The sequence below is a fragment of the Paraburkholderia flava genome, from assembly GCF_004359985.1.
Lineage (GTDB): Bacteria > Pseudomonadota > Gammaproteobacteria > Burkholderiales > Burkholderiaceae > Paraburkholderia > Paraburkholderia flava.
This window is the reverse complement of the sequence record NZ_SMRO01000002.1, coordinates 1,721,470-2,182,842: the sequence shown is the minus strand read 5'-3', so window position 1 is coordinate 2,182,842 and position 461,373 is coordinate 1,721,470. Positions and strand designations below refer to the sequence as shown.

Below are 461,373 nucleotides of genomic sequence, written 5' to 3'. Positions count from 1 at the left end.
TAGAACGACGACGGCGACTTGACCCACATCAGCGACGCGGACAGCGCACCCCATACGAGCATCAGGATGCACATCCATCGACGTGGCGAGATTTTGCGCAACGCGAAGCTGCTTGGAACACCGGCCAGTACATAGCCGACGAAGAAAATCCCCGCGCCCAGTCCGAACGCGGTCTCGCTCATTTTCAGATCGTCGAGCATCTGCAGTTTTGCGAACCCGACGTTGATGCGGTCGAGGTAGTTGCACATGTAGCAAACGAACAGCATGGGGATCGTGCGCAACGTAATCGCGCGGTAGATGCGATCCAGACTGTCGTGTCCGCGTGTCGCGGCGTGTATCGATGCGGTAGTCATGCCAATCTCCTGAGTGGAGTGCGGAAAGCGATGGGGGAACGGCTAAGCACGTGTCGATCGATGGGCGACGGACGCGTGTGCGTAGGCGTTTTCTATGCCGGTCTTGAGGGACTCGTCGTCGGGACCGAGCTGGAACATCAGCGACAGCGCGTTGAGCGCGGCCAATGCGTGGGCGTCTAAAGAAACCGACGCTATGGATTCATCGTGACGAGGTGCCGCGATTTCGTAGATGCCGAACGTGCTGGCGCCCACCAGTGCGTGAGGCCATACGTCTGCCAGTCCGCTCAGCACGCTCGCCTGTGCGGCGAGAATCGTCGCGAGACTGCCGCCTGCGACGATCGTGTCGAAGCGATGCGGTGCTGTGACGAGTTGCTGAAGGGCCTGTTCGATCAGCAGATGTTCGAGCTGAACGTCGGGGTACTCGTCGGCGACTTCGGAGACGACGTCGCGCCATAACTCCATCGTCTCCAGGTGATCGGCTTGATCGACTGAAATCAGGCGAGATGACCGGCGCCGCGCAATATCGAATGCCAGATGCGCAAGCCGACGGATGTCGCTTTCCGCGTAGCGGATCGTGTTGGTGCCGATCAGTTCGCGATCGCCCGCGACGACACCGCGCGGCAACGCGCCGCTCAGCCCGCAATGCCGATCGCCGACGATGAGCACGTCCAGTCCGCCGGCCACGACCGATCCGACCGGCGACAGATGCGACAGCGCGCGCGGTAACGCGATCGAATGAAGCGATGCCAACAGGTCGGACGCATGCGAGATCGCTTCGAGCCGCGACGACAAAGGCGACGCAGACATCGTCAGAACGGCGTCCGCATTCGCACAGGCGGCGACGGTTTCGGCGAACGTTGCATCGGCGGAAATCGACGTGTAGTCGATTGCACATCCTTGCTGCTTAAGACCATCGAGCAGCGTAAGAACGTGACTTGACAGCGGCGCATCGCGATATGCGCCGGGGAATATCGATATCTTCATCGCAATCAGCCCGTGACGGGAGGTCGGTGTATCGAGGGACGTGCGGTGTGACGGGAGGGCCCTGGATCAGGTGCCAGGCGATCCGGACGCGCGATCACCGTGTCGGTGATGGCGTAGCTCGATGCACACGCGATACGCGCGCAGAGGATCGCCGTTGCCATGCGCGAAGGCGCGGCAACACGTCACAAAACCTGTCGATATGAAGCGGGTGCGGTCAGTCGACCGTCGCTGACTCTCTGACGAGTCCTGGTTGCTCGTGGCTGAAGTAGTCGCTAAAGCGCCGCAGACTGGCTGGGTCGCGGAAGCTGTAGGTTTTCAGCAGCCAACGCTTTTGCGCGTTCTCGGCGTCGTTGATTTCGATCAGTTCGCGGTTATGCAGCGCATCCTGATTCGCAAACGAGAAGAGATCGCCGGTGCGGATATGCACGCGTTCCTTGTTCGCCTTGACGATCGCGTTCTTCAGCGACAGCAATGCGTTGATCGCTTCGAGCGGCGCGCCGGGCGCATAGGTCGTGCGCGTGTCGTAGTAGCGGAAGCTGTGTTCGTTCTCGAGGATCGCGTGACGATCGGACATCACCTGCTGACGATTCGAGTCGCGCGAGTATTCGTCGTAAGGGGTGGTGAACAGCGGTTTGCGAAGTAAAGCCTGGTGTTCTTCGCTGATGTGGTCGAGCAGTGTGCGGCCGTCGAGAAAACCCGTGTAGATCCGGTTCGCGTCGCTGCAACGCATGCCTAGAAGACTCAGGAAGTCGGCACGTACCGGATGCGCGGTGCGATCGTTATGGAAGAACAATTCGCCGTCGGTTTTTTGCGTCTGCGTCTGGCTGTACTTCTTGTGTGCGTAGACGTCGTGGAAAAAGTCGCCGTTGTTACGTGTTTCGTAGGCTAGTAGCGGGGTCTCGGTCAACTGTGCGAATAGATCGAGTAGCGCTTCGCCGACGAATGATTTCTTCTTTTCGTACTTGTCGTGAACGGGGTCGTTCTGATCGAAGACCGGAATGTCCTCGTCTAGCGGAACGTTCCGTAGCAGATGCGCGTAGCGTTTCTCTTTCGAGCGATCGACACGGATCTGTTCGCATAGGTTGAGGAAGAAATCAGGAACCTTGTGATTGGCGGTGAGGGCGCCGATGCTGCGGTGAAACGCAAAATAGTCTTTATATGGGCTTTCCTTGACTGAACATAGAACCTCGAATAGCGCATCCTTTTCTTCGTCCGAAAACTCGAAAGTCGATTTCATATAGACCCCTGAAACGTAAGGAACACCACGACAGATTCCCGTCCCCGAAGAGACGGAAGCATTTCACGTTGACCGGTACGGGAGCGGCGTACTGGACATTGATTCGACTGCCGGGACATCTCGCCGCGAAGGTTTATGGCGCAAGAGACGTGCATTTCGGGTGCCGCTCGCATCGGCGAAGCGGACAACGAATATCGGACCGATCGTCTGTGCGTCGGTATTTAATATGACGAAAAGTCGTTCTTTAAATTAAATGCGTTTCGCATAATCTCGTATATGTAATAAGGATTGCTACATAATTTTCAAACCATGCCGATTCGCGGATCAGTTAAGCGACTTCATAAGATCAAGGCTGGTGACAGGGCGAGAGATTCGAAACGCAGGTGTCGATGTATTGCTGAACTTTGTTGTGGGTTGAGATTAGCACTGGCGCATGGAGGTAAAGAATCTAATCCTCGTAGTGATGCCAATTGTTTCCCGTGGGAAATGCTCGGCGATCGAACAGGAAACGACAATCGTCATTGATTCGACAATCGTGCATCGAAGACCGATGGGCGTCGCGCGCTTAACCGTCGATCCCGCTCGCCTCGCTCGCAAAGAAATCTGCGAGCCCCTGGACGAACATGCGCACGCGCGGGGAAAGAAAGCGGTCGTCGCGATACATCACATAGGCGACGCGTGTTTCGGAGGCCCAGTCGGGCAGGAGTTGCTGCAGCTGTCCGGTTGCGATCGCTTCGCGTGCGACGTAGCGCGGCAGATAGGCGACACCGACGCCTGCGATCGCGGCGTTCAGCAACGACACGCTGTTGTTCGAGCGCAGGATGCAGCGCACGCGTGTTTCCAGTTGCCGCTTGCCCTGACGCAGTTGTAGCGCGGTTGTATAGGCCGGTCCGCGAAACAGCAGGAAGCCGTGGCGTGCGAGATCTTCGGGGCGCGTGACAGGAGGATGGGACGCGATGTAGGCCGGCGACGCGAAGACGCCCCAGTGCACTTCGGTCAAAGGCTGCACGGTGCCTTGATCGGGCTTGTCGCGGCTGATGACGATGGCGACGTCGACGTTCTGTTCGTTGAGATCGACCAGGCGGTCGGTTAATTCGAGGTCGACCTGGACGTGGATATTGCTGGCGATAAACCGGCACAGCGTGGGCAAGATCATCCTGTTGCCGAACGTGGTGGGGGCCACGACGCGCAGATTGCCGACCGGCTCCTCGTGATACTGACGCACGAACGCATCCGCGCCGCGCACCTCGGCAAGCAGCCGCACGCAGTACTCATAGTAAGTGCGGCCGACCTCCGTGACCTCGATCTTGCGCGTGGTGCGCTTAAGCAGCGTGACGCCTAGCCCCGTTTCAAGTCGATTGATTTCCTTACTGACGGCCGACTTCGACAGGCCTAACAGTTTTGCCGCTTCGGTATAGCTCAAGGTGTCGACAATCTTCGCGAAGATCACCATTGAGGTTAGCTGGTCTAGCTGATTCATTTCGTTTCTCCCAGGAAACAAACGGTCTCAAAGCAGATGATCTGTTCTTTTTGAAGGTGTGTCATGTTATTTTCCGTTCACATCGTCGGCGCCAAACGACGCTAGACGAATGTTCCCCGAGCCGATACAGGAGCCAAAGCATGAGCACCGGACAGACCTTAAGCCAGAAGGTCCTGGCGAAAGCCAGTGGCCGTTCCCGGGTGACACCCGGCGAAGTGATTTGGGCCAAGGTTGACGTGCTAATGTCCCACGACCCCTGTTCGCCGGGCGTGATCAGCATCTTCAAGAAAGAGTTCGGCGAGGGCGCGAGGGTCTGGGACCCGACGCGCTTCGTGATGATTCCGGACCACTTCATCTATACCGCCGACGTGCTGGCTAACCAGAACGTGCGCGTGATGCGCGAGTTCGCGCGCGAGCAGGAAATCAAATACTTCTACGACGTAGGCACGCCGAAATATCGCGGCGTGTGCCATATCGGTCTCGCGGAGGGCGGTCATAACCGTCCCGGCGAAGTGCTGCTCGGCACCGATTCGCATACCGTGACGTCCGGCGCATTCGGCACCTTCGCCGTCGGGATGGGGATCACGGACGGCGCGTTTGCGCTCGGCACCGGCGAGATTCCGCTGAAGGTGCCGGAGACGATCCGCGTCAATTTCCGCGGATCGTTGCCGTCGCACGTGCTCGCGAAGGATTTGATTCTCGCGGTGCTCGGTGAACTGACGATCGACGGCGCGACCTATCAGGCGATCGAATTCGGCGGGGAGGTGGTGGATGCGCTGTCCGTCGAAGAGCGGATGACGTTGTGCAATATGGTCGTCGAGTGCGGGGCGAAGAACGGCATCATGGTGCCGAACCAGGCCACGATCGATTACCTCGCGACCCGCAACGAGATTCCGTACGACGTGCTCACGCCCGATGCGGACGCGAGCTACGTGCGCGTGCTCGACGTCGACGTGTCGACGATGCAGCCGCTCGTCGCTAAACCCCATTCGCCGGATAACGTGGGCAGCGTGGACGAGGTGGCCGACATTCGCATCCAGCAGGCGTATATCGGCTCGTGCACCGGCGGCAAGCTCGAAGACTTCATTGCTGCCGCAAGAATTCTTGATGGCCGCAAGGTGTCGGTGCCCACATTCGCGGTGCCGGCGACTAAAGAGGTGTTCCATGGCATCGTCACGACCGAGGTCAACGGGACGTCGATCTATTCGATTCTGACTGGCGCAGGCGTGGCGCTGTCGTCGGAACCGAGTTGTGCCGCATGCTGCGGTGGCCCGTCCGACACGTTCGGTCGCGTCAACGAACCGCTGTCGGTTGCATCGACGACGAACCGCAACTTCGTCGGCCGCATGGGCAACAAGCGCGCGAACATCTACCTCGGTTCGCCTTACACCGTGGCCGCCGCAGCGGTGGCCGGGCAATTCGTCAATCCCAACGTCTATCTGTGAGCGTGACCGCCATGACTGCAAAGACTATCCGGGGCGTTGCCTACGTGCTCGGCGATAACATCGATACCGACCAGATCCTGACGGCCGAATATCTGAAGATCAATCCTTCCAGTCCCGAGGGTTACGCGCAGCTTGCGTCGCTTGCGATGTGCGGCTTGCCGGAAGGCTCGCTGCCGTTCATTGACCCGCAACTGGGAAAATCGCCTTATACCATCGTCGTCGCCGGGCAGAATTTCGGCTGCGGCTCGTCGCGCGAACATGCTGTCGTGACGTTGGGTGCGGCCGGCGTGCGCGCGGTGATTGCGCAATCGTATGCACGGATCTTCTTTCGCAACTGCGTATCGACGGGGCAATTGCTGCCCGTCGTGTCGAAGGTCCGGCTGTGCGAGCAGATCAAGACGGGGGACGTGATCGAGATTTTGGTCGACGAGCAGATCGTGCGCATCGGTAACGGTCGCGCGGATGCGCCGGTCGAGCCGGTCGGCGAGCTGGCGAATATCGTCGAAGCGGGTGGGTTGTTCGCGTATGCGCGTGCAGTGGGCAAGATTCCTGCGCGCGTGCCGGCTGAGGCTTGATTGGAATGTGCTGCGGGGCTTTAACGAGGCCCCGCGGCAGGCTCACGCAGTAACGCGTTGATGCTGGCAAGATCGGCATCCGTCAATTGTCCCGCGATCTGCGCAAGTTCGAGCCGGTGAATCAAATAGTCGTAGCGAGCGCGGCTTAACGCGGTTTGCGACGCATACTGTTTGTCCTCTGCGATCAGCACGTCGGTGCTCGCTCGATCTCCCACTTCATAGGCTGTTCTCGCCGAACCGCTCGACGTACGCGTCGAAATCACCGCTGATTGCAGCGCGGCGATGCGGTCCACTCCGTTGAACAATGCGAGGCAGGTCTGCCGTGCATCGAGCGCGGCGTTCTCGCGCGCGTTGAGCAAGTCGTTGCTGGCTTTGTCCTCGAGCGCGAGCGTTTCGCGCTTGCGGCTCTGAATCGAACCGCCGGCAAAAATCGGAATCGTGATCTGGATGCCCACCACCGATGAATTGCCGGCGCCGCCCGCTACACCGATGCCGGCATTACCCGGCAGATTCGCAGCGTACATGTAGCGCGAATTCGCCTGGCTGCTGTGATTGAAGCTCGCGACGAGATCGACGGTGGGCATATCGGCGGCACGCGCGCGACGCGTTTCGCGGCGCGCGACTTCGAGATCGATCTCTTCACCCGCGACGTCGAGATTCTGATGCTGCGCGAGATCGACCCACTTCTCGAGTTCGTCGGGGGCGACGGGCGGCAGCCTGGCTGCATCGGGCAGCGTCGCGAGATCGCCAACCGGATGGCCGACCAGCTTGTTCAAGCGTGCAACCCGGATCGCGAAGTCCGACGTTGCGGCCGCGCGATCCGCTTTAGCGAGATCGCGCGTGGCTCTGGCCTGATCGACGTCGACGACCGTTTGATCGCCCGCGTCGAAGGCGGCCTGTGCGGTGTTCAACTGTTGTTCGAGCGACGCTTCATGAGCCTTCGCGAAACGCAGTGTGTCCTGTGCGAGCAGCACGTCGAAGTACGCGCGTGCTACGTCGAGCATCAGTTTTTGCCGCGCTTTCTCGAACGCGACTTCACCGCGTGCAACATGCAGCTTGCCGATTTCGAGCCCTTGCCAGTCGCCCCAATGAAACACGGGCACGACCACCTGTGCGCCGTAACCATTGGTCGTGTACGCCTGACGCGGCAGGTCGGAGACGCTGGCCCATGTCGAACCCACCCCGAACGCAGTCTGAAGATGCGGCAGCAGCGCCGCGCGCGCTTGCGGCAGCGCTTCGTCGCTCGCGCGAAACTCCGCTCGCGCGGCCGCGAAACCAGGGTCCGCGCCCTGGGCGTCCTGCCACGTAGAGACCAGATCGGCTGCACTCGCGACGCTGCTCAACGTGCCCAGCACGAGCAGCGCGCAGCGCTTCAGCCTGGCCGTCGAGAGTTTCGTTGTCATTCGGTGTGGGGTCCCGGGCATCGTCAGTCCAACGCGGACACGGGCCGAATTTAACGCAGATCACGCGTGCAAAAACCGTTGCTTCGCGTTGACTCCGTGGCAAACACCATTGTTCATCTATGGAAACAACATGGCTCGCCGATGTTTATTGTTCATGACGGGTTATTAGCCATGCTATCTTTTTTTCACACGAGAGGGCCGTGCCCCGCACTCGATTAGCAAGGTGCGGAAAGCAATGGCGAATCAGCCAAAACGTTCGAACAGGAAATCGACATGACAGCGTTCAGCCTCGTTTCGCCGGAGTTCATCGAGCAGGGTGTGCTGACGAAGGCACACGAATATAACGACTTCGGCGGCAGCGGCGACAACCGTTCGCCCGCGTTGAAGTGGAGCAACGTCCCGGACGGAACGCGCAGCCTCGCGATCACGGTATACGACCCGGACGCACCGACAGGTAGCGGCTTCTGGCATTGGGTCGCGTTCGACATCGCGCCCGATGCCGATGCGCTGACGCCCGACGCAGGACACAAGGACGGTGCCGCGTTGCCGCAGGGCGCGGTGCAGAGCGCGAATGACTATGGCTTTCACGGCTTCGGCGGCGCATGTCCGCCCGAAGGCGCAGGACCGCATCGCTATGTGTTCACGCTGCACGCGCTGTCGACCGACAAGCTTGGCATCGATGCCGGAGCGACCAACGCGGTCGCGCGATTCCTGATTCACGCGAACACGATCGCCAGCACGTCGCTTACCGCGCTGTATCAGCGCTGATCCAGGGCTCATAAAAAGGCAGGAGGCAAAGCAATGCGTCGGGATCCGCTGGCCGCGTTGAGCGTTGCCTCTGTACGCACGAACTGGAAGCGTATCGCGCCGGTGGGCATCGCGATCGTCGTCGTGTTGCTCGGCGCGTGGCTGTTGTTCAAACGCCCAAGCAGCAAGCAGGCGTTCGTCAATGCAAGCGTGATCGCGCTGCGTGCGCCTATCGCGGGCACGCTGACGTTTGCTTCCGGTGTCGAGGTGGGCGATCTGGTCAAGCTCGATCAGCCGCTCGCCGGAATCGCGGGCGATCTGTCGAATCCGCGCGTGTCCGAGCTGCGCATTCTCGAGCAGCAACTGAAGGTACAAAGCGCCGATCTCGCTCAGCGCGAGGTGAGCCTGTCGTCGCGCATCGCCGATCGCGAGCAGCAGCAGGCACAGTATCGAAGTGAAAGCAAAAGCCAGCAGACCTTGCAGTCGCGCTATGCAGGCGCGCAGATCCAGCAGGCGCACGCGGAGCTGGCGCGTCTCGACGCGCTGTCCGCGTTGTCGGATGCGGACATGAAACGCGCGACGAGTCTGTTCGACAAGGGCTATCTGAGCCGCGCAGGCTACGACCGCAGCATTGCCACTGCACGCGCGAGTCTCGCGCAGACGCAGGCGCAACGCGCACAGATCAGTCAGAGCGAAGCGACGTATGCGGCTGCACGCGTGGGCCTGCAGCTCGACGGACCGCGTGCGTTGAGCGAACCGGAACAGCGCAGCCGGCAACTGGAACTCGAGCTTGTCGATCTTCGGCAGCAGTTGCAGGAAGCAAAGACGCTCGGCACCGCGACACGCGACGAACTCGCGCGCGTCGAAACCGAATTCGAACATCAGCGCATCGCGACGCTAAAGGCAGATCGCGGCAGCGTGGTGTGGTCGCTCGATGCGCAAAGCGGCGAGTCGTTGCCCGCGGGCGCACCGATCATGCAGCTGATCGATTGCAACGACGTGTGGATCGATGCGTTTTTCGATGAATCCGATGTACGCGACCTGAAGGTCGGCGCGCATGCCGACGTCACGTTGTCGCACGACTCGCGTCACTGGACGGGCGTCATCGAAACCATCCGCTCGGGTTCGGGGCGCGTGACGGTCGGCCAGTACGTCGCGAGCCCGCCGCCTGAAATCGCGCGCCGGCAGTTGCCGGTGAAGGTCGTGACTGTGCGCGTGCGAGTGGACTGGAAGGGCGCGCTGCAACCGGGACAGTACTGCTTTGCCGGGCGCAGCGTCGACGTGAGCATCTAGATTCCGGCGCGTCGCGCGGCAGCGACGCGCATGACCTGTCACCTCGAGGAGACCACCATGTTACCTACCGAACATGCGGCGAACGTACTCAAGCAGGGCGGCGTGCTGATGGTTCCGACGGACACGAACTACGCGTTCGCCGCAGATCCGTGGAACGAACACGCATGCGCGCGACTGTATGAGATCAAGAAACGCGACGTGAAAAAGCCGCTGACGTTGTTCGTGTCGCGTCCCGACGATCTATGGAATTACATCGATCTGTCCGGCGATCTCGAAGGCGTGTTGCGTCCGCTGGTTTCGCAGCATTGGCCCGGGCCGCTGAATTTCGTGTTGCCTAAATCGTCGGCCGCGCCGGATCATCCTTATCTGAAGGAGGATTCGATTTCGGTGGTCTGCAATCGCAACCCGGTGCTGAACGATCTGATCCAGCGCTTTGGCAGACCGCTTGCGATGACGTCGGCGAATCTGTCGGGCGTCGAGCACGACCGGTTGATCGACTATGAACTCGCGACGCAAACCTTTCCCGATGCAGTCGATTACATCGTGCCACCCGCGCCCGATAAACCGACGACCACGCGTTCGAGCACGATCGTCTCTCTGCTCGACGGTACGCTGAAGGTGCTGCGTCAGGGCGATATCGTGGTGGCCTAGCCGCTAGCACGACGACTACAACGATGAGCGATCCGGCCGAAGCCGCTCGATCCGCAGACGCGGTCGGCCGCAACATCCAGCTGTTCGTGCTGTACCGCGTGGTGTCGCGGCTGTATTTCCATTTGCCGGTGCTGTTCCTGCATCTGTATCTGGTCGAACTCGGCCTGTATCGCGTGATCTCGCTGCTCGCGATCTACGGTCTGGTGACGACCGTCACGTCCAGTATCGGCGGCAAACTGCTCGCGAGGTTTTCGGAAAAGCGCGTGGTCGCGATCGGCGAGATCATGAAGGCGAGCGGCATAGTGCTGCTGCTCGCCGGCACACGGCTCGCCGACGTCGATATGAATCTGCTGGTTCTCGCGCAGATCGTCGGCGGGACCGGGTTCAGCATTGCGCTGTCGACCGATTCGAGTCTGCTGCGCACGCTTACCGGCACATCGGGCGACCCGTCGCTGTTCATGCGTACGCAGACGCGCTCGCAAAGCCAGATGTTCATCGCCACTTTAATAGCTGGTTCGACCGGCAGCATCCTGTTCGACTATCAGGCGTTCTGGCCGTTCTATGCGTCTTTACTCGCGAGCGTCACGTCGACGGTGCTGGTGCTGTTGATCCGTGAGCCACCGGTACCGCCGCGCGCGAAAGGGACGAGTGGTGCGCAATCTGCGAAGCCGCTATCACTCGACTCGACGCAACGCTTCTGGATGGGCTTCTATTCGCTTTCCAGGGCATTCACGCTGGCGCCGTTCGTCGGCTTTCTGCCGTTCTACTTCATCATGGTTAACGTCGACCCGCTGCTGTTCGGCGCGGTGCTCGGACTGTTCACGCTATCGGCGTTTGCGACCTCGCTGGCGGTCAACGGCTTTATCAAGCGATTCGGCGTGCGCACGTTGATGATCGCGACGCTCGTCTGCATGTTCGGTGCGATGCTGGTGCTCGGTTGCAGTGAAGTGCTCGCCGATCATGGGATCGACTACTTCGTGTCGGGATTGATCGGCATCAGTCTGCTCGGGCTCGGATCGGGTGGCGTGCGTCCGGCGACGATGGCCAATCTCGATCTGTCCGCACTCGATCCACTCGAACGCGTTGCGCTGTTTTCACGGATGGAGCGAAACTTCGGCGTCGCCAACGGCATCCTGCTTGCATTGGGCGCATGGCTGCTGGCCACTGCCGGGTTCCAGGTGTTGATGCTGTGGCTCGGCGGACTCTATCTGCTCGCGTTGGGTGCGCTGTTCATGAACAACCGGTCCGTTCAGGCATCGGGATCGAACGGCTAACTCAATCGACGTTCGTAATTTCCCTTCACGGAGGCCCGCCATTCATGAATGCGCGCGCGATGTTTCTCTTTACTGCTGCATTCTGTGCGGCGTTGATGAGCGGTTGCGGAACGACACCAGCCGGCTCGACAGGGAGCGACGCACACACAGCGCTCGCCGTCGATTCGATCGGCAGCTTCTTTATCGGTGGGCACGAGGTCGCGTTGTCGGGCCTGCCGTCGCGCAGCATCGTGTTTTCGCCCGGTGCGCCACCGGCCACTGTCGATCCAAACGGCACGTTCGAAGCCGGGCAGATGTACGTTCAGTACGTGAAGCTCGCGCATCCGCGCACGCGCTTGCCGGTGCTGCTATGGCATGGCGGAGGACTGACCGGCGCGAACTGGGAGACGACGCCTGATGGACGCCCTGGCTGGCAGATGTTTTTTCTGAACGCAGGCTACGACGTCTACGTGAGCGATGCGGTCGAGCGAGGTCGTTCGTCGTGGGCGCGCTATCCGGAGATCTACAAGACCGAGCCTTTCTTTCGCTCGAAGGCCGAAGCGTGGAAGCTGTTCCGGATCGGGCCCACGTATAGCGACGACCGTGCAAAGCGCGTTGCTTTCCCGGGCTCGCAATTTCCGGTCGAAGCGTTCGACACGTTCAGCAAGCAGTTCGTCCCGCGCTGGGCGACCAACGATGCGCTGACACAAGCCGCGTACGACGCGCTCGTTCAGCGGGTGTGTCCATGCATCCTGATCGCGCATAGCCAGGGCGTCAATTTCGCGTTGACGGCTGCATTGCATGCACCCGACAAGATCAAGGCGCTCGTCGCGCTGGAACCGTCGGGCGCGCCGAATCTCGACGAACACGCTATCGCTGCACTCAAGCAGGTGCCGCAGCTGTTCGTGTGGGGCGACAATCTCGACACGTCGTCGTTCTGGCGCTCGGTGGTCGATGCGCCGCTGCGTTATCAACGCACGCTGGTGCAGGCAGGCGCGACAGTCGACACACTGTCGCTACCCGCAGAAGGTCTGCACGGCAATTCGCACATGATGATGATGGACCGCGACTCCGACCAGATTGCGGCTAAAGTGGCGCAGTGGCTCGCCCGACACGCCGGCGACAATCAGGAGACTGCACCGGAGACTGCAACGCATTAGCCATGGACAACCTGCTCAGAAAACTCGATTTGACCTCGCTGCGGCTCTTCGTCGCCGTGTGCCAGGAGAAGAACATCGCGCGTGCAGCCGAGCGCGAATTCATCGCACCGTCGGCGGTGAGCCGACGCATTGCCGATCTCGAAGCGCAGATCGGTCTGCCGCTGATCCAGCGGCAATCGCGCGGCATTCAGGTGACGCCGGTCGGCGAAACGGTGCTGCGTCATGCGCAGGCGATCATCGGTAACGTCGAAGCATTGGGCGCCGAACTGTCGCGCTACTTCACCGGCGCGAAGGGGAGTGTTCGGCTGGTCGCGAACCTGTCGTCGATCGTGCAGTTTCTTCCCGAGGATATCGCTGCGTTTCAGCGCCTTTTCCCCGACGTGCAGATCGATCTGGAAGAGCAGAACAGCGCCGATGTGCTGCGTATGCTCGACGAACACAACGCGGACTTCGGCATCTGCAACGCGATTGCCGGCCTCGATGCGTATCAATGGATTCGCTACCGCGCGGACCGTCTCGCGGTGATGGTGCCGAGCGCGCACCCGCTTGCGTCGCAGTACCGCGTCGACTTCGGCTCGCTGTTCGATGAGCGATTTGTCGGGCTGCGCAGCGAAAGCGCGCTGACGCAACTGATCGCCGCTGAAGCCGACACTGCGGGCCGTGCGTTGCAGGTGCAGATTCGCGTCGGTAGCCTCGATGCGCTGTGCCGGATGGTGCATGCAGGTCTCGGCATCGCGGTCGTGCCCGAGCAAACCGGGCAGCTCTATCTGAACACGCTGGACGTCAAGCTATTGCAACTGACGGACGCGTGGGCGAGCCGCGAACTGGTCGTCGTGTTTCGCGCACGCGATGAACTCACCGCGAGTGCCGCCGCGCTCGTCCAGTTTCTGACGAGCCATCGCGAGGCGTGATGGCTGCATTGCCGAATCGCTACGTCTGAGCATGCGGGCCGCCGCTATATTGGCGTGAAGGAGGCACCATGGAAGACGCATTTCGATTGACCGGCAGAGTCCTGTACCTGTCCGAGAATCCCGACCTGATCGATGCACAGCTCGCGGGCCGCGCGCTGACGCCGCAAGAGGCGGGTCCGTTGCGCGACAACGTATCGACCGACGAGATCACACCGGTGACGGTGATGCTGACCTACGACGAACGCCTCGGCGAATTTCCGTACGTCGGTTTCAAGGCCGGTGATCGTCTGCCGATCGGCAATCACGCGGTGCGCAAAGGCGGCTTCCAGGTCACGGTGGCCGGCAAGCGCTACGGTAAGGGGTCGTCGAGAGAGTCGGCGCCGCTTGCGGAACTGTCCGCGGGAATCCGCTTGATCGTCGCGGAGAGTTTCGAGCGCATCTATCAGCAGAACTGCGACAACATCGGCATCCTGACCACGACGGATTTCACCGTGCTGGACCGGTTGCTCGCGGGCGAATCGATTCCGATCGACGCGTTCCTGACCGGACGCGATGCGCTCACGCAGCGGATCATCCGCAGCGGTGGCCTGCTTGCGTACAGCAAGTTCACGCAATGGCCCGATGCACGCAAGCGCAATGCGCCTGCTGTCGATGGAAACGCGGCACCCCGCACGCTGGTCGAAAAAATTCTCGAACGGCATCTGCATCCCGAGACGGCTAACGCATCGCGCGGCGACGGCGTGTTCGTCGCGGCTGACTGGCGCTTCAGCCACGACTACTTCACCGGCATGTGCGCGCATCTGATGCATCGCGCGTTCGGCAAGCCGGCACCGCTGTTCGAACCGGACCACATCATCGCGTTTCAGGACCACCTCGTACTCGCGCCGCAGAGCATTCCGCACGTGCGCGACGGTTTGCTGCCCGGTGTGGCGAATCTGACCGAGGGGCATACGAGTTTCGCGCGCGACTACCCGGTCCGCTCACATGGCGCGCTGCCCGACGGCACCGGGTCCGAAGGCATTTGCCATTCGCTGATGGCCGAGCGCTACGCGTTGCCTGGGCAGATCGTCGCCGGCACCGATTCGCATACGCCGCATTCAGGCGCGCTCGGCTGCCTCGCGTTCGGTGCGGGCGCGACGGAAATCGCCAATAGCTGGGTGACCGGCTACGTGCGCTGCAAGATTCCGGAGACGCTGCGTATCGAGGTCGATGGTGTGTTGCGACCTGGCGTGACCGCGAAAGACATCGTGCTGTATCTGCTGCATCTCGACGAAATCCGCTCGGGTGGCGCAATCGGACTGGTGTTCGAATACGGCGGTTCCGCGGTGCGCGCGCTGCCTGTCGACGAGCGTGCGACGCTGACCAACATGGTCGCGGAACTGGGTGGTTTCACCGGCATCGTCGAGCCGGACGAAAAGACTGTCGCGTTCCTGAAGGAGCGGCGCGGAGTCGAATTCGCACTTGAGCCGTGGATGAAAAGCGATCCGGGTGCGACGTATCGAAAGGTGATTCGCATCGACGCCGACAGCATCGAGCCAATGCTCGCGCGTCCTGGAGACCCGGGCAACGGAGTCGCCGCGAGTGCGCTTGGCGACGAGGTTGCTGTGAATCTCGCGTACGGCGGTTCGTGCACAGCGGGCAAGCGCGAAGACTTCGACTTCTATCACGACGTGCTGCAATGGGGCATCGAGCACGGGATGCGCGTGGCGCCTGGGACTCGCCTGTTCCTGCAGTTCGGCACGCAGGAAGTCCGCCGTTATTGCGAAGAGCAGGGCTACCTGTCGACCTTCGAGCAGGCCGGTGCGACGCTGGTGATGCCGGGCTGCGGATCGTGTGCGAACTGCGGGCCCGGTCAGTCGAGTTCGAGCAACGACGTGACGATCAGTGCGATCAACCGGAATTTTCCGGGGCGTTCGGGGCCGGGGAGTGTCTGGCTTGCCAGTCCGTACACCGTTGCTGCGAGTGCTTTGGCTGGGCGGATTACGACGTTTGAGGCGCTGCAGACGGTGGGTATTGAAGTGCGGTAGCAGAAGGTGGGCAGGATCTGTTTAGCGTGGGACAAGGAGTAAGCGCTAAGGCGGCAACAGAGGTCGACGTCGGAGTACGGCGTTCAAGCGCCAACTCTGTATGACATAGGAGACAAACAATGCATTCGACCGACAAGGCGCTCGTCGATGACACCGACGCGATGACATTGGCGCCCCCCGATTTTCCAGCACGGGACGATGCCTCAGACAGCGCCGATAGCCCCGAGACGATGCTCGATGCCGCCGCCGCACTCGACGTCCGCGCGATTGCCGCACGGCTCGATCGTCTGCCGGCGACGCGCTCGATCTGGAAGCTGGTCGTGCTGCTGAGTCTCGGTTTTTTCTTCGAGCTATACGACCTGCTGTACACCGGCTACATCGCACCGGGGCTCGTGCGCAGCGGGCTGCTTACGCCGACTACTCACGGTCTGTTCGGCAGCACCGGGGTCGCGAGTTTTATTGCGTCGCTGTTCGCGGGGCTGTTCGTCGGAACGTTCGCGTGCGGGTTTCTCGCCGATCGCTTCGGGCGGCGCTCGATCTTCACGTGGTCGCTGCTGTGGTACGTCGCGGCCAATACGGTCATGGCGTTCCAGCACACTGCCGGCGGCCTGAATCTGTGGCGCTTCATTGCGGGCCTCGGTATCGGCGTCGAACTCGTGACGATCGGCACGTACATCTCCGAGCTGGTGCCCAAGCGGATTCGCGGCCGTGCGTTTGCGTGCGAGCAGGCCGTCGGCTTCGCGGCGGTGCCCGTGGTCGCGTTTCTGTCTTATCTGCTCGTACCGCATGCGCCGTTTGGCATCGATGGATGGCGGTGGGTCGTGCTGACCGGTGCGTCCGCCGCGATCTTCGTCTGGTGGATTCGCCGTCAACTGCCGGAAAGTCCGCGTTGGCTCGCACAGCAAGGACGCCTGACCGAAGCCGACGATGTGATGTCCACACTCGAAAGGAAGGTCGAAGCGGAGTACGGCCGGCCGTTGCCGCCGCCGGGGATGCTGTCGCCGCCTTCGTCGCGCGGCCGGTTTCGCGACATATGGCGGCCGCCGTATCGTCGGCGCGCGTTGATGCTGACCGTGTTCAACGTATTCCAGACGGTGGGCTATTACGGCTTCGCGAACTGGGTGCCGACGTTGCTGATCAAGCAGGGCATCACGGTATCGACGAGCCTGATGTACTCGAGCATCATCGCGCTCGCGGCGCCCGTGGGGCCGCTGATCGGTCTCGTGATCGCGGATCGCTTCGAGCGCAAGACCGTCATCGTTGCGATGGCCGCGATCAATGTCGTGGCCGGTCTGTGGTTCAGTCAGGTGGCGAACGCGGTGCTGCTGATATCGCTGGGTGTGTGCCTGACGCTGGTCGGCAACATCATGTCGTACAGCTATCACGCGTATCAGGCGGAGCTTTTCCCGACGAGTATCCGCGCGCAGGCGGTGGGTTTCGTCTATTCGTGGAGCCGCTTTTCCGCAATCTTTACGGCATTCATCATCGCGGCAACGTTGAGGGAGTTCGGCACGACGGGCGTGTTCGTTTTCATCTCGGCGGCGATGGGTATCGTGATGCTGGCGATCGGCGTGTTCGGGCCGCGTACGCGCGACCTCGCGCTGGAAGAGATTTCGCGCTAGCGCAGATCAAGCGTGAAAAACGCAGTAATTCAGCCGGCCTGGTGTTTGCCGCGTGGCCGGACTGCGAGGCCTTTCGCCAAAGGCCGATGATCGCGTAGCGCTTCCGACAACGTTTGTCGTGGCGGCGCGATGTAGTAACCCTGCACCAGAACCTCCGGGCGTTGCGCGAGCCAGCGCAATTGCTCATGGGTCTCCACGCCTTCCGCGACCGCGGTAATGCCGAGACGCGCAAACAGATCCAGTATCGTGCTTACCACCGTGCAGGCGAGCGGCGATGCGGGGATTCCAAGCAGGAATTCGCGCGTCAGCTTGACGGTGTCGATATGCATCCGGTCGAGCGTCGTCAGCGACGAATAGCCCGTACCGAAGTCGTCGATCGCGAGGCGCACGCCCAGCTTTCTAAGCGATCGCGTGAACTCATGCACGGCCAGTATCTTCGCTACATCCTCTGTCTCGATGAGTTCCAGTTCGAGCACACACGGGTCGACCCCGTGTTTCTTCGTGATCTTCCTGATTCTCTCGCTTAGCGTGTCGTCGACCAGTTGCGACGGCTGGATGTTGATCGCGACGTGAGGGGGCGTATCGATACCCAGCTTGCGCAGCCCCGCCAGTTGCTCGCAGACGGAATCAAGCACGAAATAGCTGATCTCGCGCGCAACGTCGACGTTGTCGAATACGTGACGGAAACTTCCGGGCAGCAGCAAGCCATAGTCCGGATGCGACCATCTCAGCAGGCATTCGACGCCCGACAACGTGCTGGTCTGCGCGTGGACGATAGGCTGGAACGCGACGTGAAATTCACCGGTCTTCAAACCCTTCACGACTCTATCGCCCAGGATCGTGCCTGCCATTGCTTCGCCAATCGGCGAGGGGACCACATCGCCAGCGGCCAACCGGGCGGGCGATATTTTATTTTGATGCATACCGCGCTCCTGTTCGCCGGTTTGATGGGACTGTTTTTTCCACCCGAAAATAACGTACGACGGATATCCGTGATGATCGTCGGGCAGGTCTGGTTAATGCTGGTTCGACTATATTTTTTTAACCGATTTCAATCTCATAATGAATGTCAAATAAAACATCGTTAAGTTTTAAAAATTGTCAATTCACCCGATGCACAGTCGATTCGGGGTGGGGGAGATCGCAGCGCAGGGCCCGCCGGGTGGTCAATCAGCACTCTTTCTTCATACCTAACGATGAAAAATAAATCCCACGCCGATTTAAGGATTAACCCTCGCATTTTCTGGATTTGACGTTTTTTAAAGCTTCACGAAATAAATATTGCATTTGTTAAAGGTTGCGAAATGTGAGGTCTTGGACAATGCGTCCATGGCTGAGTCGGTGCGGTGCGACGTACATCGCAGAGTCGGCCATATACGCTTTCAATATCCGGCTCCACTCATCAACGGGAATAGTCATGAACATCACTCGCTTAGGCATCCTTACTGCAATTGCTGCAGTAACCGCGATGCCGGTCGCCTCGCAAGCTGCGGACGGCACCATCACGTTTACCGGCCAGATCACCAGCCAGACCTGCACGATCAGCGGCAATGGCGGCGGCAAGAACTTCACGGTCACGCTGCCGACCGTGTCGACGTCCGCACTGGCCACCGCCGGTACGACCGCCGGCCGTACGCCGTTCAACATCGCGCTGTCGAACTGCACGCCGAACTCGGGCAACGTCTCGACGTACTTCGAGCCGGGCGCGACCGTCGACACGACGACGGGTCAACTGGTCAACGCATCGGGCACGGCGACGAACGTCGAAGTCGGTCTGCTGAACGGCGACAGCAGCGTCGTCACACTGGGCGCGGCACAGGCTTCGCAAAACTCGAAGGCGGTTGCGCTCGCGAGCGGTGCGGCAACGCTCAAGTACTTCGCGCAATACGTCGCGACCGGTGGCGCGTCGACGGCAGGTACGGTCAACACGACCGTCATGTACTCGATCGTCTACCAGTAAGAGACGACGTTACGGGGTGGCAACCGGCACCCTTAGCGGTGCCGGTTGCAAAAAAATCAAGGCGGACCCGACGTTCGCCAAAGAATCATGGGTTGCGAAATGACGGCGCAAAAGAAATGGCGTGTAGCGATGATGGTTTTAGCGTTATCGCTAGGCACGGGCAGCGCGCACGCGGGCGTGGTGATCAGCGGAACGCGCGTGATCTATTCCGCGCAGGAGCGCGAAGTGACCATCAAGCTCAGTAACGAAGGCGACGCCCCGGCACTCGTGCAGGCGTGGCTGGACACGGGCAATCCGAACGCGATGCCGGAAGAATCGAAGGTGCCGTTCACGCTGTCGCCGCCGCTGTTTCGACTCGACCCGAAGAAAGGGCAGAGCCTGCGTCTGATCTACACGCAGGAAGCGCTGCCGCAGGACAAGGAGTCGCTGTTCTGGCTCAACGTCCTCGAAGTGCCGCCGCGCGCTGCGGCCAGCACGACATCCGATATGCCGAATTCGCTGCAGCTCGCGTTTCGTTCGCGCATCAAGGTGTTTTTCCGTCCGAAGGGTTTGCCCGGCGACGCGAACGACGCAGCAGCAAAAGTCACGTGGAAGTTCGTACGTAAAGACAACGGCAGCTATGCACTCGAAGCGGTCAACCCGACGCCTTATCACGTGACGTTCAGCAAGGTGGTGGCCACCGACGGCGCGGCGACGTGGGAAAACGACAAGGGCGGCATGGTCGATCCGAACGCGACGATGGACTTCGACGTTGGCTCGACGGCGCCGCTCGCCAGCGCGCCGCAACACGTCGACTACACGTTCATCAACGACTACGGCGCGGGCACGGAGGGCAAGTACGACGCGCACGCGAAGCCGTAGCACGCACGACAGAACAACTCGCTTCGATAACGATGAGAAGCGAAGAAAAAACAGGTCACGCCCCGCACCGCCGGCCAGCGTGACAGACCCAGGCCAACAAGCAGACCAGACCAGCAAGCAGACGACATGCGTACCCGAGAACAACGTCCTCGACCGCGTACCGTGAACCGGTTCGCGCTCCGCCGCAGCCACGCCGTGATCCTCGGCGCGGTTGCGGCGTGGAGCGCGTTGCCGGCGTTTGCCGCGACGGCATCCAGCACAGCCAGCACGACCACGCTCGCCGATGTGCAGTTCAACGACCAGTTCCTGATGCGGCCCAAGGGGCAGAGCGTCGACGTGTCGCGTTTCGAGCACGGCAATCCGGTATCGCCCGGCGACTACACGGTCGACCTCTACGTGAACGGCAACTGGGTCGGTCACTCGGCGATTCGCTTCGTCGCGCAGCAGGGTGCCGCGAGCGCGACGCCGTGTTTCGACCGGACGCTGATCGAGCGTCTCGGGCTGAATTTTTCGACGCTGTCGGCGAAAGGACACGACGAACTCGCGAAGGCTCAGGCCGGCGAGTGCGCGAACATCGCCGATCTGGTCGACGGTGCGTCGCAATCGTTCGACATGTCCGATCTGCGGCTCGACCTGAGCATTCCGCAGGCCGCATTGCTGCGCAATCCGCAGGGGTATGTGAGCCCGGAGTTCTGGGACGAGGGCGTGACGTCGGCGACGTTGGGCTACAACCTCAACTCGTTCCACGTGAGCGGTTCGGGTGCGGCGAACACGCAGACCTACCTCGGGCTGAACAGCGGGATCAACTTCGGCAGCTGGCATTTCCGGCAAAACTCCGCGATCACGTGGCAGTCGAACGGCCCGCGTTCCTATCAGGACATCGCGACCTACCTGCAGCACGATCTGCCGTCGATCCGCAGCCAGCTGACGATCGGCGATGCGTTCACCGACGGCGCCGTGTTCGACAGCATCGGCATTCGCGGTGTCGAGCTCGCGAGCGACGACCGGATGCTGCCCGATTCGCTGCGCGGCTACGCGCCGCTGATTCGCGGGATCGCGACCAGCAATGCGCGCGTGACGGTCACGCAGAACGGCAACAAGCTCTACGAAACCAACGTCGCGCCCGGCGCGTTCGAGATCAACGATCTGTACGCGACGGGTTACGGCGGCAATCTGCTCGTGACGGTGACCGAGGCCGACGGCAGCCAGCACAGTTTCTCGGTGCCGTACGCGTCGGTTGCGCAGTTGCTGCGTCCGGGCATCACGCGCTTCAACCTCGCGGCCGGCCAGTTCCGCGACGCGCAGGTCAGCGAGCACAGCAACCTGCTGCAGGGCACCGTGCAGCACGGCTTCAACAACATCGTGACCGGCTACGCGGGATCGATCGTCGCGCAGGGCTATCTCGCGGGACTGATCGGCGCGGCAGTCAACACGCCGCTCGGTGCAGTCGCAGTCGACATCACCGAAGCCCGCGCAAGCATTCGCGGCCTGTCGGACACGACCGGCCAAAGCGTGCGGATCAGCTACAGCAAGCTGGTGCCGACGACCAATACGAACTTCACGGTCGCCGCCTATCGCTATTCGTCGAGCGGTTTCTGGGCGCTGCGCGATGCGATGCTCGCACGCGATCGGGTCGCCGGCGGCCAGGATCCGAGCGCGGTCGATCGCCAGCGCAACCAGGTCCAGCTGACGATGAACCAGAGCTTCGGCAACGGCTGGGGCAACGCGTACGTGGTCGGTTCGACACTCGATTACTGGAACCGCGCCGGCACCACGGCGCAATTCCAGATCGGCTACAACAACGTGCTGCGCGCGTTCGGCACGAACTTCAGCTACAACGTGTCGCTGTCGCGGCAACGCGACGGCCTCACCGGCCAAATGAACAACCAGCTCTTCGCGAGCGTGTCGATCCCGCTCGGCAGCGGACAGCACGCGCCGACGCTATCGACGAACTTTACGCACAGCAACGTCGGCGGTTCGTCCGAACAGGCGATGCTGAACGGCTCGGCCGGCGTCGACAACGAATTCACCTACGGCGTGACCACCGGCCATCAGCCGGGCGCAACCACCGGCGGCGCGAACGGCCAGTACCGCAGCCCGTACGCGACGCTGTCCGCGAGCGCGAGCGGCGGCTCCGGCTTCTCGCAGGTGTCGGCAGGCATCACCGGTGCGGTCGTCGCTCATCCGGGCGGCGTGACCTTCGCAAACGATCTCGGCGACACGATCGGCGTCGTCGAAGCGAAGGACGCGAAGGGCGCGCGGATCACGAATTCGTCGGGCGTGCGGATCGACGGCAGTGGCTACGCGGTGATTCCGTACCTGACGCCGTACAGCCTGAACACCGTCGAGATCGATCCGAAGGGCATTCCGCTCGACGTCGAATTCCGTTCGACGAGCCAGCAGGTCGCACCGCGTGCGAACTCGGTGGTGATGATCCGCTTCGGCACGGTCAGCGGACGGGCCGCCGTGATCGCCGCGCATCAGCCCAACGGCGCGTTGCTGCCGTTCGGCGCGAGCGTGTACGACGCGCAGGGGTCGAACGTCGGCGCGATCGGCCAGAACAGCCGCATCTTCGTGCGCGGCGTCGCCGATCAGGGGACGCTGACCGTCAAGTGGGGCGATGCGGCGGATGAAACGTGCCGGTTCAACTACCGCCTGCCGCCGAAGGGCGAGGACAAGGGCGCGTATGCGCATATCGATGCGACGTGCGGTCCGGTGGACGCAGCGTCGAACGTGGCGAGCACAGCAACCGATGCAACGGGCGGCGTTGCTCACGCAGTGACGGCGAGCCGTTCATCGAAGGACACAGCGGCGGTTCAGTCTGCCGGAGGAAACCCGTGATGACTTTCTTTCTGCCACGCGCGCTATCGCACGGGTCGCACCGCTCACGCCGCTGGCTCGCGATCGCGACGCTGAGCGTCGCCGGCCTGCTGGGCCTCGGCGTCAGCACGTCGGCGAATGCGGCGCTGCAATGCACGATCACCGGCTCGGCGGCGATCAGCTTCGGTACGATCACCGTGCCGCGCGACACGCCGGTCGGTACGCCGCTCAGTTCGGTGCAGTCGTCGACGGTATCGGTCAACTGTCCGTCGAATCCCGGCACGGTGCCGCCGTACAACAACGGCTGGTACATGCAGTATTTTCCGCAACTGGCCGTGAGCCCGGTGGCGGGCGTCTGGAATACGGGCATTGCGGGGATCGGCATCAAGGTGATCGACGTGACCTACGGCAACAAGGTGATGTCGTCGCTGGGCGTGGGCGGCTGGGACGATTTCGGCGCGCCGATCACGAACACGAACGCGTTCACCGGGTCCTTTACGTTCACCTATCAACTGGTCAAGACGGCCGCGCAGGTGAAGAGCGGCGGCGCGATCAACATCCCGCAGCTGTTCACGCTGGTCAGCCACAACATCCCGTTGAACGTGACATCGCCGGCGCTCGTGACCATCTCGGTCAACAACACGTCGATCGTCGCGACGACCTGCACGGTGACCACGCCGTCGGTCAGCGTGACGCTGCCGTCGGTGAACGCGAGCGCGCTCGGCACGGTGGGCACGACGGCCGGCAACCAGAACTTCAGCATCGGGCTGTCGTGCCAGTCCGGCGCGAACGTCTACGTGACGCTGACCGACGCGACCGCGCCCGGCAACACGACCAGCAACCTGACGCTGGCGAGCGGGTCGACCGCGACCGGCGTGAAGCTGCGCGTGCTGAAAAGCGGCGGGTCGCCGGTCAGCTACGGACCGGACTCCGCAGTGGCGGGCAATCCGAACCAGTGGCTGGTGGGCGCGTCGGCCAGCACGACCAGCATTCCGTTGACCGCGCAGTACATCTCGACCGGCACGGTGACAGCCGGAACGGTGAAGGGGCTGGCTACGTTTACGATGAGCTACCAGTAGCCTTACCTTAACCCGCAAACGTATAAAGAGATAAGGAGCCACGCAGGCTGCGCAACAACTTGCACCACCCGGGCTAAAGATTGTTCTTACGTCGTCGTTAACCTAAATTAACAATGTTCCCGACGTCATATTGAACAACCGGAGTGGTCATGAAGGACCATCGCAGGCGTATATGGCGGACGCGCATCGTCGCACTCTCGACGATGGCGCTCTCGATCGGCCTCCCGCTTTCCACACACGCGGCGTCTTCCGGCCAGGAGTCGGAGATACGGTTCTACGGCCGTATCGTGGCGCCGCCTTATTCGATCGACACTTCCCCTCCGCCCAGTGCTTCGTCGTCGTTCATCGGAGCGGCGAAGGCGGGCGCTTCCGCCGACGCCATCGCAGTGACCTTCTCGACGCCCGGCGCCGACAAGCCGGCCGCGACGGTGTCGTTCTATGGGAACGGCGAGGGGAATGACGCGGCGCATCTGAGCATCGGTCCGGACGCACACAGCGACATCGTCACGCGATTCGTCGATACGAAAGGTCATCAGGTCGCGTGGCAGGCATCGCACGACTATTACCTGAAGCAGAATCAAGGCTTGCTGACGCTGTCGGTCGATCGTCCGTCGGCGTTGCATCGGCCGAAGCCGGTGACGGTGATGGTCAGCTACGAGTAACTGCGTTCACGCGGTCAATCCACCGTCGAAAAGAAGCCCGCTCTCGCGGGTTTTCTGTTGCGACGCGTGTCACTCATCCTCAAGTCACGAGCGCAGCACGGTTTCCCGTGCGGTGCCTCCGCACCGTATTCCGGAGTTTCGTCCCGCGCTCGCGGACGCGACTAAAAACCCCAAGCAAAATCAACCACCTACCGTTTCTCGATCCGGCTCGAAAACTGGCACGGCCATTGCGTTATTGATTCCATAAAGTGTCGCGCGGCAATAGCGCGTACCACGAATGGAGACGACATGAACCTCAACGCCAAAGCCGCGCTCGACGAAGCCGGCTGGACAGCAACCCTCTGCCGCACCGCCTCGACGCGGCAACGCATCGCGCTTGCCTGCCGCACCGCCGCGCGCATACGAGCGTGCGCTCGCCGCCACCGCGCGGACTCCACTAACTCCGTTTACCCGCTCCATCGATCGTCACGCGTCCGCTAACGACGATCTCGAGCTCTCGAGCTCTCGAGCAACACCCTCAACGCCGCCGTACCGGAATGGGATCGCTCGCGCCGACTGGCGCGGCGGGATTCGTCGCATCGTAGAAGAGGAACGCTATGCAAGTTACCGGCATGTTTCATGGAGCGAAGATGCTCCAGTTCGTCGATTTCCCCACCGCCGAGGTGCTCGGTCCGAGCGCGAGCGAAGAGGAGATCCGCGCGCTGATCGATCGGCACGGACTGGTTTTCATCAAGCCGATGTTCAAGGGCGGCGTGGGGAAGAAGGGCAAGGCCGGCCTGATCGGCAAGGCCACTGACCTGAAGACCGCGCTCAGCGAAAAGGAACGGCTGTATTTCGTCGAGCACCGCGTGTGCCACACGGTCGCGAAATCGAATGGCGTGACGTTCGAGGCGGGCGTGCCGGCGGAGCACGAGGTCTATTTCTCGATCACCGATTCGACGCACTTCCGCGCGCCGACGATGACGCTGACGCATCACGGCGGCATGGACATCGAGGAACTCGACCGGACCATGGTCGCGCAGGTGCCGTTCGATCCGCTGACCGGCCTGAAGGCGTTCGTCGTCGCAAATGCGTTGTCGGCGCTCGGTGCGCCGAAGCAGATCATCTCGCCGCTCGTGCAGCATCTGCCGAAACTGTGGGAGCTGTATCACGACTACGGGATGAGCACGCTCGAACTGAATCCGATCCGGATGCGCGTGGACAAAAAAGGACGCATGACGCCGGTCGCGTGCGACTTCAAGTGCGGCTTCGATCGCGACGATCCGCGCTGGAAGCGGCTGAATCTGCCGGCCAGTCTGTTCGCGGTCGACTACTCGGATTTCGAGCAGGAGATCAACCAGCTGCGCACGTACCAGGGGCAAAGCGACGTCTACGTGATCAACAGCGGCGGCACGATCCTCGCGCCGACCTTCGGCGGCGGCGCGAACTCGCTGGTCACGCAGATGCTCGGCGACGACGCGATCATTTCGTCCGACTTCGGCGGCAATCCGCCGTACGAAAAAATGAAGGAAGTCGCCCGCATCTGCTTCAAGCACTGGCTCAAGCAAAGCAACGTGCTGTTCATCATCGGCGGCAAGTCGAACAACACCGACATCTTCGAAACCTTCCGCGCGATGGCCGATGCGCTTCGCGAGCATTTCAGCCGGCATGGTCCGTCGCCGCTGTACGTCGTGATCGGGCGCGGCGGGCCGAATCTCGTGCGCGGCATGGGCGCGATGCGCGACACGCTCGATGCGCTCGGCGTGCCGTACCGGTTCTTCGGCTTCGATTCCGACATGAGCGAGGTCGTGCTGTACGCGAAGGAAATCGATGCGTGGATGAAGGCCGGCGGCCGCGAACAGGTGGCGAACCGGATGGGCCTCGTGTCCCGTCCGGTGGACTGACCACCGTCCCCCTCTCTAGTGCAACGGAGCGAGTCATGTACAAGCAGGGCATTGGTGATTTCAGATATTTCGTCGGCGTCAGTTCGCTTGCGCAGATCGCGACCCGCGAAGACCGCGTGTGCGTGCTGAACATTCTCGGCGGCGAGTCGAGTGCGGTGACGCCGGTCGGTCACGTGTATTCGGGCGGTAACGTCGTATTCGGCACTGCGCCGGGCAAAGGCGGTCAGGTGCTCGAAACGTCGGTCGGCAACGTACCCGTCTACAACAACGTGCTCGACGGCATCAACGCGGGCCACCGCTTCAATTGCGGTGTGATCTATCTGCCGCCCGCAGCGGCGCGCGACGGCGTCGCGGAACTGATCCGCGTGAATCCCGATCTGCGCAAGATCTTCATCGTGACCGAGAAACTCGCGGTCCACGATTCGCGCGAGATCCGCGCGATGGGTCAGGCGAACGGCGTCGACATCTTCGGCGGCAACAGTCTCGGTGTGGCCGACACGTGGAACCAGGTGCGCATCGGCGGCGCGCTCGGCGGCGATCATCCGGAAGAAGCGCTGCGCCGTGGCTCGATCGCGATCTTCTCGAACTCGGGCAATTTCACGACCACGATCGCCACCTATCTGCGGATGGGCGGATGGGGGACGACCACCGCGATCTCCAGCGGCAAGGACGTGTACATCCAGTTTGCCGCGCCCGAGTTCGCGTTCGCGCTGTCCAACGATGCGCGCAGCAAGGCGGCGGTACTGTACGTCGAACCGGGCGGCTACTACGAGCTGGCCGCCGATTTCACGAAGCCCGTCGTGGCCTGCGTGGTCGGTCGCTGGAAGTCGAAGCTGACGCGTTCGGTCGGACACGCCGGTGCGATGGCAGGCGGTGCCGACGATGCGGCCAGCAAGGAACGCTGGTTCATGGAGAAGTTCGGCGTCGACGAGCTGTTCACGCCGGAGCATCCGGTCTGTTCCGCGAAGGGCGCGGTCGTCACGAACATCGCACACATTCCGGCTGCGCTCTCCGCGGTGATGCGCGAGAACGCATGTCGTCCCGATTTCGATCCCGAGGGCAATCTCGCGTTGAAGCCGTGGTTCGGTGCGAATCACGGTTTGACGTTGCCGGCCGTGCTCGATATCCCGGTCGTCGATGCAGCCGCGCCGTATAACGAGCAGATCGCGGCGCTGAACCGGCAGATCGGCGGCGTGTCGCCGCGTCAGACGATGAAGGATGCGTCCGGTGCGTCGCAGATGGATGCGCGGACCCAGGTGACCAGCCTGCACGGCGTGTCGATGCTCGATGCCGCGCAGTATCCGCTCGAAGCAAACGTGAGTCTCGCGCTGCTGCATGAACCGGGCGGCGCGAACGATCGAAACCTGATCAACGTGGCCATCGGTGCCGCGCTGAACCTGCACGGTCATCCCGCACTGGATGCCGCGCAGGCCGCACGCGAAGCAGGCAACACGCCGAACACCGTGCTTGCGGCAGCGGCGAGCGTGATCGGTCCGCGTAGCCAGCAGCGCGCGCGTCAGTTGACCCGCATCCTGATCGAGCGCTTCGCCGCCGCAGGACTTGCCGATGCGCGCGATGAAACATTCGACCTCGACCGCATCGCGATCGACGACGACGAACTGTTCCTGAGCGCCACGACCGACGAGCAGGCCGTGCGGATGCTCGAAGGCCTGCGCGCACGCGGCGCGAAATCCGTCTTCATCCGCTACCTCGAACAGTTACCCGGTCAGCCGAGTGCCGACGCGGTACTCGCCGCGATCTCGGTGACGCTCGCGTGGGGACCGTTGATGCGCAAGCGCGTGTCGCGCCTCACTGCCGAAAACCTGCCGTGGTGGCTGACGCTGTTCGGCGTGTTGATCGGCGCATCGGTGGATGCGGCGCACCACACACCCGATGCTTTTTGCGGCATCGAGACGACAGAAATCCTGCAGCAACGGTCGATCGGCGAGGTCGCGTTCGTCGCGTTGCTCGGCCTCGAACCGACGCCGACGAACCTGCTGTCGTTCCAGGTGCTGGTCGGCATGCTGCTGTCGAACGGACCGGGGACCATTTCGGCGCAGGGCGCGAAGGGCGCGGTGTCGGCCGACGGTCCCGAGGACCCGGAGCGCATCCAGCTCAACAAATGCCTGATCGGTTTTCTCACGCACACCGGCTACACGCACGGCGGCAACGGCTACGAAGGGATCGCGTTCCTGATCGACCAGTTCAAGGAGACGAATCTCGTCGATCCAGGCGACCCGGATCACGGCATCGACCTGAAGGCACTCGCGCATCGTTACGTCGACGAATACGCGCGCTACAAGTCCAGCCGGAAGAACGCGGGCAGCCTCGATATCCAGAAGATTCCGGGCATCAATCACCCGGTGTTCAAGGACAAGCCGGTCAATCACGATCCGCGCGAAGTGTTCATCTACTCGCTGATGTCGGAACGCGGCGAATACAACGTCTTCCACGAGTTCTATCGCACGCTCGTCGAGACGCTGTACGAAGCGGGCGTGTCGCGCAACGTGTACTGCGTGAACGTCGATGCGGTGATCGCGGCGCTGTTGCTGAAGACGTTGTGGCAGCCGTACCGCGCCGGCGAGTACGACGGCTCGGCGCTCGAGACGGCGGCGTTCACGATGTTCCTCTATCCCCGCATGCTCGGCTGCGCGGCGGAAGTCGACGACCACATGAACCGCGGTCGAAACATGGACACCCGGACGCCGGCATCGAAGTGCCAGTTCGTCGCCTGAGTCTTGATCGGACGACAGCGGCAACAGCGTGACCGGCCGCAGCAGGCCGGTCACGAACCAGAACCAGATTCAGGAGACGACGACATGTCGGGCCCAGCCACAGCACATTCGAAATTCAGCATGGTGATTCGCGTCACCAGCGGCAATTTCCTCGAGATGTTCGATTTTTTCCTGTTCGGTTTTTACGCGAGCTATATCGCGCACACGTACTTTCCAACCGACAGCGAGTTCGCGTCGCTGATGCTGACGTTCGGCACGTTCGGCGCCGGCTTCATCATGCGGCCGGTCGGCGCGATCGTGCTCGGCGCGTATATCGACAAGGTCGGCCGCCGCCGGGGGCTGATCACCACGCTGCTGATCATGGCAATGGGCACGATCCTCATCGCGTTCGTGCCGGGTTACTCGACGATCGGTCTGCTCGCGCCGCTCCTCGTGCTGATCGGGCGTCTGCTGCAGGGACTCTCGGCGGGCGTCGAACTGGGTGGCGTATCGGTGTATCTGTCCGAGATGGCGACGCCGGGTCACAAGGGCTTTTATGTGAGCTGGCAGTCCGCGAGCCAGCAGGTCGCGATCATCTTCGCTGCGACGATCGGCTTCGTGATCAACGAGACGATGACGCACGACGCGATCACCGCATGGGGCTGGCGCATCCCGTTCTTTATCGGCTGCATGATCGTGCCGTTCATTTTCGTGGTGCGTCGTTCGATGCAGGAAACCGACGAGTTCCTCGCCCGCAAGCATCGGCCCGGTGCGCGCGAAATCTTCCAGTCGATCCTGCGCAATTTCAACATCGTGCTCGCGGGGATGATGCTGGTCGTGATGACGACGGTGTCGTTCTATCTGATCACCGTCTACACGCCGACGTTCGGTCGCAACGTGCTGCGGCTCACGGCGGCGGACAGTCTGATCGTCACGTTCTGCATCGGCGTGTCGAATCTGTTCTGGCTGCCTGTGATGGGTGCGCTGTCCGATCGTGTCGGCCGCAAGCCGCTGCTGATCGCGTTCACGTTGCTCACCGTTTGCACTGCCTATCCGGTGCTGTCCTGGCTGGTGGCCGCGCCGACCTTCCAGCGGATGCTGATCGCCGAGCTGTGGCTGTCGTTCCTGTACGGCAGCTATAACGGCGCGATGGTCGTCGCGCTGACCGAGGTGATGCCGGTCAACGTGCGCACGTCGGGTTTCTCGCTCGCGTACAGCCTCGCGACGGCGATCTTCGGCGGCTTCACGCCGGTGGTGTCCACGTACCTGATCGAGGCGACCGGAGACAAGGGCGCGCCTGGTTTGTGGATGAGCTTCGCGGCCGTGTGCGGGTTGATCGGTACATGGGCGCTGTACCGGCGCGGTGCGGTCGAGAAGCGCGCCGCGGCCGCTTCGCTGCAAGCCTGACCCCTCGTCTGTGATCTCGCGGAGACAAAAAATATGAATGTGAATAACGATCTCGATCCGATCGAAACCGACGAATGGCTCGACGCGCTGCGTGCGGTCCACGAGCATCGCGGTATCGGACGTGCGGGGTATCTCGTCGGTCGTGTGGTCGATGCCGCGCGACGCGACGGCGTCTATACGCCGCACGTGCAGACGACCCCGTACCGCAACACCATCGCCCCTGAGCGTGAAGAGCAATCGCCGGGCGATCGCGCGATCGAACACAAGCTGCGCTCGCTGATCCGCTGGAACGCGCTCGCGATCATCCTGCGCGCGAACAAGGACAGCTCCGAACTCGGCGGTCACATCGCGAGCTTCCAGTCGGCGGCGACGCTGTACGACATCGGTTTCAATCATTTCTGGCACGCACCGACTGACACGCACGGCGGCGATCTCGTCTATATCCAGGGGCACAGCGCGCCGGGCATCTATGCGCGTGCGTTCGTCGAAGGGCGTCTCACTGAAGAGCAACTGCTCAGGTACCGGCAGGAAACGGGCGGCGGCGGTTTGCCGTCGTATCCGCATCCGTGGCTGATGCCGGACTTCTGGCAATTCCCGACGGTGTCGATGGGACTCGGCCCGCTGATGGCGATCTACCAGGCGCGCTTTCTGAAGTATCTGCAGGGACGCGGGCTCGCGCAGACGGCGGCGCGCAAGGTCTGGGCGTTCATGGGCGACGGCGAGATGGACGAGCCCGAATCGCTCGGCGCGATTTCGCTCGCGGGCCGCGAGCGGCTCGACAACCTCGTGTTCGTCATCAACTGCAATCTGCAGCGTCTGGACGGACCGGTGCGCGGCAACGGCAAGATCGTGCAGGAACTCGAAAGCGTGTTTCGCGGCGCGGGCTGGAACGTGATCAAGGTGCTGTGGGGCAGCGGCTGGGACCGGCTGTTCGCGAAGGACACGAGCGGCAAGCTACTCGAGCTGATGGAGATGTGCGTCGACGGCGAGTACCAGGATTTCAAGAGCAAGAGCGGCGCGTATGTACGCGAGCATTTCTTCGGCCGCTTCGACGAAACGAAGGCACTCGTCGCGGACATGAGCGACGACGAAATCTGGGCGCTCACGCGCGGCGGTCACGATCCGCTGAAAGTTTACGCGGCGTACGCAGCGGCATCGAAACATACGGGCCAGCCGACCGTGATTCTCGCGAAGACGGTCAAGGGCTACGGGATGGGCGAATCCGGCGAAGGCCAGATGATCGCGCACCAGGCGAAGAAAATGACGCAGCAGGCGCTGCGCGGTTTTCGCGATCGCTTCCAGATTCCGGTGTCCGACGACGAGATCGCAGACGTGCCGTTCATCCGGCCCGCCGACGACAGCCCCGAGCTGAAGTATCTGCATGAGCGGCGCAACGCATTGGGCGGTTATCTGCCGCAGCGGCGTCGTCAATCGACGTCGCTGACGATACCGCCGCTCGCGAGCTTCGACCGTCTGCTGCGCGCGACCGGCGAACGCGAAATCTCCACGACGATGGCGTTCGTGCAGATGCTCGGCACGCTGGTTCGCGACAAGGACATCGGCAAGCACGTCGTGCCGATCGTGCCCGACGAGTCGCGGACGTTCGGTATGGAAGGGATGTTCCGGCAACTGGGCATCTGGTCGTCGAGCGGCCAGCTGTACCGGCCGCAGGATGCCGACCAGTTGATGTACTACCGCGAATCGACTGACGGCCAGGTGTTGCAGGAGGGTATCAACGAAGGCGGCGCGATGTCGAGCTGGATCGTCGCGTCGACGTCGTACAGCACCAGCAACGTGCCGATGATTCCGTTCTACATCTACTACTCGATGTTCGGCTTGCAGCGCGTCGGCGATCTCGCGTGGCTCGCAGGCGATATCCGCGCGCGCGGTTTTCTGCTCGGCGGCACGGCGGGGCGCACGACGCTGAATGGCGAGGGTCTGCAGCACGAAGACGGTCACAGTCATCTGATGGCGGCGACGATTCCGAACTGCGTGTCGTACGACCCGACGTTCGCGTACGAGGTCGTGACGATCGTTCGCGAGGGCATGCGGCGCATGTATGAAGCGCAGGAAGACGTGTTCTATTACGTGACGCTGATGAACGAGAACTACCCGCACCCGGGTATGCCGGAGGGCAGCGAGGAAGGGATTCTCAAGGGACTCTACCGGCTGGCTGGAACGGGTAAGCCCAAAGACAAAGCACCGCGTGTGCAACTGGTCGGCAGCGGCACGATCCTGCGCGAAGTCATCGCCGCGGCCGATCTGCTGAAAGACGATTTCGGCGTGAACGCCGACCTGTGGAGTGCGACGAGCTTCAACGAGCTGCGCCGCGAAGGGATGGCCGCCGAGCGCTGGAGCCGTCTGCATCCGACCGAACCGCGCCGGGCCAGCTACGTCGAGCAATGCCTCGCGCAACACGCAGGCCCGGTGATCGCCGCGACCGACTACATGCGCAACTACGCGGACCAGATCCGCGAGTACGTGCAGGCCGCGGGCCGTCGCTACACGGTGCTCGGCACCGACGGGTTCGGGCGCAGCGACTATCGCCGCAAGCTGCGGCGTTTCTTCGAGGTCGATCGCTGGCACGTCGCGGTTGCCGCGCTGAAGGCGCTGGCGGACGACGGTGCGATCGACGCGGCTGTCGTCGGCGAGGCCATCGCGAAGTACGGCCTCGACGCCGGCGCGCCGGCCCCCTGGACCGTCTGAGGAGGCCATGCGATGAGTGAAACGATCGAAATGAAGGTCCCGGACATCGGCGATTTCAGCGATGTACCGGTGATCGAGATTCATGTGAAGCCGGGCGACCGTGTGAAAGCGGAAGACTCGCTTATCACGCTCGAATCGGACAAGGCCACGATGGACGTGCCGGCATCGACGGACGGGATCGTCGAGGAAATCAGACTCGCGATCGGGGACAAGGTCAGCGAGGGGACCGTCATTCTGCTGGCACGCACCGACGGTTCGGCCAGCCCCGCAGTCATGCAGGACACGCGACCGACCGTCGTGCCGCCGCCTGCTGCCGCGAACGCACCGGCAGGGGTTGCCGACGTGCGCGTGCCGGACATCGGCGATTTCGCGGACGTGCCGGTCATCGAGATTCATGTGAAGCCCGGCGACACGGTGAAAGCGGAAGACCCGCTCGTCACGCTGGAGTCGGACAAGGCGACAATGGACGTGCCGTCGCCGCTCGCGGGTGTTGTGACGGCAATCCATGTTGCGCTTGGCGACAAGGTGGGCGAAGGCACGATGATTCTGTCGCTGGCGACTGCGGATGGGGTGTCTGCAAACGCGGCGTCTGTGCCTGCACCGGTGGCGACAACCGCAGCGCCGCCCGCGCCTGTGCACGAAGCGACGGACCCCGTCACGTTTGCGCTCGCCTACGCAGGCCCGGCCGCACGCAAACGCGCACGCGAACTCGGCGTGGATCTCGGCAAGATTAAAGGGAGCGGCAAGCACGGCCGGATCGTCAGCGAGGACGTCGAAGCATTTTCATCGCGTGGCACCGCAGAACCCGCGAGCGCCGCGCAAAGTACGCCTGCCCGCAGCAGCGGTGGCAGCCTCGATCTGCTGCCGTGGCCGCAAGTCGACTTCGCGAAGTTCGGCCCCATCGAGCCACGTGCGCTGTCGCGCATCAAAAAGATCTCCGGCGCGAACCTGCATCGCAACTGGGTGACGATTCCGCACGTGACGACGCACGACGAAGCCGACATCACGGACCTCGAACCGTTTCGCGTCGCAATGAACAAGGAACTCGAGAAGTCCGGCGTGAAGCTGAGCCTGCTGCCGTTCATGATGAAAGCGGCAGTCGCCGCGCTGAAGACGTTCCCCGAGTTCAATGCGAGTCTCGACGGCGATTCGCTGATCCTGAAGCGCTACTGGCACATCGGCTTCGCAGCCGACACGCCGAACGGTCTAGTCGTGCCGGTGATCCGCGACGTCGACGTAAAGAGCATCCCGGCGATCGCCGACGAGATGAGCACGCTCGCGAAACTTGCACGCGACGGCAAGCTGAAGCCCGACCAGATGCAGGGCGGCACGTTCACGATTTCGTCGCTGGGCGGGATCGGCGGGACGTACTTCACGCCGATCATCAACGCGCCCGAGGTCGCGATCATGGGCGTCTGCAAATCGTTCTGGAAACAGACGTCGACGGACGGCAAGCAGTATCAGTCGCGCCTCACGGTGCCGCTGTCGCTGTCGTGGGATCACCGCGTGATCGACGGCGCGGCCGCCGCGCGATTCCTCGTCCATTTCTCGCGCACGCTCGCCGACCTCCGGCGCGCCCTGTTCTGATTCGAGGCCCTCATGACACGAGAAGTGCAGGTCAAAGTGCCGGACATCGGCGACTTCAAGGACGTCGAGGTCATCGAGGTGATGGTCAAGGTCGGCGAGACCATCGCCGTCGATACCGCGTTGATCATGGTGGAGTCCGACAAGGCGTCGATGGAAATTCCGTCGAGCCATGCGGGGAAGGTTAGTGCGTTGAAGGTGGGTGTTGGGGACAAGGTCAGCGAGGGCACGGTTGTGCTTGTGCTCGATGCGCAGGAGGCGACTCCTGCTGCGGCTGATGCAACTGCGAGCGCACCGCCGGTGGCATCGGCACCGGCAGTCGCCGCCAGCAGTTCGTTCGATGTCGAATGCGATCTGCTCGTACTCGGTGCGGGTCCCGGTGGTTATTCGGCTGCGTTTCGCGGTGCGGACCTCGGCATGAAGACGGTCCTCGTCGAGCGCTATCCGACGCTCGGCGGCGTGTGTCTGAACGTGGGCTGCATTCCGTCCAAGGCGTTGCTGCATACAGCCGCCGTGATCGACGAAGCGGGCCGGCTGTCCAGCCACGGCATTCACTACGACGCGCCGCGTATCGATCTCGACGGGTTGCGCGCCTTCAAGGACAGCGTGATCGGCCGATTGACCAGCGGACTCGCCGGCATGGCAAAAGCACGCAAGGTGGACGTCCATCGCGGCACGGGGTGCTTCCGCGATCCGCATCACCTTGAGGTCACAGCGCCGGATGGTGGCAAAACAACCGTGATCCGCTTCGCGCACGCGATCATCGCGGCCGGCAGCGAATCGGTGAAGCTGCCGTTCATGCCCGACGACCCACGCGTCGTCGATTCGACCGGCGCGTTGCAACTGAAGTCGGTGCCGAAGCGGATGCTTGTGATCGGCGGCGGGATTATCGGGCTCGAAATGGCGAGCGTCTATTCGGCGCTCGGCACGAGCATCGACGTCGTCGAGATGCTCGACGGACTGATGACGGGCGCGGACCGCGACCTCGTCAAGGTGTGGGAGAAATTCAACGCGAAACGCTTCGCGAACGTGATGCTGAAAACGCGCACGACGAAAGCCGAAGCAACGGACGCCGGCATTCTCGTGAGTTTCGAAGGCGACGCTGCGCCGCAGGATGCGCAGTGCTACGACCTGGTGCTCGTCGCGGTGGGCCGCAGCCCGAACGGCAAACGGATCGGCGCGGAACACGCGGGCGTCGCGGTGACCGAGCGCGGTTTCATCGAAGTCGATCGCAGCATGCGGACCAACGTGCCGCACATCTTCGCGATCGGCGACATCGTCGGGCAGCCGATGCTCGCGCACAAGGCGGTCCACGAAGCGCACGTCGCGGCGGAAGTGGCAAGCGGTCTGCCGTCCGCGTTCGACGCGCGGCAGATTCCGTCGGTCGCGTACACCGATCCCGAAGTCGCGTGGGCAGGCAAGACGGAGGCGCAATGCAAGGCCGAGGGCGTGGGCTACAGCAAGGCGGTGTTCCCGTGGGCCGCGTCGGGACGCGCGATCGCGAACGGACGCGACGAGGGCTTCACCAAACTGCTGTTCGATCAAACGACGAACCGGCTGATCGGCGGCGCGATCGTCGGCACGAATGCGGGCGACCTGATCGGCGAAGTGTGTCTCGCGATCGAGATGGGTTGCGAGCCCGCCGACATCGGCAAGACGATCCATCCGCATCCGACGCTCGGCGAGTCGATCGGTATGGCGGCCGAGGTCGCCGACGGTCACTGCACCGACCTGCCGCCGCAGAAGAAAGACCACGCGGGAGCAAAGCGGTGAGTCTCGATCTCGCCTACACCGTGACGGGCATCGGACCGCCGGTCGTGATCCTGCACGGGCTGTACGGATCCGCGCGCAACTGGCGCAACGTCGCGCGAAAACTGTCCGCGACGCACCGCGTGATCAACGTCGATCTGCCGAATCACGGCCGCTCGCCGGCCGTTGGCTCGATGGATTACCGCACGATGGCGGCAGCCGTCTTGCGCGTGATCGAACGGGAACGTCTGGTCGCGCCCGCGCTGCTCGGTCACTGCATCGGCGGCAAGACTGCGTTGACGCTCGCGCTGCTGGAGCCGGAGCGGATCGGTAGCCTGATCGTCGTCGACGTGGCGCCGGTCGATTACGGCGATCACCTCGCGCTCTTTACCGATGTGCTGTGCGGACGCGATGCGCTGGGCGACGACGCGCACACCGGGCTGTGGCGCCGGCTGTCCAGTCTGATGCCGCAGTGGGGTGTCGAGAACGAGGACGGTGTCGCGTGCCTCGACTGGGGCGCGGATCTGCCCGGCATCGCGGCATCGATTCCCGATCTGAGCGGTTTCCCCGACGAGCTGCGCACCTGCTGTTTCGCGGGGCCGGTGCGGGTCATCGCGGGTGCCCATTCGCGTTACGTGCCGGAACACGACAGCGGCGTCTTCCAGCCGATGTTTCCGGAGACCGCGCTCATCGTGCTCGACGACGCGACGCACTGGGCACATGTCGAGACACCTGAGCGCTTTCTCGTGCAGGTCGACGCGGCGTTGCGCGATGCGCCTGCCGATGCGCTCGCCGACGACTACGGCTTTCTGCGCTCGCTCCGTTCGCTGCATTCGCTTCACTAAAGACAAACCGAGGACACCATCATGGCCGACGACCTGCGCGAAGCCGCGCTCGATTACCACCGCTATCCGACGCCCGGCAAGATTTCGGTGACGCCGACCAAGGTGATGGTCACGCAGCGCGATCTTGGACTCGCGTATTCGCCCGGCGTGGCCGAGGCGTGTCTCGCGATCGCGAACGATCCGAACGAGGCCGGCAATCTGACCGCGCGCAGCAACCTGGTGGCCGTCGTGACCAACGGCACAGCGGTGCTGGGTCTCGGCAACATCGGCGCGCTCGCGGGCAAACCGGTGATGGAGGGGAAGGGATGCCTCTTCAAGAAATTCGCCGGTATCGACGTGTTCGACATCGAGCTCGACGAGACCGATCCCGATGCGCTGGTCGATACGATCGCGCGGATGGAGCCGACTTTCGGCGGCATCAATCTGGAGGACATCAAGGCGCCGGAGTGCTTCTACATCGAACGCAAGCTGCGCGAGCGCATGAAGATTCCGGTCTTCCACGACGATCAGCACGGCACCGCGATCGTCGCGGCTGCGGCGATCCTGAATGCGCTCGAATACGTCGGCAAGGACATTCGCGAGATCAAGCTGGTCGCGTCGGGTGCGGGTGCGGCGGCGCTCGCGTGTCTCGATCTGATCGTGAGCCTCGGGCTGCGCGTGGAGAACGTGTTCGTCAGCGACAGCGGCGGTGTGCTACACGCCGAGCGCACCGAAAAGATGGAGCCGAACAAGGCGCGCTATGTGCAGCAGACGCCGGCCCGCACGCTCGCCGATATCGTCGATAACGCGGACGTGTTCCTCGGACTGTCGGCGGCCGGTGTGCTGAAACCCGAGATGGTCACGCGGATGGCGCGCGCGCCGATCATCCTTGCGATGGCGAATCCCGATCCGGAGATCCTGCCGGAAGCCGCGCTCGCGGTGCGGCCGGATGCGATTCTCGGCACCGGGCGCTCGGACTATCCGAATCAGGTGAACAACGTGCTGTGCTTTCCGTTCATCTTCCGGGGCGCGCTCGATGCCGGCGCGACCACGATCAACGAGGAGATGAAGCTGGCCGCCGTGCGTGCGATTGCGGCGCTGGCGCGCGCGGAAATTCCCGATGTCGTTGCACGCGCGTACGGCGGTCCCGCGCTGCGTTTCGGCAAGGACTATCTGATTCCGAAGCCGTTCGATCCGCGCCTGATCGAAGTCGTCGCGCCGGCAGTTGCGCAGGCCGCGATGGACAGCGGCGTCGCGACCCGGCCGATCGCCGACATGGACGCGTACCGGCAACGCCTCGGTGCGTTCGTCTATCAGTCGAGCAGCGCGATGCAGCCCGTGTTCGTCGCCGCGAAGCGCGCGCCGCGACGCGTGGTCTACGCCGAGGGCGAGGATGAACGCGTGCTGCGCGCGGCGCAGGTCGCGGTCGACGAACGCATCGCGCAGCCGGTGTTGATCGGACGGTCCGAGGTGATCGCTGAGCGCGTCGCGCAATACGGCTTGCGGCTGCGCGTGGGCTTCGATTACGAATGCATTGATCCATCCGATTCAGCGGTTTCCGATCACGCGGCGGCGCTCTATCACTCGATGGCGCAGCGCCAGGGTGTGTCGCGCGTGCAGGCGCAGGCCGAGATGCGCGGCAAGAGCACGCTGCTCGCGGCGATGATGCTGCGCGAGGGTCGTGCCGACGCGATGCTGTGCGGCACCGTCGGGCATTACCACGACCACCTGCGCTATGTGCGCGACGTGATCGGCGCGAGACGCGACACGCGTACGCTCGCAGCGATGCAGATGTTGATGCTGCCCGGACGCCAGCTGTTCATTTGCGACACGCACGTCAACATCGATCCGACCGCCGAGCAGGTTGCCGAAATCACGCGGCTCGCCGCCGACGAAGTGCGTCGCTTCGGGATCGAACCGGCCGTCGCGTTGCTGTCGCATTCGAGCTTCGGCAGTTCGGACGCGGCCAGTGCGATCAAGATGCGCAAGGCACTGGCGATTGTGCGGCGCATGGAGCCGGGCCTGTCCGTCGAAGGCGAAATGCGCGGCGATGCGGCGCTGTCGCAGAGCGTGCTCGATAACGAGTTTCCCGACTCAGGCCTCGACCGCGAAGCGAATGTACTCGTGATGCCGAACGTCGATTCGGCGAACATCTCGTACAACCTGCTGCGGATCGCGGCGGGCGGCGGCATCACGGTCGGCGGCATCCTGCTCGGCGCGGCACGGCCGGTGCATATCCTGACGCCGTCGTCGACCGTGCGGCGCATCGTCAACATGACGGCGCTCGCGACAGTCGACGCCGGTTCGCATCGCCGCGGAGCATGACGACCATGGACGACACTTCTTCCGCAAAGGACAGCGCCGCCTGGTTCGCCGAACTGCTCGGTGCACAACAGCATCTGCTGCGCACACTCGACAGCGCCACGCCGATGCGCGCGATGATGGCGTGGTCGGACGTGGCCGCGCGCGGGATGGCCGCCGCATTCTGGGAACCGTCGGATGCGGCCGGGCTTTCCGATGCGCGCTTCGCCGCCGACGCGTGGCACAACGATCCGCGCGCGAACGTCACGTGGCGCACGTATCTGATGTACGCGATGCATCTGCGCAACGCGATCGACGCGATTCCGGTCGATGCGCGCACGAAGGCCCGCTGGCAGTTCGCGCTGCGCCAGGTACAGGACGCACTCAGTCCGGCGAACTCGCTGGCGACCAATCCCGAAGCGGTGAAGATCGCGATCGAATCGGGCGGCATGAGTCTCGTCGATGGGATGCGTCTGTATCTTCAGGATCTTGCAAAGGGACGCATGTCGATTACCGACGAACATGCATTCGACGTCGGGCGCGACCTCGCGCGCACACCGGGCAGCGTCGTGTTCGAAAACGAACTGATGCAACTGATCCAGTACGCGCCGACCACGCCGACCGTTCACGAGCGGCCGTTGCTGATCGTGCCGCCGTGCATCAACAAGTTCTACATCCTCGATCTGCAGCCGGAAAATTCATTGGTTGCGTATGCAGTCGCGCAAGGGCATACGGTTTTTCTCGTGTCGTGGCGCAACGTGTCGGAGGCTCAGGGGCAACTGCGCTGGGACGATTACGTCGAGCAAGGCGTGCTGAAAGCGCTCGATGCGGTGCGCGAGATCAGCGACGCGGCACGCATCAATACGCTTGGTTTCTGCATCGGCGGCACGTTGCTGTCGTGTGCGCTGGCGGTACTCGCGGCGCGCGGCGAACGCAGGGCCGCGAGTCTCACGCTGCTGACCACGCTGCTCGATTTCCGCGACGCCGGCGAGATCGGGCTGCTGGTCGACGATGCGATGGTCGCGCTGCGCGAAGGGACGATCGGCAACGGCGGACTGCTTCAGGGGCGTGAACTCGCGCATACGTTCGCGTCGCTGCGTGCGAACGATCTGATCTGGCCGTACGTGGTCAACGGCTACCTGAAGGGCAAGGCGCCGCCCGCATTCGATCTGCTGTTCTGGAACAGCGACGAGACGAATCTGCCGGGCCCGATGTTCTGCTGGTATCTGCGCAACGCGTATCTGGAGAACCGTCTGTGCGTGCCGGGCGGCACGGTGCAATGCGGCGTGCCGGTGGATCTGCACGCGATCGACGTTCCTGCCTACGTCTACGCGTCGCGCGAGGATCACATCGTGCCGTGGCGCAGCGCGTACGCGAGCACGCATCTGCTCGGTGGCAAGACGCGCTTCGTGCTCGGCGCGAGCGGCCATATCGCCGGAGTCATCAATCCGCCGACGAAGAACAAACGCAATTACTGGACCGGTGCCGTGCATGCCGAACCGCCGCAGTGGCTCGATGCGGCGCAGGGCGTGCCGGGCAGCTGGTGGCCCGACTGGAGCGACTGGCTCGCGACGCATGCGGGCTCGCGTATCGATGCGCCGGTCAACGCGGGCAGCCGGAGGTATCCGGCGATCGAGGCCGCGCCGGGCCGGTACGTGAAAGAGAAAGCGGCATAGCAGCGTCGCGCGGATGTTCCATTTCCATTCATCGAAGAGGGGTCGACATGTCAGATATCGTTATCGTTGCCGCCGGACGTACCGCCGTCGGTAAATTCGGCGGCGCACTGGCGAAAATCGCCGCCACCGATCTTGGCGCGCACGTCGTCAGGGAGCTGCTTGCGCGGGTGGACATTCCCGGCGACGCGATCAGCGAAGTGATCATGGGGCAGGTGTTGACCGCGGGCGCGGGCCAGAACCCCGCGCGTCAGACGGTCATCAAGGCGGGTCTGCCCAACACGGTCCCCGGCCTGACGATCAACAAGGTGTGCGGCTCGGGCCTCAAGGCCGTGATGCTCGCGGCGCAGGCCATTCAGTGCGGCGATGCCGACATCGTCGTAGCCGGTGGCCAGGAAAACATGAGCGCGGCACCGCACGTGCTGCCGGGTTCGCGCGACGGCTTCCGGATGGGTGACACGAAGCTGGTCGACACGATGATCGTCGACGGCCTGTGGGACGTCTACAACCAGTACCACATGGGCACCACGGCGGAGAACGTCGCGAAGCAGTACGGCGTCACGCGCGAGATGCAGGACGCGCTCGCGCTCGCGTCGCAGCAGAAAGCAATCGCAGCCCAGGACGCGGGCCGCTTCAACGATGAAATCCTGCCGCTGGCGATTCCGCAGAAAAAAGGCGAGCCGCTGATGTTCGCCACCGACGAGTTCGTCAACCGCAAGACCAACGCCGAACTGCTCGCCGGATTGCGGCCTGCATTCGACAAGGCGGGCAGCGTCACTGCGGGCAATGCGTCGGGGCTGAACGACGGTGCGGCCGCGGTCGTCGTGATGCATGCGCAGACTGCTGCGTCGCTCGGACTGCAACCGCTCGCGGTGATTCGCGCGTACGCATCGGCGGGACTCGACCCGCGCATCATGGGGATGGGGCCGGTGTCCGCGTCGCGCCGCTGTCTGCAGCGCGCGGGCTGGACTGCGCAGGATCTCGATCTGCTCGAGATCAATGAAGCGTTCGCGGCGCAGGCGTGCGCGGTGAATCAGGAAATGGAATGGGACACGAGCAAGGTCAACGTCAACGGCGGCGCAATTGCGATCGGGCATCCGATCGGCGCATCCGGTTGCCGGATTCTCGTCACGCTGCTGCACGAAATGAAACGTCGCGGCGCGAACAAGGGACTCGCGTCGCTGTGTATCGGCGGTGGGATGGGTGTGGCGCTGGCGGTCGAGCGGGCATGAGCAAACGGCGGTAAGCAACGCAGTGGAGCAGCAACAACAAGGAGACGAAACATGACACAGACACGCGTAGTGCTGGTAACGGGCGGAATGGGCGGCCTCGGCGAAACGATTTCGATCAAGATGGCCGACGCCGGCTACAAGGTCGCGGTGACGTACTCACCCTCGAACTCCCGGTACAGCGAATGGCTCGCGAAGATGAAGGAAGACGGCTACGACATTCTCGCGGTGCCGTGCGACGTCGCTGACCACGACTCGTGTGCGAGCGCGGTGGCGAGCGTCGAGCAGGAACTCGGGCCGGTCGATATCCTGGTCAACAACGCCGGCATCACCCGCGACATGACGTTCAAGAAGATGAACAAGGTCGATTGGGATGCGGTGCTGCGCACGAATCTCGACAGTCTCTTCAACATGACCAAGCAGGTCGCCGACGGAATGGTCGAGCGCAACTGGGGACGCGTGATCAACGTGTCGTCGGTGAACGGCTCGAAGGGCGCGTTCGGCCAGACCAACTATTCGGCGGCGAAATCCGGCGTGCACGGTTTTTCGAAAGCGCTCGCACTCGAGGTCGCGAAAAAAGGCGTGACCGTCAACACGATTTCTCCCGGCTATATCGGCACGAAGATGGTGACGGCGATCCCGGAAGAAGTGCTGAACTCGAAAATCCTGCCGAATATTCCGGTGGGCCGTCTCGGCAAACCGGAAGAAGTCGCGGGCCTGATCATCTATCTGGCTTCGGAGGAAGCCGCGTTCGTGACCGGCGCGAACATCGCGATCAACGGAGGCCAGCACATGCAGTGACCGGCTGTTTCCGGGGGCATCGGCACACAGGGCTGCACACGTTTATACGAGGACGCCAGGGTATTCCCGGCGTCCCGCGACATTATGGTTTCATCGTGAGAGGATTCGGACAATGACTGCATCTGCAATCGATCAGGAAGCACTGGTCAAGCTGTTTGCGAAAGCGACTTCGTCGCAGGGCGAGGCGCTGCGAAACACGGTTCGCGAGACGACGTTGAAGGCGTTGCAGCAGCGCGAACTGACGCTCGTGAATATCCGCAAGACGCTGGGCGCGGTGACCCAGGCGGTGTCGACCGGCACCGCGCAGAGCGACGCGAGCCCGGCGAGCGTGGAAAAGTTTCTCGGTGAAGCGTTCAGTGGGATGGATGCCGCGCTGCTGCAGGCGGTGCAGGCGCAGCGCAAGGCATTGGAGCAGTTCGTCGAGCAGGGTGTGCGCATCGAAAGCGAACAGATGAGCGCGGCGTTGAAGGGGCTTGAATCGATGGAAGAGACGTTCTTCAACGCCGTGACGACCGCCGCGCGGCAGGGAGACGACGCATTGCAGAAGCAGTGGCAACAGGTGCTCGCGAAGGTCGGCGGCACGAATACGGGAGAGCAGTCCCGCGTTTCGCTGGAGCAGTTGATGGACCAGGCGCGCAAGGTCGTGCGCGATGGACGCTCCAGCGGCATGCAGTCGGCGCGCATCATGATGGACAGCTACGCGACGCTGGTCAGCGGCGTGCTGATCGGCATGTCCGAAGGGCTGCAGTCGGCCTCGCCCGGACGATCAGCGGGAAAGTAGCGGACCGGTGAGTGCGGGGTGAGCGTATCGTGAGCGCGTGCGACGCCGGACGGCTGCAGTGGAGGAGAACGTTCGATGATGCACACGACCACGCCGGCAGAGTTGGCGGTCACGCACGGCTTGCATCGCGCCACCCTCGGTGGGTTTCGATGGACGCGATAAAGCCGGCACCGACGATTCGAAGCCGGGGCCGCGCGATCTGGCGTCGGACGCGCTGGTGGAGCGTCTACGCGCTGATCATTGCGGCCGTCGCGGCGATTGCCTACGTAAGCGCGGTGCATGCGGGTCTCGAGCGGATGCGCGAGGACAACCGGCAGCGGCTCGAGATGGTCAGTGCCGGACTGCACGGCGATCTCGCGCGGCTCGACTATCTGCCGTCGCTGCTGCAGATGACACCGGATGTACTCGCGCTGCTCGCGTCGCCCGCCGATCCCCATCTGCGCGGATCGGTGAATCGCTATCTGGAACAGGTCGGCGAAACCGTTGGCGCGTCCGCGATCTATGTGCTGAACCGCGATGGCGTCGCAATCGCCGCGTCGGACTGGCAGGAAGCCAGCACGCCGATCGGCATCGACTTCTCGTTCCGGCCTTACGTGAAAGATGCACTGCTGCACGGTAGCGGCAATTTCTATGGCATCGGCGTGACGAGCGGCCGGGCCGGCTACTACCGTTCCTATGCGCTGTACGACGGCCGTCAGTTGCGCGGCGTGATTATCGTCAAGGTCGACGTGGGCAGGCGCGCGCTCGAATGGAAAAGTCTGCCGGGTGTCGTGCTGTTCGTGGATCAGAGCGACGTGGTGATGCTGTCTTCCCGCGACGAATGGATGTTCCGGCCGCTGCAGCCGCTGTCGGCCAGGGTGCGCGCGGAGATCGTGGCGACAAGACGCTACGGCAACGCGTCGTTGATGCCGCTCGGCTGGCTGACGAAAGAACATCTGGGCCTGCGTGCTTCACTGGTTCAACTGGTCGGCAACGAGTGGCTCGCGACCGAACATGTGGTGAATCAGGCGGGGTGGAGGTTGATCGTGCTCGACGAGGTGGCACCGGTGCGCACGAACGCGGCGCTCCTCGCGCTGACCGCCGCGCTCGGCACAGCGGTGCTGCTGCTGATTGCAATCGTGTCCGCGCAGCGACGGCGGGCCTTTCGACAGAAGCTGGCCGGCCAGGCTGCGTTGCAGGCGGCACACGACAGTCTCGAGACAAAAGTGGGCGAGCGGACCCGTGAGTTGCGCGACGCGGTGACCCGGCTCGGTTCGGAAGTCGAAGTACGACGCGCGGTCGAATCCGATCTGCGCGTCACGCAGGGCGAGCTTGTGCATGCGGGCAAGATGGCGGTGCTCGGTCAGATGTCCGCGGGCATGGTGCATGAACTCAATCAACCGCTGGCCGCGTTGCGCACGCTTTCCGATAACGCATGCGTACTGCTGGAGAACCGTCGCCTCGACGACGTGCAGCGCAATCTTCAACGCGTCGTGCATCTCGTCGACCGGTTGGGGAATCTGACGCGGCAACTGAAGGCCTTTGCGCACAAACCGGAGTTGCCCGGTTCGACGGATTCGCGCGATAGCGGTGCGCAGCAGACGATCCTGGTCAGGCAGGCGATCGGCAATGCGCAATTGCTGCTGGCGGGGCGCCTGCGCGATAAAGACGTGGCGTTCGACGTCCAGGTGAATCCCGCCGATCTGACGTTATCGATCGACGCCGCGCGTCTCGAACAGGTTCTCGTGAATCTCTTTGGCAACGCGATTGATGCGATGTCGGGTCAACCGATGCGGCAGCTTCGGGTCAGTGCGCGGATCGACGAGATCTGCGTGATCGACGTTGTCGATAGCGGGCCCGGGATTCGCGCGGACATTCTGCCGCATCTGTTCGAGCCGTTCACCACGAGCAAACCGGCAGGCGAGGGCCTGGGTTTGGGACTGACGATTTCGGCGCATATCGTCCGCGAATTCGGCGGACAACTGGAAGCATCGAATATCGACGGCGGCGGGGCCTGCTTCAGGATCCGGCTGCCTTATCGCCGTGTTACCGGAGATCCATCCCAATGAACGAACCACTAGCGATACGGGTGATCTTCGTCGATGACGAGGCCGACGTGCGGCTGGGCAGTACGCAGGCACTGGAGCTGGCCGGATTCGAGGTCGACGGCTTCGAGACGGTCGAGAGCGCGCGGGCGTGTATCAGGCACGGTGCGCCGCTCGTCGTGCTGTGCGACGTGAAACTGCCTGGGATGCCGGGCAACGTATGGCTGAATGAAATCCGCGCGATCGATCCGGACTTGCCGGTGATCCTGATCACGGGGCACGGCGACATTTCGATGGCCGTGAAGGCGATTCGCGAAGGCGCATATGACTTCATCGAGAAGCCTTATTCGTCGGACCATCTGGTGGCTGTTGTGCGGCGCGCGGTCGAGAAGCGGCAACTGATGCTGCAGATGCAGGCGTTGCGCGACCAGATAGAAAATTTTCACGGTATCGAAGGCGCGATACTCGGCGTCTCGGTGCAGATGCAGCGCCTGCGCACTACGCTGCTGCGTCTCGCCGACATGGCCGCCGACGTCGTGATCTACGGCGAGACCGGCACCGGCAAGGATCTCGTCGCGCGCTGCCTGCACGACTATAGCGATCGACGTCACGCGAACTACGTGCCGCTAAATTGCGGCGGCATGTCGGAATCGCTCGCGGAAAGCGAACTGTTCGGCCACGAGGCGGGATCGTTTACCGGCGCGACGCACGCGCGCGTCGGGAAGTTCGAGCATGCGAACGGCGGCACGCTTTTTCTCGATGAAATCGAAAGCATGCCGATCGCGGTTCAGATCAAGTTTCTGCGTGCGTTGCAGGAACGCAGTATCGAAAGGGTCGGGTCGAACCGGCAGATTGCGGTCGACTGTCGCGTGATCGCGGCTGCCAAAGAAGACCTCAAGGTGCTAAGCGATCAGCAGAAGTTTCGCCTCGATCTTTATTATCGCCTTGGTGTTGCGTTTATCGAATTGCCGCCGCTGCGCGAACGGCGGGAAGACATTCCGCTGCTGTTCGAGCACTTCACGCTGCTCGCCGCGAACCGCTTCAAGCTGTCGGCGCCGGTGCTCGACCGCGCTCAGCTCGCGGAGTTGATGTCCTATAACTGGCCGGGAAACGTGCGTGAACTGCGCAATACGGCGGACCGTTTCGTGCTGGGGTTGATCAATGAGCGTCTGACTTCTGCCGCGGGCCGGTACGGTGTGCTCGGTAGTCTGTCGGAACAGGTGGAGCAGTTCGAACGCGTGATGATCGGTGAGGAAATGAAACGTCATCAGGGGAATACCGCGCTTGCGGCGAAGGCGTTGGGGCTGCCCAAGCAGACGCTTTACGACAAGCTAAGGAAGTTGAGGATCGTGCCGGAGGAGTTTAGATGACGTAGCGGGCTCGAATGGTGTCGGAGGCGCGCCAACGTGGCACGCGCCTCCGGTCACCGTGAACATCAATCAAAGTCGAACATATCGAACAACGAACGCTTCTTCCTGTACCCGCGATGTCCGGAGCGGTCGTCGTCGTACTTGCGTCCGCTTTCGTAGCGACGATCGTGGTCGCGATCACGTTCACGATCGTCGTAGTCATCGCGGCGCACGTTACGGCGCGGGTCGCTATCGGACTGTTCGGCTTCCAGCGCGATCAGCTTGTCGAGTTCGCCGCGATCGAGCCACACGCCGCGGCAGGTCGGGCAGTAATCGATCTCGATCGACCGGCGCTCGGTCATCGTCAGATCGGTTGTTTTGCAGACTGGGCATTTCATGTTGCTGGCTCCTTTTAAAACTGGAAGGGGTGAGCAGTCAATGTAACGACCCACCCGCCTTTGAAAAACCAGTGATTCACGATCGATCACTTCGGTTTATTCGAACCTGCGCGAACCTGCGCGAACCTGCGATTAACCGACATCGGCAACCCGCTTCTCCTTCACGCGGCGTGCCAGCACGTTCATCCCTTCAACGAACGCGGAGAACGCCATGGCCGCGTAGATGTAGCCCTTCGGGACGTGCGAGCCGAAACCGTCCGCGATCAACGTCATCCCGATCACCAGCAGGAAGCTGAGCGCGAGCATCACGACGGTCGGATTGCGATCGATAAACCCGACCAGCGGCTTCGCGGCGAACAGCATCGTGGCGACGGCGGCCAGCACGGCGATCACCATGATCGGCACGTGCGTGGTCATCCCGACCGCAGTGATGATGCTGTCGACGGAGAACACGAGGTCGAGCATCACGATCTGGCTGATCGCGGCCAGCGCAGTCAACTGGACAACCTTCCCAGCCATGCCGTCGGTCGCATCGTTCGGAGCGACGTGATAGTGGATTTCGCGCGTCGCCTTCCACACGAGGAACAGGCCGCCGCCGATCAGGATCAGATCGCGCCAGGAAAACCCGTGGCCGAACAGCGTGACGACCGGTTGCGTGAGCTGCACGATCCACGCGACGGTGCCCAGCAAGCCAAGCCGCATCACGAGCGCGAGCAGAATGCCCATGCGCTGCGTGCGGGCGCGCTGCGCTTCCGGCAGCTTCCGGCTAAGGATCGCGATGAACATCAGGTTGTCGATGCCCAGCACGATTTCCATCGCAACGAGGGTGACGAGCGCGGCCCAGGCGGCCGGGTCGGAGGCAAGAGCGAGTAGATAGTCCATGGGAAAGTCGAGAGTCGGTAGGTGAGAACACGTCGAACGGTTCCGTCATGATTGCCGGATTGTCGTTTCGAATAAATCAGTGATAATCGAAGCAACACATCGGTTTTTCAGGAACGTTCCAGGAACCCCAACACATGCTCAACTACCGCCATCTCTACTATTTCTGGATCGTCGTGAAGGAGGGCGGGTTCGCGCGCGCGGCGGACCGGCTCGACATGGCCGTCCAGACCATCAGCGCGCAGGTGCGCGAACTGGAGCGATCGATCGGGCGGCAGTTGCTGAAACCGGCGGGACGGGGCGTCAAGATGACCGAAGCCGGCGAGACCGCATTCAGCCACGCCGAGCAAATTTTCTACCTCGGCGAAGCGTTACTCGACGAAATGCGCGACACGGAAGGCGAAAGCGCTGCACGTCTCGCGATCGGTCTGTCCGACGGCATTTCGAAGCTCGCCGCGCATACGCTGCTCGAACCGATACTGGGGACGCCGTCGCTACGGCTGCTGTGTCACGAGGGGGAGCACGCGGAGCTGCTGTCGGAGCTGGCGCTGCACCGGCTCGACCTGGTGCTCGCGTGCCGGCCTGCGCCGCACGATACGGATCTGCGGCTCATTAGCGAACGGCTGACGGGGTCGCCGGTCGACTGGTACGGTCCGGCTGCGTTTGCGCGGAAATCCGTGCAGGCGCATTTTCCGGAAAGTCTCGCGGACGTGCCCGTGCTGCTGCCCACCGCGCACAGCGCGTTGCGCGCGCGGCTCGATCGCTGGTTCGAAGCCGCCGGGATCCGCCCAAGGATCGCCGGCGAGTTCGAGGACAGCGCGTTGATGGCCGTGTTCGCAGCACGTGGCTTAGGCGTGTTTCCGCTCGCGGAGATGGGTGCCGGCGATCTGGCGTTGCTGCGCGGACTGCGCTGGATCGGCCGGGCGGAAGGCGTGTCCGAAGAGATTCACGCGATCCGCTCCCGGCGCGGCCAGCATCACGCATTGGCCTCCAGGGTGGTGGCGGCTGCACGGGCCTGAACCTGCCGGGCGGCCGGCCACGCGTTGCGTGACGGCGTGGCGGGTGCCGGCTGCAACGTCCACGCACTCAGTATCGCGGCGAGCGTCGCGATTTCGCCGTCGGCCAGGTAGTCGTCTGCCGCTGCGACCGCCACGCAGAGACGCATGGTCTTGCGGCGCAGGACCGGGTCGTCGATTTCCGCGAGCAGTCTGTCGAGCGTCGCGCTGTCGGCATGCGCGGCGACCGGCATCGACGGCGCGTGCGCAATCGAACGGTCTTCGCACAGCGTCTGGACGATCCACGCAAACTCGGTAGGCCCGAGCCCGAGTTCGCGATTGATGTTGAGTTTTTCGAGCACCGCATCTTCGTAGCGGTCGACGTGACCGTCCGCGATCAGGACGAGCGCGACGATACGTGCGGCGGCTTGCGGGCTGTTGCGGGGATAGGTTCGCATGATGTTCCCGGTTTGCGGAAGTGCTCCGCGCTGTTGAAGAGCACTCAGTGTCCGCGATGAAGCACATCGGAAAAACCATGGAATCCGGAAGTAAAGGTTCGGGAAAACCGAACCTCGGAATCACATTGCCCGTACCCGTTTCCACACCGAGATCGGTACGTCGCCGTTCGGGCGCGGCACCACGCGATAGCTGAGTTCATCGTCTTTCAGCTCGTAGTGGCGCACCTGTCGATCGCCTTCCCAGTTCGGGTACAGCGACTTCTCGATCGAGAACGTCAGCGTGCCGGCCTTTGTATCGGCACTGACCATGCCGAAATGCGAACTCGTGCCCATCACGGCGGCCTTGAATTCGTCGGGCGTGCCGGTGGGTTTGTCGCCGGACGCGAAGCGGGGACGCTCGGTCTTGTAGATCTGCAACGTATAGCGGCCGTCGCGGTCGATCATCAGCAGCCCGGCCGGTGCGGCGCCGAAGTCGCGGCCTCGTGTGCCGTCCGGATGAAGGACGTCGGCGGCGACCAGCTTCCACGTACCGACGAGCGATGGATCGATCGTCATCATCGGACCGGCCGCGCGTGCGGCTGATGCACCGAACGATGCGGTCACGCAGAACGTGCTGACTAACGCAGCTTTCAACAGGGTATGGGGTTTCATGTTTCGAGAGCATCCTTAAAGGTGAACGGGAAAACGCGTTGTTGCCTGATGCGGCGCATTCATGCCGACGATGAAGCGGTCTCGACGTCGGCGGCGAGCACGGGATGCTCGGGTCGTAGCAGCCGGCCGATCCCCTCACGCCGGCTCGCCAGCACGACGACCGGAATGAGGATCAACATCGACGCGGCCTGCCACAGATAAAGCTGCCGATACAGATGATGTCCGGCACTCATCGCGACGACTGCGTAGACGACCAGACCAGCGACGCCGTTGAGCACGTTGAACGTGGCACTCACGCGGCCCTGATACAGCGGATCGGTCGCACGTTGCGCGGCGCTCAACGCGATCACGCTGCTCTGGAAACTCATGCCGAGACCAACGTACGTGATGAACGCGACGGCCAGTCCGTGGCATTGCGCGAACACCAGCAGGCTCAGCGCAGCGACGAGGAGCGCCAGCATCAGCACGGTGCGCCGGCCGAGCCAGTCGGCCAGCCGCACGACGAAGAAGCCGCTGACGATCGCACCCAGCGCGTAGCCCGCGTCGATCTTGCCGAACGCGGCGGCATCGAGATGCAGTTCTTCGCGCACGAACGGCGCGAGCATCGCGTTGATGCCGAAGATCACGGTCAGATTGGCGAGCATGAGTCCGTAGAAGAACGCGATCGCGGGGCGCTGTGCGATATGGCGTATTCCGTCGCGCAGATCGCTGAGATGCGTGCGTGTCTGATTTGCGGGCGCGCTCGCAGGCATCGCCACCGCGCGCATCCGACGCGCGACCGCGAAACCGAAGATCGCCGACAGCAGGTAGGTCGTGCTCGCCACGCCGATCGTCGCAGCTGCGCCGATCGCCGCGAGCACCAGGCCGGACGCGGCCGCGCCGAGTATCTGCCCGGTCTGTCCGGTGACGACGGTCAACGCATTGAGCCGGAACATCTGCTCCGAGTTCGCGTCACGCACGAGCGCCGCGCGCCACGCGAGCGTCTGAATCTCGTTGCCGAGTGCGATCAGGAAGCTGACTGCGTACGCGAGCGGCGCGGTTGCATAACCTGCGGCGTAGAGGCCGCCATAGCTCACCAGCACGAGCCAGCGGAACACTTCCGCTTGCCACGCAAGACGCGCAGGCTGACTACGATCCACTGCCACGCCGATGACCGGCGACAGCAGCAGACTAGGCAGGATCGTCATGACCAGCGTGATCGCCGCGCTCGACGGACGACCCGTGATCTCGATGATCAGCCACGTGTTGATGAGAAAGAAAAAGCCCGTGCCGACCTTGGCGGCGGCGATCGTTGCGCCATAGAGGCGTATCGTCTGCGGCGTCACGCGGTCCGTCCTGAAAAAACCGAATGGACTCACGATAAGCGCTTTAGAATGGCAAGAAAATTCGATAATTCTTAAACGATTTATCCGAAAAACTGAACCATGAGCCGCATCAACCTCGACATGGATGTCCTGCGCACGGTCGTGACCGCGCAGCAGCTCGGCAGCTTCAATCGCGCGGCGGACCGGCTCGGACGTTCGCAGTCGGCGGTGAGCCAGCAGATTCGCAAGATCGAAGAGCAGATGGGGCAGCCGCTGTTCCAGAAGCAGGGACGAGGGCTCGTGCCGACCGCGGCCGGCGAGATCGTGCTCGCGTACGCGCGCCGGATTCTCGATCTCAACGACGAAGCTGTTTCAGCGGTGCGCGGCTTTGCGATCGACGGGCAGGTACGTGTCGGTCTACCCGCCGATTTCGCCGAGACCTGGCTGCCTGCAGTGCTTGGCCGCTTCAAGCGCGCGCATCCGGCGGTACGGATCGAAGCGGTAGTGGATCGCAACGGGAGCCTGCTTGCGAGTCTCGACAACGGCGACCTGGATCTAGTCCTCTCGCTCGGCAACGATACTCGCAAGGATGCCGAACCAGTCGGGATGGTGCCGCTGCACTGGATCGGTCCGCTGTCGATCGACACGTTGTGGACCGCAGGCGAGCCCATTCCGCTCGCGATGTATCAGGCGCCGTGTTTTTTCCGCAAGCATGCGCTCGCGGCGCTCGACCATGCCGGTCTGCCGTGGCGGATCGCGTTCACGAGTCCGAGTCTGCATGGGTTGTGGGCCGCGGTCGAGGCGGGGCTCGGCGTGACGCTGCGTACGGCGATCGGCTTGCCCGATCGGGTGAATATCGTTAGCGACGCGCTGCGTTTGCCGCAGGGGTTGCCGAGTCTCGCTGTGTCGCTGCACGACGGTGGCCGGTCACTACTGCCGGCGGCCGCGCGATTGCGGGAAGTGATGCTTGACACGCTGGCGGACAGCTTGCCGGAGCTGGCTGGCCAACGCTCCGAACGCGCGGCTTAAACAAGCGTCACGCCATAGCGGTTCAATCGTCGGTCTCGTGCGATTGCTGTTGCTGTTCGGGCGTCTCACGTGGCGTATAGCCGAATTCCGCCTTGAAAATCCGACTGAAATATTTCTCGTCGGTGAAGCCGTGACGCCACGCGATTTCGCTGATGCGCTCCTTCGGCCGACCTGCCGACGACAACACCTGATGCACCCGATACAGACGTTTGCGACGCACTTCACGCATCACGCCGCCCACGTTCTCGAACAGCCGGTAGAGCCCCGCACGCGATAGCCCGACGTCCTTGCATATTCTGTCGGGGCTCAGGTCGGGCTGCAGCAGATGATCGTCGATATAGCGCTGCACGCGGTGAACCAGTACGTTGCGGATCGGCTCGTCGGCGGCGCGCAGTGTTTCGCGTTCGGGCTGAAGGCTCGCGATCAACAGCTGGATCGTCGCCTCGGCGACATGCGGGATGTCGCTTGCCGTGAGCCGCGAGATCGAGCCGTGCAGCAGCGACAGATAGTTGCCGAACAGCGAACCGACCCCGTGTGTCATCGACTGGCCATGCCATCGTTCGGTATCGGACGGCAGCAATTCTCGCGGAACCGACAGCGAGATTTCGCTTCCCGGCGTAAGCGCGCGCTCGAACGGGTACGCAAAATCCAGCAGATAAAGCTCGCCCGGTTGCTTGAGATTGCCGAACGAATCGGATCGCAGTCCGGCGGTGCCGCTCAGCTGTAGCGTGAAGCTATGGAAGTCGCGACGATCCGCCCGGATGCGTGCAGGCGTGCGCTTCGCGTCGTACGAGATCGATTGATCCGGATGCTCCCAGGTGCGGTTCGCGAGAATCAGCGGACCGATCCGGACAAATTCGCGATGCGCGTCGAACGGAAGATCGGACTCGTACGTCGCGATGAAATCGCAATAGGTGCTGTAGGCCGCCCACGCGTCGAAGCGCTCGGCGACGGGCGCCGAGTCGGTCGAAAAACGGCGCACGCTCAACGGAGAAAGATCATGCACGTTGCGGCTCCTGTAGAGGCGTACTCGATAAAAACGGCTTGCGCATCGCGCGGGACGCGACCGCATTGTCGTTTGACTACCGACATTAAATAACCGGGGTTTTTACGTACCCCAAACGGAACGCAACGCGATCATATAAGTAAAAGAGCAGCGAGCGCGTACTGCAACAAAAGTCCACCCATTTAGAGACGCAGCGCCACCCATCGCTAATCCGGTGCGACCTAGAATCGGCCATCGATTAACGGCATATCGGTCGCGATTTTGAAAAATATCTTCAACAGCAATATACGCGCTACGCGAATCGGGCTCTGGGAGAGGGGCAGTGATCGATCACCGCAGACAGCCGTCAGCGTGAATGGCCGGCCGCTGCGTTTATAGCGAGCGCCACGTCAATTAAAACCAGGGCGAGACGGTCTGATCGTCGAGCGTTCTTGAGTCGCTCGCCCAATCGCAGGTTTATCCATCGGAGTCGCCACTCGCAGCGCAATCGTGCGCGGCGCTGTCGGCGCACGTCTTTGCGCTGGTGTGAATCGCACCCGAATGGATTCAGTCGTTGTGAGGGGAGGCGCCGCGATATCGATTGCAATATCGATTCGACAGCGCACAGGCATGACATTTTTTCTGGGGATAACCATGAAATCCATCGCAGCGGTTGCCATTGCAGCCTGCCTTGCGTTGTCCGCATGTGGCGGCGACGACGTGTCGAAGTCTTCCGGCAATGCCGCTACGGGGTCGGGCGGCACGACGACCGGTACCGGCAATCCCGCGAATCCTGGGGGCGGCACGAGCGTCAAGGCGGGTTGGTCGGCGGGAGCCGCCGTTGACGGCAAGGGTCCTGAATTTCTGCCTGCGGTGACCGTCGATGCACAGGGAAATGCGCTTTCGTTATGGATGACTAATGGTCCCAGCGGAAGCCTCGGCAACGAGATGTGGTCGAGCCGCTATGTTCCCGGTACCGGCTGGGCGACACCGGTACGCGTCGATACGTCCGATGGCGCCAACGCCATGAATGCACCCGGCACCAGCGCGCCACAGTTGGTCGGCAGCGCCGACGGTCATGCGCTGGCACTGTGGCAACAGTTTCTTGCGGGCACTGGGTACGGGTTATGGGCGCGACCCTACGATCCGGTGAGCGGATGGGGCACGGCCGTGGAATTGTCCCCGAACGAGACCAGCTTTTCGTGGACAGCCGGGATCGACGGAAAGGGCAATGCGACCGTGGCCTGGGAGCAGAAGACCGACGTGTCCGATACGCGTGTTTTCACGAGCCGCTATACGGTCGGGGGCACGTGGTCGTCTCCCGCGCAGATCGTGCAGCCTGTGCAGACGGGCCCAGGCGCGGTCACCGGTGTCGGCGGACAGGGCATCCATAACAGCTTGTTGAATCTCTCGGTGACGTCGTCGGGCAATGCGGTGCTCGCGTGGCAGCAGTCGGACAACACGCAATCGGCGTTGTGGACGACAACCTACGATCCGTCGAACGGTTGGGCCAATGCGAACCCGGTGGTACTCGAAGCAGGCAGCCCAGGAAGTAAAGCGGTCTTCGCGCCGGCGGCCGGCATGGACGCGAAGGGCGACCTCATGCTGGTATGGGGCGAGGTCGACATCGACAGTAACGGGGCGCACACCACGACGATGTCGCAACGCTATGTCGCGGGCACGGGCTGGCAGGCCGCATTGCCGGTGATGCCGTTCGTCGACACGGCGGACAACGGTTATTACCCGCAACTTGCGATGAACGACCAGGGTGTCGCCGCCGTGACGTGGATCATGCCCGACGGCACGCTGCGGGCCAACGTGACCGATGCGAACGGTGCGTGGGGGACCACGCAGCAGATGACCGCGCATGTGTACCAGTTGAACAATAGCCAGCCCCGCGTAGCTGTCGACGCAACCGGCAATGCGACGGTGGCCTGGCAGGACACGAGTGCCTCGAATTCTATTGACATCGTCGCTAACCGCTACACGAACGGTGCGTGGGGTACGCCTGTGCTGTTCGGTCAGCAACCGCAGGATGCGACCGAGCCCTCGCTGGCCGTGAACGCATCGGGTGTCATGGCGCTCATCTGGCAACTGTACAAGGACAGCACCGTGGGCGAAATCCTGCAAGTGAGCTTCTATACGCCGGGTTCGTGAAACGTGGTGCGGGGCAGAGCGATGCGTCGTTCTGTCTCGCCGCAGTTCGAATTCAACGGCGGTAATGGGACGATCGCGATTTCGGCCGTGCTGCTAAAAACAGGAGTATCCATGCAAATGCACAACGCAATCCGTACCGCGATCGGAGTGGCCGTCACAGGTGTGTTGCTGTCGGCGTGCGGCACGACGCAAATGAACATGATCGACGTTCAGACCTCTACCGCGAAGACACTCGGACTCGCTTCATCGGATGAGATCACGATCGCGAACATCGAGTACGGGCAGAAGAATGCGCTCGGCGGGCAGCAGGTCAACTACGACGCGACGACCGGTAAAGGTCGTCGCTTCACGTGTACCGTTTTTATGATCCCGGGACTTACGCCGATCAATCCGCCTACGTATAACAACTGGGAGTGTCATCCGCATAAGTGATGTCGATGGTGGCGTCTGCATGATCGTCGCGTGATCTGGTCGGCGATTATGCTGTCGAGCACGAGCCAGCTCAATCGCGAAGCACCAGAACGAGCTTGCCGCGAGCGCGACCAGCCAGACTGATATCGAGTGCCTCGCGCCAGTCCTCCAGCGCAAAGGTCCGCGTGACCGGTATAAAGAAACGTTTGCTCGCCGCCAGTTGCCCGTATTCGCCGAGCACATCCCAGCGAAGCTTGAAGCCGCCTTCAGATTGGACGTTCTCCGCGCCGGTCCGCACGCCGGTCTTCGCGGCACCTTCGAAGTCGGTGACCGTGATGATTCGCGTGGGATCTCCTTCGGCGATCTCTATCAGGTCGGGTAGCGCGCTGGCAGCGTGCGCTTTCAGGTTGACGGGTGCCACATCCACGATAACGTCCGGCGATTTATCAACCAGCACACGGACTCGCTCCACCATTCCGTCGCCATGCGCGGCGACCAGGACGCCCATCTCGCGCAGCCGGTCCGCGAAGGTTTCGCCGGCCGTCGCGATCACTCGGGCACCCTGCAGGAGGGCCATCTGAACGGCAGCGAAACCGACCATCGTGCCGCCTCCGTTGATGAGGACCGTCTGGCCTTTCTTGAGACCCGCCCAGGCGAGGTAGCGGGCTGCCGTCTCGACGACCATCGGCAGCGCTGCGGCCTCGACATGCGACAGCCCGTCAGGAAGCCGGTCCCAGTGGTAGAGGATCGCGTAATCGGCCGCGCCGGCGGTCGGATAGTTCTGGAAGTCGGACGGACCGAACACGGCGTCGCCCACGGCAACGTCGGAAACGCCTTCCCCGACAGCCGTGACAACGCCCGATACATCCAGCCCGATACCGGATGGCAGCTGTCGGGCAGAAAACCCCCGACAGAGCGCCCAGTCCGCCGGGTTCAGTCCACACGCATGAACGCGTACCGCTACATGTCCGGCGTTGGGCGCGGGTATCGGCACCTCTTCGAGCCGAAGTACGTCGGCGGGCTCGCCATATCCGTGATAACGGACCGTTCTCATTTTCCCGGCGGTCATGGAGTCCTCCAGATGGGCTATAGTCAGTGACTGACATTGATTATAGATTTTATGTCAGTCACTGACAATTGAGGGTGTGAGCTGTGCCGAAAGATCAAGGAAATGTGCGTCGCCGGATGCAGGAGGCTGCGATCGAGTTATTCGTCGAGAAAGGCTACGACGGGACTACGGCGGCCGAAATCGCGGCGCGCGCGGGCGTCACGGAGCGGACCTTCTTCCGTTATTTTCCTGACAAGCGGGAGGTGCTGTTCAACGAGGCCGAGTTGCATGCAAGGCTGGACACCGCGATTGCCGGGGCGCCGCCTGAGCTCGGACCGTTAGAGGTGGTGGTGTGGGCGTTCCAGTCGCTCGCGCCGATGTTCGAGGAGAACCTTCCATTCGCCGAGCCGGTGCACGCGGTGATCGCGCAGACGCCCGCATTGCAGGAGCGTCAGCTGGCCAAAACGGCGTCGATCACGCGGACCATCACCGAGGCCCTCCGGCGTCGCGAGGTCGAGCCTGCGCTTGCGGGCCTCGCCGCTGTGACCGGCATGGCCGTCACCGGACATGGCTTGCAAACGTGGGTGCAGGATCCGTCGTTGCCTCTCGTCGAACATTTCGAGAATGCTTTTCGAGCGTTGCAGGGGTTGTCGACGTTGGCGACCCGGTAGGCGAGAAGGGGAGTCAGCGCTGTTGGAGCGTGAGAAACAAAAAAGCCCGCGGTAGCGGGCTTATTTTGTGTTCAGAAGATCTGCGTAGCAGTCTCTGGATCTTGCATGGTGCCCAGGAGAGGACTCGAACCTCCACGGTGTTGCCACCGCTAGGACCTGAACCTAGTGCGTCTACCAATTCCGCCACCTGGGCATGCTTCAGGCTAGACCGCTATTGTAGCGGGCTGATAGAGCGTGTCAATTGAAAGTTGAAAGCGCATTCTGCTTCGACGAAACCGCAGGCTATCGCCCGCGCAACGAAATCGCCAAAAAGAAAAGCCGCCCGAAGGCGGCTTTCCGATGTCTGGTGCCCAAGAGAGGACTCGAACCTCCACAGTGTTGCCACCGCTAGGACCTGAACCTAGTGCGTCTACCAATTTCGCCACCTGGGCAGGTGTCTTGTTACTTCTTCTTTCTGCTTGCTCGCCGGTTGTTTTCAGCGCGCCCTGCAGGAAAGAACGCAATTATAGCGGCCGATCGAATGCTGTCAAGCGTTTCGCGTGCCGCGCACTGCGTGGCGGCAGCCGCCCGTTCATCGCGACGGATGGTGCCGCGTGGCGCCAGGGACGGATGTTAGAATGCCCCGCAGAAGTCCTTCGGGACTGGCTCGCGGCCTTCAGGGTTCGCGGCTGCAGCAGGCGACAGGCTGGCGGGGACGTTCCCCGGTCCATGCCCGGCAATGCACCGCGTCATCTCGCCACGACGTCCACGCAACGAGAACAAATCATCGACAAGCCCTTGAGCAAATATCCGTACCCGATTCCGAGCCGCGAGGAAATCCTCGGCGTGCTGCGCACGAGCGAAACGCCGCTTGCCGCGAACGACATCGCCGAAGCGCTGTCGATCAAGCGCCAGGAGCGCGAAGGATTTTTCAAGCGCCTGGGAGCGATGGAGCGCGACGGCCAGATCCGGCTCGATCCGCGCGGCCACTACCAGCTCACCCATCCGTCCAATTTCGTCGCGGGCCGCGTGCAGGGGCATCGCGACGGCTATGGGTTCCTCGTGCGCGACGACGGTCAGGACGATCTGTTCCTGCCGACCGGCGAGATGCAGAAGGTCATGCACAACGATCGCGTGCTCGCGCGGATCGTCGGCTATGACCGGCGCGGACGGCCCGAAGGTCATATCGTCGAGGTCACCGACCGCGCGAACCGTCGCGTGATCGGCCGGCTGCTGAACGAGAACGGCGCGCTGATCGTCGCGCCGGAAGACAAGCGCATCGGCCACGACATCCTCGTCACGCAGAACACCAAGAAGGCGAAGGTCGGCCAGGTGGTCGTGGTCGAGCTGACGGATTTCCCGAGCCGTCATTCGCAGCCGCTCGGTCGCGTGGCCGAAGTGCTCGGCGATATCGACGACCCCGGCATGGAAATCGAAATCGCGGTGCGCAAGTACGGCGTGCCGTACGAGTTCGGCCGCGCCGCGCTCGACGAAGCCGCGAAGCTCCCCGACGAAGTCCGTCCGGTCGATCTGCGTCATCGTGTGGATCTGCGCGACGTGCCGCTCGTCACGATCGACGGCGAAGACGCACGCGACTTCGACGATGCCGTGTACTGCGAGCCGACGTCTGTCGGACGTGGCGACGGCTTCCGGCTGATCGTCGCGATCGCCGACGTGTCGCACTATGTGCAGCCGAAGGGCGGCCTCGACGCCGATGCGATCGAACGCAGCACGTCGGTGTATTTCCCGCGTCGCGTGATCCCGATGCTGCCCGAGAAGCTGTCGAACGGACTGTGCTCGCTGAATCCGCACGTCGATCGTTGCGTGCTGGTGTGCGACATGATCGTCACCGCGCGCGGCGAGATCAAAGGCTATCAGTTCTACCCCGGCGTCATGCATTCGGCCGCGCGGCTCACGTACACCGAAGTCGCGGCGGTGCTGAAGAACACGAAGGGTCCGGAGGCGACGAAGCGGGCCGCGTTGCTGCCGCATCTGCAGAATCTGAACGGCGTGTACAAGGCGCTGTTCGCCGCGCGCCAGAAACGCGGCGCGATCGATTTCGACACGACCGAGACGTACATCGTCTGCAACGCGCAGGGCAAGATCGAACAGATCGTGCCGCGCACCCGTAACGACGCGCACAAGCTGATCGAAGAATGCATGCTGGCCGCGAACGTCTGCGCGGCCGACTTCATGAAGCGCAACAAGCACCCGGGCCTGTACCGTGTGCACGCAGGGCCGACGGCCGAGCGCCTCGAGAACCTGCGTACCTTCCTGCGCGGCATGGGTCTCGCGCTCGGCGGCGGCGAGTCGCCGCACGCGAGCGATTACGCGGCGCTGATGGCGCACATCCGCGATCGGCCCGACGCGCAGATGCTGCAGACGATGCTGCTGCGCTCGATGCAGCAGGCCGTCTACAGTCCGGACAACATCGGCCACTTCGGGCTTGCCTACGAGGCGTACGCGCACTTCACGAGCCCGATCCGCCGCTACCCCGATCTGCTCACGCACCGCGCGATCTACGCGATCCTGCAGGGCAAGAAGTACAACCCGGAAGCGCCGGACGGCGTCGAGCTGAACACCGCACTGTCGCCGCGCGCCCGCGCGATGCAGAAGTCCGACGACGAAAAACGCGGCCGCAGCCGGCAGAACACGGCGATCTGGGAAGAACTCGGGTTGCACTGCTCGGCGAACGAGCGTCGTGCGGACGAAGCGTCGCGCGACGTCGAAGCGTGGCTCAAGTGCTACTTCATGCGCGACAAGCTCGGCGAGGAATACGGCGGGATGGTGAGCGGCGTGACGTCGTTCGGCATTTTCGTGCAGCTCGACGCGCTGTTTATCGAAGGGCTCGTGCACGTCACCGAACTCGGCTCGGACTACTTCCAGTACGACGAGATCAAGAACGAACTGCGCGGCGAGCGCACGGGCATTCGCTATCGATTGTCGGATCGCGTGCGCGTGCAGGTGAGCCGCGTCGATCTCGACGCGCGCAAGATCGATTTCCGGCTCGTGCGCGATGCACCGGTGAAGGCGCCGTCATCGCGTCCGGTGCACGTCGACAAGTCGGCGCTCGACGCAGGCGGTCCGCGCGTGCGTTCGCTGCCGCCTGCCGAAGGCGGTCGTCGCAAGAAGGCGGCGCCTGCGCAGACGGTCGCGGTGAAGGAAGCGCGCGATGCGCGCGGCGCTGCGAAGAAGCGCGGTGCCGCGTCGAAGTCCGCGCCGCGGCCGGCACCGAAGCCGCAGGCACGTAAAAAACGCTGACCGCGCGGCGTTCGCCGCGTCGGGTCCAGGCGCGCGCAGCAGCGGGCAGGTTCGCCGCTGCTGCGCGCGTTTCGCATGGGCGCGCCGGTTGTGAGTGGTTGTGGTCGACGTTGACCACGCGCCGGCCGCGCATCGAAGAAACACATCTACAAAGGTTGTTCAGTCATGTCACGTCTCAAGGTTCTCTACGGGTTTCACGCGGTGACCGCGCGTTTGCGGCACGATGCTTCGACGGTCGAAGACGTCTATTACGACGCGACGCGTCGCGATCGACGGATGACGGAATTCCTGAGCGTCGCGAAAGAAGCCGGCGTGCGCGTGATCGCCGCCGATGAAACGCGTCTGTGGGGCCTCGCGCACACCGAACGCCACCAGGGCGTCGTCGCGCGCGCGAGCGAAGTGGCGCTCGCGCAGAATCTCGCGGAGCTGCTCGACGGTGTCGACGGTTCGCCGCTGCTGCTGGTGCTCGACGGCGTCACCGATCCGCACAATCTCGGCGCGTGCCTGCGCGTCGCGGACGCGGCCGGCGCGCACGCGGTGATCGCGCCGCGCGACCGCGCAGTGGGCCTGAACGCGACCGCCGCGAAGGTCGCGAGCGGCGCGGCGGACACCGTGCCGTACATCACCGTGACGAACCTCGCCCGCGCGCTGCGCGAGTTGAAGGACGCGGGCGTGTGGATCGTCGGCACGGCCGGCGAGGCGACGACCAGCCTCTATCAAACGAAACTCGATGGCCCCGTCGCGCTCGTGATGGGCGCCGAAGGCGAGGGCATGCGCCGCCTCACCCGCGAAACCTGCGACGAGGTGATGCAGATTCCGATGGCGGGGACGGTCGAGAGTTTGAACGTGTCGGTGGCGTCGGGCGTGTGTCTGTTCGAGGCGGTGCGGCAGCGGTCGGTGAAGGTCAAGGCGTAACGCGGACCATGTTTGCGCTGACGCCGAGCCTGGCGCGGGTACGTCTCGTATTCGCGTTTCTGGCGCTGCTGCTCGCCGCCTGCTCGACCTCCACATCGATCGATCGCGGCACCTACGTCGCCGATACGCGCTACCACGCTCAGAACGTCGATTCGCGCGTGCGCTTTCTCGTGATGCACTACACCGAAATTGACGAACGCCGCTCGATCCAGGTGCTGACCACCGAAGGCGTCAGCGCGCACTACGTCGTGCCCGACGCGCCGCAGATCCGGAACGGCGAGCCAGTCGTGTGGCAACTGGTGCCCGAGTCGCAGCGCGCGTGGCATGCGGGCACGAGTTCGTGGCAAGGCACAACCGAGCTGAACGCGGCATCGATCGGCATCGAGAACGTCAACCTCGGGCCGATCGATACCCCGCAAGGTCGCGGCTGGCAGCCATACCCGCCGGCGCAGGTCGACGCGCTGATCCGTCTGTCGAAGGACATCGTCACACGCTATGCGATCGCGCCGACGCGTGTCGTCGGTCATAGCGACATCGCGCCGCAGCGCAAGATCGATCCGGGTCCGCTGTTTCCGTGGAAGCAGCTTTACGACGCGGGCGTCGGCGCGTGGCCCGACGCGGCGACGGTCGAGCACGATCTGGCCGGGCGTGATCCGCACGCGCCCGTCGACGTGCAGTCGCTACAGCAAAAACTCGCGCGCTATGGCTACGACGTCGCGACCGACGGCGTGCTCGACGAACGCACGCGACGCGTGTTCGCGGCGTTCCAGATGCATTTCCGTCCCGCCGACTACAGCGGCCACGCCGATGCCGAAACCGATGCGATCGCGCAGGCGTTGCTCGACAAGTACATGCCGACCGCTGCATCCTCAGCAACGGTGGCGCCGGATGCACAGCGCGGACCGTGAGTCGAAGACCGCGCGACTCCGGTAAACTCCAGCTTTTCCGCCTCCTGCTCCTCCTCCCATGACTCAAGACGAACTCAAGCAACTGGTCGGCCGCGCCGCTGCCGACTACGTGAACGCGCACGTGCCCGAAGGCGCCGTGATCGGTGTCGGCACCGGCTCGACCGCGAACTGTTTCATCGATGCGATCGCCGCGAGCCGGTCACGCTATCGCGGCGCGGTGTCGAGCTCGGTCGCGACGACTGCGCGTCTGGAATCGCACGGCTTCAAGGTGTTCGATCTGAACGAGATCGACACGCTGACGGTGTACGTCGACGGTGCCGACGAGATCGATGCGAGCGGCGCGATGATCAAGGGCGGCGGCGGGGCGCTCACGCGCGAGAAAATCGTTGCGTCGGTGTCGGACGTGTTCGTCTGCATCGCGGACGCGTCGAAGCGCGTCGCTGTGCTCGGTCAGTTCCCGCTGCCCGTCGAGGTCGTGCCGATGGCGCGCACCGCGATCGGTCGACGCATCGCGGCGCTCGGTGGCGTGCCGGTGGTGCGCGTGACGAAGGACGGCACGCCGTTCATCACCGACAACGGCAACGAGATCATCGACGTGAAGGGTCTGCGGATCGACGATCCGCGCGCGCTCGAAGCGCAGATCAACAGCTGGCCCGGTGTCGTGACCGTGGGGCTGTTCGCGGCGCGTGGCGCGAACCTGTGCCTGATCGGCGCGGAGCAGGGCGTCGAGACTATCGAGTACGGCAAGTAAGCGGTTTACCGCATGACGGCCCGTGATTCAGGGCCGCGCATTTCAATCTCATTCGCAGGTCTTCGCGGTGCCGACCGTCGTGCAATGGCGGACGGACCAGTTGCTCTGGCCCGACAGACCCACCGGAATGTGCGGCCGGAAGTGCAGATCGATGCGTGTCACCGGTTTGCCGACCGGCGCATGCGGCAACGGCGAAGCGGCGGCGATCGCGCGCTCGGTGGCTTTGTCCCATGCGGCGTTGCCGCTGCTCTGTAGCAGACTCGCCGACACGAACGCGCCGTCCGGCGCAAAGCGCACCGTGACGATCGACTCCGGATAACCTTCGATTTCGCCTTGTCGGGTGCGTATATTGCGGCCGAGCGTGCATCCCACGTAGCGCGACCACTGCGGGTGGTCGAGTCGATCGAGTGACGGGGCGGGGGTGCCGAGTTGAGCGAGGCACGTTTGCGCGACTTCTTCCGGCGACGGGCCCGCTTGCCATGCGTCGCCGTCAGCGCATCCCGCGATGAGAACTGCGCTTGCCATTGCCGCGAGGACGCTCGCAGTCTTTAAGCCTGTCCATGTACGCCGATTCATTATTGTGTTCGCCGCAGGTTGGTCTGCGACGATTATAGGCGTTGCGTTGCTGCTTCTACCGGTGACGCACACCGCTCATTCGGGTTTGATGAAGCGGCGGTTGTGACGGATGCAGCCACCATCGAGCGGCATCCGTCAGTGACGATGAGCAACGACAACGGCCCAGTCACGCCGCACGGACGCTACCAGCTAAACCGATACCCCGCCTGCCCGAACACGTTGCGTCGATAGTCGCCGCTGATGCTGTGCGCGTACGTGACGTTCGCATACACCGACGAGCTTTTCCCAAAGCTGCCCGTCAAGCCCACACCCACGTCGTACCAGGTTTTACCGAGCTGGTTGTCCAACGTCGCGCCACCGACGCTGGTTTGCCCCGGCGAGAAAAAATCGTGCAGCACGTCGGCGGTCAGATACGGCGTCAACGTCGAATTCTTCGCATCGTTGTCGAGATTGGCCCGGAACAGCCGGAAGCCGAGCCGGCCGCGCAGCGCGTTGGTGGTGTTCGTGCCGATGTCCGAGATGCCGTCGCTGAAGTGATTCAAGTGGATGTACTGATAGAGCAGTTGCGCCTGCGGTTCGATCGCGATGCCGCCCACACCGAGCGAGAACGGCTTGCCCGCTTCGCCGGATACACCCGCGCCGAATCCGTTCTGCCGGCCGTTGCCGCCGTACACGTCGCCGTACTGGTTTTGATAGTGCGTCAACTGGCCGACGGTGTCGAAGTAGGTGCCGTCGGGCAGGTACTTCGTCCAGTAGCCGCCGACCGATTGCGCCTGCGTTTCGACCGTGCCGGTCGTGTCCGACAGTTGCCCGGTGACGCCGCGCGCGCTGTCGGCAAACGATGCGGACGTCGAGCCGAAACTGAGCGTTGCGCCGGTATGTGTGCTGCCACCGTTCGTGCCGCGCGCGACGGTCCAGTCCTTGCCGAACTGCGCGAAGAACGTGTGCTCGTCGGCGGAGAAGCGGTTGCCTGCATCGGCTTGCAGATTCTGTCCGCCGATGCGCCCCCACACGCCGTTTTTGCTTGCGGACTGGTTCGCGGCTTCGACGCTCGCCTGATCGCCGACACGTTCCTGCAGACGACCCAGCATCGTGAAGCCATAGTCGGTGACGAGCAGCGGCGTGACAGCGTAGCCGGCCACCCCTGGACGATAGGCGATCTGCGAGGCCGCCCCCGAAGCAGCATTGCCGGTCGTGCCGGACGGCGCTGTACCGGTCCCGCCGGTTCCCGATGAATCGGTCGCCGTGACCGGGTCGAACTGCGATCGCAGGTACCAGCTGTTCGCGTCGGTCGGGCCGCCTTGATACAGCAGATACTGATACGCGCCGGCCTGAATCGGCGCGGCCAGATGGAAGCTGTTCGCGGCCGACGTGCCGCCGACCTGCACCAGCTGGATGCCGTTGCCGGTGGTCGCCGTACCCGAGCCCGAACGGTTCAGTTGCAGCAACGTGCTGCCGCTCGCATTGCCGCCGATCACGAGACGATCGCTTTGCGTCGCGCTGCCGCCTTCGTTGAGCACGGTGTTCAGCACGACCTGGCCGTTCGTACCCGTGTAGTTGCCGGCGACGTTCAGCACGTTGCCGGTTTGTCCCGAAGCAGCGGCGAGATTGACGACGCCCGCGTTGTTCAGATCGCCGCCGATGCGCAGCGTCCCGGCGGCGCCCGCCGCGAGCGATGCGAGCGCATTCGCCGCCGAGATCGTGCCGTTGTTGTTCACCGCACCGGACACCGAGCCATAACCGCCCAGCGTCGCACCGGCAGCGACCGTGGTGAGGCCTGCGCCGAGCGTCGCGACGTTATGAGTCGCGTCGCCGACGACCAGCGTGCCGGCATCGACCGTCGTGCCGCCCGCGTACGTGTTCGCTGCGTTCAGCACGAGCGTACCGGCGCCGTCCTTGGCTAGCGCACCGGCACCCGACAGCACGCCGTTCAGCGTCAACGTCGTGCCGGCGTCGGTGAGCAGCGTGCCGTTTGCCGTCATCGCGACGCTTCGCGCGCTCGCGAGACTCGCGGTGTTTTCGAGCGTGCCGCCGTTGAACGTGAGTCCGCCGGACGCGTCGCCGAGATTGCCGTCGCTGGAAATCTGCAGGATGCCGTCGGTCAACGTCCACGGCGTGACGGCGGTGGTCGTGCCAGTCAGCGTCCACGTGCTCGTGCCGATTTTCTCGAAAGTGTTGAAGTTCTGGTACTGCGCGGTGCTGCCGATCGACGATGTGTCGAAGGACGCGTTTGTGCTGCCGCCCAGACGGAACGCGTTGTTTGCCGCTGCGGCACTTGCCACGACGTTGCCGTTGATGACCGATCCGGCGTCGAGTTCGAGCACAAGCCGACCCGTGCTCCCCGCAAAAAAATTGATCGCGTCGGTCTGGCCGCTGCCGGCCTGGATCGTGCCGCTGTTGATCAGGTTGATTGCTCCGAGCCCGAAGATCGCGACGGCGTCGTTGCCGCCGATCAGCGTGCCTGAATTGACGATGGAAATGATGCCCGCGGGTCCCGTCTTCCGGGTTTCGACAGCCGCGCCGCCCGCCTTTGTGCCGATCAGATCGGAGCCGCCGCGAATCGTGCCGGTGTTGGTCAGCGTCCCGTTTGTAGGCGTTCCCAGAACCACGCCGAACGCTCCGCCTCTGCCGCTGGTACTGCCGCCCTGGATCGTCCCGTTGTTGGTCAGCGTGACCAGTCCCCCGGTGATCGACGTGTTGACGCCGATTCCCGCCGTGCCAATGGAGGGTGCATCTCCACCGACGATCGAACCGTTGTTCACGAATGTCGCCGTCCCGGACAACTGCACGCCGTGTTGTGCCGTGCCAGTGGCGCCGCTTGAGAATCCCTTGATCGAACCGTCATTGATGACCGAGCCGTTGAACACCGACAGGCTTCCGCCAGTACCCACGGCATTAGTACCTGTAAAGGTTCCCAGCAGGGTCAGGGTCGGGGCACCCGATGCCGGATTCGACCAGTTGATGTTCGGGTTGCCCGTCAGCGTGAAGCCCTGCGTGTCGATCGTGAGGGCCTTCGTCGGGGTCGGTACGTTGCCGGGGGCGACCTGAAAGCTCTGCGTCAACGTAATGGTCGAACTCGCGTCGCTCGACGCATTGGCGGCGTTGATCGCAGCGATAAGGTCCGCGTTACTGGCCACCATGAAATTTGCGGCGAGGGCGGGGTGCGCGAATGCGCTCAACGCGGCCAGTGTCAGACAGGAGAGCCTGAGCGGTCCGGCGCCAGGCCGTTTACGGGGAGAAACGAATTGAGCAAATCCCTGCGCGTTCTTTTTCATGTTTTATGGCCGGTCGGTTTAATTGCTCTTCTAATATCGGCGGTTATGCATTGCGCTTTAATGAACTTTTATGAACTAACTCGGGTGTGTGTTTGCGTGGGGCTATAGCTCGCAGTGCAGCATGCAGAAGTCGAGACCTGAAGGCCACCCGACAGACGAAGCAGCGCTTCCGACGACAAGCCGGACGAACTACACAAAGAGGGAGCTCCCTGAAGCCCGGTTTGGCGTTACGTTCCGGGCTGCGGATATTCGAATACCGATACATGGCGATCGACCGGCTTCCAGTCAGGACCGACAGAAAATGAAAACCCCAGAGACAAATTTCGCATTCGTGCTGTATGCGATCGACGCCGATCTGCTGTATCCGTGCGTCGGCGCACGGTTTGAAACGAATGACCTGGCTGAGCTCTGGCGCATTCTGTCGATCGATGAAGCCGACAATCCCGGTTTCGACGGGATCTACACATTAGACCCCGACGAAGTCACGTCGCTTTGCAACGCGTTCAACATACCGTTCGATAGCGAACAGCGCCTGGTCACGCTACACAGAGACAGCAGAAAATGGCATCAGACTCCCTATTTGTTCCACTCGGGTTATGAGTTGCCGCTGCTGCTGCAAGGCCGGAAAAAACTCGCGAAGATGTTTTTCGGAGATATGCACGACTCGTGGGAACTGAAAGCTCGCTACGATCACTACGTCGCGGAAGGTCTGCTGTACGTCGAAGAAGAAGATGTCGGCGCTTCCCCGCAGGGCGATCGTATGATCAGTGCGTTGTACACGCCGACGGGTGAAGAGTGGCGTATTGCAGCCCTGAAACTGGTGTCGCACTGCGCTGGCGCTTCGGGTGGGTGGAACGAGCACTACGAACGCCTCGAAGGCACGCTGATGGGGTATGAAGACTGGCAGAACGACTGGTGGCTCAAACACAACGCCGATGGGGACGGCGTGATGTTCGGCATGTCTCTTCGCGGAGCGGTGACGAAAGCAGGCCTCGAATGGATCGTTCACGCCGGAAATCGCGCGCTCCCTCCAGTCGACGGTAGCGTATTTATCGTTTCCCCATCGTATGTGCTGGACGCAGACGCGATGCAGATCGCCATGCGCGACAACCCGCACATCGAGGCGTTCGTGCAGTTCAACATCGCTGGCCGGTACTTGATGCATGTGGCCGATTTGAGGACGGCCGGCCCCTTTGCACTGCCGGCATCGCTCATTCCTGACATCAACCGGAAGCTGACGCGCCCCGTGCGTATCGTCACGAGAAGAAACGTCATCGCAGTAGAGAGCGATCGATCCGGGGTGTGACTCGCAATGACCGTCTCGGGTCCGTGTGAAGGCGCAAGCGCTCGATGACGGGCAATGTTCCCGCCGTCAATGCACGCGCACGAACCGCCGATATCCACCGACCGCTGCTGTCGTCACATGCTCACGTCGCCGTTCACGCGCTGATACGGGCGAATCCCGATCAGCGGTCGCGCAACGCGGCTTATCGCCCGATATCGGCAATGACCTGCGTCATTCGCCGCAAAAAGCCATCGAGCGAGAAATCGCGCCGCGCATCGACGAGCCCCTGTTGTGCCAGCTGCCGCGCGACCACCGGCGAAGTGTGCAGCGTCCGTATCGCATCCGCGAGCACGACATCGTTACCCGGCTCGACGAGCCAGCCGTTATGCCCGTGCCGCACGATCTCGGTCACGCCGCCCGCGGCCGTCGCGATCACCGGACGCCCAGCCGCCATCCCCTCGACGATCACACGCCCGAACGGCTCCGCATCCGTCGACGTATGCAGCACCACGTCCATCGCTTTCATCCACGCGGGCATGTCGTCCTGAAAGCCCGCGAAATGCACGCGCTCCGCGACGCCGAGTCGTTCGGCCCGATCGTGCAACTGCCGAGCGTACACATCCTCGCCGAACAGCGCCGCGCCGACCAGCACCAGATGCACGTCGGGCAGGCGCGCGAGTGCATCGATTGCGACATGCTGACCTTTCCACGGCGCGAGGCGCCCGAATAGTCCCGCGAGCCACGCGTGTTCCGGCAGGCCGAGACGACGACGCAATGCAACGACGTCGTCGGGATGATCGATGGCGGGGGTGTCGAATGCGTGCGTGTCGATGCCGTTGTGCACGACCGGCGGCATGTCGGATGCGCGACCCGTCAGCGTCGCGAGCGATTGCGCGGACGCCTGCGAATTCGCGACCACGTGATCGACCGCATGACGCACGAGCCATCGGACGATCACGCGCTGCGCGGTGCCGAAATGTTCCGGCGACATGATGTCGTGCAGATACCAGATCACCGGCCGACGATGCAACGGCTTGCCGAGCGCACCGAGCACGAGCGCCTTCTGCGTGTTCAGAAACAGCACGTCGAAACGTTTTGCTTCACGCGCGAGCGCACACACCTGACGCACGATCGCGGGCAGCGCGCGTAGCCAGCCGAAGCGCAGCGATTGCCGTCCGATCCCCGACACGCGCGCATCGCCGATCACGCGCACACGCACGCCGAGCGCTTCGAGCCGCGCACGGAACGGACCGTCCGACAGCAACACCACTTCACCGCGCGACGCGCACAGCCCGGCGAGCGGCAGCAGCGCGAATTCGGCGCCACCCAGTTGACCGCTTTGATCGACGAACAGCACGGAGGGTGCATCCCCCAACGGGACTTCCTTCGAGGCGTGTGCGGCGGCCGCGCTGTCGAGCGGATCGGCGGCGGCGAGGGGGAGCGAAGAAGCGAGATTGGGAGGAGCGTTCATCGTCGTGCAGGACAGGGCGTTAGCGGATGTCGTCACGCGTCGCGGACCACACGCGAATTACGAGACAGGCCGAAGGAATATCGAGATATGGACCGCTGCCGGAAGATATCGAGACAAAGACCGGGAGATTCCATTATTCGCGCACTGTCGCGTGCGCAGTGTGGCCGTGCGCACGCACGGCGCGAGACACGGCCCGTACACTCGACTGCGTGGCGATGGGGACGTCCATGCGCCTTTTTACAGGTAGCAGAGATCATGAAAGTGGCGATCGTTCACGACTGGCTCGTGGCGCCCGGCGGTGCGGAGAAAGTACTGGAGCAGATCGTCCAGTGCTTTCCCGATGCCGATCTGTTCAGCCTCGTCGATTTTCTCGAGGACCGCGCGCCGGTCCGCGGCAAGTCCGTGACGACGTCGTTCATTCAACGCCTGCCGTTCGCGCGCAAACGCTATCGCGCGTATCTGCCGTTGATGCCGCTCGCGGTCGAGCAGTTCGATCTGTCGGGCTACGACCTGATCGTCACGAGTTCATATGCGGTTGCGAAGGGCGTGCTGGTCGGCCCCGACCAGATTCACGTGAGCTACGTGCACTCGCCGATGCGCTACGCGTGGGACCTGCAGCATCAGTATCTGCGCGAAGCACATTTGACGCGCGGTCCGCGCTCGTGGGCAACGCGCGTGTTACTGCATTACCTGCGTGGTTGGGACGCGCGTTCAGCGAACGGGGTCGACTGCCTGATCGCGAATTCGCATTTCGTCGCGCGCCGGATGCTGAAAACCTATCGACGCGAAGCATCCGTGATCGCACCGCCGGTCGACGTGCAGAGCTTCGACGTCTGCGAGCAGAAAGACGATTTCTATCTGACCGCGTCACGGATGGTGCCGTACAAACGGATGGACCTGATCGTCGAAGCGTTCACCGCGCTGCCGCAGCGCAGGCTCGTCGTGATCGGCGATGGTCCGGAGATGCAGAAGATCCGCGAGAAGGCGGGGCCGAACGTGGAGATCCTCGGTTATCAATCGTTCGCCGTGCTGAAGGATCACATGCAGCGCGCGAAGGCGTTCGTGTTCGCAGCCGAGGAGGATTTCGGCATTGCGGTCGTCGAAGCGCAGGCGTGCGGGACGCCGGTGATCGCGTACGGCAAGGGCGGGGCGCTCGAAACAGTGGTGCCGTTAGGCGAACCGCAACCGACCGGCGTGCATTTCGGACAGCAGAGCGTGTCGTCGTTGCTCGAAGCGGTGGATCGCTTCGAGCGTCATCGCGACGCGATTCTGCCTGCGGTGTGTCGTGCGAACGCGGAGCGGTTTTCGGCCGCGACGTTCCGTCGTGCGTTCATGGTCGAGGTCACGCGCGCCGTGGCGGCCGCCGGCGCACGCGGGCGCCGTCCGGTGCAGGCGCTCGATCCCGCGTGGCCGCGCGATTCCGCGCAAAGCAGCATGTGGGGAAGGTAAAGCAAATGAGCGTGATACAACCCGCCGATTTTTCGATCGATACCAACAGACAGCCGTCGTTCGTCCACGAGCTTCACGCGGACGGCGCACGGCGCGAGCAAGAGGAAGAGCCAGAAAACATGAACGCCGATCGCATCGCGGGATCGTTTCCCGCCATCGCCGAGGCCTGGACTGCGTTGCAGGACCAGGTACCGTTGACGCCGGTTCGCAGCGAAAAAGGCTACGAGACGCTCAAGCAGTTCGCGAAGGATCTGACCGCGCATCTGCACGGCGACGCACCTGCGCCGCTCGCCGATCTGCTCGAGATCGCGACGATGCTGATCGCCGCGTGGGAGGCGAAGCAGGCCGGGCAGTTGCCGCTGCCGGACGCATCGCCGCGCGACGTGCTGCGCTACCTGCTGCAGACACACAAGCTGCGACAAAAGGATCTATCCGATATCGCTTCGCCGACTGTGATCAGCGATATTCTCGCGGGGCGTCGCGCGATCAGCAAGAATGTCGCGAAGGCGTTGGCCGTGCGGTTTCATACGGATGTGAGCCGGTTTCTTTAGGCGCGTCGTTCCGAACGAACCGCCGCGGTTGCGCAATGCAGCCGTGCGGTACAGGTAGACGGTGCGCGCGCGACACGCGCACTCCTTACGCGTTGTTTGTTCGAGGCTGCTGTCCGGTCGGATAGCAGCCTCCTGCCGCTATGGTTCGCGCCACTCACGACGCTTCGAGCTTCATTCAGAAGTCCAAATGTTTTCACTCCTCCCGTCGCACCTTCCACGCCTGAAAAAGCGCGCGTTCCACGACCTCTGCAACGCGGTCTTCGGCACGAGACCGGGCATTCCGTACACCGCACCGCAATAGCCTCTGCGTGACATCGATGCGTCGCAGGCGAATTTCGCACAAAAGTCACTGATATCTTTTACGACTCAATTAGGCGGGAAAAATATATTTGACGTCTCGTCAGGGTCGTCGCATTGTTCTCGCATTCGCTGCTCCGACAGACGCGACACACTCGCTCGCGGCCGACGTCGCTGCTCCGAACGAGGCCTCCTTTACCCGGACCCGACTGCACGAAATGACTGAATCGCCCGTCCTGACACATCCGATCCAGGTGGTGAGCCGCATGAGCGCGTGGCAACTCGTGCTGTTCATGGCGGCGACGTCGCTCGGCTATTTCGTGGTCCAGCTCGACGTCTCGATCGTCAATCTAAGCCTGCCCGCGATACGCGATTACTACCGTATCGACGTGGCCGCGCTGCAATGGATCGTCAACCTCTACACGCTGTCGTTCTCGGTCGCGTTGCTGTCGGCAGGGGTGCTGGGCGATCGCTTCGGCAGCCGCAAATTCCTGCTGGCCGGCTATGGCGTGTTCGCGCTTGGATCGCTCTCGTGCGGGTTCGCGCCGTCGGTGTCCGCGCTGCTTGCCGCCCGTTTTCTGCAGGGCATCGGTGCGGCGATCATCGTGCCGAACTCGCTTGCCGCGATCAACTGGGCGTTCGCAGACAACGCGCGTCTGCGCGTCAGCCTCGTGTCGATCTGGATCGCGTTCGGCGGCGCAGCACTCACGTGCGGTCCGATCTTCGGCGGTCTCATCAACGCCATTGCCAGCTGGCGCTACATCTTCTTCATCAACCTGCCGGTGTGCGCGCTTGGTGTGCTGCTGACGCTTCGGTATGTCCCTCGCACACCGCTGCGCCAGGCGCGGCCGCAGGACTGGCTCGGTCAGGGCATTCTTCTCGCATTCGCGAGCGCGCTGCTGCTGCTGATCATCAACTACTCCGACCTCACGCCGACGGTTCGCGTCGCGTTGCTCGTTGCCGCGGCAGGCGGGCTATGGCTGTTCGTTCGAGTCGAGCGGCGGCACAAATACCCGGCCATTCCACTCGAGATTTTCCGCAACATCGGCTTGCAGAAGGCACTGACTTACGGCGTGCTCGTCAACTTCGCGTATTTCGGCATCGTGTTCTTCGCGAGTCTGTATTTCCGCTACTACCTGAAGATGTCGATCCTCGATGCAGGTTTGTCGTTCATTCCGATCACGCTGCCGCTGATCGTGGCGACGATGTTGAGCGGCAGGATCAGCAGAACCTACGGTCCGGAGCGCGCGATCGCGGTCGGCTTTGCGCTGATGATCCCGGGCATGTTCTATCTGGCGGTGCCCGCGTTGCGATTCGATTACCGGCTGATGTTGCCGGCCTTCGCGCTCACCACGTTCGGCATCGGCTTCGTGCCGCCGATGATCACCGCGATCGCGATGCAGTCGATCGGACCGGAGCGCGGCGGCATGATCTCGGCCGTCGTCAATTTCTTCCGGCAGATATCCGGCGCATTCGGCGTTGCGGTCTTCGGCATCCTCGTGAAATCGATGCAGATGTCCACGGCCTATCAGTACTTCGGCATGCTGCTGTCGGCGGTCGCGGTGGTGTTGACCGGCTGCATCGGATCGTTTGCGATACGCGAGCGGCGAGCGCGCCAGATGGTTGTTCCGGCGGCGAATGGATAGGCAGTAAAGCAGGGAGGCCCAGGTCGTGACGGATTCCGGCCCGGACGCGATGTGCGACACGCGACGTGCAATGCTGCGTCACTCCCAGACGGAAATGTTTTCGGTTTGCAGGGCGGCCTGAACGGCGGGACGTTGCAGCATGCGTTCCACGTGCGCGCTCCAGTGTTCGAATTGCTGCATGTTCAGCTTCAGCATGTTTCCCCACTTGAAGAAGATCAGCAGCATCGGGTCGACGATGGAGTAGTGCTCGCCGAGCGCCCAGTCACCGTGGCTGAGACGGTCGTCGATCTGGGTGTAGACGGGCAGGATGCTTTCGCGGCCCTTTTGCCGGATGCTGTCGTGTGCGTTCGGGTCGTTCGTGAAGCGGGAGGGATGGAAGTTCGGGCCGACCGTGCCGGCCAGCACGGCAGCCAGCCAGTTCATCCACTCGACCGCGCGTGCGATACCCATCGGCGAGTCGGGCAGTAACGCGCGCTCGGGCCGGCTCAGCGCGAGGTACAGCAGGATGGCGGAGGATTCCGTGAGCACGTCCGGGCCGGTGTGAAGAACAGGCAGTTTGCCCTTCGGATTGAGACGTTTGAATTCGGCGGTCTGAGTCGCGCCGTCCCTGATCGATACATGGACGAGTTCGAAGGAGGCACCCAGTTCGTTCAGGATCACATGCGGCGCGAAGGACAGATGACCGGGGCAGTAGAAGAGCTTGAGGGTAGCCATGTTGACGCGCGTCTCCTGTAGATATTTCCGGGTATTTTTTATAGTCGATGAAAAGTTAGTGATCCGAATGGTGCACGACAGCGGATATAAAGTCAAAGGCCAGAATTCTCTGAATACCGTTGATAAAAATTTGTGAGACGTGTACCTTGTTTTATCGCGAATGAATTGATCCGTGCTTATCGAAATTATTCAAACTGTAATGAAAATTTAAAGAAGCGAATTGCTGTCGTAATGAATGACAACTCCTGTCTCCTGGTTATTGAGACAGAGTCGTGCGTGGTACCGGTCGAATAAAAGACATTCAGGCGGATGCCGGGAGCGAGATCATGGCGAGGATGATGAGTCTTGACGGTTTGAGCGACGAGGTGAAGGGTTTTCTCGCAGGGGTCGATCCGGCGGCGCCGGTCGGCGTGACGGCCGATACCGACCTGCTCGAGGCCAGTCTGCTCGATTCCCTGGCGCTCGTGCAGTTCGTGATCTTCATCGAGCGAACGTTGAAGATCGAGATTCCGATCGGCGATTTCGTGCTTGATTCGATCAGGTCGATTTCATCGATCTACGACCACTACGTGCTGGGCGGCGTGCCCGTCGCCGGATAAGCCGATGACGCGCGTTCAACATCCCGCTTCGATCCTGTCCGATGCGGCGTGCCGGTCGATGAACCTGGGCGACGCGGTGCGCAACGACCGGTTCGGCTATTTCGCGTACGGATCCTGCATGAATCAGGCGAGTCTCGCGACGTCGCTCGGCTGCGATGTCGCACCGTACTTTGCGGGCGCGGCAACGCTCGACGGTTACCGGCTGGCCTTTAACTACGCGTCGGTGCGCGAACCGGTCTGCTGCGCGAATATCGAACCGGCCGTGCAGGCGTGCGTCGAGGGCGCACTGTACGAGTTGCCGCTGGGTTTGCTGGAGGCACTCGACGTTCGCGAGGGCGTGAGCGCCGGCCGCTATGCGCGCTGCCTCGTCGACGTGCAGATCGGGCACGGTGCACGCGTCGTCACGCGCATCGCCGCGCTCACGTATCGCGGCGTGGTCACGCTGTCTTACGAGGCGGCCCCGAGCGCGCGTTACCGTGAGTTGCTGGAGCGCGGGCTCGTCGATGCCGGCGTGTCCGAGTCCTACCGTATCGGGACGCTCGCGCAGATGCACATGCTGCGCGAACGGATGCTGGAAGAAGAGTAGCAGGCGTAGTCGGGATCGCTTCGACGTCGTAGTGAGTTGCAGTATGCGGGAATCGCTCCACAAGAGCGTTCGCTCCCGCAGTGTGTCCATGATTCCAAAAAACATCAGGCATCGATATCTGCCCGTACACGGGTCAGAGATCAGGAGATTATCGCAATGAAAAAGTTCGATACTGCTCGGGAAAGAATTGCTTCATTTCGTTCCGGTTATCGCGTTCCGCGAGAAAAGATCAATAAAAAAGATGAAATGGTGCGAATCCATTCAATTCGCCGATTTATACCCGATATGTAACGCCTTCGCAGATTGCGCAGATTGCGATTTTCGGCCGGCTAAAGCCGTTACGCCTGTTTTCGCAAACTGAACCTGCTGCCGGCTGTGTCCGCGCAGCCCCGGCTCATTGCACCCCAGAGTGTGGGCCGGAGAAATTCCCGCGTATCGCGGGAACAATAAATCAAATGGAGACGCACCATGGAGACAGTCGTATCCGCGCTTTCGGGCGTGTCGCAGGCGTTCGAGGAGAACGTCTACCGCAAGGTGTCGTGGCGGCTCACGCCGCTGCTGCTCGTCTGCTATCTGGTTTCGTATCTGGACCGCGTCAACGTCGGTTTCGCGAAGCTGCAGATGGCGGCCGACCTCGGGTTGTCGGATGCGGCCTATGGCCTCGGCGCCGGCATTTTCTTCCTCGGCTATTTCATCTTCGAGGTGCCGAGCAACATGATCCTGCATCGCGTCGGCGCGCGAGTCTGGATCGCGCGGATCATGATCACGTGGGGCATCGTGTCCGCGGCGATGATGTTCATCACGAGCCCGACGATGTTCTATTTGATGCGTTTCCTGCTCGGCGTCGCGGAAGCCGGGTTCTTTCCCGGCGTGATCCTCTACCTCACGTACTGGTATCCGGCCCACCGGCGCGGCCGCATGACGACCGTGTTCATGACGGCTGTCGCGTTGTCGGGTGTGATCGGCGGTCCGGTGTCCGGCTATGTGCTGAAGACCTTCGACGGCGTCAACGGCTGGCACGGCTGGCAATGGCTGTATCTGATCGAGGGGTTGCCGTCCGTGCTCGCCGGTCTGCTGGTGTATGTCGCGCTCGACGACCGCATCTCGCAGGCGAAGTGGCTGAGCGCCGACGAACGCAACCTGCTCGAACGCAACATCCGCAACGAGGAAGCCGGCAAGGCGCATCTGTCGTTCGGTGCGGTGATGACGAGTCCGCGAGTCTGGTTGATGTGTCTCATCTATTTCTCGTTCGTCGTCGGACTGTACGGCGTCGGCTTCTGGCTGCCGACGCTGATCAAGACGACGGGCGTCGCCGATCCGTTCACGATCGGCCTGCTGTCGGCGGTGCCCTATGCCGCGGCGGTCGTGGCGATGATGGTCATCGCGCGCAGTTCCGACCGGCGCGGTGAGCGTCGCTGGCATCTGGCGCTGCCGGCGGCGATGGGTACCGTGGGCTTCGTGCTGTCTGTTGCATGGGCGCACGAAACCGCGCTCGCGATCGCCGCGCTGACGCTCGCGACGATGGGCATTCTCACGGCCATCCCGTTGTTCTGGAGTCTGCCCACCGCATTTCTCGGCGGCGCGGCGGCGGCGGCCGGGATCGCGATGATCAATTCGATCGGCAACCTCGCGGGTTTTCTCGGACCGTACCTGGTGGGGCTGCTGCGCCAGATCACCGCGTCGAACAGCGCGGGCATGTACGTGCTCGCCGCGTTTATGGCGCTGGGCGGTCTGCTCGCGCTGTCGTTACCGAAGGCGCTGGTGAACCGGTGAGGCGCCGTTCGCGGATGCCTTCGACACGTTCATGAAAAGGATGCAGATCATGCACAACGACATCGCGCTGTGCCCCGACGCGCTGGCGGGGCTGTTGCGGGAGCAGTTTCGCGACACGATGAGCCGCGTTCCCGCGGCCGTTCACATCCTGACCAGCGATGGCGCGGCGGGGCGCTGCGGCCTGACCGCAACTGCGGTGCTGTCGGTCTCCGACGAACCGCCGACGGTGCTGGTGTCGCTGAACCGCACGAGCGTGTCGGCGCAGCGGCTGCTCGCGAACGAGGTGTTCTGCGTGAATACGCTCGGCGCCGACGACCAGTTTCTCGCAGACGTGTTCGCCGGCCGCACGACATTGCAGCGCGACGACCGCTTCAGCGTGGGCGAGTGGGGCGAGCTGGTCACGCGTTCGCCGGTTCTCGCGACGGCGCACGCGGCATTCGACTGCCGGCTCGTCTCGACGATGCACGCGGCGACGCATCAGCTGCTCGTCGGCGAAGTGCTGGCGATGCACGGCGCGGCGCGCGACGGGAACAGTCTCGTCTATCTGGATCGCGGCTTCAGGCACGTGTAGCGCGCTGCGCGAACGTGCCGTCAATCATCGAGGGACAACGACATGAAACCGGAAATCGTACAGGCCACGAACCGATGTCGCCATGAAATCCTGGCGGGCGGATTCCGTTCCGACGTCGCGCGTATTGAACGCTGCGCGCGCGCCCATCTCAGCGTGTACTCGGACAACCCGCATGTGCGGGCACTGCTGGTCACGCTTGAAAATCGCGTGCTCGCATCGGGCCGGCTGCTGGATCTGACTTACTCGGTCGACCCGGGGTTCATCCTCGGATTCTTCGACGTGCCGTACAACGCGGAAGCGTTTCTCGAAGCGGCCGCCGTCGTGCCGGTGCCGATTCCGCCGAGCGTGCTGTCGATCGCGCCCGACGGTAACGCGCTCCCCGTGCAGGTCCGGACCTGCACCGACGGCTTCAGGAATCCGCTCGCCGTCGCGGTGTTCGGCGAGAACTTCATCCAGGCCGATCTGCAGGCGTATCACAAGGCCTACTACTTCATCGACAAGTTCGTCGACCGGTTCAGAAACCATACGCGGCCGGCCATCGAGGCGTCGTGGTCGCCCACCGCGTTCCCGGATCTCGTGAACGCGGACGACGATCTGCTGATGCAGGCGAGCGCGATCTGGGTTCACATGCACGAGCACCATCACCGCGTCGGCTTCCTGCCCATTCCGCAGCATCTCGACGCAAAGAGCACGCGCAATGGCGCCGGTGCCGAGGAACTGCGGGTCGACATCCTGTCGATCCTCGCGCTGTCGCGGCTGGAGTCGACGGACCCGGTGCTGCGCGCATCGATTCAATACATTCTCGCCGAACGGCTGATTCGCTATCCGTTGCAGGCGCCGCCGAAGGACAACTACGACGCGCGCTCGTCGGTTGCGCTGTTTCACTATCTGTCGCGGCACGGTGTCGTCGCGAGCCGCGGCGGCAAGTTCTATTTCGAGGGCGGGTACGAACGGCTGACGCAGGCGCTCAGATCGATCGCGGTGAAGCTGACCGCGATCGAATACCGGTTGAGCCAGTCGCCGGAACTCGATCGCCGCAAGATCCTGTCGTTCGTGCTGCCGGGGCTCGCGAAGAACGATAACGACTGGAGTGTCGAGTCGCAGGCGCCGCAGTCGAAACCACATTGAGCGCGTCTACCGCGCGCTGTTTTACGTTGAAACCAGCAATATCCAGGGACACAGATGCCAACCTATCGATCACGCACTTCCACCCAGGGCCGCAACATGGCGGGCGCCCGCAGTTTGTGGCGGGCCACCGGCATGACCGACGCCGATTTCGACAAACCGATCATCGCGGTGGTCAACTCGTTCACGCAGTTCGTGCCGGGTCACGTCCACCTGAAGGATCTGGGGCAGATGGTGGCCCGGGAAATCGAGAAAGCCGGCGCGGTCGCGAAGGAGTTCAACACGATCGCCGTGGACGACGGCATCGCGATGGGACACGACGGCATGCTGTACAGCCTGCCGTCGCGCGACCTGATCGCCGATAGTGTCGAATACATGATCAACGCGCACTGCGTCGATGCGATGGTGTGCATCTCCAACTGCGACAAGATCACGCCGGGCATGTTGATGGCGGCGCTGCGTCTGAACATCCCGGTCGTGTTCGTATCGGGTGGCCCGATGGAGTCGGGCAAGATGGTATTCAAGGGAAAAAGACGCGCCTTCGATCTGATCGACGCGATGGTGGTCGCGGCCGCCGACGACGTATCGGACGAGGAGGTCCATGCGGTCGAAGAGGTCGCGTGTCCGACCTGCGGCTCCTGCTCCGGCATGTTCACGGCGAACTCGATGAACTGCCTGACCGAAGCGCTCGGCCTCGCATTGCCGGGCAACGGCTCGGTGCTCGCGACCCACGTCGAACGCAAGCGGCTCTTTCTCGACGCGGGCCGCACCATTGTCGAACTCGCGCGCCGTTACTACGAGCACGACGACGCGAGCGCGCTGCCGCGTTCGATCGCGAGCTTCAAGGCCTTCGAAAATGCGATGACGCTCGACATCGCGATGGGCGGTTCGACCAACACGGTGCTGCATCTGCTGGCCGCGGCCCACGAGGGCGAGGTGCCGTTCACGATGAGCGACATCGACCGGCTGTCGCGTAACGTGCCGGTGCTGTGCAAGGTCGCGCCGTCCGTGCACGACGTGCACATGGAGGACGTGCATCGGGCCGGCGGCGTGATCGGCATCATGGCGGAGCTTGCGCGAGGCGGACTGATCCACACCGATCTGCCGACGATTCATTCGCCGAGCGTCGGACATGCGCTGGCGCGCTGGGACGTGATGGTCAACCGGGTCGATTCCGTGACGCGCTTCTACCGCGCAGGGCCGGGCGGCGTGCGGACCCAGCAGGCATTCAGCCAGGACAACCAGTACGACACGCTCGATATCGACCGGCAGGCCGGCTGTATTCGCGACGTCGAGCATGCGTTTTCGCGGGACGGCGGCATCGCGGTGCTGTCCGGCAACATCGCGCTCGACGGCTGCATCGTGAAGACCGCCGGGGTCGACGCGGGGATGCTGACGTTCACCGGCACCGCGCGGGTATTCGAAGGCCAGGACACGGCGGTCGAAGGCATTCTCGGCGGGGCGGTCGGACCGGGTGATGTGGTCGTGGTGCGTTACGAAGGACCGCGCGGCGGACCCGGCATGCAGGAGATGCTGTACCCGACCAGCTATCTGAAGTCGAAGGGGCTCGGCAAGCTGTGCGCGCTGATCACCGACGGGCGCTTCTCCGGGGGATCGTCGGGACTGTCGATCGGCCATGTGTCGCCCGAGGCGGCAGAGGGCGGCGCGATCGGGCTGATCGAAGACGGTGACCCGATCGTGATCGACATCCCGGCCCGTTCGGTCCATCTCGCGATCAGCGACGACGAACTGCAGCGCCGCCGCACAGCGATGGACGCGCGCGGCGCGCAGGCGTGGAAGCCGGGCGCGCGGCAGCGGCGGGTGTCCACTGCGCTGAAGGCCTACGCGGCGACGACGACGAGCGCCGCGCGCGGCGCGGTGCGGATCGTCAAGGACTGAGCCATGCAGACCTCTTCTGCGGTTTCGCACGACACCGAGGCGCAGGACACGACGCTCGTGACCGGCGGACGCGATCCGTTCGGCTATCACGGCTTCATCAATCCGCCGGTCTATCGCGGCTCGACGGTGCTCGCGCCGACCGTCGACGATCTGCTTGGCTACCGCCAGCCGTATATCTACGGACGACGTGGCACGCCGACCTCGGTCGCGTTTCAGGACGCGCTGCGCGCGCTCGATCACAGTGCCGGCGTGGTGCTGTGTTCGTCGGGTCTTGCCGCGGTGTCGACGGCGCTGTCGTCGTGCCTCGCGGCCGGCGATCATCTGCTGATGACCGATTCCGTGTACCGGCCCGCGCGGCACTTCTGCGATGCCGTGCTGAGCCGGCTCGGCATCGAGACGACCTACTTCGATCCGCTGATCTCGAACGATGCGCTGACGGCGCTGATCCGCCCGTCGACGAAGCTGCTCTACCTGGAGGCGCCGGGCTCGCAGAGCATGGAAGTGCAGGACATTCCGCGCCTGACGGCGTGCGCACACGACCAGGGTCTGCTCGTCGCGATGGACAACACGTGGGCGACGCCGCTGTTCTTCGATGCGATCGCGCACGGCGTCGATCTCGTCGTTCAGGCCGGCACCAAATACATCGCGGGTCATTCGGACGTGATGATCGGCATGGTGTCCGCGTCGCCGCGCGCGTTGCCCGCGCTCGAGCAGTATCACCGCGACACCGGCCAGTGCGTGAGCCCCGACGACGTGTTCCTCGCGATGCGCGGCTTGCGCACGTTAGGGGTGCGCCTGCGGCAGCATCAGGCGAACGCGCTGCGCGTTGCGCGCTGGCTCGCGCAGCGGCCGGAGGTGCAGCGCGTGTGGCATCCGGCGCTCGAACAGGACCCGGGGCACGCGCTGTGGTCGCGCGACTTCCGGGGCGCCACCGGACTGTTCTCGGTCGTCTTGCAGCCGGCGCCCGCGCAGGCGGTGGCCGACCTGCTCGAAGGCCTGAAGTATTTCGGCATGGGCTATTCGTGGGGCGGCTTCGAGAGCCTCGCCATCCCGTTCGACTGCGCGGCTTATCGAAGCGCGACGCACTGGCAGCCAGGCGGCCCATGTCTGCGTTTTCATATCGGGCTCGAAGACGTCGACGACCTGCTCGCCGATCTCGATGCCGGCTTCACGCGCTTTCGCCGCGCTGCCCGCTGACGCATGAGCCTTCATACCGAACCCTCGATCCGGAACGCACCCGTTCATGGCCTCGCTTATTCGCTTGCTTACTCCGTCGCTCATTCGCTTGCAAGAAAGGAAATCCCATGAATAAACAGCTCTGCCTGGGCGGATTCATGCGCCCGATCTGCCTGCATACCGCGTGGTGGCGGCACCCGAATGCGCCGACGAATGCGAACTTCAGCTGGCCCGTCATCAAGTCGCTGGCGCAGAAGCTCGAGCACGCCTGTTTCGATGCCGTGTTCACGGCCGATCATCTCGCCGTGATGCCGATGCCGCCCAACGCGCTGAAACGCAGCGGCACGATCACGTCATACGATCCACTCGTGATGCTGTCGGCGATTGCCGCCTGCACGGAACACATCGGGCTGATCGCGACCGGCACCACCAGCTACGAAGATCCGTATCTGCTCGCGCGCCGCTTTGCTTCGCTGGATCATCTGAGCAACGGCCGCGCGGGCTGGAATATCGTTACCACCGTCAACCCGGAAGCGGCACTCAATTTCGGGCTGGAGACCGCGTTGCGTCATGCCGAACGCTACGAGCGCGCCGACGAGTTCTTCAAGGTCGTGACCGGGCTGTGGGATGGATGGTCCGATCATGCGCTTGTGATGGACAAGGAGGCCGCGGTGTTCTCCGATCTCGAGCGGATCCGGCCGCTCAATCACAAGGGCAAGTTTTTCTCGGTGAAGGGGCCGCTCAACGTCGCGCGGCCGGTGCAGGGATGGCCGGTGATCGCGCTCGCGGGCGCATCTGAGGAAGCGCGCCAGATGGCCGCCGAAACCGCGGATCTCGTGTTCGGCAACGCGCGCAGCATCGAGACCGGTCGCAGCTTTTACAAGGACGTGAAAACGCGCGCAAAGGCTGCGGGACGCAACCCGGATCACGTAAAGGTCCTGCCGGCCAATCAGGTGTACGTCGGTCGGACCCGCGAGGAAGCGCTCGCGAAAAAGCGCTTCATGGACGACCTCGTGCATGTCGACAGCAACATCCCGAATCTGTCCATTCGCCTTGGCGTCGACGCGTCGAAGTTCGATCCCGACAAGCCGTTGCCCGAGTTGCCCGCGACCGAGCAGGGGCAGGGCAACCAGCGCGAATGGGCCGCGCTTGCGCGTCGCGAAGGGCTGACAGTGCGCGAACTCGCGAAGCGCGCAGCGGAATCCGGCACCGGCGAAATGGTCGGCACGCCCACCGAGATCGCCGACCAGATGGAAGAGTGGCTGATGACGGAAGCGTGCGACGGCTTCATCGTCGTGTTCTACACGGTTCCGGACGGCTATGACGATTTCGTCACGATGGTCGTGCCGGAGTTGCAGCGGCGCGGTCTGTTCCGCACCCGCTACGAGGGTTCGACGTTGCGCGAGAACATCGGCCTGCCACGGCCGAAGAGTCCGCTCGACTGAACGTTTCGCCATATCGTGATTCCGGCACCCGCGCAGCGGCAAGCGCGCGGGCGACCATGTCGACAGGAAAGGAAGGCAGGCGATGTCACTGGAGAACATGACGGGACATGCGTGGACGGTGACCCCGTACCGGCGCCGGCTCGCGGCGCTGGGCGATGCGGGGCATCTGTCGCTGCTCGGCGAAGGGCTGTGCGGCATCGAACGCGAAACGCTGCGGGTGGATGTGCAGGGCCGGCTCGCGATGACGCAGCATCCGCGGCAGCTCGGCTCGGCGCTCACGCATCCGTACGTGACGACCGACTACGCGGAGCCGCTGCTCGAATTCATCACGCCGCCGCAGCACGACGCGGCCGACGTGCTCGCGCGTCTCGACGAGATTCATCGCTTCGCGTGCGCGCGGCTCGGCGACGAAATGCCGTGGAGCCAGTCGATGCCCTGTCCGCTCGAACCGGACTGCGGGATTCCGATCGCGTGGTACGGCACGTCGAATATCGGCATCCTCAAGCACGTGTACCGGCGCGGCCTCGCGTTGCGCTACGGCAAGGCGATGCAGTGCATCGCCGGGATTCACTACAACTATTCGCTGGCCGACGCGGTGTGGGCCGTGCTGCACGACGACGCGTATCCGCAGCACGGCACGCGCGCACTGCAGTCGGAAGGCTATATCGCGCTGATCCGCAACTTCCACCGCTATAGCTGGCTGCTGATGTATCTGTTCGGCGCATCGCCGGCGCTGTCCGCGGGTTTTGTCGAAGGCAAGGCGCACGGCCTCGACACGTTCGACGAACAGACGCTGTATCTGCCGCATGCGACGAGCCTGCGCATGAGCGATCTCGGCTACCAGAACTCCGCGCAGGCCGCGCTCACGCCGCAGCTCGACAACCTGCAGGCCTACATCGACGGGCTCGCGCGCGCGGTGAGCCAGCCGCATGCGCCGTATCAGGCGATCGGCACGAAGAACGACGGCGAGTGGCTGCAACTCAGCACCAATCTGCTGCAGATCGAGAACGAGTTCTACTCGACGATCCGGCCCAAACGGGTGACCCGCAGCGGCGAGCGGCCCGTCGATGCATTGCGCCGGCGCGGCATTGAATACGTCGAGGTGCGCTGTCTCGACATCGATCCGTTCGCACCGCATGGCGTCGGCGAAGCGACGCTGCGTTTTCTCGATGCGTTCCTGCTGTTCTGCGCACTCGACGACAGCCCGCTGCTGAGCGATGCCGCGCAACAGGAGAACCGCTTCAATTTCGCCCGCGTCGCGCGGCTCGGGCGACAGCCGGGGCTCGCCTTGCAGCGTCGCGGCGAGCCGGTCACGCTGCGCGAATGGGGACACGACCTGCTCGCGCGTATCGGCGAGACGGCGGGGCTGCTCGACAGGCAGCGCGGCGATCGCATCGTATCGAACGCGCTGGAAGCACAGCGCGGCAAGCTCGACGATCCGGCGCTGACGCCGTCGGCGCGCGTGCTGGAGGCGATGCGCGAGATCGGCAGCGGCAGCCGGGGCGCGTTCTTCAACTTCGGCATGCAGCAGAGCCGCGCGCATGCGCAGCGGTTTCGCACGAGTCCGTTGCCGCCCGCGACCGAGGCGGAGTTCGAGCGCATCGCGGCGGCGTCGCTCGACAGCCAGGTGCGGCTCGAGCGCTCGCAGATCGGCAACTTCGATGCGTTTCTCGCGGCCTATCACGCGGGGACGCTGGGGGACGAACGTATCGCCTGAGCCGGTCTTTGCCGTGCTTCGTTGCAGCGCATCGTGGCAAACAGGCTCAGTGCGATTGAGCGGGTTGGGCATCGAACCCCGTCGGTCCTTTACCTACACTCTTATGACGTCTGTGCGCGCTACCGCGCGCGCGGGCAAGGCGACTCGCCGGCTATCCCCGGCAGCCACCCTGACAACGTGAGACACAATCAAGCGTGGAGACCACCCAATGAGCGTGCATGAGCCATTGCGCCTGCATGTGCCCGAGCCGACCGGGCGCCCGGGCTGCAGAACCGATTTTTCCTATCTGCACCTGTCGCCGGCCGGGTCGGTGCGCAAACCGCCGATCGATGTCGGCGCCGTCGAAACCAGCGATCTCGCATACAGCCTCGTCCGCGTGCTGGACGACGAGGGCCGGGCCGTCGGCCCGTGGGCTCCGGATCTCAGCGACGAACAACTGGTCGCCGGCATGCGGGCGATGCTCAAGACGCGCATCTTCGATGCGCGCATGCTGATCGCCCAGCGTCAGAAAAAGATCTCCTTCTACATGCAAAGCCTCGGCGAAGAGGCGATCGGCTCCGCGCATGCGCTCGCACTGGCGCCCGGCGATATGTGTTTTCCGACCTACCGGCAGCAGAGCATTCTCGTCGCACGCGAAGTCTCGCTGGTCGGCATGATGTGCCAGCTGATGTCGAACGAGGGCGATCCGCTGAAGGGCCGTCAACTGCCCGTGATGTATTCGGATCGGGAAGCCGGCTTCTTCTCGATCTCCGGCAATCTCGCGACGCAGTTCATCCAGGCCGTGGGCTGGGCGATGGCATCGGCGATCAAGGGCGACACGAAAATCGCGTCCGCATGGATCGGCGACGGCGCCACCGCCGAGGCCGACTTCCACACGGCACTGACGTTCGCGCATGTCTATCGCGCGCCGGTGGTGCTGAACGTCGTCAACAACCAGTGGGCGATCTCGACTTTCCAGGCGATCGCCGGTGGCGAGGGGACGACGTTCGCCGGTCGAGGGGTAGGTTGCGGGATCGCTTCGCTGCGTGTCGACGGCAACGATTTTCTCGCGGTGTACGCCGCGTCGCGCTGGGCCGCGGAACGTGCCCGCCGCAATCTCGGACCGACGCTGATCGAGTGGGTGACCTATCGCGCGGGCGGTCATTCGACCTCCGACGATCCGTCCAAATACCGTCCCGGCGACGACTGGACCGATTTTCCGCTAGGCGACCCGATCGCGCGTTTCCGCAAGCACCTCAACGCGAAGGGGATCTGGTCGGACCGCACGCACGACGAACTCGTCGCGTCGCTCGAAGCCGAGGTGATGGCCGCACAGAAGGAGGCCGAACGTTACGGCACGCTGATCGACGAACGCGTGTCGAGCCCGGCCAGCATGTTCGACGACGTCTACAAGGACATGCCCGAGCATCTGCGCCGGCAACGTCAACAACTCGGAGTCTGATCATGGCGGAACACAATGAAACAGGTTCGGCCACGAAGCCGATGACGATGATCCAGGCGCTGCGCTCGGCGATGGACGTGATGCTCGGGCGCGACGACGACGTCGTGGTGTTCGGCCAGGACGTCGGGTACTTCGGCGGCGTGTTTCGCTGCACCGAAGGATTGCAGGCGAAATACGGCACGTCGCGCGTATTCGACGCGCCGATCTCCGAAGGCGGCATCGTCGGCGCGGCGGTCGGGATGGGCGCGTACGGTCTGCGGCCCGTGTGCGAGATCCAGTTCGCCGATTACTTCTATCCTGCGTCGGACCAGATCGTCTCCGAGGGCGCGCGGCTGCGTTATCGCTCGGCGGGACAGTTCATCGCACCGCTGACGATCCGCATGCCCTGCGGCGGCGGCATCTACGGCGGGCAGACGCACAGCCAGAGTCCCGAGGCGATGTTCACGCAGGTCTGCGGACTGCGCACCGTGATGCCGTCGAATCCGTACGATGCGAAGGGGCTGCTGATCGCCGCGATCGAGAACGACGATCCGGTCATCTTCCTTGAACCCAAGCGTCTGTATAACGGCCCGTTCGACGGTCATCACGAACGGCCGGTCACATCGTGGCTGAAGCATCCGGCGAGCGCGGTGCCTGAGGGGTACTACACGGTGCCGCTCGACTCCGCCGCGATCGTGCGCCCCGGCAGCGAGGTGACGGTGCTCACCTACGGAACGACCGTCCATGTGTCGCTTGCCGCCGCCGAAGAAACCGGCATCGATGCAGAGGTGATCGATCTGCGCACGCTGTGGCCGCTCGATCTCGACACGGTCGTCAACTCGGTGCGCAAGACCCGGCGCTGCGTGGTCGTGCACGAAGCCACGCGAACCTGCGGCTACGGTGCGGAACTGATCGCGCTCGTCCAGGAGCACTGCTTCTATCACCTGGAAGCCCCCGTCGAACGCACGACGGGTTGGGACACGCCCTATCCGCATGCGCAGGAATGGGCGTACTTCCCTGGACCGAGCCGGATCGGTGAAGCACTACGACGCGTGATGGAGGCCTGAGATGGGTGTACGTGTGATCAAGATGCCGGACATCGGCGAAGGCATTGCGGAAGTGGAACTAGGTGCCTGGCATGTGGAAGTGGGGCAGATCGTCAAGGAAGACGGACCGCTCGCCGATGTGATGACCGACAAGGCGTCGGTCGAGATTCCATCGCCGGTGGCGGGCAAGGTGATTGCGCTCGGCGGCAAGGTCGGTGAAGTGCTCGCGGTCGGGAGCGAACTGATCCGCCTGGAGGTGGAGGGCGAGGGCAATCTGAAGGGCGATCCGGCGGGGCACGCAGTGTCGGCCACTGCGGCAGCGACTGCGGCGAACGACGCGACGCGGCCCGCTGCGCACGCGAACGGCGCAGCCGTGTCCGGCTCGCCGATGCAGACCGCTTCTGAAGTCTCCGCGCCGGCTGTCGCAGCGGCTCCGCACCACGACTGGCGCGAGCCGGCAGCACGCGGCGCGCAGGGCGGTGCACAGGTCGCACAGACCGCGCGTTCGAGCGCGTCTGTGCGCCAGCCGGGCGAACGGCCGCTGGCGTCGCCCGCCGTGCGCCAGCGCGCATGGGACATGGGTATCGAACTGCGCTTCGTGCACGGAACCGGCGAGGCCGGGCGCGTCACGCACGCGGATCTCGATGCGCACGCACAGCAGGGCGGGGCGTCGTCCGGGGTACAGGTGCGCGCGGGCTATGTCGAGCGTACCGACGAAACGGCGGTCCCGGTGATCGGCCTGCGTCGCGCAATTGCCCGCAAGATGCAGGAAGCCAAGCGGCGCATTCCGCATTTCAGCTACGTCGAGGAAATCGACGTGACCGAACTCGATGCGCTGCGCGCGCAGCTGAATCAACGATGGGCGTCGACGCGCGGCCGTCTGACCCTGCTGCCGCTGCTGATCCGCGCGATGGTCGTCGCGTTGCGCGACTTCCCGCAGATCAACGCGCGCTTCGACGACGAAGCGGGCGTCGTCACGCGCTACGGCGCGGTGCACGTCGGCGTCGCGACCCAGACCGATGCGGGGCTGACCGTGCCGGTGCTGCGTCATGCCGAAGCGCTCGACGTCTGGGCGATGGCCGAAGGCATCGCGCGGCTTGCGGAAGCCGTGCGCGGCAACAAGGCGAGCCGCGACGAACTGACGGGCTCGACCATCACGATTTCGAGTCTGGGCGCGCTCGGCGGGATCGTCTCGACACCGGTCATCAATCATCCGGAGGTCGGCATCGTCGGTGTGAACCGGATGGTCGAGCGACCGATGATTCGCGACGGCGCCGTGGTCGCGCGCAAGATGATGAACCTGTCGTCGTCGTTCGATCATCGGGTCGTCGACGGGATGGATGCAGCCGGTTTCATCCAGTCGATCCGGACGCTACTCGAGCAGCCCGCGCTGCTTTTCGTGGAGTGACCTCATGAGCCAGATGAGCCAGATCGACTCCACGACGCTGCTGGTGATCGGCGGCGGCCCCGGCGGCTACGTCGCGGCGATCCGCGCCGGGCAACTCGGCATCCCCACGGTGCTGGTCGAGCGCGAACGTCTCGGCGGCACCTGCCTGAACATCGGCTGCATTCCGTCGAAGGCACTGATCCACGCCGCCGAAGCGTTCGAGAAGACCCTGCAGTACGCCGGCGCGTCGCCGCTCGGCATTCGGGTCGACGCACCGCGAATCGACATCGCGCAGACGGTCGCCTGGAAAGACGGCATCGTGCAGAGGCTGACCCGTGGCGTGGGCGCGCTGCTGAAGAAGCACGGCGTCCGCGTCGTGCAGGGCGATGCGCGCGTGATCGACGGCAAGAGCGTGGAGGTCACGACCGGTGGCGGCGAGCGTCTGAGAGTCCAGTGCGAGCATCTGCTGCTGGCGGCCGGCTCGGAGCCCACCGCGCTGCCGTCGATGCCGTTCGGCGGCAAGGTCGTGTCGTCGACCGAAGCACTCTCGCCGGCCACGCTGCCGGAACGTCTCGTCGTGGTCGGCGCGGGCTATATCGGTCTGGAGCTGGGTACCGCCTATCGCAAACTGGGCGTCGACGTCAGCGTCGTCGAAGCGCAGCCGCGGATTCTGCCCGCCTACGACGCCGAACTCGTGAAGCCCGTGGCCGATGCGCTCGTCAAGAAGGGCATGACGCTGCGGCTCGGACACAAGGTGCTGGGCTTGAGCGCGGACGGCGGCGCGGTGCGTTTGCAGGACGCCGACGGAGTCGAGACGGCGCTGCCTGCGGATCGCGTGCTGGTGGCGGTCGGCCGTCGACCGCGCACGCAGGGATGGGGGCTGGAGAGTCTGCAACTCGATCGTAACGGCGCGGCGCTGCGTATCGACGATCGATGCCGCACGTCGATGCGCGGCGTGTGGGCGATCGGCGATCTCGCGGGCGAACCGATGCTCGCGCATCGCGCGATGGCGCAGGGCGAGATGGTCGCGGAACTGATCGCCGGCAAGACGCGCCGTTTCGTGCCTGCGGCGATTCCGGCGGTGTGCTTCACCGATCCCGAGATCGTGACCGCCGGCCTGTCTCCAGGCGAAGCCCAGGCCGCCGGTCTCGAATGCGAGAGCGCTGCGTTTCCGTTCGCGGCGAACGGCCGCGCGATGACCCTCGAGGCGACCGACGGATTCGTTCGCGTCGTCGCGCGCAAAGACAATCATCTGATCGTCGGTTGGCAGGCGGTGGGCGACGGGGTATCGGAGCTCGCCGCCGCGTTCTCGCAATCGCTTGAGATGGGCGCGCGTCTCGAAGACATCGCCGGGACGATTCATGCGCATCCGACGCTGGGCGAAGCGGTCCAGGAAGCGGCACTACGCGCGCTGGGACATGCGCTGCACATCTGAAGCATGTCCATTGAAATTGGCGGTATCAAACTCAACGAGGAGACTATGGACCAAAGCGACCTTCAAGCCCCGAAGTGGCAACTGTCAGTGCGCGCGCGCAAGCTCACGAGCTCGGCGATCCGCGAAATCCTGAAGGTCACGGAGCGCCCCGAAGTCATCTCGTTCGCGGGCGGCCTGCCGTCGCCGGTCACGTTCCCGGCCGAACGGATGCGCGAAGCGTCCGACCGCATCCTGCGCGATTCGCCGGCCGCCGCGCTGCAATACAGCGCAACCGAAGGCTATCTGCCGCTGCGTGAATGGGTTGCCGCGCGTTACTCCACCGACGGCGTGCAGATCCGCCCGAGCCAGGTGCTGATCACGACCGGTTCGCAGCAGGCACTCGATCTGCTCGGCAAGGTGCTCGTGTGCCCGGACAGCCCCGTGCTCGTCGAAACGCCGACGTACCTCGGCGCGCTGCAATCGTTCTCGATGTTCGAGCCGCGCTACGTGCAGGTGCCGACCGACGACGCCGGCCTGATCCCCGAAGCGCTCACGCCCGAACTCACGGCGGGTGCACGTCTGCTGTACGCACAGCCGAACTTCCAGAATCCGACCGGCCGCCGCCTGCCGATCGAGCGTCGCCGCGCGCTCGCCGCGTTCGCGAAGACCGCGCCGTTCCCGGTGATCGAAGACGATCCGTACGGCGCACTCGACTACGCGGGCACGCCGCTGCCCACGTTGCTGTCGATGGCACCCGATCACATCGTGCATCTCGGTTCGTTCTCGAAGGTGCTCGCGCCGGGCCTGCGGGTCGGCTACATCATCGCGCCCGAGGAATTGCACTTCAAGCTCGTGCAGGCCAAGCAGGCCACCGATCTGCACACGCCGAGCTTCACGCAGCGCATCGTGCATGAAGTCGTGAAGGACGGTTTTCTCGACACGCACGTGCCGACGATCCGCGCGCTGTATCGCGATCAATGCGAAGCGATGCTCGCGGCACTCAAGCAGTACATGCCCGAAGGCGTCAGCTGGAACCGTCCGGAAGGCGGGATGTTCGTGTGGGTGTCGCTGCCGGCGCACATCGACAGCATGAAGCTGCTCGAAGAAGCGGTCGCGCAGAACGTCGCGTTCGTGCCGGGCGCACCGTTCTTCGCGAGCGATCCGCAGCACGACACGCTGCGGCTGTCGTTCGTCACGGTGCCGCCCGCCAAAATCGACGAAGGTGTTGCGCGGCTTGCCGCGCTGATCCGGGCCAGGTAAACGCGGGCGCCGGCACGTTCCTCTGCGAAGCGGAACGCAGCGGGCACGGTCATCGCGGCTAAGGCGAGCCGCATGCGCATCCACGATACGCATGCGGCCATCGCCTTCATTCAGTTCGAGACTTCGTTAGCAGCAGGATCGCTCGACGTATACGTGTACGCATACGCGTAATCGTAAGTCCCATACCGTCCACCGCTCTTCAACGGCACCGCATTCATCACGCCACCGATTAACCGCGCCCGAGCCCGCCGCAGTTTCTTCAGCGACTCCGCGATATGCCGCTCCGTATGCGCGCCCGCACGCATCACCATCACCGTCGATCCCGCGATATGCGCGATGATCGCCGCATCGGACACCGCGAGCAGCGGCGGGGTATCGACGATCACGATATCGAACTGCTGCTCGAACAGCGCAAGCATCTCGGCGAAGCGCGCCGACGTCAGAATCTCCGACGGGTTCGGCGGGTACGCGCCCGCTGCGATGAAGTGCAGCCCTTCGACACCGGTCGGCCGCGTGACGAGTTCGATGTCCGCCTGGCCCGTCAGCAGTTCGGTGAGACCGCCATGTTGCGAGCGTCCGAGATATTGCTCGAGCCGGCCGCGCCGCAGGTCGGCGTCGATCAGCAGCACACGCTTGCCCGATTCCGCGAGCAGCGCGGCGAGGTTCGCGCACAGAAAACTCTTGCCGTCCGACGGCGCCGGGCTCGTGATCGCGACGATCCGGTTCGGCGCATCGACCAGTCCGAACTGCAACGTCGCGCGCAGTCCGCGCAGACCTTCCACTGAAATATCGAACGGCCGTGTGATCGCGAGCAACGAGCGCACCGGCTGCCGCGCGCGCGGCACCACCGACTGCGTGCCGGTCTTCACACGCACCGGCGTCGGCGGCACGACAGGCTCCGCACGCGGACGCACGATCCGCGCGATCACACCCGGCAGCGCCGGCAAACCGGCGGCGCGCGCGGGTGCGTGAGGCAACAGCGCACGCGCACTCGCGGCGAGCTTGTCGAGATGCGCCTGCTCGTTACTCAGCGGAATCGAACCGAAAATCGGCATCTGGAAGCGGCGTTCGAGGAACTCCGGATCGGAGATGCCCGTGAAAAACGTGCGGCGGCAGAACGCGAACAGGATGCCCGCGATGATGCCGAGCACGGTGCCGGCCGAGATAATCAACGCGGCTTTCGGACGCACCGGCGCCGCCGGCAGCAGCGCCTCGTCGACGATATGCACGTTGCCGATCGTGCCCGCACGCGAGATCGACAGTTCCTGCGTCTTGTTCAGCAGCGCGACGTAGATCTCTTCGGCGACCTTCGCGTTACGTTGCAACGCCACCGCATCGCGTTCGGAATTCGGCAGCGTCTTGAAGTGATCCTCGAAGCGGTTCTTCTCGTCGGTCAGCGCGCCGAGCTGCGAATCGACGGCTTTCACTTCGGGGCTTTCCGTGGTGAAGCGTTGCAGCAGCTGCGCACGCGCGATCCGCAGCGACGCGATCTGCTTCTCGTAGTCGAGCCCGCCCGACAGATACACCGACGCTTCCTGGGTCGGCTGGAACGAGCCGACACGCGACTGGTAATCGGACAACGCGGTTTCCGCCTGATGCACTTCCGCGCGCAGACGCGGCAGCTCGCTGTTCAGGAACGACAGCATGCGGCTCGCTTCTTCCTGCGCACGTTCGGTGCGTTGCTGCAGATACGACGCCGCCACGGCGTTCGCGATCGCGGTGATCGCGTGCGGATCGGTGCCCATGTACGACAGCTGCACGACACCCGTTTCGCGGCCTTTCTCCGCGACCTGCAATCCCGACGACAGTTGCGCGACCGCATCGAGCTGATTCAGACGCGTGACGTAGAACTCGGTGCCGGCGCGCGCGACCAGTGTGTTGACGCGGATCGTGATGCCGTCGCCGCTCGCCGCGAAACCGGCGAGGCCGGTCAGCAGCGTCTGGCCGTATGCGTCGAGCAGTTCGTAGCGTCCGTCGCCGAGCGCACGCAGCGTGAGCCGCGCGCCCTGCAGCGACTTCGGCACGGTCAGCGCATCGAGTTCGAAGCGTTCGCCGCCCCATGCATACGAGCGCATCCCGAACAGCGCGGGCAGCGGTTTTCCCGGCTGCGCGAACATCGCGGTGAGCTTGCCGAGGATCGGCATCGTGTGCGCGGACGCGGCGATGTTCAGCTTGAACTGCTCGACGACCGGTTCGACCACCGCGCGGCTCTTGATGATCTCGATCTCCGCATCGGTATGCATCGCGCCCGCCGACGGCACCAGCGCGGCCAGCGCCTGCGACGCCGTGCCGCTGGCGTTGCCGGTCTGCGATTCCACCTGGATCAGCGCATCGGCGGAATAGATCGGCGTCGCGATCTTCGTGTAGACGACCGACGCGAGGATCACGCATGCGGCGATGCCGATCACCCACCAGATCTGGTCGACGATCATCCGCAGCAGATCGCGCGTGACTGCATCTTCGTCGTCGCTCGCAGCCGGGGAATGCTCGAGCATGTCATAGGTACCCATCGTGTTACTCCATCCGGTAGCGAGGCTTAGCGGGTCAATTCGCGGGTGAAGAAGAGCGTCTGGAGCGTCGGCGAGATCTGTTCGAGCGCACGGTTGAAGCGCGCGGAACTCGCGACCTGCACGTACACGACATCCTTCGGTTGCAGTTCGAACTTGGTCATCAGCATCAGTGCGTCGACCTGGGTCATGTCGAGGCAGTAGACGTCGGGCGTCAACGTCTTGTCCGCGCCGCGGATCACGTACACGTAACGTGGATCGCCGGTTTTGGTATCGAGGCTGCCCGCGCCGGTCATTGCGTCGGCGAGCGTCAGGCGGCCGCGGTTCATCGGCAGCGAGGTCGGCTTCATCACTTCGCCGAGCACGAACACGCGGCTGTTCGAGCGGTCGGGCACGTCGATGATGTCGCCGTCCTGCAGCAGCACGTTCTGTTGCGTATCGCCGGTGTCGAGCAGTGCCGCGACGTCGACCGTATAGCGCTTGCCGTTGCGCGTGACGCCGACGTTCTGCAGATCCGCATCGGGCTGCGCACCGCCCGCGCGGTTGATCGCATCGAGCACGGTGAGCGGCGAATCGGTAATCGATTCGAGCGTCGGGTTGCGCAGGTTGCCGGTGACCTGCACGGTCTGGCTGTTGTAGCCGGACACGCGCACGTCGATCTGCGGATCGCGGATCGTGCGCGCAAGCGAGTGCGTGAGCATCTCCTGGATCTGCTGCACGGACTTGCCGGTCACGCGCAGACGACCGACGCGCGGAAAGAAGATCGTGCCGTTCGCGGCGACGCGCACGGTCAGTCCGCCTTCGGCGCCGCCACCACCGCTACCCGCGCCGTTTGCCGACGGCCCGGTCGTGCCGCCCGCACCCGCGCTCGATATGCCGGTCGCACCGGCGCTCTGACCGACCGGCGGCAGAGGCGGCAGCGTCACCGCGCTCGAAAAGCCGGTGCCGGTCAGCTCCGGATGGTCCCAGACGATGATCGTCAGCTGGTCGCCGATACCGATGTGATACTCGTACTGCTTGCGCAGTTGCTGCGTCAGGCACGTGAGCGGACACACTGCGGGCTTGTACGCGGCGCGTTCCTGACGGAAGTACGCGACGTCGATCGGCCGCACGACGTAGCGTTCGGCACTGCGTTGCGGGATCGTCGTCTGGTCGAGCCGGTCGCTGTCCAGATACGGTCCCGGCGCGAACGAACATGCACTGAGCGATGTCGCTGCGAGCAGGATGGTGAGTTTGTTGATATTCATGTCGATGATCCCCCGCGTGATTGCTCACGCCGATTGTTCCTGCTGGTTCCTACGGTTGTTGCGGACGGACGGCTGCTGCCCACGCTCCGCGCATTGCACGCAGACCGACCCACCATTTGCGCAGCGCGAGCCCCGGTCCGTCGCCGCGCAATGCGAGCGACAGGGCACGTGCGAGTCCGGGATCGGCGCGGTCGCCGATCAATGCGGAGTACGCGACGAACGCCCATCGGCCTGATGGCGACAGGTGTTCGCAGAGGATGAGTCGGAGATTGAACGACGCGTTGTAGTACGCCACATCGTTGAACGTGTAGCGTTGGTCTTCGTCGCTGCGCGCCGCCGGGTAGTGCTCGACGAGCAGCATCGGGTCGTACACGAGGGTCCAGCCACGCCGTCCGACGTCGAGGCTGAACGCCATTTCGCAATGCACCTGCGCGCCGCTGCCGCGCAGCCGCGCATCGAAGCGCAGCGTGCCGACCGCGTCGCGGCGGAACGACATGTTCACGCCCTTCAGGATGTTCACTTCGCGCGCGGGGCCGTGGCCGATGTGATGGTTGCCGATCGTGCGGCCGTACCAGCGCACGAGTCCCACGACGGGCTTCTCGCCCTGCAGGACGCCGTAGCGTTCGTGCACGATGTCGCGGCCGCCGAGTCCGCCGAGAGCGGGGTCGTCCTCGAACGCGCGCGCGATGCGTTCGATCCAGTCGGCGTGCGGCGCGGCGTCGTCGTCGGTGAAGCACACGACGTCGCCGGTCGCGCAGTCGAGTCCACGGTTATAGGCCGCGACGACACCGGGACGATCGATCAATGCGATCGTCAGGCGTGCGTCGGGTCGTGCGGCTTCGCGTGCGCGCAGCCATTCGAGCGTCGCGCCGTCTTCCGCGCGCACGACCACGATCACTTCGTCCGCGAGGCGGCGCTGCGCGTCGAGCGCGGCGATGCAGCGGGCGAGGTCGTTAATGCGCCGCCAGGTCGGCACGATCACGGACACTTTCACAGTGAATCCCCGAAAATCAGCGTGTTCAATAGGCGTTTCGGCCGACAAAACCCTTGAAGATCGTGATCAGCACGATCCGCATGTCGAAACCGAACGACCAGTTATGGATGTAGAACAGATCGAACTTCACGCGCGATTCCATCTTTTCGATCTTCGTCGTCGCGCCGCGATAACCGTTGACCTGCGCCCAGCCGGTAATGCCGGGCTTGATGCGATAGCGGTGCATGTAGCCGTACACCTGGTCCTTGTACAGATCGTCGTGTTCGAGTGCGTGCGGACGCGGTCCCACGACCGACATCTGCCCGAACAGCACGTTGACGAATTGCGGCAGCTCGTCGAGGCTCGTGCGGCGCAGGAACGCGCCGAGCTTCGTCACGCGCGCATCGTGCCGCGACGCCTGGGTCAGCTGACCGTGCGCCTCGCGATGCACGGTCATCGAGCGAAACTTGTAGATGCGAAACGGCCGTCCATCGACACCCTTGCGCACCTGCGTGAAAAACACCGGCCCGCGCGAGGTCGCCTTGATCGCGATCGCTAGCACCGCGAACAGCGGCGCGAGCATCGTCAACGTGACGAGCGCGAACAGACGATCGAAAATCAGCTTCGGCCACATCTGCACCGGCGATACCGATGGCGCGGTGAGGTTGATCGTCGGCAGGCCGAGCACGTCGACGAGCGTGTGATTGAACAGCGACAGGCTGCGCACGTCGGGCATGAAACGCAGGTTCACGAAGTCGTTGCGGAACGTGCGCGTGAAGCGATACAGCGTGTGTTCTTCCGACAGCGGCAACGCGAGCCACACTTCGTTGATGTGCTCCGTGCGCACCTTCGTCGCGAATGCGTCGATGTCGGTGAACACCGGCATGCGGCGCATCGGCGCGGCCGGCAGATGCGCGGCTTCGGCACCGGTATCGAACACGCAGACGGGCCGGAAACCGGCCTGCGGCGCGCGTTCGAGATGCGCGAGCAGCGTGCGCGCGAAACCTGGTGCACCGACGATCGCGACCGTGCGGAAGTTCATCCCGCGACGTCGCGCGACACCGAGCAACAGATGCGCGATCAGCTTGGTCGCGACAATCAATGCGCCTGACGCGAGCGTCGCCCAGCCGAACCACAGCCGCGACAGCGCGTCCATCCGATGCAGCGTGAACACCAGCACGAGGCCGGTCGCGACGACGACGAACCATGCAGTCGCGACGCGTGCGAGCATCGACGGCAGCGGTTTGCCGCGCCACGTGTCGTACACGCCGAAGATCGGGAACAGCAACAGCACGAGCACACAGTTGAACGCGATCAGCAGCTTCTCGTCGTCGCCGAGCGCGAGCGGCTGGCCGAAACGCATCCAGTGAGCGATCAACGCGCCTGCAATGACGAACAGGGCGTCGAGGCAACGCGCGGTATGGCGGAACATGTCTTTACCTCTGGTTACCGTGGCTGCAGCGTGGCGGTCAGATCAGTTGACCGTTTCCGCCTGATGCAGGCGCGGCAGCAAACGATCGAATTCGCGCTTCACGAGCCCGTAGCATTCGCATGCACGCGCTTCGAGACGCTGTCGATCGAGCACCTTGATGTGACCGCGGCTGTGATGGATCAGCCCTTCGTCGTGCAGCTTGCCGGCGGCCTCGGTGATGCCTTCGCGGCGCACGCCGAGCATGTCGGCGATCAGTTGCTGCGTGACCGTCAGTTCGTTCGACGAGACCCGGTCGATCTCGATCAGCAGCCAGCGGCACAGCTGCTTGTTCAGCGAGTGATGACGGTTGCATGCGGCGGTCTGTGCGACCTGCGTGAGCAATGCGTGCATGTAGAGCAGCATCAGACGACGCAGGAAGTCCGAACGCGCGAACTGCTGCTTCAGCGCCTGCGCGCTCATCCGGTACGCGAAGCCCGCGCATTGCACCTGCACACGGCTCGGCATCGTTTCGCCGCCGGTCAGCACGGGAACGCCGGTCATGCCTTCACGCCCGACTGCGGCGATCTCGACCGAGCCGCCGTCTTCCATCGTCGACAGCATCGAGATGATCGCGGTGGTGGGGAAGTACACGTGATGGATGCGCTGGCCGGAATCGCACAGCAACTGCTCGGTGCGCAGGTGAACCAGTTCTAGATGGGGAGCCAGGGCTTGCCATTCATGGGAAGGCAGTGCGCCGAGCAAATGATTGCCGTGCAGGTCGGATTGAAGCATCAACATGATGGTCGGTCCTCGAAGGAGCCGCATTCGACGGCTCCGTTTTTAACCCCCGGCCACTACATCCGTCCAACGTGCCGCCTGGCGAGCGGCGACGTGATGTAGTACCGGCCTCGTATGGCCTCTTTGCGTCGGTGATTGTTTTATGTACCGGACGCTTCGCTTATGTCGCGGCATCTGTTTAGCGAGGACCGTGCCAAATGCCCTCAAAGCCAGTACTGGTGCGGTGCAGCGAAGACGCTGGTGTCTCACTGCGCGGCAAAACGTGCGTTTTTGTTTCAAATCTGTACAGCGGGTCAGGATTCGCATAATCGTGGAAAGGTCTTTTTTATTCGACTCAAGTCCTTGATCGGATTGGGGAAGCGGTGCCTTGTGAGGGGCTTTTGCGCGGTGCATACGGTTTGAAACGTCCGGGTGAACGCTGACGCGACAACGCTGTGCCCACGTCGTCGAAATGATTCAGATGTGTTCATCGAACTGCGTGCGTTGGCGAACGGAACGGGTTTTGCGATATTCGCGAACGCGTGCGAGTGGTGTCGCGACACCGTGTTCGCAAGGCGCGACGGCCCATCCGGGCCGAGCCTCTACACGGGTTGCGAAGAAAAGCGGAGATAAAACGCGAAGTAAAGGAATCGATCAGCCGTAGAAGATCGGTGCACGTGCATTGATCGCGCGCAGTTCGCCGGTCGGTGCAGGAGTTGTATCGTTCGCGTTCTTACTGGCGTTTGACGAAGTGCTTTGAGGTAGCGGCGTGAGGGGTACAAGCGGTACTACGATCCGACGATTCGGTGCGAGATGGAACCAGTCGCGTGTCGCGCGATAGCGGCTATCCACGACGTGCACGAAGCGCGCAAAGCGCTGCGCTTCGACGACGAGTTGCCAGCCTTCAGTCGTGCGCTCGGGCGTGGCGACTAATCCCAAATCGTGGCGCTCGTGCACGCTTCGATCCGGCAGATGAAATGCTTCCGACCATATCTCGCCGGTCGATGCATCGCGCAGCGTCGCGATCGTCACGTCGTGCGCGCGTGGGCCGAAGCGGTACGCATAAGTCAGATCGAAGAACTGGCCGAGGCAGGCGGCTGCTTCGATCCGTTGACGGCTGCTTGGCGGCATGTCGATCGTGCAGCTGCCCGATGCGACTTTGACCGCGCCGTCGCGCAAGCAGACGAGTTCCAGCTGTCCGCGCAATGGCGTAGCGGTTTCGTTGCTCACGTGCAGATCGAGACCGTTGAGGCCTTCGTCAGTGATGACGAGCTGCACCGGACGCAATGCACCAGCGAGCGCGTGCCATGCGCTTTTAGGCCGTCCCAATGCATCGACGAGACCCCAGCCCGCGCCGGCACGCAGATCCTGGAACTGCCATACGAGCGCGCCGCCGCATGTCGAATGCGTGCTGCGCCATTCGGCGAACGTGTCGGTCATCAGTTCTGCGACGACTGCGCGCGACAGGTCCAGATAGCGCGCGTTGTCTTCGTAACGCAGACGTGCGGGATCGACGCCGTACAGCGTGCGCAGGTAGTGGTCGCGGACATCGTCGAAGTCCCAGCCGGCGCCTGGGTCGCGTGGCACGGCGGCTTTCCAGCGTGGATCGTGTGACTGCAGGGTGCCTACGGCTTCATGCAGTGTGTGGTCGTCGGGGACGTTCGCGAAGGCGAGGCATTCGGCGGCGAAGCGCACTTGTGCGCGGCGCACGTCGTCGAGCGGACGTTGATATGCGCCGACGCCGTAGTAATGCGTGATGCCGGTGCGCGTCGAGAACGGCCACGTGTTCGCGTTACGCGAAGATTCGTCATCCGATGTATTTCCGGGCGAATGCGGTACGTAAGGCACGTCAGGTCGTTCGGCTGCGACGATTGCGGGCAGACGTTCGGTGAACCACGGCTGCGCGCGCATGTCGCGCGGCAGTCCGAACATCGCTGCCTGCTGTTCGATCTCGCTGCCGCCGCACAGCACCGCAAGCGAAGCGAAGCGGCGCGTGCGCGCGAGAAACTGCGTCGCTTCGAGCGTGACCGATGCGGCGAAATCCGCATCGTTTGGATAATCGAAATTCGCGAATGCGAAGTCCTGCCAGACGAGGATGCCGTATGCATCGGCGAGCGCGTAGAACGCATCCGATTCATAGACCATCGTGCCGCCGACGCGCAGCATGTTCATCCCCGCGTCGCGGGCGAGCGAGAACGCGTGTTCGAGTTGCGTGAGCGTGCCGGCTAAGGTCGCGAGATCGGCGCTCGTCCAGCATGCGCCGCGACAGAACACCGGCGTACCGTTGATGTTTAGCGTGAAGCCGTGACCGTCTTCGCCGCGTTCGACGTCGATCGAGCGGAAGCCGATGCGGCCGAGTTCGCAACTTGCGTGATCGAGTTCGAGTGTGACGGGATGAAGCGCAGGTGTGCCGTGTGTGTGCGGCCACCAGCGTTCGGCATGCGGTACACGCAGGGTGCCGGTGAGCGTACGTGCATCGCTCCACGTAAGCGCGCCGCGCGCTTCACTACAGACGAGCAATGCAACACCGTCGCGCATTCGCTCCAGCGTCTGCGGCATCGCGAACGTGAGCGTCAGATGCACAAGGCCATCGTCGCCGTCGAGCGTGCTACGAAGATCCACTGTATCGATCGCATCTTGCGAAGCGCCGAGCAGTTCGACGGGACGCCATGGACCGACCGCCTGCAGCGTCGGACACCAGCCCGGCATATGACCGAGCAGCGTCGTCCGCACATTGCGTAGCGTCGCGGGCGATACGAGACGTGGCCGCCAGCGCGCGCGCGACCGACGCGCGGCGAGGGCGGGCGCGAGCGAACGGAAGCACAGCGCGAGCACCGCTGTGCCGCCCAGATCGAGTTCGACGTCGTGTGCAACGAACATCGATGTCGAATCGAGCAGCTTCGTGCCGTCGAGCCAGACTTCGGCAATCGTCGCGAGGCCGTGCAGGCGAAGACGTCGCGAACCTGTGCCGGTGAGCGGCAACCGGTACCAGTGATCGTCGAATGCAAACGGTGGAGGATGCTCAGGATCGAGCCGTCCCGCCGCACGCCATGCGTCCGCGACGGTGCCCGGCACGGTTGCATCGAGCCAGCCGTCGACAGGCCATTGCGCAGGCGACGCACACGCACCGGCCGGCGTGCTCACGCACTGCCAGCCGGTGTCGAGGCGTTGAGGCCAGAAGTCGTCCGCGGCACCGGCGGAGTCCGGCGACGCCTCGGACGCCAGGCTCGCGGGCGGCCGCGCGGTCACAGCACGAGTGCGGCAAGCGGGGTGATCGTGTCGTCGTAAGCGGCTTCGAGTACGTCGAAGCAGTCGTCGCACGGATCGCGCCGGCCGCGTGTGATCGCGCGCACGAGACGGAACTGCATCACCATCGCTTCGGATGCGATCGTCTGCGCAGCGGCGGGAATCGACGCGGGAATGTCGAAGCCCTGCGCATGCAGCCACAGCAGATATTTCGACAGAAACTCGAAGTTCGCGCCGAGCTGCCGCATCAGATTGAACGAATACGGATGGAAGAACGGTTCGCCGCGCGCGAGCAGCGTGTCGAGATGCGCGGGGAATGCCGCGCGCCATTGCGTGACCGGATTGCGCAGCGGCCGCCGCGCGAGATGCGCGCACAGCAGTTCCGCCGATGCATCCGCGAGCGCGGTGCCTTCCAGCGCCGGCCGCGACTGCTTCGCGAATTCGACATACGGAAACAGCAGCTCGGGCCGATCCGCGAACTGCGGCAGCTTGCGGAAAATGCCGTCGTAGTCGTCGCCGTCGAGCCGGTGATAACCCGTGTTATGAAAATAGCCGAGCCTGCGTGCAGCGGAATCGATGAAGTCGATGCCGACCGTCGTCTTCGGATGCTCGCGACGGTAGGAGGTCGCGCGCGTATTCGGCAGATAGTAGCCATCGACTTCGACGAGCACCGTATGGCCGCGCTGCGTCTGCGCGAGCACGCGATCTTCGAGCGAATCGTAGATCGCCAGTTCCTGAACCTGGGTGCCGTACAGACGATCAAGATCCTCAAGCGGGAACTTGAAAAACGTGAACTGATCGCCTTCGAAGTCCTGCGTCACGGTGAATGCGAGCGCCGCGCGCGGATCAAGCCCGAAGCCGTGCAGCAGTTCGATCCACAGATCGACGTAGCAGTTGGTTTCCTGCCAGACGCGCTCACCCTGATGTAACGCGTGCGGGACGTACGTTTCATGTCTGCGCGCAGTGGCGGGGGCGGGCGGCGCGAAGAGCGGTGTCACCACGGCTGCAACGGGCAAAGCCACGGTCGCATCGTTGGCGCTGCGCAAGACCGTCGTCAGCGGGGGAGTCATGCGGATTCTCCGTGCGTACTGGTCGTCGCGTTCGCCAATGCCTGCTCGACGCGCTGCTGCGTATCGCCCCACAACAGCGCGCGCACGTCGTCGGGCCATGCGTTCACGTCGAGCCCATGATGCCGGAACAGCGCGAGCGTGATGCGCTCCATCCCGAAGCCGACGCAGCCCGTATGCGCGACGCTGCCGTCTTCGCACTCGATCTTCCAGATCGCACCGAAGTGATCCATGTGATAGTTGAACGACAGGCACGCGGTCTTGCTGTCCGCGTTCGCGACGGGAATCAGCAGTTCGAACTTGAGCGCCTGCGCGCGTTGGCTGTCGGCAATGATCTTGCCGCCGCGGCCGAAGAACGGATCGTTCGCGAGATCGACGTCGACCGGCAGATCGAGCAGCCCGACGAGCAACGAGCCGCGTTCGATCCACATCTGACGAAACGCCATCACCTGATCGGGCGTGCCGAGCCGCACGTATTCGCGCTGGCGGAACATCTGCATCCGCGCGGGATCGAGCGACGGTTCATGACGGAAGCAGTACGACAGCACGTCGATCGTGCGTCCGTCGGCGGGCAGCGGACCGCGCCGCGCCATCACCGGATAGATCGGATAGCACGCGGCCGGCGTCAGCACGACGCGGGTCGGTTTCTGCTGTTCCATCCACGCGTCGCTGCGGTCGTCGTCGCTTTCCGCCATTGCATCGTCGAGACAGCGCAGCAGACGTTGATGGCTCATGTCGTTGCCGCAGAACGAATGGATCGTGCCCGCGAGCGTCGGGAAGCTCTTCAGATATTCGCTGTCTTCGAAGTCGGTGCGGCGCATCGCCGGCGGAAAGCGCAGTACCTCCGGTGCCTGGTCCGCGCCGAGATGCGTGATCGCGACGTTCAACCGGTCGACCACGTCTTCGAACACCTGGCTGCGTCCGTACAGGCCGTTTTCGCCGGTGTCGATCAAGAGGCCCTGCGCGAGCAGTTCGTCGCGGAACGTGGGCACATGATCGGCATTACCCGCACCATTACCCGCAGCGCCGGCCACGTTCGCGAGCGCGGCGGTATCGGTCATCGTGTTCATCTCAAGCTCTCCCCGGAGCGGCCGGACGCTGTGCGAGCAGCAGGCTGGCCGTGTTTTGCGCAATACGGTCGTTATTGATCATCAGCGGTGCGGAGTGCAGATCGCGCAGATGGCGCCCGACGCTGTATTCCGTGCCGTTCTTGTAGCCCGCCATTCCGCAGATCATCAGCACTTCCTGGACGACCTGCAGCGCGGTCGACGAAATGCTGGTCTTTAGCGTGTTCATGTCCGATGCGAAACCGAGCATCGCGGCGAGCGGTGCGTCGGCGAGACATCCGCGTTTTGCGAGGTGCGCTGCGCGTGCGGCATCGAGCGCGACCGCGAGGCGCGCCTGCATCATCTGCAGCAGACCGACTGCTTCGGCGAGGCGGATGCCCGCCGGCGGCACCGAGCCGGGCTTCGCACGCGCCTGCGCGCGGAAGAATGCCTTCGCGCGGTTCACCGCATCGGTGGCAATGCCGGTCCACACAGCGGCCCATAGCGTGTGCGACACGGGCAGCATCGTTTGATCGGCGATCTCGGCGAACGGCGTCTCCAGAATCTGCTCGGCGCTACCGGTTGCGACGAGGCGAAAGCCTTCGCTGCACGTGCCACGCATCCCCATCGAATCCCAGCCGCCGCGTTTTTCCAGCTGCGTGTGTTCGCGTAATGCGACGATCAGCACCTGATCGGCCGCTGCGGATTCGGCAGTGCGCCGTGCGGTGACGAGAATGCCGTCCGCGTGCGCGCCATACGAGATCGTCGGCGCGAGCTTCTCGATCCGGAAAGCGCCATCGACGAGTTCGACCGCGCATGCGCTGGTGCGCATATTGCCGCCGATCGTTTCCTCGGATGTAGCCGATGCAAGCAGCCACTGATGCTCGACCAGATCGCCAAGCAGCGCCCGCTGCCATGGCGAACCGCTGCCGTGCGCTTCGATGCAGGCCACCTGGATCTGATGCATCGCGTACACCATCGCCGTCGATGCGCAGGCCTGTGCCAGCGTTTCGCAGATCGCGGCGAGATCGGCGAGCGACAGTCCCGCGCCGCCGTACTCGACGGGCACGAACGCCGATAGCAAACGTTCGCGTCGCAGCGCGTCGAAAGCCTCGGTGGGGAAGCGCGCGTCGCGATCGACCGCATCCGCGTATTGCGCGGCGACCTGCGCGGCGCGCAGCGCGGCCGCGCGCCAGCCGGGCTCGGGCTCGACCGCGGCGAGCGTGGGGGTATCCACGGGCGCAGCGGCGGTGGCAGCAGCAGCGCTGTGCGGCATCGGCGCGTTCATGCTGCCGCCTGCGCCTGTTGCAGCTCGGTCACCGCGGCGGCGAGCGAATCGATGCTGGAGAAAAGCCGCCGCGTGAGCATGCGATCCGGAATCTCGATGCCGAATTCGTCTTCGATCGCGAGCATCAGATGCACCGTCGCCAGCGACGACAGTCCCGCCGCGTAGAGATCGGCGTCGTCGGCCAGTGTGTCCGGCGACACGTCGAGACGTGCCGATTCGGAAAGAATGCGTCGCAATGCTGTTTTCATGAAATGTCTGCCCTTGTTGGTCGAGTCCTCGGGATTGGCCCCGTCGCCTGCGCTCGTGCTGTGTCGTGTGCTGAGTCTTTTGCGATGTTTCGCGCCGCGCGTCGTGCAGGTTGACCGTATTTAACGAACTGCGAGGCGTAAGCGTCAGTGCGATGCCGCACGGAAACATGCGGGTCGGCGACGTAACGTGTGGCCATCGAACGGACCTGGTCCGTCGCAAGCATGCTGGGAGAAGGGGCAATGAACTGGAAAACGCTGGAGTTCGATCAACTCACCGCGCGGGAGATGTACCTGATCCTGCGGGCGCGCAGCGCGGTGTTCGTGGTCGAGCAGTCGCATGTCTGCCTCGACGCGGACGGTCACGACGACACCGCGCTGCACGTGTTCGCGGTCGACGACATGGCGCGTCCGATGCCGGTGCTCGCCTATGCGCGCATCAAGCCCGGCGATGCGGAAGACCCCGACGTGCTGATCGACAAGGTGCTGACGAGCCCGGTGCGGCGCGGCGACGGCACCGCCGAACTGCTGATCGAACGCGTGCTGCATGCGATCGCTGAGCACTGGCCGGGCCGCGTTGCGCGCGTATCGGCGCCGCTGGGGCTGCGCGATTTCTACGAGCAGTTCGGTTTTCGCAAGAGCGAAGGCCCGTACCTCGAGCACGGTGTCCCGTTCATCGGACTCACGCGCCATCCGCACGGCGCGCAGCCGCGTTTCGCCGGCCTGCGCCGCGAGCGCGACACGGCGAGACACGCGCTCGTCAATACCTTCGAACTGCTGTGACGGCGGACACCGTCCGCTGCCCGCGCAACAGTGCGAGCAGCGGCACGGCCGCCGTCCGCCTTCCGCCCGGACCCGACCGACGATGAATACGCCTTCCACCTGGCTGCGCGAGGCTGTGCAACCTGTGCCTTTAGCGCCGCGTTCTCCGTATGCGGGACGTGGGCCGGGCGTTGCCGCACCTCATGCGCAGCGCGCAGCGCCTGCACGTCGCACCACCCAGTCCGGCCTGCGCCACCCGCTGCGTCTGCCGCTCGCATTCTTCGGCGTGACGATGCTGCTGATCCTCGCGCATCAGGGGCGACTCGTCGAGCTGTTCTATCCGGCCGGCGCGTTCGCGATTGCTGCATGGTTCTACCGGCGTTCGCCCGCGCATTACCTGGGCTTCGTGTGCTGGCTGTTTTTTCTGTCGCCGGAAGTGCGGCGTCTCGCGGATTTCATGAACGGGGCGTTCAATCCGCAAAGCCCGGTGATGATCGCGTCGATGCTCGCGGTCGCGTTGTCGGGACTGTCGCTGCTCAGGAACGTGCACGTGCTCGGCCAGCGTCGCGCGGCGCCGCTCGTGCTGATCGTGCTCGCGCTGTTCTACTCGTACATCGTCGGGATGACGCGGGCGGGTCCGGCCGCGGCGACGTTCACGCTCGTCAACTGGCTGTTTCCGGTGCTGATCGCGTTCCAGCTGGTCGTGACGTGGCGCGAGTATCCGCAGTATCACCGCGTGCTGCTGAAGACCTTCACGTACGGCGGCATCGTGATGGGTGCGTACGGCGTGATCCAGTACGTGTCGCCGCCGCCGTGGGATGCGTTCTGGCTGCTCGCGTCGAAGATGGAATCGGAGGGGCATCCGGTGCCGTTCGCGATGCGCGTGAGCAGCACGATGAATTCGTCGGGTGCGTACGCGCCGACGATCATGGTCGTGCTGCTGATGATGCTCGCGGTGCCCGGCAAAACGAAAATGCTGACCGGCCTCGTCGCGATTCCGTCGCTGCTGTTCACGTCGGTGCGTGGCGCGTGGGGCGGTTTTGTCGTCGGACTGCTGTATCCGCTCGCGATGCTCGATGGCCGCAGCCGCATGCGGATGATCGCGGGTCTGCTCGGTTTCGCGATGCTGTGCGCGCCGCTCGCGATGATCGGCGACGTGTCCGACAACATCATGCATCGCTTCGATTCGCTGTCGGACCTGAGCAAGGACGACAGCTACCAGGTGCGCGCGGAGTTCTATCGCAACTTCCTGTCGGTCGCGCTGACCGACATCGCGGGGCAGGGGCTCGGCACGACCGGGCTCGGCACGAAGCTCGCGGACAACTCGTCGCAACTGAACGTCGTGTTCGACAGCGGCCTGATGGAAGTGCCGTTCGTGATGGGCTGGCCCGGCACGCTGCTGTACACCAGCGGCATCCTGATCCTGATGTGGCGCGCGTTTCGCGCGAGCCTGTCGCGTTCCAGAGACCGTTTCGCGATTTCCGGCGTCGGCGTCGCGCTCGCGATCTTCGCAATGATGGTGTTCGTCAATACGCTGGTCGCGTTGCCGGGGATGTTTTTCTTTATCGGAGTGATGATGCCGGCTATCGGTCAGCGTTACGCGCGCGAATTGCGCGCGGCTCAGTTGCGGCAGCGGGCGGCTGTTGCGGTTTCTGCGGGTTCTGTTGCGGCTGGGGTGGAGGGTGTGCCTGTGCACGGTGTGTCCCGTGTGCCGGTGACGCGGGAGTCGCGACGATGATGCCGACGATTTCTTCCGCAGATTCCTCTGCGCATTCATCCGCAAGTCCGCCGCTACGCATCCTGATCGTCACGCATGTCGTGACGAACAACGATGGCCAGGGGCGCGTGAACTACGAGATCGCGCGTGCCGCGCTCGCGGCGGGGCACAGCGTGACGCTGCTTGCATCGAAGGCCGCGCCCGAACTCGTCGCGCATCCGCTCGCGTGTTTCGTGCCGATCGCGGAAAGCAGGCTACCGACGCGTCTGCTGCAATACCAGCTGTTCGCGTGGCGCAGCGGCGCGTGGATCCGCGCGCGTCGCGACGAGTTCGATGTCGTGCACGTTAACGGCTTCATCGCATGGGCGCGTGCGGACGTGAACGCGGTGCACTTCGTTCACGATGGGTGGTATCGCTGCGGCTTCTATCCGTTCCGTCTGCTGCGCGGCCCGTACGACGCCTACCAGGTGATCTACACACGGCTCAATGCATGGTGCGAGCGCTGGGCGTTCCGTCGCACGGACACGATCGTGCCGGTGTCGGAGAAAGTCGCGCAGGAAGTGCGCGCGCTCGGGATCGATCGTGCGCGGCTGCGTGTGATTCACAACGGTGTCGATGTCGATGAGTTCACGCCTGGCGAATCGGACGCGTCGAAGCAATCGCAGCGCGCGCGTTTCGGCTTACCGGATGCACCGTTTCTGCTGCTGTTCGCAGGCGATCTGCGCGTGTCGCGCAAGAACCTCGACACGGTGCTGCGCGCGTTGACGCAGACACCGCCGCACGTGCATCTCGTCGTCGCGGGCATTCTGCGCAACAGCCCGTACCCGGCGCTCGCGGCGTCGCTGGGGCTCGCGGAGCGCGTGCATTTCACCGATCTCGTGAAGGACATGCCCGCGCTGATGCGCGCGGTCGACGCGTTCGTGTTCCCGTCACGCTACGAGGCGATGAGCCTCGTACTGCTCGAAGCGCTCGCGGCCGCATTGCCGGTCGTGACCGCGCGAACAGCGGGCGGCGCGGAAGTAATCGGCCCCGACTGCGGCGTGGTGCTCGACCATCCTGACGACGATGTCGCGTTAGCGGCGGCAATTCGCGGGCTCGCCGACGATCCTGAACGCGCACGCACGATGGGCGCGGCGGCACGCGAACTCGCGCGCACGCTCGACTGGCAGACGATGGCCGGTCGCTATCTCGCGCTGTATGCGCAGGTGGCGGCGCGGCGTCGAGGGCGCGTCGATGCATCGGTACGCGCGTCGGCTCACGACACCGCAGCGGTGAAATCATGAACCGTACGATCGATTCGCTGCATATCGGCATGCACTGGTTTGCCGAGAAGCCGGGTGGTCTCGACCGGATGTTCAAGGCGCTCGTCGATTCGCTGCCTGCGCAGGGCGTCAACGTACGCGGGATGGTTGCGGGCAGTCCCGGTGTGCTCGAAGCGTCGGGTGGTCTCGTGCATCCGTTCGCGGCACCGCACGAGCGGCTCGCCACACGACTCTGGCAGGCGCGTGCCCGCTCCCGCGAACTGAAGCAGGCGCGGGTGCCTGATGTCGTTGCGACGCATTTCGCGCTGTATGCGGCGCCGACCACGGGTGTGTTCGGCGGCGTGCCGCGCGTCGTGCATTTTCAGGGGCCGTGGGCCGACGAGTCCGGCGCGGAAGGACGCGGTGCGCTGTCGCGCTGGATGCGTCGCGCGCTCGAACGCTTCGTGTATCGCGGCGGCACACGGCACATCGTGCTGTCGCATGCGTTTGCGGAGATCCTGCATACACAGTACGGCATCGATGAAGCGCGGATTCGCGTCGTGCCCGGTTGCGTCGACGTCGATCGCTTCGATCGCGGCGTGACGAAGCGCAGCGCGCGCGAACAGCTCGGCGTCTCGCAGGACCGGCCGCTGCTGTTCTGCGTGCGTCGTCTCGTGTCGCGGATGGGGATCGAGGATCTGATCGACGCGATGTTCGTCGTGCGTCGCGCAGTGCCCGACGCGCTGCTCGTGATCGCCGGCAAGGGGCCGCTCGAAGCGCAGCTGCAGGCGCGCATCGACGCACGCGGTCTCGAAGCACACGTGCAGCTCGCGGGCTTCGTGCCCGACGATGCGCTGCCGTTGTGGTACACGGCCGCCGACGTCACCGTGGTGCCGACCGTGTCGCTCGAAGGCTTCGGCCTGACGACGATCGAATCGCTCGCGTCCGGCACACCGGTGCTCGTGACGCCGGTCGGCGGATTGCCTGAGGCCGTTGCGCCGCTGTCGCCGGATCTCGTGCTGCCGTCGGGCGGTTTTCATGCGCTGGGCGGCGGGATTGCCGATGCACTGCTTGGGCGACGTCTATTGCCTTCGTCCGCCGAGTGCCGCGCGTATGCGCGCGAGCATTTCGATCATCCTGTCGTCGCCGCGCAGGTCGCCGAGGTCTATCGCGAAGCGATAGCGGCTTTCTAGCGCGGTTGTCTGGACGACGAGATCATGCTGACCCGTTCGCGTTCACGTCGGCTTTTCGAGTGGTTCATCGGTGCGGCGGTGGTGACGCTGCCGGTTGCGGCTGCGCTCGTTGCACTCGATCCGGGCGGTGCGGTGGTCGCGCATACGGCGTCGGCGCAGACGGTGGCGAAGGCGTCTGAGCCGTCCTCCACACTCGATACGGCAGCGCGCGCCGAACAGGCGCTTCCCGCCGCGCAACCGGTCGCGTTGTCGCCGCGTCCCCCGTTGTCGTACCGCACGTCGTGGATCGGCAATACATGGGGCTACGCGAATCGCCGCTGGATGCAGATCGACGTTGAGGCGATCGCGGTCGCACCATCCGGCGACGTGTTCACGAACGCGCTGTGGGACGAGGGCGGCGGCGAACTCGGCCACTACCGCGACGGCCAGCTGCTCGGCTACGGCGGTGGCTCGCACGGCTGGGGGATGCTCGGCGGCGATGCGATCGCCGTCAACGATCGCTATGTGTTCGCGGCGCAGGTCGTCGAGAGCGTCGGCAATGCGCTGGCCGCCGTGAAGAACCTGCCGCCCGAAGGCGTGCGCTGGTACGGCGTGACGCGTCGTAGTCGCGATGACTTCACGCAGGGCGTGCCGTTCGTCGGTGCGACGTTCTGGCCGGGGACGTCGCTCGCATTCCGGTTGATTGCTCAGTCGCCGGAACGCGAGGACGGTGCGATTCGCGGTCTCGCTGCGGACAACCGCAATCTGTTCGTATCGAATCCGCTCGCGAACCGCGTCGAGATCTTCGATGCGAACTCGATGCAGCCCGCCGGCGGATTCGCGGTGCGCGACCCGGGCAAGCTCGCGATTGCGCCGGATGGCTCGCTGTGGATCATCGAGCGCGGCCGCACAGACGGCACGCGCAGCGTCGTCCACCATGCGCGCAATGGGACACGTCTCGCGGAACTCGCGTTGCCGGCGGGTGCGGTGCCTGTCGACGTCGTGCTCGATGCGCGTGGCCGTCTGCTGGTCGCCGACAACGGGCCGCGTCAGCAGGTGCTGATTTTTAGCCGCGATCCCTCCGCCTCCGACGCAAACACTAGCGATATGAAATCACCGATGCAGCTGACCGCAACGCTCGGCGAACCCGGTGGCCTCTATGCGGGCCGGCGCGGCGCAACGGGACCGCTGCGCTTCAACGGATTGACCGGTGTCGGTGTCGATCGGGCGGGGAATGTGTACGTGTCGATGAACGGCGTCGGTCCGCGTGCGCGCTCGGGCAGCCCAGGCCCTGGCAACGGCGACGGCGCAGTGCTCGAAAGCTATACGCCTGACGGACGACAGCGCTTCAGTCTGCAAGGGCTGCTGTTCGTCGACGGTGCGCAGTTCGTCGATGGCGATCCGCCGTCCGTGTATAGCGGCAGCAAGCGCTTCACGCTCGATCTGTCGCGTGCGCCTGGCCGCGAATGGTCGTATGCGGGCTACACCGTCGATCGCTTCCGCTATCCGTACGACCCGTTCCTGCATCTGCCGCAGGGGCAGCGTGGCACGCCGATCGTGCGTGACGTCGACGGGCATCGGTTGATGTTCACGCTCGACATGGTGTCGTCGTATCTGCGCATCTATCGTTTCGCCGCGCACAGCGAGACCGCGATTCCGGCGGGGCTGTTCGCGCCGTCGCATATCGACGGCGCGTGGCCGCCGAATCAACCGGCGCGCGGCGAATGGATCTGGCGCGACACGGCGGGCAAGGGCCGCTTTGCCGCCGATGACTTCGATCAACCGGATTCCGCAGCCGATGGTCCGCGTCTGACCGGTTGGTGGGTCGATACGCACGGCGACGTATGGCAAGGCACCGTCGCCGACGGCATTCGACGCTTCCCGCTGCAAGGCTTCGACGCGAGCGGCAATCCGGTGTACCGCTACGCGTCGATGCAGCGCTTCGCGATGCCCGCGCCGCTTACGCGCATCACGCGGCTCATCTACGACGCGGCGACCGACACGATGTTCGTCGCCGGCTCGACGGCCGCGCGACCGTTCATCGAGCACAACTGGAACAGCGCGAGCTCGACGCTCGCGCGCTACGACCATTGGCTGTCCGGCAAGCCGACGCTGCGCTACACGATCGACTTGCCGGATCGCGGACCGCCGGCCGTGCAGGGCATCAACGGCATCGCCGCGGCCGGCGACTATCTGTTCGCCGTCGAAACGATGACCGGCATCGTGCGCGTCTACGACCGCGACACGGGCCACGACGTCGGACGGCTCGCGCCGGGTCCGGAAGTCGGCGACGCGAGCGGGATGATCGACGAATCGATGCCGATCACCGCGCACCGTCTGCCGGACGGCGAGTACCTCGTGTTCGTCGAAGAGGACTGGCACGGCAAGGCGCTGATGTATCGCTTCACGCCGCCTGCGCGTTCGCTTCATCCGCTTCGTTCGCTTGAGGCGGCTTCTCTTTCTTCTCACTGAATACCAACTGGACTTCGCGTGCCGCTATGAAAATCGTCCACCTCGCCAATGAAGTGCACAACGTCGGCAACGGCATCGTCAACATGATGGTCGATCTCGCGTGCACGCAGGCCCAGGCCGGCCACGACGTGACGGTCGCCACGTCGGGCGGCGAATTCGAAACGCTGCTCGAGCGGCACGGCGTGCGTCACGTGCGGCTGCTGCAATCGCGCAGCATCGCGAAGCTGCCGTCGATGATCGCGGGCTTCAACCGGCTGCTTGTGCAGTGCGACCCCGACGTCGTGCACGCGCACATGATGACCGGCGCGCTGCTCGCGCGTTTCTGCACGCTGCGCCGTCGTTATGCATTGATCACGACGGTCCACAACGAGTTTCAGCGCAGCGCATCGTTGATGCGCTACGGCGATCGCGTGGTCGCGGTGAGTCGTGCGGTCGCCGAGTCGATGGCGAAACGCGGCGTGCCGCGCGAACGGCTCACGGTGGTGCGTAATGGGACGATCGGCACGCCGCGATTTGCGGGTCTGCCGTCGGCTTCGGCTACTTCGCCGGAGCTTGCGCATCCGGCTATCGTGACGGTCGCGGGCATGTATCGACGCAAGGGCATTCAGGATCTGCTGCGCGCGTTCGCGCGGCTCACTGGACGGTTTCCCGACGCGATGCTGTATCTCGTCGGCGATGGACCCGATCGCGCGGAAATGGAAGCGCTCGCACAGGAACTGGGTGTCGCGGCGCGCACGCGATTCACCGGCTTCGTCGCGAATCCGCGCGCACATCTGGTGGAGTCCGATGTGTTCGTGCTCGCGTCGCATCGCGAGCCGGGTGGTCTCGTGCTGTGCGAAGCACGCGAGGCGGGTTGTGCGATCGTCGCGACGCATGTCGACGGGAACCCCGAGATGCTCGACGATGGCGAAGCGGGTCTGCTCGTGCCGCCCGCGAACCCCGAAGCGCTCGCCAACGCGATCGAGTTGCTGCTGACCGATCGCGCGGCGCGTGCGGCGCTCGTCGCGCGGGCGCGGCACGGGATCGGCTCGTTTCACGTGCGCTATGTGTGCGATGCGTATCTGGCGATTTATGAGCAGGCGCTGGAGACGATGCGGCCGGGGAGGTTGCGGGCGGTGGATGTGGCTGCGGATGGGGTGGGGCGGTGAGATGCAGTGTGATGGCGTTGCTGCGCTGAATGCGGTGCGAGGCGCGCGGTCGCGCCACGCATGATCTGCAATGTGTGACTCGCTCTACAGGCTGAGTCCAGGTTACCTTCGCATGACGCTTAAGCATTCGAATCCGGATCACCTTCGCATGACGCCCGCGCATTCGAATTCACTCACCCCGCCCGCAACGCCAGCCTTCCCCACACCCGTCGCAGCAAATCCCGCAGCATCGCCGACTCATACAGCGACCACGCGAGGTTCGCGACAACCAGCACCCATGCCGCAGCAATAATCGAAGGCAACCGCGTCAACTCGCTGGCAAGCGCCACCGCCACAACGAGAAACGCGATATGCGCAAGCATATTGCCCGCGATCGTCCGCAGATGCAGCTTCGCGAAATACAAAAACGCCGCGTAGTCGCACAGCGACTTGATTACGACGACGACCGCCGCGCCCATCACGCCGAACAGGTGAATCGCGAGCCATAGCGCACCCGCGAAAAACGGCAGCAGCACCCAGCTCACGCGCGCGACCTGCGCAGGATGCGACTGCGCCTGGATCAGGATACCGAGAATGCTCGACTGTCCGGCAAGCCACACGCCGACGATCAGCACGCGTCCGAACGGCGACGACATCGTCGCCATGTGCTCGCCGAGCCATAGATGCAGGAACGGCTGCAGTGCGAACATCGCGACGATCACGCACGGCGTGAATACGCCGTTCAACAGCGCAAGCGCGTTGCGTGCGAGTTCGTCGGCGTCTTCGCGCGTCGATGCGGACAGGCGCGGAAACAGCGTGCGCAGCATCGCGCCGGGCAGGATGTTCAGTCGCGTCACGAGGTTTTGCGGCGTCACGTAGTACGCGACGAAGCGCGCACCGAGCATTGCACCGATCAGCACGCGGTCGAGCGTCTGCGCGATCATTCCCGCGCCGCTGAACAGCAGTTGCCAGCGGCCGTAGCGGAACAGCGCGACGATCGTTGGCCAGTCGGGTTTGCGCACGCGGCGGATGTGCAGCGCGCGGAATGTCGCGACGCCGAGCAGCACGCCCGCGATGATCCGCGCGCACACGGCGGCCGGAATCACGACCGCGAGCGACGGCGAGAAGCACCAGATCGCGCCGAGCGGCAGCAGCTGGAATAGCAGCGTGCCGAGCGTCTGGCTCGCGTTGAAGCTCCCGAAACGCTCGACTGCGGTGATCGCGCCCGCGAACACCCACGTGACGTTTGCGAGCGGCACGGCCGCCGCGATCCACGGCAGGCTCGCGAGTACCTCGCGCTGAAACTGCGGATCGACCTTCGTGCCGTGCGTCACATACACGTACGCGGCGAAATAGATGATCGCGCCGCCGATCACGCCGCTCACGAAATTCAGCGAACACGCGCTCCAGAAAATGCGTTCAATGGAACCGTCGGTGGAGTCGCGCGCGCGGGCGATCGAGTTTTCGGTGGCGATGCTGGTGCCCAGTTCGAGCACGCTGAAATAGCCGATCAACGCCCACACGAGATTGAGCACGCCATACCGTTCGATACCCATCAAGTGCAGATACGCAGGGACAGTCACGAGCGAAATGAAGACCGGCACGACCGAGCCGGCAAAGTTGATGGCGATGTTCTTGACGATGCGTTTTTCCATGGGGGAGCGAGAAGGCGAGCGACGCACACGGCCGGGAGAAGTCCCTCTGCACATGCACGCGCGCACGCAGCAGCGAAGGACCCGGCAGCGAAGGACACGACGGACGCCGCACGATGCGTTTCGACGATATCCCATGGTGCATCGGTACGCGTTTTGAATGTGTGCGGGCCCGTACAGATACAGGCCGCGCCCGTTGATTTAATGCCGTCAATGGTGGACGCGGATGCGTGCGCCGACACTAATGATGGTTTGCGGGGGCGTGTGTGGGGGACCAGAAGATGAAATCTGTCGTCTTCGACGACTGTTTTGGATGGCTGCACCCCGTCGACGAGTGCTCTGGATGGCTGCATCCCGTCGATGGGGATCACGGGATCGTGCTGTGCAATCCGTTCGGCTATGACGCGCTGTGCACGCATCGCGGCTGGCGTCGGCTCGCCGAGCGGCTCGCGGCAACCGGCATGCCGGTGCTGCGCTTCGACTATCTGGGCACCGGCGATTCGGCCGGCTTCGAGGACGATCCGCAACGGGTCGATGCATGGCTCGACAGCATCGCGGCGGCGGTGCGCAGGCTGCGCGAATGGACGGGTGTGCGGCGCGTGTCGCTCGTCGGGCTACGGCTCGGGGCGACGCTCGCGGCGCTTGCCGCTGAACGTATCGGCGATATCGACGGGTTGGTGCTGCTCGCACCGGCGATCGTCGGACGTAATTATCTGCGCGAATTGCGCGCGCATCGGCAGAGCTGGCTCAGTACACCGGCCGGAATGAATGCCGATCCGATCAGCGAACAGGACGGCTATGTCGAAGCGTTCGGCTTCGGCCTTTACGGCGACGACATCGCACGGCTCGCCGCGATCGATCTGCGTACCGATACGTCCGCGCCGGCCGCGCGCGTGTTGCTGCTGGAAGCCAACGATCGCAGCCGCAACGGCGCGCTTGCCACGCATTACGCGGCGCATGGCGTTGCAGTGGACCGGCAGACTTTCGACGAATACGACCGCTTCATGATCGAAGCGCTTTACAGCGAGGAACCTGTCGATGCATTCGCGCGCTTGACTGAATGGCTCGCGAGCGGTGGTGCAGCGGTGGCTGCTGAACGCGCGCCGTCGCTTGAACAGACCGATGAGCCCACCGACGAGCCCATGCTCGAACTGCCCGCGCAAGGCGCGCTCGAACATCCGGTCGCGTTCGGTCCGTACTTCGGGATCTATTGCGAGCCCGCGACGCCGCGTGCCGACGCGCCCGCCGTGCTGTTCTTTAACACCGGCGCGAGTCATCACATCGGCGATGGACGCATTTTCGTGCTGTTCGCGCGACGTCTCGCGGCGCTCGGCATCACATCGCTGCGGATGGACCTGGGTGGCCTCGGCGACGCGACGCCGACCATGGATCAGGTCACGCTCGACACGATCTACTCGGAGCAGGCATGCCGTGATGCAGCCGCAGGCGCGGACTGGCTCGTCGCGCGCGGGCACGCGAGCGTCGCGACGGTCGGCGTGTGCGGCGGCGCGTTCGTCGGTCTGCATGCGAGCGCGTTGCAGCCGCGGATCGTCGGCGCGTATTGCGTGAATCTGCAGAAATTTATCTGGGACGGTGCGACACGCGAGCCGGGCGAGCATCAGTTCGCGTCGTCGAAAGTTTACTGGCATGCCGCATGGAAGCCGCGCAAGTGGCTGCGCGCGCTGCGCGGTGACAGTCATCCGCTGCGGATCGCGGCGGTGCTCGCGCGACGCGCGGCGACGAGCGCGTGGCTCGGCGTGACCGGCTGGCTCGAACAGCGTACCGGCCGGCCTCTGGTCGCTAACGAGGTACGCACGCTGGTGCGCACGATTCACGCGAAGGGCGTGCAACTGCGTCTCGTGTACGGCGCGTACGACGTCGGGCTCGACGAGGCGCGCGTGCAGTTCGGTCCGCAGCTTGGTGCATTGCGACGCTATCCGCGGATTCGCGCGGCGACGTTGCCGAAGCTCGATCACGCGCTGTTCACACGGCCCGCACGCGAAGTCGCGATGGCCGACGCGGAGCGCTGGCTGTTCGACGAAGTGATGAGCAATCAATCCGGCGTGTCGGCACGCGGGCTGCGCGATGCGTTAGCGGCGTCCGCGCTGGCGGGTGTATCGGCGGCTTCCGATGCGTCCGCGGCTGCGGTGCAGTGGTTCGATCGCGTCAGTCCTTAAGCCGTCTTTTACTCTCACGATGGAAGTCTCGATGAACCGCATTGCCGAACCTTGTTTCCCCGCGACCGACGCGCTATCCGCTGCGGCGTCGGTCGTCGTGCAGCCTGTCATTCTCGCGGGCGGCTCGGGGACGCGGCTGTGGCCGCTGTCGCGCGAGCGCAGCCCGAAGCAGTTGATCGGTCTGCTCGACGATGAGTCGCTGCTCGAAGCGACGGTCGCGCGGGTGCGCGATGCGTTTGCTGCTTCGTCGACGTTGGACACGCCGGTCGCGCCTGCGTTACGTGCACCGCTCGTGATCTGCAGCGAAGACCTGCATCTGCTGACCGCCGAACGTCTCGCACTGTGCGATGCCCGCGCGCGGCTCGTGCTCGAACCGGCGCCACGCAACACTGCGCCGGCGTTGACGGTGGCGGCGCTTGCCGCACGCGCGACAAACGCTACCGACGCCGCTGACGACCCCGTACTGATCGTAATGCCCGCCGATCACCTGATCGCCGACACTGACGCATTCCGCGCGGCGCTGATGCAGGCGGTCGCGCACGCGGCGCATGGCGCGATCGTCGCGCTCGGTGTGCCGCCGACGCATCCGGAAACCGGCTACGGCTACATCCGCACCGGCGAGCCGATGGACGCTCACGGTACCGATGGCGCGCGCCGCATCGGCCGCTTCGTCGAGAAGCCGGATGCCGAACTCGCGACGCGCTACGTCGCATCCGGCGACTACTGGTGGAACAGCGGCGTGTTCGTCGTGCGTGCATCGGTGTGGCTCGCGGCGATCGCGCAGTGCCGACCGACGATCGCGAGTGCATGCAACGCATCGTTCAGCGCGGCGCGCGCGGATCGCGACGGCACGATGCATCTGGATCGCGCGGCGTTCGCCGGATGCCCGTCCGATTCGATCGACTATGCGGTGATGGAGCGTATCGGTGGCGATGGGCTCGAAGGACTGAAGGGCGTCGTCGTGCCGCTGGTTGCGGGCTGGTCCGATGTCGGTGCTTGGGATGCGGTGTGGCAGGTGTCGGCGAAGGACGCGGCGGGCAACGTCGCGCGCGGTCCGGTGCTGTTCGAAGGTACGACCGACAGCTTCGTGCATTCGGACGGACGACTGGTTGCATGCGTGGGCGTCGCCGGTGTCGTGGTGGTCGAGACCGCGGACGCGGTGCTCGTCGCCGCGCGCGATCGCGTGCAGGACGTGAAGGCGATCGTCGGTCGGCTGAAGGCGGAGCAGCGACCCGAAGCGCAGGATCATCGCAAGGTCCGGCGGCCGTGGGGCTACTACGATTCGCTCGAGAACGGGGAGCGCTTCCAGGTGAAGCGCATCGTCGTGAAACCGGGTGGCCGGCTGTCGCTGCAGATGCACCATCATCGCGCCGAGCACTGGGTCGTCGTGCGCGGCACCGCGCGCGTCACGCGCGGCGACGAGACTTTTCTGCTCACTGAGAACCAGTCCACCTACATTCCGCTCGGCGTCACGCACCGGCTCGAAAATCCGGGCAAGACGCCGCTCGAAATCATCGAAGTGCAATCGGGCAGCTACCTCGGCGAGGACGACATCGTGCGCTTCGACGATCAGTACGGCCGCGTGAAGGAGACCGACGATGGACGCACGGGTGGCGACGGCAAGTGATGTGCAGGGCGCTGCGGGCTCGGCGGGCGTGTTCGCCGGTGGGGCGATTGCGGTTGCTGCGGTGAGCGCCGGCGCGTTGCCGGTTGCCGCTGAAAGCGCTTCCGCTTCCGCTGCCGCATCGTTCGACGAACGCCGTTTTCGTCACGCGCTCGGGCGCTTCGCTACCGGGGTCGTCGTGATCTCGGCGGGCAGCGGCGACACACTGCACGCGATGACTGCGAACGCGTTCATGTCCGGGTCGCTGAAGCCGCCGCTGATCGTCGTGTCGGTCGGTCATCGCGCCCGGATGCACGAACGGCTGATGCGCGCGACGAGCTTCGGCGTGAGCGTGCTGTCGCATGCGCAGGAGCCGCACAGCCGGCACTTCGCCGGCGAGCCGCAGACGCGCTTCGGGCAGCATCTCGCACCGCGCTTCGCGACCGTCGACGGGATGCCCGACGTCGCGCTGCTCGAACACGCGGTCGCGCGTTTCGCGGCGCGGGTGGTCGACCGGCATCCGTGCGGCGACCACACGTTGTTCGTTGGTGAGGTGCGGATGTTTTCGCTCGACGAACATGCGCCGCTGGTTTTTTTCGGTGGCCGTTACGGGTCGGTCGCGTAGCGGGTCCGGCGAGCTGACCGGATCTTTCGGGCCGGGTCGACTGGCCCAGGCCGAACCGGCCAGCGTGGCGTAGAAGCGACGCCCCGAGCGCCGCGCGATGCAATTTTTCCTGCGCAGCGAGCGTTTTACGCAAGCCTGATACTCGTTGTCCGTACAGACGTTTCAACTACGAAACAATTCCTCAGAGGGATAACCCTGTCAGGACGTATCCCAACTGGCGCAACCTTTACGGAGCAAGCAACGTAGCGAAAAGGGCCATACGACAGGCCCTGACGACGCAACGAGGGCGCGGAACGATCAACAGAATGCGGGCAGCTTCGCCGCATCGGGGGAGAGGGCTATGGAACAGGGCAACAAGGAACGGTCACTGGTCAGCAAGGTGATGGACGGTCTCGTCACGGGGATCGTCGAGGAGAAGTATGGAGCGGTGCTGCCGCCCCAGGACATCCTGTCCAAAGAGTTCGACGTGAGCCGCACGGTGATGCGCGAGGCGCTGTCGATGCTGCTCGCGCGCGATATGCTCGACGTGCGGCCGAAGATCGGCACGCGCATCCGGCCGATGCACGACTGGCGGATGATCGATGAGGACGTGGTCAACTGGCGCTTTCGCGCGAAGCCTGACCCGATGTTCCTGCGCGACGTGATCGAGTTTCGCATCCTGATCGAACCGCGCGCCTCCGCGCAGGCCGCCGCGCGCGGCAGCGCGGTGGACATCGCGGCGATCCGCGACGCGTACGACGCGCTGTGCGCGATCCGGCCCGGCGAGCCCGGCTACCAGGTCGCCGACGAACTGCTGCACACGCGCATCGTCGTCGCGAGCGGCAACCAGTTCTTCAAGCAGATGGCGGCGATTATTCGCGGCGCGCTGACGGCGGTGAACCCGATCATCAACCAGAAGGACAGCGTGTGGGAGGCCGTGAAGCGCACGCACGGACGCGTCGTCGAAGCGATCGAGCGGCGCGATCCGAAAGAGGCTGAGGCGGCTTCGCTTGCGCTGATCGATTACACCGTCGAAGAAGTCGGCAACGCGTTCGCCGTGGATCCGCCGCATCGTTGATGTGTGGTTGACGACGCGCTTTCCGGTAGCGCGTCGAGCTTCATGTCCTGAGCGCGGTGTCGGATGGCGTCGCGCGTCGGTGACTGCATCGGCGACTGCATCGGCAAGCGCATCGGCGACAATACGGGCCTGTCATTCAACAACGACCAGGACCCGAACCCTTCATGACCGATACGACCGTCATCCGCTGGGGGATCGTCGGCGCCGGACGCATTGCGCGCCGGTTTGCCGATAGCCTCGCGCACGTGCCGCACGCACGGCTCGCCTCCGTGTGGTCGCGCCGCACGGAATCGACGACCGCCTTCGCGGAAGCGACCGGCGGCGCAGCCTGCGACAGCTTCGCGGCGCTGCTCGCGAGCGGCATCGATGCCGTCTATATCGCGACGATGCAGGACAGCCACGCGGCGTACGCAATCGCGGCGCTCGAAGCGGGTTGCCACGTGCTGTGCGAGAAGCCGGCGACCGTGAATCGCGCGCAGCTCGAACGCGTCGTCGCGACCGCGCGCCGCAGGGGCCTTCTGTTCATGGAAGCGATGAAGCCGCCGTTCTATCCGCTGTATCGACAGTTACGCGAGCATCTCGCACGCGATCCGATCGGCGTGCCGGGCCTCGTGCGCGCGGGCTGCTCGGTGCCGGGCGTGCCGGCGGATCATCCGTCGCTGTCGTTCGAGCATGCGGGCGGCGCGCTGCTCGATATTGGTATCTACGAGATTTTTCTTGCAGTCGACTGGCTCGGTGCGCCGCTCGACGTGCAGACCTTGGGCCGCGTCGGGCTGACCGGCGTCGATACGTTTGCGAGTCTGAACTGCCGGCACGAACATGGCATCGCGCAACTGTTCTGCGGACTCGATCTGCATGGTCGCGGCGATGCACTGATCATGGCGCCCGGCGGCCACGTGACGATCCACGAAAACTGGTGGAACCCGGCTCGCGCGACGATCCGTTATAAGGGCGGCCGGGTCGTCGAACTCGACGCGCCGTTCGACGGCGGCGGCCTCAACTACGAGACCGCGCATTTCTGCGAACTGATCCGCGCGGGCGCGAACGAAAGCCCGGTGATGACGCATGCGCTGTCGCTGCAGATGATCGAGATGGCCGATGCGGCGCGCGCGGCTTTGGGGGTGCGGTTTGCGGCGGATGAAGAGGAACGCGGGTCTGGTGCTGCCTGAGCGCGGCGTGGGGCGTGCGGTTCATCGCCGATGACGAGTAGCGTGGGGTCTGCGCTACCTCGGCATGGCGTGCAGCGTGCTCCGAATTTGCTGCCGATGCGGCGAGCGCGGCGTGCGGTCTGCGAGGCGTACGTGCGCGGCTAGGACGCGCGAAGCGTGCGCGTCGCGTTCTCCAACGCCGCAACCGCTCCCCGGCAGTGATACGATTTGCGCGGGCAGCGGTGCGTAGCGCCAGCTGTCGCCAGGCTTTCGATCTTCAGGGCGGCCCGTTTTCCAGCTGGTGTCGTCCGTTTTCTTGCAGGAGCAGTTCCCGATGCGCATGCTGGCCCGACTGTGGCGCGAGTACCGGAGTCTCGTCGCTTTTCTCGTCCTGATGGTGTTGTTTCGCAGCGCGGTGGCCGACTGGAACGTCGTGCCGAGCGGTTCGATGCTGCCGACCATTCGCGAAGGCGACCGCATTTTCGTCGACAAGATGGCCTACGATCTGCGCGTGCCGCTGACGCACATCGCGATCGCGCATCTGCACGATCCGCATCGCGGCGACATCGTAACGATCGATTCGTCGACGGCACACGATCTGATCGTCAAGCGGCTGATCGGTTTGCCAGGAGACCGCGTCGCGCTGCGCGACAACGTGCTGTATGTGAACGGTGCGCGCGCGAGTTATCAACCGATGACGGTCGGCCCGCTCCCCGGCGACACGGACTCGCCCGGCGATTACTACGTCGAGCGTTTCGGCGGCGTCGCGCATGCGGTGCGTCTGTCCGAATACGCGCCGAGCCCGCGCCGGACGTTCGGCCCGGTGACGGTGCCGCCGGGCGAGTATCTGATGCTCGGCGACAACCGCGACGACAGCGCGGATTCACGTTACTTCGGTTTCTTTCCGCGCAAAGAGCTGATGGGCCGGACGCGCCGTGTCGCGTTCTCGCTCGATCCGGATCACTTCTACAAGCCGCGTTTCGATCGCTTCGGGGTGGCGCTCGATGCGGCGGCGGTGAATGTGCCGCTGGCGTCGCGATGATGTGATGAGGTGAGAGCCGGTTGCGTAAGTCGCACCGGCTTCTGCGTTTACGCTCTGCCCACCGCCTGCACACATTCGCGAACGAGCGTGGGTCCACGGTAAATGAAGCCCGTATAAAGCTGCACCAGCGCCGCGCCCGCGGCCAGCTTCGCGCGCGCATCGTCGCCGGAAAAAATCCCGCCCACACCGATGATCGGCACCGTGTCGCCGACTTCGCTGCGCAGCTTGCGGATCACCTCGTTCGACGCATCGAACACCGGCCGGCCCGACAGGCCGCCCGCTTCGTCGGCATGAGGAAGACCCGTAACCGCCGAGCGCGCGAGCGTCGTGTTCGTCGCGATCACCCCTTCGATCTTGTGCCGCAGCAGCGTGCCGGCGATCTCCTTGACCTGTTCGTCGTCGAGATCGGGCGCGATCTTCAGCGCGAGCGGCACGAGCTTGCCGTGCAGATCCGCGAGCCGTTGCTGCTTGTCCTTCAATGCGGCGAGCAGCGCATCGAGTTCGCCCGCGCCCTGCAGTTGTCGCAGGTTCTTCGTGTTCGGCGACGAGATGTTGATCGTCACGTAGCTCGCGAACGGGTACACGCGTTCGAGGCAGTACAGATAATCTTCGGCGGCGCGCTCGATCGGCGTGTCGGCGTTCTTGCCGATGTTCAGCCCCAGCACGCCGCGATAGCGGGCCGCCTGCACGTTCTGCACAAACTGGTCGACACCTGCGTTGTTGAAGCCCATCCGGTTGATCAGCGCATTCGCCTGCGGCAGACGGAACATCCGCGGCCGCGGATTGCCCGGCTGCGCGCGCGGCGTCACCGTGCCGACTTCGATGAAACCGAAACCGAGCGCCGCGAGCCCGTCGATGCACGCGCCGTCCTTGTCGAGACCCGCAGCGAGACCGACCGGGTTGCGGAACGTGAGGCCCATCACGGTGCGCGGCGCGTCGGGCACGCGCGGCGCCAGCGTACCGGCGAGACCGGTGCGGCCGGCGGCGCCGAGCAGCTTGAGCGTCAAGTGGTGAGCGTCTTCCGCATCCATGCGAAAGAGTTGGGCGCGTACGAGCGGGTAGAGGGAACTGAACACGGGGCGGAGCCTGGCGGCCGGAAAATGAGAACCCGCTATTTTACCGGCATCGGCAGACCGGACCGGCGCGTGGGGTGGATCGCGCGTGAATCGAGGACGGTTGGCGTGCTGGAGCGTGCAAAAAGCGCTCGCTAAAAGCGCACCGGACCGCGCCTTCCCTGCAGCACTTCATCGACGGGCGGCAGATCGGCATGCTCGGTGTCGAGCGTTTTCCACGTGCTGTCGGTGAGCCCTTCGAGCGGGTGGAAATTCGCCTTGTACGCCATCTTCGGACTCTCGCGAATCCAGTAGCCGAGATACACGTACGGCAGCTTCAGGCTGCGTGCCTGTTCGATCTGCCAGAGGATGTTGTAGGTGCCGAAGCTGGTATGCGGTGCATCGGGTTCGAAGAACGTATACACGGACGAGAGCCCGTCGCCGAGGATGTCGATCATGCTGATCATCCGCAGGATGCCGGGCAGATCGGGGTGTTCGTCGACCGGCTCGCGGAATTCGACGAGACGCGAGTTGATCCGGCTCTGCAGCAGGAACTGTTCGTACTGGTCGCGACTATCGCGATCCATGCCGCCGCCCGCATGTCGCGCGGACTGGTAGCGCATGTAGAGCGCGTAGTGCTCTTCGTCGTAGTGCAGCGGCGAGACCGTCGCGACGAGCGCGCCGTGTTTTTTCCACACGCGGCGCTGTGTGCGATTCGGCTCGAATGCATCGACCGGCACGCGCACCGGCACGCATGCGCGGCAGCCGTCGCAGTATGGCCGATAGGTGAAGACGCCGGAGCGCCGGAAGCCCGCCTTGACGAGATCGGTGTAGACGTCGGAGTTGATCAGATGGCTGGGCGTGGCGACCTGCGAGCGCGCGATACGTCCATCCAGATAACTGCAGGGATAGGGCGCCGTTGCATAGAATTGCAGCGCGGAAAGCGGTGAAAGCGGCAGCTCATTGGGGTGAGTCACGTTGGCAGCTCTCGAAGCGTCTCGGTGCGTCTAGGTATAGGGCGAATTCGTGTGCGGCCGGTGACAGACCCGCCGCTGAACCGCTACCTACTCTCATCGCGAATCCGTTGCCGTGCCTGACGACCTGCATGCCTGGGGTACTGCGCGGATCCGTCCATCACGCCGCTGACGCGACGACGTCGGACAGCACGGTCTTGTCGAAACGCCAGGGGATCGGCGCGGCATCGACAGACGCGCGAACATGTGCGACGAACGCCTTGCGCGCTATCTCGCGACCGCCCAGCGACGCCAGATGCGACGTGTTCTGCTGGCAGTCTATCATTTCTATCTCGTGACGTCGCAAGTGTGCGACGAGCGCGGAGAGCGCGATTTTCGATGCATCGGTGGCCTCCGCGAACATCGATTCGCCGAAGAACATTCGCCCGAACGACACGCCGTACAGACCACCGATCCGCTTGCCGTCACGCCACGTTTCGATGCTGTGCGCGTCGCCGCGACGATGCAGCGACGAATACGCATCGATCACGTCGGAGGTGATCCACGTGCCGCGCTGGTCGCGTCGCGGGGTCTGCGCGCATGCGCGCATCACCGACGCGAAATCGTGATCGACGCGGATCTCCCACGCGTCGTCGCGCAGCACGCGGCGCAGCGTTTTTCTGAGTGACGGCGAGATTTTGAATTCGTTGGGCCGCAGCACCATCCGCGGATCGGGGCTCCACCACAGCACCGGCTGGCCGTCCGAATACCACGGGAAGATGCCACGCCGGTATGCGTCGATGAGCCGCGACGGCAGCAGATCCGCGCTCGCGGCGAGCAGACCGGGCGCGCCGCTCGTCGCACCGAGCGCGCGTTCGACGGACGGAAAGGGATCGTCGGGGCCGAGCCAGGGGACCATGCGCGCTTGCCGTTCAGCCTTCGCGCAGTGAGCGGAAGATGTCGCCGGTGTGCAGACCGAACGTGCCGGCAGCACGGTCCGCGAAGAAGAAACGCAGCGTCTGGCCGACGGTCGGGAACGCGATGTCGTCCCACGGAATGTCGGCTTCGTCGAAGAGCCGCACTTCGAGACTTTCTTCGCCGGCTTCGACGTCGAGGTCGAGCAGCCGCGCAAGATAGAACAGATGCACCTGATGCACGTGCGGCACGTTGAGCAGCGAGAACAGGCTCTGCACTTCGACGCGCGCGCCGGCTTCTTCCAGCGTTTCGCGTGCGCTTCCTTCCGACGTCGTCTCGCCCATTTCCATGAAGCCGGCGGGGAGCGTCCAGTAGCCGTAACGCGGTTCGATCGCGCGACGGCACAGCAGCACCTTGTCTTCCCATACCGGAACGGTGCCGACCACATTGCGCGGATTCTGATAATGCACGGTGCCGCATTGCGCGCACACGAAGCGCTCGCGGTTGTCGCCGGGCGGAATGCTCAGACTGACCGCGTGACCGCAGACGGAACAGAATTTCATAGGAAGACGACTCGGATGGGTGAGGGCGAGTGTATCACCGGCCGATGGTCGACGATAAGCGGGCGGGGCTTTTGCTGGGGGAGGTCGGGCGGTGCGCGTGCGGCGGTTTTTTGCGCGGTCGCGTTGAGGATAACTATGGGTCGTTTGCGAAATTTCTGTTTTTGTTTTGTTCGCGTGTGTGATGGTGTGCGAATGAAGAGCGCACAAACAAAAAAGGCCTGCCGGTATGGCAAGCCTTGATTGCGTTCGACGTCTGCTAAAAGCGCTTTGGTTGCGGGGGTAGGATTTGAACCTACGACCTTCGGGTTATGAGCCCGACGAGCTGCCAGACTGCTCCACCCCGCGTCCGTCGAAGAAAAGATTATAGGGTAAATCGTAAGTCGACGCAACACTTTCGACGTTCGGACGAATCATGAGCGTTTGCGCGAGCACACGATTGCATGCGACTGGCAAGCGGACACGCATCGGATAAAGGGCTATAGCAGGGCACGAACAGAGCGTGCGCTAGAATCGCTGTGCTTCGTCTTTACGTGCGATTGAAGGCCACATCGTTCGATCGTCTCGCTCGCTCTCTGTCTTCCGGTGCCTATGGATATCGTTCACGACCTGCAGGCGATCGCCGCGCAGGAAAAAGCCCTTGAGTTCCCTCGTTTCGATGCCGATCGTGCATGGCACGTGGGTGTGCAGCTGCGCGAAATGGCGATGGCACGCGATCTCTCGCTCGTCATCGACATCCGCACGTTCGGTCAGCCGCTGTTCTTCTGTGCGCTCGACGGCACGACGCCCGATAACGTCGACTGGGCACGTCGCAAGGGCAATACCGTTGCGCAGTTTCGCCGCAGTTCGTATGCGGTCGGCTTGCGGCTGCAGCAGGCGGGCACGACGCTCGCGGACAAACACAGTCTCGCGCCCGCCGATTACGCGGCGCACGGCGGCGCGTTTCCGCTGATCGTGAGCCATGTCGGCGTGATCGGTTCGGTGACCGTATCGGGCCTGCCGCAACGAGGCGATCACGAGCTGGTGGTGGAAGCGCTGTGCGCGCATCTGGGTCTCGACTACAGCAAGCTCGCGCTTGCAAAGGTCTGATCGATGCTGCGTTTGCCGCCCTATGCATTGCTCGCGATCGCCATCGTCGCCGAAGTGATCGCGACTTCCGCGCTGCGCGCGTCGGAGGGATTCACGAGACTCGTGCCCGCGGTCGTCGTGTTGATCGGCTATGGCATTTCGTTCTACTGCCTCTCGCTGACGCTGCGCAGTCTGCCGGTCGGGATCGTGTACGCGATCTGGTCGGGTGTCGGCATCGTGCTGATCACGCTGGTCGCGATCGTGCTGTACAAGCAGGTGCCGGATCTGCCAGCGATCATCGGGCTCGCGTTGATCGTCGCGGGCGTTATCGTGCTGAACCTGTTTTCGAAAATGCAGGCGCATTGATGGTGTGCGTGCGTCGCTTCGTTGTAGCGGGACGTGTCGGTCGATGCGTGCCGCGCGGCGAACCTCGCGGCACGTGCGCTACTCGCGCCGCTATTTACACCGCACCACCATCGACCGGTTCTTCACGTTAGCCGACACGACGTTCGTGACGCCGCCGCCCGCGGCGCCGCCTTCGTCGCCGTCCTTCGACACGATGTCGTAGCCGCCGGCGCCGCATGCCTTACCGGCCTGCACGTAGCACGATGCCCAGCTCGATCCTGCGTCCGCGCCGCTGCAGTTCACCGCGAAGCCGGTTTCGCCGTTCGGCAGATTGATCAACGACGTCGTGTTCGACGACGCGCAGCCTGCGAGCGCGACGGCCGAAACGGCGACGAGCGCAGCGACACGTAGCGTGGCGGCAGATAAAGAGCCAGATAAAGCGACAGACAACGGAGCAGACCGACGCAAGCGCCGCGTAAGGTACTTCATGGCGTGTCCTCTCGAGGTGCGATGCCGGCGAGCGTCAATCGACGCTGGTTTCGATGCGGATCCCCGCACGGCCGACGATGCGGCGACTCTCGTCGCCGGTTTCGGTTGCAGCGTCTTCCCAGATGCTGATGGCTTTCGGAATATCGATGCCGTGATTTCCGGCGTAGGCGAACCATTGGTTCGCCGCTTGCGGTTCGGGAACGGCGAGGTCTTTGACGAAGTATTTTCCCATATCCCCAATCTCGGGTAACTCATACGGATGCCGGGCCGTTGCGATGCGGCCGGGCGCTTCATGGGTTCGACCGCGATCGCGCGCACAAGTGCGATGCGGCGTGCCGATCGCGGAGGGCCGCTTGCAGACGCGCAGAACTTATTGCGCTTCGACGCGCCTTATAGAAACGGCGTCGCACAGCGGGCATCGGAATGATCGAGTCTGCGTGTGACTGCGCATTCGGAGGACGATATGGCAGAGCGTGTCAGCGGTCCGTACCGCGGTTATTACATCAGCGTGTCGGCGCGGCTTGTGCCGGCGCGGAGCGCGGCGAGCCAGCCGGCGATCGGCGAGGGCATTTATGTGGGCGCGGTCAGCGTGTCGCAGCGTGGTCCCGACGATCCGCACCGGATCGAAACCCTGCTGGAACTCGGCGATGAACGCCGCTTCGCGACCGAGGACGATGCACTGCTGCATGCGGAACAGGCCGCGCGCGATTACATCGACCGGTTGCTTGCGGTCGCGTGACGTGCCCCGATTATTGCCCGTTCCGATACTGGACCTCGCTCGACGACGGCGAGTACGATGAACCCGACCGCAACGGTTTCGCAGTGCCACACCGTCGCCGGTTCTTTCACACGATTTCCCGATGAGGCGATCATGGAAATTCGTTTCCCCTCAGATGCACCCGCCTGGCGCAGCTCCAATCTGACCGTCGTGTTTCCGGCGCTCGTCGACGGCGAGCGTGTGCCATGCGCGATCTCGGTCGAAGCGCTTGAAGACCACTTCGGCGTCGCGTCGAAAGATCGCGAGGGATGGATTCACGCGTTCGATGCATGGCGTCCTCGCATCGAGGCCGTCGCACGCGATCATCTGCAAATCAGCCATGGCACGCCCGTTCTGTTGAAGAGCGGGCACTTTCCACCGGGCAGCGTGGCGCGCGAATAAGTGCGGTAATTGCAGCCGGGCTTCTCGCCGTGAAGGCCGCATGTTGCGAGCCTGCCAGGCACGCACTCATGCCGCTGCCGCATGCTGCCGCTGCGCCGCTTCGAACGACAACCGGATGCCTTCGTCGTAAGGTGTCTTCGCGATCGGTCCGATCAGCACGCGGAGTGCGGAATCGTCGAGCATCACTGGATCGGTAAGCAGGTAGTGCATCTCGACCAGTTCTCGCATGATCGGATCGAACAACCCCAGCATCCGCAGCATCGATTTGCCCGCGACCATCAGTTTCGGTTTGCGGCCGGCAAGCGCATACGCGCGCGTCGCGACCTCACGTTGCGTGATCGGGCCGGCGCCCGCGAGATGCAGCACGCGGCCGAACGCTTCGGGCGTGCGCGTCAGCTTCTCGACAACCGGACCGACGTCCGGCATGAACACGAATTCGTGCGGTACGTCGATCGGCCCGACCATTTGTGCGCGCGTCCCGCGTGCTGCGCCGTCGAACGCACCGTGCAGCAGGCTGCGCTCGACACCCGGGCCGTAGAAATCCGGCAACCGCAGCACCAGCGTCTCCAGATCGCCGCGACGATGCGCGTCGAGCACGAGGTTTTCCTGTGCAAGCCGCATTTTCCCCTTGAACGTGTGCGGTTCGCGCGGGTGATTCTCGGCGACCGGGTTGCTTTGCGCGCGACCGTACGGATAGACCGTGCCGATCAGGATCAGCCGTTGCACGCCCGCCGCGACGAGGCCCGCGAGCGTTTTTTCCATCAACGGCGGATGCGACGCGAACTGGTTATACGGCACGCCGACCAGATACACCGCAGTGTGCAAACCCGCCGCCGCCGCGACGATCGATTCGTGGTCGTCCGGATTCCAGGTCGCGATCTCCGCATGCGGATCGCGGCCATACGCAGCCTCGAGCGGTGCGCGCGAGCGGCCGATCACCCGATAGTCGCGACCCGCCGCGCCGAGCGCCGCCGCGATGCTGTGCCCAGCCGCGCCCGCGGCGCCGAACAGACCCGTTTTGCCGATGGTTTCCATGTGATTCTCCTGATCGAAAAGCAGGGACGCAGAGCGTCCGATTGATTGTCTGAAAATTTATGAACAGTGTTCAGTAAACGGTGTTCAGTTTAATTTGACTTTTCAGTTTGTCAACCGGAAAATGCAGGCCATGGGAATCACTGAACGAAAAAGCCGCGAGAAGCAGGCACTGCGCGAACGCATCCTCGATGCGGCGCGCCGCATCGTGATGCGTGACGGTTTCTCCGCGCTGTCGATGCGCAAGATCGCCGACGCGATCGAATACTCGCCCGCGACGCTCTATCTGCACTTCGAGAGCCGCGACGAAATCGCGCGTGCGTTATGTGCCGAGGGTTACGCGCAGTTACAGGAAAAGGTCGCGCCGCTCGCCGACGTTGCCGATCCGGCCGGGCGTCTGAAGGCCATCGGCCGCGCCTACGTTGCGTTCGGCGTCGCGCATCCGGAAACCTACCGGCTGATCTTCATGGAAGATCCGTCGTACACCGACGCCGCGTTCGTACGTACCGTGGCCGAAGAAGCGAGCGGCGACGCCGCGATGCAGTTGATGGTCGATTCAGTCGGGCAGATGAAAGCGGCGGGGGGCCTGCCGGCATCCACGGATGCAGCGGTATGGGTCGAGGCGTTCTGGGCGACGTTGCACGGGATCGTCGCGTTGCGGCTGACTTGCCCGCTGTTTCTGCGTACGCAACTCGATACGGTGGTCGATACCGCGCTCGACGCGTGGCTCGGTGCCACGTCGCAGGCTGCCGTGCCCACGGAGCCCGAGGCGGCAGCAGAACCCACCACGAACGACACCACCCCCGCAAAAACCACCAAACGCGTAGCGACGAAGCGGGCCTCCGCGAAGCCGAAAGCCGCGCCGGCGTGATACCGTTCAGCTTCCGCCGGTCGCCGGTCACCCGTTCTTTCCCGCCATGTCCTCCGTTGCCACCGACCTCGCCAGCGACGAAGTCCTCGCCACCGTCGCGAACCGCATCGGCTTCATCGAACTGAATCGCCCGAAGGCGCTGAACGCGCTGTCGACCGGCATGATCCGCGCGATTCACGACGCGCTCGAACGCTGGCGCGAAGATCCCGACGTGCTCGCCGTCATCGTGCGCAGCCCGCACGAGCGCGCGTTCTGCGCGGGCGGCGACGTCCGCTTTCTGTACGACGCGGCCCGACGCGGCGACCGCGATGCGCTCGATACGTTTTTCACCGACGAATACCGGCTCAACCACGCGATCTTCACCTATCCGAAGCCGTATATCGCATTGATGAACGGCGTCGTGATGGGTGGCGGCATGGGCATTTCGCAGGGCGCGCATCGCACGGGCGGTCTGCGGGTGGTGACGGCGTCGACGAAGATGGCGATGCCCGAGACGCGCATCGGACTCTTTCCCGATGTCGGTGTCGGCTGGTTCCTCGCACGCACGCCGGGTGCGCTCGGCCGCTATCTCGCGGTGACGGGCGCGACGATCGGTGCCGCCGACGCGCTGTACGCGGGTCTCGCCGATGTCTTCATCGACGAGGCGGCGCTGCCCGCGCTGCTCGAGTCGCTGCAGCGCGAGCCGTTCGAGCGCGGCACGGACGTCGTGACACGCATCGTCGAGGAGTCCGTGCGGCACAAGGTCGTGCCAACGCCGGACACATCATCGCTCGCGGATGCGCGCGCGCTGATCGACCGGCATTTTGCGAAGTCGACGATGACCGAGATCGTCGCGTCGCTCGACGCGGAGAGCGACTGCGAAGGCGCGGAGTGGGCCGAGCAGACGGTCGGCATGCTGCGCGACCGGTCGCCGCTGTCGATGGCGGTGTCGCTCGAACTCGTCGCACGGTCGGAAGGGTCGATGGCGGATTGTCTGCGCCGCGACCTCGATCTCACGCGCTCGACGTTCGAGCGCGGCGACGTGATGGAAGGAATCCGGGCACGCATCATCGATAAGGACAACCGTCCGGCGTGGCGCTTCGCACGTATCGAGGATGTGCCGGCCGAGGAAGCAGCGGGGATGTTCGAGAGCCCGTGGTCAGTGACGGAACATCCGTTGAGAGATCTGCAGGGCTAAAAGACTGAAGGGCAGCAGAGCATGGCGACGCCGAAGCGTCGCGTGTTCAGTCTTCGGTATCGTCGGTCATGAACGCGCGCATGAACACCAGCGCGCCCCAGCCCCACACCGCATTCGCCGCGAACCCGACCGCAAGACGCGGCAGCATGTTGCCGGTCGGCCAGATCCCGCGCAGCGGATCGACCACGAACACGCTCGCCGCCGTCAACACGACGCCGCCGAACACGAACGCCTGAACCCACGGCGCCGCGCGTTCGGGCGACACGCGCAACAGCCACGCCATCAATACCGCCCATACCGCGCTCCAGATCGCATTCACGATGAACTCGGGCATGCCGAGCGGCAGGAACGGCGCGGTTGAAAATCCGCTCGCGTCGATCAGGGCGGCGGCGTGCAGCAACGCGAGCGTCGCTTCGCGAAAGAACAGCGAAGCAAGAAAACCGGACACGAACGGCAAGATCAACTTTTGCATGCAGTGCATCGCCTGAGGTACGGACGCGGCGCAATGCCGCCCACACCGGATTATCGGAAAGCGTGCGCCATTATATAGACGGGTTGCACGGACACCCGCGCGATGCGCATCGCACGGACCGTATGCTCGAGCGTCGGGCTAATCACGAAAGTGGAAAACCTAAGCTCAAAAAAATCGTTCAAAAGCCCAGGCCCCGTCCATAGACTGTTTCCCCATGTAGACGGCATTGCCGTCGTCCGTTCGCTGGGTGCACATGGTGCGCATCGCAGTGTGCATATTTTGTCGAGGGAAGCTGTCGCGATGTCCTGCCAGATTCAGCGTGTGTCTGTCCTCACCGTGCCGGGCGCGCTGTCGTGCCGCACGTGCGCTGTCGTTCTGCTGACGCGCTGTCGGTCCTGAGCGCGTCGTCCCGATCCGTCGTTCGATGTGCGACACGTTGTCGTGTCGCGCGGTGTCGCCGTGCGCGATCGTGACGCAGCAAGACCACGCACGCCCCCTATGACGAACGGCTCGTCGACCTACCCGATCCATCAGTCTCGAACAGGCAGGAGCAGCAAATGAATGTGTTCTGGTTCATTCCGACTCACGGCGACAGCCGTTATCTCGGGACCACCGAAGGCGCGCGCGCAGCAGGTTTCGACTACTTCCAGCAGATCGCCGTCGCCGCCGATACGCTCGGCTACGAGGGCGTTTTGCTGCCGACCGGCCGTTCGTGCGAGGACGCGTGGGTCGTCGCGTCGAGCCTGATTCCGGTCACGAAGCGGCTGAAGTTTCTCGTTGCGATCCGGCCGGGTATCGCATCGCCGGGACTGTCGGCGCGGATGGCGTCGACGTTCGACCGGTTGTCGAACGGCCGGCTGCTGATCAACGTCGTGACGGGCGGCGACCAGGCGGAACTCGAAGGCGATGGCCTCTTCGCCGATCACGATACGCGCTACAAGATCACCGACGACTTCCTGCACATCTGGCGTCAGCTGCTTGCCGCGTCGCATACGAATGAAGGGATCGACTTCGACGGCGAGCAGTTGCAGTCGAAGGGCGGCAAGGTGCTGTATCCGCCGGTGCAGCATCCGCATCCACCGCTGTGGTTCGGCGGCTCGTCGCCGGCTGCGCACGACATGGCCGGTCAGCATATCGATACCTATCTGACGTGGGGCGAGCCGCCCGAAGCGGTCGCGAAAAAGATCTCGGACATCCGCGCCCGCGCGAAGGCGCACGGCCGCGAGATCAAGTTCGGCATCCGCATGCACGTGATCGTACGCGAAACCGAAGACGAAGCATGGACTGCCGCCGATCGCCTGATCAGCCGGCTCGACGACGACACGGTCGCGCGTGCACAGGCATCGTTCGCGAAGATGGATTCCGAAGGGCAGCGACGCATGGCCGCGCTGCACGGCGGCAAGCGCGGCGGACGCGAACAGCTCGAGATCTATCCGAACCTGTGGGCAGGCGTCGGCCTCGTGCGCGGTGGCGCGGGGACCGCGCTCGTCGGCAATCCGCAGCAGGTTGCTGAGCGGATGAAGGAGTACGCGGACCTCGGCATCGATACGTTCATCCTGTCCGGCTATCCGCATCTCGAAGAGTCTTACCGCTTCGCCGAACTCGTGTTTCCGCTGCTGCCGAACCGGCAGCGCGCACGTGCGACCGGTCCGCTGTCGGGGCCGTTCGGCGAGATCGTCGGCAACAACTATCTGCCGAAGGCGAGTCAGAGCTAAGCATCGGTATTGGCGAACAGGAGCAGCCCGTCATGGCTACATTCGATCTGAAACAGGGCGGCGCGGCGCGCCGGCTTGCCGCGCACGCGGCGCCATGGATCGCGCCACTCGCGATCCTGCTCGCGTGGGAATTCGCCGCGCGCAGCGGCGTGCTGTCGACGCGCGTACTGCCCGAGCCGATAGCGGTCGTGAAAGCGGCGTGGTCGCTGATCCAGTCCGGGGAAATGTGGGCCGACGTGAAAGTGAGCACGTGGCGCGCGGTGTCCGGCTTCGCGATCGGCGGCAGCATCGGGCTTGTGCTTGGTCTCGCGACAGGGCTCTTCAAACCCGCCGAGGTCGCGCTCGATTCGACCGTGCAGATGATCCGCAACATCCCGTCGCTCGCGATGATCCCGCTCGTGATCCTGTGGTTCGGCATCGAAGAGCAGGCGAAGGTGTTTCTCGTCGCGCTCGGCGTGTTCTTTCCGATCTACGTGAACACGTTCCATGGCATCCGGTCGGTGGATGCGAACCTGATCGAGATGGCGCGCAGCTACGGCGTGAAGGGACTCGCGCTGTATCGCGATGTGATTTTGCCGGGTGCGTTGCCGTCGATTCTCGTCGGCGTGCGTTTCGCGTTCGGCTTGATGTGGGTCACGCTGATCGTCGCCGAAACGATCTCCGCGCAATCGGGCATCGGCTACATGACGATGAACGCGCGCGAATTCCTGCAAACCGATGTAGTCGTGGTCGGCATCCTGCTGTACGCCGGGCTCGGCAAACTCGCGGACATGCTCGCGAAGGCGCTCGAACGCGTCACGCTGCGCTGGCATCCCGCGTATCAACGAGGAGCGAAGACATGAACGCGACGACTCTGGCGGCTTCGTGGAGCGGCATCGCGGGCAGCGATCTCGAAGCGGAACTGGTGCAGCCGCGCACGCACGATCGCGATGCGGATGAAGCGGCTGCGTTCGACGGGCGTCGCGTCGCGGGCGCGACGCCGCTTGCACGCGATGCGGGGCGGTCGGGTGGGTCCGATGCATCGAACGATTACGCCGTCGAACTGAGCGGCGTCGGCAAGCGCTACGGCGAGCGCACGGTGCTCGAGGACTTCGACCTGTCGATCGAGCGCGGCAGTTTCGTCGCGATCGTCGGACGCAGCGGCTGCGGGAAATCGACGCTGCTGCGTCTCGTCGCGGGCCTCGAGGCAACGACGGCCGGTAAGCTCGACAAGCGCGGCGCGAACGGCGCACCGCTTGACACGCGGATCATGTTTCAGGACGCGCGGCTGCTGCCGTGGAAGACGGTGCTGCAGAACGTGATGCTGGGTCTCGGCCGAGGCGCACGCGACGATGCGCGCGCAGTGCTCGCGGAAGTCGGACTCGAAGCGCGCGCGAACGACTGGCCCGCGCAGCTGTCGGGCGGCCAGCGGCAGCGCGTTGCGCTCGCGCGTGCGCTGGTGCATCGGCCGCAACTGCTGCTGCTCGACGAACCGCTCGGCGCGCTCGATGCGCTGACGCGGATCGAAATGCATGCGCTGATCGAACGGCTGTGGCACGAGCACCGGTTCACCGCGCTGCTCGTCACGCACGACGTACACGAAGCCGTCGCGCTCGGCGACCGCATCCTGCTGATCGAAGAAGGGCGCATCGCGCTCGATCAGCCGGTACCGCTCGCGCGGCCGCGGGCCCGGTCATCGACCGGTTTCGCCGAGCTGGAAGAGCACGTGCTGCAACGCGTGCTGAAGACGGCGCCGAACGACGACACCCAGCCATTCCATGTACGCGATGAACGCGATGGACGCGACGAGCGCATCGCGCGGCCGACCGAAGTGCGCTGGGCCATCTGATGCATGTAAAGCACTGCGGACGCAAACGTCCGCCCGATTTTCTGTCGATCCACTGGAGCCACTCGCTATGAGCATTTCCGCAATCAACGTACGCAATCAGTTCAGGGGTAAGGTCAAGGAGATCATCCGCGGCCCGGTGGTCTCGGAAGTCGATGTCGATACGCCGTTCGGCGTCGTCACGTCGGTGATCACGACGCGCTCGATCGACGAGCTCGAACTCAAGGTCGGCGCGGAAGTCGTCGCGCTCGTGAAGTCGACGGAAGTGTCGATCGCGCGGCTCTGATTTCAGCGAGCGTCCGCGCCGCTGGTGTTACTTCGCGTTGGCGGCGCTGGCGGGCGGCGTGCGCATCATCTTCTCGTTGGTGGGCTTGCGCGGCCGCTCGATCGGCATGTTGTCGGGGTTGTGCGGAGTCGCGCCGTCGACGGTTGCCTGAGGAGGCTTCGCCATCGAGGCGCCGTCCGGCACGTTGGCCGATTGTGCGAACGCGCTGCCGCTGCCGGCAATCATCAGGATCGACGCGAGTGCGGTGGCGGTGGCGACGATGCGACGTGGGTTGATGCGACTGGGTCTGTGCAGTTTCATCCGGTCCTCCTGTACGGCCGTATCGGGCCGTCTGTCACGGATAGACTGCGCGCGCCGCCAAAAATTCGACGGAAGGCAGGTTCTCGTCACGTTCCAGAAACGACAAAGCCGGAGGTTCTTGATGAACCTCCGGCTTTTTACTGCTTGCTGCTTTTACGGTAGGTCTGCTTCGACCCGCCGTACGATCATCGATTAATGACCGAAGAACACCGAGCCCGGGCCCGTTGCGGCTGCACGGGTACCGGCTTGCGACGACGTGTCGCTCACGCCACCGTACGACGTTGCCGTGTTCGAAGCGGCTTGACGCGCTTCAGCGGCGAGCGTTTGCGAGTTCTGGCCTTGTTGCGAAGCCGGAGCGCCCACCGCCGGACGGTAGAACGGTGCCGGGCCGTAGCCGCTGGCGAAAGCAGGAGCCGCGATGGCGGCGGAAGCGGCGATCAGTGCTGCAGCGATAAGCTTGGTCTTCATGATGTAACTCCATTCGGTTCGTTCAGAAAGACGTTGCGGCAGGATTGGGTTCTGGTTGCAACGTCGATGGAGCTAGTGTATTCCCTTACTATCAAAAATCTATGCCGATAATCCGAAATTACTTTTCTCAAAATCGGAATAATGCTTTGAGGCCTGTCCGGCGGGGCTTTGCGGCCCGGCAGGGTCGCTGACGAGGCCGCCGGTGGCCGGTTGGGCGGGTTGCGGTAAAATCGCGGTTTGATCCATGCGGCCTGCGCCGCCCCAGCCGTCTCCATGTCCCACGCCCCGTCTTCCAGTCCCAGCCCCCGCCGCGTCAGCGTTGCGCCGATGATGGACTGGACCGATCGTCACTGCCGCTCGTTTCATCGCGCGTTGTCGCGCCATACGTGGCTTTACACGGAAATGGTGACGACCGGCGCGCTGATCCATGGCGACGTCGCGCGGCATCTCGCCTTTACCGCGGACGAAGCGCCAGTCGCGTTGCAGCTCGGCGGCAGCGAACCGGACGATCTCGCGCGTTCGGCGAAACTCGGTGAGCAGTGGGGCTACGACGAGATCAACCTGAATTGCGGCTGCCCGTCGGAGCGCGTGCAGCGCGGTGCGTTCGGCGCATGCCTGATGAACGAACCGCTGCTCGTCGCCGATTGCGTGAAGGCGATGCGCGACGTGGTCTCGGTGCCGGTCACGGTCAAACACCGGATCGGCGTCGATGCAGTAGAGGAATACGGCTTCGTGCGCGACTTCGTCGGCACGATCGCCGACGCGGGCTGCACGGTCTTCATCGTGCATGCGCGCAACGCGATTCTCAAAGGACTGAGTCCGAAAGAGAACCGCGAGATTCCGCCGCTCAAATACGACTACGCGTACCAGCTGAAGCGCGATTTTCCGCAGCTCGAGATCATCCTCAACGGCGGCGTGAAGACGCTCGATGAAGTGGACGAGCATCTGCGGCACGTCGACGGCGTGATGCTCGGACGCGAGGCGTATCACAACCCGTTCGTGCTCGCGGACGTGGACGCGCGCTTCTACGGCGCAGCGGATCGCGCACTGACCCGCGAAGAAGCCGAAGCGAAACTGATCGACTACTGCGCAGCCGAACTCGCGCGCGGCACGCAGCTCAGCTCGATCACGCGGCATGCGCTGGGTCTTTATCGCGGCGTCGCGGGTGCGCGTGGCTGGCGACGCGTGCTGTCCGACAACAAGAAGCTTGCCGCCGCCGATCTGTCGATCTTCGACGAGGCGCGGCAGTATCTGCGCGAGTCGGCCGAGATGATTGAATAAAGGGCTAGGCAAACGCGGGTCATGTTTGTATAATCTCGCTTCTTGATCGGCAAGCCAGTTCTTGGTGAGCCAAAGAGATGTTTCAGTGGTGGCTGTAGCTCAGTTGGTAGAGTCCAGGATTGTGATTCCTGTCGTCGTGGGTTCGAGTCCCATCAGCCACCCCATCGTTTCTCTTCTGCAGCAAATCCCTACGTCAAAAGTTTTCTCAGCGCGCTTGAACATTGCGTGATGTGTCGTCGTGTCTGCATCGCTGAGACACGCAGCCCAGCCATTCGTCCCATAACGAACGACGCATTCCCGGACACCCATACCCGCATGCATCCTTCAAGACATCGGACGTCGAACGCACGCGGATATCCCGCGCACCCGACGACCGTTTCTCAAGGAGATCAGCATGCCGCAACAAGACATCAATGTAGAAACGACGGTCGCGTTCGACTTCGGTCAGCATTCGCCGGTGACGTTCACGAATCTCGGCCCGGGTAACGTCGACGTGCATGTGGACTACAACCGCGGCACCGCGACGAATCCGCAGTGGAGCAGCGCGCTGACCGGCGCGTCCGGGATTCCCAATCCGAAGAGGCTTGCGAGCGGTGCGAGCTTCGTCGTGCGACGCACCGACCTCGAAGCCGACCATGTGCGGCTCGGCGTACATGGCGACACCAGCGCAGGTGTGCGGATCGTCTGGTGATGTTCGTGTGCGGGCGACGTGCGTGCATGAGGCGCACGTCGTGTGCGTCGCAGACGTCACGCATGAAGCGCGGAGAACGTCAGCGCTTGCGCAACGGATCGAGCAGGCCCTTCAGTCCGTTGTGATCGATCTCCTGCATCAGCGCGAGCAGTCGCCCGAGTTCGCCCGACGGAAAACCTTCTTTCGCAAACCAGTTTAGATAATGCCCAGGCAGATCCGCGAGCACGCGTCCCTTGTATTTGCCGTAGGGCATCACGTACGTGACGAGTCGTTCGAGATGTTCGGGATTCATGGCTTGCCAACCTTATGCGTTGCGTCGCGCGCGTCCGCTTACGTGCGCGCCGGCGTCGCGATCGAGCGAGAACACGTCGAAGATCGCGACGACGCCCAGCACGGCGACCAGCAGGAACGCGACGCTGAAATCGGCGGGCGTCACGGACTGCGCCGGATGTCCGTGCAGCCACGCAGCGATGCGCAGCGCGATCGCACCGGCTGCGACGCCCATGCCCATCGTCATCTGCGTGAGCGTGCTCGATAACGTCGACGCGCCGCTCATCTGCGGCTTCGGGACATCGGCGAAACTCAGCGTGTTGATCGCGGTGAACTGCAGCGAGCGCGCAAGGCCGCTGACGAACAGCACCGCGACGATCCACACGTACGGCGTGGTCGGCGTCAGCAGGCTCATGGCCGCGAGCGAGATCGCCGCGAATGCACCGTTGACGACCAGCACCGGACGGAAGCCGAAGCGCCGCATCACCGGAGTCGTGACGAGCTTCATCGCGAGATTGCCGGCGAACACGGCGAGCGTCAGCAGCCCGGAGCGAAACGCGTCCATCCCGAAGCCGACCTGGAACATCAGTGGCAACAGGAACGGCACCGCGCTGATCGACACGCGAAACAGCAGCCCACCACCGTTCGCGACCGCGAACGTTTTCACACGAAACGCAGACAGATCGATGACCGGATGCGCCGTGCGGCGCAGGTGAAACAGCGCAGCCGCGCCGGCCGCGCAGCCGACCACGAGGAACGCGAGCGCCTGCCGCCACGGTGCGTCGGCGCGGCCGGTCAGCTCCATCGCGTACATGATCGCGGTGCCGGCGATACCGCACAGCGCAAAGCCGATGCCGTCGAACGGTCGCCGTTCGGGTTCTTTGGCGTTGTCGAGAAAGCGCCACGCGAGCACGAGACCGATCAGCCCGAGCGGCACGTTCAGATAAAAGATCCAGCGCCACGACGCGTGCGTCGTGATCAATCCGCCGAGCGGCGGTCCGATCACCGGCGCGACGAGTCCGGGCCACGTGATGATCGAGATCGCGCGCATCAGATCGTCTTTCGGTGTGGCGCGCAGCACGGCGAGCCGGCCGACCGGCACCATCATCGCGCCGCCGATCCCCTGCAGCACGCGCGTGGCGGTGAACGCGACGAGTCCGTCGGTGATCCCGCAGAGCATCGACGCGCCCGTGAAAACCGCGATCGCCGCCGTGAACACGGTGCGCACGCCGAAGCGGTCGGCGATCCAGCCGCTGATCGGGATGAACACGGCGAGCGTCAGCAGGTAGGACGTGATGCCGATGCTGAGGTCGACCGGATGTACGCCGAACGAGCGCGCCATCTGCGGTAGCGCGGTCGCGATGATCGTGCTGTCGAGGTTCTCCATGAAGAACGCGGCGGCGACGAGCGTGACGATCAGCGACGAGCCGGCGGGGGGCGCGGCAACGGACGGCGATTCTGACATCGGCACGACACTCCCAAAGGCAAGACTGGCTGACGGAAAGCTTCACATTCTAGCGGCGCTGCAGACGCCGTGCTGTCATGGTAACTTCGACGCTTTCCGCATATTCGCGCTTATTCAACCAACAGGAACCGTTCGATGGAATACCGCAGACTTGGCGATACGGACGTGCAGGTCAGCCTGATCGGACTCGGCACCATGACGTGGGGCGAGCAGAACACAGAGCAGGACGCGCACGCGCAGATCGATTACGCACTCGACCAGGGCGTCACGCTGATCGATGCCGCCGAAATGTACCCGGTGCCGCCGCGCGCCGAAACGCAGGGCCTGACCGAGCGCTACATCGGCACGTGGATCGCGCAGCATCGCAGCGCGCGCGACCGGATCGTGCTCGCGACGAAGATCGCAGGTCCCGCGCGTCAGCCGCACAATCCGCGGCATATCCGCGGCGAGGGCAACCAGTTCGACCGCAAGAATCTGACCGAGGCGCTGAACGGCAGTCTCGAGCGCCTGCAGACCGATTACGTCGACCTGTACCAGCTGCACTGGCCGGACCGCAGCACGATGACGTTCGGTCGCAACGTTTATCCGTGGCTCGAAGACGCGTACACGGTGCCGATCGAAGAAACGCTGTCGGTGCTCGCGGACTTCGTGAAGGAAGGGAAGGTGCGGCATATCGGCGTGTCGAACGAAACGCCGTGGGGTGTCGCGCAGTTTCTGCGGGCGGCCGAGAAGGTCGGTCTGCCGCGCATCGTATCGATCCAGAATCCGTACAGCCTGCTGAACCGCACGTTCGAAAGCGGTCTGTCGGAATTCACGCATCGCGAACACGTCGGGCTGCTCGCGTATTCGCCGCTCGCGTTCGGCTGGCTGTCGGGCAAGTATGAAGGCGGCGCGCGGCCGGCAGGCGCACGCATCACGCTGTTCGAACGGTTCGCGCGTTACAGCAAGCCGCATACCGTGCAGACGACGAGCCGTTACGTCGAACTCGCGAAGCGGCATGGTCTGTCGCCCGCGCAGTTCGCGCTCGCGTTCGTCAATGGCCGGCCGTTCGTCACGAGCAATCTGATCGGCGCGACGTCGCTCGAGCAACTGAAGGAAAACATCGGGAGCGTCGACGTGAAGCTGTCGCCCGAAGTTCTCGCCGAGATCGACGCGCTGCACGAACTGCAGCCGAATCCCGCGCCTTGAGCGTGTAGTACGCGTAGTGCTCGTAGTCCTTGTGGGTCCCGAAATGCTGGTCCGTATGCGACCGGTGTTTCGGGACCCGCGCCGTTTCTACACGGCTCGGCCGTGCCCCACCTGCGGGGGCGGCGCTTATTCTTCCTCAGTCGACTCTGTTGCCGTCCACGCACGTCACGGGTAAATCTCCCTGCGCGGATTGCCAATCGCGACCTAAACTGGGTAAGGCTATCCGGCGCGACATGTGCGGCTCGAGCCCAACAGCTAGTGAGCCGGCCCCTGTTGCAATGGTACGATTCAGTCGCGATGCGTATTTTTACGCGTGTCGCGCGGCGCCTTTGCGCGCGACCGGCGAATGACGCCGGCGTGCCGCCGCTATTACGTTATCGGACTCAGGACATCGAATGGCCCAACAAAAAACCAATCCGAAACTCGAACAGGCGCTGACGCGCGGCGATCTTGCGATCCGCCAGGCGAACTCGGCGCGGGCTACCGCATTACTGCGCGCGCTGGGCAAGATGATCGTCGAGGCATCGGCGACGATCGGCGTCGAAGCGTTCACGCTGATTCACGACGGCGACCGCATCTACGATCCGGCTGATGGCTTGTGGCCGCAGGCACTGCTGGTATCGCTCGACGGCACGGTCGAGGAAGCCGATCCGGACGAACTGCGCACGATCCGGCTGATGGCCGACGATCCTTCGACGGTGTTTCGCGTCGAATGGCAGCGCGCCGACGGCAAGATCGGGCGCCAGGAAGGCGGTCCGTTCGCGACGGTCGCGTTCATTTCTGATGTCGATATTCCGTGGACCGACGACGAAGACTGAATCGCGATCCCCATTCCGATCACAACGCCTGACGGCTACGCGATGCGTCGCCGTTAGCGCATCATCCGCCGCTTGAACAGCACCGCCGACACGCAGAACGGCACGACCACATAGGCCACGAGCACCGCGACGTGCAGCGTCGCATGCTCGACCGGCCGACCGAGCATCGCGGCCCGGATCAGTTCGACCGCATGCGCTAGCGGCAGCAACTGCGTGATGTGCTGCGCGATCGACGGTAGCTGTGTGACCGGAAAGAACACGCCGGACAGCAGCATCATCGGCGTGAGCACGAGCGTCTGATAGAACATGAAGAAATCGTAGGACGGCGCGAGCGCGGTGACGATCATCGCGACGCTCGCGAACGCGAGCCCCGCGAGCACGACGACCGGCAACGCAAGGAGTACCGACGGGAAGCTCGCATAGCCGAGCGCACCGGCGACCAGCATGATCGCCGCACCCGACAACACGGCCTTGCAGCCCGCCCAGATCGTTTCGCCGAGCACGATGTCGCCGAGCGTGAGCGGTGTGTGCATGATCGCTTCCCACGTGCGCTGCACATGCATCCGCGAAAATCCCGAATAGGTCGCCTCGAAGCTCGCCGACATCATCACGCTCGACCCGACCGTGCCGGCCGCGAGGAACGCGATGTACGACACGCCGTCGACGTGCCCGACCATCAGCCCCAGGCCGAAGCCGAGTCCGAACAGATAGATCATGGGATCGGCGAGATTGCCGAACATCGATGCGAGCGCGAGCTTGCGCCACACCAGATAGTTGCGGCGCCACACCGCGACCCAGTTCACCGCGTTCGCGGGCAGCGCGGCGAAGCGTGCGGCGGTCGGTGCCTGATCTTGAGCGGGTGTATCGAAACGGCTTGCGTCCATGATGCGGATTTGTCTCCATGGGACTCAGGTGGTCTGCGTCCGTGTGTTGTGTCGCGTCTCGTCTTGTCTCTTTAATCCGGCGATCAGTCCTGCATCTCGCGGCCGGTCAGACGCAGGAACACGTCTTCGAGATTCGCCGGGCGATGCAGGTAACGCAGATCGGTACGCTGTGAGAGTTTTGCATGTACGGGCTGTGCGTCCTCGACATAGCAGAACAGCGTCTCGCCGCTGATCTCCGTGCGCACCGCGAGTGGCGCGAGTTCGTCGCGTAGCGCGATCGGGTCCGGACCGTAAATCTCGACCACGTCGCAGCCGATCTCCGACGCGATCAGTTCCGACGGCGCGCCTTCGGCAATCTTGCGTCCTTCCTCGATCACGCACACCCTGTTGCAGAGTCGCTCGGCTTCTTCCATGAAGTGCGTGGTCAGCAGGATCGTCTTGCCGCGGACGAGCAGCGAGCGCAGACGCTCCCAGATCAGATGACGCGCCTGCGGATCGAGACCGGTGGTGGGCTCGTCCATGATCAGCACGTCGGGATCGTTGACGAGCGCGCGTGCCAGCGTCAGACGTCGCCGCATCCCGCCAGACAATTCGCTGACGCGCGCGTGTGCCTTGCTCTCGAGTCGCGCGAATTCGAGCAGCGACGGCACGAGCGCGCGCGTCTGCGCGGCGCTCAGGCCGAAGTAACGGCCGAACACCAGCAGGTTCTCGCTGACCGTGAAATCCGGGTCGAGGTTATCGAACTGCGGCACGACGCCGATGCGCATCCGCGCGAATCGCGCGCGTGCGGGAATCGGTTCGCCGCACAGGCGGATCGCCCCTGCATCGGGGGCTGCGATGCCGAGCAGCATCCGCAACGTGGTCGTCTTGCCGGCGCCGTTCGGGCCGAGCAGACCGAAGCACTCGCCGGTCCGCACATGAAACGACAGGCCGTCGACGACCGTTTTCTCACCGTAATGCTTGCGAACCTCGTGAAACTCGATGGCGGTATCCGACATGGATGACGAAGACTCCGGAAACGATGCGCCGGCGCAACGCATCAGATGACGCTGCGGGTGCCGGCAAGGCTTGCCATTCTAGGGCATCGACGGATCGGTCGCGGCGCTCGTTGGGCGGCCGAGGGCGTGCGTTGCGCGTGCTTTTGCAGTGCCGCACGCCCCATATCGGGGCCGGACGTACCTGGCGTTTTCCATCCCTTGCAACCTGAATTGCGGCGCACCATGATTGAATCGAAGCCCGCGATTGGCGCGGACGGAGATCATCATGGCGAGCTACCAGAAAATCCTGTTGTGTTACGACGGCTCCCGAGAGGGTCGCAAGGCATTGCGCTGCGGCGCTGATCTCGCGCTGGATCTGAAAGCCCAGACGCACTTGCTATCCGTGGTCGATATGCGGTCCAGCATCGCGCAGAGCGCCGGTTTGCTGACCGACGTGGCGTGCGGCAGTTTCGAGAAGACTGCGCGCGACATTCTCCAGGAAGGCGTCGACTGGCTGACCGAGCGCGGTGTAACTGCGCAGGGGCATTTCGCGTTCGGCCATCCGATCGACGAAATCGCGAATCTCGCTAACGAACTGCAAGCCGATCTGGTCGTCGTCGGGCATCGCTGTCGCACGGGCCTGTCGCGATGGTGGATGGGCGCGGGTAATACGCAACTGCTCGACCGCGTGTCGTGCAGCATTCTGGTGGCGTGCTCGTCGGTGGAGGAGCAGCGCGCGGCGGCTTGAGTCTGCTGCTAGCTGAGACTGAGGCTAGTGACCGTTCAGATCGACGGCCGCCAGCTTCCACGAAAACAGCCCTTCCCGATGCAGGATCGCGGAGTAGCGCGTGTCGCCGACACCGTGCTGATACGTGATCACGAATTCGTTCAGGCTGCGATAACCCGCCGTGGTTTGCGGAGGCTGTGGCGGTGACGACGCATCTTTCGCGACAGGCGGCTGTGGCTGTGGCGGTTGTGTCGGAGCGGCATCGGCTGGTTGCGGAGTTGACGGAGGCGGGGGAGGACGCTCGCCCGGTTCGCCACGCGGCGGAATACCGTTCAACAATGCGGCGACACCGTCCGGGGTCGCATATGAATCGACGAGCGGACTAATCAACGCGACACCGATCATCGCACCGAGCGCCGCTAGCGGATTGCCACTGTTTTTGACATCGAGACGCCGCGCGAGCAGCGCGGTGACCTGCTGCTTGAGACTCTCACGCAATGCAGGGAAATCGACGTATTGATTGACCGTTGCCGCATCGCGCGCATCGGCCGCACGCTTCAGACGATCGAGAGCGACATAAGGCGATGCGTAGCCGTATCCGATCAGCGCGATCACCACAATCACGACGAGCGCAATGATCGACGACTTGCGGAATCCTCCGCGCTCGGCGCGACGGGTCATGCGGACGGAACCAGCCATTGCGCAATGCTCTCCAGTGAAACGACGGGGCAGCCTGTGACGACAGGCTCAACATGATGTGGACCGTGCGGGCAACAAAAAATATCCCGAAGCCGGCACTCGATCCACGTTCATTGTGATGACTGTCCCGTTGGACCACGCACAACGTTACTCAAACAACGCGCCTTGCATGCCCGCGTTTTCTTCTGCGATTGCACGATCGATCATCCGGCATACCGCGTCGACCGTGCCCACCATGATGAGTCGCTTCGGTCCGTGATAGACGCGAACCGGTGCACGTCGAGCCGGCTCGGTGTTCAGCGATGCATTCAGCGACACGCGAGCAAAGGCCGGCAGCGAAGAAGGCAACGCGGACTGGCCTGACGGCTCGCTGTCGAACAGCGACGACGTGTCGGCTGCTTCGAGCGGTGCGCACGGGACGACGCCGCGCAAATGACGCAGACGTCCGAACTGGCGAAAAGGCAGCAGGCGGGCAAGGCGTTCCATGAATCTCTCCAGGCGACAGTTCAGAATTCGGTGGGCCGGATCAGCCCAACCGCGATGCCTTCGAGCGCGAAGTCGCCACTCCCGGCTTCAACAAAGATGTTTTCGTAATCGGGGTTCTCGGCGATCAGCTCGATGCCGTTCGGCCGGCGCTTCAGGCGCTTCACCGTGACGTCGTCGCCAAGCCGCGCGATGATGATCTGGCCGTCTTTCGCCTCGCTCTTTCTCTGCACGGCGAGCAGGTCACCGTCGAAGATGCCCGCGTCGCGCATCGACAGCCCGCGCACTTTCAGCAGGTAGTCGGGCTTGCTCGAGAAGAGCGCCGGGTCGCACGCGTAGTGCTGCGAGATATGTTCCTGCGCGAGGATCGGGCTACCGGCTGCCACACGGCCGATCAGCGGCAGCGACAGTTGCATCAGGCTGTTATGCGGCAGCGTGAACTGGTGCGGCAGATCGCCCGGTCCGGGCACGAGGCGGATGCCGCGCGACGCGCCCGCCGCCAGCTCGATGACGCCCTTGCGCGCGAGCGCCCGCAGATGCTCTTCCGCGGAGTTGGCCGAACTGAAGCCGAGCTCCGCAGCGATTTCCGCCCGCGTGGGCGGGAAGCCGGTGCGCTCGATGGCGCGGCGGATGAGTTCGAAAACTTCTTGCTGTCGTGCGGTGAGTTTGGTCATGGCGCCACTGTATGGATAGACAGGTGACTGTATTTTTATACAGTATCGGGCGCATATCAAGCGTTACTTTAAGTTCGTCGCCGCAGCCCGCTGTTCGAGCGTCGGAATCGGCTGTCAGAACACCCGTTTTCGTGCCGCAACGCCACGCCCAGCCGTCATTACCACTTTTACGTATTAAAAAATGAACAAACATTATTTTTAATGATGAAAGCCCTTCGATAGACTGGTTTCGACCTGCTGGACGGGCGCACTGGACGGCATAGACCGCGCTCAGAACAACGGCACCGGCACACACCACACCACGGAGAAAGCGGATGGCTTATCGGATTACGGGGCTCGGGCAGAGGGCAACACAGCGGGCAACAAACAAGGCAAGGCATTTCATCGCGACGCTGGCGCTCGGCGCCGCGGCGGCAATCGGCTTCGTGCCGCACGCTCATGCCGCCGACACGACATTGCTGAACGTGTCGTACGACCCGACGCGCGAGCTTTATCAGGACATCAATCAGGCATTCGGCAAGGAGTGGAAGGCGAAGACCGGCGAGACCATCACGTTCAAGCAGTCGCACGGCGGCTCGGGTGCGCAGGCGCGCTCGGTGCTCGACGGCCTGCAGGCCGACGTCGTCACGCTCGCGCTCGCCTACGACATCGATGCGCTCGCGAACAAGGGGCTCATCGATAAAAACTGGCAGAAGCGTTTGCCGGACAACGCATCGCCGTACACGTCGACGATCGTGTTTCTCGTGCGCAAGGGCAACCCGAAGCACATCAAGGATTGGGACGATCTGACGAAGCCGGGCGTGTCGATCGTCACGCCGAACCCGAAGACGTCGGGCGGCGCGCGCTGGAACTACCTGGCCGCGTGGGCGTATGCGCTGCATCAACCGGGCGGCAACGAGCAGAAGGCGAAGGAGTTCGTGTCGAAGCTGTACAAGAACGCCGGCGTGCTCGACTCGGGCGCGCGCGGTGCGACGACGAGTTTCGTTCAGCGCGGGATCGGCGACGTGTTGATTGCGTGGGAAAACGAAGCGTTCCTGTCGCTGAAGGAGTTCGGTCCGGACAAGTTCGAGATTGTCGTGCCGTCGGTGAGCATTCTTGCCGAGCCGCCGGTCGCGGTCGTCGACAAGGTGGTCGACAAACACGGCACACGCAAGCTCGCCGAGGCGTATCTGAACTTCCTGTATAGCGACGAAGGGCAGGAGATTGCCGCGAAGAACTTCTACCGGCCGCGTTCGAACAAGGTTCCTGCGTCGCTGACCGACAAGTTTCCGAAGCTGAAGCTGTACACGGTCGACGACACGTTTGGTGGCTGGACGAATGCGCAGAAGACGCACTTTGCGGACGGCGGCGTATTCGATTCGATCTACCAGTCGCAGTAACGCAATACGGCAGGCGCAACACCGCAGTACATAAAGAAGCGGAACGCGGAGAGCCGGACGACATACACGGCGACCCACGCGACGACATCAGGCAAGCGCGCCCCCGGGCGCGCTTTTCGGCCAGATGGGTCGCGCGATTCGACCTGTATAACACCGGCCCCGACGGGTCCGCGGCACCCAACCCTGACAGAGTATCGGCATGACGACGTTTACTTTCCGCAAACCGAGCGCATTGCCCGGTTTTGGCGTGACGCTCGGCATCACGGTGGCGTATCTGAGCCTCGTGGTGCTGATTCCGCTTGCGGCGACTTTCCTGAAGACGGCGACGCTCGACTGGGCGCAGTTCGTGCGCGCAGTCAGTTCGCCGCGCGTGCTCGCGTCGTACCGGCTGACGTTCACGTCGGCACTCGGCGGCGCGTTGATCAACGCGGTGTTCGGTTTTCTGGTCGCGTGGGTGCTGGTGCGCTACTCGTTTCCGGGCAAGCGGATCGTCGATGCAGTGGTGGATCTGCCGTTCGCACTGCCGACGTCCGTCGCGGGCATCTCGCTCGCGGCCGTGTATGCGGGCAACGGCTGGATCGGCCAGTTTCTTGCGCCGCTCGGCATCAAGATCGCGTTCACGCCGCTCGGTGTGCTGGTCGCGCTGACGTTCATCGGCTTGCCGTTCGTCGTGCGCACGGTGCAGCCGGTGCTCGAGGAATTCGAGCGCGAGCAGGAAGAGGCCGCCGCGTGCCTCGGCGCGTCGCGTTGGCTGACGTTTCGGCGCGTCGTGTTGCCGGCTGTTTTCCCCGCGCTGCTGACCGGCTTCGCGCTCGCGTTCGCGCGTGCGCTCGGCGAATACGGCTCGGTGATTTTCATCGCAGGCAACGTGCCGATGAAATCTGAGATCACGTCACTGCTGATCATCACGAAGCTCGAACAGTACGACTATGCCGGCGCAACGGCGCTGGCCGTCGTGATGCTGGTCGTGTCGTTCGTGATGCTGCTGCTGATCAATACGTTGCAGTGGTATCTGCAACGTCGTACTGGACGTGGCCGCACGGCACCGTCGAATCCTGCTGCTAGCACGGGTACAGCAGTTACCGCAGGGGGCGCGCAATGAGCGGCGAATCCACGCTTCAACAAGGCAACGTCGTACGCCGTCCCGATCCCGTCACCGAATCGCGCGTCGTGCGCTGGCTGTTGACCGGCATCGCGCTGCTGTTTCTCGCACTGTTTCTCGTCGTGCCGCTCGTCTCCGTGTTCGTCCAGGCGTTCAGCAAGGGCGTCGATTTCTATTTCGAAGCGCTCGCCGATCCGGATGCAGTATCCGCAATCAAGCTCACGCTGCTGACCGCGGCGATCGCGGTGCCGCTCAATCTCGTGTTCGGTCTCGCGGCGTCGTGGGCGATCGCGAAGTTCGAGTTTCGCGGCAAGGCGCTGCTGACGACGCTGATTGATCTGCCGTTCTCGGTGTCTCCGGTGATCTCGGGTCTCGTCTACGTGCTGCTGTTCGGCGCGCAGGGCTGGTTCGGTCCGTGGCTGCAGGATCACAACGTGCAGATCATTTTCGCGGTGCCCGGCATCGTGCTCGCGACGATCTTCGTCACGTTCCCGTTCGTCGCACGCGAGCTGATTCCGTTGATGCAGGCGCAGGGCAACGACGAGGAAGAGGCCGCGCATGTGCTTGGCGCATCGGGCTGGCAGATCTTCCGTCGCGTGACGCTGCCGAACGTGAAATGGGGGCTGCTGTACGGCGTGATCCTGTGCAATGCGCGCGCGATGGGTGAGTTCGGCGCGGTATCGGTGGTGTCCGGCCACATTCGCGGACAGACCGACACGATGCCGCTGCACGTCGAGATTCTCTACAACGAATACAACTTCGCGGCGGCGTTCGCGGTGGCCTCGGTGCTTGCGTTGCTCGCGCTTGTGACGCTCGGTCTGAAGCTGCTCGCCGAGCGGCATATGTCGGCAGAATTCGCCGATTCGCGGGCTGTGCCCGCACATGCGGGACCGGCGCTGGCGTCGGCTTCAACATCGGCGAGTCCGGCCACGCGGTCCGCATCCGCAACGAAAACCTCGCAGCAGGCAGTTCAGAAAACGGTTCAAGGGGAGTGGTAAGTCATGGGCATCATCGTTCGTAATCTGCAAAAGCGCTTCGGCGATTTCGTCGCGCTCGACAACGTATCGCTCGACTTTCCTCCGGGCGAACTCGTCGCGTTGCTCGGACCGTCCGGCTGCGGCAAGACCACGCTGCTGCGCGTGATCGCAGGGCTCGAATACGCGGACGCGGGTCAGGTCGTGTTGCAAGGGCAGGATGTCGCGACCGTCGGCGCACGCGAGCGTCAGGTCGGCTTCGTGTTCCAGCATTACGCGCTGTTCCGTCACATGACGGTGTTCGAGAACGTCGCGTTTGGTCTTCGCGTGAAGCCGCGCAAGGAGCGTCCGTCGGAAGCCGTGATCCGCGAGAAGGTGCACGAACTGCTGAAGCTCGTGCAGCTCGACTGGCTCGCGCAGCGCTATCCGTCGGAACTGTCGGGTGGTCAGCGGCAGCGGATCGCGCTGGCCCGTGCGCTCGCCGTCGAACCGAAAGTGCTGCTGCTCGACGAACCGTTCGGCGCGCTCGATGCGAAGGTCCGCAAGGAACTGCGCGGCTGGCTGCGTCGTCTGCACGACGACCTGCATATCTCGACGATCTTCGTCACGCACGATCAGGAAGAGGCGCTCGAAGTCGCGGACCGCATCGTCGTGCTGAACCATGGACACGTCGAACAGGTAGGCAGTCCGCAGGACGTGTACGATCATCCGCAGACGTCGTTCGTCTACGAGTTCCTCGGCGCGGCGAACCGGTTGCGGGGCAGCGTCGGGCAGGGCGGCGGTTTTGTTGTCGACGGCGCAGCGAAGCCGATCGCGACCGAAGCCACGTTCGAAGGACCGGCGCTTGCGTATGTGCGACCGCACGACCTCGTGCTGTACCCACAGGCCGCAGGCCATCGCGACGGCATCGTGGTCGACGTGCGACGCGTGGTGACGCTGGGCGGATCGGTGCGCGTCGAGCTCGAAGGCCAGGCCGGCCACGTGCTCGAAGCGGAACTCGATCGCGAGACGTGGCGCGAGCTGCAGCTCGGCATCGGCGACGGTGTGACTGCCGTGCCGCGCGCGCTGCGCGTATTCCCGGCGCCTTGATGTGAACAGGCAAACGCGCTAACCCGATAACTCCTCCTACTCTGGCCGAACCGGAGACACACAGATGAACTTCCAGCAATTGCGCTTCGTGCGCGAGGCCGTGCGCCAGAACATGAACCTGACCGAAGTCGCGAACGTGCTGTACACGTCGCAGTCGGGGGTTTCGAAGCAGATCAAGGATCTCGAGGACGAACTCGGCGTCGACATCTTCATTCGACGCGGCAAGCGTCTGACCGGACTCACCGAGCCGGGCAAGGCAGTCCATCAGCTGATCGAGCGGATGCTGCTCGACGCGGAGAATCTGCGTCGCGTCGCGCGGCAGTACGCGGATCAGGACAGCGGCCATCTGGTCGTCGCGACGACGCACACGCAGGCGCGCTACGCGTTGCCGAAGGTGGTGCGCCGTTTCACCGAGATCTATCCGAAGGTGCATCTCGCGCTGCGTCAGGGCAGCCCGCAGCAGATCGCGCAGATGATCATTAACGGCGAGGCGGACATCGGCATTTCGACCGAAGCGCTCGACCGTTATCCGGACATCGTCACGTTCCCGTGCTATTCGTGGCATCACGTGGTGGTCGTGCCGAAGGACCATCCGCTCGTCGGTAAGGAAAGTCTGTCGCTCGAAGAAATCGCCGAGTACCCGATCGTCACCTACGATCAGGACTTCACCGGCCGCTCGCACATCGATCAGGCGTTCGCGAAAGCAGGCGCATTGCCCGACGTCGTGCTGACCGCGATCGACGCCGACGTGATCAAGACCTACGTCGAGCTCGGCATGGGTATCGGCGTGGTGGCTGCGATGGCCTACGATCCGAAGCGCGACAGCGAACTCGTGGCGCTCGATACGCAGCATCTGTTCGAGGCGAGCACGACGCGCGTCGGTCTGCGCAAGGGCGCGTTCCTGCGCGCGTATGCGTACCGACTGATCGAAATGTTCGCACCGCATCTGACCGAAGCTGAAATCGCGGCGCAGCTGCGCGAAGTCGCTTGAGGGACGTGGCCGCGCTTCGCTTACAATCGCGGCCATGAATACCTCTATCTCTTCCTCTGCATCCGCGTTGCCGCGTATTACCGTGCTGGCTACGGGCGGCACGATCGCCGGTTCGTCGGCGGATGCGACCAGCACCGCGGGTTATCAGGCCGGTGTCGTCTGCGTCGGGCAATTGCTCGGCGCGGTGCCGTCGTTGTCATCGGTCGCGCAGATCCAGTCGGAGCAGGTCGCGAGCATCGACAGCAAGGACATGTCGCTCGCGCTGTGGAGCACGCTCGTGCAACGCGTGAACGCGCTGCTCGCCACCGATGCGGTCGACGGCATCGTCATCACGCACGGCACCGACACGCTCGAAGAAACCGCGTACCTGCTGCACCTGACCGTGAAAAGCACGAAGCCCGTCGTGTTGGCGGCGGCGATGCGGCCATCCACGGCTTTGTCCGCCGACGGTCCGCTCAATCTGCTGAACGCGGTGACGGTCGCGGCGAGTCGCGCGGCGCACGGGCAGGGCGTGCTCGTTGCGTTCAACAACCGGATTCACTGCGCACGCGACGTCGTGAAGACAAGCACGTATGCGATCGATGCGTTTCAGTCGCCGGAGATTGGTGCGCTCGGCTGGGTGCAGGACGGTCGCGTCGATTTTCAGCGTAGCGCGCTGCGGCCGCATACGGTCGCGAGCGAATTCCAGGTGAGCGCGGTGAGCGCGAACTGGCCGCAGGTCGAGATCGTGTCGAGCTATGCGGGTGCGTCGCGCGTGCCGGTCGATGCGCTGGTCGCTGCGGGCGTGCGCGGGATCGTCATTGCGGGCACTGGCAACGGTTCGATTCACAGCACCGTGCAGCAGGCACTCGTCGATGCCGTCGCGCGTGGCGTCGCGGTCTTACGTGCATCGCACGTCGGCTCGGGCCACGTGATGCGCAACGGCGCGGCATCCGACGATACGCTCGGCTTTGTCGCAGCGGGTTCGCTGAATCCGTACAAGGCACGCGTGCTGCTGATGCTCACGCTCGCGATGGGCACGAACGGAGCGACGGCGCTGCAACACGCGTTCGATACGTATTGATTTGAATTGACGCGGGAGCGGGGCACTTGCCGCGCGTGCGATACGTGGGCCTAGACACGTACCGCACGCGGGATGAACAACAGCGGGACGTTACTGCGCAGCCGGAATCACCAGCACCTGACCCGGATAGATCTTGTCCGGGCTCTTCAGCATCGGTGTGTTGGCCTGAAAGATCACGTCGTTCTTCGCGCCGCTGCCATAGTACTTTTCTGCGATCTTCCACAGATTGTCGCCCGACACGACGGTGTAGTACTGCGGTTCCGGCGTGGCGTTCGTGACGGTCAGCTGGTCGTCCACCTTGTCGACGTTCTGCACGTTGCCGGCCGACACGAGGATCTTCGACTTCGTGTCCTGATCCGCTGCGTTACCCGATACGGTCACGGTATGGCTCGAGCCGTCGTAGGTGACCTGCAGGTTGTCGGCGTCGAGACCTTGCGCGCGGATGTATGTGGCGATCGCGTCGCCGGCGGTCTTGTTCAACGCATCCAGATCGGCTGGCGCGGCTGCGGCTGCTGCGGGCGCTGCTGCAGCGCCGAGCAGTTTTTCGCCGGCTTCCTTGATGAAGCTGAGAATACCCATCGATCATTCTCCTAACGAGGTTGAAAAGACTCGGGAAATCTGCGGCCCGATAGGCTTTGCGCACAGCGCAAAGCCGGTTTGAAGCCGTTCGATTGTAGGAAGAATGTAGGCGAGGGTCTAGCGAGATAGTGTGAACGTTTGTTAGACCGCGCGATGCGAACCGGCGATATGCGGAAGTGTTGAAGTGCGTATGTGCACACCCCGACGTTGCCACATCGAGATTGTGGCAACGTGATGAAATCCGACAGCCGGACACCCGACGACGACGTCTGACCGACCAAGGCTTCCCCGGCATCGCCGGGTGCCGCTGCGGACCCCACTAACCGCTCTCAGCCCAGAGCGGTTTACTTACCTGCTGACATCATGCGTGCCGCATTCCATCAGCAGGCGCCCCACCTGCGCGCTACCGGAAGCGCTCCGGCAGCTACGAGTACTACGCGTGTGCTACTTCAAGCTCAAGCCGCCTTCGCTTCCTGCGGTGCCTGCGCGATCTCAAAGTTGCCCATCAGTTCGAGTGCGCGAATCATCGCCGAGTGATCCCAGCTCTTGCCGCCGTTCGCTGCGCATACGCTGAACAGCTGCTGTGCGCTCGCGGTGTGCGGCAATGCGATGCCGAGCTTGCGCGCGCCGTCGAGTGCGAGGTTCAGATCTTTCTGATGCAGCTCGATGCGGAAGCCCGGATTGAACGTGCGCTTCGTCATGCGTTCGCCGTGCACTTCGAGAATTCGCGACGACGCGAAGCCGCCCATCAACGCACGACGTACACGTTCCGGATCGGCGCCCGAGCGCGCGGCGAACAGCAGTGCTTCCGCGACCGCTTCGATGTTCAGCGCGACGATGATCTGGTTCGCGACCTTGCACGTCTGACCCGCACCGTTGTCGCCGATCAGCGAGATGTTCTTGCCCATCAGATCGAACAGCGGCTTCGCGAGATCGAACGATTTTTGCGGACCGCCGACCATGATCGTCAGCGTCGCTTCGCGTGCGCCGACTTCGCCGCCGGAGACCGGCGCGTCGAGATAGTCGCAACCGAGCGCGTTGATCTTCTTCGCGAACGCCTGCGTGTCGAGCGGCGAGATCGAGCTCATGTCGATCACGAGCTTGCCTTTCGTCAGCCCCTTCGCGACGCCGTCGTCGGCGAACAGCACGTTCTCGACGTCGGGCGTGTCCGGGACCATCGAGATCACGATGTCGGCGGCCTGCGCAACGGCGGTCGAATTCGCGACGACGGTCGTGCTCGTCTGCAGATCTTCAGGCACCGGATAGGCGCCGTTGACGATCAGCGTGTGGCCGCCCTTCAGAAGGTTGCGCGCCATGTGCGCGCCCATGATGCCGAGGCCGATGAAACCGATGGTTGCCATGCGTTGAGTCTCCAGAGTAGGGGTGTTCGATCGTGTCCGATGCGAGCCGTACGGTGCGCTGTCAGACGGTGGCGTGCGCGTTTTTCGCCAGCTTCGCGACGCGCTGCAGCCAGCCGAGGCCCTCGGAAGTGGTGGTGCGCGGTTTGTATTCGCAGCCGACGTAGCCGTCGTAGCCGAGCGAATCGAGCAGATCGAACAGGAACGGGTAGTTGATTTCGCCGGTGCCCGGTTCGTTGCGTCCGGGGTTGTCGGCGAGCTGGATGTGAGCGATCTGCGGCAGGTTCTTCTTGATCGTCGCCGCGAGTTCGCCTTCCATCCGTTGCATGTGATAGATGTCGTATTGCAGGAACAGGTTGTCCGAGCCCACTTCGCGGATCACGTCGAGTCCCTCGGCCGAGCGGTTCAGCGCGAAGCCGGGAATGTCGTACGCATTGCACGGCTCGACGAGCAGCCGGATGTTTTCTTTTTTCAGCGCCTGCGCGGCGAAGCGCAGATTCTCGACGATGGTCTTGCGCGCGGCATCGCGCGTTACGTCCGCAGTCGGAATGCCGACGAGGCAGTTCAGTTGCGGTACCTTCAGCGCTTTCGCGTAGTCGATCGCGCGGCTCACGCCTTCCTGAAACTCGGCGACGCGCGACGGCAGGCACGCGATCCCGCGTTCACCTGCTTCCCAGTTTCCAGCGGGCAGGTTGTGCAGCACGAGTTTCAGACGATGCCGTTCGAGCCGTTCCGCCAGTTCGTTGACGGCGAACGGATACGGGAACAGGAACTCGACAGCATCGAAGCCGGCGTTCGCTGCGGCCGCGAAGCGGTCGAGGAACGGGACTTCGTTGAACAGCATCGTCAGATTGGCAGCAAATTTAGGCATGTTGCGGGTTCTCTCTGGTCGGTCAGCGGTTATTCAATTGCAGATGCGTTCAGCTACGTTCAGTCGGGCAGGCTGACCGCGGTCGGCGCATCTTCGCGCGTCTCGGCCAGTTCCTCGAACTCGTTGATCGCATCGATCTCGGCGCCCATCGAAATGTTGGTGATGCGCTCGAGGATCACTTCGACCACGACCGGCACGTTGAACTCCGACAGCATCGACTGCGCTTTCTTCAGTGCCGGTCCGATCTCTTCCGGCTTGAACACGCGCAGTGCCTTGCAGCCGAGACCTTCGGCTACAGCAACGTGGTCGACGCCATAGCCGTTCAGTTCGGGCGCATTGATGTTCTCGAACGCGAGCTGCACGCAGTAGTCCATGTCGAACGCGCGTTGTGCCTGACGGATCAACCCGAGGTACGAGTTGTTCACCACCACGTGCACGTACGGCAGCTTGAACTGCGCACCCGCTGCGAGTTCTTCGATCATGAACTGGAAGTCGTAGTCACCCGACAGCGCGACGATCGGCCGTTGCGGATCCGCGGCACGTACACCGAGTGCAGCAGGAATCGTCCAGCCGAGCGGGCCCGCCTGACCGCAGTTGATCCAGTTGCGCGCCTTGTACACGTGCAGGAACTGCGCACCGGCGATCTGCGACAGACCGATCGTGCTCACGTAGCAGGTGTCGCGGCCGAACACCTTGTTCATTTCTTCGTACACGCGCTGCGGCTTGATCGGCTCGTTGTCGAAGTGCGTCTTGCGTTGCATCGTGCGCTTGCGCTGCTGGCATTCCGCGACCCATGCGCTGCGATCCTTCAGCTTGCCGTCGCGCTTCCATTCCTGCGCGACCTGCACGAACAGTTCGAGCGCGATCTTCGCGTCGGACACGATGCCGAGGTCCGGTCCGAACACGCGACCGATCTGCGTCGGTTCGATATCGACGTGCACGAACTTACGGCCCTTCGTGTAGACCTCGACGCTGCCCGTATGGCGATTCGCCCAGCGATTGCCGATGCCAAGCGCGAAGTCGGAGGCGAGCATCGTCGCGTTGCCGTAGCGATGCGACGTCTGCAGACCGACCATGCCGGCCATCAGCGGATGGTCGTCGGGAATCGCGCCCCACGACATCAGCGTCGGGATCACCGGCACGCCGACGGTTTCGGCGAACTGCACCAGCAGATCCTCGGCTGCGGCGTTGAGCACACCGCCGCCGGAAACGATCAGCGGCCGGTCGGAATCGTTGAGCAGCGTCAGCGCTGCTTCGATCTGTTTGCGCGTTGCTGCAGGCTTGTAGATCGGCAGCGGTTCGTACGTGTCGATGTCGAACTCGATCTCCGCGACCTGCACGTCGATCGGCAGATCGATCAGCACTGGACCCGGGCGACCCGAGCGCATCAGATGGAACGCCTGCTGGAACACGCGCGGCACGAGCGCGGGTTCGCGCACGGTCACCGCCCATTTCGTCACCGGCTTCGCAATCGATTCGATATCGACTGCCTGGAAGTCTTCCTTGTAGAGACGCGCGCGCGGTGCCTGACCGGTGATCGCGAGAATCGGAATCGAGTCGGCCTGCGCCGAGTAGAGACCCGTGATCATGTCGGTGCCGGCCGGCCCCGATGTGCCGATGCACACGCCGATGTTGCCCGGCGCGGCCCGCGTGTAACCCTCGGCCATGTGCGACGCGCCTTCGACGTGACGGGCCAGCACGTGGCTGATGCCGCCGCCTTTACGCAGCGCGGAATAGAGCGGGTTGATCGCGGCGCCCGGGACACCGAACGCTGTGTCGATGCCTTCCTTTTCGAGCACGAGCACTGCTGCGTCGACGGCTCTCATCCTGGTCATGGAATGTCTCCTGAAATAACGCTTTACGTTGCAAATACGGGAAATGCCTGCGAAGGCTGTTGAACGCACTTTAGGCCCCACTCAAAGGTTTGATAAGATCAGCGCGGGTTGTGTGTTTCGAAACAAAAAGTATGGAATTACAGTGAGGTCGGGGTGGCAGCGGTCGTGAGAGCCGACGCCCGGCCCAGCACCGACAGGCAGGAGACAAAACATGGACCGCTTCAAGCAGATCGAAACCTTCGTGCGTGTCGCCGACGCCGGCAGCCTTGCGGCCGCGGCGTTGGAGGAGGGCGTGTCGCCGGTGATTCTCGGACGGCGTATCGACGCGCTCGAGAAACGGCTCGGCGTGAAGCTGATGTACCGCTCGACGCGGCGGCTCGTCGTCAGCGAAGAGGGCGCGGCGTTCCTCGAACGGTGCCGCGGGCTGCTCACCGAATGGGATCAGGCGGAGAACGAACTGACGGCGGGGCGGAGAGCGGTCAGCGGGCATCTGATCGTGTCGGCGCCGGCCGCGTTCGGCCGCAAGCACGTCGCGCCGCTCGCCCCTACGTTTCTGGCCGACAAGCCGGAGTTGCAGGTGTCGTTCAATCTGACCGACCGCGTCGTCGATCTGGTGCGCGAAGGCTACGACCTGTCGATCCGGATCGGCGGATCGGTCGATCCGAACTTCGTCGCGGTGAAGCTCGCGACCAACCGGCGCGTGGTGTGCGGCACGCCGGAGTACTTCCGCAAGCACGGCAAGCCGCGCTCGCTCGACGATCTGCCGCAGCACAACTGCCTCGCGTTCAACCTGCAGGGCGGTCAGAACCGTGGCTGGTATTTCCGCCGCAACGGCAAGCTGGTGACGGTGCGGGTCGGCGGAACGCTCGACTGCAACGATGGCGAACTGCTGCATCGCTGGGTGTCCGAGGGGCTAGGGCTGGGCTGGCGCTCGACGTGGGAGATCCAGCAGCAGCTCGTGCGCGGCGAACTCGAAACGGTGCTCGACGACTACGCGCTGCCGGACTACGACATCCTCGCGGTGTACCCGCAGCAGCGCTACGTGCCGGCGAAGGTGCGCTATTTCATCGACTATCTGAAGGACGTCTATGCGCGGGCGGATTACTGGAGCAGCGTCGGGTAGGGAGGACGGTTAATGGGGAGCAAGCTGGGAGCCTTCGCCAAGTCGTTGAAAATACGGCCGAAACAGGCGTCCTGAGCAACATAAATGTTGCCTTCGACGACGCAGGCGGGTTAAACTCTCGGGCTTCTCACTTGCCACACCGGTTCCGACGCCCGGGTGGCTTTAATCCACAAGGAGTGTGTATGCGTCATTACGAAATCGTATTCATCGTGCACCCCGATCAGAGCGAGCAAGTGCCCGCCATGATCGAGCGTTACAAGTCCACGATCACGTCGCACGGTGGCCAGATCCACCGCATCGAAGACTGGGGCCGCCGTCAGCTGGCCTACATGATCGAGAAACTCGCGAAGGCTCACTACGTCTGCATGAACATCGAATGCGACCAGGTCACGCTCGACGAACTCGAGCACGCATTCAAGTTCAACGACGCCGTTCTGCGTCACCTGATCGTCAAGCAGAAGAAGGCCGAAACCGGCCCGTCGCCGATGATGAAGGAAGTGCAGCGCGAAGAAGCCAAGAAGGCGGCTGCCCAGCCGTCCGAAGCGCAGGCTTAAAGACACAAGCCATCAGGAAAACGCGTCGCTTACGTGAACAGGCTGCAGCTTAAGGCAAGCGTCGTCGAACGCGAAACGGTGCGGTACACCCCCGCCGGCGTTCCGATCGCAAGCTGTACGTTGCACCACCGCGCAGAAGTCGTCGAAGCCGGCATTACCCGGCAGATCGAACTGACGATGCAGGCGGTGGCCGCCGGCGAAGCGAGCGGCAAGCTGGAAAACTGCGCGATGGGCGTCGAAACGCTCTTCACCGGTTTTCTCGCGAAGAAAAGCCGCAACGCGAAAACCCTGGTGTTTCACATCACAGAATTGCAGGACACAGGAAAGGACTAATCATGCCCCGCCCGACTGGTAAGAAATTCGACAAGCGTCGTCAGCAACAAAACCCGCTCTTCAAGCGCAAGAAGTTCTGCCGTTTCACGGCTGCCAATGTCGATCAGATCGACTACAAGGACATCGAAACGCTGAAGGACTTCATCGGCGAAAACGGCAAGATCACGCCGGCGCGTCTGACGGGTACCAAGTCACACTATCAGCGTCAGCTGGACACGGCTATCAAGCGCGCGCGTTTCCTCGCGCTGATGCCGTACACCGACCAGCACAAGGCTTAACCCGACGACGCTACAAGGAGCATCCGAATGCAGATCATTCTTCTGGAAAAAGTCGTCAACCTGGGTAACCTGGGCGACATCGTCAAGGTGAAGGACGGTTACGCACGTAACTTCCTGATCCCGCAAAAGCAGGCTCGTCGTGCGACGAAGACCGCGATCGCCGAATTCGAAGTCCGCCGCGCGGAACTCGAAAAGGTCGCCGCTGAAAAGCTGGTAGCCGCTCAGGCGCAAGGCGAAAAGCTGGCCGGTCTGACCGTCCAGATCGCGCAGAAGGCCGGCGTCGACGGCCGTCTGTTCGGCTCGGTGACGAACGCCGACATCGCCGCAGCACTGGGCAAGCAAGGCTTCGCTGTCGAAAAGGCGCAAGTGCGTCTGCCGGAAGGCCCGCTCAAGCTGGTCGGCGACCATGCCGTGCAAGTCTCGCTGCATACCGACGTGCTGGTCGACGTTACGGTGTCGGTGTTGGGCGAACACGCGTAAAGCGGCTTGCGCCGGCTGTAGCCGGCGCGATGCACAGGCAGTATCTGCCGGCCAACGGGCCGGCACAGGGCAGAGGCCGGGAAACCGGCCTCTGCCTTTTTTGTTCCCGGCCGGTTCGACGTGTGGACCGCAGCTCGATCGCGAAGCATGTCGCGCATCTTCTGAAGGCATTCCGCGCAGCGGATATTTGCCCGATAATTCCCCTCCATGAACGCACCGAAAGATCCCCAAGTCGAATCGCTGAAAGTCCCGCCGCATTCGATCGAGGCCGAGCAGTCGGTTCTCGGCGGCTTGCTGCTGGACAACGCCGCATGGGACCGCATCGCGGATTTTCTGTCGCAGAGCGATTTCTATCGCTACGACCACCGGATCATCTACGAGCACATCGGGCGCCTGATCGCCGCGACGCGCCCGGCCGACGTGATCACCGTCTACGAGGCGCTCGGCACGTCGGGCAAGGCGGAGGACGTCGGCGGTCTCGCGTATCTGAACGCGCTCGCGCAAAACACGCCGAGCGCGGCGAACATCCGGCGCTATGCCGAGATCGTGCGCGACCGAGCAGTGCTGCGCAGACTCGTGTCGGTCGCGGACGAGATTTCCGCCGACGCGTTCAATCCACAGGGCAAGGAAGTCCGGCAGCTACTGGACGAAGCGGAATCGAAAGTGTTCTCGATCGCCGAAGATGGCGCGCGCGGCACGCAGGGCTTTCTCGAGATCGGGCCGCTTTTGACGCAGGTGGTCGAGCGTATCGACACGCTGTATCACACCGCGAATCCGAGCGACGTGACAGGCACGCCCACTGGTTTCGTCGACCTCGACCGGATGACGTCGGGCATGCACGGCGGCGAACTGATCATCGTCGCGGGGCGGCCGTCGATGGGCAAGACTGCGTTCTCGATGAACATCGGCGAGTACGTCGCGGTCGAGTACGGACTGCCGGTCGCGGTGTTCTCGATGGAAATGCCGGGCACCCAGCTCACGATGCGGATGCTCGGTTCGGTTGGTCGACTCGACCAGCACCGTATGCGGACCGGCCGCCTGACCGACGAGGACTGGCCGAAGCTCACGCACGCAGTGCAGAAAATGAGCGAGGCACAGATCTTCATCGACGAGACCGGCGGCCTGAATCCGATGGAACTGCGCTCGCGTGCGCGTCGGCTGTCGCGGCAGTGCGGGAAGCTCGGGTTGATCATCGTCGACTACCTGCAGCTGATGTCCGGTTCTTCTTCTCAGGGCGAAAATCGGGCCACCGAAATTTCGGAGATCTCGCGTTCGCTGAAGAGCCTCGCGAAGGAACTCGACGTGCCGGTGATGGCGCTGTCGCAGCTGAACCGTGGCCTGGAGCAGCGTCCCAACAAGCGTCCGATCATGTCCGACCTGCGCGAATCGGGCGCCATCGAGCAGGACGCGGACATCATCCTGTTCATCTACCGCGACGAAGTCTATAACCCGGACAGCCCCGACAAGGGCACCGCCGAAATCATCATCGGTAAACAGCGGAATGGCCCGATCGGCCCGGTGCGGCTGACGTTCCACGGCCAGTTCACGAAGTTCGACAACTTCGCGGGCGCGCAGAATTTCTACGGCGGCGACTGACGCACCAGCCTCGATCCGGCCGGGCCACAAACCCGGCCGCGTCTTTCCCATCGCGCATATCACGGAAAGGAGTGCCGCAATGGCGTCGCGACGGTACAATGTTGCCGTTTTGTGACAGCCACTGACCCCTTCCCAGGATTTCCATGTTCGGTCGATTCATGCCCACCGAGGGCAAGTTCTTTGAAATTTTCAATCAGCACGCAAAGTACATCGTCTCGGCAAGCCAGGAACTCGAGTTGCTGATCGATAACCTCGCGGACGCGGAAGTGCACAAGCAGAACGTGCAGACCGCGGAAAAAGCCGCGGACAAGCTCACGCACGAAACGATCGATCTGTTGCATAAGACCTTCATCACGCCGCTCGATCGCGACGAAATCCACAAGCTGATCACCACGATGGACGACATCCTCGACCTGATGGAGGACGTCGCGACCGCCGTGTCGCTGTACGACGTGCAGTCCGTCACGTCCGAGGCGAGCCAGCTCGCGCACATCTGCACGGCGACGTGCCGACACGTGCAGGGCGCCGTCGCGATGCTGTCCGACATGAAGCAGGCGAGCCAGATCCTGAAAGCATGCGAGGAGATCGACCGGCTCGAATCAGAAGCCGATCGCGTGCTGCGCTCCGCGATCTCGAAGCTGTTCCGCGAAGAGGACGACGTCAAGACGCTGATCAAGCTCAAGGCCATCTACGAATTGCTCGAGTCGATCACGGACAAGTGCGAGGACGTGGCGAACATCCTCGAAGGCATCGTGCTGGAAAACGCCTGATGCACTCGATTCAACTCGCCATCTGGGCCGTGGTCATGCTCGTGGCCGTCGCGCTCGTATTCGATTTCATGAACGGCTTCCACGACGCCGCCAATTCGATCGCGACCGTCGTGTCCACCGGTGTGCTGAAGCCGCAGCAGGCCGTCGCATTCGCGGCTGCGTTCAACGTCATCGCCTATTTCATCTTCCACCTGAAAGTCGCGCAGACGGTCGGCAAGGGCACGATCGATCCTGCCATTGTCGATCACTACGTGGTGTTCGGCGCGCTGGTCGGTGCGATCGGGTGGAACATCGTCACGTGGTACTACGGCATTCCGTCGAGTTCGTCTCATGCGCTGATCGGCGGCCTTGTCGGTGCGGCGCTCGCGAGTTCGGGGTGGCATTCGCTCAACGTCGACGGCCTGCTGAAAACCGTCGCGTTCATTTTCCTGTCGCCGCTGCTCGGTTTCGTGCTCGGCTCGTTCTTCATGCTGGCGGTGTCGTGGATCTATTTCCGCACGCCACCAAGCAAGGTCGACCGGCGTTTTCGACGGCTGCAACTGGTGTCGGCGGGGCTTTATAGCCTCGGGCACGGCGGCAACGACGCGCAGAAGACCATCGGCATCATCTGGATGCTGCTGATCGCGACGGGCTATGCATCGGTGAGCGCGGATGCGCCGCCGATCTGGGTGATCGGCGCGTGCTATCTGTCGATGGGACTCGGCACGCTGTTCGGCGGCTGGCGCATCGTGCGGACGATGGGGCAGAAGATCACGAAGCTGAAACCGGTCGGCGGTTTCTGCGCGGAGTCGGGCGGTGCGATCACGCTGTTCCTTGCGTCGTGGCTCGGCATTCCCGTATCGACGACGCACACGATCACCGGCGCGATCGTCGGCGTCGGTGCGACGCGCAAGCTCAGCGCGGTGCGCTGGGGCGTCGCCGGCAATATCGTGTGGGCGTGGGTGCTGACCATTCCCGCATCGGCCGCGATGGCTGCGGCCGGGTGGTGGCTCGGTCACCGGTTCCTGTAAGCGATGCGGCCCGTCGATCGCGGGCCGCGCATCAACACCAGCAGTCTTCAGATCAGCGGCGTGCTGCCGCCATCCATCGGGACGATCGCTCCCGTCACGTAGCTCGCACGGTGGCTCGCCAGAAACAGCGCGACGTCGGCGATTTCTTCCGGCTTCGCATAGCGCCCGAGCGGCACTCGCGCTTCGCCGCGCGCCTGTGCCTCGGCCATGTCGACGCCCTGAGCGTTCGCTTCCAGTTTCAGCGCTTCCTCGACCCGCTCAGTCAGCGTCGCACCCGGATTGATCGCGTTGATCCGGATCCCGTAGCGCGCGTAGTAGTGCGCAAGACCGACCGTCGCGAGCATCAATGCCGCGTTCGCCGCACCGCCGGCGATATGGATATCGCTCGCAAATTTCCCGCCCATACCGATGATGTTCACGATCGTGCCGGGCTCGGACCCGTCGCCGGCCTTCGCGCGCTCGGCCATCCGGCGCAGCACTTCCTGCTGCGGATAGATATACGGAAAGTACTTCGCTTCCATCGTCGCCTTGAACGCGGCGGCGTCGAGCGTTTCGGGGTCGTAGCGGCGCGCGGCGCCCGCGCTGTTGATCAGGATATCGATCGGACCGAGCGCGGTAGAGGCTTCCTCGATTACATCCGCTGCGCTGTGCGGATCGTGTAGATCCGCGCGGGTCAGATGGATGTGCAGTCCTTCCTGCGCGAGCTGTTCGCGCGCCTTCGCGAGATTGGCCGGATCGCGCGACACGATCGCGACTTTGGCGCCTTCCACGGCAAACGCGCGGGCACATGCGAGGCCGATGCCCTTGCTGCCGCCGGTGATCAGAACAACCTTGTTTTTGAGCCCGAGATCCATTGCCGCTACTCCGTTCGAATCGAATGATATCGACGACGATAGCAGACGCGTGCGAGTTGCGTGCGTACGTTGGCCATGCGGACAAGGATGGGACGAGGAAAGCGGAGCTTAGTAGCTGCCGTTCGCGAAGCGGGCGATCGGATCGTCGCCGGTCTGGGTTGGAGCGGGCATCGGTCGCGATGCGGTCGATGCTCGCATGATCTGCACGGCTTCCGCATTCCCTTCCTGCCGTGCCTGTTGAGCCTGACGGGCGGCGACAGCGGCGGGCGGGGGCGGTTCGAATGCGTCGGCGGCTGCGTCGATCGGATCAGGCGACGACGGACGAGTAGCTGCGACCGACGACGGACCCGGTTCGGCGCCGGATGTAGCGATCACGGGAGCCTCGGCAGGTTGAACCACTGCCGGAGCTGCAGACACAGTCGCAGGCGTCACGGCACCGGCCGCGCGAGCCTGCATCTGTGCCGCGCTCATGCCGGGCGGTGGCGGTTCGAATTGATCGGCGGCTGCAGCGGCGGCCACTGGTTGCGGCGACGGTGCGACGCTCGCCGTTAAAGGCGGCTGAGACTGCATGACCACAGCACGTGGCGCAGGCACAGCGGCCATCGCCGGCGCGGCCACAGAGGCCGGAGCAACGGCCTTATCAGGCACAACCGACGCCTGATAAGTCGGCGTATCGAACGGCGTGGTCTTCGGCGGCGCGACCCGACGGATGCCGTCGAAGCGCTTCGCCCAATACGGGTTGGTCACGTAATCCAGCCGCACGGTGCCACCGGTCGACGGCGCATTGACGAAGCGCAGATTGCCGACGTAGATGCCGACGTGCGAGTGCGGACGACCGGTCGTGTTGAAGAAGATCAGGTCGCCGGGCGCGACTTCGTCCGGATTGATCGATTCGCCTCGGCTGCTCATGTCGGCGGTCGTGCGCGGCAGATTGACCGACGCGGCGCGTTCGACCACATAGCGCACGAGCCCGCTGCAATCGAAGCCGCTTTCCGGCGTATTGCCCCCCCAGCGATACGGAATGCCGACGAGGCTCATCGCCTGGATCGAGATTTCCTCGCGTCCGACACTGTGATCGACGAAGCGGGGGAAGCCGGGCGGAGCGGTGCGATACGCGTTGCCCGCGACCGGCGCGCTGACGGACCCGCGCGACGTGCTGCGCTGAGGCGCGCTGGAGCACGCAGCGAGCAGCATGACGATCAGCAGCGGGAACGCGAGTCGGCGCATAAAGACGTGAGCGTGCTAAACGCTCGCTTAAAGCAGACGATGAGCGGATGGTAGCCCGTCGGCAGCGGCCGGGGCAAGAATTGTTGATACTTTACTTGAAGTTCGTGCGCTAAGTGTTGCTCGACCGGCACGCGGCGGCGCCCGCGGCCAATTGGGGCCGGGCAAAGCGACATGCGGCGACATCCCGGACGGAAATAAAAAAGCGCCCGGCGGATAAGGCCGGGCGCTTTTGCGGACAACAGCTCGCTGCACGACCGGTCAAACCGAACCGGCCGCGAGCCACAGACGCTACAGAATATCGGACGCGTAATCGGCAAGCCGCGAACGCTCGCCACGCGCGAGCGTCACGTGACCGCTGTGTGCCCAACCCTTGAAGCGGTCGACGACATACGTCAGTCCCGAACTCCCTTCGGTCAGATAAGGCGTATCGATCTGTGCGATGTTGCCGAGACAGATGATCTTCGTACCCGGACCCGCGCGCGTGACCAACGTCTTCATCTGCTTCGGCGTCAGGTTCTGCGCCTCGTCGATGATCAGGTACTTGTCGACGAACGTCCGGCCGCGCATGAAGTTCATGCTCTTGATCTTCAGTCGCGAGCGGATCAGTTCCTGCGTCGCGGCACGGCCCCATTCGCCGGCTGCGTCGTCGGTTTTCTGCAGGACTTCGAGGTTGTCGTCGAAGGCGCCCATCCACGGCTGCATCTTCTCTTCCTCGGTGCCCGGCAGGAAGCCGATGTCTTCGCCGACCGGCACCGTCGCGCGCGTGACGATGATCTCGTTGTAGCGCTTTTCGTCGAGCACCTGTGCGAGGCCGGCCGCGAGCGCGACCAGCGTCTTGCCGGTCCCGGCCTGGCCGAGCAGCGTGACGAAATCGATGTCCGGATTCATCAGCAGGTTCAGCGCGAAGTTCTGCTCGCGGTTGCGCGCCGTGATGCCCCACACGTTGTTCTTGTGATGGCCGTAGTCGCGCAGCGTCTGCAGCAGCGCGGTCTTGCCGTTCAGCTCGCGCACCAGTGCATGGAACGCCGGCTCGCCGTTCTGCGGCTCGAGAAAGACGAACTCGTTGACGAGCATCGACGCGCACAGCGGACCCGTGACCCGGTAGTAGGTCGTGCCGGTCTTCGTGTCCTGCCAGCTCTCCATGCCCTTCGCGTGCTTCGTCCAGAAGTCCTGCGGCAGCGCACGGATACCCGTGTAGAGCAGATCCTTGTCTTCGAGAACCTGGTCGTTGAAGTAGTCTTCAGCGGGCAGGCTGAGCGCGTGCGCCTTGATCCGCATGTTGATGTCTTTCGACACCAGCACGACCTGGCGGTCCGCGCGGTCGCGCTGCAGTGCGCGCACGACGCCGAGAATCTGGTTGTCGGCCTTGCCTTCCGGCAGACCTTCGACCGGCTCGATGGCCGCCAGTTTGGTCTGGAAATACAGATTGCCGGCGGCTTCGCGGCTGCCGAGGCGCGACAGCGGAATGCCCTCGGAGATCGTTCCGGAGTTCGCGACCAGCGCGTCGAGCGTGCGGCTCACCTGACGAGCGTTACGCGCGACTTCCGACATCCCCTTCTTGTGGTTGTCGAGCTCCTCGAGCGTCATCATCGGCAGATAGACGTCGTGCTCTTCGAAGCGGAACAGGCAGGTCGGATCGTGCATCAGCACGTTCGTGTCGAGCACGAACAGCTTGCGGATCTCGACCGCGTTCGACTGACGGCTGCCTTTCTGTCCGCTGCCACGCGGCGCGGGCGTACGGGCGGCGGGTGTCTCGGCGGCAGGCTGGCGCGACGGCGACCGCGCGACGGCTGGTTCAGCGGGTTGAGCAGCAGGCGCGGCGGGCGCGGTGGGTTGCGCGGCCGGCACCGGCTGCAGCAGCGCGGCGGTCTGACGGCTCTTGCGGCCACGGGCGGGCGCGGCCGAATCGGTCGCATCGTCCGCGGCAGGAACAGGGCGCAACGTCGTCGCGGCGTTGGCCGCGTGGGTCATCGGAGTGGCGACGTTCGCCGGAGCATATTCGGTCGACGCTGCCTGCTCTGCGGCGCTGCCCGCTTTCCTGGCGGACTTTGCCGGCTGGGCTTTGGCCTTGTATTCGTCAGGCGGCAGCAGATTGCCGAGCTTGCTGGGCGGGGTAGGCAAAGGCATGGTTTCCCTCGAAGAAATCGGGTCGCATATCGTGCGCCGCCTGTCGCATCCTGCCGGTGCCTGTGATGTGCACGCAGTTTGCGCCCGGTGGCGCGCTTCGGTTTAGAGATGCCGGTTCGCCTGGTCTTCGATCGACTCCTTGACGAGCGTGCGCGGGCGCAGGAAAGAACGGCTGCGCACAATTAAAAAAGCCGCCGCCCCGGCAACCGGGACAAGCGGCTCGACTTCGGTAATCACGGTGCGCCTCGCGATCTCGACGCTGGCAGCGCGAAATCCGGCGCAACGGTGAAAAGAATGGGGTGGACAGGCACTCATTGCGGCCCAATATAACGCGCCTCACAGCGCTTGTACAGCCTCCAGAATCTGATCGACATGACCCGGCACCTTGACGCCGCGCCACTCCTGGCGCAGTACCCCGGCGCCGTCGATCAGAAACGTGGAGCGCTCGATTCCACGTACCTGTTTGCCATACATTTTCTTCATTTTGATGACGTCGAAGAGAGAACACAGCGCTTCGTCCGCATCGGACACCAGCGGGAACGGCAATTCGAGCTTCGCCTTGAAGTTGTCGTGCGAGCGGATACTGTCGCGCGACACGCCGACGATCTCCGCGCCGGCCTTCTTGAACTTCGGGTACAGATCGCGAAACTGCAGACCCTCGGTCGTGCAGCCCGGCGTGTTGTCCTTCGGATAAAAGTACAGCACCACCTTCTTGCCCCGCAGACCGGACAGCGTGAAATCTCCGCCGGTGGCGGGCGCGGTGAAGTCGGGGACGGGTTGGTCGACTGCGATGGGCACGAGGTTCTCCGTTTATTCCGTTTGTTATGGCCCGCGCCACCGGTTTCGTGCAGCGGCGCGCGGCATGAGCATCGAGATCGAGAGGGGCGGGTCAGCGGAGACCGGCTGCGCGACGCATCCGGTCCGGCGAAACGATCAAACGATCAGTCGGGCTGGACGATCAGTTCGCCGGAGCGGCCGGGAATTTCACCCCAGGTCACAGGGTACGATGGCAGCGTGTTGCGGTCCAGCGCGGCATGATAGTCGCCCATCGTCGCAAACGTATGACCTTGCGCGCGCCAGCCGTCGAGCAGCTGTTCGAAGATCGGCGCGAGTTTCTGACCTTCGAGTTCCGCGTGCAGCGTGAACACCTGGTCGCACGGATTGTTCTCGGTGCGCTTCAGCATCCATGCGGCGACGTTGTCCGTATCGATGTCGTCGACGCCCAGCACTTCATCGAGCGTCGGCAGCGTGGTCGGCATCTGCACATGGTTCAGCGTCTTGCCGCCGACGACCGGAAAGTACGGCGTATGGCCGCGCCCGTCGGACGCGTAGCGCATGCCCCACGCGTCAATCTGCTCGAACGCGTGCGCGTTCATCTGCCAGCCGGCTGCGCCGTGCGTGACCGGAGGCGTGCCGAAGATGTCGGCGAAGCGCGCGTGGCTCTTCTGCATCTGCGCGACGGTCCAGTCGCGTGCGCGGGTGCGCACGTTGTCCTGCCAGTACACGTGATCCCACGTGTGGATCCCGCATTCGAAGCCGGCTTCGTGGATTGCGCGCATGTCGGCCGCCGCGCGCCGTCCGATGTCCGGACCGGGCAGCAGCACGCCGTACATCAACTGACGCACGCCGTAGTGCTCGACCACGGAAGTACGCGACACCTTCTGCAGAAACCCCGGCCGCAGCACGCGACGCATTGCCCAGCCGGTGTGGTCCGGCCCGAGGCTGAACAGGAACGTGGCGCGTGCCTTGAAGCGGTCGAAAATGCGCGCGAGATTCGGCACGCCTTCGCGCGTGCCGCGCAGCGTGTCGACGTCGATCTTCAGAACGATGCGGGCCAAGCGTGCGCTCTTACTGTTGTTCGACGAGCGCGCGCGCTTCGCCGACGTGGCCGCGATACGCTTCGAAGATCTTGCGCAGCGCTTCGTCGAACGTCGACTTCGGCGCCCAGCCGAGTTCCTGCATCGTGTTGTCGATCTTCGGCACGCGGTTCTGCACGTCCTGGTAACCCGAGCCGTAGTACGCGCCCGAGGTCGTTTCGACGAGTTGCACGGTCTTCACGGAATCCGCGTACTCGGGGATGCTGGCTGCGAGCGCGAGCATCTTGTGCGCGAGTTCGCGTACCGAGAAGTTGTTCTTCGGATTGCCGATGTTGTAGATCTTGCCCGACGCGATACCGTTCTTGTTGTCGATGATCTTCATCAGTGCGTCGATGCCGTCGTCGATATCGGTGAACGCGCGCTTCTGTGCGCCGCCGTCGACGAGGCTGATGTTCTCGCCGCGCACGATGTGGCCGAGGAACTGCGTGACGACGCGCGAGCTGCCTTCCTTCGGCGTGTAGATCGAGTCGAGGCCCGGGCCGATCCAGTTGAACGGACGGAACAGCGTGAAGTTCAGGCCTTCCATCCCGTAGCCCCAGATCACGCGGTCCATCAACTGCTTCGAGCACGCATAGATCCAGCGCGGCTTGTTGATCGGGCCGTACGACAGTTGCGATTCTTCCGGATCGAACTGCTCGTCGGCGCACATGCCGTACACCTCGGACGTCGACGGGAAGACCAGATGCTTGCCGTATTTCGCGGCCGAACGGACGATCGGCAGGTTCGCCTCGAAGTCGAGTTCGAACACGCGCAGCGGCTGCTTAACGTAGGTAGCCGGCGTGGCGATCGCGACGAGCGGCAGGATCACGTCGCACTTCTTCACGTGATACTCGACCCACTCCTTGTTGATCGTGATGTCGCCTTCGAAGAAATGCATCCGCTCGTGATTGACGAGGTCGCCGAGGCGTTCGGTCTGCATGTCCATGCCGAACACTTCCCAGTCGGTCGTTTCGAGAATGCGCTTGGACAGGTGGTGGCCGATGAAGCCGTTGACACCCAGAATCAGGACTTTTTTCATGAATGGCGAGGGGAATGAGTGAGCTGCGTAAATTCGGCTGGGGAGACGACGTGGCTGTCGCCGTCGTGCGGCGTGCGTCGTTCGTGCCAGAGTTCGTGGATGGCGATTGCCCGGCCGTCGCCGCATATCGCGAGGAACGCATTATCGCTTACGTGCAGGCCGGCGGGCAAATCCGACGGGAGTGCGCCGGGCTGCACGAGGCGCGCACGCGCGACGATGAAGCGTTCGCCGGCGATCTCGGTGAACGCGCCGGGATAGGGCGGCGCGACCGCGCGGATCAGGTTGTAGACGCGTTGTGCGGGCTGCGTCCAGTCGATCCGGCCGTCCTCCGGCTTGCGGCCGCCGAAGTAGCTGCCGTGCGCGAGATCGTTCGGCAGATGCGGCGCTTCGCCCGCGAGCAGCGCGGGCAGCACGCGCCATAACGTCTGTTCGGCGGCGACGGTGACCTTGTCGAAGACCTGCGTGGCCGTGTCGTCGGGGAGGATCGGCACTGGCGTCTGCGCGAGGATCGCGCCGGCGTCCGGTTTCGCGGCCATTTCGTGCAGCGTCGCGCCGGTTTCGGTCTCGCCGTTCAGCACCGCCCAGTTGGTCGGCACGCGGCCGCGATACTTCGGCAGCAGCGAGCCGTGCATGTTGTACGCGCCGCGCGCGGCGATCGCGAGCAGATCGACAGGCAGCATGTGGCGGTAGTAGAACGAAAAGATGAAGTCGGGCCGCGCGGCGCTGACTGCGGCACGCAGTTCGGCGCTCGTCGGATCGGCCGGCGTGACGGTCGCGATGCCATGCTCCGCAGCGACTTTCGCGACGCTGCCGAACCAGATGTTCTCGTGCGGATTGTCTTCGTGCGTGACGACGAGCGCGACATCGACACCTCGTGCGAGCAGCACCTGCAGGCAGCGCACGCCGACGTTGTGGTACGCGAATACGACGGCACGCGGTTTCATCGCGACTGGTCCCTGTTCAACGGTTGATCGAGCACCTGCGCCGGCTGCACGGCTTGCACGAACGACTGACGCGGGGCGGTCTCGACGGCTTCGCCGTTGCGCTCTTCGAGAATCGTCTGCACGAGATAGCGGGGCCGCGCACGCACCTGTTGATAGATACGTCCGATGTATTCGCCGAGCAACCCGAGCGCGAAGATGATCACGCCAAGCAGGAAGAACGTGATCGCGAACAGCGTGAACACGCCTTGCACTTCCGCGCCGATGATGAAGCGGCGAATCAGCAGCAGCACGAACAGCGCCGCCGATCCGATCGACAGGATCACGCCGATAAACGACAGCCATTGCAGCGGCACGACCGAGAAGCCGGTGACCAGATCGAAGTTCAGACGGATCAGGCTGTACAGCGAGTATTTCGATTCGCCGGCGAAGCGTTCTTCGTGCGCGACGTCGACCTCGACCGGATTCTGCGCGAACGTGTACGCGAGCGCCGGAATAAACGTGTTGATCTCGCCGCAGCGGTTGATCGTATCGACGATATGGCGGCTGTACGCGCGCAGCATGCAGCCCTGGTCGGTCATCTTGATGCGCGTGATGCGTTCGCGTAGACGGTTCATCGCGAGCGATGCCTTGCGGCGCCACAGGCTGTCCTGACGCTGCATGCGGATCGTGCCGACGTAGTCGTAGCCTTCGCGCATCTTCGTGACGAGCTTGACGATTTCTTCCGGCGGATTCTGCAGGTCGGCGTCGAGCGTGATGACGATCTCGCCGCGCGACTGCTCGAAGCCCGCGAGGATCGCCATGTGCTGACCGTAGTTGCCGTTCAGCAAGATCGCGCGCGTCGTGTCGGGCCGCGCATGGAACTGCTGCGCGAGCAGCGCGGCGGATTTATCACGGCTGCCGTCGTTGATGAAGATCACTTCGTAGGTCGTGCCGAGCGCATCGAGCGCCGGGTAGAGCCTCGCAAACAGTTCGCCGAGCCCGGCTTCCTCGTTGTAGACCGGGATCACGACCGAGACTTCCGGCGTGTCGGCTGCTCGGGAGTGATGTTCCGTTTGACTCATATCCGCTTATTTTCCGTATTGTTCGCAAATTTCATTGACCGCGCGGCATACGCGCGCGACGTCGGCTTCGGTCAGCAGCGTGAAGAGCGGCAGCGTGACCGTCGTCGCGCCGAAGCGCTCCGCGTGCGGGAACATTCCTTCGTGGAAGCCGCGCGCGCGATACAGCGTGAACAGATGGATCGCCGGATAGTGGACGCCCGAGCCGATGCCGCGCTCTTTCAGTTGCGCCATGAAGCCCGCGCGATCGAGCGACAGCTTTTCGAGCGGCAGCGTGATCTGGAACATGTGCCAGTTCGAGTGCTCGAAATCCGCGACCGGCAGACCGATGCCGAGCCGCACTGCAGCACCGCCTTCAAGACCCGCGAAATACGCGCGCGCCAGTGTCTTGCGTTGCGCGAGGAAGCGATCGAGGTGCTTCAACTGACCGAGGCCAACGCGCGCCGCGACGTCGGTGAGGTTGTACTTGCCGCCGAGCAGATCGCAGTCCATTCCATCGAAGCCCGTGCGCGTCACGCCTTGCAGCCGGTACTTCTGCGCGAGCAGTGCTTCGTCTTCGTTGTTCAGCACGAGCGCGCCGCCTTCGATCGACGTGAGGTTCTTGTTCGCGTGGAAGCTGAACGACACGATGTCGCCGAACGCGCCGATGCGCTTGCCGCGCCACGTCGAACCGAACGCCTGCGCCGCATCTTCGATCACGCGCAGCTTGTGCGCGCGCGCGATGTCGTACAGACGGTCCATGTCGACCGGCATGCCGGCCAGGTACACCGGGATGACCGCTTTCGTGCGCGGCGTGATCGCTTTTTCAAGCAGGTCGAGATCGATGTTGCGGGTGCGCGGATCGATGTCGACGAACACCGGCGTCGCACCGGTTTCGATGATCACGTTGCTGGTCGCGACCCACGATGCGGGCGTCGTGATGACTTCGTCGCCGGCACCGACGCCGGCGATCCGCAGACCGATCTCGAGGGTTGCCGTGCCGGAATTGAACGTACGCACCGGACGGCCGCCGCAGAACGCGGACAGTTCGGCCTCGAACTGCTGGTTTTGCGGGCCGGTGGTGATCCAGCCGGAGCGCAGCACGTCGGCGACGCCCTGGATCGTTTCTTCATCGATTTCCGGGCGGACGAACGGCAAAAACGGTACGGATGACTGGGACATGAAGGCTTCGCTCAATGAGAAAGGGCTGCAATGTACACGGATGCTTAAGTCGCGTCGGGCGCCGATGCGTCGGGCGTCGATACGTCGGGCGCCATCAAGGCAGGCAGCCTCAACTGCGCGCCAGCACGAACACGCCGACGAGAATGATGCCGATGCCGATCAGCTTCTGGACCGACAGCACTTCGCCGAATAAATACCACGCTGCGAACGCGTTGACGACATAGCCGAGCGACAGCATCGGGTACGCGATCGACACGTCGACCCGCGACAGCCCGACGACCCACACGCCGACGCTCACCACATAGCACGCCAGCCCGCCGATGATCGGCCACTGCGTAGCCAGCCGCCAGCCGATGGGCAGAATGTTCGCACGGGTGAATTCGAAGTGTCCAACGGCATTCGTGCCGGCCTTCAGCAGCAGTTGCGCGCAGGCGTTCAGCGTGACGCCAGCGAGGATGCAGAAAAGCGAGATCGGGTTCATCGTCGGTTCGGTTAATGAGCGGGGCTGGCTGGCTGTTATGTCTTACGGCAGCTTACTTCTACTTACTGCTGAGGCTTCTCGACGATCACGCGACGCTGGTCGCGCGCGACCACTTCCATCGGCAGATGCTGCTTCTCGAGTTCGGCATAGCGCGACGGCGACATCAGCGCGAGCGCATAGCGGTCGGTCTTCCAGCGCGCGATCCATGCATCGACGGTCGGCAGCCATTTCTGCGGTTCGACCGTGACGCCGAACGTCAGCTCGTCCGAATGCTGGACCATGATCATCGTGTGGCCGACGTAGAACGGCATCGTGTGATCGAGGACGTCGACCGAGTAGAACGGGGTGTCGGGCGGCAGCTTCGCGAGCGCGGCCTTCACGGCGGGCGCGAGCTGCACGCCGGAACTGAGCCGGCCGAACACGTCGTGTCCGGTGCCGGCAATGGTGCCGAGCAGCAACCACCCCAGGCCGAACGTCGCGATCGCGCGGACGATGCCGTTGCCGTTGTTGCCATTGTCGTTACCGCCACGGCGGCACATCGCGAACGCAACGAGCGTCAGCACGAACGCGACCGCGAGACCCGCATAGACCCACTCCTGGAACGCGCGATACAGCGCGTTCGGATTGCGCGCGTCACCGGCCCAGTGCAGGAAAATCGCGCCGAACGCAGCGACCACGAGGAACACCGCATAGCCCGCGAGATGGCGGCGCAGTGCTTCGCGCGACACGAGCGGCAGATACATGCCGATCAGCAGCGCAAGCGCGGGCGCGATCGGCAGCGTGTACGACACCAGCTTCGAATGCGACGCGCTGAAGAACAGGAAGATGAACGCGGACCACACGAGCATCACGAGTGCCGGAGAGAAACCGTTCGGCTGACGCGGCATGCGCACCGCCTGGCGGATGCTCTGCACGGCGATCGAGAGCCACGGCAGGAAACCGATCAGCATCACGCCCGCGAAGTAGTAGAACGGGCCGGGGCGATTCTGTTCGGGCGTCAGATAGCGGTCGAACTGCTGGACGATGAAGAAGAAATTGAAGAACTCAGGGTTGCGCTGCTGTACGAGCACGAACCACGGCGTGACGACCGCGAAGAACAGGATCAGCCCGCTCACCAGATAGAGACGCTTCCACAGCGCCCAGTCGCGCGCGACGAGCGTGTAGATCACGAGCGCCGCGCCCGGCAGGATCAGGCCGATGAGGCCCTTCGACAGCACTGCGAGCGCCATCGAGATCCAGCACGCCCACATCCACAGACGCGCCTGCGAGCCCGGCAGGTTCGGCCGCTGCGCGAGCAGCAGCGAGCACAGCGTGAGCTCCATCCAGAACGACAGGCCCATGTCGAGCGTGTTGAAGTGGCCCATCAGGTTCCAGTACGGCGAGCTCGCGAGCACGATCGCGGCGAACACGCCGGTCGCCGCGTTGAACACGCGCGCGCCGGTATAGCCGATCAGCAGCACGCCAGCGAAGCCGGTCAGCGCGGTGTAGAGCCGCGCCTGCCACTCGCCGATGCCGAACCACGCGAACGTCAGCGCATTGGCCCACGTTTGCAGCGGCGGCTTCTCGAAGTACTTGTAGCCGTTGTAGCGCGGCGTGATCCAGTCGCCGGTCGTGAACATCTCGCGCGCCATTTCGGCGTAGCGGCCTTCGTCGCTGGGGATCAGATGACGCCAGCCGAGCGGCACGAACCAGATGAGAGCGAGTGCGATCACGAGCAGCAGGATCGCGGTGCGGTTGAGCGGTAGCCTCGACGGCGTATCGTTCATGGAATTACCTGTCTTGTCGACGCCGCCTGCGCGGACGTACGGAGATTGTTGAGAGCTTCGGCGCATCTGCTGCTTCTGCTGCATCTGCTACGGCGATCGGCCGCGACCCGCGAGGACACGTGTGCGATGGCCGTCCTGCGCCGCCGCGCAGTGTACGCTATCGACCTTAGCCGAACCTTAGCCGGATTCGATGTGCCCGATGTGCTGAAAGGGCCGGCTCAGCGGTCGGACCAGCGTGTTCCGTTTCGGGCCGCCTCAAGCCGCTGCGGCCCGCTCAGCTTTCGATCAACAGGGCGGCCGCGACCTTGCGGCCCTCGGCCATCAGGATGTTGTAGGTCCGGCAGGCCGCCTTGAAGTCCATGGTTTCGACGCCGATCCGCTTCGCGGTCAGCGCGGCAGTGATGCGCGGGTGCGGGAAGCGCAGCTGTGCGCCGCTGCCGAAGATCACGACTTCCGGCGCTGGCCCGACCAGCAGTTCGAAGTGTTCGGGAGCGAGCGCGTCGAACGAGGCAACCGGCCACGGGATGACCGGGGAGCCCGGCAAAACGATGATGCTGCCCAGATGGCGCTCGAGATTGATTTCGACATAGTCGGCGCCATAACCGGTCACGGTGTTGAGGGCGCCGCTTGCATCCTGGTGTAATTTCAAATCGTAGTTCCGAGATCGTGAAGCATCGTGCGCGAGGTGCCTGCCGTGCTGCCGGCCGCGCGGGGCGACGATCGAAGCAGGGCGGCAAGCCGTGCGCAACGGACACGGGCATGGCCGACGGGGCCCGCGGATGCAGTTGGTGCATTGCGGAAGTCGGCCAAAATCCGCTAAATTATAGCTTTTTAGCCGACCTGCGGCGCCCCTCGCCTGTCGCGCCGCCACGAGCCGCGCGAATAATGTGCAGACCGGCAAACCTGTCGCCGGTTCAATGCGGGTCGGTCCGATGTCCGACGGGCGCCGCGAGATGCCCGCGCGAACGGGCAGAACCACCCTGGGCGCTGTAGCGGCACGGCTGGTCTCCGTTGGTTATGCGTAGATCTCCATGCCGCCCATCTACGGCTCGTATGCCTCGCGCAATCCGCGAGTCCGTGCCGGGCGTTCCGGCGACACTGCGACAATACCGACGAAGCTTTACCCTGCGGCCACCATTTTCCTGCCTTCGGGCTTGCGCCTACTTACCTGGATGAAGTGCCCGCCGTGAAACCGATCCTGAAATCCAACAAGCTGCTGAACGTCTGCTACGACATCCGCGGGCCTGTCCTCGAACACGCGAAGCGGCTCGAGGAAGAGGGCCATCGCATCATCAAGCTGAACATCGGCAATCTGGCGCCGTTCGGTTTCGACGCGCCCGACGAGATCGTTCAGGACATGATCCGGAACCTGCCGGGTTCGTCGGGTTATTCCGATTCGAAGGGGGTGTTCTCCGCGCGCAAGGCGATCATGCATTACGCGCAGCAGAAGGGCGTGAACGGCGTCGAGCTGGACGACATCTACATCGGCAACGGCGCGTCCGAGCTGATCGTGATGGCACTGCAGGGTCTGCTGAACGACGGCGACGAGGTGCTGCTGCCCGCGCCCGACTATCCGCTGTGGACTGCGGGCGTGAGCCTATCGGGCGGCACGCCGGTGCATTACATCTGCGACGAGTCGAATCGCTGGATGCCCGACCCCGACGACATCCGCCGCAAGATCACGCCGAACACGCGCGCGCTCGTCGTGATTAATCCGAACAATCCGACTGGCGCGCTGTATTCCAACGAACTGCTGCTCGAGTTGATCGACATCGCGCGCGAGCACGGTCTCGTGATCTTCGCGGACGAGGTCTACGACAAGATCATCTACGACGGCAAGACGCACACCGCGATCGGCTCGCTTGCCGACGACGTGCTGACCGTCACGTTCAACAGCCTGTCGAAGAGCTATCGCTCGTGCGGCTATCGCGCGGGCTGGATGTTCGTGTCGGGCATGACCGGCGAGAACCGCCGTCGCGCGAAAGACTATCTCGAAGGCCTCGGCATCCTCGCGTCGATGCGGCTGTGCCCGAACGTGCCGGGCCAGTACGCGATCCAGACCGCGCTCGGCGGCTATCAGAGCATCAACGATCTGATCGTGCCGACCGGCCGGCTGTACCGGCAGCGCGAGCTCGCGTACGAGATGCTTACCGCGATTCCGGGCGTTACCTGCGTGAAGCCGGAAGCGGCGCTCTACATGTTCCCGCGCCTCGACCCGAAGATGTACCCGATCGAGAACGACCAGCAGTTCATTCTCGATCTGCTGCTCGCGGAACGCGTGCTGCTCGTACAGGGCTCAGGGTTCAACTGGAAGACGCCGGACCATTTCCGCGTCGTGTTCCTGCCGAACGTGGACGATCTCGCCGATTCGATCAACCGGATCGCGCGCTTCCTCGACGGCTATCGCAAGCGTCACGCCGCATGAAGCCTGCGGGCGGCGACGCCCGCAGGCCCCCGTTTCTCAATCCTTACTCGAACACACACGCTGCATGGAACCGATCAAAGTTGGACTGCTGGGCTTCGGCACGGTGGGCAGCGGCACCTTCACGGTACTGCGCCGCAACCAGGAAGAAATCAAACGTCGCGCGGGCCGCGGCATCGAGATTGCGCGCATTGCCGTGCGCAATCCGGCGAAGGCCACAGCGGCGCTCGGCGCCGACGCGGGCAGCATCGCGCTGACCGACGACTTCAACGCGGTCGTCGACGACCCGTCGATCTCGATCGTCGCCGAGATGATCGGCGGCACGGGCCTCGCACGCGATCTCGTCCTGCGCGCGATCGCGAACCGCAAGCATGTCGTGACGGCGAACAAGGCGCTGCTCGCGGTGCACGGCACGGAGATCTTCCAGGCGGCGCGCGCGAACGGCGTGATGGTCGCATTCGAGGGCGCGGTCGCGGGCGGCATTCCGATCATCAAGGCGCTGCGCGAAGGGCTGACGGCGAACCGCATCCAGTACATCGCCGGCATCATCAACGGCACGACCAACTACATCCTGTCGGAGATGCGCGACCGCGGTCTCGACTTCGCGACCGCGTTGAAGGCCGCGCAGGAACTCGGTTACGCGGAAGCGGACCCGACGTTCGACATCGAAGGCGTCGACGCCGCGCACAAGGCGACGATCATGAGCGCGATCGCGTTCGGCGTGCCGGTGCAGTTCGATAAGGCGTACGTCGAGGGGATCAGCAAGCTGGCCGCGATCGATATCCGCTACGCGGAAGAACTCGGCTACCGGATCAAGCTGCTCGGCATCACGCGGCGCTCCGACAAGGGCATCGAACTGCGCGTCCATCCGACGCTGATTCCGGCCAAGCGGCTGCTCGCGAACGTGGAAGGGCCGATGAACGCGGTCGTCGTGCACGGCGACGCGGTCGGCACGACGCTGTACTACGGCAAGGGCGCGGGCGCGGAGCCGACCGCATCGGCGGTGGTCGCCGATCTGGTCGACGTGACCCGTCTGCATACGGCCGATCCGGAACATCGCGTTCCGCATCTCGCGTTCCAGCCGGACAGCCTGTCGAGCACGCCGATCCTGCCGATCGACGAAGTGACGAGCGGCTACTACCTGCGGCTGCGCGTCGCCGACGTGACCGGCGTGCTGGCCGACATCACGCGCATTCTCGCCGACGGCGGTATCTCGATCGACGCGCTGCTGCAGAAGGAATCGGAGCAGGTCGACGTGTCGCGCAAGGGCGAGACGGACATCATCCTGATCACGCACGAGACAGTCGAGAAACACGTGAACGCGGCGATCGAGCGCATCGAGGCACTGCAGACCGTGGTGTCGAAGGTGACGAAGCTCCGGATGGAAGCACTGAACTAGGCGAGACTGATGAACTACATTTCCACTCGCGGCGCTGGCATCAGCGAACGCCATTCGTTTTCGGACATCCTGCTCGGCGGTCTCGCGAAAGACGGCGGTCTGTATCTGCCGGCCGAGTATCCGCGTGTGTCGGCGGACGAACTCGCGCGCTGGCGCACGCTGCCGTACGCCGATCTCGCATTCGAGATCCTGTCGAAATTCAGCGACGACATTCCCGCTGAAGACCTCCGCGCGCTGACGCGCCGCACGTACACCGCGCAGACGTACTGCAACGTACGCGGTGACGACGCCTCGGCGGCCCCGCTCGCCGCGCAGATCACGCCGCTGAAGACGCTCGGCGTCGAGAACGGTGCGCCGCTGTCGCTACTCGAACTGTCGAACGGTCCGACGCTCGCGTTCAAGGACATGGCGATGCAACTGCTCGGCAACCTGTTCGAGTACGCGCTCGAGAAGCACGGTGAAACGCTGAACATCCTCGGCGCGACGTCGGGCGACACCGGCAGCGCGGCCGAATACGCGATGCGCGGCAAGCACGGCGTGCGCGTGTTCATGCTGTCGCCGCACAAGAAGATGAGTGCGTTCCAGACCGCGCAGATGTACAGCCTGCAGGATCCGAACATCTTCAACGTCGCGGTCGAAGGCGTGTTCGACGACTGCCAGGACATCGTGAAGGCCGTGTCGAACGATCACGCGTTCAAGGCGCAGCATCGCATCGGCACCGTCAATTCGATCAACTGGGCGCGTGTCGTCGCGCAGGTGGTCTACTACTTCAAGGGCTATTTTGCTGCGACGAAGTCGAACGATGAGCGCGTGTCGTTCGCGGTGCCGTCGGGCAACTTCGGCAATGTCTGCGCGGGACACATCGCGCGGATGATGGGCTTGCCGATCGAAAAGCTCGTCGTCGCGACCAACGAGAACGACGTACTCGACGAGTTCTTCCGCACCGGTATCTACCGCGTGCGCAAGGCGGCCGAGACATATCACACGAGCAGCCCTAGCATGGACATCTCGAAGGCGTCGAACTTCGAGCGCTTCGTGTTCGATCTGCTGGGCCGCGATCCGGCGCGCGTGTTGCAGCTGTTCCGCGACGTCGAGGAGAAGGGCGGTTTCGATCTCGCCGCGAGCGGCGATTTCGCGCGCGTGCAGGCGTTCGGTTTCGTGTCGGGGCGCAGCAGTCATGCTGACCGCGTCGATGCGATCCGCGATGTGTTCGAGCGTTACGACACGATGATCGACACGCATACCGCCGATGGTCTGAAGGTCGCACGTGAACATCTGCAGCCGGGTGTCCCGATGATCGTGCTGGAGACTGCGCAGCCGATCAAGTTCGGCGAGACGATCCGCGAAGCGCTACATCGCGAACCCGAGCGGCCTGCGGCGTTCGCGGGTCTCGAAGCGCTGCCGCAGCGTTTCGAGGTGCTGCCCGCCGACGCGCAGCGCGTGAAGGACTTCGTCGCCGCACATTCGGCGGACTGACACCGGCGCCGGGGCATGTTCGCGGCCGTGACGCAGCGCGCGTCACGGCCGTTTTTCATGGGGATGTCTGCGCGTGCGGCTGCAGGCTGTCCAGAGCGCCTAAGACGACCATAAGTGCGGTGCGCGCCCGTCGCTCGCGTCCGGCCGCTACAATAGTTCTCTCGACCCCACACGCCGCCCCGATCGATGTCCACGCCTCTGTCTTCCGCGCCTCGTGCGCCGATGCTCTCGACTGCCGACGCCCTTGCCACGTTGCTTGGCGCGGCTGCACCGGTCGCGGGTACCGAATCGCTGCCCACGCTCGACGCGCTGAACCGCGTGCTGGCCGCCGACGTCGTTTCGCCGCTCGACGTGCCGCCGATGAACACGAGCGCGATGGACGGCTACGCGGTCCGTATCGCCGACCTGTCGCATGGCGATCGTCGTCTGCCGGTGTCGCAGCGCATTCCTGCTGGCCATGCGCCGCAACCGCTTGCAGCCGGCACGGCCGCGCGCATTTTCACCGGCGCGACGGTGCCGCCCGGTGCCGACGCGATCGTGATGCAGGAGCAGACCGAGGCCGCCGGCGACGAAGTGACGATCCTGCACGCGCCGAAGGCCGGCGAGTGGATCACGATGCAGGGCGCGGATATTCATCGCGATGCGGTGATCCTGCCGGCAGGTACGCGGCTCACGCCGCAGGCGCTTGGGCTCGCGGCATCGGTCGGCTGCGCGACGCTTGATGTCGTACGTCGCGTGAAGGTCGCGGTGTTCTTCACCGGCGACGAACTGACGATGCCCGGCGAGCCGCTGAAACCCGGCGCGATCTATAACTCGAATCGCTTCACACTCTGCGGGTTGCTGGAAAAGCTCGGCTGCGACGTTACCGATTACGGCATCGTGCCCGACCAGCTCGACGCGACGCGCGCGACGCTGAGCGAAGCGGCTCGCGCGCACGATCTGATCCTGACGTGCGGCGGCGTGTCGGTGGGCGAGGAAGATCATGTGAAGCCGGCCGTCGAAGCGGAAGGCCGGCTGTCGATGTGGCAGATCGCGATGAAGCCGGGCAAGCCGCTCGCGTTCGGCGCGGTGCGCCGGGGTGCAGATGCGGATGCTAACGCGGCGAGCGAGACGTTTTTCATCGGCTTGCCGGGCAACCCGGTGTCGAGTTTCGTCACGTTTCTGCTGTTCGTGCGGCCGTTTGTGTTGCGGCTCGCGGGTGTGCGCCACGTCGCACCGCACGCGCTGTCGCTGCGCGCCGATTTCTCGCAGCAGAAGGGCGACCGGCGCAACGAATTCCTGCGCGCACGGGTCAATCCGGCGGGCGGCCTCGATCTGTTTCCGAACCAGAGTTCCGCCGTGCTGACATCGACCGTGTGGGGCGACGGGCTGATCGACAATCCGCCGAATCACGCGATCAGCGCCGGCGAGACCGTGCGCTTCATTCCGTTTTCCGAATTGCTGAACTGAACCGGACGATCCGGTGGACGTATAGATGAAGATCCAGTTGAAGTATTTTGCGAGCGTGCGCGAAGCGCTCGGTCTCGCGGACGAATCGGTCGATCTGCCGGATGGTATTGCGACCGTCGGCGACGTGCGCGGATGGCTGCGCGCACGCGGCGGCGTGTGGGCCGAAACCTTGACCGAAGGCCGTGCGCTACGGATGGCCTGCAATCACGTGATGACCGACGCCGGCACGCGCATCACCGACGGCTGCGAAGTCGCGTTCTTTCCGCCGGTGACGGGCGGCTGAGGGACCGGGGACGAGCAATGACCGTACGCGTGCAGACCGAAGATTTCGACCTGACCACGGAAGTCGCCGCGTTGCGCGCGCGCGATCCGAAGGTCGGCGCGGTTGCGTGCTTCGTCGGAATGGTGCGCGATCTGAACGACGGCAGCGCGGTCGAGACAATGGAGCTCGAGCACTATCCGGGGATGACCGAGAAGTCGCTCGAGCAGATCGTCGATGCGGCGCGCGAGCGCTGGCCGGGAATCGACGTGCTGATCGTGCATCGCATCGGCAAGCTGTATCCGCTCGACCAGATCGTGCTCGTTGCGACAACGTCTGCGCATCGCGGCGACGCGTTCGCGTCGTGCGAGTTCGTGATGGATTATCTGAAGACCCAGGCGCCGTTCTGGAAGAAGGAAAAGACCGAACACGGCGAGCGCTGGGTCGATGCCCGCACGACCGACGATGCGGCACTGGCGCGCTGGGGTATCAAACCAGACGATACGAACTCGCAGTGACAGCGATGTTCGCCGGGCTGCGCGCCCGAGCGTTGCCGGCTAATCGCCCGAGCGACCGATAATCGGCACCGGAAACGGCTCACCGGGTTTGTGATTCGCCTCGCGGGCGTCCAGTGCATTTTCCCGCCCGCGCTTCGGCGCAACGCGATCGAGCAGCGCCTGCTGCTCGGCCGGCACCTGGTAGTCCCATCCGAAGCGGCTCAATTGCAGGCTCTGCGCGATCCGCAGCGCGGGCTCCATGAAGCGCACGGCTGCCGCAGGCTCGTAGCGCGACTCGACGGTATCGAGGAACAGATACAGCCAGTGGCTGAAATGCTTCGGCTCGATGCCGGGCAACGGTTGGTGCGCCTGCTGCACATTGCCGCGATACGTCTTCGCGCCAAGCACGATGCCGGACCAGAACGCGCACATCTTCGGCAGATGCTCGTCCCACTTCCCGCCGAGCTTCTGCTCGAAAACCGGACCGAGCAACGCGTCGGCGCGCACGCGGTCGTAGAACGCGTAGACCAGTTCGCGGATATTCGCCTCGGTCGGTTCGGCATGGCGGGGATGGGAGGCGGGCGAATTCATTCGGAAGACTCGACGTTCGTTTGATATGACTAAAGCGGGCGATGTTTGGGGCAGGCCACGAGGTGAGCCCGTATCCGGTACGCATCGCCGGCCAGCTTTTCGCATGCCGGTCGGCGACAAAACCGGGGTGTCTTAAAGTGCTCCACAATTGCCGACTGCTGAACGGTCAAACATGCTCAAGCCGTGCATGTTAGAACCCAATCCACGGACCGGCAACCCTTGCAGCGTCGCGGTCATAGACCAACCGCGCGTCACCGATTGTTTTTCGCGAGCCACAGCGCCATGAGACTAACCGACTATACCGACTACTCGCTGCGCGTGATGCTGTACCTCGCCGTCTGCGGCGAAGGGCTCTCGACGATCCAGGACATCTCCGACGCGTACGGCATTTCGCGCAACCATCTGATGAAGATCGTCCAGCGACTCGGCGATCTCGGTTGGGTCGACACGGTGCGCGGCCGCAACGGCGGGCTGCGGCTCTCGGGACGCTCGCGAGCGTTGACGGTCGGTCAGGTGGTGCGCGCGACCGAGAACGATTTTGGACTGGTCAGCTGCCTGTCCAGCGAGGATGCCGCGCACCGCAGCTGCGCGATCCAGGCGGAGTGCCAATTGCGACACGTGTTCGGCGCCGCTCGCGACGCGTTTATGGCCGAACTCGACCGTCATACGATCGATGAAATCTCCCAGCCGGCGTCGCCGCTCGCGGCATTGCTGGGTCTCGGGCAGGTCATTCAGATCGTGCCCGCGCAAAGCGGCGGCTAGGCACGCCGGCGGCGCCGCTGCCGCGTGTCATCGTAAAATTCGCCTGAAAACTCGAAAAAGCGCTTGAAACTCGCACGAAACACCTCATTTTGGTGATATTCGAAATCGGAGCTGCTTAATGAGAGTCGACAAACTCACCACCAAGTTTCAGGAAGCACTCGCGGACGCGCAGAGCCTGGCTGTCGGCCGCGACAATCAATACATCGAGCCTGTCCATCTGCTCGCGGCGCTCGTCGCGCAGCAGGACGGCGCGGCGCGCTCGCTGCTGTCGCGCTCGGGCGTCCACGTGCAGGCGCTGCAAACGGCGCTGAACGATGCGATCCAGCGTCTGCCGCAGGTGCAGGGCACCGACGGCAACGTGCAGATCGGGCGCGATCTGACGGGTCTGTTGAATCAGGCCGACAAGGAAGCGCAGAAGCTCAACGACACCTACATCGCCAGCGAGATGTTTCTGCTCGCCATCGCCGACGACAAGGGCGAAGCGGGCCGGGTCGCGCGTCAGCACGGTCTCACGCGCAAGTCGCTCGAAGCGGCGATCGTCGCCGTGCGTGGCGGCGCGCAGGTGCACAGCCAGGACGCCGAAAGCCAGCGCGAGGCGCTGAAAAAATACACGGTCGACCTGACCGAACGCGCGCGTGCGGGCAAGCTCGATCCGGTGATCGGCCGCGACGACGAAATCCGCCGCTCGATCCAGATCCTGCAACGCCGGACCAAGAACAACCCGGTGCTGATCGGTGAGCCGGGCGTCGGCAAGACAGCGATCGTCGAAGGGCTCGCGCAACGGATCGTCAATGGCGAGGTGCCGGAAACGCTGAAGAACAAACGCGTGCTGTCACTCGACATGGCGGCGCTGCTCGCGGGCGCGAAGTATCGCGGCGAGTTCGAAGAGCGTCTGAAGGCCGTGCTGAACGACATCGCGAAGGACGAAGGGCAGACCATCGTCTTCATCGACGAAATTCACACGATGGTCGGCGCCGGCAAGGCCGAAGGCGCGATGGACGCGGGCAACATGCTGAAGCCGGCGCTGTCGCGCGGCGAGCTGCACTGCGTCGGCGCGACCACGCTCGACGAGTACCGCAAGTACATCGAGAAGGACGCGGCGCTCGAACGCCGGTTCCAGAAAGTGCTGGTCGACGAGCCGACCGTCGAGGCGACGATCGCAATCCTGCGCGGGCTGCAGGAAAAGTACGAGCTGCATCATGGCGTCGATATCACCGACCCGGCAATCGTCGCGGCCGCCGAGCTGTCGCATCGCTACATCACTGACCGCTTCCTGCCGGACAAGGCGATCGATCTGATCGACGAAGCAGCGTCGAAGATCAAGATGGAAATCGATTCGAAGCCCGAAGAGATGGACCGGCTCGACCGTCGGCGCATCCAGTTGAAGATCGAGCGCGAAGCGGTGAAGAAGGAGAAGGACGAGGCGTCGCAGAAGCGGCTGCAGTTGATCGAAGAGGAAATCGATCGGCTCGATCGCGAGTACGCGGACCTCGAGGAAATCTGGACCGCCGAGAAGGCTGCGGTGCTGGGCAGCGCGCAACTGAAGGAAGAGATCGAGCGTACACGCGCCGAGATCACGCGGCTGCAGCGCGAAGGCAAGCTCGAGAAGGTCGCGGAACTGCAGTACGGCAAGATGCCGCAGCTCGAAGCGCAACTGAAGCAGGTCGCGCAGGCGGAGGCGCAGGAGCAGAACAGTCCGACGCGTCGGCGCCTGCTGCGCACGCAGGTCGGCGCGGAGGAAATCGCGGACGTCGTGTCGCGCTCGACCGGCATCCCGGTGTCGCGGATGATGCAGGGCGAACGCGAAAAGCTGCTGCAGATCGAGGAAAAGCTGCACGAGCGCGTGGTTGGGCAGAACGAGGCGATCAGCGCGGTGGCCGATGCGATCCGTCGTTCGCGCGCCGGGCTGTCGGATCCGAACCGTCCGTACGGTTCGTTCCTGTTCCTCGGACCGACGGGCGTCGGCAAGACCGAGCTGTGCAAGGCGCTGGCCGCGTTCCTGTTCGATTCGGAAGAGCACCTTATTCGTATCGACATGAGCGAGTTCATGGAGAAGCACAGCGTCGCGCGGCTCATTGGCGCGCCGCCGGGCTACGTCGGCTACGAGGAAGGCGGCTATCTGACGGAAGCGGTGCGTCGCAAGCCGTATAGCGTGATCCTGCTCGACGAAATCGAGAAGGCGCATCCGGACGTGTTCAACGTGCTGCTGCAGGTGCTCGACGATGGCCGCATGACCGATGGGCAAGGGCGTACTGTCGACTTCAAGAACACGGTGATCGTGATGACGTCGAATCTCGGCTCGCAGGTGATCCAGTCGATGGTCGGCGAGAGCGAAGAAGCGGTGAAGGATGCCGTGTGGGAAGAGGTGAAGCTGCACTTCCGGCCGGAATTCCTGAACCGGATCGACGACGTCGTCGTGTTCCATGCGCTCGACCGTGGGAACATCCAGTCGATCGCGAAGATCCAGCTGCAACGGCTGCACGAGCGGCTCGCGAAGCTCGACATGCAGCTGGTCGTATCGGATGCGGCGCTCGAGCAGATCGGCAAGGTCGGCTACGACCCGCTGTTCGGTGCGCGGCCGCTGAAGCGCGCGATCCAGCAGGAGATCGAGAATCCAGTCGCGAAGCTGATTCTCGCCGGCAAGTTCGGTCCGAAGGATGTGATTCCGGTCGAACTGCAGGACGGCAAGCTGGTGTTCGAGCGCGTCGTGCATTGAGTGCATTGAGCGGCGCTGCGGCGCCGGTATGACCTGGAAGGGCAACGAAGCGATTCGTTGCCCTTTTTCTTTAAATTTATCCTTGTGATTGCAAGGATAATGGATCATATGGCCTATTGTTGATTGAAAATCCGTACGATTGCATGGATTTTTCTATAGGCACACGGCTTGGATCGATAATCCGTGCAATCGTACGGATTATTGGTTTTCGGTCTGCTAAAATAGAAAAATCCGTGTAAATGCAAGGATTCACGATGAAAACGGACATTGAAACACCACGCGATCTCGGCATCGCGATTCGCGCGGCCCGCAAGGCGCAGCGCCTGCGTCAGGACGATGCGGCGGGCAGTATCGGCGTGAGCGAGAGCTTCCTCGGCAAGGTCGAAAACGGTGCGGAAGGCGTGCACTGGGGCAAGCTCTTTCGCGTGCTCGAATCGTTGGGCGTGAAGGTGAGCGTCGATCTGCCGGACGCGGCGGCTGCGTTGCTCGCGCACGAACGCGATAAGCTCGCGAAGCGCGAGGCGCGTGCACGGCGACGTCCTTCCGGGGATGCGGCATGACGGCGGACGAACACACAACGGAGAATGCTCCGCTGGCGCGTAGCCTTGTCGCGAGCATCAACGGTATCGACGTCGGCGTGCTGCGCGACGACGGCGATATCTGGAGCTTCACCTATGCCGCCGACTGGCTCGCGCGCGCGGACAGTTATCCGCTGAGCCCCGCGCTGCCGCTTCAGTCCGAAGCGCTGCGCGACGGCAGCAGCCGTCGGTCGGTGCAATGGTATTTCGACAATCTGTTGCCCGAAGAAGGACAGCGTGCACTGCTTGCGCGCGATGCGAATATCCGCAACGAAGCCGATGCGTTCGCGCTGCTCGCGCACTACGGTGCCGAGTCGGCGGGATCGGTCACGCTGTTGCCGCCGGATCCCGCAGGCGCTCGCACGACTCAAAGCGAAGGACTGCGGCCACTCGCCGACGCGGATCTCGCCGCGCGGATCGACGCGCTGCCACGCGTGCCGCTCACGCACGCTGCGTTGAAGCGCATGTCGCTGGCCGGCGCGCAGCACAAGCTGGCGGTCGTCCTGCAAGACGACCAGCTGTTCGAGCCGGCCGGTGCAACGCCGTCGACGCACATCCTCAAGCCGAATCATCAGGAAGAGGGCGACTATCCGCATTCGGTCATCGACGAATGGTTCGTGATGACGCTTGCCGCGCGGCTGAAGCTGGAGGTGCCACCCGTGCATCGGCGCTATGTGCCCGCGCCGGTGTATCTGGTCGATCGTTTCGACCGGACCGAGCGCGATGGTGAGTGGCAACGCCTCCATACGATCGATGCGTGCCAACTGCTCGATCTCGCGCGCACGTTCAAGTACGAGCAGGGCAGCGTCGAGCAACTCGCCGCGATTGCGCACGCGTGCCGCAATCGCGCGGCGGCGAGAACGCGGCTGTTTTCGTGGCTGGTGTTCAACGTGCTGATCGGCAACTCGGATGCGCATCTGAAGAATCTCAGCTTCTTCGTGTCGCATGAAGGCGTTCAGCTCGCGCCGTTCTACGATCTGCTGAGCGTCGCAGCGTGGAGCACGCCGACGTATCAGAAGCGCGACTGGCCGGAGCGCGTGTCGTTCGCGTGGGACGTGCTCGGCGTGCGCTATTACGCGGACATGAACCGCGAGTTGATGCTGCGTTCCGCCGACGTACTCGGCATCGCACGAGGCACTGCGGTGCGTCTGCTCGATGCGCAGGTGAACGCGATCGGTCGCGCTGCCGACGACCTTTACGCCGAAGTCGAAGCGGAGAACGCGCGGCTTGCCGCTGGCGCTTCTGTGCTTGCCGCGACACTGGGTGGTGAAGCGATGTGCATGCGGGTCATCCGGCACACGATCATTGCCGACATGGTGAGGAAGCTGTCGGCAGCGGGTGCTTGAGCGGGGGCGTACAGAAGACGAAGGGCCGTCGCGAGGACGGCCCTTGAGGCTGCAGAGGTGATACAGGGAGCACGAGACGCTCCCTTTTTGCAGCGTTAAGCGGTCGGCGTGCCGCCGCCCTTGCCGAGCAGCGACGCGAGGCCGCCCAATGCGCCGAGCACGCTTTCGCTGTTCACCTTGCCGTCGGCGGGCACTTCGCCTTGCGGCGTTGCGGTGTTGATCACGTGCGGCAGCACTTGCGACAGCAAACCTGCCGCCTGCTGCGGATCGACGCCGATTTTCGCGGCGAGGCCGCTCACCGCGTCCGAACCGAGCACGCTATGCAGCGTGTCCGGCGAGATCGCCTGATTCTCGCCGTTGCCGACCCACGAACTGATGACGTCGCCGGCGCCTTTTTCCTGGAATTTCTGGATCAGGCCGTTCAGGCCGCCCGGCTGGTTGTTGACGAATTCGAGAGCGGCGGAAATCAGGGCTGTCTGGCCGCCGCCGCCTTCGGGCGACTTGCCAAGCAGGGAACCGAGAGTGTCGAGTAGGCTCATGGCGGTCTCACTGGAGAGCCGGCCTGCGGGTTTCGCAGTTGCGAGGCGCGGACCGGCGGGGGAAAACGCCGCGCAGGGGCGCGGCACGGATAAATCTCGATGCGTTAGCCGCCTGAAGCCGCTGCCGCGGAAGCGGCCTTGCTCTTCTTCGACTTCTTCGTCTTCGTGGCCTTGCCGTCCGACGTTGCAGCAGCCGGCGCAGCGGCAGCCGGTGCCGCCGACGACGCGGCGGCTGCATCGGACGCAGCCTTGCTCTTCTTCGACTTCTTCGTCTTCGTGGCTTTGCCGCCCGACGCATCTGCCGGCGCGTTGGCGGTGGCCGTCGTCGTGGCTGCGGGCGCAGGCGTCGGAGTAGCGGGAGCGGCGGCCGGCGCTGCTGCGGTCGTCGTCGACTTCGTCGCGGCCTTGGTGTTAGCCGATGCAGCTGGCTTTGCCGTGCCGGCTGGCGGCGGCGTGGATGAACCGTTGATGGTCAGGCCGGCGGCTTCGAGATTCGTCACGGACTTCGTACCGATTCCCTTGACGCGGGTCGCGAGGTCGGCGGCATCTTTGAACGGGCCGTTTTTCGTCCGTTCGTCGATGATCGCTTTGGCATGGACGGGACCGATGCCCTTGACCGATTCGAGCGCCGTCTGATCGGCGGTATTGACTTCGACCGCGGCGGCGGCAAAGCCGGCGGAGATCGACAGCACGAGGGCAACGCACAGCATCAACAGCTTCTTCAGCATGGCAGGCACTCCATTGAGGGCAAGAAAAAGTAAGCCGGGAACGGATCGCGCGCATCCAGTCAGCAGGCGCTGGGCTTAAGCATAGGACAAATTGCGCGCCCTTTTTATGAAAGGCTTTCGATTTATACCGATCGATTTGTCGCAAGTAAATCACCGGAGAGGTGATTTAACACTGGTTAAATCTTTGACGGTCTGTGAGTGGAAGGGCGTTGGCGCGCGGGTTGTGCGAGGGCGATTCGATGCGAAACGGGTTGCGCGGAGAGCGACGGCTTCGATGTGCTCAGGCGGCAGGGTCCGGCTGCGCAACGCGCGAGCGCCCATAGCGCGTACTGACGACGCGCCAGTACAGCAGCAGCCCCGTACCGGCTATCGCGAGGCTCGTGGCATTCGCGACCCAGAAGCCGTGCGCGCCGGTGAGCCATGTCGGCACACCGCCGCCGACGTCGTAACCGAGCAGATAGCCGCCGCCGAGGCCGACGCCCCACAGCGCGATCGCATAGATCACGGTCGGCACCACCGCGACGCGGTATGCACGCAGCACGAACGCGGTCGTGACCTGCAGCGCATCGAACAGGTGATAGAACACGACGATCAGCACGAGCGGCATCGCGGCGGCGACCACCTGCGGGTTGGGTGTGTAGCCGGCGACGATGAACGGTCGCAGCGCAAGCACGATCAGACCGTAGCCGCATGCAAGCGTGACTGCCATCAGGATGCCGTGTCGCGCGAGTGTGCGCGCGGCGTCGTAGCGATGCGCGCCGAGTGCCCGCGCGACGAGCGTGGACGCAGCAACGCCGATCGACAGCGGCGTCATGTACAGCACCGCGCTGACGTTCCCCGCGATCTGATGCCCGGCGAGCGTCGTCGTACCGAAGCGCGCGATGAAGAGGGCCATGAACGTGTACGACGTGACCTCGATCAGGTACGACAGTCCCATCGGAATACCGAGCCGCAGTTGAGCGAGCTGTCGTTGCCACACCGGCCAGCAGAAGCGCGAGAAGATCGCGAATGGCCGGAACACATCGAGCCTCGCCAGCACGGTCATGCCGACGGCCGCGAGCGTCCAGTTGATCAGTGTGCTTGCGAGCGCGCAGCCGGGGCCGCCAAGCGCCGGTACGCCGAGGCCGCCGAAGATCAGCCATGTGTTCAGCGGAACCTTGATCAGCAGCCCGCCGATCTGCAGGATCATCACGAGCCGTGGCTGGCCGACCGCATTGGTGAGCGAACTGTAGACGCGAAACGCGAGGCTCGCGGGCAACCCGAACGACAGGATGCGCAGATACGAGACGGTCAGTTCGCGCAGCGTGTCGGGCACGTGCGCGAGCCGCAGCAGCGGCCCTGGAAAATACAGCAGCGTGAAGCCGAGCGCCGCGAGCACGACTGCGAGCCACAGCGACTGGCGCACCTCTTCACCGATTTCGTCGTAGCGTCGCGCACCGTGCAGTTGCGCGGCGATTGGTTGCAACGCGGTGACGATGCCGGTCAGGCCGATATAGACGGAAACGTAGATCGACGAACCGAGGCCGAGCGCGGCCAGATCGACGGCCGAATAGCGGCCGACCATCGCCGTATCGATCACGCCGAACGCGATGATCGCGAGCTGGCCGATCAGCACGGGCCACGCGAGCCCGGCGATTTTCCGTACGTCCTCGAACATCGTCAGTCGGGCTGGCGGCGCGGCGGACGGCGTTTGACCGGTGGCTTCGGACGATCGATGCGGACGTACAGCCGGAAGCGCTCGTCGCGGTCGGCGACACGGCGGCCTTCCCAGACCAGCTTCCAGATATACGCCGGCATCGAACTCGGTTCACCGAAGTCCTGCGTGTCCTGGCGGAGGATCACGTCGCAGTCTTCGTTGAACGAGAAGTGCATGTCGCCGAAATACGCGAAGGTCGCGATCTGCGCGTTACCGAGCCGGACCGGCGAGATGCAGCTGTAGTCGTCCGGCAGATGGCTTGCGATCTGTTCGGCGACGTCCTTATAGGTCCGGCTGTAGTTGACGAGCGGCAGCCACAGCGTCATCAGCAGCACCCACATCAGTGTCGTGCCGGCGCTCGACAGCACGACGCTGCGCCACAGCACCTTCGGATGGCGCGACAGCCGCCAGCGCGCGAGCGCGAACCAGCAGACAGTCACCGCAACCGCGCAGACGAAGGACAGGATCTTGAACTGCGGCGTGAAGCCCGGCGCGTAGCGCGCGAGGTTGCGCGCGAGCGGCGCGGGGAAACCGGTGAGGCCCGCGAGCCAGAACAGCCAGACGGCCGAGCCGATGATCGTGAAGCTCAGCATCGCGAACCAGTCGATCGCGTTGATCGCGCCGCGCTTCAACGTCGGCAGTGCGAACGTGGCGAGTACCGCGAGCGCGGGCAGCAGCAGCATGTAGAGCCGGTTCGACTGATGGCTTTGCAGCACAACGAGAATCAGCAGCGGCGCGATCACCGACAGCGGAATCGCGACGTGCGGCGCGCGCCGCAATCCGGCCCAGCTGAAGAACGCCCACAGCGCGAGCGGCCACGCCGGCCACGTGAACAGCGGCAGGTTCTTCAGCGCATAGCGCAGCACCGGTTCGGGCGAGCCGCCGAACGAGTTGATGCTGCTGTGCATCCACTGGTTGAGGAACCATACGGCGTCGTCGGGGAACATCGAAAGCGCGACGAGCGGCCACGACACCGACAGCGCGAGCGCGACCGGCAGTCCGGCGAGCAGCAGCCAGCGCGAGCGCGTCTCGCGCACGATCACGGTCATCGCCAGCGTGCCGACCAGCAGCGCGATGACCAGCACGGGACTGCTCGACAACGTCACGAGTCCGAGCGCGAACCCCCAGACGAGAGCCCCCTGGATGGGCTTGTCGATCATCCGCACGAGGCCGTAGACGAGCATCGCGACGCAGACGAACTGCATGATCTGCGGCGTCGTTTCGTGGCCTCGCTCGGCGAGGCCGAAGCACGCGAGCAGGATCAGCAGTGCGCCGTCGGCGAGCGTGCGGCCGAAGTCGCGCGGTTCCGGTTCGCCGCCGAACGCATATTTGAACGGCTGCACTTCGGGACGGCGGCCGAGCAGATACGCGGCATACCAGACGAACGCGCACGCCGTGCAGAACAGGAGCCCGGTGAACACGCGCGACGCGTTGCTCGCGTCGACCCACGGCGCGAGCGCGCGGATCGAGCCGGCACCGAGCCAGTAGCCGAGCGGGCCTTCCGACGTGATGTATTTGCCGACGAGGTTCGGCAGCAGCCAGTCGCGCACGTGGCCCGTCGCCATCGTCCACATCACGCCGAAACCGGCTGCGTCCTCGTTCTTCCACGGGTCGCGGCCGAACAGACCGAACGACGCGTAGACGATACAGATGGTCAGCAGCAACCAGCGCGGTAGTGCGCTGGTCGCGGAGGCGGTGAGGCGAACGACAGGTCTCATGCAGATGTCTGGATAGCGGAAAGGCAGGGCGGTAAGCCGCGAGAAACGATGACCGGGACGGTGGCCGGTCTGGAGCATCCGGCATTGTAGACGGGCGCTGCGCCGCGCGTCACGGTCGCGTATGACCTTGAGTCTTGCGGGTGCTTACGGGCGTTGCAGGTGTCGCGCGTACGGTGGAGTGGGAGATCGCGCCGGGCACCGGCCGAAACCATCGTCAGAGGACAGCACCGAAAATAGCCGGCGATAAAAAAGGGCAGCTTGCGCTGCCCTTCGTGCTTCGTTCCGGTCGCCATCGATCGAGGCCCCGGGAACGCGGCTTTTACTTCACTGCCTTGCCGGTGGCACGCGTGCCGAACTTCTTGTTGAACTTCTCGACACGGCCGGCCGTGTCCATGATCTTTTGCTGACCCGTGTAGAACGGGTGCGATTCCGACGACACTTCGATCTTCGCGAGCGGGTACGTCTTGCCGTTGAATTCGGCGGTTTCGCGCGTATGGATGGTCGAGCGGGTCACAAACTTGAAGTCGTTCGACATATCGATGAACAGGACTTCGCGGTAATCGGGGTGGATGCCTTCTTTCATGGTCTTTCCTTTAATCTGGCGGTAGCCAACCCGCGTTAGCGCGAGCCACTTGCCTACGGTCGAAAAACGGCGATTATGCCAGAAAATCAGTCGGTTGGCGACTTTTTCGCAGGGCCTTTCACAGGCCCGCAACCCTTTCAGCGCGTGCCTGTCGCACTTTCAGCGAGCGCACCGGTGCCGGCGGGATCCTGCCGGTAATAGCGGGCCAGTAGCCGGTACAGCTCGGGATATTCGGCCTCGAACGCCTTTGGCCTGACGAACAGCGCTTCGCTGCAGACCGCGAAGAATTCCGATGGGTGGTCCGCCGCATACGGGTCGATCAGCGATTCGCGTTCGAAGCGCGCCCAGCGACGCTCCGGCACCGCATCCACGCGCGCGCAGAAGCGGTCGTACGCGTGGTCGAACACATCGGCCCACGCCTGCGAATCGAGCGGTGCGTGCAGTCGGCGAAAGAGCGGCGGATGGCCGTCCGCTTCGCCGTTCAGCATGTCGATCTTGTGCGCGAACTCGTGGATCACGACGTTGTACGCGTCGCTGCCGTCGGTCATCTGCACGTCTTCCCACGACAGCACCACCGGGCCGCCCTCCCATGCCTCGCCGCTCGCGTCGTGCTCGACCTCATGGACCACGCCGTCCTCGTCCTCGACGGTCTTGCGGATCACGAATTCGCCTGGATAGACGGTCACGCCGACCCAGCCGCGATACAGGTCGAGACCGAGATTCAACACGGGCAGGCTCGCCTGCGCGGCGATCGCGACGGTCATTGCGTCGGTGAGTTCGAGATCGTGGGCGGTCGAGAACTGCTTCTGCGCGAGAAACAGGCTGGTCGTTTCGCGCAGCCGCGCGAGGTCCGTCGCATTCAGATAGGAGAAAAAAGGCAGGCCGTCGAGTGTTGACTGCCACAGCGCGTCGGAGATCGCGTGAGTGCGCAGCGCGCGGTCGCGGCGGCGGGTGTCGAGCCAGTGAGTGAGTTTCGAGAGCATCGGTCAATCGATCTGTTTTTGCCACGCGGCGAAAATACCGCCGCACACGGCGACGCCGATCAGGAAATAGAAGCCGTCGAGCGACGTCAGGAAGCTCGCCTGCTGCGCGACCATTCTGGCGACTTCGACCGTCGCGAGCGCGCGTGCTTCCGCGGGCGGACGGCCGGTCGCCGCGAAGCCGTTCGTCAGTGCCGCGATCGTACTCTGGAACGCGGGATTGAACGCATTCGCGAATTCCGCGAGCCGCGACTGGTGCAGCGCCTGACGATGCTGCTCGACGATGATTACAGAGGCGGTCGCGAACGAGATCGTCAACTGGCGCACGATGTTCTTCAGCCGGTAGCCGTGCGTGAATTCCTCGATCGCGAAGATTCTGAACGTCAGATTCGCGACGGGCAACACGATGAACAGCAACAGCAGCCCGCGCAGCAATAGCGGCACGATTAGCGCCGTTTCGCCGACGGCGGGCGACATCCGTGTCATCCACGCGGCGGCGAACGCGGCGATCGCGAAGCCGGGCACGATGATCCATTTCTTGCGCGGCAGCAGTTTCGCGTAACGCAGGTAGATGAAGAGCGCGCTTCCGGAAATCAGCGACGTCACGCCGACGAGTCGGCCGGTGTTCTCGACCGGATAGCCGAGTCCGCCTTCGAGAAAACGCGAGATCAGATAGCTGAATGCCGTCGACTCGTAGTAGTAGAACATGTACAGCACGAGCCCCATCTGGAAGGTCTTTTCGCGCAGCGCGTGCAGCCGCACCAGCGGGGACGGGTGATGCCACTGCTGGTAGATGAACCACACGAGCGCGCCGACCCCGGACACGGTGAGCACGACCAGTGCGGGCGACGTCGTGAAGAGCTGGAAGCGCACCTGCTGCATCACGATCTGCAGCGCGCCCTGTGCGAACGCGAAGATCAGGTACGGCCAGAAGTGTGTCGCGCCGCGCTCTTCGGGCTGCAGGCCGCCGGAATCGGGAAGGGCGAGCAGCGCGAGAATCGCGAACAGCACGCCGACGGGCGCGGTGCAGGCGAACAACGCGCGCCAGTCGAAATGCGCGACCAGCAAGCCGCCGAGCAACGGCGCAAGCGCGCTGCCGAGCAGAATCAGGATCAGGAACGCGCGCGTCGCGACAGGGCGCTGCTGCGGCTTGAAGCTGATCTGGATCAGGATCCGGCACGTGCCCATCATCGGGCCGATGAAGTAGCCCTGAAAGCCGCGCGCGAATGCGAGTTCGACCGACGTCTCGCAGAGCGCGGCCGCGACCGCGCCGGCCGAGTAGAGCAGCATGCACCCGGCCACATAGCGCCGGTAGCCGAACCGCTCGACCCACCATTGCTGCTGCAGGATGCCGAGCACCGCAGCGACCGCGTAAGCACTCGACGACCAGACGAGCTCGTCCGGCGACGCGTTGATGCCGCCGGCGATGTAGCTGGCGAAGAACGAGAAGATCGCGTTGTCGAAGTAATCGAGACCGGTGACGACCGCCAGCACCCACGGGAAGAAGTCGCCGCGCAGCTTGTCGACGCTGAAAAGCGGGACGCGGGACGATGCGACGTTCATGCCGATGGAGCCTTGGGCTTCGCGCGTTTTGCGGCGGCGGTCCGCTTGCGCACGAGTTCATCGCGCCGCTGTTCGAGCAGCGTGTCGGCGCTTTCGCCGGCGACGCGTCGCGCGACGTAATCGAGGTCGTGGCTCAGTTCCGTGCGCAGCGTGCGCGCTTCCTTTAACTCGCGACTGACGGATTCGATGCGTGCGTCGAGTGCGTCGATCTGCTGTGTCAGCGCATCGCGGATTTCGCGCAGCGACGCGTCCGACAACCGGCTGCGGCCGCCTTCGTGTCGTTCGAACGGTCGCTTGAGCATTTCGGTAATGCCCTGCAGCGAGAAGCCGAGCGAACGCAGCCGCAGAATCCGCGCGAAGCGTTCGAGATCGTCGCTGTCGTAGAGCCGGTAGCGGCCTTCGCTGCGGGTCGGCGTGACGAGCCCGCGTTCCTCGTAGTACTTGAGCGTGCGTGGCGTGACGTGCAGACGCTTCGCGGCGTCCTGCACGGTGAGCAACGGTGGATCGACGGGATCTTTGGCCATGGCGGCTTGTATCGTGAGCAGATGGTCGTCATTGTAGATCAACGTGGACGTTCACGTACAGGTTCGGGCGAACGTGCAGGTGCACGATACGGTTGCGATGGACGAAAAAAAACCGTCCGCACGAGGCGGACGGTTTGTATTGCAGCTCTGATTCGAGCGATACAGCGCGGCGTATCAGTTGTTGCCGCGACGCATCATGTCGAAGAACTCGGAGTTGCTCTTGGTCTGGCGAACCTTGTCGAGCAGGAATTCCATGGCTTCGACTTCGTCCATGTCGTGGATGAACTTGCGCAGCACCCAGATCTTTTGCAGGATTTCCGGCTTGATCAGCAGTTCTTCGCGGCGCGTGCCGGACTTGTTCAGGTTGATCGACGGATAGACGCGCTTTTCCGCGAGGCGGCGCTCCAAGTGCACTTCCATGTTGCCGGTGCCCTTGAACTCTTCGTAGATCACGTCGTCCATGCGGCTGCCGGTTTCGATCAGCGCGGTGCCGATGATCGTCAGCGAACCGCCTTCCTCGATGTTACGTGCCGCGCCGAAGAAGCGCTTCGGGCGTTGCAGCGCGTTCGCATCGACACCGCCCGTCAACACCTTGCCCGATGCCGGGACGACGGTGTTGTATGCACGGGCGAGACGCGTGATCGAGTCGAGCAGAATCACGACGTCGTTCTTCATTTCGACGAGGCGCTTGGCTTTCTCGATCACCATTTCGGCGACCTGCACGTGACGCGCGGCGGGTTCGTCGAACGTCGACGCGATCACTTCGCCTGCGACCGAGCGCTGCATTTCCGTCACTTCTTCAGGACGTTCGTCGATCAGAAGCACGAACAGGATGACGTCCGGATGATTCTGTTTGATGGCGTGCGCGATGTGCTGCAGCATCACCGTCTTGCCGGACTTCGGCGACGCGACCAGCAGGCCGCGCTGGCCCTTGCCGATCGGCGCGATCATGTCGATGATCCGGCCCGTCACGTTCTCCTCGCCGCGCATTTCGCGCTCCAGCAGTAGCACCTTGTTCGGGTGCAGCGGCGTGAGGTTTTCGAACATGATCTTGTGCTTCGACGCCTCCGGCGGCTGGCCGTTGACCTTGTCGACCTTCACCAGCGCGAAATAGCGTTCGCCGTCTTTCGGCGTGCGCACTTCGCCTTCGATCGTGTCGCCGGTGTGCAGGTTGAAGCGGCGGATCTGCGATGGACTGATGTAGATGTCGTCCGTGCTCGCGAGGTAAGAGGTTTCCGGCGAACGCAGGAAGCCGAAGCCGTCCGGCAATACTTCGAGCGTGCCGTCGCCGAAAATCGTTTCGCCAGTTTTGGCGCGTTTTTTAAGAATGGCGAACATCAGTTCCTGCTTGCGCAGGCGGTTCGCACTTTCGATCTCGAGGCCATTGGCCATCTCGATCAATTCAGACACGTGCAGTGTCTTGAGCTCGGATAAATGCATACGGAGAACCCGCGGGAGAAGGTGCGACGAAATGAAATCTGGGAGGAGAATTGAGCGGAACCGCTCAAGGACTTACACGTCTTTTCGACGTTTTGTGGATTCTAGCATAGCACACGCCGGATTCCGCCGACGTGAGGCAAGTGCATCTGCGAGCCGGTCGTGTTGTCGGTGGACAACACGACCGGTGCGACTCACGAGGAGCCGGATGCTTTACAGGTTGCCGTCGAGGAACGCGGTCAGTTGCGATTTCGACAGGGCGCCCACTTTCTGTGCAGCGACCGCGCCGTTCTTGAACAGGATCAGCGTCGGGATACCACGCACGCCAAACTTGACCGGCGTCGATTGATGCTCGTCCACGTTGATCTTCGCGATCTGCACGCGACCGTCGTATTCCTTCGCGACTTCGTCGAGGATCGGGGCGATCATCTTGCAGGGACCGCACCATTCGGCCCAGAAGTCGAGCAGTACGGGTTTATCGGATTTCACGACGTCCGTTTCGAACGATGCGTCGCTGATGTGCTTGATTTGTTCGCTCATTGTATGAATACCTCTTTAGGGTCGAGGCCGGCCTGAATTAATTGCTCGCCACGATACACCAAAACCGGAAAAACTTCTGTTCGTGTAGCCGCACGCCGAGCCCCGGTCGAACCCGTTCGAGTACCTGCGAAGGCAGCCTCGGAAGGGCGCTATGGGGACCTGTATTGCGGGACATCTGGCCGCCAGTTTAGCTTAATTCGCTATGCGTTGCCCGCCGCGATAGTAGTCATCAGGACAGTGGGGCTTTATCCTCGCGCGGGAATTTCCACGACACGTATCTGGTGGTTTTAACGGTAAACACAAGAGGCACTACCAGGCGCGCGACGCCTTTGCGGGTGGGCGTTACGCGAAGGTCGTTCACTTTAACTGTCGCGCTGCAGCAGCACCGATGATAGAATGCGACGTGACGGGCCTCCTCGCATGGAGGGGCGGTCAACCTGGTCAGGTCGGGAACGAAGCAGCCACAGCCGTTTTCCACCAGTGCCGAGGGTCAGGCTCGTCACCTTCCACTTTTTCTCCGCTGTTCTTCCGCTGGTTTGAGTTGCGCAATTTCGCTTGTTGCTCAGCTTACTGCTCATTTTCAGCACATCAGTTTTCCAATTTCAGCTACACCCAATCGACGAAATTTCTATCGTGCGGCCACGGGTTCGTACCGTCCGGTCCGACGCTTTCGATTCGTCTGTATGGGACGACGTTGCTGATACAATTTCCGGATGACCTATCAAGTTCTCGCACGCAAATGGCGGCCGAAGGATTTCGCTTCGCTCGTCGGACAGGAGCACGTGGTGCGCGCGCTCACGCACGCCCTCGACGGCGGCCGTCTGCACCACGCCTATCTGTTTACCGGCACGCGCGGCGTCGGCAAGACGACGCTGTCGCGCATCTTCGCGAAGGCGCTGAACTGCGAGACCGGCATCACGTCGACACCGTGCGGCGTGTGCCGCGCGTGTCGCGAGATCGATGAAGGGCGGTTCGTCGATTACGTCGAAATGGACGCGGCGAGCAACCGCGGCGTCGACGAGATGGCGGCGCTGCTCGAACGTGCGGTCTACGCGCCGGTCGATGCGCGCTTCAAGGTCTACATGATCGACGAAGTGCACATGCTGACCAACCACGCGTTCAACGCGATGTTGAAGACGCTGGAAGAACCGCCGCCGCACGTCAAATTCATTCTCGCCACTACCGATCCGCAGAAAATCCCGGTCACCGTGCTGTCGCGCTGCCTGCAGTTCAATCTGAAGCAGATGCCGGCGGGGCACATCGTGTCGCACCTGGAGCACATCCTCGGCGAGGAACAGATCAGTTTCGAAGCGCAGGCGCTGCGGCTGCTCGCGCGTGCCGCAGACGGCTCGATGCGCGACGCGCTTTCGCTGACCGATCAGGCGATCGCCTATTCGGCTAATCAGGTGACCGAGGAGGCCGTGCGCGGCATGCTCGGCGCGCTCGATCAAAGTTATCTGGTGCGTCTGCTCGACGCGCTGGCGGCAGGCGACGGCGCCGCAGTGCTCGCGATTGCCGACGAGATGGCACTGCGCAGCCTGTCGTTTTCGACCGCGCTGCAGGATCTGGCGAGTCTGCTGCACCGTGTCGCGTGGGCGCAGTTCGCGCCGGCGTCGGTGCTTGACGAATGGCCGGAGGCCGGCGATCTGCGCCGCTTCGCCGATGCGCTGAGTCCGGAGCAGGTGCAGCTTTATTATCAGATCGCCACGATCGGCCGCAGCGAACTCGGTCTCGCGCCGGACGAATACGCGGGCTTCACGATGACGCTGCTGCGGATGCTCGCATTCGAGCCCGCGCCGAATGGCGGTGGTAACGGTGGTGGCACGGTGCCGGCCGCGCGGCCGTCGACATCTTCATCCGCCGACGCGCGGCGTGCGTCCGCGCCGGTGCAAGCTGCGGGCAATGCCGCGCAGACGCAAGCGATGCCGGCGGCGAAAACGGTGCAGCCGGCGCCGGCCGCAGTCGTGCCGCAGGCGAGTGCCGAAACGCAGAACGTGCGAGTCGGCAAGATCGACGATGCCCTGTCCGCGAGCGTAGCGCCTCAGATTCCCCGGAGCGCGACTTCCGGTGACGCGATCGTCGAACCGAAGGCTGCGACTTTGCCGGAAACCGCTACGCCGATCGAGGCGAAAGCCGAGTCGCAAGCCGACACCATCAACGCATCGCGCGATGATGGTGCGGTCGAAGCGCAATCGCAGCTCGCCGAAACGACCGCGCTGCTAGCGGCGGAAGCTGAGGCCGAATCACAGCCTGCGGCCATCGAACCTGCAGTCCACAACAAGCCCGTTAGCGAAGCGCCGGTCCCAACCGGAGCGGCAGCAACCGATAAAGCGGAAAGCGCCGAGCGCGCACCAGCAGTCGACTCGCGTCGCCCGGCAGGCGGTGCAAGCGCTGCGCTCGACGTACTGCGCAACGCGGGGCTCAAGGTTTCGTCGACGCGTGACCGGGTGGCTGCCGCGCCTCAAGCGGCATCGACCGCTGCGCCCAAAACGGCCGCACCGCGTGTCGCCGTGCCAGTGCCGGTACCGTCCGAGGCACGCCGCGCTGCGCAGAGCGAACCGGCGGCCCGTCCGAAGCCCGCCCAGGACAAGCGCGAACAAAGCGCCGCATCGACCCCGCCATGGGACGACATACCGCCCGACGACTACATCCCCGTCTCAGGCGACGATGCATTCTTCGCCGGCCCCGACGACGGCTTCGTACCGGTCTTCGACAGCGGCCCCGACGACGTCCGCGTCAACGGCGGCGCAGCGTCCGCACGCACCGAAGCGCCGGTGGTCGTCGATACGCGTCCGCTGCCGCCGGCCGTGCCGCTCAATCCGCTCGGCTTTGAAGGCGACTGGCCGGCGCTTGCCGCCGGCTTGCCGTTGAAGGGCATTTCGTACCAGCTGGCATTCAACAGCGAACTGATGGCGCTCGACGGCGCGACGCTGCGGCTCAACGTGCCGGTGCCGCAATACGCGGAAGCGTCGCAGGTCGCGAAGCTGAAGACCGCGCTTGCGGAGCGCCTTGGCCGGGACGTCGACGTGCAGGTGGAAGTCGGCCCCGCGCGCCGCACGGCCGCTGCGCTCGATGCCGCCACGCGCGCGCAGCGTCAGAAGGAAGCCGAGCGCGAGATCGGCGCCGATCCGTTCGTGCAGTCGCTGATCCGCGAATTCGGCGCGAGCATCGTGCCGGGTTCGATCCGGCCGATCGCACAGGATGGCGCAGCATCAGCGCACTGACATCGAGCGCAGTCGGCACGTCACCCCATAAAACACCACCGCTTTAACGATCACGATCCACAAGGAGTACATCCATGATGAAAGGTCAACTCGCCGGCCTGATGAAACAGGCCCAGCAGATGCAGGAAAACATGAAGAAGATGCAGGACCAGCTCGCGCTGATCGAGGTCGAGGGCCAGTCCGGCGCCGGTCTCGTGAAGGTGACGATGACCTGCAAGAACGACGTGCGTCGCGTGTCGATCGACCCGAGCCTGCTCGCCGACGACAAGGACATGCTCGAAGATCTGGTCGCCGCTGCGTTCAACGACGCCGTGCGTAAGGCAGAAGCCACCGCGCAGGAAAAGATGGGCGGCATGACGTCGGGTCTGCCGCTGCCGCCGGGATTCAAGCTGCCGTTCTGAACCCGCACCCGGACGGCGGCCTGCATCGAGCATCGCCGTCCACTCTCCATTCGATCCTCTTCCGCGCCGTCGCCGTCATCGCATGAAACAACCGTCCGCCCTGTCGGCACTCGTGGAAGCGCTGCGCATCCTGCCCGGTGTCGGGCCGAAATCCGCGCAGCGCATGGCGTATCACCTGATGCAGCACGATCGCGAGGGCGCCGAAAAGCTCGGCCGTTCGCTGCTGTTCGCGACCGAGCATCTGCAGCACTGCGAGAAGTGCAACACCTTCACCGAAGCGCAGATCTGCGAAGTCTGCAGCGATGAAGAGCGCGATCCGACGCTGCTGTGCGTCGTCGAAACACCCGCTGACCAGATCATGCTCGAGCAGACGATGACCTACCGCGGTCTCTACTTCGTGCTGATGGGTCGTCTGAGTCCGCTCGACGGCATCGGTCCGAAGGAGATCCATTTCGACCGGCTTGTGAAGCGTGCGTCGGACGGGATCGTCAAGGAAGTCGTGCTCGCGACCAATTTCACGAACGAAGGCGAAGCGACCGCGCATTACCTCGGTCAGACGCTGAAGGCGCGCGGTCTCGCGGTGACGCGGCTTGCGCGCGGCGTGCCGGTCGGCGGCGAACTCGAATACGTGGACGCGGGCACCATCGCCCGCGCGATGCTCGACCGTCGCTCGCTGTAGCGGCAACCGCGTCGCGCGATGCGTCGGCGGACGCAGTTCATGTCGAGCACATCGCAGCCCGGCGAACCCACGCGAAAAACCGAAGGAGACAGATGAACACGACGACCCCCACCGCCAAAGCGGCCGGCCCGCTTGCGGGCGTCAAGGTGCTCGAACTCGGCACGCTGATCGCCGGCCCGTTCGCCGCGCGCTTTCTCGGCGAGTTCGGCGCGGACGTGATCAAGATCGAAGATCCGAAAGGCGGCGACCCTCTGCGCAAGTGGCGCAAGCTCTATCCGGAAGCGGGCGGCACGTCGCTGTGGTGGGCCGTGCAGGCGCGCAACAAGAAATCGGTGACGATCAATCTGAAAGCGGAAGAGGGCAAGGAGATCGTCCGGCGTCTTGCGCGCGAAGCCGATATCGTCGTCGAGAATTTCCGGCCCGGGCTGCTCGAAAAACTCGGCCTGGGCTACGACGTGCTGTCCGCCGAGAACCCCGGTCTCGTGATGGTGCGTCTGTCCGGCTACGGCCAGACCGGCCCGTATCGCGACCGGCCGGGCTTCGGCGCGATCGCCGAATCGATGGGCGGGTTGCGGCATATCACCGGCTATCCGGACTTGCCGCCGCCGCGCATCGGTATCTCGATCGGCGACTCGATCGCCGCGCTGCACGGCGTGATCGGCGCATTGATGGCGCTGCATCACAAGAACACGAATGGCGGCAAAGGGCAGATCGTCGACGTCGCGCTGTACGAGGCCGTGTTCAACATGATGGAAAGCGTCGTGCCCGAGTACGGCGTGTACGGGATGGTGCGCGAGCGCACCGGCGCATCGCTGCCGGGCATCGTGCCGTCGAATACGTACCCGTGCCGCGACGGCAGTATCGTGATCGGCGGCAACAGCGATCCGATCTTCCGCCGGCTGATGCTCGCCATTGACCGCGCCGATCTCGCCGACGATCCCTCGCTCGCGCACAACGACGGCCGCGTGCCGCGCACCGCGGAGATCGACGGCGCGATCGCCGCGTGGCTCGCCAGCCGCACGATCGACGAGGCGCTTGCGGTGCTCAACGCAGCGGACGTGCCGGTCGGGCGCATCTACAGCGTCGCGGACATGTTCACCGATCCGCAGTATCTCGCGCGCCAGATGATCCAGCGCTTCAAGTGGCAGGACGGCCGCGAGATCGCGTTGCCGGCGGTCACGCCGAAGCTGTCCGACACGCCTGGCGACACGCGCTGGCTCGGTCCGGAACTGGGTGAACATACCGATGAAGTCCTGCAATCGCTAGGTTATGATGCACAGCACATCGCGCGGCTGCACGAACAACAGATCGTCTGATTACTAACGACGGCGGCTGGCAGCAACGGCAGGCGCGACGCGTGCCGGTTTCATCGCGCACACGAACAACAACGACAGGAGACTTCGACGATGCAACGCAGACGCTTTCTCGCCGGTACAGCCGCGGTCGCGGGCGCGGCTTTCGCCGGTACGCCTTTGACCTTTGCACAAGGCACACAGGGCAAACCCGAAACGCAGAAGGTCGCGATCGCGGTGGGCGGCAAGAACCTCTTCTACTACCTGCCGCTGACGATCGCCGAGCGGCGCAATTACTTCAAGGACGAAGGGCTCGACGTCGAGATCTCCGATTTCGCGGGCGGCTCGCAGGCGCTGAAGGCTGCAGTCGGCGGTAGCGCTGACGTGGTATCGGGCGCATTCGAACATACGCTGCTGCTGCAGGCGAAGAACCAGTCGTTCCGTGAATTCGTGCTGCAGGGCCGTGCGCCGCAGATCGTGCTCGCGGTGTCGAAGAAGACGATGCCGAACTACAAGTCGATCGCCGATCTGAAGGGCAAGAAGATCGGTGTGACGGCGCCCGGTTCGTCGACGTCGATCATGGCGAGTTTCGTGCTCGCGAAAGCCGGTTTGAGCGCGAAGGACGTCGCGTTCGTCGGCGTCGGCGCGGGCGCCGGTGCGATCGCCGCGCTGCAGTCCGGGCAGATCGATGCGCTCGCGAATCTCGATCCGGTGATGACGAAGCTCGAACGCTCGGGCGACGTCCGCGTCGTGTCCGACACGCGCACGCTCGCCGATACGCACACGGTGTTCGGCGGCAACATGCCGGCCGGCTGCCTGTACGCATCGCAGTCGTTCATCACGAAGAATCCGAACACCACGCAGGCACTGACCAACGCGATGGTGCGCGCGCTGAAGTGGCTGCAGGTCGCGACTGGCAGTGAGCTGATCAACACGGTGCCCGAGTCGTATCTGCTCGGCGATCGCGCGCTGTATCTGGCGGCATGGGAGCACGTGAAAGAGGCGATGTCGCCGGACGGTCTGATGCCCGCCGACGGCCCCGCGACGTCGCTGAAAACGCTGCAGGCATTCGACGAGTCCGTGAAGGGCAAGACGATCGATCTGTCGAAGGCATGGACCAACGACTTCGTGAAGAAAGCGCTCGCGACCGTCAAGGCATAGCGTCCCGCCGTCTGCTACCCGAAGCTACCCAAAGCTACCTGAAGCTATCCGAAGGAAGCCGAACGATGACCGTTGCCGCTCTCGCGCTCGACAACATTACCTGCACATTCGCAGCGCGTGATGACCGCTCGCAGCGCTACACCGCCGTCAGGGACACCACGCTGCACATCGCGCCCGGCGAATTCGTGTCGGTCGTCGGTCCGACGGGCTGCGGCAAGTCGACGCTGCTCAATGTCGGCGCGGGACTGCTGCAACCGTCGTCGGGCACGGTCAGCGTGTTCGGCGAACCGCTCACCGGATTGAATCGTCGCGCTGGCTACATGTTCCAGGCCGACGCGCTGATGCCGTGGCGCTCGGCAATCGACAACGTCACGGCAGGCCTGTCATTCCACAATGTGCCGCGCGACGAAGCGCGCGCCCGTGGCGACGAGTGGTTGAAGCGCGTCGGGCTCGGCGGCTTCGGAGATCGCTATCCGCATCAGTTGTCCGGCGGGATGCGCAAGCGGGTCGCGATGGCGCAGACGCTGATTCTCGACCCCGACATCATCCTGATGGACGAGCCGTTCTCCGCGCTCGATATCCAGACGCGTCAGCTGATGGAAAACGAGCTGCTCGATCTGTGGGTCGCGAAACGCAAGGCGGTGCTGTTCATCACGCACGATCTCGACGAGGCGATCGCGATGTCGGACCGCGTCGTCGTGCTGTCGGCGGGACCGGGCACGCGACCGATCGGCGAATTCGCGATCGACCTGCCGCGCCCGCGCGACGTCGCCGAGATTCGCGCGCATCCGCGCTTCGTCGAACTGCATGCGCAGATCTGGAGCGTGCTGCGCGATGAAGTGCTCAAGGGTTATCAGCAGCAACTGACTGCAGTGTGAGTGTCGTGCTTCGCGTGAGCGCGAGGCTGACCGACAACCAAAGCACCGACCGCGGTCGACAAGAGATAAGAAGGGAAGGGGGTAACCGTTCCATGTGGAAAACACTGCGCCCGAACCGCGCAAATCTGGTGATCTGGCAGTGGGCGCTGCTCGTGCTGTGCTTCGTGCTCTGGTACGTGCTGACGAGTCCGACGCTGCTGCCCGCGTTCTATTTCGACGATCCGAACAAGGCCGCGTTCTTCTTCGGCGAGCCGCAGAAAGTGCTGGTGCAGATCTGGCAATGGTTCACGTCCGGCGAAATCTATCTGCACCTGTGGATCACGCTGATCGAGACGGTGCTCGCGTTCGTCATCGGCACGGCGCTGGGGCTCGGCTTCGGGCTGTGGCTTGCGTTGTCGCCGATCGCGAGCGCGCTGTTCGACCCATACGTGAAGGCCGCGAACTCGATGCCGCGCGTGATCCTCGCGCCGATCTTCGGCGTGTGGTTCGGACTCGGGATCTGGTCGAAGGTCGCGCTCGGCGTCACGCTGGTGTTCTTCATCGTGTTCTTCAACGTGTACCAGGGCGTGAAGGAAGTGAGCCCCGTCGTGCTCGCGAACGCGCGGATGCTCGGCGCGAACCGCAAGCAGTTGCTGCGTCACGTGTACCTGCCGAGCGCGACGAGCTGGGTGTTCTCGAGCCTGCATACGTCGGTGGGGCTCGCGTTCGTCGGCTCGGTGGTCGGCGAGTATCTCGGTTCCGCGCGCGGCGTCGGCTATCTGATCCTGCAGGCCGAAGGCACGTTCGATATCAATACCGTGTTCGCCGGCATTCTCGTGCTGACCGCGTTCGCGCTGGTGCTCGATGCGCTCGTCGGATTGATCGAGCGGCGTTTGATGAAGTGGCAGCCGAAGAGCGGCGATACCGAAAAGATGTAAGCGCGTTTCATGCGGCGCGTCGGTGCACCGCGCGCCGCATGAAACGAAACACGCTCAAGGCTCGATCACGATCTTTCCCGTCACGCGCCGCTCGGCCATGTCGCGCAGCGCTCGCCCCGTGTCGGCGAGCGGATAGCGTGCCGACACATACGGACGCAGTTTGCCCTGCTTGATCCAGCCCATCAGTTCCTTGAACGCGGCCAGATTGCGCTCCGGTTCGCGCTTCGCAAAATCGCCCCAGAAAACGCCGACGATGCTCGCGCCTTTCAGCAGCGCGAGGTTCAGCGGCAGCTTCGGAATCTCGCCGTTCGCAAAGCCGACGACCAGATAGCGCCCACGCCAGCCGATGCTGCGAAACGCCGGCTCCGCGTAGACGCCGCCGACCGGGTCGTAGATCACGTCGGGTCCCTTGCCGTCGGTCAGTGTCTTGATGCGTTCGCGCAGATCGTCGCGTGTGTAGTTGATCGTCGCGTCGGCGCCGTTTTCGACGCAGATGGCGAGCTTGTCGTCGGACGACGCGGCCGCGATCACGCGCGCACCGAGCGCCTTGCCGATCTGTACCGCAGCCAGACCGACGCCGCCCGCGGCGCCGAGCACGAGCATCGTTTCGCCGGCCTTCAGCGCCGCGCGATCGACCACCGCGTGATGCGACGTACCGTACGCAAGCTGGAACGACGCTGCGAGCGCGAAGTCGACATCGTCGTCGAGTGGCACGCAGGCGGCGACGGGCGCGGCGACCTGTTCGGCGAAGCCACCCGAGCCCGTGAACGCGACGACGCGCGCCCCCGGCTGCAATGCCGTGACGCCTTCGCCCACCGCGCGCACGATGCCCGCGACTTCGGAGCCCGGCGTGAACGGCAGCGGCGGCTTGAACTGGTATTTGTTCTCGATGATCAGGACATCGGGGAAGTTGACGCTTGCCGCGCGCACGTCGATCACGACTTCGCCGGCCTTCGGTTGCAGATCGGGCAGGTCTTCGACGGTCAGGGTTTCGGGTGGGCCGTATTGATTGCAACGAATCGCACGCATGCTGTCTCCGTGAGCGGGCAAAGGTGATGGGATGGTGGAGCGATGAAGCAGCAATGAAGCAGCAATGAAGCAGCGCCCCAGTTCGCCAGGCATTTAACGCAGTGTAAAACATGCCGAACGACCGTCCGTTTCGATCGCAAAAATACGATCGCGCGAACGCGTCCCGGAGTGTCGTTCGCGTGCCTTCCTTCCTCGGTTACAATCGTCGGATGCGAATCCTACTCAGCAACGACGACGGTTATCTGGCACCCGGCCTCGCCGCGCTCTACGAAGCGCTGAAGCCGCTCGCCGACGTCACCGTGATGGCGCCCGAACAGAATTGCAGCGGCGCATCGAACTCGCTGACGCTGTCGCGGCCGCTGTCGGTACTGCGCTCGTCGAACGGCTTCTACTACGTGAACGGCACGCCCACCGATTCCGTCCACGTCGCACTGACCGGCATGCTGGACCACACGCCGGACCTCGTCGTATCGGGCATCAACAACGGCCAGAACATGGGCGAGGACACGCTGTATTCGGGCACCGTCGCCGCCGCGACCGAGGGCATCATGTTCGGTGTGCCGGCCATCGCGTTTTCGCTCGTCGACAAGGACTGGGGACATCTCGAAGACGCGACGCGCGTCGCCGCCGAGATCGTCGCGCATTATCTCGAGCATCCGCTGCCAGGCCATCCGCTGCTGAACGTCAACATTCCGAATCTGCCGTACGCACAACTGCGCGACTGGCAAGTTACACGGCTCGGCAAACGCCATCCGTCGCAGCCGGTGATCCGGCAGACCAATCCGCGCGGCGAACCGATCTACTGGATCGGTCCGTCGGGCAGCGCTCGCGATGCAAGCGAAGGCACCGATTTCCATGCTGTCGCGAACGGTCACGTGTCGATTACGCCGCTGCAACTCGATCTGACTCACACACACATGCTGCCCGCGGCGCGCGAATGGGCGCGCGCCGGGAGCGGCGCTTCATGACCGGCGAGCGCGCCAAGCGCTTTCCGCTCGGGCTCGAGGATCTGGTACGCGAGCCGCGCAAGGCCGAAGGCCGGGCAGGCGAGCTGCGCGCGGCGAACGTGTCGAGCGGGACGGGCGCAGCGGGTCATGCAGGCACGGACACACGCAAAGGCCTCTCCCGTACGACCGCACCCGCGTCGGCATCCGTATCCGCACGCGGCGACGCGACCGGTTATCGCGCCGCGCGTCAGCCGGCGAACGGCGTCGGCAAGGCCGCCACAGTCAAGACTACCGAGCGCGCCGGCGCACCCAACGTCGCGTTGAACGGCGCAATGGCGCTGACGTCGGAACGGGTTCGCGAACGGATGGTCGAACGCCTGCGTACGAACGGCGTGACCGATCCGCGCGTGCTGCATGCGATGTCCGTCGTGCCGCGCCACATGTTCATCGACCCGGGGCTCGCCACTCAAGCCTATGAAGATGCGGCGCTGCCGATCGGTCATCACCAGACTATCTCGAAACCGTCGGTGGTCGCGCGGATGATCGAACTGGCCGCGGCCGGCCGCACGCTCTCGAACGTGTTGGAGATCGGCACGGGTTGCGGCTATCAGGCGGCCGTGCTGAGCCAGGTTGCGCGCGACGTGTATTCGATCGAGCGGGTCAAGCCGTTATACGAACGCGCGAAGATCAATCTGCGTCCGCTGCGCATTCCGAACATCCGGTTGCATTACGGCGACGGGCGGCTCGGTCTGCCGTCGACCGCGCCGTTCGATGCGATCGTGATCGCGGCCGCCGGTCTCGACGTGCCGCACGCGTTGCTTGAACAGCTCGCGATCGGTGGGCGGCTCGTTGCACCAGTCGGCGCGCAGGATGGTCAGACGCAGGTGCTGACGCTGGTCGAGCGCACGGGGCCCGCGCAATGGCGCGAGTCGCGGCTTGATCGCGTTTTCTTTGTACCCTTAAAATCCGGAGTGATTTGAAACCGATGAGTATGTTGAGCTCGATGACAAGAACCCGCCTCGATGTCCGCCTGACCGTAGCCCAGCGTTGCGTGTGCGTGGTCGCGCTCTCGCTGTTGACGGCCTGCGCGACACGGCTCGATCAAGCGCCAGTCGTCGACCGCTCCGGCACGCTCGGCACGCAGGCGACGCAGCCTCCCGTGCCGCTCGGTCCGCCGCCGCCGGGCTACTACCGCGTGAAGCCAGGCGATACGCTCTATCGCATCGCGCTCGAGAACGGCCAGAATTATCGCGATATTGCGACGTGGAATAACCTGACCAACCCGAACCAGATCGAAGTCGATCAGCTGTTGCGTGTCGCGCCGCCGGGTGCAAACGTGGCCGGGCTGACGCCGGGTGTCGCGACGTCGCCGGTCGGTGCGGGCGGCGTGCAGAGCGCACCGCTCGGGTCGAGCACGGCGCCGGCAACGACGGGCGCCGCAACCGGCGTCATGCCGGCACCGCCGGTCTACGGCTCGGGTACGGGCGCGACGACGGTTTCGCCGCAGACGGGCGCAGCAGCCGGCAGCGATACGGCAGCAGCGGGCGGTCCGATCGCATTCGCATGGCCTGCGCGCGGTCCGATCCTCGGTACGTTCGACGACGCGAAGAACAAGGGTGTGAATATCGGCGGCGCGGCAGGCGATCCGGTGACGGCATCGGCCGATGGTCGTGTCGTTTATGCCGGAAACGGGCTGCGCGGATACGGCAATCTCATTATCATCAAGCATGACGCGACTTATCTCACGGCGTATGCACATAACCGCGCTTTGATGGTAAAAGAGGGTGACGCGGTGACCAAAGGGCAGAAGATCGCCGAAATGGGCAACACCGATTCCGACCGCGTGATGTTGCACTTCGAAGTTCGCCGGCAGGGCAAACCTGTCGACCCGCTGAAGTACCTGCCGCCTCGCTAATCGATTACGACCATGCCGAAACCGAAGCGCCGTTCGCAGCAAGCAGAGACTGAGAAGGTCCGCCGCGCAACGCGTGTGCCGGTGGAGGGCGAAGCCGTTTCGGAACCGGATGAAGAGAACGTCGACGATCTCGATACACACGATCAGGACGATGCGGCAGCAGTCGCCGACGACGCGGACGAGGCGAGCGAAAGCCGCAGCGCCGCGCCCGCCGATGCAGACGATTTCCGCGCGATTTTGCAGGCCGAACTCACGGCCGATACGATCCAGCACTATTTGAATCGCATCAGCGTGAAGCCGCTGCTCACCGTCGAGGAAGAGCAGCGCTATTCGCGGCTCGCCAAGGCGGGCGAATTCGAGGCGCGGCAGGTGATGATCGAGCGCAATCTGCGGCTCGTCGTGAGCATCGCGAAGGGTTATCTGAATCGCGGCGTGCCGCTGCTCGATCTGATCGAAGAAGGCAACCTCGGGTTGATGCACGCGATCGAGAAATTCGATCCGACGCGCGGCTTCCGTTTTTCGACCTACGCGACGTGGTGGATTCGTCAGAGCATCGAGCGCGCGATCATGAATCAGGCGCGCACGGTCCGGCTGCCGGTTCACGTCATTCGCGAACTGAACCAGGTGCTGCGCGCCAAGCGGCATCTCGAAAAGAATTCGATGAATGCGGGTGAAGCGGCGGATCGCCGCGACGCGAGCATCGACGACATCGCGTATCTCACCGGCAAGACCACCGAGGAAGTCACCGACATCCTCGCGCTGAACGAGCACACCGCGTCGCTCGACGCGCCGCTCGATCTCGACCCGGCGAGCAGCCTGCTCGATCTGCTGTCCGACGACCAGAGTCAGTCGCCCGACGCGGAAGTGCAGCATCGCGAACTCGAAACGCTGACGCGCGCGTGGCTCGCGCGGCTTTCCGACAAGCACCGCCATGTGATCGAACGCCGCTTCGGCCTGAATCACATCGAGCCCGCGACGCTCGAAGAACTGGCGGATGAAATGGGCCTCACGCGCGAACGCGTGCGGCAGATCCAGCAGGAAGCGCTGGTGCGGCTCAAGCGCTTCTTCGCGTCCAACGGCGTGCGCAAGGACGCTGTTCTGTAAAAACCGATGACACCGATTCTTGTTTTCGACATCGAGACGATTCCCGATGTCGCCGGCATTCGCCGCCTCGACGATCTGCCCGCGACGCTGACCGACGCCGAAGTCGCCGAGCACGCGTTCGCCGCGCGGCGTGAGAAAACCGGCAGCGATTTTCTGCCGCACCACCTGCAGCGCATCGCTGCGATTTCCTGTGTGTTTCGCGATAACAGCGGCTTTCGGGTCCGTTCGCTTGGCACGCTCGAAGACGGCGAGGGCGCGCTGATCCAGTCGTTCTACCGGACAGTCGAAAAATACACGCCGCAGCTCGTGTCGTGGAACGGCGGTGGCTTCGATCTGCCGGTGCTGCACTATCGCGCGCTGCTGCACGGCGTGCGCGCGTCGCGCTACTGGGATCTCGGCGAGGACGATCGCGAGTTCAAGTGGAACAACTACATCAGCCGCTATCACTCGCGTCATACCGATCTGATGGACGTGCTCGCGATGTATCAGGCGCGCGCGAACGCGCCGCTCGATGCGCTCGCGAAGCTGTGCGGCTTTCCGGGCAAGCTCGGGATGGACGGCAGCCAGGTGTGGCATGCGTTCGAGGAAGGGCGCATCGAAGAGATCCGCAATTACTGCGAGACCGACGTCGTCAACACGTACCTGCTGTACTGCCGTTTCCAGTTGATGCGCGGCGGACTGTCGGCAGCCGAATACGACGACGAGATCGCACTCGTGAAAAACTCGCTCGCGGTCGAGCCTGCGCCGCACTGGGCGCAGTATCTGGCTGCATTCGACGCGTAGGCCCCGTAGACATATCGCGCGGGATCGGCTCCCGCGCTGTTGCACGTTCCCTCCGATCAATCGAGCGGCCGAATCCCCCGTCGCGGGTTGCCGTTCGTCTACAATCTCGCCTTCCCCATCAGTCTGTCAGGAAGCCGCAGGTGTCTGAAACTGCTCCCCATCACGTGCGCAAGGGCAAGAGAAGGTCTGCTCGCACGAACCGCAACGCCAACGCTGTCGTCGCCGACGGTGCGGCCCCCATTCTGGAAATCGAATCGCTCGACATGGAAGCGCGCGGCGTCGGTCGCACGGTCGGCGAGGACGGTGCGCCGGGCAAGGTGATCTTCGTCGAGGGCGCATTGCCCGGCGAGCGCGTCACGTATGCGAGCTATCGCAGGAAGCCGAGTTTCGAACAGGCGGAAGTCGTCGACGTGCTGCGCGAAAGCGTGATCCGCACGAAGCCGAAGTGCGCGTTCTTCGGCACGTGCGGCGGCTGCTCGATGCAGCATCTGGACGTGCGCGCGCAGATCGCGGTGAAGCAGCGCGTGCTCGAAGACAACCTCGCGCATCTGTCGAAGCTGCGCGCGGAAACGATGTTCCGGCCGATTCACGGGCCGTCGTGGGGCTATCGATATCGCGCGCGGCTGACCGTGCGCAACGTCGAGAAAAAGGGCGGCGTGCTGGTCGGTTTCCATGAGCGCAAGAGCAGCTACGTCGCCGACATGACGAGCTGCGAGGTGCTGCCGCCGCATGTGTCGGCGATGCTGGTGCCGCTGCGTCGACTGGTCGAAGGGTTGTCGATTCGCGATCGCATGCCGCAGATCGAACTCGCGGAAGGTGGCTCGGTGACGGCGCTGGTGCTGCGCGTGCTCGAACCGATCAATGCAGACGACGAGCAATTGCTCCGCGATTTCGCCGATGCGCACAACGTGCAGTTCTGGCTGCAGTCGAAGGGCCCGGATTCGGTCGTGCCGTTCTATCCGCTCGACGCAGTGCTTGACTACACGCTGCCGGAATTCGCGATCCGGATGCCGTTCAAGCCGACCGATTTCACGCAGGTCAATCATCAGATTAACCGTGTGCTGGTGGGGCGCGCGCTGCGGTTGCTTGCGCCCTCGCGTACGGACCGCGTGCTCGATCTGTTCTGCGGGATCGGCAACTTCACGCTGCCGCTCGCGCGGGTTGCGCGTGAGGTGGTCGGGATCGAAGGCAGCGAGGTGCTGACCACGCGCGCGCTCGAGAATGCGCGGGAAAACGGTGTCGACGCGCATACGTCGTTCGCGTGCCGCAATCTGTTCGAAGTCAGCGCCGACGACATCCGCGCGCTCGGCGCATTCGACAAGTACCTGATCGATCCGCCGCGCGAAGGCGCGCTCGCGGTTTCGAAGGCGCTCGCCGAGATCGCGCAAAGCGGCGATGCCGACGGTGTATTGCCGAAGCGGATCGTCTATGTGTCGTGCAACCCGGCGACGCTCGCTCGCGACGCAGGTCTGCTCGTTCACGAAGCCGGCTACCGGTTGAAGGGCGCGGGCGTCGTGAACATGTTCCCGCATACGTCGCACGTCGAATCGATTGCGCTGTTCGAGCGCGACTGATCGATATCTGCAGCAGGTACAAACAAAAACGCCACGACAGAGTCGTGGCGTTTTTTTATCGTGCAGCTGAACGTGTGCGGCCTAGAACTGCCACCACGATTTTTCCTTACCCGGTCGCGCATGGCCCGTGATGTACGGGCTGTCCGGGAAGGTACCGGCGAGCACGCGTTTCGTATCGTCGGCGAGCTGCGGTTCATTCAGCTTCTGATACGACAGCACCATGATGTGCAGTGCGTCTTCGATCGCGGGTGCGTTCTTGTATTCCTTGATAGCCAGTTGCGCGCGGTTGATCGCCGCAACGTATGCACCGCGCCGGTAGTAGTAATCGGCAGCGTGCACTTCGTGCGAAGCGAGCGCGTTGACGATGTAGCGCATCCGCTGCGCGGCATCCGGCGCGTACTTGCTGTTCGGGTACTTGTCGACGACGACCTTGAACGCGTCATACGATTCGCGCAGCGACTTCGGATCGCGTTCGCTCATGTCCTGCCCGGAGAAGCGGCCGAACAGACCGAGGTCGTCGTTGAAGTGGATCATCCCCTTCAGGTAGTACGCGTAAGGGATGTCCGGATGATCCGGGTGCAGCTGGATGAAGCGGTCCACGGCTTGATCGGCTGCGGCAGTTTCGCTGTCTTTCCAGTTGCAGTACGCGACGTTGATCTGTGCCTGCTGCGCGAAGTGACCGAACGGATCGCGGCCTTCGAGCGCTTCGAAGTATTTCGCGCACTTGCCCCAGTCGCTGCCGTTCAGCGCGTCCTGCGCCTCCGTATATAATTTGGCGTTCGGCCACGCGGCGGTTTCGTCGGTCTTCTGCGGCAAACCGTGGCAGGCCGCGATCAGCAGGACGGCCGCAGTGCACGCGATATGGCGGGCCATTTTCATGATCGTCTTTCGGGCGGTCGTTGCGCGGGCGGCCTGCAGTGCGGTCGACATCTCCCCGTCCGCCATTTCTTTGCCTGCCATGTCGCTGCCCGCCGTGTCTCTGCCCGCATTCATAATGGTGTTCAAGGCTCGCATTTCCCAGTCTAGCTTTACGTCCAGGTGACCCAGACTCGATGACCCGCTCTCATACTCCGGTTGCCGCTGCCGGCGTCCGGAACAGCAACAAAGATTATAGCCCAAGCAAAGAGCCCGCCGACGCTACGGCCGGTGAACCGGTGCGGGACGACCTCGCCGCGGGCGACCCGCTCGACGACGACCTCACCGGCGATGCGCTCGCGCCGGCCGCGCTGAGCGTTGCATCGCGTGCGCGCGCCGCCGTAGACGCGGAGCCGCCGCGCGTCGTCACGGTGCCGCCGGAACTCGCCGGCGAACGGCTCGACAAGGTGCTCGCCAAAATCTTCCCCGAGTTTTCGCGCAGCCGGCTGCAAAGCTGGATCGAAGCGCAGCGCGTGCGCGTCGACGGCGTGCCCGCGAAAATCCGCCAGCCGGTGCCGCTCGATGCGACGATCGAGCTCGTCCCCGATCTGCTTCCCGAACAGCTCGCGTTCACGCCGGAGCCAGTCCCGCTGTCGATCGTCTACGAAGACGATGCGCTGGTCGTGATCGACAAGCCGGCCGGAATGGTCGTGCATCCGGCGGCCGGCAACTGGAGTGGCACGGTGCTCAACGGTCTGCTGCATCGCTATGGCGACGCGGCGGCCGGGCTACCGCGCGCGGGTATCGTGCATCGGCTCGACAAGGAAACGTCGGGTTTGATGGTGGTCGCGCGCACGCTCGAGGCGCAGACCGATCTCGTGCGGCAACTGCAGGCGCGTACCGTGAAGCGTCGTTATCTCGCGCTGGTGTGGGGCGGGATGCCGGAAGAGGGCACGATCGATGCGCCGATCGGCCGCGATCCGCGCGAGCGTACGCGCATGGCGGTCGTGACCAGCGCAGCGGGCAAGCCGGCGCGCACGCATTTCCGGCGGGTCGACAGCGTGGTGTGGGAGCGTCAGCCGGTGTCGGCGATTCACTGCGATCTCGAAACCGGACGCACGCATCAGATCCGCGTGCATTGCGCGCATATCGGCCATCCGCTGCTCGGCGATCCGGTGTATGGCCGTGCGCGCGGCAAGCGGTCGGTGGCGCCGCTGCCGGGCGACTTCGCGCGCCAGGCGTTGCATGCATGGCGTCTCGGGCTGATCCATCCTGTTACGGGCCGCACGATGCAGTGGCGCGCGGCTGTACCGGACGACATGGCGGCGCTGTCGGAAGCGCTCGGCTTCGGGCAAGGCGACGCGAGCGACTACGACGAGATGGGTGAGTTCGACGACGACGGATACGGCGAATATATCGAAGACGGCGACGACGGATACGACGATGAACACGACGCATCGTCCGGTCATGACGACGATGATGAACACGATCCGAAGGACAAGCGCGGATGACTTTCCCCGACCTGATGAAGACCGACGTGCTCGAACCCGGATGGCGCGTATCGCCGCGCGTGCGCTCGCTCGTGACGACGCGTAACGGCGGGGTGAGTCTGCCGCCGTTCGGCCGCTGGCAAGAGGGTGAGGATCGACCGGGCGGTTTGAACCTCGGCAAGCGTTCGGGCGACGATCTCGCCGCCGTGCAGGAAAACCGCGCGCGGCTGTTGCGCTTCGCGGATATCGATAACGTCGCGTGGCTGCAGCAGGTGCACGGTGCAGACGTCGTGCGCGCGGACGACGTGCTCGCGCGTCAGCGTGCCGACGATACATCGACGCTCGCCGACGCAAGCGTCACCGACACACCGGGCACCGTGTGCGTCGTGATGATCGCCGATTGCATGCCGGTGCTGCTGTGCGATCCCGACGGCCGAGCGGTGGGCGCCGCGCATGCGGGCTGGCGCGGACTCGCCGGCGGTGTCGTCGAACGGACCGCGCAGCGTGTCGCGGAACTCGCGCATATCGATACGTCCGCATTGCATGCGTATCTCGGTCCGTCGATCGGTCCGCGTACCTTCGAAGTCGGTGCAGATGTGCGTGACGCGTTCATGAATGCGGCTGCATCCGCGGAACGCGAAGCGACGGCGCAGGCGTTCGTTGAGCATCCGACAGCAGGCGACAAGTATCTCGCCGATCTGCGCGCACTCGCGCGCATCCGGTTGCAGCGTCTGGGCATCGCGCAGGCTCAGGTGAGCGGCGGCGATCGCTGCACGGTGACCGAACGCGAGCATTTCTATTCGTACCGGCGCGATCGCGAGACCGGGCGCATGGCCGCGCTGATCTGGCTGACCGAATAATCGTGGACGCTGGCTCGTTGCAAGCACCAATACCGCGTGATTCGCGCGACAAACGACGCGGCGTCGACACGGCGTCGACACGTCATGCAACGAAGGAAACTCGCGTTGCAACCCACGCATTTCATCGTTGTGGCGAAAGACCCGGCACCGTCGTCACATGACGCACGACACCCTCGTTCGGCGAGCATTTTGTGCACCGAATCGTGCGTTTTGACTTTACATTTTCAGTGCTGCGATCGGCTGCAAAGCCGCGCCACAAGCCGTACATCGGGAAAACGATAATTATAAAAATATCGCACTGCGGCAAAATCGGGCACAAGCATTGACATGCCTTGCGATGGGGAGCAAGAATGTTTCCCACACACGGGACAGGGCGTGACGAGGTTGCGAGCAATCGCCCACCACGTGCGCAAGAAACCTGCCTCTCAACCGTCCGCAAGGACTCACCGGTCAAAAGCAGGTATGGCTGCATCACAACGATCCCCGTCTTCTTCCCGTGCAGATAAAACGGAACGCGATACTAAGGCCCAGGCCCAGCCCCAGTCCGCGAATGCTGCGGCTGCAGGCGCTCAGCAATGGTTCGATGCGTGGATGAATGCATGGCGTTCGGTTATCCCGGCCGGCGCCGCACCGTTCGCAACGATGCCGGGCGCACCTGACGCCAGCGCATTCCAGTCTTTCGCACAACCCTTCGCGCAACCTTTTCCGCAATCTTTTACACAGCCCTTCATGCAATCGCTTGCGCAACCGCTCGCGGGCATGAAGCTGCCGGGCGCATCGATTCCGCCGGAACGTCTTCAGCAGTTGCAACAGGACTATTCGCGTGAAGCGATGCAACTGATCCAGCAGGCATCCAACACGAAGCCTGCCGCTCCCGAACTGAAGGATCGACGCTTCGCCGCGCAGGCCTGGAGCGAGACGCCCGCCTATGCGTTCACCGCTGCATGGTATCTGCTGAACGCGCGCTATCTGCACGAACTGGTCGACGCGCTCGACACCGATCCGAAGACCCGCGAGCGCATCCGTTTCTCGGTGCAGCAATGGACGGCGGCAGCGTCGCCGAGCAACTTCTTAGCGCTCAATCCGGAAGCGCAGAAAACGTTGCTCGAGAGTCGCGGCGAAAGCCTGAAGCAGGGCGTGATGAATCTGCTCGGTGACTTGCAGCGCGGCAAGATTTCGCAGACCGACGAATCGGGTTTCGTCGTCGGCAAGAATCTCGCGAATACCGAAGGCACGGTCGTCTTCGAGAACGAGCTGATCCAGCTGATTCAATACAAGCCGCGCACGGCGACCGTGCGCGAACGGCCGCTGCTGATCGTGCCGCCGTGCATCAACAAGTTCTACATCCTCGATCTGCAGCCCGAAAATTCGCTCGTCGCGCATGGGCTCGATTCGGGGCATCAGGTGTACATGATTTCGTGGCGCAACGCGGATACGTCGATTGCTCATAAGACGTGGGACGACTACGTCGACGAAGGCGTGCTCACCGCGATCGCCACGGTGCGCGCGATCAGCGGCCGCGAGCAGATCAATACGCTCGGCTTCTGCGTCGGCGGCACGATGCTCGCGACGGCGCTGTCGGTGGCGGTCGCGCGTGGCGAACATCCGGCCGCGTCGATGACGTTACTCACCGCGATGCTCGACTTCTGCGATACCGGCGTGCTCGACGTCTTCGTCGACGAGTCGCACGTGCAGATGCGCGAGCAGACCATCGGCGGCAAGAACGGCACGCAGCCCGGCTTGATGCGCGGCATCGAATTCGCGAACACGTTCTCGTTCCTGCGTCCGAACGATCTCGTATGGAACTACGTCGTCGATAACTATCTAAAGGGTCGCACGCCGGTGCCGTTCGACCTGTTGTACTGGAACAGCGATTCGACCGGGCTGCCTGGTCCGATGTACGTCTGGTATCTGCGCAACACGTATCTCGAGAACAAGCTGCGCAAGCCGGGCGCGCTCACCGTGTGCGGCGAAGCGGTCGACCTGTCGCGTATTGACGTGCCGACGTTCGTCTACGGATCGCGCGAAGATCACATCGTGCCGTGGAAGACCGCGTATGCATCGGTGCCGCTGCTCGCTGGGCCGTTGAAATTCGTGCTGGGTGCGTCGGGCCACATCGCGGGCGTGATCAATCCGCCGGCGAAGAACAAGCGCAGCTACTGGGTCGTGAAAGAGGGTGCAAAGGGCGAACACAACGCGCTTCCCGAAACGGCGGACGACTGGTTCGACGTCGCGGAAGAAGTGCCGGGCAGCTGGTGGCCCGAATGGACGAACTGGCTCGACCAGTACGGCGGCAAGAAAGTGAAGCCGCGCGCGGAACCCGGCTCGGCCGATTATCCGGCGATCGAACCCGCGCCCGGCCGCTACGTGTTGAAGCGCGACTGACGCATGAGCATCAACCGCGCGTGCGGGTGGCAACACCGGCACGACGGAGAAGTAAGTGACAGGGTGTGGTTTTTTAACTTGACGGGTGGCGGAGCAACCAGCCGCGGCATCCGGAGGAAACGGAAATGACTGATGTAGTGATCGTATCGGCAGCCCGTACGGCAGTCGGCAAATTCGGCGGGTCGCTTGCGAAGATTCCCGCACCCGAACTCGGCGCCACGGTTATCCGTGCAGTCCTCGAACGTGCGGGCATGAAGCCCGAGCAGGTTAGCGAAGTCATTCTCGGTCAGGTGCTGACCGCGGGTTCCGGCCAGAATCCCGCGCGCCAGTCGCTGATCAAGGCCGGGCTGCCGTCGGCAGTTCCGGGCATGACGATCAACAAGGTGTGCGGTTCCGGTCTGAAGGCTGTGATGCTCGCGGCGAACGCGATCATCGCGGGCGACGCGGACATCGTGATCGCCGGCGGTCAGGAAAACATGAGCGCGGCACCGCACGTGCTGCCGGGTTCGCGCGACGGCTTCCGGATGGGCGATGCGAAGCTGATCGACAGCATGATCGTCGACGGCCTGTGGGACGTATACAACCAGTACCACATGGGCGTGACCGCCGAGAACGTCGCGAAGGAATACGGCATCACGCGCGAGCAGCAGGATGCATTCGCCGCGCTGTCGCAGAACAAGGCGGAAGCCGCGCAGAAAGCAGGTCGTTTCGACGCCGAAATCGTGCCGGTCGAAATCCCGCAACGTAAGGGCGAACCGCTGCGCTTCGCAACCGACGAGTTCGTGCGTCATGGCGTCACCGCCGAATCGCTCGCGGGTCTGAAGCCGGCGTTCTCGAAGGAAGGCACGGTGACGGCAGCGAACGCGTCGGGCCTCAACGACGGTGCCGCTGCGGTCCTCGTGATGTCGGCGAAGAAGGCGGAAGCGCTCGGTCTCACGCCGCTCGCGCGGGTCAAGGCCTATGCAAGCGCCGGCGTCGATCCGAAGGTGATGGGCATGGGTCCGGTGCCGGCATCGCGCCGCTGCCTCGAACGCGCGGGCTGGACGCCGGGCGATCTCGACCTGATGGAAATCAACGAAGCGTTCGCCGCGCAGGCGCTGGCCGTGCATCAACAGATGGGCTGGGACACGTCGAAGGTCAACGTGAACGGCGGCGCGATCGCGATCGGTCACCCGATCGGCGCGTCCGGCTGCCGGATCCTGGTGACGCTGCTGCACGAAATGCAGAAGCGCGATGCGAAGCGCGGCCTGGCGTCGCTGTGTATCGGCGGCGGCATGGGTGTCGCGCTCGCGCTCGAACGCGCGTGATCGTAGTGCGTCCGGTGGCCTCGGGCGCATTCATCCGGCAGGAGGCGGCGGTCTGGGTAGCAGGAAGACCGCCGGTGCAGTAGCCGGAGCAGTAAAGGTGAGGACAGGGGTTGCCGGGCGGCAACCCCGCAAAACGATAATGGAGTGAGGTTTATGTCTCAGCGAATTGCGTACGTAACGGGCGGCATGGGCGGCATCGGCACGAGCATCTGCCAGCGCCTGCACAAACAGGGCTTCAAGGTGGTGGCCGGCTGCGGACCGAACAGCCCGCGACGCGTGAAGTGGATCGAAGAGCAGAAGGCGCTCGGCTACGATTTCGTCGCGTCGGAAGGCAACGTCGGCGACTGGGATTCGACCAAGGAAGCGTTCGACAAGGTCAAGTCCGAAGTCGGCGAAGTCGACGTGCTGGTCAACAACGCGGGCATCACGCGCGACGTCGTGTTCCGCAAGATGACGCGCGAAGACTGGACCGCGGTGATCGATACGAACCTCACGAGCCTGTTCAACGTGACGAAGCAGGTGATCGACGGGATGGTGGAGCGGGGCTGGGGGCGCGTCATCAATATCTCGTCGGTGAACGGCCAGAAAGGGCAGTTCGGCCAGACCAACTATTCGACCGCGAAGGCCGGCATTCACGGCTTCTCGATGTCGCTCGCGCAGGAAGTCGCGACGAAGGGCGTCACCGTGAACACCGTGTCGCCGGGCTACATCGGGACGGACATGGTCAAGTCGATCCGCCCCGACGTGCTCGAGAAGATCGTCGCGACGATTCCGGTGCGCCGTCTCGGCCAGCCGGAAGAAATCGGCTCGATCGTCGCGTGGCTCGCGTCGGATGAGTCGGGTTTCTCGACCGGCGCCGATTTCTCGCTGAACGGCGGCCTGCACATGGGCTGATCCATGCGGCGCCCAACGGGCGCCGGGTGGTTCAGATGTTTCCGGCGGCGTTTCGCACGCACGACGATCGGTCGTGTGTGGCGGGGCGCCGTCATTGCGCTTTATCGGCGCTCAAGGGCGTTAAATGACGACTACTACAAAGAAGACGGCCGAACGACTCATCAAGAAATATCCGAACCGTCGGCTGTACGATACCGAAACGAGCACCTACATCACGCTGGCCGACGTCAAGCAGCTGGTGCTCGATCAGGAGGACTTCAAGGTCATCGATGCGAAGAGCAACGAAGATCTGACGCGCGCAATCCTGCTGCAGATCATTCTCGAAGAGGAAAGCGGCGGCCTGCCGATGTTCTCGTCGTCGATGCTGTCGCAGATCATCCGTTTCTACGGACACGCGATGCAGGGCATGATGGGCACGTACCTGGAAAAGAACATCCAGGCGTTCATCGACATCCAGAACAAGCTCGCCGACCAGTCGAAGAATCTGTACGAAGGCAAGGCGATGAACCCCGAGATCTGGTCGCAGTTCATGAACATGCAGGCGCCGATGATGCAGGGCATGATGACCAGCTACATCGAGCAGTCGAAGAACATGTTCGTGCAGATGCAGGAACAGATGCAGAGCCAGGCGAAGAACATGTTCAGCAACTTCCCGTTCACACCGCAGGGGCCGAATGCGGCGGAGCCGGAGAAGAAGTAGCAGGGCGCTGTCTATGGGTTGTCTGGTTTGACGGTTTGACATGAGGTGACGGGTATTGCCGGCGCGCGATCAGCGTGCGCGGATGCCTGTGCGTGCGAGACGGATTGCGCGTCGCCGCCTCTTCCGCTCTTCCGAATTTCGCCCGGAACGCCGAACGTATCGGTCTAACGATACGTTCGGCGTTTGCTTTTTCTGCCGGGCAAAAAGCTGTTCGTATCGACAGAAGAACAGCGTGACAACCCCGCCTCGTTGCCGACCGCGGATCCGGTTTCGCGCGGCCATCCTTGAAGTAGCGCAGATATATTGGGGAGCGCCCTACACGTGACGGGCAGTTGTCACGTCAATACAAAATTCTGTATAATTTCCCTTATGGTCGAACCTAAGCCGGTTGTTTTCACGGGTTCTTCGCTTGAAGACCTGCGTGCCTTTCCTGAAAACGCGCGTCGAGAGGCGGGCCATCAACTGGACCAGGTGCAGCGTGGGTTCGAACCGGACGACTGGAAGCCGATGCCGACTATCGGAGAGGGTGTCCGCGAAATTCGCATTCGCGACAAGACCGGCGCGTTCCGTGTGGTTTATGTCGCGAAGTTCGAGCGCGCGGTCTACGTGTTGCATTGTTTCCAGAAGAAATCGCAGAAGACCGCACAGCAGGACATCGAACTTGCCTCGCAGCGCTTTCGCGAATTACGCAGGAAAATAATCAAACTGTATGAGGTGAGTCCGTGAGCAACGAACGCAACAAACAATTTGCCAGCGTCTGGGATGCGATCGAAGACTCGCCCGCCGAGGCAGAGAACATGCGGCTGCGCTCGGAACTGATGATCGCGCTGAAGCGGCAGATCGAGGCTGCGGGCATGAGCCAGTCGGATGCCGCGAAGCTGTTCGGCGTGACCCAGCCACGGGTGTCGGATCTGGTGCGCGGCAAGATCAATCTGTTCGGACTCGATGCGCTGGTGAATATGGCAGCGGCAGCGGGGCTGCATGTCGTGATGAAGGTAGAGCACGCGGCATAGGGCGGCACCGCCGCTACACCCTACCGGTCAAAAAATCTTGAGGGGCGCTTTTCCCGATTCGACGGTCTCTGTGCGCCGCGAAGGTAAAATAGCGGGAATTCACAAGCCGTCGGCGTCGCCGCACGGCCCCCCGTACAGAACTGGATGTGACCGTTGAAAACCCAACTCGAATCAAATGCCAAACCCGCTTCGCCGCCGAAAGTGGGTTTCGTCAGTCTTGGCTGCCCGAAAGCGCTCGTCGATTCCGAGCAGATCATCACGCAGCTGCGCGCCGAAGGCTATGAAATCTCCGGCACATACGACGGCGCCGACCTCGTCGTCGTCAACACCTGCGGCTTTATCGACGAGGCCGTGCAGGAAAGCCTCGACGCAATCGGCGAAGCGCTGACCGAGAACGGCAAGGTGATCGTCACCGGCTGCCTTGGCGCGAAGAAGAGCGCGAGCGGCACGGGGCTGATCGAGGAAGTGCATCCGAAGGTGCTCGCCGTGACCGGCCCGCACGCGCTAGGCGAAGTGATGCAGGCGGTGCACAGCCATCTGCCGAAACCGCACGATCCGTTCGTCGATCTCGTGCCGCCCGCCGGCATCAAGCTCACGCCGCGCCACTACGCGTATCTGAAAATCTCCGAAGGCTGCAATCACCGCTGCACGTTCTGCATCATCCCTTCGATGCGCGGCGACCTCGTGTCGCGCCCGGTCGCGGAAGTGATGCTCGAAGCGGAGAACCTGTTCCGCTCCGGCGTGAAGGAACTGCTAGTCATTTCGCAGGACACGAGCGCATACGGCGTCGACGTCAAATATCGCACCGGTTTCTGGAACGGCAAGCCGATCAAGACTCGGATGACCGACCTCGTCGCCGCGCTCGGCGAACTCGCCGCGCAGTACGGCGCGTGGGTCCGGCTGCACTATGTGTACCCGTACCCGAGCGTCGACGAAGTGATTCCAATGATGGCCGAAGGTCCGTTGAAGGGCCACGTGCTGCCGTATCTCGACGTGCCGTTCCAGCACGCGCATCCGGAGGTGTTGAAGCGGATGAAGCGTCCTGCGAACGCGGAGAAGGTGCTTGAGCGGGTACGCGCATGGCGCGAGATCTGTCCGGACTTGACCATTCGCAGCACGTTCATCGCGGGCTTCCCGGGCGAAACCGAAGCGCAGTTCGAAACGCTGCTCGATTTCATCCGCGAGGCGGATCTGGATCGCGTGGGCTGCTTTGCGTATTCGCCGGTCGAGGGCGCGAGCGCGAACGAACTCGACGGCGCGTTGCCTGACGACGTCCGCGAAGACCGTCGCGCGCGCTTCATGGAAGTCGCGGAGGAAGTATCGGCGGCCCGCATGCAACGCAAGGTCGGCCGCACGCTGAAAGTGCTGGTCGACGAGATCAACGAGAACGGCGGCGTCGGACGCACAGCGGCCGACGCGCCGGAGATCGACGGCGTCGTTTATATCGACCCGGCGAAGAAAGCATCGAAGCGCTACAAGGTCGGCGACTTCGTGTCGGTGAAGATCACCGGCGCGGACGGCCACGATCTGTGGGGCGAGGTCTGATCGATGGCGTCGACGGTTAATCCGCAATCAGCCGAAGCCGAAGCATTGCCGCAGATCCTCGCGCTCGGCGAGGCGATGATCGAATTCAACCAGGCGTCGAAAGACGAACCCACTTATCTGCAAGGCTTCGGCGGTGACACGTCGAATTTCTGCATCGCCGCGTCGCGGCAGGGTGCGTCGACGGGCTTCGTGTCTGCTGTCGGCGCCGATCCGTTTGGCCGTCTGTTGCTCGATCTGTGGAGCCGCGAGCGGGTGCAAACGTCGTTCGTGCGCGTCGATACCGCTGCGCCGACCGGCGTCTATTTCGTTTCGCACGGCCCGAATGGGCACCAGTTCGACTATCTGCGCGCCGGCTCGGCCGCGAGTCGCTACGCGCCCGCTGACCTGCCGCTCGACGCACTCGCGTCCGCGCAGGTCGTGCATCTGTCGGGCATCAGCCTTGCGATCAGCGTGAGCGCCTGCGATGCAGCGTTCGCCGCGATCGCGCATGCCCGGGCGAACGGCGCGCGCGTGAGCTTCGATACGAATCTGCGGCTCAAGCTGTGGCCGCTCGCGCGGGCGCGCGCGGTGATGCTCGAAGCGATTCGCCAGACCGACATCTGTCTGCCGAGCTGGGACGACGTGACTGAATTGACCGGCCTCACGGGCCGCGACGAGATCGTCGATTTTCTGCTCGCACAGGGTCCGCGCGTCGTCGCGTTGAAACTTGGCAAGGAAGGCGCGTATGTCGCGACGCCGGACGAGCGTCGCGTGGTGTCGGGCTATCCGGTGAATGCAGTCGATGCGACCGGCGCCGGTGACTGCTTCGGCGGCGCGTTCATCGCGCGGATCGTCGCGGGCGATGATCCGTTCGCAGCCGCACGCTATGCAAACGTCGCCGCTGCGCTGTCGACTCGTGGTTTCGGCGCGGTCGCGCCGATTCCGCTGCATGATGAGGTCAATGAAGTACTGATGCGCTGACGCGGGATGTGCGCACTGTCCGGAACGATCTGCGAATCGCGGCTATCTTGTATGGGTTCGTATAAGCGCTGAGAAACCAGAGATCAACAGGGAGAAAAACGATGCAACGTGAAGTGGTGGTGGCAAGCGGTGTACGCACCGCGATCGGCGACTTCGGCGGCAGCCTGAAGGATTTCTGTCCGACGGACCTCGGCGCGCGCATCGTGCGCGAGGTGCTGGCGCGTGCGAACGTCGCCGGCGACGAAGTCGGCCACGTCGTGTTCGGCAACGTCGTGCATACCGAACCGAAGGACATGTACCTCGCGCGCGTCGCCGCGCTGAACGGCGGCGTCGCGCAGCACGCGCCCGCGCTGACGGTGAACCGGCTGTGCGGCTCGGGGCTGCAGGCGATCGTATCGGCGGCGCAGGGCATCCTGCTCGGCGATGCGGACATCGCGATCGGCGGCGGCGTGGAGAACATGAGCCGCGCGCCGTACACGATGCCGGCCGCGCGCTTCGGGCAACGCATGGGCGACGCGAAGATCGTCGACATGATGCTCGGCGCGCTGAACGATCCGTTCCAGTCGATCCACATGGGCGTCACCGCCGAGAACGTCGCGAAGCAGTACGGCATCGGCCGCGACGCGCAGGACGCGCTCGCGCTCGAATCGCACCGGCGCGCGGAGCACGCGCTCAAGTCCGGCTACTTCAAGGAACAGATCCTCCCGATCACGATCGCATCGAAGAAGGGCGACACGGTGTTCGACACCGACGAGCACGTCCGTATCGGCGCAACCGTCGACGACTTTTCGAAGCTCAAGCCCGTGTTCGCGAAAGAGAACGGCACGGTGACGGCCGGCAACGCGTCGGGTATCAACGACGCAGCCGCGGCCGTCGTGCTGATGGAGCGCAGCGTCGCCGAGCAGCGCGGCGTGCGGCCGCTCGCGCGGCTCGTCGCGTACGCGCATGCGGGTGTGGACCCGGCGTACATGGGCATCGGTCCGGTGCCGGCTACGCGCAAGGTGCTCGAACGCGCGGGGCTGACGGTCGCCGATCTCGACGTGATCGAAGCCAACGAAGCGTTCGCCGCGCAGGCGTGTGCGGTCACGCAGGAACTCGGTCTCGATCCGGCGAAGGTCAATCCGAACGGTTCGGGCATTTCGCTCGGCCATCCGATCGGCGCGACCGGCGCGTTGATCACCGTGAAGGCACTGTACGAACTGCAACGCATCGGCGGACGCTATGCGCTCGTCACGATGTGCATCGGTGGCGGGCAGGGTATCGCGGCGATCTTCGAACGGATCTGAACGACGTACGGCCGTGCGCGATGCACGCGCACGGTTGAATCCAAGCGAGGAAAGCCAGACATGCAGGATCGGAAGTCGATTAATCGTGGGAAGGTAGTGCGCGTCGTTGCAGCGTTGAGTATCGCATCGTGCGTTGCGTTTGCTACCGCGCCCGTTCACGCGCAGAGCGACGCGGTGAAAGAACTCGCCGCGCCTGCGCCGATTCAGTTGCCGCTGAAACCGAGCGCCGAGTTTGCCAGGTTCCCGCGCTACGCGGGCACGCTCGGCGGCCGGCAGATCGTGCTGCGGATCGGTCCGAAGAGCGACGATCCATCGGGCGTGCACGGCGAGTATCAATACACCGATACCGGCGAGGTCACGCTGATCGCCGGCGATCGCGTCGACGATACGCTCGAAGTCGAAGAGTCGAACGACGGCACGCATATCACCGGCAACTGGGTCGGCAAGTTCGCGCCGGACGGCTCGCTCGCGGGCGACCGGATGAACGTCGACGATTCCGATCCGAAGCCGTTCGATCTGCGTCCGCTTGCGGCCGGACAGCCGGTGCCGGCCGCTTCCGCTTCGTCCTCGACCATAGCTCCTGCGGCAAAAGCAGTCAGCCCCGCGCCGACAGGCCACGCCGTCGGCGGCGTCAGCAACCTGACTACCGGCGATTGACCGGCACAGCGCACGTCCCGCCACCACCGGAATTTTTCATACCGAACTCACCATGACGAAACCTTCTTCTCCCCGCGACCTGCAGACCCGTATCGTGCATCCCGAAGACGATCTGCCGCCGGGCTTCGAATCGTTCTCGGTGCCGGTGGCGCGTGCGTCGACGGTCGTCTTTCCGGATCTCGCGACGCAGCGCGCGCTCGACTGGCGCAACGACGCCGCGTGGCGCTACGGCCTGCACGCGACGCCGACGTCGATGTCGCTCGCGCAGCGCCTCGCCGCGCTCGAAGGCGGTGAGCATGCGTTGCTGCAACCGTCCGGGTTGTCGGCGATCTCGAACGTGTACTTCGGCCTCGTGAAAGCCGGTGACGACGTGCTGATTCCTGACAACGTCTATTCGCCGAACCGCGATCACGGCGACTGGCTCGCGCGCGATTTCGGCATCACCGCGCGTTACTACGATCCGATGATCGGCGCAGGCATCGCCGACCTGATCCTGCCGAACACGCGGCTGATCTGGGTCGAGGCCCCGGGCTCGGTGACGATGGAAGTGCCCGACGTTCCCGCGATCACGACGGTCGCTCGTGCGCACGGCGTCATTACGGCAATCGACAACACGTGGTCGGCAGGCTTGGCGTTCCGGCCGTTCGATCACGGCATCGACATCTCGGTGCAGGCGCTGACGAAATATCAATCCGGCGGCGCGGACATCCTGATGGGCGCGACGATCACCGTCGATCGCGAGATCCATCTGAAGTTGAAGCTCGCTCGGATGCGCCTGGGTATCGGCGTCTCGGCCGACGACTGCTCGCTCGTACTGCGTAGCCTGCCTTCGATGAAGGTGCGCTTCGAGCAGCACGACCGCAGCGCGCTCGCACTCGCGCAGTGGCTGAAGACGCGTCCGGAAATCGCCGCCGTGCTGCATCCGGCGCTGTCCGATTGTCCGGGACACGAGAACTTCAAGCGCGATTTCACCGGCGCGGGTGGGTTGTTCTCGGTGGTGTTCGATGCGCGCTATAGCCCGGCGCAGATCGATACGTTCTGCGAGTCACTCGATCTGTTTGCGCTCGGCTGGAGCTGGGGCGGTGCACAGAGCCTCGCGATGCCGTACGACATCACTTCGATGCGCACCGAGGCGCAATGGCCGCATCGCGGCACACTGGTGCGGTTCTACATCGGGTTGGAGACGGAAGCGGATTTGCGCGCGGATATCGAGCGGTGTCTGACGGCGCTGGCGTAACGATGTAGTTTGGCGGCAGCAGCGTAGGGCCGTGGACGTGGAGCTCGCGTTGCGGTCCACGGTTGCCGCCGGTGGTGTTCCTCGTGGTACTTCTCACTGCAGCCTGCAACCGGTGACCACCAGGTCGGCCACCGGATCGTCTTCCGCGTTTTAGAACAACCTCAACAACCCATCCAGTCCCACGTAGTTAAACGCGACGCTCGCCGCCTCGCGCACCACCGGCTTCGCACGGAACGCCACGGAAAGGCCCGCCGCGGCCATCATCTTCAGATCGTTCGACCCATCGCCCATCGCAATCGCACGCGAAGGCTCGATGCCGAGCTGCGCACAGGTCTCGCGCAGCGTGCGCGCTTTCACCTCTGCATTGACGATCTCGCCGGTCACGCGGCCGGTCAATTTGCCGTCGACGATCTCCAGCGTATTCGCGAGCGCGAAATCGAGGTTCAGGCGCGCGCGCAGCTTCTCGGTGAAGAACGTGAAGCCGCCGGATACGAGCAGCGTCTTGATGCCCGCAGCCTGTACGCCCGCGAGCATCTTTTCGGCACCCGGCGACAGTTGCAAGCGTTCGTCGTACACGCGCTCGAGCGCGGATGCGTCGAGCCCGGCGAGCAGCGCGACACGTCGCGTCAAACTTTCGTTGAAGTCCTTGATCTCGCCGCGCATCGATGCCTCGGTGATCGCCGCGACTTCCGCCTTGAGTCCGCAGAAATCGGCGATCTCGTCGATGCATTCGATCGTGATCAGCGTCGAGTCCATGTCCATCGCGACGAGGCCGAAGTCGCGCAACTGCCGGCCCGGCTCGACGAACGCGTAGTCGAGCGAATGCGTGCCGCAGTACACGTCGAGGTCGCCGCGCTGCGCCGGGTCCGCGCCTTCGATGCGCCAGGCGCGGTCGTCGAGCGGTGTGACGCGGGTGCCGCGCGCGAGTCCGACGAGCGGTCGGCGATGTTCGTCGGCGAGGGGAGCGGGACTCTGGATGACGAGATTCATGAAGGAGCGAAAGAGACCGGAGCGACCGGCAGTGCAGGCCATAAACCTGGAAGCCGGGAAACCGACGCGGGATGCGCGGAAGGTCCGGCTATTGTACCGGGTGCGGAGCGGCAGGCCGAAGCGGACCGGACCACCGATGCGCGACCCGCGCGGCCGGTTCATACTGGCGCATCGAAAGGCGCCGCCGATGAAGACAGCGCGCGCGTGACGACACACGATACAAACACGACGCATGCCACGACATGCACGACGGAGACACGTATGACCGCGCAACCCACCGCCGGAGCCGCGCAGACCGATGCGCGAGACAACAGCGACGACCGCATGCTCGCACGCGATTTCGATCTGCGTCATCTGAGCCCGTCGTTTCACGCTGACCCCTACCCGGTGTACCGGGCGCTGCGCACACACGAGCCCATCAAGCGGATGCCTGACGGCTCACTCTTCCTGACCCGCTACCGCGACGTGCAGGCGGTGTATCGCGATCCGAAGACATTCACGTCCGACAAGACTGTCGAGTTCAAACCGAAGTACGGTGCCTCGCCGCTCTACGAGCATCACACGACGAGCCTTGTCTTCAACGATCCGCCGCTGCACACGAGGGTGCGCAAACTGATCGCCGGTGCGCTGACCGCGCGCGCGATCGCGGCGATGGAGGCGGGTCTGGTGCGGCTCGTCGATGGCCTGCTCGACGCAGCCGATGCACAAGGGCATCTCGATCTGATCGCCGGTTTCTCGGCGGCGATTCCGGTCGAGGTCATCGGCAATCTGCTCGCGGTGCCGCACGACGAACGCGCGCCGTTGCGCGACTGGTCGCTCGCGATTCTCGGCGCGCTCGAACCGACGCTCGACGCGCAGCAGCTCGAACGCGGCAATCGCGCGGTCGATGGGTTTATCGCGTATCTGCGCGATCTCGTCGCGCGGCGTCGGCGTGCGCCCGGCGATCCACAGCACGACGTACTGACGCGTCTGATCGAAGGCGAGGTCGACGGCGAACGGCTCTCCGAAATGGAGCTGCTGCACAACTGCATCTTCATCCTCAACGCAGGTCACGAGACGACGACCAATCTGATCGGCAACGGCCTCGTCACGCTGGCCGCATGGGAGCCCGCGCGCGCCGCGTTGCTCGCCGATCCCGCGCTGATCGACGGTACGATCGAGGAGTGCCTGCGCTTCGAAAGCTCGAACCAGCTCGGCAACCGGATGGCGAGCGTCGACACGCGGATCGGCGAGATCGACGTCGCGCGCGGCACGCCGGTGACGCTGTGCATCGGTGCGGCGAATCGCGATCCCGAACAGTTCGCGGACCCCGACTGCTTCGACATCCGTCGCGAACCGAACCGGCATCTCGCGTTCGGCTTCGGCGTGCATCAATGCGCGGGACTGTCGCTTGCGCGGCTCGAAGCGCGGATCGCGATCGGGCGTTTCGTCAGACGCTTTCCGTCGTATCGCGTGAGCGGCGAGCCGGTGCGCGGTGGGCGCGTGCGGTTTCGTGGGTTTGCCGAGGTGCGTTGCGAGGTGAGGTAGGCTAAGCCGGCGATGATGGGTTCTCGCGCAAGCCAGCGCGCTTTTGATCGAACGGTCGCTCCCAGTAGGGAACATGTTTGTCCGCAGAGGTGAACTGCTCGCGAAGGTGATCGATGAACAGTCTGGCTTTGCGCACACCACGCCCCGGCATTCGCACAGCATGAATACCTGACATCGAAACAGACGGTTCGCGAAGCTCGCTGTCGAACAACACGACGAGGCGTCCCGCAGCAATTTCGTCGCCGACCAGCCATGTCGCCAGATGCGCAACGCCAACGCCGGCCAGCACCGCTTTCAGCAGCGATTCGCTGTCGTCGGTACGCAGATTACCGCCGACATCGAGTGGCTTTCCGTCGTTCACACCGGCGAACTGCCACCATCCGGCGCGTGCACCATTGAGGCCGTGCGACAGACAGTTGTGCGTCATCAGATCGATGGGCGAAGCCGGTCGGCCCGCGCGTGCCAGATATTCCGGGCTCGCGACGGCCACCCTGCGCTGCGGCGCCAGCTGGACGGCGAGCATATCGCTATCGTCCAGCACGCCGATGCGAATGGCAACATCGACGCGTTGATTGACCAGGTCGACCATCTCGTCGCTGACATGCAGATCGATCTGAATCTGCGGATAGCGAAGCAGGAATGTTGCGACAGCAGGTGCGACGTGCTTGCGGCCAAAGGTGGCCGGCACCGTGATCGTAAGGAGACCCTTGGGCTCGGTCTGGATCGACTCGATGGCGTCGCGGACATCGGACAGCTCGGCAAGTATCCGGCGGGCCGCACCGACGAACTGCAGCCCCGCGTCGGTCAGATGTACGTGACGCGAACCGCGATTGAAGAGTGCGAGCCCGATCTCCTGTTCCAGCAGATCGATCTTCCGCGTCACCGACGAAACCACGACGTTGCGCGATCTGGCCACCCGCGAAAAATTGCCGAGCGTCGCGACAGACAAAAAGATCTCGAGTGCGTCGGTTTCCATGCTGAGGTGTGCCCCGGGGCTGCGGGTTGGGATGTGCGAGGGCGCTGCGTTCCATGCTCATGTTAGCAGCCATCCTTTGCGCGGCCGCGGCCGTCGTCGACGCTCCAGTCAATGCGTTCGCGCTGCCTCGACGATGCAGTTCACCACGTCGTGTGGGTGAGACACCGGTACGGCGTGAGAGGATCTGACCTCGCGCACGGTCGACTGCGCGCGCGCGGCCATGAAACGTAGGGCGGCAGGGGGAATGGACTGATCGTCGGTGGCAACGATGGCCCACGACGGGATGCCGCGCCATGCGGGTTCGCCTTCCAGCTTTTCTTCCATCGCGAGGGCATCGACCGGTCGCTGTGCTGAAGCCATGATCGCAATGGTCGCCGGCGACAGATCGCCGGCATAGACATCGTGAAAGCACTCGGGTTTCAGATACAGATCCGTGCCGGTCGGCGTTGGCACGAATGCAAGGGTATCCGGTCCCAGTTTGCTACCCGGAAAGCGGCCATTGAGTTCGCCTGCGCTCTCTCCCGTGTCGGGTTGAAATGCGGCGACATAGACCAGTGCCCGTATCTGATTCTCGCGACGCGGTGCATGAGAGATCACCGAGCCTGCGTACGAGTGACCGACCAGCACGACCTCACCGTCGATGCTGGCGAGAAAACTGTCGAGGTAGGCGATATCGGTGGTCAAGCTGCGCATCGGCAGTGCCGGAGCGAGCACGCGATAGTTTTGTAGCTGCAATTGCGCGATGACCGACGTCCATATTGAAGCATCGGAGAGTGCGCCGTGCACGAGAACGACAGTGGGATTTTTCATGGTCATGTCGATTGGGAAGTTAAGGGGTTTGCGTTGCTTGACCGTGGAAGCGATATCCCGGGTAGCGCGTCGATTTTCATAAAAGGAGAAGGACGGAACAATCGTCTGATTTGCAAACCCGTTTTGCGTACGCCGCAAAGCCCGCCGTTTTCTCGCAGCAGCCGTAGATTTTTCCTCCACCGTCGCAAGAGTTACAGGACTGGCGCGTAACGCTGCGCGCCACGCGCACGCGGCATGGCGCGCAGCCTTGGCACGCTTGCTGCTGCGCTACAGGTCCCGCACCCCGGAGCACTCGCGATGGCTCACATGATCTGGAGAGGCGCAATCAGTTTCGGCCTCGTGCACGTGCCGGTGCAGCTCTATCCGGCGACGCAGTCGGAGAAGGTCGGTTTCAATCTGCTCGACAAGCGCTCGATCGATCCGATCGGCTACCGGCAGATCAACAAGCGCACCGGCAAGGAAGTCACGCGCGAGAACATCGTGCGCGGCTTCGAGTACGAGAAGGACCATTACGTCGTGCTGTCCGATGCCGAGATCCGCTCGGCGAATCCGGAGTCGACGCAAACCGTCGACATCCTCGCGTTCGTCGATGCGCCCGACGTGTCGTTCCTGTACCTCGATACGCCGTACTACCTCGCGCCGGACCGCAAGGGCGAGAAGGTCTACGCGCTGCTGCGCGAGGCGCTGAAGGCGTCGGGCAAGATCGGTATCGCGAACGTCGTGCTGCACAACAAGCAGCATCTCGCGGCGCTGATCGCGGTCGGTCCGGTGCTTGCGCTGAATACGCTGCGCTGGGTCGACGAAGTGCGCGACGTCGACGAACTGAAACTGCCGCCCGAAAGCGATCGCAAGGCCGGCGTCACCGCACGCGAACTCGCGATGGCGAAGAAGCTGATCGACGACATGAGCGATACGTGGGACCCCGCGCAGTATCACGACACGTTCCGCGACGACATCATGGCGCTGGTCGAACGGAAGATAAAGGCGGGCAAGACCGAGGAAATATCGGAGGTGGACGAGCCGCGCGAGACGCGTCGGTCGGCGGAGATTCTCGATCTGTCGGATCTGTTGAAGCGGAGTCTTGGGCGGGGGCGGGGCAAAGCGGCCGCGAACGGGCATGGACGCAACGCATCCGCGTCGGTTGAGTCCGATGATGAGGACGAAGAGGGAGGCAGTGGTCGCAGCACTTCCCGTAAGGTCGCCGCTCGCAAGACCACGTCCCGGGCAAAACCCGCGAAACGCAAAAGCCCTGCAGCGAGCCCATCGCGAGAAACGTCGCATCGCAAACGCCGCGCGGCGTGAGCGGGCGGACTCTCTTTAGCGAACTGACATGGCGGACCGACTCGATACCTATCAGCGCAAGCGTCGTTTCGACGAGACACCGGAGCCGTCGGGTGCTGCTACGCGTCGTAGACGCGGCTCGTCGGGAAAACGCGCAGCCACGCACGCACTCGCGTACGTGATCCAGGAGCATCACGCGCGGCGCCTGCACTACGATTTCCGGCTTGAACTCGATGGGGCGTTGAAATCGTGGGCGATTCCGAAGGGGCCGAGCGTTGACCCGTCGGTGAAACGGCTCGCGGTCCACGTCGAGGACCATCCGCTCGAATACGGATCGTTCGAAGGCGAGATTCCCGAAGGCAATTACGGTGCGGGCACGGTGATCGTCTGGGATCGCGGCACGTGGGAACCGGTAGGCGGCGTCGATGCTGCACGCGATGCGTACCGCGCGGGCAAGCTCAAGTTCCGGCTCGACGGCGACAAGCTGCACGGCGGTTGGGCACTGGTGCGCAGCACGATGCGCGGCAGCGGCGACAAGGAGCAATGGCTGCTGATCAAGGAACGCGACGACGACGCGCGCAGCGAAAGCGAGTTCGATGTGCTCGACGCGCTGCCGGGCAGTGTGATGGAGGGAGAGGGCGAGAGTTCGGAGCGCGTAAAAAAGGCCGCAAAACGCACGGCGCGTGATGTGGACATTGCGTATTCATCGACGAAGAAAACCCGCAGCACTGCTGCCGCCCACGGAACCGACGTCACGCATCCGTCGACGAAGAAAACCCGCAGCACGACCGCCGCCCATCAAACCGACATCGTCGCGAACCGCACGACGGAATCGCTGCGCACGCTCGCTGTCGAACCGGCAATCGAAGGCGCACGTAAGGCCGTGTTGCCCGCGACGCTCGCGCCGCAGCTCGCCACGCTCGTCGATGCGCCGCCCGCCGGCGAAGCCTGGGCGTATGAGATCAAGTTCGACGGCTATCGCGTGCTCGCGCGGATCGACCGGCACGCAAAGCGCGCGGCCGGTCGCATCGCGTTGCATACGCGCGCGGGAAACGACTGGACCGCGAAGTTCTCCCGCCAGGCGAAAGCGCTCGAACAACTCGACGTCGACAGCGCGTGGCTCGATGGAGAGGCAGTGGTGCTCGATGCCGACGGCGTGCCGAGCTTCCAGAAGCTGCAGAACGCACTCGATGCGAATCGTCCGCAGGACATCGTGCTGTATCTGTTCGACGTGCCCTATCTGAATGGCTATGACCTGCGTCATGTGCCGCTCGTGCAGCGTCGCGCGATTCTGCGTGCGTTGCTGGAGCCGCTTGCGTCGCGTGATTCGAAACATGGAGACGCGCTGCGTTTCTCCGACGACTTCGGTTTCACTGCCGACGCATTGCTGAAAAGCGCCTGCGACATGGCGCTCGAAGGGATCATCGGCAAGCGCACGGATAGCGTGTACCGGTCTGGACGCTCGCCGTCGTGGATCAAGCTGAAGTGTCGACGGCGTCAGGAGTTTGTGATCGGCGGCTATACCGAGCCGGCGGGGAGTCGTAGTGGTTTCGGTGCGTTGCTGCTCGGCGTGTACGACGCGAAGGGCAAACTGCGTTATGCCGGCCGCGTCGGTACCGGTTTCGATGCGGCGTTGTTGCGTTCGGTCAAACGTGAACTCGATGCCCGTACGGCTGCAAAGATGCCGTTCGCCGAGGCGCCGCGCGAACGCAGTCGCACGCCGGTTCACTGGGTGAAGCCGGAACTCGTCGCGGAATGCAACTTCGCGGAATGGACCGATGAACGCATCGTGCGTCAGGCGTCGTTCGTTAGCCTGCGCGACGATAAACCCGCGCGGCAGATCGTCAGGGAAGCACCGCGCAAAGGAGCCGACGTGCAGCAGGAAAGCGCTACTGAAGAAGCCGATATGGGTTCACGTGACGCAACGTCGCCCCGAGCAAAAGCGACGAAGCGAAGGACCTCGACGCGGGAATCCGTGAAGGAGTCATCGAAGGTGTCGTCGAAAGGGGCTGCGCGGGGAGCTTCGAAGACGTCGGCGAAGAAATCGGTGAAGACGTCAGCTAAAACATCGGCGAAGACAGCAGCGAAAGGGACTGCGAAAGCCCCAGCGAAGACGTCAGCAAAAACGTCAACGAAGACGCCAGCGAAAAGGTCTACTAGGACCCCAACAAAGACGTCAGCACAAGCGCCTGTGAAAGCGCCCGCAAAAACCCCACGCCAATCCACCCCAACACCGACCACCATCGCCGGCGTCCGCATCTCGCACCCCGATCGCGTGATCGACAAAACCACGCATACGACGAAGCTCGATCTCGTGCGCTACTACGAATCGGTGGCTAAGCAGATGCTGCCGCATCTGCGCGATCGCCCGGTTGCTCTGGTGCGAGCGCCCGAAGACATCGGCGGCGAGCTGTTCTTCCAGAAGCACAGCCAGAAGCTCGCGATCCCGCACGTGACGCAGCACCCCGGGCTCGACCCGGAGCATCCACCGCTGATCACGATCGAAAGCGTCGACGCATTGATCGGCGCCGCACAGATGGGCACCGTCGAGCTGCATACGTGGAATGCAGTCGCGTCGAACATCGAGAAGCCTGACCGCGTGGTGTTCGACCTCGACCCGGACCCGGCGCTCGGCTGGGAACGGATGATCGAAGCCGCGCAGCTGACGCGCACGCTGCTCGACGAACTCGGTCTCGTATCGTTCTGCAAGACGAGCGGCGGGCGAGGGCTGCACGTCGTCGTGCCGCTCGTGAAGCACGCGGGCTGGGACGACGTGAAAGCGTTTTCGCAGGCGGTCGCGCAGCACATGGCCGCGACGTTGCCGCAGCACTTCTCCGCGAAGATGGGCAAGCAGAACCGGCGTCGCAAGATCTTCGTCGACTATCTGCGTAATGGCCGTGGGTCGAGCACGGTTGCTGCGTATTCGGTGCGGGCGCGGCCGGGCCTTGGTGTGTCGGTGCCGATCGCGTGGGACGAACTCGAACAGACGCAACGTGGCGATCAATGGACGGTCGCAAACCTGCATGAAAGGCTCGCTGCGTTGAAGCGCGACCCGTGGGCCGCGTATGCGAAGACGCGTCAGCGGATTACCACGGAGATGCGCAAACGGCTCGGCCTGAAGCCTTAGATGAACGTCCGAACCCGAACAGGAGGAACCAATGAAATCATCGACCGAAGTATCGACAGGCAGTGATGCTAAACGTCCGCAGCGTGACGGCGAACCGTCGCGTTCATCGAAGGACGAATCGGCGCCGCTGCCGCATGAAACCGATCAGCAGCCGGAGTCGCAACATGAGGGCAATCCGCGCGACGTCGGCAGGCAGGCGCACGAGGATATCGAGCGCGGCCTGGAGGATACGGACCGTCGTGGCGGCGACGACTATCAGACGCGCACGCAGAACGACGCACATGCGAACACAGCGGAGAAGAAGCCGGAAAAGAAACCGCAGCGGAAATGATCAGCTCGACGGCTCGCGATCCCAATACGGCGGATCGCCAAAATGCGCGGCAAGGAAATCGACGAACGCGACCGTCTTCGGCGGCACGAATGCGCGGCTCGGATAGACCGCCCAGATCGCGACGATGTCCGCGAGCGGATAGCTGTCGAGCACGCTCACCAGTTCGCCGCTGCGCAGATACGGCGCGACGTCCCACGTTGATTTGAGCGCGATGCCGAAGCCCGCGAGCAACGCGTCGCGGATCACCTCGCCGTTGTCGACGTCGAGCCGCCCGCCGACGCGCACGCCGACCGTGCCCGCCGGCGTGACGAACGACCAGTCGCGTTGATTCGACAGCACGATGCATTCGTGCGAGGCGAGATCCGACGGATGACGTGGCGTCCCATGCTCGGCGAGATACGCGGGCGAGCAGCAGATCACGCGTCGATTCGTCGCGAGCCGTCGCGCGACCAGCGATGAGTCCTTCATCGCGCCGAGCCGGATCGCGACGTCGATGCCCGCGTCGACGAGATCGACCAGTTGATCGGTGATGCGCAGATCGACGCTGACGCCCGGATGCTGCCGCAGGAATTCGGGGATCACCGGCGACACATGCTGCCGCCCGAACGACGACGACATCGCAACCCGCAACCGTCCCTGCGGTTCGGCCCGTCCGCGTCCGACCGACGCGCGCGCGGCGTCGGCGGTGTCGAGCAGCGTCTGCGCCTGCGTCATGAAGACTTCGCCGTCCTGCGTGAGACTGATGCGGCGGGTGGTCCGATGCAGCAGCCGCGCGCCGAGCAGTTTTTCGAGCTGCGCGATCCGCGCGCTTGCGACCGCCGCCGACAGCCCGAACTCGCGTCCCGCCGCCGACACGTTCGCGAGCAGCGCCGCGCGCACGAACAGCGCGACATCCAGCAGATCGAGCCGATCGCGCTCGATACGGCCCGAGGCAGCGGACGATACAGAGGAAGAGGAAGTCGCCATTCTTCTGAAAACCAAAAAGATGTTTTAGCGATTATGACGGTTTTAAAAGAATAACGAACGGCCTACGATGACGGTCATCCGGTCGGCGCATGGACGCAGACATACGCCGGCCAAGGGTCCAGCTATCCATTCCGTTATTCGCATCACGAACCAGGAGTCATCATGAAAGCCGTCGGTCTGCATCGTTATCTGCCCATTGACCATCCCGAAGCGCTGCTCGACGTCGAGTTGCCGCAACCGCAGGCCACTGGCCGCGATCTGCTGGTGAAGGTGGAGGCGATCTCCGTGAATCCCGTCGACTACAAGGTCCGCTCGCCGAAGGACACCGTCGAGAAAGCGCCGCGCGTACTCGGTTGGGACGCGGCCGGCACGGTCGCGGCGGTCGGTCCGGACGTGACGCTGTTCAAGGTCGGCGATCCGGTGTTCTACGCGGGCAGCATCACGCGGCCGGGCGCGAACAGCGAATATCACCTCGTCGACGAACGGATCGTCGGACGCAAGCCGGCCTCGCTCGACTTCGCGCACGCGGCCGCATTGCCGCTGACCGCGATCACCGCATGGGAAGCGCTGTTCGATCGCCTCGGCGTGTCGCCGCAGGGCGCGGACGAAGGGCGCTCGGTGCTGATCATCGGCGGAGCGGGCGGTGTCGGATCGATCGGCATCCAGCTCGCGAAGCAGCTCGCCAGGCTGAAGGTGATCGCGACCGCGTCGCGTCCCGCATCGGCGAAGTGGGCGACCGAACTCGGCGCGGATCACATCGTCGATCACTTCGGCGACATGCCCGCGCAGTTGAAAGCGCTCGGCATCGAGCAGGTCGATTACGTACTGATCTTCAACGACACGGACACGCATTTTCCGGCGGCGGCCGCCGTCATCAAACCGCAGGGCGGCATCTGCACGATCGTCGAGAACGCGAAGCCGGTCGCGGTCGAACTGCTGAAGGCGAAAAGCTCGGCGTTCCACTGGGAGTTCATGTTCACGCGCTCGATGTTCGGCACGCCCGACATGATCGAACAGCACAAGCTGCTGACCGAAGTCGCGCGGCTCGTCGATGCGGGCACGCTGCGCACGACGGTCGGCGAGAACCTCGGGCCGATCAATGCGGAGAACGTGCGTCGTGCGCATCGTCTGCTTGAGGAAGGGCGCGCGATCGGCAAGCTGGTGTTGAGCGGGTTCTGAGCGTCGGCGGGGCGGCTTTGCGGAGCGGTGGGCTCGTCGCGATTGCGTTGCAACTTCGTGGCAAGCTCGCGGCAACGGCGTGGCACTTCCGTAGCAGCCCCGGTGATGTCGAGCGGTTGGTGACTGGTCGGCGCTACGGCTTCGCGTAACAACAAGCTCGCAGTAACTGCGCTGCAACTGCGCAGCCACTTCGTAGCCACTTCGTAGCCTCATTAACGAGATACCAAACGACGCAACAGGAAAACGCGCGGCCGCAAGCGGGGTAACACCTGGCGCCTCTCGAGGCGCACAACGCAGCGCCTCGCGGTAGACTGGCAGGGCATCATGCTCGAGACAGCCGCGCGGCCTCGATGGACCGCGCGGCGGCACAACAACGAGGTGACAGTATGAGCCCCAGCTTCAGACTTTTCGCCGCTCCCGCCGTTCGCGTTGCCGCTTCGTTTGCGTTTTCGCTCACCGCCTGCTCACTGGTCGCGCTCGCGCCCTCCGGAGCGCTGGCTGCTCCACCCATCAAGATCACCTCGCAGGCCGCCACCGACGGGCCGATCCGCTACACCGTCAAGGTCACGTCGAAGCAGTTCGGCAATGCGCAGGACACGCGCACGATCCGCTCCGGCCAGTCCGACGACTACACGTGGAAGATGACGCCGCCCGGTGGTCCCGTCGCCGCGCCCGAACAGTGTCCGGATTATTCGTCGCTGGCACTCGATGCGAACGGCGCGATGATCCGCCAGATCCAGGTGCGCATCGCACCGGTCGTCGCCGATGACGGCACCGCGAACGTTCAGTTAAGTTTTCAGGCACAGACGCCGCACGGCACCAAGGCCGTGACGAAGGCGGGCAAGGCGCTGAAATGTCCGAACGCCGCATCCGTGAGCCAGGTCACGCACTTCATGATGCCGACCAACGGCAGCACGAAGACGCTGACGCTCGCCGACGGTACGCAGATCGCGGTGTCGGCGCGTAGGTAAAGCGTTTGGGTGGTCGCGATCCAGTAGGGCGGTTTGACGAGGACGCGGTCGAGCGTTCGGCGTTGCATTGACGCTGCGCGCCCGATCAACCGCTCGCTAAATAGTCGCTCCGTCGAGCACGTTCGCTTCACCGACGCGTTCGGCGCCGGCCCCCTCTCGCGCGTTCGATCAAATCAATCGTCGCGACGGAAACCGATCCTCCGCGAAGTACACGCGCTCTTCAGGCTATCGATACTCCGTCGCCGACGTTCACCTCCGTCTCTAAGTCTCACGCTCGATCAGCTTCGACGCCAGAAACCGGTGCTCCGCCGAAAACACACGCCGGTAAGTCATCAACACCGCGCCAACCGTGCCGAGCGCCGACGATGCAGCGATCAGAAACATGATGACGATTTGATAGCGGACGGCCTGCAACGGCGACTGACCGGCCAGCACCTGGCCCGTCATCATGCCGGGCAAGCTCACGATGCCGACCACCGCCATCTGGTTCAGCGTCGGAATCATTCCCGCACGCACCGCTTCGCGCGCGGGCCCTTGAGCCGCTTCCCAGCGCGTCGCGCCGAGCGCGAGCGCCATGTCGACGCGATCGCGTCGCGCGGTCAGTTCGCCGAGCATCCGTTCGATGCCGAGCGACACACCGGTCAACGTGTTGCCGAGGATCATCCCGAGAATCGGAATCGCATACTGCGGCTCGTACCAGGGATGGATGCGGATCACCGCGAACAACCCGACCGCAGCGACGAGCCACGAACTGATCCAGATCGACACGATGCTGTCCACGCGCTGACCCGCGTACGTGCGTGAACCGCGCTGCGCGCCTGCGAAGCCGGCGATCAAGGTCATCAGCGCGATCAGCGGCAGCACGACGTACCAATGGCCGTAGCGGAACACCCAGCCGAGCACGTAGCCGATCGCGAGTAACTGCACGACGGTGCGCACTGCCGCCCACGCGAGCTTGCGTTCGAGATCGAGTTTCAGCACGACCGACAGCGCACCGTTCACGACGATCAGCAGCGCCGCGATGCCGAGGTCCCAGAGGCTCAGGTTTTGCAGCGTCATCGAATGGATTCCTCGGTGGTGTTGGCGGTTTCGCCGAGCACGCCGGCGTTCATCGTCAGATGGCGCGAGGCCATGCGCAGCGCTTGCGCGGGGTCGTGCGAAATCCATAGCGATGCGTGCCGGGTTGCGTCGGCGGCGAACCACGTATCGATCAGTCCTTCGATCTCATGCGACGACGCGGGGTCGAGCGATGCGGTCGGCTCATCGAGCAGCAGCACGTCGGGATCGAGTTGCAACACGCGGATCAGTGCGGCGATCTGCGCTTCGCCACCGGACAGCTCGCTTGCGCGCTTCGCGAGGAAGTCGCCGGGACGACCTGCCTGCGCAGCGAGCGACGCCGCGCGCTCGCGATCGAAGCGCACATCGTGATACGCGCGCAGCGTGTACGGATAGCGCAGGTTGTCCTCGACGGTGCCGTCGATCAGCGCAGGCCGCTGCCGGATATACGCGACGCTGCGCCGGTAACGCGGAATCGCGGCTCGCCCTATGGCGTTGCCGCGAAACAGAATCCGTCCGCCGTCGAGTGGATCGAGCAATGCCAGCGCGCGCATAAACACGCTCTTGCCCGAGCCCGACGGCCCGGTGATCGATACGCGTTCGCCGCCGTGAACTTCGATGCGCGTCGGATGCAATAGCCACTGGCCGCGCTGCGGGTCGCGTCGTGCGATATCCTCGGCGGCAATCAACGGAGTGGTGGGAACGACTGCGGTCATAGGGCCTGGCGCGACTTTTGCGGTGCGCCGCGCAACTTTCCGCGAACTGGGCACGTGGCGTGCTGTCGTACCTGTCGTACGAATGACGAGAAAAACAAGGGAGTGTTCATGACGTCGTCGCGCAATCTCGGAAAAACGATGGGCAAGATCATCGCATGGCTCGTCGCGATTATCGTGGTCATCGTCGCCGCGCTTGCTGTATTCATTCTGACGTTCGACTGGAACCGCGCGCGGCCGTGGGTCAACGACAAGGTGAGTCAGGCAATCGGCCGGCCGTTTGCGATCGAGGGCGATCTCAAGGTGGGCTGGAAGCATCCGGTCGGCGAGACGGGCTGGCGCGGCTGGGTGCCCTGGCCACGGTTCTCGGCGGCCAACATCACGGTCGCCAATCCCGACTGGTCGAAGCAGAAGCACTTCGCGACGCTCGACGAGATCGATTTCGAGGTCGAGGTGCTGCCGCTGCTTGCGCACGACATCGTGATTCCGGAGATCAATCTGGTGAATCCGTCGGTGGATCTCGAACGGCTGCTCGATAACCGCAACAACTGGACGTTCAAGCTGCCCGCATCGACCGGGCCGTCCGAGTGGAAGCTCGACCTGCACGACATCGTGTTCGCGAAGGGCTACGTCGCGCTGTCCGACCAGAAGTCGAAGACCGACGTGCAGATGACCATCGATACGCTCGGTCAGCCGATCCCGCTCGGCGAAGTGATGAAGCAGCAGGAGACGGCGTCGCACAACGCGTCGGCGCAGGTGGTCGGCAAGCAGGGGGCGAAGCGGCTCGCGGCGCAGTCGGAAGCGGTGGCGGCTTCGGCGGCTTCGGCTGCGTCGGCGACTGACGCGGCCAGCGTCGCAAGTGCATCGGGGGCGTCGGTTGTTTCAGCGGCATCCGGCGCGTCCTCCGTCCCCGCGACGAAGAAACCCGACGTGCAATCCTATGCGCTCGGCTGGACCATCAAGGGCACCTACAATCACACGCCGTTGTCCGGCAGCGGCAAGGTCGGCGGCGTACTCGCGCTGCAGGACGCGGACCGGCCGTTCCCGGTCCAGGCTGACGTGAAAGCCGGCGACCTGCGCGTCGCACTGGTCGGCACGCTGACCGATCCCGCACATCTCGCTGCGGTCGACCTGCGTCTGTGGCTGCAGGGCTCGAGCATGGCGCATCTGTACGCGCTGACCGGTGTCACGCTGCCCGACACGCCGCCGTATGCAACCGATGGCCGTCTGATCGGCAACTTCAAGCGCGGCGGCAGCACGTTCCGCTATGAAAACTTTACAGGCCGGGTCGGCGGTAGCGACCTGAACGGCACGTTGACGTACACGCAGCGCGAGCCACGGCCGCTGCTGCAGGGCAAGCTCGTGTCGAATCTGCTGCAGTTCGCCGATCTCGCGCCGGTCATCGGCGCGGACAGCAACGCGAGCAAGGCGAAGCGCGGCGACGCGGCGAAGCAGCCGTCCGGCCGCGTGCTGCCGGTCGAGGAATTCCGCACCGACCGCTGGAAAGCGATCGACGCGGACGTCGAGTTCACCGGCAAGCGCATCTTGAAGAACGAGAACCTGCCGATCACCGATCTCTACACGCACGTCGTGATGACGGATGGGGTGCTGGCGTTGACGCCGCTGCGCTTCGGCGTCGCGGGCGGCACGCTCTCCACCGACATTCATCTCGACGGCAGCAGCGCGCCGCTGAAGGGCCGCGTATCGGCGTCGGCGCGGCATCTGAAGTTGAAGCAGCTGTTCCCCGGCTTCAAGACGATGCAAAGCGCGCTCGGCGAAATCAACGGTGATGCGGCGCTGTCCGCGACCGGCAATTCGCCGGCGGCGCTCGCGGCGACGTCGAACGGTGAAGTGAAGGCGCTCGTTACGCAGGGCACGGTGAGCCGCCTGCTGATGGAGGCGGCGGGACTGAACGTCGCGAACGTCGTGTACGAGAAGCTGTTCGGCAACCGCGATGTGCAGATCAACTGCGCGGCTGCCGACTTCGTCGCGACGAACGGCGTACTCGATTCGCGCGTCTTCGCGCTCGATACCGACGACGCGGTGATCAACATCGACGGTCACATCAATCTGCGCGACGAGTCGCTCGATCTCGGTGTGCATCCGCATACGAAGGGCTTCCGTGTGTTCACGCTGCGCTCGCCGCTGTACGTGAAGGGCACGTTCGCGAACCCGCACGTCGGCGTCGATGCGGCGGCACTCGCGCTGCGCGGCGGCGCGATGATCGGCCTCGGGCTGATCAATCCGTTCGCTGCATTGATTCCGCTGATCGCGCCGAGCAACAACAAGCCGCTGCCGTGCAACGAGTTGCTGGCTCAGGTGAATACGCGGACAACCGCGCCGCCGCCCGGTCAGAAGGAAAAGGCGCAGCCGCCGTTGAAGGGCGCACCGGGCAGCGCGTCGGCGTCGGCACCGGCTGCGGCGACGGGCAAGCCGGCTGCGAAGTCCGCCGCACCGCGTACGCTTTCGCCTGCGGAGGCATCGCAATACAAGGGGAGTTGAACTCGACGCGACGCAACGCAACGCATGGACACTGTGTGGTCTTGCGTTGCGACAGGTGATTGAACGGTGCGAGCAATCCAAACGGTCGCGTCGGCGCGGATTGTTCAACAACGGCAGAGAAGGGGATCTACAGGACCGGCGACGGGGCCGACCGCACCCCTCGAATGAACAGCACGGCAAGGCAGGCGCGCAGCGCCCGCCTGTGAGACAACCGTCTAGCGCAGCGAACGCGGCGTCGCGTCGCCGGCGGCATCGCGGCGCACGCCGCGCCGTGCACCGATGCCCGCTGCGCGGGTCGCGCCGAATTCCGGCAGGATGCGGGCGCGAGCCCGGCTCGCAAACACCAGGAAGCCGAAGCCGTCGGCCTCATACCAGTAGCCGCCGTTCTCGAGTCCATCGAGCGGCTGCTCCAGCGCATTCGCAATCGATTCGATGCAGCGCCGCCGTAGTTCGGCAACGGCCGGGTACGGCGGCTGTGCGCCGCGCACGCTGCACAGGAGCACGTCGAGCCCCGGCAGCACATGCGCATAGAGGACAGGCTCGTCCTGCGCACGGGCGCGCGTGATCTTCGTGTCGAGCTGGCTGAACGGCTTGAAATGTCGCAGCACGGACAGAAACGACTCGTCCCCGTCTGCCTTCGCACGCCTACGCTTCTTCGGGAAGGACATAAAAATTCGCCTGAAAAAGAATTGCACAAACCGCAGCGTTTTCATGCGACCACTCCCGGCTTCGCGCGCCGCACGTCGATCTTTTATAGCATACGGGAATGCCGGATTCACGGTCATTCGACGTTCCGCTACGACCCAATGCGAATCACGAGTCGCACGAAGCGTGCCGAACCAGTCGCGCCGCACGCTCGCGCCCCCGCATCCATTGTCTTCATAATAGACTCCCACACCGCGCATTGCCTTCCGTCACCGTAAAAAAATGCGCGGTTTTGTGTGCGCCGCCGCTTGTCCCGGTCTACGTTGAAATATCCCAAAATCACGTCGATAATGGCTCTCGATCCGCTGGTGCCCCGCGCGCGAATCCGCTGCGCGGTCAGCCTCGAGACTTGCTTTCGGCGTGTCGGCCGGGCGTCTTTTCGCGGTTCAGACGCGGCTCAAAAATCTGCCTGGCGAACATGAAACTTTTCACAAAAGGTCTGCTGCTGATCGCGGTGCCGAGCGCCGTCGAACTGGTGCTGCTCGGCGTCGTGTTCGACGCGCAGGAGCGCACGACGCAGGCCGCGCAGTGGTCGACCAACAGCAAGCAGATTCTCTATCAGGCGTCCTCGGTGATCGACCCGCTGTTGCGCCAGGCGGCGCGGGTGCGCACGGGGATCGTCGTCGGCGACGCGTCGTTCATCGACCGGCATGCGGTGTGGGTCGACCTGTCGGACCGGCTCACGCATCTGGAGCAACTGGTCGCGGACACGCCGCAGCAACTCGCGCGCGTGCAGCGGATGCGCGGCGAGATCGAGGCGTACCGCAAGCAGGCCAACGAAATCGCCCAGGCGTTGCGCGAAGGACGCAGCACGGCCCCGTTCGCCGCCGACGAGGGCAGCGACATGCCGACGCAGATCGCCGCGTTCCGCGACGAACTGAATACCCTGATCGCCGAGGAATCGCGGCTCGACGCGGAGCGCAGCGCGTCGCTTGCGCATACGCGCGAACGTCAGCAGTACGCGCTGATCGCCGCCGTGGTCGGCTCGATGCTGATCTGGGCGGCGACCGCAGCCGCGTTCGCGCGCAACATCGGGCGTCGGCTCGACGTGCTGACCGACAACGCGGCCCGGCTCGGCAGCGGCCAGCCGATGACCGCGCCGCTGTCCGGCAACGACGAAATCGCCGCGCTCGACACGGTACTGCACCGGACCAGCGCACGGCTGCGGGTCGCCGAGCGCGACCAGGCGGTGCTCAAGGCGCGGCTCGAAACGCGGGCCGCTGAGCTGGCCGGCGTCAACGAGGAACTGCGCCAGGAAACCCAGGACAACGAGATGTTCATCTACAGCGTGTCGCACGATCTGCGCTCGCCACTCGTGAACCTGCAGGGGTTTTCGAAGGAGCTGCAGGTGTCGTGCGACGAACTGAACACCGTGGTCGAGGCCGCACATCTACCGGAGACCGAGCACAAGCGCCTTGCGCGCGTGCTCGATGGCGACATCCGCGAATCGCTGCAGTTTCTGCGCACGGCGGTCACACGCGCAGCGTCGATCATCGATGCGCTGTTGCGCATCTCGCGCGCCGGGCGGCTCGAATATCAGTGGCAGCGGGTGAGCGTGGGTCGCGCGGTTGCGCGGGTCGTCGATGCACTGCAGAGCGCGATCCACGAGCGCGCCGCGCTCGTCACGGTGCGCGACCTGCCGCCGGCCTGGGGCGACCCGGCGGCGATCGAGCAGGTCTTCGGTCAACTGATCGACAATGCCGTGAATTTTCTCGACCCGGCCCGACCCGGCCGGATCGAGGTCGGCGCGCTCGAACCCGAAACCGCCGACGCACCGCCCGCCGGGTCACCGACACCTGGCCTGCAAGGCTCGCCCGGCTCGCTGATTCCTGCATCGACGCGCATGCGCACTTACTATGTACGCGATAACGGGCTTGGCATTCCCGCCGCCTACCTGTCGAAGACCTTCCGCGCGTTCCAGCGCCTGCACGGCGACGTCGCGAAGGGCGACGGCATCGGCCTCGCACTCGTGCGACGGATCGTCGAGCGGCATGGCGGGCGCGTCTGGGTGGAGTCGGCGGAAGGGGCGGGCTCGACGTTCTTCGTCGTGCTGCCCGAACAACCGGTGAGGTTCGCATGACCCGATCGATTACTATCGCGGCGCAGACAGATCAAAGCCACGGAGGCAGTTACATGACAACCACAAACGGGGACACGGTCGGCATCATCCTGATCGAGGACGATGACGGACACGCGACCCTGGTCGAACGCAACCTGAGGCGTGCCGGCATATCGAATGGATTCATGCGGTTTTCGGACGGGCAGGAAGCGCTCGATTATTTTTTCGGGGGAGCAACGGGTGGTACAGCAAGCGCGGCTGCAGGCGCCGGCGGTGGAGAAGCGGACTCGCGGCCGCCGCCCGCGCAGTTGACCAATTTCGTCGTGCTGCTCGATCTGAAGATGCCGCGCGTTGACGGCTTCGAGGTGCTGCGCCGGCTGAAGACGTCGCCGACGACCGCAGCGGTGCCGGTGATCGTGCTGACCACGACCGACGATCCGCGTGAGATCGCGCGCTGCTACGAACTCGGATGCAACGTCTACATCACGAAGCCCGTCGAGTACGACGCGTTTATCGAAGCTGTGCGGCGACTCGGCTTTTTCCTGCAGGTGGTGAAGCTGCCGCCCGGCCATCCGCTTTCGAAACCGTAAGCGCAAGCCGACCGCATTCCGCTACGCTATGAGTTGAACGGGGGCGTGGCGGTCTGTCCGGTGTGCGGCACGAGGCCCTGCCGCGCCGCTGCTTTTGCCCCTGCTTTTGCCCCGATCAACACCGGCCGACTCCGAGAAGAGCCCGCATGACCGAAGACGTTTTCACGCATCCCGCTGCCTACGTGCTTGTCGTCGACGACGACGAGGGCATCCTGCGGCTCGCGCGCAAGTCGCTCGAACGCGCGGGGTGTCGCGTGGCCGCGAGCCGTTCGGTCGGCGACGCGCGGGCGCGCATCGTCGACGGTGCGCCGGATCTCCTCGTGCTCGACTACCAGCTCGATGGGCCGGAATCGGGCCTCGATTTTTTCCGTCGTCTGCGGGGCGAGGGCGTGCGCATTCCGGCGATCCTCGTCACCGGTTTCACCGACGAATCGCGCGTGATCGAAGCGTTGCGCTCCGGCGTGTCGGACGTCGTGCCGAAGTCCGGCGATTATCTCGACTATCTGCCGGAAGCGGTCGAGCGTGTGTTGTCGCAGGTGCGTCTGCAGAAGGCATCCGCCGATGCGCAGATGCTGCGCGACCGCGAGGCGCATTACCGGACACTGTCCGAAGCGCTGCCTCACCTGGTACTCACCTGCGACGCGGAGGGCAGCTGCGATTTCGTGTCGAAGCAGTGGCGCGAATACACGGGCTTGAGCGACAGCATGTCGCACGGTCTCGCGTGGCTCGACGCGGTGCATCCGGAAGATCGCGACGAAATTCGCCGCACCTGGCTGAAGACCGTGCGCAGCGGCACGACCGACTATCAGCACGAATTGCGGATTCGTCGTCACGACAGCGCGTATCGCTGGTTCGATGCGCGCATCGTCGCGATGCGCGAGCCGAACGGCACTGTGACGCAGTGGTTCGGCAGCTGCACGGATATCCATCAGCAGCGTGAAGCGACCGAGGAGCGTGAACGGCTGCTCGAGTCCGAACAGGCGGCGCGGCAAAACGCGGAAGATGCGAACCGCGCGAAGGATCGTTTTCTCGCGATGCTGTCGCACGAACTGCGCACGCCGTTGACGCCGGTGCTTGCCGGCACGCGCGTACTCGAACTGATTCCCGAGCTGCCCGACAGCGCGCGCTCGAGCGTGCGGATGATCCGCCGCAACATCGAACTCGAAGCGCGTTTGATCGACGATCTGCTCGATCTTACGCGGGTGGCGAACGGCAAGCTGCGGCTGTCGCTGGAAACCGTCGACGTGCATGAAGTGATCGACAGCGTGCTCGAACTGTTCCGCAGCGAGATCCAGGTGAAGCAGCAGGACGTGCACATCGAGAAGCACGCGACGCATCACTACGTGCTCGCCGACCGCGCGCGGCTGCAACAGATGCTGTGGAACCTGATCCGCAACGCGGCGAAGTTCACGCCGGACGGCGGCCACATCTATGTACGCACTGTCGACGAGCGGATGCAGATCCATATCTCGATCGAGGACACCGGCATCGGCATCGAGCCCGAACAGATCGGCAAGCTCTTCAACGCATTCGAGCAGGGCAGCCAGCAGATGACGCGGCAGTTCGGCGGCCTGGGTCTCGGCCTCGCGATCACGAAGGCGCTCACCGACGCGCACGGTGGTTCCGTCACGGCGCACAGTCCGGGCGCGCATTGCGGTGCGACCTTCTCGATCACGATGCCGACCGCCGAGGCGCCGATCGAAGAGCCGGTCGTCGCGCCGCCGAGTGCGCCGCATCCGGCCGGTCTGCTGACCATCCTGCTGATCGAGGATCACGTCGACACAGCCGAGGTAATGGCACAGTTGATCCGCGGGCTCGGTCACGACGTGACGGTCACCGGTTGCGTCGCCGATGCGCTCGCCGCGACGCAGACGAATACGTTCGATCTCGTCGTCAGCGACGTGGGACTGCCGGACGGCACCGGCCTCGATTTCATCAAGGCGTATCGCGAGCATTCGAACGTGCCGGCAATCGCGCTGACCGGCTTCGGTACCGACGAGGATGTGCGGCGCTGTCTCGCAGCCGGTTTCAATTCGCATTTGACGAAGCCGGTTAACTTCAGCCAGCTCGAACAGCTGATCGAAGGCGCGGCCAATGCGAAGGCGCTGGAGAGCGGAGACGGCGAGGGGCAGAGCGCGACGGCTTGAGGCCGCAGCATCGACGGCACTGCATCCAAATAAAAAGGCCTGCCGCGTTCAACGCGAGCAGGCCTTCTTTTTTGAGATGCAGATGCAGCAGTAAAGCAGCAAGCAGACGTTAGCGCGGTGCCTTCAGTGCATCGCGGATTTCACGCAGCAGCACGACGTCTTCCGGCGGTGCCGGCGGCGGTTCGTCGGCCTTAGGCTTGCGCAGGTTGTTGATGAACTTGACCATCAGAAAGATGATGAACGCGAGGATGATGAAGTTGATCAACACCGTGATGAACGAGCCGTAGCCGAACACGGCGACGCCCGCGGTTTGAAGATCTTTAAACGATTCGGGGCTGCCCTTGAAGTTGTCGGGAATGCGACCGAGCAGGATGAACTTGTTCGAGAAATCGAGGCCACCGGTTACCACGCCGATGATCGGCATGATCAGGTCTTTCACCAGCGAATTGACAATGGTGGAGAACGCACCGCCAATGATGACCCCGACCGCGAGGTCCATCACGTTGCCCTTGAGGGCAAATTCCTTGAATTCCTTGACCATGCTCATATGGGGTTCCTCCCTGAAGTGGATGGCGCCATGATAGCCAACCCTCCACGCGACGGGTAGTGTTTTGCTGCGACCCCGTTGCGCGCGTGTGCTTGCGTGTGCGTTTGGGCACACGTCGCGCGCGCTCATTGCACGCTCATTGCACCTTACGTCCGCGTTCGATATGAGTCGCGAAGGTCTGCGGATCGGTATTCGTCCCGCATAGCAGGACACCGACACGCTTGCCCTGCAGCGTCTCGCGCAGCGGTCCGAGCAACGCGGCGGTCGCTGCTGCGCACGCGGGTTCGACCGCGAGCTTCAGTTGTGCGAACAGCGTGAGCATCGCCGAGCACAGCGCGTCGTCGCTGACGGTGACGATCCGGTCGATATGACGGCGGCACAGCTCGTAGCTGTATTGCTCGGTGTGCGGTGCCATTAGCGAGTCGGCGATGCCGTGCATCTGGCCCATCTTGATCGTGTGATTGGCCGCGAAGCTGCGGCTCATCGCGTCCGCGCCCTCGGGCTCGACGCCGTACACATGCACGCGCGGATTCGCGAGACGGAGCGCCGTCGACACGCCGGCTGCAAGGCCGCCGCCGCCGATCGGTACGATCACCGCGTCGAGGTCCGGCGTCTGCGTCGCCCATTCGTAGCCGAGCGTCGACGTGCCGAGCACGGTGCGATAGCCGTTGAACGGATGCACGAAGTAACGGCCTTCCTCGGCCTCGACACGGCGCACGATCTCGAACGCTTCGGCGGGATTCTCGGCGATCACGATGTCGGCCTTGTACGCCTTGCACAGCGCAACGCGCGCCGGATTCGCCGAGCGGAACAGCACGACCTTCGCGCTGATGCCAAGACGCATCGCCGCATACGCGACCGCGACCGCATGATTGCCGCCCGATACGCAGGTCACGCCCGCGTTGCGTTGCGCTTCGTCGAGTGCAAGCAGATTCGTGAATGCGCCGCGTGCCTTGAAGCTGCCGGCCGACTGCAACAGTTCGAACTTGAAGTTGACCACCGTGCCTTCGAGCGACGGAAAATCGAGCCGGTCGAAGACGGGTGTGCGCACGACCCACGGTGTGAGCGTGAAATGCTGCGCGGCGATTTCATCGAGCGTGGGGATCGGTTCGCCGTCGATGGTGTGGTCGGTGGGTTGCGGTGTGGCGGTGGACATGGTGCGGGTTCGGTTGCGAGGGCGTATGTGGTTCGAGCGTGTTTCGTTCCGGGCTGCGGCAACGGTCAGCGCGCGGCCGGAACAGCGGCCGGTGTGCCCCGGCCGCGTAGCGTGCGATGCGTTAGCGCGGATGCGCGTCGACGGACATGCTGTGCACGAACTTGCTCAGGAAACGCTCGCAGGCCGCGAGCTGTTCGAGCGCGACGAATTCGTTTGCCCGGTGTGCCTGCTGGATGTCGCCGGGGCCGCAAACAATGCTCGGAATGCCCGCGAGCGAAAACAGACCGGCCTCGGTGCCGTAGGCGACCTTGCGCTTTTCCTGATTCGCGGTGAGTGCGCGCACGAGCTGCGTGATCGCGGCCTGTTCGGTCGAATCGAGGCCCGGTGCCGATGAGATTCTCTGGAATTCGATCGCCGCCGACGGATGTTCGGCGAGCATTTTCGGCAGAAGCGTGTCGCGTGCGTACTCATCGATGCGTGCGAAGATCAGTTCCGGATCGAGCGCGGGCAGGTTGCGGAATTCGAACTCGAAGCGGCATTCGGCCGGCACCGTGTTGATCGCGTTGCCGCCTTTGATCATGCTGGTCTGCGCGGTCGTGAAGGGCACGTCGTAGAGTTCGTCGAACGGGCCTTCGGCGCGGAATTTGTCGGCCATGTCGCGGATGTAGCAGATGAGCCGTGCCGCGTATTCGATCGCGTTGAGACCCTTCGGCGTCAGCGACGAATGCGACGCCTGGCCGCGGATGCAGCACTGGTACGCATTGATGCCCTTGTGCGCGACGACCGGGCGCATGCTGGTCGGCTCGCCGACAATGCAGCCTTCGGGTTTGATGCCGCGTTTCAGCAAATCGGTGATCAGCAGCGGCGCGCCGACGCAGCCGACTTCCTCGTCGAACGACAGCGCGAAGTGGATCGGTTTCGCGAGCTTCGTTCGCTGCATTTCCGGCACGAGCGTCAGTGCCGCACCGATGAAACCCTTCATGTCGCAGGTGCCGCGACCGTAGAGCTTGTCGTCGCGCACTTCGGGCTTGAACGGATCGCTGTCCCATTGTTGACCGTCGACGGGCACGACGTCCGTGTGGCCCGACAGCACGATACCGCCGTTGGTCTCACCGTCGTGCGCGGGGATCGTCGCGAACAGGTTCGCCCATTTGCCGCTTGCGTCGTGCGTCAGCGTCGACTCGATGCCGTGGCCGCGCAGCGCGTCGCGCACGGTTTCGATCAGCCCGAGATTCGGATTGCGGCTGACCGTGTCCATCGACACGAGGCGGGTGACCCAAGGGAGCGAAGCAGGAGAGGATGAGGCAGAAACGGCGGCGGTCTGTGCGGATTCAACGACCTGAGACATGACGAAACTCCGGCGGAATGGTCTTTCGATCATACCCAAAAAGCGCGCCCCGGGCTATGTAACGCGCATGCAGCGCGCCGTTCTGGCGCGCTGCAGCATGCGTTTGAAATGGCTTGCGGTAGGGCTTGTGTGCAGCTTCGATGGAAGGCCGTTTATCCGACGGTTTATCGAGCCGCCGAGCGAGCCGGAGCCGCAGCCCGCGCGGGTGCGCCGAGCGCACGCAAGGTTTCCTTGACGGTCGCGACACGCACCGACAGATCAGGCGTGCGCGTCTCGATGCGCAGCTTGTCCTGGCCCGCGAGCTTGATGTGTTTGTGCTTCTGCACCATCTCGATGATTCGCATGCCGTCGACCGGCGGATTCGGAATGAACTGCAGGCCGATCACCGTTTCGCCTGCATCGATCTTCGAAATGCCGAGCGGTTTCGCAGCGAGCCGCAGCCGGTGCGTTTCGACGAGCGCCTGGGCCTGAGGCGGCAGCTTGCCGAAGCGGTCGATCAGTTCTTCCTGGATGCCGTCGATCGAATCGTCGTGTTCGCAGTTCGCGAGCCGCTTGTACAGCGACAGACGTTCCTGCACGTCGCCGCAATAGTCCGCGGGCAGGATCGCCGGTGCGTGCAGGTTGATCTCGGTCGTCGCGGCGAGCGGCGCGGTGAGGTCGGGCTCGCGGCCTTCCTTCAGCGCTTTCACCGCATCGTTGAGCATGTCGGTGTACAGCTGGAAACCGATCTCGTGAATCTCGCCCGATTGTTTATCGCCGAGCACTTCGCCGGTGCCGCGAATCTCGAGGTCGTGCATCGCGAGATAGAAGCCCGCGCCGAGTTCTTCCATCTGCTGGATCGCTTCGAGCCGGCGCTGCGCCTGCTTCGTGAGTCCCTGCGGATCGTGCACGAGCAGATACGAATACGCCTGGTGATGCGACCGGCCGACACGTCCGCGCAACTGGTGCAGCTGCGCAAGACCGAACTTGTCCGAGCGGTGGATCAGGATCGTGTTAGCGGTGGGGACGTCGATGCCGGTTTCGATGATCGTCGTACACAGCAGCACGTTCGCGCGCTGCGCGACGAAATCGCGCATCACGCGTTCGAGTTCGCGTTCGTGCATCTGGCCGTGCGCGACCGCGATGCGCGCTTCGGGCACCAGTGCTTCGAGCATCGCGCGGCGATTCTCGATCGTCTCGACCTCGTTGTGCAGGAAGTACACCTGGCCGCCGCGCTTCAGTTCGCGCAGCATCGCCTCGCGGATCACGCCGTCTTCCTCGCGACGCACGAACGTTTTGATCGCGAGCCGCTTCTGCGGCGCGGTCGCGATCACCGAGAAATCGCGCAGCCCTTCGAGTGCCATGCCGAGCGTGCGTGGAATCGGCGTCGCGGTCAGTGTCAGAACGTCGACTTCCGCGCGTAGCGCCTTCAACGCTTCCTTCTGGCGCACGCCGAAGCGATGCTCTTCGTCGATGATCACGAGGCCGAGCCGCTTGAACTGCACATCCGACGACAGCAGCTTGTGCGTGCCGATCACGATGTCGACGCTGCCGTCGTTAATCTGCTCGATCGACGCGTTGACTTCCTTCGTGGACTTGAAGCGCGACAGTTCCGCGATGCGGACGGGCCAGTCGGAGAAGCGGTCGGTGAAGGTCTGCGTGTGCTGTTCTGCAAGCAGGGTGGTCGGCGACAGCAGCGCGACCTGTTTGCCGCCCATGACCGCGATGAACGCGGCACGCAGCGCCACTTCGGTCTTGCCGAAGCCGACGTCGCCGCAGACGAGGCGGTCCATCGGTTTGCCGCTCGTCATGTCGCCGATCACGGCGGCGATTGCCGCGGCCTGATCGGGGGTTTCCTCGAAGCCGAAGCTCTCGGCGAATTTCACGTAGTCGCGCGGTTCGAGCGCGAACGCGTGTCCCTCGCGCAGCGCGCGGCGGGCGTACAGGTTCAGCAGTTCGGCGGCGGTGTCGCGGATCTGCTGGGCGGCCTTGCGCTTCGCTTTTTCCCATTGACCCGAGCCGAGCGAATGCAACGGCGCGCTATCGGGGTCGGCGCCGCTGTAGCGCGAGATCACGTGCAGTTGCGAGACGGGGACGTAGAGCTTGCTGTCGCCCGCGTATTCGAGGTGCAGGAACTCGGTCTCTCCTTCGCCGAGATCCATCGACACGAGCCCCATGTAGCGGCCGATGCCGTGTTGCACGTGAACGACCGGGTCGCCGATCTTCAGCTCGGACAGGTCGCGCACCATCGAGTCGACGTTGCTCGCCTGTTCCTGGCGGCGACGTCCTGTACGGCGCGCCAGCGGACCGTATAGCTCGGTCTCGGTGACGATCGTGACGCCTTCGCCGGGGATCGAGAAGCCGTTCGCGAGCGGCGCGACGCCGAGCGAGAAGCGTAAGTCGGAGGTGAGCCAGTCTTCGTAGCTGTCGCTCGAACCGGGGCGCAGGTGGTTGTCCACCAGCAGTTGCGCGATGGTCTCGCGACGTCCGGCGGATTCGGCCGCGAACAGCACGCGGTTCGGTGTGGTGTCGAGGTACGCGCGCAGCGCGGAGACGGGGTCGTCGGCGTGGCGGTCGATTGCGAGATTCGGCAGCGCTGCGGCCCAGCCTCCCGCAGCAGACGGCAGTGCGAGGCGCGCGAACGGCTTCGCGAACGCGAAGAAATCTTCGTCCGACAGGAACAGACGCGCGGGCTCGAGGATCGGCCGCTCGCGATCGTGCGACAGGAAACCGAAACGCTGCTTCGTATCCGCAGTGAAGCGACGGATCGCGGTCTCCAGATCACCGACGAACGCTAGCTGCGCGTGCTCGGGCAGATAGTGGAAGAGCGTCGCGGTCTCTTCGAAAAACAGCGGCAGATAGTATTCGATACCCGCCGACGGCACGCCATTGCCGATGTCCTTGTAGATCGACGCGCGGCTCGGGTCGCCTTCGAAGACTTCGCGCCAGCGGCTGCGAAATGCGGTGCGCGCGGTTTCGTCGAACGGGAATTCGCGACCGGGCAGCAGTCGCACGTCGCGCACTGGATAGAGGCTGCGCTGCGTATCGGGATCGAATGCACGGATCGAATCGACCTGGTCGTCGAACAGATCGAGCCGGTACGGCAGCGGCGAACCCATCGGGAACAGGTCGATCAGCGAACCGCGCACGCAATATTCGCCGGGCCGCACGACCTGGCTCACGTGCTCGTAGCCGGCGAGCGTGAGCTGCGCCTTTAGCTTCGCTTCGTCGAGCCGCTCGCCCTGCGTGAACGAGAACGTATACGCGGCGAGAAACGACGCGGGCGGCATCCGGTACAGCGCGGTCGTCGCCGGGACAAGCAGGATGTCGCAGCGCCCCTCGCCGAGATCGTGCAGCGTGGCGAGCCGCTCGGAAACGAGATCCTGGTGCGGCGAGAACGAATCGTAAGGCAGCGTTTCCCAGTCGGGCAGCAGACGGATCCGCGCCTGCGGCGCGAAAAACGCGATCTCCTGCGCGAGCCGCTGCGCGTCGACTGCGTTCGCGCACACCACCGCGAGCAACGGCATCTCCTGCCGGTACGCCAGGTGATAACGGGCGATCAGCAGGGCGTCGGACGAACCGTGCGTGCCGTCGAAAGCGAAACGCTGGCCGGCCTTGACGAGGGCGACGGGAGACGGGGAGTGCGGGGAAGCAGGGGTGTCGGGCATAAAGAAAAAAGCGGCCGGTGGGGGCGTTGGCGCAGCGAATGAGCGGGAAGTCTACGCGTGTTGCCCACGGATTGCCGATATTGCCGATGTTCGGGCGTGGACTCGAAGGACCTATTATAAAATCCGTCCTCTACTTTCACTCACGGCGTTTGCCTTTCGTGACTTCACGTCTCTTTGCCCTGATTCCGTGCGCAGGCACCGGTAGTCGTTCCGGCTCCACCGTGCCCAAGCAGTATCGGACCGTCGCCGGCCGCGACCTGCTGCATTATTCGCTCGCCGCGTTCGACGCATGCAGCGAATTCGCGCAGACGCTCCTCGTGATCGCCGCCGACGATCCGCACTTCGACGCTCGCCGCTTCTCGGGGTTGCGCTTCGCGGTGCGCCGCTGCGGCGGGGCGTCGCGCCAGGCAACCGTGCTGAACGGACTGCACGCGCTCGCGGAGTTCGGCGCACACGATGACGACTGGGTGCTGGTGCACGATGCCGCGCGTCCGGGCATCACGCCCGCGCTGATCCGCACGCTGATCGCGGCGGCGAAGGACGACCCGGTGGGCGGCATCATCGCGCTGCCGGTTGCTGATACGCTCAAGCGCATCGCGCCGGATAGCGATGGACGGATTGCGCGTACCGAAGCGCGCGACGGACTCTGGCAGGCGCAGACGCCGCAGATGTTCCGGATCGGCATGCTGCGCGACGCGATTCTCGCCGCGCAGCGCGAAGGCCACGACCTGACCGACGAAGCGAGCGCGATCGAATGGCTCGGTCATGCGCCGCGTCTCGTGCAAGGCAGCCTGCGCAATTTCAAGGTCACTTACCCGGAAGACTTCGGCCTTGCCGAAGCGATTCTCGGTCGGCCGGCGCCTTAGACCCCATCGGTTACTTCATCTTCAACGGACGGATTCACGCATATGGATTTCAGGATCGGACAAGGGTACGACGTGCATGCGCTGGTGCCGGGGCGGCCGCTGATCATCGGCGGTGTGACGGTGCCGTACGACCGTGGGCTGCTCGGCCATTCCGACGCGGACGTGCTGCTGCATGCGATCACCGATGCGCTATTCGGCGCGGCGGCGCTGGGCGACATCGGCCGTCACTTTCCGGATACCGACAAACAGTTCTTCGGCGCGAATAGTCGCGTGCTGCTGCGCGAATGCGCGGCGCGCGTCGCGAAGGCGGGGTTCTCGATCGTCAATGTCGACAGCACGGTGATCGCGCAGGCGCCGAAGCTCGCGCCGCACATCGATGCGATGCGCGCGAACATTGCCGAAGATCTGGGGTTGCCGCTCGATCGCGTCAACGTTAAAGCGAAGACGAACGAGAAGCTGGGCTATCTGGGGCGCGGCGAGGGCATCGAGGCGCAGGCCGCGGTGCTGTTGAATCGCGGTTGAAGCAAATTTGAGCCGCGTATAAGACGTGCTGCACGCGGGCCGCGCAGGCTCGTGCGTTTTGTGCGGAACACACGCTCCACGCGGCCGCTCATGCGGCGCTCCGGTTGCCGGTGCGCCGCTTGTTTCTCCACTTACTTCCCTTCAGCTTCGATCACCTGCGCAGCGGCATTGACGACCGCTGCGATGCGGCCGACGTCGCGCACCTGCGTCGAGCTCATGCCTTCGGCGAGTAGCGTGTCGAAGTGCGACTTCACGCAGAAATGGCACTTGCCGATGATCGATGCGGCCAGCGCATACATTTCGAAGCGACGCTTGTCGACGCCGCCGTGCGATGCGTAAGCGTTCATCCGCAGACCGGCCGGTTGCGACTTGAGGTCGGCATTGCCCGTCATCTCGACGTACGGATACCACACGTTGTTCATGCCCATCAGCGCGGCGGCGGTCAGCGCGCCATTCGTTTCTTCCGGCGACAGCACACCTGCATTGCGGATCGCGTCGATTAGCGTCTTGCTCTTCGCGGCGAACGCGGCGGCCAGCGCGACACCGACGGCGTCGTTGCCTTCGAGCGACGAGCGGCCGATCGTGCCGTCGAGGTTCAGACGGATGTCCTTTGCGTAGTCGGGGATGAGTTCCTTAATCGCGCCCAAGAATTCCATTGACTTCTCCTATCAATCTGTCGCAAAAAAAGCCCGCTGGCTCTTTCAAGCATAGCGGGCTCCGGGTGGCCACGCTTACAGCGTCGAGCCGCCGACTGCACGGTTGCACGGGCACAGTTCGTCCGTTTGCAGACCGTCGAGGATACGCAGGACTTCGTCCGGGTTACGGCCGACGTTCAGGTTGTTCACCGACACGTGCTGGATCGTGTTGTCCGGATCGACGATGAACGTCGCGCGCAGTGCAACGCCGGCTTCCCGGTCGCGAATGCCGAGCTGGTCGATCAGTTCGCCCTTGACGTCGCCGAACGAGTAATGGTTCAGCTTGTCCAGATCCTTGTGTTCGCGACGCCATGCGAGCTTCACGAATTCGTTATCGGAACTGCCGCCGAGCAGAACGGCATCGCGCTCTTCGAACTGCTTCGCGAGCTTGCCGAATTCGACGATTTCGGTCGGGCACACGAAGGTGAAGTCCTTCGGGTAGAAATAGAGGATCTTCCACTTGCCCGGGAACGACTGTTCGGTGATTTCTTCGAACGCCGACACGCCGTTTTCTTCATGGTTGTTGAAGCCCGGCTTCGCTGCGGTGACGGTGAAAGCTTCGAGTTTATCGCCGACGGTTTTCATGCGGATGCTCCTGTAGAAAGGTTGCAAATGGGTGAGTCAGACTGCCTGTTCAAGCTACCTGCACGGTGTAACGGAGGCGTTACATACCTGCAACTATAACTCTATTGACTAATAGAATCAATAGTTTTTATCTAATATGGTGGATAGCTTTTATTCAATGCGCCGATAGGGAACTTCGGCGCGACGCGCGGAGGGGCTCAATTTGAGAGAAAACGGCTCAGATCCGTCGGGCGGCTTGAGTGCTTAAGTGCCCTTGGCGAGCGGGAATTCGATCGTCACTTCGAGGCCCGGTCCCGGCGCGCGATTGCGCAGGCGGAGCGTGCCGCGATAACGGCTGACGAGCCGTTGAACGATCGCCATCCCGAGCCCCGTGCCGTTCGCCTGGGTACGCGCCGAATTGACGCGATAGAACGGACGCGTGACGAGCGCGAGCTGATCTTCGGGAATACCTGGACCCTCGTCGACGACCGAAAGCTCGACGCGCGAATGCGAGACCCGCGTTTCGAGGATCACGTGCGGAATGCCGTCGGCCTCGCTCAACCCGTACTTGCGCGCGTTCTCGACCAGATTGCCGACGACGCGTCGCATGTCCGTCTCGTCGGCCTCGATCACTGCCGATGGCGCGAGGCGCGTGATCAGACGCATGCCGTCCTCGTTCGACAGCCGCGCCGCGAGTTCGCCCGCGATCACCGACAGATCGACTGGTTCGGGCATCCGTTGCACCGGTCGTGCGTAGTCGAGGAAGCGGCCGATGATCATGTCCATCTGCTCGATGTCGTCGATCATCGCGTCCTTCGTCGTCTGGTCGGACGGGCTCATTTCGGTTTCGAGCCGCAGTCGCGCGAGCGGTGTGCGCAGATCGTGCGAGATCCCCGCGAGCATCAACGCGCGGTCGGCTTCCAGCTGCTCGAGGTCCTGCACCATCTGGTTGAAGCTGCGGTTGGTTTCGGCAGCGACACCCATGCCGCGCTCGGGCAACAGCTCGGGCGACTGTCCCGAGCCCACCTTGCGCGCCGCCAGTGCGAGCCGCGCGAACGGACGGTTCACGAGACTCGTGATGAACGCCGCGCCGAACAGCGACAGCGCGAGCGCGAACACGCCCCAGCCGGCCCATTGCAGACCTGTCGCGTTATCGAGCTGATCGCGATCGAGCGCGACCCAGTAATCGTCGTCGTCGATCTTGAAGCTGATCCACACGCCGGGAATGTCGTTGACCGACTGCGCGATCACGGTGTCGTCGCCGAGCCGGCCACGGATGTCGTGTTCGATCAGCCGGTTCAGCGCTTCGTCGGGCTGGAGCCGGTACTTGTCGGTGGTTTCGCGCGGATAGACGCGCACGCCCTCGTTGCTCTCCAGATCCTGCAGCAGCGCGCGCCGCAGGTCGGGATCGGAGTAGAGGAGCGCGGTGCGCGTGAGCTTCACGATGGCGACGAGCTGCAACGCGACCCGCTGTGCACGCGGCTCGCGTTCGATGACGCGGAAGCTCTGGAACCAGGCGGCGAGACTGACGGCGATCAGCAGCGCGATCAGTAAAAAAGTCCGCCAGAAAAGGCCGCCGAACGCAAGCGTCAGGAGGCGCCGGTCAATCCGCATGGGCCCTTCATGTCGAGAGAAAGCAAACAGACTCAGGCTGCGCCGTCAGGGATGAACACGTATCCGAGACCCCACACGGTCTGGATGAAACGAGGGCTGCCAGGATCGGGCTCGATCAGTTTGCGCAGCCGCGAAATCTGCACGTCGAGACTGCGGTCGAACACTTCGTATTCACGACCGCGTGCGAGCTCCATCAATTTTTCACGCGACAACGGCTGACGCGGATGACGCGCGAACACCTTCAGTACGGAGAACTCGCCGGTAGTGAGCGGAATTTCCTGACCGGCTTTAGTGAGCGTGCGCGTCGCGAGATTCAACGCGAATTCGCCGAACTCGAATACCTCGGTGGTTTCGGACGGTGCGCCCGGCAGTTCCGACGGCGACTGACGACGCAGCACCGCATGAATACGCGCGACGAGTTCGCGCGGATTGAACGGCTTCGGCAGATAGTCGTCGGCACCCATCTCGAGCCCGACGATGCGATCGACGTCTTCACCCTTGGCGGTGAGCATGATGATCGGCGTGCGATCGTTGCTGCCGCGCAAACGACGGCAGATGGAAAGCCCGTCTTCGCCTGGCAACATCAGGTCCAGCACGAGCAGATCGAAACGCTCGCGGACCCACAGCTTGTTCATTGACGGAGCGTTTTCGGCGACGTAGACATTGAAGCCCTGTTCACCGAGATAGCGGCGCAGCAAGTCGCGAAGACGCGGGTCGTCATCGACGACGAGGATTTTCGAAGGGTTTTTGGTTTCCATGGTCGGCATCTTAGCGCGATTAGAAAGAGGCGCGCGGTTGCAGCAATTGGCGGGTTACAGTCAGTTACAAAATTTACCCGCATGGTGGCACGACGTAAAGCGTCGACGCGTAGACTCCTTTACTGATTGCGGCTGTTCGGTGGATACTTCACACGACTAAAACTCTCGCACCCGGCTTTGCAGCGGGGTCTGTACACGCATTTGAGGTAGCCGGTTGCCGCGCGACGAAGGGAACAAGATGAAGGGAGGGGTTTGGCCGAACGTTCGGCTAAGCATCACTGCGCTGGCTGTAGCCGGCACGCTCGCAGGTACCTTCGGCCCGCAATCCGCCCGTGCGCAATCTCCCGATCACGCCGCGAGTTCTCGCGGCCCGTCGCACTTCAAGCTCAATCGTCAGTCACACAATCCCGATCGTTCCGCTGCCTCTGCATCGGAGTCGATGATGCGCCCAGTCGTTCCCCCCGATCTCGATCAACGTCGCCGCGATGGCCATATGACGCCTGAAGAGCGGCGTCTGTTGCGTCAGCATATCGAGGACGCGGTCCGCGAGTTGTACAAGCGATAGACGTTTCGCATCTGTCCGCGCCGTCAACGGAAGCACGCAACACGCCGTTGAATCCGGCAGACGAACGCATTGCCCGTTGCGCGGGCCCGAGCCGTCCAGCAGGACGGCGTGAACGGAACACGAACGATGAACCTCTGTCACCGGCTCGCCCGGTCTGCATTGACCGGTGTGCTCGTCGCGATAACCGCCGGCGTGCTTGCCGCGCCGCATCCGTCGGCGCATCGGGCCACGACAGCTGTACCTGCGAAAGTCACGTCCACTGAAGATCAAACGCTGCTCGACGCTGACGACGCGCGCTTCTTTCTCACTCGCGTCGGCTTCGCGCCGGACGCTACGGAAGTGGCGAACTACGTCGGCTTGACGCGTGAACAGGCGGTCGATCGCGTTCTCGCGGACACGCGAACCGATGCAATCACGCCGTTACCCGCCTGGGCGAGCGAACCGATTCCGACGCGCGCCGAACGCAATGCATGGACCTCCGACGAGCGTCGCGACGAACAGCGAACGCGCGGTGTGCATTACGAAGAGTTACGCGCGTGGTGGGTGCGCGAAATGGTGACGACGCCATCGCCGCTGACCGAGCGCATGACGCTTTTCTGGCACAACCACTTCACGTCGGGGCAGGACAAGGTCGCGTACCCGCAGTTGATGGCGAAGCAGAACGCGCTGTTGCGTCGCGACGCGCTCGGCAACTTCGGCGCGATGCTGCACGACGTCGCGAAAGATCCCGCGATGCTGCTGTATCTCGACGGCGCCGGCAGTCGCAAGGGCAAACCGAACGAGAATTTTGCCCGCGAGGTGATGGAGCTGTTCACGCTCGGCGAGGGGCACTACTCGCAGCGCGATGTGTCGGAGGCGGCGCGAGCGTATACCGGCTGGACACTTGATCCCGACACGCAGGCCTACGTGTGGCGCGCTGCCATGCACGACGACGGCATCAAGACCGTGCTCGGACAAAGCGGTACGTTCGACGGCGACGAGACCCTCGACATCCTGCTCGCGCGTCCCGAAACAGCGACGTTCGTCGTGACGAAGCTCTGGCGCGAGTTCGTCTCCGATACGCCTGATCCGGCGCAGGTCGCTGTTGTTGCCGGACGCTTCCGTGCGAGTCGCTACGACATCAAGGTGGCGTTGCGCGGGCTCTTTCTGAGCGACGCATTCTGGAGTGACGACAATCGCGGTGTACTCGTCAAGTCGCCGGTGGAATTCGTCGTCGGCGCGCTGCGCGCATTCGATATCGGTTACGACACCACCGCGTCGTTCGCCACGACGATCCGCAATCTTGGCGAGAACCTGTTCTATCCGCCAAACGTGAAGGGCTGGCCCGGTGGCGAGACGTGGATCAATAGCTCGACGTTGCTCGCACGCAAACAGTTCGTCGAGCAGTTGTTCCGTGCCACCGAGGGGGCTCGGCCGCCGCACGCAAAGACAGCCGGTGCTGGAATGCAGATGATGCAGTCCGGACCACACGCTGCTGCGCACGCGGAGCGCCGCGGAGTACGCTTCGATATCGACGGCTGGCTCGCTCACTACAATGCAACGCCCAGCGCGAAGGCGGGGCTGTCGACCGAATTGCAGTTGCAGCACGCGGTACTGCCCGTTGCGCCCGTCGATGCGATCGAGACGAATTCGACGGGCAGCACGTATCTCGAGGCACTGCTGATGGACCCCGCATACCAGTTGAAATGACGATCGCGATCATCGAGCCGATGACGACGATCATGGACGAGGCGACAGCATGAAGCGACGCAATTTTCTTTCGATGACTGCAGCGATGGGCACGTCGCTATGGCTGCCGGGCGCGTTCGCGGCACAGCAGACCGCGGCCACGCAAGCCGTCGGCGGCGCGATGGCACAGGGCTACGGCAATCTGTTGATCCTCGTCGAACTGAAGGGTGGCAACGACGGCCTGAATACGGTTGTGCCGTACGCTGACCCGACGTATTACACGTTGCGCAAGAACATCGGCATCAAGCGCGAACAGTTGATCCAGCTCGACGAGCGTACTGCACTGCATCCGTCGCTGAAGTCGTTGATGCCGCTGTGGCAAAGCAGGCAACTCGCGATCGTGCAGGGCGTCAGCTACACGCAGCCGAACCTGTCGCATTTCCGGTCGATCGAGATCTGGGACACCGCGTCGCGTTCCGATCAATACCTGCGGGAAGGATGGCTCACGCGCGCGTTTGCAGAGCGGGCAGCGCCGGCGGGATTCGTCGGTGACGGTGTGGTGATCGGCAGTGCGGAGATGGGGCCGCTCGCAAACGGCGCGCGCGCGATCGCCCTCGTGAATCCTGCGCAGTTCGCGCGCGCATCGCGACTCGTGACGCCAGTGTCGCTGCATGAGCGCAACCCCGAACTGGCGCACATCCTCGACGTCGAGAACGACATCGTCAAAGCGGCTGACCGCTTGAGACCGCGTGCCGGCCAGTACGCGCTGAAAACGACGTTCCCTGGCGGGGCGTTCGGGACGTCGGTGAAGACCGCGATGCAGGTGCTCGCCGCGAGCGGTACACCGCAGGGTACGCCGCTCGCGGGACAGGGCGTGGCGGTGATCCGTCTGACGTTGAACGGCTTCGATACGCACCAGAATCAGCCGGGACAGCAGGCCGCGCTACTAAAGCAACTCGCCGACGGGCTGGCATCGATGCGCGATGCGCTCGTCGAACTCGGTCGATGGAACAGCACGCTGGTGATGACCTATGCCGAATTCGGCCGGCGACCGCGCGAGAATCAAAGCAACGGCACCGATCACGGTACGGTCGCTCCGCATTTCGTGATGGGCGGCCGGGTGCGCGGCGGTCTTCATGGCGTCGCGCCGGTGCTGGCTCAACTCGACGGCAACGGCAATCTGCCGGTGGGCGTCGATTTCCGGCAACTGTATGCGACCGTGCTCGGGCCATGGTGGGGACTCGACGCGACGTCGATCCTGCAGCAGCGGTTCGAACCTCTGCCGTTGCTGCGGGTGTGAACGCGATCGCGAGAACGACGGTTCACGCGGCACGCCACGCGAGCCATAGTTTGCGAATCGGCGTGAGCGCGATGCGCTGATGTAGCACCTGGTAACCGTCGCTCTCAATTTCGTCGAGCAGCGCGAGGGAGAGCGCAGTCAGTGCGCGCAGCGTGCGCTGATTGCGACGCTCTTCGGGCGGCAGTGCAGATAGCGCATCTCGCAGCGCACCGCGAGCACGGTCGGTCTGGAAGCGCATCAATTCGGTGAACGCGTCGCTATAGCGGCGGTTGATCAGATCCGCAGCGGTCACGTTGAAGCGCTGCATTTCATCGATCGGAATATAGATGCGACCGTGGCGCGCATCGTCGCCGACGTCGGCCACAATTTGCGCGAGCATCAGCGCATGGCCGAGCGGCGCGGCCCATTGCGGTGCCTGCTCGGGTGCCTGTGCGGTTACACGTGCGACGAGCGACGCGAACGTGCCGCCGACGCCGTCGATATAGCGCCGCAGATTCGCGTAATCGAGGTAGCGCGCCTGATCCAGATCCATCTCGAAACCAGCAAGCAGCGACTGCAATGCGGGCAGTTCAATCGACACGTCTTTGAGATGAGCGGCCAGCGCTTTCGATACCGGATGCGACGGCGAACCTGCCCCGAGCGATGCAATTTCTTTTTGCCACCACGCGAGGCGAGTGCGCCCGACAGTCGGATCGCTGGTCTCCTTCACTGTTTCCTCGAACTCGCGACGCAACGCGAAGAGGGCGGTCAGCAATGGCTGACGCGCAAACGGCGCGCGGCGCAGCGCGTAATAGCTGCTCGATCCGGGCGGTGCCGCTTTTTGCTGGCAATAGTCGTCGAAATTCACTTGAGCGGGGACGTGTGGGGGCGCGGACGCAAGAGCGCGCGCAGGCGTTGTTTACTGCTCGATGTGGCCTACGGCGAGAGCCCGAAATTGTAGCATCGGACCCGGTCCGGACATGCAGACAAGCCGCAGACGATCAGTTAGAATTTCGCCCTTACGCTTTCGGGTGCCGCTTGCGGTGGCATCAGATGGCAAGCCAGACATCGGACGTACGGGTTGCATGCGTCGTCCGGCTGCGAGGATGGCGAAATTGGTAGACGCACCAGGTTTAGGTCCTGACGCCAGCAATGGTGTAGGGGTTCGAGTCCCCTTCCTCGCACCATACTTTTCTCGGAAAACCCGCCGGTCGACAGACCTGCGGGTTTTTTGCTTTTGGGGTGGATGAATCAACGGACATCCAGTTCTTGCAGGCGTGGCGCTCGATTCACATCACTTTAAGCAACAGTGAGTTTCATTGATAAGGGTTTACCCTATATCAATTCCTCTTTAGACTCCTGATATCGACGAAGGGCGCCAACTGCGAACTCTCCGTCTTAATAAAGAACCTGGAGGTTAAGAGTATGAAGTCCCTGTTTGAAGCCATTGCCATCGCCGCTCTGATTACCGCACCGCTCGCGGCATTCGCCCAGTCCACCAACCAGCCGTTGACGCGTGCTGAAGTTCGCGCGGATCTCGTGCGAGTGGAGCAGGCAGGTTTCGATCCGACCGATCGCGTGCATTATCCGCAGAACATTCAGGCCGCCGAAGCACGTATCGCCGCCCAAAACGCGGCGCATGACAGCGGCGTCGGCGCATCGACGAACGGTTCGTCGCAGTCGGGTCAATAAGGCGCGATTCGTTGTATCCGTTTTGTGCTGCGGATCCCGATCCAGGTCGTTGCGCGCGGGAACGTGTGGAACTGATAGGTAGGGATTCTTCAGCGGATTCGGTCATCGCGTGCAAGATCGGTGCTGCGGATCAATCTACGCAAAGCAGCAGGTGAGATTGACTGAGCTGTTGTCAGTTGCCGTGGTGGTTAGGGCTGTAAAGGTTTACGCAATTATTTCCGTTGCTTCGCTGCAACAAAATGCGTAATCGGTATTTGTACCCGTTGCTGTGAAATTGCCCGCCGTGCAATCTCGGTATGCCTTCCGAGGGCATGGGCATACGGAGAAGAAGCGCACAGCCATCCAGCCCGGTTGTAAATCCAAAAACGGTCGAGAGAATGCGAAAATGCGCCTCACCGCCCAATCAAGCCCGCTCCGCGGGCTTTTCTTTTTGGCTCGAAGGAATCTCAGTCGGGGACCGCTTTGCGACTCGTTCTGAGCCTCTCTGTAATTTCATTTTTGAGCGGCTTTGTCGCTGCCTGAGCGCGTTTCGCGACGATCGCGCCGTGGGCGACGCGCGCACGTCCAGAGGCAGGGCCGACTCAAGTGTGATCATCAACGATCCATGGTGCGATTTCAGTTAATCTCGTTGCACCAGCAACGAAGCGTGACCATTCTGTAGAATGAAGTAATCTGCCTTTCCATATCGAACAGAATCAGGAGACCGTCATGCAAGCCGTCGATTCCCCGTCCGCACGCACCGCCGGGAACTCCGATCCGGCCGACGACGAGCGTGCGCTACGCGTCCAGCTGGCCGGCACGTATCGTCTGTTCGCGATGCTCGGATGGACTGAGTTGATCTACAACCACATCACGGTCCGCATCCCCGGTCCCGAGACGCATTTCCTGATTAATCCGTTTGGCCTCCACTACACCGAGGTCACGGCGTCGAATCTGGTCAAGATCGATCTGGACGGGCGGGTGATCGGCGCGTCGGACTATCCGGTGAATCCGGCCGGCTTTGTCGTTCATGCTGCGATTCATCGGGCGCGTCCCGACGCGCACTGTGTGATGCACACGCACACGACGGCGGGCCTCGCGGTCGCGTGCTCGCAGGTGGGGCTCGAGAACTCGAACTTCTATTCCGCGCAGCTCTACGGAATGGTCGCGTATCACGACTTCGAGGGCATCACGATCCGTGCGGATGAAGGTCCGCGTCTCATCGAGCATCTCGGCGACAAGTCGTTGCTGATCCTGCGCAATCACGGGCTGCTGGCGGTCGGGACGACGATCGCGCAAGCCTTCTCGCGACTGTGGACGCTCAACCGAGCATGCGAAATCCAGCTGGCGACCGCCGGGCTTGGCGCCGCCCGCGTGATTCCGGACGATATCGCTGCGCGCTGCACACGCGATTCGCTGCAATTCGATCCGCGTCACGGCGCCGGTCGCGACGTGCTCGATGCGCTGCTCCGCCAGGTCGACCGGCTTGATCCGTCCTATCGAAATTGAGGCAACTGAGGCAAACATGAGCGTTTCTTCTCCCCGTACGGTGGTGGTCGGTGCAGGCGCGATCGGCGGTTTGATCGCGGCGGCGCTTGCGCGTGCCGGTCACACCGTCGGCGTGCTCGCGCGCGGCAAGACGCTCGATGCGATTCGCGCAGACGGCATCCGCGTGCTCGACGGCGATCGCGAATCGACGATCCCGGTTGCAGCCGACGACGATCCCGCCGCACTGGGCGTTCAGGATTTCGTCGTCGTCGCATTGAAGGCGCAGGCGTTGCCGGCCATTGCTGAGAGCCTGCGTCCACTGGTCGGACCGCACACCGTGATCGTCGCAGCGATGAACGGTTTGCCGTGGTGGTTTCTCGACGGTGTCGACGGGCCGCTCGCGGGCGAATCGATCGAAGCAGTCGACCCCGCAGGTGTCGTGTCGGCAGCGCTGCCGTGCGCGCAATCGATCGGTTGCGTCGTGCATCTGTCGTCGTCGACCGATGCGCCGGGTGTGATCCGTCGCGGCCGTGGCAATCAACTGATCGTTGGCGCTGTACGAGATGCGCTGGCCGACGCCGCCCGGGCGTTCGCCGCCGCGTTGCAGGAGGGCGGGTTTGACGTCACGGTGAGTGGCGATATCCGCACGGATATCTGGGTGAAGCTGTGGGGCAACATGAACATGAATCCGCTGAGCGCGCTCACCGGTTCCACGGCGAGCCAGCTACTCGACGATCCGTTCACGCATGCGCTCGTGCTGCGCATGATGGAAGAGGCCGATCAGATCGGCGAACGGCTCGGGCTGTCGACAGGCATGAGCGCGCCGGAACGTGTCGCCTTGACGCGTAAGCTCGGCGCGTTCAGGACGTCGATGCTGCAGGATTTCGAGGCCGGCCGAGCGCTGGAGATCGGTCCGATTCTTGGGGTGTTTCCTGAGCTCGGTCATCGGTTGAACGTGCCGACGCCTTATTGCGATGCAGTGCTCGGGTTATTGCGGCAACGGGCAGCGAATAGCGGACTCTGATTCCGCAGGCCGATCCAGTCGATTGCATAAGCCCGCGAAAGCGGGCTTTTTAACGTGCACGAAAAAGCGGCGTAAGTCGATTTTATTGCGCGCAATATCATGCCCTCCGTTAGTTATCTAGAAAATCGTCGGGCGGGATACGAGATATCCGCCATTGCCGGAACTGGACTGCCGCCAATAAATCAGTCATATTTCGACGCGTCGAAGAGGGCGCGGTGGACCACTTACTCATCCTGCCCGTCTGCATGGTTTGGCGGCCCACACGGCGCCGCTTCAGCACGACTCAAAACAACAACCGAAAAAAATCAGATAACGTCGATGTCAAGAACCGCACCGGCTAAAACACCGCTAATCGAGATACCCACGACATCGCGCGATTTTCCGTGCCGATTTTTCGCTGGACAGTCCAAATCCCGTCGGCACCCCGGCAGCGCATCTAAATCGTTGCGTCGGAATTTCCCGTGCTATCTCCATGCCCATTGAAAATATCGTGAATACCTGCGTTGTACATAGTGGGGTTTCGTGCCGCACGCATCTGCGGCATGCGTGTCACGACCAGCGGAGAGAACAACGATGATATGGATTCTGGGTATTGCCGGTCTCGTGATCGGCGCGATTGCTGCGTTCGTGAACGACTGGTCGTTAGGTGGCACGGCAGTGGTTGGCGCGTTCGCGGGTGCGCTGCTCGGACGTCTGCTGCGAGACCGTAAGACGGTGGATCAGCCATCGGTCGATACGGCGTCGACCGGGGCGACGCCAACGTCTCCCACATCCCGATCGGCGACGCGAGACGATTGGACCGCGTCCGGTTCGCTGTCCGCGCGTGTCGAACGACTCGAGTGGGAAGTGTCGACGCTTAAACGCGAACTCGCGCAACTGCGTGGGCTGCCAGGCGATGTGGAAGCACAAGAGGCCGCTCCACCTGAAGCGCCTGTGCTGCAACCGACCGTGCTTCCGATACACCAGCCTGTCGAAATAAAACCGGTGCCACTCGCCAACGCACCATCACCATCGCGCACGACGGCTGCCATACCCGCAAGCACTCCCGAACTGGCCAGAGAAGCCTCGTCCACATTCGACGACGCATCTCCGGTCACACCGGCATCCACTCCGCGCCCTCCGAAAGTCCCCGCCGGCCCGAGCCTTTTCGAACGCGCATTCAAGGCCGCCCGCGACTGGTTGTTCGGCGGCAACACGGTGGTTCGCGTCGGGATCGTCGTGTTGTTCTTCGGCGTTGCGTTCCTGCTCAAATACGCAGCCGACAACAACATGCTGCCGATCGAATTCCGGCTCGCCGGCGTCGCGGTCGCGGCGGCCGTGCTGCTCGGCATCGGCTGGCGGATCGGCGATCGTCGCGGGGCCTATGGGCTCGTGCTGCAGGGCGGCGGCGTCGGGGTGCTGTATCTGACCGTGTTCGCGGCGACGCGTCTGTATCACCTGTTGCCCGCGGGCGCCGCGCTTCCGCTGATGATCGCGATCTGCGCGTTGAGTGCGTTTCTCGCGGTGCGCCAGGATGCACGGTCGCTGGCGTTTATGGGCACTGCGGGCGGCTTCCTTGCACCGATACTGCTCGCGACGGGCGGTGGCAGTCACGTGATGCTGTTCAGCTACTACGCGCTGCTGAACGCGGGCATCTTCGCGATCGCGTGGTTCAAGGCGTGGCGTCCGCTCAATCTGCTCGGCTTCGCGTTCACGTTCGCGATCGGCACGGCGTGGGGCGTGACTGCCTATCGTCCGGAACTGTTTGCCAGCACCGAGCCCTTTCTGATTCTGTTCTTCCTGATGTACGTCGGCATCGCGCTGCTCTATGCGGTGCGCCGTGAGATCGCGTTGCTGCACTACGTCGACGGTACGCTGGTGTTCGGTACGCCGATCGTCGCGATCGGTTTGCAGGCCGCGTTGCTGAAGGGCGTCGAGTTCGGACTGGCGTGGAGCGCGGTTGCGCTTGCGGCGTTCTATCTGGCGATCGCCGCGTGGCTCATGCGTCGTCGCGATCGCCTCGGACTGCTGTTCGAAGCGATGCTCGCCGTCGCGGTGATCTTCGCAACGCTCGCGATTCCGCTCGCGTTTTCCGGCCCGACGACGAGCGCCGCATGGGCGATCGAAGGTTCGGCGATCGTGTGGCTCGGTGTGCGTCAGCGACGTCATGCGCCGCTTGGTTTCGGGCTCGCGATGCAGGTCGCGGCAGCCGGTGCATTTGCGGTGGGCATCGTATTTGATCATCCAGCGACGACACTACCGATACTGAACAGCGCGTACATCGCAACGCTGCTGATCGCGCTCGGCAGCCTCTTCACCGGCTGGTTGCTGCACGGAAGGAGCGACGCCCGTGCGTGGCGTGCATGGCTGCCGGACATCGGACTCGCCGCAGCCGTCTGGGGGCTCGCATGGTGGATCGGCGGCGGTGCGAACGAGATCGTCATCCACATACTGCAGCACGCGCCGGCCGACCCCGAGCACGCAACGACGAACGCTTTCGTGCTGTTCGCGTTGTTGACCGCGTGGCTCGCGCACACAGTACGTCGAAAGTTTGCGTGGCCACTTGCCGAATGGCCGGCGCTCGCACTCGTGCCGGTGCTCGCGCTGCTCGCCGCCAGCGAGTTCGTGACGGACGGTGCGCCGTTCGCTGTGTTCGGCTGGGCCGTGTGGCCGTTCGCGCTTGTCTGCGGCTATCTGCTGCTGTGGCGTCAGCAGCGCGACACCGGCGAACCGCTGCTCGCGCCGCTGCACACGCTGATGTTCTGGACGCTCTGCGGGCTGCTTGCGCTCGAGGGCTACTGGCAACTGCGCGCGTACGTGCCCGAAGGGACATGGAGCTGGAGCGCATGGGCGTACGGCTTCGGACTGCTGCTTCTGCTAGTCGCGGGAGTGGGTTCACGTCTGCGCTGGCCGGTCGCGCATTTCGCACGTGCTTATCAGCTATGGGGCGCGATACCGCTCGCCGCGTTGCTGTGGGGCTGGAGCATCGCGAGCACGATCAGCGATGGCGATGCGTCGCCGCTGTTCTGGTTGCCGATCATTAATCCGCTCGACGTCGCGCAGCTGCTGGTGCTGATGGCGCTCACGGTATGGCTGCGCCGGCTTGCCGCGCTCGGTGTGCGCTGGCATCCGCGCGCGTTCGACTACGTGGCGCTCGCGACTGTCTTCCTGTGGTTCAACGCGCTGCTGCTGCGCACGTTGCATCACCGGTTCGGCGCGGCATACGACATCGACGCGGTGCTCGATTCGTTCGGCTTCCAGCAGGTCTTCCTGGTCGGCTGGAGCGCGTTCGCATTCGCCGGCATGTGGCTCGCGCGCCGCGACAGTCTCGTGCGGCTGTTCGCGATCGCGTCGACGCCGCTCGTCGCCGCGATGTGGCTGTGGACGTTCTATGCCAACCTGACGCAGGACGGCGGCAACTGGGCGCGCGTCCCGTTGCTCAATCCGCTCGATCTCGTGCAGATCGTCGTCTACGCGGTCGCGGCGCTTTGGTTCGTACGGGTGCGGCGCCTGGGCGCGCCCGATCGCGATCCCTTGCAGACGTTCAAACTGCCGTTGCAGATACTCGTCGCCGCGACCGCGTTCCTGTGGCTCAACACGATGCTGCTGCGTACGCTGCATCACTGGACCGGCATTCCGTACGAGTTCGACGACATGGCGCAGTCGACGCTCGTGCAGGCATCGGTGTCGGTGTTCTGGACCGTCTGCGCGCTCGCGACGACAATCTGGGCGACCCGCAGCAAACGTCGCGCGCTATGGTTCGTCGGAGCGGGGCTGCTCGCGCTGACGGTCGTCAAGCTGTTCCTGTTCGATCTGTCGCACGTGACGGGTCTTGCCCGTATCGTGTCGTTCATCGGGATCGGTGTGATGCTGTTGCTGATCGGCTATTTTTCGCCGCTACCGCCGAAGCGTGTCGAACGTATCGGAAGTGGCGAGGCGGCAACCTCGACGGAGGAAGGGCATTGATGAAGGGTTTTCGTGGCGGATTCGCATCCGCGTTGGGACTGGTTTTCGCGTGCGCGGCTGCGTCGTCGCTTGCGATCGCCGCAGGTGAAGCAGGCGATGCAGCGAGCGCGCCCAACGTCTTCGCCCACCGGTATGCGCTCGATCTCAACGGCCAGGCCGCGTACTACACGCTGGCGCTGCCCGATGTGATCTATGCGGCGAGCCAGCGCGGCGACCTCGGCGACGTGCGCGTGTTCAATGGCGCGGGCGAGCCGGTGCCGTACGCGCTCGACATGCCGCTTGATCCATCGCTGGCAGGCACACCGGTACCGACCACGCTCCATTCAGTGAAGTGGTTCGCGCTGCCCGCATCGGCTGCGCAGGCGCCGTCGGTGCCGCTCGGCGTGACGATCGGTTCGGACGGATCGCTGCGCGCGTCGCCGGCGGCAACACGTGCGGCGGGGCGGCAGCTTGATCTCGTCGATCTCGGGTCGGGCGACGGGCCCGCAGTCGCGTTGCAGGTGCATCTGCGCAACGACACGTATCAGGGACGCGTCGGTGTCGATGCGAGCGACGATCTGCAGAACTGGCAGCCGCTGCCCGACGGACAGTTGCTGAAAGCGAGCCATGCGGGCGACACGATCGCACAGGAACGCATCGCACTCGACGGATTGCGACTGCGTTATCTGCGGCTACGCTGGCTCGACGATGCCCCCGATATCGCGTCGATCGACGTCGAAGTATTGCCCAGCGATGCTGCGGCGAAAGGGAAGGCCACCGACGCCGCCGCTTCGCGCCAGTGGCACGAAGGCATCGTCGCGCAGGCGGGTTCGGCGGTCGGCGAATACCACTTCGACACGGGCGGCGCCTATCCGGTCGACCGGCTGCGCTTCAGTTTGCCGCAGCCGAACACGGTCGTGCGCGCGACGGTGTATTCGCGACCCAACGCGCAGGCTTCGTGGCATGAAGTGTCCGACACGACACTGTATCGATTGCAAGGCAAAGCGGGCGAGCAGAGCAATGCACCGCTCGACTTTGCACCGGATGCCGATCGCGAGTGGCGTGTCGCGGTCGACATGCGCAATGGCGGGCTGGGCAGCGGCGCGCTGACGGTGGCGATCGGCTGGCGTCCCGCGTCGTTGACGTTCGTCGCGCGTGGGGCAGGGCCGTTCACGCTGTCCGTCGGCAACGCGGCGCTGCTGCCGGCTGCCGCGAAACGCGAGGACATCGTGATCGGCAAGACGGCGAATATTGCGACGGCGCGCATCGGCGGAGCGTTGGCGCCTCTGCCGCCCGCTGCGGCCGCGCCCGTCGACGATCACGACGCGACGCGTCGTTACGTGCTGTGGGCTGCGCTCGTGCTGGCGGTGGGATCGCTTGCCGCGATCGCGTGGCGTCTCGCACGCGGGACGCGGACGTAACGAGGTAAATTCGTTCGCGACACGGCACGCTGTTCGAGGTGCCGTGTCGCTATCTATCGCTACTCGTTGCGACCTTGCGCGTTGGCGATGGCCTTGTCGAGCGCGCGGCTCAGCACGACTTTTTCTTTTTCGTCGAGGCTGGCGAAAAAGTCTTCATTCCACTTGCGCGCGATCGGCATCACCTTGCGATAAAGCGCGCGTCCTTCAGGCGTCAGCGACACGAGGACGACGCGACCATCGGTTTCGCTCGATTCGCGTTGCACCAGACCTTGCTTGATCAGCGCCTCCGCGGCGCGGCTCGCCTGGCTCTTGTCGAGATTCGCGTGACGCGCGAGATCCATGATCGAGAACGGTCCAAACGATCCCACCGACGCGATCACGCGCGCTTCGGGCACCGTCACGCCGAGCTTCTCCTGATAACGCACGCCGATGCCTCGTTCGGAGAGCTTGTTCAATACGTGCAGTCGGTACGTCAGAAACTGGTCGAGTCCGGCTTTAGTGGAGGCCTTCATGGTCTTCCCGGGAGTGAGTGGTGGCGGATGGCGGTGTGATTGTTGCCGCATCCGCGCGGCCGGTCAACGCACCGCGCCCAGCCTCGCTCTACGGACTGCTCAACGTGTGCCGTATTTGAGATACGTCAGCTGTTCGGCTTCATTCGCGAGCAGGATCGCCGCGTCGCGAATCGCGACGTCGAGCGTGATCGGACCCGGCGCGGGTGAGAAGCAGCCGCTGAAATGCTCGGCGAGCCGAGGCAGTGCGGCCGGATCGACCGCGCCGGACAGCAGCGACGCCGGCACGCCCGCCGCACGTGCATGCCGGCATGCGATGAACGGCGCCTTGCCGTGCAGCGTCTGCACGTCGGAACGGCCTTCGCCGGTGATCAGCCAGTCGGCGCCCGCAAGTGCGGCATCGAGGCCGACCTGGCGCGCGACCACTTCGGCGCCCGCTTCGAACTGCGCGCCCAGCATGTGCAGCGCAAAGCCGAGGCCGCCGGCCGCGCCGGCGCCCGGCGCCTGACGTGCGGTGCGCGCGAGCGCCGGTTCGAGCAGGTCGGCGAAATGGGCGAGGGCGGCATCGATCGATTCGACCTGCTCGGCCTTCACGCCTTTTTGCGGACCGAAGACGGCCGTCGCGCCGTGCTCGCCGGTGAGCGGATTGTCGACGTCCGACATGCCGGTGAAGCTGGCTTCGGCGAGTCGCGGATCGAGTTGCGATGCATCGATGCGAGCAAGCCGGGGCAATTGGGCGGGCGTCGGCTCGAGCGGTTCGTTCTGTGCGTCGTACAGCCGCAGGCCCAGGCCGACGAGGAGGCCCGCGCCGCCGTCGTTCGTGCTGCTGCCGCCGAGCGCAACGAAGAAGCGCCGCACGCCCGCGTCGAGCAGCGCGACGATCGCTTCGCCTATCCCGCGCGTGCTGCGCGCATCGACGGGCACACCCATGCCGACCGGATCCGTGATGCCGACAACCTCCGCCGTTTCGACGATCGCGCTACCGTCTGCGAGCAGGCCGACTGCCGCATCGCGCAGCGCACCGGCCGCGCCGCGCACCGCCAGCAGGCGACGCTCGCCGCCGTGCGCGAGCATCGCATCGAGCGTGCCTTCGCCGCCGTCCGCCATCGGACACAGACGTGTCACCACGTCGGGGCGCGCGCGGGCGATGCCGGTCGCGATCGCCTCGGCGACCTGCTCGGCGCTGAGCGAACCTTTGAACGAATCGGGAGCGATGACGACGACAGGCGCGGACGGCGAATGCGGTGAGGGCATGGTGTCTCTGATGATTGGAATCGTGGCTCGGGCGGCAACTCGTTGGGTGCCGTGCGCCCGCTAGCTTATCAGCATGCCGCGCGCGATTGAATATGTGGGACGGCATGGCGGCCATCCGGTTGAGTGGCGGCAGCGGAAGCCGGCGTGCGATCGCGCGACAGGAAAAAGGGGGCGAGGAAATCGTGCGAACTGCGCGCGTGGATCGCGCCGCGAGATGGCAAAAAGCACTGAAAAACAGCATCGAAACCGATGAAACCGCGCTACAGCCACCGATTCCCGGCTGGCGGCACAAATAGTTTGCTAAAATATTCGGCTCTTTTGACCCAAACCGTGCTGCTGGCGGCCTGAGAGCCCGCGGCGACAGGCATACGATCGACGCGAGTCCATCCGGACCGACGCAGACATCGACAGACGGCACGGCAAAGATAACTGATTCGCTCGAATAATTTTAGGACGATTGAAGCCATGGCTAACGTTGTTGAAAACCTCGGCAAGCTCGAACGCCGCGTAACGATTTCCCTGCCGAAAGACACCGTGCAGAAGGAAATCGATTCCCGTATCCGCCAGCTCGCGAAGAACGTGCGGATGCCGGGCTTCCGGCCGGGCAAGGTCCCCCTCAAGATGGTCACCCAGCAGTATTCGGGTCAGGTGGAAGCCGAGGTGCTGAGCGACAAGGTCGGCAAGGAATTCTTCGACATCAGCCGCGCGGAGAACCTGCGCGTCGCCGGTCAGCCGAGCTTCAGCCCGAAGGCCGATGCCGCCGAAAGCGACTACGCGTTCGACGCGACGTTCGAGGTCTATCCGGAAGTGAAGCTGGGCGACGTCGCCACCGCTGAAATCGAACGCACGACGACCAGCATCACCGAAGCCGAAATCGACCGTACGCTCGACATCCTGCGCAAGCAGCGCGTGCATTACCACGCACGCGGCGAAGCCGGCGAACACGGCGACGGCGGCACGGACACCGCAGCGAAGGACACAGACCGCGTGACGGTCGACTTCATCGGCAAGCTCGGCGACGAAGCGTTCCAGGGCGGTACCGCGGAAGACTTCGCGTTCGTGCTCGGCGAAGGCCGGATGCTGCCGGAATTCGAAAAGGCGGCAGCGGGCCTGAAGGTCGGCGAAACGCGCGAATTCGACCTGACGTTCCCCGAGGACTATCACGGCAAGGACGTCGCCGGTAAGACCGCGCAGTTCACGATCACGATGAAGAAGATCGAGTGGGCGCACCTGCCGGAAATCGACGGCGAATTCGCGAAGTCGCTCGGCATCGCCGACGGCGATCTGACGAAGATGCGCGCCGAGATCAAGGACAACCTCGAGCGCGAAGCGAAGCGTCGCACGCAGTCGATCGTGAAGAACCAGGTGATGGACGCGCTGCTGAAAATCTCCGAACTCGAAGTGCCGAACGCACTGATCGAACAGGACCAGCAACGCCTCGTCGAGATGGCGCGTCAGGACCTCGCGCAACGCGGCGTGCCGAATGCCGACACCGCGCCGATTCCCGCTGAAATGTTCAAGGAACAGGCCGAACGTCGCGTGAAGCTCGGCCTCGTGCTGGCCGAGCTCGTGAAGGCGAACGAACTGCAGGCGAAGCCCGAGCAGATCCGCGCCGAAGTGGACGAATTCGCGAAGAGCTACGAAGACCCGAAGGAAGTCGTCCGCTGGTATTATTCGAACCAGCAGCGCCTCGCCGAGATGGAAGCGTACGTCGTTGAAGCCAACGTCGTCGACTTCGTGCTGGGCAAGGCCAAGGTGACGGACAAGGAAGTGAGCTTCGAAGAACTGGCAAGCGCGACCGCGCAGGCTTAAGCGGCGCTGAAACGGCGTGCCGGCTGTCGAAGCAGACAGTCTGCACGCCGTTTTTTCATGGGTGCGCGAGGTCGCGCTGTTTCGACTGTTCGTCTCCATGCGGGAAGTGTCGAAACCCGTAGTTCGCGCACTTGAATACGGCGTTGTCGCACTCACCTGTCCCGTCACGTACCGATCATCCCAACAAGGATCCATTGCATGACCTTTCGCGCCCAAATGCTGGACACGTTGACCTCCCAGTCGTCGAGGGATCTCGAAGCGCAGGCGCTTGGTCTCGTGCCGATCGTCGTCGAGACGAGCGGCCGTGGCGAGCGTTCGTACGACATCTATTCGCGCCTGCTGAAAGAGCGCCTCGTGTTTCTCGTCGGTGAAGTGAACGACCAGACGGCGAATCTCGTCATCGCGCAGCTGCTGTTCCTTGAAAGCGAAAATCCCGACAAGGACATCAGCTTCTACATCAACAGCCCGGGCGGTTCCGTATCGGCGGGTATGGCGATCTACGATACGATGCAGTTCATCAAGCCGGACGTGTCGACGCTGTGCATGGGGCTGGCGGCGAGTATGGGCGCGTTCCTGCTGGCAGCCGGTGCGAAGGGCAAGCGGTTCACGCTGCCGAATTCGCGCGTGATGATCCATCAGCCGCTCGGCGGCGCGCGCGGTCAGGCGTCGGACATCGAAATTCAGGCACGCGAAATCCTGTACCTGAAGGAACGGCTCAACCAGCTTCTGTCGCACCATACCGGTCAGCCGGTCGAGCGCATCGCACGCGATACCGATCGCGACAACTTCATGTCGGGCGAGGACGCGCAGGCATACGGCCTCGTCGATCAGGTACTGCACAAGCGTCCCTGATCGATCGAACGGATTGGATCTGGCACCAGTTGCCCGGTTTGGGGCAGCCGCCGGAGACAATCTCGCAACGAGAAGCCCGCCCCGAGCGCCTGCGGTTCACGCCGCCCTCGCTGCTGCCCGGTGCCTCCGCGACGATCGCGGGGGTAGGGCAAACGGCGTATCATGTCATTCGAGTGTCCGGAGGCTCATACATCTATGGCGGACAAGAAAGGTTCCAACAGCGAGAAGCTGCTGTATTGCTCGTTTTGCGGCAAAAGCCAGCATGAGGTCAAGAAACTGATTGCGGGCCCGTCGGTATTCATCTGCGATGAATGTATCGACCTGTGCAACGAGATCATTCGCGACGAAGCGGCAGGTGCAGGCGTCGAGGCGGGTTTGTCCCGTTCCGATCTGCCGAGCCCGCAGGAAATCCGCGAAATCCTCGATCAATACGTGATCGGCCAGGAACGCGCGAAGAAAATTCTCGCGGTAGCGGTGTACAACCACTACAAACGGCTGAAGCACCTCGACAAGAAAGACGAGATCGAGCTGTCCAAGAGCAACATCCTGCTGATCGGCCCGACGGGTTCCGGCAAGACGCTGCTCGCGCAGACGCTCGCGCGCCTTCTGAACGTGCCGTTCGTGATCGCCGACGCGACCACGCTGACGGAAGCCGGCTATGTCGGTGAAGACGTCGAGAACATCATCCAGAAGCTGCTGCAGAACTGCAATTACGAAGTCGACAAGGCGCAGCGCGGCATCGTCTACATCGACGAAATCGACAAGATCAGCCGCAAGTCCGATAACCCGTCGATTACCCGCGACGTGTCCGGCGAAGGCGTGCAGCAGGCGCTGCTGAAGCTGGTCGAAGGCACGATGGCGTCGGTGCCGCCGCAGGGCGGGCGCAAGCATCCGAACCAGGACTTCATCCAGGTCGACACGACGAACATCCTGTTCATCTGCGGCGGCGCATTCGACGGTCTTGAAAAGGTCATCGTCGATCGTACCGAGAAGACCGGCATCGGCTTCGGCGCCAGCGTGAAAAGCAAGCAGGATCGCGACGCCGGCGAAGTGCTGCGCGAGGTCGAACCGGAAGATCTGATCAAGTTCGGTTTGATTCCTGAGCTGATCGGCCGTCTGCCCGTCGTGGCGACGCTCGGCAAGCTCGACGAAGTCGCGCTGATGAAGATCCTTGTCGAGCCGAAGAACGCGCTCGTGAAGCAATATCACAAGCTGTTCGCGATGGAACGGGTCGAGCTGGAAATCCGTCCGGCGGCGCTGCAGGCTGTTGCGCTCAAGGCGATCCGCCGCAAGACGGGCGCTCGCGGGCTGCGTTCGATTCTGGAACAGGCCTTGCTCGAAGTGATGTACGACCTGCCGGCGATGAAAGGCGTCAGCAAGGTGATCATCGATGACAATGTCATCGAGGGAGACGGCAAGCCGCTGCTGATCTACGAAGACGCGCCCAAGGTCGCGGGATCGAATTAATTGATCGGCTTAAAGAGTTCCGGAAAAAAGCCGTTCATACGAGTGATGAACGGCTTTTTCGTTTATCTTGTGGTCGTGCAGTAAATTTTGTGGTCACTGAACTTTTCCCACCCGCGGAGGCTTGCAATCTTTTTTGCTGGCCTCAACTACCGAACGAACTGATTCCACTCATGGGGAAATGAAAATGTCAGGAACCCAACTCCTCCCGCCGGAACGCATCACGCTCCCGCTGCTCCCGCTGCGTGACGTCGTCGTGTTCCCGCACATGGTGATTCCGCTGTTCGTCGGTCGACCGAAATCGATCAAGGCGCTCGAAGTCGCGATGGAAGGCGGCAAGCACATCATGCTGGTCGCCCAGAAAACGGCGGCCAAAGACGAGCCGACTGAAAAGGACATGTATGAAGTAGGGTGTGTGGCCAACATCCTGCAGATGCTGAAGCTGCCCGACGGCACGGTGAAGGTGCTCGTCGAAGGGCTGCAGCGCGCGAAGACGCTTTCCATCGAAGAACAGGAAACGCAGTTCTCGTGCGAAGTCATGCCGCTCGAACCCGACCACGCCGACAGCGCCGAAACTGAAGCGCTGCGCCGCGCGATCGTGTCGCAGTTCGACCAGTACGTGAAGCTGAACAAGAAGATCCCGCCGGAAATTCTTACCTCGCTGTCGGGTATCGACGAAGCGGGCCGTCTCGCGGACACCATCGCCGCACATCTGCCGCTGAAGCTCGACCAGAAGCAGCACATTCTCGAAATGTTCCCGGTTATCGAGCGCCTCGAGCATCTGCTCGCGCAACTCGAAGCCGAGATCGACATTCTCCAGGTGGAGAAGCGCATCCGTGGGCGCGTGAAGCGTCAGATGGAAAAGAGCCAGCGCGAGTACTACCTGAACGAACAGGTCAAGGCGATCCAGAAGGAACTGGGTGAAGGTGAAGAAGGCGCCGATCTCGAAGAACTCGAGAAGCGCATCACCGCTGCCCGGATGCCGAAGGAAGCGAAGAAGAAGGCCGACGCGGAGCTGAAGAAGCTCAAGTTGATGTCGCCGATGTCGGCGGAAGCGACGGTCGTGCGCAACTACATCGACACGCTGATCGGCCTGCCGTGGCGCAAGAAGAGCAAGGTCAACAACGACCTCTCGAATGCGGAACGCGTGCTCGACGAAGACCACTTCGGTCTCGAGAAAGTGAAGGAACGCATTCTCGAGTATCTCGCGGTCCAGCAGCGCGTCGAAAAGGTCAAGGCGCCGATCCTGTGCCTCGTTGGGCCTCCGGGTGTCGGTAAGACGTCACTGGGCCAGTCGATCGCACGCGCGACGAACCGCAAGTTCGTTCGCATGGCGCTCGGTGGGGTGCGTGACGAAGCGGAAATCCGCGGTCACCGCCGGACGTATATCGGTTCGATGCCGGGCAAGATCCTGCAGAGCCTGACGAAAGTCGCAGTGCGTAATCCGCTCTTCCTGCTCGACGAAGTCGACAAGATGGGACAGGATTTCCGCGGCGATCCGTCGTCGGCGCTGCTCGAGGTGCTCGATCCCGAACAGAACCATACGTTCGCCGATCACTACGTCGAAGTCGACTTCGATCTGTCGGACGTGATGTTCGTCGCGACGTCGAACTCGCTGAACATTCCGCCGCCGTTGCTCGACCGGATGGAAGTGATCCGTCTGGCCGGTTACACGGAAGACGAGAAGGTCAGCATCGCGCAACGCTATCTGTTGCCGAAGCAGAAGAAGAACAACGGTCTGAAGGCGGATGAGATCGACGTCACGGAGCAGGCTATCCGCGACATCATTCGTTACTACACGCGTGAAGCGGGCGTGCGTTCGCTCGAGCGTGAAATTTCGAAGATCTGCCGCAAGGTCGTGAAGATGCTTCTGCTGAAGAAGGCGGAAGGCGCGGTGAAGGTCGACGGCACTAACCTCGACACGTTCCTCGGCGTGCGCAAGTACGACTTCGGTCTGGCAGCGAAGGAAAACCAGACCGGTCAGGTCACGGGCCTCGCGTGGACGGAAGTCGGCGGCGATCTGCTGACGATCGAAGCGGCGGTGATGCCTGGCAAGGGTAACGTGATCCGCACGGGTTCGCTCGGCGACGTGATGAAGGAATCCGTCGAAGCGGCGCGCTCGGTCGTGCGTTCGCGTTCGCGTCGTCTCGGTGTCAAGGACGAAGCGTTCGAGAAGAAGGACATCCACATCCACGTGCCGGAAGGTGCGACGCCGAAGGACGGTCCGTCTGCCGGCGTGGCGATGACAACCGCGCTGGTGTCGGTGTTGACCGGTATTCCGGTTCGCGCGGACGTCGCGATGACGGGCGAGATCACGCTGCGCGGCGAAGTGCTGCCGATCGGCGGGCTGAAGGAAAAGCTGCTCGCAGCGCATCGCGGTGGGATCAAGCTGGTGCTGATTCCGGAAGAGAACGTCAAGGACTTGACGGAGATTCCGGACAACGTGAAGAACTCGATCGAAATCGTGCCGGTCCGCTGGATCGACAAGGTGCTCGAACTTGCTCTCGAACGTGTGCCGCAACCGCTGCCCGAAGAAGAGCCGAAAGCCGCGGAAGCTGTCGCTGCGGAACCGGCAAAGGACAGCAGCACCGGCGAAGTCGTGAAGCACTGACGATCGCACGTCGTAGTCCAGAAACCCGCGGCCTCGTCCGCGGGTTTTTTTATGTCCGCAGATTTCTCGCACGATGTCCACATCGTGCCCGGATCCGTTGCACGTGCATCGGACACACGCAATATCCGGTGACGAAAACGCCTTCGCACAGCGCGCCGTATCAGGCTCAACCCCGCTTGACACAAGGGTTTCGGCCCATTCTAATTACCTGGCCCGGCGTTCGGGCTGGCCCAGCATTCGGGTTTGGGCCGGGCCACTTCAATATCTCTCCGGCGCACACATGCGCTGTCACGATTGCCCAAAACATTCTCGGGGGTTGGAATGAACAAAACGGAATTGATCGACCATATTGCGCAGCAAGCCGATATCTCGAAGGCCGCAGCAGGGCGCGCACTCGATGCAGTGATCGGTGGCGTCAAAGGCACGTTGAAGAAGGGTGGTTCGGTCACGCTGGTGGGCTTCGGTACGTTCGCGGTCGGCAAGCGCACCGCACGCACAGGCCGCAATCCTCGCACGGGCGCGGCGATCAAGATCAAGGCAGCGAAAGTGCCCAAATTTAGGCCTGGAAAAGCCCTGAAGGATGCGCTAAACTAGCGGGCTCTTGTCGCTTGGGTCGGGTGTTCAAGATCAGGCAGCAAGCGAGTAGCAAGCGCACCGCAGTATCGCGAAACGGGTGCTTAGCTCAGTTGGTAGAGCGGCGCCCTTACAAGGCGTAGGTCGGGAGTTCGAGCCTCTCAGCACCCACCAGTTTCGCGTCGCGACCGCACAGGCGGTCAGCGACAAGCAGGCGTAAAGGAGTGGTAGTTCAGTTGGTTAGAATACCGGCCTGTCACGCCGGGGGTCGCGGGTTCGAGTCCCGTCCACTCCGCCAGATAAAGCAGAACCCGCTGATGTCCAGCGGGTTTTTCTTTTTGGGCATCGCCAACATGCCCATCGTGCGGCCCGCCTGATACAATCGCCGAATTGATGAAGACGCGCCTGCGCAGGTGCGCTCCAGAGGGATTCGCCGGTAGCGGTCCTCTGCGAATCAATGAGTTAGGGTGGTCCGGGCGTGTCCCGTCCACTCCGCCCGTATTCTCGAAAGGCGAACTCCGGTTCGTCTTTTTTATTGCCCGCTGTTGTAATATCGGGCGTTCTGTTTTTGACACCCTCACGCATGCTCGATTTCTTCCGCAATCACCAACGCCTGATGATGTTCATGCTCATCCTGGTCATCCTGCCGGGTTTGGGTTTCGTGGGCATTCAGGGTTTCCGCGGTTTCTTCGACGAAAGCGCGAATGTGGCGAGCGTCAATGGCCACAAGATCGCGCGGGCCGACTACGACAACGCGATGCGTCAGCAACTCGACAATGCGCGTCAGCAGCTCGGTGCACGGTTCGACGCGAAGCTGTTCGACACGCCGGAGAGCCGCAAGCAGGTGCTCGACGGCATGATCCAGCAACGCGTGCTGGCCGACGAAACGCAGCGCCTGAATCTGACCGCCTCCGACGACGCCGTGCGTCGCGTGTTGTTGAACGACCCGATCATCTCGTCGATGAAGAAGCCCGATGGTTCGATCGACGTCGAGCGCTATACGCAGTTGCTCGCGATGCAGGGCATGACGCCTGATCAATATCAGGAGCGCGTGCGCTACAGCCTTGCCATGCAGCAATTGCCGTCGAGCATCGTGTCGAGCGCATTCACGTCGAAGACGCTGGCGCAGCATCTGACCGAACTCGCCGACCAGCAGCGCGAAGTGCAGGGCCTCGCATTCCACGCGAAAGACTACGCCGCGAAGGTCCAGCCGACCGACGCACAACTCCAGGCGTACTACGACGCGCATCACAACGATTTCGCGACGCCCGCGACGGCAACGATCCAGTATCTGGTGCTGTCGCCGACGCTGCTCGCCGCATCGGCTCAACCGACTGACGCCGATCTGAAAAAATACTACGACGACAACATCGCGCACTACCGCACCGAAGGCACCGTGCGCGCGAGTCACATCCTGATCGCCGTGCCGAAGGATGCAAGCGCAGCAGATAAAGCGAAGGCGAAGGAAAAAGCCGAAGCCGTGCTCGCGCAAGTGAAGGCCCATCCGGATCAGTTCGCGCAGATTGCGCAGCAGAATTCGCAGGACCCGGGCTCGGCATCGAAGGGCGGCGATCTCGGTTACTTCTCGCGCGGCATGATCGCAGGCGGCCAGGCATTCGACGACGCCGTGTTCAAGCTGAAGAAGGATGAGATCAGCGATCTCGTGCAGACGGACTTCGGTTATCACATCGTCAAGGTGACGGACGTGAAGCCGGCGGAAACTAAGCCGTTCGACGAAGTGAAAGACGCAATCGCGAAGGACGTGAAAGCGCAGCAGGCGACGAAGGCGTTCGGCGACGACGCGGAAGGCTTCACGTCGACGGTCTACGAACAGGCGAAGAGCCTGCAGCCCGCAGCCGACAAATACAAGCTGCAGATCCAGACCGCGACGGTGACGCCGCAGCCGAACGCGACGCTGCCGCCCGACAGCCCGCTGAACAACGCGAAGTTCCTCGCTGCCGTGTTCGCAAGCGATGCCACGAAGGATCGCAACAACACGCAGGCCATCGACGTCGGCAACAGCACGCTGATCGCCGCACATGTGACCGACTTCAAGGCGGCTGCCGTTCCTCCGCTCGATACGATCAAGGACGCGGTGCGTCAGAAAGTGATCGCGACGCAGTCGGCCGAGATGGCGCGCAAGGATGGCGCAGCGAAACTTGCCGAATTCGAGAAATCGAAATCGACCGCGGGATTTTCTTCCGCGCTGAAGGTATCGCGTAGCGATGCGCAGGGCGTTCCGCCTTCGGCACTGAGTGCAATCTACAAGGTCGACGCGCAAAAATTGCCGGCTTACGTCGGTGTGGATCTCGGCGACGACGGCTACGTGATCTATCGCGTTAATGCTGTGTTGCCGGGTGCCGCTGTCGATGCGCAACGTCTTGCCGGCGCGCAGCAGCAGATCGCGCAGGTCGAAGCGCAGTCGGAAGTCGAAAGCTATCTCGATGCGCTGCGTGATCGTTCGAAGGTGAAGACCTACGGTTCGCTCGACGGTTCGCAGAATGGTGGAGATCAGTAACGCGTCGACCGCATAACGATCAAGCCGGACAAACAAAAAGCCCCGCAAATGCGGGGCTTTTTGCTATGCAACGCGGCGTGCGCGTCGCACCGTCACACGTCAAACGTTACAGGCACGCGCTGATGCTGCCGGCAGCGCCGCCATCGGCACCACCGCCTGCGGAGCGGAAGCCCACCCACGAGCCCTGACCGCTACGCGACGGACGCACGACCGCTGCGGAACCGTTCGGTGGCTGCTGACCCGGCACATACACGTCGACAGCCTGATCGTTCGCAAGCGCGTCCTGCGACACGACCTGTTGCTGCGACGAATCAGCCCACTTCTTGGCGATGCACTGAGCGACCGCCCCCGGTGGCTGCTGACTTTGTCCGACGGACTGCACGGCCGGCTGTTGCGCGGCACACGCAGAGATTGCAACGGTCAGCGCGATAAGCGGTAAGTATTTCACGTTCTCTCCTTCAGGATCGCTCGAATCGAGCCGGATTTTCAAGGTCACGCGATAGAGTCAGATACAGCCTCACCGATCGTGTTCCTCCCATTTCGCAACAAGGTGTTAGCAGACGTTTCAGCGTGCAACGCCGGTACGGAGCAGCGGCTTGAGCGTCGGCCACACGTTGTCGAGTAGCAGGCGCTGTGCCTGCTCGTTGGGATGCATCTGATCGGCCTGAAACATCTCGGGCTTGTTTTCGATACCTGCGAGGAGAAATGGAACGAGCGACACATGCATCTGCTGTGCGATCGTCGTGTAGGTTGCGTGGAACTTCTGTGTGTAGTCCGGGCCGTAGTTGGGAGGCACGTACATGCCGACCAGCAGCACCTTCGCATGACCCTGCTGCGCGAGTCCGACGATCGTGCGCAGATTATCTGCGGTGACGGAGAGCGGCACGCCGCGCAGCGCGTCGTTCGCACCGAGTTCGACGATCACGATCGACGGCTTCAGTCGTTCCATCAGCGCAGGCAGACGTGCGCGGCCGCCGCTGGTGGTGTCGCCGCTGATGCTTGCGTTGGCGACGCTATAATCGACCGGCCTCTCCGCGAGACGCTTGCGCATCAGTGCAACCCAGCCGGTATCGCGCGGCAGACCGTATTCGGCCGAGATGCTGTCGCCGAGCACGACGATCACCGGCCTGGCGGGCGCATTCGCAGCAGCGGCCGCTGCGGGCGCCGTTGCCGCGAATGCCGATGCGGTGCTCGTGGCCGCGACCAGTGTGACCAAAGCGACCCGTGCGGGAACGCACGCTTCCAACCGACGCTTCAGCATGCAAAAGAAAATCGATCCAGTCATTGAAGTACGGGGCTTATGCAAGAGGGTCCAGGATGCGACGGGCGAACTGACGATCCTCGATGATATCGATCTTTCGATCGCACCCGGCAGCAGCGTCGCGATCGTCGGTGCGTCCGGTTCCGGCAAGTCCACGTTGCTCGGACTGCTCGCGGGATTGGACAGCGCAAGTGCGGGGTCGGTTCGACTGCTCGGGCGCGAGCTGACCGGGCTCGGCGAGGACGAGCGTGCAGCGCTGCGCAACGGCTCCGTCGGCTTCGTGTTCCAGTCGTTCCAGTTGATGCCGCATCTGACTGCGCTCGAAAACGTCACGTTGCCGCTCGAGCTGCAAGGCGGTCTCGCCCCGCGCGACACGGTCGCGCGTGCGCGGGCACTGCTCGAACAGGTCGGACTCGGCAAGCGTACGGGCCATTATCCGAAGCTGCTGTCGGGTGGCGAGCAGCAGCGTGTCGCACTGGCGCGCGCGTTCGTCACGCACCCGGCGATCCTCTTCGCCGACGAGCCCACCGGCAGCCTCGACGCAGCCACCGGTCACGCGGTGATCGATCTGATGTTCGAGATGAATCGGGCGAACGGCGCGACGCTCGTGCTGGTCACACACGACATCGAACTCGCGCGACGCTGCGACGCGACAGTGACGATCGAGGCCGGGCGCCTCGCATAAAAAATGGCCCACTCGATGGCGGGCCATTGCATCTTCCGATGACCGGCAGCGACAGCATCGAGATGCCGTCGCTGCACAAATATCACACGCTTACTTCTTCAACGCCGCCCGTGCACGCGCGATCAACGCGGACGTCGACGAATCGTGCTTGCCGCTGTCGGTGGTAGCCGCCGTCAGATCGGCTTCAACCACCTTGCCGAGGATCTTGCCGAGCTCGACGCCCCACTGATCGAACGGATTGATGTTCCACACCGACGCCTGCACGAGCACCTTGTGTTCGTACAGCGCGATCAGCGCGCCGAGCGAGCGGGCGGTGAGCGCGTCGACGAGCAGCGTCGTGGTCGGCCGGTTGCCGGGGAACACGATGTGCGGCACGAGTTCGGGCTTGTCCGGCCCCGCGACCTTCTTCGCTTCCTCGACAGTACGGCCGAGCATCAGCGCTTCGCTTTGCGCGAAGCAGTTCGCGAGCAGCTTCGCATGATGGTGTGGAAGCGGATGTTCCGGCGTGAGCACCGCGATGAAATCGATCGGTACGATCGTCGGGCCTTGATGCAGCATCTGGAAGAACGCATGCTGACCGTTCGTGCCGGGCTCGCCCCAGGTCACTGCGGAGGTCGGGTAGTCGACGAACGTACCGTCGAGGCGCGCGGACTTGCCGTTGCTTTCCATTTCAAGCTGCTGCAGGTACGACGGCAGGAAATGCAGCGCTTCCGAATACGGTGCGACCAGATAGCTCTGCGAACCGAAGAAGTTGCGATACCAGATGCCGATCATGCCGAGCAGCACCGGCAGGTTGCGCTCGAGCGGCGTCTCGCGGAAATGCCTGTCCATGTCGTTCGCGCCGGCGAGCAGTTCGTCGAACTGCTGCGGTCCAATCGAGATCATGATCGACAGACCGACCGCCGACCACAACGAATAACGGCCGCCGACCCAGTCCCACATTTCGAACACGTTCTCTTTCGCGATGCCGAACTTGACGACCTCGGCGGGGTTCGCCGATACGCCGACGAAATGTTTCGCGAGCGCGTCTTCGGGGCAGCCGTTCTGCGTGAACCAGTCGCGCATCGAGTGCGCGTTGGTCATCGTTTCGAGCGTCGTGAAGGTTTTCGACACGATGATCGCGAGCGTCTCTTCCGGATCGATGTGCTCGATCACGCGATAAAGATCCGCGCCGTCGACGTTCGATACGAAGTGCGCGGTGATGTCCGGTGTCGACAGATGCTCGAGCGCGTGCACGACCATCTTCGGCCCGAGGTCCGAGCCGCCGATGCCGATGTTCACGATGTGGCGGATGCGCTTGCCGGTATAGCCGGTCCATGCGCCGCTGCGCACCTGGTCCGCGAACGCGGCCATCTTCGCGCGCTCGGCGACGATCTCCGCGTGAAACGGCGCGTGCGGATCGGTGGCGCGCAACGCGGTGTGCAGTGCCGCGCGGCCTTCGGTCGGATTGACGACTTCGCCGGCGAACATCGCGTCACGGCGCTTCTCGACGCCGGCTTCGCGCGCGAGCTGCACGAGCAGCTTCAGGGTTTCTTCAGTGATGCGGTTCTTCGAAAAATCGGCCGCGAGACCGCCGCCTGCGAATGTGAAACGTTCGGCGCGGGTCGGCGCGGGATCGTTCTCGGGGGCAAACCAGTCGCGCAGGCGCGCATCGCGAATCTGTTCGTAATGGGCTTGCAGCGAGGACCAGGCGGGGAGCGAGTTCAGCGTCATAAACTGTCCGTCTAACGAAGAGGCAAGTGAAGGGCGGTGTGGCCAACCGACCGCCCGAGATGCGAAGCCGGTGCGTGCCTGCCCGATGGCGCGTGGAGTTTGCGTGGATATTGCATGCGTTCGGGCGGGCCGCATGAACCGGGCGGCGCAGTGTTCCAGTATAGCGGCGTTGGATCGCAGCGGGCAGCCGTGTCACACGATGTTCAAGCGTGCATGTTCAGGCACGCGGATAGAACAACCGGTTCAGCAGCGTGCGCACCATCGGCGCGAGTTCGCCGGCGGTGAGCCCTGCGGGACCGTCGCCGCGCGCGGTCAGCGTGTCGGCGGCGAGCCCATGCAGATAGACGCCTGCGAGCGCCGCTTCGTAGCGGGGCAGATGTTGCGCGAGCAGCGCGCCGATCAGTCCGCCGAGCACGTCGCCGGTGCCGCCTGTGGCAAGCGCCGCGTTGCCGGTGGGGTTGATTGCCGCGCGGCCGTCGGGTGCTGCAATCACCGTGCCGGTCCCTTTCAATACGACGACGCTCGCGAAGCGGGCCGCAAGCGTGTGTGCCGCCGCGAGGCGGTCGCGTTGCACGTCGCGTGCATCGGTGCCGAGCAGACGCGCGGCCTCGAGCGGATGCGGCGTCAGCACGCATGGGTCGCCCTGCGTGCCGCGTGCGCGCACTGCGTCGGCGAGCGCACTGTCCCGCGCGAGCAGATTCAGCGCGTCGGCATCGAGCAGCTTCGGCACGTCGAGCGGCAGTGCGTCGAACAGCACGCGCGTCGCGCGGTCGCGCGAACCCATCCCGCAGCCGATCGACAGCGCATCCATGTCGGCGAGCGGCAGATCGTCGAGCGCATGCAGCATCAACTCGGGATGCGGCGGATCGTAAGCAGGCGCGCCCGTGCCGAGAAACGCGACATGCACCTTGCCCGCGCCCGCATACAACGCCGCGCGCGCGGCGAGGATCGGCGCGCCGCACATACCCGTGTCGCCGCCGACCACCGCGAGACTGCCGAACGTCCCCTTGTGGGTCGCGAAATCGCGCGCGGGCAGATGCTCGGCGAACAACGCCGGTGCATTGAGCCGGGGTGCAGTGCGATGTTGATCCGCCGATGTCGATGCAGTAGCCGCGCTCAGTCCAAGCGGCGCGACGAGCACGTTGCCCGCGAGATCACGCCCGAGGCCCATGAAGAGCCCGGGCTTCGCGCCGATGAACGTTACCGTATGCGTTGCGCGCACCGACGGACCTTCGCCCGTGACATTGCCGGTGTCGCTGTCGAGCCCACTCGGCACGTCGAGCGCAAGCACGCGACCACCGTTGCGCGTACGTTCCGATAGCAGCGAGGCGAGCGTCGCGAATACACCATCGAGCGGTCGACCGAGCCCAATCCCGAACAACCCATCGACGAGCCATCCATACGCTTCGAGCGACGCCGGCACCGACGCTTCGATCGGCACACCCGCCGCGCGCGCTTCGTCGAGCGCCCAGCGCGCATCGTCGGGTTTGACGTCGACAGGCATGCATACCTGAACCGGAATGCCCGCGAGATGCAGCACCGTCGCGACGACGAGCGCGTCGCCGCCGTTGTTGCCCGGACCCGCCGCGATCCATACCCGATGCGGCGTGCCGGCATGCCCACCGTGGCCGATCTGTTCGAGCAGGAAGCGTGCAGCGGCGCCACCTGCGCGCGCCATCAACGCATGCGGCGGCACCGTCGCAGCCGCCGAGGTTTCGAGCGCGCGCAACGCGGCGACATCGAAGAGCGGCACCGGCAGTGCGTCGGGATCGAGCAGGGCGGAAAAAGAGGAAGAGGAAGCGTCGGTCATGGCGTGCACGAAAACCGGAGAGATCGGATCGTGCTCATGGTAGTGCGAACAGGGGTTCGCTGTCGCGTCGCTGGCCGACTGGATAAGCGGAGCGCAGGCCGATTGCCTCGCGCGGGACCTGAGAGGCAAGCCGCCCCGCTCAGCGCCCGAACCGCTCCGGCCGCAACGCGGCGATCGTATCGGCGGGAAGACCGGACGCAGTGCCCGACACCAGATCGGTGATCAACCGCGCCGATCCGCACGCAAGCGCCCAGCCGCTCGGACCATGCCCCGCATTGACGAAGAGCCGTGGATGCAGCGCATTGCCGACCGCCGGCAGCCCGTCGGGCGACAGCAGCTTCACGCCTTCCCACGGCAGCGCGGCTGAAATTTTCGCGGCGCCGGGAATCCAGTCGTGCGTCGCCTGACCGAGCAGCGCGAGCGCTTCTTCGGTCAGCGGTTCGCCGAGCGGCTTGTCGATCTGCGCGGCACTTTGCAGCACCGCGCCACCCGCGATCCGCAGTCGATGATGCGTCCGCGTGATCGTGATGCGCTTCACTGCATCGACCATCGTGATGTGCGGCGCGCATTCCTCATGCGCGATCGGCGCGACGAGCGTATGCAGACGCAGTGGATGCAACGGCAGACGCAGCCCAAGTCGTTCGAGCAACGGCAGGCTGCCGGCGCCTGCGGCCACGACGACCGCGTCCGCGCTGATCACGTCGACTTCGCGCGCGCGTCGCGGCTCACCCGCGCGCGGCGCGAGTTCGACTGCTGCGCGCTCGCCGTCGAGACGGATCGCCGTGACCTCGCGGCCGGTCTGGAACTGGACACCGCCTTGCGCATCGAGTGTCTGCTTGATCAGCTTCGCGAACAGCGGGCAGTTCGCGGTGCGCTCGGTATCGAACAGCACGCCGCCGGCGAACGCGGGCTCGAGCGGCACCGAATGTTCGAGCGCCGCGCATTCGGCCGGCGACAGCACGTGATGCGGCACTTCGAAACGGCGCAGCAGGTCGAGCGCGGGTTGCGTGCGTTCCCATTCGTCCGCGCCACGGACCAGATAAAGCTGGCCCATCGTCTGCTCGAATTCGAGACCGAAGCGTGCCTCGATGTCGACGAGGCTTTCGCGGGCCGCATCGATCAGCGGGCGCAGCAGCGTGTACTGACGGGCAAAGGCTTCGGGTTCGCGCAGCGCGGCGAGCTGTTTGACGAAGTCGCGCGCCGCACCGTTGAAGCCGGTCTTGCGGATCACGCCGTTCTTCGCGTCCTGACGATGCGCGAGGAAGGTGGGACCGAACCAGACGTCGAGCGGCGTCGGCAGGACGTTGCCGCTGTGCCCGTAGGTCGCGCCCTGCGCGACCGTGGCATGGCGTTCGACCACGCAGACCCGGTGACCGGCGGCGCGCAGCTGATAGGCGGTGGCGACGCCGACGATCCCGCCGCCAATGACGATGACATCCATGAGATTGTGCAAGTAGCCGGCACGACGCGAGACGTCCGGCGCTCCCCGTATTGCGTGGCCTGCCGGGCATGCGGCTGGCTGCTGCCCGATGTTCCGGGCGATGGCCGCGCAGTGTGCTGATGCGCCGGACGGTGAAAGGCCGAATGATAGCAGCCAAATGCGGCGTCCGGCGGCCCGAACGCAGGCAGCCCGCGGTCGACAGAAGCGGGCATACCGCCACGCCGCAATGCCGCTGCGGCGGTCTTCTGCGGGTCTTCCCGGGGTATAATCACGGACTTCACTTCCGCCTCACGTCGCCCCGCGCGCGACCACCGCGCGACCCTCGACGCAACTGAACGACGCAACGTCAAGTCCATGGCCCACTTCTCGTGTTTCCCCGGTGCTTCGGCCCTTTCCGATTTCCGCCAAACTCGCCTGCTCGACACGCTGACCCGCATCGACGCGAACATCGTCGGCGTGCGCGGCCAGTATCTGCATTTCGTCAACGCGCAGACGCCGCTCACGGCCGAAGACAGCGCGAAGGTCGAAGCGCTGATGCACTACGGCGATCCGTTCGAGCCGGCGAAGGAACGCGGGGCAGTCGAAACCTTCCTCGTGGTGCCGCGCTTCGGCACGGTGTCGCCATGGGCGAGCAAGGCCACCGACATCGCGCATCACTGCGGCCTCACGCAGGTGCGGCGCATCGAGCGCGGCATCGAGTACACCGTGACGCTGAAGTCGGGTCTGCTCGGCGGCAAGAAGGCGCTGTCCGATGAAGTGCGCGACGCGGTCGTCGCCGCGCTGCACGACCGGATGACCGAGAGCGTCGCGCCGTCGCGCGATCACGCGATGCATCTGTTCGACGAACTGCCCGCACGTCCGCTGCAAACCGTCGACATCCTCGCGCGCGGCCGCGCCGCGCTCGAAGCGGCGAATACCGAACTGGGCCTCGCGCTCGCAGACGACGAAATCGACTACCTGATCGACGCATTCACCACGCTCGGCCGCAATCCGACCGACGTCGAACTGATGATGTTCGCGCAGGCGAACAGCGAGCACTGCCGCCACAAGATCTTCAATGCACAGTGGACGATCGACGGCGAAGCGCAGGACATCTCGCTGTTCAACATGATCCGCAACACCGAGAAGCTGCATCCGGAAGGGACGATCGTCGCGTATTCGGACAACTCGGCGATCATGGCCGGTGGCACTGCCGAACGCTGGTTCCCGCGCAAGCCCGGTGCTGCTGCCGACGCCGCCGGTGCTGATGCGCTGGCCGAGCACTACGGCCGCCACGTCGAACTGACGCACACGTTGATGAAGGTCGAGACGCACAATCACCCGACCGCGATCTCGCCGTTCCCGGGCGCCGCGACCGGCGCGGGCGGCGAAATCCGCGACGAAGGCGCGACGGGTCGCGGCGCGCGTCCGAAGGCCGGCCTTGCAGGTTTTACCGTATCGAATCTCGAACTGCCCGACGCACGCGAAGCATGGGAAAACGCGCGCGACGCGGCCGAACTGCTCGCGCATCGCAAGCCCGACGCAACGGGTGAAGCGTACGGCCGGCCCGACCGCATCGCGTCGCCGCTGCAGATCATGATCGACGGGCCGCTCGGCGGCGCTGCGTTCAACAACGAATTCGGCCGGCCGAATCTCGGCGGCTATTTCCGCGCTTACGAGCAGAACGTCGGCGGCACCGTGCGCGGTTATCACAAGCCGATCATGATTGCGGGCGGCATCGGCAACATCTCCGACCAGCACACGCACAAGCATGATCTGCCGGAAGGCACACTGCTGATCCAGATCGGCGGTCCCGGCATGCGGATCGGCATGGGCGGCGGCGCCGCGAGTTCGATGGCGACCGGCACCAACACCGCCGAACTCGATTTCGATTCCGTGCAGCGCGGCAACCCGGAAATCGAGCGGCGCGCGCAGGAAGTGATCAATGCATGCTGGCAGCTTGGCGAACACAATCCGATCCTGAGCATTCACGACGTCGGCGCGGGCGGGTTGTCGAACGCGTTCCCGGAACTCGTCGACGGCGCGGACAAGGGTGCGCGTTTCGAGTTGCGCAAGATCCAGCTGGAAGAGAGCGGACTGTCGCCGCGCGAGATCTGGTCGAACGAAGCGCAGGAGCGCTACGTACTGGCAATCGCGCCGGCCGATCTTCCCGCCTTCGAAGCGATGTGCGAACGCGAGCGCTGCCCGTTCGCGGTGGTCGGCGTCGCGACGGCTGAACGCCAGTTGAAGCTGATCGATACCGACGTGAGGAACGACGCGGAACATCAGCCGGTTGACATGCCGATGGAAGTGCTGCTTGGCAAGGCACCGCGGATGCATCGCGACGTCAAGCGTGTTGCGACGACGCTGCAGCCGGTCGACGTGACGGGTATCGCGCTGTCGGAAGTCGCGGTCAGCGTGCTGCGTCATCCGACGGTGGCGAGCAAGTCGTTTCTGATCACGATCGGCGACCGCTCGGTGGGCGGCACGACGGCGCGCGACCAGATGGTCGGTCCGTGGCAGGTGCCCGTCGCCGACTGCGCGATCACGACGATGGATTACGCCGGCTTCCGCGGCGAAGCGATGACGATGGCCGAGCGCACGCCGCTCGCAGTGATCGACGCGCCGGCGTCGGGCCGGATGGCGGTCGGCGAGGCCGTGACGAACATCGCAGCCGCGCCGATCGAATCGCTTGGCAAGCTGAAGCTGTCGGCGAACTGGATGGCCGCGTGCGGAAGTCCGGGCGAAGACGCCGCGCTGTACGACACGGTGAAGGCGATCGGCATGGAGTTGTGCCCGGCGCTGGGTATCAGTATTCCGGTCGGCAAGGATTCGCTGTCGATGCGCACGAAGTGGGACGACCGCGGCGTCGCGAAGGAAGTGGTCGCGCCGGTGTCGCTGATCATTTCGGCGTTCGCGCCGGTCGACGACGTGCGCCAGCATCTGACGCCGCAACTGCGCCGCACCGATGAAGCAGGCGACAGCGTGCTGATTGCGATCGATCTCGGCCGCGGCAAGCAGCGCATGGGCGGCAGCATTCTCGCTCAGGTCACGCAGCAGGTCGGCGACACGGTGCCTGACGTCGACGATCCGGAAGATCTGAAGCGCTTCTTCGCCGCGATCCAGGCGCTGAATAGCGACGGAAAACTGCTCGCGTACCACGACCGTTCCGACGGCGGCCTGTGGGCGACGGTGTGCGAAATGGCGTTCGCGGGACACGTCGGCGTGTCGCTGAACGTCGACATGTTGACGCTCGATCCGAACCACGAGTCCGACTACGGCGACGCAAAAGACTGGACGAAGCAGACGAGCGGCCGCCGCGAAGATCGCACGATTCGTGCGCTGTTCACCGAAGAACTGGGCGCCGTGGTCCAGGTACGTGCCGCCGATCGCGACGCGGTGCTGGCCGCGCTGCGCGAGCATGGGCTGTCGGCGTGCTCGCATGTGATCGGCAAGCTGAACGATCGCGACACGATCGAGATTTACCGCGACGCGAAGAAGATCTACGACGCGCCGCGCGTCGAACTGCAGCGCGCGTGGGGCGAAGTGAGCTGGCGCATCTCGCAGTTGCGCGACAACCCCGCATGCGCGGACGCCGAACACGACACGTTGCTCGACGCGTCGGATCCGGGCATGACACCGCATCTGTCGTTCGATCCGGCTGACGACGTGGCGGCGCCGTTCATCGGCAAGGGTGCGCGTCCGCGTGTCGCGATCCTGCGCGAGCAGGGCGTGAACTCGCACCTCGAAACCGCGTACGCATTCGACCGTGCGGGCTTCGATGCTTACGACGTGCACATGAGCGATCTGCTCGCGGGCCGCGCGACGCTCGCCGATTTTGCGGGCGCGGTGGCGTGCGGCGGCTTCTCGTACGGCGACGTGCTGGGTGCAGGCGAGGGCTGGGCGAAGACGATCCGCTTCAACGCGCAGCTCGCGGACATGTTCGCGGCGTTCTTCGGACGCAGCGATACGTTCGCGCTGGGCATCTGCAACGGTTGCCAGATGATGAGCAGTCTGGCATCGATGATTCCGGGTGCCGAGGCATGGCCGAAATTCACGCGCAACAAGTCGGAGAAATTCGAAGCGCGGACGTCGCTGGTCGAAATCCAGTCATCGGCGTCGATTTTCTTTGCGGGGATGGAAGGATCTCGTATCCCAGTTGCTGTTGCACACGGCGAGGGTTATGCGGACTTCTCGCAGCAGGGCGATGCTGCGCGGGTCGCTGTTGCGATGCGGTTTGTTGATCATCGTGGCGATGCCACTGAGCGTTATCCGTTTAATCCCAATGGTTCGCCGGAGGGGATTACGTCGGTGACGACTGAGGATGGTCGGTTTACTGTGTTGATGCCGCATACGGAACGGGTGCATCGGACTGTGCAATTGAGCTGGGCGCCTGATGAGTGGAAGGGTGCCGCCGGCGATGGTAGTCCGTGGATGCGGGTGTTTCAGAATGCTCGGAAGTGGATAGGTTAAGGTTCGGTTTTTTTGTTTTGAATGCCTGTGCAGGCGGCTCGTGAAGTTTTGCGTGCCGCCTGATTTTTTTTGCAGGGCTGCGTCTGGCTTTCGTTATTTGCCTTCACAGGTGGCTGCGATTTGGCGCCTCGCGGCGCAGGCGTTGCCCCTGTGCGGGGCGGCACCTACTTTTCTTTGCCGCGGCAAAGAAAAGTAGGCAAAAGAAAGCCGCCGAGACGAAACTTCTCCTTTCCGTGTGTGACCTCAGTGGCACTCGCCTAAGTGGGCACCACGTTCACACTGCCTGGTGGTCCGAGACGAGACCATCTCCCTCGTCGCAAACCGAAGTGACAAGGGGCCCGCACATCCCGCGGCGCACTGGTGTGCGCGCGGACCGGTCTGCATGGGAAACCATTGGGGAGATTGAGAGTGCAGGCAAAACGCGATCGCGTTGAGCGTGGATGAGTGCCCCCGGGAAGGCATGGCCGCACACTATGGCGGCATGTGCCAGGAGATCACATCGAGCGAAGAGGGTTATGCCCTTCGGCGGCGAAGCCCGCCGGAACGGATGACTGCCTTGTCACGAAGGCAAGCGGCGCGAGGGCATATCTCGTCTCGGACCACTGGCCAGAGTGAACGTGGCACCCAGTTAGGCGAGTGCCACTGGGGCAGCACGCGGAAAGGACCTGGTAACGTTTCGAGCGGCTTTCTTTGCCTACTTTCTTTGCCGCGGCAAAGAAAGTAGGTGCTGCCCCGCACAGGGGCAACGCCAGCGCCGCGAGGCGCAAAAACGTAGCCGCCTGCCAGGGCAAAAGACAGAGAGCAACGCCAGCGCCGCGAGGCGCAAAATCGTAGCCGCCTGCACAGGCATTAAAAAAAACAAAAATCAAATATCAGAAAACAAAAAAGCCGCTCTGCGAGCGGCCCCTACTGCTTATTGAATCTTGGCGTTCTTCTTCAACCCTTCTTCAAACGCCTGCAGCTTTTCCTGTTGCAACTGCTGCACGATCTGCGGTTTCACCTGCTCAAGCGGCGGCGGCGTGATCGGCCGCGTGTCATCCAGACGGATGATGTGCCATCCATACTGCGTATGCACCGGCGTCTGCGTCATCTCGCCTTTCTTCAGCTTCGCTGCCGCTGCCGCGAACTCCGGCACGTAAGCCTTCGGATCCGACCAATCCAGGTCGCCGCCGTTCTTGCCCGATCCCGGGTCCTTCGAATATTGCTTCGCCAGATCTTCGAACTTCGCGCCGGCCTTGATCTTCGCGATCAGATCCTTCGCCTGCTGTTCGTTGTCGACCAGGATGTGGTGCAGGTGATATTCCTTGCCACCTGCATCCCCCACCAGCTTGTTGTAACGCGCGGTCACTTCGGCGTCAGTCGGCGGGGTCTTCTTCACGACGTCTTCGATCAGCGCGCGCAGTACGACCGTCTGATCCGCGACGGCGATCTGCGCCTTCACGTCAGGACGCGTCGGCAGGCCGCGGCGAGCCGCTTCTTGCATCAGGATTTCGCGGTTGATCAGTTCTTCGCGCACCGCAGTCTGCAATTGCGGCGTGTCCTGCTGCCCTTGATGCACGAGCTGCGCGATCAACGCATCGGCGCGCGATTTCGGAATCGGTGTGCCGTTCACGACGGCGATGTTCTGTGCAAATGCAGGTGCGGCTGCGAACGCAGCCAGCAAGACCCAGAGACGGGTTTTGTTCGAAGTCATCGGAAGTTTCCTAACGGGACAGCAAATTGAATTCTTCTGGCGTAAAGGCCGTGATGGCGAGGGCGTGAATGCCGCGCTGCATGGCGTCGGCCAGCGCATCATACACCAGCCGATGACGCGCCACGCGCGCCTTGCCGGCAAATGCCGCAGCAACGATCGTCACGCTGTAATGGCCGCCGGCAGACGCGCCGGCGTGGCCCGCATGCTGTGCGCTGTCGTCGCGCACGTCGAGCGAGTCGACCGGCGCGAGCGCCTCGCGCAACCGCGCATCGATCAGCGCGATGCGCTCGGCCGCCGTGGCGTTCAGGAACGCGTCGCTCATGTCATTCTTCCTTCATGTATTTCGCCAGCCACAGACTCTGCGCGACGATGAACACCACGAGAGCGCCGGTCGTGCCGAACAGCTTGAAATTGGCCCACGCATTCGTCGAGAAGTTATACAGGACGAATAGATTAACGATGCCGAGCAGCGCAAAGAACAGTGCCCACACCACATTCAGCTGTCCCCACACCCGATGCGGCAAGGTGATCTGCTTGCCCATCATCGTTTCGATCAGGTTCTTGCGGAAAGCAAGCTGCGACACCATCAGCGCGACCGCGAAGCCCCAGTAGAGAATGGTCGGCTTCCATTTGATGAACATGTCGTTGTGCAGTACCAGCGTCGCACCACCGGTGATCGTGACGACGCCGAGACTCACCCACAACATCGTATCCACCTTGCGATGGCGGAATGCCACCCACGCGATCTGCACGAGCGTCGCGACGATCGCCACCGCGGTCGCGGTGTAGATGTCCCAGATCTTGAACGCAACGAAGAACAGGATGATCGGGAACAGATCGAACAGAAATTTCATTGTCGGGCCGGGAATCGAAAAATGAAGGACGTCGAAGGCGGGTGCGTCGCGCAGGGCCGTCGGACGTCGTACCGGTGAGGGTCGCGGGTGGATGTCAGGCGCCACAGCGGGTTCGCGTCGCGGTTCAGAGTCGCCGCGTGATACGGCCATCGAGCCGCATTCGCCAGCGCAACCTGAACGATCCGCATCATCCGCACAACCCGCACCGCAGGCCCATCCAGACACCTGCCGCGAGCCGCGTCGTGCATCGGCAGGCGGCTTGTCCAGGCAGGCCCGACCGTCACTTGGGCTCGAATTGTAGCGCAGCCGAGTTGATGCAGTACCGCAGCCCGGTCGGCGCCGGGCCGTCCTCGAAAACGTGACCGAGATGCGAGCCGCAGTTCTTGCAGCGCACTTCGATGCGCAGCATGCCGTGCGCGCGGTCGGTCTTTTCTTCGATCACTTCGCCGTTAAGCGGTTTGAAGTAGCTCGGCCAGCCGCAACCGGCGTCGAACTTCGTGTCGGATTCGAACAGCGGCGTGCCGCAGGCCACGCAGTCGTAGATGCCGCGATCCCAGTGGTCCCAGTACTGCCCGGTGAACGGCCGCTCGGTCGCGGCGTTGCGCGTCACTTCGTATTCCATGCCGGACAGTTGCTTGCGCCATTCGGCATCGTCTTTCTGCACGGGGTAATCGTCGCGCGAAGCATCGGATTGTGAAGCGGGAGAAGCGGCTTTCTGATCGTCGGAGTTCATGGTCGGGTCCTGTCTGTAGGGACGAATGAGTGTGGGGGAATCAACGCCGTGCCGGTTGAGGGCAGCCGGCGTCGAGCAAGGATCGGGAGCGGGGGGCAATACGTCACGATGAGCAACTCACTTCCAGCGAACCCGCCCAGTCGGGCGGCAGGGCGGCATACGCGGCATGTTCCGGCTGCTCATCGAACGGGCGACGCAACACGGCGGCAAGCCGTTCGACCTCGGAGAAATCCTTCTCCTTCGCATGCCGGATCGCGATTTCGGCGAGATGATTGCGCAGCACGAAGCGGGGGTTCACAAGGTTCATCGCGGTTGCGCGCGACGCATCGTCGCGTGTTTCTTCGGACAGCCGCGCGCGGTAGTCGTTCACCCACCCGTCGAACGCCGCGCGATCGATGAACAGATCGCGCACCGCCGCATCGCCGCTCGCGTCGTGCTTCGACACCTGCGAGAGATGGCGGAACGTCAGCGTGAAGTCGGCGCGGTTTGCCTGCATCACGTTGAACAGACGGTTCACGAGTGCGTCGTCGCCGGGGCGTTCGTTTTCGAGGCCGAGCTTCGCGCGCATCCGTCGTTCGAGTTCCGGCGCAAAGCGGGTCTTGAAGCCTTCGAGCACACGCTGCGCGTCCGCGATCGCCCGCTCGTTGCGCGTGCTTTCGTCGTACTGGCCACCGAGCAGCGGCAGCAATCCCTGCGCGAGACAGAACAGGTTCCAGTACGCGATCTGCGGCTGCATCTTGTACGCGTAGCGGCCCTGGCTATCGGAGTGGTTGCAGATGAAGTTCGCATCGAAGCCGTCGAGAAAACCGAACGGGCCGTAGTCGATCGTCAGTCCGAGGATCGACATGTTGTCGGTGTTCATCACGCCGTGGCAGAAGCCGACGGCCTGCCATTGCGCGATCAGGTCGGCGGTCGAATGCACCGATTCGCCGAGCAGCGCGAGGTACGGATCGTCGGTGGAACGGCAATGCGGATAGAAACGGTCGATTACGTGATCGGCGAGCGCGCGCAGCGCATCGACGCGATCGTTCGAATAGAAGTGTTCGAAATGTCCGAAGCGCACGAAGCTCGGCGCGACCCGCGTGACGACCGCAGCCGTTTCGACTTCTTCGCGACGCACCGGCTGATCGGAACCGGTCACGCAGAGCGCGCGCGTCGTCGGAATGCCGAGGTGATGCATCGCCTCGGAGCACAGGTACTCGCGGATCGACGAGCGCAGCACCGCGCGGCCGTCGCCCATCCGTGAATACGGCGTGCGTCCGCCGCCTTTCAACTGCAGTTCGTAGCGTGCACCCGCGTGTTCGATTTCGCCGAGGCCGAGCGCGCGTCCGTCGCCGAGCTGGCCGGCCCACACGCCGAACTGGTGGCCCGAGTACACCGATGCGTAAGGCATCGCGTCGGCAGGCCAGTCGCGTGTGGTGTTGCCGGAGAAAAATTCGGCGAAGCCGGGATCGTCGACGATCGACGGGTCGAGGCCGAGCAGCGCCGCGGTCTCCGCCGAGAAGCCGACCACGTACGGTGCGGGCAACGGCGTGGCGGGCAGACGGGTCAGGAAAGTGGTGCCGAGCTGCGCGAACGAGCCTTCGTGCGGACCGCCGAGCGCATGCGCGAACGCCGGTATCGATGCGAACAGCCCGGTACTGCTTGGGGAAAACGACATGTTGAGCGCCTCTGGTTTAGCCGATATTGTAAGACGGCGCCCGCCGCCCCGCAGGACACCGATTCGCCGCGCATACGGCGTGCCGTTCGGCCCTCGGAACCATTCAGTTTCACGCCAGATTCATCTCAAAAAATGCATCGCGAGGGAGAGGCCTTCATATGACGACGCCGCAGTTGACACCCATGCTCGGCCAGATGATGGACGCGCCGCTTACCGTGTCTTCGCTGATCGCGCATGCCGCCCGGCATTTCGGCAGCACGGAGATCGTGTCGCGGCGGATCGAAGGCGATCTGCATCGCTACACGTGGCGCGACTGCGAGCAGCGTTCGAAGCAACTCGCGCAGGCGCTGATCGCGCTCGGTGTCGAGCCCGGCGAACGCGTCGCGACGCTCGCATGGAACGGCTACCGGCACGTCGAGGCGTACTACGGCACTGCCGGCTTCGGCGCGGTGTGCCACACGATCAATCCGCGGCTCTTTCCCGACCAGATCGCATTCATCGTCAATCACGCGGACGACAGCTACGTGCTATTCGACACGACGTTTGCACCGCTGATCGACTGCCTCGCGTCGAGCTGTCCGAAAGTGCGCGGCTGGATTGCGCTGTGCGACGAAGCGCATCTGCCGTCGATGGAAACCCCCGTGCTCAGTTACGAGACCTTGCTCGCCGCACAGAACGGCGCGTTCGACTGGCCGTTGCTCGACGAGCGCAGCGCATCGTTTCTCTGCTACACGTCGGGCACGACCGGCAATCCGAAAGGCGCGCTGTACTCGCATCGCTCGACCGTGCTGCACGCGTTCGGCGCCGCGTTGCCCGATGCGATGGGTCTGTCCGCGCGCGATTCGGTGCTGCCCGTCGTGCCGATGTTCCACGTCAACGCGTGGGGCATTCCGCATGCGGCCGCGCTCACCGGCGCGAAGCTGGCGCTGCCGGGCAAGGATCTCGACGGCAAGTCGCTGTATGAACTGATGGAGACCGAGCGGGTCACGTTTTCGGCGGGCGTGCCGACTGTGTGGCTCGGTTTGCTCAATTACATGAAGGAAGCCGGCGTGCGGTTTTCGTCGCTGGAGCGGACCGTGATCGGCGGCTCCGCGTGTCCGCCCGCGATGCTCCGCACGTTCGAGGACGTGTACAACGTCGAGGTGATTCACGCGTGGGGGATGACGGAGATGTCGCCGCTCGGCACGCTCGCGAAGCTCACGTGGGAACAGTCGCAGCGTTCGCCCGATGAGCAGCGCAAATTGCGCGAGAAGCAGGGCCATGTGATCTATGGCGTCGACATGAAGATCGTCGGCGACGACGGCCGCGATCTGCCGTGGGACGGCGTCGCGTTCGGCGATCTGCATGTGCGCGGTCCGTGGGTCATCGACCGATATTTCCGCAAGGACGAATCGCCGCTCGTCGACGGCTGGTTTCCGACCGGCGACGTCGCGACGATCGATGCCGACGGCTTCCTGCACATCACCGATCGCAGCAAGGACGTGATCAAGTCCGGCGGCGAATGGATCAGTTCGATCGATATCGAGAACATCGCGATCGCGCATCCCGGCGTCGCGGAGGCCGCATGCATCGCGTGCTCGCATCCGAAATGGACCGAACGGCCGCTGCTCGTCATCGTGCGTCGGCCGGGCGTCGACGTGACGCGCGACGAGCTGATCGCGTTTTACGAAGGCAAGGTCGCGAAGTGGTGGATTCCGGACGACGTTGCGTTCGTCGACGAACTGCCGCACACCGCGACCGGCAAGCTGCAGAAGCTGAAACTGCGCGAGCGGTTCCGCGATTATGTGTTGCCGTCGGCACTGGGCGTCGACTGCCCGCTCGATGAAACCGCCGCCGGGGATGCAGAGAGAAGGGACGGGGCCAACTGAACCAGCGCGCAGGACCAGTCGAACCGACCCGCGCCGGAACAAAACAAAATCTCGAATTGAACGAGCGTGCTTTTCTGTGTATCCTGCCTTCTGGTCCGCGAATGACGGACAATGATTCGGGCCGGATGCGGCGTTGCGCCGCGTCCTCTCCGGTTCGCACCGAGGCATGGAGGCAGACAGATGGCAGTGGACTACACGACTCGTGACGGCGTCGCCGTCATTACGCTCAACAATCCGCCGGTCAACGGCCTCGGTCTGTTGACCCGGGCCGGCATCGTCGACGGGCTGACCCAGGCGCTCGCCGATCCGGCCATCACGGCCATCGTGCTGACGGGCGCCGGCAAGGCGTTCTCCGGCGGCGCCGACATCACCGAATTCAACACCCCGAAGGCCACCCAGGAGCCGACGCTCGCGACCGTCATCAAGGCGGTCGAAAGCAGCGCGAAGCCGGTGGTCGCCGCAATCCACAGCGTCGCGATGGGCGGCGGCCTCGAGCTCGCGCTCGGCGCGCATTACCGGATCGCCGCACCCGGCGCGCAGATCGCACTGCCCGAAGTGAAGCTCGGCATCCTGCCGGGTGCCGGCGGCACGCAGCGTCTGCCACGCGCGATCGGTCTCGAAGCGGCTCTCAACATGATCGTGTCCGGCGCGCCGGTGCTGTCGGAGAAACTCGCCGGCAGCGGCCTGTTCGATGAAATCGCGCAAGGCGATCTGGCCGACGCGGCGCTCGCGTTCGCCCGCAAGGTCGGCGCACAGAGCGGCCCGCATCCGCGCGTGCGCGATCGCAAGATCGAGCATCCGAATGCGGAAGGCTTCATCCAGTACGCGCGCAACAGCGTCGCGGCGATCGCGAAGAATTTCCCGGCGCCGCACAAGTGCATCGACGCGGTCGAAGCCGGCGTGAAGAACGGCTTCGACAAGGGCCTCGCGTTCGAACGCGACTGCTTCATCGCGCTCGTGCAGACGCCGGAAAGCCGCGCGCTGCGTCACGCATTCTTTGGCGAACGCGCGGCCAGCAAGATTCCCGATGTGCCGTCCGATACGCCGGCGCGCGACATCCGACGCGTCGCCGTGATCGGTGCGGGCACGATGGGCGGCGGCATCGCGATGAACTTCGTCAACGCGGGCGTGCCGGTAACGCTACTTGAAACGAAACAGGACGCGCTCGATCGTGGCCTCGCGACGATCCGCAAGAACTACGAAGGCACGGTGAAGAAGGGCAAGCTGAAACCCGAAGCGCTTGAAGAACGGATGGCGCTGCTCACCCCGACGCTGTCCTACGACGATCTGAAAGACGCCGACCTGATCATCGAAGCGGTGTTCGAAGAACTCGGCGTGAAGGAGCAGGTGTTCAAGCGGCTCGATGAAGTGGCGAAGCCCGGCGCGATCCTCGCGTCCAACACATCGACGCTCGATCTGAACAAGATCGCCGCATTCACGAAGCGTCCGCAGGACGTGGTCGGTATGCACTTTTTCAGCCCGGCCAACGTGATGAAGCTGCTCGAAGTCGTGCGCGGCAAGGACACGGCGAAAGACGTGCTCGCCACCGTGATGCAGATCGCGAAGAAGATCCGCAAAACGGCGGTGGTGTCGGGCGTGTGCGATGGCTTCATCGGCAACCGGATGATCGAGCAGTACATCCGTCAGGCGCTGTTCATGCTCGAAGAAGGCGCGTTGCCCGCGCAGGTCGATCGCGCGATCGAGAAATTCGGCTTCGCGATGGGCCCGTTCCGGATGAGCGATCTCGCCGGCAACGACATCGGCTGGGCGATCCGCAAGCGTCGTTATCAGGAACATCCTGACCTGCATTACTCGAAGATCGCCGACCGTCTTTGCGAAACGGGCCGCTTTGGTCAGAAGACCGGCGGCGGCTGGTACGACTACAAACCCGGCGACCGCACCGCGCATCCGTCGCAACTTGTCGACGACATGATCGTCGCGTACTCGAAGGAAGCCGGCGCGACGCGCCGCAAGATCGCCGACGACGAGATCGTCGAACGCCTCGTGTTCGCGCTCGTCAACGAAGGCGCGAAGATTCTCGAAGAAGGCATCGCGTCGAAGGCGTCGGACATCGACATGGTCTATCTGACCGGCTACGGCTTTCCGCTGTGGCGCGGCGGTCCGATGCTGTATGCGGACACCGTCGGGCTCTACAACGTCGAGCGGGCGATTCGTCGGTATGCGGCGCAGCCGAACGGCGACGGATGGCAGATCGCGACGAGCATTCCAGAACTGGCCGCGCAGGGCCGCGGCTTCAACGGCTGAAACGCTGCATGGGTGTGAGCGTATGAGCGAGGTGACGCGATGAAGGGTGCCGACGAAGTATTGCTCGTCGTCGACGTGCAGAACGATTTCATGCCGGGCGGGGCGCTGGCCGTCGCGCATGGCGACGAGATCGTGCCGGTCGTGAACCGGCTTGCGCGTGAATTCAGCCAGGTCGTGCTGACGCAGGACTGGCATCCGGCCGCGCATCGCTCGTTTGCCGCGAATCATCCGGGGCGTCAGCCGTTCGAGACGATCGAGATGCGGTACGGCAACCAGGTGCTGTGGCCGGTGCACTGCGTGCAGGACACGCCGGGTGCCGAGTTCCATCCCGAACTCGATGTGCCGCACGCGCGTCTCGTGATCCGCAAAGGCTTGCGCGCCGAAGTCGACAGCTACTCCGCGTTCGTCGAAGCGGACCGCACGACGTCAACGGGACTTGCCGGCTATCTGCGCGACATCGGCGCGAAACGCGTGTGGTGCTGCGGACTCGCGACCGATTACTGCGTCGGCTGGTCCGCGCTCGATGCGCGTGCGGCCGGTTTCGACGTCGCGCTGATCGAAGACGCGTCGCGCGCGATCGACCTCAACGGCTCGCTCGATGCCGCGTGGCGCCAGCTCGAAGCTGCCGGCGTCGCGCGCGTGCAGTCGGCCGACGTGCTGCGCTGAACGAAGCTGAGTGCAATCAAGAGAAGCGCGCCCCGAACCTTATTCCCAGACATCATCGAAAGCGAAAGTGGAGACACCATGACCGACGCCGTAATCGTATCGACTGCCCGCACGGGCCTCGCCAAATCGTGGCGCGGCGCCTTCAACATGACGCACGGCGCGACGCTCGGCGGTCACGTCACGCAGGCCGCGGTCGAGCGCGCGAAAATCGACCCGGCGCGCGTCGAAGACGTGATCATGGGCTGTGCGAATCCGGAAGGCGCGACCGGCGCGAACATCGCGCGGCAGATCGCGCTGCGCGCGGGCCTGCCGGTCAGCGTGGCCGGCATGACGGTGAACCGCTTCTGTTCGTCGGGTCTGCAGACCATTGCGCTCGCCGCGCAACGCGTGATCGCGGGCGAGGGTGACGTGTACGTCGCGGGCGGCGTCGAGTCGATCTCGTGCGTGCAGAACGAGATGAACCGCCACATGCTCGCCGAGGGCTGGCTCAACAAGAACAAGCCCGAGATCTACTGGTCGATGTTGCAGACCGCCGAGAACGTCGCGAAGCGCTATTCGATCGCGAAAGAGCGTCAGGACGAATACGGCGTGCAGTCGCAGCAGCGCGCGGCCGCCGCACGCGAAGCCGGCAAGTTCAACGACGAGATCGTGCCGATGACGGTGCTCGCCGGCGTCGCGGACAAGGCAAGCGGCCGGCTCTTCACGAAAGAAGTAACGATCGATTCGGATGAAGGCATTCGCGCCGACACGACGCTCGAAGGCGTGTCGAAAATTCGCACCGCGCTGCCGGGCGGCGTGATCACTGCCGGCAACGCGAGCCAGTTTTCCGATGGTGCGTCGGCGTGTGTCGTGATGAACGCAACCGTCGCGGAACGCGAAGGGCTGCAACCGCTCGGTATCTTCCGGGGCTTCGCGGTCGCGGGTTGCGAGCCCGACGAGATGGGCATCGGTCCGGTGTTCGCGGTGCCGAAGCTGCTGAAGAAAGCGGGCCTGAAGGTCGACGACATCGGCCTGTGGGAACTGAACGAGGCGTTCGCGGTACAGGTGCTGTATTGCCGCGACAAGCTCGGCATCCCGAACGAGCGCCTGAACGTGAACGGCGGCGCGATCGCGGTCGGCCATCCGTACGGTGTGTCGGGCGCGCGGCTGACCGGCCATGCACTGATCGAAGGCAAACGCCGCGGCGCGAAGTTCGTCGTCGTGACGATGTGCATCGGCGGCGGTCAGGGCGCCGCCGGGTTGTTCGAAATCGTCTGAGTGCTACCAAACGATCGCTACCAGTAGCCGGCGCCGGTTGCGGGCAACGACAGCGTGCCCTGGTCGGTGAAGCGGGTTCCGCCAAGCAGGCCGCCCGCAAGGCGGCCGTGCAGTTCGTACGGAAACTCGCCGCTCTGCGCCTGGCCGGCGAACGCAAACGCCTGCCTCACCGCCGAGAAAGCCGACACGGTGACCGGCACGCTCACCGTCGTCTCGCCGAAACGCGGCACCACGCCGCGCTGATCGCTGACCCCGCTCGCGAACGGCTTGCCGTTCAGCGCGAGGTCGAGCGAGATGCCGTCGTAGTCGATCGGCGTGTCGTTCGGATTCTGCACACGCAGCTTCAGATTGAAGCGCATTTCCAGGCCCTGACCCTGCAACGGTTCGATTCCGGCAACGGCGATCCGCAGCGGATCGCGGCCGAGCATCCCGGCGCAGCCGCTGAGAATCGATAACGCTAGCGCAGCGAACACGAGGGCAGCGAAGGTACGCATGCGTTGCGCGCGAAATATCACGGTGTGAGCTAACGGCATCGACGCAGATCTCCTGAAATACACGGTACGACCAATCATTGTACGCACGAGCAGTGCATGCCCCATGCCCCGTGCCTGCTTCCTGGTAAGTACCCGTATAGGATTGCCAGGCACGCCCCCAAAGGCGTGCGCGCGACGGGGTGGCCGGTGTATGCTTGGTCCCTTACAACCCTGTCCACTTTCCCTCGATGCCCGCTTCCATGAGCGAGTCCGATCGTCCGTCCCCACGACATTCTTCCGACCCCGTTGGTCCTGCCGACGTGCCCGCCGCAGACCTCCCCGTGCCGACCGAGGAGAGCTTCCGCGCACTGGTCCAGTCGATCGAGGATTACGCGGTCTTCATGCTCGACGCGACCGGCCACGTGATGAGCTGGAACTCGGGCGCGGCGAAACTCAAGGGATATACGGAACAGGAAATCCTCGGCTCGCATTTCTCGCGCTTCTACATGCGCGAAGCGGTCGAACGCGGCTGGCCCGACTATGAACTGCAGCAGGCTGCGCAGCACGGCCGCTTCGAAGACGAGGGCTGGCGCGTGCGCAAGGACGGCTCGCTGTTCTGGGCCAACGTGATCATCACCGCGCTGCGCGATGGTCACGGCGAGTTGCGCGGCTTCTCGAAAGTGACGCGCGATCTGACCGCGCAACGCCAGTCGATGGAAGCGCTGCGGCAGAGCGAAGAACGTTTCCGTCTGCTGGTCGAGAGCGTGCGCGATTACGCGATCTTCATGCTCGACCCGGACGGCCACGTGATGAGTTGGAACATGGGCGCGACGCACATCAAGGGCTACCGGCGCGACGAAATCCTCGGGCGGCATTTCTCGGTGTTTTATGGTCCCGAAGACATTGCAGCGGGCAAGCCGCAGCGCGAACTTGCGCTGGCCCGCGAGGTGGGCCGCGTCGAGGACGAAGGCTGGCGTGTGCGCAAGGACGGCACGACGTTCTGGGCCAACGTGACGATCACTGCGGTCTACGACGAGAAGCGCGAGTTGCGCGGCTTCTCGAAGGTCACGCGCGACATGAGCGAGCGCAAACGGCTCGAGGAAGTCGAGCGCGCGAGCCAGCACATGAAGAAGTTCCTCGCGACGCTCGCACACGAACTGCGCAATCCGCTTGCGCCGATCCGCAACGCGCTCGCCGCGATGCAGCTCGAACCGGACGTCAGCGAAACGGTGGCCCGCTGCCGCGACATGATGGACCGGCAGGTCACGCATCTATCGCGGCTCGTCGACGATCTGCTCGACGTCGGCAGGATCACGTCCGGCAAGATCGGACTGCGGCTCGCGCCGGTCGATCTGCTCGACGTACTGACGCGCAGCGTCGAGGCTGCGCAGCCGTTCGTCGACGCACGCGACCAGACAATCGACCTGCTCATCGAAAACGCGCCGATCAGCGTGAACGGCGACGTGACGCGTCTCGTGCAGATCGTGCAGAACCTGCTGCACAACGCGTCGAAATTCTCACCGGCGGGCACGGTCATCCGGATCCACGCGACGCTCGAAGACCACACCGCGGTGCTGCGCGTGTCCGATACCGGCAGCGGCATTCCAGCGGACGCGCTGGAGTCGATCTTCGGGCTGTTCTCGCAGGCGCATACGCAGGAGAGCCTGGTCGAGAGCGGGCTGGGCATCGGCCTGACGCTGTGCCGGTCGCTGATCGAGATGCATCGCGGCACGATCTCCGCGGCAAGCGAAGGGCCTGGTCGGGGCAGCACGTTCACGGTGCGGTTGCCGGCGCGTATCGGTATCGATCTTCGGACCGTCGCCGGTGCTGATGTGCCGGCCGGCGATCACGTGCTGCCGCTGCGTGTGCTGATCGTCGACGACAACCGCGATTCCGCCGATAGCCTCGCGATGCTGTTCGAGATGAAGGGCCATCAGGCGCAGGTCGTCTATCACGGCAGCGGCGCGGCCGATGCCGCGCGACGCCTGCTGCCGCACGTCGCGCTGATCGATCTTGCGATGCCGGGCATCGACGGCTTCGCGGTGCTGAAACTGCTGCGCGCGCTGCCTGAACTGGCGAGCACGCGGTTCATCGCAATGACCGGCTTTGGTCAGCGCAGCGATCGCGAGCGCACGACCGAGGCGGGCTTCGATCTGCACCTGGTGAAGCCGGTCGATATCGCGCTGCTCGACGAGTTCATCGCGGCTACGCCGCGTCCGTGATGGGGTGGGGTTCAGCTTCGTATGTCGCTGCGCGTGACGTTGCGCAGATGGGCGCGGAGATCCGTGACTCGCGCCTACGTTCTCAGCCACATTCGCGTCCACATTCGCGTCCACACTTGCAGTCGCGCCGCGAACGCGTACCGCGATGCAGTGCGGGCGGATTCCGCGTGAACGATGCAGCGGTTGTGCTGCTTGCTGTGAGTGCGTGCCGATGCAGCGAGCCAGATCGCGCCGCGCTGTTCGATCCAGTAGCGTTCGCCTTCGCGCACCGTCACGCAAACGACCGGCATGTCGGCGCCGAGCCACGCGAGCGAGTGATCGCGAAACGTCAGATCGATATCGCCGGCCACCGCGACGATCGACGTGTGCGCGGCGACATCGTGCATCGCGGTCTGTCCGGGTTCGAGTTGCCATCGCTCGAAAGAAGCGCAGGAAGTGGGGCGATCGAACAACGACAGTGCGGACATGATGGAGCCTCGGCAACGGAAACAGAACGCCTCCAGCTTATGACCCTCGTCGCGCGCGAAACAGCCACAGTGGCAAGTGGTCTGCACCGGTGCAGACCAGCCCGGCGATGCGCTGTACCGGTCCGAAAACACGCGACCTGTATCTGTCGCATCGGGTCGTCGATGCGCACCATCGCCCCATGACCGACAAGACTTCGCTACACGCCGCGCCGCTCTATCAACAACTGGCTGACCAGTACCGTCGAGCGATCGACAGCGGCATCCTGCGACCAGGCGACCGCATGCCGTCGATGCGCGCGTTCATGCAGCGGCACGGCGTAAGCCTGTCGACCGCGACCGAGAGCTATCGCGCGCTCGAACGCGCGGCGCTGATTCACGCGCGGCCACGCGCCGGCTACTACGTGCAGCCGCAGCGGACCACCGCGCTGCCCGCTGCGCTCGAACCCGATGCGGACAGCGTGCCCGGCGACGCGCAGTTCGTCGGCATTCATACGGCCGTGTCGTCGATCGTCGCGCGGTATCAGCGCTTTCCGGACGCGTTGAATCTCGGTGGAGCAACCGCCGCGCCGGACCTCTATCCGACAGACGCATTGCAGAAGGCGGCACAGCGCGTGCTGCGTCAACGGCCTTCGCTGCTGACGACGCCCGGCCACGATCGCGGCGACCCCGAACTGCGCGCGGTCGTCGCGCGGCGCGCGCTCGAGGCGGGCATCGAAACGACCGCCGACGAGATCATCGTCACGCATGGCGGCATCGAGGCGATCAATCTCGCACTGCGCGCGGTTACGCAGCCCGGCGATACGGTGGCGGTCGAATCGCCGTGCTTCTTCGGTCTGCTGCAGGTACTCGAGACGCTCGGCCTGCGCGCGCTCGAAATCCCTGCGAGCCCGACGACGGGCCTCGTCGTCGAGGCATTCGAATTCGCGTTGCAGACGCATCCGGACATCAAGGCGATCGTGGTCGTGCCGCATCTGCAGAATCCGCTCGGCAGCGTGATGCCCGACGCGCACAAGGCGAGGGTGGTCGCGCTGTGCGCGCAGGCAGGTGTCGCGCTGATCGAGGACGACCCGTACCGCGATCTGGTCGATCCGCTGCCTGGCGAGCGTGCTACGCCGCTTAAGCCATTGAAGGCCTGGGACATCGACGGCACGGTGATCTACAGCACGTCGTTCAACAAGACACTCGCGCCGGGTATGCGGGTCGGCTGGATGGACGGCGGACGCTGGCGTTCGCGGATCGCGATGCTGAAGTTTGCGCAGACACGGCCCAACGAACCGTTCTCGCAGGCGGTGCTTGCCGGGTTCCTCGAGACGGGTGCGTATGAGCGGCATCTGCGCCGCTTGCGCGAACGGCTTGCCGTGCAGCGCGACCGGATGGCGCTGGCCGTTGCGCAGTCGTTTCCGCACGGGACGCGCTTCACGCCGCCGCGCGGCGGCATGTGCTTCTGGATCGAATTGCCGCAGACGGTGTCGTCGGAAGCGCTGTTCGATGCGGCGCTCGCCGCCGGCATTCGCGTGATGCCCGGGACGGTTTTCTCGAACGCGGGGCGCTTCGATCACTTCGTGCGCCTGAGTTGCCGCGCAGTCGATCTCGATACGATGCACGATGCGGTCGCGACGCTCGGCGCGCTCGCGGTGCGGATGGCTGGAGTCGACGCCTGAGTTGTTCCGGTGCCGTTCTGGTCGAGTACCGCCTCGGTGAAAAGAGCGTCGCGATCGGGTATCCTCGTTAGCCTCCCTGTGTGTTCCCTGGGTATTTCGAAATCTGAACGAAGGTCATACCGTGATCCGTCATATCGTGATGTGGAAGTTGAAGGACAACGCCGAAGGCGCGACGCGCGAACAGAACGCGCTCAAGCTGAAAGAAAAACTCGAAGGCTGCCGCGACATCGTGCCGGGCATTCTTCATCTCGAAGTCGGCGTCGCGACACCCGGTCTCGAATCGAGCTACGACGTCGTGCTGATTTCCGATTTCGCCGACAAGGCCGCGCTCGATGCGTATCAGGTTCACCCGACGCACGAAGCGATCAAAGGGTTCGTCGGCGCGGTGCGCGAGGCGCGTCAGGCTGTCGATTTCGAAGTGTGATCCGCAGCAATAACACGCAATGACTGATACCCCTCGCGACACACCTTCATCCGCCGGTGAAGGCAAGCGCACATCGCCGCCCGCGATCGAAAGCCCGTTCGTCGATCATCTCGGCGTGCGTCTGGTGCGCGCGGTCGATGGGTCGAGCGAAGTCGTGCTGCCGCTCGCACCCGATCACATGAACACGTGGGACGTCGCGCACGGTGGCGTGACGATGACGCTCGCCGACGTCGCGCTCGCGATGGCGGCCCGCAGTCTCGCCGCCGACGGTGTCGGCGTCGTCACCGTCGAGATGAAGGTCAACTTCATGCAGCCCGGTCGCGGCGAACTGCGCGCGTATGCGCGCGTGCTGCACCGCTCGACGACGATGGCCTATTGCGAAGGCGAGATCCGCGACAGCGAAGGGCACTTCGTCGCGAAGGCGCTCGGCACGTTCAAGTACATGCGACGGCTCGCGGTGGGCCGCGACGTCACGCATCAGCGGCTGCGCAGCGATCCGTCGGCGACGCCCGGACCGAGCGACGGCTAAGTTTCGTGCAGTAATTCGCGCAGCACGGTTGCTGTTTTCATTAGTGCCTTGATTAAACGATCAATGAGCGATCAATCCACGGAGACACCCGCGATGACCCAGATCAACCGGCAGGTCCTGCTCGTTTCGCGCCCGCAAGGTGCCGCGACGACCGATAACTTCAAGCTCGTCGAAACGCCGCTTGGTTCCCTCGCGGATGGCGAGGTGCGCGTGCGCAATCACTACCTGTCGCTCGACCCGTATATGCGCGGCCGGATGAACGACGCCAAATCGTATGCGGTGCCGCAGCCGCTGAACGAAGTGATGATCGGCGGTACGGTCGGCGAAGTGGTCGAATCGAAAAATCCGAAATTCGCAGCCGGCGACAAGGTGGTCGGCATGTTCGGCTGGCAGGAGTACGGCACGTCGAACGGCAAGGAACTGCACAAGATTGACGATACGCACGTGCCGCTGTCCGCGTACCTCGGTGCGGTCGGCATGCCGGGCGTCACCGGGTGGTACGGGCTAAACCGGATCATCGCGCCGAAGGCCGGCGAAACGGTGGTCGTCAGTGCGGCGAGCGGCGCGGTCGGCAGCGTGGTCGGTCAACTGGCAAAGCTGGCCGGTTGCCACGCGGTCGGCATCGCGGGCGGCGCCGACAAATGCCGCTATGTGGTCGAGACACTCGGCTTCGACGCGTGCGTCGACTACAAGGCGGGCAATCTTTATAAGGACCTGAAGGCGGTGACGCCGAATGGCGTCGACGGGTACTTCGAGAACGTCGGCGGTGAGGTGCTCGATGCGGTACTCGCACGGATGAATGCGTTCGGGCGCATCGCGCTGTGCGGGATGATCGCGAACTACGATGGTGCGCCGTTACCGCTCAAGCATCCGGCGCTGATGCTCACGCAGCGCTTGCTTGTCCAGGGCTTTATCGTCAGCGAACACATGGAGGTGTGGCCCGAAGCGCTGACGCAGCTCGGTACGCTGGTCGCACAACGCAAGCTGCAGTATCGCGAGACGGTTGCTCAGGGGCTTGATGCTGCGCCGGAGGCGTTTCTGGGGTTGTTGAAGGGGAAGAATTTCGGGAAGCAGCTGGTTAAGCTGGTTTGATTGATCTTCTGAGTCACACGGCAATCATCTGGGGTGGACGCGCAGTAGGCGCTTCGCGCCAACAGGCATCGACGCCGGAGTACGGTGCTCTGCATGGGATCAGAGTAAGCGCTGAAGCGCTAACTCTGTTCGACAGCTAAAACGCCAACTCCGGCATGGGACCCGAGTAAGCGCTAAAGCGCTAACTCGGGTCGACAAGGAGACACCATGTTCGATTTCCCCGGCAAAGTCGCCGTAATAACTGGCGCGGCCAGCGGCTTCGGTCGTGCGTTCGCGGAGAAGGGCGCGTCGCTCGGCATGAAGCTCGTGCTCGCCGATGTCGACGCCGCCGCGCTCGCACAAACCGTCGATGCACTGCGCACGTCAGGCGCCGATGCGATCGGCGTGCCCACTGACGTCTCCGATCCCACCCAGGTCGAAGCGCTCGCGCTCGCCGCACTCGATGCGTTCGGCAAGGTCCATCTGCTGTTCAACAACGCGGGCGTCGGCTCGGGTGGGTTCATATGGGAAAGCAGCGCGAACGACTGGGCGTGGGTGTTCGGCGTCAACGTGATGGGCGTCGCGCACGGCGTGCGAATCTTCACGCCGATCATGCTGCGACAGGACGAGCCCGCGCACATCATTAACACGGCGTCGGTCGCCGGGCTGCTGTCGCCGCCGGCGATGGGCGTCTACAACGCGTCGAAACATGCGGTCGTGTCGCTGACCGAGACGCTGTATCACGACCTCAAGCTCGCGGGCGGTCCAGTCGGCTGCTCGCTGCTGTGTCCGGCGTTCGTGCCGACCGGCATCTCGAATGCAGAGCGCAGTCGTCCCGAGTCGCTCCGCAACGACGCCGCGCCGACGCACTCGCAGATCACCGCGGGCAAGCAACTGCATCGTGCGGTGCAGTCCGGCAAGCTGAGTGCCGCCGATGTCGCGGATCTCACATTCGACGCGATCCGCGAACGGCGCTTCTACATCGTCACGCATCCGCCGATCATGGAGACGGTCCGGCTGCGTCACGAAGACATCGAGCAACTGCGCGACCCGACCGATCCGATGTCGCTGAAACCGGATGTGAAGACGTCGGCGTAGCGACTGCATTTGCTCTGTGGCGTGGCATCATACGGCGCTGCTTTTTTCCGCTTCTTTCATCGTGCGGCGCTCAATGCGTCGCACCGAACGCCGATGCCGCTGAATCCGAAGATTGCCCAGATACTCGACATGGTCGAGCGTGCCGAACGTCCCCCGTATCACACACGGACTCCGCAGCAGGCGCGCGCGTCGTATGAAAAGAGCGCGCCGATTCTCGAGATCGCGAGTGCGCCGATGCACGGCGTCGAAGACCTCGCGGTGCCGGTGCGCGACGGCGCGACGATCCGCGCGCGGCTCTATCAGCCGACCGAACCGAGCTGGGCCGAACCGTTGCCCGCACTAGTCTATTTTCATGGTGGGGGCTTCACGGTCGGCAGCGTCGATACGCACGATGCGTTGTGCCGGATGTTTGCGCGTGATGCGGGCTGCGCGGTGCTGTCGGTCGATTACCGGCTCGCGCCCGAGCATCGTTTTCCCACTGCCGTCGACGATGCGTTCGATGCACTCTCGTGGCTGCACGCGAACGCCGCGCTGTACGGTATCGATCCGGCGCGACTAGCAGTTGCAGGCGATAGCGCGGGCGGCACGCTCGCGACCGTCTGCGCGGTACTCGCACGCGACGCGGGCATCGCGCTCGCACTGCAGTTGCTGATCTATCCGGGGACGAGCGCGTATCAGCAGACCGAGTCTCACGCGCGATTAGCGGAAGGCTATCTGCTGAGCGCCGAAACGATCCAGTGGTTCTTCGACCAGTACGTGCGCGATACACACGATCGAGAAGACTGGCGTTTCGCGCCGCTCGACGGCACACGCGGCGCGCCGGATTTTCACGGCGTCGCGCCCGCATGGATCGCGACCGCCGAATTCGATCCGCTCGTCGACGAAGGTGCGGCCTACGCGGAGAAACTACGCGCCGCAGGCAACGCGGTCGTGCACGTGCGCTATGACGGGATGATCCACGAGTTCTTCAAGATGGGCGGCTATGTGCCCGAGGTCGCCGGTGCGCATGCGGATGCGGCCGGTGCATTGCGTGACGCGTTCGCGCGTGTGGATGTCGAAGGTTAGCGCTCGACGTCGAACGTGAAACGCCGTTCCAAGTTGCCCGGTCGGGTGATGCGGTGCGAACCGTCGTCGTCGCTGCGCTCGACGACGTTCACGTTGAGAGGGGTGTTCGCGGGTTCGCCCGGTTGCACGACGACTCGCAGCGCGGTCGTGCCGCGCGTGCCGTATTCCGGCGTCTCGATGAATGCCGCCGACAACGCCCGCTCGCGTTCGAGCGGAAGCCCGGTGGCAGGCAACTGGTCGTCGCGTGCGGTGCGCGGGTCGCGCATTAATTCGATCAACCGGTCGAGCGGCGCGTCGGGCTCGCCGACGAGCAGCGCATCGAGTTCGGCGCGCTTGCGTACGAGTTTCGGCCACGGCGTGTCGAGCACTGCGTTCGAGATGCCGTGCGTGCCGGGCGGCAACAATGCCGGGACGACGTCCCCACGATTGCAGTACCACGCGAGTTCGTGCTGGGTCCAGTCGCCGATCAGCAGGTTGAAGCCGTTGTACAGATCGCCGGTGCGCGCGACGTCGGCCAGATAGTCGAGTGGCGCGCGAGCCGGTCCGCTCAGATAGTTACTGACGAGTGTGCCGCGCGTGGGCGCATCCGCGCGCGTTTCGTGCGGCGCGCGGTAGTTGGTCAACGCAGCGAAGCGACCGTCGCGCGTCATGCCGAGCCACGTGCCGCCGCCGACAAGATCGCGACCCGCGAGCAGATCCGGCGCGTCCGCCCACCATTGCAGCGGATCGGCCGTGCGGCGCAAGAATTCGTCGCGGTTCGCGGCGAGCGTGAAGAGCGCGCGGCCGTCATCCGCGTCAGGTCGCCAGTCGAATACGATCAGGCACATCGGCGGGGGCTCCTCATGTCCTCACGCGAGCAAACCGAAGCACGGTCTCAGACTTCCGTGGGCAGCGCGTACGGCAGCGGCAGGAACGACAGCGCCGGACCGTCGGCTGCAGCGACGTGTACCGAGCCGCCTTCGAGCGCGGCGAGCTTGATCTCGACCAGCACGTCGACGCCGCCCCCCGGCGCCCACGCCGCATTCACGACCATCCCGCACGGCTGACCCGGATCGTCCGAATGGAACAGCTCGGTGCCGGGCGCGACGGTGGAGAGGTCGGTGGCGATATTCGCGAGTGAGGTGCGCCGCTTGATCGTGCCGCGATACTGGCTGCGCGCGACGATCTCCTGCCCCGGATAGCAACCCTTGCGGAAATTCACGCCGCCGAGCACGTCGAAGTTAACCATCTGCGGCACGAACTGCTCGACGACCGACTGCGTAATGCGCGGTTCGCCTGCGCGAATGTCGAGCCAGTCCCACACGGCCGGCGATACCTGTTCGAGCTTGCCTTCGAGCGAGGGCAGCCGCGCTTCGACTTCGGCCTTCGGTCCGATCCACAGATAGCGCAGCCGACCTTCGGCATCGGGCACGCGGATCAGCGAACCAGCGGGACCGTCGACCTTCACGTGCACGCCGTCGGGCAGCGCGTCGAACACGGACGACAGCGCAGCACGCACGTCACCGGCGAGACCCACGGCGAGCAGTTCACCGGTTGCATCGACGAGCTTTGCCTTTGCGCGGAGCACGAACATCGACAGCCGCTTCTGCACCACAGCCTGCACGTCCTTCGACACCAGCAGGCGGATCGCTTCGCCGCTGCGCCACACGAGGAACGACGCAAGCAGCCGGCCCTTCGCCGAACAGTAGCCGGCGAGGCGGGCGCCTGCCGCGTCGAGGTGCTGGGTGTCGTTGGTGAGCTGCGCGTGCAGGAACGACGCCGCGTCGTCACCCGTCGTATCGATCACGCCGAACTGGTCGAGCAGCGCGTACGCACCGCGCGTGCGGACGGCATCGAACTGGGTATCGGCGGGGCGCGGAGGAACCGGTAGCGTGGAAGGCGCAGCGACGGCGCCAGGAGTGGGAGCGAGCGGGGCTGTCATGGATTTGCGGAACAGTCAATTCTGACTTTAGCTGAGGCAAGCAAGTATTATATGGGGTCCACCCCAGCCATGTTTCGCATGTCCCTCCTGAAGAAATGTCTCATCGCCGGCACGGCGCTCGTCGTGCTGGCCGCTGCCGCAGCCGGCGGCGGATATCACTGGGCCACGACGCCGCTGGTGCTTTCCCCTCCCGACCTCGACGTGACGATCAAGCCGCACAGCAGCCTGCGCAGCGTCACGCTGCAGTTGAACCGTGGCGGCGTGCCGGTCCGGTCCGAGCTGTTCGTGCTGATGACGCGTCTGCTCGGCCTGCAGAGCCAGCTGAAATCCGGCAACTACGAGTTCAAGAGCGGCGTCACGCCGTACGACGTACTGCAGAAGATCGCGCGCGGCGACGTCAACGAGTACGTGACGACGATCATCGAAGGCTGGACGTTCCGCCGGATGCGCGCGGAACTCGACGCGAACCCGGCGCTGCGTCACGACACGGCCGGCATGACCGATGCCGATCTGCTGAAGGCGATCGGCGCGTCCGACGCCGAGGTCACGACCGGCAACGGCGAAGGGCTGTTTTTTCCGGATACCTATCTGTTCGACAAGAACACCAGCGATCTCGACGTCTACCGTCGCGCGTACCGGCTGATGAAGCTGCGCATCGACGAGGCATGGGCGTCGCGCGCGCAGGGGCTGCCGTACAAGACGCCGTACGAGGCGTTGACGATGGCGTCGATCATCGAAAAGGAAACCGGCAAGGCGTCCGACCGTTCTCTCGTCGCCGCGGTGTTCGCGAACCGGCTGCGCATGGGCATGCCGCTGCAGACCGATCCGACAGTCATTTACGGGATGGGCGAAAGCTACACGGGCCGTTTGCACAAACGCGACCTGCAGACCGACACTCCTTACAATACGTACACCCGTACCGGCCTGCCGCCCACGCCGATCTCGTTGCCCGGAACCGCGTCGCTGCAGGCGGCGCTGAATCCGGCACAGACGGCGGCACTGTATTTCGTGTCGCGTGGCGACGGCAGCAGCATTTTTTCTGACACGCTCGGCGATCACAACAAGGCCGTCGACAAGTACATCCGAGGTCAATGATGGCGCGGGGCAAATTCATCACATTCGAGGGCATCGACGGAGCGGGCAAGACGACGCACCTCGCGTGGTTTCGCGAGCGTCTCGAAGCGAAGGTCGGCACGACCGGGCGCGGCGTCGTCATGACGCGCGAGCCGGGCGGCACCGCGCTCGGCGAGGCGTTGCGCGAGATCCTGCTGCACCGGTCAATGGATCTCGAAACGGAAGCGCTGCTGATGTTCGCCGCGCGCCGCGAGCATCTGGCCGAGATCATCGAGCCGGCGCTCACGCGCGGCGACTGGGTCGTATCCGACCGGTTCAGCGACGCGACGTTCGCGTATCAGGGCGGCGGCCGTGGGTTGCCGCGCGACAAGCTGGAAACCCTCGAGCGCTGGGTGCAGGGCGGTTTCCAGCCCGATCTGACGATCCTGTTCGACGTGCCGCCGGCCACCGCGAGCGAGCGGCGCAGCAACGCGCGCGATCCGGATCGTTTCGAAAGCGAGTCGGATGCGTTTTTCACGCGCACGCGGGCCGAGTATCTGCGACGCGCGGAAGAGGCACCGTACCGTTTCGCGATCGTCGACTCGACGCAGAGCATCGTTGTTATTCAGAATCAACTAGAGGAAATCATTTCAACCCTTTGATTTTTCTATCATATAAGAGAGATTCAAAGGTATTGAAAAAGCTCGGCCGATACACGAAGTAGTACCGTTAACTCACTGATCTAAAAAGAGAAGCGATGATTTATCCGTGGCAGATCGACGACTGGAACCGGCTGCAGCAACTGCGTGCGCACTGGCCGCATGCGCTGCTGCTGCACGGCCAGGCCGGCATCGGCAAGCTGCGCCTCGCGCAGCATCTCGCGCAGGGGATGCTGTGCGAGTCGCCACAGGACAACGGCGAGCCGTGCGGCGAGTGTGCGGCCTGCAAGTGGTTTGTTCAGGGCAACCATCCGGACTACCGGATCGTGCTGCCGGAGGCGCTCGCTGCCGAGTCCGGCTTCGTCGCGAGCACCGACGACAAAGCCGAGACGAACGGCAAGGCAGATCGTGCCTCCGATGGCGACGATGCGAAGAAGAGCCGCGCACCGAGCAAGGAAATCAAGATCGAGCAGGTCCGCGCGCTGCTGGACTTCTGCGGCGTCGGTTCGCATCGCGGCGGCGCTCGCGTGGTGGTGCTGTATCCGGCCGAGGCGCTGAACGTCGCGGCGGCCAATGCGCTGTTGAAGACGCTCGAGGAACCACCCGCAGGCGTCGTGTTCCTGATGGTGTCCGCGCGGATCGACCGGTTGCTGCCGACGATCATCAGCCGCTGCCGACAATGGCCGCTCTCGACCCCCGCGCCCGAGGCCGCTGCCGCGTGGCTCGCGGAACAGGGCGTCGACGACGCGCCGGCACTGCTCGCGCAGGCCGGAGGCGCACCGCTCGCCGCACTTGCGCTCGCCGCCGACGACAATCGCACGCTGCGCGACTGGACCCTCGGACAACTCGCGGCCGGCGGCGACTGTGACGCGTTCGCGTGCGGCGAGGCGCTGCAAAAGCTGCCGGTGCCGCTCGTGCTGGGCTGGCTGCAGCGCTGGCTGTACGATCTGCTCGCGCAGCGCACGGCCGGCACGCCGCGCTATTTTCCGGATGCGTCGGCTGCGCTCACGCGTTGTGCCGCGCAGGTCGACGCAAGTGCGTTCGCGCGTTTCATGCGCACCGTGACGCGTCAGCGAGCGGTCGAGAATCATCCGCTTAACGCGCGGCTCGTGTTCGAGGAGCTGTTTCTCGCTTATCGGGCGCTGTTCGGCTGAGCGGTTCGGATCCCAGCCGGTTTCCCGCATCATTCATTTCATCTGCGACCATGAGCTTTTCCTACCGCGACGCGACCCTCGACGATCTTCCCGCGATCGTCGCCATCTACAACTCGACGGTGCCGTCGCGCAGCGTGACCGCCGATCTCGAGCCGGTAAGCGTCGACAGCCGGGTCGCGTGGTTTCATGCACACGGGCCGGACACACGGCCGCTGTGGGTGGTCGAGCAGGACGGACAGATTGCGGGGTGGCTCAGCTTCTCGGATTTCTACGGCCGTCCGGCGTATCGACGAACGGCCGAAGTCAGCATCTATCTGGGCGAGATCGCGCGCGGCAAAGGACTCGGGCGGCAGTTGCTGGCGGCATCGCTGGCGGCCGCGCCGAAGCTCGGCATCGACACAGTGCTAGGCTTCATCTTCGGCCACAACGAAGCGAGCCTGCGCCTCTTTCGCGGCTTCGGCTTCGACGTGTGGGGTACGCTGCCGCGCGTCGCCGTGCTGGATGACATCGAGCGCGATCTCGTGATTCTCGGGCTGCGGCTCCCGGCCTGACCCTGCCGTTCCCCAACTACTGCTCAACACCCTTATGTTTGTCGACTCGCACTGCCACATCAATTTCGAAGGACTCGCCGAGCGCCTGCCGCAGATACTCGACAACATGCGCAGCCACGCGGTCACGCACGCGCTGTGCGTGTCGGTCGATCTGGAGACGCTGCCGTCGGTGCTCGACGTCGCGCGCACGTACGACAACGTGTATGCGTCGGTCGGCGTGCATCCGGACCACGAAGAGGCACGCGAGCCGAGCGTCGCGGAACTGGTCGAGCTGGCGCAGCATCCGAAGGTGGTCGCGATCGGCGAGACCGGGCTCGACTACTACCGCCTCGAAGGCCGGACGATCGCCGACATGGAATGGCAGCGTGAGCGCTTTCGCACGCACATCCGCGCCGCGCACGCGACGGGCAAGCCGCTGATCATCCACACGCGCTCGTCGGCGGACGACACGCTGCGGATCATGGACGAGGAGCATGCGAGCGTGCCGGGCGGCGTGATGCATTGCTTCACCGAGGCGTGGCCGGTCGCCGAACGGGCGCTCGCGCAGAACTTCCATATCTCGCTGTCGGGCATCGTCACCTTCAAGAGCGCGACCGACGTGCAGGACGTCGCGCGCCGTGTGCCGCTCGACCGGCTGCTGATCGAAACCGACTCGCCGTACCTCGCGCCGGTGCCGTATCGAGGCAAGCCGAATGAACCTGCGTACGTTAGCCATGTCGGACGCTTCATCGCGCAGCAGCGCGAGATGCCGGAAGCGGACCTCGGCGCCGTAACGACGCAGAACTTCTTCCGGCTCTTCAAGATTCCGCAACCCGGTTGACGGATTTTTAATATTAATATTCAACAGGATAGGGAATAAACCTAAAGTAAAATATGCGAAACTATTCCAGTCAGATGTCAACGTCCCGTCCCGTTTCGATGCTTTCGATCTCCAGGCTCACGGCGTTCCGGCGCCGCGCGGCGCGTACGGTCCATCTGGCGCTCGCCGGTGGACTCGCGTGCGCTGCGCTCGGCGCGCTGCCGGCGCACGCCGCGCCCACGGACACGATGATCAAGGCCGTGAAGTTCGACGACGTGAAGGAAGTGAGCAAGCAACTGGCGAACGGCATGAATCCGAACATGACCGACGATCAGGGCATGCCGCTCCTCGTGCTCGCCGCCCGCGAAAAATCCGACAAGGTCGCTGCGCTGCTGATCACCAATCCGAAGACCGACATCGAGATCCAGGACAAGTCCGGCGAAAACGCGATGATGCTGGCCGCGCTTAACGGCGATCTCGAACTGGTCAACCTGCTGATCTCGAAGGACGCCGAGGTCAACAAGAAGGGCTGGGCGCCGCTGCACTACGCGGCCGCGAACGGTAACGACAACATCGTGAAGGTGCTGCTCGACCATTCGGCCTATGTCGACGCCGGTTCGCCGAACGGCACGACGCCGCTGATGATGGCCGCGCGCGGCAATCACGTGTCGACGGTGAAGCTGCTGCTCGACAACGGCGCGGACCTGACCGTGAAGAATCAGATCGGCCTCACGGCGCTCGATTTCGCGAAGCATTACAAGGCGCCGGACGTCGTCGAAGGGCTCACCGCGCGTATCAAGCAGATGCAGAGCCAGCCACCGGCGGCGCCGCAAAACAGTGCAAAATAGCGGCTGCAGCGCGCCGGTGTTCCGCCGGCCGCGCTGCCGGATGCGGCACCAGACCGCCCGACAACCGCTTGCTAACATGAAAGGAACACCATGCTGCGGGTTTTGATTTGCGCGAGCGCGCTGGCCATCCCATTGTCGGCGTCCGCGTTTACCGCGAGCGACCTCAACAAGCTGTGCACGAAGACCGACGTGGCATCGCGGAGCGCGTGCGCGGCGTACATCGAAGGCGCGGCCGACGGCGTCTTCAACACGATCGACGCGATCGGCGGAACGACGGGGCCGCGCGTCGGGCAGTACTTCTGCCTGCCTGCCGATGCCCGCTCGCAGCAACTGACCGACGCGGTGCGCCGCTACATCGCGGAGAATCCGAACGTCGCCGGCTATAACGCGAGCACCGCGATTTCGCTGGGCCTCGGCAAGGCGTTCCCTTGCCGGACGGGCAACTGATCGCGATCTGACTTTGATCGACCGGGGAGTCTGGGTCTGAGCCGACAACCGGTCGGCTCGATCCACCTGGTCGCTCATCGGGACGCGTGAGTCTGTCCGCGTCGCATCGTTGCTCCTACCGATCCACCTACGCAGCAGCTCCGGGCATCGCCATTCCCGGCCCCCGCGGGCCGTTTCGTTTCCTGCCATTCACGAGGAAAACGCCAGTTATGCTGACCACCGACGACCTCGCACGCATTGCCGACGCGCCGCTTCATACGTGGCCGGGCGCGATCGCCGTGTCCGTCCTGGTGCTCGCGTTTGCCGTTGCGCTGCATCGCATCGGCGCGCGCATTCTCACGCGCATCGCGCGGCCTTATCCGCTGACGACGCTGATCCTGCGCTACATCGACAAGCCCGCGCTCGCGGTGCTGATGATTCTCGGGCTCGAGTTCGTCTGGTGGGAGGCGCCCGACACGCTGCCCGTCATCGGCCCGCTGCGCGACGCCGCAGCTATTGCGTTGATCGGCGTGCTGACGTGGCTGTCCGTGCGCTCGGCCGCGGCGATCGGCGAGGCGATCATCCAGGCCCATCCACTCGATACCGCCGACAACCTGCAAGCCCGCCGCATCCACACGCAGGCGCGCGTGCTGGCGCGCTCGGTGATGGTGGTGATCGTGATCGTAGGGATCGGCGGTGCGTTGATGACGTTTCCGAACGTCCGGCAGATCGGCGCGAGCCTGCTGGCGTCGGCGGGCGTGGCCGGTCTGGTCGCCGGTATCGCCGCGCGGCCGGTGCTCGGCAACCTGATCGCCGGACTGCAGATCGCGCTGTCGCAACCGATCCGTCTCGACGACGTCGTCGTGATCCAGGGCGAGTGGGGGCGTATCGAAGAGATCACCGGGACGTATGTGTCGGTGCGTCTGTGGGATTTGCGCCGGCTGATCGTGCCGCTGCAATGGTTCATCGAGAATCCGTTCGCGAATTGGACCCGCCACGATTCGCAGATCATCGGTACGGTGTTTCTATACCTCGATTACCGGATGCCGCTCGGGCCGCTGCGCGAGGAACTGGGGCGCATCGTCGAGGCCGCGCCCGAATGGGACCGGCGCGTGCAGGTGCTGCAGGTCACTGATGCAACCGATCGCGCGATGCAGTTGCGCGTGCTCGTCAGCTCGGCGGATTCGGGGCTCAACTGGGATCTGCGCTGTCGCGTGCGCGAAGGGCTGCTGACGTTCGTGCAGACGCACTATCCGCAGTATCTGCCGAGGGCGCGCGCCGAAGTGTCGGCGGAACTGGAGAACGTGCCGGGCACGCTCGACTGGCTACCGTCGCGCGCGCAAAAACCCGCGTCGAGCACGGCCGCGCATACGGAAGCCGATCCGGTTGCGAGCCGCGGTGGACCGCGCGCGGCATCCGACGGTGCAACCGATCCGGCCACCCGACGGTCGAACTGATTCGAACTTTATCGATGCAGCCGTGATGTGACGCGCTGCATCCGAACGAATCCGGAGGAGAGTGCCCATGGGTCGACTGATCGTCGTATCGAACCGCGTTGCCACGCCCACTGAGACCAAAGGCTCCGCCGGCGGCCTCGCGGTCGGCGTGTTCGGTGCGCTGAAAGACACCGGAGGCGTGTGGTTCGGCTGGAGCGGCGACGTGGTCAGCGAAACGGTCGCGAACGCGGGCCCCACCATCGAACAGGAAGGCAGCGTGACGTTCGCGACGGTCGGCCTCACGCGCAAGGACTACGACCAGTACTATCGCGGCTTCTCGAACGCGACGCTATGGCCGGTCTTCCACTATCGCAACGACCTGTCGCGCTACGAGCGCGACGAATACGCGGGCTATCGACGCGTCAATGCATGGCTCGCGCACAAGCTCGTCAAGCTGCTCGAACCCGACGACGTCATCTGGGTCCACGACTATCACCTGATCCCGTTTGCCGAAGCGTTGCGCGCGGAAGGCGTGACCAACCGCATCGGCTTTTTCCTGCACATCCCGTTTCCCGCGCCGCAGATTCTGTTCAGCATTCCGCCACATGAAGAGCTGGTGAAGTCGCTGTGCTGCTTCGATCTGCTGGGCTTCCAGACGGCCACCGATCAACTCGCGTTCCACGATTACGTGACGCGTCATGGGCGCGGCGCGGTGACGCCCGACGCGCACGTCACTGCGTTCGGCCGCACGTTGCGTACCGGCGTCTATCGGATCGGCGTGTTCCCCGACGAGATCGCCGAGCAGGCAAAGCGCTACGAAAGTCGTCAGCACGTGCTCGACCTGAAGCAGAGTCTCGAGGGACGCAAGCTGATCATGAGCGTCGACCGGCTCGATTATTCGAAGGGGCTCGTCGAACGTTTCCGCGCGTTCGAGCAGTTGCTGGAGCGCTCGCCGGAATGGCGCGGCAACGTGACGCTCGTGCAGATCGCGCCGCCGACGCGCTCCGACGTCGAGACGTATCAGCAGATCCGTCAGGAGCTCGAAGGCGAGGCAGGGCGCATCAACGGGCGTTACTCGGGGCTCGACTACACGCCGATCCGCTACCTGAATCAACGCTACGACCGCTGGAAACTGATGTCGCTGTTTCGCGAGTCGCAGATCGGTTTCGTGACGCCGCTGCACGACGGCATGAACCTGGTCGCGAAAGAGTATGTCGCTGCACAGGATCCGGACGATCCCGGCGTGCTCGTGCTGTCGACATTCGCCGGGGCAGCGGCCGAGCTGACCGGCTCGCTGCTCGTCAATCCGCACGACGCGCTCGGCATGTGCGAGGCGCTGCAGCTCGCGCTGTCGATGCCGCTCGCCGAACGTCAACGGCGCTACCGGATCAACATGGACGCGCTGCGCAGAAACGATCTCGGTAAATGGCGCGACTCGTTCCTGCGCGATCTGCGCAGCGTGCCGGTCAGAGACGTCGGTAGTGTTCGCCCGTTCCAATGAGTGCCCCGAACAACGACGCGGACCGCGAGCCGCCGCAACTGACAACACTTGCTATCTCCGGCTACCGGTCGCTGCGCAATCTGATCGTGCCGCTGAGCCGGCTCAACGTGATCACGGGTGCGAACGGCAGCGGCAAATCGAGCGTCTATCGCGCGTTGCGGCTGCTCGCGGCAACGGCGCGTGGTGGTTTGATTCCATCGCTCGCACGCGAGGGTGGCTTGCAGTCCACGCTATGGGCCGGCCCGGAGCGTTTCTCGCGCGCGATGCTCACGGGCGAGGCGCCCGTGCAGGGCACGCGTCGCAACGATCCGGTGAGCCTGCGGCTCGGCTTTGCCGGCGATACGTTCGGCTATGCGATCGATCTCGGTCTGCCGATTCCGAATGAGGCGTCGCAGTTCTCGCTCGACCCGGTGATCAAGCGCGAATGTATCTGGAGCGGTCCGGTGCTGCGTCCGTCGGCGCTGCTCGTCGACCGGCATGGCGTGCAGTTGCGCACGCGCGACGACGCCGGCGAATGGCAGACCATCTCGCAACCGATCGCGAGCTTCGACAGCATGCTGACCGAGTACGCCGATCCGCGCAGCGCACCCGAGATGATTTCGATGCGCGAGCAGATCCGCTCGTGGCGCTTCTACGATCACTTTCGCACCGACGCCGATTCGCCGGTGCGGCTGCCGCAGATCGGCACGCATACGCCGGTGCTCAGCGACGACGGCACCGACCTCGCGGCGGCATTGCAGACGATTGTCCAGATCGGCAATGCAGCCGCGCTCAGCGCCGCGATCGACGACGCGTTTCCCGGCTCGCGGATCGAGATGACGAACCAGAGCGGCCGCTTCGAAGTGACGATGTATCAGCATGGTCTGCTGCGGCCGTTGAGCGGCGCGGAGCTGTCGGACGGCACGCTGCGTTATCTGCTGCTGGTCGCCGCGCTGCTGACGCCGCGGCCGCCGCAACTGCTGGTGCTGAACGAACCGGAGACGAGCCTCCATCCGGACCTGCTGCCGGCGCTCGCGCGGCTGATCGCGCAGGCGTCGCAATACTCGCAGTTGCTCGTCGTCTCGCACGCAACGCGGCTCATCGCGGCGCTCGAGCGCGAGGCGGGCGGACAGCCGATCGTGCTTGAAAAGCACTTCGGCGAGACGCGTCTCGTCGATGCCGACGACTTCGATATTCCCGCATGGAAGTGGCCTTCGCGCTGAGCGCGAGGATGTTTCCCGTCTGTAACAGCACACAGGAAGTGCAATCGGACGGGCTTTTTCAGGGGCATTCGACAATAATCGGCTCATATCCTCGCAGCGCGCGGCATCGCATGGACGTGTGTGTCCCGCGGACTTATGCGGTATAGCCGCATTGCCCGCCTGTCGTCGCGCTGTCATACTCGTGCGCCGTAAGCCGCCGCTTCAAGGTGGCCGAAGCGTCGCTCTGACGGTCCCCTGACGCAGCAGCACTTGCCATGGGACCGCACAGGCCGCGACGCCGGATTCATGGAGACGCTCAATGAGAATTGCCCAGATCGCCCCGCTGACCGAATCGGTCCCGCCGAAGCTGTATGGCGGCACCGAACGCGTCGTGTCCTACATCACCGAAGCGCTCGTCGAACTCGGCCATGACGTGACGCTGTTCGCGAGCGGCGACTCGGTCACCAGCGCGAAACTCGAAGCCGTGTGGCCGCGCGCGCTGCGGCTCGATCCGGGCATTCGCGATCGCGTCGCACCGCACATGCTGCTGATGGAACTCGTCCGCCGTCGCGCCGACGAATTCGACGTGCTGCATTTCCACATGGACTACTACTCGTTTTCGGTGTTCAAGCGCCAGGAGACGCCGTTCGTGACGACGCTGCACGGCCGGCTCGATCTGCCCGAACAGCAGCCGGTGTTCGACACGTTCAACACCGCGCCGGTGATCTCGATCTCGAATGCGCAGCGTCATCCGCTGCCGCAGGCGAAGTGGCTCACCACCGTCTATCACGGCTTGCCCGAATCGCTGTACACGCCGCAGCCGGTCGAGCAGAAGTACCTCGCGTTTCTTGGCCGGATCTCGCCGGAAAAGCGCGTCGATACCGCGATCCGCATTGCGGGCCGCTGCGGGATGCCGATCCGCATCGCCGCGAAGGTCGATGCCGCCGATCGCGAGTACTTCGAACGCGACATCAAGCCGTTGCTGAGCTTGCCGTACGTCGAGTACATCGGCGAGATCGCGGACAACCAGAAGGCTGAGTTCCTGTCGGGCGCGCATGCGCTGCTGTTCCCGATCGACTGGCCGGAGCCGTTCGGTCTGGTGATGATCGAGTCGATGGCATGCGGGACGCCGGTGATCGCGTTCAATCGCGGGTCGGTGCCGGAAGTGCTCGACGACGGGGTGTCGGGTTTCATCGTCGAGGATGAAATCGGCGCGGTGGCCGCGGTGAACCGGCTGAACAAGCTGCCGCGTGAGGGTGTGCGCAAGCGCTTCGAAGAACGCTTCACGTCGCACCGGATGGCACAGCAATACGTCGAGGCGTATCAGTCGGTGATTCGTGCGCAGAAGCGTTCACGCTTCAAGGTGATCGACTCGTCGAACTGAGCGGAGCGGCAGGCGCGGGGAGTGCGTCGTAGCGGCTCGCGACGTATGCATTCAGCAGGGATAAAAAAAGCGGCGCTGCCTTCCGGTAGCGCCGCTTTGCTTTGCAGCTGAATCTCATGCGGTACGAACGGCCGTGTCCGCATCCACCTGCCGACAGTCCGCCCCAAGCCACCTGGCGCCAGGAGCGGACGCCGCGTCAGATCTTCAGATCTTCAGACGCGATACCTTCGTGCCCGCGAGCGACAGGTCGCCCATCAGGCCGGCGTTCGTCATCACGAACACTTCGACGGGAGCCGTCGCGGTGTTGGTGTCGATCGCGCCGTTCGCGCCCATCTTCACGAGCGCCACCGACGCATCGCCGCCGACTGCCCAGCCATCCGAATTGCGGAATTTGTCGAGCGCATCCTGCGTCATGAACAGGAAGATGATCGCCTTCGATTGCGCGCCGGCCTGCAGACCGAACGAGCCCGACACGGTGCTGTAGTAGCCGACCGTGCCGCCGCCTACGCGCAGCGAGCCTTCGCCGTACTGTCCACCGACGATGAAGCCGGCCTGCAGCACCGACGGGAACACGAGCACGCCGCGCGCCTTCGATACCAGTTCGCGGGAGCCCGGAACGGTCGAGTAGAGGCGCGAAATCGTGCCGTCGACGCTGGCGTTGATCGACTGGCGCTTCGACGCGTCAGTGGACGACGACGTCTGATCCCCGGTTGTCGTGGTACAGCCCGCGAGTGCAAGGCCTCCGAAAGCAAGTGCGGCGGTCGTCTTCAGTATGAAGTTTCGTCTTTGCATCTTTTTTCTCCATCGTGGTTCCAGGGCAACCTGATCTGATTTGACGGGTTGTTCCATTAGTTATAACACACGGAAGCTAAAACAGCGTTCCGGCACGTATCGCGAAAAGCCTTATCTGGCGGGCGTTTGCGGCTGACAGAAAGATCCTGTGACGTAACTTTGACCGATGTCGGGCCGGACCAGAATCGTCAGAGAGCTAACGGTCATACGCAATTTTGAGTCCCGCTGACCGGCTTTTAGCGCCGCGTCTGACTCGCTGTGAAACGGTGGGAAATCGGGTTTTTTTACCGGGGAAATAGCTTGCTGGCGCCAATTGAAACAATTCTGAAAGCGTTGTATCAAGGCTAAAAATACACGCCGCCGATCATGCGCGTGTGATTTTTGCAACGTGCTTTCGAAGAGGAGGCGGTCTCCAGGATGCGTCCCAAAGACCGCGCGCTGCTGATCAATGCGGCGCACCGCTCTTGACCGGCGGCCGCCGCAGCGCGCGGCGAATTCCGGCGATCACGAGACCGATGCCGAACAGCACCGCGGCCGGTACCACCCAGTAACCGACGAACGCGTGCCACAGGTAAGCGGCGAGGGTACTGCGGCGGACCGAGTACTCGTTGATCGCATCCTGCTGACGCGCCGCGTTGGCGGCGAGGACCTCGGCGGGACAGCCGAACGCACGCGCTTCGTCCGGGTTGCCGCGACAGCGTTCAGCGGCACCGGCGGCGCGCTGCGCATCGGTGAAATTCCATGTGGTGAGCGCGTTCTCGAGATCGACGGCGTTATAGCTCATCTCCTCGTGAATCTCGCGAACCGCGACGATCAATACCGGCACCGCCCAGAAGACGATAACGACGAGCCATCGTCTGAACCAGCGGTTTTGTCTCCATGCCATTCTTGCCTCCGTTCAATGCTCTTTGGCATCAACGACAAGACGGCGGCCCGATGGCGCATGATCTTTTTGTGGGGTGGGCCGTCTTCGCAGCCATCATAGAAGAAAACCAGCCGCGGCGGGCAAGACGGGCGGGGCCGCGAAGCAAAAAGCGCAGAGGTCGATGCCGGCTGGATGGTTGTGCGGCCCCGAGTACATGTGAGGCTGTGCACGTGGTGGTCAAACGGACAACAACGATCAACGCCAGATGCGACACGGGCCCGCATGCCAGTGCAATCGCACCGCCATGCGGGCCCGTCTTGAGTCGTCAAACTTCGATCAACCCTTGTTGCTGAGGCAGGTCTTCATGAACGCCTTGCGATCGTCGCCTTTCTTGCCGGTCGCCTGCGTGTTGCACATCTTCATCTTGTCCTGCTGGCTCATCGGGCCGGACGCCGCTGCCGCCGGCGAAGCGGACAGACAGTTCTTCATGAACGCCTTGCGGTCGTCGCCTTTCTTGCCGGACGCCTGCGTGTTGCAGGTGGCCATTTTCGTTTGCTGGGTGTTCTGGGCGAAGACGGGGGCGCTGGTCAGCAAACCACCGAGCGCGAGGGCAACGATTGCGGATTGGATTTTCATTTGACACTCCCACGAATGTTGAAAATTATTGGTAGTCGTTGCGACCGGCGTCCCAGGTAACCCGGGGCAACCCCAGCCCATCGCGATGACCATTATGGCAAAGCTGTCTGCCAGAACGGCTAAATAGTTGTATTGGTTGACAGTGCGGTTAGCAGGGTATTCCCCGTCCGGCACCGCCGCGCTCTAAACTGGCGTGAACCTCTGGCGGCAACGCCGCGCGGGCAGACCACGCAGCGGGTCTTGCCGTCATCCAGTCAAGGAGACGACGATGCACTATCTGATGTTCTACGAACTCGCCGACGACTACCTCGAGCGTCGCGCGACCTACCGCGCCGAGCATTTGAAACTCGCATGGGCAGCGCAGGAGCGCGGCGAGATTGTGCTTGCCGGCGCGATGGCCGATCCGGTCGACCACGCCGTATTGCTCTTCAGCGGTGACTCGCCCGCCGTCGCGGAAGCGTTCGCAAAGGCCGATCCCTATGTGCAGGCCGGGCTCGTCAAACGATGGTACGTGCGACCATGGACGACAGTAGTCGGCGACGAAGCTGCGACACCTGTACGCTGACTTCACTTCGCCGACGGAACGCCTATACTTCCTGCGACACGTGCGCCGACGAGAATCACAAGGAATCCCAACGATTATGCGGCGGGCATGTACGAGGAAGCGGTTCACACAATTGCGTCAGCCGTGTGAAAAAGTCCATCGGACACATCGCTGTAGTCTTTAATAAGTACCGTTGTACCGGCCCAACGGCGATCTTGCCGGATTCGGGCTGTCGTCGATCAGATGCACTGCAAAACCATCGTTCCAGGCGTCTCAACTGACACGATCGCTGCTATCGCCACGCGTTAATCAACGCAACGCGACGCAGCGAAACGGACAAGTTTGTTTCTTTCAGTAACACTTGTCTCTGTCATATTCATGCAAACCCTGGTGATGGTATGCTTCGTGCACAAATTCTCCTATGCACGAGTGAGACCACGTTTTGTGCTTTGTAGTAGGGAAAATCCGCACTAACGCAGTGCCGAATTTCGCAAAGCGACCAGAACGTATAAGCATATTGTGCAACCTGGGGCACTACGCGAATCCATGCAGCATCGAGACTCGCGACTGCCCCTCGCCGCAGCCAGGCCAGGCTGTGTGGAGAAATGCATGTTTTTCGATGAGCTAAGCAATGATGAATGGGCGCAGCTATCCGCGCTCGTTTCCGATGAGCCGGCTGTCCGTCTGAACAGACGTGGCCGACCCCGCGCCGAACCACGCATCGTGGCAAATGCGGTTCTCTGGATTCTGACTACCGGCGAGCCCTGGTCGAAGCTACCAGGCCGCTATCCGTCCGGGCCAACCTGCCGGCGACGTTTCGAAGAGTGGCAGCTAAACGGCACACTGACGGAGATGGTTCGTCAGCTGTCGCAAGGTGGTCGCACGTTCGCGTATGTCCCCGAGCCGGGCGCCCCCGTGTCTACTCCGAAGCCTGTTGTCGAAGCGCAGCCGCATACCCCCGCGCCGCGCGACGACGGCATGCGTGGTGTGTTCTGGAAAAGCCCTGAATCATGGCAAACGGCTTCGGGTATGTCGCATCGCGAGCACGTATGGCGCTCGCTCGATCCGATGGCCGATATCACGCGACAACTGTCGGGCGAACCCGCGGACGAAGCGCATGAATCGGCCGATGCGGAGCTGCGCGAAGATCGCGAGCATATCGTCAACACGCTCGCAATCGATTGCGAGCGTCGTCCGGTGTGGATGAACATGACGTCGCGCGGCACGCAGATTGCCGATCAACGCGGCTACGTGATCTATGTAGCAGTCGAGCAGGTGCCGAACGCGATGTTCCGCGCATGGGCCGAGATCATGAAGGATGGTCACCGTGTCGAACGGTCGGGGCTGATCGGTCCGCGCTTTGCGCAGGCCGATGCAGCACGCGAGTTCGCGATGGAGTGGGCCGGCGAGTGGATCGAGCGCAACTGCAAGACGCTTGCGGCAGTACCGGGTGTCGTTGAAGCTGAAGCGATGTCCGATGCAGCAGCGAACGCAAACGGCTCTTTCAGCGCAGTGCCGGCAGCACCGGTCGCGGTATTGGCAGGGGCAGGCATGGAGCCGGCAAACGACGAAACGCTGCCTTCAGTGCAACACGCTCCGCGTACGCTGCCGCCAGTGCGCACCGTGCCGGAAGTGAATCATCCGGCCAACGCTCACGTCGCCGCCTACACCAATGCATGCAGGGTCGCGCTGCGCCGCTACCCGACGAACGCGGCCGAAGAAGCAGCAGACAACAACGCGGCCGATCGTTTTCCGAAGACCTCGCAACTCGTCTCCCACGTCGTGGGCTGACGTCATATAGCAACAGCCCGCGGACGGCTGGAGACGCCGCCGCAGGGTGTTTGCACCAGCACCGCAATTACACAGCAACCGCGGCAGCAGCACTCCGACTCATTGCCTTCCGTAGGTATCCTCGAAGCGCACGATGTCGTCTTCGCCGAGATACGAGCCGGACTGCACTTCGATAATTTCCAGCGGCATCTTGCCGGGGTTTTCGAGCCGGTGAGTCACGCCGAGCGGGATGTACGCCGATTCGTTTTCGGAGACGATGAAGCGCTCTTCGCCGCGCGTGACGAGCGCTGTGCCGCGCACGACGATCCAGTGTTCGGCGCGGTGATGATGCATCTGCAGCGACAGGCGCGCGCCCGGCTTCACGACGATGCGCTTCACCTGGAAGCGGTCGCCCGTGTCGACGGAATCGTAGTAGCCCCAAGGGCGGTGGACCTTGCGATGATTCACCGCCTCCGGACCCGCTTCGCTGCGAATCCGGCCGACGATCTTCTTCACGTCCTGCACGTGCGCCTTGTCCGCAACGAGCACCGCGTCGTCGGTCTCGACGATCACGAGATCACGCGTGCCGACGCAGGCAATCAACCGGCCTTCCGAATGCGCGAACGTCGAGTCGGCGCCTTCGAACATCACGCGGCCGCGGCCCACGTTGTCGTTGCTGTCCTTCGGCAGGATCTGCCAGATCGCGTCCCACGAACCGACGTCCGACCAGCCCGCCTGCAACGGCACGACGACGCCACTGCACACCGACGTATCGCTGCCGAGTTTCTCCATCACCGCGTAGTCGATCGAATTCGACGGCGACGCGACGAACGCATCGCGCTGCAGCCGGAAGAAGTCGCCGTCCGACGTACCACCCGCGAATGCGGTCTTGCACGCTTCGTGAATCGCCGGCTGGAAGTGGGCAATCGCGGCGAGCCACGTCGACGCACGCATGATGAAAATGCCGCTGTTCCACCAGTATTCGCCTGACGCAACGTAGCGCTGCGCGAGCTCGAGATGCGGTTTCTCGACGAAGCGATCGAGCCGGTGCGCACCGATCTCAGACGTACTCTTGTCGAGCGCTTCGCCGATGCGGATATAGCCATAGCCCGTTTCCGCATGCGTCGGCACGATGCCCATCGTCGCGATGTGGCCGTTCGATGCGTGCTGCACGCCGGCCGCGACGGCCGCGTGGAAACCGGCGGTGTCGGTCACGGCGTGATCCGCGGGCATCACGACCATGATGCCGTCGCCGTCCTCCGCGACCACCGACAGCGCCGCCACCGTCAGTGCCGGCGCCGTATCGCGACCGGCCGGCTCGAGGATCAGGCGGCTCGCCTTGCCGCTCGTGCGCAGTTGTTCGGCGGTCGTGAAGCGATGTTCTTCATTGCTGACGACAACGAGTCGTTCCGCGAGCGGATGGCCCGCCTCGAGACCGTCGAGTCTGTGTGTCGTGGACTGAAGCAGTGAGTCGTCGCCGAGCAGGCCGATCAGCTGTTTCGGGTACTGCTCGCGGGACATCGGCCACAGTCGTGTGCCGGAGCCGCCGGCGAGAATCACCGGATGTATCTTCAGCTTGACGTTCTGTGACGCGGCGGTCGAAAACCGGGTGTCGGCGTTGGGCGCCGTTACCGGAGCAGTCATGATGTACTCCTCGAGGCTGGGTCAATGCGTCGAGTTGTATCACGTCGTAAATAGTCAATAAAAAATCGGGGAATTTTTATCGAATGAATGGAATAAGCAAATAGCGACGACGAGTAAACGTACGACGCTTTTATTTCAACTTTTGTGAAAAACACGAAAATTAAAAATTAAATCAAGCACTGAAATTTTCTGCAACATTTGCGGCGGCGCATCATCAGAGACGGAAGCGCTTGCAGCTCATACCAATTCATACGTCAGATCGACATGCAACATGCGTGAAATGGCCATATGGCACGCCGATTGCACCCAGAAATGGTAAATCTTGCCGAACAAAATTCAACAAAAATAGCGCAAGAATTGCCGATACATTTTGAGATATTTTGCGGCCTTGCAGCGCGAATTTTAATGCCGCTTTATCTAACCCTGTACAAGGGTATTCACTCATTCGGACAACGATTCCCGTACGACGCGAACAGGTGACGGAACTTGAATGGCGAACTGAGGTGCGGCACATGCTGAGCGTTTTATCGAGAATCATCGACATTGCGATGGTGGCGCTGGGCGCATGGATTGCTGCGGCGATCCACAACGGCGAGTTCAGCTGGCTGAACGACATGCAGAGCGTCACGCTCGCGTTCAACTGCCTGCTGGTGGTCGTGTTCTTTCCGGCGCTGGGGATCTATCAGTCGTGGCGCGGCAAGCCGCTGTACGACCTGCTGTGGCGCGTGACGGGTGGCTGGGTGATGGTGGAGGGCACCGGTGTCCTGATGAGCTTCAGCCTGCACCGCTCAGAGCTGCTGTCGCGGCTGTGGCTCGGCTACTGGGCGCTGGCGACGGTGCTGCTGCTGGTCGCGACGAAGGCGATCGTCTACTCGGTGCTGAAGGGTTTGCGTCGCGAGGGTTTCAACCAGAAGGCGGTGGCGATCGTCGGCGGTGCGCCGTACGGGAAGTTTCTGATCGAGCAGATCCGCAGCCGGCCGGAGGCGGGTTTCAGTCCCGTGGTGGTGTTCGACGAAGACAGTCCGCGCAGCCATCACGAAGACCCGGACGAGGCCGAATCGATCGAAGGCGTGCCGGTGGAACGCGACTACGCGGAAATGATCCGGCTCGTGAGGGCTCAGGCGATCCGCGAATTGTGGCTCGCGTTGCCGATTTCGAAGGAGCGCACGATTCACCGCTTCGTGATGGAACTGCGCAACGACTTCGTGAACATCCGCTTCATCCCGGATGTGCGCAGCCTGACGCTGTTCAGTCAGCCGATGGTCGATCTGCTCGGCGTGCCCGCGATCAATCTCGCCGCGTCGCCGATCACCGATCTGCGGGTGCTGCCGAAGCGTGTGTTCGACCGGCTGTTCGCGCTCGGCGCGTTGACGGCACTGGCGCCGCTGATGCTCGTGATCGCGGTGCTGGTCAAGACGACGTCGCGTGGTCCGGTGTTTTTCCGGCAGAAGCGCAAGGGCATCGACGGGCATCAGTTCGAGATCTACAAGTTCCGCTCGATGAAGGTTCATGCGGAGACGGCAGGCAAGGTGACCCAGGCGACGCGCCACGATCCGCGCATCACGCCGGTCGGTGCGTTCCTGCGACGCACGAGCCTCGATGAACTGCCGCAGTTCATCAACGTGCTGAAGGGCGAGATGTCGGTGGTTGGACCACGGCCCCATGCACTCGAACACGACGACATCTACAAGGATCTGGTGAAGGGCTACATGCATCGCTACCGGATCAAGCCGGGCATCACCGGCTGGGCGCAGATCAACGGCTATCGCGGCGAAACCGATCGCATCGAAAAGATGATGGGCCGCGTGAAGCTCGATCTGTACTACATGCAGCACTGGACCTTCTGGCTCGACATCAAGATCGTCGTGCTGACGCTGTGGAAAGGATTCGCCGGCCGCAACGCGTATTGAGCTGCTGATGAGCAGCACCGGTCACGCTGCGCGATGTTCCGCACATCGCGCATCCGCATTTTTAGCTTTGAACACGTTCAATCTCCGAGGTGTAATTCATGAATCTGACGATCATCGGTAGCGGCTACGTAGGACTTGTGACGGGCGCCTGCCTGGCGGACATCGGCAACGATGTGTTCTGCCTCGACGTCGACGAACGCAAGATCGACGTGCTGAACAACGGCGGCGTACCGATTCACGAGCCTGGCTTGCAGGAGATCATCGCGCGCAATCGCAAGGCCGGCCGGCTCAAGTTTTCGACCGACGTGGAAGCGGCCGTCGCGCACGGCGACGTGCAATTCATCGCGGTCGGCACGCCGTCCGACGAAGACGGTTCCGCCGATCTGCAATACGTGCTCGCGGCCGCGCGCAACATCGGCCGGCACATGAACGGCTTCAAGGTGATCGTCGATAAATCGACGGTACCGGTCGGCACCGCACTGCGCGTGCGCGAAGCGATCGCCGAAGAACTCGCCGCGCGCGGCGAACAGCATCTGTTCTCGGTCGTGTCGAATCCCGAGTTCCTGAAGGAAGGCGCGGCCGTCGAAGACTTCACGCGCCCGGACCGCATCGTGCTCGGCTGCGACGACGACATGCCCGGCGAAAAAGCCCGCGAACTGATGAAGCGCGTGTATGCACCGTTCAACCGCAATCGCGAACGCACGCTGTACATGGACGTGCATTCCGCCGAATTCACGAAGTACGCGGCCAACGCAATGCTCGCGACGCGCATCTCGTTCATGAACGAACTCGCGAATCTCGCCGACCGCGTCGGCGCCGACATCGAAGCGGTACGTCGCGGCATCGGTTCAGATCCGCGCATCGGCTACGACTTCCTGTACGCGGGTTGCGGCTACGGCGGCTCGTGTTTTCCGAAGGACGTGCAGGCGCTGATCCGCACCGCCGACGAATACGACGCGGGCCTGCGCATCCTGCAGGCCGTCGAGGCCGTCAACGAAACGCAGAAGAAAATCCTCGCGCACAAGATCGTCGAGCGGCTCGGCGACGACCTGACGGGCCGCACGTTCGGCGTCTGGGGCCTCGCATTCAAGCCGAACACCGACGACATGCGCGAAGCCCCGAGCCGTCCGCTGATCGCCGCGCTGCTCGCACGCGGCGCGACCGTCAAGGCATACGACCCGGTCGCGATCGACGAAGCGAAGCGTGTATTCGCGCTCGATCTGCAGCACGTGCCGCAGCAGCACGCACGCCTCACGTTCGCGAACGAAGAGATGGAAGTCGCGGACGGTGCCGACGCGCTCGTGATCCTCACCGAATGGAAGGTGTTCAAGAGCCCCGATTTCGACGCGCTGAAGCGTCATCTGAAGACCGCGCTGATCTTCGACGGCCGCAACCTGTACGAACCGGATGCGCTCGCCGAACTCGGCATCGAGTATCACGCGATCGGTCGTCGGCCGACGTCGACGGGTTCTTCGCGTCAGGCCGTGCATGAAGCGCCGGCCGCGCACACCACGGTTGCGCTATAACGCGCCGCAAAGGAGTCGCCGATGTTTGCCAATGTCCTGATCGTCTGCCATGCGAACGTGTGCCGCTCGCCCGCCGCGGAGGCGCTGTTCAACGCCCGCCAGCGTGACAGCAACGATGCGCCGATCGCGTTCCGGTCGGCGGGGCTGCGCGCGCTCGACGGCGACAGCATCGACCCGGTGATGCTGCGCCTGCTGGCCGAGCGCGGCATCACCGCTGGATTTCATCGAGCACGGCGCCTCACGCGCCGGCTCATTCGCGACGCCGATCTCGTACTCGTGACCGAGCGGCGTCAGGTGAGGGACGTCGAAGCGCTCGACCCGACCGCGCGCGGCAAGGTCCACACGCTCGGCAAATGGGAAGACTCCGACGTCGCCGATCCGCACGGCCGCACCGAATCGGACTACCGCGAAAGCCTCGTATTCATCGAACGTCTGGTCATGGGATGGCTGAAAAAAATATGCTAATGCGCAAACTCTCGTTCCCCTCTCTGGCAACACTGCCGACGCTGCTTGCACTGCTGACGACGTTGCTGTCGGCCTGCGCGACCGCGCCCGGCAATTACCTCGACACATCGCGGCTGAAGGAAGAGCCAAGCCAGACACCGGCCGAAACCTATCCGGTGAAACTGATCGACGCGAACCTCGTGCTCTCGGAAGCGCAGGCCGCCGCCGCGCCGCAACTGCTGCCGAAGTCGCGTTTCGCGGATCCGGAGCACTACGTGTACCGGCTTTCGCCGCAGGACATTCTCGGTGTGACCGTCTGGGATCACCCCGAACTGACGACACCGAACGGCACGTCGCTGTCCGCCGGCGGCAACACGACGCAGTCGGTTGCCGGCGTGATGCAGCAGCCGTACACGACCGCGCTGCCGGGCCAGGCCGACCCGTTCGGGCAGACCGTCGCGGCCGACGGCACGATCTATTTCCCGTTCGTCGGGCGCATTCACGCGGCGGGCAAGACCGTCGGCGAACTGCGCGATCAACTCGCCGCGGGCCTCGCGCCGTACATCAAGAACCCGCAGGTCGACGTGCGCGTGCTGTCGTATCGCGGCCAGAAAGTGCAGGTCACCGGCGAAGTGAAGACGCCCGGGCCGCTCGCGATCAGCGATGTGCCGATCTCGCTCGTCGACGCGATCACGCGCTCGGGCGGCACGACCAGCGATGCCGATCTGCAACGCGTACGCCTCACGCGTAATAACCAGCTGTATGTGCTCGACGCGAACCGGCTGCTCGATCGCGGCGACACGTCGCAGAACGTGATGCTCCAGGGCGGCGACATCATCAACGTGCCGGACCGCACCGATAGTCGCGTGTTCGTGCTCGGCGAAGTGAAGAACCCGATGCCGCTGAACATGCTGAAGGGGCGTCTGACGATCGCCGATGCGCTCTCGCAGGCCGGCGGCATTCTCGACACCGATGCGAACCCGCGGCAGATCTACGTGATGCGCGGCATGAAGGACAAGCCGACGCAGCCCGAAGTCTTCCGGCTCGACATGACGCAGCCCGACTCGATCATGCTGTCCACGCAGTTCCAGCTGCATCCGCTCGACGTCGTGTACGTCGGCACCGCAGCGTCGGCGACGTTCAACCGCGTGCTGCAGCAGGTGCTGCCGACGATCGAAACCATGTTCTACGTGAAGCAGCTGACCCGCTAGACCCTGAACCGCCGCACAGCGCGAGCACCGCCCGGTGCCTCGCGCGTGCGGCGACCCACACGGGACCGAATCATGAGCAACCAGGCAAATCCGCATCTCAACCTGATGGCGAAGACCGAAGAGGAAGACGTCGTCCTCGGTCAGCTGCTGCAGGTCATCATCGACGACATCTGGTGGTTGATCGCGATCGCAGCGGCGATCGTCGCGATGGCCGTCTTCTACTGCTACATCGCGAAGCCGGTCTATTCCGCCGACGCGCATGTGCGCGTCGAGCAGTCCGACAGCACGTCGCAGGCGCTCACGCAGACGCAGACGGGCGCGGCGATCACCAGCGGCTCGACGTCGCTGCCGACCGACGCGGAAATCGAAATCATCAAGAGTCGCGGCGTCGTCGCTCCAGTGGTTCAGCAGTGCAAGCTGAACTTCTCGGTGTCGCCGAAAACGCTGCCGCTGCTCGGCAGCCTCGCCGCGCGTCTCGCGAAACCGGGGGAACCGGCGCGTCCGTGGTTCGGCCTCGGCTCGTATGCGTGGGGCGGCGAAGTCGCCGACGTCGATTCGGTCGAAGTCGCACCGGCACTCGAAGGCCAGAAGATGACGATGACCGCGCTCGGCAACGATCGCTACCGGTTGCAGGCACCGAACGGCACCGAGCTGCTGACCGGCGAAGTCGGCCAGCCCGCGCAAGGCGGTGGCGTGTCGATCCTCGTGAACAAGCTGGTCGCGCGGCCGGGCACGCAGTTCAACGTGATGCGCGCGAACGATCTCGATGCGATCACCGCGTTTCAGTCCGCGATCCAGGTGACGGAGCAGGGCAAGTCAACCGGCGTGATCCAGATCTCGCTGGAAAACGGCGACCCGGCGCGCGCCGCGATGATCGCGAACGCGCTCGCGCAGTCGTACCTGCGCGAACACGTCGCGACGAAGCAGGCCGACGCGAGCAAGATGCTCGACTTCCTGCAAAGCGAAGAGCCGCGCCTGAAGAGCGATCTCGAACGCGCGGAGGCCGCGCTGACCGCGTATCAAAGCAAGTCCGGTTCGATCAACGCGAGCGACGAAGCGAAGGTCTACCTCGAAGGCAGCGTCCAGTACGAACAGCAGATTTCCGCGACTCGTTTGCAGATCGCCTCGCTGCAGCAGCGCTACGGCGAAGACCATCCGATGCTGAAGGCCGCACGCGAACAGCTCGCCGAACTCGAGGCGCAGCGCACGAAATACAGCGACCGTTTCCGCGATCTGCCGGCAACCGAAGTGAAGGCCGTGCAGCTGCAACGCGACGCGAAGGTCGCCGAAGACATCTACGTGCTGCTGCTGAACCGCGTGCAGGAACTGTCGGTGCAGAAGGCCGGGACCGGCGGCAACGTGCACATCGTCGACGCAGCGCTGCGTCCGGGCGCGCCGATCAAGCCGAAGAAGACGCTGATCGTGTCGGCGGCGGCGATTCTCGGGTTGATCGTCGGCACGGGCTTCGTGTTCCTGCGCCGGAACATGTTCAAGGGCATCGACGATCCGGAGCACATCGAACGCACGTTCCATCTGCCGGTGTACGGCCTCGTGCCGATGAGTGCGCAGCAGGCGGTGCTCGAACAGGCGGTCGAACGCGGCGGCGATCGTCAGCGCGCGGTGCTGGCCACCGCGCGGCCGAAGGACGTCTGCATCGAAAGTCTGCGCAGCCTGCGCACGTCGATCCAGTTCACGCTGCTCGATGCGCGCAATCGCGTGATCGTGCTGACCGGCCCGATGCCTGGCGTCGGCAAGAGCTTCCTCACGGTGAATCTCGGCGTGCTGCTCGCGCATTCGGGCAAACGCATGCTGATGATCGACGGCGACATGCGGCGCGGCGCGCTCGAACGGCATATCGGCGGGCCGCAGGAAAACGGCTTGTCGGAACTGCTGTCCGGACAGATCTCGCTTGAAGAGGCCATTCGTCCGACCGACGTCGACGGCCTGAACTTCATTTCGTGCGGACGGCGTCCGCCGAATCCGTCCGAGCTGCTGATGTCGCCGCGTCTACCGCAGTACCTCGAAGGGCTCGCGAAGCGCTACGACGTCGTGCTGATCGATACGCCGCCGGTGCTCGCGGTGACCGATGCGTCGATCATCGGCGGCTACGCAGGCTCGACGTTCTTCGTAATGCGCTCGGGCATGCATAGCGAAGGCGAGATCGGCGATGCGCTGAAGCGTCTGAAGGTGGCCGGCGTGCACGTGCAGGGCGGCATCTTCAACGCGATGCCGGCGCGTGCGCGCGGCGGCTACGACCGCAGCTACGCAGCAGTACAGGAGTACCTGAGCACGTGATGCGCAACGCTTCTGCTACTGGAGAACATCCGATGAAAGTGACGGTTCTGGTTCCGACCTTCCGCCGCCCCGCGGATCTCGCGCGCTGCCTCGCGGCGTTGCAACGGCAACTGCGCGCGCCCGACGAAGTCGTCGTGGTCGCGCGACCCGACGACGACGCGACACATGCGTGCCTCCGCGATGCGTCGGTGACCGGCACGCTGCCGTTGCGCATCGCATCGGTCACGCAGCCGGGCCAGGTCGCCGCGCTGAATTGCGGACTCGACGCCGCGACCGGCGACGTGATCTCGATCACCGACGACGACGCCGCTCCGCATCCCGACTGGCTGCAACGGATCGCCGCCGCGTTCGCGTTCGACCCGCGTCTCGGCGCGCTCGGCGGCCGCGACTGGGTGCATGAAAAAGGCACGATTCTCGACGGCTCGCGCGCGCTGGTCGGCAAGCTGACGCCGTCGGGCAAGATCATCGGCAATCATCATCTGGGTGTCGGCGAAGCACGCGAAGTCGATCTGCTGAAGGGCGCCAACATGAGCTACCGGCGCGCGGCGATCGGCGCGATCCGTTTCGATTCGCGGCTGCGCGGCGCGGGTGCCCAGGTGCACAACGACATGGCGTTCAGCCTGAGCGTGAGGAATGCGGGCTGGAAGCTCGTCTACGACCCGCGCGTCGCCGTCGACCACTATCCGGCCGAACGCTTCGACGACGACCGCCGCGATGCGCAGACGCTCGCGGCCGTGCGTAACGCCGCGTACAACCTGCATCTGATCCTGCGCGACCAGTTGCCGCCGATGCGTCGCGAGACCGCGTGGTGGTGGTATGCGCTGGTCGGCACGCGGGTCTATCCGGGGTTCGCGCATGCGCTGCTCGCGCTGACGTCGAAACGTGGCCGCACGCAATGGTCGCGCTGGCGTGCGGTGCGCGGCGGTGCGCATGAAGCGCGGCGCGCGCTGTCGTCGACGTGATGTCGACGTGATCGCCGCATCGATGTGCACCAATCGCAGCCATTCACCGCAGCAACGACGGTCCGGAGTCCCTGCATGACGACGAACATTCACGTTCACCTGTTTTACGGCGCCGATCCGCGCTACTACCGAAAAGGCGAGAACATCGGCTGCCTGTACGGCTATCACCATGCGGAGTCCGATGACTTCGCGTTGACCTATTCGCAGGACACACGCGAGCGCGCGCCGATGCGGCTGCTGCGCCGTGCATTGAAGGCGACGCTTGGCTTCGATCTGATCCACACGCTGCGCAACCGCGCGGAGATCCTGCGTTCCGACGTGATCTGGACGCATACCGAGCAGGAGCATCTGTCGGTTGCGCTGGTGCTGCTGCTGGCGGGGCGCCGCAAGGCGCCGCCGCTGTTGCTCGCGCAAAGCGTGTGGCTGCTCGACAAGTGGCCGAACTACGGCATGCTGCGGCGCTGGCTGTATCGCAAGTTGATCGCGCGCGCGGATGTGCTGACGACGCTTGCCAGCGAAAACGCGGAACTGTGCCGCACGTATTTCGATCGCGAGGCGACGCATGTGTACTACGGCCTCAACACACAGGACTTCCCGGTACAAACGCCGGCCGAATGGAAGCCGCACACGCCGCTGCGCATCGCGGCGATCGGCAACGATCGAGATCGCGACTGGGAGACATTGATCGGCGCGTTCGGTAACGATCCGCGCTACGCCGTGCGCCTCGCGACTCGCCGTCGCATTCCAAAGTCGCTGCGTGCGTCGAATGTCGAGATCGCGCCCGCATCGGGTCTGCGCAAACAGCACGAACTGTACGACTGGGCCGACGTCGTCGTCGTGCCGCTGCGGCCGAACACGCATGCATCCGGTATCACCGTGATGCTCGAAGCGGCCGCGCTCGGCAAGCCGATGATCGTCACGCAGGTCGGCGCACTCGACGATTACTTCTCGCCGCAAGCCGCCATGTACGTGCCGCCGTTCGACGCAGCCGTATTGCGCGCTGCGGCGGACCGCCTCGTCGAGCATCCCGCCGAAGCACTGCGCCAGGCACAGACGGCAGCCATGCAATTGATCTCGCGCGACCTCACGACGCAGCACTTCGCGCAGCAGCACGTGCGCATCACGCAGGAGTTGCTGCAACGGCGAGCACCGGCCACGCGCACGCGAACCACTGCATCTCAAGCAACCAAAGCAGCAACCGAAGCCGCGGCCGAAGCTCGCGGAGGCCTGTAGCCGATGTCGACGCTCCTACGAGCCGCCGGCGCGGCACGACCCAGCGGTAGCCCGCAGGAATGGCTGCCGCCGGTCCTGCTATGGGTCGTCACCGCCGCGCTGATCGTCGCGCATCAGGGCTCGGTGCTCACGCTCGCGTTCCCGGTGCTGTCGATCCTGACGGGCCTGTGGCTGTACTTCAAAAGCCCGGCGCGCTACATCGGCTTCATGTGGTGGCTGTGGTTCCTGAGCCCGGAAGTGCGCCGCCTCGCGGACTGGACACGCGGCGGCTTCACGCCGACGAGCCTGATCCAGATCGCGCCGCTCGCGGTCACGATGATCAGCGGACTGTCGCTACTGCGCTATTACCCGGTGCTCGCGCAGCGGCGTGGCCTGCCGGTGCTGCTTATCCTGCTCGGGCTCGCGTATGGCTTTTTGATCGGCGTCGTCGCGAGCGGGCCGCTCGCTGCGACCTACGACCTCGCGAACTGGATCTATCCGATCCTGATCGGCTTTCACATCATGGCGAACACGCGCCAGTACCCCGAGTACCGCGACACGATCGTCAATACGTTCATCTGGGGCATGCTCGCGATGGGCGGCTACGGGCTGATCCAGTTCTTCATCATGCCGCAGTGGGACGCGTTGTGGATGATCGGCTCGCAGATGAATTCGCAGGGCGATCCCGTACCGTTCGGCGTGCGCGTGTTCAGCACGATGAATTCGTCGGGACCGTTTGCGTTCGCGATGATGGGCGCGATGGTCTACGTGATGGCGGCGCAGCATCGTGTGCGCTGGATCGCGGGCGCGCTCGGCTTCCTGTCGTTCTGTCTGAGCCTCGTGCGTTCGACGTGGGGCGGCTGGGTGATCGCACTGCTGATCCAGCTCGTGAAGTCGAGCAACCGCGTGCGCGTGCGGATCATCGCGAGCGCGATCCTGCTTGCAGGATTGTCGGTGCCGCTGCTCGCGTTCGGCCCGGTCGCGGACCGGATGCAGGCGCGGCTGGAAACGCTGACGAACCTCAGTGACGACACCAGCTACGCGGCACGTAACGAGTTCTATGCGTCGTTCGCAAAGACCGCATTCACCGACGTGTCCGGCGAAGGACTCGGCGCGACCGGCACGTCGACGAAACTGTCGAACGACGGCGGCGAACTCGGCAAGTACGGCAACTTCGACAGCGGCGTGATGAACATTCCGTTCGTGCTCGGCTGGCCCGGCACGCTGCTGTACATGTCGGGGATTCTCTGGCTGCTCGCGCGCGCGCTCCGCGCCTCGTTCCGGTTGCGCGACGACAAATTCGCGTCGGCATGTCTGAGTCTGAGCATCGCGATCTTCGCGATGCTCGTGTTCACCAATTCGCTCGTCGGCACCGGCGGGCTGCTGCTCTTCATGAGCGTGTTTTCGATCCTGTCCGCGGCACACCATCAAAAACTCGTCCGCAGACGCAATCTCATACTCCATGGAGGCACCTGATTGAGAGTCGCCATCGTCACGCACGTCGTCCGCCACAACGACGGCCAGGGACGCGTCAATCACGAGATCGCGAGCGCGGCGCTCGCCGACAACATCGGCGTGACGCTCGTCGCGTCGCATGTCGCGCCGGATCTGCTCGCGCATCCGCTGGTGCGCTGGGTGCCGGTGAAAATCGGCCGCTGGTGGCCGACCAATCTGCTGCGCCAGCAGGTGTTCGCGCTGCGCAGCGCGCTGTGGCTGCGACGCCATCGCGACGAATACGACGTGCTGCACGTGAACGGCTTCATCACGTGGGCCGCCGCCGACGTCAACACAGCACACTTTGTGCATAGCGGCTGGCTGAAAAGCCGCTATTACCCGTTCGGCCTGACGAAGGGACTGTGGTCCGCGTACCAGGCCGTCTACACGCGGGTCAACTCGTGGCTCGAACGCTGGGCGTATCGTCGCTCGCGTGTGATTACCGCCGTGTCGCAGAAGGTCGCAGCCGAGATCGACGCGATCGGCCTCACGCCGGACAACCGGCTCGACGTGATCTACAACGGCGTCGATACGCAGGGCTTTGCGGCAGCGCACGGCGATCGCGCGAAATTCAACCTGCCGGCCGATGCATTTCTGCTGCTGTTCGTCGGCGATCTGCGCACGCCGCGCAAGAACCTCGGCACCGTGCTCGAAGCGCTGCGTCATTTGCCGGCGCATGTGCAGATCGCGGTGGCGGGCTATCTGCCGGGCAGTCCTTATCCGGAGCAGGCGCGTGCGCTCGGCATCGCGGACCGCGTGCATTTTCTCGGTCTCGTGAAAGAGATGCCGGTGCTGATGCATTCCGTCGACGCATTCGTATTCCCGTCGCGCTACGAAGCGATGAGTCTGTCGCTGCTCGAAGCGATGGCGGCGGGACTGCCAGTCGTCACCGCGCGTACTGCGGGCGGTGCGGAGATCATCACACCCGAATGCGGGATCGTGCTCGACGATCCGGACGATCCTCATGCACTTGCCGCTGCGATCGCGCGACTCGCCGACGCGGACGATACGCGTCGCGCGATGGGTGTGGCCGCGCATGAACTCGCGACCGGTTTCGGCTGGGCGCGGATGGCCGCGCAGTACATCGCACTATATCGCCAGCTTGGGGAGCGTCGTCATGCGGCTCGCAGCGTGAGTGCCGCCGATAACGAACCGCTCGCAGCGAATGTGCTCGCGGGCCACGCGGGTCATAAACGCGTCGAACAGGGAGCTGAATGATGCAGGCCATCGTAGAGAATTTCGCTGAGGCACCGACGCTCAGAACGGGGAACGGGGGAGGTGGTGGCGGCGCCGGACCGGTCGGGCGTTCGATCGACTCGCTGCAGATCGGAATGCACTGGTTTCCCGAGCGTGCCGGTGGACTCGACCGGATGTACTACTCGCTCGTCGGCGCATTGCCGGCAGCGGGCGTTGCAGTGCGCGGCGTGGTCGCGGGATCGGCGAAGGTCGCCGCCGACACCGGTGGAGCGATCGAAGGTTTCGGATCGGCCGCGCAATCGCTGCCGTTGCGGTTGATGGCTGCGCGTCGCGCGTTACGTCGGCAGATTCGCGCGCAACGGCCCGACGTGATTTCGTCGCACTTCGCGTTGTACACGTTTCCGGGACTCGACGTGATGCGCGGCATTCCGCAGGTGTCGCATTTTCAGGGACCGTGGGCCGACGAGAGTCATGTCGAAGGCGCGGACTCGCTTGGTCAGCGTGCGAAGCGTTACCTCGAACAGACCGTCTACGCGCGCTCGTCGCGATTGATCGTGCTGTCCGAAGCGTTCGGCAATATTCTGACGACGCGCTATGGTATTCCGCAGGATCGCATCCGTGTGGTGCCGGGCTGCGTGAACGTCGATCAGTTCGATCTGCCGATGTCGCAGAACGAAGCGCGTCTGAAACTGCAACTGCCGCTCGGCCGACCGATCGTGCTGGCGGTGCGGCGTCTCGTGCGACGCATGGGACTCGAAGATCTGATCGATGCGATCGCGCAGTTGAAGCGTCGCGAGCCGGATGTGTTGCTGCTGATCGCCGGCAAGGGGCGGCTCGAAGGCGAACTGCAAACGCGTATCGATGAAGCGGGGCTTGCAGACAACGTGAAGTTACTCGGTTTCGTGCCGGACAATCATCTTGCTGCTTTGTATCGTGCTGCGACGATTAGTGTTGTGCCTACGGTTGCGCTTGAGGGCTTTGGGTTGATTACTGTTGAGTCGCTTGCTTCGGGTACGCCGGTGCTTGTTACGCCGGTGGGGGGATTGCCGGAAGCGGTCGCTGGGTTGTCGCAGGATCTCGTGCTGCCGACTACTGGTGCTGACGCGATTGCCGATGGGTTGTCGCGGGCGCTGAACGGGTCGATGAAGTTGCCGGATGAGCATGCATGTAAGGCTTATGCTCGGGCGAATTTTGATAATTCGGTTATCGCGGAGAGGGTGGCTAAGGTTTATGGGGAGGCTATTGCTTTGGGGTAAGGTTTTCTAACTTTCCGTGCGGCGGTACTTAGTTGCGCCTCGCGGCGCGCGCGTTGCCCCTGTGCGGGGCGGCACCTACTTTTCTTTGCCGCGGCAAAGAAAAGTAGGCAAAAGAAAGCCGCTGAAACGAAGCTTCTCCTTTCCGTGTGCGACCTCGGTGGCACTCGCCTAAGTGGACACCACGTTCACCCAGGATAGTGGTCCGAGACGAGACCATCTCCCTGATCGCAAAACGGAGTGACAAGGGGCCGGCACATCCCGCGGCGCACTTGCGTGCGCGCGGACCGGTCTGCTTGGGAAACCATCGGGAAGAGCGGTCACCACGTAGAACGGCCACGATGTTGAAGTACAGAGCGTGATCAAGCGGAGCCACTGACTGTGATTGACCGAGGGTTATGCCCTTCGGCGGCGAAGCCCGCCGGAACGAATGACTGCCTTGTCACGAAGGCAAGTGGTGCGAGGGCTGATCTCGTCTCGGACCACCAGGCAGAGTGAGCGTGGGGCCCACTTAGGCGAGTGCCACCGAGGCAGCACGCGGAAAAGACAAGGTAACGTTTCGAGCGGCTTTCTTTGCCTACTTTCTTTGCCGCGGCAAAGAAAGTAGGTGCCGCCCCGCACAGGGGCAACGCCTGCGCCGCGAGGCGCGAGATCGCAGCCGCCTGCAAGGGCAAACCGAAATCAAAACCAAACCGAAATCAAAACCAAACCAATACCTAAAAAGTTTCCGCGTTCTGATTCCGAGCCAGATCCGCAGCAACCATCATGCTGCACAACTGCTCAAGCGTAGTCTCAGGCACCCAACCGAGCTTGTCTCGAGCCTTATCCGCACACCCAATTAGCAACTCCACCTCAGCCGGCCGATAAAACCGCGGATTCACCCGCACCAGCACCTTCCCAGTCGCCACATCGATACCCGTTTCACTTTCGGCCTTGCCGGACCACTCCAACTGATAACCAGCAGAGCTAAACGCCATCCGCACAAAATCCCGCACCGTCTCCGTGCGATTCGTCGCCAGCACGTACGTGTCAGGCTCATCGGCCTGCAGCATCCGCCACATCCCGTCGACGTATTCCTGCGCAAAACCCCAATCACGCTTCGCATCGAGATTGCCAAGCTCGAGTACGTCCTGCTTGCCGAGCTTGATCTTCGCGACCGTGTCGGTGATCTTGCGCGTGACGAACTCGCGCCCGCGCAACGGCGACTCGTGATTGAACAGAATGCCGCTCGTGCCGAAAATGCCGTACGACTCGCGATAATTGATCGTCGTCCAGTGCGCGAACAGCTTCGCAACACCGTACGGACTACGCGGATAAAACGGCGTGTCCTCGCGCTGCGGCACCGCCTGCACCTTGCCGAACATCTCCGACGTCGACGCCTGATAAAAACGAATCTTCGGATTCAGGATGCGAATCCCTTCGAGCAGATTCAGCGCGCCGATCCCGGTCACCTCCGCAGTCGTCACCGGTTGATCAAACGACACGCCGACGAAACTCTGCGCCGCGAGGTTATACAACTCGTCGGCCTGCGCCTGTTCAATCAGCCGCAGCGTCGAACCGAGATCGGTCAGGTCGTGCTCGACGAGCCGCAGATTCGGATGATCCATCACGCCGAGTTCTTCCATCCGCCAGAAATTCACGGAACTCGTGCGGCGATACGTGCCCGTCACCTGATAGCCCTTGCCGAGCAGCAGTTTCGTCAGGTAGGCGCCGTCCTGGCCGGACACACCGGTAATGATCGCCTTGCGCTGATTGGTCATGGTTGTGTGCCTTTGCGTAATGGAATGATGGAAATACGGGTCTCCTCGCGCTGTCCCGGACTCTGTCGCGTCAACGAGCGCTGAGCGATGCGGCCAAGGCCGCAGGCAATATGCAACGTGCTGCGATTGCTGTCTGCGAGCCATCGCACGTAGCGTGCTAATCCTGCGAATTACCGTCGAGCAGGCGCTTCACGAGCGGGTCGATCACGCGAAAATCCTGTTGCGCTTTCAGCCGATACAGTTCGGGCTTCGGATGCGCACCGTCGGACATCATCGTCTGCCAGGCGGGCAGTGTGAGGATGTACGCGAACTGGTCGACGAGCGGGACATGCTGCTCGGCGGCGACGCGCCGTGTCATCGCGGCCATGTCGGCGAGCTGTGCGTTGCGGCGGCGGTCGGGCATCGGGTTCGATGTTTCGAGCACCGGCAGCTTGCCCTGCGCACGTGCGGTTTTCACGAGCGCGGTTTCCGCTTCGTAGAACTGCTCGGGCGTCTGGTTCTGCATCACTTCGTTGATGCCGTAGTTGATCGTCACGATCTGCGCACGCGATGCCGCCAGGCGCTCGCTCCACGACTGGCCACCGCGTTTTCCGCTGCCGTCGCGCAACTGCGTCGCCATCGTTCCGCCGATGCCGAGGTTCGTCACGCTCACGCGGTCACCGTATGCGTCGCGCAGTTCGTCTTGCAGGAACGTCACCGCGTTGTCGGGTTGCGGTCCGCAGCCTCCGTTACGGCACGTGATGCCGAGCGTCGTCGAGTCGCCGTAGGCTTCGATCAGCACTTGCTGTGTGCCGGCGGCTTCGCTTCGCGTGGCGGTTGTGATTGCCGTCAACGCGAACGCTGCGGAAATCAGGCCGAATGCGATGCGTCGCAGTCGTGGCGCGCCCGGGGCTCGCGTTGCAGTCGTCACTGCCGTCAACGCAAAGGCGGTGGAAATCGAACCAAACGCAACACGTTGCAATCGTGGCGCGACTTCGGACATTGTCCGCCCAGGCATCGCACCATGTCGACGCGCCGGAGACTCAATCATTCGAGCGCAACACATCGCGGCCCGACGCATCGCGAACGTCGCGACGCGTCTCATGCGCGCGTCCTCGACACATCGCTGGTGCCCGCGGACTCAACCGGCAGCGCAACCGCAGCACGGGCAGGGTGCATCATCGAATGCGCGGACGACGCACGACGTGGCCCATGAATCAGCCGCCGCTCGAACCCGAACCAGCTGATGCTCGCGTAGACGAGCGTGATCGCAAGCGCGAGTGCAGCGGTCACGATACGGCTGTAATGCAGCGGCCACAGCGTGTACAGCACGGTCAGGTGAATCAGATAGATCGTGTAGCTGATCGTGCCGATGTAGACGAGCACCGGATTGCACAGCACGCGCTTCACGATGCCCTTGCTTTGCAGCGCGATCACGACAAGCGACGTGCACAGTACGAGCGATACGCTATACAGCCCCGCATTCGACAACGGCGTATTAGCCGCCCGAAAACGCGGGAAGTGCAGATGCAGCCACGCGAGCACCGCCAGCGCTGCAATCGCGCCAAGCACGGCGACCGGCTTGAACGGCTCGAGCGCATCGGGATTCTTGCGCACCGCGACCGCGAGCAGCGCGCCCGCGGCAAGCAGATCCATCCGGAACGGCGTCAGGTAGTAGATCGGCCAGAACGAGTCGAACCATGGCGTTGCGAGCGCACGCAGAAACGGCACACCGACGATCAGCGCAAGCGCGACATACCCGAGCGCGCGTCGCGGCACGAGCAGGATCACGAACGGCCAGAAAATATAGAACTGCTCTTCGACGGCAAGCGACCACAGCACGTTCAGGCTGTCGTGTCCGCTCTGGTTCAGCGCATCGCCGATATTCGTCGCGAAGAACGCGTACCACTCCCAGTGTTGCGCCCAGCCGAGACCGAACAGCAGCGACGACACGATCATCAGCAACACATACGGCGGCAGGATGCGGCGTGCGCGGCGCGCGTAGAAGTAGCTGAAATAGCTGACGCCTCGCTCCTTGCGTTCGAGCAGGATGCCGGTGATCAGAAATCCGCTCAGCACGAAGAACAGATCGACACCCATCCACAGCGGCGCTTTCAGCGCGTGTTGCGCAAACACGGCAAGTACGGCGATCGCGCGCAGGCCGTCGAGCTGCACGATGCGATGTCGGTGAGAGGGCGCGGCAGGCAATGCGCTGACAGTCATGAGCGTCCTGAGTAATCCTTGAAGGGTGTTGCTTGAAGCAGCGTAGATCGTGCGCGCACGCGACGACCCTCCGCGTGCTCACGGAAGCGAATCCATTCTAAGGAAAAGAAATTGCGAAAAAACCGTAATGAAACGACTGAATGTTTTGAATGACATCGCGACGTCATCAAATGAACGGTCGTGATTATTTCGATATTCCACAACGTGAATCCGTAAAAACTGCAAACCCGCGCCGCGCATGGCGGTAAAAACGATCGACTGCTGCGTCGGTGTGCAGTGCGAGCGGTCATCGTTTCATTTCAATTCATTTCTTTCTTCCAATCGACCGCGTTTGAATTTTTTTGAATTATTTTAGATTTTCTTCACGTCGGATCTCCCGCGTATCGTTAGGCGCAGTCAGGAGATTTTCGTCCTGCGTTCAGCCGTGCCCGCACGTTTTTCCAACGACGTTCGCAGGGCAGTCGACGGGTTGTCCATATTGCCGCCTTCGCTACAGGAGTACCCCATTTGCCGCGTTCGCTGCGTTCCACATTTGCACGACTCGTCTGCGCGAGCCTGGCGGGAGTCTGTCTCGTTGGCGCATCGGCTGCGAGTGCCGAGACCGCGCTGAATGCGCGGACGTCGTGGATCGGCAATACGTTCGGCTACGGCGACGGTACATGGACGCAGATCAACATCACTGCGATCGCAGTCGCGCAGGACGGCAAGGTCTACACGAATGCGCCATGGGACGAGAGCGGCGCCGAAGCGAGTGTCTATCAGAACGGCAAGATGCTCGGCTTCGCAGGCGGCACACATGGCTGGGGTAACGGCGGCGGCAACGCGGTCGCAGTGAACCGGCGTTACGCGTTCGTCGCGGTATCGGTCGGCAACGAGAAGGGGCATCTGGTCGCGCAGGGGATCTGGCCGCAGAAGGGACGTCAGTGGTACGGCATCTCGCGGCGCGAGATCGGCGACATCAAGCAGAGCGCGCCGTTCCAGCCTGCCGTGAATCCGGCGGACCCACGCGCGAAGCTCGCAGCAAGCTTCCTGATGATGAACGACGTGCCGACGCAGCCGCCGCCATCGGCCAGCGACGCGAACGCTAAACGCACGGTAGCGGCCGGTGATATAGGCGGTCTCGCGGCAAACGACACGACGCTGTACGCAGCGAACACGACGCGCGATCGCATCGAGGTGTACGACGCGGAATCGATGCTGAAGAAATCGGAGTGGACGGTCCCGCAGCCGGGCCGCCTCGCGCTCGCACCGGACGGCTCGGTATGGGCGTTGACGGACACGCTCGGCGACGGATCGAACCCGGTCCCGGACATTGCATCGGACAAAAAAGCTAGCAACGCTGTGCCGCATGTCGCGCATTTCAGCGCAAGCGGCAAGCCTCTCGACGACACGTTGCCGCTTCCCGCCGACACCGTCGCGGTCGACATCGCTGTCGACGGACGCGGCCGAGTGCTGATCGCGGACAACGGGCCGCGTCAGCAGGTGCTGTTCTTCAGCAAGACGAACGGACGCTATGCATTGAGCGGCACGCTCGGCGAACGAGGCGGCATTTTTTCGGGTGGTGCGAGTTCGGAGGGCAAGCCGGGACCGCAGCGCTTCAACGGACTGACCGGTGTCGGTGTCGATGCGCAGGGCAACGTGTACGTGTCGACCAACGGTATCGGTCCGCGTTTCGCACCGCTCGGTGCAGGGCTCGGTGCGACGCTCGAAAGCTATACGCCCGACGGCAAGCGGTTATGGCAGGTGCAAGGGTTGCTGTTCGTCGACGGTGCGTGGATCGATCCGTCGCGGCCGGACAGCGTCTATACGGGCAACAAGCGCTTCGAGCTGGATCTGTCGAAGCCGGTGGGACAGGAGTGGCGTTATGCGGGCTTTCTGTCGAACCGTTTTCGTTATCCGCAGGATCCCGTGTTCCACACCGGTCAGTGGCCTGGTCTGCCGGTCGCTCGCAAGCTGAAGGGGCACACGTTTCTGTTTCTGACGGACATGTATGCGGATCAGTTGAAGATCTATCGATTCGATCCGGCACGCGAAGGCGAGACGGCGATTCCGTCGGGCTTCATCGCGGGACGTCCGCGCGGCGTCGCGAACATCCCGAACGCGCCCGCGGGCGGCGACTGGATCTGGCGCGACGCGAACGGCGACGGCCGCTTCGATGCGAACGAATTCACGCCGAACACAACGGGCCCGAAGCTTGTCGGCGGCTGGGGCTGGTGGATCGATACGAACGGCGATATCTGGCGCGCGCGCGATTCGAAGGGCGTGTTCCGGTTTCGCTTCGGCGGCCTCGATGCGCACGGCAATCCGATCTACTCGTATGCGGACATCACCGCGTACCCGGTGCCGCAGCCGTTCACCGAGCTGCGTCGCGCGGTGTACGACCCGGCCACCGATTCCATGTACGCGACCGGCTATACCGCCGATCTGCCGTTCGAGCCGGGTTTCTGGAAGGAGGTCGGCCGCGAGCTGGTGCGCTACGACCACTGGTCGACCGGCAAGCCGGTGCAGCGCTATGCAGTCACGCTGCCCTGGAACACGAAAGCGAAGCCGGTCGTCACGACGATCGGGCTGACCGTCGAAGGGCAGTACGTGTTCACGGTCGAAGCCGTCGGCGCGGTGCACGTGTACGACCGCGATTCGGGCAAGGAAGTCGGCGTGATCCGGCCGGGACCGGAAGTGGGTCGGGCGTCCGGCTGGGTCGATGTGCCGAACGGCATCAGCGCGTCGCGTCGCAGCGACGGCGAGTACCTGATCTTCGTCGAAGAAGACGCGCGCGGCAAAGTGATGATGTACCGCTGGAAACCGGCCTGAACGGCTTCAGCATCGCCGCGTGAAGGCGATTTATTTTCGTTTTCCGCACTGCATCAATGGGCTTTTTTACGTGCTCTACTCGATGTGATTGCAGCGAGACGCATGAACGAACCGGAAGGGAATCGATGGACAAGGGCATCCTCAAGAACGTAGCGATCAATTTCTTCGGACTAGTACTGCCCACGTTCGTGTCGCTCGTCACGGTGCCGGCCTACATCAAGCTGCTCGGCGTCGAGCGCTATGGCGTGATCAGCCTCGTGTGGACGCTGATCGGCTACTTCGGCATCCTCGATCTCGGGATGAGCATGGCCGCGCAGAACCACATCTCGAAGGCGCGCGCGAGCGGCGACGCCAGCGAGAGTTCGCGCGTGTTCTGGAGCGCGACGTGGCTCAATCTCGCGACCGGTATCGCGGGCGGCCTGATGATCTACTTCGGCGCGTTCATGTACACCGCGTATTTCTCGAAGGTATCGCCGGAACTGCAGCACGAGGTGTACATGGCGCTGCCGTGGCTCGCCATCGCGATGCCGATCGCCAACGTGTCGTGGGTATTCGCCGGTGCGATCAACGGCGCGGAGCGCTTCGGTATCTACAACACGAACCAGACGCTCGGCACGTTCCTGTTCCAGCTGCTGCCGCTCGGTGCTGCGTGGTATTTCGCGCCGACGCTGCAGTACGTGCTCGCCGCAGCGGTCGTCGCGCGGCTGCTCGCAGCGGCGTTGCTCGGTCACTCGGCGTTGAAGGTGCTCGGCATCCGCCGCATCGAGCCGCCGCAATTCGGCGTCGCGAAGGGGCTGTTCAGTTTCGGCGGCTGGATGCTGATCGCGAGCGTGACGAACATGGTCGCCGAATCGCTCGATCGCGTGATGCTCGGCACGTCGCTTGGTGCGCGCTTCGTTACGTACTACACCGTGCCGCAGAATCTCGTCACGCGGCTGAACATCGTGCCGACCGCACTCACACGCACGCTGTTTCCGCGTCTTTCCGCAGTGGGACGCGACCATGCCGATGTGCTCACACGGCAGTCGCTCGAATTCCTGAACGGCGTGTTCACGCCGGTCGCGCTCGTCGCGATCATCGTGCTCGAACCGTTCCTGCATCTGTGGGTCGGCAACGAGATTGCGACGGCAGCGGGACCGGTAGGACGGATTCTGATCGTCGGCGTGTGGCTCGTCGGGCAGGCGAACGTGACGCGCATTCTCGTGCAGTCGCAGGTGACGCCCGCGGCGGCCGCGCGGGTCGGCATGTTCGAACTGCCGTTCTTTGCCGGCGCGCTGTGGTTCGGCATCGCGCACTTCGGTTTGACCGGCGCGGCGATAGTCGTCGCGTCGCGTGCGCTGTTCGATTACGGCGTACTGCTGTGGCTGTCCGCGATCCGCGCACGGCCGATCGTGCTCGACATGCTCGCGCATCTGGTCTTCCTGATCGGCACGCTGTGGCTTTCCACCTTCCTGTCTGGCCTCACGTCGAGCGTCGTCGCGGTGGCGCTCGTGGTCGGCGCAAACGTGGTCTGGTCGATCACGATGACCCCGGCGCTGCGCGACCTTGCGCGAATGGTGCTGATGCGACTGAACCCGAGGAAAAGCGCATGAACCACGATCTCGTCGAACAGGCAGCACTGCGTCCCGTCACGCGTGGCGCGCTTGCCGATCCTGTCTCTCCTCCGATTGTCACGACGGCTCCCGGCACGACCGCGCGGCGACGTAGCGCACGCGGCAACGTGCGCGTCGCGATCGTGCACGACTGGCTCGTCACCTATGCGGGCGCGGAACGTGTGCTTGAACAGATCATCGCGTGCTTTCCGGACGCGGACCTGTTCAGCCTCGTCGATTTTCTCGACGACCGCACGTTCGTGCGCGGCAAACCGGTGACCACGTCGTTCATCCAGCGGTTGCCGTTCGCACGCAAGCGCTACCGTGCATGGCTACCGTTGATGCCGCTCGCGATCGAACAGCTCGACGTGTCCGCATACGACGTCGTGATCTCAAGCAGCCACGCAGTCGCGAAGGGCGTGCTGACCGGGCCGGACCAGGTGCACATCAGCTATGTGCATTCGCCGATCCGTTATGCGTGGGATCTGCAGCATCAATACCTGCAGCAGTCGAAGCTGACGAGCGGTCCGAAGTCGGCGCTCGCGCGGCTGATCCTGCATTACATCCGCAACTGGGATATCCGCACGTCGAATTCGGTCGATTCGTTCGTCGCCAATTCCGAGTTCATCGCGCGCCGTATCAAGAAGGTGTATCAGCGCGAAGCCGACGTGATCTTTCCGCCGGTCGATGTCGATGCGTTCAAGCTGAGCGAGCAGAAGGAAGATTTTTATCTGACCGCATCGCGGATGGTGCCGTACAAGAAGATCGATCTGATCGTCGAGGCCTTTGCAAAGATGCCGGAGCGCAGGCTCGTCGTGATCGGCGACGGTCCCGACATGCAGAAGATTCGCGCGAAGGCCGGCCCGAACGTCGAGATCATGGGTTATCAGCCGTTCGCGGTGCTGCACGATCATATGCGCCGTGCGAAGGCGTTCGTTTTCGCTGCTGAAGAAGACTTCGGCATTTCGGTGGTCGAAGCGCAGGCGTGCGGCACGCCGGTGATCGCGTATGGCAAGGGCGGGGCGCTCGAAACCGTGCGCGACCCGTCGCAGTCGCAACCCACGGGTCTGTTCTTCGACGAGCAGACGATCGAGTCGATCGTCGCGGCTGTCGGCACGTTTGCTGATGGTGCATATCGCTTCGTCGCTGCCGATTGCCGGCGCAATGCCGAGCGGTTTTCAGCGACCCATTTTCGCGAGCGCTTTTTCGCGCACGTGCGTGCCGCAGTGCCTGCATTGCAGGGGGCGACGTTACCCGCGTTCGATGCACCGCGCGATGTCCCGCGTGCGAAGACGTCGGCGAAGCATGCACCGCGTGTGCTCGCCGTCGATCAAAGCGGTGTGCTCGGTGGCGCTGAATTGTCGCTGCTGGAAATCGTGAAAGGCCTGCGCGAGCGTGTCGAAGTCGTGCTGTTCGACGATGGCCCGTTCCGCACCGCGCTCGATCAGGCCGGCGTCACGGTCAACGTATTCGATTCGGGCGCACTGCGCCAGGTTCGCAAGCAGGGCGGCAGCGTGCCGAAATGGCGAGCGCTGAAGGACATGGCCGCGCTGGTGCGCAACGTGATGCGCCGCGCGAAGCACGCCGACGTGATCTACGCGAACACGCAGCGCGCGATGGTGATCGGCGCGATCGTCGGGCGCCTCGTGGGGAAGCCCGCTGTCTGGCATTTGCGCGACATCGTCAGTGCGGAGCATTTCGGGCCGCGTCAGCTGGCGATCATCAAGTGGTGCGCAAAGCTCGGGCTGGCGCACGTGATCGCGAATTCGGGTGCGTCGAAGCAGGCGTTCGTCGAGTTGACGCAGTTCGGCAGCCGGCGCGTCGACGTCGTGTTCAACGGCATCGATGCCGAGCCATTCGACGCGCTCGCCGATGTGCCGCAGAAGACGCTGCGCGCGCTGCTGGATCTGCCGCTGGAAGGCTTTCTCGTCGGTTCGTTCAGCCGTCTCGCACGCTGGAAAGGCCAGCATGTGCTGCTCGAAGCGGTCGTGCTCAATCCGCACATGCATGCGGTACTGGTGGGTGCGCCGCTGTTCGGCGAGGACGAATACGAAGCTGAATTGCGTGCGTTCGTCGTCAATCACGGGATCGGCGATCGTGTGCATTTTCTCGGCTTCCAGAACAACATCGCGGCCTGCATGCATGCTGTGGACGTCGTCGTGCATACGTCGATCACGCCGGAGCCGTTTGGCCGCGTGATCGTCGAAGGGATGCTGGCGGGGCGGCCGGTTGTCGCTGCACGCGCGGGCGGTGTGATCGAGATCGTCGAGGACGGGGTGAACGGCATGCTGTGCACGCCGGGCGATGCGCACGGTCTCGCCGATACGCTCGCCGAACTGCGCGCCGACGAGGGGCTGCGCGAGCGGCTCGTCGCGAACGGCGAACGCGACGCGCGGCAGCGTTTCGGTTCGGCCTCGTATGTCGCGTCAGTTGAGCGGATTCTGCAGGACGTCGCGGATCGCTGACGTTATTAAACCCGTGCGGCTGCACCTGTGGATGCAGCCGCGCCGCGATTGCGCGGCTTGAGGCTCGCGGACCACTTCATCGCGGGCAGTTCGACCAGCCGATGGAACACGTACGCGACGACGACTGCGACCAGCATGTAGCCGAACGTCGGCCAGATCGTCAGCTGCAGCGTGGAGCGGAACAGCAGCGACGACAGCAGCACGAATATAGGCAGATGCACGACGTACAGCGAAAAGCTGAAGTCGCCGACACGCGCCAGCGCACGCATCGCGATACCGCCGGCCGTGCGGACCGTGTCGAGCGCGCGGTACAGATAGCACGCGAAGCCCAACGCCCACAACTGGAACGCACCGTACTGCCCGAAATGGAACGCGATACAGCCGAGTGCCGTGAAAACAGCCGCCGCGACGTAGAGCAGCGACGACGGCGGCTGCTTCGCGGTACCTCCCTGTTGGGCCTTCACGTCGGCGATCCACGCGCCGAGCGTCCACGACAGCCAGTACGACGTGAAAAACTGCAGGTCATGCCGTTCCAGCACGAATGCCGACACGACGTTCACGAGCGCGACTCCCGCGAGCACCGGACCGATGCCAATACGCCGGCGCAGTGCAAACAGCAGCGGATAGATCGCGTAGAACTGCACTTCGAGCGACAGCGTCCACAGTGCACCGTTCGATCCGTAGGTCTTGCCGGCCACGCCCTGCAGAGAGAACAGATTGACGAGGAACGCCTGCACGCCGATGTCGCGCACCTTGTGGCTGACCGGCGGCAGTTGCAGACTGAACCAGTCGAATGCGAACGTCAGCAGCAGCGCAGCCAGCAGCACCGGATAGATGCGCGCAAAACGGCGCGCCCAGAAATTCGTCGCGTCGAGCCGGTAATTGGGGTTCTGTGCGATGCGCAGTGCCGCGCCGCGATGAATGCAGTAGCCGCTGATCACGAAGAAGATCGGCACGCCGGCCGATCCCCATGCGATCGGAAACGTGAGGTACGCGACGATCGCGTTGAGGTCGAGCGAATGGCCCATCGTCTGATGGAAGCTCTGCATGCCGACCCATTCGACCTGCCGGCAATGGAAGTACGCGACCAGCAGCGCCGCGAAGCCGCGCATCGTGTCGACAATGTGATCCTTGCCGGCGGTGTCCACGCGGGCCTCACCGTGCGAGCGGGCCTGGAAGGGCAATGGAGTGGCGGTTGCCTCGACGGCCATCGTGCTCGTACGGCTCATGCATGCTCCTTTTATCGGACTGTGGAATTTGCTTATACGCGGCGCTGGATCCGTACCGCGCCATAGCGTCATACCCGCGCGCGCGGGTTCGTATGGCCATCGTAGAGCATCGGTAGTGGTAAAAATGAATAAAAATTCATTCGATAAAAGAAATGATGAAAATGACCGTTGAATGAATTGCGTGAAATGAATCAAAGATTTCGTTACATCGGCGAGAATTATTTATCGATTTTTTCGTGATAGTTTGAGTCTCGGAATCCTTTGACCAGGAGTAAAGCCATGAACATGCATCTGCTCGCAGGCATCGCGGTCCTGCTGGTTCTCGTGGCGGTGTCAGCTTATCGTGAGGCACTGCGAAATGAACCGATCGGACGTTTCCGGATGACACCCGGCAAGCTGCCATCGTTCGATGAGAATGAATAACGCTTTTGATTATCGAAGCGGATTTAATACGTAACAATTGCGCGATTCACTTTTGTTCATTATTGGTGCCGCGTAATTGTTTCCGGATTCAATTTCATCATGCGACAGCCTCGGATCGACAGGCCCGATTCACCTCGATCCGATGAATGTCGGGCTGAAAGAGTTTCCGGCACGTGTGCGCTGCTGCAACGGGCGCAAGAAGATTGATTAACCGATGTGGGAATGCAGACCATGCTGAAAGTCACCAAAGCCGTGTTTCCCGTGGCGGGCCTCGGAACACGCTTCCTGCCGGCCACCAAGGCCAGTCCGAAGGAAATGCTGCCCATCGTCGACAAGCCGTTGATCCAGTACGCGGTGGAAGAAGCGATCGCGGCAGGCATTACCGAAATGATCTTCGTGACCGGGCGCAGCAAGCGCGCGATCGAAGATCACTTCGACAAGTCGTACGAAATCGAAGCCGAACTCGAAGCACGCGGCAAGGAGCAACTGCTCGATCTCGTGCGCAGCATCAAGCCCGCGAACGTCGATTGTTTTTACGTGCGCCAGGCCACTGCGCTTGGCCTTGGCCATGCGGTGCTGTGCGCCGAAAAGCTGGTCGGAGAGAGCCCGTTCGCCGTGATTCTCGCGGACGATCTGCTGCACAGCACGCAGCCGGTGATGAAACAGCTGGTCGACGTGTTCAACCACTATCACAGCTCGGTGGTGGGCGTCGAAACGATCGCGCGCGAAGACAGCCGTTCGTACGGTGTCGTCGATGGACGCGAGTGGGAAGAGGACGTGATCAAGCTGTCGGGTATCGTCGAGAAGCCTGCACCTGAAAAAGCGCCGTCGAATCTCGGCGTGGTCGGGCGCTATGTGCTGATGCCGACGATCTTCAATCACATCCGCGCGTTGAAGCCGGGCGCCGGTGGCGAACTGCAACTCACCGACGCGCTGCAGTCACTGCTGGCCGAAGAACAGGTGCTCGCGTACCGCTACTTCGGCACGCGTTTCGACTGCGGTAGCAAGCTTGGCTACCTGAAGGCAACCGTCGAGTTCGCGCTGCGTCATCCCGAGGTGAAGGCGGAATTCGAGGAGTACTTGCAGAATTTTCTGCCGGTACAGCTTACGGCGGCCGCTGCGTAATTTTCCAGGTAGTCTTGAGCATCGTATGATGCGCGGGCGCGGGCGAATCGTTCGCGTGCCGCGTCGTCGTGTGGGTCATCGGGATGGGCGGGGGATTGGCCGGCGCTGAGGGGGKGCGGCGGCGTCAGCGGTGTCGCTCTGCCGCTGCATCGCGTTGTCTTAACGTCACTACGACGACAGGAATCACAATCCTGGACTCTACCGGCTAGAGCGCGTCATACGCCATCACGTCCTTCGCGACCGGAACGTCTAGCCTTCGCGAGTTTGCTGCACGTCGAACAGCGCTGTGCGACGCAGCGTCGTCCCGGCAATGATCGCACTTCGTGCGTTCTCTGGACCTTCCGGGCATTCCCTACAGATAATCCCTGTTCCTCGTCACCAGCACAAGGCAGTTGAAAGACTGTCGAGTGCGATTCACAAGCTTTGCCCGCTACATGCCGGCAGAGAGACACCCATCGTCACCCAAACCTGCTCTGTTTCTTCGAATTGACGCCGCTTCGGTGCCTTCATCGATTCTTTGAGCAGCGTTTAGCGCTGCTAGTCTGATTGCATGGTGCTCGCCGTCGCACACGAACGACTGGCGACCCTACATAGACCTAACGAACCTCTTTCGGCACCCCTCACGACGCGCGACGATGTCCAACGCACTCAATTTCTCCGGCGGTCCCGGCGCCTTGCCCGAATCCGTTTTGCGGCAGACCCGCGATGCGATCGTAGCGTTGCCCGAAACGGGACTCTCCGTGCTCGGCATGAGTCATCGTTCCGACTGGTTTCGCGCGCTGCTCGACGAGGCGGAGCAGAACCTGCGTGCGCTGCTAGGTCTGCCGGACCGCTACGCGGTGACGTTTCTGCAGGGCGGCAGCAGTCTGCAGTTCGCGATGATCCCGATGAACTTCGCCGCGCACGCGGCTGCCCCTCCGGAATATGTCGCGTCCGGCTACTGGAGCGCGCGGGCCGCAGCGGAGGCCGTGCGTGTTTCCGCCGCGAAGATCGCATGGGACGGACGCGATACGGGCTATCGCCGTCTGCCGGATCTGCGAGGGCTCGACGTGGCTTCGTCCGCTGCGTATCTGCACTACGTGTCGAACGAAACGGTCGAAGGGTTGCAGTTTCCCCCGTGCGATGAAGCGCCATGTGTGCCGTTGGTCGCGGACATGTCGTCCGATTTCCTGTCGCAGCCGATCCACGCTGAGCACTACGCGATGATCTACGCACACGCGCAGAAAAACCTCGGTCCGGCAGGCGTGACGGTCGCGATCGTCGATCGCACGATGCTCGAACGTATCCCCGATGGCTTGCCGACGATTCTCGACTTCCGCACGCACATCGAGCACGGTTCGAACTACAACACACCGCCGGTATTCGCGATCTACGTGCTGACGCTGATTACACGCTGGCTGCGAGATGAGATCGGCGGACTCGACGCGATACAGCGGATCAACGTGCGTAAGGCCGCGCAGTTATACGCGACGCTCGACGCGCTCGGCGACGCTGTGACCATCCATGCGGACGCGCCATGGCGTTCGCGGACCAACGTCGCGTTCACGTTTGGCGATGCGCGGCTCGATGCGTCCTTCGTCGACGTCGCGCGCGAGCGCGGCATCGTCGGGCTGGAAGGGCATCGCTCGGTGGGTGGGCTACGTGCGTCGCTGTATAACGCGGTCACCGAAGCAGCCGTCGACACGCTGTGCGACGCATTGACCGAATTCTCCCTGCAACGCGTATGAATGCCATGACGACACCGGTCATCGGCCACGACGTCGAGCAGATCAAGCGAGCGCTCGACGCCGACCCGCTAAACCTCGAACTGCATGCGGCGCTGGCCGAAGCATTGCAGGCGGCCGGCGACGAGACCGGTTTTCTCGCGCATCGGATCGCGGTTGCGACCTTCGACACGATCGTGGAAGGCGCGCCGGAACTCGCATCGATCGCGCTCTACAACCTCGCGACTGTCTACTACATGCGCGGCGACAACGATACGGCGAAGCACTGGTACGCCCACACGCTGAACGTGCATCCCGATCTCGCGATCGCACATCAGAATCTCGCGGCAATCTACGACGCGCAAGGACAACGCGCCGATGCGGAGCGGCATCGGATCCGCGCTTATACGCTGCAGCGCGTGTTTGTCGAGCCGGCGCAGAACCCTCGGCGCAGGCTGCTGATTCTCTGTTCAGGGCGCGCGTCGGGCAACATTCCGTTCGACACGCTGCTGCCGTCCGACACGATCGAGCGCATCAAGTACGCGATCGACTATGCACCGGATGCCGATGACGCGCAGTTGCCGCCGTTCGATCTGGTGTTCAACGCGATCGGTGAACCCGATATCGCGACGCCGCTGACCGCGCGGCTCGAACGTTTCGCCCAGCGTTGCGGACGTGCGGTGCTGAATCGCCCCGACGCCGTCGCGCGCACGCAGCGGCACCGGATGGCGATACTGCTGGCCGGTATCGACGGCGTCGCGGTTGCGCCGTGCATTCGCGTCGTGCGGATGCCGGAATCGAGGCGTGCATTCGCGGAACGGCTCGAAGTCGCGAACCTCGCATTCCCACTGCTGATGCGGCCGGTCGAGACACATGGCGGCGATGGACTCGTGCTGCACACATCGTTCGATTCGCTGTGGGCCGCACTGAAGGAGACGGACGAGCCGCGCTACGTGACCCGCTTCGACGATTTTCGCAGCGCGGACGGCCACTACCGGAAGTATCGGATCATCTTCGTCGACCGGAAGCCGTTTCCGTATCACCTCGCGATTTCGCCGCAGTGGATGGTCCATTACTACACGGCCGGCATGCTCGACAACGCTGACAAGATCGCGGAAGAACGGCGTTTTCTCGAAGACCCGCGTGCCGCGCTCGGCGAGCGCGCGATGCGGACGATCGAAGCGATCGGACGCCGGCTCGACTTTGATTACGGCGGGATCGACTTCACGATGCTGCCGGACGGTCGCGTGTTCGTGTTCGAGGCGAATGCGACGATGTTGATCCATCGCGAGACGGTCGACGGTCCGCTCGCGCACAAGAACGCGTTTGTCCAGCGCATCGTCGATGCGTTCGAGCAGTTGCAGGACGAGCGCTCACGCATTCCCGCCTGACATGCGAGCGCAATCATGACGACGCACGAAGCCGAACAGGAAGAGCAGGGCAGTGCGTTCGATCCCACGCACGTAACGCAGATCGCGAACGCCAGGGCACTGCATCTCGCCGGCGATCTCGCTGCCGCGCGCGTGAGCTACGAAGCAATCCTCACCGACGAACCGACCCATGCGGACACGCGCTTCCGGCTCGGCATTCTCGAACTGCAATGCGGCCGGACAGCACAGGCGCTCGCCTGCGTCGAGGTCGCACTCGAGTACGCGCCGCGCGAATCGCGTTACCGCCTGGGGCGCGCACAAATTCTCGCGACACTGCGGCAGTTCGACGAAGCGATCGACGCATGCTGCTTGCTGCTCGCGGACGACGCGACACTCACCGATGCCCGCATGTTGCTGGCCGATACGTTGCACGCGTGTGGTGATCTGCACGATGCGGCAGCCGAATATGAAGCCGTGCTCGCGCGCGAACCCGCCAACGTCGATGCATCGAATAATCTGGGCAATACGTACCGGTTGCTCGGCGACACGGCGCGCGCGGAAGCAGCGTATCGTCGCGCTCTTACGGGCGGACTCCATGCGGGTGCGCTGACAAACCTCGGCACATTGCTGCGCGCTGCTGGACGGCATGACGAAGCGATCGCGTTGCTGCGAGACGCGGTAAAAGCAGACCTGCACAGTGCAGCGGCACACGCGAATCTTGGCGTCGCGTTGCTCGAACGGCGTGACGCGGGTGACGCCACCGAAGCATTCGCACTGATCGAGCGTGCAGCCGCATTCGATCCATCCTCTGCGGATATCGCCTACAACCTCGGCAATGCCGCGCATGCGCTTGGCCGTCACGAGGATGCGCTCTCCCACTATCGTCGCGCGATCGAACTGCAGCCGGACCACGCGGACGCGTACAACAATCTTGGCAACGTGCTGAAGCAGCGGGGCGCATTCGATGCCGCCGCCCAGGCGTTCGAACAGGCGTTGCAACTGCGGCCGGCACACGTCGCCGCGCATAACAACCTGGGCAACCTGCACCGGACGCTCGGCCGTATCGAGGAAGCCGAAGCATGCATCCGCCGTGCGCTTGCAGTCGAGCCGACGCATTCGGTGAGCCACAATAATCTCGGCAACGTGCTGAAGGATGGCGGTGCACTCGATGAAGCGATCGTGAGCTACCGTTGCGCGATCGATTGCGATGCGGACAAAGTGATCGCACACAGCAACCTGCTGTACGCGTTGACGTTTCAGTCCGACGATGCGCGTACGGTGCTCGACGAAGCGCATCGATGGTCTGCGCTTCATGAGGCCCCGCTGCGGTCCGCCCGTTTTTCTCACGACAGCACGGTACGTCGCCACGGGTCGTCGCAACGGTTGCGTATCGGCTACGTGTCCGCGGATTTCCGCGACCACTGCCAGGCGCTGTTCCTGATGCCGCTGCTCGCGCATCATGATCGCAGCGCATTCGAGATCGTCTGCTATGCGAACGTCGAGCGTCCCGATGCGATGACCGCGCGTCTCGCGCAGCATGCGGACGTGTGGCGCGATGTCCGCGCGCTCGACGATGCGCAGCTCGCACGCACGATTCGCGACGACGGCATCGACATCCTCGTCGACCTGACGATGCACATGGCCGATGGACGTCCATTGGTATTTGCGCGCAAGCCTGCGCCGGTACAGGTCGCATGGCTCGCTTACCCAGGCACGACCGGGCTCGAGGCAATGGACTATCGTTTCACCGATCCGCATCTCGATCCGCCGGAGCACGGCGCGCACTACCGCGAACAGTCAGTGCGGCTCGCCGACACGTTCTGGTGCTACGACCCGTTGATGGCGAATCCGCCGGAACCCGGCCCGCTGCCGGCACTCGCAAACGGCTACGTGACCTTCGGTTGTCTGAACAATCCGTGCAAGCTGACCGATCGAACGCTGCGGATGTGGGCGGGCGTCATGAGCGCGCTGACCGACGCGCGGCTCGTGTTGATGGCCGCCCCCGGCATTGCACGCGAACGGCTTTCCGCGCGTGCGGCAGCGCAGGGCATCGATATCGCGCGCCTCGCGTTCGTGCCGTTCCGGCCGCGAGCGGACTATCTCGCGAGCTATTGCGGCATCGACATCGGGCTCGACACGTTGCCGTACAACGGCCACACCACGAGCCTCGACGCGTTGTGGATGGGCGTGCCGGTCGTCACCCGCGTCGGGCAGACGGCGGTCGGTCGCGGGGGGCTGAGTCAGTTGACGAATCTCGGCCTCGCGGAGCTCGCCGCATTCACCGACGACGCGTTCGTGCGCACCGCACTGGCGCTCGCTGCCGACCTGCCGGCACTCGCGACCTTGCGCCGTGATCTGCGCGGCCGGATGGAGCGTTCGCCGCTGATGGACGGGGTGCGTTTCGCGCGGCAGATCGAGGCCGCGTACGGGGAAATCGGGGCGACGCATATCGACCGTTAAGCAGGCGTATTTGCTAGACTGGCTCCGGCAACGACACGCGACGAACATGGATCGGTGCGATGCACAAAAACAGCTTTGCCGCTTGCATGGGACCCGAGTAAGCGCTAAAGCGCTAACTCGGGTCGACAGGAGACATCGATGAAAATCGCTTTTGCCGATTTCGAACGTCAGGTGGTGCAACGCCACCTGATCAAGGGGCACACCTACGAAAACGCCGCGGCCCTCGTCGAGCGCGCGAACGGCTGGATCGCCGAGCATGGCGTAGACGTGATCAACATCGAAAGTCTGTCGACGTTCGGCAGCGGCGACGATACCAGCGTCAGTCACTGGTATTCGGGCATCCGCGTCTGGTACAGGACCGAATGAGCGTCACGGCGCTCGTCCCGCACCATGGATGCGCGTCGTCACTCACCTAAGCAAGTCGCTGCCTTCTCCCTGCGCCCATGCCAGCGTGGCCTGCGCGGGCATTTCCTGTTCTCCGCATTCTCCGCTTTTCATCCCGCCTTCGCGTTACACCGTCCCCAGGAACGCCGTTTGCTGAACACCTCGCGCCGGACCTGCAAATCTGACCTGCCGCCAGGCTGATCGATGTGCATGCGTTCCGGTTGCGGCGGAATCTGTATTCCGGCCGCGTCGTTCTTACACGATGGCGACCGCGTCGGGTGACCCGCACGCGTTTAATCGCCGCTTTTTGCCGGCACCGCCGCCGGCGCATCGCCGGGAGTTCAAAGAATGCGGATCGACACGAGAATATCGCCGAAGAAGCGGATATCGAAGCGAGGGTGGCAATGGGGCAGTCGAGGGACGGCCGCTGTGGTCACGATCGTCTGCGGCTATGCCGCTTCGATGAGTACGGCCGCGCACGCGCAAACGCCGTCGCCGCTTGCGGAATGGCAGTATTCGTCCGGGATTCCGCTGCAAAAACTATATGGCGAGAAGCAGCCCGACTGGGCGTTCCGCCTCGGTGCAGCGACGACGTTTCAGCCGCGCTACGACGGTGCGGACCGCTACCACATGATGGTTGGACCGAGCTTCGATCTGCGCTATCGCGATCTGTTCTTCGCGTCGACGGGCGACGGAATCGGCGCGAACGTTATCAACGGCACGCACTGGCGCACCAGCATCGCGATCGCGTACGATCTCGGCCGCCGTGCGGCCGACGACCAGCAACATCTGCACGGCCTCGGCAACATCAACGCGGCGCCGGAGATCAAGATTGCAACCGACTACGTGATCTCGAAGGACTTCCCGCTGGTGCTGCGCGCGGACATTCGTCGCAGCCTCGGCGGCACCGACGGCTGGATCGGCGACTTCAGCGCGTACATGCCGTTGCCCGGCAGCTCGGAGAAGTTTTACTGGTTCGGCGGCCCGACCGTCACGTTCGCGGATTCGCGCTACATGAACCGCTGGTTCGGCGTCAGCAGCGAACAGTCGGCACGCTCCGGCTACCCGCGCTACTCGGCGAACGCGGGGATGAAGTCGTTCGGCGCGGGCATCACGATGGTCTGGTTTTTCCGCAAGCACTGGTTCATGACTGCCGACGGCGCGATCGAGCAACTGGTGGGTCGGGCGTCGCATAGTCCGATCACGCAGAGCTCGACGAATGCGGTGGTGGATGTGTCGGTGAACTATCAGTTTTGAGTGGTTGTGACGGCAGGGAGAGGCGGTGCGCGGCCTCTCGACTGCTCGACAGATCGTTCAAACAAACCGCAACCCGATCGTCCCCAGTGGCCCATAGTCGACATGAAACGTATCGCCGGCGCGCGCCGGCACCGGACTCGTAAACGACCCGGCGAGAATCACGTCGCCGGTATTGAGTTGTTCGTCGTACTGCGCGATCCGGTTCGCGAGCCACGCGACGCCGGTCGCCGGATGATTCAGCACGGCCGCGGCCAGTCCGCTTTCCTCGATTGCACCGTTGCGGTAGAGCAGCGCACCCACCCAGCGTAGATCGACATCGAGCGGTTTGATCGGACGCCCGCCAAGCACAATACCCGCGTTCGCCGCGAAATCGGAGATCGTGTCGTAGACCTTGCGCGGCGCCTTCGTTTCTCGATCGAACTGCTCGATCCGCGCATCGATGATCTCGACCGCCGGCGTCACCCACGCGGTTGCATCGAGCACGTCGAACAGCGTGATACCCGGACCCTTCAACGGACGACTCAGGATGAACGCCAGCTCGACCTCGACACGCGGCGCGATGAAACGATCCACGCGAATGTCCTGGCCGCTCTCGATGAACATGCTGTCGAGCAACGGTGCGTAATCCGGTTCGTCGATCTGCGACGCGCGCTGCATTGCACGTGACGTGAGCCCGATCTTGCGTCCCTTGATCGTGTGTCCTTCGGCGAGCTTCAGTTCGACCCACGCGCGCTGGATAGCATAGCCGTCCTGCACGGTCATCTGCGGATAAGCGGCGGAAAAATGGCGCAACTGCGTGCGCGTTTTTTCAGCCTGATCGAGTTGCGCGGCAAGCGTGCGGATGGTCTGTTCGTCTAGCATGTGCGGCCCCTAGCCTTTAAGGCGCGCGTGCAGATTGTTGTGCTTCCATGTGCCCGCTTCGCTGAACTCGCCGATCTCGAGCGAGAGCGCAAGGCCCTCGCGTTCGAACAGATCCGCAAAGCGTCGCTTGATCACGTCGAAGAGCGCATCGCCGGTCGCTTTGCGGACGGCTTCCGGGCGGCCCGCGGCCATCTTCAGGTTTGCGTGCAGGAATGCGCTGCCGGGCCGGCCGTCGGCAATGCAATAGTGCTCGCAGCGAATCGCGCGAACGCGGATGCCCCCGGTCGGATAAACACGTGCGTCGCCGTCGCGCTGCGCGTCGAGGCATTGCGCGAGGTCGCGACAAAGCGCGTCGAGCTGCACATCGTCGGCGAGATTTGCGCTGTATTCGAGCGTCAGATGAGGCATCGCGGGCTCCTGTTCGTGGTGTGGCGGTAGCGGTTCAAACGGGCAGGGCGGTGACCGGAAAAATCGCGTTGATCTGGCCGGTGCCCGAACTGCCGAAGTATGGCGTGATCACTTCAGCGCGGCCGTCGTAGCGATCCCAGCCGAGCGCGCCGAGCAGCATCGCGGTGTCATGCATGCCGCCTTCGCCCCAGCATTTCTCGTTGTAGAGCGGCAGCATCGCGCAGAACGTCTGCCAGTCGCCGGCTTCCCATAGTTCGACGACCTTGCGGTCCATCTGTTCGAGAAACGGACTCCACACCTTGTGCATGTACTGTTCCGCATGACCGTTGTCCGCGAAATGATGACTGAGCGAACCGCTCGCGAGAATCGCGACCGTACCGTCGTAGCGTTCCTCGATCGCTTTGCGCACCGCGAGGCCGAAGCGCGCGCTGCTCGCAAGGCCGTGCCACATGCACCACGCAGCCACCGACACCGTGCGGAAGTGCTGGTCGGCGTTCATGTAGCGCATCGGCACCAGCGTGCCGTATTCGAGTTCGAGCGTCGTGTCGCTATGCGCGCGGCTCTTTACGCCCATTTCGTTCGCGACCTGCGCGATCAGCTGACCGAGTTCGACGTTGCCGGGATACGCATACGACATGTTGCGGATGAAGTGCGGCAGTTCGTTGCTCGTATAGCAGCCTTCGAATTGCGGCGCGCAGTTCACGTGATAGTCGCTGTTCACGAGCCAGTGCACGTCGAACACGACGATCGTGTCGACGCCGAGTTCTCGACAACGCCGGCCGATCTCATGGTGGCCGTCGATCGCCGCCTGTCTGCAGCCCTTGTGCGGACCATCGAGTTCCGACAGGTACATCGACGGCACGTGTGTGATCTTCGCTGCCAGTGCGAGTTTTCCCATCGCGTCATACCCCCCAGCGCGGAATATGATGCGACCCAAGCGACACGCACACGTTCTTTGGCTCGAGAAACACCTCATAGCTCCACGTGCCGCCTTCACGCCCGACACCCGATGCCTTCGTACCGCCGAACGGTTGACGCAGATCGCGCACATTCTGACTGTTGACAAAGCACATGCCGGCCTCGATCGCCGCAGCGACGCGATGCGCGCGTCCGGCATTTTCGGTCCACACGTAGCTCGACAGGCCGTAGGCGATCTCGTTCGAGAGTCGCACCGCGTGCGCTTCATCGTCGAACGGAATCAGACATGCAACCGGGCCGAATATCTCTTCCTGCGCGATGCGCATCCGGTTGTCGACATCGACGAATACCGTGGGCGGCACGAAATTACCTTGCCGCAACGCGTCCGGAAGCCCCGGCACATCGATGCCGCCGCACGCGAGCGTCGCACCTTCCTTCGGTCCAAGCTCGATGTAGCTGCGCACCTTCGCAAGATGCGCCTGACTGATCATCGGCCCGACGATCGTGCTGTCGGCTAGCGGATCGCCGACCGTGAGCCGCTTCGCGCGCTCGATGAAGCGCTCGGCAAAACGCGCGTAGATCGAACGCTGCACGAGAATCCGCGAACCGGCTGTACAGCGCTCACCGTTGTTCGAGAAGATCATGAAAACCGCGGCATCGAGCGCGCGTTCGAAGTCGGCATCGTCGAAAATCACGAACGGCGATTTGCCGCCCAGTTCCATCGAGAATTTCTTCAACCCCGCGCTCTGTACGATGCGGTTGCCCGTCACAGTCGAACCGGTGAACGACACGGCGCGCACGTCCGGATGCGCAACAAGCGGCTCGCCCGTTTCTTTGCCGTAGCCGTGCACGACGTTCAGCACGCCAGCGGGAATGCCAGCCTCGAGCGCGAGATGACCGAGCATCGAGGCGGTGAGCGGCGACAGTTCGCTCATCTTCAACACCGCCGTGTTGCCGAACGCGAGGCAGGGCGCGACCTTCCACGTCGCGGTCATGAACGGCACATTCCATGGCGAAATCAGCGCACACACGCCGACCGGATGAAACAGCGTGTAGTTCAGATGCGATTCCGTGGGGTACGTATGGCCATCCACGCGCGTACACATCTCCGCGAAGTACTGAAAATTGTCGGCTGCGCGGGGCACCAGTTGCTTGCGCGTTTGCGAAATCGTCTGGCCTGTGTCGTTGGTTTCGGCTTCGGAAATCTCCGGGACGTTCTTCGCGATCAACTCGCCGAGCCGGCGAATCAGCTTCGCGCGCTCGGCAGCGGGTTTGCTTGCCCACGCGGGGAATGCGTTTTTCGCAGCGTGCACGGCCGCGTCGACATCGGTTGCCGTGCCGCGCGCGACCTCGGCGAGCACCTGCTGGTTCGCGGGATTGACCGTCTCGAAGTAGTCGCTGCCCGCTTGCGGGCGACCGTCGATCAGATGTTCTATACGCAGGGTCGACATGGAGAGAGTCCTGAATTCACGTGCGGCCGAAATCCGCATCCGACGCGATAAAGTTGACGAGACGCCCAAGACCGTCGATCTCGCAGACGACCTCGTCGCTCGCATCGACGTTGACAACGCCTTCCGGTGTGCCGGTGAGAATCACGTCGCCGGGTGCGAGCGTCATGAAGCTGCTCAGGTATTCGATCAGCTCCGCGATGCCGGTGACGAAGTCGGACGTGTTGCCTCGTTGCCGCAATGTGCCGTTGACGTAGGTACGCAGCTCGAGACGGTTCACGTCGGCGACGTCAGATGCATCGACGAACCAGGGCCCAAGCACCGTCGCGCCGTCGCGGTTTTTCACGCGCAGGTTAGGGCGGTAGTAGTTCTCGAGGTAGTCGCGGATCGCGTAGTCGTTCGCGATCGTATAGCCCGCGACATACGTCATCGCATCTTCGCGCGAAACCTGTTTTGCCGTGCGGCCGATCACGACAGCAAGCTCGCACTCGTAGTGCATGAACGCGACGCCATCCGGACGACGCGTAAAGCCGCGATGGCCGAGTACCGCGCCCGGCCCCTTCAGAAACACGAGTGGCTCTTCCTGCTTCGAGAATTGCAGTTCTTTCGCGTGTTCCGCGTAGTTCAGGCCCAGTGCGAAGATCGTTCCGACGTCGAATGGAGCGAGCCAGACCACGGCGTCTTCGTGCACGATGCGGCCGTCGGCGAGCTTTACGCTGGGCACGTCTGCGTTGTTAATCGCGTCGACGGGGTACGCTTCGTGGATTGCGCCGGCGTAGGCGACGCGGGCGCGTTTCATCGTTCGGCTCCGTGGATGGAGTGGGGCGCCACGAACGACAGATTCAGCGAGGGCCAGTCGGCGATCGTCAGCGTCGCGGTGTCGCCTGCATGGACGACCGGCGAACCGTGCGGCACGCCGAGTGTGAGCACGTCGCCGGCGCTTAGCGTCATGAAGTCGGTGACGTCGGCGAGAAGCTGCGCGACACCGCGCACGACGGATGCGGTGTTTGCCTCGAACGCTTGGTGACCGTTCACGCTCACGCGGATCGCGAGATGATCTGGATCACTGGCGTATCGACGTGAAACCACAGCAGGGCCGATCGCACAGAAACCGTCTCGCGCGCGAAAACGCACGGAAGGTCGATAAACGCTCGCATGCGGCACGCTCATGTCAGCGACGATCGTGTAGCCCGCGATGTAGTCGAATGCATCGGCAACCGCGACACGCGTCGCGGTGCAACCGATCACGATGCCGAGCGATGCCCCGACTTCGACGCCGGATCCGCTTGCGCCGGTGACATTCTCAGGCACCTCGATCGATGCGCCGTGACCCGTCAGCGTATTGCGCGGCTTCACGTACAGTACCGGCGCTTTCGGTGGCGCCTTGTAGGGCGCTTCATACACCGCGTCGCCGAGCGCGGCCAGCGTCGCGCGATCGTTGAGCAGCGTGCCGTAGACGACACCAATGACCGGCACCGCGCATCTCGGGTGCGCACATAGCAGTGCGGTCGCTGAGCGCGCATCGATATCGCGCGGCAACGGCTCGCCTTCGATGTGAATCAGATAATCGGCCAGTGCGAACATGATGGAAAGCACCCGACAAAGCGCATGAATGGCCGGTTTGCCGGCCGTCGAATAAACACTAACATGTTAGTATTATTGGGCTCGCTGGACGACAGGGTCAACTCACTTTAGACGGCTTGCGGGTTTTCCCCGAGAAGTTGTGCGGGTCACCAGTTCAACTGTTTCGATCTCTCTGCCATGCCAGTTTCCACTGCCTCCCGTGTTCTGCACCGCAATCTGCCGATGCTGCTGCTGCGCGCACGTGAAAAGATGATGGAGCGTTTTCGTCCGCTGATTACGGCGCACGGGCTCACCGAACAGCAGTGGCGCGTGATCCGTGCGCTGCACGAAAAAGGTCCACTGGAGCCGCGTCAGATCTCCGACGTATGCACGATCTCGAGTCCAAGCATGGCCGGCGTGCTCGCACGGATGGAGACGCTAGGCCTCGTCACGAAGGAACGCTTCACCGAGGATCAACGGCGCGTGCGTGTGGAATTGACCGACACGAGTCTCGAGCTCGTGCGCGTGATTTCGAAAGAGATCGAGGCGAATTATCGGGAGCTGGAACGCAAGGTCGGAGCGGAAACGGTGGCGCGGGTTTATCGGGCGATTGATGAGTTGCTGGTGGGGTTGGAGGGGTGAGCGTTGGTGGTTTGGGAGAGATGGTTTGTCTTGGATATTTGATTTTACATAATATAAATTATCAACAAAACAGGCGGGTTTGTAATTTGAACGAAAGTTAGTGGCTCACGCTCAGCCCCGGACCTAAAGCCGCCTTCAAAGCGGCTTTTTTGTTGACTCGCGACAATCCTTCGACCACGCGCTGGACACGCCTCACATTAGTCGCCCGTATCATTTGCCGCCAAGTTGAAACGGAACATCATCGCTGTCCCCGGCGGGCAGTCGGCACGCTGAGTGCGACCAGGTATCCAGAAACTGCAGATCCCAGGGCAACACGCTTTCCAATACGTTCGCGGGTAAGCCCTCAATAGCGTGAACCAACGTTTCCGCCGCAGTCCTTCGAAAACATTCCCGCGCTACGATGTAAATCGGTGGCTGAAGTTGTTCACCACTCAACATCGCCCCTCGCGGACTGGGCGACACCTCAAAACGACCATACCCCAGCCCCATAAGAACCGACCCACTGGTAGCCGCGAGCGCTCCCGACGTAACGGTCGCAAGGACAAAAAGCACGCAAAGTTTTCGCATCTGGGCCTCAGTTTTGTAGACAGCGTAATCCTACAATTCTTCACATGCCCACTGCGAATGCCTCGACTTTCCGACCCCGCAACACCAGCACGACCTCCGTACGCGTCTTCGACTTCGTACGCCCCGCGAGAAGCGCCAGTAGATACCGCTCTCGACTGTTCGATATCATCCACGCAACCAGATATCGATTCTCCCCACGACATATTCCGCTATAAGTTTCTGCAGATGAGCCGTCGGATGATAAGCGTCGGCGAACATGTAGATGTTGTCTGCATGCGGCGAGACATACGTCGAGCGCGAGCAAAAAAGCGCGCTGGTGTCATCGGCTTGAAATGCCTGAGGCAGGTTTGCCGGCGCGCATGCTACGTTGGTGCCGACACTGCCGTCGAAGCGAAAACCAAGCTGGCGATAATTCTCCGATACCTGATCAAGGAACCTGAACGCATCGATCCGCAGCACGGCGGGCGATGACGGGAGCGAATCATCCAGTGCAGTGTTGAATACCTGTGCCAGTCGCCGAAGCACGTTTGCGGAGCCCGGCAGTTGCTGCTCGAGAAGGTTCGCGATCGGTGCCCTGGCGATATCCGGTACGTTTTGCACAACGATATGTGTGGCACCGTGTTGTCGCACGTTATGAACCAGTCCCGCAAACTGCTGCGCTGCCTGTCTCAGCGAAGGTAGCACTGCCTGTAAAGAGGCATCCGGATCGCCCCCGCTCGCAACCATTTCCGCCCATGCTCCATAGGCATCCTGAACGTCATTGGCCCCGCCCTGCATCAATACCAACTGACGGTCGGTGAAGCGCGTATGCGACTGGAGATAGGCAGCCACCTGTAAAGTCAACGGAGTCTGCAACTCGCCGGTGTCGCCTGTTGCGTCACTTGGGTTCGGCGGCCCCGCGACACGGGCGCCCCCTTGGGCGTAACCGAGTCCTTCCGGATGAACAACGCCTGGCTGCCCGAAGCCGCCTGTCAACGCTGGCCTCAGTCGTGATCCATAATGCTCCGCGATAATCTGTACGGATACAGCGCCCGGATTAGTGGTGTAGGTGCCGCCGCCGAATTGTCGAGCGTATGCGTAGGTGCCAACGTCCGAAAGACTGTCTCCGAACGAGACGACCTGCATGCGGTTTCGTTGCGCGTCGGCAGAATCAGCCGATGCATTCGATGAACAGGACAAACCGATAACACTGCACGTCAACACAAGGAACGCAAAACGACGGACCGTCTGCATGGAGCACTCCGGAGTCATGTGGTGTATCGAAGCATAAACTTGTTCTGGTGACAGCCGCATACGCCACAGCTTACCTGCTGTGCAGAAGGCGGCAAGATCGATTGGCGTACCTGTGCGGTGCCCTGACTAAGCCCGGTACCTGATTCGCAAAAGTCGAATCATACCGTCGCGAACACGGCTGTTTTCCACGTGGATTCGTAGTGCAGAAATGGAGTCGGGCTCTGTCGCCAGAGCGGTCAGAGGTCGAGCGAATGCTGCTAGCGGGTAGCTGCAGACAGGGAGCTCCGCCCTACCCGGTTTGCGCCAGCAGCAGCTCGACGGTTCGTTTACGTGGATACTTGCTACGGCCGGATCGCCGGCATGCGGCGACGTCGGTTATGACCTGATCTCGTTTGGTTTTGGCCGTCATCGCATGAACAGCCTGCTCACAGGCCACTCCCCTACGACGCATCCATCCGCGCCGCAAATGCCGTATCAGCCTCCCTCGAAACCCCTTCCGGCTCCCCCCGATAAGGCCGGTCAGGACGAATCCAGTGCGCGGCAATCGGCCCGAGCACGAGGAAACAGATCGACAGTGCGAACACCGGCTGCCACGAGTGCATCCAATCCACCAGCCAGCCGACGAGCGGCGGCGACACCGCTGCGGCAATACCGAGCCCTGTATTCATGATGCTGCTCGACGTTGCCGCGTGATTCGGCGCGAGATCCATCGCGACCGCCCACAACGGCGCAGTCACGAATTCGGACAGAAACAGCGCGGCCGCGAGCGACAGCGCAGCAACCGTCGACGACGGATGCAGAAACATCGGCACGAAGAACACGATCGGCGCGATGAAACCGATGGTGATCAGCGTTTGCCGCGAGCGGCGGATATCGCCTGTTCGCCGCAGCATCAGATCGCTCAGCGAACCGCCGAGCGTCGTGCCCACCACCCCACTCAGAAAAATCCCCGAACTGAACACGGCCGAGTGTCTGATGTCCAGGTGATAGGCCTGCGAAAAAAACGAAGGCATCCAGTTCAGAAAGAACCACAGAATCCAGCCATGACAGAAGCTCACGACAGTGGCCGGCCACAACGCGCGCAGCAACGGTCCCCAACGCATCGGTACGCGTTTCGTGCCCACGCGTGCAGGCAGACGCGCGATGTCCTCGGGCGTGATGCGCGGATGATCGGTGGGATTGTCGCGGTAGTACCAGAGCCACAGCGCAACCCATGCAAGGCTCGCGAAGCCGAGAATCACGAATGCCACGTGCCATGAGAATGCCGTAATCAACGCTGCGACGACCAGCGGCGTCGACGCGTTGCCGAGCCGTGCGCATGCATGCGTGATTCCCTGCGCGAAGCCTCGTTGATCGGGTTTCATCCACGCGTTCAACGCCCTCGCCGATGCCGGCACGATCGGGCTCTCGCCGAGGCCGACGACGAAGCGTGCGAGCAGCAGTGTCCCGAGGCCGCCGGCGAGTCCGGTGAGCAGCGTGCCGAGTCCCCACAACACACCGCAGATCGCGAGCATCTTGCGTGCGCCGAGCCGATCGCCGATGAAGCCGCCGGGAATCATCGCGAGCGCGTAGGTGATCGCGAAGGCCGAGAATACGATGCCGAGCTGCGAGTTGTTCAGCCGCAGGTCATGTCGAATGACGAGCGCAGCGGTCGAAATATTGGTGCGGTCGATGTACATCAGGAACGACATGATGCACAGAACCAACAGCACGCCTGTCGTCGCGGAAAGCCGTCTCCGCGGGCGAGTGATTCCCATTGTCTCTCTCCATGCAGGCACGCCACGTGGGAATGGCGCGTCGTTGCGACTGCGTATACCGCCGCCCTTTTTCGTGGCACGTATCGTCGTCGCGATACGTGCCACGCGGAATGGCGTACGTTGCTGCACCCTGCTTACCGCTCTGCTCTGCCCTGCGTCGCTGCGTGGGACGGACAGTGCGCGTCGGCCGCGCCTCACTCTATGGCGAGGTTACGCGAATCAACGCGTGAACCGCTTATTCCAGCGCTTATTCCAGCACTTCGCCATGCACGCCCGCCGACAGCGTGTCTTTCTCCCAGCGCTTCATCGGCACGACTTCCGCCACCGGGCCATTCGGCGAACGGAACTTAACCGGCAAATGACCCGGTGCCGTGAGGATCTCGCCGCCGTTTGCCTTGATCTGCTCGATGAACGCATCGAGGTCTTCGACTTCCATACCGATGTGGTGAATGCACGGCGCGGGGCCAGCGAAATCGGCCTCGTCGGAATTCGACGACTCATAGTGGATCAGCGTGAGATCCATGTAGCCGTCCGTCAGATGGTGCGACACGTGATCGCCGTTCTTGCCCTTGCGCAGCACCGTGTTGACGTGCCGGTAGCCGAACACGTTCTCGTAGAACGCGCGCTCCTTCTCGACATCTTCGACCTTGAATGCAATGTGCTTGATGAAATTCGGCATCGGATAGCTCCTGGTGTTTGCCGCGCGAATCAGGGTGCGCGATGGAGCAAAGTCTATGGCGCTTGTTTTCCGAAGTCAATCGAATCATTCGAATGATTCGATTGAAATGACGTAAGCTGTGGACAGGCTTTAGTTAGCGAAAGTGCGCGAAGGCCGATCCTGTATCCTTCGGACATTTGCGGCGCGCGATGCAGGAATGATCCCGCACCGACCTCTTCACCCATCGTTTTTTCAAGCTCATCCGATGCCAGCAACCCGCAACCCGGGCGAACAGCCGCTCTACGAAATCGTTCGTGCAGGAATACTCGAACGGCTGCACACCGGCGAGTGGGCAGCAGGCGACAAGATTCCGACGGAGCCTCAACTGGCCGATGCGTTTGGCGTCGGCATCGGCACGATCCGGCGCGCGGTCGAGGAGCTGGTTGCCGAGCGGCTGCTGATCCGTCGCGCGGGACGCGGCACGATCGTCGCGAAGTTCGCCGACGAGCATGCGTTCGATCAGTACTTCAATTTCGTCGATGCGAATGGCGAGCCGGTGCACGTCACGGCACAACTGCTACGCTTTGCGAAAGAGCGGGCAACGCCCGCACTCGCGGCCGCACTGAAACTCGAGCGCGGCGCGCGGCTTGCGAGCGTCGAGAATCTGCGGCTGTGCGACGACGTGCCGGTCATGCTCGACCATCTTTGGTTTCCGCTCGATGTCTTTCCGAACCTCGATGCAAAAGCCTTCGCCGCACGACGCGGTTCGATCTATGGTTTCTACCAGGAGCACTTCGGTATTTCCGTCGTGCGCGTCGTCGAGGATCTGGGCGGAGCGCTGGCAGATGCGGATGTCGCGAGCGCGCTGAAAATCGAAACGGGCACACCTGTACTGCGCATCGAACGCACGGCCTACACGTTCAAGGACAAGCCGGTCGAGTTCCGCGTACGCTTCGTCGAGTCGAGCCAGTGCTCGTATCGCAACGTACGGGGCCTGCAGGACTGACTACGCGCACATCGCGTGGACATTGCGTGGACGGATCTATTCCGGCTTCGCGAGCGACACGGGTCTGTGCCGCAACCAGTTCAACGCCTGCCGCAACATGAAATCGTTCGACTCGCCGAACGCAACCGGCGCACGCGGCTTGCGTCGCTCACGCGCTTCGTGCTCACGTAATTGCGCGACCACGTCATGCTCGCGCAGCACTTCCTGCGCGGCCTGATCCGGATCCTGCGGATTGTCGAGGTGATGCGCCAGATCGATCTCGCGAACAGCGGGTAGATCGTCCGCGTTGCCGTCCGCATAGTCGTCGACGCGCAGATCGGGCACGACGCCGCGATTCTGGACCGAATGTCCGCTCGGCGTGTAGTAACGCGCGACCGTCAGCGTGATGCCCATGCCGTTCGACAGCCCCCCAGTAACCTGAATCGAGCCCTTACCGAACGTCGGCCGCCCCATCACGATCGCGCGATGCGAATCCTGCAGAGCAGCCGCGACGACTTCGGTCACCGAGACCGATTGCTCGTTCGTCAACACGACAAGCGGCAGCGTTTTGAACATCTCCGGCAGACCGATTAGCGGATCGCTTGTCGACGACCCGCTGCGGTAATCGGCGTAAGTGTTGCGATACGTTTTGCGCTTCGCAGGATCCCTCTCCTCGACCGTCACGACGGCCGCGCCGGCAGGCAGAAACGCGCCCGCCACACCCACCGCCTGCTGCAGGATGCCGCCGCCATTCGAACGAAGATCCAGCACAAGGCCCTTCAACGGCGGTCGTGCTTCGGCTAACGCATGCAGGCTCGTCACGAGATCGGGAATCGCGCGATCGTCGAACGTGCTCACGCGGATGTAGCCATAGCCCTTGATCGGCACACGTGACTTCGCGCTCGGCGCATGGATGAAAGCGCGCGTGATCGTAACCGTCCGCGTTTCATCGTCGCTGCCGCGATAGACGGTGAGCTTCACCTGCGTACCCGCGTCGCCTCGCATGCGCTTCACGGCCTCGGCGACGGTTTGCCCTTGAGTCGGCACGCCGTCGATGCGCGACACGATATCGCCCGCGCGGATACCCGCTTTCGCGGCGGGGCTGTCTTCGATCGGCGCGTAGACGCGAATCTGCCCGTATTCTTCACCAACCGTCAGCCCGACACCGGCGAATCCGCCCGCAAGTTGCTCCCGCAGCCGCGCGAATTCTTCACGGTCGTAGAACGTCGAATGCGGATCGAGATCGCCGACCATGCCTTTGAGCGCACCGATCATCAGCTTCGCGTCGTCGGGAGGGGCCACGTAGTCGTGTTTGATCAGCGCAAAGGCCTGTTCGAGTTGTTGCAGATCATCGGGAGGAAGCGATGCGGGCGGTGGCCCGGCCATCGCGATGGCGGGCGCGCCAGTCAGCCACGCCATGCATACCAGCACGTACGCAACGATACGGATCGGACGTCTGAACGAACCCACGGTCATGCGATTTTCCTCATGCACCCGCGCTTGTGCGGGCGGATGCATGAGAGGTTACAACACCGCTGTTTCAGGCCAGCAAAGTTCGGGATTCGGGAAAGCTCGCGACACCGAACCGCCCACGCTTTCATTTCCGTTTCGCGTTGCGCCACAACGCAACGTCGTATCATCTGCACAGCGAGACGACAGGGTCGACAGGCAACGGATACTATCGACCCATGCTGAAGAAAACCTGAGAGATCACGACGTGACCAATCTGCAAAAAGCTGTCGCATACGCGGCGTGTACGCAATACGGCACACCGTTCCCACCCTTCCTGCGCATCCGCCGGTAAAACTCTGGAAGGACCACTCTCATGCGTGTACTACTCGTTGAAGACGACGACCTGATCGGCTGCGGGATCGAAGCCGGCCTGCGGCAGGCAAGCTTTACCGTGGACCGCGCACTCGACGGACACGAAGCCGATCTCGCGCTGCGCACCACGACGTACGCGCTGGTCATACTCGATCTCGGTCTGCCGAGAATTTCGGGCATGGAGCTGCTGAAGCGGCTGCGCGACGCGGGCAACGACGTCCCCGTACTCATTCTGACGGCCAAAGGCACGGTGCTCGATCGCGTCGACGGACTCGAAGCCGGCGCCGACGACTACCTCGGCAAGCCGTTCGACCTTGTGGAATTGCTCGCGCGTTGCCGCGCATTGCTGCGCCGCTCGCAGGGACGCAGCGTCGAGGTGATCCGGCATCGCGATCTGACCGTGAACCCTTCCGCGCAAACGGTCACGCTCGGCGCAACGCGCGTCGCACTGACCTCGCGCGAGTGGGCCATCCTGATCCAGTTGCTAACCCATCAAGGCATTCCGCAATCGCGCTCGCAGCTCGAAGAAAGCCTGTACGGCTGGCAGGAAGAAATCGAAAGCAACGCGATCGAAGTGCATGTGTCCAATCTGCGCAAGAAGCTCGGCACCGATCTGATCCGCACGGTGCGCGGCGTCGGTTACGTCGTGGAGCGCCCGTGATGTGGTCGTCGATCCGCCGCCGTTTGATGCTGCTGATCCTCGCGGGCCTCGCGTTGATCTGGGGTGTCGCGGTGGTGTCGAGCTACCGGCAGGCCACGCATGAGGTAGCGGAATGGGAAGACGCGCGGCTCGCCGAACTGTCGGAGATTCTCGGGCAGCTTGGTCAGCAGGATCTGGTTACGCTCGCGAATGCGCGGATCGATACGCGCGACGAAGAGAGAGGCGGCGACCCTGGCGCCAACGACGATGACGACGACGACACGTTGCCACGCGACGCGCTGTTCCAGGTGCGCGACGCGCAGGGGCATGTGCTTGCAGGCAGTCCGCAATTGCGCGCGCTGCATGCGTGGGATCTGCCGCTGCCCCCGGTCAGCGGCGCAAGAACCATCGTGCTCGGCAATACCGAGTGGCACACGTTCACGCTGCGAGAAACCACGTTCGGGCACACCGTCCGTGTGTTCGAACCCGCCAATACCCGCAGCGATCTGGTGAGCGGCGTCGCGCGCCGGATTGCGCGACCCGTCATTCTCGCGTTGCCGGTGCTGGCATTGCTGGTGTGGTTCGCGATCGGCTGGAGCCTGGCGCCGCTGCGTACGCTGTCGGGCGCGATCCGCTCACGCGATGTCAACCGGCTCGAATCCGTCGATATCGGTCGTGCGCCCACCGAGGTCCGACCGCTCGTCGATGCGATCAATGTGCTGCTGTCGCGACTGCGGCAATCGCTCGAACGCGAGCGCGCGTTCACCGCGAACGCGGCCCACGAGCTGAAAACGCCGCTTGCTGCAATCAAGGTTCAGGCGCAGGTCGCACTGGGCGAACCGGACAGATCGTTACAACGGCTTGCGATGGAGCGCGTCGTACAAGGCGTGGATCGCAGCGCACGCCTTGCCGAACAGTTATTGCTGCTGGCCCGTCTCGACGAACACGAAAAGATCGCGAGCGCACCGCTTAAACCGGCCGACGTCGCGAACGACGCGATCCTCGCGAACGAAGGCAACGCACAGCAGAAGAATATGTCCGTGTCGCTGCACGGCGACGCCGACGCTGAGATCGATGCCGAGCCGGTTTTGATCGGCATCCTGTTCGACAACCTGATCGACAACGCGATCAAGTACGGGCGCCCAGGCGGCCATATTGAAGTCGCGGTGCAGCAGGACGGCGATCGCGTCCACGTCAGCGTGCGCGACGACGGTCCAGGCGTCGCGGCCGGCGATCTCGCACATCTCACCGGCCGGTTCTTCCGCGCAACCGGCACGCATGCGACGGGCAGTGGGCTCGGACTCTCGATCGTCGCCCGGATTGCCGAGCACTTCGACGCAAACCTGCATCTCGGTGCCGGCATCGCGGGTCGCGGACTGGCGGTCGACGTGTCGTTTCCCGTGTACGTCGCCGCGCGGTGACATCCTGACGTCACTGGATCGCGTTAGAAGCGCGTGCGGATGCCCGTCGTCAGTTCAAGCTGGTTCTTCGCGCCGTATGTCGTGGCGACCACGTAGCCCTTGTGCAGCCGCATATAGTCGCCGGCCACGTAGAGCTCCGTGCGTTTCGACAGGTGATAGAACACCGACCCATACAGCGTTTCCTTGTAGCCGCTACCCGTGCCGGTGTCCGGATCGAAGGTCAGGTTCGCGTTGGCGATGCCACCGGTGTCGTCGAACGCCGCGTTCGTCGTGTGCATCTGCTGGTAGCCGATTTCGTAATCGAGCGGTCCTTTAGGCGCGAGCTTGAACGACACGGTCCACGCATTGTCCTTGCGCTGCCCCAGCGCACCCTGCTCGCCGGTGTAATGGAAATAACCGGCATTCACGCGAGCGATACCGTAGGTATAGTTGCCGCCGACCGAGTAGGACTTGTTGGTAAAACCGTTGTTGTTGACGTGGTTGTAGTACGAAGAAAGGTTGAACGGTCCGCCGTTATAGCCCAGCGCGGCCGTGTAGGTGGCGTTGTTGCCGAAGCTGGTCCGGTTGCCGAACGCGTAGCCTGCCGCCGCGAAAATGCCGTTCTGAAACAGCTTCTTCCACACCACGCTGTTCTGGTAACGCGTGCCGGTCGCGCTGCCCGCGTAGAAAATCAGCTGCTTGAAGTTGTTCGTGTTGGTCCAGCCGCCCTCTTCCGTTGTGAGCGCGGCGCTGGTGTACGGATCGCCGTAGATCGCCGCAGCATCGCGCGCTACCGTGTTCTGGAAACCGGCCGTGATCTTGCCGAACTCTGCGCTTTCCACACCCACCCACGCATCGCGATCGAAGATCTGTCCCGGGTCTTCCATTGCACCGTCGCTGACCCGATACTCGGCTTCGAGCTTGAAGATCGCCTTGATACCACCGCCCAGATCTTCCGCGCCCTTCATGCCGAAGCGGCTGCCGCTGAACCACGGCTCGCCGTTGATCCCCATCGAAACGCTATGATCGCCGGCCGCATTTGCATGCGTCTGATAGGACACCGCACTGAGGTCGATCAGGCCGTACAGCTGAACATTCGATTGAGCCTGCGCATGTCCGGCCACCAGCACGCCCGTGCCCGCAACCAGCCATAACCGGGATTTCTTCACCATCGTCTCCTCCGCTTCGTTGAATTGATCTGTCGACTTGTGTAGCAGCCCAAAGCTTAGTCAGATCAACCCTTCGCGCTTCTTTCGCGGAAGCCGGAGAAACGTCGGTAAAAACACTAGAGCAACTTGCCTCCTTCGCTTGTGCCCTGCGTCGTGCAGCCGTCGCATGCAGCCTGTTCGCGAACGATGTAACCCAGCCCGCGCAAGGTCATGATCTTCGCGCTCGAGTTCGCGAGATGCTTGCGCAGCCGGTGGATGTAGATATCGATCGCGTCGGCGCTCGGCTCGTCGTCGATGCTGTAGACGCTCGCCATGAGTGCCGCCTTCGACACCGTCTTGCCCTGCTTGAGAATCAGCGCTTCGAGTACCGCGTGCTCGCGGCGGCGCAGCGGCAACGGTGCGTCGTGCAGAATGAATTCGCGCGTATCGAATGAGTAATGCAGGTCGCCGCAGACCATCTGCCGGCCTTTGTCGCCCGATGCCTGACGCCGGATCAACGCCTTGATGCGCGCCACCAGTTCGCGTGCATCGAATGGCTTGACCACGTAGTCGTCCGCGCCGGCCGCGAAACACGACACCTTGTCGTCGGTCGACCCGTTGGCCGTGAGCATCAGTACGGGCACGGTGTCTCGTCGTCGCCGCAAACGCGCCAGTATCTCCTTGCCGCTTGCACCGGGCAGGCGCAAGTCGAGCAGCACGGCATCGTAATGCTGCAGATTCAGCAAGGTCTCCGCGCGCTGTGCGTCCTCTGCCCAGTCCAGCACGAAATGCTCGACTTCCAGCAGGCTGACGACCCAGCGTGCGAGATCGGCATCGTCCTCCACCAGCAGCAGCTTCATGTGTTTCCCCTCGATTCACCCGCGATCCGCATCTCGACGCTCGCGACCAGACCGACACCGCCGTCGCCGGCTTCGAGCGTCACCGAGCCGCCCTGTCGGTGTGCGATCTCGCGCACGATCGCGAGACCCAGCCCGGTGCCTTCGGTGCCGCTCGACGCACGATAGAAGCGCTCGAAGATGCGGGCGCGCGCATGCTCGGGGATGCCGGGCCCGTTGTCGATGACCCGCAGGTGCACCGTCGTGTCGCCGCGCGTCGCCGCGACCGTCACGCGGCCGCCCGCCTGCGTGTAACGCAGCGCGTTGTCGACGAGGTTCATCACGAGCGCCGTGGTCAGCGCCTCGTCGCCGTTCACGATCAACCCGTCGTCGAGTTCGGCGCCGAGATCGATGTTGCGGGTCTGCGCAAACGTAATCAGTTCTTCGAGCACGGCAGCGATCACGGCGCCAAGGTCCACGTGGCGGCCGGCGGCCGAAGGCGTCGTGGACTCTGCCTGCGCGAGCAGCAGCAGCTTGTTCGTGAGCCGCGTCATTCTGCGGCTGCTGCGCTGCATGCCGGTAAGCGCTTCGATCAGCGGCTCATCGGCGGCGTTGCGCTGACGCGCGAACTGTATCTGTGCATCGAGCAGCGTGAGCGGCGTGCGCAACTGATGCGCCGCATCCGAAATGAACTGCCGTTGCGTGGCCGTCTGCTGGCCGATGCGCGCAATGCACTGATTGATCGCATCGACGATCGGTCGAAGTTCGTGATGCAACCGTTCCGCGCGAATCGGTTCGAGTTGCGCCGGGTTGCGACCGGCGACGTCGTCTTTCAGCTGCATCAACGGCCGCAGTTCGAACGTCAGCCCGAGGTAGACGAACAGCATCGCGAGCAGCAACGTCGCCGCCTCGCCGATCAGATGCGGCCGCAGCAACTGAAAGAGCAACGCGTCGCGCGACGCCTGGGTCTTCGCCACCACCACGGTGACCTGCTCCGTGCGCCCCGAGTCGTACAGATCGCGCACATAGGCGACAGCACGCACGCTGCGGCCGTCGACGAGCGTGGCGTTGTACGGCTTCGGCATGTGACCGGGTTCGCGCGGCAGTGGCAGATCGAGCGTGCCCGCCAGCAGCCGATGCCGTCCCGTCTCGACCCGATAGAACACGCTGTCGCGTTCCGCGGATTCGAACAGTTCCAGCGCGGCCGGCGGAATCTGCACGCTGAGGTCGCCGTCTTCCCAATCGATGTCCTCGCCGATGATGCGTGTCGACGAGATCAGTGCGTTGTCCTGAATCAGATCGGCGGTCGCGTGCGCAATGCGGTACGACAGCATGCTGGACGCGCAGACGACCGCCGCGAGCGGCAGCAGCAGCCACCAGAGCAGCCGGTATCGCAGGCTGCCTGGACGGGTCGTACGGCTGGCCGCACGCGAAGCGTCGCGGTCACGCATCCACTTGCTCAACGCAAACGATGCCGGCACTCGCGAAACACGGGACGCGGCCCGCGCTCGAAGGAAGCTTGCATTGACGTGTCTCCGGTATATCCCGCATGCGGGTGGCGTTCGATCGCCGCCCCGGCCATTCTGGGAGGGGCAATCTTTCCTGGCGCTTTCAAGGAGCGCGCTTTTGTCGTTTGTGCGGGTTTGTCCTGGCGCTGCCGTGTGGCGCCACGCGGCGGATCGGGCCGACGCCTGCCTGTCGTGGACGCGGTCGTGCGGACACGCGAGCAACCCCGGAACGAAAATCAGCAGGTCGCGAACCCGTCGTGCGTCAACCGTTACCCATCGAACGCGGCTCGTCCTGCACCGCGGTCAACAATCCGTCGCCGTCGACTTCGAAACGAAAGCCGCGCCAGATGACGCGTGACGAACAGAAGCTCGCGACGAAGATCGCGAACGACACGATGTCCCACAGCGGCAGCAACCACAGATCGCCGCGCGCCTGCTGCAATGCGCGGTCCGACAGCAGCTTCAGCGCGACGCGCGCGCCGAGCGCCGCGAGCAGTAGCGGCCACGACCATGCGGCCGCGCCGGACAGCAGCATGGCCAGCAATGCGAACGCCAGCGGATGAATCAACGCGGACCCGAAGTGACCGATCGGGTTGACACTGCGGATCGTGCGACTCCAGCGCAGTTCGTGCGAAATCAGCTGCTTCGCACTGGTTTCGACGCACGCGTGCGTAATCGTGAACGGTGGAATCGCGACCTTCTCGCCGGTCATGCGAACCGCCTCGCCGATCGCGTGATCCTCGGCGAGATGCCGGACAAACGGCGCAAGGCCGCCGATCTTCTCGAGCGTATCGCGGCGCATTGCAATCGTCTGGCCAAAGCAAGGACGCGCGAGACCGAGCGTGAGCCCCGTCACGACGCCAGGCAGAAAATGGTAGTTGATCGCCTTCGCGGACAGGCGCGGCCAGAAACCGGGATCAGGCTGCCCGCGATACGCGCAGGTGACGAGACCGACCCCAGGATTCTGCAGTTCACCGACCAGATGGCGCAGGTACGTGGGTGTCACGCTCACGTCGCTGTCAGCGAATACGAGCACGTCATGCTGTGCGTGCGGCAGCATGTTGAGAATATTGCTGATCTTGCGGTTTGGTCCGTATAGACGTGCATCCGCGACGACGGTGACGTGCGCATCCGGGTGCAGACGTCGAAGCTCGTCGACAACCGCCAGCGCCGGATCTCCGGAATCGTGCACGCCAAACAGGAACTGCACGGTGCCCGGATAATCCTGCTCGCAAAAACTCCGCAGATTCGCGAGCAATGCCCACTCGTTGCCATGTAGCGGCTTGACGATGGTGACGGGCGGAAAACTTGTCGGTTCGGAAACCGGCTTCGCAAAAAACCGGCCGATCAGCACGGCCGAGAGCAACGTATAGCCGATGCCCAGCACCGCGCCGGTGCCGCACAGACAAGCCAGCACGAACGCGACTAGATGGGCAGCGCTCATGCGTCGTGTGCGCGCAGGAAACGGACGAATTCGACGCGTTCGCGCAGACGCTGCTGCATGGGGAAGCGTTCGAGCGAGGGATGAAGCGCGTTGTGCTCGATCGAGCCGTCTGTCGTTGCATCGAGCACGCGGTTATCCGGTGCGAGCACCACGGGCTGCGCAAGCCCCACCGAGCATCCTTCGCGTTTAGCCCGATAGCGCGAACCCGCGCCGCCGTCGAACCCGTCATACGACGGAGCCTGCAAAAACAGCGTTTTCATGGATGCTCCGGCGAACCGTGACGCGCGCTTCCCGATGGTTGCCGATACTTGAACGGCGTTCTCGCTGGCTACGAGCGGATGGCGCGAATGGTACGGAGCAAAGCTGAAGGAAATCTTAAGGAAACTGCGTACTCTCTGCGAGATGAGCGTCGCAATACTTACATCAGCGCGTCATGGATGACTGGATGAGATTCGAGCATTCGATGAACGGCCGAAAGACTTGAAGCGGGTGCGTCCCTTCAGGCAGCTAACGCTGCTTCGCTGCGCGCATACCGCAAGAACGCTCGCACCGCATTCGAGCGTTCATGCCTGTGATAGAGCAAAACGATTTCTGTTGCGATGGGCTTGCCGGCCAGCGGTCTATACACGACTCCAGGTAACGACACGCAATCGCACAGCGCACGCGGAACCACCGCAACAGCGTCTCCAAGTGACACGCTCGCAAGCACCGCTGTCAACGGTCCAGGCCGCGACCCGACCAGCGGAGGAAAGCGTCCTCGCCGTCCGACTTCCATCGTGCCGAACTCCTGCTCGGGCACGGCGAACTGCGCGCCCTTTAGCTGCTGCGGCGTAATGGCCGCATGCGCAGCCAGCACGGAATCTTCCGGCACGGCGACGACGAACTCGTCCTGGTGAACGCGCATCGACTGCAGCCCTTCCGGAAAATTCATCGGCGGCCGGACGTACGCGGCATCGAGTTCTCCATCGGCGAGACGTGCCGGAATCTCGCCCATCGGAATCTCCGACAGTTGCAGATCGATCCGCGGATGCAGTTGCCGAAATTCCGCCACCGTTCTACGCATGACGCCCGCGAACGCGGCCGATGAAACATAGCCGATGCGAATACGCCCCAACTGGCCGCGTTCGGCCAGTAGCCCGAGTTCACGCGCCTGTTCGAGCTGCGCAAGCGCGGCGACAACCTGCGGAATATAGGCTTCGCCCGCGAAGGTCAGCGATACCGAGCGCCGCGTCCGGTCGAACAGACGAAACTTCAGCAGACGCTCGGCATCCTGGATCTGCTTCGTCAGCGACGGCGGTGCGAGCCCCAGTTCGTCGGCCGCGCGAGCAAAGTGCAGATGCCGCGCGACGGCAAGAATGCAGTGCAGGTGACGCAGCTCGAGGTTCATCTCTGTTCATTCCAGAATGAATTAATGTGAGTTTCTGTGCTATCGAAAAAATATACAACAAACACTACCATGGCATCCGCTGAATCGTTTATATGCTTTGGGACACGGAACATGTGGAAGGAAAAGGACGCGGGCGACAACGTTAGCGGCGGTACGGTCGTCGGCGAGACACTGCACGCCGCTTCGGGCTCGCGCTGGTTTCTGCTCGCGACGACCTGCGCAAGCTGCGGATTGATCGCGCTCGATACCAACATCGTCGCGGTATCGCTGCCGTCGATTGCGCGCTCGTTTCACGCGGGTTTCGCCGACGTCGAATGGGTCGTCAGTGCGTATATGGTCGCGTTTGCATCGTGCCTGCTGCCGATGGGTGGTCTCGCGGACCGCTATGGGCGCAAGAGGATGCTGCTGCTCGGGCTGCTCGTGTTCGCACTGGCATCGTTCGGCTGCGGGATTGCACCGAGCGTGATGTTCCTCAATATCTCGCGCGCGGTGAAAGGCGTCGGCGCGGCGATGCTGGTGACGGCCGCGCTCGCCGTGATCGCGAATGCGTTTCCCGGTCCACGCGAACGTGCACATGCATGGGCGATCTGGGGTATGACGATGGGCATCGCGACGACCGTTGCACCGCTCGTCGGCGGCGTCATCACGGAATGGGTCGGGTGGCGCTGGATTTTTCTGCTGAATCTGCCGCTCTGCGCGACGCTGATCGTCTGTGCGCTGCGTGCGGTCACGGATTCGCGCAATCCGCACGCTGAACGTGTCGATTTCGTCGGTAGCCTGCTGTTCGGGATCGGCCTCGCGTGCGGCATCTGGGCGTTGATCGGTACCCAGGCCGACGGCTGGCACAGCGCCGTCACGGCGTTGCGCTTCGCAGCCTGCGTGATATTGATCGCGGGTTTCGTCGTGGTCGAAAAGCGCTTCGCGCATGCGGTCATCGACCTGTCGCTGTTCTCGCAGCCGCGCTTCGTCGCAGCCGTACTCGGGATGTTCGGCTATGCAGCCTGCGCACAGGTGATGATGACGTTCCTGCCGCTTTACCTGCAGAACGCGTTCGAATGGACGCCTGTGCATGCGGGCGTCGGCATGCTGCCGTTCGCGTTGTCGATGATCGTCGGGCCGTATCTGGGCGCACGAATCGGCCGGCGTCTGACGGGTTTGACGACGACGCTGTCGATCGGGCTCGTGATGGTCGGCGCGGGCAATCTGCTGACAGCCGCCGTTGCGCAATCGAACGACTATGCATGGGTCGCGCTCGGGATGATCGTGACCGGACTCGGTGCGGGCGTGCTGAACGGGGACACGCAAAAGGCCATCATGGCGTGCGTGCCTTCGCACCGCACGGGCATGGCGTCGGGTATCAGTGCGACGACGCGCTTTACCGCGATCTCGATGTCGGTGGGTGTGCTCGGCGCGGTGCTTGCATCGCGTACGCATGCCGCAATCGATGCCGCGATGCCGTGTCATACAACGGGCAACGCGTGCATCGATGCGGGTTTCATGTCGGATCTGCTGGCCGGCGATATCGGCCACGCGCTTGCGCGACTCGCGCCGGATCTTCAGCACGCGATGATCACAATCGCTCCGGCCGGTTTCGCGAGCGGATTCTCGGCGGCGATGAGTGTCGCGGGCTATCTGGCGTTGGTGTCTTCTGCTGGAATCTGGTGGCTCGCGAATCGTGGCGAATCGCGGTCAGATGCGGTTGCAGGCACGGCGGGACGTTGAGGGACGCTGACGCTGAGTATCGCGAGCTACGACTGACGCAACCGCCCGGTCGCTGCAGCAGCATTAACTCGCGCATAGCGCCGCCGCCCACGAAACCACCCAGGCTCAGGCATAAACCGCGCGACGAGCAACAGCAGCGCAAGCATCGCCGGATAGATGCGCACATCCGTCGCAACGGATTCACGATGCGCGAGCCGCGGATCGCGCATCGCATCAGCGAGCGAAACCGGCGTCAGCAGACGCCGGTAACCGAAGCCGATCCGCCCCGCCACGGCCGCGAGGTACTGCCCACGCAATGCGGAACGTTCCTCGTGACTATCCGGCGACGGCGCGCCCTCCTGCGTCGGCACCTGGATCACATCGTTCGCGTTCCAGTAGCCGACACGATCGCCGTTCGCATCGGTCTTCGGAATCGGCGCTGGCTGATCGCCGCCGACGCCGATCAGCCAGCCGCCGACCCGCTCCGGATTAATGTCGCGCATCAGCGCCTCGGATGGCAACACAGGTGGCGCTTCCTGACCGTCGGTGACGAAAATCACTGACACATTGCGGCCGATCTCGCGCGCAACGCGCACCGCCGAATACACCCCGCCCTCCGCGATACGGCTCCAGTTGGTCCAACGCATCCGTCCGTCGATCGCATCGAGCGATGCGAGCAGCGCATCGTAATGACCACACACCTCGATCGGCGCGAGCAACAGCAGCGTGCGTTCACCGGTAAACACGCTCCATCCGACCGTCGATCCACACGGCAGTTGCGCGAGCGCATCGCGCATCGCGGCGCGGGCATACGCGAGCCGGCTCACCGGCTCATCGTTCAGGCTTTCGTCCTCGACGTCCATGCTCTGCGTGATATCGAACGTGACGACATAGCTGTACGTGTCGCGCGGCAATGTCACACGCGGCAGCGCGATCGCGGCCACGAGCAGCACGCATGCCGCCGCGGTGAACCCGTGACGCCAGCCACGCATGAACGCGCCGGCCTTCACGGCAGATCCTTGCTCTGCGGGTCATGCACCTTGACGTTGCTTTGTGTCTGCACGTCAGGTGGTCCCGGCGGTTCGCGCGTCTCGGGCACGAGCCACAGTGCGCGTTCGAGGTTGTAGCGCGCATCCCAGTCGTTCGGCGTCGTGCGCAGTAGCGTGCGGTAGCGCGCCTTCGCCTCGTCGACCATCGCGATCGACGGCGTCGCGCCCGGCGCAGCCTTGCCATCGGGACCCGCGTTGCCGATACCTTCGCGCAGGTACAGGTTGCCGAGATCGAAGAGCGCGATGCGGGCGACGTCACCGGATGCTTCCGTGTGAATCAGTTCGTCGTAGAGCTTGCCCGCCGCGTCATATGAGCCGGCTCTGGACAATGACACCGCTCGCGCAAGCCGTGCTTCGGGCACGCCGATATCTTTGCTGCCTTCGCTGCGCGGCGACGCACTGGCGGTGTCAATTGCGCGATTCATATGCTGCGCACGCAGCAGACACGCGACGTCGTAACCGATCGCAACGACACAGCACAGCGCGACCGCACCGAACGCGAGATGAACGCGATTGCGCATCATGACCATGCCCTCACCCGAACCTGCTGCAACGCGAACAGCAGCGCACAACACAGCAGCGCAACGGCAAAGCAGTACACGCTTCCATCCTGTCGCGGCAATTGCTCGATAAACGATGTCAGCGCATTCTGCTGCCGGTTGATCTCGGCCATCGCCGAGGCCATCGCGCGCGCGTCGCCGGCCTGGAACAGCCGGTACGGTGTTTTCAGCGTCAGGAAATAGCGATGTAGATCCGCCTCGGGCGATACCGCGTTCGTCGTATCGTTCGCGTTCAGGTCGGGGCTGTAGACGCTGCTGCGCAGATAGATGAAGTACAGCGCGATGCGGTTGCGCGCGAGGCCCGCCTCGATCAGCGCACGCGCATGCTCGTCGAGTCGCGCACCGCCGTCGGACACGAGCACGATCGCGCGCCGTCCCGCCCATGTCGCGTTGTCGAATTCGCCGATCGCCCGCAACAGTCCACGGTCGAGTTGCGTATCGGGCATCCCGCGACCGCCCGCGGTCCCGTCTATCGCGCCGTCGATCGCACGGTGATCGTAGGTGAACGGCATCGCGAGCACGGGGCTGATGCCGAACATCATGAAGCCGACGCGATCGTTCGGCCGTTGTGCGACGAAACCGGTCAGCGACGCACGCGCGACCTTGCTCTTCGAATCGCCGGTCGACTCGATGCCCTTGCGTCCCATCATCTCGTCCATGCTTGCGCTGCGGTCCATCAGGATCAGGATTTCGGCGCCGCTGCCCACACGTACCGTCTGCAGATGCGAGCGCCCCGGTCCGGCGAGACCGACGACGATGCCGAGCATCGTCAGCACCGCACCCGCACGCGCGAGCCGTTCGAGCCAGCGGCCCGTGCGATCGGCAGGCAACCACGCGACCGACGGAAACGGCAACGTATCGCTGCGCCGTGGCAACAACGGCAGCACCGCGAGCGGCAGCAGCACGAGCAGCCACGGACGCGCGAAATCGAAGACGCCGTTCATCGCTGACGACGCCTTTCGGCGAGATAGAGCGCGCGACACAGATCGCGCAGCGCATGCGGTTCGACGGATGATGCCGACGGTGGCGAGAAGTACCGCTGCGCCGACTGCCGATAAAAACGCTCGATCCGTTCACGCAACGGCTGCAGATGCGGCGCACGATCGAACAGCATCGTCAGCGCGCCGGCATGCACGACGTGTCCTGCGGTTTCGTTCAACGCGTGGTGCAGGCCGAGCCATGCATCGACGGAGGTATCGGCGTCGTGCGCATCGACGTGCCGGATGCGTTGCCACAGCCGCGCGAACGGCAGACGCCCCGCCTCGCGATGATTGCGCCACAGCCACCAGCCGGTCCACGCGAGCAGGGTCACGATCAACACGCCGGTGGCAATCTCAAGCTGCCGCCGTAGCGGTGCAATTGCTGCACGAGGTGCGTCGCGGTCGGGGCGCATCGGCTGCAGATCGCCTGCGCCGAACGCCTCGGAAGGCATCAACGGACCGACGCTCGCGGGCCACTCGGCGATCTGCAAGGCGACGCCCGTAGCTGTGCCTAGCTTCAACGCAGGCAATGAAATGCGCATGAGCGTCTGCGGCGCGTTGACGATCTGGTAGCCGATGACCATCCAGCGGCGCCCCTCGCGATCGGTTTCGACACGCGACGCTCTGCGTTCCAGCCATAGCCCCGTACGTCCCACCGACGGCGCGGCAACGTTACCCAGATCCTTGCCGCCGGCCTGTAACAGCACGCGCTGCTCGAGCACGTCGCCGATCGTGTAGCCGAATGCGCGCGGCTGCTGCACGGTTGCCGGAACGGTCTGCGCAACAGCACCGCCAGCCATGCATGCAAGCGCCAGGATCGTCGCGCAACGGCAGCGCTTATGAAAGCTCATACGACCGCCTCAAGAAAATAGCGGGACAGCGCCTGCGGATCGAAACCGTGATCGACGTAAAAAGGCCGCACGCCGCGCTTGCCGAACACGCGGTCGATCTCGTCGCGACGTCGCGCGACCGCATCGCACCAGCGCTCGCGTGCGCGTCGATCCAGCCACAGCGTGCGCCGCTCGCGCGATTCCGTATCGCGTACCGCGAGCAGCGGACCAGCATCGGGCGGCTCAATCTCGGCGGCGTCCCACACGACCATCGGCACGACGCACGCATGCGCGAGTACATCGAGTACTGCGGATAGCCCCGCAAGCGGCCAATGAAAATCCGACACGATGAACACCAGCGCCTGCCGGCCCGCGAGTTTCGCAGCGGACCGCTGCAATCCTTCAACCCCACCACGTTCCGCGACTTCGCCTTCGGCACGGTCACGCAACATACTCGCAAGCACATTGCCGATGCCTCGCCCGTAACGCGCCGGCATGAACAGTTCATCGTGATCGCGCGTATCGAAACCGGACAGCCCGACCGGATCGCCGGTACGAAACGCGCTGTAGCCCAACGCTTCGACAAAATCCGCAGCGACCTGCAGCTTCGTGCGCGGCGTGCCGAACAGCATCGACGCCGACACGTCCACGAGTGCATACGCCGGCACCGCGACGCGTTGCAGATGCACGCGCACGAGCCATTCGTCGCGAGCCGCGCGCACGCTCGCGCGCAGATCGAGCCGGCGGGGATCGGGGTAGTCGAACAGCCGGCCGTGCATCGCGAACTCCTGGCCGAAGCCGAAGCTCGCGCCGCGATGCGAGCCGGGCCGTACGCCCGCGGCGCGCATCGGCAGCCGGTAGTCGAATTCAGCGGGCCCGTTCATCGTTCACGGCACCGCGACCCGCGCCATGATCTGCGTCGCGAGCGCTTCGGCCAGCTCCTGGCGACGCAGTTCGTAGACCGGCGTGAAGAACACGCGATGCCCGAGCGCCGGCATCAACACCGCGTGAATGTCCTCCGGCTCCAGATGCGAACGCCCCGCGAGCCACGCGACGACCCGTGCCGCGCGCAGCAGCGCGCTCATGCCGCGCGGGCTCGCGCCGGCGAGTACGAGCCGCGACATGTCGACGTCGTCGAGTGCGATGCCGAACTGCTGCGGCGCTTCAGTGGCCTGCCAGATGTCGAGCACGTAACGCTCGATCGTCTCGCTCGCGTGCACGTCACGCTGGATCGCGGCACCGACCTCGTTCAATTGCTCCCACGGCACGATCGCCGGGGAGAGCCGTTCGAGCAGCGCGTCGACGTCGTGATACGCCGGGTCGAACACTAGTGCGCGGCGCACGTCGGGCTCGGCCGGCGTCGGCATGTTCAGCTCGAACAGAAAGCGGTCGCGCGCGGCCGACGCGAGTTCGAACGTCTCCTCGCGCTCGACCTTGTTGCGGTCGGCGAAAACCGTCATGTGCGGAAAGCGGTGCTCGCGATCGAACGCCCACACGGAGCGCTCGGCCATCGCGCGCAGCAGCAGCGACTGCACCTGTGGACGTGCGCGATTGATCTCGTTGAAGAAGAACGTCGACAGCTTCGCGCCGTGGCGCAGCAATGGACCGGGATCGATGCGCGGCTTGCCGTCCGCATCGACGTACGTGTGATAGACGAGGTCGCCGGGCATCAGATCGATGGTGCCCTCGACGCGCTCGAACTCCCCGCCGACGACCCGTGCAAACGCACGCAGCACCGTCGTCTTGCCGACGCCGACACCGCCTTCGAGCAGCACGTGGCCACGGGCGAACAGCGCGACGTTGATGAGCCGGACGGTCTGCCGCTGACCGATCACGGCCTTCGCGACTTCGTCCTCGATCTGCAGTGCACGCGCACGCCAGTCGTGAAGCTGTTCGCCAGCACCCATCGGTTCGATTCCTTGTAGTCGTATGCGTAACGTGCGGCCCCGCGCACGCGTGCGCGAATGCGAGGCTTGTTCGGCGGATGCATACTTTGTGCCGGTCGTGCTGCCCACGCGGATTGCACACCCGTCATCGAACGGAGCGCGTGTCTGTATGCGAACCGGTGCCACGGTGTCACGCCGTACGGAGACACTGTGTGCCATCGCATGCCGCGCGCGGAACACGCTCAGAAGCGCTCGATCATCCCGATCTGCACGCCGCGCACCGGCGCACCGGGGTACGCGACCGGCAGGCCCGTCACGTTGACGCCGCGCAGCGTGAACGCGGCGTTGCCACGGTTCTCGAGATCGGCGGCCGTCGCGTACACCAGCAGCGTGCGCGACAGCGTGTATTCGAATGCGATGCTGAACTGGTCGGCGTCGTTACCCGCGCCGCTGCGGTCACGTGCATGCGTGTAGCCGAGCGACGCGCGGGCCCGTGACGAAATCGCCCACGACGCGGACAACGACATGCCGTCGTCGTGATAGCGCGGGCTGCCGCCATCGCCGTTGAAGTACGCGACGTACGCGCGCACCGGGCCGAACAGGTACGACGCGCCCGCGAAATTCGCGCGCAAGCCGGTGTCGCCATGCGTCTGCTGGCGTGCATACGACAGCCGCAGCGCGTCGTGTGTGTAGTTCGCGGTGACGTAGTAACCACCGAGGCCGTTGCCGTCGCCGGGATCGCGCAGCGCGAACATCGCGGTGACGTCGAAACCAGCGATCGTCGGCGACAGCCACGTCAGCGCGTTGTCGGTGTACGGCGTGATCTTCGACAGATTGTTGAACCCGGAGCCGATCGTGCCGGCGCCGAACGCGTCGAGGCCGCCCTTGAACGGAATGTAGAGCGGCGAGTATTGTCGTCCGAAGCGCGTTTCGCCCCACGGCCCATGCAGCCCGATCCAGGCCTGCCGGTTGAACAGTGTGCCGGCCGTTTCGAGCGCGCCGTTCGCCGAACTGAAGCCGCTTTCCAGATCGAACACAACGCTAGTGTCGCCGTCGAGCGGCTCGCTGCCGCGCACGCCGAAGCGCGAGCCGCGATAGGCGCCCGAGTCCATGCGTGGCGTCCAGCCGTTGCCCGCGTTGGTGACTTCGATGCTGGTATCCAGCACGCCGTACAACGTAACCGAGCCTTGTGCATACGTCGCATGCGCCGTGCTCATGCCAACGAACGCGCAGACCGCGAGCGGCAGCGCCCTTCTCCACGCAGCCAATCGCACGAACATACCGCTCATGTCCAGAGTGCCGCGCGGGCGGACGGTTTCGCGTAGGCCGCGTATTCGTGCTCGAGAGACACCGCTGCATGCTCCAGCAGGAAATGACGAAACGCGGCACATGTCGGTGATAGTTGTTTGGAGCGAAGATGCACGACCTGCCACGTGCGTTCGATCGGCGTGCCGGTCACGTCGAGCAGCGCGATCTCGCCGGTGCGCAGTTCCAGCAGCAACGTGTGCAGCGAAATCAGGCTGACGCCCATGCCGGCGATCACCGCCTGCTTGATCGTTTCGTTACTGCCGAGCGTGACGATCTTCACCGGCGAGAACAGATGCTGGCGAAACATTTCCTCTGCGGCCGCGCGCGTGCCCGAGCCGGGCTCGCGCAGCAGGAACGTGTCGCCGCGCAGCTCCTGCAGATCGAAGCGACGTGCGTCGCGAAGCGGATGCGTCAATGGTGCGATCACGACCTGTGGATGCGATGCGAGCGGTTCGCTCGTGGTGTCGAGTTCGGGCGGCGGGCGTCCCATGATCGCGAGATCGATTGCGTTGTCCTGCAGCAGACGCAGCAGCGCATCGCGGTTGCCGACCGAAAAATGCACGTCCACTTTCGGGTATTGCCGCGAATACTGCGCGAGCAGCTTCGGCGCGAAGTATGTCGCGGAGCTCACGATACCGACCGCGATCGAGCCGCTGTCCGCCTGCTTCAGCGACGTCATCGCGTCTTCGGTGTCCTTGATCTCGCCGAGAATGCGGCTTGCGTGATGCGTGAGTTTTTCGCCGGCTTCGGTCAGCGCGAGTCTGCGCGCAACGCGCTCGAAGAGCCGCAGGCCGACTGCGTCCTCGAGCTGGCGAATCTGCATCGATACGGCCGGCTGCGTCAGATGCAGTTCCTCCGCGGCACGCGCGAAACTCGTGTAGCGGCTCGCCACGACGAAGATCTGCAACTGACGCAGAGTAAGCGATCGGATGAAATTCATGTTGCCGCGACCTGTGTTGAATCACTCTGCCCCGGTTGCGTGCAGACCTGCGCGACTAGCGACTACCGGCTGGCACGCGGCGCATCGGCCGGTTTCGCCGGCGCAGTCCCCGGCCGACCAACCGGCGCCGGCAATTTACGCAGCGCGGCCTCGAACGTCAGCGTCTCCGTATGCAGCGGATGCGCGAAGTCGCCGTTCGCGCCGGGCACGTCGGTGCGAATCTGCGCGACCTGGCCCGGTACATCGTCGGCGAGCAGGAACGTATAGCGCTTGCCAGTGTACTGCGCGAAACGCTCCGCATTCGGATCGTCGCGATACGGTTCGATCACGACCTGCTGCGCCTTCACCGGCTTGCCGCCAATCTGGCTCGTCACGCTCTCGATCTTCGGCCCTGCAGCGAGCGCGAGCCGCAGCCGCTGCTGGAAGTAGCGGCGCTGGCCGCCGGTCAGCTGCTGCATCTCGCTGATGTCATGCTCGAGAAAATAGATGATCACCGGATTGCATTGCAGATTGCCGACCGGCAGCGACACGCTGCCGGTGTGGTCCGATACCTGCGCATCGCCCTTCGCGTTGCCTGGGCTCACGACCAGCACCTTGACGAACGCCGCCTTGCGGCCCGGCTCGTCCGAACTGAGCACGCTGTAGTCGAGTTCGGTCTGCGCGGCGACGCCGTGCAGATGCTCGGTCGTGAAGATGAGCCGCTCGGCCGGCGTGATTTCGTCGGCTGCCACGGCCTGCGCGGCAAACGGCAATGCGCCCAGCGCCCAGACCATGCACGCGGCACGCGCTGCAGAAAACGCGCGTGCTGCACCGATGCGCGCAAGTGCGCGCGCGTCGGTCATGGCGACGCGTCCGCGGGTTTCGCGGGCGATACGTCAATGGGTTTCAACTGCGGCACTTCGTAGCTCGCGAGGATCTGATCGATCTTGTCGTGGTTCGCGCCGATCCATTGATCGACCTTGTCCTTCCATGCCTTCTCGCCGTAGCGCACGCCCATCGAGATCGTGTAGTCGAAACGGATGCCGGGCTGTGCCGGGAACGGCACGATCTTCACCGTGTCGCCGGCACGCTTCGCGAAGTAGCCGGCAATCGGCCCCCACACGAACGCGACGTCGACGTTACCCGCGCTCAGATCGTGTTCGATCATCTGACCGGGATACTCCTGCGGGTCGCCGCTCTGCACCTGGTACGACACCGCCTGGTCGATCAGGTTGTGACCGAGCAGCCAGTCCACCGCTGGCGTCTGCGTGAAGATGCCGAAGCGCAACTTGTGCAGTTCGTCGGGCGGCAGTTTGAGCAGATCGTCGGGCGTATTGATGCTGGCGAATTCCGGACGCTTCGAGAACACCATCGCATACGTGGAGCGCAGATACGGCTGCGTCGTCGACGTCATGTCGTAGCCCTTCGGCACGCCGATGATCAGATCGCACTTGTAGCGTCCGCTGTCCGCTTCCTTCTCGCGCAGCGTATGACGCACGAAGCCCATGCGTTGCGGAAAATACGTGTATTCGAGCTTGTAGCCGAAGTCGCTCGCCATCTGGCTCGCGATCCGGTTCTCGTAGCCCTCGCCCTTGTTGTTCGACAACGGCATGTTGTTCGGATCGGCGCACACTCTCAGCACGCCGTCGGCGCCGTCGTTGTTCGGCAGCGCCGGACCGTCGGCGCGGACGGCTGCACTGACGAACGCCGCGCAGCATAGCGCGGCCGCGGTCAGCGTGGCATGCAGCAACATTGATTTGCGATAACGCATCGGGAACCTCCGGCTGGATAGCATCGCGGGCGACAGTGCGTTACTTCGCGTCGATGGCCTGCAGATCGCCCGGCTTGATCTGTCCATCGGAGCGTCCTTTCAGGTACGCGTACAGGTTTTCCCAGTTTTTCTGCATCATCTGGCTCGAGCTGAAATCGGGCATGCCCTTGTCGACCCGGCCGCCGAACACCGTGCGGTGGAATTCGGTTTTATCGAGCGTCTTGAACGCGTCGACCAGCGACGGTCCGACGAGCCCCTGCTGCTGTGCACCGTGGCAGCGCTCGCAGTCGAGCGCGCGCCAGGTTTTCCACCCGAGCAGCGTATTGCTGTCGACCTTGTTACCGTCGACCACCTTGTACGCGACCGGCGACATCTGCGGACTGTTCTGCGCATACGCAGTAAGTGCGACGCCAGCGAGGACGAGGACTGCGGGCAACGCCCCCAGCAACACGATGGATCGGCCTTTCATGCACATGTCTCCTTCTGGTGAGGCGCGGCTCCGTTACGCGCGACGGACGTGTCGGCGTAACGGCTGCGCTGGGTCGTTGCTTCGTTTCGTTCAGCGATCCTGTCTATGGACCAGAATCAAACTGCTATCAGCTCGCGTCGCCGGGAATCGCGAACACGAACAGCGTGCCGCCGAGGGCGGTGTACTTCGCGAGTTCGCGATAGCCACCCACTGCGCCGAGACCTTCGGTCGACTTCTGCAGGCCCGCTGCCATGCCGATGCCTGCCCAGCCGCCGATGCCCGAATACACGCCGACGAACTGCTTGCCCTGGTACTCGTACGTGAACACGTTGCCGATAATCCCGGACGGTGTCTTGAAGCGCCACAGTTCCTTGCCGTCCTTGATGCGCACGGCCTTGATGTAGCCTTCGAGCGTGCCGTAGAACGCGATACCGCCGCCGGTCGCAAGCACACCCGACCACACCGAGAATTTTTCCGGCTTCGAGTAGACGATCTTGCCCTTGCTCGCGTCCCACGCGATGAAGTTACCCATCGCGTTGTTCTCGTTCGGACCCGGGTACATCGACAGCGTTGCGCCGACATACGGCTGACCGGACACATAGTCGACATCGAACGGCTCGTAGTCCATGCACACGTGATTCGTCGGGACCAGGAAGAGGTTCGTCCCCGGATCGAAGGCCGCCGGCTGCTGGTCTTTCGAACCGAGCGCAGCCGGGCAGATGCCCTTCACGTTGTGATCGGAACCGGCCGCCTGCGTCGAGTACGCGGCGTTGCGGATCGGCAGACCGCTCTTCATGTCGACGCGATCGGCCCAGTTCACCGCAGGGTCGAACTTCTGTGCGACGAGCAGCTGGCCGGTCACGCGATTCAGCGTGTAGCCGAAACCGTTACGGTCGAAGTGAACGATCGCGGGGACCTTCTTGCCGTCGATCGTCAGGTCGGACAGGATCATCTCGTTGACGCCGTCATAGTCCCACTCGTCGTGAGGCGTCATCTGGTAGACCCACTTCGCTTCGCCGGTGTTCAGGTCGCGTGCGAAGATCGACATCGACCACTTGTTGTCGCCCGGACGTTGCGTCGGATTCCACGTGCCCGGATTGCCCGTGCCGTAGTAGACAAGGTTGAGCTTCGGATCCCACGCATACCAGCCCCACGTGGTGCCGCCACCGAGCTTCCACTGGTCCCCCTTCCACGTCTTCAGCGACGAGTCCGCGCCGACCGGCACCATCTTGCCGTCCGTGTACGTCATCGTCTTGTCGGGGTCCATCAGCATGTCCTTGTCCGGACCCGTGCTGTACGCGGTCCAGGCAGGCTTGCCGGTCTTGATGTCGTATGCGATCAGACGGCCGCGCACGCCGAACTCGCCGCCCGAGATCCCGGTCAGCACCTTGTCGCCGAATACGTGCGGCGCGTTGGTGTTGGTTTCGCCGGCCTTCGGGTTGCCGTTCTGCGCGGTCCAGACGACGTCGCCGGTCTTCGCATTCAGCGCGACGAGCTTCGTGTCGGCCTGCTGCAGGAAGATCTTGCCGTCGCCATAAGCGAGACCGCGGTTGACCGTGTCGCAGCACATCACCGACACGACCTGGTCGTCCTGCTTGGGCAGGTACTGCCAGATGAACGTCTGATCCTTCAGGTTGATCGCGATGACCTTGTTAGGAAACGGCGAATGGATGTACATCGTGTCGCCGATCACGAGCGGAGAACCTTCGTGACCGCGCAACACACCGGTCGACATGGTCCATGCGACCTGCAGCTTGCCGACATTGTTTTCGTTAATCTGCTTGAGCGGGCTGTAACGGTGGTTCGCATAATCGCCTGCCTGCGCTGCCCAGTTCGCAGGATTCTTGATGAGCCCGTCCAGTTGCGGATCGGCCTGTGCAACGATAGAGCTGAAGGCTGCCGATGCGAGGATCGCGAGCCCAAGAACCATGGTGCGTAAGTTCATGTCTCCTCCAGAATTGTCTTGCTGTTCAACTCACGAATGACCCACGCTACCTCGTTGCATCGTGCGCGCCATCTCGAATGCAGGTAACGATCAACGCCTTTCCCGATTCGACGTCGGGCTTTGCGGCGCATGGGGGGCAAACGCATATTCCATGCCGGAAGCGAAACGCGTCTTTGCACGAAGCGCGCGTTGACCTCGCGTTGACCTGTCTCCCGCTGCACAGGCGTGTCTGTGCGTGTCGCGGCGGTCGCGCTGCGCATGCGGACGTGACAGCCGGTGCCGTCCGCCGCGGATCACGCGACACATACTGTGTCACCCGCGTGATACGAAGCGTGTCCGGTGTCGCGTTCGCTGTTGCGTCCGCTCTCTGCGCGAGCTATGCGCGATGCGTCACGAGTCCTGACCGCGCGCGAGTGAACGCGGCCGCAGCCTGACTCTCGATGCGCTGCCTCACGATTGGCCCGCTGCTTGCAGCGCTTTTTTCTTTTCATGCTGCGCTCGCGCGCGAGGAGCAACGGTCATGGCACAGGAAGAACACGCGTATTCCGACGACGAGGTCCGGCAGCGTCTCGCCGGTCCGTTGCAGCACTGGTATCTGGAAGATGGCTGGCTGCGGCGCAAGTACCGCACCGAAGGATGGAAAGGCACGCTGATGGTGGTCAATACAGTGGGCCATCTCGCCGAGGCCGCGTGGCATCACCCGGATCTGACGGTGTCGTATGCGTTCGTCATCGTGAAGCTGAAGACGCACACGGCGAAAGGCATCACGGACAAGGACTTCGCGCTCGCCACGAAAATCGAGGACGTCGTGCAGTGGCAGCCGGGTCACGAGAACGGCCCGCTCGAAGGCACACCGACCGGCGATGCGCGCTTTCGCTATATCAAGTACGACGCGGCGGGTTCGGCGTGACACAGCGCGTGACGCTCGATGCGTCGTTCGGCCCGTCGCGATACACGTGACACAGTGCACCTCCAGCGGCACATAACGCCCACCCGAACGTCTCCGCGAGACATATCGTTGTCCGACGCGCGATCAAATGCGCACGCCATGCCACGGCAAGCGCGTCAGCATGCGGCTGGTATGGCTTCTGCTTGAACTCCCCCGGCGCGCCGCTTCGCGGCATTGCGAACCACACGGTGAACGGCTTCGTGGTTCGCACCGCAAACCGGCGCCGCAAGCCGCTTTCACGGCGACCTTCTGCCTGGCCGGATGTGCGTCGAACGGCGCCCCGGAAGACCACTCAAGGACACCTGCGATGCCGCTCCAGTTTCGCCGCCACCTACCCAGCGCCGTCGTCACCGTCGACGCGCCCGCTCGTCTGCACCTGGGTTTTCTCGATCCGAACGCGTCGCTCGGCCGCGCGTTCGGCAGCCTGGGTCTCGTGATCGACGGACCGACGACGCGCATCGAAGCGCGGCTCGCCGAGCGTGAGGAAATTGGCGGTACGGCGAACGATGCGGAGCGCGAGCGCATCGCGATCTGTCTCGCGCGCCTGCAGGCCGCGTACGGCCCCGCGACACTCGCGATCGACGTGCAGCACGCGCCGCGTGCACATACCGGTCTCGGCTCCGGCACGCAGCTCGCGCTGGCTGTCGGCACCGCGTTCGTTCGACTGCTCGGCCGCACCGCAACCTGCGCCGAACTCGCGAGCCTGCTCGGACGCGGCGGGCGCTCCGGCATCGGCGTGCTCGGCTTCGATGCCGGCGGCCTGCTGGTGGACGGCGGCCCGGCCGGCGGTCTGCATCCGGATGTGCCGCCGCTGCTCGCGCGCCAGCTGTTTCCGGAAGCGTGGCGCATCCTGCTCGTCAGCGATCATTCGCGCGAAGGGCTGCACGGGCCCGATGAACGTCGTGGACTCGCCGCACTCGCGCCGTTTCCGCAGCACCTCGCCGCGCATCTGTGCCACCTCGTACTGATGCGAATCCTGCCCGGCGCTGCCGAACGCAACATCGTGCCGTTCGCGCACGGCCTCACCGAACTGCAGCAGACCATCGGCGAATATTTCGCGCCCGCGCAGGGCGGCGTGTTCGCGAGCCCCGACGTCGAGCGCGCGCTGCGCGCGGTCGCGGCGGAACGTATCGCGGGCATCGGCCAGAGTTCGTGGGGGCCGACCGGCTTCGCGATCGTCGCCGGCGCGCGCGAAGCGGAAAGTGCGCTCGCGACCGCACGCGAAGCAACCCGCGGCTTGCCGCACATCGAATGCACGATCGTCGCGGGACGCAATCGCGGCGCGACGATCCGCACCGCCGACGCGCACCAGCAGCACATCGACGCCGCGTGAGACGAGATGAAGCTGCACTGCGTTGCGCCGCACCGCCACGAGATCGCCACTGAAACGAGCCGCCCGCCATGTCCGAAACCCTTGAAAGGCCCTACATCCTGCACATGCTCACTGCGACGCCGCAGATGAGTCCATTCGACGTCAACATGGCCGCCGACGCCGGCTATCAGGTGATCGTTCCGTACTGCAACGTCGAGACCGGGATGGTCGCGAATCTCACGCAGGACGCAATCTTTTCGCGCGGGCCGAAGGGCGTGTCGCGCACCGGCATCTTTATCGGCGGACGCGACGTGATGCTCGCCGCCGACATGCTCGACATCGCGCGCAAGGCGATGGTCCCGCCGTTCGAGGTCTCGGTGTTCGCCGATCCGAGCGGCTCGTACACGACGGCCGCCGCGCTGGTTGCGCTGGTCGAGCGGCATCTGGTCAAGGAACACGGCGTCGAACTCGGCGGCAAGCGCGTGCTGATCCTCGGCGGCACCGGGGCGGTGGGACGCATCGCGGCGGCGATGGCCGCGTCGCGCGGCGCGGACGTCGCGATCGCGAGCCACTCGGATCTCGGCCGCGCGCAGCACGTCAGCGACGACGTCAACCGGCGCTTCGGCATCGTCACGCACGCGGTCGGCACATCGACATCCAAAGAATTGCGGCATGCGCTCGGCGAAGCGGAGATCGTGCTCGCGACCGCGATCGCGGGCGTCCAGGTGGTCAGCGCTGCCGACCTCGCGTACGCGAAGCATCTGCTGATCGCCGCCGACGTCAACGCCGTGCCGCCCGAAGGCATCGCGGGCGTCAACGTGATGAACGACGGCAAACCGATCGAAGGCGTGCCGAACGCGGGTGCAATCGGCATCGGTGCGCTCGCGATCGGCAACGTCAAGTACCAGGTCGAGCACCGGCTGTTCATGCGGATGCGCACCGGCGGCAAGCCGGTCTACCTCGGCTTTCCGGAGGCGTTCGACGAGGCCCGCGAAGTTGCTGCGGGTCTGGGCTGAGCGTCGCTGTGCTTTCTCGCTGACATCATGACCGCGCGCCCTGCTTCGCTGCCGCATGCGCCGTTCGTCGCGGTCGCCGGACTGTCCGCGCGGATGCTCGCGCAGTCGGCGGTGCGTGCGGGACTGCGCGTCGCCGCGCTCGATCTGTTCGGCGACCGCGATACGCGTGCGGCCTCCGACGTGTGGTTTGACATCGGTGGCGCAGGGCTGTTGATCGATCCGGCGAAGCTCGTCCGCGCGCTCGAACGCGTCGCGCGGCTGCCGCGTCTTGTTGGCTGGATCGGTGGCAGCGGACTCGAATCGCATGTTGCGGCACTGCGTGGTGTGCCGGGACTGCCGGTGTTCCTCGGCAACGACGCCGATGCGGAAGCCACAGTGCGCGACCCGCGACGCTTCTTTCCGCTTCTCGATACGCTGGGTGTGCCGCATCCGGATGTGTCGTTCGTGCGTCCCACCGAACCGCATGGCTGGCTGCGAAAACGCGCGACCGGCTGCGGCGGGATGCACGTCGTGCACGTCGATAAGGCTCGCGAGTCCGACGATGCAGCTTCGTCCGCCGACACTTACTTCCAGCGGTTCAGTCCAGGCCGTCCACTGTCGGCGCTGTTCGTCGCCGCGCGCGGCCAGGCGCATGTCATCGGTTTTGCTGAACAACTGACGTGCGAGATCGGCGATCTGCACTTCGTACACGCAGGCTCGATCGGCCCGATCGACGTGCCGCCGACGGTTGCCACGCGCGTGCGCGATGCGATCGCGATGCTGTGTGCGCACGCGGGCCTGACCGGTATCAATAGCTGCGACTTCCTGCTCGACGGCGACGCGTTCGAACTACTCGAGATCAACGCGCGCCCGTCCGCGACGATGGCGCTGTACGAAGCCGCGTCGCCTCGCATGTGGCCGCGCGGCCTGCTCGCGTGTCATCTCGATGCGTGCCGCTACGGCCGCCTGCCGCCCCCTGAGCACCGCATCGAACACAGCGGATGCGCGGGCCAGCAGGTGCTGTTCGCACCGGCATCGTTCACCGCATCGCAGGCGTTCAGCGACGCGTGTCTGCGCGATCCGCATTGCCGCGACGTGCCGATGCCCGGCACACCGATCGAAGCCGGACAACCGGTCTGCACGCTGTTCGTCTGCGCTGCATCACCGGATGCGGTGCGGCGGGCGCTCGAACGGCAACGTGTAGTCGTCCTGCAACGCATCGAAACCTGTCTCAAGATTAATCACGAAGCCAATCATGCCTCCCACTCCTGCCCCGCCTGAGGCCTCCGGGCCGCTCTCCTCCGTCGCGACGACACTGAGCGTCAATGCGCTCAGCGAACGGCTCGTCGCGCGGCTCGTCGACGATGCCGCGCGTCTGCGCGTCGCCGTCAGCCGCACCGATGGAGGCACCGTGATCGTCGATGCGGGCGTCGAGGCGCCGGGCAGCGTCGAGGCCGGCGTGCTGATCGCGCGCATCTGCATGGGCGGTCTAGGCCGCGTCGCGCAGCGGATGAACTTCGACGCCGCTCCGCTGTGGCCGACGATGCTCGATGTGCACACGTCGTCGCCGGTGCTCGCGTGCCTCGGTAGTCAGTACGCCGGCTGGAGCCTGTCCGCGACGAAGGAGCAGACCGGCGGCAAGAAGTTTTTCTCGCTGGGCTCCGGGCCCGCGCGTGCGCTTGCAGTGAAAGAACCGCTGTTCGCTGAGCTGGCTTACCACGACCATCACGATCGCGGCGTGCTGGTGCTCGAAGTAGACCGGCTGCCGCCGCAGATCATCATCGATAAGGTGCTGCGCGACTGCGGCCTCGCGCCCGAACGGCTGACGCTCGTCGTCACGCCGACACACTCTGTCGCGGGAACGGCACAGGTGGTCGCGCGCGTCGTCGAAGTCGCGTTGCACAAGACGCATGTGCTGGGCGTCGAACTGGACGAAGTGGTCGAAGGATCGGGTTGCGCGCCGCTGCCGCCGCCCGCGCCCGACGGCATTCAGGCGATGGGCCGCACCAACGACGCCATCCTGTACGGCGGCCGCGTGCATCTGATCGTGAAGCACGACGCGGTCGCGCAGCGGCTCGCAGCCGAACTGCCCGCGTCGGGTTCGCGCGACTATGGACGCCCGTTCGCGGACATCTTCACGTCGTTCAACTATGACTTCTACCAGATCGATCCCGCGCTGTTCGCGCCTGCCGAGGTCTGGGTCGCGAGCCTCGAAAGCGGCGCGACGTATCGCGGCGGCCAGATCGATGCGGCGCTGCTGCAGGAGCAATGGGGCGGCCAGGCCGCTGCTGCATCATGAACACGCGCCTTCGGTTCAGCGGCCGACATGCAGGCCCACGCATCGCGATGCGTCACCGACGAAGCCTGCCGGCGCACAGGGCGTTTGAAATCATCAGCACGACGCCTTTGCCGTCCGATGCTGGCCTGCGCATCGCGATCGTCACCATACGGTGTCGGACATCATGAGCATGACGCCGTTGCCATCCGACGCCGGCCTGCGCATCGCGATCATGACCGACGAAACCGGCTGGCACACCGGACGCCTGAAAAAAGCTTTCCGCGCGCGCGGCGCGGACGCACGCTGCATCGATCTCGCCGACTGCCGGATCGACACGACTTGGCAACCGCACGGGCTCGTGCTGCCTGGCTTCGGCCACACGCTGCCGGATGCGGTGTTCGTGCGCGGCATCGCCGGCGGCACGTTCGAACAGGTGACGTTGCGTCTCGGCATCCTGCACGCGCTGCGCGAATCGGGCGTGCCGGTCTACAACGATGCGCGCGCGATCGAGCGCAGCGTCGACAAATCGATGACCAGTTTTCTGCTGCATCGTCACGGTGTCCCGACACCCGCGACGTGGGCCGGCGAATCGGTCGCGTTCGCGCAGCGCGTGCTGATGCGCGAAGCGGCCACCGGACGCCAGGTCGTGCTGAAGCCGCTGTTCGGTTCGCAGGGGCATGGGCTCAAGCGGCTCGGCGCGAGCCGCGCGCGTGGCGGCACGCTGACGCCGTTGCCGTCGCTTGCTGCGCCGTATAACAAGGTCGCCTATCTGCAGCGCTACGTCGACGGTACGCGGCCTGGACGCTCTGGCTTCGACTGGCGCGTGCTGGTGATCGGCGGTCGCGCGGTCGCGGCGATGCGGCGCGTCGGCGGCAAGGGCTGGATTCACAACTTCGCGCAGGGAGCCGTCTGCGAGGCGGTAGAACTCGACGCGCCGCTCGCACAAACCGCCGTGCGCGCGACGCAGGCGTTGGGTCTCGACTACGCAGGCGTCGATCTGATCCCCGATCCGGACGACGCGACACGGCCGCTGGTGCTCGAAGTCAACGGAGTCGCCGCATGGCGTGGACTGCAATCGGTTACATCGCTCGATATCGCGGCGGCACTCGCCGACGATCTGCTGGATCGCAAGCTCGCCGCGCATGCAGGTGAACCGGCCGTCGTCGCGCTGCCGGGCCGCCATGCGTGACGAGCGCGAAATACACGTGCCACATGACCCGCACGGTGCGCTCTCGCCCGCCACGATCCGCGCAGCCTTCATCGACGCCTGCCGGCTCGACGTCGATACGCCGAAACCCGGTAACGTCAGCGCACGCAGCCCGGGGCACGGAATGTCCGCGGTGCAGTTCGTCGCGAGCGCCTGCGCCGCCGCCGATCCGCTGACGGCGCGCGATGCGTCGGTCGGCGCACGCATTCTCGACGCGGTGACGCGCACGCGCGAAACGGTCGGTTGCAACACGAATCTCGGCATCGTGCTGCTGGCCGCGCCGCTGGCCACCGCGCTCGACCATCTCGCCGCGCCGCTGACCGCCGATCGCTGGCACACCGCAGTCGAACGCGTGCTCGCGCGCCTTTCGCTCGACGATTCACGCGTTGCGTATCGCGCGATCGCGCTCGCGAATCCAGGCGGCCTCGGCGACGCGCCCGAACAATCGGTCCATGCGGCACCCACCGTGGGCCTGCGCGACGCGATGACGCTGGCCGCCGCGCGCGACAGCATCGCGCGGCAGTACGCGAACGGCTTCGCGGACGTGTTCGACTCCGGACTTGCTGCGGTGCGCGCCGCGCCGTCGAAGGCGCCGTCGGTCGTCACGCTGCACGTGTTCCTGACGTTTCTCGGCGGCTGGCCCGACTCTCACATTGTGCGCAAGCACGGCGAGGCGCTGGCGCAGAGTGTCACGCTTGCGGCACGCGCGCACCACGCGCAATGGCTGCGGGCGTTCGCGGCTTCCCCGGTCGAAACCGCTGCCGCGCCGCTCGATGCGTGGGACGCCGATCTCAAGGCACACGCGATCAATCCGGGCACCAGCGCGGACCTGACGGTCGCGACGCTGTTCGTCGCGCGCTGTCTCGACGTCGCGCGAAACGGCCGCACCGACGCTGCCGGCACAACTGGCACGGAACCTGTTAGTTAGTACCACCGCAGCCACCGCGCATCGATGCGCCGCCGCAGCGATCGCGGATCAGGATCGTCGCGGGCAATGGCGAGTCAGCAGGACCCTACCCACACATCGGAGGAACAGCATGGCCAAGATCAATCGCGTCCTGATAGGAGAGTCGCTGGTCGGCGACGGCAACGAAGTCGCACACATCGACTTGCTGATCGGACCGCGAGGTTCGGCTGCAGAAACCGCGTTCTGCAACGCGCTCACCAACAACAAGGACGGCTTCACGTCGCTGCTTGCGGTCGTCGCGCCGAATCTGCTGACCAAACCGAACACGATCCTCTTCAACAAGGTGACGATCAAGGGTGCGAAACAGGCGGTGCAGATGTTCGGCCCCGCGCAACATGCAGTCGCGCTCGCGGTTGCGGACAGCGTCGAGGACGGCACGATTCCGAAGGACGAGGCAGACGATCTGTTCCTGTGCGTCGGCGTCTTCATCCACTGGCAGGCGGACGACGACAAGAAGATCCAGCAGTACAACTACCAGGCGACGCGCGAAGCGATCAAGCGCGCTGTCAATGGCGAGCCGAGTGCGGCGGAGGTGGTCGCGAAGAAAGGCACTGTGGCGCATCCGTTCGCGCCGAATTGATGGCGAGCGGTGATCGCAAGATGTGACGTCTGGCATTAGCGATGTGCTGTGAAGGCAAACCGCATCGACGATCTGTGACGTGTAGCCATAACGGTGAGACGTGATGGTGAATCGTGACGGCGAGCCGTAACGGCGAGCCATTGCAGCACGCGTTAACCGCAAACCGCTTCACGCGACGACGGGCGAGCCACGGCATGGTCTCGCCCGTTCGCGCACGCGCTGCACGTCCGAACGGTTTGAATGTAGTAACGACATGCCGGGCAACCTGAACGCTTTCGAGAGAGGCCTGAAATGAGCATACGATGTCGCGCGCTGCTGGCCTGCGCCTGTCTGGCGCTCGCTGCGCCGCTCGCATGGGCGGACGACGCTACGCCGCAGGCGCCGGCGGGCGGCTACAACTATCCGACGCAAGGTCGCGTCGAATACGTGCTGGGCTGTATGGACGACAACGGACACGACTTCGCGAACGTCTACAAATGCTCGTGCGTGATCGACAAGATGGCGACTGCGCTCCCGTACGACGATTTCGTCGACGAATCGACGTTCTCGAAGTACGCGTCGCTGGGTGGCGAAGGCGGCGCGGAGTTTCGCGTCGATCACGCGAAAGCGCAGACGAAGAAGTTCGTCGCACTGCAAACGGCCGCGTATCACTCTTGCGGACTCGGCTCGCAGAAAACGGCTGCAGCGAAATGAAGCGAAGTGACGAAGTTAAGTGACCCGCGATGAAGCGCACACACTGCGCTTCACGCCGTCAAGAGTAAAAAGAATCAGTTCGGCACGAGCCCTTCGCCGAGCGACGCATAGCTCGCCGCATACGCATCGGACGCGAGCACGTCGTCACGCTGCCGTTCGATCTGTACGCCGACCGCGGCGACGTCGTCGAATTTAGCGGGCTTCGCGAGCGAAACGCGTACCCAGTGCGCGCCGAAGTCGGCGATCAGCAGTTGTGCGACCGCTTCGGCGAGCGCTTCGAGCAGTTGCAGACGATGCGTGGCGAGCAGCGCATGCAGCGCGTCGCGCACGGCCGCGTAATTGATCGTATCCTCGATGCGGTCGGTCGTGCAGGCGCGCAGCGACGGCACGCCGATCGCGAGATTCATCCGCACCGGCTGCGGCTCGTGCAGTTCGTTTGCGTCGATGCCGATCACGGTCAGGCCCGTGAAGTCCTCGATGAACACGATGTCCATCCGCTCGCGCGGTGCAGCGGTAAACGACGCAGCGGCGGCATCGTCGCGAAGACTGAAGGAGCGGGTCAGACGAACGGTATCGATACGGTCCATGGTGGGCTCCGCCGCAGTGCGGCAAGGGACAGGTAATAGAACATTTAGGACAATGCAACGGGACAGCACGGACGGTACGCAACAACCTGTACCGACACTGCAACAGTCTTTGCGCCCTCCCCGCGAAAATCGCAGAGGAAAACGCATTAAGAAGAGAAAAGCAAAAATCGCGCGCAGTGCCTGACAGAATGCGACTTTCTCTTGAACCAAACCGACATCGGGCGTAAAGTTTTAAATGGTCATGTAGATGCACTGGTTAGTACAGGCGGATGGATAAAAACGGCACGCGGGTCGAGTGCCGAATGCGCATGCGGGGCCGAGAACGTCGCAGCGCGCGCGGGGAAACATTATCGATAAAGCGATGCTCGTGGCGCGAGTCATGCCAGATGGATTGCGCATGTCATGCACGTCCGAGGTGTCGCAACGGAGACGAACCCCATGTCGTTGCTCGCTGATTCGAGTATGCACGTCCGAGAGGTGTTGAACGTCGTCAATCATCAACTGGCGACGCGCCCTACCAGCGATTCCGTCGTCCAGTCATGGGCGCGCTGCATGAACGAGTTCCAGCTGGACCCATCGCGTTTCGTTGTCCCTCCTGTCCTCACCGAATACGAACTCAACGCACGCCGCGAAGCACTCGGCGATCTGATCGCGTGCTCGAAGCTCGAGATGACCACGCTGTATCAACAGCTCGCCGACCCCGAACTCGCGGTCGTGCTCGTCGATTCGGGCGGCGCGATCGTGCATCAGGTGTCGTCGGTGCCGTTCGCCGAAGAGGTCGCCGCCGACGGCTTTCGCGTCGGTGCACTGTGGAGCGAACGCGAAGCCGGCACGAACGGCATGGGTACGTGCCTCGCCGAACGCGATTGCATCGCCGTCTGCCAGCACGAACATTTCTATCCGCGCTATACATCGCTCACCTGCACCGCCGCGCCGATCTTCGATGACAGAGGCGAGATCGCCGGCGTGCTCGACGTGACGAGCCGTTCGAAACTGCTGCAACAGCACTCGCTGGTGCTGGTCGGCATGTCGCGGCAGATGATCGAAAACCGTCTGCTCGACTCGCGTTACCGGCACGCGAACATGATCCATTTTCACAGCCGCCCGGAATTCGTCGGCACGCTGCACGGTGGCAAGCTCGCGGTCGGCGACGACAGCACCGTGCTCGCGGCGAATCGCAGCGCGCTGTTCCAGCTCGGTTTCCGCACACTCGGCGAACTGCGCGGCAAGCGCATCGAGGAAGCGTTCAACGCGTCGCTCGAAGACATGATCGCGCGCAGCATTCGCGGCTCGTTTCATCCGGTCACCGTGTATAGCGCGAACGCGACCAACCGCTTTTTCCTCGTCGCGCAGACGCCGCAGAACAGCGCCGGCCGCGCGACGCGAATGCTCGTCACCGATCCCACGTCGCGTAACAGCGGCAACAGTAATCCCCCGGCCGAGCGTCGCAGCACACCCGCGCCACGTCTCGACGAAATCGCGCACCTCGAATTCGGCGACCCACGGATGGCCTCGCAGATTCAACTCGGCGCACGCGTGATCCAGCGCAGGATTCCGATCGTGCTGCGCGGACAAACCGGCACCGGCAAGGAAGTGTTCGCGCAGGCGCTGCACAGCATCAGCCCGCATGCAGGCGGTCCGTTCGTGCCGGTGAATTGCGCATCGCTGCCGGAAAATCTGATCGAGAGCGAACTGTTCGGTTATCGCGCGGGTGCGTTCACGGGTGCGCAGCGCGAAGGCCGACGCGGCAAGATCGTGCAGGCGAACAGCGGCACACTGTTTCTCGACGAGATCGGCGACATGCCGCTCGCGTTGCAGGCGCGGCTGCTGCGTGTGATCGAGGAACACGAGGTCACGCCGCTCGGCGCGGAAACTACCGTCAAGGTGAACTTCCAGTTGATCAGCGCGAGCCACCGCAACCTGCTCGAACTCGTGCACAGCGGCCTGTTCCGCGAGGATCTGTATTACCGGTTAAAGGGCGTCGAACTGAATCTGCCGCCGCTCAGCGAACGGGTCGATAAACTCGCGTTGATTCATCATCTGCTGGAGAGCGAGACCGACGATCCGCCCGCGCTCACCGCCGAAGCGGAACACGCGCTGCTTACCTATTCGTGGCCCGGCAACATCCGTCAGTTGCGCCACGTGCTGCAGATGGCGATCGCGTTGTCGGACGGCGAGCCGATTCGCCGCGAAGATCTGCCGATCGAAATCACGCAGCGCACGCCGCATCTCGACATGCCGACCGCGCTGCGTCTCGCGACTGCGGATCTCGACCCGCACCCGCAGGCCGCCGACGAAGCCGACATCTCGATGCTCAACGCGATCCAGCTGAACGAGCGCGAGACGGTGCTGTCGCTGCTCGCCGAACATCGCTGGAACGTCAGCAACGTCGCGAAGGCGCTCGGCATCAGCCGCAACACGCTGTACCGGAAGATGCGCCGGCTGCACATCCGGCTGTCGCACGACGGCTCGGCGCCCATCGGCATCGACGCTTAGTTCACGCGCGATTCACGCATGATCCACGTACCCGCGCGTCGTCTCGACGACTTCAAGCCGGACGCGCGCTTCGCGTGGTGCGTGACCGGCTCCGGTCACATGCTCGAAGAATCGATTGCGCTTGCGCGGCAGTTGCCGCGCGCCGACCTGTTTCTATCTGCCGCTGCCGAAGAAGTGCTGCCGTTGTACGGCTGGCCGCTCGACGAACTGCGCAAGCACTTCCGCGTGTTCCGCGACAACAGCGCGAGCGGCGTGCCGGTCGGCATGCTGTACCAGGGCGCGTTTCACACGGTCGTGATCGCACCGGCCACGAGCAACACCGTCGCCAAATGCGCGTTCGGCATCTCCGATACGCTGCCAACCAACATGTTCGCGCAAGCCGGCAAGCAGTGCATCCCGGGCATCGTCTTTGCATGCGACACGGAACCGACCGTGATCACGCAAAGCCCCGACGAATGGGTCGAGCTGCGTCCGCGGGCGATCGAACTCGATAACGTCGAACGCCTCGCGCGTTTCGATCACACGACGCTCGCGCGCTCGCTGGACGAACTGAAAGCGGCGCTCGATCAACGGCTGTCGACGCTCGATCTCGCATGGACCACATCCTCTTCCTGACGGGCCGGCTCGCCGAAAAAAGCCTGCGACGCGTGCTGGACAGCATGGCACCCACGCCGTTCAGTTGGGAAGTGCGCGAAATCGGCCTGCAGGTCGCCGCATTGATGACCGCCGATATGATCGGCCGTCGCGTGAATGCACCGCTCGCTGTGCAGCGGGTGATCGTGCCGGGCCGTTGTCGCGGCGATCTCGATGCGTTGAGCCGTCATTACGGCGTGCCGGTCGAACGCGGTCCCGAGGAAGTGAAGGATCTGCCGCAGTTCTTCGGTCGCGAAGCGCATCCGGTGGATCTGTCGCGCTACGACACGGAGATTTTCGCGGAGATCGTCGATGCGCCGCGTCTCGATGTCGGCGGCATCGTTGCGCGTGCGCGCGAACATGCGCGCCAGGGCGCGGACGTGATCGACGTCGGCTGTCTGCCGGAGACGCCGTTTCCACATCTCGAAGACGCCGTGCGCGCGCTGAAGGCCGAAGGTTTTCGCGTCAGCGTCGATTCGATGCTGACCGACGAACTGCTGCGCGGCGGCCGCGCAGGCGCCGACTATCTGATGAGCCTGAATCTCGACACGCTGTGGATCGCCGACGAAGTGCCTGCCACGCCGATTCTCGTCGCGCGCGAACCGGGCGATCCCGCATCGCTCGATGCCGCGATCGAAAAGCTTGTCGCACGCAACCGCGCGTTCTACGCAGACCCGATTCTCGATCCGATTCCGTTCGGACTCGCGACGTCGATCGCGCGTTACGTGCGATTGCGCGAACGCTATCCGGACATTGCGATCATGATGGGCATCGGCAACGTCACCGAACTGACCGAGGCCGACACGAGCGGCATCAACGCGGTGTTGCTCGGCATTGCGGCAGAACTGCGCATCGGCGCGGTGCTGACCACGTCGGTGAGCCTGCATGCGCGGCGCGCGGTGCGCGAAGCCGATGTCGCGCGCCGGATGATGCACGCAGCGCGCGAAGCGCAGGTTCTGCCGAAGGGCATCAGCGGCGCGCTCGCGACGGTCCATGCGAAACGGCCGTTTCCGTACAGTGCAGAGGAAATCGACGAATTCGCGCGCGACGTGCGCGATCCAAATTTCCGCGTGCAGGTCGCCGCCGACGGCGTCCACGTGTACAACCGCGACGGCCATCATCGTTCGGACGATCCGTTTGCGCTCTACCCCGAACTGAAACTCGACAACGACGGCGGCCACGCGTTTTACATGGGCGTGCAGCTTGCGCGTGCGGAGATCGCGTGGCGGCTGGGCAAGCGCTTCGATCAGGACCAGCCGCTCGACTGGGGTTGCGCGGTTGAGCGGCCCAAGGAAGATTTGAGCGCATGGTGCGCACCCGGCACGACGAAGAAAAAGCGCTGACGTTGGCTTATTACTGCGCTGCGGCCGCAACGTCGGCTTTTTCGAGTTCCTCGCGCAGACTGCCTATGCTTTGCCTGTAACGCTCCACGCCGCCTCCACCACCCGCTCCAAATACCGCCGATCCCGCGACGAACACGTCAGCGCCCGCCTCCGCAATCTGCGCGATGTTCGACGCCTTCACCCCACCATCGACTTCGATCAGCAACGGCCGACCGGTACGCTCGATCGCCGCATCGACACGACGGCGCAACGCACGCAGCTTGTCGAGCGTTTCGGGAATGAACGCCTGCCCGCCGAAACCGGGATTCACCGACATCACGAGCACCACGTCCAGTTGATCCAGCACGTGATCGAGCACAGTAAGCGGCGTGGCCGGATTGAGCGCGAGCCCTGCACGCACACCGCATGCACGGATCAGTTGAATCGTCCGGTGCACATGTAGCGACGCTTCCGGATGGAAGCTGATCGTATGCGCGCCGGCATCGGCGAATGCGGTGACGAGCGGATCGACCGGCATCGTCATCAGGTGGACGTCGAGCGGAATCGTCGCGTGTGGGCGCAATGCCGCGCACACCAGCGGCCCGACGGTCAGGTTCGGCACGTAGTGGTTGTCCATCACGTCCAGATGGATCCAGTCCGCGCCGGCTGTCGTGACGTCGCGAACCTCATCGGCGAGACGCGCGAAGTCCGCCGACAGCAGCGACGGGGCGATCAGGAATTCGCGCATGGGGATCTCCTCGCAAATGTGGTTCGTGTTCAGTGATAACGCTCAGTGGTACCTGCGCGCCATCGCATCGAGCGGCAGCGGCTTGATCCGCGATGCGTGCCCCGCGCAGCCGAACGCCTCGAAGCGCTCGACGCAGATCGAGCTCGCAGCCGCCGTCGCCGCCTTCAACGCGGCGCGCGGATCGAACTCCGAGCGCGCGGTCGCGAGCGACTGTCGCATCGCACCGCTCATTGCGAGGCGGATGTCGGTATCGATGTTGACCTTGCGCACGCCGTGCGCGATGCCGCGACGAATCTCGTCGACGGGCACGCCGAACGTCACCGGAATCTCTCCGCCGTATTCGCGGATCACCGCGAGCCATTCCTGCGGCACCGACGACGACCCGTGCATCACCAGATGCGTGTCCGGAATGCGAGCGTGAATCTCGACGATGCGATCGATCGCGAGAATGTCGCCGGTCGGCTCGCGGCTGAACTTGTACGCGCCATGCGATGTACCGATCGCGATCGCCAGCGCATCGACGCCGGTAGCTTCGACGAAAATCTGCGCTTCGTGCGGATCGGTCAGCAGATCGTCGCGCGACAGTTTGCCCGCCGCGCCGACACCGTCCTCTTCGCCCGCCGTGCCGGTTTCGAGCGAGCCCAGACACCCCAGCTCGCCTTCGACCGACACGCCCACCGCATGCGCAGCCTCGACCACGCGGCGGCTCACGTCGACGTTGTAGTCGTACGCAGCGGGTGTCTTCTGGTCGGGCAGCAGCGAGCCGTCCATCATCACCGACGTGAAGCCGGAGCGGATTGCCTGCTGGCACACGGCCGGACTCGCGCCGTGGTCCTGGTGCAGGACCAGCGGAATGTCGGGATGCGCTTCGGCTGCCGCGAGTACGAGGTGGCGCAGATACGGCTCGCCCGCATACTTGCGCGCCCCCGCCGACGCTTGAAGGATCACGGGACTGTCAGTCGCCTCCGCAGCCCGCATGATGGCGTGAATCTGCTCCATGTTGTTGACGTTGAACGCCGGCACGCCGTAGCCGTGTTCGGCCGCGTGATCGAGCAACTGCCGCAGTGCGATGAAGGCCATCTCGAACTCCTTTTGATCGAATCGAAATTGCTGTGGGCTAGCGATGCACCACGCGGCGTGCTTCGTCCGCTAACGCGTGCGCGGTCAACCCGAAATGCGCGAACAACGCGGCCGCTGGCGCCGACTCGCCGAACGAATCGATACCGAGCACACCGCCGTCGAGCCCCACGTACTGCCGCCAGAACGCAGTGACGCCCGCTTCGACCGCGACGCGCGGCACGCCTGGCGGCAGCACCGCGTCGCGCCATGCGCGCGGCTGGCGGTCGAATACGTTCGTCGACGGCATCGAGACGACGCGCACGGCGATGCCATCCTGTTCGAGCGGCGCGACCGCATCGAGTGCGAGTGCGACTTCGGAGCCGGTCGCGAGCAGCACCACACGCTGCGATACGTTCGAACCATCGGGCCAGTCGCGTAGCACGTAGCCGCCTCGCGCGATCGCATCGATCGTCGCAGCATCGCGAGTAACGAACGGCAGGTTCTGCCGGCTCAGCAGCAGACACGACGGCCCATCGCGTTCGACTGCGGCCGCCCACGCGTGCGCGGTCTCAACCGTGTCGCACGGCCGCCAGACGTCGAGCCCCGGAATCATCCGCAAGCTCGCCGCATGCTCGACCGCCTGATGCGTCGGACCGTCTTCGCCAAGGCCGATCGAATCGTGCGTGAACACGAAGATAGACCGTGTTTTCATCAGTGCGGCCATGCGCAGCGCATTGCGCGCGTAGTCGGAGAACGTGAGGAACGTGCCGCCGAACGGAATGTATCCGCGATGCAGCGCGATCCCGTTCATCACTGCACTCATGCCGAACTCGCGCACGCCGTAGTGCAGATAATTGCCGCCCTGCAACCCTGTCGAGTCGGTGCGCACGTCGACTGCGGATTTCCAGTCGGTGAGATTCGAACCAGTCAGATCAGCCGAGCCGCCCAGTAATTCGGGCAATGCGCGGGCGAGCGCGCCAATGGCCTGCTGCGATGCCTTGCGCGTCGCGATCGATTCGGCTGCGAGGTCCGCATCGCGGATCAGTGCGCGCACCGCGTCGCGCCAATGCGCGGGCAGCGCGCCGCGCGCGCGGCGCTCGAACTCCGCAGCGTCTTCCGGGTAGCGTGCACGATATGCGTCGAAGCGTGTGGTCCAGTTCGCCTCTGCGGACGCGCCGCGTTCGGTCGCGTCCCATTGCGTACGTACCGCATCCGGCACCGCGAACGGCGGCTCGGTCCAGCCGAGCGCGCGACGTGTGCGCTCGACCTCGTCGGCGCCGAGCGGTGCGCCGTGCACATCGTGCGTGCCGGCCTTCCTTGGTGAACCCTTGCCGATTATCGTGCGGCAGCAGATCAGCGTCGGCCGGTCCGATGCGCGCGCTTCATGCAACGCACGATCGACCGCGTCGACGTCATGCCCATCGACATCGCGTACGACGTGCCAGCCGTACGCGGCGAACCGCGCGGGCGTGTCGTCGGCGAACCACTGCGCGACGTGGCCGTCGATCGAGATGCCGTTGTCGTCGTAGAGCACCGTCAGCTTGCCGAGCTTCAGCGTGCCGGCCAGCGACGCGGCTTCGTGCGAGATGCCCTCCATCAGGCAGCCGTCGCCGACGAATACATACGTCCGGTGATCGACGATCGCATGACCCGGTCGATTGAATTCCTTCGCGAGCAGCGCTTCCGCGAGCGCCATGCCGACCGCGTTCGCGAGCCCCTGACCGAGTGGTCCGGTCGTCGTTTCGACGCCTGGTGTCACACCTACTTCGGGGTGCCCAGGCGTACGGCTATGCAACTGACGAAAATGCTTCAGCTCATCGATCGGCAGATCGTAGCCGGTCAGATGCAGCAGCCCATACAGCAGCATCGAGCCGTGTCCGTTCGACAGCACGAAGCGGTCGCGATCCGGCCACGCGGGATTGCGCGGGTTGTGTTTCAGATGCCGGTCCCACAGGGCGACGGCGATTTCCGCCATGCCGAGCGGCATGCCGGGATGACCAGACTTCGCCGCTTCGACGGCATCGATCGCGAGCATGCGCAGCGCGTCGGCCATCGAACGAGTAACGGACGAACCAGAGGACAACGCAGCAGATTCAGCAACGTCACTCATCAATACTCTCCTCGCACACATTCAAATCGAAGGCGACTTCAAGCCCGCGCACGCCGGTCGAGCAGCTGCAAAATCATCGGCGTAAAGATCAGCTGCATCGCGAGACCCATCTTGCCGCCCGGCACGACGATCACATTCGGACGCGACATGAACGAGTCGTGCAGCATCGTCAGCAGATACTGGAAGTCGATACCCTTCGGCCGCGCGAAGCGGATCACGACGAAGCTCTCGTCGGGCTGCGGAATCTCCCGCGCGATAAACGGATTCGACGTGTCCACCGTCGGCACACGCTGAAAATTCACGTGCGTTCGAGAAAACTGCGGGCAGATGTAGTTCACGTAATCCGGCATCCTGCGCAGGATCGTGTCGACCACGGCCTCGTGCGAATAGCCGCGCATCGTCTGGTCGCGATGCAGCTTCTGGATCCATTCGAGGTTGATGATCGGCACGACACCGATCAGCAGATCCGCATGCCGCGCGATATCGACGTGATCGGTGACGGCCGCGCCGTGCAGCCCTTCGTAGAACATCAGGTCGGTGCCGGACGTGACGTCTTCCCACGGCGTGAACGTGCCCGCATCCTGCTTGTAGAGACGCGTTTCCGCTTCGTCGTGCACGTAGTGGCGCAGCTGCCCGGAGCCGCTTTCGCCGTAACTGACGAACAGCGCTTCAAGCTCTTCGAGTAGATTCGCCTGCGGCCCGAAGTGGCTGAAGTTCGGCGCGCCGTCGCGTTCGTGCTGCTTCATCGCTTCGCGCATGCCGTGGCGGTCGTAGCGATGAAACGCGTCGCCCTCGACGATCTGCGCGTTGATGTGCTCGCGCCGGAAAATGTGGGTGAAGCTCTTCATCACCGTGGTCGTGCCGGCTCCGCTCGAACCGGTAACCGCGATGATCGGATGTTTGACTGACATGCGCGTCTCCGGAATGTGATGATCGTGTCTGCGTGAACGGCGTGAACAGCGAAAACGAAGCGCGCCGCTATGCGGTGAAATCCGGCAGGAACAGCGAACGCCGGCCGAACAGCGGTGACGTGTACGGCTTGTCCTCGCCGCGATCGTATTCGCCGTGATAGCGGCCGATGCGCTCCACTTCGTTCTTCGAGCCGAGAATCACCGGCACGCGGCCGTGCAGCGTGCGCGGCGCGACGTCGAGAATCCGTTCGCGTCCGGTGATCGACGCCCCGCCCGCCTGCTCGACCAGAAAACTCATCGGGTTCGCTTCGTACAGCAGCCGCAGACGACCTTCCATCGCGGGCGTTTTCGAATCGCGCGGGTACATGAACACGCCGCCGCGCATCAGGATCCGATGCACCTCCGCGACCATCGACGCAATCCAGCGCATGTTGAAATCTTCCGCGCGACACCCGCTGCGACCGTCCTTGCACTCCTGCACATAGCGCCGCACCGGCGGCTCCCAGAAGCGTTCGTTCGACGCGTTGATCGCGAACTCGACCGTGTCTTCCGGGATGCGGATGTTCGAATGCGTGAGCACGAAGTTGCCGATATCGCGTTCGAGCGTGAAGCCGTGCGTGCCGTTGCCGACCGACAGCACCAGCATCGTCGATGGTCCGTAGACCGCGTAGCCTGCCGCGACCTGTTCGTGACCGGGGCGCAGGAATGCGTCGTCGCTGACTGGCTCATCGTTGGTGCTGCCGCGATGGCGCAGCACCGAAAATATCGAACCCACGACGCCGTTGATGTCGATATTCGACGACCCGTCGAGCGGATCGAACGCGAGCAGATAATCGCCACGCGGATAACCCTGCGGAATCGGATAGACGGCCTCCATTTCCTCCGACACCATCGCCGCGAGCAACCCGTCCCACTCGCATTGCTGGACGAATATCTCGTTGGTCGCGACGTCGAGCTTCTTCTGCTCCTCGCCGTGCGTGTTGACGGTCTGCGCGGAACCGTAATTGCCGCCGAGCGCGCCCTTCGTGAGCATCGCCGAGATCGACTTGATCGCCGCGGCGACGTCGATCAACAGCGCCGACAGCCCGGCTGTTTCCGGCGCCGTACCTGCGACGGGCTGGCGATCGAGCGTGTCGATCAGGAACTTCGAAAGCGTGGTGCGTCCGTCTTGCATCGCGTTCTCCTCGGAGACAGTCTGGATTCAGGGCTGCGGTATCGGCGGACCGGACGTTTCGAACACGCGGCTCGCGCGGATGTCGTCGGTGGCGATCAGCATGAGCGAGGCGGCATCGGCGGGTGCGCCGCCGCCCATCGCGGCCGCGAACAGCCGGTTCGCCTGGCGCAGTCGCGCACGATCGAGCGCATTGCGCACCGAGCGCGCGTTCGCAAAGTTCGGCTGTCGGATGCGCAGCGCGAGGTAATCGGCGAACGCGTGCCGCGAGTCGGCGTCGAAGCGGTAGTGCATCGTGTCGAGCATCCGCGCGGCGATCTCGATCAGTTCCGTTTCGTCGTAGTCGGGAAACGTGATGTGATGCGCGATCCGCGAACGGAAACCCGGATTGCTCTCGAAGAAAATGTCCATCCGCGACGCGTAGCCGGCCAGAATCACGACCAGATCGTCGCGCTGGTTCTCCATCGTCTGCAGCAGGATCTCGATCGCTTCCTGCCCGTAGTCGCGCTCGTTTTCCGGGCGATACAGGTAGTACGCCTCGTCGATGAACAGCACGCCGCCCATCGCGCGCTTCAGCACGTCGCGGGTCTTCGGCGCGGTGTGGCCGATGTACTGGCCGACCAGATCGTCGCGCGTCACCGACACCAGATGATTCCTGCGGATATAGCCGAGCCGGTGCAGCACTTCGGCCATCCGCAGCGCAACCGTCGTCTTGCCGGTGCCGGGGTTGCCCGAGAAGCACATGTGCAGCGTCGGCGCGCTGCCGGCGAGGCCGAGCGCATCGCGTGCCCGTTCGACCAGCAGATGCGCGGCGATCTCGCGGATGCGTGTCTTCACCGGAGCGAGGCCGACGAGATCGCGGTCGAGTTCGGCGAGCACATCGCCGATACCCGAGTCGCGATACAGCGCCGACAGATCGACTTGCGGTGCGGTTTTATCCACGCACGCAGCGGCTTGCGTCTGTGCATCGGCAACGTCCGTCATCACGCCTCCCTGTTAATAGCTTGATTGATCGATTGCGGCACGCCGCATGCAACAGTCGTGCGCGTCAACGCGCGGGGCCGTAGCGTTCACCTGCTGGCCGATCGCCGGCATAGCTCACGATGCCGTAGTGCTGTGCACGCCCCCCGCTGTCCTGACGTGTCAGACGGAAGCCCGGCTCCTCATCCGGCCGGCCGACGATGAACGACAGCCGCATCGTCTCGAAGCCGCGCACCGAATCGAACGCGTTGATCTTGATGTAGTGCTGCGGACGCGCCGCGCGGCACGCTTTCAGTTCCTGCAATACGCCGGCTGCATCGTGCAGATCGAACATCGGCAGGCCCCACATTTCCCAGTAGGTGTTGCGCGGATGCGGGTCGTCGGTGAATTCGATCGAGCAGGCCCAGCCCTGGCTCAGCGCGTAGTCGACCTGCAAGCCGATCTCCTCATCGGTCAAATCCGGCAGGAAGGAGAACGTTCCCTGTGTAATGCGCATGACGTACCTCGTTTCGTTGATGGATGTCGCGGGTTTTCCTGCACGCACGCTTGCGTCGCATCACGAGACGGTCGGCGTCGCGGCGAAATCGGGCGTATCGGTGGATGCGTAGTTGAAGGTCACGTCGCGCCATGTGTCGAGCGCCTGCTTGAGCGGCGTGCAGCTGCGCGCGGCCGCTTCGAGAATGTCCGGACCTTCGTGCAGGATGTCGCGCCCTTCGTTGCGCGCCTTCACCATCGCTTCGAGTGCGACGCGGTTCGCAATCGCGCCCGCCTGAATGCCGGCCGGATGGCCGATCGTGCCGCCGCCGAACTGCAGGATCGCGTCGTCGCCGAACAGGTCGAGCAACTGATGCATCTGCCCGGCGTGAATCCCGCCCGACGCGACCGGCATCACCTTGCGCAAGCCCGCCCACGGCTGCTCGAAAAACAGTCCACGCGACAGATCGACCGGGTTGTGCGCTTCGCGGCACACGTTGTAAAAGCCCTGCACGGTCAGCGGATCGCCTTCGAGCTTGCCGACGGCCGTGCCCGCATGCGCATGATCGACGCCCGCCATCCGCAGCCACTTCGCGATCACGCGGAACGAGATGCCGTGATTGCGCTGCCGCGTGTAGGTGCTGTGCCCCGCGCGATGCAGATGCAGGATCATGTCGTTGCGACGCGCCCAGCGTCCCATCGACTGGATCGCCGTCCAGCCGATCACGAGATCGATCATCACGATGCACGAACCGAGTTCCTTCGCGAATTCGGCGCGCTCGTACATCTCCTCCATCGTGCCGGCCGTGACGTTCAGGTAATGGCCCTTCAGCTCGCCGGTTTCGGCCTGTGCGCGGTTCACCGCTTCCATCGAGAACAGGAAACGGTCGCGCCAGTGCATGAACGCCTGCGAATTGATGTTCTCGTCGTCCTTCAGAAAATCGAGTCCGCCGCGCAAGCCCTCGTACACGACGCGTCCATAGTTCTTGCCCGACAGCCCGAGCTTCGGCTTCACGGTCGCGCCGAGCAGCGGACGTCCGTACTTGTCGAGCCGTTCGCGCTCGACGATGATGCCGGTCGGCGGTCCCTGGAAGGTCTTCAGATACGCGACCGGAATGCGCATGTCTTCGAGCCGCAGCGCTTTCAACGGCTTGAAGCCGAACACATTGCCGATGATCGACGCGGTGAGGTTCGCGACCGAACCTTCCTCGAACAGATCGAGTTCGTACGCGATGTACGCGAAGTACTGCGGCTCGTCGTGCGCGCCGGGCACCGGCTCGATCCGGTACGCTTTCGCGCGGTACATGTCGCACGCGGTGAGGCGGTCGGTCCACACGACGGTCCAGGTCGCCGTCGACGATTCGCCGGCAACAGCCGCCGCTGCTTCCTCGGGCTCGACGCCGGGCTGCGGCGTGATGCGGAACAGCGCGATGACGTCGGTGTCCTTCGGCGTGTAGTCCGGCTGCCAGTAGCCCATCTCGCGATACTTCATCACGCCTGCGGCATAACGTTCGCGCGGAGAGCGGACCGGCTCGATGACCGGTTGACTGAAATCGTTCATGACGTGTCCTCGAAGGTGGGCAGCGCATCGCCGGAAACGGTGTAGCGCCTGAGTTGCACTGTAGGCATGCCCATCGCTATTGGGAATTCACGATTTCATTCGCCAGTCTTAAGCGATCCGTTATCGATCGCATATTGCGGCGGGGGATTTCATCAAGTGCGTCAGAGCGTCACCTGTTGCCGGCGGAACACTTTGCTGCGTTTCCGCGACACTCGCGACGTCGAGAACGACAGAACAGTCCAACCGCCACGCCGCGCTCGATGGGCACAGAGCTTGCGTGATGCGGAACGCCCATGAAGCCCGGCATCGCGTCGGGCCGACGGCGTATCACCGTGTCAACCTCATGGAGGAACGACGATGCAATGGACGACACCTAGCTACACCGATATTCGTCTCGGCTTTGAAGTCACGATGTATATCGCTACGCGTTAAGCCCGCACGGGCCGCATGACGCGGCCCTGTCGCGGCAGGTGTTTTTTCTGACCGGAGCGGCCTGCTTTGTCCGCGTTGCCGGGACATGCGTTCCCAACCATGATCCACGAAACGATCGTCACCACGGCAGCGCGCGACGGCCGCCCTCATGTGGCGCCGATGGGCGCCCGCTACGACGGCGACTTCGTCGTGCTTTCCCCGTTCCGTCCGTCGACGACGCTCGACAACATCGTCGAGTCGCGCGTCGCGGTACTCAACTTCACGACCGACGTGCGGATCTTCGCCGGCTGCGTCACGCACTGCGCGACCGACTGGCCCACCGTTGCTGCAACCCGCGTCGCAAGTGTGCGGCTCGCGACATCGCTCGCGCACGCCGAACTCGAACTCGACGACATCGGCGGTGACACCGAGCGTCCGGTGCTGCGGATGAAACGCGTGCACCACGAAAATCACGCGCCGTTCGCGGGTTTCAACCGTGCGCAGGCGGCAGTCGTCGAAGGCGCGATTCTGGTGAGCCGGCTTTTCATGCTGCCGGCCGACAAGGTCGACAGTGAAATGGCCTACCTGCAGATCGCGATCGACAAGACCGCCGGCGACGACGAGCGCACCGCATGGAGCTGGCTCGTTGCCGCGGTCGAACGGCATCGCGCGGGCGCTGACGGTGCAACCGCGATCCGCACGCCGCACTGAATTTTCCCGCCTACCCGTTTTTGGAGAACCTCGATGACCGCATTGCTCGCGAGCGTCCGCTCGGACGACGAAGCGCTCGACGCCGCTCAGGCCGGCGCCGAGTTGATCGACCTGAAGGAGCCGGATGCGGGCGCGCTCGGCGGCCTGGCAATCGACGACATCGTGCGGATTGCGCGGCAGGTGCGCGCGCGTTATCCGGTGAAGCCGATCAGCGCGACGATCGGCGACGTACCCACCGATGCGTTCGACGACATCGCCGCGCGCGTGATCGAAGTCAGCGACACGGGTATCGACTACGTGAAGGTTGGCGTGACGCCGGGACCGGCCGCGCGCCGCTGCCTCGATCTGCTCGCGACCTTGCCGGCGACAGTCGTGCCGGTGTTTCTGTGCGATGCCGCCGATACTGAAGCGAAGAACGCCGCCGTCGACGATGCGCTCGTGCTGCACGCGGCCGCGTTGCGCTTCGTCGGCGTGATGTTCGATACGTCGGCGAAAGACGGCAGCACGCTGTTCGATCACGTGGGCGTCGACACGCTCGCGCGCTGGCTCAGGCTCGCGCGGGAGCGCGGCTCGATGTGCGGAATCGCGGGTGCGCTCGGCTGGGCGCAGCTCGAGCAGATTCAGGCGCTCGCACCGGACGTCGCCGGCTTTCGCACCGCACTATGCACCGACGGCCGACGCTCGCGGCTCGACCCGCAGCGCGTCGCGCAGTGGGCGAGCGCGTTGCATCGCGCGGGGAGCCCGGCTTCGGTCGCCGGTACCACGCAGGCCGGGAACGGTATAACTGGCGCGCGACTGTAGCCATACGGCACAGCAGTCGGCATTCATCCGGCTTTGAATCCGCTATGTGGGCAGTATTCAGTCCCCGGATGTACTGCCCACTCAACCTGTCAACCTTGACTCACTCAAGATTGATCTATCCCGAAGTCGACTCGCTTGACTCTGTATTTTTTGCGTCCACGAATCTCGTCAGTCAGCAATCTCGACACAAAAACGCCTTTTAAAAAGGAATAAGATCGGCCGATTGCATTGCAGTCGCCAGATTATGCAACCCGGATATTCCTTTTTCTTTCGCAAGCGCCACATCTCCAATCTTTTAATTAAAAATATTGACAATCCAGAACCGTATCGATAAGAAGTGGTGACCGGACAATTCAATATTCTTTAAAAAAATCCTGCTCTAAATCCGGTAAACAATAGCTTCAAAAGCCAGTTGCAAAAAGCTCGACGACGGGCGGCCTACGCTCGTTCTCGATGGATGTTGTCTCATGCGGTCGCGTCTTTCCGAAGCAGTCGAACTCGAAAGGAGAAACCTCAATGTGCACACATATGCTTTTCCATGCGCCTGTCAATCCCGGGCAGGACGCGCAGTTTCATGTCAGCGGTCGTGTGATGGAGTTGCCCGGCTTTTCAGGCTTCACGCTTTATAAAGTCCCGAAGGGGCAAAAATTTCCGTTGATCCCCCACCCAGTGAAAAACCCGGTCAAGTGGGTCAATGCGTACGGTTTTGTCGGCATAGCGCCGCCGCGCCCGGAGTTCGATCTGTTTCCGATCTTCTGCGACGGCCTCAATGAAGCAGGCCTGTCGTGCGCGGCGCTATGGATGCCGGGTGCCGGCTATCCGACGCCCGGCAACGGTCAGAACCTCTTTTTCGGCGAGTTTGTCGCGTGGGTGCTGGGCAACTTCAACCGGGTCAAGGACCTGGAAAAAACGCTCCTTTCCGGCGAAGTCAGCATCTACGGCCCTGCGTCCGGCGAGAAAATGTACATCCCGCTGCACTTCATTGCGGTCGACAACACGGGAGCCTCCGTGGTTGTCGAATGCATGAACGGCGTCATGAACGTGTACGGCGAAGCGTACGAACTGCAGAATCGTGGCGGACTGGGTGCAACCGTGAGCGGTGTATTGACGAACGCGCCCAGCTACGACTGGCAGCGCACCAACATCACCTATTACGGCAATTTCACGGCGATCAGCGCGGAAACGAGTACCACCCAGACGTATCCTCCGGCATGTATCGGTCTGGTTGGTCTGCCTGGCGATCCTTCGTCGCCGTCGCGATTCGTGCGGGCCGCTTTCATGCAGCACACCTTCAATCAGCTCGCGAAGAACGGCGATGGCTGGCTGCCTGCACCGCAGCAATCCGGCTCCCCTGTGTTCGGCAAGAAGCCGTATTCGTCGCCGGTGCAGACTGTCGTGAACGTTGTGTTGCAGACCGTGCAGATCGTCATGAGCACGCCGTACGGTTCGCTGCTTAGCGCCCCGAAGCAGGATGCGTCGAATGGTGGATCGTCCGATAGTTCGCCGCAGGTCGGCGACTGGAGCTACTGGACTGTCGTGCGCGACCACACGAACAACACCTATTACTACACGAGTGCGTTCAACAATCTTTTGCAACGCATCGAATTGCCGGCACTATCGTTCGATGAGGACGCGCAACTGCCGCATTTCCCTTCGATAGCCATCGTTCCGCCGGCCCGGAACGACTGGTTTCAGGACGCAAGCGAGTTGTTCGAGAAGGCTTAGGGTCCAGTTACAGCGGTATCAGATCGCCTGCGTATTCAGCAGGCGATCGCGCATCGACTCGACGTTGTCCTTGTTGAACAGCTCGACGACATAGTTCGCGTCGCTCACGTAATCGACGAAGCGCCGATCGACCACCCCCGCTGCCGCGTGCGTCTCGAGTGGATCGTCGACGTCGATCGGACAGGATTTCACGACGATCAACCGCTCGGCGTTGAGCATCGTCGACAGCCATGCGGCGAGACTGTCCGACGTCGTGTCCCAGTTGCTCATCGCGTCGGGCGTGTCGCGCATCAGCGCGGTCGGCACCCATACCGCGACGTGGCCATCGCGCAGCGCGCGGCGGATCTTCGCCTCGCTCGACGCGAGCACCAGTTCGGGCAGCACGCCCTGCATCAGGATCGCGTACTGCGTCATCGCGAGCAGACACATGTTGTGCGCGGCGAGATCGTCGAAGCCCCACTCGCTCTGGTATTGCCGCACCCTGTCCGCGAAATCGCCGCCGCCGGGCACGATGACGACGCGCCCGCCCCCCAGTTCGCACAGCTCGGTGAGCCAGCGGCGCAACATCGGCTCGTGACTCAGGCTGCCCCCGATCTTGACCACCCACATGAGCGTTGTCCTCGCTTGGCTGTTGCCTGCTGTTAACTGCGGTCGTGCGTTGTTGCGTTGTTGCGTTGTGTCTTGCGTTTGCGTTTGCGTCTCTGCCCGTGCGCCGTGCTTCCGTCACTGCGTGCGTGCGGTCCTTCATGCGGTTCGTGGCGTACTTCGCGTGCCGGACGGTCGGCGTCGCGCGGTAGATTCGTCGCGCCGGTACGGAGCCTCGTGCGCTTCGTACGGTTGATGCGCCTCATCTCGCCAGTCTTGCGCAGCGAGCAACGCCACCGCGACGCTCGGCGCACACGTCGCCGCGCGGTCCGCGCAATCGCCGGGCAGGTTCGCGAGCGTGCCGAAATCGACGTACCCGCGCGCCTCCTCGCGCGCGAGCGCCGCGACCAGGAAGCGGCCGCAGCCCGCGCCCACCAGCGGCGCCGCAGCGAGTTCCGGATGCGCGGCCGTCACGCGTGCGAGATTGATGCCGATCTCGCGCAGTTGCAGGCCACGCCAGCGCAGTGCGAGCCGGCGCCAGTCGGCGGCATCGGCGTCGTGCGCGTCGCGGCCGATCATCCGGGCAATGCGCGCGGCGCTCGCGGCTTCGGTTTTCGGTCCCTGGTCCGCGCTCGGGTACAGGTCGTGAGCGGGTTTCAGTTCGCCGGTGAGCCGGTACACGTCGGCGCTCGTCGCGAACCATTCGTTCATCACGTTGACGGCGGCGCCCCCGAAGTCGATCCGGTGCGCGATCCCGCACAGCGGCGTGCGGACGATGCCCTGATAGACGAGCTCGCCGGTCGCGAGCCGACCCGCGTCCGTCGATGCGCGCGCGGCCACGCTACCGTTCGCGATCGGGATGATGTCGGTCGTCGTGCTGCCGATATCGACCAGCACCGCATCGGCGACGCGGCTCGCGACCCAGCTCGCGGTCGCCAGCCAGTTCGCCGACGCGACGCTGCGCCAGCGCGTGGCGCACGCGGGTTCGCCGAGCCAGCCGACGTCGCCCGCGTAGAAGCGCAGCGACGGCCCGAGCCGCGCGGCCAGTGCCGCCGCGATCGCGCGCACGCCTTCCGCGCGATCCGCGAACAGGTCGACCATCTCGCCCGTCATCGTGACCGCATGCCGCGACGACGCGGCCTGGGCGACGGGCCAGCGTTCGAACACGAGATCGATCGTGCGTTCCAGATGATCGAGGCCCTGCCACAGCGGACATGCCCATTGCGCGACGTCGCGCACGTCGCCGGATGCATCGGCAAGCGACACCTTCACGTGTGCGCCGCCGACGTCCCAGCCGAACAGCGCGGTATCGACAGTCGAGGGGATCGCGTTCACGGCTGGACTCCGCATGCCGGAGACGGCTCACGTTGCTGCGTGACACTGCGCGCCGTCCCGATACGCACGCCATGCGCGGCGAGCAGCGTGCGCGCGAGATTCCCGTCGAGCGTCGTGGACAACCCCGCATACGCGACCGTCAGACGCGGATTCACCTCGATCACGACCGGCCCACGCTGCGGATGCCACACCACGTCGATACCCGCGAAGCCGCGCAGGCCCGGTATCGCTGCCGCGACGCGCTGCGCGAGCGCGTCGAGCGCGCGGCCACGGTCGTCGGACAGCGCGATCTGATCGACCGCGACACCGTCGAATTCGACGACCTGCGGACGATGCTCCGATGCATCGGACGCATCCGGTCCACGCAACCCGATCTGCTGACGATTGATGCTGACGAGCCGCGCCTGTTCGTCGGTACACACCAGCGACAGGCTCAACGGCTCGCCGTCGACCCACGCCTGCAGCACCGGATTGCGCGACGCAAGCACACGCGCGTCGTACTCGGCACACGCATCGGCGAAACGGTCGAAGACGAATGTGTCGAGACCGCCGGCGCCATCGTCGGGTTTGACGACCCAGCGGCCACTAGAAGCAGCATCGTTCGATTCACACGAGGAAGGATCGAGCGCAGGCGTCACCGCGATCCCATGCGCGGCGAGTTGCGCGGCGGTCGCGCGCTTGCTCGACGCAACCCGGATCGCGTCCTTCGAGCAACCGAGCCAGCGCGCCGCGCCGACCGCGTCGTGCAGATTCAGCAGCAGATCGTCGCATTCGGGCGCGATGATCCACGCATAATCGTGTTCGCGTGCGACGCGCGCGACGAAGTCTGTCATCGATTCTCCAGACTCAGCGCGGCAATGCGCGAGCGCGGGATCGACGGTCTCGAAGCGCGAACTGGCGAACGTGACGTGAACACCGTCGAGCGCGCGCAGCTCCGCGACGAGCGCATCGCGCATCACTCGGCCTTCGACGACGAGCGCGCTGAGATCCGCGAGACCGCTTGCGCCGGCCAGCGCCGGATCGATGCCGCCGCCGGTGAGATACTCGTAGACAAAGATCCTGGTCAAAGGAACGCCCCCTATGCAGGTGATACCGGTTCTCGATCTGCTCGACGGTCACGTCGTGCGTGCGGTACGCGGCGAGCGCACGGCCTACCGGCCGATCCGTTCGCCGCTCGCGCCCACCAGCGAGCCGCTGCCCGTCGCGCGCGCGCTGCTGGCCGCAAGCGGCGCGCGCACGCTGTACATCGCCGACCTCGGCGCGATCCTCCAGACTGGCGCACACGTCGACGTGCTCGCCGCGTTACGTGCCGCGCTGCCCGGCATCGAACTGTGGCTCGACGCGGGTTACGTGGACCATGCGTCGATGCGCGCGCTGTTCGAACGCATCGATGCGGCGGGCCCTGTTCCATCGACCCCATCAGGCGCCGCGCCTCTCGTGCCTGTCTTCGGCACCGAATCGCTGCGCGACCCTGATGCACTTCGCTCTGCCGCTCGCGACGGCTTCGCACCGATCCTGTCGCTCGACCGTCGCGCTGGTTCGCTGCTCGCGGCCACGTCGCTCGACCCCACGTCGTCGTGGTGGCCCGCGCGCGTGATCGCGATGACGCTCGACCAGGTGGGCAGCCACGCGGGCCCCGACCTCGCAACACTCGAACGCCTGCGCGCGGACGCACCGGCCGGTACGACGCTGATCGGCGCGGGAGGCATTCGCGATCGCGCCGATCTCGCCGCTGCGCAGCGCAGCGGTGCCGATGCGTGGCTCGTCGCGTCCGCGCTGCACGATGGGCGGTTAAACATATGACCAGCCCAGCCCCAGCGCGCCCTTGACGCACACATAAAGCAGCCATACACATTTCATGCCAAACCGCGATAAACGGCCGCACGACGCGCGCATGTAAACCAACGGCAAGCTCGCACCACGACGCGTGACACTCTGCTCCGGCGTCTCACACAACCTGTGCGATGCGCGCGAGTCGCGTATGCACTTCACGGGCCGTCACGTCGACGTATTCCCCAAGCGTTCCCGCAACGCACGATGCGTAGTACGGCATCGCGGTTCACGCATCCGCATTCGCTCATCGATCGGCATGGACCTTGCTAAAAACGCGCCATGTCCCTTTCGCCCATCGATCCATCGAACGCGAACCCATCGGGCGCGGCCGGCGTGCCGGTGCGCTCGACCGTGCGCGACTGGGTCTGTCCGTTCTGCCCGCTGCTGTGCGACGACCTCGTGGTCCACACGCACGCCGATGACACACTCCGCGCGCCGGACACCGACTGCGCACGACTTGCGCATGCGCTGTCGACATATCGCACGACCGATGCTTCATGCCGCTGTATCGTCGATGGCAACGAGACGGATCTTGATACCGCGCTCGATCGTGCAGCGCAGATCGTGTCGGATGCACGGCGTGCGCTGTTCGGCGGGCTCGCCACTGATGTCGCTGGTGCACGCGCGCTGTACACGCTCGCGGCCGGTTGCGGCGCGATTCTCGATCATCTGCACGGCGATACGTTGAATTCGGCGACGCTCGCGTTGCAGGATCGCGGGTCGTTCTTCACGACGCTCTCCGAAGTGCGCGATCGCGCGGACCTGCTGGTGTTTTTCCATTGCCGGCCGTCGCTGCGCTATCCGCGATTCTTCACGCGTATCGATGGCGATGAGGCTGCGTCGCGCGAGTTGATTTTCATCGGCAGCGCGCCCGACCAGGCCGCGTCGACGCACGCTCATGCGCGGATCGACGCGATGCTGCCCACTAGCGATCCGTACGACACGCTCGCGCTGTGGTCCGCGCTGAGCGACGGTCGCCGTGTCGATGCGCTGCCTCACGCGGATGCAGACACCATCGCGGCGCTCGCAACACTGCATGCGAAAATCGCCGCCGCCCACTACGCCGTGATCGTCTACGAGCCCGCTGCACTGCCGGGCCCGCACGCGGCGCTGCTGATCGAAGCACTGAACCGTATCGTCAAGGCCGTGAACCTCACGAGCCGTGCCGCATGCTTCGCGCTCGGCGGCGACGACGGCGCACAGACCGTCAGCCAGACGACGACCTGGCTATCGGGCTTTCCGCTGCGCACACGCGTCGCGATGCCGTCGCGGCTTGCGGGCACCGCGCCGCTCGATCACGATCCATACCGCTATCGCACCGACGCGCTCGTCGCGCGCGGCGAGATCGACGCGCTGTTATGGGTTGCGAGCTTCGCACCCGACGCATGGCCCGCAGCGCTCGACACAAGCGTGCCCCTCGTGGTGCTCGGCCACCCTGCACTCGCCGATGCGGCGAAAGCGCGCGGCCCGAACACCGTGTTCATTCCGGTAGCAACGCCGGGCATCGACAGCCGCGCGCATCTGTTTCGCGTCGACAGCTCGGTCGTGATGCCGCTCGTTGCCGCGCGCGGTGTCGCGTTGCCCTCGGTCGCGACGATCGCAGCGCAACTGTCCGCGCGTCTGCCGGTCACGTTCGCCGCGCCAGAGCATGCCGTCAGCGAGGCCACCCGATGAGCACGATCCGGCTCAAAGGCGGCACGCTGTACGACCCGGCCAACGGCGTGAACGGCGAACGGCGCGACCTCGTGTTCCGCGACGGCCGCATCGTCGACGTCCCGGCCGGCTTACCCGTCGATCGCGAGTACGACGCGACCGGCATGATCGTGATGGCGGGCGGCATCGACCTGCACTCGCACATCGGCGGCGGCAAGACCAATCTGTCGCGCCTGCTGCTGCCCGAAGACCACCGCGACGACCCGGTCCGCGACGCAGCATACGAATCCGCACGCGATGCAGGCGGACGCTACCTGCGGCTGCCGTCGTGCGGCGTCTGCGCGCCGGGGACGCTCGCAACCGGTTACCGCTACGCCGAAATGGGCTACACGGCCGCGTTCGAGCCCGCGATGATGCCGTCGAATGCGCGTCACGCGCACCTCGAAATGGGCGACACGCCGATCATCGATCACGGCGCGTACGTGATGCTCGGCAACGACGAACTGTTCCTGCGGATGCTCGCCGCGCGCGACGAATTCGAGCGGCTGCGCGATTACGTCGGCTGGACGATTCACGCGAGCAAGGCGCTCGGCGTGAAAGTCGTGAATCCGGGCGGCATCTCGGCGTTCAAGTTCAATCAACGTTCGCTCGACGTCGACGAGGCGCACACGCATTACGGCATCACGCCGCGCGACGTGCTGCGCACCCTGTCGCGCGCGCTGACCGAACTGCGCATACCGCATCCGCTGCACGTGCACGCGAGCAATCTCGGCGTGCCCGGCAACGTCGATTCGACGATCGCGACGATGGACGCCGCCGAAGGCCTGCCGGTCCATATCACGCACATCCAGTTTCATAGCTACGGCGTCGAGGGTCCGCAGAAGTTTTCGTCGGGCGCGCGACGCATTGCCGAGGCGGTAAATGCGCGGCCCAACGTGTCGATCGACGTCGGGCAGATCATCTTCGGACAGACCGTCACCGCGTCCGGCGACACGATGATGCAGTTCCGCAACGCGCCGCTCGCTCGGCCGCACAAGTGGGTCGCGGGCGACATCGAATGCGATGCGGGTTGCGGCGTCGTGCCGTTCCGCTATCGCGAGCAGAGCTTCGTGAATGCGCTGCAGTGGATCATCGGGCTGGAAATTTTCCTGCTCGTCGATGACCCGTGGCGCGTCGCGATGACCACCGATCACCCGAACGGCGGTCCGTTCACGAGCTATCCGCATCTGATCCGTCTGCTGATGGACAAATCGTTTCGCGACGAACAGCTCGCGAAACTGCATCCCGACGCGCCGGTCGCGAGCACACTGCCCGAACTGAAGCGCGAGTTTTCGCTGTACGAGATCGCGATCATCACGCGCGCCGGTCCCGCTCGGCTGCTTGGGCTGCGCGATCGCGGCCATCTCGGCGCGGGCGCAGCCGCCGATATCGCTGTGTATCGCGACGAGCCGGACCGCGAGCGGATGTTCACGTCGCCCGCTTACGTGTTCAAGGACGGCGAACTGGTCGCGCGCGACGGCACGCTCGTCGCGACACCGACCGGCGGCATCCATTTCGTGTCGCCGGAATTCGACCGAGGCATCGAGAAGACCTTGCGCGCGTACAGCGACACGCACCTCGCGAGCAACTTCGCGCACGCGGCGATCAGCGACGACGAGGCGTGCAGCTGCTGCCGCGGCGGCCGGCTGCTGCCTGTCGCGTGCTTCGCCGATAGCTGATTCCATGAAGCCATGCAGACGATGAGCGACTCCGCGACCTTGCAGATCAACGGCACGACGATCGACGCGACGTTCGCGGAGGCGTTCCCGATGAAAGCGACGAGGCTCGTGATCACCGCGCACACGCCCGCGTGGGCGCTGAACGCCGCGCATTCGCTGACCGGTTTCGCGACGTCGGTGATCGGCTGCGGGTGCGAGGCCGGCGTCGAGCGCGTGCTTGCGTCCAACGAGACGCCTGATGGTCGACCAGGCGTCTCGGTGTTGCTGTTCGCGGTGTCGTCGAAGGAACTGGCGAAGCAGATCGAGCGTCGCGTCGGCCAATGCGTGCTCACATGTCCGACGACCGCCGTGTTCGGCGGCATCGATCCGGCGACGAGCCGCTCGCCGCTGTCCGACCGTGCATCGCTCGGCAGCGCGCTGCGGTTTTTCGGCGACGGCTGGCAGATTTCGAAAATGCTCGGCGAAACGCGCTACTGGCGCGTGCCGGTGATGGACGGCGAATTCGTCTGCGAGGACACCGCGCTCACCGTGAAGGCCGTCGGCGGCGGCAATCTGCTGCTGCTCGCGCGCGATGTCGACGCCGCGCTCGCAGCCGCCGAAGCCGCAGTCGACGCGATGCGCGCGCTGCCGAACGTGATCATGCCGTTTCCGGGCGGTGTCGTGCGCTCGGGTTCGAAGGTCGGATCGAAGTATCGCGGCGCGAGCGCGTCGACCAACGATGCGTTTTGTCCGACGCTGATCGGACTGTCGCCGCACAGCGAGTTGAGCGCGGACGTCGGCTGCGTGCTCGAGATCGTGATCGACGGACTGACCGACGCCGACGTCGGTGCGGCGATGACGGCGGGTATCGCGGCAGCCACTGCGCGCGGTCGTGCAGCGGGGATGCTGCGGATCTCTGCGGGTAACTATGGCGGCAAGCTCGGGCCGTATCACTTTCATCTGCATGCGCTAGCCGCAGGTGTCGACGGGAGCCGCGCATGAGCACGACGACGACGCTACTTGCGAAAACCACGCCCGCCTTTCGCGTCGATGCGTCGGCGCTGCTGCCGGTGGCGCTCACTGCGTTGTCGATTGCGGACATCGAACGCATCGTGCTGCCGGCGGGGAACGAACGCTGTGCGGTTGGGGATCTGTTCGTGGTGTCGCGCGATGCGTCTTCTGCAGATGCCGATGCAAACCCCACGCTGACGATCGACGGCGCCGGCCCGTGGCTCGATCGCGTCGGCGCGCAGATGGACGGCGGTCATCTCGCCGTACACGGCTCGACCGGCGACTACAGCGGCTGGCGGATGACCGGCGGCACACTACACATCGATGGCCACGCCGGACATTTCACCGCCTGCGAAATGCGCGGCGGCCGATTGACGGTCACCGGCAACTGCGGCGACTTCGCAGCGGGCGCACTGCCCGGCGACATGGAAGGGATGACCGGCGGCACGCTGACGATCCACGGCAACGCGGGTGCGCGACTCGCCGACCGGATGCGTCGCGGGCTGGTGCTCGTAGGCGGCGATGCGGGTGCCTTTGCAGCGTCGCGGATCGTCGCAGGCACGGTCGGTGTCGCGGGCCACGTGGGCCCGCATTATGCATACGGTATGCGACGCGGCACGTTGCTGCTCGCGCATGCACCGGCCCCGTTACCGCCGACTTTTACCGCCGGCGGCGTCGGCTTCGACGTGTTCTGGGCGCTGCTCGTGCGCAGTCTTGCTCACGAAATCGCGCCGTTCTCGCAGTGGCGCGCCGACCGCCTGCCGACTCGCCACGCAGGCGATCTTGCAGTCGATGGCCGGGGAGAAATTTTGATCGCCGGATGAGCGACATACGCATCCGGTATGCGACGACGCAGCAGCTTCGATGGTTCGACTAGATGAAACGGAGACAACCATGACGACAGCGCACTCTCCCTCCTCCGCGACGCCCGGCTCCGACGCCGCGCGTCCTGCGCGTTACACGGGCTCGCTGATCGTGCTGCACTGGCTGATCGCGCTCGGCATCATCGTGCTGCTCGCGCTCGGGCTCTATATGGTCGGGCTACCGAAGGGATTGCCTGTGAAGGCGACGCTGATCAACCTTCACAAGTCGCTCGGCATGACGGTTTTCCTGCTGGTGCTTCTGCGCATCCTGGTACGTGTGGCCTCCACCCGGCCACCGCTGCCGCCGATGCGTCCGTGGCAACGCGCCGCCGCGCGCATCACGCAGGGTCTTTTATACGTCGCGATGGTTGCGATGCCGCTCGCCGGTTATCTCGGCTCTTCGTTCAACCGCTACGGCACGCGCTTCTGGGGCGTGCTGCTGCCGAAGTGGGGCTGGGACGACGCGGGATTGCGCGCGCTGTTCTTCGGCATTCATCAGGCGATCGCCTATCTGCTGATCGCACTGATCGTGCTGCATATCGCGGGTGCGATCAGACATCAGTGGATCGACCGCGACAATCTGCTCGCGAGGATGTGGCCATGACGATGCCGCGTTACGACGCGCTGCGGACACGCGACGGCCATCGCGTTGTGTTCGCAGTGGCCGGAGCCGTCGACGGTATCCCCGTCGCTGTGCTGCACGGCGGTCCAGGCAGCGGCAGCAATCTCGCGGGCGCGTTGCGGCTCTTCGATCCGGCGCGCTTCAGGATCGTGCTGATCGACCAACGCGGCACCTGTACGTCGACGCCGCGCGGCAGCGTGCGACGCAATCGCACCGACTACCTGATCGACGATCTCGAAGCGATACGTGTGCGGCTTGGTATCGAGCGCTGGGGCGTGCTCGGCGGATCGTGGGGCGCGGCGCTTGCGCTTGCTTACGCGGGACAGCATCCGCATGCGGTCAGCGGCGTCGTGCTGCGCGGATTGTTTCTGACGTCGGCTCGCGAAGTGAGCGGCCTGTTCGTTAAATCCCGCCGACGCGCGCCGCGTGCGTGGTCGCGGTTGTGCGCAGCGGCGTCATGCAACCGGCCCTCGATGCTCCTCTCGCGCTGCGCGGCGCTTTTGCAACCGGGCGTCGACGTGGCGCGGCAACGACGCGTTGCGCTCGCATGGCGCGGCTACGAAGAAGCCGTGCTTGCGCGTGCGTCCTTGTCGTCGCGTAGTGCGCGGCTGTCGATGCGCGAGTCGCCGCGACGGTCGCGCACATTGATCGACAAGTACCGCATCCAGGCGCACTACCTGACGCATCGCTGCTGGCTCGGCGAACCGCGCGTGCTGTCGTTCGCGCGACGTGCAGCCGCGGCAGGCGTGCCGCTCGCAGCGGTACATGGGTCACGCGATCCGGTGTGTCCACGCGACAACCTGCGGCGCCTCGCGCGCGCGGTGCCCGCTGCACGCATCGAATGCGTGCACGGTGCAGGCCATCTCGCGAGCGACCCGGCGCTGCATCGTGGCGTCGCGCGTGCGCTCGCGGCGCTGTTCGATCAACCCGTCCACGAGGGGCGCGCGATGCGCCGAGCAGCATGAAGATCAAGGTACTCGGATCGTCGGCGGGCGGCGGTTTCCCGCAATGGAACTGCAACTGCCGCAATTGCGATGGAGTGCGGCGCGGCACCGTGAAGGCGACGCGTCGTACGCAGTCGTCGATTGCGGTCAGCGCGAACGGCGAGGACTGGCTGCTGGTGAACGCATCGCCCGATCTGCTCACGCAGATCGCCGCGCATCCGGAACTGCAGCCGGCTCGTCGTGCGCGCGATACGGGTATCGCGGCGGTGCTCGTCATCGATGCGCAGATCGATCATGTGACCGGCCTGCTGATGCTGCGCGAACACAGCGCGCCGCTGCCGCTCTACGCAACCGACGCCGTATGGCAAGACCTGTGCACCGGTTTTCCGGTCGGGCCGATCCTTTCGCACTATTGCGGCGTCGAGCATCGCCGGATCGCACTCGATGGCGCGCCACTCGAACTCAGTGCGCTGGCCGGCGTGCAGATCGATGCACTGCCGCTGTCGAGCAAGGCGCCGCCCTACTCGCCGCATCGCCACGCGCCCGAGCGCGGCGACAACCTCGGCCTCATGTTCACGAACCGGCAGACCGGCAAGCGCGTGTTCTACGCGCCGGGTCTCGGCGCAATCGAGCCGCACGTGCTCGACGCGATGCGCGGCGCGGATCTGCTGCTCGTCGACGGCACGCTGTGGACCGGCGACGAGATGATCCGTCTCGGCCTGTCGAAGAAGACCGCCGCCGACATGGGCCATCTGCCGCAGTGCGGCGCGGGCGGAATGATCGACACGCTCGATTCGCTGGGTTCAACGCAGAAAAGCGTGCGCAAGGTGCTGATCCACATCAACAACACGAACCCGATCCTTGTCGAAGACGGTCCGGAACGCCGGACGCTCGCCGAACATGGAATCGAAGTGGCTTATGACGGAATGACGTTCGATCTGTAGCACCGAATTTGCAACACCGCGTAGCGGCAACACATGGTGGCATCGCTACGCGAAGAAACCAGAACTTTCGGAGACGGCATGAACGCGAAAGACACCTTCGGCACGGCGCAGGCCAACGAGACCCGCGCGCTATCCAGGCCGAACGAACCCGCATGGACCCGCGACGAATTCGAAGCGCAACTGCGCGCGAAAGGCACGTCGTATCACATCCATCACCCGTTCAACGTGAAGATGAACAGCGGCGGATGCTCGCGTGAGCAGATTCGCGGCTGGGTCGCGAACCGCTTCTACTATCAGATCAACATTCCGTTGAAGGACGCGGCCGTGCTGTCGAACTGTCCGGATCGCGAGACGCGGCGCCGCTGGGTGCTGCGCATTCTCGATCACGACGGCTACGGCGACGAGGAAGGCGGCATCGAAACGTGGGCGCGGCTCGCGGATGCGGTCGGATTGTCGCGCGACGAACTGTGGTCGCTGCGACTCGTCACGCCGGGCGTGCGCTTCGCAGTCGATGCATACGTGAACTTCGCGCGCCGCGCGCCGTGGCAGGAAGCAGTGTGCTCGTCACTGACCGAGATGTTCGCGCCGCAGGTGCATCGCGACCGGCTCGCGAGCTGGCCCGAACATTACGCGTGGATAGAGCCCGGCGGCCTCGCGTATTTCCGCTCGCGGATCGCGCTCGCGCAGCGCGACGTGCTGCACGGGCTCGAGGTCACCCTCGATCACTTCACGCGGCGCGACCAGCAGGAACGCGCACTCGACATCCTGCAGTTCAAGCTCGACATCCTGTGGTCGATGCTGGACTCGATCGAAAAGGCGTTTCCGCAATGAACGACATCGCACGCAACGTCGGCCCCAACAGCTGCCTCACGATCGCGAAGCAGTTTCGCCTGCAATGGGAGCCGGCACAGAACGCGCATGTGCTGCTGTATCCCGAGGGCATGGTGAAGCTCAACCAGAGCGCGGGAGAAATTCTCAAGCGCTGCGACGGCACACGCGATATCGATGCGCTGATCGCCGATCTGGAGCACGCATTCAGCACGACGGGGCTCGGTCCCGAAGTGCGGGCATTCGTCGCCGACGCGCGCGGGCGCGGCTGGCTGGAGTAGCACGATGACCGATCTTTCCCATCCCGTTGCCGATGCGCAGAGCGGCTCCGCCGGCATCGCCCCGCCGCTGTGGCTGCTCGCGGAGCTGACGTACCGCTGTCCGCTGCACTGCGCGTTCTGCTACAACCCGGTCGACTACACCGACCACAACCGCGAACTGAGCACCGCGCAATGGCTCGACGTGTTGCGCGAAGCACGCGCGCTCGGTGCGGCGCAGCTCGGGTTTTCCGGCGGCGAGCCGCTGTTGCGCGACGATCTCGAAGAACTGGTCGCGGAAGCACGCAAGCTCGGCTTCTACACGAACCTGATTACGTCGGGCATCGGTCTGACCGATACGCGGCTCGGCAATCTGAAGGACGCGGGCCTCGATCACATCCAGCTGTCGTTCCAGGATTCGACGCAGGAATTAAACGATTTTCTGAGCAGCACGCGGACGTTCGATCTGAAGCAGCGCGTCGCCGCGTCGATCAAACGGCACGGCTTTCCGATGGTGCTCAACTGTGTGCTGCATCGCTACAACCTGCCGCATGTCGACAAGATCATCGAGATGGCGCTCGCGATGGGTGCCGAATATCTGGAACTCGCGAACACGCAGTACTACGGCTGGGCGCATGCGAACGAAGCGCAGTTGATGCCGACGCGCGAGCAGCTCGACGAGGCCGAAGCGGTCGTGCAGCGCTATCGCGAGACGCACGGCGATCGCTGCAAAATATTCTTCGTCGTGCCCGACTACTTCGAACGCCGGCCGAAGCGCTGCATGAACGGCTGGGGCGCAGTGTTCCTCGGCGTTGCACCAGACGGCACCGCGTTGCCGTGTCACGCGGCACGCGGTCTGCCTGGTCTCGCGCTGCCCAACGTGGTCGACATGCCGCTGCGCGAGATCTGGTACGACAGTACCGCGTTCAACCGCTTTCGCGGCCTCGACTGGTTGAAGGAACCGTGCCGTAGCTGCGACGAAAAGGAACACGATCTTGGCGGGTGTCGCTGTCAGGCCTATCTGCTGACCGGCGATGAGGAACAGGCCGATCCGGTGTGCGACAAATCGGCGTTTCACGAAAAGGTCGTGAACGTCGTGCGTCGTGCGGCGGATACAACTGCTGCGCTGCGCGAACAACCGATCGTGTTCCGCAACGATGCGAACTCGCGCCGACTCGCGTCGGCATCGCGCAGCGACGCGAACGGTACTGGCGACGATGGCAAACCAGGAGCCCGATCATGAGCCTCGCGGATATCTCCGTCCTGCTCGTCGACGATCACGCGGTGGTCCGCGAAGGCTACCGGCGCCTGCTCGAACTGAACGACGACGTACACGTATGCGGCGAAGCAGCCGATGCGGGCGACGCATACCAGCGCTTCTGCGCGCTGCGGCCGGACGTCGTCGTGATGGACGTGTCGCTGCCGGGCGCGAGCGGCATCGAAGCGATGCGGCGAATGCTCGCGCGCGTACCCGATGCGCGCGTGCTGATTTTTAGTGTGCATGAGGAAGCGATCTTCGTGCGCCGCGCGCTCGACGCGGGCGCGCTCGGCTACGTGACGAAAGCCAGCGCGCCCGACGTGCTCGTCGAAGCGGTCCGCACGATCGCGCGACGCGCGGGCTACCTGAGCCCCGACGTTTCGCAGGCGCTCGCGCTGCGCAATGCGTTCAGCGAGGGGCCGCCGGGACGTCAGCTGTCGGCACGCGAATTCGAGGTCATGCGGCTGCTCGTGCAGGGCTACACGCTGCCGAGCATCGCGGAAAAACTCGGTTTGAGCCAGAAGACGGTGGCCAATCATCAGTCGGTGATTCGCCAGAAATTCGGCGCGGACAACGGCGTGCAGCTCGCGCAGATGGCGAGCCGGCTTGGGCTTCAGTTCACGGGTTCGGCAAGCCCCGCGTGAGCGGGCACGCGCGCGCAGAACAGGAAGCCGCCGCCGGGTTTGCTCGCGACATGAAACTCGCCGCCGAGCGCTTCGACGCGCTCGCGCATGCCGATCAGACCGAGTCCTCGACGCGGCTTGTCCAGATCGACACCGGGGCCGTCGTCGGCCATCGTCACGACGATTTCGTCGATGGGCTCGTCGCTCTTCTGTCCCGCCGCCGTTTCGCGCGGCGCACGCACCATGAAGACCTCGACACGCGCCGCATGCGCGAACTTCGACACGTTGGTCAGTCCTTCCTGCACGAGCCGGTATAGCGTGATCGTCAGTGCGTCGGCGAGACCGGTGAAGTCGCCTTCTATCGTCAGCGAGAACGACGCGTTGGGCAGCCGCTCGCGCCAGCCATCGACGCAGTGTTCGAGCGCGCTCGGCAGACCGAATTCGTCGAGGCCGATCGGCCGCAGCCGGCGGATCATCCCGCCGATCTGCCGGTATACGTGGCTCGCGCTCTGGATCAATCCAAGCGCCACGCGATGGATCTCCGGCTCGCGTGTGATCGACAGATCGCGGATGCGCGCGGCGTCGAGTGCGATCGCATTCAGGTATTGACCGAGTTCGTCGTGCAGTTCACGCGCGAGATGGCGACGCTCGATTTCCTGCGCGTCCAGCGCCTGGCTCGCGAGCCGCCGGTTGTCCGCGAGCAGCCGCTCGGCTTCTTCCTCGAGCACGCAGCGGCGGCGCAGTTCGCGGCGCGCGTCGCGATAGCGGCGCCACGCAAACCACGCGAGACCGATCGCGAGCACGCACAACGTGCCCGGCAGTTCGTCGAGCTGAAAACGCTCGAGGCCACGGGTCCAGCGATACGCATGCTCGCTGAAGTCGAACGTCGCGCCGAGTATCCAGGCCAGCACGGTCACCGCAAGCACCCACGCGAGATCGCGCCGCACCGTCGGAGGCGGCGCTGCTTGGTGTGTCGAAGAGAGGCTGGAAGGATCGTCGGAGGTCACGTCTGCATTCTACTCAGCCGGATTCGTCGCGGTGATTTTTTGCTGTGCTTTTGGGAACGATTCCCCGTCACTTCGGGAAAAGCTCCCGGGTCGTGAGTGGGGTGTGCGTGCGAAGCTTTCAGTACACCGGTGGCATGACGATAGCGCCGGAACAATGGAGACAAAACAATGAGCATGCGATACCGTGCCGTCCTCACCCTCCGCTTGCGACACCGCGCAAGGCTCACGCTGTGCTTCGGCAGCGCGCTTGCGAGCCTGTCCGCAACCGCATGGGCGCAGAGCGCACCTACTGCTGCAGCAGCAACCGCAGCGTCCACACCCGCTGCGTCCGCGGAGACGCAACCCACGCAGCCAACCGCCGAAACCACGCTCGCTCCGATCATCGTCGTCGGCACGACACCGCTGCTCGGCATCGGCACGCCGCTTTCTCAAGTGCCCGCGAATGTGCAGACCGTACACGCGAGCGATCTCGAACGGCAGCATCGCAGCACCCTCACCGACTACTTCGCAAAGAATCTGCCGAGCGTCGACATCTCCGATGCGCAGGGCAACCCGTATCAGATGAACCTCACCTATCGCGGCTTCACCGCGTCGCCGCTGCTCGGCACGCCGCAGGGGCTGTCGGTGTTCGTCGACGGTGTGCGCGTGAACGAACCGTTCGGCGACGTCGTCAACTGGGATCTGATTCCGCAGCAGGCCATCGACACGATCCAGCTGATCCCCGGCTCCAATCCGACCTACGGCCTGAACACACTCGGCGGCGCGATCGCGATCACGACGAAGAACGGCAAGACGAGCCCCGGCGGCGAGGCGGAGATCACCGGCGGCTCGTGGGGCCGCAAGACCGCGCAGATCGAACAGGGCGGCACGATCGGCGATCATCTCGACTACTACTTCACCGGCGACGTCGGCAACGACAACGGCTGGGCCGAGCAGAACGCGAGCCGCGTGCGTCAGGCGTTCGGCAAACTGCGCTACACCGACGCCGACACCACGCTGTCGTTTTCAGCAGGCGGCGCCGAGAACGACCTGCGCGGCGTGCAGACCATTCCGCGCTCGTTCCTCGGCAACCCGAAGCAACCGTACACGTATCCCGACCAGAATGAAAACACCGTCGGCTACGTCACGCTGTCGGGCGATCACTACTTCAACGATCACGTTGAACTGAGCGGCAACGTCTACTACCGGCGCTTTCTGAACACCAACATCAGCAGCAACAACAACACCGACTTCGGCTCGATCGACGACGACGGCAACATCGACACGCTGCAGGCGACCAACGAGAAGTCGTCGGTGGCGACCACCAGCTACGGCGCGAGCCTGCAGCTCACGTTGCTCGGCAAGCTCGGCGGCATGCAGAACCAGCTCGTCGCGGGCGTATCGGCCGACGTCGCGAACTCGCACTACACGGAGTCGTCGCAGGACGCGATGTTCACCGATTCGCGCGCGACGATCGGCATCGGCGACTTCGAGCAGCAGACGGATGCGCGCATGCACAGCGGCAGCTACGGCATCTATCTGGAGGACACGCTGTCGATCACGCCGCAGTGGTCGGTGACGCTCGCCGGGCGCTACAACTGGGCCGACGCATCGATCGGCGACTCGAGTGGCACGCAGCCGCAGCTCGACGGCCACCATACGTTTTCGCGCTTCAACCCGGCGTTCGGCATCAACTGGAACCCGGTGCCGGGCTTCACCGCGTACGCGACGTACAACGAAGGCATGCGTTCGCCGACCGCAATCGAGCTCGCGTGCGCGGACCCGACTGCGCCGTGCTCGCTGCCGAACGACTTCGTCTCCGATCCCGCGCTGAAGCCGGTGATCTCGAAGACCTTCGAAGTGGGCGCGCGCGGCCGCATCGGCCGGTCGACGACGTGGAGCGCAAGCGCCTACAGCACGACGCTCGACGACGACATCGAGTTCATCAGCGCGAACGGCGCATCGAGCTCCGAGGGCTTCTTCCAGAACGTCGGCCGCACGCGCCGGCAAGGGCTCGAACTCGCGGGACACAGCCGCTTCGGACCGGTCGGCGTGACCGCGAGCTACAGCTACGTCGATGCGACCTACCGGTCCTCGTGGACCGAAAGCAGCTCGAGCAATTCGAGCGCCGACGCCAACGGCAACATCACCGTCAAGCCCGGCAATCACATTCCGGGCATTCCGGCGAACACCGTCAAGCTGCGACTCGATTACGACGCGACGTCGAAGTGGACGATCGGCACGAATCTAACGTGGCGCGGCGGCGTCTATGCACAGGGCGACGAGAACAACCAGGACATCAACGGCAAGCTCTCGGGCTACCTGCTGATCGATATGGACACGACGTATCAGGTGACGAAGCAGTTGCAGGTGTTCGCGTCGGTGACGAACCTGCTCGACAAGCGGTATGCGAGCTTCGGCGTGCTCGGGGAGAATTTCTTCAACGGACCGAATCACACATTCGACGGCGCGAACCCGATCAACGAGCAGTTCGTTGGACCGGGGGCGCCGCGCGGGGTGTGGGTGGGGTTGCGGTATGCGTGGAAGTAGCGGCGGCGCGTAGTACGTAGTAGAAAAACGGGCGGCCGGGTTACAGCGGCCGCTGCGATGAAGCGGTGGATGAGGTCGATAACAAAAACAAAACGGGCGGCTGGTGTGAACCAGCCGCCCGTTTCAGCATGCAGTTCAGTGCGATTCGATCGACCCGTCGCTATGCGGATAGGTCACGATCCCCCACGCAAGCGGCAACGAACCGATCTGGCTGATCGGCTGATAGCTCTTCGCATCGAGCACATAGACCGCATCGGAGCGTCCGCACGCGACCATCAGCTTCGCACCGTCCGGCGTAAAGCTGAAGTGCCAGCAGCGCTGCCCGACGGGCACGTCGGCGACATGGTCGTACGTGTGACCATCGAACACCTGAATCGTCTTGTCGCGCGACGCCGCGACGAACAACCGCTTGCCGTGCGGACCGAACGCGACGCCGTACGGCCCGAGTTTGGTATCGACTGTCTTTACGACCTTGAACGTGTGTGCGTCGAGCACGACGAACTTGCTCAGCGATTCGAGCGTGACCACGTAGTCCTTGCCGTCGGGTGAGAGCCGGATGCCGCGCGGCCGTCCGCCCGCAGCGAGCTTCACGGTGCGCAGCGGCGCACCGGTGCGCGCGTGATAGACCGATACCGTGTCGTCGCCTTCGTTGGTGACGAGCATGCTGTTGCCGTCGCGCGAGAATTCGATGCCTTCGGTTTCGTGGCCGCTCGTCACCGAGCGCAGCACGCGCCACGTCTTCATATCGACGATCGCGATTTCGGCGGGCGGCTTGTTCGCATCGTCGTCGTCCGCGCCGGGTTTGCCGCCCGATGCGGCGGACGGCGGACCACCCTCCTCGCCGGGCTCGTACGTCACGTACGCATAGCCGCCGCGTACGCGCACATATTCGGGGTTCTGGCCGATCTTCACGCGCTTGACGACCTCGCCCGACGCAGTATCGATCACCGCGAGATCGCCGGTGTTCTTGTTCGCGACGAGAAGCCGCGTGCCGTCCGCATTCAGGCTGAGGCCGCGCGGACCGTCGGCGCCGTCGGTAAAGGTCTTCGCGAGCGTCATGCTGTCGATATCAATGACGCCGACGCCGGCCTTCTCGCTCGTCACGTACGCGAGCGGCGCGGCGGCCTGGGCCGCGCCCGCCGCGAGCGTCAACGCAGCCAGTGCGAGCGCGCGCAACGAGGATGTAGGGGAAGTGAAACGAAAGCGTGTCTCCAGCATGTTTGGACTCCGTCATGTGATCGGGTGGTTCATTCAAAGTATCCCACCGGAGGATTGTTTGACAACGGACAACAGGCGGGAGAATTTCCCGAATTGCGGTTGAACTTCGCGATATCCCGGGGAAAACGGCGGGTTAGCGGTCCGCTGATGCAGCGATCGCGCACCGTATGCACACAAAGCAGCCCTTATCGCAGCCGAAACAAACTCTGAATTCAAATCGGCGGGACGCTCCGCTATCGTGAAGTCATGACTTCTTCCGGCGTGTTGCGCAACCGCCTCGGCACCTGACACGCTGGACAAGGACCGCGATCATGCAAGCCCTCATCTTCGACGTCGACGGCACGCTCGCCGATACCGAGTCCGCGCATCTGCGGGCGTTCAACGCCGCGTTCGCCGAGGTCGGCCTCGGCTGGTTCTGGGACGAGGCGCTGTACACGCGGCTGCTGAAGGTGGCGGGCGGCAAGGAGCGCCTGCGACATTACTGGCGCGTGGCCGATCTGGACGAAGCCGACGGCGCGAAAGTGCAGGACGTGATCGACGCCGTGCATGCAATCAAGACCCGCCACTACACCGAACGGGTACGCGACGGCGGTTTGCCGCTGCGTCCGGGCATCGCGCGGCTGATCGACGAAGCACGCGATGCCGGCATTCCGGTCGCGATCGCGACGACCACGACACCGGCGAATCTCGACGCATTGCTCGGCGCATCGTTCGGCAGCGCATGGCGCACGCGCTTCGCCGCGGTTTGCGATGCCGGCACCACGCAGATAAAAAAACCTGCCCCCGACGTGTACCACGACGTGCTGCGGCAACTCGGTTTGCGTGGCGCCGACTGCATCGCATTCGAAGATTCCGCGAACGGTCTGGTCGCCGCACGCGCAGCCGGCGTGCCGACCGTTATTACGCCGACTGCGTTCACGTCGCGGGATGGCTTCGATGGTGCGCTGGTGGTGCTGCCGCATCTTGGCGAGCCGGATGCGCCGGTTGAATCGGTTGGCCCGCCGATGCTGGATCAACGTGCGGGCTATGTCGACATTGATACGTTGCGTCGCTGGCATCGGCTGACGCTGCACGAGGCGGTGTGAGATGAATACCGCATTCAAGGCCGTGCTGGTCGATCTCGACGGCACGCTGATCGACACGGCACCCGACATCGTCGAGGCCGCCAGCCGGATGCTGCGCGAGTTCGGCGCCGCTGTGCTGCCGTTCGAGACCGTCAGCGGTTTCATCGGCAAAGGCGTGCCGAATCTCGTGCGACGCACGCTCGAAGCAGCCGGCCTCGCGCAGCGCATCGATTTCGCGAACGCGCTGCATGCGTTCAATCACCACTACGCGCAAACCAATGGACGCATCGGCCGCGTATTCCCCGGCGCGGCATCCGGGCTCGAGTCGTTGCGTCGCCATGGCTACCGGCTCGCGTGCGTGACCAACAAGCCGGAAGCGCTCGCGGCCCCCTTGCTGCTGATGACAGGACTCGCCGGCTATCTGGACGTACTGGTCGCCGGCGATTCGCCTGCCGGCATGAAGCCGGAGCCGGGACCACTCTGGCACGCGTGCCGGTTACTCGACGTCGAAGCGGCGCACAGCACGATGGTCGGCGATTCGCCGGTCGATGTTGCCGCCGCGCGCGCGGCGGGGCTACCGGTGGTGATCGTCCGCTATGGTTATGCGGGGCCGACTGGGGCCGCGATGCTGGATGGCGATGGGTTTGTCGATTCGATCGAGGAGGTGGTGGGGGTGATTGAGGGGTGGCAGCGGGTGGGTGTGGTGCGTTGAGCGCGTCAGTGAACGGGAACGTTGGGGCTGCGTCGACGAAGCGGGCTTCTATGTGCAGGACACAAAACAAAAAGCCCCACAATGCGGGGCTTTTCCACCTGCAACCACAACACCCATCGTCACTTGCACTGAAGCCGCACAACCGGATTGCCCGACGCATCGACCTTCAACGGCGCGCTGGAACACCGCGAAATTCCGTCCGGCAATTTTTTGGAAAGAAGCACCAGCCATTTGCCGTAACTGCATGACGCCCAGTACGAACGTCCAGTGTGATCGCCGGACAGGTCCCACACGACCGTGCCTTTCCCCTCTGCACCTTCGGGCTTCAGATCACCTCTGTCGGCGGGCGGCCCGTCCGTTACGATCAAGCCATCAACCCACAAGCCGTCCGCGCGCTGCGACGCGGACCAACCGTCGGGTGCGCTTTTGACATTCGCCGAGATGGGAGCCTTTGCCGGACACACTAATTCGTAGGCGTGAACAACCGGTACGGTGAACGCGAATACAAGCCATACCGTCAATTTCATCCGTATCGATCCGGCATTCACGCTGTTCCCCTCATTCAGTTCGATGCGATGCGTTGCATTAGCCGTGAAGCCCCTCACCTCACTTCTCCGGCGCCCCACCCACCGAAGTACCGATATCGCCCTTCGCCCCCGCCTCACGCGCAGCACTCCGCCTGCGCCACCCACCCTGCGCAACCGACACCACCGCATAAAACGCCACCGGCGCAAACACGAGCCCGAGCAACGTAGCAGCCAGCACCCCACCAAATACCCCTGTACCAATCGACCGTCGGCTCTCCGCCCCACCGCCACTCGATATCACCAGCGGCACCACGCCAAGCAGAAACGCCGCCGACGTCATCACGATCGGCCGGAAACGCATCCCCGCCGCATCGACGACAGCACGCATCAACGGCACGCCGCGCGAATACAGATCGCGTGCAAACTGCACGACCAGAATCGCGTTCTTCGCGGACAGGCCGATCACGGTAATCATCCCGACCTTGAAGTACACATCGTTAGGCATCCCGCGCAACAGCACCGCCGCGACCGCGCCGATCACGCCGAGCGGCACCACCATCAGCACCGAGAACGGAATCGTCCAGCTTTCGTACAGCGCCGCCAGCGCCATGAACACGGCGAGCAGCGACAGCGCGACGAGCAACGGCGTCTGCCGCGCGGCGACCGTCTCTTCGCGCGCCGCGTCCACCCAGTCGTACGCGACGCCGACCGGCAACGACGCCGCGAGCTTTTCCATCTCGGCCATCGCAGCGCCCGAGCTATAACCCTGCGCCGCGCGTCCGCTGATATCGAGCGACGGGTAGCCGTTGTAGCGGCTGAGCATCACGGGACCGACACTCCAGTGCGCGGACGCGATCTCCGACAGCGGGACCATCGCGCCCGTCTGGTTGATCACGGCGAGGTTCATCAGGTCGGTGACGTTCATCCGGGTCGATGCTTCGCCCTGCACGATCACGCGACGCATCCGGCCCGACGCCGGAAAATCGTCGACGTAGTACGAACCGAAGGTGTTGCCGAGCAGATCGCCCAGCTTCTCGAACGGCACACCGAGTGCATACGCCTTCGCGCGGTCGATATCGAGTTCGATACGCGGTGCATCCGGCAGATCCTCGGAGCGGATCGACGTCAGCACCGGATCGGCCTTCGCCTGCGAGAACAGTTGCGCACGC

Annotated in this window: 400 protein-coding genes, 7 tRNA genes, 1 other RNA gene and 1 pseudogene (2 of these 409 cut by a window edge); 247 read left to right on the top strand and 162 right to left on the bottom strand. The window is 63.9% G+C overall.

Annotated elements, in window-relative coordinates; translation table 11 throughout:
* From E1748_RS21195 to E1748_RS21180, 4 genes are all read right to left on the bottom strand, one after another.
* A protein-coding gene (locus E1748_RS21195; protein WP_133649097.1) for an MFS transporter crosses the window boundary here: on the bottom strand, positions 1-353 show its 5' end (the start). It extends 997 nt beyond the left edge of the window; 353 of the gene's 1,350 nt are visible here — the first part of the coding sequence; it begins with the start codon at positions 351-353; the stop codon falls past the left edge of the window.
* A 42-nt stretch (positions 354-395) separates the two neighbouring features.
* Positions 396-1,337: an isocitrate/isopropylmalate family dehydrogenase gene (locus tag E1748_RS21190; RefSeq protein ID WP_133649096.1), complete on the bottom strand. Its 942-nt coding sequence runs from the start codon at positions 1,335-1,337 to the stop codon at positions 396-398.
* Positions 1,338-1,551: 214 nt separating this feature from the next.
* Entirely contained in the window at positions 1,552-2,574 is a 1,023-nt protein-coding gene (locus tag E1748_RS21185; protein WP_133649095.1) for a TauD/TfdA family dioxygenase, read from the bottom strand.
* 565 nt (positions 2,575-3,139) lie between these two features.
* Entirely contained in the window at positions 3,140-4,054 is a 915-nt protein-coding gene (locus tag E1748_RS21180) for a LysR family transcriptional regulator (protein ID WP_133649094.1), read from the bottom strand.
* Between the two features lie 140 nt (positions 4,055-4,194).
* Between E1748_RS21180 and E1748_RS21175 the strand changes: the two genes are divergently transcribed.
* Both E1748_RS21175 and E1748_RS21170 read left to right on the top strand, forming a co-directional pair.
* Positions 4,195-5,499: a 3-isopropylmalate dehydratase large subunit gene (locus E1748_RS21175; protein WP_133649093.1), complete on the top strand. Its 1,305-nt coding sequence runs from the start codon at positions 4,195-4,197 to the stop codon at positions 5,497-5,499.
* An 11-nt stretch (positions 5,500-5,510) separates the two neighbouring features.
* Positions 5,511-6,074 (top strand): LeuD/DmdB family oxidoreductase small subunit, encoded by a 564-nt coding sequence (locus E1748_RS21170; RefSeq protein ID WP_133649092.1) that lies wholly within the window; start codon positions 5,511-5,513, stop codon positions 6,072-6,074.
* A gap of 20 nt (positions 6,075-6,094) precedes the next feature.
* On the opposite strand, the gene E1748_RS21165 is transcribed toward E1748_RS21170, so the two are convergent.
* Positions 6,095-7,477 carry a TolC family outer membrane protein gene (locus E1748_RS21165; protein WP_166653602.1) on the bottom strand — a complete coding sequence of 461 codons (1,383 nt, stop codon included), beginning with the start codon at positions 7,475-7,477 and terminating at the stop codon, positions 6,095-6,097.
* A gap of 273 nt (positions 7,478-7,750) precedes the next feature.
* On the opposite strand from E1748_RS21165, the gene E1748_RS21160 reads away from it, so the two are divergent.
* The 8 genes from E1748_RS21160 (at position 7,751) to E1748_RS21125 (ending at position 17,141) form a co-directional block, all read left to right on the top strand.
* Positions 7,751-8,245, top strand: a complete 495-nt coding sequence (locus E1748_RS21160) for a YbhB/YbcL family Raf kinase inhibitor-like protein (protein WP_133649090.1) — start codon at positions 7,751-7,753, stop codon at positions 8,243-8,245.
* A 33-nt stretch (positions 8,246-8,278) separates the two neighbouring features.
* A complete protein-coding gene (locus E1748_RS21155; protein WP_133649089.1) occupies positions 8,279-9,517 on the top strand; it encodes an HlyD family secretion protein in 1,239 nt (412 codons plus the stop codon).
* Between the two features lie 57 nt (positions 9,518-9,574).
* Entirely contained in the window at positions 9,575-10,168 is a 594-nt protein-coding gene (locus E1748_RS21150) for an L-threonylcarbamoyladenylate synthase (RefSeq protein WP_133649088.1), read from the top strand.
* Positions 10,169-10,191: 23 nt separating this feature from the next.
* On the top strand, positions 10,192-11,442 hold the full coding sequence (locus tag E1748_RS21145) for an MFS transporter (RefSeq protein WP_133649087.1): 1,251 nt from the start codon (positions 10,192-10,194) through the stop codon (positions 11,440-11,442).
* A gap of 44 nt (positions 11,443-11,486) precedes the next feature.
* The gene (locus tag E1748_RS21140; protein WP_133649086.1) at positions 11,487-12,581 is read left to right on the top strand and encodes an alpha/beta hydrolase; all 1,095 of its coding nucleotides are present in this window, start codon (positions 11,487-11,489) and stop codon (positions 12,579-12,581) included.
* A gap of 2 nt (positions 12,582-12,583) precedes the next feature.
* Positions 12,584-13,492 (top strand): LysR family transcriptional regulator, encoded by a 909-nt coding sequence (locus E1748_RS21135; RefSeq protein ID WP_133649085.1) that lies wholly within the window; start codon positions 12,584-12,586, stop codon positions 13,490-13,492.
* 68 nt (positions 13,493-13,560) lie between these two features.
* Positions 13,561-15,519, top strand: coding sequence for an aconitase family protein (locus E1748_RS21130; protein WP_133649084.1), 1,959 nt, complete (start codon positions 13,561-13,563; stop codon positions 15,517-15,519).
* Between the two features lie 230 nt (positions 15,520-15,749).
* On the top strand, positions 15,750-17,141 hold the full coding sequence (locus E1748_RS21125) for an MFS transporter (protein ID WP_133649465.1): 1,392 nt from the start codon (positions 15,750-15,752) through the stop codon (positions 17,139-17,141).
* 29 nt (positions 17,142-17,170) lie between these two features.
* Here the strand turns inward: E1748_RS21125 and E1748_RS21120 are convergent, their stop codons facing one another.
* Entirely contained in the window at positions 17,171-17,992 is an 822-nt protein-coding gene (locus tag E1748_RS21120; protein ID WP_166653601.1) for an EAL domain-containing protein, read from the bottom strand.
* A 566-nt stretch (positions 17,993-18,558) separates the two neighbouring features.
* Between E1748_RS21120 and E1748_RS21115 the strand changes: the two genes are divergently transcribed.
* The 19 genes from E1748_RS21115 to E1748_RS21025 all read left to right on the top strand — a co-directional run bounded on the left by E1748_RS21115 (position 18,559) and on the right by E1748_RS21025 (position 47,569).
* Positions 18,559-19,101 carry a fimbrial protein gene (locus tag E1748_RS21115; RefSeq protein ID WP_133649082.1) on the top strand — a complete coding sequence of 181 codons (543 nt, stop codon included), beginning with the start codon at positions 18,559-18,561 and terminating at the stop codon, positions 19,099-19,101.
* A gap of 129 nt (positions 19,102-19,230) precedes the next feature.
* The gene (locus E1748_RS21110) at positions 19,231-19,962 is read left to right on the top strand and encodes a fimbrial biogenesis chaperone (protein WP_240766711.1); all 732 of its coding nucleotides are present in this window, start codon (positions 19,231-19,233) and stop codon (positions 19,960-19,962) included.
* A 126-nt stretch (positions 19,963-20,088) separates the two neighbouring features.
* Positions 20,089-22,803, top strand: coding sequence for a fimbria/pilus outer membrane usher protein (locus tag E1748_RS21105; protein ID WP_133649080.1), 2,715 nt, complete (start codon positions 20,089-20,091; stop codon positions 22,801-22,803).
* Positions 22,803-23,861 (top strand): fimbrial protein, encoded by a 1,059-nt coding sequence (locus E1748_RS21100; RefSeq protein ID WP_133649079.1) that lies wholly within the window; start codon positions 22,803-22,805, stop codon positions 23,859-23,861. Before E1748_RS21105 ends, E1748_RS21100 begins: the two co-directional genes overlap by 1 nt.
* 149 nt (positions 23,862-24,010) lie before the next feature.
* Positions 24,011-24,523, top strand: coding sequence for a hypothetical protein (locus E1748_RS21095; protein ID WP_133649078.1), 513 nt, complete (start codon positions 24,011-24,013; stop codon positions 24,521-24,523).
* A gap of 596 nt (positions 24,524-25,119) precedes the next feature.
* Complete coding sequence (locus tag E1748_RS21090; protein ID WP_133649077.1) at positions 25,120-26,406, top strand: ATP citrate lyase citrate-binding domain-containing protein; 1,287 nt, start codon at positions 25,120-25,122, stop codon at positions 26,404-26,406.
* Between the two features lie 35 nt (positions 26,407-26,441).
* Positions 26,442-29,141 (top strand): CoA-binding protein, encoded by a 2,700-nt coding sequence (locus E1748_RS21085; RefSeq protein ID WP_133649076.1) that lies wholly within the window; start codon positions 26,442-26,444, stop codon positions 29,139-29,141.
* Between the two features lie 84 nt (positions 29,142-29,225).
* Positions 29,226-30,527 carry an MFS transporter gene (gene tcuC / locus E1748_RS21080; protein ID WP_133649075.1) on the top strand — a complete coding sequence of 434 codons (1,302 nt, stop codon included), beginning with the start codon at positions 29,226-29,228 and terminating at the stop codon, positions 30,525-30,527.
* Between the two features lie 33 nt (positions 30,528-30,560).
* Positions 30,561-33,233 (top strand): pyruvate dehydrogenase (acetyl-transferring), homodimeric type, encoded by a 2,673-nt coding sequence (gene aceE / locus E1748_RS21075; RefSeq protein ID WP_133649074.1) that lies wholly within the window; start codon positions 30,561-30,563, stop codon positions 33,231-33,233.
* A 12-nt stretch (positions 33,234-33,245) separates the two neighbouring features.
* Positions 33,246-34,820 (top strand): dihydrolipoyllysine-residue acetyltransferase, encoded by a 1,575-nt coding sequence (locus E1748_RS21070; RefSeq protein ID WP_133649073.1) that lies wholly within the window; start codon positions 33,246-33,248, stop codon positions 34,818-34,820.
* Positions 34,821-34,832: 12 nt separating this feature from the next.
* Positions 34,833-36,590: a dihydrolipoyl dehydrogenase gene (lpdA, locus tag E1748_RS21065; protein ID WP_133649072.1), complete on the top strand. Its 1,758-nt coding sequence runs from the start codon at positions 34,833-34,835 to the stop codon at positions 36,588-36,590.
* Positions 36,587-37,411: an alpha/beta fold hydrolase gene (locus E1748_RS21060; RefSeq protein WP_166653600.1), complete on the top strand. Its 825-nt coding sequence runs from the start codon at positions 36,587-36,589 to the stop codon at positions 37,409-37,411. Before lpdA (E1748_RS21065) ends, E1748_RS21060 begins: the two co-directional genes overlap by 4 nt.
* 21 nt (positions 37,412-37,432) lie before the next feature.
* Complete coding sequence (locus E1748_RS21055) at positions 37,433-39,715, top strand: NADP-dependent malic enzyme (RefSeq protein ID WP_133649070.1); 2,283 nt, start codon at positions 37,433-37,435, stop codon at positions 39,713-39,715.
* Positions 39,716-39,720: 5 nt separating this feature from the next.
* On the top strand, positions 39,721-41,367 hold the full coding sequence (gene phaC / locus E1748_RS21050) for a class I poly(R)-hydroxyalkanoic acid synthase (protein ID WP_240766709.1): 1,647 nt from the start codon (positions 39,721-39,723) through the stop codon (positions 41,365-41,367).
* A 47-nt stretch (positions 41,368-41,414) separates the two neighbouring features.
* Positions 41,415-42,596 (top strand): acetyl-CoA C-acetyltransferase, encoded by a 1,182-nt coding sequence (locus E1748_RS21045; protein WP_133649068.1) that lies wholly within the window; start codon positions 41,415-41,417, stop codon positions 42,594-42,596.
* Between the two features lie 51 nt (positions 42,597-42,647).
* Entirely contained in the window at positions 42,648-43,394 is a 747-nt protein-coding gene (gene phbB / locus E1748_RS21040) for an acetoacetyl-CoA reductase (RefSeq protein WP_133649067.1), read from the top strand.
* A gap of 112 nt (positions 43,395-43,506) precedes the next feature.
* Positions 43,507-44,175: a DUF6781 family protein gene (locus E1748_RS21035; protein WP_133649066.1), complete on the top strand. Its 669-nt coding sequence runs from the start codon at positions 43,507-43,509 to the stop codon at positions 44,173-44,175.
* A gap of 149 nt (positions 44,176-44,324) precedes the next feature.
* Positions 44,325-46,223 (top strand): sensor histidine kinase, encoded by a 1,899-nt coding sequence (locus tag E1748_RS21030; RefSeq protein WP_133649065.1) that lies wholly within the window; start codon positions 44,325-44,327, stop codon positions 46,221-46,223.
* Positions 46,220-47,569 carry a sigma-54-dependent transcriptional regulator gene (locus E1748_RS21025; RefSeq protein ID WP_133649064.1) on the top strand — a complete coding sequence of 450 codons (1,350 nt, stop codon included), beginning with the start codon at positions 46,220-46,222 and terminating at the stop codon, positions 47,567-47,569. Before E1748_RS21030 ends, E1748_RS21025 begins: the two co-directional genes overlap by 4 nt.
* Positions 47,570-47,634: 65 nt before the next feature.
* On the opposite strand, the gene E1748_RS21020 is transcribed toward E1748_RS21025, so the two are convergent.
* Together E1748_RS21020 and E1748_RS21015 are read right to left on the bottom strand one after the other, a co-directional pair.
* A complete protein-coding gene (locus E1748_RS21020; RefSeq protein ID WP_166653599.1) occupies positions 47,635-47,946 on the bottom strand; it encodes a TFIIB-type zinc ribbon-containing protein in 312 nt (103 codons plus the stop codon).
* 132 nt (positions 47,947-48,078) lie between these two features.
* Entirely contained in the window at positions 48,079-48,828 is a 750-nt protein-coding gene (locus tag E1748_RS21015) for a TerC family protein (protein WP_133649062.1), read from the bottom strand.
* A gap of 134 nt (positions 48,829-48,962) precedes the next feature.
* On the opposite strand from E1748_RS21015, the gene E1748_RS21010 reads away from it, so the two are divergent.
* The gene (locus tag E1748_RS21010) at positions 48,963-49,844 is read left to right on the top strand and encodes a LysR substrate-binding domain-containing protein (protein ID WP_133649061.1); all 882 of its coding nucleotides are present in this window, start codon (positions 48,963-48,965) and stop codon (positions 49,842-49,844) included.
* Here the strand turns inward: E1748_RS21010 and E1748_RS21005 are convergent.
* From E1748_RS21005 to E1748_RS20995, 3 genes are all read right to left on the bottom strand, one after another.
* The gene (locus E1748_RS21005) at positions 49,802-50,278 is read right to left on the bottom strand and encodes a TerB family tellurite resistance protein (protein ID WP_133649060.1); all 477 of its coding nucleotides are present in this window, start codon (positions 50,276-50,278) and stop codon (positions 49,802-49,804) included. The genes E1748_RS21010 and E1748_RS21005 overlap by 43 nt on opposite strands.
* A gap of 120 nt (positions 50,279-50,398) precedes the next feature.
* Positions 50,399-50,929 (bottom strand): lipocalin-like domain-containing protein, encoded by a 531-nt coding sequence (locus tag E1748_RS21000; protein WP_420819335.1) that lies wholly within the window; start codon positions 50,927-50,929, stop codon positions 50,399-50,401.
* 59 nt (positions 50,930-50,988) lie between these two features.
* Positions 50,989-52,254, bottom strand: a complete 1,266-nt coding sequence (locus E1748_RS20995; RefSeq protein WP_166653598.1) for an MFS transporter — start codon at positions 52,252-52,254, stop codon at positions 50,989-50,991.
* A 99-nt stretch (positions 52,255-52,353) separates the two neighbouring features.
* Here E1748_RS20995 and E1748_RS20990 point away from each other — a divergent pair, with 99 nt between their 5' ends.
* Entirely contained in the window at positions 52,354-53,262 is a 909-nt protein-coding gene (locus tag E1748_RS20990) for a LysR substrate-binding domain-containing protein (RefSeq protein ID WP_133649058.1), read from the top strand.
* Positions 53,263-53,284: 22 nt separating this feature from the next.
* Here E1748_RS20990 and E1748_RS20985 read toward each other — a convergent pair whose 3' ends face one another.
* Positions 53,285-54,268, bottom strand: coding sequence for a helix-turn-helix domain-containing protein (locus E1748_RS20985; protein WP_166653597.1), 984 nt, complete (start codon positions 54,266-54,268; stop codon positions 53,285-53,287).
* Positions 54,269-54,901: 633 nt separating this feature from the next.
* Here E1748_RS20985 and E1748_RS20980 point away from each other — a divergent pair.
* Entirely contained in the window at positions 54,902-56,404 is a 1,503-nt protein-coding gene (locus tag E1748_RS20980) for a hypothetical protein (RefSeq protein WP_133649056.1), read from the top strand.
* A 111-nt stretch (positions 56,405-56,515) separates the two neighbouring features.
* Positions 56,516-56,836: a hypothetical protein gene (locus E1748_RS20975; RefSeq protein ID WP_133649055.1), complete on the top strand. Its 321-nt coding sequence runs from the start codon at positions 56,516-56,518 to the stop codon at positions 56,834-56,836.
* Positions 56,837-56,906: 70 nt separating this feature from the next.
* Here the strand turns inward: E1748_RS20975 and E1748_RS20970 are convergent, their stop codons facing one another.
* On the bottom strand, positions 56,907-57,884 hold the full coding sequence (locus tag E1748_RS20970; RefSeq protein ID WP_133649054.1) for an NADP-dependent oxidoreductase: 978 nt from the start codon (positions 57,882-57,884) through the stop codon (positions 56,907-56,909).
* An 83-nt stretch (positions 57,885-57,967) separates the two neighbouring features.
* Here E1748_RS20970 and E1748_RS20965 point away from each other — a divergent pair, with 83 nt between their 5' ends.
* Positions 57,968-58,534: a TetR family transcriptional regulator gene (locus E1748_RS20965; protein WP_240766707.1), complete on the top strand. Its 567-nt coding sequence runs from the start codon at positions 57,968-57,970 to the stop codon at positions 58,532-58,534.
* A gap of 106 nt (positions 58,535-58,640) precedes the next feature.
* On the opposite strand, the gene E1748_RS20960 is transcribed toward E1748_RS20965, so the two are convergent.
* Positions 58,641-58,727 (bottom strand) — tRNA-Leu (locus tag E1748_RS20960).
* Between the two features lie 151 nt (positions 58,728-58,878).
* Positions 58,879-58,965: transfer RNA gene (locus E1748_RS20955), tRNA-Leu, on the bottom strand.
* A 346-nt stretch (positions 58,966-59,311) separates the two neighbouring features.
* Between E1748_RS20955 and rnr the strand changes: the two genes are divergently transcribed.
* The 4 genes from rnr (at position 59,312) to rpiA (ending at position 64,348) form a co-directional block, all read left to right on the top strand.
* Positions 59,312-61,774, top strand: a complete 2,463-nt coding sequence (gene rnr, locus E1748_RS20950; RefSeq protein ID WP_133649053.1) for a ribonuclease R — start codon at positions 59,312-59,314, stop codon at positions 61,772-61,774.
* Positions 61,775-61,939: 165 nt separating this feature from the next.
* On the top strand, positions 61,940-62,689 hold the full coding sequence (gene rlmB, locus E1748_RS20945; RefSeq protein ID WP_133649052.1) for a 23S rRNA (guanosine(2251)-2'-O)-methyltransferase RlmB: 750 nt from the start codon (positions 61,940-61,942) through the stop codon (positions 62,687-62,689).
* 8 nt (positions 62,690-62,697) lie between these two features.
* Entirely contained in the window at positions 62,698-63,597 is a 900-nt protein-coding gene (locus tag E1748_RS20940; protein ID WP_133649051.1) for an N-acetylmuramoyl-L-alanine amidase, read from the top strand.
* A 58-nt stretch (positions 63,598-63,655) separates the two neighbouring features.
* Positions 63,656-64,348 carry a ribose-5-phosphate isomerase RpiA gene (rpiA, locus tag E1748_RS20935; protein ID WP_133649050.1) on the top strand — a complete coding sequence of 231 codons (693 nt, stop codon included), beginning with the start codon at positions 63,656-63,658 and terminating at the stop codon, positions 64,346-64,348.
* A 48-nt stretch (positions 64,349-64,396) separates the two neighbouring features.
* On the opposite strand, the gene E1748_RS20930 is transcribed toward rpiA, so the two are convergent.
* Positions 64,397-64,873, bottom strand: a complete 477-nt coding sequence (locus E1748_RS20930) for an energy transducer TonB (RefSeq protein WP_166653596.1) — start codon at positions 64,871-64,873, stop codon at positions 64,397-64,399.
* A 233-nt stretch (positions 64,874-65,106) separates the two neighbouring features.
* Entirely contained in the window at positions 65,107-68,064 is a 2,958-nt protein-coding gene (locus tag E1748_RS20925) for an autotransporter family protein (RefSeq protein ID WP_166653595.1), read from the bottom strand.
* Between the two features lie 436 nt (positions 68,065-68,500).
* Here E1748_RS20925 and E1748_RS31815 point away from each other — a divergent pair, with 436 nt between their 5' ends.
* Entirely contained in the window at positions 68,501-69,505 is a 1,005-nt protein-coding gene (locus E1748_RS31815) for a hypothetical protein (RefSeq protein ID WP_240766703.1), read from the top strand.
* Between the two features lie 181 nt (positions 69,506-69,686).
* Here the strand turns inward: E1748_RS31815 and E1748_RS20915 are convergent, their stop codons facing one another.
* On the bottom strand, positions 69,687-70,955 hold the full coding sequence (locus E1748_RS20915; RefSeq protein ID WP_133649047.1) for a glycosyltransferase family 4 protein: 1,269 nt from the start codon (positions 70,953-70,955) through the stop codon (positions 69,687-69,689).
* Positions 70,956-71,210: 255 nt separating this feature from the next.
* Between E1748_RS20915 and E1748_RS20910 the strand changes: the two genes are divergently transcribed.
* From E1748_RS20910 to E1748_RS20900, 3 genes are all read left to right on the top strand, one after another.
* On the top strand, positions 71,211-72,404 hold the full coding sequence (locus tag E1748_RS20910) for a glycosyltransferase family 4 protein (protein WP_133649046.1): 1,194 nt from the start codon (positions 71,211-71,213) through the stop codon (positions 72,402-72,404).
* Positions 72,405-72,523: 119 nt separating this feature from the next.
* Positions 72,524-72,955 carry a helix-turn-helix domain-containing protein gene (locus E1748_RS20905; RefSeq protein WP_133649461.1) on the top strand — a complete coding sequence of 144 codons (432 nt, stop codon included), beginning with the start codon at positions 72,524-72,526 and terminating at the stop codon, positions 72,953-72,955.
* Between the two features lie 515 nt (positions 72,956-73,470).
* Positions 73,471-74,898: an MFS transporter gene (locus tag E1748_RS20900; protein WP_133649045.1), complete on the top strand. Its 1,428-nt coding sequence runs from the start codon at positions 73,471-73,473 to the stop codon at positions 74,896-74,898.
* A gap of 78 nt (positions 74,899-74,976) precedes the next feature.
* On the opposite strand, the gene E1748_RS20895 is transcribed toward E1748_RS20900, so the two are convergent.
* The gene (locus E1748_RS20895) at positions 74,977-75,612 is read right to left on the bottom strand and encodes a glutathione S-transferase family protein (protein ID WP_133649044.1); all 636 of its coding nucleotides are present in this window, start codon (positions 75,610-75,612) and stop codon (positions 74,977-74,979) included.
* A gap of 326 nt (positions 75,613-75,938) precedes the next feature.
* Here E1748_RS20895 and E1748_RS20890 point away from each other — a divergent pair, with 326 nt between their 5' ends.
* From E1748_RS20890 to E1748_RS20825, 14 genes are all read left to right on the top strand, one after another.
* Positions 75,939-76,211: an acyl carrier protein gene (locus tag E1748_RS20890; RefSeq protein ID WP_205965268.1), complete on the top strand. Its 273-nt coding sequence runs from the start codon at positions 75,939-75,941 to the stop codon at positions 76,209-76,211.
* 4 nt (positions 76,212-76,215) lie between these two features.
* A complete protein-coding gene (locus E1748_RS20885; RefSeq protein WP_240766701.1) occupies positions 76,216-76,797 on the top strand; it encodes a gamma-glutamylcyclotransferase family protein in 582 nt (193 codons plus the stop codon).
* Between the two features lie 468 nt (positions 76,798-77,265).
* The gene (locus tag E1748_RS20880; protein ID WP_133649043.1) at positions 77,266-78,570 is read left to right on the top strand and encodes an MFS transporter; all 1,305 of its coding nucleotides are present in this window, start codon (positions 77,266-77,268) and stop codon (positions 78,568-78,570) included.
* Positions 78,571-78,619: 49 nt separating this feature from the next.
* Positions 78,620-79,141, top strand: a complete 522-nt coding sequence (locus E1748_RS20875; RefSeq protein ID WP_240766699.1) for a flavin reductase — start codon at positions 78,620-78,622, stop codon at positions 79,139-79,141.
* Between the two features lie 42 nt (positions 79,142-79,183).
* The gene (locus tag E1748_RS20870) at positions 79,184-80,269 is read left to right on the top strand and encodes a DUF6421 family protein (RefSeq protein WP_133649042.1); all 1,086 of its coding nucleotides are present in this window, start codon (positions 79,184-79,186) and stop codon (positions 80,267-80,269) included.
* Between the two features lie 54 nt (positions 80,270-80,323).
* Complete coding sequence (ilvD, locus tag E1748_RS20865) at positions 80,324-82,165, top strand: dihydroxy-acid dehydratase (protein WP_133649041.1); 1,842 nt, start codon at positions 80,324-80,326, stop codon at positions 82,163-82,165.
* Between the two features lie 3 nt (positions 82,166-82,168).
* Positions 82,169-83,362, top strand: a complete 1,194-nt coding sequence (gene metC, locus E1748_RS20860) for a cystathionine beta-lyase (RefSeq protein WP_133649040.1) — start codon at positions 82,169-82,171, stop codon at positions 83,360-83,362.
* Positions 83,363-83,469: 107 nt separating this feature from the next.
* A complete protein-coding gene (locus tag E1748_RS20855) occupies positions 83,470-84,786 on the top strand; it encodes an LLM class flavin-dependent oxidoreductase (RefSeq protein WP_133649039.1) in 1,317 nt (438 codons plus the stop codon).
* A gap of 82 nt (positions 84,787-84,868) precedes the next feature.
* A complete protein-coding gene (gshA, locus tag E1748_RS20850; protein WP_240766698.1) occupies positions 84,869-86,503 on the top strand; it encodes a glutamate--cysteine ligase in 1,635 nt (544 codons plus the stop codon).
* 208 nt (positions 86,504-86,711) lie between these two features.
* Positions 86,712-87,944 carry a 3-methyl-2-oxobutanoate dehydrogenase (2-methylpropanoyl-transferring) subunit alpha gene (locus E1748_RS20845; protein WP_133649038.1) on the top strand — a complete coding sequence of 411 codons (1,233 nt, stop codon included), beginning with the start codon at positions 86,712-86,714 and terminating at the stop codon, positions 87,942-87,944.
* 2 nt (positions 87,945-87,946) lie between these two features.
* Positions 87,947-88,990: an alpha-ketoacid dehydrogenase subunit beta gene (locus E1748_RS20840; RefSeq protein ID WP_133649037.1), complete on the top strand. Its 1,044-nt coding sequence runs from the start codon at positions 87,947-87,949 to the stop codon at positions 88,988-88,990.
* Between the two features lies 1 nt (position 88,991).
* Entirely contained in the window at positions 88,992-90,377 is a 1,386-nt protein-coding gene (locus E1748_RS20835) for a dihydrolipoamide acetyltransferase family protein (protein ID WP_133649036.1), read from the top strand.
* Positions 90,378-90,390: 13 nt separating this feature from the next.
* Positions 90,391-91,791 (top strand): dihydrolipoyl dehydrogenase, encoded by a 1,401-nt coding sequence (gene lpdA, locus E1748_RS20830; RefSeq protein WP_133649456.1) that lies wholly within the window; start codon positions 90,391-90,393, stop codon positions 91,789-91,791.
* A 45-nt stretch (positions 91,792-91,836) separates the two neighbouring features.
* Positions 91,837-93,030 carry an aminotransferase-like domain-containing protein gene (locus tag E1748_RS20825; RefSeq protein ID WP_133649035.1) on the top strand — a complete coding sequence of 398 codons (1,194 nt, stop codon included), beginning with the start codon at positions 91,837-91,839 and terminating at the stop codon, positions 93,028-93,030.
* 110 nt (positions 93,031-93,140) lie between these two features.
* On the opposite strand, the gene E1748_RS20820 is transcribed toward E1748_RS20825, so the two are convergent.
* The 10 genes from E1748_RS20820 to E1748_RS20775 all read right to left on the bottom strand — a co-directional run bounded on the left by E1748_RS20820 (position 93,141) and on the right by E1748_RS20775 (position 106,840).
* The gene (locus tag E1748_RS20820) at positions 93,141-95,540 is read right to left on the bottom strand and encodes a polysaccharide biosynthesis tyrosine autokinase (RefSeq protein WP_133649034.1); all 2,400 of its coding nucleotides are present in this window, start codon (positions 95,538-95,540) and stop codon (positions 93,141-93,143) included.
* A 26-nt stretch (positions 95,541-95,566) separates the two neighbouring features.
* The gene (locus E1748_RS20815) at positions 95,567-96,784 is read right to left on the bottom strand and encodes a polysaccharide biosynthesis/export family protein (protein ID WP_133649033.1); all 1,218 of its coding nucleotides are present in this window, start codon (positions 96,782-96,784) and stop codon (positions 95,567-95,569) included.
* A gap of 49 nt (positions 96,785-96,833) precedes the next feature.
* Positions 96,834-97,778, bottom strand: coding sequence for a glycosyltransferase family 2 protein (locus E1748_RS20810; RefSeq protein ID WP_133649032.1), 945 nt, complete (start codon positions 97,776-97,778; stop codon positions 96,834-96,836).
* Between the two features lie 25 nt (positions 97,779-97,803).
* The gene (locus E1748_RS20805) at positions 97,804-99,189 is read right to left on the bottom strand and encodes an undecaprenyl-phosphate glucose phosphotransferase (protein ID WP_133649031.1); all 1,386 of its coding nucleotides are present in this window, start codon (positions 99,187-99,189) and stop codon (positions 97,804-97,806) included.
* A 42-nt stretch (positions 99,190-99,231) separates the two neighbouring features.
* Positions 99,232-99,966: a Crp/Fnr family transcriptional regulator gene (locus E1748_RS20800; protein ID WP_133649030.1), complete on the bottom strand. Its 735-nt coding sequence runs from the start codon at positions 99,964-99,966 to the stop codon at positions 99,232-99,234.
* 633 nt (positions 99,967-100,599) lie between these two features.
* Positions 100,600-103,194, bottom strand: a complete 2,595-nt coding sequence (locus E1748_RS20795; RefSeq protein ID WP_420819334.1) for a glycosyl hydrolase 2 galactose-binding domain-containing protein — start codon at positions 103,192-103,194, stop codon at positions 100,600-100,602.
* A complete protein-coding gene (locus tag E1748_RS20790; RefSeq protein ID WP_133649029.1) occupies positions 103,191-104,261 on the bottom strand; it encodes a DUF1839 family protein in 1,071 nt (356 codons plus the stop codon). The genes E1748_RS20795 and E1748_RS20790 overlap by 4 nt, the downstream gene beginning before the upstream one ends.
* Positions 104,258-105,328, bottom strand: a complete 1,071-nt coding sequence (locus E1748_RS20785) for an amino acid--[acyl-carrier-protein] ligase (protein WP_133649028.1) — start codon at positions 105,326-105,328, stop codon at positions 104,258-104,260. The genes E1748_RS20790 and E1748_RS20785 overlap by 4 nt, the downstream gene beginning before the upstream one ends.
* Position 105,329: 1 nt before the next feature.
* Positions 105,330-106,592 carry an acyl-CoA dehydrogenase family protein gene (locus E1748_RS20780; RefSeq protein WP_133649027.1) on the bottom strand — a complete coding sequence of 421 codons (1,263 nt, stop codon included), beginning with the start codon at positions 106,590-106,592 and terminating at the stop codon, positions 105,330-105,332.
* Positions 106,589-106,840 (bottom strand): acyl carrier protein, encoded by a 252-nt coding sequence (locus E1748_RS20775; RefSeq protein WP_133649026.1) that lies wholly within the window; start codon positions 106,838-106,840, stop codon positions 106,589-106,591. The genes E1748_RS20780 and E1748_RS20775 overlap by 4 nt, the downstream gene beginning before the upstream one ends.
* Before the next feature lie 240 nt (positions 106,841-107,080).
* Between E1748_RS20775 and E1748_RS20770 the strand changes: the two genes are divergently transcribed.
* The 6 genes from E1748_RS20770 (at position 107,081) to E1748_RS20745 (ending at position 115,349) form a co-directional block, all read left to right on the top strand.
* Positions 107,081-107,620 carry a GNAT family N-acetyltransferase gene (locus tag E1748_RS20770; protein WP_133649025.1) on the top strand — a complete coding sequence of 180 codons (540 nt, stop codon included), beginning with the start codon at positions 107,081-107,083 and terminating at the stop codon, positions 107,618-107,620.
* A gap of 82 nt (positions 107,621-107,702) precedes the next feature.
* The gene (locus tag E1748_RS20765; RefSeq protein WP_205965267.1) at positions 107,703-109,337 is read left to right on the top strand and encodes a hypothetical protein; all 1,635 of its coding nucleotides are present in this window, start codon (positions 107,703-107,705) and stop codon (positions 109,335-109,337) included.
* Entirely contained in the window at positions 109,334-110,599 is a 1,266-nt protein-coding gene (locus tag E1748_RS20760) for a glycosyltransferase family 4 protein (RefSeq protein WP_240766697.1), read from the top strand. Before E1748_RS20765 ends, E1748_RS20760 begins: the two co-directional genes overlap by 4 nt.
* A complete protein-coding gene (locus E1748_RS20755) occupies positions 110,596-111,750 on the top strand; it encodes a glycosyltransferase family 4 protein (RefSeq protein ID WP_205965266.1) in 1,155 nt (384 codons plus the stop codon). The genes E1748_RS20760 and E1748_RS20755 overlap by 4 nt, the downstream gene beginning before the upstream one ends.
* A 24-nt stretch (positions 111,751-111,774) precedes the next feature.
* The gene (locus tag E1748_RS20750) at positions 111,775-114,201 is read left to right on the top strand and encodes an NHL repeat-containing protein (protein ID WP_133649023.1); all 2,427 of its coding nucleotides are present in this window, start codon (positions 111,775-111,777) and stop codon (positions 114,199-114,201) included.
* Positions 114,202-114,227: 26 nt separating this feature from the next.
* Complete coding sequence (locus E1748_RS20745; RefSeq protein ID WP_133649022.1) at positions 114,228-115,349, top strand: glycosyltransferase family 4 protein; 1,122 nt, start codon at positions 114,228-114,230, stop codon at positions 115,347-115,349.
* Between the two features lie 173 nt (positions 115,350-115,522).
* Here E1748_RS20745 and E1748_RS20740 read toward each other — a convergent pair whose 3' ends face one another.
* Entirely contained in the window at positions 115,523-116,983 is a 1,461-nt protein-coding gene (locus tag E1748_RS20740) for an oligosaccharide flippase family protein (protein ID WP_133649021.1), read from the bottom strand.
* A 278-nt stretch (positions 116,984-117,261) separates the two neighbouring features.
* Here E1748_RS20740 and E1748_RS20735 point away from each other — a divergent pair, with 278 nt between their 5' ends.
* From E1748_RS20735 to lepB, 6 genes are all read left to right on the top strand, one after another.
* Entirely contained in the window at positions 117,262-119,157 is a 1,896-nt protein-coding gene (locus E1748_RS20735) for an alpha/beta hydrolase family protein (RefSeq protein WP_133649020.1), read from the top strand.
* 31 nt (positions 119,158-119,188) lie between these two features.
* Positions 119,189-120,784 (top strand): mannose-1-phosphate guanylyltransferase/mannose-6-phosphate isomerase, encoded by a 1,596-nt coding sequence (locus E1748_RS20730; RefSeq protein ID WP_133649019.1) that lies wholly within the window; start codon positions 119,189-119,191, stop codon positions 120,782-120,784.
* Positions 120,756-121,385 (top strand): flavin reductase family protein, encoded by a 630-nt coding sequence (locus E1748_RS20725; RefSeq protein WP_133649018.1) that lies wholly within the window; start codon positions 120,756-120,758, stop codon positions 121,383-121,385. The genes E1748_RS20730 and E1748_RS20725 overlap by 29 nt, the downstream gene beginning before the upstream one ends.
* A gap of 340 nt (positions 121,386-121,725) precedes the next feature.
* Entirely contained in the window at positions 121,726-122,442 is a 717-nt protein-coding gene (locus E1748_RS20720; protein ID WP_133649017.1) for a FadR/GntR family transcriptional regulator, read from the top strand.
* A gap of 164 nt (positions 122,443-122,606) precedes the next feature.
* Positions 122,607-123,611, top strand: a complete 1,005-nt coding sequence (locus E1748_RS20715; RefSeq protein ID WP_133649016.1) for a Gfo/Idh/MocA family protein — start codon at positions 122,607-122,609, stop codon at positions 123,609-123,611.
* A gap of 313 nt (positions 123,612-123,924) precedes the next feature.
* Positions 123,925-124,632: a signal peptidase I gene (lepB, locus tag E1748_RS20710; protein WP_133649015.1), complete on the top strand. Its 708-nt coding sequence runs from the start codon at positions 123,925-123,927 to the stop codon at positions 124,630-124,632.
* Positions 124,633-124,679: 47 nt separating this feature from the next.
* Here the strand turns inward: lepB and E1748_RS20705 are convergent, their stop codons facing one another.
* The 5 genes from E1748_RS20705 to E1748_RS20685 form a co-directional block, all read right to left on the bottom strand.
* On the bottom strand, positions 124,680-125,708 hold the full coding sequence (locus tag E1748_RS20705) for a quinone-dependent dihydroorotate dehydrogenase (RefSeq protein WP_133649014.1): 1,029 nt from the start codon (positions 125,706-125,708) through the stop codon (positions 124,680-124,682).
* 131 nt (positions 125,709-125,839) lie between these two features.
* Entirely contained in the window at positions 125,840-126,661 is an 822-nt protein-coding gene (locus E1748_RS20700; protein ID WP_133649013.1) for an arginyltransferase, read from the bottom strand.
* Positions 126,662-126,818: 157 nt separating this feature from the next.
* Entirely contained in the window at positions 126,819-127,556 is a 738-nt protein-coding gene (gene aat, locus E1748_RS20695) for a leucyl/phenylalanyl-tRNA--protein transferase (RefSeq protein WP_133649012.1), read from the bottom strand.
* Positions 127,557-127,569: 13 nt separating this feature from the next.
* Positions 127,570-128,115, bottom strand: a complete 546-nt coding sequence (locus E1748_RS20690; RefSeq protein WP_133649011.1) for an NUDIX hydrolase — start codon at positions 128,113-128,115, stop codon at positions 127,570-127,572.
* A 268-nt stretch (positions 128,116-128,383) separates the two neighbouring features.
* Positions 128,384-128,460, bottom strand: a tRNA-Met gene (locus E1748_RS20685).
* Positions 128,461-128,703: 243 nt separating this feature from the next.
* Between E1748_RS20685 and E1748_RS20680 the strand changes: the two genes are divergently transcribed.
* On the top strand, positions 128,704-129,201 hold the full coding sequence (locus E1748_RS20680; protein ID WP_133649010.1) for a heme-degrading domain-containing protein: 498 nt from the start codon (positions 128,704-128,706) through the stop codon (positions 129,199-129,201).
* 3 nt (positions 129,202-129,204) lie between these two features.
* Positions 129,205-129,546, top strand: coding sequence for a DMT family transporter (locus E1748_RS20675; protein ID WP_205965265.1), 342 nt, complete (start codon positions 129,205-129,207; stop codon positions 129,544-129,546).
* A 90-nt stretch (positions 129,547-129,636) separates the two neighbouring features.
* Here E1748_RS20675 and E1748_RS20670 read toward each other — a convergent pair whose 3' ends face one another.
* Both E1748_RS20670 and E1748_RS20665 read right to left on the bottom strand, forming a co-directional pair.
* Positions 129,637-130,014 (bottom strand): hypothetical protein, encoded by a 378-nt coding sequence (locus E1748_RS20670; RefSeq protein WP_133649009.1) that lies wholly within the window; start codon positions 130,012-130,014, stop codon positions 129,637-129,639.
* 34 nt (positions 130,015-130,048) lie between these two features.
* Positions 130,049-130,246 carry a hypothetical protein gene (locus E1748_RS20665; protein ID WP_133649008.1) on the bottom strand — a complete coding sequence of 66 codons (198 nt, stop codon included), beginning with the start codon at positions 130,244-130,246 and terminating at the stop codon, positions 130,049-130,051.
* A 231-nt stretch (positions 130,247-130,477) separates the two neighbouring features.
* On the opposite strand from E1748_RS20665, the gene E1748_RS20660 reads away from it, so the two are divergent.
* Both E1748_RS20660 and E1748_RS20655 read left to right on the top strand, forming a co-directional pair.
* Entirely contained in the window at positions 130,478-130,753 is a 276-nt protein-coding gene (locus E1748_RS20660; RefSeq protein WP_133649007.1) for a hypothetical protein, read from the top strand.
* Between the two features lie 132 nt (positions 130,754-130,885).
* Entirely contained in the window at positions 130,886-131,173 is a 288-nt protein-coding gene (locus tag E1748_RS20655; protein WP_133649006.1) for a DUF1488 family protein, read from the top strand.
* 66 nt (positions 131,174-131,239) lie between these two features.
* Here the strand turns inward: E1748_RS20655 and E1748_RS20650 are convergent, their stop codons facing one another.
* On the bottom strand, positions 131,240-132,208 hold the full coding sequence (locus E1748_RS20650) for an NAD-dependent epimerase/dehydratase family protein (RefSeq protein ID WP_133649005.1): 969 nt from the start codon (positions 132,206-132,208) through the stop codon (positions 131,240-131,242).
* Between the two features lie 130 nt (positions 132,209-132,338).
* On the opposite strand from E1748_RS20650, the gene E1748_RS20645 reads away from it, so the two are divergent.
* Together E1748_RS20645 and E1748_RS20640 are read left to right on the top strand one after the other, a co-directional pair.
* Positions 132,339-133,076 (top strand): TetR/AcrR family transcriptional regulator, encoded by a 738-nt coding sequence (locus E1748_RS20645; protein ID WP_133649004.1) that lies wholly within the window; start codon positions 132,339-132,341, stop codon positions 133,074-133,076.
* Between the two features lie 46 nt (positions 133,077-133,122).
* Positions 133,123-134,253, top strand: coding sequence for an enoyl-CoA hydratase/isomerase family protein (locus E1748_RS20640; protein WP_133649003.1), 1,131 nt, complete (start codon positions 133,123-133,125; stop codon positions 134,251-134,253).
* A gap of 46 nt (positions 134,254-134,299) precedes the next feature.
* Here E1748_RS20640 and E1748_RS20635 read toward each other — a convergent pair whose 3' ends face one another.
* On the bottom strand, positions 134,300-134,725 hold the full coding sequence (locus E1748_RS20635) for a hypothetical protein (protein ID WP_133649002.1): 426 nt from the start codon (positions 134,723-134,725) through the stop codon (positions 134,300-134,302).
* Positions 134,726-135,282: 557 nt separating this feature from the next.
* Between E1748_RS20635 and ssuD the strand changes: the two genes are divergently transcribed.
* The 4 genes from ssuD (at position 135,283) to E1748_RS20615 (ending at position 138,551) form a co-directional block, all read left to right on the top strand.
* Positions 135,283-136,440, top strand: coding sequence for an FMNH2-dependent alkanesulfonate monooxygenase (ssuD, locus tag E1748_RS20630; RefSeq protein ID WP_133649001.1), 1,158 nt, complete (start codon positions 135,283-135,285; stop codon positions 136,438-136,440).
* A gap of 32 nt (positions 136,441-136,472) precedes the next feature.
* A complete protein-coding gene (gene ssuC / locus E1748_RS20625; RefSeq protein WP_240766696.1) occupies positions 136,473-137,282 on the top strand; it encodes an aliphatic sulfonate ABC transporter permease SsuC in 810 nt (269 codons plus the stop codon).
* Positions 137,279-138,268: an ATP-binding cassette domain-containing protein gene (locus E1748_RS20620; RefSeq protein WP_133649000.1), complete on the top strand. Its 990-nt coding sequence runs from the start codon at positions 137,279-137,281 to the stop codon at positions 138,266-138,268. The genes ssuC and E1748_RS20620 overlap by 4 nt, the downstream gene beginning before the upstream one ends.
* A 67-nt stretch (positions 138,269-138,335) precedes the next feature.
* Positions 138,336-138,551 (top strand): TOBE domain-containing protein, encoded by a 216-nt coding sequence (locus E1748_RS20615; protein WP_133648999.1) that lies wholly within the window; start codon positions 138,336-138,338, stop codon positions 138,549-138,551.
* A 27-nt stretch (positions 138,552-138,578) separates the two neighbouring features.
* On the opposite strand, the gene E1748_RS20610 is transcribed toward E1748_RS20615, so the two are convergent.
* Positions 138,579-138,851 carry a hypothetical protein gene (locus E1748_RS20610; RefSeq protein ID WP_133648998.1) on the bottom strand — a complete coding sequence of 91 codons (273 nt, stop codon included), beginning with the start codon at positions 138,849-138,851 and terminating at the stop codon, positions 138,579-138,581.
* A gap of 192 nt (positions 138,852-139,043) precedes the next feature.
* Positions 139,044-139,319 carry a hypothetical protein gene (locus E1748_RS20605; RefSeq protein ID WP_133648997.1) on the bottom strand — a complete coding sequence of 92 codons (276 nt, stop codon included), beginning with the start codon at positions 139,317-139,319 and terminating at the stop codon, positions 139,044-139,046.
* A gap of 273 nt (positions 139,320-139,592) precedes the next feature.
* On the opposite strand from E1748_RS20605, the gene dusA reads away from it, so the two are divergent.
* The 3 genes from dusA (at position 139,593) to E1748_RS20590 (ending at position 141,291) form a co-directional block, all read left to right on the top strand.
* The gene (dusA, locus tag E1748_RS20600; RefSeq protein ID WP_133648996.1) at positions 139,593-140,600 is read left to right on the top strand and encodes a tRNA dihydrouridine(20/20a) synthase DusA; all 1,008 of its coding nucleotides are present in this window, start codon (positions 139,593-139,595) and stop codon (positions 140,598-140,600) included.
* A gap of 88 nt (positions 140,601-140,688) precedes the next feature.
* Positions 140,689-140,764, top strand: a tRNA-His gene (locus E1748_RS20595).
* Between the two features lie 230 nt (positions 140,765-140,994).
* Complete coding sequence (locus E1748_RS20590) at positions 140,995-141,291, top strand: hypothetical protein (RefSeq protein ID WP_133648995.1); 297 nt, start codon at positions 140,995-140,997, stop codon at positions 141,289-141,291.
* Between the two features lie 79 nt (positions 141,292-141,370).
* Here E1748_RS20590 and E1748_RS20585 read toward each other — a convergent pair whose 3' ends face one another.
* Both E1748_RS20585 and E1748_RS20580 read right to left on the bottom strand, forming a co-directional pair.
* Positions 141,371-141,583 (bottom strand): DUF3820 family protein, encoded by a 213-nt coding sequence (locus tag E1748_RS20585; RefSeq protein ID WP_133648994.1) that lies wholly within the window; start codon positions 141,581-141,583, stop codon positions 141,371-141,373.
* 12 nt (positions 141,584-141,595) lie between these two features.
* Positions 141,596-143,026, bottom strand: a complete 1,431-nt coding sequence (locus E1748_RS20580; RefSeq protein ID WP_133648993.1) for a DHA2 family efflux MFS transporter permease subunit — start codon at positions 143,024-143,026, stop codon at positions 141,596-141,598.
* A gap of 135 nt (positions 143,027-143,161) precedes the next feature.
* Here E1748_RS20580 and E1748_RS20575 point away from each other — a divergent pair, with 135 nt between their 5' ends.
* Both E1748_RS20575 and E1748_RS20570 read left to right on the top strand, forming a co-directional pair.
* Entirely contained in the window at positions 143,162-144,214 is a 1,053-nt protein-coding gene (locus E1748_RS20575) for an NADP(H)-dependent aldo-keto reductase (protein ID WP_133648992.1), read from the top strand.
* Positions 144,215-144,609: 395 nt separating this feature from the next.
* Positions 144,610-145,032 (top strand): hypothetical protein, encoded by a 423-nt coding sequence (locus E1748_RS20570; RefSeq protein WP_133648991.1) that lies wholly within the window; start codon positions 144,610-144,612, stop codon positions 145,030-145,032.
* Positions 145,033-145,085: 53 nt separating this feature from the next.
* Here E1748_RS20570 and E1748_RS20565 read toward each other — a convergent pair whose 3' ends face one another.
* Together E1748_RS20565 and nodI are read right to left on the bottom strand one after the other, a co-directional pair.
* Entirely contained in the window at positions 145,086-145,916 is an 831-nt protein-coding gene (locus E1748_RS20565) for an ABC transporter permease (protein ID WP_133648990.1), read from the bottom strand.
* A gap of 83 nt (positions 145,917-145,999) precedes the next feature.
* Positions 146,000-146,914 (bottom strand): nodulation factor ABC transporter ATP-binding protein NodI, encoded by a 915-nt coding sequence (gene nodI / locus E1748_RS20560; protein WP_133648989.1) that lies wholly within the window; start codon positions 146,912-146,914, stop codon positions 146,000-146,002.
* A 265-nt stretch (positions 146,915-147,179) separates the two neighbouring features.
* On the opposite strand from nodI, the gene E1748_RS20555 reads away from it, so the two are divergent.
* Positions 147,180-147,641, top strand: coding sequence for a universal stress protein (locus E1748_RS20555; RefSeq protein ID WP_133648988.1), 462 nt, complete (start codon positions 147,180-147,182; stop codon positions 147,639-147,641).
* 24 nt (positions 147,642-147,665) lie between these two features.
* Here E1748_RS20555 and E1748_RS20550 read toward each other — a convergent pair whose 3' ends face one another.
* The 3 genes from E1748_RS20550 to lexA all read right to left on the bottom strand — a co-directional run bounded on the left by E1748_RS20550 (position 147,666) and on the right by lexA (position 149,476).
* A complete protein-coding gene (locus tag E1748_RS20550; protein ID WP_420819346.1) occupies positions 147,666-148,301 on the bottom strand; it encodes a DUF2939 domain-containing protein in 636 nt (211 codons plus the stop codon).
* Between the two features lie 165 nt (positions 148,302-148,466).
* A complete protein-coding gene (locus E1748_RS20545; protein WP_133648986.1) occupies positions 148,467-148,805 on the bottom strand; it encodes a hypothetical protein in 339 nt (112 codons plus the stop codon).
* 20 nt (positions 148,806-148,825) lie between these two features.
* Positions 148,826-149,476, bottom strand: a complete 651-nt coding sequence (gene lexA / locus E1748_RS20540) for a transcriptional repressor LexA (protein ID WP_133648985.1) — start codon at positions 149,474-149,476, stop codon at positions 148,826-148,828.
* 314 nt (positions 149,477-149,790) lie between these two features.
* Here lexA and E1748_RS20535 point away from each other — a divergent pair, with 314 nt between their 5' ends.
* The 6 genes from E1748_RS20535 (at position 149,791) to E1748_RS20510 (ending at position 156,074) form a co-directional block, all read left to right on the top strand.
* The gene (locus tag E1748_RS20535) at positions 149,791-150,855 is read left to right on the top strand and encodes a sulfate ABC transporter substrate-binding protein (RefSeq protein WP_240766695.1); all 1,065 of its coding nucleotides are present in this window, start codon (positions 149,791-149,793) and stop codon (positions 150,853-150,855) included.
* A 199-nt stretch (positions 150,856-151,054) separates the two neighbouring features.
* Positions 151,055-151,957 (top strand): sulfate ABC transporter permease subunit CysT, encoded by a 903-nt coding sequence (gene cysT / locus E1748_RS20530; RefSeq protein ID WP_133648984.1) that lies wholly within the window; start codon positions 151,055-151,057, stop codon positions 151,955-151,957.
* Positions 151,954-152,955 (top strand): sulfate ABC transporter permease subunit CysW, encoded by a 1,002-nt coding sequence (gene cysW / locus E1748_RS20525; RefSeq protein ID WP_133648983.1) that lies wholly within the window; start codon positions 151,954-151,956, stop codon positions 152,953-152,955. Before cysT ends, cysW begins: the two co-directional genes overlap by 4 nt.
* Before the next feature lie 3 nt (positions 152,956-152,958).
* On the top strand, positions 152,959-154,020 hold the full coding sequence (locus tag E1748_RS20520) for a sulfate/molybdate ABC transporter ATP-binding protein (protein WP_133648982.1): 1,062 nt from the start codon (positions 152,959-152,961) through the stop codon (positions 154,018-154,020).
* 64 nt (positions 154,021-154,084) lie between these two features.
* A complete protein-coding gene (locus E1748_RS20515; protein WP_133648981.1) occupies positions 154,085-155,011 on the top strand; it encodes a CysB family HTH-type transcriptional regulator in 927 nt (308 codons plus the stop codon).
* A 34-nt stretch (positions 155,012-155,045) separates the two neighbouring features.
* Positions 155,046-156,074 (top strand): type II asparaginase, encoded by a 1,029-nt coding sequence (locus tag E1748_RS20510; protein WP_133648980.1) that lies wholly within the window; start codon positions 155,046-155,048, stop codon positions 156,072-156,074.
* Positions 156,075-156,164: 90 nt separating this feature from the next.
* Here E1748_RS20510 and lysM read toward each other — a convergent pair whose 3' ends face one another.
* From lysM to gcl, 4 genes are all read right to left on the bottom strand, one after another.
* Positions 156,165-156,653 (bottom strand): peptidoglycan-binding protein LysM, encoded by a 489-nt coding sequence (gene lysM, locus E1748_RS20505; protein WP_133648979.1) that lies wholly within the window; start codon positions 156,651-156,653, stop codon positions 156,165-156,167.
* A 455-nt stretch (positions 156,654-157,108) separates the two neighbouring features.
* The gene (locus E1748_RS20500) at positions 157,109-158,029 is read right to left on the bottom strand and encodes a 2-hydroxy-3-oxopropionate reductase (protein WP_276324132.1); all 921 of its coding nucleotides are present in this window, start codon (positions 158,027-158,029) and stop codon (positions 157,109-157,111) included.
* A 46-nt stretch (positions 158,030-158,075) separates the two neighbouring features.
* The gene (gene hyi / locus E1748_RS20495; RefSeq protein WP_133648977.1) at positions 158,076-158,882 is read right to left on the bottom strand and encodes a hydroxypyruvate isomerase; all 807 of its coding nucleotides are present in this window, start codon (positions 158,880-158,882) and stop codon (positions 158,076-158,078) included.
* 59 nt (positions 158,883-158,941) lie between these two features.
* Entirely contained in the window at positions 158,942-160,717 is a 1,776-nt protein-coding gene (gcl, locus tag E1748_RS20490) for a glyoxylate carboligase (RefSeq protein WP_133648976.1), read from the bottom strand.
* Between the two features lie 211 nt (positions 160,718-160,928).
* Here gcl and E1748_RS20485 point away from each other — a divergent pair, with 211 nt between their 5' ends.
* The 8 genes from E1748_RS20485 (at position 160,929) to E1748_RS20450 (ending at position 166,861) form a co-directional block, all read left to right on the top strand.
* Positions 160,929-161,840 (top strand): LysR family transcriptional regulator, encoded by a 912-nt coding sequence (locus E1748_RS20485; RefSeq protein WP_133648975.1) that lies wholly within the window; start codon positions 160,929-160,931, stop codon positions 161,838-161,840.
* A gap of 182 nt (positions 161,841-162,022) precedes the next feature.
* A complete protein-coding gene (gene rpsF, locus E1748_RS20480) occupies positions 162,023-162,394 on the top strand; it encodes a 30S ribosomal protein S6 (RefSeq protein ID WP_133648974.1) in 372 nt (123 codons plus the stop codon).
* Between the two features lie 33 nt (positions 162,395-162,427).
* Complete coding sequence (priB, locus tag E1748_RS20475; protein WP_133648973.1) at positions 162,428-162,727, top strand: primosomal replication protein N; 300 nt, start codon at positions 162,428-162,430, stop codon at positions 162,725-162,727.
* Between the two features lie 2 nt (positions 162,728-162,729).
* On the top strand, positions 162,730-163,005 hold the full coding sequence (rpsR, locus tag E1748_RS20470) for a 30S ribosomal protein S18 (protein ID WP_133648972.1): 276 nt from the start codon (positions 162,730-162,732) through the stop codon (positions 163,003-163,005).
* Between the two features lie 27 nt (positions 163,006-163,032).
* Complete coding sequence (gene rplI / locus E1748_RS20465; protein WP_133648971.1) at positions 163,033-163,485, top strand: 50S ribosomal protein L9; 453 nt, start codon at positions 163,033-163,035, stop codon at positions 163,483-163,485.
* Between the two features lie 207 nt (positions 163,486-163,692).
* Positions 163,693-165,081, top strand: a complete 1,389-nt coding sequence (locus E1748_RS20460; RefSeq protein WP_133648970.1) for a replicative DNA helicase — start codon at positions 163,693-163,695, stop codon at positions 165,079-165,081.
* Between the two features lie 143 nt (positions 165,082-165,224).
* The gene (locus tag E1748_RS20455) at positions 165,225-165,851 is read left to right on the top strand and encodes a DUF47 domain-containing protein (protein ID WP_133648969.1); all 627 of its coding nucleotides are present in this window, start codon (positions 165,225-165,227) and stop codon (positions 165,849-165,851) included.
* Positions 165,851-166,861, top strand: a complete 1,011-nt coding sequence (locus E1748_RS20450; RefSeq protein WP_133648968.1) for an inorganic phosphate transporter — start codon at positions 165,851-165,853, stop codon at positions 166,859-166,861. Before E1748_RS20455 ends, E1748_RS20450 begins: the two co-directional genes overlap by 1 nt.
* A 47-nt stretch (positions 166,862-166,908) precedes the next feature.
* Here the strand turns inward: E1748_RS20450 and E1748_RS20445 are convergent, their stop codons facing one another.
* The 13 genes from E1748_RS20445 to E1748_RS20385 all read right to left on the bottom strand — a co-directional run bounded on the left by E1748_RS20445 (position 166,909) and on the right by E1748_RS20385 (position 180,023).
* Positions 166,909-167,715 (bottom strand): SDR family NAD(P)-dependent oxidoreductase, encoded by an 807-nt coding sequence (locus E1748_RS20445; RefSeq protein ID WP_133648967.1) that lies wholly within the window; start codon positions 167,713-167,715, stop codon positions 166,909-166,911.
* 108 nt (positions 167,716-167,823) lie between these two features.
* On the bottom strand, positions 167,824-168,942 hold the full coding sequence (locus E1748_RS20440; RefSeq protein WP_133648966.1) for a C40 family peptidase: 1,119 nt from the start codon (positions 168,940-168,942) through the stop codon (positions 167,824-167,826).
* A 288-nt stretch (positions 168,943-169,230) separates the two neighbouring features.
* Positions 169,231-171,069 carry a PhoH family protein gene (locus tag E1748_RS20435; protein ID WP_133648965.1) on the bottom strand — a complete coding sequence of 613 codons (1,839 nt, stop codon included), beginning with the start codon at positions 171,067-171,069 and terminating at the stop codon, positions 169,231-169,233.
* A gap of 102 nt (positions 171,070-171,171) precedes the next feature.
* The gene (locus E1748_RS31945) at positions 171,172-171,306 is read right to left on the bottom strand and encodes a hypothetical protein (RefSeq protein WP_276324127.1); all 135 of its coding nucleotides are present in this window, start codon (positions 171,304-171,306) and stop codon (positions 171,172-171,174) included.
* 99 nt (positions 171,307-171,405) lie between these two features.
* Entirely contained in the window at positions 171,406-171,867 is a 462-nt protein-coding gene (locus E1748_RS20425; RefSeq protein ID WP_133648964.1) for a peroxiredoxin, read from the bottom strand.
* A gap of 143 nt (positions 171,868-172,010) precedes the next feature.
* Positions 172,011-172,907, bottom strand: coding sequence for a polysaccharide deacetylase family protein (locus E1748_RS20420; RefSeq protein ID WP_133648963.1), 897 nt, complete (start codon positions 172,905-172,907; stop codon positions 172,011-172,013).
* Between the two features lie 10 nt (positions 172,908-172,917).
* Positions 172,918-173,964, bottom strand: a complete 1,047-nt coding sequence (locus E1748_RS20415) for a bifunctional UDP-4-keto-pentose/UDP-xylose synthase (protein WP_133648962.1) — start codon at positions 173,962-173,964, stop codon at positions 172,918-172,920.
* Positions 173,961-174,908, bottom strand: a complete 948-nt coding sequence (locus E1748_RS20410; RefSeq protein WP_133648961.1) for a formyltransferase — start codon at positions 174,906-174,908, stop codon at positions 173,961-173,963. The genes E1748_RS20415 and E1748_RS20410 overlap by 4 nt, the downstream gene beginning before the upstream one ends.
* Positions 174,905-175,969 (bottom strand): glycosyltransferase, encoded by a 1,065-nt coding sequence (locus E1748_RS20405; RefSeq protein ID WP_133648960.1) that lies wholly within the window; start codon positions 175,967-175,969, stop codon positions 174,905-174,907. The genes E1748_RS20410 and E1748_RS20405 overlap by 4 nt, the downstream gene beginning before the upstream one ends.
* 6 nt (positions 175,970-175,975) lie before the next feature.
* Positions 175,976-177,127, bottom strand: a complete 1,152-nt coding sequence (locus E1748_RS20400; protein ID WP_133648959.1) for a DegT/DnrJ/EryC1/StrS family aminotransferase — start codon at positions 177,125-177,127, stop codon at positions 175,976-175,978.
* A gap of 109 nt (positions 177,128-177,236) precedes the next feature.
* Positions 177,237-177,608: a DMT family transporter gene (locus E1748_RS20395; protein ID WP_133648958.1), complete on the bottom strand. Its 372-nt coding sequence runs from the start codon at positions 177,606-177,608 to the stop codon at positions 177,237-177,239.
* A gap of 62 nt (positions 177,609-177,670) precedes the next feature.
* Positions 177,671-179,374 carry a glycosyltransferase family 39 protein gene (locus E1748_RS20390; RefSeq protein ID WP_133648957.1) on the bottom strand — a complete coding sequence of 568 codons (1,704 nt, stop codon included), beginning with the start codon at positions 179,372-179,374 and terminating at the stop codon, positions 177,671-177,673.
* Positions 179,375-179,648: 274 nt separating this feature from the next.
* The gene (locus E1748_RS20385; protein WP_240766759.1) at positions 179,649-180,023 is read right to left on the bottom strand and encodes an Mth938-like domain-containing protein; all 375 of its coding nucleotides are present in this window, start codon (positions 180,021-180,023) and stop codon (positions 179,649-179,651) included.
* Between the two features lie 528 nt (positions 180,024-180,551).
* Between E1748_RS20385 and E1748_RS20380 the strand changes: the two genes are divergently transcribed.
* From E1748_RS20380 to moaE, 6 genes are all read left to right on the top strand, one after another.
* A complete protein-coding gene (locus tag E1748_RS20380; protein WP_133648955.1) occupies positions 180,552-181,799 on the top strand; it encodes a pyridoxal phosphate-dependent aminotransferase in 1,248 nt (415 codons plus the stop codon).
* Between the two features lie 64 nt (positions 181,800-181,863).
* The gene (locus tag E1748_RS20375) at positions 181,864-183,195 is read left to right on the top strand and encodes a homoserine dehydrogenase (RefSeq protein ID WP_133648954.1); all 1,332 of its coding nucleotides are present in this window, start codon (positions 181,864-181,866) and stop codon (positions 183,193-183,195) included.
* A 9-nt stretch (positions 183,196-183,204) separates the two neighbouring features.
* Positions 183,205-184,671 carry a threonine synthase gene (thrC, locus tag E1748_RS20370; RefSeq protein ID WP_133648953.1) on the top strand — a complete coding sequence of 489 codons (1,467 nt, stop codon included), beginning with the start codon at positions 183,205-183,207 and terminating at the stop codon, positions 184,669-184,671.
* A gap of 186 nt (positions 184,672-184,857) precedes the next feature.
* Positions 184,858-186,120 carry a molybdopterin molybdotransferase MoeA gene (locus E1748_RS20365; protein WP_240766694.1) on the top strand — a complete coding sequence of 421 codons (1,263 nt, stop codon included), beginning with the start codon at positions 184,858-184,860 and terminating at the stop codon, positions 186,118-186,120.
* 25 nt (positions 186,121-186,145) lie between these two features.
* Positions 186,146-186,403 carry a molybdopterin converting factor subunit 1 gene (gene moaD, locus E1748_RS20360; protein ID WP_133648952.1) on the top strand — a complete coding sequence of 86 codons (258 nt, stop codon included), beginning with the start codon at positions 186,146-186,148 and terminating at the stop codon, positions 186,401-186,403.
* Between the two features lie 17 nt (positions 186,404-186,420).
* Positions 186,421-186,897 carry a molybdopterin synthase catalytic subunit MoaE gene (gene moaE / locus E1748_RS20355; RefSeq protein WP_133648951.1) on the top strand — a complete coding sequence of 159 codons (477 nt, stop codon included), beginning with the start codon at positions 186,421-186,423 and terminating at the stop codon, positions 186,895-186,897.
* 39 nt (positions 186,898-186,936) lie between these two features.
* On the opposite strand, the gene E1748_RS20350 is transcribed toward moaE, so the two are convergent.
* Complete coding sequence (locus E1748_RS20350) at positions 186,937-187,467, bottom strand: group III truncated hemoglobin (protein WP_133648950.1); 531 nt, start codon at positions 187,465-187,467, stop codon at positions 186,937-186,939.
* Between the two features lie 282 nt (positions 187,468-187,749).
* Here E1748_RS20350 and E1748_RS20345 point away from each other — a divergent pair, with 282 nt between their 5' ends.
* From E1748_RS20345 to E1748_RS20330, 4 genes are all read left to right on the top strand, one after another.
* Positions 187,750-188,229 carry an Rrf2 family transcriptional regulator gene (locus E1748_RS20345; protein WP_133648949.1) on the top strand — a complete coding sequence of 160 codons (480 nt, stop codon included), beginning with the start codon at positions 187,750-187,752 and terminating at the stop codon, positions 188,227-188,229.
* Positions 188,230-188,347: 118 nt separating this feature from the next.
* Positions 188,348-190,945: an ATP-dependent chaperone ClpB gene (clpB, locus tag E1748_RS20340; protein ID WP_133648948.1), complete on the top strand. Its 2,598-nt coding sequence runs from the start codon at positions 188,348-188,350 to the stop codon at positions 190,943-190,945.
* Between the two features lie 254 nt (positions 190,946-191,199).
* Positions 191,200-191,505, top strand: coding sequence for a helix-turn-helix domain-containing protein (locus E1748_RS20335; protein WP_133648947.1), 306 nt, complete (start codon positions 191,200-191,202; stop codon positions 191,503-191,505).
* Positions 191,502-192,869 (top strand): HipA domain-containing protein, encoded by a 1,368-nt coding sequence (locus E1748_RS20330; protein ID WP_133648946.1) that lies wholly within the window; start codon positions 191,502-191,504, stop codon positions 192,867-192,869. Before E1748_RS20335 ends, E1748_RS20330 begins: the two co-directional genes overlap by 4 nt.
* Positions 192,870-192,964: 95 nt before the next feature.
* Here the strand turns inward: E1748_RS20330 and E1748_RS20325 are convergent, their stop codons facing one another.
* The 10 genes from E1748_RS20325 to trxA form a co-directional block, all read right to left on the bottom strand.
* A complete protein-coding gene (locus E1748_RS20325; RefSeq protein ID WP_133648945.1) occupies positions 192,965-193,408 on the bottom strand; it encodes a YidB family protein in 444 nt (147 codons plus the stop codon).
* A gap of 104 nt (positions 193,409-193,512) precedes the next feature.
* Positions 193,513-194,136, bottom strand: a complete 624-nt coding sequence (locus tag E1748_RS20320; protein WP_133648944.1) for a ComEA family DNA-binding protein — start codon at positions 194,134-194,136, stop codon at positions 193,513-193,515.
* A gap of 280 nt (positions 194,137-194,416) precedes the next feature.
* Complete coding sequence (locus tag E1748_RS20315; RefSeq protein ID WP_133648943.1) at positions 194,417-195,793, bottom strand: MATE family efflux transporter; 1,377 nt, start codon at positions 195,791-195,793, stop codon at positions 194,417-194,419.
* A 2-nt stretch (positions 195,794-195,795) separates the two neighbouring features.
* A complete protein-coding gene (locus E1748_RS20310) occupies positions 195,796-197,550 on the bottom strand; it encodes an ArnT family glycosyltransferase (RefSeq protein WP_133648942.1) in 1,755 nt (584 codons plus the stop codon).
* Positions 197,551-197,869: 319 nt separating this feature from the next.
* Positions 197,870-198,133, bottom strand: a complete 264-nt coding sequence (locus E1748_RS20305) for a type B 50S ribosomal protein L31 (RefSeq protein WP_133648941.1) — start codon at positions 198,131-198,133, stop codon at positions 197,870-197,872.
* Positions 198,134-198,270: 137 nt separating this feature from the next.
* The gene (locus tag E1748_RS20300) at positions 198,271-199,116 is read right to left on the bottom strand and encodes a M90 family metallopeptidase (RefSeq protein ID WP_133648940.1); all 846 of its coding nucleotides are present in this window, start codon (positions 199,114-199,116) and stop codon (positions 198,271-198,273) included.
* A 3-nt stretch (positions 199,117-199,119) separates the two neighbouring features.
* On the bottom strand, positions 199,120-200,676 hold the full coding sequence (locus E1748_RS20295; protein ID WP_133648939.1) for an MFS transporter: 1,557 nt from the start codon (positions 200,674-200,676) through the stop codon (positions 199,120-199,122).
* Positions 200,673-201,200, bottom strand: a complete 528-nt coding sequence (locus tag E1748_RS20290; RefSeq protein ID WP_133648938.1) for a MerR family transcriptional regulator — start codon at positions 201,198-201,200, stop codon at positions 200,673-200,675. Before E1748_RS20290 ends, E1748_RS20295 begins: the two co-directional genes overlap by 4 nt.
* A gap of 174 nt (positions 201,201-201,374) precedes the next feature.
* Positions 201,375-202,640 carry a transcription termination factor Rho gene (gene rho, locus E1748_RS20285; protein WP_133648937.1) on the bottom strand — a complete coding sequence of 422 codons (1,266 nt, stop codon included), beginning with the start codon at positions 202,638-202,640 and terminating at the stop codon, positions 201,375-201,377.
* A gap of 210 nt (positions 202,641-202,850) precedes the next feature.
* Complete coding sequence (gene trxA / locus E1748_RS20280) at positions 202,851-203,177, bottom strand: thioredoxin TrxA (protein WP_133648936.1); 327 nt, start codon at positions 203,175-203,177, stop codon at positions 202,851-202,853.
* A 405-nt stretch (positions 203,178-203,582) separates the two neighbouring features.
* Between trxA and ffs the strand changes: the two genes are divergently transcribed.
* The 8 genes from ffs to E1748_RS20240 all read left to right on the top strand — a co-directional run bounded on the left by ffs (position 203,583) and on the right by E1748_RS20240 (position 211,729).
* Positions 203,583-203,681, top strand: an RNA gene (gene ffs / locus E1748_RS20275) — signal recognition particle sRNA small type.
* A gap of 209 nt (positions 203,682-203,890) precedes the next feature.
* Entirely contained in the window at positions 203,891-206,401 is a 2,511-nt protein-coding gene (locus E1748_RS20270) for a DNA polymerase III subunit gamma/tau (protein ID WP_133648935.1), read from the top strand.
* A gap of 74 nt (positions 206,402-206,475) precedes the next feature.
* Positions 206,476-206,802, top strand: a complete 327-nt coding sequence (locus E1748_RS20265) for a YbaB/EbfC family nucleoid-associated protein (protein ID WP_133648934.1) — start codon at positions 206,476-206,478, stop codon at positions 206,800-206,802.
* Positions 206,803-206,884: 82 nt separating this feature from the next.
* On the top strand, positions 206,885-207,481 hold the full coding sequence (gene recR, locus E1748_RS20260; protein ID WP_133648933.1) for a recombination mediator RecR: 597 nt from the start codon (positions 206,885-206,887) through the stop codon (positions 207,479-207,481).
* A 92-nt stretch (positions 207,482-207,573) separates the two neighbouring features.
* Entirely contained in the window at positions 207,574-208,797 is a 1,224-nt protein-coding gene (locus E1748_RS20255; protein WP_133648932.1) for a CaiB/BaiF CoA transferase family protein, read from the top strand.
* A gap of 90 nt (positions 208,798-208,887) precedes the next feature.
* Positions 208,888-209,934, top strand: a complete 1,047-nt coding sequence (locus tag E1748_RS20250; RefSeq protein ID WP_133648931.1) for an ABC transporter substrate-binding protein — start codon at positions 208,888-208,890, stop codon at positions 209,932-209,934.
* A 65-nt stretch (positions 209,935-209,999) separates the two neighbouring features.
* On the top strand, positions 210,000-210,812 hold the full coding sequence (locus E1748_RS20245; protein WP_133648930.1) for an ABC transporter ATP-binding protein: 813 nt from the start codon (positions 210,000-210,002) through the stop codon (positions 210,810-210,812).
* A 92-nt stretch (positions 210,813-210,904) separates the two neighbouring features.
* Positions 210,905-211,729, top strand: a complete 825-nt coding sequence (locus E1748_RS20240; RefSeq protein WP_133648929.1) for an ABC transporter permease — start codon at positions 210,905-210,907, stop codon at positions 211,727-211,729.
* Between the two features lie 54 nt (positions 211,730-211,783).
* Here the strand turns inward: E1748_RS20240 and E1748_RS20235 are convergent, their stop codons facing one another.
* Positions 211,784-212,758 (bottom strand): NADPH:quinone oxidoreductase family protein, encoded by a 975-nt coding sequence (locus E1748_RS20235; protein ID WP_133648928.1) that lies wholly within the window; start codon positions 212,756-212,758, stop codon positions 211,784-211,786.
* A gap of 209 nt (positions 212,759-212,967) precedes the next feature.
* On the opposite strand from E1748_RS20235, the gene surE reads away from it, so the two are divergent.
* The 6 genes from surE (at position 212,968) to rlmD (ending at position 219,081) form a co-directional block, all read left to right on the top strand.
* Complete coding sequence (gene surE / locus E1748_RS20230; protein ID WP_133648927.1) at positions 212,968-213,726, top strand: 5'/3'-nucleotidase SurE; 759 nt, start codon at positions 212,968-212,970, stop codon at positions 213,724-213,726.
* Positions 213,723-214,685, top strand: a complete 963-nt coding sequence (locus E1748_RS20225; protein ID WP_133648926.1) for a protein-L-isoaspartate(D-aspartate) O-methyltransferase — start codon at positions 213,723-213,725, stop codon at positions 214,683-214,685. The genes surE and E1748_RS20225 overlap by 4 nt, the downstream gene beginning before the upstream one ends.
* Before the next feature lie 5 nt (positions 214,686-214,690).
* Positions 214,691-215,620, top strand: a complete 930-nt coding sequence (locus tag E1748_RS20220) for a peptidoglycan DD-metalloendopeptidase family protein (protein WP_133648925.1) — start codon at positions 214,691-214,693, stop codon at positions 215,618-215,620.
* 12 nt (positions 215,621-215,632) lie between these two features.
* On the top strand, positions 215,633-216,724 hold the full coding sequence (rpoS, locus tag E1748_RS20215; RefSeq protein ID WP_133648924.1) for an RNA polymerase sigma factor RpoS: 1,092 nt from the start codon (positions 215,633-215,635) through the stop codon (positions 216,722-216,724).
* A gap of 6 nt (positions 216,725-216,730) precedes the next feature.
* Positions 216,731-217,507 (top strand): 3'-5' exonuclease, encoded by a 777-nt coding sequence (locus E1748_RS20210; RefSeq protein ID WP_133648923.1) that lies wholly within the window; start codon positions 216,731-216,733, stop codon positions 217,505-217,507.
* A gap of 140 nt (positions 217,508-217,647) precedes the next feature.
* Complete coding sequence (rlmD, locus tag E1748_RS20205) at positions 217,648-219,081, top strand: 23S rRNA (uracil(1939)-C(5))-methyltransferase RlmD (RefSeq protein WP_133648922.1); 1,434 nt, start codon at positions 217,648-217,650, stop codon at positions 219,079-219,081.
* An 81-nt stretch (positions 219,082-219,162) separates the two neighbouring features.
* On the opposite strand, the gene E1748_RS20200 is transcribed toward rlmD, so the two are convergent.
* Positions 219,163-219,960 carry an outer membrane protein assembly factor BamD gene (locus tag E1748_RS20200; protein WP_133649450.1) on the bottom strand — a complete coding sequence of 266 codons (798 nt, stop codon included), beginning with the start codon at positions 219,958-219,960 and terminating at the stop codon, positions 219,163-219,165.
* Between the two features lie 173 nt (positions 219,961-220,133).
* Between E1748_RS20200 and E1748_RS20195 the strand changes: the two genes are divergently transcribed.
* The 13 genes from E1748_RS20195 (at position 220,134) to E1748_RS20135 (ending at position 234,270) form a co-directional block, all read left to right on the top strand.
* Positions 220,134-221,447: an RluA family pseudouridine synthase gene (locus tag E1748_RS20195; RefSeq protein ID WP_133648921.1), complete on the top strand. Its 1,314-nt coding sequence runs from the start codon at positions 220,134-220,136 to the stop codon at positions 221,445-221,447.
* Complete coding sequence (gene pgeF, locus E1748_RS20190) at positions 221,444-222,286, top strand: peptidoglycan editing factor PgeF (RefSeq protein ID WP_133648920.1); 843 nt, start codon at positions 221,444-221,446, stop codon at positions 222,284-222,286. Before E1748_RS20195 ends, pgeF begins: the two co-directional genes overlap by 4 nt.
* A gap of 462 nt (positions 222,287-222,748) precedes the next feature.
* A complete protein-coding gene (gene phaC, locus E1748_RS20185) occupies positions 222,749-224,671 on the top strand; it encodes a class I poly(R)-hydroxyalkanoic acid synthase (protein ID WP_133648919.1) in 1,923 nt (640 codons plus the stop codon).
* A 125-nt stretch (positions 224,672-224,796) separates the two neighbouring features.
* Positions 224,797-225,978, top strand: coding sequence for an acetyl-CoA C-acetyltransferase (locus E1748_RS20180; RefSeq protein ID WP_133648918.1), 1,182 nt, complete (start codon positions 224,797-224,799; stop codon positions 225,976-225,978).
* A gap of 153 nt (positions 225,979-226,131) precedes the next feature.
* A complete protein-coding gene (locus E1748_RS20175) occupies positions 226,132-226,872 on the top strand; it encodes a 3-ketoacyl-ACP reductase (RefSeq protein WP_133648917.1) in 741 nt (246 codons plus the stop codon).
* A 124-nt stretch (positions 226,873-226,996) separates the two neighbouring features.
* Positions 226,997-227,572: a polyhydroxyalkanoate synthesis repressor PhaR gene (phaR, locus tag E1748_RS20170; RefSeq protein ID WP_133648916.1), complete on the top strand. Its 576-nt coding sequence runs from the start codon at positions 226,997-226,999 to the stop codon at positions 227,570-227,572.
* Positions 227,573-227,941: 369 nt separating this feature from the next.
* Positions 227,942-228,298 carry a type II toxin-antitoxin system RelE/ParE family toxin gene (locus E1748_RS20165; RefSeq protein WP_133649449.1) on the top strand — a complete coding sequence of 119 codons (357 nt, stop codon included), beginning with the start codon at positions 227,942-227,944 and terminating at the stop codon, positions 228,296-228,298.
* Positions 228,295-228,585 (top strand): helix-turn-helix domain-containing protein, encoded by a 291-nt coding sequence (locus E1748_RS20160; RefSeq protein ID WP_133648915.1) that lies wholly within the window; start codon positions 228,295-228,297, stop codon positions 228,583-228,585. The genes E1748_RS20165 and E1748_RS20160 overlap by 4 nt, the downstream gene beginning before the upstream one ends.
* Positions 228,586-228,738: 153 nt before the next feature.
* Entirely contained in the window at positions 228,739-230,130 is a 1,392-nt protein-coding gene (gene rimO / locus E1748_RS20155) for a 30S ribosomal protein S12 methylthiotransferase RimO (RefSeq protein WP_133648914.1), read from the top strand.
* Positions 230,131-230,133: 3 nt separating this feature from the next.
* A complete protein-coding gene (locus E1748_RS20150) occupies positions 230,134-231,090 on the top strand; it encodes a sugar kinase (RefSeq protein WP_133648913.1) in 957 nt (318 codons plus the stop codon).
* A gap of 101 nt (positions 231,091-231,191) precedes the next feature.
* Positions 231,192-232,376 carry a beta-ketothiolase BktB gene (gene bktB / locus E1748_RS20145; protein ID WP_133648912.1) on the top strand — a complete coding sequence of 395 codons (1,185 nt, stop codon included), beginning with the start codon at positions 231,192-231,194 and terminating at the stop codon, positions 232,374-232,376.
* A 60-nt stretch (positions 232,377-232,436) separates the two neighbouring features.
* A complete protein-coding gene (locus E1748_RS20140) occupies positions 232,437-233,033 on the top strand; it encodes a hypothetical protein (RefSeq protein ID WP_133648911.1) in 597 nt (198 codons plus the stop codon).
* A 52-nt stretch (positions 233,034-233,085) separates the two neighbouring features.
* Complete coding sequence (locus E1748_RS20135; protein ID WP_133648910.1) at positions 233,086-234,270, top strand: cystathionine beta-lyase; 1,185 nt, start codon at positions 233,086-233,088, stop codon at positions 234,268-234,270.
* A 150-nt stretch (positions 234,271-234,420) separates the two neighbouring features.
* Here E1748_RS20135 and serB read toward each other — a convergent pair whose 3' ends face one another.
* A complete protein-coding gene (gene serB / locus E1748_RS20130) occupies positions 234,421-235,260 on the bottom strand; it encodes a phosphoserine phosphatase SerB (protein ID WP_133648909.1) in 840 nt (279 codons plus the stop codon).
* Positions 235,261-235,521: 261 nt separating this feature from the next.
* On the opposite strand from serB, the gene E1748_RS20125 reads away from it, so the two are divergent.
* Positions 235,522-236,787, top strand: coding sequence for a cytochrome P450 (locus tag E1748_RS20125; RefSeq protein ID WP_420819333.1), 1,266 nt, complete (start codon positions 235,522-235,524; stop codon positions 236,785-236,787).
* Position 236,788: 1 nt separating this feature from the next.
* Here the strand turns inward: E1748_RS20125 and E1748_RS20120 are convergent, their stop codons facing one another.
* A complete protein-coding gene (locus tag E1748_RS20120) occupies positions 236,789-237,763 on the bottom strand; it encodes a LysR family transcriptional regulator (protein WP_133648908.1) in 975 nt (324 codons plus the stop codon).
* Between the two features lie 108 nt (positions 237,764-237,871).
* On the bottom strand, positions 237,872-238,711 hold the full coding sequence (locus tag E1748_RS20115) for an alpha/beta fold hydrolase (protein ID WP_205965262.1): 840 nt from the start codon (positions 238,709-238,711) through the stop codon (positions 237,872-237,874).
* Positions 238,712-238,870: 159 nt separating this feature from the next.
* Between E1748_RS20115 and ku the strand changes: the two genes are divergently transcribed.
* From ku to E1748_RS20100, 3 genes are read left to right on the top strand one after another with little or no spacing between them, the layout of a single operon-like run.
* Positions 238,871-239,875, top strand: coding sequence for a non-homologous end joining protein Ku (gene ku, locus E1748_RS20110; protein WP_133648907.1), 1,005 nt, complete (start codon positions 238,871-238,873; stop codon positions 239,873-239,875).
* A gap of 28 nt (positions 239,876-239,903) precedes the next feature.
* Entirely contained in the window at positions 239,904-242,981 is a 3,078-nt protein-coding gene (ligD, locus tag E1748_RS20105) for a DNA ligase D (RefSeq protein WP_133648906.1), read from the top strand.
* A gap of 31 nt (positions 242,982-243,012) precedes the next feature.
* Positions 243,013-243,312, top strand: coding sequence for a hypothetical protein (locus E1748_RS20100; RefSeq protein WP_133648905.1), 300 nt, complete (start codon positions 243,013-243,015; stop codon positions 243,310-243,312).
* Here the strand turns inward: E1748_RS20100 and E1748_RS20095 are convergent, their stop codons facing one another.
* Positions 243,313-244,278 carry a LysR family transcriptional regulator gene (locus E1748_RS20095; RefSeq protein WP_133648904.1) on the bottom strand — a complete coding sequence of 322 codons (966 nt, stop codon included), beginning with the start codon at positions 244,276-244,278 and terminating at the stop codon, positions 243,313-243,315.
* 162 nt (positions 244,279-244,440) lie between these two features.
* On the opposite strand from E1748_RS20095, the gene E1748_RS20090 reads away from it, so the two are divergent.
* Both E1748_RS20090 and E1748_RS20085 read left to right on the top strand, forming a co-directional pair.
* Positions 244,441-245,457, top strand: coding sequence for a zinc-binding alcohol dehydrogenase family protein (locus tag E1748_RS20090; protein ID WP_133648903.1), 1,017 nt, complete (start codon positions 244,441-244,443; stop codon positions 245,455-245,457).
* A 386-nt stretch (positions 245,458-245,843) separates the two neighbouring features.
* Positions 245,844-246,428, top strand: coding sequence for a DUF6013 family protein (locus E1748_RS20085; protein WP_133648902.1), 585 nt, complete (start codon positions 245,844-245,846; stop codon positions 246,426-246,428).
* A 261-nt stretch (positions 246,429-246,689) separates the two neighbouring features.
* Here the strand turns inward: E1748_RS20085 and E1748_RS20080 are convergent, their stop codons facing one another.
* Both E1748_RS20080 and E1748_RS20075 read right to left on the bottom strand, forming a co-directional pair.
* Positions 246,690-247,487, bottom strand: coding sequence for an ABC transporter permease (locus tag E1748_RS20080; RefSeq protein WP_133648901.1), 798 nt, complete (start codon positions 247,485-247,487; stop codon positions 246,690-246,692).
* Complete coding sequence (locus E1748_RS20075; RefSeq protein ID WP_133648900.1) at positions 247,484-248,200, bottom strand: ABC transporter ATP-binding protein; 717 nt, start codon at positions 248,198-248,200, stop codon at positions 247,484-247,486. Before E1748_RS20075 ends, E1748_RS20080 begins: the two co-directional genes overlap by 4 nt.
* A gap of 108 nt (positions 248,201-248,308) precedes the next feature.
* Between E1748_RS20075 and E1748_RS20070 the strand changes: the two genes are divergently transcribed.
* Complete coding sequence (locus E1748_RS20070; protein WP_133648899.1) at positions 248,309-250,699, top strand: AsmA family protein; 2,391 nt, start codon at positions 248,309-248,311, stop codon at positions 250,697-250,699.
* A gap of 215 nt (positions 250,700-250,914) precedes the next feature.
* Here E1748_RS20070 and E1748_RS20065 read toward each other — a convergent pair whose 3' ends face one another.
* Positions 250,915-251,412: a hypothetical protein gene (locus E1748_RS20065; RefSeq protein ID WP_133648898.1), complete on the bottom strand. Its 498-nt coding sequence runs from the start codon at positions 251,410-251,412 to the stop codon at positions 250,915-250,917.
* A gap of 410 nt (positions 251,413-251,822) precedes the next feature.
* On the opposite strand from E1748_RS20065, the gene E1748_RS20060 reads away from it, so the two are divergent.
* The 3 genes from E1748_RS20060 to E1748_RS20050 all read left to right on the top strand — a co-directional run bounded on the left by E1748_RS20060 (position 251,823) and on the right by E1748_RS20050 (position 256,200).
* Positions 251,823-253,484, top strand: coding sequence for a sensor histidine kinase (locus E1748_RS20060; RefSeq protein ID WP_133648897.1), 1,662 nt, complete (start codon positions 251,823-251,825; stop codon positions 253,482-253,484).
* Between the two features lie 53 nt (positions 253,485-253,537).
* Positions 253,538-254,053 (top strand): response regulator, encoded by a 516-nt coding sequence (locus E1748_RS20055; RefSeq protein ID WP_133648896.1) that lies wholly within the window; start codon positions 253,538-253,540, stop codon positions 254,051-254,053.
* 146 nt (positions 254,054-254,199) lie between these two features.
* Positions 254,200-256,200 (top strand): hybrid sensor histidine kinase/response regulator, encoded by a 2,001-nt coding sequence (locus tag E1748_RS20050; protein WP_133648895.1) that lies wholly within the window; start codon positions 254,200-254,202, stop codon positions 256,198-256,200.
* Positions 256,201-256,309: 109 nt separating this feature from the next.
* Here the strand turns inward: E1748_RS20050 and mscL are convergent, their stop codons facing one another.
* The 4 genes from mscL to mfd form a co-directional block, all read right to left on the bottom strand.
* Positions 256,310-256,747 (bottom strand): large conductance mechanosensitive channel protein MscL, encoded by a 438-nt coding sequence (gene mscL, locus E1748_RS20045; protein WP_133648894.1) that lies wholly within the window; start codon positions 256,745-256,747, stop codon positions 256,310-256,312.
* 136 nt (positions 256,748-256,883) lie between these two features.
* Positions 256,884-257,903 (bottom strand): threonine/serine dehydratase family protein, encoded by a 1,020-nt coding sequence (locus tag E1748_RS20040; RefSeq protein WP_133648893.1) that lies wholly within the window; start codon positions 257,901-257,903, stop codon positions 256,884-256,886.
* Between the two features lie 121 nt (positions 257,904-258,024).
* A complete protein-coding gene (argE, locus tag E1748_RS20035) occupies positions 258,025-259,251 on the bottom strand; it encodes an acetylornithine deacetylase (RefSeq protein ID WP_133648892.1) in 1,227 nt (408 codons plus the stop codon).
* Between the two features lie 164 nt (positions 259,252-259,415).
* Positions 259,416-262,898, bottom strand: a complete 3,483-nt coding sequence (mfd, locus tag E1748_RS20030) for a transcription-repair coupling factor (protein WP_133648891.1) — start codon at positions 262,896-262,898, stop codon at positions 259,416-259,418.
* Between the two features lie 158 nt (positions 262,899-263,056).
* On the opposite strand from mfd, the gene ispD reads away from it, so the two are divergent.
* A complete protein-coding gene (gene ispD, locus E1748_RS20025; RefSeq protein WP_133648890.1) occupies positions 263,057-263,764 on the top strand; it encodes a 2-C-methyl-D-erythritol 4-phosphate cytidylyltransferase in 708 nt (235 codons plus the stop codon).
* A 42-nt stretch (positions 263,765-263,806) separates the two neighbouring features.
* On the top strand, positions 263,807-264,286 hold the full coding sequence (gene ispF / locus E1748_RS20020) for a 2-C-methyl-D-erythritol 2,4-cyclodiphosphate synthase (protein WP_133648889.1): 480 nt from the start codon (positions 263,807-263,809) through the stop codon (positions 264,284-264,286).
* A 131-nt stretch (positions 264,287-264,417) separates the two neighbouring features.
* On the opposite strand, the gene E1748_RS20015 is transcribed toward ispF, so the two are convergent.
* The 4 genes from E1748_RS20015 to ompR all read right to left on the bottom strand — a co-directional run bounded on the left by E1748_RS20015 (position 264,418) and on the right by ompR (position 267,926).
* A complete protein-coding gene (locus E1748_RS20015; RefSeq protein ID WP_133648888.1) occupies positions 264,418-264,942 on the bottom strand; it encodes a carboxymuconolactone decarboxylase family protein in 525 nt (174 codons plus the stop codon).
* Between the two features lie 75 nt (positions 264,943-265,017).
* Positions 265,018-265,566, bottom strand: a complete 549-nt coding sequence (locus E1748_RS20010; protein ID WP_133648887.1) for a peroxiredoxin — start codon at positions 265,564-265,566, stop codon at positions 265,018-265,020.
* A 243-nt stretch (positions 265,567-265,809) separates the two neighbouring features.
* Positions 265,810-267,159 (bottom strand): ATP-binding protein, encoded by a 1,350-nt coding sequence (locus E1748_RS20005; RefSeq protein WP_133648886.1) that lies wholly within the window; start codon positions 267,157-267,159, stop codon positions 265,810-265,812.
* A 32-nt stretch (positions 267,160-267,191) separates the two neighbouring features.
* Complete coding sequence (gene ompR / locus E1748_RS20000) at positions 267,192-267,926, bottom strand: osmolarity response regulator transcription factor OmpR (RefSeq protein ID WP_006048917.1); 735 nt, start codon at positions 267,924-267,926, stop codon at positions 267,192-267,194.
* Positions 267,927-268,155: 229 nt separating this feature from the next.
* On the opposite strand from ompR, the gene E1748_RS31810 reads away from it, so the two are divergent.
* The 3 genes from E1748_RS31810 to E1748_RS19985 all read left to right on the top strand — a co-directional run bounded on the left by E1748_RS31810 (position 268,156) and on the right by E1748_RS19985 (position 271,450).
* Positions 268,156-268,482 carry a hypothetical protein gene (locus tag E1748_RS31810; RefSeq protein ID WP_133649446.1) on the top strand — a complete coding sequence of 109 codons (327 nt, stop codon included), beginning with the start codon at positions 268,156-268,158 and terminating at the stop codon, positions 268,480-268,482.
* A gap of 126 nt (positions 268,483-268,608) precedes the next feature.
* A complete protein-coding gene (locus tag E1748_RS19990; protein WP_133648885.1) occupies positions 268,609-270,171 on the top strand; it encodes a DUF1800 domain-containing protein in 1,563 nt (520 codons plus the stop codon).
* Positions 270,172-270,220: 49 nt separating this feature from the next.
* Complete coding sequence (locus tag E1748_RS19985) at positions 270,221-271,450, top strand: DUF1501 domain-containing protein (RefSeq protein ID WP_133648884.1); 1,230 nt, start codon at positions 270,221-270,223, stop codon at positions 271,448-271,450.
* 22 nt (positions 271,451-271,472) lie between these two features.
* Here E1748_RS19985 and hpnD read toward each other — a convergent pair whose 3' ends face one another.
* The gene (gene hpnD, locus E1748_RS19980; protein WP_133648883.1) at positions 271,473-272,297 is read right to left on the bottom strand and encodes a presqualene diphosphate synthase HpnD; all 825 of its coding nucleotides are present in this window, start codon (positions 272,295-272,297) and stop codon (positions 271,473-271,475) included.
* 232 nt (positions 272,298-272,529) lie between these two features.
* Between hpnD and E1748_RS19975 the strand changes: the two genes are divergently transcribed.
* From E1748_RS19975 to E1748_RS19950, 6 genes are all read left to right on the top strand, one after another.
* Positions 272,530-272,616: transfer RNA gene (locus tag E1748_RS19975), tRNA-Leu, on the top strand.
* Positions 272,617-272,854: 238 nt separating this feature from the next.
* Positions 272,855-273,121 (top strand): DUF4148 domain-containing protein, encoded by a 267-nt coding sequence (locus tag E1748_RS19970; protein ID WP_133648882.1) that lies wholly within the window; start codon positions 272,855-272,857, stop codon positions 273,119-273,121.
* Positions 273,122-273,829: 708 nt separating this feature from the next.
* Positions 273,830-274,609: a class II aldolase/adducin family protein gene (locus tag E1748_RS19965; protein WP_133648881.1), complete on the top strand. Its 780-nt coding sequence runs from the start codon at positions 273,830-273,832 to the stop codon at positions 274,607-274,609.
* A gap of 16 nt (positions 274,610-274,625) precedes the next feature.
* The gene (locus E1748_RS19960) at positions 274,626-275,612 is read left to right on the top strand and encodes a 2-dehydropantoate 2-reductase (protein ID WP_133648880.1); all 987 of its coding nucleotides are present in this window, start codon (positions 274,626-274,628) and stop codon (positions 275,610-275,612) included.
* Positions 275,613-276,185: 573 nt separating this feature from the next.
* A complete protein-coding gene (locus tag E1748_RS19955) occupies positions 276,186-279,557 on the top strand; it encodes a DUF2339 domain-containing protein (RefSeq protein ID WP_133648879.1) in 3,372 nt (1,123 codons plus the stop codon).
* Positions 279,557-280,957 (top strand): DUF3999 domain-containing protein, encoded by a 1,401-nt coding sequence (locus tag E1748_RS19950; RefSeq protein WP_133648878.1) that lies wholly within the window; start codon positions 279,557-279,559, stop codon positions 280,955-280,957. The genes E1748_RS19955 and E1748_RS19950 overlap by 1 nt, the downstream gene beginning before the upstream one ends.
* A 59-nt stretch (positions 280,958-281,016) precedes the next feature.
* On the opposite strand, the gene E1748_RS19945 is transcribed toward E1748_RS19950, so the two are convergent.
* Together E1748_RS19945 and E1748_RS19940 are read right to left on the bottom strand one after the other, a co-directional pair.
* The gene (locus E1748_RS19945; RefSeq protein ID WP_133648877.1) at positions 281,017-281,469 is read right to left on the bottom strand and encodes a MarR family winged helix-turn-helix transcriptional regulator; all 453 of its coding nucleotides are present in this window, start codon (positions 281,467-281,469) and stop codon (positions 281,017-281,019) included.
* A gap of 99 nt (positions 281,470-281,568) precedes the next feature.
* A complete protein-coding gene (locus tag E1748_RS19940; protein ID WP_133648876.1) occupies positions 281,569-282,720 on the bottom strand; it encodes a glycerate kinase in 1,152 nt (383 codons plus the stop codon).
* 92 nt (positions 282,721-282,812) lie between these two features.
* Here E1748_RS19940 and E1748_RS19935 point away from each other — a divergent pair, with 92 nt between their 5' ends.
* From E1748_RS19935 to E1748_RS19895, 9 genes are all read left to right on the top strand, one after another.
* Positions 282,813-283,016 carry a hypothetical protein gene (locus E1748_RS19935; protein WP_133648875.1) on the top strand — a complete coding sequence of 68 codons (204 nt, stop codon included), beginning with the start codon at positions 282,813-282,815 and terminating at the stop codon, positions 283,014-283,016.
* 169 nt (positions 283,017-283,185) lie between these two features.
* A complete protein-coding gene (tig, locus tag E1748_RS19930; protein WP_133648874.1) occupies positions 283,186-284,532 on the top strand; it encodes a trigger factor in 1,347 nt (448 codons plus the stop codon).
* Between the two features lie 198 nt (positions 284,533-284,730).
* Positions 284,731-285,384, top strand: coding sequence for an ATP-dependent Clp endopeptidase proteolytic subunit ClpP (gene clpP, locus E1748_RS19925; RefSeq protein ID WP_133648873.1), 654 nt, complete (start codon positions 284,731-284,733; stop codon positions 285,382-285,384).
* A gap of 195 nt (positions 285,385-285,579) precedes the next feature.
* Complete coding sequence (gene clpX / locus E1748_RS19920) at positions 285,580-286,851, top strand: ATP-dependent Clp protease ATP-binding subunit ClpX (RefSeq protein WP_133648872.1); 1,272 nt, start codon at positions 285,580-285,582, stop codon at positions 286,849-286,851.
* A 184-nt stretch (positions 286,852-287,035) separates the two neighbouring features.
* Complete coding sequence (lon, locus tag E1748_RS19915; RefSeq protein WP_133648871.1) at positions 287,036-289,459, top strand: endopeptidase La; 2,424 nt, start codon at positions 287,036-287,038, stop codon at positions 289,457-289,459.
* Positions 289,460-289,780: 321 nt separating this feature from the next.
* On the top strand, positions 289,781-290,053 hold the full coding sequence (locus tag E1748_RS19910; protein ID WP_007585907.1) for an HU family DNA-binding protein: 273 nt from the start codon (positions 289,781-289,783) through the stop codon (positions 290,051-290,053).
* 77 nt (positions 290,054-290,130) lie between these two features.
* Positions 290,131-290,206 (top strand) — tRNA-Val (locus tag E1748_RS19905).
* A gap of 47 nt (positions 290,207-290,253) precedes the next feature.
* Positions 290,254-290,330: transfer RNA gene (locus E1748_RS19900), tRNA-Asp, on the top strand.
* 285 nt (positions 290,331-290,615) lie between these two features.
* Positions 290,616-292,550, top strand: a complete 1,935-nt coding sequence (locus tag E1748_RS19895) for a SurA N-terminal domain-containing protein (protein ID WP_133649445.1) — start codon at positions 290,616-290,618, stop codon at positions 292,548-292,550.
* Between the two features lie 106 nt (positions 292,551-292,656).
* Here E1748_RS19895 and E1748_RS19890 read toward each other — a convergent pair whose 3' ends face one another.
* Together E1748_RS19890 and E1748_RS19885 are read right to left on the bottom strand one after the other, a co-directional pair.
* Positions 292,657-292,998 carry a hypothetical protein gene (locus E1748_RS19890; protein WP_133648870.1) on the bottom strand — a complete coding sequence of 114 codons (342 nt, stop codon included), beginning with the start codon at positions 292,996-292,998 and terminating at the stop codon, positions 292,657-292,659.
* Positions 292,999-293,115: 117 nt separating this feature from the next.
* Complete coding sequence (locus E1748_RS19885; RefSeq protein ID WP_133648869.1) at positions 293,116-293,811, bottom strand: arylesterase; 696 nt, start codon at positions 293,809-293,811, stop codon at positions 293,116-293,118.
* Between E1748_RS19885 and E1748_RS19880 the strand changes: the two genes are divergently transcribed.
* Positions 293,810-294,496, top strand: coding sequence for an ABC transporter ATP-binding protein (locus E1748_RS19880; RefSeq protein ID WP_133648868.1), 687 nt, complete (start codon positions 293,810-293,812; stop codon positions 294,494-294,496). The genes E1748_RS19885 and E1748_RS19880 overlap by 2 nt on opposite strands.
* Before the next feature lie 90 nt (positions 294,497-294,586).
* Here E1748_RS19880 and pgi read toward each other — a convergent pair whose 3' ends face one another.
* The 3 genes from pgi to E1748_RS19865 form a co-directional block, all read right to left on the bottom strand.
* Positions 294,587-296,209, bottom strand: coding sequence for a glucose-6-phosphate isomerase (gene pgi, locus E1748_RS19875; protein WP_133648867.1), 1,623 nt, complete (start codon positions 296,207-296,209; stop codon positions 294,587-294,589).
* Between the two features lie 217 nt (positions 296,210-296,426).
* Positions 296,427-298,019 (bottom strand): NAD(P)H-hydrate dehydratase, encoded by a 1,593-nt coding sequence (locus E1748_RS19870; protein WP_133648866.1) that lies wholly within the window; start codon positions 298,017-298,019, stop codon positions 296,427-296,429.
* 139 nt (positions 298,020-298,158) lie between these two features.
* Positions 298,159-299,460 carry an FAD-dependent oxidoreductase gene (locus E1748_RS19865; protein ID WP_133648865.1) on the bottom strand — a complete coding sequence of 434 codons (1,302 nt, stop codon included), beginning with the start codon at positions 299,458-299,460 and terminating at the stop codon, positions 298,159-298,161.
* 354 nt (positions 299,461-299,814) lie between these two features.
* Here E1748_RS19865 and purL point away from each other — a divergent pair, with 354 nt between their 5' ends.
* Positions 299,815-303,912 carry a phosphoribosylformylglycinamidine synthase gene (gene purL, locus E1748_RS19860; protein WP_133648864.1) on the top strand — a complete coding sequence of 1,366 codons (4,098 nt, stop codon included), beginning with the start codon at positions 299,815-299,817 and terminating at the stop codon, positions 303,910-303,912.
* A 913-nt stretch (positions 303,913-304,825) separates the two neighbouring features.
* On the opposite strand, the gene E1748_RS19855 is transcribed toward purL, so the two are convergent.
* The 5 genes from E1748_RS19855 to E1748_RS19835 form a co-directional block, all read right to left on the bottom strand.
* Positions 304,826-305,605, bottom strand: a complete 780-nt coding sequence (locus E1748_RS19855) for a peptidylprolyl isomerase (protein WP_133648863.1) — start codon at positions 305,603-305,605, stop codon at positions 304,826-304,828.
* A gap of 10 nt (positions 305,606-305,615) precedes the next feature.
* Complete coding sequence (locus E1748_RS19850; protein WP_133648862.1) at positions 305,616-305,927, bottom strand: BolA family protein; 312 nt, start codon at positions 305,925-305,927, stop codon at positions 305,616-305,618.
* A gap of 1 nt (position 305,928) precedes the next feature.
* Positions 305,929-306,459 carry a septation protein A gene (locus tag E1748_RS19845; protein ID WP_133648861.1) on the bottom strand — a complete coding sequence of 177 codons (531 nt, stop codon included), beginning with the start codon at positions 306,457-306,459 and terminating at the stop codon, positions 305,929-305,931.
* 280 nt (positions 306,460-306,739) lie between these two features.
* Positions 306,740-307,192, bottom strand: coding sequence for a peptide-methionine (R)-S-oxide reductase MsrB (gene msrB, locus E1748_RS19840; RefSeq protein WP_240766693.1), 453 nt, complete (start codon positions 307,190-307,192; stop codon positions 306,740-306,742).
* A gap of 103 nt (positions 307,193-307,295) precedes the next feature.
* Entirely contained in the window at positions 307,296-308,852 is a 1,557-nt protein-coding gene (locus E1748_RS19835) for a protein adenylyltransferase SelO (protein WP_133648860.1), read from the bottom strand.
* Between the two features lie 158 nt (positions 308,853-309,010).
* Between E1748_RS19835 and E1748_RS19830 the strand changes: the two genes are divergently transcribed.
* The 4 genes from E1748_RS19830 to E1748_RS19815 all read left to right on the top strand — a co-directional run bounded on the left by E1748_RS19830 (position 309,011) and on the right by E1748_RS19815 (position 314,908).
* The gene (locus E1748_RS19830; protein WP_133648859.1) at positions 309,011-310,720 is read left to right on the top strand and encodes a 3-(methylthio)propionyl-CoA ligase; all 1,710 of its coding nucleotides are present in this window, start codon (positions 309,011-309,013) and stop codon (positions 310,718-310,720) included.
* Positions 310,721-310,900: 180 nt separating this feature from the next.
* Complete coding sequence (locus E1748_RS19825) at positions 310,901-312,985, top strand: 3-hydroxyacyl-CoA dehydrogenase NAD-binding domain-containing protein (RefSeq protein ID WP_133648858.1); 2,085 nt, start codon at positions 310,901-310,903, stop codon at positions 312,983-312,985.
* Between the two features lie 39 nt (positions 312,986-313,024).
* Complete coding sequence (gene pncA, locus E1748_RS19820; RefSeq protein WP_133648857.1) at positions 313,025-313,651, top strand: bifunctional nicotinamidase/pyrazinamidase; 627 nt, start codon at positions 313,025-313,027, stop codon at positions 313,649-313,651.
* Positions 313,652-313,729: 78 nt separating this feature from the next.
* A complete protein-coding gene (locus E1748_RS19815; RefSeq protein WP_133648856.1) occupies positions 313,730-314,908 on the top strand; it encodes an acetyl-CoA C-acyltransferase in 1,179 nt (392 codons plus the stop codon).
* Positions 314,909-314,925: 17 nt separating this feature from the next.
* On the opposite strand, the gene E1748_RS19810 is transcribed toward E1748_RS19815, so the two are convergent.
* Complete coding sequence (locus E1748_RS19810; RefSeq protein WP_133648855.1) at positions 314,926-315,402, bottom strand: LEA/WHy family protein; 477 nt, start codon at positions 315,400-315,402, stop codon at positions 314,926-314,928.
* 239 nt (positions 315,403-315,641) lie between these two features.
* On the opposite strand from E1748_RS19810, the gene E1748_RS19805 reads away from it, so the two are divergent.
* A complete protein-coding gene (locus E1748_RS19805) occupies positions 315,642-317,603 on the top strand; it encodes a PAS domain-containing hybrid sensor histidine kinase/response regulator (RefSeq protein ID WP_133648854.1) in 1,962 nt (653 codons plus the stop codon).
* A 74-nt stretch (positions 317,604-317,677) separates the two neighbouring features.
* Here E1748_RS19805 and E1748_RS19800 read toward each other — a convergent pair whose 3' ends face one another.
* On the bottom strand, positions 317,678-318,070 hold the full coding sequence (locus tag E1748_RS19800) for a hypothetical protein (protein WP_133648853.1): 393 nt from the start codon (positions 318,068-318,070) through the stop codon (positions 317,678-317,680).
* A 179-nt stretch (positions 318,071-318,249) separates the two neighbouring features.
* Between E1748_RS19800 and E1748_RS19795 the strand changes: the two genes are divergently transcribed.
* From E1748_RS19795 to E1748_RS19770, 6 genes are all read left to right on the top strand, one after another.
* Complete coding sequence (locus tag E1748_RS19795; RefSeq protein WP_133648852.1) at positions 318,250-319,731, top strand: aminotransferase-like domain-containing protein; 1,482 nt, start codon at positions 318,250-318,252, stop codon at positions 319,729-319,731.
* A gap of 121 nt (positions 319,732-319,852) precedes the next feature.
* Positions 319,853-320,155, top strand: a complete 303-nt coding sequence (locus tag E1748_RS19790; RefSeq protein ID WP_133648851.1) for a Dabb family protein — start codon at positions 319,853-319,855, stop codon at positions 320,153-320,155.
* A 19-nt stretch (positions 320,156-320,174) separates the two neighbouring features.
* Positions 320,175-320,684: a PaaI family thioesterase gene (locus tag E1748_RS19785; protein ID WP_133648850.1), complete on the top strand. Its 510-nt coding sequence runs from the start codon at positions 320,175-320,177 to the stop codon at positions 320,682-320,684.
* 93 nt (positions 320,685-320,777) lie between these two features.
* On the top strand, positions 320,778-321,776 hold the full coding sequence (locus E1748_RS19780; protein ID WP_133648849.1) for an NADP-dependent oxidoreductase: 999 nt from the start codon (positions 320,778-320,780) through the stop codon (positions 321,774-321,776).
* 207 nt (positions 321,777-321,983) lie between these two features.
* Positions 321,984-322,853 (top strand): SDR family oxidoreductase, encoded by an 870-nt coding sequence (locus tag E1748_RS19775; RefSeq protein WP_133648848.1) that lies wholly within the window; start codon positions 321,984-321,986, stop codon positions 322,851-322,853.
* Positions 322,854-322,946: 93 nt separating this feature from the next.
* The gene (locus tag E1748_RS19770; RefSeq protein WP_133648847.1) at positions 322,947-323,918 is read left to right on the top strand and encodes an alpha/beta hydrolase; all 972 of its coding nucleotides are present in this window, start codon (positions 322,947-322,949) and stop codon (positions 323,916-323,918) included.
* Here the strand turns inward: E1748_RS19770 and E1748_RS19765 are convergent.
* On the bottom strand, positions 323,915-324,745 hold the full coding sequence (locus tag E1748_RS19765; RefSeq protein ID WP_133648846.1) for an NRDE family protein: 831 nt from the start codon (positions 324,743-324,745) through the stop codon (positions 323,915-323,917). The genes E1748_RS19770 and E1748_RS19765 overlap by 4 nt on opposite strands.
* A gap of 47 nt (positions 324,746-324,792) precedes the next feature.
* Positions 324,793-325,839 (bottom strand): CAF17-like 4Fe-4S cluster assembly/insertion protein YgfZ, encoded by a 1,047-nt coding sequence (ygfZ, locus tag E1748_RS19760; RefSeq protein ID WP_133648845.1) that lies wholly within the window; start codon positions 325,837-325,839, stop codon positions 324,793-324,795.
* 78 nt (positions 325,840-325,917) lie between these two features.
* Between ygfZ and mltG the strand changes: the two genes are divergently transcribed.
* The 11 genes from mltG to E1748_RS19705 all read left to right on the top strand — a co-directional run bounded on the left by mltG (position 325,918) and on the right by E1748_RS19705 (position 336,831).
* Entirely contained in the window at positions 325,918-326,934 is a 1,017-nt protein-coding gene (gene mltG / locus E1748_RS19755; protein WP_133648844.1) for an endolytic transglycosylase MltG, read from the top strand.
* The gene (tmk, locus tag E1748_RS19750) at positions 326,934-327,554 is read left to right on the top strand and encodes a dTMP kinase (protein WP_133648843.1); all 621 of its coding nucleotides are present in this window, start codon (positions 326,934-326,936) and stop codon (positions 327,552-327,554) included. Before mltG ends, tmk begins: the two co-directional genes overlap by 1 nt.
* 95 nt (positions 327,555-327,649) lie before the next feature.
* On the top strand, positions 327,650-328,705 hold the full coding sequence (locus E1748_RS19745) for a DNA polymerase III subunit delta' (RefSeq protein ID WP_133648842.1): 1,056 nt from the start codon (positions 327,650-327,652) through the stop codon (positions 328,703-328,705).
* 50 nt (positions 328,706-328,755) lie between these two features.
* Positions 328,756-329,256, top strand: a complete 501-nt coding sequence (locus tag E1748_RS19740; protein ID WP_133648841.1) for a GNAT family N-acetyltransferase — start codon at positions 328,756-328,758, stop codon at positions 329,254-329,256.
* Positions 329,257-329,290: 34 nt separating this feature from the next.
* A complete protein-coding gene (locus E1748_RS19735; RefSeq protein ID WP_133648840.1) occupies positions 329,291-330,076 on the top strand; it encodes a TatD family hydrolase in 786 nt (261 codons plus the stop codon).
* Positions 330,077-330,174: 98 nt separating this feature from the next.
* Positions 330,175-330,903, top strand: coding sequence for an ankyrin repeat domain-containing protein (locus tag E1748_RS19730; protein ID WP_133648839.1), 729 nt, complete (start codon positions 330,175-330,177; stop codon positions 330,901-330,903).
* A 90-nt stretch (positions 330,904-330,993) separates the two neighbouring features.
* Complete coding sequence (locus E1748_RS19725; protein ID WP_133648838.1) at positions 330,994-331,350, top strand: Rap1a/Tai family immunity protein; 357 nt, start codon at positions 330,994-330,996, stop codon at positions 331,348-331,350.
* A 209-nt stretch (positions 331,351-331,559) separates the two neighbouring features.
* Complete coding sequence (locus E1748_RS19720) at positions 331,560-332,786, top strand: mechanosensitive ion channel family protein (RefSeq protein ID WP_133648837.1); 1,227 nt, start codon at positions 331,560-331,562, stop codon at positions 332,784-332,786.
* Between the two features lie 67 nt (positions 332,787-332,853).
* Complete coding sequence (gene otsA / locus E1748_RS19715; RefSeq protein WP_133648836.1) at positions 332,854-334,266, top strand: alpha,alpha-trehalose-phosphate synthase (UDP-forming); 1,413 nt, start codon at positions 332,854-332,856, stop codon at positions 334,264-334,266.
* Positions 334,263-335,468, top strand: a complete 1,206-nt coding sequence (locus E1748_RS19710) for an AAA family ATPase (protein ID WP_133648835.1) — start codon at positions 334,263-334,265, stop codon at positions 335,466-335,468. Before otsA ends, E1748_RS19710 begins: the two co-directional genes overlap by 4 nt.
* A gap of 298 nt (positions 335,469-335,766) precedes the next feature.
* A complete protein-coding gene (locus E1748_RS19705) occupies positions 335,767-336,831 on the top strand; it encodes a glycosyltransferase family 4 protein (RefSeq protein WP_133648834.1) in 1,065 nt (354 codons plus the stop codon).
* Between the two features lie 204 nt (positions 336,832-337,035).
* On the opposite strand, the gene E1748_RS19700 is transcribed toward E1748_RS19705, so the two are convergent.
* The 3 genes from E1748_RS19700 to E1748_RS19690 form a co-directional block, all read right to left on the bottom strand.
* On the bottom strand, positions 337,036-337,623 hold the full coding sequence (locus E1748_RS19700) for a BPSL1445 family SYLF domain-containing lipoprotein (protein WP_133648833.1): 588 nt from the start codon (positions 337,621-337,623) through the stop codon (positions 337,036-337,038).
* Between the two features lie 445 nt (positions 337,624-338,068).
* Entirely contained in the window at positions 338,069-338,509 is a 441-nt protein-coding gene (locus E1748_RS19695) for a hypothetical protein (protein WP_133648832.1), read from the bottom strand.
* Between the two features lie 315 nt (positions 338,510-338,824).
* Positions 338,825-339,124 carry a PsiF family protein gene (locus tag E1748_RS19690; RefSeq protein ID WP_133648831.1) on the bottom strand — a complete coding sequence of 100 codons (300 nt, stop codon included), beginning with the start codon at positions 339,122-339,124 and terminating at the stop codon, positions 338,825-338,827.
* A 268-nt stretch (positions 339,125-339,392) separates the two neighbouring features.
* Between E1748_RS19690 and E1748_RS19685 the strand changes: the two genes are divergently transcribed.
* Positions 339,393-339,689, top strand: a complete 297-nt coding sequence (locus E1748_RS19685; protein ID WP_133648830.1) for a YciI-like protein — start codon at positions 339,393-339,395, stop codon at positions 339,687-339,689.
* A gap of 588 nt (positions 339,690-340,277) precedes the next feature.
* A complete protein-coding gene (locus E1748_RS31940; RefSeq protein WP_133648829.1) occupies positions 340,278-341,459 on the top strand; it encodes a transposase in 1,182 nt (393 codons plus the stop codon).
* A 99-nt stretch (positions 341,460-341,558) separates the two neighbouring features.
* Here the strand turns inward: E1748_RS31940 and E1748_RS19675 are convergent, their stop codons facing one another.
* Positions 341,559-343,082, bottom strand: a complete 1,524-nt coding sequence (locus E1748_RS19675; RefSeq protein ID WP_133648828.1) for a mannose-1-phosphate guanylyltransferase/mannose-6-phosphate isomerase — start codon at positions 343,080-343,082, stop codon at positions 341,559-341,561.
* Between the two features lie 512 nt (positions 343,083-343,594).
* Here E1748_RS19675 and E1748_RS19670 point away from each other — a divergent pair.
* The 10 genes from E1748_RS19670 (at position 343,595) to E1748_RS19625 (ending at position 356,589) form a co-directional block, all read left to right on the top strand.
* Entirely contained in the window at positions 343,595-344,992 is a 1,398-nt protein-coding gene (locus E1748_RS19670; RefSeq protein ID WP_133648827.1) for an undecaprenyl-phosphate glucose phosphotransferase, read from the top strand.
* A 98-nt stretch (positions 344,993-345,090) separates the two neighbouring features.
* Positions 345,091-346,518, top strand: a complete 1,428-nt coding sequence (locus tag E1748_RS19665) for a UDP-glucose dehydrogenase family protein (RefSeq protein WP_133648826.1) — start codon at positions 345,091-345,093, stop codon at positions 346,516-346,518.
* Between the two features lie 21 nt (positions 346,519-346,539).
* Positions 346,540-346,983 carry a low molecular weight protein-tyrosine-phosphatase gene (locus E1748_RS19660; protein WP_133648825.1) on the top strand — a complete coding sequence of 148 codons (444 nt, stop codon included), beginning with the start codon at positions 346,540-346,542 and terminating at the stop codon, positions 346,981-346,983.
* Entirely contained in the window at positions 346,977-348,173 is a 1,197-nt protein-coding gene (locus E1748_RS19655) for a polysaccharide biosynthesis/export family protein (protein WP_133648824.1), read from the top strand. Before E1748_RS19660 ends, E1748_RS19655 begins: the two co-directional genes overlap by 7 nt.
* A 72-nt stretch (positions 348,174-348,245) precedes the next feature.
* Positions 348,246-350,468: a polysaccharide biosynthesis tyrosine autokinase gene (locus E1748_RS19650; RefSeq protein WP_420819332.1), complete on the top strand. Its 2,223-nt coding sequence runs from the start codon at positions 348,246-348,248 to the stop codon at positions 350,466-350,468.
* A 32-nt stretch (positions 350,469-350,500) separates the two neighbouring features.
* Positions 350,501-351,430 carry a glycosyltransferase family 2 protein gene (locus E1748_RS19645; RefSeq protein WP_133648823.1) on the top strand — a complete coding sequence of 310 codons (930 nt, stop codon included), beginning with the start codon at positions 350,501-350,503 and terminating at the stop codon, positions 351,428-351,430.
* Between the two features lie 75 nt (positions 351,431-351,505).
* Positions 351,506-352,663, top strand: coding sequence for a glycosyltransferase family 4 protein (locus E1748_RS19640; RefSeq protein ID WP_133648822.1), 1,158 nt, complete (start codon positions 351,506-351,508; stop codon positions 352,661-352,663).
* A 3-nt stretch (positions 352,664-352,666) separates the two neighbouring features.
* Positions 352,667-354,118, top strand: coding sequence for a glucose-6-phosphate isomerase (locus E1748_RS19635; RefSeq protein ID WP_133648821.1), 1,452 nt, complete (start codon positions 352,667-352,669; stop codon positions 354,116-354,118).
* On the top strand, positions 354,119-355,354 hold the full coding sequence (locus E1748_RS19630) for a glycosyltransferase family 4 protein (protein WP_133648820.1): 1,236 nt from the start codon (positions 354,119-354,121) through the stop codon (positions 355,352-355,354). It abuts the gene before it with no gap.
* A 113-nt stretch (positions 355,355-355,467) separates the two neighbouring features.
* Complete coding sequence (locus E1748_RS19625; protein ID WP_240766756.1) at positions 355,468-356,589, top strand: glycosyltransferase family 4 protein; 1,122 nt, start codon at positions 355,468-355,470, stop codon at positions 356,587-356,589.
* Positions 356,590-357,302: 713 nt separating this feature from the next.
* Here the strand turns inward: E1748_RS19625 and gmd are convergent.
* The 3 genes from gmd to E1748_RS19610 all read right to left on the bottom strand — a co-directional run bounded on the left by gmd (position 357,303) and on the right by E1748_RS19610 (position 360,548).
* Entirely contained in the window at positions 357,303-358,346 is a 1,044-nt protein-coding gene (gene gmd, locus E1748_RS19620) for a GDP-mannose 4,6-dehydratase (RefSeq protein WP_133648819.1), read from the bottom strand.
* Positions 358,347-358,503: 157 nt separating this feature from the next.
* Positions 358,504-359,178 carry an SGNH/GDSL hydrolase family protein gene (locus tag E1748_RS19615; RefSeq protein WP_240766692.1) on the bottom strand — a complete coding sequence of 225 codons (675 nt, stop codon included), beginning with the start codon at positions 359,176-359,178 and terminating at the stop codon, positions 358,504-358,506.
* 248 nt (positions 359,179-359,426) lie between these two features.
* A complete protein-coding gene (locus E1748_RS19610) occupies positions 359,427-360,548 on the bottom strand; it encodes an acyltransferase family protein (RefSeq protein WP_133648817.1) in 1,122 nt (373 codons plus the stop codon).
* A 507-nt stretch (positions 360,549-361,055) separates the two neighbouring features.
* Between E1748_RS19610 and E1748_RS19605 the strand changes: the two genes are divergently transcribed.
* From E1748_RS19605 to E1748_RS19595, 3 genes are all read left to right on the top strand, one after another.
* Positions 361,056-363,359, top strand: coding sequence for an NHL repeat-containing protein (locus tag E1748_RS19605; protein ID WP_133648816.1), 2,304 nt, complete (start codon positions 361,056-361,058; stop codon positions 363,357-363,359).
* 125 nt (positions 363,360-363,484) lie between these two features.
* A complete protein-coding gene (locus E1748_RS19600; protein ID WP_133648815.1) occupies positions 363,485-364,951 on the top strand; it encodes a flippase in 1,467 nt (488 codons plus the stop codon).
* Positions 364,948-367,416 (top strand): glycosyltransferase family 4 protein, encoded by a 2,469-nt coding sequence (locus tag E1748_RS19595; RefSeq protein ID WP_133648814.1) that lies wholly within the window; start codon positions 364,948-364,950, stop codon positions 367,414-367,416. Before E1748_RS19600 ends, E1748_RS19595 begins: the two co-directional genes overlap by 4 nt.
* A gap of 5 nt (positions 367,417-367,421) precedes the next feature.
* On the opposite strand, the gene E1748_RS19590 is transcribed toward E1748_RS19595, so the two are convergent.
* Positions 367,422-368,645, bottom strand: a complete 1,224-nt coding sequence (locus E1748_RS19590; protein ID WP_133648813.1) for an acyltransferase family protein — start codon at positions 368,643-368,645, stop codon at positions 367,422-367,424.
* Positions 368,646-368,924: 279 nt separating this feature from the next.
* On the opposite strand from E1748_RS19590, the gene E1748_RS31540 reads away from it, so the two are divergent.
* From E1748_RS31540 to E1748_RS19560, 7 genes are all read left to right on the top strand, one after another.
* Positions 368,925-369,068, top strand: coding sequence for a hypothetical protein (locus E1748_RS31540; RefSeq protein ID WP_166653594.1), 144 nt, complete (start codon positions 368,925-368,927; stop codon positions 369,066-369,068).
* Between the two features lie 231 nt (positions 369,069-369,299).
* Positions 369,300-370,193 (top strand): UTP--glucose-1-phosphate uridylyltransferase GalU, encoded by an 894-nt coding sequence (gene galU, locus E1748_RS19585; protein WP_133648812.1) that lies wholly within the window; start codon positions 369,300-369,302, stop codon positions 370,191-370,193.
* A gap of 635 nt (positions 370,194-370,828) precedes the next feature.
* Complete coding sequence (serC, locus tag E1748_RS19580; protein ID WP_133648811.1) at positions 370,829-371,920, top strand: 3-phosphoserine/phosphohydroxythreonine transaminase; 1,092 nt, start codon at positions 370,829-370,831, stop codon at positions 371,918-371,920.
* A gap of 5 nt (positions 371,921-371,925) precedes the next feature.
* Positions 371,926-373,287 carry an ATP-grasp domain-containing protein gene (locus E1748_RS19575; RefSeq protein ID WP_133648810.1) on the top strand — a complete coding sequence of 454 codons (1,362 nt, stop codon included), beginning with the start codon at positions 371,926-371,928 and terminating at the stop codon, positions 373,285-373,287.
* Between the two features lie 15 nt (positions 373,288-373,302).
* On the top strand, positions 373,303-375,726 hold the full coding sequence (locus E1748_RS19570; protein ID WP_133648809.1) for a tetratricopeptide repeat protein: 2,424 nt from the start codon (positions 373,303-373,305) through the stop codon (positions 375,724-375,726).
* A gap of 138 nt (positions 375,727-375,864) precedes the next feature.
* The gene (locus tag E1748_RS19565; protein WP_133648808.1) at positions 375,865-376,092 is read left to right on the top strand and encodes a hypothetical protein; all 228 of its coding nucleotides are present in this window, start codon (positions 375,865-375,867) and stop codon (positions 376,090-376,092) included.
* Positions 376,093-376,572: 480 nt separating this feature from the next.
* Positions 376,573-377,367 carry a MipA/OmpV family protein gene (locus E1748_RS19560; protein ID WP_240766753.1) on the top strand — a complete coding sequence of 265 codons (795 nt, stop codon included), beginning with the start codon at positions 376,573-376,575 and terminating at the stop codon, positions 377,365-377,367.
* Positions 377,368-377,424: 57 nt separating this feature from the next.
* Here E1748_RS19560 and hpaH read toward each other — a convergent pair whose 3' ends face one another.
* From hpaH to E1748_RS19530, 6 genes are read right to left on the bottom strand one after another with little or no spacing between them, the layout of a single operon-like run.
* Complete coding sequence (gene hpaH / locus E1748_RS19555; RefSeq protein ID WP_133648806.1) at positions 377,425-378,228, bottom strand: 2-oxo-hept-4-ene-1,7-dioate hydratase; 804 nt, start codon at positions 378,226-378,228, stop codon at positions 377,425-377,427.
* A gap of 9 nt (positions 378,229-378,237) precedes the next feature.
* Positions 378,238-378,636 (bottom strand): 5-carboxymethyl-2-hydroxymuconate Delta-isomerase, encoded by a 399-nt coding sequence (locus E1748_RS19550; protein WP_133648805.1) that lies wholly within the window; start codon positions 378,634-378,636, stop codon positions 378,238-378,240.
* A gap of 34 nt (positions 378,637-378,670) precedes the next feature.
* A complete protein-coding gene (gene hpaD / locus E1748_RS19545; protein ID WP_133648804.1) occupies positions 378,671-379,534 on the bottom strand; it encodes a 3,4-dihydroxyphenylacetate 2,3-dioxygenase in 864 nt (287 codons plus the stop codon).
* A gap of 4 nt (positions 379,535-379,538) precedes the next feature.
* Positions 379,539-380,996 carry a 5-carboxymethyl-2-hydroxymuconate semialdehyde dehydrogenase gene (hpaE, locus tag E1748_RS19540; protein WP_133649441.1) on the bottom strand — a complete coding sequence of 486 codons (1,458 nt, stop codon included), beginning with the start codon at positions 380,994-380,996 and terminating at the stop codon, positions 379,539-379,541.
* Between the two features lie 25 nt (positions 380,997-381,021).
* Positions 381,022-381,801: a fumarylacetoacetate hydrolase family protein gene (locus tag E1748_RS19535; protein ID WP_133648803.1), complete on the bottom strand. Its 780-nt coding sequence runs from the start codon at positions 381,799-381,801 to the stop codon at positions 381,022-381,024.
* Positions 381,798-382,586: a fumarylacetoacetate hydrolase family protein gene (locus E1748_RS19530; RefSeq protein WP_133648802.1), complete on the bottom strand. Its 789-nt coding sequence runs from the start codon at positions 382,584-382,586 to the stop codon at positions 381,798-381,800. The genes E1748_RS19535 and E1748_RS19530 overlap by 4 nt, the downstream gene beginning before the upstream one ends.
* Positions 382,587-382,808: 222 nt before the next feature.
* Between E1748_RS19530 and hpaR the strand changes: the two genes are divergently transcribed.
* Positions 382,809-383,207, top strand: a complete 399-nt coding sequence (hpaR, locus tag E1748_RS19525) for a homoprotocatechuate degradation operon regulator HpaR (RefSeq protein WP_133649440.1) — start codon at positions 382,809-382,811, stop codon at positions 383,205-383,207.
* 732 nt (positions 383,208-383,939) lie between these two features.
* Here the strand turns inward: hpaR and E1748_RS19520 are convergent.
* From E1748_RS19520 to E1748_RS19510, 3 genes are all read right to left on the bottom strand, one after another.
* Positions 383,940-385,007, bottom strand: coding sequence for an SGNH/GDSL hydrolase family protein (locus tag E1748_RS19520; RefSeq protein WP_133648801.1), 1,068 nt, complete (start codon positions 385,005-385,007; stop codon positions 383,940-383,942).
* 440 nt (positions 385,008-385,447) lie between these two features.
* On the bottom strand, positions 385,448-386,764 hold the full coding sequence (locus E1748_RS19515; protein ID WP_133648800.1) for an MFS transporter: 1,317 nt from the start codon (positions 386,762-386,764) through the stop codon (positions 385,448-385,450).
* 247 nt (positions 386,765-387,011) lie between these two features.
* Positions 387,012-387,443 carry a VOC family protein gene (locus tag E1748_RS19510; protein ID WP_133648799.1) on the bottom strand — a complete coding sequence of 144 codons (432 nt, stop codon included), beginning with the start codon at positions 387,441-387,443 and terminating at the stop codon, positions 387,012-387,014.
* Positions 387,444-387,687: 244 nt separating this feature from the next.
* Here E1748_RS19510 and E1748_RS19505 point away from each other — a divergent pair, with 244 nt between their 5' ends.
* A complete protein-coding gene (locus E1748_RS19505; RefSeq protein ID WP_133648798.1) occupies positions 387,688-388,428 on the top strand; it encodes a GntR family transcriptional regulator in 741 nt (246 codons plus the stop codon).
* 36 nt (positions 388,429-388,464) lie between these two features.
* Here the strand turns inward: E1748_RS19505 and E1748_RS19500 are convergent, their stop codons facing one another.
* On the bottom strand, positions 388,465-389,883 hold the full coding sequence (locus E1748_RS19500; protein WP_166653593.1) for a S41 family peptidase: 1,419 nt from the start codon (positions 389,881-389,883) through the stop codon (positions 388,465-388,467).
* Between the two features lie 349 nt (positions 389,884-390,232).
* On the opposite strand from E1748_RS19500, the gene E1748_RS19495 reads away from it, so the two are divergent.
* Positions 390,233-390,892, top strand: coding sequence for a response regulator (locus tag E1748_RS19495; RefSeq protein ID WP_133648796.1), 660 nt, complete (start codon positions 390,233-390,235; stop codon positions 390,890-390,892).
* Complete coding sequence (locus E1748_RS19490; RefSeq protein WP_205965260.1) at positions 390,892-392,292, top strand: ATP-binding protein; 1,401 nt, start codon at positions 390,892-390,894, stop codon at positions 392,290-392,292. Before E1748_RS19495 ends, E1748_RS19490 begins: the two co-directional genes overlap by 1 nt.
* A 23-nt stretch (positions 392,293-392,315) precedes the next feature.
* On the opposite strand, the gene E1748_RS19485 is transcribed toward E1748_RS19490, so the two are convergent.
* The 6 genes and pseudogenes from E1748_RS19485 to E1748_RS19460 all read right to left on the bottom strand — a co-directional run bounded on the left by E1748_RS19485 (position 392,316) and on the right by E1748_RS19460 (position 398,594).
* Complete coding sequence (locus E1748_RS19485; protein ID WP_133648794.1) at positions 392,316-393,443, bottom strand: porin; 1,128 nt, start codon at positions 393,441-393,443, stop codon at positions 392,316-392,318.
* 113 nt (positions 393,444-393,556) lie between these two features.
* Positions 393,557-394,279, bottom strand: coding sequence for a response regulator transcription factor (locus E1748_RS19480; RefSeq protein ID WP_133648793.1), 723 nt, complete (start codon positions 394,277-394,279; stop codon positions 393,557-393,559).
* The gene (locus E1748_RS19475) at positions 394,276-395,706 is read right to left on the bottom strand and encodes a sensor histidine kinase (protein WP_133648792.1); all 1,431 of its coding nucleotides are present in this window, start codon (positions 395,704-395,706) and stop codon (positions 394,276-394,278) included. Before E1748_RS19475 ends, E1748_RS19480 begins: the two co-directional genes overlap by 4 nt.
* A gap of 319 nt (positions 395,707-396,025) precedes the next feature.
* Positions 396,026-397,207 (bottom strand): bacteriohopanetetrol glucosamine biosynthesis glycosyltransferase HpnI, encoded by a 1,182-nt coding sequence (gene hpnI, locus E1748_RS19470; RefSeq protein WP_133648791.1) that lies wholly within the window; start codon positions 397,205-397,207, stop codon positions 396,026-396,028.
* Between the two features lie 104 nt (positions 397,208-397,311).
* Positions 397,312-397,467: pseudogene (locus E1748_RS19465) on the bottom strand (hopanoid biosynthesis associated radical SAM protein HpnJ); the annotation flags it as partial.
* Between the two features lie 239 nt (positions 397,468-397,706).
* Entirely contained in the window at positions 397,707-398,594 is an 888-nt protein-coding gene (locus E1748_RS19460; RefSeq protein ID WP_133648790.1) for a LysR family transcriptional regulator, read from the bottom strand.
* Between the two features lie 111 nt (positions 398,595-398,705).
* Between E1748_RS19460 and E1748_RS19455 the strand changes: the two genes are divergently transcribed.
* Positions 398,706-400,316: an MFS transporter gene (locus E1748_RS19455; RefSeq protein ID WP_133648789.1), complete on the top strand. Its 1,611-nt coding sequence runs from the start codon at positions 398,706-398,708 to the stop codon at positions 400,314-400,316.
* A 26-nt stretch (positions 400,317-400,342) separates the two neighbouring features.
* Here E1748_RS19455 and E1748_RS19450 read toward each other — a convergent pair whose 3' ends face one another.
* From E1748_RS19450 to E1748_RS19395, 12 genes are all read right to left on the bottom strand, one after another.
* Positions 400,343-401,287 (bottom strand): vWA domain-containing protein, encoded by a 945-nt coding sequence (locus E1748_RS19450; RefSeq protein ID WP_133649439.1) that lies wholly within the window; start codon positions 401,285-401,287, stop codon positions 400,343-400,345.
* 14 nt (positions 401,288-401,301) lie between these two features.
* Positions 401,302-401,868, bottom strand: coding sequence for a tetratricopeptide repeat protein (locus tag E1748_RS19445; protein ID WP_133648788.1), 567 nt, complete (start codon positions 401,866-401,868; stop codon positions 401,302-401,304).
* Positions 401,865-402,848 carry a vWA domain-containing protein gene (locus E1748_RS19440; protein WP_133648787.1) on the bottom strand — a complete coding sequence of 328 codons (984 nt, stop codon included), beginning with the start codon at positions 402,846-402,848 and terminating at the stop codon, positions 401,865-401,867. Before E1748_RS19440 ends, E1748_RS19445 begins: the two co-directional genes overlap by 4 nt.
* Complete coding sequence (locus E1748_RS19435) at positions 402,845-403,735, bottom strand: calcium incorporation protein MxaA (protein ID WP_133648786.1); 891 nt, start codon at positions 403,733-403,735, stop codon at positions 402,845-402,847. The genes E1748_RS19440 and E1748_RS19435 overlap by 4 nt, the downstream gene beginning before the upstream one ends.
* Complete coding sequence (locus E1748_RS19430) at positions 403,732-404,598, bottom strand: DUF58 domain-containing protein (protein WP_133648785.1); 867 nt, start codon at positions 404,596-404,598, stop codon at positions 403,732-403,734. Before E1748_RS19430 ends, E1748_RS19435 begins: the two co-directional genes overlap by 4 nt.
* 3 nt (positions 404,599-404,601) lie before the next feature.
* Positions 404,602-405,621 (bottom strand): AAA family ATPase, encoded by a 1,020-nt coding sequence (locus E1748_RS19425; protein WP_133648784.1) that lies wholly within the window; start codon positions 405,619-405,621, stop codon positions 404,602-404,604.
* A gap of 221 nt (positions 405,622-405,842) precedes the next feature.
* Positions 405,843-406,889: a porin gene (locus E1748_RS19420; RefSeq protein ID WP_133648783.1), complete on the bottom strand. Its 1,047-nt coding sequence runs from the start codon at positions 406,887-406,889 to the stop codon at positions 405,843-405,845.
* Positions 406,886-407,848, bottom strand: a complete 963-nt coding sequence (locus tag E1748_RS19415; protein WP_133648782.1) for a LysR family transcriptional regulator — start codon at positions 407,846-407,848, stop codon at positions 406,886-406,888. The genes E1748_RS19420 and E1748_RS19415 overlap by 4 nt, the downstream gene beginning before the upstream one ends.
* Before the next feature lie 62 nt (positions 407,849-407,910).
* Positions 407,911-408,621, bottom strand: a complete 711-nt coding sequence (locus E1748_RS19410) for a hypothetical protein (RefSeq protein ID WP_420819345.1) — start codon at positions 408,619-408,621, stop codon at positions 407,911-407,913.
* Positions 408,622-408,686: 65 nt separating this feature from the next.
* Positions 408,687-409,598, bottom strand: coding sequence for a substrate-binding domain-containing protein (locus E1748_RS19405; protein WP_133648780.1), 912 nt, complete (start codon positions 409,596-409,598; stop codon positions 408,687-408,689).
* 40 nt (positions 409,599-409,638) lie between these two features.
* On the bottom strand, positions 409,639-410,067 hold the full coding sequence (locus tag E1748_RS19400) for a c-type cytochrome (RefSeq protein WP_133648779.1): 429 nt from the start codon (positions 410,065-410,067) through the stop codon (positions 409,639-409,641).
* Between the two features lie 127 nt (positions 410,068-410,194).
* Positions 410,195-412,012, bottom strand: coding sequence for a methanol/ethanol family PQQ-dependent dehydrogenase (locus E1748_RS19395; RefSeq protein ID WP_133648778.1), 1,818 nt, complete (start codon positions 412,010-412,012; stop codon positions 410,195-410,197).
* A 520-nt stretch (positions 412,013-412,532) separates the two neighbouring features.
* On the opposite strand from E1748_RS19395, the gene E1748_RS19390 reads away from it, so the two are divergent.
* The 9 genes from E1748_RS19390 (at position 412,533) to E1748_RS19350 (ending at position 420,993) form a co-directional block, all read left to right on the top strand.
* Positions 412,533-412,922, top strand: coding sequence for a 4a-hydroxytetrahydrobiopterin dehydratase (locus E1748_RS19390; RefSeq protein WP_133648777.1), 390 nt, complete (start codon positions 412,533-412,535; stop codon positions 412,920-412,922).
* A gap of 346 nt (positions 412,923-413,268) precedes the next feature.
* On the top strand, positions 413,269-414,294 hold the full coding sequence (locus E1748_RS19385; protein WP_133648776.1) for a beta-ribofuranosylaminobenzene 5'-phosphate synthase family protein: 1,026 nt from the start codon (positions 413,269-413,271) through the stop codon (positions 414,292-414,294).
* A 68-nt stretch (positions 414,295-414,362) separates the two neighbouring features.
* On the top strand, positions 414,363-415,289 hold the full coding sequence (locus E1748_RS19380; RefSeq protein WP_133648775.1) for an NAD(P)-dependent methylenetetrahydromethanopterin dehydrogenase: 927 nt from the start codon (positions 414,363-414,365) through the stop codon (positions 415,287-415,289).
* A gap of 27 nt (positions 415,290-415,316) precedes the next feature.
* Positions 415,317-416,549: an ATP-grasp domain-containing protein gene (locus E1748_RS19375; protein ID WP_133648774.1), complete on the top strand. Its 1,233-nt coding sequence runs from the start codon at positions 415,317-415,319 to the stop codon at positions 416,547-416,549.
* Positions 416,524-417,567, top strand: a complete 1,044-nt coding sequence (gene mch, locus E1748_RS19370; protein ID WP_133648773.1) for a methenyltetrahydromethanopterin cyclohydrolase — start codon at positions 416,524-416,526, stop codon at positions 417,565-417,567. Before E1748_RS19375 ends, mch begins: the two co-directional genes overlap by 26 nt.
* A gap of 163 nt (positions 417,568-417,730) precedes the next feature.
* Positions 417,731-418,735 carry an ATP-grasp domain-containing protein gene (locus E1748_RS19365; protein ID WP_133648772.1) on the top strand — a complete coding sequence of 335 codons (1,005 nt, stop codon included), beginning with the start codon at positions 417,731-417,733 and terminating at the stop codon, positions 418,733-418,735.
* 16 nt (positions 418,736-418,751) lie between these two features.
* On the top strand, positions 418,752-419,681 hold the full coding sequence (locus E1748_RS19360; protein ID WP_240766691.1) for a triphosphoribosyl-dephospho-CoA synthase: 930 nt from the start codon (positions 418,752-418,754) through the stop codon (positions 419,679-419,681).
* Positions 419,682-419,790: 109 nt separating this feature from the next.
* Positions 419,791-420,300, top strand: coding sequence for a formaldehyde-activating enzyme (gene fae, locus E1748_RS19355; RefSeq protein ID WP_133648770.1), 510 nt, complete (start codon positions 419,791-419,793; stop codon positions 420,298-420,300).
* A 291-nt stretch (positions 420,301-420,591) separates the two neighbouring features.
* Positions 420,592-420,993, top strand: coding sequence for a hypothetical protein (locus E1748_RS19350; protein WP_133648769.1), 402 nt, complete (start codon positions 420,592-420,594; stop codon positions 420,991-420,993).
* A 74-nt stretch (positions 420,994-421,067) separates the two neighbouring features.
* Here E1748_RS19350 and E1748_RS19345 read toward each other — a convergent pair whose 3' ends face one another.
* Complete coding sequence (locus tag E1748_RS19345) at positions 421,068-421,580, bottom strand: dihydroneopterin aldolase (RefSeq protein WP_133648768.1); 513 nt, start codon at positions 421,578-421,580, stop codon at positions 421,068-421,070.
* A 438-nt stretch (positions 421,581-422,018) separates the two neighbouring features.
* Between E1748_RS19345 and E1748_RS19340 the strand changes: the two genes are divergently transcribed.
* From E1748_RS19340 to E1748_RS19330, 3 genes are read left to right on the top strand one after another with little or no spacing between them, the layout of a single operon-like run.
* Entirely contained in the window at positions 422,019-424,076 is a 2,058-nt protein-coding gene (locus E1748_RS19340; RefSeq protein WP_133648767.1) for a sigma-54-dependent Fis family transcriptional regulator, read from the top strand.
* 18 nt (positions 424,077-424,094) lie between these two features.
* The gene (locus tag E1748_RS19335) at positions 424,095-424,691 is read left to right on the top strand and encodes a flavoprotein (RefSeq protein WP_133648766.1); all 597 of its coding nucleotides are present in this window, start codon (positions 424,095-424,097) and stop codon (positions 424,689-424,691) included.
* Positions 424,670-426,052 carry a DUF6513 domain-containing protein gene (locus tag E1748_RS19330; RefSeq protein WP_133648765.1) on the top strand — a complete coding sequence of 461 codons (1,383 nt, stop codon included), beginning with the start codon at positions 424,670-424,672 and terminating at the stop codon, positions 426,050-426,052. Before E1748_RS19335 ends, E1748_RS19330 begins: the two co-directional genes overlap by 22 nt.
* A gap of 10 nt (positions 426,053-426,062) precedes the next feature.
* On the opposite strand, the gene rpe is transcribed toward E1748_RS19330, so the two are convergent.
* From rpe to E1748_RS19290, 8 genes are all read right to left on the bottom strand, one after another.
* Positions 426,063-426,779 carry a ribulose-phosphate 3-epimerase gene (gene rpe / locus E1748_RS19325; protein ID WP_133648764.1) on the bottom strand — a complete coding sequence of 239 codons (717 nt, stop codon included), beginning with the start codon at positions 426,777-426,779 and terminating at the stop codon, positions 426,063-426,065.
* Positions 426,780-426,821: 42 nt separating this feature from the next.
* Positions 426,822-427,859 carry a class II fructose-bisphosphate aldolase gene (gene fba / locus E1748_RS19320; RefSeq protein ID WP_133648763.1) on the bottom strand — a complete coding sequence of 346 codons (1,038 nt, stop codon included), beginning with the start codon at positions 427,857-427,859 and terminating at the stop codon, positions 426,822-426,824.
* Positions 427,860-427,896: 37 nt separating this feature from the next.
* Positions 427,897-429,948 (bottom strand): transketolase, encoded by a 2,052-nt coding sequence (gene tkt / locus E1748_RS19315; RefSeq protein ID WP_133648762.1) that lies wholly within the window; start codon positions 429,946-429,948, stop codon positions 427,897-427,899.
* Positions 429,949-429,986: 38 nt separating this feature from the next.
* Positions 429,987-430,859 carry a phosphoribulokinase gene (locus tag E1748_RS19310; RefSeq protein ID WP_133648761.1) on the bottom strand — a complete coding sequence of 291 codons (873 nt, stop codon included), beginning with the start codon at positions 430,857-430,859 and terminating at the stop codon, positions 429,987-429,989.
* 67 nt (positions 430,860-430,926) lie between these two features.
* On the bottom strand, positions 430,927-432,033 hold the full coding sequence (locus E1748_RS19305) for a class 1 fructose-bisphosphatase (protein ID WP_133648760.1): 1,107 nt from the start codon (positions 432,031-432,033) through the stop codon (positions 430,927-430,929).
* A gap of 27 nt (positions 432,034-432,060) precedes the next feature.
* On the bottom strand, positions 432,061-433,014 hold the full coding sequence (gene cbbX, locus E1748_RS19300) for a CbbX protein (protein ID WP_133648759.1): 954 nt from the start codon (positions 433,012-433,014) through the stop codon (positions 432,061-432,063).
* Positions 433,015-433,078: 64 nt separating this feature from the next.
* Complete coding sequence (locus E1748_RS19295; protein ID WP_133648758.1) at positions 433,079-433,507, bottom strand: ribulose bisphosphate carboxylase small subunit; 429 nt, start codon at positions 433,505-433,507, stop codon at positions 433,079-433,081.
* Positions 433,508-433,567: 60 nt separating this feature from the next.
* Entirely contained in the window at positions 433,568-435,046 is a 1,479-nt protein-coding gene (locus E1748_RS19290) for a form I ribulose bisphosphate carboxylase large subunit (RefSeq protein ID WP_133648757.1), read from the bottom strand.
* 357 nt (positions 435,047-435,403) lie between these two features.
* Here E1748_RS19290 and pqqA point away from each other — a divergent pair, with 357 nt between their 5' ends.
* The 4 genes from pqqA to E1748_RS19270 all read left to right on the top strand — a co-directional run bounded on the left by pqqA (position 435,404) and on the right by E1748_RS19270 (position 438,694).
* Positions 435,404-435,478: a pyrroloquinoline quinone precursor peptide PqqA gene (pqqA, locus tag E1748_RS19285; RefSeq protein WP_133649438.1), complete on the top strand. Its 75-nt coding sequence runs from the start codon at positions 435,404-435,406 to the stop codon at positions 435,476-435,478.
* 99 nt (positions 435,479-435,577) lie between these two features.
* On the top strand, positions 435,578-436,168 hold the full coding sequence (locus E1748_RS19280; RefSeq protein WP_133648756.1) for a DUF447 domain-containing protein: 591 nt from the start codon (positions 435,578-435,580) through the stop codon (positions 436,166-436,168).
* A gap of 33 nt (positions 436,169-436,201) precedes the next feature.
* On the top strand, positions 436,202-436,969 hold the full coding sequence (locus tag E1748_RS19275; protein ID WP_133648755.1) for a (5-formylfuran-3-yl)methyl phosphate synthase: 768 nt from the start codon (positions 436,202-436,204) through the stop codon (positions 436,967-436,969).
* Between the two features lie 516 nt (positions 436,970-437,485).
* Positions 437,486-438,694: a linear amide C-N hydrolase gene (locus tag E1748_RS19270; RefSeq protein WP_166653592.1), complete on the top strand. Its 1,209-nt coding sequence runs from the start codon at positions 437,486-437,488 to the stop codon at positions 438,692-438,694.
* Between the two features lie 18 nt (positions 438,695-438,712).
* Here the strand turns inward: E1748_RS19270 and E1748_RS19265 are convergent, their stop codons facing one another.
* From E1748_RS19265 to E1748_RS19255, 3 genes are all read right to left on the bottom strand, one after another.
* Positions 438,713-439,303, bottom strand: coding sequence for an amino acid kinase family protein (locus tag E1748_RS19265; RefSeq protein ID WP_133648753.1), 591 nt, complete (start codon positions 439,301-439,303; stop codon positions 438,713-438,715).
* A gap of 135 nt (positions 439,304-439,438) precedes the next feature.
* Positions 439,439-440,614, bottom strand: a complete 1,176-nt coding sequence (locus tag E1748_RS19260) for a hydantoinase/oxoprolinase family protein (protein WP_240766690.1) — start codon at positions 440,612-440,614, stop codon at positions 439,439-439,441.
* Complete coding sequence (locus E1748_RS19255) at positions 440,611-441,681, bottom strand: ATP-grasp domain-containing protein (protein ID WP_133648751.1); 1,071 nt, start codon at positions 441,679-441,681, stop codon at positions 440,611-440,613. The genes E1748_RS19260 and E1748_RS19255 overlap by 4 nt, the downstream gene beginning before the upstream one ends.
* A 13-nt stretch (positions 441,682-441,694) precedes the next feature.
* Here E1748_RS19255 and E1748_RS19250 point away from each other — a divergent pair, with 13 nt between their 5' ends.
* The 12 genes from E1748_RS19250 (at position 441,695) to E1748_RS19195 (ending at position 453,168) form a co-directional block, all read left to right on the top strand.
* Positions 441,695-442,417, top strand: a complete 723-nt coding sequence (locus tag E1748_RS19250) for a HisA/HisF-related TIM barrel protein (protein ID WP_133648750.1) — start codon at positions 441,695-441,697, stop codon at positions 442,415-442,417.
* 309 nt (positions 442,418-442,726) lie between these two features.
* Positions 442,727-444,121, top strand: coding sequence for a molybdopterin-binding domain-containing protein (locus E1748_RS19245; RefSeq protein ID WP_133648749.1), 1,395 nt, complete (start codon positions 442,727-442,729; stop codon positions 444,119-444,121).
* Complete coding sequence (locus tag E1748_RS19240) at positions 444,118-445,818, top strand: formylmethanofuran dehydrogenase subunit A (protein WP_133648748.1); 1,701 nt, start codon at positions 444,118-444,120, stop codon at positions 445,816-445,818. The genes E1748_RS19245 and E1748_RS19240 overlap by 4 nt, the downstream gene beginning before the upstream one ends.
* 21 nt (positions 445,819-445,839) lie before the next feature.
* Positions 445,840-446,799, top strand: a complete 960-nt coding sequence (gene fhcD, locus E1748_RS19235) for a formylmethanofuran--tetrahydromethanopterin N-formyltransferase (protein ID WP_133648747.1) — start codon at positions 445,840-445,842, stop codon at positions 446,797-446,799.
* The gene (locus tag E1748_RS19230; protein WP_133648746.1) at positions 446,796-447,632 is read left to right on the top strand and encodes a formylmethanofuran dehydrogenase subunit C; all 837 of its coding nucleotides are present in this window, start codon (positions 446,796-446,798) and stop codon (positions 447,630-447,632) included. Before fhcD ends, E1748_RS19230 begins: the two co-directional genes overlap by 4 nt.
* A gap of 70 nt (positions 447,633-447,702) precedes the next feature.
* The gene (locus tag E1748_RS19225; protein WP_133648745.1) at positions 447,703-448,275 is read left to right on the top strand and encodes a cytochrome b; all 573 of its coding nucleotides are present in this window, start codon (positions 447,703-447,705) and stop codon (positions 448,273-448,275) included.
* Positions 448,276-448,277: 2 nt separating this feature from the next.
* Complete coding sequence (locus E1748_RS19220; protein WP_420819344.1) at positions 448,278-449,258, top strand: alpha/beta fold hydrolase; 981 nt, start codon at positions 448,278-448,280, stop codon at positions 449,256-449,258.
* On the top strand, positions 449,255-450,181 hold the full coding sequence (gene pqqB / locus E1748_RS19215; protein WP_133648743.1) for a pyrroloquinoline quinone biosynthesis protein PqqB: 927 nt from the start codon (positions 449,255-449,257) through the stop codon (positions 450,179-450,181). The genes E1748_RS19220 and pqqB overlap by 4 nt, the downstream gene beginning before the upstream one ends.
* Positions 450,182-450,259: 78 nt before the next feature.
* On the top strand, positions 450,260-451,012 hold the full coding sequence (gene pqqC, locus E1748_RS19210; protein ID WP_133648742.1) for a pyrroloquinoline-quinone synthase PqqC: 753 nt from the start codon (positions 450,260-450,262) through the stop codon (positions 451,010-451,012).
* Complete coding sequence (pqqD, locus tag E1748_RS19205) at positions 451,009-451,290, top strand: pyrroloquinoline quinone biosynthesis peptide chaperone PqqD (RefSeq protein WP_133648741.1); 282 nt, start codon at positions 451,009-451,011, stop codon at positions 451,288-451,290. The genes pqqC and pqqD overlap by 4 nt, the downstream gene beginning before the upstream one ends.
* A gap of 4 nt (positions 451,291-451,294) precedes the next feature.
* Positions 451,295-452,509 carry a pyrroloquinoline quinone biosynthesis protein PqqE gene (pqqE, locus tag E1748_RS19200; RefSeq protein ID WP_133648740.1) on the top strand — a complete coding sequence of 405 codons (1,215 nt, stop codon included), beginning with the start codon at positions 451,295-451,297 and terminating at the stop codon, positions 452,507-452,509.
* On the top strand, positions 452,506-453,168 hold the full coding sequence (locus tag E1748_RS19195; protein ID WP_133648739.1) for a response regulator: 663 nt from the start codon (positions 452,506-452,508) through the stop codon (positions 453,166-453,168). The genes pqqE and E1748_RS19195 overlap by 4 nt, the downstream gene beginning before the upstream one ends.
* On the opposite strand, the gene E1748_RS19190 is transcribed toward E1748_RS19195, so the two are convergent.
* Positions 453,138-454,154, bottom strand: a complete 1,017-nt coding sequence (locus tag E1748_RS19190; RefSeq protein ID WP_133648738.1) for an ATP-binding protein — start codon at positions 454,152-454,154, stop codon at positions 453,138-453,140. The two genes, E1748_RS19195 and E1748_RS19190, sit on opposite strands and share 31 nt — an antisense overlap.
* A gap of 168 nt (positions 454,155-454,322) precedes the next feature.
* On the opposite strand from E1748_RS19190, the gene E1748_RS19185 reads away from it, so the two are divergent.
* A complete protein-coding gene (locus E1748_RS19185) occupies positions 454,323-456,683 on the top strand; it encodes a TonB-dependent receptor (RefSeq protein ID WP_133648737.1) in 2,361 nt (786 codons plus the stop codon).
* Positions 456,684-456,818: 135 nt separating this feature from the next.
* Here E1748_RS19185 and E1748_RS19180 read toward each other — a convergent pair whose 3' ends face one another.
* On the bottom strand, positions 456,819-457,901 hold the full coding sequence (locus tag E1748_RS19180; protein WP_133648736.1) for a YVTN family beta-propeller repeat protein: 1,083 nt from the start codon (positions 457,899-457,901) through the stop codon (positions 456,819-456,821).
* 311 nt (positions 457,902-458,212) lie between these two features.
* Here E1748_RS19180 and E1748_RS19175 point away from each other — a divergent pair, with 311 nt between their 5' ends.
* Positions 458,213-458,986 carry an HAD family hydrolase gene (locus tag E1748_RS19175; RefSeq protein WP_133648735.1) on the top strand — a complete coding sequence of 258 codons (774 nt, stop codon included), beginning with the start codon at positions 458,213-458,215 and terminating at the stop codon, positions 458,984-458,986.
* Position 458,987: 1 nt separating this feature from the next.
* Positions 458,988-459,677 carry a phosphoglycolate phosphatase gene (gene gph / locus E1748_RS19170; protein WP_133648734.1) on the top strand — a complete coding sequence of 230 codons (690 nt, stop codon included), beginning with the start codon at positions 458,988-458,990 and terminating at the stop codon, positions 459,675-459,677.
* A 119-nt stretch (positions 459,678-459,796) separates the two neighbouring features.
* Here gph and E1748_RS19165 read toward each other — a convergent pair whose 3' ends face one another.
* Entirely contained in the window at positions 459,797-460,282 is a 486-nt protein-coding gene (locus tag E1748_RS19165; protein WP_133648733.1) for an STY0301 family protein, read from the bottom strand.
* Between the two features lies 1 nt (position 460,283).
* Positions 460,284-461,373, bottom strand: the final stretch of a protein-coding gene (locus E1748_RS19160) for a multidrug efflux RND transporter permease subunit (RefSeq protein ID WP_133648732.1). It continues 2,102 nt past the right edge of the window; only the last 1,090 of its 3,192 coding nucleotides appear in the window; its start codon lies beyond the right edge, outside the window — the gene reads right to left on this strand; it ends in the stop codon at positions 460,284-460,286.

What these genes read in the sequence shown, in the direction of transcription:
- E1748_RS19295 (WP_133648758.1), bottom strand. Translation starts at nt 433,507, where the DNA reads ATGCGCATTACACAGGGAACGTTCTCCTTCCTGCCGGATTTGACCGAT.
- E1748_RS20820 (WP_133649034.1), bottom strand. Translation starts at nt 95,540, where the DNA reads ATGGGTACCTATGACATGCTCGAGCATTCCCCGGCTGCGAGCGACGAC.
- E1748_RS19420 (WP_133648783.1), bottom strand. Translation starts at nt 406,889, where the DNA reads ATGAGCGGTATGTTCGTGCGATTGGCTGCGTGGAGAAGGGCGCTGCCG.
- rplI (WP_133648971.1), top strand. Translation starts at nt 163,033, where the DNA reads ATGCAGATCATTCTTCTGGAAAAAGTCGTCAACCTGGGTAACCTGGGC.
- E1748_RS21120 (WP_166653601.1), bottom strand. Translation starts at nt 17,992, where the DNA reads ATGGCAGGCACGATCCTGGGCGATAGAGTCGTGAAGGGTTTGAAGACC.
- E1748_RS20550 (WP_420819346.1), bottom strand. Translation starts at nt 148,301, where the DNA reads ATGACCCGTCGCGCCGAGCGCGGAGGATTCCGCAAGTCGTCGATCATT.
- E1748_RS21025 (WP_133649064.1), top strand. Translation starts at nt 46,220, where the DNA reads ATGAACGAACCACTAGCGATACGGGTGATCTTCGTCGATGACGAGGCC.
- E1748_RS20055 (WP_133648896.1), top strand. Translation starts at nt 253,538, where the DNA reads ATGACAACCACAAACGGGGACACGGTCGGCATCATCCTGATCGAGGAC.
- E1748_RS20750 (WP_133649023.1), top strand. Translation starts at nt 111,775, where the DNA reads ATGCTGACCCGTTCGCGTTCACGTCGGCTTTTCGAGTGGTTCATCGGT.
- E1748_RS20670 (WP_133649009.1), bottom strand. Translation starts at nt 130,014, where the DNA reads ATGAAGTACCTTACGCGGCGCTTGCGTCGGTCTGCTCCGTTGTCTGTC.
- hpaR (WP_133649440.1), top strand. Translation starts at nt 382,809, where the DNA reads ATGCTGCTGCTGCGCGCACGTGAAAAGATGATGGAGCGTTTTCGTCCG.
- serC (WP_133648811.1), top strand. Translation starts at nt 370,829, where the DNA reads ATGTCCAACGCACTCAATTTCTCCGGCGGTCCCGGCGCCTTGCCCGAA.
- E1748_RS19825 (WP_133648858.1), top strand. Translation starts at nt 310,901, where the DNA reads ATGGCAGTGGACTACACGACTCGTGACGGCGTCGCCGTCATTACGCTC.
- E1748_RS19280 (WP_133648756.1), top strand. Translation starts at nt 435,578, where the DNA reads ATGATCCACGAAACGATCGTCACCACGGCAGCGCGCGACGGCCGCCCT.
- E1748_RS20665 (WP_133649008.1), bottom strand. Translation starts at nt 130,246, where the DNA reads ATGGGAAAATACTTCGTCAAAGACCTCGCCGTTCCCGAACCGCAAGCG.
- E1748_RS19985 (WP_133648884.1), top strand. Translation starts at nt 270,221, where the DNA reads ATGAAGCGACGCAATTTTCTTTCGATGACTGCAGCGATGGGCACGTCG.
- E1748_RS20590 (WP_133648995.1), top strand. Translation starts at nt 140,995, where the DNA reads ATGCCGCAACAAGACATCAATGTAGAAACGACGGTCGCGTTCGACTTC.
- cbbX (WP_133648759.1), bottom strand. Translation starts at nt 433,014, where the DNA reads ATGACGGACGTTGCCGATGCACAGACGCAAGCCGCTGCGTGCGTGGAT.
- E1748_RS20195 (WP_133648921.1), top strand. Translation starts at nt 220,134, where the DNA reads ATGACCCGCTCTCATACTCCGGTTGCCGCTGCCGGCGTCCGGAACAGC.
- E1748_RS20295 (WP_133648939.1), bottom strand. Translation starts at nt 200,676, where the DNA reads ATGAACGTCGCATCGTCCCGCGTCCCGCTTTTCAGCGTCGACAAGCTG.
- E1748_RS19510 (WP_133648799.1), bottom strand. Translation starts at nt 387,443, where the DNA reads ATGCCGAATTTCATCAAGCACATTGCATTCAAGGTCGAAGATGTCGAG.
- E1748_RS21090 (WP_133649077.1), top strand. Translation starts at nt 25,120, where the DNA reads ATGCAAGTTACCGGCATGTTTCATGGAGCGAAGATGCTCCAGTTCGTC.
- E1748_RS19710 (WP_133648835.1), top strand. Translation starts at nt 334,263, where the DNA reads ATGAGTGCCCCGAACAACGACGCGGACCGCGAGCCGCCGCAACTGACA.
- E1748_RS20725 (WP_133649018.1), top strand. Translation starts at nt 120,756, where the DNA reads ATGGACGCACGGGTGGCGACGGCAAGTGATGTGCAGGGCGCTGCGGGC.
- E1748_RS19175 (WP_133648735.1), top strand. Translation starts at nt 458,213, where the DNA reads ATGCAAGCCCTCATCTTCGACGTCGACGGCACGCTCGCCGATACCGAG.
- E1748_RS20310 (WP_133648942.1), bottom strand. Translation starts at nt 197,550, where the DNA reads ATGAGACCTGTCGTTCGCCTCACCGCCTCCGCGACCAGCGCACTACCG.
- E1748_RS19400 (WP_133648779.1), bottom strand. Translation starts at nt 410,067, where the DNA reads ATGAAAGGCCGATCCATCGTGTTGCTGGGGGCGTTGCCCGCAGTCCTC.
- E1748_RS19515 (WP_133648800.1), bottom strand. Translation starts at nt 386,764, where the DNA reads ATGGGAATCACTCGCCCGCGGAGACGGCTTTCCGCGACGACAGGCGTG.
- E1748_RS20005 (WP_133648886.1), bottom strand. Translation starts at nt 267,159, where the DNA reads ATGCGGATTGACCGGCGCCTCCTGACGCTTGCGTTCGGCGGCCTTTTC.
- E1748_RS19800 (WP_133648853.1), bottom strand. Translation starts at nt 318,070, where the DNA reads ATGTCCGCACTGTCGTTGTTCGATCGCCCCACTTCCTGCGCTTCTTTC.
- E1748_RS20885 (WP_240766701.1), top strand. Translation starts at nt 76,216, where the DNA reads ATGACGCGCGTTCAACATCCCGCTTCGATCCTGTCCGATGCGGCGTGC.
- E1748_RS20775 (WP_133649026.1), bottom strand. Translation starts at nt 106,840, where the DNA reads ATGAAAACAGCATTGCGACGCATTCTTTCCGAATCGGCACGTCTCGAC.
- E1748_RS19375 (WP_133648774.1), top strand. Translation starts at nt 415,317, where the DNA reads ATGACCGCGCGCCCTGCTTCGCTGCCGCATGCGCCGTTCGTCGCGGTC.
- gshA (WP_240766698.1), top strand. Translation starts at nt 84,869, where the DNA reads ATGTCACTGGAGAACATGACGGGACATGCGTGGACGGTGACCCCGTAC.
- ku (WP_133648907.1), top strand. Translation starts at nt 238,871, where the DNA reads ATGGCTCACATGATCTGGAGAGGCGCAATCAGTTTCGGCCTCGTGCAC.
- ompR (WP_006048917.1), bottom strand. Translation starts at nt 267,926, where the DNA reads ATGCCGACCATGGAAACCAAAAACCCTTCGAAAATCCTCGTCGTCGAT.
- E1748_RS19250 (WP_133648750.1), top strand. Translation starts at nt 441,695, where the DNA reads ATGCAGGTGATACCGGTTCTCGATCTGCTCGACGGTCACGTCGTGCGT.
- ygfZ (WP_133648845.1), bottom strand. Translation starts at nt 325,839, where the DNA reads ATGACAGCCCCGCTCGCTCCCACTCCTGGCGCCGTCGCTGCGCCTTCC.
- E1748_RS19395 (WP_133648778.1), bottom strand. Translation starts at nt 412,012, where the DNA reads ATGAACTTACGCACCATGGTTCTTGGGCTCGCGATCCTCGCATCGGCA.
- E1748_RS21030 (WP_133649065.1), top strand. Translation starts at nt 44,325, where the DNA reads ATGGACGCGATAAAGCCGGCACCGACGATTCGAAGCCGGGGCCGCGCG.
- E1748_RS20120 (WP_133648908.1), bottom strand. Translation starts at nt 237,763, where the DNA reads ATGGAAACCGACGCACTCGAGATCTTTTTGTCTGTCGCGACGCTCGGC.
- E1748_RS19310 (WP_133648761.1), bottom strand. Translation starts at nt 430,859, where the DNA reads ATGTCAGTCAAACATCCGATCATCGCGGTTACCGGTTCGAGCGGAGCC.
- E1748_RS20320 (WP_133648944.1), bottom strand. Translation starts at nt 194,136, where the DNA reads ATGCTGAAGAAGCTGTTGATGCTGTGCGTTGCCCTCGTGCTGTCGATC.
- E1748_RS19650 (WP_420819332.1), top strand. Translation starts at nt 348,246, where the DNA reads ATGAGCAACCAGGCAAATCCGCATCTCAACCTGATGGCGAAGACCGAA.
- E1748_RS20755 (WP_205965266.1), top strand. Translation starts at nt 110,596, where the DNA reads ATGAACCGTACGATCGATTCGCTGCATATCGGCATGCACTGGTTTGCC.
- E1748_RS20365 (WP_240766694.1), top strand. Translation starts at nt 184,858, where the DNA reads ATGTCCACGCCTCTGTCTTCCGCGCCTCGTGCGCCGATGCTCTCGACT.
- E1748_RS20565 (WP_133648990.1), bottom strand. Translation starts at nt 145,916, where the DNA reads ATGGACGCAAGCCGTTTCGATACACCCGCTCAAGATCAGGCACCGACC.
- E1748_RS19345 (WP_133648768.1), bottom strand. Translation starts at nt 421,580, where the DNA reads ATGGACCGTATCGATACCGTTCGTCTGACCCGCTCCTTCAGTCTTCGC.
- lpdA (WP_133649456.1), top strand. Translation starts at nt 90,391, where the DNA reads ATGAGCCAGATCGACTCCACGACGCTGCTGGTGATCGGCGGCGGCCCC.
- E1748_RS21165 (WP_166653602.1), bottom strand. Translation starts at nt 7,477, where the DNA reads ATGACAACGAAACTCTCGACGGCCAGGCTGAAGCGCTGCGCGCTGCTC.
- E1748_RS20990 (WP_133649058.1), top strand. Translation starts at nt 52,354, where the DNA reads ATGAGCCGCATCAACCTCGACATGGATGTCCTGCGCACGGTCGTGACC.
- E1748_RS19670 (WP_133648827.1), top strand. Translation starts at nt 343,595, where the DNA reads ATGCTGAGCGTTTTATCGAGAATCATCGACATTGCGATGGTGGCGCTG.
- E1748_RS20050 (WP_133648895.1), top strand. Translation starts at nt 254,200, where the DNA reads ATGACCGAAGACGTTTTCACGCATCCCGCTGCCTACGTGCTTGTCGTC.
- E1748_RS19685 (WP_133648830.1), top strand. Translation starts at nt 339,393, where the DNA reads ATGCACTATCTGATGTTCTACGAACTCGCCGACGACTACCTCGAGCGT.
- E1748_RS19445 (WP_133648788.1), bottom strand. Translation starts at nt 401,868, where the DNA reads ATGATGCGCAATCGCGTTCATCTCGCGTTCGGTGCGGTCGCGCTGTGC.
- E1748_RS20835 (WP_133649036.1), top strand. Translation starts at nt 88,992, where the DNA reads ATGGGTGTACGTGTGATCAAGATGCCGGACATCGGCGAAGGCATTGCG.
- E1748_RS20570 (WP_133648991.1), top strand. Translation starts at nt 144,610, where the DNA reads ATGGCCCAACAAAAAACCAATCCGAAACTCGAACAGGCGCTGACGCGC.
- E1748_RS20610 (WP_133648998.1), bottom strand. Translation starts at nt 138,851, where the DNA reads ATGAAACTGCACAGACCCAGTCGCATCAACCCACGTCGCATCGTCGCC.
- rpsR (WP_133648972.1), top strand. Translation starts at nt 162,730, where the DNA reads ATGCCCCGCCCGACTGGTAAGAAATTCGACAAGCGTCGTCAGCAACAA.
- E1748_RS19335 (WP_133648766.1), top strand. Translation starts at nt 424,095, where the DNA reads ATGATCCACGTACCCGCGCGTCGTCTCGACGACTTCAAGCCGGACGCG.
- E1748_RS20075 (WP_133648900.1), bottom strand. Translation starts at nt 248,200, where the DNA reads ATGACCGCAGTCGTTCCCACCACTCCGTTGATTGCCGCCGAGGATATC.
- E1748_RS21125 (WP_133649465.1), top strand. Translation starts at nt 15,750, where the DNA reads ATGCTCGATGCCGCCGCCGCACTCGACGTCCGCGCGATTGCCGCACGG.
- E1748_RS19785 (WP_133648850.1), top strand. Translation starts at nt 320,175, where the DNA reads ATGACTGATACCCCTCGCGACACACCTTCATCCGCCGGTGAAGGCAAG.
- galU (WP_133648812.1), top strand. Translation starts at nt 369,300, where the DNA reads ATGCTGAAAGTCACCAAAGCCGTGTTTCCCGTGGCGGGCCTCGGAACA.
- hyi (WP_133648977.1), bottom strand. Translation starts at nt 158,882, where the DNA reads ATGCCTAAATTTGCTGCCAATCTGACGATGCTGTTCAACGAAGTCCCG.
- E1748_RS20585 (WP_133648994.1), bottom strand. Translation starts at nt 141,583, where the DNA reads ATGAATCCCGAACATCTCGAACGACTCGTCACGTACGTGATGCCCTAC.
- E1748_RS20330 (WP_133648946.1), top strand. Translation starts at nt 191,502, where the DNA reads ATGACGGCGGACGAACACACAACGGAGAATGCTCCGCTGGCGCGTAGC.
- E1748_RS20510 (WP_133648980.1), top strand. Translation starts at nt 155,046, where the DNA reads ATGAATACCTCTATCTCTTCCTCTGCATCCGCGTTGCCGCGTATTACC.
- E1748_RS19495 (WP_133648796.1), top strand. Translation starts at nt 390,233, where the DNA reads ATGCGTGTACTACTCGTTGAAGACGACGACCTGATCGGCTGCGGGATC.
- E1748_RS20875 (WP_240766699.1), top strand. Translation starts at nt 78,620, where the DNA reads ATGCACAACGACATCGCGCTGTGCCCCGACGCGCTGGCGGGGCTGTTG.
- E1748_RS20200 (WP_133649450.1), bottom strand. Translation starts at nt 219,960, where the DNA reads ATGAAAATGGCCCGCCATATCGCGTGCACTGCGGCCGTCCTGCTGATC.
- E1748_RS20930 (WP_166653596.1), bottom strand. Translation starts at nt 64,873, where the DNA reads ATGGCAAGCGCAGTTCTCATCGCGGGATGCGCTGACGGCGACGCATGG.
- E1748_RS20895 (WP_133649044.1), bottom strand. Translation starts at nt 75,612, where the DNA reads ATGGCTACCCTCAAGCTCTTCTACTGCCCCGGTCATCTGTCCTTCGCG.
- E1748_RS20240 (WP_133648929.1), top strand. Translation starts at nt 210,905, where the DNA reads ATGTGGAAAACACTGCGCCCGAACCGCGCAAATCTGGTGATCTGGCAG.
- E1748_RS20535 (WP_240766695.1), top strand. Translation starts at nt 149,791, where the DNA reads ATGGCTTATCGGATTACGGGGCTCGGGCAGAGGGCAACACAGCGGGCA.
- gcl (WP_133648976.1), bottom strand. Translation starts at nt 160,717, where the DNA reads ATGACCAGGATGAGAGCCGTCGACGCAGCAGTGCTCGTGCTCGAAAAG.
- clpP (WP_133648873.1), top strand. Translation starts at nt 284,731, where the DNA reads ATGACCTTTCGCGCCCAAATGCTGGACACGTTGACCTCCCAGTCGTCG.
- E1748_RS20855 (WP_133649039.1), top strand. Translation starts at nt 83,470, where the DNA reads ATGAATAAACAGCTCTGCCTGGGCGGATTCATGCGCCCGATCTGCCTG.
- E1748_RS20015 (WP_133648888.1), bottom strand. Translation starts at nt 264,942, where the DNA reads ATGGAATTCTTGGGCGCGATTAAGGAACTCATCCCCGACTACGCAAAG.
- E1748_RS20730 (WP_133649019.1), top strand. Translation starts at nt 119,189, where the DNA reads ATGAACCGCATTGCCGAACCTTGTTTCCCCGCGACCGACGCGCTATCC.
- E1748_RS20440 (WP_133648966.1), bottom strand. Translation starts at nt 168,942, where the DNA reads ATGCGCCGACTCGCGTTCCCGCTGCTGATCGTCATGCTGCTCGCTGCG.
- E1748_RS21150 (WP_133649088.1), top strand. Translation starts at nt 9,575, where the DNA reads ATGTTACCTACCGAACATGCGGCGAACGTACTCAAGCAGGGCGGCGTG.
- E1748_RS19195 (WP_133648739.1), top strand. Translation starts at nt 452,506, where the DNA reads ATGAGCCTCGCGGATATCTCCGTCCTGCTCGTCGACGATCACGCGGTG.
- E1748_RS20080 (WP_133648901.1), bottom strand. Translation starts at nt 247,487, where the DNA reads ATGACGCTGCAAAACCTGAGCCTCTGGGACCTCGGCATCGCGGCGCTG.
- aat (WP_133649012.1), bottom strand. Translation starts at nt 127,556, where the DNA reads ATGGTCCCCTGGCTCGGCCCCGACGATCCCTTTCCGTCCGTCGAACGC.
- E1748_RS19485 (WP_133648794.1), bottom strand. Translation starts at nt 393,443, where the DNA reads ATGGTGAAGAAATCCCGGTTATGGCTGGTTGCGGGCACGGGCGTGCTG.
- E1748_RS19830 (WP_133648859.1), top strand. Translation starts at nt 309,011, where the DNA reads ATGACGACGCCGCAGTTGACACCCATGCTCGGCCAGATGATGGACGCG.
- serB (WP_133648909.1), bottom strand. Translation starts at nt 235,260, where the DNA reads ATGAATCTCGTCATCCAGAGTCCCGCTCCCCTCGCCGACGAACATCGC.
- E1748_RS19865 (WP_133648865.1), bottom strand. Translation starts at nt 299,460, where the DNA reads ATGGATGTCATCGTCATTGGCGGCGGGATCGTCGGCGTCGCCACCGCC.
- bktB (WP_133648912.1), top strand. Translation starts at nt 231,192, where the DNA reads ATGCAACGTGAAGTGGTGGTGGCAAGCGGTGTACGCACCGCGATCGGC.
- E1748_RS19490 (WP_205965260.1), top strand. Translation starts at nt 390,892, where the DNA reads ATGTGGTCGTCGATCCGCCGCCGTTTGATGCTGCTGATCCTCGCGGGC.
- E1748_RS19520 (WP_133648801.1), bottom strand. Translation starts at nt 385,007, where the DNA reads ATGCAGACGGTCCGTCGTTTTGCGTTCCTTGTGTTGACGTGCAGTGTT.
- E1748_RS19410 (WP_420819345.1), bottom strand. Translation starts at nt 408,621, where the DNA reads ATGGTCTGGGCGCTGGGCGCATTGCCGTTTGCCGCGCAGGCCGTGGCA.
- E1748_RS20210 (WP_133648923.1), top strand. Translation starts at nt 216,731, where the DNA reads ATGACACCGATTCTTGTTTTCGACATCGAGACGATTCCCGATGTCGCC.
- mltG (WP_133648844.1), top strand. Translation starts at nt 325,918, where the DNA reads ATGTCCCTCCTGAAGAAATGTCTCATCGCCGGCACGGCGCTCGTCGTG.
- E1748_RS21005 (WP_133649060.1), bottom strand. Translation starts at nt 50,278, where the DNA reads ATGCGAACCTATCCCCGCAACAGCCCGCAAGCCGCCGCACGTATCGTC.
- E1748_RS20805 (WP_133649031.1), bottom strand. Translation starts at nt 99,189, where the DNA reads ATGTTCCGCCATACCGCGCGTTGCCTCGACGCCCTGTTCGTCATTGCA.
- E1748_RS21015 (WP_133649062.1), bottom strand. Translation starts at nt 48,828, where the DNA reads ATGGACTATCTACTCGCTCTTGCCTCCGACCCGGCCGCCTGGGCCGCG.
- pqqB (WP_133648743.1), top strand. Translation starts at nt 449,255, where the DNA reads ATGAAGATCAAGGTACTCGGATCGTCGGCGGGCGGCGGTTTCCCGCAA.
- E1748_RS20620 (WP_133649000.1), top strand. Translation starts at nt 137,279, where the DNA reads ATGAACGCGACGACTCTGGCGGCTTCGTGGAGCGGCATCGCGGGCAGC.
- E1748_RS19965 (WP_133648881.1), top strand. Translation starts at nt 273,830, where the DNA reads ATGCAAGCCGTCGATTCCCCGTCCGCACGCACCGCCGGGAACTCCGAT.
- E1748_RS21180 (WP_133649094.1), bottom strand. Translation starts at nt 4,054, where the DNA reads ATGAATCAGCTAGACCAGCTAACCTCAATGGTGATCTTCGCGAAGATT.
- E1748_RS19245 (WP_133648749.1), top strand. Translation starts at nt 442,727, where the DNA reads ATGTCCCTTTCGCCCATCGATCCATCGAACGCGAACCCATCGGGCGCG.
- phbB (WP_133649067.1), top strand. Translation starts at nt 42,648, where the DNA reads ATGACACAGACACGCGTAGTGCTGGTAACGGGCGGAATGGGCGGCCTC.
- ilvD (WP_133649041.1), top strand. Translation starts at nt 80,324, where the DNA reads ATGCCAACCTATCGATCACGCACTTCCACCCAGGGCCGCAACATGGCG.
- E1748_RS20655 (WP_133649006.1), top strand. Translation starts at nt 130,886, where the DNA reads ATGGAAATTCGTTTCCCCTCAGATGCACCCGCCTGGCGCAGCTCCAAT.
- E1748_RS19340 (WP_133648767.1), top strand. Translation starts at nt 422,019, where the DNA reads ATGTCGTTGCTCGCTGATTCGAGTATGCACGTCCGAGAGGTGTTGAAC.
- moaE (WP_133648951.1), top strand. Translation starts at nt 186,421, where the DNA reads ATGACCGTACGCGTGCAGACCGAAGATTTCGACCTGACCACGGAAGTC.
- E1748_RS19940 (WP_133648876.1), bottom strand. Translation starts at nt 282,720, where the DNA reads ATGCCCTCACCGCATTCGCCGTCCGCGCCTGTCGTCGTCATCGCTCCC.
- E1748_RS20635 (WP_133649002.1), bottom strand. Translation starts at nt 134,725, where the DNA reads ATGCAAAAGTTGATCTTGCCGTTCGTGTCCGGTTTTCTTGCTTCGCTG.
- E1748_RS19705 (WP_133648834.1), top strand. Translation starts at nt 335,767, where the DNA reads ATGAGAATTGCCCAGATCGCCCCGCTGACCGAATCGGTCCCGCCGAAG.
- E1748_RS19795 (WP_133648852.1), top strand. Translation starts at nt 318,250, where the DNA reads ATGACCGACAAGACTTCGCTACACGCCGCGCCGCTCTATCAACAACTG.
- E1748_RS19815 (WP_133648856.1), top strand. Translation starts at nt 313,730, where the DNA reads ATGACCGACGCCGTAATCGTATCGACTGCCCGCACGGGCCTCGCCAAA.
- argE (WP_133648892.1), bottom strand. Translation starts at nt 259,251, where the DNA reads ATGTCTCAGGTCGTTGAATCCGCACAGACCGCCGCCGTTTCTGCCTCA.
- E1748_RS20580 (WP_133648993.1), bottom strand. Translation starts at nt 143,026, where the DNA reads ATGTCAGAATCGCCGTCCGTTGCCGCGCCCCCCGCCGGCTCGTCGCTG.
- E1748_RS20680 (WP_133649010.1), top strand. Translation starts at nt 128,704, where the DNA reads ATGGATATCGTTCACGACCTGCAGGCGATCGCCGCGCAGGAAAAAGCC.
- E1748_RS31815 (WP_240766703.1), top strand. Translation starts at nt 68,501, where the DNA reads ATGAAAACCCCAGAGACAAATTTCGCATTCGTGCTGTATGCGATCGAC.
- E1748_RS19380 (WP_133648775.1), top strand. Translation starts at nt 414,363, where the DNA reads ATGTCCGAAACCCTTGAAAGGCCCTACATCCTGCACATGCTCACTGCG.
- E1748_RS21175 (WP_133649093.1), top strand. Translation starts at nt 4,195, where the DNA reads ATGAGCACCGGACAGACCTTAAGCCAGAAGGTCCTGGCGAAAGCCAGT.
- E1748_RS19780 (WP_133648849.1), top strand. Translation starts at nt 320,778, where the DNA reads ATGACCCAGATCAACCGGCAGGTCCTGCTCGTTTCGCGCCCGCAAGGT.
- E1748_RS19225 (WP_133648745.1), top strand. Translation starts at nt 447,703, where the DNA reads ATGACGACAGCGCACTCTCCCTCCTCCGCGACGCCCGGCTCCGACGCC.
- E1748_RS20135 (WP_133648910.1), top strand. Translation starts at nt 233,086, where the DNA reads ATGACGAAACCTTCTTCTCCCCGCGACCTGCAGACCCGTATCGTGCAT.
- E1748_RS21190 (WP_133649096.1), bottom strand. Translation starts at nt 1,337, where the DNA reads ATGAAGATATCGATATTCCCCGGCGCATATCGCGATGCGCCGCTGTCA.
- E1748_RS19665 (WP_133648826.1), top strand. Translation starts at nt 345,091, where the DNA reads ATGAATCTGACGATCATCGGTAGCGGCTACGTAGGACTTGTGACGGGC.
- E1748_RS20905 (WP_133649461.1), top strand. Translation starts at nt 72,524, where the DNA reads ATGAACGCCGATCGCATCGCGGGATCGTTTCCCGCCATCGCCGAGGCC.
- cysT (WP_133648984.1), top strand. Translation starts at nt 151,055, where the DNA reads ATGACGACGTTTACTTTCCGCAAACCGAGCGCATTGCCCGGTTTTGGC.
- moaD (WP_133648952.1), top strand. Translation starts at nt 186,146, where the DNA reads ATGAAGATCCAGTTGAAGTATTTTGCGAGCGTGCGCGAAGCGCTCGGT.
- lexA (WP_133648985.1), bottom strand. Translation starts at nt 149,476, where the DNA reads ATGACCAAACTCACCGCACGACAGCAAGAAGTTTTCGAACTCATCCGC.
- tmk (WP_133648843.1), top strand. Translation starts at nt 326,934, where the DNA reads ATGGCGCGGGGCAAATTCATCACATTCGAGGGCATCGACGGAGCGGGC.
- E1748_RS20010 (WP_133648887.1), bottom strand. Translation starts at nt 265,566, where the DNA reads ATGAAAACCGTCGGCGATAAACTCGAAGCTTTCACCGTCACCGCAGCG.
- mch (WP_133648773.1), top strand. Translation starts at nt 416,524, where the DNA reads ATGCCTCCCACTCCTGCCCCGCCTGAGGCCTCCGGGCCGCTCTCCTCC.
- E1748_RS20890 (WP_205965268.1), top strand. Translation starts at nt 75,939, where the DNA reads ATGGCGAGGATGATGAGTCTTGACGGTTTGAGCGACGAGGTGAAGGGT.
- E1748_RS21145 (WP_133649087.1), top strand. Translation starts at nt 10,192, where the DNA reads ATGAGCGATCCGGCCGAAGCCGCTCGATCCGCAGACGCGGTCGGCCGC.
- E1748_RS20970 (WP_133649054.1), bottom strand. Translation starts at nt 57,884, where the DNA reads ATGACCGCCGGGAAAATGAGAACGGTCCGTTATCACGGATATGGCGAG.
- E1748_RS21000 (WP_420819335.1), bottom strand. Translation starts at nt 50,929, where the DNA reads ATGAAACCCCATACCCTGTTGAAAGCTGCGTTAGTCAGCACGTTCTGC.
- E1748_RS20245 (WP_133648930.1), top strand. Translation starts at nt 210,000, where the DNA reads ATGACCGTTGCCGCTCTCGCGCTCGACAACATTACCTGCACATTCGCA.
- ssuD (WP_133649001.1), top strand. Translation starts at nt 135,283, where the DNA reads ATGAATGTGTTCTGGTTCATTCCGACTCACGGCGACAGCCGTTATCTC.
- E1748_RS20925 (WP_166653595.1), bottom strand. Translation starts at nt 68,064, where the DNA reads ATGGTGGCCAGTAACGCGGACCTTATCGCTGCGATCAACGCCGCCAAT.
- trxA (WP_133648936.1), bottom strand. Translation starts at nt 203,177, where the DNA reads ATGAGCGAACAAATCAAGCACATCAGCGACGCATCGTTCGAAACGGAC.
- msrB (WP_240766693.1), bottom strand. Translation starts at nt 307,192, where the DNA reads ATGAACTCCGACGATCAGAAAGCCGCTTCTCCCGCTTCACAATCCGAT.
- E1748_RS19590 (WP_133648813.1), bottom strand. Translation starts at nt 368,645, where the DNA reads ATGAGCCGTACGAGCACGATGGCCGTCGAGGCAACCGCCACTCCATTG.
- pgeF (WP_133648920.1), top strand. Translation starts at nt 221,444, where the DNA reads ATGACTTTCCCCGACCTGATGAAGACCGACGTGCTCGAACCCGGATGG.
- E1748_RS20915 (WP_133649047.1), bottom strand. Translation starts at nt 70,955, where the DNA reads ATGAACGCTCCTCCCAATCTCGCTTCTTCGCTCCCCCTCGCCGCCGCC.
- rho (WP_133648937.1), bottom strand. Translation starts at nt 202,640, where the DNA reads ATGCATTTATCCGAGCTCAAGACACTGCACGTGTCTGAATTGATCGAG.
- rpsF (WP_133648974.1), top strand. Translation starts at nt 162,023, where the DNA reads ATGCGTCATTACGAAATCGTATTCATCGTGCACCCCGATCAGAGCGAG.
- E1748_RS20825 (WP_133649035.1), top strand. Translation starts at nt 91,837, where the DNA reads ATGGACCAAAGCGACCTTCAAGCCCCGAAGTGGCAACTGTCAGTGCGC.
- E1748_RS20395 (WP_133648958.1), bottom strand. Translation starts at nt 177,608, where the DNA reads ATGAACCCGATCTCGCTTTTCTGCATCCTCGCTGGCGTCACGCTGAAC.
- fba (WP_133648763.1), bottom strand. Translation starts at nt 427,859, where the DNA reads ATGGCCTTCATCGCACTGCGGCAGTTGCTCGATCACGCGGCCGAACAC.
- E1748_RS19575 (WP_133648810.1), top strand. Translation starts at nt 371,926, where the DNA reads ATGACGACACCGGTCATCGGCCACGACGTCGAGCAGATCAAGCGAGCG.
- tcuC (WP_133649075.1), top strand. Translation starts at nt 29,226, where the DNA reads ATGTCGGGCCCAGCCACAGCACATTCGAAATTCAGCATGGTGATTCGC.
- E1748_RS19835 (WP_133648860.1), bottom strand. Translation starts at nt 308,852, where the DNA reads ATGTCGTTTTCCCCAAGCAGTACCGGGCTGTTCGCATCGATACCGGCG.
- E1748_RS20515 (WP_133648981.1), top strand. Translation starts at nt 154,085, where the DNA reads ATGAACTTCCAGCAATTGCGCTTCGTGCGCGAGGCCGTGCGCCAGAAC.
- E1748_RS19960 (WP_133648880.1), top strand. Translation starts at nt 274,626, where the DNA reads ATGAGCGTTTCTTCTCCCCGTACGGTGGTGGTCGGTGCAGGCGCGATC.
- E1748_RS21010 (WP_133649061.1), top strand. Translation starts at nt 48,963, where the DNA reads ATGCTCAACTACCGCCATCTCTACTATTTCTGGATCGTCGTGAAGGAG.
- E1748_RS19290 (WP_133648757.1), bottom strand. Translation starts at nt 435,046, where the DNA reads ATGAACGATTTCAGTCAACCGGTCATCGAGCCGGTCCGCTCTCCGCGC.
- E1748_RS20660 (WP_133649007.1), top strand. Translation starts at nt 130,478, where the DNA reads ATGGCAGAGCGTGTCAGCGGTCCGTACCGCGGTTATTACATCAGCGTG.
- rlmB (WP_133649052.1), top strand. Translation starts at nt 61,940, where the DNA reads ATGTCACGTCTCAAGGTTCTCTACGGGTTTCACGCGGTGACCGCGCGT.
- E1748_RS19180 (WP_133648736.1), bottom strand. Translation starts at nt 457,901, where the DNA reads ATGCTGGAGACACGCTTTCGTTTCACTTCCCCTACATCCTCGTTGCGC.
- hpnI (WP_133648791.1), bottom strand. Translation starts at nt 397,207, where the DNA reads ATGAGCGCTGCCCATCTAGTCGCGTTCGTGCTGGCTTGTCTGTGCGGC.
- E1748_RS21185 (WP_133649095.1), bottom strand. Translation starts at nt 2,574, where the DNA reads ATGAAATCGACTTTCGAGTTTTCGGACGAAGAAAAGGATGCGCTATTC.
- E1748_RS21110 (WP_240766711.1), top strand. Translation starts at nt 19,231, where the DNA reads ATGATGGTTTTAGCGTTATCGCTAGGCACGGGCAGCGCGCACGCGGGC.
- gmd (WP_133648819.1), bottom strand. Translation starts at nt 358,346, where the DNA reads ATGACCAATCAGCGCAAGGCGATCATTACCGGTGTGTCCGGCCAGGAC.
- E1748_RS20675 (WP_205965265.1), top strand. Translation starts at nt 129,205, where the DNA reads ATGCTGCGTTTGCCGCCCTATGCATTGCTCGCGATCGCCATCGTCGCC.
- E1748_RS21140 (WP_133649086.1), top strand. Translation starts at nt 11,487, where the DNA reads ATGAATGCGCGCGCGATGTTTCTCTTTACTGCTGCATTCTGTGCGGCG.
- E1748_RS19570 (WP_133648809.1), top strand. Translation starts at nt 373,303, where the DNA reads ATGACGACGCACGAAGCCGAACAGGAAGAGCAGGGCAGTGCGTTCGAT.
- E1748_RS21055 (WP_133649070.1), top strand. Translation starts at nt 37,433, where the DNA reads ATGGCCGACGACCTGCGCGAAGCCGCGCTCGATTACCACCGCTATCCG.
- E1748_RS19810 (WP_133648855.1), bottom strand. Translation starts at nt 315,402, where the DNA reads ATGCGTACCTTCGCTGCCCTCGTGTTCGCTGCGCTAGCGTTATCGATT.
- lon (WP_133648871.1), top strand. Translation starts at nt 287,036, where the DNA reads ATGTCAGGAACCCAACTCCTCCCGCCGGAACGCATCACGCTCCCGCTG.
- E1748_RS19500 (WP_166653593.1), bottom strand. Translation starts at nt 389,883, where the DNA reads ATGACCGTGGGTTCGTTCAGACGTCCGATCCGTATCGTTGCGTACGTG.
- E1748_RS20770 (WP_133649025.1), top strand. Translation starts at nt 107,081, where the DNA reads ATGAACTGGAAAACGCTGGAGTTCGATCAACTCACCGCGCGGGAGATG.
- ligD (WP_133648906.1), top strand. Translation starts at nt 239,904, where the DNA reads ATGGCGGACCGACTCGATACCTATCAGCGCAAGCGTCGTTTCGACGAG.
- E1748_RS20870 (WP_133649042.1), top strand. Translation starts at nt 79,184, where the DNA reads ATGAAACCGGAAATCGTACAGGCCACGAACCGATGTCGCCATGAAATC.
- E1748_RS20735 (WP_133649020.1), top strand. Translation starts at nt 117,262, where the DNA reads ATGAAATCTGTCGTCTTCGACGACTGTTTTGGATGGCTGCACCCCGTC.
- fhcD (WP_133648747.1), top strand. Translation starts at nt 445,840, where the DNA reads ATGAGCGACTCCGCGACCTTGCAGATCAACGGCACGACGATCGACGCG.
- E1748_RS20400 (WP_133648959.1), bottom strand. Translation starts at nt 177,127, where the DNA reads ATGTCCCAGTCATCCGTACCGTTTTTGCCGTTCGTCCGCCCGGAAATC.
- E1748_RS19435 (WP_133648786.1), bottom strand. Translation starts at nt 403,735, where the DNA reads ATGAGCTTTCATAAGCGCTGCCGTTGCGCGACGATCCTGGCGCTTGCA.
- E1748_RS21170 (WP_133649092.1), top strand. Translation starts at nt 5,511, where the DNA reads ATGACTGCAAAGACTATCCGGGGCGTTGCCTACGTGCTCGGCGATAAC.
- phaR (WP_133648916.1), top strand. Translation starts at nt 226,997, where the DNA reads ATGACGACTACTACAAAGAAGACGGCCGAACGACTCATCAAGAAATAT.
- phaC (WP_133648919.1), top strand. Translation starts at nt 222,749, where the DNA reads ATGGCTGCATCACAACGATCCCCGTCTTCTTCCCGTGCAGATAAAACG.
- E1748_RS21045 (WP_133649068.1), top strand. Translation starts at nt 41,415, where the DNA reads ATGTCAGATATCGTTATCGTTGCCGCCGGACGTACCGCCGTCGGTAAA.
- E1748_RS21115 (WP_133649082.1), top strand. Translation starts at nt 18,559, where the DNA reads ATGAACATCACTCGCTTAGGCATCCTTACTGCAATTGCTGCAGTAACC.
- E1748_RS20100 (WP_133648905.1), top strand. Translation starts at nt 243,013, where the DNA reads ATGAAATCATCGACCGAAGTATCGACAGGCAGTGATGCTAAACGTCCG.
- E1748_RS19220 (WP_420819344.1), top strand. Translation starts at nt 448,278, where the DNA reads ATGCCGCGTTACGACGCGCTGCGGACACGCGACGGCCATCGCGTTGTG.
- E1748_RS19645 (WP_133648823.1), top strand. Translation starts at nt 350,501, where the DNA reads ATGAAAGTGACGGTTCTGGTTCCGACCTTCCGCCGCCCCGCGGATCTC.
- E1748_RS21035 (WP_133649066.1), top strand. Translation starts at nt 43,507, where the DNA reads ATGACTGCATCTGCAATCGATCAGGAAGCACTGGTCAAGCTGTTTGCG.
- E1748_RS21100 (WP_133649079.1), top strand. Translation starts at nt 22,803, where the DNA reads ATGACTTTCTTTCTGCCACGCGCGCTATCGCACGGGTCGCACCGCTCA.
- E1748_RS20175 (WP_133648917.1), top strand. Translation starts at nt 226,132, where the DNA reads ATGTCTCAGCGAATTGCGTACGTAACGGGCGGCATGGGCGGCATCGGC.
- E1748_RS20555 (WP_133648988.1), top strand. Translation starts at nt 147,180, where the DNA reads ATGGCGAGCTACCAGAAAATCCTGTTGTGTTACGACGGCTCCCGAGAG.
- mfd (WP_133648891.1), bottom strand. Translation starts at nt 262,898, where the DNA reads ATGCCCGACACCCCTGCTTCCCCGCACTCCCCGTCTCCCGTCGCCCTC.
- pqqD (WP_133648741.1), top strand. Translation starts at nt 451,009, where the DNA reads ATGAACGACATCGCACGCAACGTCGGCCCCAACAGCTGCCTCACGATC.
- E1748_RS20765 (WP_205965267.1), top strand. Translation starts at nt 107,703, where the DNA reads ATGAATACGCCTTCCACCTGGCTGCGCGAGGCTGTGCAACCTGTGCCT.
- E1748_RS20840 (WP_133649037.1), top strand. Translation starts at nt 87,947, where the DNA reads ATGGCGGAACACAATGAAACAGGTTCGGCCACGAAGCCGATGACGATG.
- E1748_RS19365 (WP_133648772.1), top strand. Translation starts at nt 417,731, where the DNA reads ATGAGCATGACGCCGTTGCCATCCGACGCCGGCCTGCGCATCGCGATC.
- pgi (WP_133648867.1), bottom strand. Translation starts at nt 296,209, where the DNA reads ATGACGCTGAACTCGCTCCCCGCCTGGTCCTCGCTGCAAGCCCATTAC.
- E1748_RS19955 (WP_133648879.1), top strand. Translation starts at nt 276,186, where the DNA reads ATGATATGGATTCTGGGTATTGCCGGTCTCGTGATCGGCGCGATTGCT.
- tkt (WP_133648762.1), bottom strand. Translation starts at nt 429,948, where the DNA reads ATGAGTGACGTTGCTGAATCTGCTGCGTTGTCCTCTGGTTCGTCCGTT.
- aceE (WP_133649074.1), top strand. Translation starts at nt 30,561, where the DNA reads ATGAATGTGAATAACGATCTCGATCCGATCGAAACCGACGAATGGCTC.
- E1748_RS31540 (WP_166653594.1), top strand. Translation starts at nt 368,925, where the DNA reads ATGAACATGCATCTGCTCGCAGGCATCGCGGTCCTGCTGGTTCTCGTG.
- E1748_RS19275 (WP_133648755.1), top strand. Translation starts at nt 436,202, where the DNA reads ATGACCGCATTGCTCGCGAGCGTCCGCTCGGACGACGAAGCGCTCGAC.
- E1748_RS20220 (WP_133648925.1), top strand. Translation starts at nt 214,691, where the DNA reads ATGAGTATGTTGAGCTCGATGACAAGAACCCGCCTCGATGTCCGCCTG.
- E1748_RS20940 (WP_133649051.1), top strand. Translation starts at nt 62,698, where the DNA reads ATGTTTGCGCTGACGCCGAGCCTGGCGCGGGTACGTCTCGTATTCGCG.
- E1748_RS20265 (WP_133648934.1), top strand. Translation starts at nt 206,476, where the DNA reads ATGATGAAAGGTCAACTCGCCGGCCTGATGAAACAGGCCCAGCAGATG.
- pqqE (WP_133648740.1), top strand. Translation starts at nt 451,295, where the DNA reads ATGACCGATCTTTCCCATCCCGTTGCCGATGCGCAGAGCGGCTCCGCC.
- E1748_RS20315 (WP_133648943.1), bottom strand. Translation starts at nt 195,793, where the DNA reads ATGTTCGAGGACGTACGGAAAATCGCCGGGCTCGCGTGGCCCGTGCTG.
- E1748_RS20450 (WP_133648968.1), top strand. Translation starts at nt 165,851, where the DNA reads ATGCACTCGATTCAACTCGCCATCTGGGCCGTGGTCATGCTCGTGGCC.
- hpaD (WP_133648804.1), bottom strand. Translation starts at nt 379,534, where the DNA reads ATGGGAAAACTCGCACTGGCAGCGAAGATCACACACGTGCCGTCGATG.
- E1748_RS20235 (WP_133648928.1), bottom strand. Translation starts at nt 212,758, where the DNA reads ATGCGTGCGATTCGTTGCAATCAATACGGCCCACCCGAAACCCTGACC.
- E1748_RS19505 (WP_133648798.1), top strand. Translation starts at nt 387,688, where the DNA reads ATGCCAGCAACCCGCAACCCGGGCGAACAGCCGCTCTACGAAATCGTT.
- E1748_RS20650 (WP_133649005.1), bottom strand. Translation starts at nt 132,208, where the DNA reads ATGGAAACCATCGGCAAAACGGGTCTGTTCGGCGCCGCGGGCGCGGCT.
- E1748_RS19550 (WP_133648805.1), bottom strand. Translation starts at nt 378,636, where the DNA reads ATGCCTCATCTGACGCTCGAATACAGCGCAAATCTCGCCGACGATGTG.
- E1748_RS20435 (WP_133648965.1), bottom strand. Translation starts at nt 171,069, where the DNA reads ATGCCTTTGCCTACCCCGCCCAGCAAGCTCGGCAATCTGCTGCCGCCT.
- E1748_RS20980 (WP_133649056.1), top strand. Translation starts at nt 54,902, where the DNA reads ATGAAATCCATCGCAGCGGTTGCCATTGCAGCCTGCCTTGCGTTGTCC.
- E1748_RS20250 (WP_133648931.1), top strand. Translation starts at nt 208,888, where the DNA reads ATGCAACGCAGACGCTTTCTCGCCGGTACAGCCGCGGTCGCGGGCGCG.
- E1748_RS19480 (WP_133648793.1), bottom strand. Translation starts at nt 394,279, where the DNA reads ATGAAGCTGCTGCTGGTGGAGGACGATGCCGATCTCGCACGCTGGGTC.
- nodI (WP_133648989.1), bottom strand. Translation starts at nt 146,914, where the DNA reads ATGTCGGATACCGCCATCGAGTTTCACGAGGTTCGCAAGCATTACGGT.
- lysM (WP_133648979.1), bottom strand. Translation starts at nt 156,653, where the DNA reads ATGGGTATTCTCAGCTTCATCAAGGAAGCCGGCGAAAAACTGCTCGGC.
- E1748_RS19265 (WP_133648753.1), bottom strand. Translation starts at nt 439,303, where the DNA reads ATGTGGGTGGTCAAGATCGGGGGCAGCCTGAGTCACGAGCCGATGTTG.
- E1748_RS21105 (WP_133649080.1), top strand. Translation starts at nt 20,089, where the DNA reads ATGCGTACCCGAGAACAACGTCCTCGACCGCGTACCGTGAACCGGTTC.
- E1748_RS19230 (WP_133648746.1), top strand. Translation starts at nt 446,796, where the DNA reads ATGAGCACGACGACGACGCTACTTGCGAAAACCACGCCCGCCTTTCGC.
- E1748_RS19640 (WP_133648822.1), top strand. Translation starts at nt 351,506, where the DNA reads ATGACGACGAACATTCACGTTCACCTGTTTTACGGCGCCGATCCGCGC.
- E1748_RS19885 (WP_133648869.1), bottom strand. Translation starts at nt 293,811, where the DNA reads ATGCTGAAGCGTCGGTTGGAAGCGTGCGTTCCCGCACGGGTCGCTTTG.
- E1748_RS20720 (WP_133649017.1), top strand. Translation starts at nt 121,726, where the DNA reads ATGGAACAGGGCAACAAGGAACGGTCACTGGTCAGCAAGGTGATGGAC.
- E1748_RS19735 (WP_133648840.1), top strand. Translation starts at nt 329,291, where the DNA reads ATGTTTGTCGACTCGCACTGCCACATCAATTTCGAAGGACTCGCCGAG.
- E1748_RS20645 (WP_133649004.1), top strand. Translation starts at nt 132,339, where the DNA reads ATGGGAATCACTGAACGAAAAAGCCGCGAGAAGCAGGCACTGCGCGAA.
- E1748_RS19910 (WP_007585907.1), top strand. Translation starts at nt 289,781, where the DNA reads ATGAACAAAACGGAATTGATCGACCATATTGCGCAGCAAGCCGATATC.
- E1748_RS19945 (WP_133648877.1), bottom strand. Translation starts at nt 281,469, where the DNA reads ATGAAGGCCTCCACTAAAGCCGGACTCGACCAGTTTCTGACGTACCGA.
- E1748_RS20615 (WP_133648999.1), top strand. Translation starts at nt 138,336, where the DNA reads ATGAGCATTTCCGCAATCAACGTACGCAATCAGTTCAGGGGTAAGGTC.
- E1748_RS19350 (WP_133648769.1), top strand. Translation starts at nt 420,592, where the DNA reads ATGAGCATACGATGTCGCGCGCTGCTGGCCTGCGCCTGTCTGGCGCTC.
- E1748_RS19430 (WP_133648785.1), bottom strand. Translation starts at nt 404,598, where the DNA reads ATGAACGGGCCCGCTGAATTCGACTACCGGCTGCCGATGCGCGCCGCG.
- E1748_RS21135 (WP_133649085.1), top strand. Translation starts at nt 12,584, where the DNA reads ATGGACAACCTGCTCAGAAAACTCGATTTGACCTCGCTGCGGCTCTTC.
- E1748_RS20140 (WP_133648911.1), top strand. Translation starts at nt 232,437, where the DNA reads ATGCAGGATCGGAAGTCGATTAATCGTGGGAAGGTAGTGCGCGTCGTT.
- E1748_RS20300 (WP_133648940.1), bottom strand. Translation starts at nt 199,116, where the DNA reads ATGCTCTCGAAACTCACTCACTGGCTCGACACCCGCCGCCGCGACCGC.
- tig (WP_133648874.1), top strand. Translation starts at nt 283,186, where the DNA reads ATGGCTAACGTTGTTGAAAACCTCGGCAAGCTCGAACGCCGCGTAACG.
- E1748_RS20845 (WP_133649038.1), top strand. Translation starts at nt 86,712, where the DNA reads ATGAGCGTGCATGAGCCATTGCGCCTGCATGTGCCCGAGCCGACCGGG.
- E1748_RS19970 (WP_133648882.1), top strand. Translation starts at nt 272,855, where the DNA reads ATGAAGTCCCTGTTTGAAGCCATTGCCATCGCCGCTCTGATTACCGCA.
- E1748_RS20180 (WP_133648918.1), top strand. Translation starts at nt 224,797, where the DNA reads ATGACTGATGTAGTGATCGTATCGGCAGCCCGTACGGCAGTCGGCAAA.
- E1748_RS20225 (WP_133648926.1), top strand. Translation starts at nt 213,723, where the DNA reads ATGACCGGCGAGCGCGCCAAGCGCTTTCCGCTCGGGCTCGAGGATCTG.
- E1748_RS19695 (WP_133648832.1), bottom strand. Translation starts at nt 338,509, where the DNA reads ATGGCATGGAGACAAAACCGCTGGTTCAGACGATGGCTCGTCGTTATC.
- phaC (WP_240766709.1), top strand. Translation starts at nt 39,721, where the DNA reads ATGGACGACACTTCTTCCGCAAAGGACAGCGCCGCCTGGTTCGCCGAA.
- E1748_RS19390 (WP_133648777.1), top strand. Translation starts at nt 412,533, where the DNA reads ATGGCACAGGAAGAACACGCGTATTCCGACGACGAGGTCCGGCAGCGT.
- E1748_RS19675 (WP_133648828.1), bottom strand. Translation starts at nt 343,082, where the DNA reads ATGACTGCTCCGGTAACGGCGCCCAACGCCGACACCCGGTTTTCGACC.
- E1748_RS19740 (WP_133648841.1), top strand. Translation starts at nt 328,756, where the DNA reads ATGAGCTTTTCCTACCGCGACGCGACCCTCGACGATCTTCCCGCGATC.
- E1748_RS20780 (WP_133649027.1), bottom strand. Translation starts at nt 106,592, where the DNA reads ATGAACGCGCCGATGCCGCACAGCGCTGCTGCTGCCACCGCCGCTGCG.
- E1748_RS19990 (WP_133648885.1), top strand. Translation starts at nt 268,609, where the DNA reads ATGAACCTCTGTCACCGGCTCGCCCGGTCTGCATTGACCGGTGTGCTC.
- E1748_RS19240 (WP_133648748.1), top strand. Translation starts at nt 444,118, where the DNA reads ATGAGCACGATCCGGCTCAAAGGCGGCACGCTGTACGACCCGGCCAAC.
- E1748_RS20070 (WP_133648899.1), top strand. Translation starts at nt 248,309, where the DNA reads ATGACGTCGTCGCGCAATCTCGGAAAAACGATGGGCAAGATCATCGCA.
- E1748_RS19530 (WP_133648802.1), bottom strand. Translation starts at nt 382,586, where the DNA reads ATGTTCGCACTGGCCGATTATCTGATTCACATCGAAGGCGAGCCGTTG.
- E1748_RS20910 (WP_133649046.1), top strand. Translation starts at nt 71,211, where the DNA reads ATGAAAGTGGCGATCGTTCACGACTGGCTCGTGGCGCCCGGCGGTGCG.
- lepB (WP_133649015.1), top strand. Translation starts at nt 123,925, where the DNA reads ATGCGCATGCTGGCCCGACTGTGGCGCGAGTACCGGAGTCTCGTCGCT.
- E1748_RS19855 (WP_133648863.1), bottom strand. Translation starts at nt 305,605, where the DNA reads ATGACTTCGAACAAAACCCGTCTCTGGGTCTTGCTGGCTGCGTTCGCA.
- E1748_RS19655 (WP_133648824.1), top strand. Translation starts at nt 346,977, where the DNA reads ATGCTAATGCGCAAACTCTCGTTCCCCTCTCTGGCAACACTGCCGACG.
- E1748_RS20335 (WP_133648947.1), top strand. Translation starts at nt 191,200, where the DNA reads ATGAAAACGGACATTGAAACACCACGCGATCTCGGCATCGCGATTCGC.
- E1748_RS20305 (WP_133648941.1), bottom strand. Translation starts at nt 198,133, where the DNA reads ATGAAAGAAGGCATCCACCCCGATTACCGCGAAGTCCTGTTCATCGAT.
- E1748_RS19725 (WP_133648838.1), top strand. Translation starts at nt 330,994, where the DNA reads ATGCTGCGGGTTTTGATTTGCGCGAGCGCGCTGGCCATCCCATTGTCG.
- hpaH (WP_133648806.1), bottom strand. Translation starts at nt 378,228, where the DNA reads ATGCTAGACGAACAGACCATCCGCACGCTTGCCGCGCAACTCGATCAG.
- dusA (WP_133648996.1), top strand. Translation starts at nt 139,593, where the DNA reads ATGTCCCACGCCCCGTCTTCCAGTCCCAGCCCCCGCCGCGTCAGCGTT.
- E1748_RS20785 (WP_133649028.1), bottom strand. Translation starts at nt 105,328, where the DNA reads ATGAACACGATGACCGATACCGCCGCGCTCGCGAACGTGGCCGGCGCT.
- E1748_RS20065 (WP_133648898.1), bottom strand. Translation starts at nt 251,412, where the DNA reads ATGAAAACGCTGCGGTTTGTGCAATTCTTTTTCAGGCGAATTTTTATG.
- rpoS (WP_133648924.1), top strand. Translation starts at nt 215,633, where the DNA reads ATGCCGAAACCGAAGCGCCGTTCGCAGCAAGCAGAGACTGAGAAGGTC.
- E1748_RS19405 (WP_133648780.1), bottom strand. Translation starts at nt 409,598, where the DNA reads ATGCGTTATCGCAAATCAATGTTGCTGCATGCCACGCTGACCGCGGCC.
- cysW (WP_133648983.1), top strand. Translation starts at nt 151,954, where the DNA reads ATGAGCGGCGAATCCACGCTTCAACAAGGCAACGTCGTACGCCGTCCC.
- E1748_RS19535 (WP_133648803.1), bottom strand. Translation starts at nt 381,801, where the DNA reads ATGAAACGCGCCCGCGTCGCCTACGCCGGCGCAATCCACGAAGCGTAC.
- E1748_RS19600 (WP_133648815.1), top strand. Translation starts at nt 363,485, where the DNA reads ATGGACAAGGGCATCCTCAAGAACGTAGCGATCAATTTCTTCGGACTA.
- E1748_RS20975 (WP_133649055.1), top strand. Translation starts at nt 56,516, where the DNA reads ATGCAAATGCACAACGCAATCCGTACCGCGATCGGAGTGGCCGTCACA.
- E1748_RS19770 (WP_133648847.1), top strand. Translation starts at nt 322,947, where the DNA reads ATGCCGCTGAATCCGAAGATTGCCCAGATACTCGACATGGTCGAGCGT.
- E1748_RS20900 (WP_133649045.1), top strand. Translation starts at nt 73,471, where the DNA reads ATGACTGAATCGCCCGTCCTGACACATCCGATCCAGGTGGTGAGCCGC.
- thrC (WP_133648953.1), top strand. Translation starts at nt 183,205, where the DNA reads ATGAACTACATTTCCACTCGCGGCGCTGGCATCAGCGAACGCCATTCG.
- rpe (WP_133648764.1), bottom strand. Translation starts at nt 426,779, where the DNA reads ATGCGCGAATTCCTGATCGCCCCGTCGCTGCTGTCGGCGGACTTCGCG.
- E1748_RS19635 (WP_133648821.1), top strand. Translation starts at nt 352,667, where the DNA reads ATGTCGACGCTCCTACGAGCCGCCGGCGCGGCACGACCCAGCGGTAGC.
- E1748_RS19850 (WP_133648862.1), bottom strand. Translation starts at nt 305,927, where the DNA reads ATGAGCGACGCGTTCCTGAACGCCACGGCGGCCGAGCGCATCGCGCTG.
- E1748_RS19805 (WP_133648854.1), top strand. Translation starts at nt 315,642, where the DNA reads ATGAGCGAGTCCGATCGTCCGTCCCCACGACATTCTTCCGACCCCGTT.
- E1748_RS20040 (WP_133648893.1), bottom strand. Translation starts at nt 257,903, where the DNA reads ATGTCCACCGCCACACCGCAACCCACCGACCACACCATCGACGGCGAA.
- otsA (WP_133648836.1), top strand. Translation starts at nt 332,854, where the DNA reads ATGGGTCGACTGATCGTCGTATCGAACCGCGTTGCCACGCCCACTGAG.
- lpdA (WP_133649072.1), top strand. Translation starts at nt 34,833, where the DNA reads ATGACACGAGAAGTGCAGGTCAAAGTGCCGGACATCGGCGACTTCAAG.
- E1748_RS21020 (WP_166653599.1), bottom strand. Translation starts at nt 47,946, where the DNA reads ATGAAATGCCCAGTCTGCAAAACAACCGATCTGACGATGACCGAGCGC.
- E1748_RS20485 (WP_133648975.1), top strand. Translation starts at nt 160,929, where the DNA reads ATGGACCGCTTCAAGCAGATCGAAACCTTCGTGCGTGTCGCCGACGCC.
- E1748_RS19440 (WP_133648787.1), bottom strand. Translation starts at nt 402,848, where the DNA reads ATGAACGGCGTCTTCGATTTCGCGCGTCCGTGGCTGCTCGTGCTGCTG.
- E1748_RS21155 (WP_133649089.1), top strand. Translation starts at nt 8,279, where the DNA reads ATGCGTCGGGATCCGCTGGCCGCGTTGAGCGTTGCCTCTGTACGCACG.
- E1748_RS19660 (WP_133648825.1), top strand. Translation starts at nt 346,540, where the DNA reads ATGTTTGCCAATGTCCTGATCGTCTGCCATGCGAACGTGTGCCGCTCG.
- E1748_RS19560 (WP_240766753.1), top strand. Translation starts at nt 376,573, where the DNA reads ATGAGTACGGCCGCGCACGCGCAAACGCCGTCGCCGCTTGCGGAATGG.
- E1748_RS20090 (WP_133648903.1), top strand. Translation starts at nt 244,441, where the DNA reads ATGAAAGCCGTCGGTCTGCATCGTTATCTGCCCATTGACCATCCCGAA.
- E1748_RS19730 (WP_133648839.1), top strand. Translation starts at nt 330,175, where the DNA reads ATGCTTTCGATCTCCAGGCTCACGGCGTTCCGGCGCCGCGCGGCGCGT.
- surE (WP_133648927.1), top strand. Translation starts at nt 212,968, where the DNA reads ATGCGAATCCTACTCAGCAACGACGACGGTTATCTGGCACCCGGCCTC.
- E1748_RS19565 (WP_133648808.1), top strand. Translation starts at nt 375,865, where the DNA reads ATGAAAATCGCTTTTGCCGATTTCGAACGTCAGGTGGTGCAACGCCAC.
- E1748_RS20255 (WP_133648932.1), top strand. Translation starts at nt 207,574, where the DNA reads ATGAACACGACGACCCCCACCGCCAAAGCGGCCGGCCCGCTTGCGGGC.
- E1748_RS20095 (WP_133648904.1), bottom strand. Translation starts at nt 244,278, where the DNA reads ATGGCGACTTCCTCTTCCTCTGTATCGTCCGCTGCCTCGGGCCGTATC.
- metC (WP_133649040.1), top strand. Translation starts at nt 82,169, where the DNA reads ATGCAGACCTCTTCTGCGGTTTCGCACGACACCGAGGCGCAGGACACG.
- E1748_RS21070 (WP_133649073.1), top strand. Translation starts at nt 33,246, where the DNA reads ATGAGTGAAACGATCGAAATGAAGGTCCCGGACATCGGCGATTTCAGC.
- clpB (WP_133648948.1), top strand. Translation starts at nt 188,348, where the DNA reads ATGAGAGTCGACAAACTCACCACCAAGTTTCAGGAAGCACTCGCGGAC.
- clpX (WP_133648872.1), top strand. Translation starts at nt 285,580, where the DNA reads ATGGCGGACAAGAAAGGTTCCAACAGCGAGAAGCTGCTGTATTGCTCG.
- E1748_RS20760 (WP_240766697.1), top strand. Translation starts at nt 109,334, where the DNA reads ATGATGCCGACGATTTCTTCCGCAGATTCCTCTGCGCATTCATCCGCA.
- E1748_RS20415 (WP_133648962.1), bottom strand. Translation starts at nt 173,964, where the DNA reads ATGAAAAAAGTCCTGATTCTGGGTGTCAACGGCTTCATCGGCCACCAC.
- E1748_RS19475 (WP_133648792.1), bottom strand. Translation starts at nt 395,706, where the DNA reads ATGCGTGACCGCGACGCTTCGCGTGCGGCCAGCCGTACGACCCGTCCA.
- E1748_RS19775 (WP_133648848.1), top strand. Translation starts at nt 321,984, where the DNA reads ATGTTCGATTTCCCCGGCAAAGTCGCCGTAATAACTGGCGCGGCCAGC.
- E1748_RS20740 (WP_133649021.1), bottom strand. Translation starts at nt 116,983, where the DNA reads ATGGAAAAACGCATCGTCAAGAACATCGCCATCAACTTTGCCGGCTCG.
- E1748_RS20605 (WP_133648997.1), bottom strand. Translation starts at nt 139,319, where the DNA reads ATGAAGACCAAGCTTATCGCTGCAGCACTGATCGCCGCTTCCGCCGCC.
- E1748_RS19610 (WP_133648817.1), bottom strand. Translation starts at nt 360,548, where the DNA reads ATGACTGTCAGCGCATTGCCTGCCGCGCCCTCTCACCGACATCGCATC.
- E1748_RS20520 (WP_133648982.1), top strand. Translation starts at nt 152,959, where the DNA reads ATGGGCATCATCGTTCGTAATCTGCAAAAGCGCTTCGGCGATTTCGTC.
- E1748_RS20640 (WP_133649003.1), top strand. Translation starts at nt 133,123, where the DNA reads ATGTCCTCCGTTGCCACCGACCTCGCCAGCGACGAAGTCCTCGCCACC.
- E1748_RS19950 (WP_133648878.1), top strand. Translation starts at nt 279,557, where the DNA reads ATGAAGGGTTTTCGTGGCGGATTCGCATCCGCGTTGGGACTGGTTTTC.
- E1748_RS21130 (WP_133649084.1), top strand. Translation starts at nt 13,561, where the DNA reads ATGGAAGACGCATTTCGATTGACCGGCAGAGTCCTGTACCTGTCCGAG.
- E1748_RS20375 (WP_133648954.1), top strand. Translation starts at nt 181,864, where the DNA reads ATGGAACCGATCAAAGTTGGACTGCTGGGCTTCGGCACGGTGGGCAGC.
- E1748_RS19870 (WP_133648866.1), bottom strand. Translation starts at nt 298,019, where the DNA reads ATGACCGACGCTTCCTCTTCCTCTTTTTCCGCCCTGCTCGATCCCGAC.
- pqqC (WP_133648742.1), top strand. Translation starts at nt 450,260, where the DNA reads ATGAACGCGAAAGACACCTTCGGCACGGCGCAGGCCAACGAGACCCGC.
- pncA (WP_133648857.1), top strand. Translation starts at nt 313,025, where the DNA reads ATGAAGGGTGCCGACGAAGTATTGCTCGTCGTCGACGTGCAGAACGAT.
- E1748_RS19625 (WP_240766756.1), top strand. Translation starts at nt 355,468, where the DNA reads ATGCACTGGTTTCCCGAGCGTGCCGGTGGACTCGACCGGATGTACTAC.
- purL (WP_133648864.1), top strand. Translation starts at nt 299,815, where the DNA reads ATGGCCCACTTCTCGTGTTTCCCCGGTGCTTCGGCCCTTTCCGATTTC.
- E1748_RS20345 (WP_133648949.1), top strand. Translation starts at nt 187,750, where the DNA reads ATGAGACTAACCGACTATACCGACTACTCGCTGCGCGTGATGCTGTAC.
- E1748_RS19595 (WP_133648814.1), top strand. Translation starts at nt 364,948, where the DNA reads ATGAACCACGATCTCGTCGAACAGGCAGCACTGCGTCCCGTCACGCGT.
- E1748_RS20350 (WP_133648950.1), bottom strand. Translation starts at nt 187,467, where the DNA reads ATGAATTCGCCCGCCTCCCATCCCCGCCATGCCGAACCGACCGAGGCG.
- E1748_RS20085 (WP_133648902.1), top strand. Translation starts at nt 245,844, where the DNA reads ATGAGCCCCAGCTTCAGACTTTTCGCCGCTCCCGCCGTTCGCGTTGCC.
- fae (WP_133648770.1), top strand. Translation starts at nt 419,791, where the DNA reads ATGGCCAAGATCAATCGCGTCCTGATAGGAGAGTCGCTGGTCGGCGAC.
- E1748_RS20745 (WP_133649022.1), top strand. Translation starts at nt 114,228, where the DNA reads ATGAAAATCGTCCACCTCGCCAATGAAGTGCACAACGTCGGCAACGGC.
- E1748_RS19895 (WP_133649445.1), top strand. Translation starts at nt 290,616, where the DNA reads ATGCTCGATTTCTTCCGCAATCACCAACGCCTGATGATGTTCATGCTC.
- E1748_RS19720 (WP_133648837.1), top strand. Translation starts at nt 331,560, where the DNA reads ATGCTGACCACCGACGACCTCGCACGCATTGCCGACGCGCCGCTTCAT.
- E1748_RS20445 (WP_133648967.1), bottom strand. Translation starts at nt 167,715, where the DNA reads ATGGATCTCGGGCTCAAAAACAAGGTTGTTCTGATCACCGGCGGCAGC.
- E1748_RS20575 (WP_133648992.1), top strand. Translation starts at nt 143,162, where the DNA reads ATGGAATACCGCAGACTTGGCGATACGGACGTGCAGGTCAGCCTGATC.
- E1748_RS19425 (WP_133648784.1), bottom strand. Translation starts at nt 405,621, where the DNA reads ATGGGTGCTGGCGAACAGCTTCACGACTGGCGTGCGCGTGCACTGCAG.
- E1748_RS21160 (WP_133649090.1), top strand. Translation starts at nt 7,751, where the DNA reads ATGACAGCGTTCAGCCTCGTTTCGCCGGAGTTCATCGAGCAGGGTGTG.
- E1748_RS19330 (WP_133648765.1), top strand. Translation starts at nt 424,670, where the DNA reads ATGGACCACATCCTCTTCCTGACGGGCCGGCTCGCCGAAAAAAGCCTG.
- E1748_RS19185 (WP_133648737.1), top strand. Translation starts at nt 454,323, where the DNA reads ATGAGCATGCGATACCGTGCCGTCCTCACCCTCCGCTTGCGACACCGC.
- E1748_RS20125 (WP_420819333.1), top strand. Translation starts at nt 235,522, where the DNA reads ATGACCGCGCAACCCACCGCCGGAGCCGCGCAGACCGATGCGCGAGAC.
- E1748_RS20405 (WP_133648960.1), bottom strand. Translation starts at nt 175,969, where the DNA reads ATGAGTCAAACGGAACATCACTCCCGAGCAGCCGACACGCCGGAAGTC.
- E1748_RS20790 (WP_133649029.1), bottom strand. Translation starts at nt 104,261, where the DNA reads ATGACTCCCCCGCTGACGACGGTCTTGCGCAGCGCCAACGATGCGACC.
- E1748_RS19450 (WP_133649439.1), bottom strand. Translation starts at nt 401,287, where the DNA reads ATGCGTGGCTGGCGTCACGGGTTCACCGCGGCGGCATGCGTGCTGCTC.
- rpiA (WP_133649050.1), top strand. Translation starts at nt 63,656, where the DNA reads ATGACTCAAGACGAACTCAAGCAACTGGTCGGCCGCGCCGCTGCCGAC.
- E1748_RS19745 (WP_133648842.1), top strand. Translation starts at nt 327,650, where the DNA reads ATGATTTATCCGTGGCAGATCGACGACTGGAACCGGCTGCAGCAACTG.
- mscL (WP_133648894.1), bottom strand. Translation starts at nt 256,747, where the DNA reads ATGAGCATGGTCAAGGAATTCAAGGAATTTGCCCTCAAGGGCAACGTG.
- E1748_RS20410 (WP_133648961.1), bottom strand. Translation starts at nt 174,908, where the DNA reads ATGAAACCGCGTGCCGTCGTATTCGCGTACCACAACGTCGGCGTGCGC.
- E1748_RS21095 (WP_133649078.1), top strand. Translation starts at nt 24,011, where the DNA reads ATGAAGGACCATCGCAGGCGTATATGGCGGACGCGCATCGTCGCACTC.
- E1748_RS19700 (WP_133648833.1), bottom strand. Translation starts at nt 337,623, where the DNA reads ATGCAAAGACGAAACTTCATACTGAAGACGACCGCCGCACTTGCTTTC.
- E1748_RS20325 (WP_133648945.1), bottom strand. Translation starts at nt 193,408, where the DNA reads ATGAGCCTACTCGACACTCTCGGTTCCCTGCTTGGCAAGTCGCCCGAA.
- E1748_RS20815 (WP_133649033.1), bottom strand. Translation starts at nt 96,784, where the DNA reads ATGAATATCAACAAACTCACCATCCTGCTCGCAGCGACATCGCTCAGT.
- recR (WP_133648933.1), top strand. Translation starts at nt 206,885, where the DNA reads ATGAAACAACCGTCCGCCCTGTCGGCACTCGTGGAAGCGCTGCGCATC.
- E1748_RS20545 (WP_133648986.1), bottom strand. Translation starts at nt 148,805, where the DNA reads ATGGAACGCCTTGCCCGCCTGCTGCCTTTTCGCCAGTTCGGACGTCTG.
- E1748_RS20455 (WP_133648969.1), top strand. Translation starts at nt 165,225, where the DNA reads ATGTTCGGTCGATTCATGCCCACCGAGGGCAAGTTCTTTGAAATTTTC.
- E1748_RS20390 (WP_133648957.1), bottom strand. Translation starts at nt 179,374, where the DNA reads ATGAACGATACGCCGTCGAGGCTACCGCTCAACCGCACCGCGATCCTG.
- E1748_RS19880 (WP_133648868.1), top strand. Translation starts at nt 293,810, where the DNA reads ATGCAAAAGAAAATCGATCCAGTCATTGAAGTACGGGGCTTATGCAAG.
- E1748_RS19690 (WP_133648831.1), bottom strand. Translation starts at nt 339,124, where the DNA reads ATGAAAATCCAATCCGCAATCGTTGCCCTCGCGCTCGGTGGTTTGCTG.
- E1748_RS19935 (WP_133648875.1), top strand. Translation starts at nt 282,813, where the DNA reads ATGTGGGACGGCATGGCGGCCATCCGGTTGAGTGGCGGCAGCGGAAGC.
- E1748_RS19765 (WP_133648846.1), bottom strand. Translation starts at nt 324,745, where the DNA reads ATGTGCCTGATCGTATTCGACTGGCGACCTGACGCGGATGACGGCCGC.
- E1748_RS20290 (WP_133648938.1), bottom strand. Translation starts at nt 201,200, where the DNA reads ATGGCCAAAGATCCCGTCGATCCACCGTTGCTCACCGTGCAGGACGCC.
- E1748_RS20800 (WP_133649030.1), bottom strand. Translation starts at nt 99,966, where the DNA reads ATGTTGATGCTTCAATCCGACCTGCACGGCAATCATTTGCTCGGCGCA.
- E1748_RS20060 (WP_133648897.1), top strand. Translation starts at nt 251,823, where the DNA reads ATGAAACTTTTCACAAAAGGTCTGCTGCTGATCGCGGTGCCGAGCGCC.
- ispF (WP_133648889.1), top strand. Translation starts at nt 263,807, where the DNA reads ATGGATTTCAGGATCGGACAAGGGTACGACGTGCATGCGCTGGTGCCG.
- E1748_RS20270 (WP_133648935.1), top strand. Translation starts at nt 203,891, where the DNA reads ATGACCTATCAAGTTCTCGCACGCAAATGGCGGCCGAAGGATTTCGCT.
- E1748_RS20165 (WP_133649449.1), top strand. Translation starts at nt 227,942, where the DNA reads ATGGTCGAACCTAAGCCGGTTGTTTTCACGGGTTCTTCGCTTGAAGAC.
- E1748_RS20460 (WP_133648970.1), top strand. Translation starts at nt 163,693, where the DNA reads ATGAACGCACCGAAAGATCCCCAAGTCGAATCGCTGAAAGTCCCGCCG.
- E1748_RS19455 (WP_133648789.1), top strand. Translation starts at nt 398,706, where the DNA reads ATGTGGAAGGAAAAGGACGCGGGCGACAACGTTAGCGGCGGTACGGTC.
- E1748_RS31940 (WP_133648829.1), top strand. Translation starts at nt 340,278, where the DNA reads ATGTTTTTCGATGAGCTAAGCAATGATGAATGGGCGCAGCTATCCGCG.
- E1748_RS20880 (WP_133649043.1), top strand. Translation starts at nt 77,266, where the DNA reads ATGGAGACAGTCGTATCCGCGCTTTCGGGCGTGTCGCAGGCGTTCGAG.
- E1748_RS20690 (WP_133649011.1), bottom strand. Translation starts at nt 128,115, where the DNA reads ATGAAATTCTGTTCCGTCTGCGGTCACGCGGTCAGTCTGAGCATTCCG.
- E1748_RS31810 (WP_133649446.1), top strand. Translation starts at nt 268,156, where the DNA reads ATGAAGGGAGGGGTTTGGCCGAACGTTCGGCTAAGCATCACTGCGCTG.
- E1748_RS21085 (WP_133649076.1), top strand. Translation starts at nt 26,442, where the DNA reads ATGTACAAGCAGGGCATTGGTGATTTCAGATATTTCGTCGGCGTCAGT.
- E1748_RS19415 (WP_133648782.1), bottom strand. Translation starts at nt 407,848, where the DNA reads ATGAATTTCATCCGATCGCTTACTCTGCGTCAGTTGCAGATCTTCGTC.
- E1748_RS19270 (WP_166653592.1), top strand. Translation starts at nt 437,486, where the DNA reads ATGTGCACACATATGCTTTTCCATGCGCCTGTCAATCCCGGGCAGGAC.
- gph (WP_133648734.1), top strand. Translation starts at nt 458,988, where the DNA reads ATGAATACCGCATTCAAGGCCGTGCTGGTCGATCTCGACGGCACGCTG.
- ssuC (WP_240766696.1), top strand. Translation starts at nt 136,473, where the DNA reads ATGGCTACATTCGATCTGAAACAGGGCGGCGCGGCGCGCCGGCTTGCC.
- E1748_RS20715 (WP_133649016.1), top strand. Translation starts at nt 122,607, where the DNA reads ATGACCGATACGACCGTCATCCGCTGGGGGATCGTCGGCGCCGGACGC.
- E1748_RS19460 (WP_133648790.1), bottom strand. Translation starts at nt 398,594, where the DNA reads ATGAACCTCGAGCTGCGTCACCTGCACTGCATTCTTGCCGTCGCGCGG.
- E1748_RS19305 (WP_133648760.1), bottom strand. Translation starts at nt 432,033, where the DNA reads ATGCAAGACGGACGCACCACGCTTTCGAAGTTCCTGATCGACACGCTC.
- E1748_RS20150 (WP_133648913.1), top strand. Translation starts at nt 230,134, where the DNA reads ATGGCGTCGACGGTTAATCCGCAATCAGCCGAAGCCGAAGCATTGCCG.
- E1748_RS19845 (WP_133648861.1), bottom strand. Translation starts at nt 306,459, where the DNA reads ATGAAATTTCTGTTCGATCTGTTCCCGATCATCCTGTTCTTCGTTGCG.
- E1748_RS19385 (WP_133648776.1), top strand. Translation starts at nt 413,269, where the DNA reads ATGCCGCTCCAGTTTCGCCGCCACCTACCCAGCGCCGTCGTCACCGTC.